We start from the raw sequence: 455,485 nt of genomic DNA, 5'->3' as shown, positions 1-455,485 counted from the left end.
CAGTGCCCGGCATCGTGCTGGCCACCATCTTCGTGACCTTCCCCTTCATCGCCCGCGAGCTGATCCCGCTGATGCAGGCGCAGGGAAGTGACGAGGAGCAGGCCGCCATCGTGCTGGGTGCCACGGGCTGGCAGACCTTCTGGAAGGTCACCGTGCCCAACATCAAGTGGGGCCTGCTGTACGGCGTGATCCTGTGCAATGCGCGTGCCATGGGCGAGTTCGGCGCGGTGTCGGTGGTCTCGGGCCACATCCGCGGCCAGACCAACACCATTCCGCTGCATGTGGAGATCCTCTACAACGAGTACCAGTCCGTTGCCGCCTTCGCTGCCGCCTCGCTGCTGGCCCTGCTGGCGCTGGTGACCCTGGTCATCAAGTCGGTGGCCGAGTGGCGTGCCGAGCAGCAGGCCAAGGCCGCTGCCGACCTGCCTCCCGAGCGCCCCACGGCGTCTTCCCAGGCATCCCAGGTGCCGCAGGTGTCCTGAACCTCGGCCCCGACCAGACAAAAGCAAGAGCAAGACCATGAGCATTGAAATACGCAACGTCAGCAAGCAGTTCGGCGATTTCCAGGCCCTGCGCGATGTGAGCCTGGACATCCAGTCCGGCGAACTCATCGCACTGCTCGGCCCCTCGGGCTGCGGCAAGACCACGCTGCTGCGCATCATCGCGGGCCTGGAGACGCCCGACGTGGGCAGCATCCACTTCAGCGGCGAAGACACCACCGATGTCCATGTGCGCGAGCGCAACGTGGGCTTCGTGTTCCAGCACTACGCGCTGTTCCGCCACATGACCGTGTTCGAGAACGTGGCCTTCGGCCTGCGCGTGAAGCCGCGCAGCCAGCGCCCCAGCGAGGCCCAGATCCGCGAGAAGGTGATGAGCCTGCTCAAGCTGGTGCAGCTGGACTGGATTGCCGAACGCTTCCCGTCCCAGCTGTCGGGCGGCCAGCGCCAGCGCATTGCCCTGGCCCGCGCCCTGGCGGTGGAGCCCAAGGTGCTGCTGCTTGACGAGCCCTTCGGCGCGCTGGATGCCAAGGTGCGCAAGGAGCTGCGCCGCTGGCTGCGCCGCCTGCATGACGAGCTGCACGTGACCTCCATCTTCGTGACCCACGACCAGGAGGAGGCACTGGAGGTAGCCGACCGCGTGGTCGTCATCAACCAGGGCCGCATCGAGCAGGAGGGCACGCCCCAGCAGGTCTGGGACAACCCGGCCACGCCCTTCGTCTACGGCTTCCTGGGCGATGTCAACCTGTTCAAGGGCCGCGCCAGCGATGGCCGCGTTTACCTGGACGACGGCACCCAGCTGGACAGCCACGACGCCAAGGGCGCCAGCGACAGCAAGGCCTTCGCCTATGTGCGCCCGCACGATCTGGAGGTGGAGCGCTACTCGCCCGGCCAGAACCTGGACGTCCAGGGACGGCCCACGGGCATCGTCGTGCAGCTGGCCCGCGCCATCGTCGTGGGGCCCATTGCGCGCCTGGAACTTATTCCATCGGAGAGCACCGAAAGCACGGACAATGCCGAAGAGGGTGGCCTGATCGAGGCGCAGATTCCTGCGCAGCAGTTCAGGGACATGGCCCTGCGCGAGGGGGAAACCCTGGTGGTGACACCGCGCCGTGCCAAGGTGTTTCTGGACGAGGCGGCTGGCATCTGACGGCGCGGCAACGGCTTCCTGCACCCGCTGAACAGGGCTGCAGCGCCGGGCCGGCGCCGCAGCCCTGATTTCATTCAACCGGGTGACGAAAGACAAGAATGCTTCAATGGTTTGACAACGCTCCGCGCCGCATCCTGGCGCTCATCAGCCTGGCCTGCGTGGCCATGCTGGCCTTCGGCATGTATCTGCAGCATGTGGTCGGGCTGGAGCCCTGCCCGATGTGCATCGTGCAGCGCTATGCATTGATCGGCGTGGCCCTCTTCACGGGCCTGGGCAGTGTGCGCGGCGGTCGCGGCTGGCTGATCAGCTGGGGCGTGCTGGCGCTGGTGGCTGCAGGCTTTGGCGCCTTCGTCGCCGCGCGCCAGAGCTGGCTGCAGTGGTATCCGCCCGAGTTCGCCACCTGCGGGCGCGACTTCTACGGAATGATCGAGAACTACTCCATCAGCCGTGCCGTGCCCATGATCTTCCGTGGCTCGGGCGACTGCGCCGCCGTGGACTGGAGCTTTCTGGGCGGCTCCATCGCCAACTGGTCCTTCATCTGCTTCGCCATCATGAGCGTGGCCGTGCTGGTGCTGCTGGTGCGCGGCGCTGCCCGCAGGCGCTGAGCCCTAGGCTGAGGCTTGCGCCAGTCGCCGCTGCAGCGACTGCGCCAGGGTGCTCAGAATCAGCCAGCAGGACGTGGCGCCCGCGTCCAGCACGCCGATGGAGCGCGGCCCCAGCCGGGCCGAGCGCCCGATGCGGGCCTGCAGGTGGCGCGTGGATTCCTTGCCCGCTTCGGCCGCGGCCTCCATGGCCTGCAGCGCCTCGCGGAAGCCGGCGCCCGCCTGCAGCGATTGCCGGTAGGCCTGCAGGGCCGGGGCCAGCGTGTCGATGAGGGTCTTGTCGCCCACCTGGGCCTTGCCCATCTCCTGCACATCGGCGATGGCCCGCGCCAGCGCCTGGCCGAACAGGGTGGCATCCATCTCCTGCTCCGGCCCAAGAACATCGGCGAAGCCTTGGAAGAAGCTGCCGTACAGCGGGCCCATGGAGCCGCCGATATCGTCCATCAAGGCCTGGGACAGCTGCTGAAGCGCCGCAGGCAGCTGCGCCGCCTGGCTGGCGTCCATGGCATCGAGCCGTGCGCCGCAGCCGGAAAAGCCCTTGGCCATGTTGATGCCGTGATCGCCATCGCCGATCAGGCCGTCGATCTCGCTCAGGAACTCCCGGTGGCTGACGATGGCCGTGATCAGTTCACGCACGATGCTGCCCGCGCCATCGAGCGCGATGGCCGGCCCTTGGCTGGTGCGCCTTGCGGCTTGGGGGCGGGCGGTTTGTGCCTGTTCCTGCGCCTGTGCCGGCGTCCTTGCCGGAACAGAGGGCGGCGTTGGAATGGCCTCCTGCGGCTGGGGCGGCAGCCCGCCGGCCAGGGTCAGGGCGACTGACTGGCAGGGCGCCTTGAGGCAGGCCAGCAACTCGTCGTCCAGCTGCATCAGCGTGAGCGTGATGCCCATCATCTCCAGCGAGGTGAAGAGATTGCCCACCAGCCGGAAGACCACCTGAATGCCGCGTTCTTGCAGGCGCCGGGCCACCTCGCCATAGAGGATGTACTGCTCCATCAGCGGCGTGGCGCCCAGGCCGGACAGCAGAACGGCCACGCGGTCGCCCGGGGCGAAGGGCAGGTCGGGCAGCAGGGTGTCCAGCATGCGCTCGGCCATATCGGCCGCCGTGGCCGTGCGGTGCACGGACATGCCGGGCTCGCCATGGTGGCCTATGCCCACCTCCATGCTGCCGCGCTCGATATGGAAGTTGGCTTTGCCCACGGCGGGAATGGTGCATGCCGACAGGCCGATGCCGATGCTGCGCGTGCGGGCCATGGCGTGCCGGGCGATGGCGATGACTTCGTCGAGGCTGGCGCCCATGGCCGCCCGGGCGCCCGCCACCTTCCACATCAGGATCTCGCCGGCCACGCCGCGGCGGCTGGCCTCGTCGCCCCGCGCGGCTGAAGGCACGTCGTCGTTGGCCACCACGGTCCTGACCGCCATGCCTTCGGCTGCCGCCATCTGCACGGCCATGGCCACGTTCATGTTGTCGCCTGCGTAGTTGCCATACAGGCAGGCCACGCCGGCGCCGCCATCGGCTGCGCGCATGGCGTCATAGAAGCTTCTGGCCGTGGGGGACGAGAAGACCTCGCCCACGGCGGCGGCGTCGCACAGGCCTGCGCCCACATAGCCCAGAAAGGCTGGTTCGTGGCCCGACCCGCCGCCCGTCACGATGCCCACCTTGCCCCTGCGTGGCGCGCCATGCAGGCGCACGACGCGGGCATTGCCGGCGTCGATGCGCAGGGTGTCGCCATGGGCGGCGATCCATCCCTGGAGCATGTCCTCCACCACCCGGTCGGGGTCGTTGATCACGCGGTTGGTCGTCATGCGTTTGTCTCCTCCAGGTGCAGTCGCGGCGGGTGTGCCGAAGACTGTTCATATGATCATTGAATGGTCATTTTTGATTTGTTGAAATTGGCATGTCAATGCCTTTTGGCTATTCAATAGCCAAGGGAAAACCATAGGATTTGATGGATTTTGTAGAAAATTCAACAGGTTACGTATTCATCTTGCCGATTCACATAGCTATCGTTGTTTGACAACTGCTCTCCGATTGAGAAGACTCTCAAAAAACATTGATCAAATGATCATGTGATGGTCTTTTGTAATGAAGGGGATGCCATGAAGCTGGCCATCGGCTGCGACGAAGCCGCCTGCGACCTCAAGAACGCCGTGAAGCAGCATCTGCTGGCCCAGGGCCACGAAGTGGCCGACTTCGGCACGCACGACGACGAGCCGGTGCTCTACCCCGACATCGGCATCGCGGTGGCGCAGGCCATCGTCCAGGGCCGCCATGAGCGCGGCGTTCTCCTGTGCGGCACGGGCATAGGCATGGCCATTGCCGCCAACAAGGTGGCGGGCATCCGCGCCGCGCAGGCCCATGACACCTATTCGGCCGAGCGCGCCAGCCGCAGCAACGACGCGCAGATCATCACGCTGGGCTCGCGCGTGATCGGGGTGGAACTGGCCAAGGCCATCGTGGACCGCTTCCTTGCATCGCGCTTCGATGGCGGCAGCTCGGCCCTGAAGGTGGATGCCATCACCGGCTTCGAACGCTCGCAGGCCGCCGCGGCCGGGCGCGGGCAGGGCGCGTGACCATGGGCACCGGCACCCGCACCGGCACCGCACTGCTGCAGGCTCGCGGGGTGGCCAAGAGCTTCGGCGGCGTGCCTGCGCTGCGCAACGGCTGCCTTGAGCTGCAGGCGGGCAGCGTGCACGCGCTGTGCGGCGGCAATGGCGCAGGCAAATCCACCTTCCTGAACATCGTGATGGGCCTGTTGCGGCGCGATGCCGGCGAGATACTGCTCAAGGGCCGGCCGGTGGATTTCGCCACGCCGCACGAGGCGCTGGCGCACCGCCTGTCCATCATCACGCAGGAGCTGTCGCCCATCCCGGGCATGAGCGTGGCCGAGAACATCTTCCTGGGCCGCGAGCCCCGGCGCGCCGGCGTGGTGGTCCGCCATGCCGCGCTGCTGGAGCAGGCGGACGCGCTGCTCAGGCAGCTGGGCTTCGATATCGATCCGCGTGCGCAGATGGGCCGCCTGAGCCTGGCGCAGACCCAGCTGGTGGAGATTGCCAAGGCCCTGAGCCGGCAAAGCGAGCTGATCATCATGGACGAGCCCACCTCGGCCATCGGCGAAAGCGAGACCGCCATCCTCTTCGACGCGATACGCCGCGTGACCGCGCAGGGCGCCGGCATCCTCTACGTGTCGCACCGCCTGACGGAGATCTTCACCATTGCCGACAGCTACACGGTGTTCCGCGATGGCGGCTTCGTGCAGACCGGCGCGCTGGCCGATATCGACCGGCGGCAGCTGGTGAAGCTCATCGTGGGCCGGGAGGTCCGCGCTGCCGCCAGCGAGCGCAGGGCTGCGGCGCCGGGCGAGCCGCTGCTGTCGGTGCAGGGGCTCACGCGCCGGGGCGAGTTCGAGGACATCAGTCTGGACGTCGCCCCCGGCGAGGTGCTGGGCATCTACGGACTGATGGGATCGGGCCGCAGCGAATTCCTCAACTGCCTGTACGGCCTCACGCGCGCCGACCAGGGGCAGGCGAGCCTGGGCGGACGGCCCCTGCCGCGCGGCAATCCGGCGGCGTCGATCAAGGCGGGCCTGGCCCTGGTGACCGAGGACCGCAAGGCCACGGGGCTGGTGATGAGCTCCTCGGTGCGCTTCAACGCCAGCTTGCCCGCACTGCCGGGCCTGCAGCGCGCCGGGGTGGTGGATGGCGCGGCAGAGCGCGTGCTGGTGGGCGGCCTGCTGCAGCGCCTGCGCGTGAAGCTGGCCAGCCCGGCCATGCCGGTCTCGGGCCTGAGCGGCGGCAACCAGCAGAAGGTGGTGCTGGCCCGTTGCATGGCCACCAACCCCGTCTGCCTGCTGTGCGACGAGCCCACGCGCGGCATCGACGAAGGCGCCAAGCGCGAGGTGTACGCCTTCCTGGCCTCGCTGGCCGCGCAGGGCCATGCCGTGGTGGTGGTGTCCTCCGAGGCGCCGGAGCTGCTGGAGCTGAGCGACCGTATTGCCATCTTCCGCAAAGGCCGGCTTGACCGCGTGGTGGCCGGCCACGGCATCACGCAGGAGGCGCTGATGCACCTCGCGTCCTGAGCCCGGGCGATGCCCGTGCAGCGTTTTTCCCCTTGCCTTTCACAACACACAGGAGACATGACCATGCCGTTTTTCCGCTTCACCACCGTGCTTGCCGCCGCGCTTGCCGGTGGGCTGTTCCTGGCCGCGGCGCAGGTCCGGGCCCAGGCTCCGGCCCCGCTGTCGGCACCAGTACCAGCACCGGCCAAGCCCTACCGCATAGGCGCGGCCGTCTATGGGCTCAAGGGCGAGTTCATGCAGATGTGGACCAAGGAGCTGAAGGCGCATCCGGCCGTGAAGGACGGTACGGTGCAGATCACCGTGTTCGACGGCAACTACGACGCGCTGACGCAGAGCAACCAGTTCGACACCATGATCACGCAGAAGTACGACGGAATCCTCTTCGTGCCCATCGACCTGAAGGCGGGTGCGGCGCCCGTGCAGAAGGCGGTGAAGGCCGGCATTCCCGTGGTGGGCTCCAACACGCGCGTGCAGGGCGATGTGCTGACCTCCTACGTGGGCAATGACGATGTGGTGGCCGGCCGCATGCAGGCCGAGGCATTGATGAAGGCCATCGGCGGCAAGGGCAATATCGTCGTCATCGAGGGGCCCATAGGCCAGTCGGCACAGATCGAGCGGGCGCGCGGCAATGACGAGGTGCTGGCCCGCCACAAGGATGTGAAGGTGCTGGCGCGCAAGACCGCCAACTGGTCGCGCGCCGAATCCATGGGCCTGATGGAGAACTGGCTGACCGCATTCCCGGGCCAGATACAGGGCGTGATCGCGCAGAACGACGACGAGGCCCTGGGCGCGGTGCAGGCCATCAAGACCAAGGGCATCGATATCAAGACCATCCCGGTGGTGGGCGTGGACGGCGTGGCCGCCGCCATCACGGCCGTCAAGCGCGGGGAGATGACCACCAATTTCCAGGATGCCCAGGCCCAGGCGCAGGGCGCGCTGGATGTGCTGCTGCGCCAGCTTGTCGGCCCGTCCTACCGGCCGCGCTCGGTGGTATGGAGCGAGTATGCCCAGGCCATGCCCTGGGGCGACGGCACGGCCAAATCCTACGAGGTGCCCTGGACCGCCATCGTGCCCGCCAATGCCGACGCCTTCTTGCAGAAGGTGCGCAAATGAGCGCCGACAGCCTGGAGCGGGACTTCGGCGGCCGCACGGCCCTGGTCACCGGCGGCGCGGGCGGCATCGGCCTGGCGATTGCCCGGCAGCTCGCCGAAGGCGGTGCGCGTGTCGTCCTGGTGGACCTGGAGCGGCAGGCACTGGACGTGGCCGCTGCCAGCCTGGCGGAGCCCCGGCACCACCTGGCGCTGGCGGTGGATGTGACCAGGCCCGAGGGCGTGGAGCAGGCGGTGGCCACCGTGCTGGAGGCCACGGGCCGCATCGACATTCTGGTCAACAGCGCCGGCGTGGCGCTGCTGGAGCCGGCCGGCGAAATCAGCGAGGCGGCTTGGGAGCGCACGCTGGCCGTCAACCTCACGGCGCCGCTGCTGCTGGCCCAGGCGGTGGCACCGGCCATGCGCCGCCAGCGCCACGGACGCATCATCAACCTGGCCTCGCAGGCCAGCGTGGTCGCGCTCAGGCGCCATGCCGCCTATTGCGCCAGCAAGGCGGGCCTGGTGGGACTGACGCGCGTGCTGGCGCTGGAGTGGGCGTCCGACGGCATCACCGTCAACGCCATCTCGCCGACGGTGGTGGACACGCCGCTGGGCCGCAAGGCCTGGGCCGGGCAGGTGGGGGAGGCCATGCGGGCACTCATCCCCACGGGCCGCTTTGCGCAGCCCGAGGAGGTGGCGCGGCTGGCCGTGTTCCTGGCCGGTACGCACGCCGGCATGCTGACGGGCGAGAACATCGTCATCGACGGGGGCTACTCCATCCAGTGAGCAGCCGGCCGGCCCCACGCCTTTCTTCCATCAACGCGGGAGTCCTCCATGACGAATCTTCAAGCCGCATCTTCGCCGCCGCTCTTGGGGCGGCGCGCGCTGGACCTGCGCAGCCTGCGCGAGCGCTACGGCGTGGTCATCGCGCTGGTTGCGCTGTGCGCGGCGCTGGCGCTGGCCAACCCCCATTTCATGACCTGGGGCAACTGGGCCGACATCCTGCGCCAGACCTCCATCAACGGCATCCTGGCCATCGGCATGACGTGCGTGGTGCTGACGGCGGGCATCGACCTGTCGGTGGGCGCCATCCTGGCGCTGGCCGGCATGGTCGGCGCCTGGCTGGCGGCCGATGGCCAGGGGCTGGCGGTGAGCGTGGGCGCCGGGCTGGGCGTGGGCATGCTGCTGGGCGGCATCAACGGCCTGCTGGTGGCCTGGTTCGCGGTGCCGCCCTTCGTGGCCACGCTGGGCATGCTCAGTGCGGCGCGCGGCCTGACCTACATCTACAACGACGGCATGCCGGTGTCCGAGCTGCCCGACGGCTTTCTTGCCATCGGCGCCGGCCAGCTGGGACCCGTGCCCATGCCCATCGTGATCTTTGCCGTTGCCGTCGCGGTGTTCGCCTTCGTGCTGCGCTACACCGTGTATGGCCGCTACATCTACGCCGTGGGCGGCAACCTGCGCAGCGCCAAGACCAGCGGCATCAACACCCGCGCCATCGTGCTGTTGGTCTATGTGGTCAGCGGCCTGCTCGCGGGGCTGGCCGGCATTTTGCTGGCGTCGCGCACCACGGCGGCGCTGCCGCAGGCCGGCGTGTCCTACGAGCTGGACGCCATCGCGGCCGTGGTGATCGGCGGCACCAGCCTGTCGGGCGGCACGGGCAGCCTGGGCGGCACGGTCGTCGGCGCCCTGCTCATCGGCGTGATCAACAACGGGCTGAACCTGCTGGGCGTGTCCTCGTACTACCAGCAGCTGATCAAGGGCGTGATCATCGTCGGCGCCGTGCTGCTCGACAGTTCGCGCCGCAGGGCATGAAGCGCTGCGCCCACGTTCTGTCCAACATCTGCAACCCGGGAGAGTTCCATGCAAAACACCCTGCCTGACGCCGCCGATACGAACATGCTGGCCGTGGTCTGCCACGGCCCCAGGGATTACCGTCTCGAACGCGTCGCGCGTCCGCAGGCCGGGCCGCGCGAGCTGGTCATCCGCGTGGCTTCCTGCGGCATTTGCGCGGGCGACTGCAAATGCTGGGCTGGCGCGCCGCGCTTCTGGGGAGATCCGGAAAAAGGCCGCCCCGCCTATGTGCGCCCGCCGGTGATCGCGGGCCACGAGTTCTGGGGCCATGTGGTGCAGGTGGGTGAGGGTGCCCAGGAGCACCACGGCGTGCAGCTGGGTGACCGGGTGATCGCCGAGCAGATCGTGCCCTGCCATGCCTGCCGCTATTGCAAGACCGGCTTTCGCTGGATGTGCGAGGTGCACGATGTCTACGGCTTCCAGGGCCAAGTGGCCGATGGCGGCATGGCCGAGTACATGCGCCTGTCCGCCCGCGCCGTGGTGCACCGGATTCCCGAGAGCGTGGACTTCGAGGATGCGGCCATCACCGAGCCGCTGTCCTGCGCCATCCATGCCGTCAACCGCGGCGACATCCAGCTCGATGATGTGGTCGTGATCGCCGGCGCGGGCACGCTGGGCCTGCTCATGGCCCAGGTGGCGCGCCTGAAGACGCCGCGCCGGCTGGTGGTCATGGACCTGTCGGACCAGCGCCTGGCGCTGGCACGCCGCTGCGGCGCCGACGTGACCATCAACCCCGCGCGCGAGGATGCCCGCGCCATCGTGCGTGCGCTGACCGACGGCTATGGCTGCGATGTGTACATAGAGACCACGGGCGCGCCCTCGGGCGTGACGCAGGGGCTGGACCTGGTGCGCAAGCTCGGCCGCTTCGTGGAGTTCAGCGTCTTCGGGCGCGAGACCACGGTGGACTGGTCCATCATCGGCGAGGAAAAGGAGCTGGACCTGCGCGGCGCCCACCTGAGCGCCCATTGCTACCCCATCGCCATCGACCTGCTGGCGCGCGGGCTGGTCACCTCCGAGGGCATCGTCACCCACCGCTATGCGCTGTCGGAGTGGGAGAGCGCCATCCGGGTGCCCGATTCCATGGACTCGGTCAAGGTCCTGCTGCTGCCCCACGCTGGCGAGGCCCGGTGAGCGGCGCTACACTGCGCGCCTTTCCCGGCACCCTTGGAGGCACCCTTGACTGAAAGCGACCTGACGCGACTGGCGACCCTTTACTACGTCGATGGATGCACGCAGGACCAACTGTCCAAGGAGTTCGGCATCTCGCGCGCCACCGTCGGGCGGCTGCTGCGCCGCGCGCAGGAAGAGGGCATTGTCGAGATCCGCGTGCGGCCGCATTCGCTGGTGTCCGCCGACCTGGAGCGGCAGCTGACCGAGCGCTTTCACATCAAGCGCGCGCTGATCGCGGTGGACCACAAGGATGCCGACCGGCAGCGCGAACTGCTGGCAGGCCTGGTGGCCAGCGAGCTGGAGCGCATCCTGGTCGATGGCTCCATCGTGGCCGTGGGCATGGGGCGCAACGTGTCCTCGGTCTCCGAGCACGCCCTGTCCGCCACACGGCGGGAGTGCCACTTCGTCAGCGCCATCGGCGGCTCCTACCGTGGCGGGGAGGCGATGAACGCCGACCACATCGCGCGCCGCCTGGCAGCGCGCTTTGGCGGCAAGTCCGAATCGCTCTATGCGCCGGCCCTGGTGGGCGATCCGCAACTGCGCAAGGCGCTGCTGGACAACGACACCGTCAGGCACACCCTGGACAAGGCGCGCCGCGCCGACATCGCCCTCATCGGCGTGGGCGATGTCAGCGTGGACAGCAACATGGCCCGCATGGGCTGGTTTTCCGCGCAGGAGATCTCGGACGCCCGCCGCGCGGGCACGGTGGGCGACATGATGGGCTACGACTTCATCGACATCCACGGCCAGCCGGCCGCAACCCCCATGCAGGACCGCGTCATCGGCCTGAGCCGCGAGGACCTGCTGCGCATACCCAACGTCATTGCCGTGGCGGCCGAATCCAGCAAGGTCACGGCCATCCTGGGCGCCCTGCGCACCGGCGCCATCGACACGCTGGCCACCACCACGGCCAACGCCGCTGCCGTGCTGCAGCTGGACGATGTCATGGGAGCGACGCGCTGACGCAGTGGGGGAGGCGCGGCTCTTGGGCGGCGCGCCTAGTTCGACGCGCGGCGGTAGAAGGCCAGCGAGCCTGCCAGCGCCAGCAGCATGCCGCCGCACAGGCGGTCCAGCCACATCACGGCCCGCCCGCGCAGCAGCCGCGCGGCGCGTGATCCGGCGAAGGCATAGGCCAGCATCACCAGGAAATCGATGAGCGCGAACACCAGCGCAATGGCGATGTACTGCGGCGCCTGGGCGGCCGCCGGGTCGATGAACTGCGGCAGCAGGGCCGAGCAGAACAGGTAGCCCTTGGGATTGGTCACGGCGACCAGGAACGATTTGAACAGCACGGTGCGGGCGCTGTAGCCGTCGGCGCCGGCCTCTGCCTTGCCGTCACCCTGGGGTGCCGACAGCGATCCGCCCTGGCTGCGCAGCATGCGCAGGCCCAGCCAGGCCAGGTAGGCCGCTCCCGCCCACTTGACCACCGAGAACCAGAACTCCGAGGCTGCCAGCAGGGCGCCCAGGCCCAGCGCGACCGCGCCGACCAGCACGAAGTCCGACAGCACGGCGCCCAGCATGCCCGGCAGGGCGCGGCGCACGCCGTGGCGCGAGCCATTGGCCAGCGCCAGCAGCACGGTGGGACCGGGGGTGATGATCGCGATCAGCGCGACCAGGGAGAAGACGAGCAGGGTGGCGAGGGTCATGTCGGCGAAGGCTCATGCGGTTGGCAACAGCCTGCCACTGTGCCAGCTTTGCCTGCCTTGCGCAGCCCCTGCCGACCCGGGGCAGGGCACACGGGGCGGGCAGGCGTCAGTCGCTGCCCACGCCGCCGGCGGCAAAGACCGGGCCGCGCGTGCCGGGCACCCAGCCCGGGTAGGTTTCCATCACTTCGGCGAACAGGGCCGAATCGATCCAGCGCTGCAGCCAGGCCTGCAGGTGCGGCCAGGGCTGCTCGTTCCATTGCGACTCGTCGATGCGCGCGTACTGGCGCACGAAGGGGCGCAGGGCCATGTCGGCCAGGCTGGGGTTCTGGCCGAACAGGTAGCCGGTGGCCTCCAGCTGGTCGTCCAGCTCGGCCAGCCAGGTCAGGGCATCGGCCTGGGCGTGGTTGACCTCTTCGGCCGTGTAGCGCTCGGGGTACTTGCAGCGGTCCAGGGCGTGCTTGAAAAAGCCGTCGTTGCGTTCGATCAGCGCCAGCATGTCCGGCAGCGAACCGCTGGTCGGTGCCAGCCAGCCATCCGGGTCATTGGCGCGCAGCGCGTGCAGCATGACATCCAGGCTCTGCTCGATCACGCGGCCGTCCTCCAGCACCAGCACGGGTACCGTGCCCTTGGGCGATGCATCGAGCAGCGCCTGCGGCTTGTTGCGCAGGTTGATTTCGCGCAGCTCGCAGGCCAGGCCGGCATGGGCCAGCGCCAGGCGGGCGCGAATGGCGTAGGGGCAGCGGCGAAACGAGTAGAGAACCGGCAGGGTCTGGGTCATGGAGCGGGGACGGGGCTAGGGGGCCAAAAGCGGCAGATGATAGCGCCGGGGCCAAAGTCAGGCGGCCTGCGGGTCTTGCCGCGGCGGTCCGTGGTTATTGCAACTGCGCCAGCAGCCATTGCCTGAAGGTCTTGAGCGCCGCGCTGGGTGCGCGCGAGCGCAGATGGGTCAGCCAGTAGGCGCCCGTGTCCACCTCCTGCTCGAAGGGGCGCACCAGCCGGCCCTGCTGCAGCAGGTGCTGGAACATGCGCGCCGGCAGCAGGGCCACGCCCGCGCCCTGGGCGGCCGCCTCGGCCAGCGTCAGCGAGGAGTCGAACATGGCCCCGCGCGCCAGCGGCGCGCTCTGGTCCAGCGTGGCAAACCAGCTCTCCCACTCCTGCAGGCGGTACGAGCGCAGCAGCGTCTGCCCGGCCAGGTCGGCCGGCTGGCGCAGGCGCTGGGCCAGGGCCGGGGTGCACATGGGCGTCAGCGGCGCGCGCAGCAGCAGCTCGGCGCGCGTGCCCTGCCAGGCGCCGTCGCCGAAGCGCACGGCCGCATCCAGCCCTTCGCCGGCCAGGTCCACGCGGTTGTTGTGCGTGAGCAGTCGCAGGTCGATGTAGGGGTGCTGCTGCTGGAACTGGCCCAGCCTGGGAATCAGCCAGCCGATGGCGAAGGTGCCGACCACGCCCACGGTGAGGACCTCGCGCGGGCGCGGTTCGGCCACCTGCTGCAGCGAATGCTCTATGCGCGCAAAGCTCTCGGCCACGGCAGGCCACAGCGCATGGCCCTCGTCGGTCAGCGCCAGGCCGCGCGGCAGGCGCCGGAACAGCGGCTTGCCCAGGCGCTCCTCCAGGTTGCGGATGTGCTGGCTGACGGCGGCCTGGGTCACGCACAGCTCGTCGGCCGCCCGCGTCAGGTTGAGATGGCGCGCGGCCGCATCGAACATGCGCAGGGCATTGAGGGGCAGTTGCATGGTGAGCCAATAGTTTTTCTAAGGGATGCTGCCAATTATTCACGCTGGTCGCAGATTGGGTGCGGCGCTATCGTTGCGGTTGTCGATCTGCAACTGAAAAGGAAAAACAATGCAAAGACGCGATTTTCTGATGACGGGCGGCGCGGCCGCCTGGATGGCGGCCGGGCTGGCCGGCTGCGCCCTGCCATCAAAAAAACAGGGGGCTGCCGACCAGGCCTTCAGGACCGAGCTGGCGCGCATCGAGAAAAGTGTGGGCGGCCGGCTCGGCGTGGCCGTGCTGGAGGTGGAGTCGGGCGCCAGCGTGGACCACCGCGGCGACGAGCGCTTTGTCATGTGCAGCACCTTCAAGCTGCTGCTGGCCGCCCAGGTGCTGGACCGCGTGCAGCAGGGCGATGAGCGCCTGTCGCGCCGCGTGCACTACGCCAGCTCCCGGCTGGTTCCCTACTCGCCGGCCAGCGGCCCGCGTGCCGGTGATGGCGGCGGCATGACCATCTCCGAACTGTGCGAGGCCGCCGTGGTGCTCAGCGACAACACCGCCGCCAACCTGCTGCTGGACGCCAGCGGCGGACCGCAGGCGCTGACGCAGTGGCTGCGCGCCAGCGGCGACGAGACCACACGCCTGGACCGCATGGAGCCCGAGCTCAATGAAGGCCTGCCCGGTGACGAGCGCGACACCACCACGCCGCTGGCCATGGTGCAAAGCATGCAGCGCCTGCTTCTGGGATCGGTGCTGGACGGCCATGGCCGCGCCCTGCTGCAGCAGTGGCTGGTGGCCAGCCGCACGGGCGACAAGCGCCTGCGCGCGGGCATGCCGGCCGGCTGGCGCGTGGGTGGAAAGACGGGCACCGGCGATCGCGGCACGGCCAACGATGCCGTCATCGCCTGGCCCACGCCGCAAAGCGCACCGCTGCTGGTGACCGGCTACCTCACCGAATGCCCGGCCGACGCGCCGCAGCGCGATGCGGCGCTGGCAGCGGCCGGCAAGGCGGCCGCACGCTGGCAGGCAGCAGTGCAAGGCTGAGTTGCGCCACCATGTCGCTTGATTTGGGCGATTTCAGAAAATTGGCGCGGCCTGAAGACGAGAGACACCGAGGAAGGGCCTGGGCCGGCCGCGCCGCCCCCGCACCGAGGGTGTCGCCGGCCGCCCGTATGCCCCCCTCGTGAGGGGGAAGGCGCACAGCGCCTCAGGGGGTTACAACTTCTTGACCAGGACCTGACTTTTGCGGTCCCAGTTGTACTTGGCCTTGCGCGCCTCGGGCAGCCAGTCGGGGTCCACGGGCTGGAAGCCGCGCTTGATGAACCAGTGCATGGTGCGCGTGGTCAGCACGAACAGGCTGTCCAGGCCCTGGGCCTTGGCGCGCTGCTCTATGCGCTTGAGCAGCTTCTCGCCATCGCCCGTGCCCTGGCTCTTGGGCGAGACGGTGACGGCCGCCATCTCGGCGGTCCGGGCGCTGGGGTAGGGGTAGAGCGCGGCGCAGCCGAAGATCACGCCATCGTGTTCGATGATGGTGTAGTGGGCGATGTCGCGCTCGATCTCGGTGCGGCTGCGCTTGACCAGGGTGCCGTCCTTCTCGAAGGGCTCGATCAGCTGGATGATGCCGGCCACGTCGTCGGGCGTGGCCTCGCGCAGCTCTTCCAGCTTCTCGTCGATGATCATGGTGCCGATGCCGTCGTGCACATAGATCTCCAGCAGCAGCGCGCCGTCGATGGCGAAGGGCAGGATGTGGCTGCGCTCCACGCCGTGCTCGCAGGCATGCACGCAGTGCTGCAGGTAAAAGCCCGTATCCGTGGGCTGCTCGGGCGTGGGCAGCTCGGCCAGCATGCGGCGGGCCGTGGCCAGCGGCAGCTCGGTGTCGATGGGGTTGGTCTCGTCGGCCGGGCCCGTGGGGTCCATGCGGATGCCCGGCACCTCGGTCATGAAGATCAGCTTGTCGGCCTTCAGCTCGATGGCCACGCGCGTGGCCACCTCTTCCATGCTCAGGTTGAAGGCCTCGCCGGTGGGCGAGAAGCCGAAGGGCGACATCAGCACCATGGCATCCATGTCCAGTGCGCTGCGGATGCCGCTCACATCGACCTTGCGCACCAGGCCCGAATGCTTGAAATCCACGCCGTCCACGATGCCCACGGGCCGCGCCGTGAGGAAGTTGCCCGAGATCACCCGCACCCGCGCGCCGGCCATGGGCGTATTGGGCAGGCCCTGGCTGAAGGCGGCCTCGATCTCGTAGCGCAGTTGGCCGGCGGCTTCCTGGGCGCAGTCCAGCGCCACGGAGTCGGTGATGCGCACGCCGCGCGAGTACTGGGCCTCATGGCCCTTGGCGGCAAGCTGCTCGTTGACCTGGGGACGGAAGCCATGGACCAGCACGATCTTCACGCCCATGGCCTGGATCATGGCCAGGTCCTGGACGATGGAGCTGAGCTTGCCCGATGCGATGGCCTCGCCCGTCAGTCCCACCACAAAGGTCTGGTGTCGGAACTTGTGGATATAGGGAGCCACGGACCGGAACCAGGGGACGAAGGTGAAGTTGAAGACGGTGGACATGGTGGTCAGTCGGGGCATCGGGCCGATGCCGGGCAGAAAAAAAAGGCCTGCGGACAGGTCCGCCAGGACATGCTCGCGCAGGCAGGCGCCAGTGTAGCGGCATGGCGCGGCACCTGCGCACAGAAATGGGATGGAACGCCACGCAAATCGGCCCTGCTGCACAGTGCCGGGGGCACAAGGCACAGGACCTTGTCCGACGGGGGCCCGCCTGCAAGCCCGTGTAAGCTTCGCCACCATCGGTGAACCACGCAAGGCGCCCCCATTCATGCCATTGAGCGCTTCCATGTTTTTTCCGTTGCTTGCGCGGCCCGCGCGCCTTGTGCCGTGGCTGGCGGCGCTGGGCATGGTCGCAGGGGCGGCCCAGGCTGCAGGGGAGGCTCCGGCCTCCCAGGCCGCCGCCGCGATGAGCTTCGTGCAGGCCCGCCAGGCGCTGCTGCAGGGCTCCGACCAACTGGCCGCCTCGGCCAAGGCCGTGGAAAGCGCGCGGCTCAGACGCCAGGGTACGCAGGGGCTGGGCGGGCCTTCCGTGGCCATCACGGGCCTGGGCTACCGCTACTCGGCCAATGCCGACATCGATCTCGATCCTGCGCGGCGCACCCTGGACGGCGTCCTCGGCCAGCTGCCGCCCTCGGTGGGGCCGGCCATTCCCTCGCTGCCGCAACTGCCCACTTCCTATGCCTTGCAGCGCAAGAGCACGAATGCCTCGGCCAGCCTGTCCCTGGTCTGGCCGCTGTACCTGGGCGGCCTGTCCGATGCGGTGCGCAGTGGCCTGGACGCTGCCACCGACGAAGCCCTGGCCGATGCCGCCAGCAGCAGCCACGCCCTGCATTCGCTGCTGGTGCAGCGCTACTTCGGCGCCCAGCTGGCCGAGCGGGCCGCACGGCTGCGCGAGCGTGCGCTTGAAGGCGTGCGCGTGCATGACACGGCGGCGCAAAGCATGCTCAAGGCGGGCGTGATCTCCCGGCTGGAGCGCCTGCAGGCCCGTGCCGCGCTGGCCGACGCCGAGCAGCAGGCGCGCAAATCGCGCGACGACGCAGACCTGGCCGCAGCGGCGCTGGCGCGCACGGTCAAGGCGCAGCGGCAGGTGCTGCCCAGCACGCCGCTGTTCGTCAGCAGCCGGCCTCTGCCGCCGCTGGACGGCTTCGTCGCCACGGCCCAGTCGCACCATCCGGGTCTGGACAAGGTGCAGGCCAAGAAGCGCCAGGCCGAGTCGCTGCACGACGCGCAGGAGGCGCTGCGCCGGCCGCAGCTGCTGGCCTTCGGTTCGCGCGAGGTCAACACCAGCGGCAAGCCCAACTGGGTGGCAGGCGTGGCCGTGCGCTGGACGCTGTGGGACAGCATCGACCGCGATGCGCTGGCCGCCTCCTCGCAGCGCAAGATCGAGCAGGCCGAGCTGACCGAAGCCCAGGCGCTCAGCGACATCGCGCTGCTGGTCGAAAAGAACTGGCTGGGCGTGGAGCAGGCACGCCGCCAGTACCAGGCCCAGCAGGCCCAGGAGGATCTTGCGCGCGAGCTGCTGCGGCTGCGCGAGGCCGGCCTGCGGGAAGGCACCAGCACCACGCTTGACCTGATCGATGCCAGCCTCAATCTCGCCAAGGTCCAGACCCAGCGTGCCGAACTGGCCAACCAGTATGTGCAGGCCCTGGCCGCACTGCTGGAGAGCACGGGCCAGAGCGAGGAATTCGACCGATTCATGGCCCAGGCCGACATACAGATCCCACCCGACGCACCATGAGCACAGCCACGCCCGACCATCCCCGCAGCGCCCCCGAAGCACCCGGCCCCGCGCCCGTGCCGCCGGGGCGCAGGCGCCCCTGGCTAGCCCTGGCCATCGTGCTGGCCGTGCTGCTGCTCGTGGCCTGGGGCTTTTGGCGTGCGGCGCAGCCCGCCCCCCAGTATTTCCAGGGCCAGATGGAGGCACGCGAGACCGACATCGCGCCCAAGGTCACGGCGCGCATCGCCAAGGTGCGGGTCACCGAAGGCCAGAAGATCCAGCCCGGCGATCTGCTGGTGGAGATGGACAGCCCCGAGGTGCGCGCCAAGCTGGCCCAGGCCGAGGCCGCGCGCGATGCCGCCCAGGCCCAGGCCGACAAGGCGCAGGCCGGCGCACGCCCGCAGGAAGTGCAGATGGCGCGCCTGAACTGGCAGCGCGCCCAGACGGCCGCCGACCTGGCCCAGACCTCGCTGCGCCGTGTGCAAAGCCTGTTCGACCAGGGACTGGTTGCGGCCCAGAAGCGCGATGAAGCCGATGCCAACTGGCGCGCCTCGCGCGACCAGGCGCTGGCCGCGCGTGCGCAGTATGAAATGGCGGCTTCGGGCGCGCGCCAGGAGGATCGCAGCGCTGCCCAGGCCCAGGCACGCCAGGTGCAGGGCGTGGTCGCCGAGGTGGAGGCCGCGCGTGCCGAGACCGAGCTGCGCAGCCCCGTGGGCGGCGAGGTGGTCCAGGTGCTGGCCCGCCAGGGCGAGCTGTCTCCGCAGGGCGTGGCCGTGGTCACCGTGGTGGATCTGGCCGACCAGTGGGTGGTGCTCAATGTGCGCGAGGACCAGCTTGCACGCTTTGCCCAGGGCAGCCGCTTCACCGGCCGCCTGCCGGGCCTGGACAACCGCGAGGCCGGCTTCGAGGTCTACTACCTGGGTGTGCTGCCCGACTTCGCCACCTGGCGCGCCACGCGTGCGGGCCAGGGCTTCGATGCGCGCACCTTCGAGGTCCGCGCGCGGCCGCAGCAGCCCATTGCAGGCGCGCGGCCCGGCATGAGCGTGGTTGTGGAAGGCGGCCGTTGAGCGGCCGGCGGCAGTGAGCGCGAACCCGCCCACGGCCTTTGCCGCCAGCCTGCGGCGCGAATGGCGTCTGCTGCGCGGGCGGCCCTGGGACCTGGCCATGGTCAGCTGGGTGCCGCTGCTGGCGCTGCTGCTCATGGTCTGGATCTTCTCGGCAGGACTGGTCCAGCGCCTGCCCGTCGCCGTCTGGGACCAGGACCACAGCGCCCTGTCGCGCCAGCTGGTGCGCATGCTGGATGCCACGCCGGGCCTGGCCGTGCAGTCGCAGGCGCTCAATGCCTCGGAGGCGCAATGGGCGCTGCAGTCCATGAATGCCTACGCCGTGGTGCAGATCCCGCCCGGCTTTGCGCGCGACATCAAGCGGGGCCAGGGGGCCGACGTGGTGCTCATGCACAACGCCCAGCTGGCCACGCATTCCAGCCTGATCCAGCGCGACCTGCGCCAGGTGGTGGGAACGCTGTCGGCCGGCGTGGAAATACAGGCCCGTGCCAAGCGCGGCGACCCGGCCCAGGCGCTGCGCGTGCGCATGGAGCCCATACGCACCAACCTGGTGTCGCTGTTCAACATCTCCACCAATTACGAGCAGTTCCTGGCGGCGGCGCTGATTCCCGCGCTGCTGCACATCCTGGGCATGACGGCCGGCGCCTGGTCCGTGGGGCGCGAGCTGCGCGACCGCACGCTGGGCCAGTGGATGGCCGAGGCTGCGGGCCCGGGAAAGCCCGGCTGGAGCGCCATTGCGGGCGCCTTGGCGGGCAAGCTGGCGCTGTCGTGGGCCAGCCTGGGCCTGGGCGGTACGCTGGCCATGCTGTGGCTCACGGCCGGACGGGGCTGGCATCCGGGGCAGGGCGCTGCCAGCCTGGCCTGGGTGGCGCTGGCCCTGCTGCTGCTGATCGCCGTGAGCCTGGCGGCCGGGGCGCTGCTGGCGGCGCTCACGCTGTCCCTGCGCACGGCGCTGTCGGGCGCGGGCCTGCTGTCGGCGCCGGCCTTTGCGTTCAGCGGCGTGGGTTTTCCGCTGCTGGCCATGCCGGATTCGGCACGTGCCTGGGCCCTGTCCATGCCCTATACCCACTATGCGCGGCTGCAGATAGAGCAGCTGCAGATGGGCGCGCCCATCGTGCAGAGCTTGCCCGTGGTGGCCGGGCTATTGCTGGCCGCGCTGGTGTTGCTGCTGCTGGCCACGGCAGGCCTGGCGCGCGGCCTTTCCCGCCCCGACAAATGGGGAGGGCGCTGAGATGGCCAGGGGCTTTGCGCATGACTTCATCAGCGCCCTGCGTGCCGTGTTCGGCGACGTGGGCGTGCTCATGCTGCTGGTGGGCGCACCCGTGCTCTACGGCTTCTTCTATCCCTGGTTCTATGGGCAGGAGGTCGTGCAGCGCGTGCCCGTGGCCGTGGTGCAGCACGACGGCAGCGGCCTGGCACGCCAGATGCTGCGCTTTGCCCAGGCCAGCCCGCGCATCGAGGTGACCCTGGTCACGGGCGACGAGGCCCAGGCGCAGCAGGCCCTGCTGGATGGCCGCGTCATGGGCTACGCGCTGCTGCCGCGCGACCTCAAGCGCCGCGTGGTGCGCAGCGAAGAGGCCGTGGTCCCCGTCTATGCCAACGGGGCCTACCCGCTGGCCGCCAAGCAGGTGCAGTACGGCTTTGCCGAAGCCTTCGGCACGGTCTCGGCAGGCGTGGAGCTGCGGCGCCTGACGGCCGGCGGACAGAGCGCACTGCAGGCCCAGGCCAGCCGCTCGCCCGTCAACCTGCAGATGCAGGCCCTGTTCAATCCGACGGAAGGCTACGGCAGCTTCGTCGTCGCCGCCGTGGCCATCATCATCCTGCAGCAGACGCTGCTCATGGGCGGCGCGCTGCTGGTGGGAACCTGGCGCGAGCAGGGATTGGACAGGGCGCCGGCACGCACCTGGCTGGCGCGGCTGCTGGCGCTGTGCACGCTGGGCTGGCTCTCGGGCCTGTACTACTTCGGCTGGATCTTTGTCTGGCACGACTATCCGCGCGGCGGCAATCCCTGGGGCGCGCTGGCGCTGCTGGCCGTCTTCGTCCCGGCCGTGGCGGGAGCGGCGGCGCTGCTGGGCTGGTGGCTGGCCAACCGCGAGCGTGCCATGCAGGTGGTGCTGTTCACCTCCATCCCGCTGGCCTTCGTCGGCGGCTTCAGCTGGCCGGCCGAGGCCCTGCCGCAACTGCTGCAGGCGCTGCGCTGGCTGTCACCCAGCACGGCCGCCATCCAGGCCTCGCTGCGACTGAACCAGGCCGGCGCCCCGCTGGAGGCGGCGCTATGGCATCTGTCCGTGCTGCTGGCCCTGGCGCTGCTGGGCTGGGTGGCCGTGCTCTGGCTGGGCAGCCGCCGCGTGGACCTGCCCGAGGGTGGCCGCAAGTAGCCTGGTGCTGCGTCCAGCACAGGTCCGCCTTGGCGGGCCCATCATGGGTTGGATGGCGCTGCTCAGTCGCAGCGAATCGTGTCGCCTTCCAGCAGGCAGATCAGCCCGTTGTAGGCGGTCAAGGTGTCGCGATACCGGCGATAGAGGTTGCCTTTGATGTCGAAGCAGCTGTCTGCCTTGCACCGGTCGAGCTTTACGGTGCGGGTGCCGGCGGGAGGGGTCAGGACAATCTTGGGTGGCTCCTGGAGCAAGGGCATATTCGTGCCGCAGGATGCGTTCACGTTGGAGATCTGCGCATTCATGCGCATGCGCTTTTCGCCTTCGGAGAGACTGCGGATGCTGGAGACGAATTCCAGCTCCTTGCGAGCCTGGCCGCAGCCCGGGGAAGCTGATGCAGGCGTGGGCTGCTGCGCCTGCTGGTCGATCATGCGCTGCTGGCTATCGATCTGGCGCCGCTGTGCGTCTACGGCCTGCTGGCGGTATTTGCGCTCATTGGCCTGCGCGGCCTCGGCGCGCTCCTGGAGAATCTCCGCATCCGTCTTTCGGCGCTCGATCATGCCGCCGACTTGCGCGCTGCTGCATGGACGGTCGGAGAAATTCATTTCTCCGGATGGATCCCTGCATTGATAGATCTGCGCCATGGCTGGAACTGCGAATGCCAGCCCACACAACAGCGCAATGGCTTCACGCATGGATTCTCTCCACAAGAGGTCTGGACCACGATTTCCGATGGCCTGGCATGGCGTCCGTTCCGACATGCGCTTCACACTTCAGGCCGGCGCGCCCGCGCCGCGACCCCGTCCCTGCACGGCCAGCATCAGAAGCACCACGCCCACGATGGGCAGCAGCCAGGTGTTGATGCCGTCCCAGCCGGCCGTGTGCAGCAGCTGGCCCGAGCCGAACGAGGCCACGGCCACGGTGCCGAAGACCAGGAAGTCATTGAGGGCCTGCACCTTGGCGCGCTCGGCAGGGCGGTAGCACTCGGTGACCATGGCCGTGGCGCCGATGAAGCCGAAGTTCCAGCCCACGCCCAGCAGCACCAGGGAGCCCCAGAAGTGCAGCAGCTCCAGCCCCATCAACGCCATCAGGGCCGAGGCGGCGATCATCACCAGCCCCAGCGCCGTGATGCGGCGCTTTCCAAAGCGCGCGATCAGCCGGCCCGTGAAGAAGCTGGGCGCGAACATGGCCAGCACATGCCACTGGATGCCCAGCGCCGCCTCGCCCACCGTGTGGCCGCAGCCCACCATGGCCATGGGCGCGGCCGTCATCAGAAAGGCCATGAGGCCGTAGCTGACCACGCCGGCCGAAGCCGCCACGATGAACTGCGGCGTGCGCGCAATCTCGGCCAGCGGCCGGGCCTCGCCCGCCACGGCACGGGCCTGGGGCGGCGGCAGCTTCAGGCCCAGCAGCAGCGGCAAGGCCAGCAGGGCGAGCACGGCCTGGCTGTAGAAGCTGCCTGCGAACGGCGTCATGGGCAGGGCGTCGCGCGTCCAGATCACCACCTGCGGGCCGATGATGGCCGCGATCAGCCCGCCGATCATCACGCGCGAGATGGCGCGCGCCTGCTCGGCGGGGTCGGTCATGGCGTCGGTGGCCGCAAAGCGGTAGCTCTGCACGCAGGCCGCGTAAAAGCCCGCCAGCGCCGTGCCGATGCAGAAGGTCACGAAATCGGAGTGCGCAATGCCCTGGGCCGCGATCACGCCCGAGACCACGCCCAGGATGGCACCCAGCACATAGGCCGTGCGCCGCCCCATGCGCTGCATCAGCCAGGCCGCGGGCAGCGTGGACAGCGCCAGGCCCAACTGGTAGATGCTGACCGGCAGCGTGGTGGCCGTGGGATTGGTGGACAGCTGCTGCCCCACCAGGCCGCCCAGCGAAATGATGATGGGCGGCGACGCGCCCCCCAGCGATTGCGCGGCCACGAGCAGGCCAAGGTTGCGGCGCTGCAGCGCTGGAGTGTGTTGTTCTGGTGTCATGGCTTGTGCGGCGGAAAGACCGCATCTTCACCGAAAAGCATGAGGGCTGGGTTAAGCGTTGTTCCGTGTGCCAGCCCTGTCCAGGCGCTGCTGGAGCAGGGATTTGCTGTACGCCTCCTGGAAGATTTGGTGGATCAGCTCCCTGAACCATTTGTGCCCCGCGTCATGGTCGTTGCGCGGATGCCAGACGGCGTCGATGGACAGGGCCAGCTCGGGCAGGGGCATGGGGCGCGCCACGCAGTTGGAGCCGGACAGCACGCTGTGCATCCAGTGCGCGGGCATGGCGGCCACCAGGTCGGTGGATTCGATGACGGGCACCATGCCCAGCCAGGTGGGCACCTGGAACATCACGCGCCGCGCCAGCCCGCGCTCGGCCAGGAGTTCGTCCACGATGCTGCTGCCCACGCCCGTGACCTTCAGGTGGCCCTGCTCCAGGTATTTCTCCAGCGTGAGCGGGGAGGCGGCGGCCGGATGGTCCTTGCGCATCAGCACCATCCACTGGTCATCCAGCAGGCGGCGTGACGCCGACAGCACCGAGCGTCCGCGCGAGACGGAAAGGCGGATTTCCACGCCTTCGTACTCGACGCGGTCCGAGGGCTGGCGGCCGTCGAAGGACTGCACCGACAGGCTGATGCCCGGCGCCACCGCACGCAGATGGATGCACAGCTGCGGGAGCAGCAGCACGCCCACGTAGTCGGACAGGCGCAGGTGGAAATTGCGCCGCGCCGTGGCCGGATCGAAGCCCTTGCTGACCTCGATGGCGCTTTCGATCTCGCTGAAGGCCTTGCGGAAGCTGCGCGCCAGGCGCACGGCCTCGGGCGTGGGCGACATGCCTTCTGCCGTGCGCAGAAGCAGCGGGTCGTTGAACTGGGTGCGCAGCCGGCGCAGCGCGTGGCTGACGGCCGAGGAGGTGATGCCCAGCCGCGCGGCGGCCTTGCCCACGCTGCGTTCTTCCACCAGGGCCTCGAAGATCACCAGCAGGTTGAGGTCGATGCTGCGCAGGTTCACCGGAGCCCGGGGCGCGCTGTCTGCATGTTGAATGCTGTTCATTTTGATGATGACAAAGATGAGCTTGACTGAATTTTACGTGCGTCACGACAATGCACCAGCTTTGAAATGAATGCCCATGAATTCACCCAGTTTCAACCGCTGTGCCGGTGATTGCGACACAGCAGAAAATCCAGCGGAACAATATCTGTTTCCAGAAAATTCCTGCGATACCCATTTCCATGTATTTGGTCGTTCCGATGATTTTCCGTTGATTGCGGAGCGCGCCTATACACCGGCTGTCGCGTCCATGGACGGTTATTGGAAAGCCTTTCGCCCATTGGGCGTGGACCGTTGCGTTCTGGTCCAGCCCAGCGTGTATGGCCGCGATCACGGCCTTCTCAAGCAGACGCTGCGCCATGCCGAGGCGGGCCGCATGCGTGGCGTGGCCGTGATCTACGAGGACACGCCGGATACAGAGATCGAAGCGCTGCACGCCCTGGGCGTGCGTGGCGCACGGTGCAATGCGCTGTTTTCGGGCGGGGTCTCCGTCTCCAGCCTGCAGGCCGTGGCCGACCGCATCCGGGGCCTGGGCTGGCATGTGCAATTGCTGGTGAACGTGGATGAAGACGCTGGCTTGGCGCAGCGCGTGGCCGACATGGGCGTGGCCGTGGTGGTGGATCACTTCGGCCACCCGTCGCGCCAGCTGGGCGCCGGCGGGCCGGGCAGCCGCAATCTGCAGGCGCTGATGAAGGAAGGCCGGGCCTGGGTGAAGTTCTCGGGCGCCTACCGGATATCGGCAACGGCATCGGCCGTGGACCCGGCCGTGGTTCCCATTGCACATGCCCTGGTGCAGGCCAATCCGCACCGGATCGTATGGGGGTCGGATTGGCCGCATCCCGGAATAAAGGCCCGTTCGAATTCCGCTGGCGAATTGGCGCGGGCACTGGTGGATTGGGTTCCAGAAGAATACAGGCACACGGTATTGGTCGATAACCCCGCGCGCCTGTATTGGGGTCATTGATTTTCAAATAGCAGGAGACAGAGAAAATGAATCGAATCACATCGGGCCGCAGAGGCTTTATCCGCACGGCGGTATCTTTCGCGGCGCTGGCTGCGGCATCGGCTGCATCGGCAGTGCAGGCGCGCCCATTTCCGGCCAAGCCGCTCACGCTGGTCGTGCCCTTTGCGCCGGGCGGCAACGTGGACATCGTGGCCCGCACGCTGGGCATTCCGCTGGCCCGGCATGCGGGGCAGTCCGTGATCGTGGACAACCGTGCGGGCGGCGGTGGTGCCGTGGGTTCGGGCTGGGTGGCGCGCGCCGAGCCGGACGGGCATACGCTGCTGGTGGCCACGCCGGGCCAGTTGGGCACCTTGCCCGAGATGATCAAGCTGCCCTACCGCGCCGACAGCTTTGCGCCCATTGCGGTGGTCAGCCGCACGCCCGTGGTCGTGGTGGTGCGCGCCAACGACGCGCGCTTCAAGACCGCTGCCGATTTCATCAAGGCGATGAAGGCCAGGGATGGCAGCGTGACCGTGGGCCATGCCGGCCCGGGCTCGCCCAATCACCTGGCCGTGCTGCAGCTGGAAGATGCCGTGAAGGTGCGCGTCAATCCCGTGCCCTACAAGGGATCGGGGCCGGCCCTGGTCGATCTGATCGGCGGGCAGATCGACGCCGTGGTGGACCAGATCACCAGCTCCACGCCGCATATCAAGAGCGGCGCCCTGCGCGCGCTGTTCGTGCTGGGGCCGCGCGCCGGGGGCGGGCTGGCCGATGTGCCCGACCTGGCCCAGCTGGGCCTGCCGGTGTTCGATGCCACCACCTTCGTGGGCGTGTTCGCGCCCAAGGGTGCGCCCACGGCCAGCGTGGACAGCCTGTATGGCTGGATCTCCCAGTCTGTGGCCGACCCGGAGTTCAGCCGCCTGATCCGCGAACTGGGCAGCGAGCCCTTCCCGGCCAGCGCGGCCGTGCTGCAGCGCCTGGTCAGCGAAGAAGCCGCGCTGGCGGCGCGGCTGACCCGGCAGGGGCGTCTGCGCGCGGAGTAGCCGCCGCGCGCACTTTCCCGATCCTCTAGTACCCGGCCGCCAGCCCGTCGCGGCGCGGGTCGCTGGCGATCTGATAGCCCTCCACGGCGGGATCGCCCATGCGCCAGATGAACTGGCCGGCGCCGAAGTCCTGGTAGGGGTCGTGGATGACCTCCACCTGGTGGCCCAGCGCCTGCAGGCCGGCGATGGTGGCCGGCTCCATGCCGCCTTCCACGTTGATGGCCAGGCCTTCGTTGACGCGCCAGCGCGGCGCATCGCAGGCCGCCTGGGGCGACTGGCGGTAGTCCAGCATGCGCACCACAGTCTGCATGTGGCCCTGGGGCTGCATGTTGCCGCCCATGACGCCGAAGCTCATCACGGGCTGGCCGTCGCGGGTCAGGAAGGCCGGAATGATGGTGTGGAAGGGGCGCTTGCCCGGGCCCACCAGGTTGGCGCGGTTGGGATGCTGGGGGTCGGTGCCGAAGCCGTGGCCGCGGTTTTGCAGGCTGATGCCGAAGGTCGGCTCCACCACGCCCGAGCCAAAGCCCGAGAAGTTGCTCTGGATGAAGCTGACCATCATGCCGTTCTCGTCGGCCGCCGTCAGGTAGATGGTGCCGCCGCGCACGGGGTTGCCGGCCTTGAAGTCCTGCGCACGGCGCGGATCGATGAGCCTGGCGCGCGAGGCCAGGTAGGCGTCGTCGAGCATCTGTGCGGGCGTCACCTCCATGTCCGCGTCGGCCACGTAGCGGTAGATGTCGGCAAAGGCCAGCTTCATGGCCTCGATCTGCAGATGCTGGGAGGCCACGCCATCCACGGGCAGGCTGGCCAGGTCGAAGTTGGACAGAATGCCCAGCGCGATCTGCGCGGCAATGCCTTGCCCGCCCGGCGGGATCTCGTGCAGCGTGTGGCCGCGGTAGTCCTTGGCCAGCGGCTGCACCCATTGCACCTCGTGCGCGGCCATGTCGGCCATGCCCAGGCAGCCGCCGTGCTGCTGCACGAACGAGGTCACGGCCCGGGCAATCTCGCCTTCATAAAAGGCCTTGCCGCGCGTGGCGCCAATGGCGCGCAGGGCGCGCGCTGCGGCGGGAAAGCGGAACAGCTCGCCCACTTCCGGCGCGCGGCCCCGGGGCAGGAAGCTTTCCCTGAACCCCGGCTGCGATTGCAGCTCGGGCGCGCCTGCGGCCCATTTCTGCTGGACCACGGGCGGCACCAGGTAGCCGCGCTCGGCGATCTCGGCGGCCGGCTCCATCAGCGCGTCAAAGGGCAGCTTGCCGAAGCGCTCGTGCAGGGCCACCCAGGCGCTGACGGCGCCCGGCACGGTGATGGAGTCCACGCCCCGGCGCGGCGGCTTGTCCTGGCGGCCATAGCGCTGGTGGAAGTACTCGGGCGCCCAGCCCTGCGGTGCGCGGCCGCTGGCGTTGAGCCCGTGCAGCTCCTTGCCATCCCAGAGGATGCAGAAGGCGTCCGAGCCCAGGCCGTTGCTCACCGGCTCGACGATGGTCATGGCCGCCGCCGCCGCAATGGCCGCGTCCACCGCGTTGCCGCCTGCCCACAGCATGCGCAGGCCGGCCTGCGCCGCCAGCGGGTGTGATGTGGACACGGCATTGCGCGCGAACACGGGCACCCGCCTGGAGTCGTAGGGGTTGCCGGGAGTGAAGGGAGAGGAAGAGGCGTGCATGAAAGAACCTGCCTCAGTCGGCGGTGATGCCCATGGTCTTCACGTCGCGGCTCCAGCGCGTCAGCTCGCGGTCGATCTGCTGCTTGAAGGACTTGGGGTCGCTGGTCTCGGGGTCCAGGCCCTGGGCCTCGAACTGGGCCTGCACTTCGGGGCGCTCCATGATCTTGCGCACTTCCTGGGCCAGCCGCTCGACGATGGCCGGGTCCGTGCCGCCCGTGGTGAACAGGCCGTACCAGGACGTGAAGGCATAGCCGGGCAGGCCGGCCTCGGCGACGGTGGGCACGTTGGGCAGGTTCTTGACGCGCTGCTTCGTGGTCACGGCCAGGATGCGGGTCTGGCCGGTCTTGGCCGAGGTGATGGCGGGCGGAATGCCCGAGAAAATGGCCTGCACCTGGCCACCCGACACATCGGTGATGGCCGGGCCGTTGCCGCGGTAGGGCACGTGCACCAGGTTCACGCCGGCCTGCTGCGCGAACAGCGCGCCGGCCAGGTGCAGGGTGGAGCCGTTGCCCGACGATGCGTAGTTGATGCTGCCCGGCGCCTTGCGCGCGGCCTCGATCATTTCCTGCACCGTCTTGTAGGGCAGGGCGGCGTTCACCAGCAGCGCGTTGCCGGACTCGGCCACCAGGGTGATGGGCTCCAGGTCCTTGCGCGGGTCGAACGACAGCTTCTTGGCCAGCACGGGCGCCACGGTGTTGCTGCCGATGGAGCCCAGCAGCAGCGTGTAGCCGTTCTTGGGCGCCTTGGCCACCACTTCGCTGGCGATCAGGCCGCCCGCGCCGCCGCGGTTCTCCACCACCACGCTCTGGCCCAGGCGCTGCTGCAGCTCCTTGGCCAGGATGCGGGCCACGATGTCGTTGGCGCCGCCGGCGGCAAAGCCCACCATGATCTTCAGCGGCTGCGAGGGCCAGGCATCGGCGGCGGGCGCGGCCCAGCCGGGCGTGGCGCAGGTCAACAGGGCGGCGCAGCAGACAAGCAGGCGGCGGGACACGGGTGCAGGCATGGAGATCTCCAGAAATCCGGGAAGTGGGAGGGGGCGATCAGGACGATCGGCTATCGGTTGCCAGCGATTTTGATGATAGAAACTGTTTGGTGAAAGCTGGAATTTCTTACGAATCTTGAAAGTAAAACTTTTATGCCAAGCCTGCGCATTCTTCGCACTTTTCTGGCCGTGGCGGCCGAGGGCTCCTTCACCGCGGCAGGCCAGCGCGTGGCGCTGACCCAGGTGGCCGTGGGGCTGCAGATGCGCACGCTGGAAAACGACCTCAAGCGCAAGCTCTTCGCGCGCCAGGGCAAGCTGGTCACGCTCAATGAGCAGGGCCGGGCGCTGGTGCCCATAGCAACCCAGCTGGTGGCGCTGTACGAGCAGGCCAAGCACGGCACGCGGGCCGACGCACCGCTGGCCGGCACCGTGCAGTTCGGCTCCATCGTCTCGGCGCTGAGCCAGCTGGTGCGCGCCACGCTGGAGCTCAAGCGCCACCATCCGGCGGTGGACCTGCATGTGGTCTCGGGCAAGTCCAACCGGCTGATCGCCCAGGTGGAGAACCATGAGCTGGACGCGGCCGTAGTGGTCTACAACCCGGCCATCAAGCGCCCCTCGCTGGTCTGGACACCGCTGTATGCCGAGCCCATGGTGCTGCTGGCGCCGCGCGCCGCCCGGTCCGCGGCGCCAGCCGACATGGTGGAGCGCTATCCCTTCATCCGCTTCGACCGCACCGAGCACACGGGCGAGCTGGTGGAGCGCACGCTGCGCCGCCTGCGGGCCAAGCCCCAGGAGTTCCTGGAGCTCAACTCCATCGAGACCATCGTGGAGCTGGTGCGCGACGGCATGGGCGTGGCCATGCTGCCCAATCTGGCGCGGCATGGCTGGGAGGGCGACCCGCGCCTGCGCGTGCTGCCCATTGCCCAGACGGCCGAGAGCCGGCAGATCGCCCTGGTGCAGCTGCGCACGGCGGCGCGCGCCGAGATCATCACCGCCGTGGGCCAGCAATTCGTGGCGGCGCTGGCGGTGCCGGCCTGACCGCGGCGCTGTGGGTGTTGCGCCGATCCGCGTGTCTTAAGTTGCGTATTGTGCGAGCCCGTGGCCCATGGACCAGTTCTCCTTGTCCACCTCGACCAGGTTGACGAACACGTCCTCGGGCCGCAGGCCGGGGCTTTCGACCAGCAGCTCGGCGATGCGGCTGAACAGCGCCTTTTTCTGCTCCAGGCTGCGGGTGTTGCTGACCGTGAGCTGCACCAGCACCAGATCGTCGCTGCGCGCCACTCCCAGGTAGGAGGCGCCGTAGCGGAAGTTGTCGCCGTCATGCTCGGTGATGGTCATGAACTGGTCGTCCTCCGGCACGTTGAAGGTCTCGCGCATGGCGCGGTAGAGGCTGTCGCAGATGGCCTGGCGGTAGGCGGGGGACTTGCCGGCGCGCATGTTGATCCGGGTCATGGGCATGGTGTGGCTCCTTTGCGTTGCGTTGAATTGCGTTGAATTGCGTTGCTTTGCGTTGTGGGAGCCTCGAAGGTAGGCCGTGCCAGCTATTTTGAAAAGCCATGATTGCTGATATCAGTAATAATGAATTGCAATGATTCAACGACCCCTTGACCTGGATGCCGTGCAGAGCTTCGTGCACATCGCGGAGCTGGGCAGCTTCACGCGCGCGGCCGAAGCCATGCAGACCACGCAGGCCGCCGTCAGCCTCAAGCTCAAGCGGCTGGAGCAGCGGCTGGGCTGCCGGCTGGTCGAGCGCACGCCGCGCCACGTGCAGCTGTCGGCGCTGGGTGCCGACTTCCTGCCCCATGCGCGCGAACTGCTGCAGGCCCATGAGCGCGCACTGGCGCTGGCCGTCAGCACGCGCCAGCGGCTGACCATCGGCATCAGCGACCACGTGGCCGGGCCTGAGCTGCCGGCACTGATCGCCCGCATGAATGCGCAGGACCCGCAGCTGCTGATCGACATCCGCATCGCATCGTCCGGCCCGCTGCTGCAGGGGTTCGACCGGCGCGAGTACGACACGGTGATCGTTCGCACGCATGCCGGGCGTGACGACGGCGAGCTGCTGGCCGAGGAGCCCTTCGGATGGTTTGCCGCGCCCGGCTGGCAGCACCGCGCGGGCGAGCCCCTGCCGCTGGCCACGCTGGCCGAGCCCTGCGGCGTGCGCGCCATGGCCGGGCAACTGCTGGATTCGGCGCGCATGCCGTGGACCGAGGTGTTCGTGGGCGGCGGCGTGGCCGCTGTCTCGGCCGCCGTCATGGCGGGGCTGGGCGTGGCCGCGCTGGCGCCGCGCATGCTGGCCCTGGGCGCCGTGGACGTGGGCCCGCGCCTGGGCCTGCCCACGCTGCCGCGCCTGCCCGTGCTGCTGCACACCCGCGTGCGCGAAGGCCGGCCGCGCGCGGCGCTGGATGCGCTGGGCGCCGCCTTCAAGTCTGCCGTGCGTGGCTAGCAGCCAACAATCGGCCCGGCATGGTGCGCAGCCGCTTGTGCCTGCGGGGCAACGGGCGATAGACTCGCACCCCTCCCATCCACCCTCACCCTTTCGAGGTGCACCATGCCCCGCCGCACAGCTTCCTGCTGAACGACTTCGTCACACGCTGATCCTGGCCTTGCCCCGGATGTCTTTTGCGTGTGCGCTGCGGTGCGTGGCCTTTTGAGGGCTTGCGGCTGACCGTCCGGTTTGCGGACGGCGCCGACAGTCCTGCCATCTTCCCCTTCGACAGCCTGCCGGCCCGGCCACCACGGGCCAGGCCGCGCTGTCGCTGCATCCCCTGCATTGCGGCGCCTGGCGTCGTCGTCGGCTTTTCCCGCCCCATGGCATGTCGCCGTGGGGTGCTGCATCGTTTTCGGAAAGCACGACATGACCCCATCCATTGCCCAAGGCGCTCACTTTCTTTCGAGCGTCGAGATCCTCAAATACCCCCGTACGCCGCACCTGCGCGGCTCGCGCCTGCAGTCCGGTGACCAGGACGACGCCGTGCCCTATGAGCGGCTGGCCGGCCGTCACATCGTCGTCGAGGAAAAACTCGACGGCGCCAACGCCGCGCTGAGCTTTGCCGGCGACGGCCAGCTGCTGCTGCAGTCGCGCGGCCACTACCTGGACAGCGAGCGGCCCGGCGGGCGCGAGCGCCAGTTCAACCTCTTCAAGCAATGGGCCCAGGCCCATGAGGGCGCGCTGCTGTCCCTGCTGGACGACCGCTACCAGGTGTTCGGCGAGTGGATGTATGCCAAGCACTCGCTGTTCTACGACGCGCTGCCGCACTGGTTCTGCGAGTTCGACATCTGGGACCGCTCGGCGCAGTGCTTCCTGGACACGCCGTGCCGCCATGCCCTGCTGGCCGGCGTGCCCGTGGTCTCGGTGCCCGTGCTCTACAGCGGGGTGGCGCCCCGGCGCATGCAGGACCTGCTGGCGCTGCTGGCCCCCTCGCTGGGCCGCAGCGCGCGCTGGCGCCAGGCCTTCGAGCAGGTGGTGGCCCGCCAGAAGCTGGACCTGCCGCTGTGCTGGCGGCAGACCGACGGCTCCGAGCTGGCCGAAGGCCTCTACCTCAAGGTGGAGGAGGGCGGCCAGACCGTGGCGCGCTACAAGTTCGTGCGGCCGGACTTCGTGCAGGTCATCCTCGACTCGGGCTCGCACCACAGCGAGCGGCCCATCGTCCCCAACGGGCTGCGCGAAGGCGCAGACATCTTTGCGGCCGATATTTCAAAAAGCTGGTGAGGCCTGCAGCGCAGGCCCATCGCAAGGAGATTTCATGACGAACTGGAAACAGATCCAGTCCCTGGTGCCGCAGCCCGGCGCCGACCCCGACTTCGCGGCCTGCCTGGCCGCCTTCCCCCAGCTGGAGCAGGCCAAAACCACGCCGCAGGACCCCGTCTATCACGCCGAAGGCGATGTCTGGACGCACACGCAGATGGTGGTGCGCGAGCTGCTGGCCGATCCCGGCCATGCGGCGCTCACCGCCACCGAGCGCGAGACGGTCTTCCTGGCCGCGCTGCTGCACGACGTGGCCAAGTGCTCGACCACCGTGGTGGGCGAGGACGGCCGCATCGGCCAGCCCGGCCATTCGCGCCGGGGTGCGCTGGATGCCCGGCTCATGCTCTGGGAAGCCGGCGCGCCCGTGGACCAGCGCGAAGCCATCTGCCGGCTGATCGCCGTGCACCAGGTGCCGTTCTTCGCCTTTGCCGATTCGCGCCGCGGCCTCTCGCCCGAGTTCATCGTGCGCGAGCTGTCCTGGCAGACGGACCTGCACCTGCTTACCCTGCTGGCGCGGGCCGACATGCGCGGGCGCATCTGCCCGGACATTGCGTCCGTGCTGGTCAACATCGAACTGGTGCGCGAGTTCGCGCTGGAGGAGGGCTGCCTGCGCACGCCACGCCGCTTTGCCTCGGCCGAGACGGCGGTGCGCTACTTCCGCGGCGCGCAGCTGCATCCCGACTATGCGCTGCACGAGCAGGCCGGCTCGCGCGCCATCGTCATGTGCGGCCTGCCGGCCAGCGGCAAGAACACCTGGGTGGCCGCCCACCATGGCGACCTGCCCGTGGTCTCTTTCGACGATGCGCGTACGGAGCTGGGCCTGCGCCACGGCCAGAACGAGGGCGCGGCCGCCCACCATGCCGTGGACAAGGCCAAGGCCCTGCTGCGCGCGGGCCAGCCCTTCGTCTGGAATGCCACCCACCTGTCGCGCCAGATGCGCGGCAAGACCGTGGACCTGTGCCTGGCCTACGGCGCCCGCGTGGAACTCGTGCACCTGGAAGCCAGCCGCCCAACCCTGCTGGCCCGCAACCGCGCGCGCGACACCACGCTGACCAACGCGGCCCTGCTCAGCCTGCTGCAGCGCTGGGACGTGCCTTTGCCTACCGAGGCGCATGCGCTGTCGTTGGTGGTCAATGAGGGGTAGGTCGGGGGTGGGGGTAGGCCCCGCCTTTCGCTCAATCCCTTCGGATTCCGCGCTCCTTCACCAGCCGGCCCCACTTGGCGGCTTCGCTGTCGATGAAGGCGGCGAACTCCTGGCTGCTGCCGCCGCCGAACTCGTTGCCCTGGGAGACGATGCGTTCCCGGACTTCCGGATGGTCCATGGCCTTGGCGAACGCCTTGTGGAGCCGGGCCACGATCTCGGGCGGCGTGCCTTTGGGCGCCACATAGCCCATCCAGTTGGAGACGGTGACCTGGGGGAAGCCGGACTCGGCGAAGGTGGGCACGTCAGGGAGCATGGCCAGGCGCTGTGCCGAGGTCACACCCAGCGCGCGGATCTTGCGCGCCTGTATGGAGGGCGCGGCCGCACCGGTCTGCTCGAACATCAGGTCCACCTGTCCCGACAGCAGGGCGGTGGCGGCGGGACCACCGCCCTTGAAGGGCACGCCGACCATGTCCAGGCCTGCCGCCGCCTCGAAAAGCTCGGCCGAGAGATGGTGCGCGCCGCCCGGCCCTGCGTTGGCGATGTTCAGCTGCCCCGGCCTGTCCTTGGCGGCCGTCACCACATCGGCCACGCTGCGATAGGGCTTGTCGGCGGGCGTGACCAGCACCAGCGGGCTTTTCTCCAGCAGGATGATGGGGACAAAGGTCTTGGGATCGAAGTTGAGCTTGGGATAGATCCAGGGATTGACGGCCAGAGGCCCGAAGCTGCCCATGGCGATGGTGTAGCCGTCGGCTGCGGCGCGGCCCACGAACTCCATTCCGATGTTGCCGCTGGCGCCGGGCTTGTTGTCCACGATCACGGGCTGGCCCAGTATCTGCGCCAGCTGCCTGGCCACGAGCCGGGTCTTGACGTCGGTGTTTCCGCCGGCCGCGAAGGGCACGACGATGGTGACGGCGCGGACCGGGTAGCCGTCGGGGGCGGTCTGGGATCGGGCCGTGGTCGAAGCCAGGACCAGTATGGCGGCGGCCGTGGCGGCCAGCGCGGGATGAAGCTGCATGTCGTCTCCTGTGGTTTTCTGAAGGGAAAGGCAAATGCCGGGAAAGGGCGCGCGCCCTCACTCGGCCACGATGCGGGCCGAGGTCACGATGGCGGCGTACCTGGCGGTCTCGGCGGCGATGAAGTCCCTGAACTGCTGCTGCGACATGGGAGCGGGCTCGCCGCCCAGTTCGCGCAGGCGCTGCGCCAGCGCGGGATCCTTGAGCGCATTGACCACCGCCGCATGCAGCCGCGCCTGGACGGCCGGCGGCGTGGAGGCGGGCGCGAAGAGGCCGAACCAGTTGTCCAGGTCGTAGGAGGCCAGGCCCGTCGACTCGGCAATGGCGGCAATGCCGGGGGCGAAGCTGGCGCGCTGCGCTGAAGTCACCGCCAGCGCCTTGACACGGCCGCTCTTGATGAAGGGCGCGGCCCCCGCGTAGCTGACGAAGGCCAGTTCGACCACGCCCGAGGACACGTCCACCAGCTGGTTGGCCGCGCCCCGGTAGGGCACGTGGTTCAGCCGGATGCCGGCCAGCGACTGCAGCAGCTCGCCATTGAGGTGCTGGGGATTGCCCACGCCGCTGGTGGCGTAGCCGAGCTTGCCGGGGCTGGCCTTGGCCAGGCGCACCAGTTCATCGATGTTGCCGGCCGGCAGGCCGGGCGAGGCCACCAGTACGTTGGGCACGCGCGTGACCAGGGTCAGGGGCGCCAGGTCGCGGGACGGCTGGTAGGGCATGCGGCCTTGGTGCACCAGCGGGGCGATGGCGGTTTCGCCGGCCGAGCCCAGCAGCAGCGTGTGGCCGTCGCCCGCCGCGCGTGCCACGGCGCCTGCGCCCAGCATGCCGCTGCCGCCGGGCCTGTTGTCCACCACCACCGGCTGCTTGAGCGTCACGCGCAGCCGCTCGGCCAGCAGCCGGGCCATGGCGTCGACGCCGCCGCCTGCCGTGAAGGGAACCACGAGAGTGATGCTGCGCTGCGGCGCGTCCTGGGCCGCAGCGGGCAGGCTGCCGATGAGGCTGATGAGGCCGGCGAGCAGCGCGGTGCCCAGGCTGCGCAGCAAGCTGCGGCGGGAGGGAGCGGACATGTCAAAACTCCTTGGCGGCCTTTTGGCCGGGGTTTCAGGGAAAGCGAGATGAGGCGTTTGATTGCATTTTAGAAATTCAAAATGCAAAATATCAGCTATGGAAAACACCGAGACCCCCTTTTCCCGCGTCCTTGAACTGGACGGAGTCCGCTACCACGCTGCCGATGTGCCGGGCGTGCTGGGCGAGTGCCTGCCGCGCCTGCCCGTGGTGCTCAGGTTGTTGCTGGAGAACGTGCTGCGCCACATGGAGGGGCAGGAAAGGGACGCTGCCGTGGCTGCCCTGCGGGCCTGGCTGGATCACGGCAGCAGCGAGGCCGAGATCGCCTTCCAGCCGGGCCGCGTGCTCATGCACGACACCACCAGCACGCCGGCGCTGGTCGACATCGCGGCCATGCGCGATGCTCTGCACGAAGAGGGCGTGGATCCGGCCGTGCTCAATCCGGTGCTGCCCGTCGACGTGTCGGTGGACCACTCGCTGGCCGTGGAGGCCTATGCAGTGCCGGGCGCCGCCCAGGCCAACCTGGAGCACGAGATACGGCGCAATGCCGAGCGCTACCGCTTCCTGCGCTGGGCTTCCAGGGCCCTGGCCCATGTGACCATCCACCCGCCCGGCACGGGGATCATGCACACCATCAACCTGGAGCAACTGGCCACCGTGGTGACCAGCGAGGAGCGCGGCGGCAGGCTCTGGGCCGTTCCCGACATGATGCTGGGCACGGACAGCCACACACCCATGGTCAACGGCATCGGCGTGCTGGGCTGGGGCGTTGGCGGGCTGGAGGCGCAGACCGTGATGTTCGGCATGCCCACCATGCTGCGCATCCCCGATGTCATCGGCGTGCGGCTGACCGGCGCGCTGCGCCCCGGCGTGCAGGCCAGCGACCTGGCCCTGGTCGCCACCCAGCGGCTGCGCGCCCTGGGCGTGGCCGGCGAGTTCGTCGAGTACTTCGGCCCCGGCGTGTCCACGCTGACGGCGGGCCAGCGCAGCGTGGTGGCCAACATGGCGCCCGAGTACGGCGCCACCACGGGCTACTTCGCGGTCGATGGCCAGACGCTTGACTACCTGCGCGCCACGGGCCGCAGCCCGCAGCGCGTCGCCCTGGTCGAGGCCTATATGCGTGCCCAGGGCCTGTGGTTCGATCCGCAGGCCCAGCCGCGCTACACACGCCAGATCGAGATCGACCTGGACGCCGTGGGCTGGCACATTGCCGGTCCGCGCCGCCCGCAGGACCTGCTCGACTATGGCGACAGCGCCCGCGCGCTGCAGGCCGTGGGCTTTGTTGCGTCCGGCGCGCAGACCGGGCTGCCGCGCCATGCCGTGGCGCTGGCCGCCATCACCAGCTGCACCAATACCTCGGACCCCGCGCTGCTGGTCGCCGCCGGGCTGGTGGCGCGCAAGGCGCGGGCGCTGGGGCTGAAGGTCCCCGCATGGGTCAAGACCTCGCTGGCACCGGGCTCGCCGGCGGCTGCCTCCTATCTGGCGCGCGCCGGGCTGCTGCAGGACCTGGAGGCCGTGGGCTTCGGCATCGTGGGCTACGGCTGCACCACCTGCATCGGCAACCCTGGCCCGCTGACGGAGCCGGTGCGCCAGGCCCAGCGCGCCGGCCAGGCCAAGGCCGTGGCCATTTTGTCGGGCAACCGGAATTTTCCGGGCCGCGTGCATCCGGACATCGAGCTGAGCTTCATCATGTCGCCGTCCCTGGTCATCGCCTTCGGCCTGGCCGGCGACGCGGCCCGCAACCTGCGCAGCGAGCCCGTGCAGCACCTGGCCGATGGCCGGCCCGTGTTCCTGGCCGACCTCATGCCCACCCGCGAGGAAGTCCAGGCGGCGCTGGCGCTGGGCCTGCACCCGCAGGACTTCGGCCGCGACTTCGCGCGGGCCACACTCAACCCGGCCTGGCATGCGCTGAAGGCGCCCGAGGGGCCGTTGTTTCCCTGGGACGCGCGGTCCACCGCGCTGCGCCGCCCGCCCTTTGCCGCGCTGTCCGAGGGCAGCCAGCTGGGCCGCTACCAGGCCCACCCGCTGCTGGTGGTGGGCGACGACATCACCACGGACCATATCTCGCCGGCCAGCGCCATCCCGCCCGACAGCCTGGTGGCCGATTTCCTGGTGGAGCGCGGCGACGACCGGGGTGATCTCAACGTCTTCGCGTCGCGGCGCGGCAACTGGGAGGTGATGGTGCGGGCGGCCTTTCACAGCAAGACGCTGAAGAACCTGCTGGCGCCCGGTGCCCCCGTGGCCCATGGCCTGCATGCGCCATCGGGCGAGATCGCGCCGCTGTGGGACATCGCGCAGCGCTACCGCAAGGCGGGCCAGTCCGTGGTGCTGGTGGCCGGCGAGCGCTACGGCACGGGCTCCTCGCGCGACTGGGCCGCCAAGGGCCAGCGCCTGCTGGGCATACGTGCCGTGCTGGCCCTGAGCTTCGAGCGCATCCACCGCTCCAACCTCATCGGCATGGGCATCGTGCCGCTGCGCTTGCCTGCGGGCATGGGGCCGCAGGAACTGGCGCTGCAGCCGGGCGACCGTATCGAGATCGATGCACCGTCCAACGCCCTGGCGCCGCGCTGCGTCGTGCCCGTGCGCATACTGCGCGGCGATGGCAGCGTGCAGGCGCTGCAGGCCACGGCCGCCGTGGAGACGCAGCTGGAGGCAGGGCTGCTGCGCAGCGGCGGCGTGATTCCTTCCATCCTGCGGCAGGCGGCCGGGCGCTGATGTGGCATGGCATGACAATGGGGGCATGAAGACCTCCACCCAGCTGTGCTCGCAAATCCTGGCACTGGCCCGTTCCGAACAATGGGACAGCGGAACCCACCTGGCCGCCCAGGGCCTGGCCGACCGGCTGCGCGTCTCCCGCCAGCCCGTCAACGAGGCCTTGCAGCAGCTGCAGGAGCAGGGTGTGGTGCGGCGCGAGCGCAACCGGGGGTTTTTCCTGGCCCTGCCGCATGATCGGATTCCGGCCGAACTGCTGGCCGAGGCGGCGGCCGGCGACCAGGACCTGACCGAAGCCATCTACTTTCGCATCGCCGAGGACCGGCTGCGCGCCAGCCTGCCCGAATCCGTCACCGAGGCCGCGCTGCGCACGCGCTACGGCCTGAGCAAGGCCCAACTGGCGGCCGTGCTCAACCGCATCTCGCAGGAGGGCTGGATCGAGCGCAAGCCCGGCTACGGCTGGACCTTTGCGGCCATGCTGACCACGCCCGACAGCCTGCTGCAGTCCTACCGCCTGCGTATGGCGCTGGAGCCGGCCGCGCTGCTGGAGCCCGGCTACCGGCTGGACCGCGCCGTGCTGCAACGCTGCCGCGCGGCCGAAATCCACTTGCTCGAAGGCGGCATCGCCACCGACCCGGCCGACCGCATCCACGACCGGGGGGTGAACTTCCACGAGTCCCTGGTCGAGGCCTCGGGCAACGTGTTCTTCATCGACACCATCCGCCGCGTCAACCGCGTGCGGCGCCTGCTGTCCTACCGCTCCATGCAGGACCGGGCGCGCTACCGCGAGCACTGCGAGCAGCATCTGAACATCCTGGAACTGCTGGGGCGCGAGCGCAACGAAGAAGCCTCCCTCGCCATGCGCGAGCACCTGGCGAGCACCTTGCGCAACCTGGCCAGCATCAGCGATCTCCTCGGTCCCGGCGCAGCGTCCCCGGAACCTTCGCGTACCCCTTCGCGTACCTCTTCCACGCCCCGGCGGGCATCCCGTTGACCCTTGAAGCGAGCCATCCATGAACCTTTCCTCCCAGCTGCTGTCCACCCTCGCGCCGCTTGGCCGCATCCGCGCATCCATCAACACCGGCAATCCCATCCTTGCGCGGCTGCAGGCCGATGGCCAGCCCGCAGGCGTGTCCATCGACCTGGCCCGGCGCCTTGCGCAGCAGCTGGGGCTGGAGCTGGAACTGGTGGTCTTCGATACGGCCGCCAAGTCGGTGGATGCCGTCACGCGCGAGGAGGCCGACTTCGGCTTCTTTGCCGTGGACCCCGTGCGCGGCGCGGGCATCGGCTTTACCGCGCCCTATGTGCTGATCGAGGGCAGCTACCTGGTGCGCCAGGATTCGCCGCTGACCGACAACGCCCAGGTGGACCGGGCCGGGCACACCGTGGTGGTCGGCAAGGGCAGCGCCTATGACCTGTACCTGAGCCGCGAGCTCAAGCATGCGCAGATAGAGCGCGCCGTGTCCTCGCCCGCCGTGGTGCAGACCTTTGTGGAATCGACGGCCGATGTGGCCGCCGGCGTCAAGCAGCAATTGGAGGCCGATGCCGCCCGCCTGCCCGGCCTGCGCCTGCTGCCAGGCCGCTTCATGGTGATCCAGCAGGCCATGGGCCTGCCCAAGGGGCGGGGCGATGAGGCCCTGCGCGTGCTGGCGGCCTTTGTGGAGGAGGCCAAGGCTTGCGGCTTTGTGGCCGAGGCGCTGCAGCGCCATGGCATTCAGGGCGCGGCCGTCGCACCGCTGGCGGGCGCATCGGCATGAGCACCTGTGCGTCGCGCCCCCTGTACGCCTACGTGGGTTCGCGCACCACGCGCGAGCGCGACGCACGTGGCGAGGGCATCACCGTCTATCGCGTGGACGAAGCCACGGGCGGCCTGCAGCATCTGCAGACCGTGGATGGGCTTGCCAACCCCTCGTTCCTGGCGCTCGATGCAGCCGGCACCCGGCTCTACACCGTGCATGGCGATGGCCATGAGGTCAGCGTCTTCGCACGCGATGCCGCAACGGGCCGCCTGGCGTTGCTGCAGACCCGGGACTGCGGCGGGCGCAACCCGGTGCACCTGGCCATCGCCCCGGGCGGACGGCAGCTGGTGGTCTCCGACCATCTGGGCGAGCCGGCTGCCAGCGATGGCCACCGGGGGTATGGCGGGCCAGGCGGTACGCTGGCCGTGATGCCGATCGCACCGGACGGGCGCCTGGGCTCCGTGCAGCAGCGGCTTGCGCTACCGGGCCAACCCGGGCCGCATCGCAAGGAGCAGCCGTTTGCCAAGCCCCACTTCAACCCCTTCTCGCCGGACGGGCGCTTCGTGCTGGTGCCTGACAAGGGGCAGGACCGGATCTTCATCTTCGCCTTCGAGCACGGGCGGCTGGCGCCTGCGCCCCAGCCCTGGCTGGACTGCCGCGAAGGCTCGGGCCCGCGGCATATCGCCTTCCATCCTGCGCTGGCCTGCGCCTATGTGGTCAACGAACTGGACAACACCGTGCTCACCTGCCGCTTCGATGCGGCCACCGGGGCGCTGCAGGGCCTGCAGATCCTGTCCACCCTGCCGGAGGGCTTTGTGGGCAACAGCCGGGCGGCGGGCATCGAGGTCTTGCGCGACGGCCGGCAGGTGCTGGTGTCCAATCGCGGCGCTGACGGCATTGCGGTCTTCGATGTCGATCCTTTGACGGGGCTGCTGCACGCCAGTGGCGGCTTCGCCTCGGGCGGGCGCACGCCGCGCTTTTTCACGGCCTCGCCCGACGGGCGCCTGCTCTATGTGCTCAACGAGGACAGCGACAGCATCGTCTGCCATGCCCGGGATGACGCCTGGCGCCCGCTGGCCAGCACCCACTGCGCCAGCCCGGTGTGCATGGTGTTCGCGCGGTAGCCGTCCACGCTGCCCTCCGGGGCAGGATCAGGCGCCGCGCAGCACCAGCAGGTCGATGCTGGCCGGCACGCCCAGGCGCACGGCAAAGCCGGCCCACAGGCCTGCGCCGGCGCTGACGAAGAGCTTCATGGCGCCGACCTCGTACTCGCCGCGCACAAAGCCGTCATTGGCGGGCGCCACCAGCCATTGGTCCATGCCCAGGATCAGGCCGCCGTGCGTATGGCCCGACAGCTGCAGGCCCACGCCGTGGGCAGCGTTGTCGCGGGCGGTCTTGGGCTGGTGGGCCAGCAGCAGGTGGTATTGCGCACCGGCCTCTTTGGCCTGGCGGGCCACGGTGTCGATGTCGGGCGGCACGCCTTCGGCCACGGACGGGTCGGTGTTCTGGCGCGACAGGCGGCCATAGGCCGGATCGCCGATGCCCGACAGCGCCAGGCGCGCGCCCTGCACATCGATCAGCTGCATGCGGTTCTCCAGCAGGTTCAGGCCCAGGCGGCGGAATTCGGCCATCCAGGCGTCGTAGCCGCTGTAGTACTCATGGTTGCCGGGCGCGGCCCAGACGCCGTAGCGTGCCTTGAGCTGCGCCAGCGGCGCGACGTTGGCGCGGCCGCTGTCCACGTCGCCGTCCACCATGTCGCCGGGCAGCACGATGAGGTCGGGCCGCGCCTCCAGCGTGCGGTCCACGATGGTCTGCACATAGCGCGCGTTGTTGATGGGGCTGGCGTGGATGTCGGCCAGCACGGCCACGCGCAGGCCTTCCAGGCCGGTGGGCAGGCCGGGCAGGCGCAGCGTGCGTTCGTGCACCTCGGGCGGGCGCAGCGCATTGGCCACGCCCCAGGCCGACAGCAGGCCCGCCAGGGCCAGGGCGCCGGCCGTGAGCAGCGGCGCGTGCAGGCGCTGCTTCCAGTCCTCGCGCCGGGCCACGGCGGCCAGCGCCCAGAGGCCGTCGCGCAGCACGATGAAGACGGCCAGCATCAGCAGCATGGCCAGCACCCAGCCGCCCGGCACCTGCAGATAGGCCAGCGTGCGGTACTCGACCGTGCCCTCGCGCAGCAGCACCAGCAGCAGGGCGGGCGTGCAGCCCAGGGCCGCCGTGGCGACGGCCGCCATCAGGCGTGCGCGGCGCGGCATCGGGCGGACGGGCCACCACAGCCACAGGGCCAATAGCGGAATGACGAGGGCGGCAAGAGAAACCATGGGGAGCAGATCGAGGAAGGCGGAGGCGGGTGAGGCGGCCAGCGCCGGGCGCGGGCGGCAAGGCGAGCGCCGATTGTGCGCAATGCCTTGCATGCCGCTGGCCTGACTTGGCGAAGGCCCTGGCATGCGGGGGTTTTCATGCGGGCGGCACAGGGCAGGCGTATGGAAATCTGCAGCCGCGTGGCGCCGCCGGCATGGCGCGGGGATAATCCAGCCCCTTATGCCTTTGAAGATCAGCTTCCCTGAATCCCTGCCCGTATCCGCCCGCCGTGAGGAAATCATGGAGGCCATGGACCGGCACCAGGTCATCATCGTGTGCGGCGAAACGGGCTCGGGCAAGACCACGCAGCTGCCCAAGATCGCGCTGGCGCTGGGCCGGGGCAAGGTCAACGCCACGCCCGACGACAAGGGCCAGGTGCGCGGCCACCTGATCGGCCACACGCAGCCGCGCCGCATTGCCGCCAGCTCGGTGGCCAAGCGCATTGCCGAGGAGCTGAACACGCCGCTGGGCGATGTGGTGGGCTACAAGGTGCGCTTCCAGGACCGGCTGTCCAAGGACGCCTCGGTCAAGCTGATGACGGACGGCATCCTGCTGGCCGAGACGCAGACCGATCCGCTGCTCAAGGCCTACGACACCCTCATCATCGACGAGGCCCACGAGCGCAGCCTCAACATCGACTTCCTGCTGGGCTACATCAAGCAGATCCTGCCCCGGCGCCCCGACCTCAAGGTGGTGGTGACATCGGCCACCATCGATGCCGACCGGTTCTCCAGGCACTTCGAAGGCCCCAAGGGGCCTGCGCCGGTGATCATGGTCTCGGGCCGCACCTACCCCGTGGAGATGCGCTGGCGCCCCTTCGAGGAAAAGCGCGACCACGACCTCAACGATGCCATCGCCGAAGGCGTGGACGAGCTGTGGTCCGGCGGCGTCAGCGGCGACATCCTGGTGTTCCTGCCCGGCGAGCGCGAGATCCGCGAGGCGGCCGACCACCTGCGCAAGCACCTGGCACAGCAGCCCGTGCTGCGCCATGCCGAGGTGCTGCCGCTGTTCTCGCGCCTGTCGCAGGCCGAGCAGGACCGCATCTTCGACAGCCACACGGGCCGGCGCATCGTGCTGGCCACCAACGTGGCCGAGACCTCGCTGACCGTGCCCGGCATCCGCTATGTGATCGATGCGGGCACGGCGCGCGTCAAGCGCTATTCCTTCCGCAGCAAGGTCGAGCAGCTGCTGGTCGAGCCCATCAGCCAGGCGGCGGCCAACCAGCGCGCGGGCCGTTGCGGCCGCGTGGCCAACGGCATCTGCATCCGCCTGTACGACGAGGCCGACTTCGGCACGCGCGCGCGCTTCACCGACCCTGAAATCCTGCGCTCCTCGCTGGCCGGCGTCATCCTGCGCATGAAGTCGCTGGGCCTGGGCGACGTGGTGAATTTCCCCTTCCTTGAATCGCCCTCGGGCCGCGCCATTGCCGACGGCTACCAATTGCTGGGCGAGCTGGGCGCCGTGGACGAGCGCGGCGAGCTGCTGCCCATGGGCCGCGAGCTGTCGCGCCTGCCGCTGGACCCGCGCGTGGGCCGCATGATCCTGGAGGCGCGCACGCGCGGCGCCGTGGCCGAGGTGCTGGTCATTGCCTCCGCTCTGTCCGTGCAGGACGTGCGCGACCGGCCGCTGGAGGCCCAGCAGCAGGCCGACCAGCAGCACGCCAAGTTCGACGACGAGAAAAGCGAATTCAGCGGCTATCTGCGCCTGTGGAAATGGCTGCAGGATGCGCGCGGCGGCAAGGTGGTGGCCAAGAGCCGCAAGGAAATGGCCACGGCCCAGGCGCCGGCCGCCAAGCCATCGGCGCGCAATGCCGCCTTCCTGCCCGTGGCCCAGCGCAGCGGCGGGCAGAGCGTGGCCGCCCCGGCGGCCGAGGCGCTGGCGGCCTTCCATCCGCAGGACACCGGTCCCGGCACGGATGACGAGCCCTCGCACAAGCTCAGCAACCGCCAGTGGGAGCAGCTGCTGCGCCAGAACTTCATCAACATCCGCCGCGTGCGCGAATGGCGCGACATCCACTCGCAGCTGCTGACCGTGGTCAACGAGCACAAGTGGAAGATCAACACCGAGGCCGCAGGCTACGACGCCGTGCACCTGTCCATGCTGTCCGGCCTGCTGGGCAACCTGGGCTACAAGGGCGATGAAAGCGACGCCTACCTGGGCGCGCGCGGCATCCGCTTCTACCCGCACCCGGGTGCCCACCTGTCCAAGAAGCCGGGGCGCTGGATCGTTGCGGCCGAGCTGGTGGAAACCTCACGCCTGTACGGCCGGGGCATCGCCGCCATCGATCCGCAGTGGCTGGAGGAAGTCGGCGCCCACCTGCTCAAGAAGCAGCTGCTCGATCCGCACTGGTCCAAGAACCAGGCCGACGTGGTGGCGCTGGAGCGCGCCACGCTCTACGGCCTGGTGGTCTACAACGGCCGCCGCATGAGCTATGGCCGCATCGATCCGCAGTCCGCGCGCGAGATCTTCATCCGCCAGGCCCTGGTGGAGGGGCAGTGGGATACGCGCTGGCACTTCCTGCCCGCCAACCTCAAGCTGGTGCGCAAGGTCGAGGAGCTGGAGCACAAGAGCCGCCGCCAGGACGTGCTGGTCGATGACGAGCTGATCTACGCCTTCTACGACCAGCAGATCCCCAAGGACGTGTTCAGCGGCGCCACCTTCGACCATTGGTTCCGCGAGGCGGCCAAGGAAAACGCCGACTTGCTGCGCCTGTCGCGCGACGAGCTGATGCGCCACGAGGCGGCCGGCATCACCACCCAGGCCTTTCCCAAGGTGGTCAAGCTCGGCGGCGTGGACTGCACGGCCAGCTACCTGCACAGCCCCGGCGACGCGCGCGACGGCATCACCGTCACCGTGCCGCTGTTCGTGCTCAACCAGGTCAGCGACGAGCGCGTGGAATGGCTGGTGCCCGGCATGCTCAAGGACAAGCTCCAGGCCCTGCTCAAGAGCCTGCCGCAGCGCCCGCGCAGCCGCTTCGTGCCCCTGCCCGAAAGCGCCCAGCGCCTGGCCGAACTCTTCACCACGCCCGAACGCTGGGGCCAGGGATCGCTCATTGATGCCCTGCTCAAGCAGGTGCGCGACGAGACCTCGCTGGACGTCAAGCGCGCCGACTTTAAGCTGGACATGCTCAGCCCGCACCTGTTCATGAACTTCCGCATCACGGACGAGCATGGACGCCAGCTGGGCCAGGGCCGCAACCTGGGCGCGCTCAAGGCCGAACTCGGCGCCAAGGCGCGCGGCGCCTTCCAGGCGCTGGCCGCGCTGAAGGTGGCGTCGGTCACGGAGGCCTCTGCACCCGCTGCCACCGCTGCCACCGCGCCCGAAACCGGCAGGAAGCCTGCGCCCGCTGCCAAGGCGGAAAAGCCCGACCAGGCCACGCCTGCCAGGAATGCCAAGCCCAGCCAGCCCGCCGACAGCCGCTACAAGGAATGGAGCTTTGGCGAGCTGCCCGAGCTGATGGAGATCGGCCGGGGCGGGCAGACGCTGATCGGCTTCCCTGCGCTGATCGACCACGGCGATGCCGTCGGCATCGAGGTCTTTGACGAGCCCGAGGTTGCGGCCGCACGCCACCGCGTGGGCCTGCGCCGCCTGTTCGCGCTGCAGATCCGCGACGCGCTCAAGTACCTGGAAAAGAACATTCCGGACCTGCAGAAGATGGCCGTTGCCTACATGCCGCTGGGCACGCAGGAGGAACTGCGCGAGCAGATCATCGACGTGGCCATAGACCGCGCCTTCCTGCAGGAGCCGCTGCCCACCAACGACGCCCAGTTCAAGCAGCGCGTGCAGGACGGACGCGGCCGGCTGACGCTGATCGCCAACGAGGTGGCGCGCATGGCCTCCACCATCCTGATCGAGTACGCGGCGGCGCAACGCAAGATCAAGGACACCAAGAACGCGCCTGACGCCACGGCCGACGCCGCCCAGCAACTGCAGCGCCTGGTGCCCAAGAACTTCATCGCGGCCGCGCCCTGGACACAGCTGCAGCACTACGCGCGCTACCTCAAGGCCATCACCAGCCGCCTGGACAAGTACCGCGCCGACCCTGCGCGCGACGCCAGCCGCCTGACCGAGCTGCGCCCGCTGGAGCAGCGCTACTGGCGACTGGTGGCCGAGCGCAAGGGCCACATCGATGCGCGCATGCAGGAATACCGCTGGATGCTGGAGGAGCTGCGCGTGAGCTTCTTCGCCCAGGAGCTGCGCACGCCGTACCCGGTCAGCATCAAGCGGCTGGACAAGGTCTGGCAGCAGCTGCAGAACTAGCGCCGTGCCGGCCTGCGGCCCTTTCTTGAGCGGGAGGGCCGCAGGCCATGTTTCAATGCGGCATCGCCACCTTCCCGGCACGCGGCGGGTTGGAGCGATGCAAGGCCCAAGGCCGTATGCGCCATCACAGAGATGGGGCATTTTTCAAAGCATGGGCGATCTGTGCAGAACCTGCACAGATGCTGGCCGCTCCATGGCGTTGCTGCGGACCCTGTGCGTTTCTAGACTGCAGGCATCAACCACTTCCCGTTTTCAGGAGCACTGCATGTCCCTCGCAGAAAAGGCCAGCCAGGCCACCCAATCCACCAGCCATCCCACCCTCCGCGCCCTGTCAGGCGCGCCGGGACGCAGCCAGTTGCCACGGGGTGCCACGGCGCTGCTGGTCATCGACTTCCAGAACGAGTACTTCAGCGGCCGCCTGCCCATCCCGCGCGGCCCGCAGGTCCTGGAGCAGGCCCGGCGCCTGCTGCAATGGGCCGATGCCGGGCAGGTTGCCGTGTTCCACATCCAGCACATTGCCCCGGAAGGTGCGCCCGTGTTCGCCGTCAATGGCAGCGCCGTCCAGTTCCACCCCGGCCTGCAGCCGCGCGCGGGTGACACCGTGGTGCAAAAGCGCAGCGTCAGCGCCTTCGTCGGCACCGACCTGGCCGACCAGCTGCGCGCGCGTGGCATCACCACCTTGGTCATCTGCGGCCTCATGACCCACGCCTGCGTGGCCGGCGCCGCACGCGATGCCGCGCCGCTGGGCTTCGAGGTCGTTGTGGCCAGTGATGCCGTGGCCACACGTGCCATCACGCGCAGCAACGGCGAATCCGTGGACGCCGACAGCCTGCACCGTGCCGCGCTGGCCGAGATCGAGGATGTGTTTGGCGATGTCATGCCCACCGCGCATGTGATGCAACTGGCCCTGCGCTGAGCCTGCAGGCGGGGCCCACGCATCGTCTCCTAGCGAGAATCCACGGCGTTGCCGTACTCCGTCGTGGTACTGGCCGCATCCTTGCGCACCGGCAATGTGATCTCTTCAAACACATTGCCTTCGATCACTACGTCCTTGGACTCCAGCAGGTTGATGCCGGCCTGGGGTTCCTCTTCCTTCTTCCTGAACAGCCCGCTGCGCTTCACGATGAAGCGGTTGTTGCGGATGATGGAACCATCGGCATCGCGCAGCTTGAGGATGGCGGGCAATGGGGCCTTGTCGCGCAGGTCCATGTGCACGATGAAGGTGTTGCCCTCCACCAGCGAGCGCGGGCCGTACAGGTAGACGGCGGTGCGGCCATCGACCTCGATGGTGTTGTTGCGCACCACGTTGTCGGAGCCGGCCATGATGATGGCGCGGCCGCCGGATTTTATTTGGAGGTTTTCTGCGGTGTAGAAGGTGGGTGGGGTGTAATCCCAAATACCCGCGAATGTACGGCTGTAGCCGACTTCTTTGATTGCTGGACGATCTTCTGTCAACTCCTGTAGCCTCTGACGACCTTCTATATAAGGTGCCATATCTATTCCAATACCTAGTGGACCGGGCGTTTCGATTTTTCCGTTGTGAACTGCCAAGTGAGTCAGTGATTTGCTATTCATGCCTATGCCGCGGGTATTTTCAAACGGCTTGCCAGATATAAGATGCTTCCTTAGATTAATGTTGGAATGGCTGTCTTGAGAGAAACTAATCACGCTACCCCTTCCGGCTTCATCTGTTGGTGATCCACGTTCCCTGCCATTAATGAAGTCTCTTAATTTCCTCTGTACAAAATCGTGAACTACACAGTGGTCTCCTCTTCCTCTGACATACTCAATAATGGGATGAAAGGTCCCTCGATATTTGACGGAACTGCAGCCATCTGGCAATGGTCCTGTGTCGCTGGGTGGATGGCGAGTTTCCGCCCATTCTTCCCAAGCCATGCCTTGAGAAAGTCCGGAAGATAAAATTGCCAAGATGAATATCAGTGATTTGATTTTCATACTGGTTTGCATATGATACTCCTGGGTAAGCAGACGCCTGGATATTTTTCTTCTTGCCCAACGAGCCCTCCAAGAAATTTTTCCCGATTAGAGTTGGCTTGTCTTTCACTGTAGTAGTGCATGTCCTCCTGGTACAGCCCGTGGTATCGATCCGGTTGAGTGGGTTGCCGCATATGGCCGTCAAATACCTCCATTCCATCAGGGGCTGCCTTTTGAAATGTTTCCACTCTCCGTTGTGGTACTGGCCGCATCCTTGCGCACCGGCAATGCGACCTGCTCGAACACATTGCCCTCGATCACTACGCCTTTGGACTCCAGCAGGTTGATGCCTGCCTGGGGTTCCTCTTCCTTCTTCCTGAACAGCCCGCTGCGCTTCACGATGAAGCGGTTGTTGCGGATGATGGAACCATCGGCATCGCGCAGCTTGAGGATTGCGGGCAACGGCGCCTTGTCTCGCGGGTCCATGTGCACGATGAAGGTATTGCCCTCCACCAGCGAGCGCGGGCCGTACAGGTAGACGGCGGTGCGGCCATCGACCTCGATGGTGTTGTTGCGCACCACGTTGTCGGAGCCCGCCATGATGATGGCGCGGCCGCCAGATTTGATTTGGAGGTTTTCTGCGGTGTAGAAGGTGGGAGGGAAATAATCCCAAGGGATTTTATTGAATTTTTGGGTTTCGATGTTCCATCTGGAATTTTCTATTACAGGAAAGTCTTCCTCCAGTTTCTCAATTCTATTGCGTGCACCTAATTTAGGAGAAAGTTCTACGCCAATACCCGATAGACCTGGAGTTTCTATTATTCCATTATGAACTCTTAGATTGAAAACCACCTCTCCACCAGATAATATTCCAATGCCGCTATTATTATTAAATGGTCTTCCTGTAACAAGATGTCCTCGCAAATCAAGGTCAGCATTATTACTGTGGTAGAAATCTAAAATTGCACCTCGTGGGTTACCACGTTCTATTCCCCCTTCGATCCAGTCACGCGCTTTACGCTGCACAAAGTCATGAATGACGCAGTGACGGCCAGAACCTTCAAAAGCTTCCGTGATAGGGTAGTAGCCACCTCTATACTTGACGGGCTTGCACCCCTCAGGCAGCGGGCCCTTGTCGCTAGGTGGATGGCGGCGCGCTGCCCATTCTTCCGTGGTGAGTGGTTTCTTGGGGAAAGCTTGGCAGCTTGCAAAGACAATGCAAGCAAAAGCAGAAAAATAGAGAAAAACTATACTTCTTTGCATATTTTACTGCCTGGCAAGCAAACGCCTGGATATTTATGTTCTTGACCTGCAAGATTTTCTAAGTATTTACCTCTATTTTTCTCTGCCTCTTTTATTTTATATTCATCGCTACCTCCCTTTTCTATATTTATTTCCACAATTCTGGTTTTTTCGCTATTTTCTGTGTTTTTGGTTAGTTTGAGTTTTCCATCCTTAATCAGTTTATTAATGGCCTCTTTCAAAAATCTAGCCTTTCCAGGAAAATCCGCACCCTCTTCCCTGATTGCATTGAATCTCTCGAGCACTTTCCTGATCTCCTCAAACCCTAGCGCAGGGCTAGTTCCATATGCCGTTAAAAACTCATAAACCGCCTTCTCCCCTTGCAGCGATCGATACTCCCGCTTGTCCCAATAAGGCACCTCTGGATCAGGCATATTCCCCAGTATTGGCATGTCCTCGTCATAGGTGTAGTCCGGCTCGGACCCCGCAAGCCCATGCCCTATGCCCAGCTTCACGCTGATGGCATCGAACGGCCGGTTGTCCTTGTCCCGGTGGCTGAAGGTGTCCAGGTAGGAGTGCAGGAATTCGCCCAGGAACTGGTATTCGGCGCAAGGCTGGGCCGGGTTGCCCAGGCGGCTGGCGTTGAGCAGGTTGTTCAGTTGCGGGCTCAGGTTGCCCACCACGCTGTTGACGTTGTCGTTGGCGTACTGGGGCAGCGTGGTGCCCTTGTCGTCGGACAGCGTGAAGTGGTACCACAGCAGTTGCCGGTGGTTCTTGAAGATCGAGCCCACCGTGGTGAGGGTGTTGGCATCGTCCAGCGGCTTGGTGATGGGGTTGTCATCCACGTACTGCGAAGCCAGCGCCGTGATGCGCGCCGGTTCGTAGTCCAGGCCGGCCGCCAGGGCCAGGAAGAAGACCATGTAGTAGTGCATGTCCTCCTGGTACAGCCCGGTGGGGTCGATGCGGTTGAGCGGGTCGCCGCCGGCATACAGGTAGGCATCGGGCCCGTCCGGGTAGCCCAGCGGGTCCGGCTGCAGGTAGCGGCCGCTGGCCGGGTCGTAGCTGCGGTGCCAGTTGTCGTGCAGTCCGCTTTCCTCGTCGAAGTACTGGCCCGGCAGGCGCAGGTTGAGCACGGCCTGCTGCCGGGGCAGGCTTGTGTGGCCGGCCTGATGCATGGCCGGCGCTCCCCAGGGCGTCTGGCGGGCACGCCAGACCACGCGCTGGCCTGCGTCCGTCATGGCCTGCGGACTGCCCCGGTGGTCGTTGTGGATGTGCAGCATGCGCGCCGTGCCGCTGGCGTTGTCCCGGTTGTGCGCGGATTCCAGCTTGGCGATGGGCAGGGTGCGAGTCCCCTCGCTCAGGTACAGGTACTGGCTGGTGATGCGGCCTTCGCCATCCATTTCCGCGACGAGCCGGTTGTCCTGCCACAGGTAGTGGCTGTGCGTTTGCCCGTCGCCCTGGTGCACGGTCTTGCCCACGCGCTGGCCCAGGCTGTTGTAGCGGTAGCTGGCGATGGGCCGGTCCTGGTGGTCGCTGATGCCCTGGAGCTGTCCTGCCTCGGTGTAGGTGTAGCGGTGCAATGCGTCCTGGACAGTGCGGCCCTGGCTGTCGCGCTGCACGGGTGCTGGTGCTGACGGTGCGTTGTCCTGCACCAGCCTGCCGAAGCCCTGGTAGCGGTAGTCGGTCTTTTGCAGGCCGGCTGGTGGCCCCTCCTGCTCGATGGCGCGGATGCGCGGGCCCGCGCCGTAGCGGTAACGCTGGCTGAGGATGGGTGCGCTGCCTTGCGATGTGCCTTGCCCGGTGGTCTGCTGCGTGAGGCGCCCGGCAATGTCGTATTGGCGCATGGTGGCCAGGCCATTGCCTGCCGTGTAGTGCTGCAGGCCGTTGAAGGCGTCTGTTTGGATGTCGCCGACCACCGTCTGCGCGGGCAGCAGGCGTTCGAGCAAGCCTGTGGCGCCGGCGCCCAGCCAGTGGTCGCTGGCCTGCAGCAGCCCGGCCACCCAGGCGCTTTGCAGTTGCAGCCCTTGCACGCTGGCGCCTTCGCTGGCGGGGCCGCGCCGGGTGACGAGCACGCGGCCATCGGCCAGGGTGCGGCTGTGGACCCAGCCGTCCGGGCCATAGCGCGTGGCGGTGCGGTAGGTATGCTCGGCCTTGCCGTCGGGCGTGGCCAGCGCAATGGTGCGTGTCACGGGGCGGCCCAGGGCGTCGTATTCGATGGACTCGCGCTGCCAGTTGCTGTCGATGGTCTGCAGCAGCCGGCCCTGGTAGTGCAGCCGGGTTTGCGAGGAAGAGCGACGATCTGCGCCGGGCGCCGCTTCGTAGCGCTTGGCCAGCAGACGCCCGCTGGGGGCGTACTGGTAGTGGGTGCTGCTGCCGTCGGCGCGGGTGTGCACCAGCAATTGATCGGCTTCGTTGTAGCGTGCGCTTTGGCGGCCATGATCGGCAAACTGAAGCCAGACGGTGCGGCCGAAGTCGTCGCGCAGTGTCTGGCGGCGTTCGGCGGGTTGGGTGCTCCGGGATTGGCTGGTGATCTGCTCCATCGCCGCGCTGGCCGGGCCTTGCAATGCCAGCCGTACCGCCCCATCGGGCGTTTGCGACAGGCTGGCATGGAGACTGCCGTTGTTCAGCCAGCGCGTGCGGGTGTCGTCGCCATCGGTGTGCTGGAGCAACTCGCCCGCGTCGCCGTAGGTGTAGCTGTCCAGGCGCCCATCGGGCAGCAGGCGGTGGCTCAGGCGCCCCTGCGCATTCCAGCCGTAGTAGGCCGCACGTTCGGGGAGGTCCTGGCCTTCGCGGTACAGGCCCAGCCGCGTGATGCGGCCTTCGCTGTCGCGCTCGATCTGGCCCCGGTTGCCCATGCCATCGAGCCGAGCCTGGGTGCTGCCCTGGTAGGTCCAGGCGATGCTGCGGCCTGCCGTGTCGATGGCCTGGCTGGGGCGGCCCAGGGCGTCGTGGCGGATGCGGTATGGATTCACGCTCAGCCGGCTGCTGGCGCGGGGCTGGCCATCGGCATCGAGCAGCCAGCCGCTGGTGTTGATTTCTTCGGCCTGCCGGGCGTTGGCGGACAGGGGGCTGTAGCGCATCTGGCGCTGAAGGCGCCGCACGCCGTCGTCTTCGGTGCGGGTCGTGATGCGCCCGGCCTTGTCATGCTCCAGCGCCACGGTCGTGCCATCGGGCTGCAGCACGCGCGTGACGTGGCTGCCGCTGCGGTCCCAGCGCAGCCGCGTGAGATCGTTCTGCGCCGGGCTTCCGTCGTCATAGCCTGCCAGCGAGGTGGGCAGCGGCCCATCGATGTCCACCAGCACGCTGCGGCCGTTGATCTCGGTGTAGCGGTAGCGCGTGCTGCGTTCGATGGGCGTGGCGCCGTCCGCATTGCCTGCGGGCTGGCCCTGGGCGTTCAGCGGACTGAAGCCCGTCTCCGTGATCTGCAGCGGCTGGCGGCTGCTGTTGTAGCGGATGCGGATCTGGTGTTCGCGCCCGGGCACGACGCTGGGCCGGGCGATGAGTTCGGGGCCGTATTGCTTCCAGGGGTCCTTGCCGTAGCCGTAGCGCACCTGCAACTGCGGGGCCTGGGCCCGGGCTTGGCCTTGTGTGTAGGCGATGCGGTACACGGCCAGCGGGCGGCCGAAGGGGTCCAGCTCGGTTCGCGTGCCTTCCAGCGGGCGGCCTGCGGGATCGAGCCGCGTGGCTTCGGTCAGGCGCCCTTGCGCGTCGTACCGGTAGCGCATGTCGCCGGGGCCGCAGCTGGCGCAGCCCGGGCCGCGCACTTCAAGCAATCGCCATTGCCCGCCTATGGTGTCGTAGTGGTAGGTGGTCGTTTGCCCAAGGCTGTTGGTGAGGGTGTTCTTCCAGGGCTGGCTGAGGTCCAGGGTGACTTTTTCCTGCTGGCTGTCCGGCGGGCCGCGCACGCTCAAGGTGGCGCGGCCGTTGTCGCCGTAGCCGTAGCTGGCGATGCGCTCGTTCATGGGCTTGCCGTCGCTGCCCTGGCCCTGGACGCTGATGCCGGTGAGCAAGGTGGGGTGGCGCGGGTCTTCATAGTGGTAGTGGCGCTGGACCGGGGCTTGGCCATCGGCCGATGGGAGGCTGACCTGCACGAGGCTGGCGTTCAGCTTGGCCTGGGGCTGGGTGCTGCCGGGCAACGGTGCGCTGCCGTGGCGGTAGTCGATGCGGCCCAGCGGAGTGTCGATGGCCTGCACGCCGGTGAAGCTGCCCTCGCTCGAAGATTGGGCGTAGTGCAGGCGCATGCTGCGCCCCTGCGGGTCGGTGACCTTGAGCAGGCGGTTGCCCTTGGCGTTGTAGTCCAGGCGGACCTGTTCGCCCGAGGGCAGGCTGATGCGGGTCAGGCGCCCCCGGTGGTTGAAGCGCAGCTCGCGCCCGTCCATCCACTGCCAGGTGTAGTGCCGTTCCTGGCCGGGCTTGGTTTCCTTGGTGCCCTTTGTATCCGGGCCTTCGATGCGCACGATGCCGTTGCCCGGCTGCTCGCTGGCGCACAGGCTGGGGTGCTCGCGCAGCTTGCTGAAGATGATGCGGGTGCCGTCGGCCTGCACGATCTGCAGGTTGGTGGGGTGGTCGTACAGGCGGGCCTCGTAGCTGAGCAGCCAGCCGCGGCCGAGCAGGCCTGGCGGCACGTAGGCCCGGCTGTAGCTGCTGTTGTAGTGGCGCACGACTTCCAGGCCGAGCAGGCCGGGCAAGGCGGGCATGTCCACTTCGCGCTGGTATTTGTTGCCGTTGATGAGGTGGATGGGGTTGCCTGCGCCCTGGTGGGTGCTGCTGGAGTTGCCCTGGGTGGCGGGGCCGGCGCCACCGCAGGGGCTGCCGCCGGGCGTGGGGGTGCAGGTGCCGCCGCCCGAGCCGCCGCCGCCGCCGAGGTCGATGCCGCCGCCCGTGCCGGGGGCGCAGCTTTGTACGGTGGGGTCGCATTTGCTGGAGCCGCCGCCCAGGTTGGGGGCGGCAGTCGCCAGGGTCGGCATGGCCTGGGCCAGCAGTGCGGCGAGGCACAGCAGCACGCTGTGCAGCAGGACGTGCCTTCGGTTCATGGATGTCTTCCTCCCTCGGTCTTGGCGAATCTCGGGTATGGAACGGCCATCCGTCTGGCGTCGGGCTGGTGGCGGCGTGTCCCGGTTGGGGTAGCCGGCCAATCTAGGCAGTTAGTGCCCGCGTGTCTCTAGGAATAGTCTGTTTCTGAGGCAGAGGATGAGGAAGGGGGCGGAAATGAGGGCTGGCTTGGGGCTGCTGCGCAACGGGATGCGGCCGCGTCCATGCTCCACAATCCCCGCCAAAGGAGTGCATGAGCAATGGACAGATGGCAAGCCATGCGGGTGTTCTGCGGCGTGGTGGACGCGCAGGGTTTCACGGCGGCCCAGGATCGGCTGGGCATGACGCATTCCACGGCGTCGCGCCATGTCAAATGGCTGGAGTCGGAGCTGGGCACGCAACTGCTGCAGCGCAATTCGCGCGGGCTGAGCCTGACCGATGCGGGGCGCAGCTACTACCTCAGTTGTGTGCAGTTGCTGGAGCAGCTCGATGCGGCCGAGGCCGCACTGGCGCAGCGCCGTGCGCGCGTGGCGGGCGTGTTGCGCATCACGCTGCCGCTGGCCGTGGGTGCCATCGAGCTGGGCGACTGGCTGCCCGAGTTCGAGCAGCAATTCCCGGATCTGGAGCTGCAGCTGCTGTGCACCGACCGGCTGGTGGACCTGGTGGCCGAGGGCGTGGATGCGGCCGTGCGCATCAGCCGCCAATTGCCGGACAGCGGGCTGCAGGCGCGGCTGCTCACGCATTCGCCGCTGGTGCTGGTGGCGTCGCCCGCCTACCTGATGCGCCAGGGCGTGGTGCAGGCGCCCGGGCAATTGGCCGAGCACCGCGCCCTGGCCTTTGCGGCGGGCCCGGCCCCATTGCGCTGGAGCGTGGTGTCCGGGCAGGGCGCCGTGACCGAGGTGCAGCCGCACACGGCGCTGCGCACCGATTCGGTGGCCACCATCTTCGAGGCCGCACGCGCAGGCCGGGGCATTGCGGCGCTGACCTGGCATACCGTGCGCTCGGCCGTGGAGCGCGGCCAGCTGGTGCGGGTGCTGCCCTGTTTTCATCTGGGGCAGTACAGCTACCACGCGCTGTATCCGCGCACGCGGCATCTGCGCCCGGCCGTGCGCGCGTTTGTGGATTTCATGGCGCGGCGCTATCGGCAGGGGCCGGGCGGCTGAGCATGGTCTTCTGGAGCCGGCCACTGGATGCGCAGGAGCAGGCCTTTGTGCGCACGCATTTCGGCGCCTCGCTCGATGCGCTGCTGCCGCGCCTGCGCCTGTACCAGCGGCGGCTGGGCGATACGCGCAGGGCGCTGTCCATGAATGGCGGGCGCATCTTCATGCCGCGCGCCTTCTTCACGCAGTCCGATCCGCGCCAGCCGCTGCGCCTGTCGCATCCGCAGATCGCAGGCATCTTTGCCCATGAGCTGCTGCACCAGTGGCAGCGCCTGCAGGGCATGCCTGTCACGCGGCAGGCCGCCTGGCTGCAGTTCAAGGCGCTGTGCACGCGCAGCGATCCGTATGCCTATGAGCGCTGCGATGATCCCCGGCGCATGCTGCAGCGCTTTGTCCATGCCCAGGTGGAGCAGCAGGGCCAGATGTGGGAGGACCATGTGCGCGCCTGCGTGGCGGGGCAGGGCGATGCGGCGGGCGCCCTGATCGCGGCCCACGTGCGGGGCGCGTGAGTCAGCTGGCCTGGGTGTTCAGTGCTTCGATCAGGTCATGGGCCGACACATCGCGCGCCGCGCCAAAGCCCGCCACGTGCCGGGCGATGGATGGCGTGATGCAGACAAAGCGGAAGTCGCCCAGATCGGTCATGAACGCGGCTTCGGGGAAGCGCAGCACATAGCTGTCGCGCGCGCCATCGGCCAGCACGCTGCCGGGAGGCGGTGTGCTGGCCACGCCTTCAATGGCCACGCGCTCCAGTGCATGCACGCCCTCGCCGTCCACTTCGGCCGCGCATACCAGCAGGCTGATGGCCGGGTGCAGCTCCATGGCCCGCGTGTGCGCTGCCAGTGCGCTGACGTGAAGCACAAAGCAGCCAAACTGCGCATTCCAGGCCCAGGGCACCATGGACAGCCGGGGAGCGGGCAGTGCATCGCCAGCCCCGGGGGCAGGGGAGTCGGCGGGCTGGGTGGCCAGGGCCGCGCTGCGGTGGCGGGCCAGCAGATCGCGCAGCGACAGCTGCAGGCGGGACAGGTGGGGCATGTCGGGCGTGGCGGGCGTGTCGGGCATGGCGCCATCGTACCTGTGGCGTACCTGGGGCATACCTGTGGCGTGCCCGTGGCCGGCTTGCGAAAGCACAAGGCGAGTTGCGGTGACATCGGTATGCCATGGGCGCTCAAGCGTCACTTTGGCGACGATCTCCTGGGGCCTTCCCCAATGCCGGGAAGCGGGTGTGGGCCTAGCCTCGCTGGCAAGGCGGATTGCCGCCGTCCCTTCCACTCACCGACACTTCAAAGCCCATCCACCCATGCCCTCCCAGCCCGCGCACCACGCTTTCTGGCCCAGCCGCCTGCCCCATTCCATCACCGTGCCCGCCACCAGCGTCTGGGACAACCTGGCTGTCAATGCGCGACGCTACCCGGACAAGGCAGCCATCCGCTACTTCGGCAGCTCCATCAGCTACCGCGAGCTGTGCGAGGGCACGGAGCGCATGGCGGCCTACCTGCACAGCCTGGGCGTGCAGCGCGGCGACCGCGTGATCCTGCTGATGCAGAACACGCCGCAACTCATCCTGGCGCACTACGCCATCTTTCGCGCCAATGCGGTGGTGGTGCCGGTCAACCCCATGAACATGGCCGAGGAGCTCAGGCACTACATCACCGACGCCGACGCCAAGGTCGCCATCACCACGGCCGACCTGGCACCCGAACTGGCCAAGGCCAGCAATGCGCTGGCGCCCGGCCAGCGGCTGGAGCACCTGGTCGTCACCCAGTTCACGGACGCCTTCGATGCCGGGGTGCAGGGCGACGACGCCCCGCCCGTGCAGTGGCACGACTGGCTGCTCACCCGGCGTGAGCCGGCCGTGCTCGATGGCGGCAGCGTCCACACCTGGCAGCAGGCCCTGGCCTGCACCGAAGCCGCGCCGCCCCATGTGGTGGGCCGCGACGACATGGCCGTGCTGCCCTACACCAGCGGCACCACGGGCCACCCCAAGGGCTGCATGCACCCGCACCGCTCCATCAACCACAACGCCGTGGCGGGCAGCTACTGGGGCAGCGGCACCAGCGAGACCGTGGTCCTGGCCGTCGTGCCCATGTTCCACATCACGGGCATGGTCTCGGTGCTGCACACGGCCATCTTCGTGGGCGCCACCCTGGTCGTCATGCCGCGCTGGGACCGCGAGCTGGCGGGGCGGCTGATCTCTCGCTACCAGGTCACCAGCTGGACCAATATTCCCACCATGGTCATCGACCTGCTGGGCAGCCCCAACTTTGCGCAGTTCGACCTCACCAGCCTCAAGTACATAGGCGGCGGCGGTGCGGCCATGCCACAGGCCGTGGCCCAGCGCCTGCTGGAGCAATACGGCCTGCGCTTCAGCGAGGGCTACGGCCTGACCGAGACGGCCGCGCCCACGCACAGCAACCCGTTCGAGCATCCCAAGCAGCAATGCCTGGGCATTCCCTTCATGAGCACCGAGGCGCGTGTCATCGACCCCGAAACCGGCGCCGATGTCCCACAGGGCGAGCAGGGCGAAATCGTCGTCCACGGCCCCGAGGTCTTCGACGGTTACTGGAAGCGGCCCGACGCCACGGCCCAGGTCTTCATGGAGATCGACGGCAAGCGGTTCTTTCGCACCGGCGACCTGGGCCACGTGGACGAGGACGGCTACTACTTCATCACCGACCGCCTCAAGCGCATGATCAACGCCAGCGGCTTCAAGGTCTGGCCGGCCGAGGTCGAATCGCTGATGTTCCGCCACCCCGCCATCCAGGAAGCCTGCGTGATCTCCACGCGCGACGCCTACCGCGGCGAGTCGGTGAAGGCGGTCGTCGTGCTGCGCGCCGGCAAGGAAGACACCACGGCCGAGGACATCATCCAGTGGTGCCGCGAGAACATGGCCGTCTACAAGGCGCCCAAGATCGTGCAGTTCGTCAAGGCCCTGCCCAAGAGCGGCAGCGGCAAGGTGATGTGGCGGCAGCTACAGGAGGCGGAGGCCCAGGCCTAGGAGCAGTCACAGTCCACAGGCACAATGTCCGGGACCATGGTCTGCGACTTGCCCCTGATCCGCCGCTACGCCCCAGCCGACCTGCGGGGTGCCTATGAACTGCTCATTTCCAATGGCTGGGGCCATCGCATCGCCAGCCAGGACTATCTGGAGCGCCTCATCGGTGCGTCCCAGGCCGTGGAGGTGGCTGTGGCGGGCAACCAGGTGGTGGGTTTTGCGCGCGCCATCACGGACGGGCTGTCCAATGGATACCTGTCCATGGTGGTGGTTGCCCCCGGTTACCGGGGGCAGGGCATAGGGCGAAGGCTGGTCGAGGCCGTGACGGGTGCCGATCCCGGGATCACCTGGGTGCTGCGGGCCGGCCGTGAACAGGCCCCGCAGTTCTTTGCCAGGCTGGGCTTTGTCGCATCCGAAGAGGCGATGGAGCGCCGACGGGCTCGCGGCACATGACGGATTTCCAGGGCCACAGCCCGTCTATCATCGCGCGCCAGTCCTCATGAAACATTGATCAATGCGCCGATTCCTTCCCGTGGCTGCCGCAATGGTGGCCGTGGCCTTTTTCTGCATTCCGGCCACCGCGCACGAACTGTGCACCATCGTCGCCGACGCCGACACGGGCCAGTCCCTGGTGCACAGCGGCCCGGCCTGCGCCGAGCGGGTCACGCCGGCCTCCACCTTCAAGATCGCCATCAGCCTGATGGGTTATGACGCCGGCATCCTGCAGGACGAATCCCGGCCCGCGTGGCCGTACCAACCGGAGTATCCGGACTGGGGAGGCGATGCCTGGCGGCGCGAGATCACGCCCCAGGCGTGGATGAAGGACTCGGTGTTCTGGTACTCGCAGCAGGTGGCGCGGGAGCTGGGCCAGCAGCGGTTTGGCGCCTACGTGAGGGCCTTCCAGTACGGCAACGAGGATGTCTCCGCCGTTGCCGTGGCCCATCCCGGCCACAACGGCGCTTGGGTGGTGTCCTCGCTGCGCATCTCGGCGGCCGAGCAGGTGGCCTTCCTGCGCAAGATCGTGCGCCGGGAACTGTCTGTGAGCAGTCAGGCCATCGACATGACTGCGCGCATCACCCGGCACCCCGTGCCTGTGGACGGCTGGACCGTGCATGGCAAGACCGGCACCGGGTCGCCCGGCAGCGACAACCGCTACGATGCCAGCCGGGCCTACGGCTGGTATGTGGGCTGGGCCACCAAGGACCAGCGCAGGCTGGTGTTCGCCACGCTGATCCAGGATGAGCAGGCGCAAAAGCCCAATGCCGGCCTGCGCGCACGCGATGCCCTGCTGCAGCGATTGCCTGCCGCGGACCGCTGACAATGCACGGGCGTTTTCCTTTCCGCACCTCGCCCACATACCTCCCACACATCTCCCGCACCTCTCCCGCATATCTCCCGCACAAGAGCGACAGACCGACACCCGATGAAGACCATTGACGAAATGCTGAACCTGGACCTGCTCACCCCCGAGCAGCACGTTGAGATCAGCGACTGGATCGCCCGCGCGAACTCCCCCGAGGAAATACTGCAGATGCCCGCCCCTCTTTGGCAGGCCGTGGAGCGGGCCAGCGAGGCCATGGGCGTCAATGCCGATCTTCTGCGGCCGCCCTCGCTGGATGCGGGCGGCGCCATTTTCGGATAGACCCAGCAGCGGGGATGGGCCGGCCCACCAGGCAACCGGCCCACCTGCGCACTCCCATGGCGTGCCGGCCAGGTCAGCTGGCCGGTGCCGGTGAGTCCTTGGTGTCCTGATGCGCCGGCCTGTCGCGCGGCGCGGACCACACACTGTCCTGCGGGCCGCTGCGCGTGCGCCGTGCCGTGGCACGCGCCATCCAGGCCAGGGCCAGCACGCCGGCCACGGCCGTCAGGTCCAGGCCGATCAACGAGGTGTCCACCCACGCGCCGGTGCCTGGCGCCAGCCAGCCCACCAGCGATGACAGCGCGATCGCGGCCGTGCAGGCAGCGGCCAGCCACAGCAAGGCTGGGGCCGCGCGTGCCGCGCCGCGCACGAAGGCCCAGGCCATGCTGGTGAAGAACACCGCGTAGTAGATGCCCATGTGCCATGCGGCCAGGTCATCGACGCGGCCCGGCAGCCACTTGGCGGCGGCAATGGTGGCGGAAATGCCGGCCACGCAGCCCAGGCAGACGCCGACGGTGGCCGAGGCCATGAGGGCCGTGTCGCGCCGCTGCACGGGCAAGTCTGTGCCCTTGCGCTGGGCCTTGCGCCGCGTCTCCACCCACAGCAGATTGCCGCCGTAGAACAGCCATGCGCCCGCCAGGCCCAGCAGGAAGTACAGCCACCAGACCGCGAGTCCGCCGAAGGAGGCCATGTGCAGCGCGAAGAAGCTGCTGATGAACAGGTTGGGCGTGCTCTGCCCGCCCGGGAGGTAGTCGGCCGAGATCAGCTTGCCGCTGTACGGATCGAGCATGGCAAAGCCGCCCAAGGCGCGCGGCGATACGGCCTGGGGATTCCTGCCCCAGACGCGCACGGTGGGCTTGGGGCCGGTGACCTGGGCGTACTGCAGTCTTTCGGGCTCGAAGCCGGGCGCGGCGGCCTTGACGATCTCCACCAGTCGGGAGGGCGTGAGCATGTCGGCCGGATTGCGTGCCGGCGCGTCCGGGGCCTTGCCCGAGGGGCGCGCAAAGGTCTGGGCCCATTGGCCTTCGTGGATCAGCCTGTCCTGCACGTCGAAGATCTGGTCGTGGTAGGCGAAGACCACGGCGCTCAGGGCCATGACGATGTGAAAGGGCAGGCTGACGATGCCCACCACGTTGTGCGCGTCCAGCCACATGCGCTTGAGGTTCCTGCCCACGCGCAGGGCGAAGAAGTCCTTGACCAGCGAGGGCAGCAGGATCACCACGCCCGACACCAGGGCCAGGAAGTACAGGGCCGAGATCGCGCCCATGATCCAACGGTTGGGGTCCGAGTCCACGGGCAGGCCGACCACGCGGTGCAGCACGTCGATGAACTCCACCAGGCGGGACGGGCGCTGCTCGCTGATCTGCACGCTGCCGTCGGCCGACAGCTGGGCCGTGTAGTGGCGTACGGCGCTTTCGTCATGGTCGTCGGCCTTGGGATCGCGCACCTGCCATTGCAGGCGCGGTATGGCGTTGTCGCCCTGCAGCTGCACGATGGCGCCGCGCGCGGCCGCCGGCGTGCTGGCCAGGGTCCGGGCGATCAGCGGCTGCACCTCGTCCATGGGCACGGCCTGCACCACGGCGGCCGGCGGCGTGGACCATCGCCGGATGGGTTCCTTGAACACCGTCAGCGCACCCGCGTAGAAGGCGATGAACAAGGCCATGCCGCTGAGGATGCCCGTCCAGGTGTGTACGGATTTGTAGATGCGGATGTAGTCGGCTCTCATGACAGGCCTCCTGCGCTGCTGTGCATTGCCGCGCGCACCAGCCACCAGGCGGCCAGGGCCAGCGCGTTGGCGCCGCCCAGCCAGGCCCAGGCGCGCAGGCCGCTGGAAAAGAAATACACCAGGGACTGCACCAGCAGCCAGACCGGCGGCACCAGCCACATGACCAGCTGCCCGCTCACCGCCAGCGGCATGCCGTGCAGCAGGGCGGCCAGCAGGCCACTGGCACTGATCGCCAGGCCCGGGCCCAGCAGCAGGCCGGCCAGGGTCTTGGAGATCCAGTCCGGCCGGATGGGGGCCGGCTTGCGCGGGCGGGCCTCAGGGTGTGCGTCGGCCATGGAACAGCGCTCCGATATAGGGCAACAGGGCGAAGGCCAGCATCAGCAGGGTGAGCCAGGTGAACGTGGCGGCCAGCGTCCGCATGTCCTGGGCGAATGCCAGCCAGCCCGCTGCGAGCAGGCCGCCCCCAGCCAGGAGGGCAGGCCGGCGCGGCCAGGCGGCCGCCCATAGCCGCTGGTTGGGCGAGGCGGCGTAGATGCACAGGCAGGCCAGCGAGGTGGCAAGCAGGCCGGCGACGGTGAAGAACGGCATGGAAATTCGATCGTGGGAAGCAAAAGACCCGGCGGGACACAACATGCGCCCCGCCGGGTGGCCTGCGCAGTGCGTCAGGCGGTCAGAACGACACGGTGGCCGACAGCCGGAAGGTGCGCGGTGCGCCGGGCATGACGAAGCCGTCGGTGAACATGCCGATCCAGTAGTTCTTGTCCGTCACGTTCTCCACGCTGGCATTGAAGCGCACGGGCGTGGCGCCGAACCTGGTCTCGTACTTGGCCATCAGGTCGAAGCGGTTCCAGGCCGGGGCGCGCAGCTTGTTGCCGGAGTCCACCCACTGCGAGCCGGTGTACAGCACGCGGCCGCCGACCGACAGGCCCTGCACGGGCGTTTCCCAGTCGATGCCGATGCGCGCGCGCAGCTTGGGCACGCCGTAGTTCTCACGGCCGGAGTTGATCTGGCGCGACTTGATGTACTCCACCCCACCCAGCAGCGACAGCGTCTGCGTGAGCTTGCCGAAGGCGCTCCACTCCAGGCCCTTGAGGCGCTGCTCGCCATCGAGCACCTGGGCATTGCCGCTGTTGGTGATGATGGACGGCTTTTCGATGCGGAAGGCGCTCAGCGTGTGCGTGGTCTGGCCCGCCTGCAGCTTCACGCCCACCTCGCCCTGCTTGGTCTGCATGGGCGCCAGGGTCTCGCCGGTGTTGGCAAAGCCCGCGCCCACGGTGCGGCCGGGCTCCAGGCCTTCGGTGTAGTTGGCGTACAGCGAGACGTTGTCGCCCCAGGGCCGCACGACCAGGCCGGCCATGGGCGAGACGCGGCTCTTGCTGTAGTTGGACGACACGCCGTTGACCAGCGGCGTCTTCACCGTCTGGTGGCGTGCACCCAGCGTCAGCAGCACCTTGTCGTTGGCGAAGCTCATCACGTCGGCCAGGGCCAGCGAGCGGAATTCGTTCTCGGTGGTGTAGCCCTTCCACTGCGGCGCGCCCGGGAAGGTGGGCGTCGTCGGCTCGTACATGTTGGTGGTGTAGCAGTAGTTGCAGGCCGTGTTGTAGGTGCCTTCCTTGTGCTTGAGGATGTTGAACGACAGTTGCAGACGGTGCTGCACGCTGCCCGTGCTCAGCTTGCCGATGACGCCGGCCTCGGCCGTGCGGCGCTCGGATTCGGTATGCACGTTGTAGATGGCGCCGCGCGTGGTGCCGTCCAGGCCCGTGACGATGGCGCGGGTGCCGAACAGCAGGCCCTTGCCCTGCGCCTCGGAGGCGCCGAAGGCGAAATAGCCCTGCCAGTTCTGCGTGAAGTCCACCTCGGCACGCGCCAGCAGGCCGCTGTTGTCGTACTGGCCGTGGGTGCCGCGGAACATGTTCACGTCGCCGCTGGGCGGTGCCAGCAGCCGGCCCACGCCGGGGATGGCCGCGCTGCCCAGGAAGCTGAACATGCCCGGGCTGCCGCCGTCGATCTTGGTGATGCTGTTGTACAGGTCCAGCGAGAAGCGGGCCCTGTCGCCCAGGTAGTCCAGGCCCAGGGCGCCCACGCGGCGCTTCTGGCTCTCATCCTTGGCGCCCATGTCGCCCGAGCCGTAGACGCCGTTGAAGCGCAGGCCCAGCCGCTGCTCGGGGCCGAAGCGCCTGCCCACGTCGGCATGCATCTGCAGGTAGGAGTCCGAGACGTAGGTGGCCGTCAGGTCGGCCATGGGCTGGGCCAGCGCGCGCTTGGTGACCATGTTGACGGAGCCGGCCACGCTGGCCAGCGGCGGCATGCCGGACAGCAGCACGTTGGGGCCGCGCATCACCTCCACGCGCTCGAACATCTCGATGGGCACCGAATTGGCCGGCGCCACGCCGTACAGGCCGTTGGTGGCGATGTCCATGGCCGTCACATCCAGGCCGCGCAGGTTGAAGTTCTGCAGCAGGTGTCCCTTGTTGGTGGTGAAGACCACGGCCGCATCGTTTTCCAGCACATCCTGCAGCGACAGGGCGGACCAGTCCTCGGCCAGCTCGCGGGTGTAGGCGTTGACATGCACCGGCGCGTCCACGATGGAGGTGGCGCCCAGAATGCCCAGGCGTGCACCCTTGGCGGCCTTGCGCCCCGGTGCCAGCGTGGGTAGGTCCTCGCGCTCGTACTTGTCGCGCACGTCGATCTGCGACAGCGTCGGCGTCGTTGCGCTCGGCGCCTGCGCTGCATCCTGTGCGATCGCCGTGGACCCGGCGCCGGCGGCCAGCATGGCCAGAACAATGGAGTTGAACCGCAGCGCGCGGCCGTTGGTGGTGTGCATGGACTGGACTCTTGATTTGTAGATGTCAATGAGAATCAGTCTTAATTATATTTACGGATTTAGTTAGCATGGGAAGTTGTTGTATCCACGCATCGTCCGGCGGGCAGTTGATCTGCGTCCATGCACGGGCCCAAGGCCCGCCCCCCATCACCACCCCATCACCACCCCATCACCAACCATCACCACCCCATCATCGACCGGTGCGCGCCAATGCCTGCCATGGCGCCATCGCTCACCGCCATGGCCACGTTGCCGGCCGCGCGGGCCGCGTCGCCACAGGCGAACACGTTGGGGACGCTGGTGGCCTGGCCTTCCGCGACCTTGATGAAGGTGCCCATGGGGCCTTCTTCCAGGGCGCAGCCCAACTGCTCGGCCACGGGGCTGGCGATGCGGGTGCGCGGCTGGGTGAACAGGCCGTCCATCACCAGGCGGCGGCCATCCTGCAGCACCACGTCGGCCCGGCCTTCCAGGCGGGCGATGGGCGTGGACTCCACCTGGGTGCCCCGGCGCGCAAGGGTGGAAAGTTCTTCGGCGGCGGGCTTGTAGGCGCCGTTGAGCAGCAGCGTGGTCTGGCCCCAGTCGGGCAGCATGACGGCGTGGTGGTGGGCCAGGGCCGAGCTGGCGATGATGCCGATGCGCCCCGCATTCATCTCGTAGCCGTGGCAGTACGGGCAGTGAAAGACGCTGCGGCCCCAGCGCTCGGCCAGTCCCGGCACGGGCGGCAGGCTGTCATGCACGCCCAGCGCCAGGACGATGCGGGCGGCGCTGATGGCCGTGCCCGCTGCATGGAACTCCAGCCGGCCATCGGGCGCCACGCGGGCGTCCTCGGCCGTGCCGTCCAGCCACTGCACGGTGGGATAGGCCATCAGCTGCTGCCGGGCCTGGGCGGCGATCTGGGCGGGGGCCACGCCATCCTGGGTGAGAAAGCCGTGCGATGTCTCGCCGGCCTGGTCCACGAAGCGGTTGCGCCGCAGCCCGGCATCGACCACCAGCACCTGGCGGCGCGCACGCGCCAGTTGCAGCGCGGCGGACAGGCCGGCATAGCTGCCGCCGATGACGGCGAAATCAACGTGTTTCATGCGAGTGCTCCTGCAGTTGGTGCCAACCCTGGCCGCCTGCTGCGCGATGGCGGGCCAGGCGGGCGTGGAAGTCTTGGGACAGGGCAGCCAGCGTCACCGTGCCCAGGCGTGCAAGCAGGGCGGCCTCGGCCTGCTGCACCGCGTTGCTCAGGGCTTCGTTCACGGCCTGGGCGACCAGGCATTCGGGCCGGTCTTCCCTGAAGCCCAGCGCCACCAGGCCGGGCGCGCCCAGGGCCTCATGCACGTCGCGCAGCGTGGTGCGGTCCAGTTCGCAAGAAAGCACCCAGCCCCCGCCATGGCCCTTGGCGGAGGTGACAAGGCCTGCATCGCGCAGGCCCGACATCAACCGGCGCAGCACGACCGGGTTGGTCTGCAGCGCGGCGGCGAGCATGTCGGAGGTGGCAGGTCCATCGCCCTCGGCCATGTGCAGCAGCACATGGAGGACGTCCGAGAATTGGCTGTTCTGTTTCATGCAACATTATTTGTTGCATGAGTGTGGCCTTATCCCGTGAAGGGGAATGGGCCTGCCGCCGACTGATCAGGACTCTCCCGTGAACCCGATCTGCTTGACCAGCGAACTCCAGCGCTCGAACTCGGCCTGCTGGTCGGCCGCCATTTCCTGCTGCGTGCTGCCGCGCGCCAGCAGGCCCAGGGCGGCCAGCCCGTCGATCACGGCCTTGTCCTTGAGCGCGGCCGTGATGGCCGCGTTGGCGTTGGCAATGGTGGTGGCCGGGGTCTTGGCGGGCGCGTAGAAGCCGAACCATTCCTCCACCGTGACATCGGGGAAGCCCAGTTCGGTGAAGGTGGGCACGTCGGGCAGGAAGGGCGAGCGCTGCCTGCCCGAGGTGGCCAGCACGCGCAGGCGGCCCGCCTTCAGGTACTGCAGGTAGTCGCCGCTGGGGTTCATGGTGGCCGCGACCTGGCCGCCCACCAGGTCGGTGATGCTGGGCACGGTGCCGCGATAGGGCGCGTGCTTGAGTTCCACCCCCGAGCGCAGGCTCAGCAGCGCGCCCAGCAGGTGCGGCATGGAGCCCGCGCCCGGCGAGCCGAAGTTGGCCCGGTCGGGGTGCGCCTTGGCCCAGGCCAGGAAGTCCTTGAGGGTCTTGACCTCGGCCGGCACGGCAGGCCCCACGGCTAGGCCGTGGTAGATGACGGCGCCGATGGAGACGGGGATGGCATCCTCGGGCTTGTAGGTCAGCTTGGGGTAGATGTGCGGGTAGACCGAGAAGGCCGACACGGGCGCCAGCGCCAGCACCGAGCCGTTGGGCGGGGCGTTCTTCAGGGCCTCCACCGCGATGCGGCCACCGGCGCCGGGCTTGTTTTCCACAAAGCCCGGCCCTTTGCTGTAGGGCGTGCCGCCCAGCCGCTCGGCCACGCGGCGGGCCACGCTGTCGCCCGAGCTGCCTGCCGGAAAGCCGTACATGATCTTGACCTGGTCCAGCGCCTGGGCCAGGGCATGCAGTGGCGACAGCGACCCCAGGGCGGCGGCGCTGCCCAGGGCCTGGACGAAATGACGGCGATGCATCTGCATGGATGTCTCCTGGTGAAATCGAAAAAAGGAAAAGCTGGAAAGAACAGGCTCAGAACATGTGGCGGATGCCGACGTTGATGCCGGTCTGCGAGCGGCCCGGCGCGGTGTTGCTGCCCGGGGCGCCGCCGCTGACCGAGACGGTGGCCAGGCGGTCGTTGCGGATGTGGCCGAGCTGGGTGTAGACCGCCGTGCGCTTGGACAGGTTGTAGATGGCGCGTGCCACCAGCAGGTCGGAGTCGTAGCCCGAGACGCCGCGGTAGCTCAGCGTCAGCCACTGGGTTTCGAGCACCAGCGCCTCGGTGACCGGGTACGAGGCGCCCACGTACCAGAGGTTGCTGCGCGGCTTGACGGCATCGCCATCGTTGTCGCGGCGCAGCAGGCCGCCGCCGACCTTCACGCCGGCCAGCTTGAAGTAGCCGCCCAGGTGCAGGCGCTCGTCATGCTTGGCGCTGGAGGTCATGCCGCCGAACACCGGGTCGGTGGACGAGGCCGGCGTGCGGCCGTTTTGCTGCTCGTAGCCCAGCGCCAGGCCCCAGACGGGCGTGTCGTACTTGGCGTACAGCGACCACTGGCGGCAGGCCTGCGTGTCCGATCCGCTCTCGCCCGGGCAGTTGGTGCCTGCCGGGCTGGGGCCTGCGTTGACGGCATCGCGCCCGAAGCTGTAGCCCGCGCCCAGCGCCAGGCCGCCGAAGTTGCCGCGCCAGGCCAGCATGTTGTCGGCGCGCGAGTTGGGAATGTAGGCGTCCAGCGAGCCCATGGCGAAGACGGCCGGGCCGATGATGTCCGAGTCCAGCAGCGACCAGAACAGCATGGAGTTCTGGCGGCCCATGGTCAGGCTGCCCCAGTTGCCGCCCAGTCCCACCCAGCTTTGGCGCCCAAAGCCGCGCCCGCCCTGGTTGAAGGTGCCCTGGTCGGGCGCAAAGCCCGACTCCAGCGTGTAGATGGCCTTGAGGCCGCCGCCCAGGTCCTCGCTGCCGCGCAGGCCCCAGCGCGAGGGCACCAGGCTGGTGGTCGATGGCATGCGGCTGAGACCGCCGCCCGCCGCCACATTGTTCACGTGCTCCACGCCCACATCGACGATGCCGTAGAGCGTGACGCTGGAAGTGCCTTGCGCGAAGGCGCCGAAGCTGGTGCTGGAGCCGGCCAGGGCCAGCACGGCGGCGGCCGCCAGGGTCAGCGGGGAAGGGGTTTTTTGCATGGTGATGTCTCCTCTGGTTTGAAAAATCGTTGCCGTCTTGGCGTGGGTGTCCGCGCGCCTTTTTTTCAGGCGCAGCGGTGCCCGGCCCCGCCGGGGGCGGGACTGCGGACAAGGGGTGGATGAGGGCGGAGGGGGCGGGCCGTTCAGGAGACCGTTCAGGCGCCGCCCGCCTTCAGTGCACGGTCAGCGGCAGCTGAAGCTGGCAGCGCTTTCCATGTCGCCGCTGCCGTTGTAGTGGGCGGCCAGCGGATGGGGGCACAGCGGCCGGGTGCGCGTTGGCGACCAGGTGGCGGGCAGGTCGGCGTTGGCGCCGCCCGCATTGCCTGCGCCGCGCGCACTGGCGATCACGCGGTCTGGGGCCTGGCCTTTCTCCACCCAGGCCACGAGGGAGCTGAGCATGTCGAACTGCTCGGTGGCCGGGCCGCCGCTGCAGTGGTTCATGCCGGGCACCAGGTACAGGCGGGCGAAGTCGGCTGCATCGCCATGGTTGCGGCGCAGCGTGTCGTACCACTGCACGGTGTCGTCGCTGGAGAAGATGGGATCGGCCGTGCCGTGGTAGACCATGAGCTTGGCGCCCCGGTTGCGCAGCACGGGCAGCTTGCCGTAGTCGGGCGGGAGCATGAAGGACAGCGCGCTTTCGGTGTACAGCGCCGTCGTGGCCTGGACCTTGGCCAGCATGCTGTCCACGCTGCCTGTCAGCGCGAACTGCGGGCCGTTGAAGCTGGCCGGGCTCTCCGGTGGCGCCTGCCAGACCAGGCCCACGGCGCCGGTGTCCAGGTTCAGCGAGTTGGAGAATTTCCAGCCGGCCCAGCCGGCCGTATCCAGCCCTGCGTCATACGGGAAGCTGCTGTAGATGCGGCTGCCGCCGCTGGTGGTGGCGCCCTTGAACAGGCCGGCAATGGTGCTCTTTTGCTCGGCGCTGAGGCAGCTGCCGTCGCGCGCGCCGCCGCAGGTGGGCACGTCGCGCGCCAGGTCGAAGCTCGCCTGGCAGGCTGCGCCGGCCTGCACCATGCCGTCGGTGGCGCCGTCCAGCGCATCGCATCGGGCCAGCACGGCCTGGCTGACCAGGCGGCGCTCGGCCTGGGTGAAGCCCGTGCCCAGGTCGGCGGGCGTGGTGGCCAGCTTCGCATAGCCCTGGGCGCCGGCAATGTTGGCAATGGCCGCCAGCGGCAGGCGCGTGCCGGGGTTGCCGGCAATGATGCCGTCGTACTGGTCGGCATAGCGCGAGGCCGCCACCATGGCGTGGCGCCCGCCGTTGGAGCAGCCGCCCAGGTAGGAGCGGTCCGGGCCCTTGCCATAGGCCGTCTGCAGCGCGCTGCGCGCCATGGGCGTGAGCTTGCCCACGGCCTGGTAGCCGTAGTCCAGCCGCGCCTGCGGGTCCAGGCCGAAGAAGGGGCCCAGGCTGCCTGCATGCCCGGCGTCGGAACTGAGCACGGCAAAGCCCATCTGCAGCGCATTGCCCAGCGGCCCGCCGCCCAGTGCGCCCACGGCCGTGCTCACGCTGCCGTCCAGGCCGCCGTTGGCCTGGTAGAAAAAGCGCCCGTTCCAGTCGCGCGGCAGGCGCATCTCGAAGCCCACGGCGTAGTTCTGGCCATCGACGGTGCTGACGCGCTCGTGCATGCGGCCGGTCACGCGGCAGTGCTCGGCAATGGGCTTGCCTGCCACCGTCAGCGTGCCGGCAGCCACGGTCTCGGCAGCGGTGATGCGGGTGTTGGGGAAGGATATTTTCGCGGCCAGGTCCGTGCACGACAGCAGCGTGGCGGGGCGGGCCTCGGCCAGCTGCGCGATGCCGTCGCTCGAGCCGCCGCAGGCGGCCAGCAGCAGGGTGGGAAGGGCGGCGGCCAGCGCGGCCGGCAAGGCGCGGGAACGGGTCTTGTGGATCTTTCTGTCCATGTCTGTCTCCTCGGAAGGTGGTGTGAAGCCTCAGCGCGAAACCGTTGCGTGGCAGCCGTTGCCCGCATCCGCATCGCTTTCTGATGGCCGCGATTTTGGTTATATTTAATAACCAATTCAAGCGGCCTTTGCGAATTTCTTATTGGGACTTCCCCTTGATGCCGGGGCAGGCAGCAGGCCGCACAGGAGACAGACATGGACCACGAAAAGCTCATTGCCATCGACATCCACACGCACGCCGAGGTGAGCTGCTGGAACCCGTTCGACAACTACGGCGAGGAGTACGACCGCGCCGCCGACAAGTACTTCGGCAACGGCCGGCGCCCGACCATTGCCGAGACCGTGGCCTATTACCGCGAGCGCAACCTGGGCCTGGTGATGTTCACGGTGGACAGCGAGTCGCAGCTGGGCCGGCGCCGCATTCCCAACGAGGAGATCGCCGAGGCTGCGCGGGCCAACAGCGACATGATGGTGGCCTTCGCCAGCATCGATCCGCACAAGGGCCGCATGGGTGCGCGCGAGGCGCGGCGGCTGATCGAGGAAGAGGGCGTCAGGGGCTTCAAGTTCCACCCCACGGTGCAGGGCTTCCATCCCTACGACCGCATGGCCTGGCCGATCTACGAGGTGGTGGCCGAGTACCAACTGCCGGCCATCTTCCACACGGGCCACAGCGGCATTGGCAGCGGCATGCGCTGCGGCGGCGGCCTGCGCCTGGCCTACAGCAATCCCATGCACCTGGACGACGTGGCCATCGACTTCCCCGACATGCAGATCGTGATGGCCCACCCCAGCTTTCCCTGGCAGGACGAGGCCCTGTCCGTGGCCCTGCACAAGCCCAATGTCTGGATTGATCTGTCGGGCTGGAGCCCCAAGTACTTTCCCCGGCAGCTGGTGCAGTACGCCAACACCCTGCTCAAGGACCGCGTGCTCTTCGGCAGCGACTATCCGCTGATCACGCCCGAGCGCTGGATGAAGGATTTCCAGGAAGCCGGCTTCAAGCCCGAGGTGATGCCCGGCATCCTCAAGGGCAACGCGGTGCGGCTGCTGGGGCTGGAGCAGCCGGCAGCGGAGAAGGCGGACTGAGCGCGCTCAGTTGTAGATCTTCTGCAGCAGCTGGATCAGCGTCCTGCGCTCGGCGTCGGTCAGGCGGTAGGTGGCATCCATTTCCAATTCCGCCGCCGTTCTTTCCGCCCGGGCCGTGAGCTCGGCGCCGGCCGGCGTCAGGTGCACGCCCACGGCGCGGCGGTCGGTGGGGTGGGTGCGCCGCTCGATCAGCTTGCGGCGCTCCAGCGCTGCGATCAGGCCCACCAGGTTGGGCGGCATCACATCCAGCGCCGCGCACAGCTGGCGCGAGGTGATGCCGGGGTTGTGGGACACCAGGGACAGCACGGAGAACTCCACCATCTTGAGATCGTGGGTGGCCATGCGCTCCACGAACACTTCGATGATGGACAGCGAGGCACGCCGGGCGTTGTAGCCCACGAGGGTGTGCAGGAAGGAGGCGTCGATGGACGGCCCCGGCGCTGCAGTGCTGGACGGGGCCGTGTTCTCTGCGGCAGGAGCGGGCTTGGGTGTGCGGGCGCGGGGCATGGGGACAAGGAACTGAAAGCCGAATCATAGTGGGGCGCGGCTGCCATGTCCCGATGCCGGCGCAGTGGACTTGCCCTGGTGCTAGAAGTCGAAAAGATCGGAGAGAAAGCCCTCGCGCTTCTTGCGGCGGTAACCATCGTGGCTGGAGTGCTCGCGCCGGTCATGGGATCCGTCAGGGCCCGCGCGCCGTTCCTGCGGGCGTTCATAGGCTGCTGGCGAGGCGGGCACGGAGGGTGCCTGGGCGGCGGAGCGCTCGATGAGCTTGTCCAGCTCTCCGCGGTCCAGCCAGACTCCGCGGCATTGGGGGCAGTAGTCGATCTCTATGTTCTGGCGCTCGGAGATGATGAGCGTGGCATCTCGGCAGGCGGGACATTGCATGACAGTTTCACCTTTGCCTGTTCAGGCAGTGGCTCCATCGGCAACGATGGAGTGTGGGCCGGGCTGTTATGCGTTGAGGTCTCCAGCGAAGGCCGTTCGACTGCGGGGGCGATGGATAGTTCCGTCGCTCCAAGCGCCATCACCATATCGTGCCAGTTCATGCCGCCCCCGAGGCCGAAGGCCGTGGCGACTGGCCGCGTTCGCCTTCAGCCTGTCTTCAGGCGCGCTTCAGCGCCCCTTCATCCCCCCTTCATCCCCCCTTCAGCCTGTGCGTGCGCCATGCGCCCGGACGGTCCTACATTGCGGCCTGCCCCCTTGCGGGCATGACTGCATCAGCAACCAGGAGGACCATCTATGATGACTTTTCGCCATTCCCGCGCGTGGCTCGGCGCGGCCGGCATCGCCACCCTTGCCCTGGGCCTTGCGGCCTGCGGCGGGGGCTCTTCGGGCAGCACCAACCCCGGGCCGCGCATCTGGGGCTACATCCAGCTGCCTGACGGCAACAAGATGCGCTATTCGGTGGTCTTCCCCAAGGGGCCGGGGCCTTTTCCCGTGCTGATGGAGTACGACGGCTACGGATCGGGCTCGGTCACGGACCAGACCACCCAGGAATGGACCAAGGAAGGCTATGCCGTGATGGGCCTGAACGTGCCCGGCACGGGTTGCTCCACCGGCGAGAACCAGTGGGCCGACGCCTCCGTGGGCGCGGCCGGGGCGCATGCGGTGGAGTGGGCGGCACGCCAGGCGTGGTCCACGGGCAAGGTGGGCATGGTGGGCTATTCGTACTCGGGCTACGACCAACTGTGGGTGGCGGCCCAGCGTCCGCCCAGCCTCAAGGCGATCGCGCCGGGCAAGAACGTGGCCGATCCCTACCGCGACGTGGCCTATCCGGGCGGCATCCAGAACATCGGCTTTCCCGCCAACTGGTGGCGGCAGTTCCCCGCGATATGGCGCAAGGCCGCCGAAGATGCCAGGGCGCTGGATGGCGATACCGGATGCGCACAGGTGGTGGAGGACAACATCCGCAAGATCCAGCGCCCCGACCTGGACATGGCGCGCTGGCTGGACGAGGACCGCTTCTTCGGCGCCCGCTACGCGCTCAAGAGCGCCATGAACTCCACGCACCGCATCGACATCCCCACGCTGGGCACCCAGTCCTGGCAGGACGAGCAGGTGGGCACGCGCATGGGCTACTACGAGGACAGCATCGCCCCGGACAAGATGTGGCTGATCAGCTCCAACGGCGACCACCACACCGACAACGCCCCCTTTCTGCGCGAGACCATGAAGCGCTTTTACGCGCGCTTTCTCAAGGGCGAGAGCAACGGCTTCGAGCACACTCCCCGCGTGCTGCTGGCGCAGGAAATGCAGTGGATGAACGGTGGGGGCGACTATGGGCAACTGCGCCCCTCGGCCGTGGCCAGCTTTGACCGGCTGCCCGTGCGCGTCACGCCCATGACGCTGTGGCTGCAGCCGGGCGGCGGGCTGGGCGATGCGCCGCCGCAGGCCGAGCGCCAGTCGGCCAGCTACCGCTACCCGCTGCCGGGCGCCGAGGCCAACCATCCCGACGCGGACACCGAGTCCGGCGCGGGCCAATGGACGGCCAGCCCCGCCGGGCAGGGCCTGCTGCGCTTCACCACGGCCCCGCTGCCGCGCGCGCTGAGCTTTTATGGCGAGGCCTCGCTGGACCTGTGGCTCAGCGCCACGGCCGGCGATACCGATGTGCAGGTCACCGTCTCGGAGGTGCGTCCCGACGGCCAGGAGATGTTCGTGCAGCGCGGCTGGCTGCGTGCCTCCATGCGCGCGCTGGACGGCCAGCGCTCCACCGCCTTGCGGCCCTGGGGTGATTTCACCGAGGCCGCCGTGCGCCCGCTGCGCCCCGACGAGCCCACGCTGATGCGCGTGGAAATCCAGAAATTCGCCCATGTGTTCCGCGCGGGCTCCAGCCTGCGCGTGACCCTGGACACGCCTTCGCAGACCGGGTACTGGGCCTTCGACCATCTGTCCACGCCTTCGACCAACACCGTCTGGCTGGACCGCAGCCGGCCGTCGAAGATCGTGCTGGGCCACATCGCCTATGCCCATGAGCGGCAGCTGCCGGACTGCCGGCGCATGCTGCGCCAGCCCTGCAGGCCCAACGAGGAGGCCGTTCCTTCGGGCGTGGGCCCCCTGCCGCCGCTGTGATTTCATGCCCCGGTGTTGACTATGAATGAACGTTCGTTCATCATTTGGGGCATGAAAAAGAAAGAAGACATCAGCGAGCGCCGGGCCGTCATCGTGGAGGCCGCCCTGCAGTGCTTCGTGGAGCGCGGCTTTCACTGCACCAGCATGCGCGACATCGCGCAGGCCGCCTCGGTGAGCCTGGGCAATCTGTACAACCACTTCGACAGCAAGCAGGCCTTGATTGCCGAGGTCGCCACGCAGGAGCAGACCGAGCTGCTGCCCTTGCTGCAGGCGCTGGAGCGGGCCGCAGCCCCTTCGCTGCCTGTGGTGGCGCAATTCCTGGCCGCCTACCAGGCGCTGTGCCGCCAGCGGGAATGGGCCGTGCTCAGCGCCGAATGCCTGTCCGAGATCGCGCGTTCGCCCGGGCTGGCGCCGGCCTTCGAGGCCAACCGCAGGCGCATGCTCGACGGCCTGGCAGGCTTCATGGAGCGCGGGGCGCAGCAGGGCCTCTTGCGGCCCGCCGTGCCCGTGCGCCTGGCCGCGCAACTGCTGCTGGATGCCGTGGAAAGCGATGCGCTGCGCTTTGCGCTGGCGGTGACGCCGCAAGAAGACGCGGGGGCGGATGAAGGGGTCGATGTGCTGCATCCCGCCTTGCTGGCCTGCCTTCTTGGAGGCACTGCATGAGGCACGCCACCGGCAGGGGCGCCCGCCTGGCGGGGCTGGACCTGGCGCGCTACCTGGCGCTGGCAGGCATGGTGTTCGTCAACTTCAAGCAGGCCATGCATCCCGCGCTGCAGGAGCCTGGCTGGCTGCTGTCGTTCTTCCATTTTCTGGAGGGCAAGGCCTCGGCCACCTTCGTGGTGCTGGCAGGCCTGGGCCTGGTGCTGGCCACGCGCTCGCTGGAGCCGGCCACGGCGCGCATCTGGACACTGCGCCGCGCGCTGTTCCTGCTGGTGGCCGGTGGCATGAACCTGCTGATCTTTCCGGCCGACATCATTCACTACTACGCGGTGTATTTCGTGTTGGCCATCGCCTGGCTGCAGGCCGGCGCACGGGCGCTGCTGGCCGGCATGGCGGCCGTGGCCGTGCTCTCCGCCTGGGCCTTGCTGCAGCTGGACTACAGCCAGGGCTGGGACTGGGCGAGCCTGTCCTACCAGGGCCTGTGGGAGCCGGCCGGCTTTGCGCGCAACCTGCTGTTCAACGGCTTCCATCCGGTGCTGCCCTGGTTTGCGTTCTTCCTCTGCGGCATGCTGCTGGCGCGCCTGCCGCTGGCCGAGCCGCGCGTGCAATGGGGCCTGGTGGCTTGCGGTGTTGCGATGGTGGGCTTGGCCTGCGCCGTCTCGGCACTTGCGGCACAGAGTGAATGGGCTGCCTGGCTGGCCACCGGCCCCATGCCGCCCGGCCCAGCCTACCTGCTGATGGGCCTGGGCTGCGCCAGCATTGCCATCGGCGCCTGCCTGCGGCTGGCCGACCGCTGGCCCGCTGGACCGTGGCGCGGCCTGCTGCCGGCCGGGCGCATGACGCTGACCCTGTACCTGGCACACATCCTCATCGGCATGGGCCTGCTGGAGGCCCTTGGCGCGCTGGACGGATCACGCAGCCTGCGCGAAGTGGCCGTGGCCGCCGCGCTGTACGTGATCATCGCCAGCCTGGCCGCCTGGGCCTGGAGCAGGAAGGTGGCGCAGGGGCCCGTGGAGTGGGTGATGCGGCGGCTGACGGCCGTGGGCTGATGCGGCCCGCAGCAGGATTGTCCCGGTCCTGCACCCTTGGCGACCCTGCTGTAAGATAGCCCTCCGCTCCGGGGTGCACGCCAGTGCTGAGATCCACACCCGAGAACTTGAACCGGGTCATTCCGGCGGAAGAAGAGCTTGCACCCCTGCGTGGCCGCCCATGCGCCACGGGCGGGGGAGCCTTCGGAGCATCACGTCCCAGCTCTCGAAGGAATTCCATGGACAAGGCCCGGCCCCAGGCGGCTTCTCTGGTCGCAGACCTGCTTGCATTCATTGCCATGGACGGCTGCACCGACGAGCAGTTCGACGCACTGGCCCTGCAACTGTTCGCCTACCAATACGAATCGAATGCGCCGTTTCGCAGCTTCTGCCAGCGGCGCGGCGCCACGCTGCGCAATGTGAAGACCTGGAGCGACATTCCCGCCGTGCCCATTGACGCGTTCAAGGCCATGGAGCTGCGCAGCGAGCCGGCCTCGCCCGCGGAGCGCGTGTTCATGACCAGCGGCACCACGGGCCAGGCCAAGGGACTGTCCGCGCGCGGACGCCACTTCCATCCCGCGCTCGATGTCTACGATGCGTCGATGACGCGCAACTTCGCGCAGCGCTTCATGGCCGGGCACGAGCGCCTGCCCATGGGCATCCTCTTTCCCGACGAGCAGGCCATGCCCAACTCTTCGCTGGCCCACTACCTGGCGCTGGCCAAGACGGAATTCGGCACTCCTGACAGCCGCTACTTCCTCACCCCCGACGGCCTGGACATGCCCGGCCTGTGCGCCGTGCTGGAGGAGTCCGAGCGCAGCGGTCGCCCCTATGCGCTGCTGGGCGCCAGCTTCAGCCTGGTGCATGTGATGGATGCGCTGCGCGAGCAGGGCCGCAGCTTTTGCCTGCCGCCGGGCAGCCGCATCCTGGACACGGGTGGCTACAAGGGCCAGTCGCGCGAGCTGCCGCTGGAGGATTTCTACGCCGACCTGTCCCGGTTGCTGGGCGTGCCGCGCAGCCACTGCATCAACATGTACGGCATGACCGAGTTGAGCACGCAGTTCTATGACGACGGCAATGCCACGCTGCCCTCGGTCAAGTCGGGGCCGTACTGGATACGCTCGCGCCTGGTCGAGCCCGTCACCGGCCGCAGCGTGGCTCCCGGCGAGCGCGGCATTCTCGTGCACTGCGACCTGGCCAACTACAACGCGGTCACCACCATCCTCACCGAGGACGTGGGCCTGTGGGCCGGCCATGGCGAGAACAGCGGTTTCCTGTTGCTGGGGCGTGCCGAGGGCGCAGCGGCCAAGGGCTGCTCGCTGGCGGTCGATGAATTCGTGAAGGCCGCTGCTGCATGAACATCGAGCGGATCACGGCCGGCTACCTGCCCGAACTGCCTGGTTTGCGCGAGGCCGAGCTGCAGTGGCATGTGCTGCCCTTCGAACGCGGCGGCGTGCGGCTGGAAGTCTCCGTGCCCCTGCTGACCGGCCCGCAGATGCATGCGCTGGCAGCCCATGTGCGCCGTGCCGCCGACCGCCACCTCAGGGCCATGCCCGTGGCCGAGATCATCGACGCCATCGACCGCGCCATCGCACGCCTGCTGGACCGCAGCGATCCCTATCGGCGCCAGGCCGAGACCTGGCTGCCCGTGGTCAGCGGCTATGACGCCGACATGGTGCGCCTGGGGCTGACGGGCTTCTTCAAGACCTTTCGCGCCGCGCAGCTGCGGCGCTTTGTGGCGGAGGACTTTGCCAACCCGGCCGTGCTCGACGGCTTCCAGCCCACGCCCAAGGGCGGCGCGGTGCGTGCCTTCGGGCCTGATCTGCTGATGCACAGCTGGGCCGGCAATGTGCCTGCGCTGTCGCTGTGGAGCCTGGTCTGCGGCCTGCTGGTCAAGGCGCCCGCCATTGGCAAGCTGGCCAGCGCCGAGCCGCTGTTCGCGGGCTGGTTCGCACGGCTGCTGGCCGAGGTCCACCCGCCGCTGGCCGATTGCCTGGCCGTGGTGTGGTGGAGCGGTGCGGGGGGTGTGGATGGGGCGGATGGCGCGGAGGGCGCGGATGGCGGTGGAGCCGCCGCGCTCCATGCCGAGGCCGACACCGTGCTCGCCTACGGCGGCAACCAGACGCTGCAGGCACTGCGCCAGCGCCTGCCCGTGACCACGCGCTTTCTGCCGCATGGCCACAAGCTGGGCTTTGGCATGGTGGGCGCTGCCGCGCTGGACACGCTCAAGGCGCCCGCCGTGGCGCGGCTGGCGGCCTGGGACGTGATGCGCTACGACCAGCAGGGCTGCTACTCGCCCCATGTCTTCTACGTGGAGCGCGGCGCCCCTGTCTCTGCACGTGCCTTTGCCGACTATCTGGCGGCCGAACTGGCCAACCTGCAGCGGCGCTTTGCACGCCGGCCGTTGGAGCTGGAGGAGGGCGCCGCCGTGGCCCGCTGGCAGCAGTCCGTGGAATGGTCGGGTGACGAACAGCAACTGCTGGGCCCGGTGGACGCGCCCTGGAGCGTGGCGTACAGCGACAGCCTGCAGCCGATGGCGCCCACGGCCCTGTACCGCACGATTGCCGTGGTGGGTGTGGACCGCCTGGATGACGCCGTGCCCGTGGTGGCCGCGCAGCGCGAATACCTGCAGACGGCCGGCATTGCCGCCTCGCCCGAGCAGCTGTACCGGCTGGCGGGCCTGCTGGGCGCGGCCGGCGTCACGCGCATCAGCGCCATCGGCTCCATGAGCATGCCCGAGGCCGGCTGGCACCATGACGGCCGCTTCAACCTGCTGGACCTGGTGCGCATGACCGAGATCGAGCAATCTGCCGAGGCGGCGGCGCAGCCGTTTGCCCCGTATGCGGATTGACATCCATGCACACCGGCACGACGGGCACAACGGGCATGACGGGCATCACAGACGGGGCTGACGGCATGGCGTTTCTCGATATCGAACAGGTGGTGTTCACCTACCCGGGCCGCCCGCCCGTGGTGGACGGCGTGGACTGGCGCGTGCAGGCCGGTGAGGTCCACTGCCTGCTGGGCCGCAGCGGCTGCGGCAAGACCACCTTGCTCAAGCTGGCGGCGGGGCTGCTCAGGCCGCAGTCGGGCCGCATTCTGCTGCGTGGCGCCGAGCTGGCCGAGCCCGGTCCGCAGCTGGGCTTCATGTTCCAGGCGCCCACGCTGCTGGAGTGGCATACGGCGCTGGGCAATGTGCTGCTGCCCGTGTCGCTGCAAAGGCGCCCCGCGCCGCAGGACGAGCAACGCGCCCTGGCGCTGCTGGAGCAGCTGGGCCTGGCCAGCCACGCGCAGCGCCATCCGCGCCATCTCTCGGGCGGGCAGCAAAGCCGCGTGGCGCTGGCACGGGCGCTGGTGCTGGACCCGCCGCTGCTGCTGCTGGACGAGCCCTTTGCCGCGCTGGACGCCATCACGCGCGCCGAGCTGCAGGACGACCTGCTGCGCACGTGCCGCGAGCGCGGCACCACGGTGCTCTTCGTCACCCACGACATCAACGAGGCCGTCTACCTGGGCGACCGCATCGCCCTCATGCACGGCGGGCGCATCGTGGCTGATATGGCGGTCGATCTGCCCGCGCCGCGCACCCAGGCCATGCGCCACGGGCCGGCGTTCAACGAGCACTGCGCCCGCGTGCGCGCAGCCATGGACAGGACGGCGGCATGACGGTGTCCTTGTTCCATGCCCGCCTGCTGGCCGCCGCGCTGGCGCTGGTCCTGCTGGGCCTGTGGGAGCTGCTGGTGCGGCAATGGGGCCTGTCCGCCCTGGTGCTGCCGGCGCCCTCGGCCATTGCGGCATCGCTGTGGACGGGGCTGGCCACGGGCTATTTCTGGCCGCACATCTGGGCGACGCTCCAGGCCCTGCTGCTGGGGCTGGCGGCCGGCAGCGCGATCGGCCTGCTGGCGGGCATGGCCCTGGCTGAATCCGAGCTGCTCGAGCGTGTGCTCAAGCCCTATGTGGTGGTCAGCCAGGTCGTGCCCAAGCTGGCGCTGGCGCCGCTGTTCGTGCTGTGGTTCGGCTTCGGCATGCTGCCCACGGTGCTGATCACGGCGCTGATCTGTTTTTTCCCGCTGATGGAAAACACCCTGACCGGCCTGCGCCAGGTCGATGCCCAGCGGCTGCAGCTGTTTCGCATGCTGGGCGCCACGCGGCTGCAGACGCTGCTGCGCCTGAAGCTGCCCACGGGTCTGCCCGCCATTCTTGCGGGCCTGCGCGTGGCCGTGGTGCTGGCCCTGGTCGGCGCCGTGGTGGCCGAATTCATGGGCGCCAGCCGCGGCCTGGGTGCCGTGGTCATTGCTGCCCAGGGAATGATGGACACCACCCTCATGTTTGCGGCCCTGGTGCTGATCGCCGCCATGGGCCTGCTGCTGTACCAGGCCTGCCTGGTGCTGGAGCGCCGGCTGCTGCGCTCGCGCGCCGCCTGACCCCCCTGAACACTTCCGAAACCTTTTCCCCAAGCGCCATGCACACACCGCAATCCCCCTTCCTCACCCGTCGCAGCCTGCTGGGCGCCTCTGCCGGTTTTGCCGGCCTGGCGCTGGCCGGCAATTGCCTGGCCGCTCCTGTGCAAGGCAAGATCCGCCTGGCGGGCTGGAGCAAGCCCATCAGCGAGATCACCAACATCCTGGCCGAGCCCGACAAGGGCTTTTTCAAGGCCCAGGGCGTGGAGCTGGCCTACCTGCCCGGCGCGGGCGGCGGCGACGCCATCCGCAACATGCTCAGCGGCCAGGCCGATGTGGCCTTCACCGACCCCGGCTCCTTCTTCATGGCGCTTGACAAGGGCGAGAAGCTGGTCGCCATCTACGACATCTACCCGCAGAACGTGTTCAACGTGGTCTCGCTCAAGTCGGCCGGCATCCGCAAGCCGGCGGACCTCAAGGGCAAGAAGATCGGCGTCTACAGCCTGTCCAGCGGCACGCGCCAGAACCTGCTGGTGATGCTGCACCAGGCCGGTCTCAAGGAGTCGGACGTGACCATCGTCGTCACCGGCCTGCTCAACTTCGCGCCGCTGATGCAGGGCCAGGTCGATGCCACGGCCGCCACCGACACCGGCCTGGCCGTGGGCCTGCGCAAAGGCATTGGCGAGGTCGATGTGATGCAGGTGCGCGATCACCTCAACATCTCCAGCGACATGTTCGTGGTGCGCGAGGACACGCTGCGCGACAAGAAGGACCTGCTGCGCGCCTTCCTCAAGGGCTACCGCGACAGCGCCGCCTGGATGATGGCCAACCCCGAGGAAGCCGCCACGCTGGCCGGCAAGCACGCCATCGACGGCACGCAGCGCGACATCAACCTGGACGTGATCCGCCTGCGCAATGCGTCTTCGCAGCCGCTGCAGGCCGGCAAGCCGCTGGGCAGCTTCGACCTGGCCGCCCTGCAAAAGGGCGCCGACGCCTACCGCGCGCTGGGCATGGTGCAAAGGCAGATCAAGGTGTCCGACGTGGTGGACACCAGCCTGCTGCCCGGGGCCTGAGATGGCACAGCCGTCTTCCCTGGGCCTGCAAGGCAAGGTGGTGCTGGTCACCGGCGCCGGCCGCGGCATAGGCGCGGCCATTGCCATCGCCTTTGCGCGCGAGGGCGCCCTCGTGGCGGTCAACCACCTGTCCAACGATGCTGCCGCCGCGCAGACCGTGGCGGCCTGCCAGGCTGCGGGCAAGCAGGCCGGAGGCGATGCCTGGGCCATCAAGGCCGATGTGGGCTCGCCGCCCGCCGTCCAGGCCATGACCGATGCCGTGGCGCGCGAGGCGGGCGCCATCGATATCGTGGTCAACAACGCCTTCAAACCCTACGCCTTCGACCCCGAGCGCCGCCGTCTCTTCGACGACCTGCAATGGAGCGACTACCAGGCCCAGTACGACGGTGCCGTGGGCGCGGCCTTCAACGTCTGCCGCGCCGTGCTGCCGCAGATGCGCCAGCGCGCGCGGGGCAGCATCGTCAACATTGCCAGCAACCTGGTGGAGCACCCCGTCGTGCCCTACCACGACTACACCACGGCCAAGGCCTCGCTGGTGGCCTTCAGCCGCAACCTGGCCAGCGAGCTGGGGCCCGTGGGCATACGTGTCAACTGCGTGGCGCCGGGCCTGGTCTATCCCACGCAGGGCACGCAGGACACGCGCGAGTCCTTCCGCGAATCGCTGATGGCCGCCACGCCGCTGCGCCGCCTGGCAAGCCCCGAAGACGTGGCAGGGCCGGTGCTGTTCCTGGCCTCGGAACTGAGCGGCTTCATGACGGGGCAGCTGCTGTTCGTCGATGGCGGCCTGGTGATGCGCTGAGCCTGTTCTAGAACTGCTCCCACTCCTCCGCCATCTCGGCCGCCGTGGCGCGGCGGGGTGCCGTGGTCCTGGCGGGCAGCGCCACAGGCGCGCTGGAGGCCGCAGCCGCTGCCGCGCGCAAGGGCTTGGCGGGGCGGGGCACGGCAGGGGCCAGCGCAGGAGACGGCCTGGCGGTCTGTGCGCGCGCCAGCCCGACCGCTGCCACCGGCGCGGACACGGCCTGTGCCCGGGCCTCCCTTTCATCCAGGCGGAACACGCTGACCAGTTGCACCAGCTGCGCCGCCTGCTTGTTCAGGCTGTCGGCAGCGGCGGCGGACTCCTCCACCAGGGAGGCGTTTTGCTGCGTCACCTGGTCGAGCTGCTGTACGGCGTCGCTGACCTGGGTCACGCCCTGGGACTGCTCCTGCGTGGCGGCACCAATGTCGGAGATCAGTTCGGCCACGCGGTGCGTCTGGGTGACGATGTCGTTCATGGTGTTGCCGGCCTCGGCCACCTGGCGGGAGCCGGCAGCGACCTTGCCCACGCTCTCGCTGATCAGGCCCTTGATCTCCTTGGCCGCGTTGGCGCAGCGCTGGGCCAGGGAGCGCACCTCCGAGGCGACCACCGCAAAGCCCTTGCCCTGTTCCCCGGCACGCGCGGCCTCCACGGCGGCGTTGAGCGCGAGGATGTTGGTCTGGAACGCAATGGCGTCGATCACGCCGATGATTTCCTCGATCTTGCGCGAGCTGTGCGTGATGTCCTCCATGGTGCTGACCACGCCATGCACCACCTCGCCGCCGTGCACGGCCGTGGCGCTGGCCGACTGGGCCAGGCCCGAGGCACTGCGCACCGTGTCCACGTTCTGCTGAATGGTGGCGGTCATCTGCTCCATGGAGGCGGCCGTTTCCTCCAGGTTGGCGGCCTGCTCTTCCGTGCGAGCGCTCAGGTCGGCGTTGCCCGAGGCGATCTGGCTGGCGCCCGTGGCAATCGATTCGCTGCTGTGGCGTACCTGGCTGACGATGTCTGCCAGGCTGGCGCGCATGGAGTTCAGCGCAGCCAGCAGGCTGGTGGTATCACCGGGCCGCAGCGCCACGGTCACCGCCAGGTTGCCCCTGGCGACTTCCTGCGTGATCTGCGCCGCGTAGGCGGGCTCACCGCCCAGCAGGCCCGTGATGCGCCGCGTGATGGCCCAGCCCACCAGCGCGCCTATGGCCAGTGCGGCCAGCGCCAGGGACAGCATCAGCCGCCCGGCAGCCAGGGATTTGTCCTCGGAGGCCTGCGCCGTTTCTGTGGCGCGCACCTGCTGGTGGGCCAGGATGTCATTGATGGAGTTGAAGAACGCGTCCTGGCGTTTGCGGAACTCCCCGCTTTCGCCAAGCATGGCCGAGACGGCCTGCAGGTCGTGGCGCGTGGCCGCCTCCATGAATTGGTCGAGCAGCGGCAGATAGGCAATGCGCGCGTTCTTCATGTTGTCGTACAGGGCAACGCCCTGCGGTGTGCTCAGGCCTTCGCGGAATTTCTCCATCAGCTGGCCGATCTTCTGGCGCTGTGCATCCAGTGCGGCCTTGGCCAGCTTCTTTTCCCCGGCGTCCTCCATCAGCGCCATGCTGCGCACGCCGCGAAAGATGAACTCCACCGAGCCCTTGATCTCCACCAGCCGGAGCAGGCTGGTGATCCGCTTGTCGGCCAGGTAGGCCACATCATCGGAGGCCTGTACCAGCTGGGCGCGGCCATACAGCGCAATCGACAGCGCGATGGCAATCAGAATCGAAAAACCCAGACCCAACATGGAGCCCGTCTTCATGTTTTTCAGGTATTTCATGCGTATTCCTTTCAGTATTCAATAGGGCTGCGTGCCACGCAATCGGGCCGCATCGCATAAAAATCCGGATCACGCCAATCGATGATGGCGCACCCAGACAGACGGCGGTATTCCATAATGTCCGGAGAAATCTCGGGAAAATGATGAGAGCGAGGAATAACCAAGCTGCGAGGAAATCTGTCCTATGCTCTGGTCGGTGGTCAGCAGCGATTCGGCCGCAAGATGAATGCGGCTTTGCCTTATATATTCACCGATGCTGCACGACCGGCTGTTGCGAAAGGAAACCTCCAATGTGCGCCGGCTGACGCGGCAATGGTCGGCAATGGTCTGGATCGGTAGTTTCTTGTCCAGGTTTTCTTGTATGTATTGGAGGGCGCGCTTGACATAGGCGGGTTCCAGATCGTGCAGCCGTGCCTCGTCCATGGCCGTGAATCTGGATTTCTCCAGATAGGGGCTGATGGCCATGCTCTTGAGCCGCATGATGTTCAGCGCCTTCAGCGTGGACAGGGCGCCTGCAAAATCGCCCTGCGTTTCCTGTATGTGGTACTCGTAGACCAGGGCATTGCGGCACAGGCCTTCGAGCTGGTAGGTCTGGGCCGTGGACTTTGCCAGCATCACCGCCTGCAGGGCCTGGGCATATTGGCGCTTGCTGCAGTGCACCAGTGCGCTGCTCAGCCAGGCCCAGCCGGCAATCGGCGGGTTCTTGATCTGGTGGCGGACGCCGATGCGTTCAATGGCACGGATCACGCCAGCGGCTTCGCGGCGGCCCGCATCCAGCCCTTTGACCGAGAGCTGCAGCAAATCGCTGTAGGGCCAGGCCAGGCCCGTTGGCAGCTGGCGGCCGACCCGCTCCAGCAGCGCCTGCAGGTCGGCGCTGTCGGGTGCCGCGGCACCGAGCTGGACCAGGCCTGAATCCGGGGGCGGCCCGCACCACAGATTCTGGTGATTTTTGTAGAGATAGATCTTCCACAGAATCTGCGCTCTGGCCCAATTGATCAGGGCGGACAGCCAGGGCGTGATGCCCGGCGCCATCAATGCGAAATCATGGTCCTTGCCTTCGATCAATTGCAAGGCGGTATCGAGCTCGCCCAGCCGGCTGTGCGCCAGCGCCCTCACATAGGTGGCGCAGGCCATGGATTCCGGCTGCAGCAGCGCGGGATTGGCCATTGCCGCAGTGGCCAGTGCAATCGCATTGCGCTCTTCACCCAGCTGGCAATGGATGAAGGCGGCTGCAATACGGCATGAGACCACGCGGTCGGGCATGCGGTGCAGCTCGAAAATGGCCTGTGCTTCCTGCACATATCTGAGCACCAGCAGGGGATATATGGAAGGCTCTGGCCATTTGCAGGCCTGTAGCAATTCTTCGGCCCGGCTGATTTTGTTATATCCAGTATCGGCTTGCTGGTGATGGGCGGATATTATTCTCCATAATCTGGATGCGCTCTCATCTTGGTGGCCGTGGATGTGGTGCGTCAAGAGATTGAATGAGTAAGAATTCTTATATGAAAAAATCAATGGCCAGGCGGGTGCGATGCATTTTCCCGATGAATGCATCGGCGAAGTGCTTCACAACACCCTCCTGGGGAAACACTGATTGACTGGAAGAATCTTACAGGCCAGATAAACAATTGTTTACATTTGGATTTTATTTTTCTTGCCGGATCGCGCAGGCACTTGTCTTTTTGCGAAACTTTCTCTCTTGCAAATCGCCTAATTCGCTGATTGGACAGACTTTTTCTGATTGGAAAAATCCATTCAAATAGGCGAATATTCCCTGGATTCCATGGGGTTGTTACAACGGCCCGACTCCAGCCGGGCCGTCCTGTCGGCATGGCAGGCGCTGGCCGCGCCTGCCCCGGCAATCAGAAGGCGTGCGATATGCCAAGCACCACCGAGCTGGGCCGGCTGCCTGCCTGGACCACCGGCCCCGCATTGCTGGCGGTGTTGATGGTGAAGGCGGCGCCCGCTTCGTTGTGGATGCGGCCCACGCCCGCATAGAGCTTGGTGCGCTTGGACAGCGAGTGGTCGTAGCGCACGCTCAGCGCACGTGCATCGCTCTGGGCGCGAGCCTGTCCGTGGTAGGCGCCATAGGACAGCAGCCACTGCCCCGCCATGCCCATGGGCACGGTCACGCTGGCCTCATAGAAACGGCCCTGGCCGCTGGTGGCGGCAGGCAGGTCGTCGCGCCGCGTGGACAGCAGCAGCGCGGCGCGAGCCACGCCGAAGTCATAGGCCGCGCCCAGAAGCGCATAGCGGTCGGTATTCACGGCCGTGGTGCGCCGCTGCATCCACGATGCACCCAGTGCCCAGGGCCCGGCCGCATAGTCCACGGAGCCTCCGTACAGGCTGGCCACGCTGGAGCCCGCCGCCTCGCCGAACGAATACATGCCGCGCACCGTGAAGCCGCCCATGTTCGGCGACTGGTAGCGCAGCGAATTGCTGGCGCGCAGCACCGTGCCGTCGCGGAAATAGTTGGCCGCGTTGCCCCAGATCAGGCCGGTGAGCGCATAGCTGGCCAGCGAAGTGTGCAGCGTGGTGTAGTGGCGCCCTGCCGTGAGCTGGCCCCAGCCGCCGCCCAGGCCCACGAAGACCTGGCGACCAAAGGCGAGGCCGCCCTGGCCGCTGGCACCCGTGTCGCCGTTGAAGCCTGCCTCCACCACGTAGAGCGCGCGCTGGCCGCCGCCCAGGTCCTCCGTGCCGCGCAGGCCCCAGCGCGACCCGGCGATCACGCCGCTTTCCAGCCGCTGCAGGCCGCCATTGCCCGTGCGCCCCGACTCCACCGCCATGTCCACCACGCCGTACAGCGTCACGCTGCTGCTGGGGATCGCGGGCGGGGCCGATGTTTGCGCTTGTGTCTGCGCCTGAGTCTGTGTCTGCGCATGCACCTGGCTTGCCAGGGCCAGGGCTGCGGCGCCCACGGCCCAGCCTCCTCGTTGCAAGGTATTCATGATGTCTCCTCTATGGGGTATGGAAAAAATGGGGCGCTGGCCGTTGCTTGCTGCCAGGTGCTGCCTGGTGCCGCCAGGTGCTGCCCCGTGCCGCCTCGGTTGGCGTTGTCCGCTCAGTCGAGCCGGATGTTCTTCTTGGCGATCAGCGCGCCGTAGGTGCGGTTGTCCTGCGCCATGCGTGCGGACAGGGCGGCGGGGCCGACATCGTCCACGCGCCAGCCCTGGGCGAGCAGCTTGTCGCGCACTTCGGGCGAATGCAGGATGCGCTCCAGCGCCTGTGACAGCCGGGCACGGTGGGCTGCGGGCATGGAGGCCGGCGCCATCACGGCATTCCACACCTCGATGTCCACCGCGCCCGCACCGATCTCGCGCATGGACGGCACGCCGGGCGCCAGCGGGCTGCGTTCGCTGGAGGTCACGGCCAGCGCCGCCAGCTTGCCCGACTGCACCAGCGGCATCACGGTGGAGGCCGGCAGCAGCGCCATCTGTACCTGGTCGCCCATCAGGGCGTTCACCACGGCCGGGCCGCCGTTGTAGGGCACATGGGCCAGGCGCAGGCCCATGGATTCCTTGATCAGCTCGGCCCCCAGGTGCGTGCCCGAGCCCTTGCCGACCGAGCCGAAATTGAACTGCCCGTTCTCGGAACGCAGGGACTGCAGGTAGGCCGCCGTATCGGTGGCGGCGGCGCGCGGCGCCACCCAGACCAGCGGCGCCGATCCGATCATGGCGATGGGCGCAAAATCCCGCCCCGGGTCGTAGGGCAGCCTGGCGTAGAGGTATTTGGAACTGGTCAGCGGGCCATTGCCGATCACGCCCAGCGTATGGCCGTCGCCGGCCTTGGCCACGGCATCGGCGCCGATGTTGCCGCTGGCGCCGCCCTTGTTCTCCACCACCACGGGCTGGCCCAGGGCGCGGCCCAGCGGCTCGGCCAGCAGGCGCGCCTGCACGTCGGGGGAGGAGCCGCTGGCATAGCCCACGATCAAGCGCAGCGGGCGCGTGGGCCACGCATCCTTGTCGCCTGCGGCATGGGCGGGGAAGACCGGCGAGAGCGCGGCAGCGCACCACCGCAGGGCTGCGCGGCGCGTTGACGACTGCAGCAGCGGCTGCCTGGCTGTCTGGGGCTTGTTCATGTTCTTGTCTCCTGGAATGTTCATCTGCAATCTGGCTTCAGCGCGAAAAATACCGGTTCATGGGCCCCAGGCGCGGCGGCAATCGGGAGTGCGGGTGCTGTGACACATCCGCAGGCAGGTCGCCGCGCACCACCTGGCTTTGCAGCACAAAGGATTCGGCCTGCGCGCCCGGCAGGCTCCAGGGCGCAAGCCGCTCCAGCAGCCACTGCGCACCCTGGCGCGCGCCCTCGGCCGTGCAATGCTCGGCCAGCAGCACCACCGTGGTCTGGCCGGCCACGGCCTGGGCAATGCGTTCGCCGCCCACGGGGTAGGCCAGGTCCAGCGCGGGCGGCACGGCGCCCGCGCTGGCGCGCACCAGCAGGGCGCTGTCCTCGGCCTCGGCCAGCGCCTGCATGGCTGCGGCGGACCAGCCGGGCAGGTCGGCGGTGGTGGCGCGCACTGCCACCAGGTGCGCGGCGGAGGAGGCGCCTGCCGTGGCCACCAGCGCGCAGGGCCGGCGCACAAAGGCGCTCAGCCGGGGCCGCATGCGGGCGGACCAGGGCGTGGGATGGGCGATCACATCGGCATACTGCGCCGTCTGCAGCGCATCCAGCCCCTGCAATCCATAGACCGTGAAGTAGCTGCTGCCTGCGGCAGATGGCGCACCGCCTGCATCCGAGCCGCCTGCATCCGAACCGCGTACATAGCGGCGCCCCCACAGAAATCCCGGCAGGCCCACGCGCTCGGGCACATGTTCCATGGCGTGCCAGGCCTCGTATTCCTCGCGCGCATCGCTGCGGTCAAGTCCGTTCCACAGCGCAAGAAAGGCGTTGCTGCCACTCATGCCTGGTGCTCCGGCTGCACCAGCACCTTGCTGGCATGGCGCGCGCGCGCCAGTGCAAAGCCTTCCTCGGCACGCGACAGCGGCACGCGGTGCGTGATCATCTGGCGCAGCAGGGGCTGGTGCTCCTGCATGAAGCGCACCACCTCGGGCCAGGCGCTTTCGGGCGCGCGGTAGGAGCCGCGCAGCTCCTGGTGATTGCGCACCAGCGCCGTCAGGTCGATGGGCACGGGCGCTGCATGGATGCCCGTGATCACCAGCACGCCATGCACCTTGAGCGCGCGCAGCGCCGGCGCAATCACGGCGGCCGCGCCCGTGGCCTCGATCACGGCATCGAACCGGCCCCGGGCCAGATAGGGGGCAAGGGCCGCATCCATATCGCTGCCCTCGAAGTCCAGCACATCGTCAAAGCCCATGGCGCGCAACACCGCCAGGCGCGGCGCATCGCCATGCCCGGCCACCACCACCTGGGCGGCGCCTGCGGCCCGCGCAAATAGCGCAATGCCCTGGCCGATGTTGCCCGGCCCCAGCACCAGCACGCGGTGGCCGGGGCGCACGCCGGCCGTGCGCACGGCCTCATGGCTCACGGTCAGCGGCTCGGCCAGCGCGGCCACATCGCCCTGCACACCGGCCGGGACCGGCACGCAGTTGCGCAGCGGCACGGCGGCCCAGGGTGCAAAGCCGCCATTGCGCAGCACGCCAATGCCGCGCCGCGTGGTACAGCCATCGAAGTTGCCGCTGGTGCAGGCCGCGCAGCGGCCGCAGGTGACCGAGGGCCGCACGGCCACCATCTGGCCCACGGTCAGGCCCGGGGCCAGGTTCCCGGCACCTTCGCCCAGCGCGGCAATCTCTCCGCTGAACTCGTGACCTATCGTCACGGGCAGGGCTGGGGTCAGGAAGTGGTAGCTGCGGGTCCATTCGGCAATGTGCAGATCGGTGCCGCACACACCGGCCGAATGCACGCGCAGCAGCACTTCGCCAGGGCCGGGCGCGGGCATGTCCGCTTGGGTCAGTGTCAGGCCGTGGCTCGGCTCGGTTTTGCGCAGTGCTTGCATGGCGTGGGGGCCGCTGGCCCGTTGGAAATTGGCGATGGCGGCAGTGTCTCCATACGCCAGAGGTATGTCCAAGACTGAATTAGTATCTGAAGCATACGAAGCAAGTATGTTTTCAAAGGGTGAACACCTATGGAATTGCGCCACCTGCGCTATTTCGTCGCCGTGGCCGAGCAGGGCAACGTCAGCCGCGCCGCTCGCAAGCTTTTCATTGCCCAGCCGCCGCTGTCGGCCCAGCTCAAGCAATTGGAGGAAGAGGTGGGCGCAGCCCTGTTCACACGGCTGCCGCGCGGCGTGCGGCTCACGCCTGCGGGCGAGTCCCTGCTGGAAGACGCGCGCGCCATTCTTGCGCGCGCCCAGCAGGCCCCGCTGCGCGCCCGCGAACGCCAGCAAAGCCGCCAGGGCGTGGTTCGCCTGGGCCTGGTTCCGTCGGCCATGCACTCGGTGCTGCCCGGCCTGCTGCGCCGCATTGCCGACGCAGGCTGGAACCTGCGCGTGGAAGCCCGCGAGATGATCACCTCGCAGCAACTGCGCGCCCTGCGCGCCGGAGAGCTGGACCTGGGCTTCGGGCGTCCCGGCAAGGGCGAGCCACTGGCCGAGGAAGTGGCCGGCATGGACGATCCCTACTGCCTGGCCATGGCGCCGTCCCATCCGCTGGCGGCTGGCGAAGGCGCGCTACCGCTGCAATCGGCTGCGCATGAGCCCTTCGTGGGCTTTGCGCGCTACGAGGACGCCGACTACTTCGACCGCACCGTGGCCCTGTGCCTGGACGCGGGCTTCACCCCCTCCATACGCCACGAGGCCGGCCAGTTCGTCAACGTGCTCGCCCTGGTGGCCTGCGGCCTGGGCGTGGCCATCGTCCCCTCGTCCTTTGCCTCGCTGTACCGGGGCAAGCTGGTGTTCAGGCCGCTGCAGGAATCGCGCTACCAGAGCCGGCTGGCGGTGCTGGCTGTGGCCGGGGCGGCTGAACAGGACAGTGAAAGCGATGCAGGGCACGTGGCGCAGGCTGCGGCGCTGGAGTTGAAGCATTTCGGGCGAAGGTTGGCGCGGTTGCGGTGAGCGCAACGGCAGGCTTGCGATCCAAACGCCGGCAATGCCTCCGTTTCCACATGCTCAAGTCGATTCTGTCAATCGCGGCGATGCAGTGAAATGAATAATATGGAGCGATGTATTGCGTTGATTGCCTTTTGACAGTCGGCGCTGCCTTGATCCATGGGCTGTTGCTGCATTGCTCAATTCAGTGATATGCTTCGCACAAAGCGTTACGTATAAAGCTTTTTGTTGTCACCATGACCGTATTTCGCAGTCCATGGCTCCATGCCATGGACTGCTTTCAGGCGTGCGGGTCATTTAAGTCGATAAGTCAAAAAAGGCATGTTGCCGGGCGAATCCTTCGATCGTGACCCTGAAAAAATAGTAGGCAGTTGCCAGCTTTTTGCTTAGGGAACAAGCAAAAAGGTGCATGGCATCGCGGAGGAGAAGATGGAAAGTATCGAGAGGGGCATTCCAGCCTTTGTGTCGCTGGCAATGCTTTGGAGAGGCGTTCTGAAAAAATTCAGGCGGGTTGCGATGTTTGCCACCAGGCGCTCGGTGGTGTTCGCTGTTTGGCCAGTCAACTTATCGGGCGCTTCAGCATCTGCTGCACTGACATTGTTGATGTTTGCGGCGTGTTTGCTACCGTCAATGGCATCGGCCCAGCTTGCACAGCCAGGCGAATCCGGGGTTGCAATCAATCGCTGGCACTGGGCAGTCGCAGATCAGACCGAATTGCGCGTGGTCGCCCTGGATGCGAGGCGTCAGCAGGTGGTGGTCAAGTGGGGCGCGAACGATCTGACCGTACTCCGAAGAGGAATGCAGGTCCCCGGGTTGGCTGTGGCTTTGGAAGAGGTTTCCGGCAATGTGGCAGTGTTCCTGCCTGTGAATCTGCCTGGGCAGGAGGCTGTCGAACGGATCGAGATCGCCTTGGTGGATGGCCTTCAGACGACACGGCTGATTCGGTTCCAAGCCCCCGCTCGTTCAATGAAGGACGGATGGATGGTCGTGTCGCCATGATGCGGGCGGCGGTGCGCGGTTTTCAGATTGCACTTTGCAAGACCGGGATTCACAGGGCAGGGATGGGTGTGGCCCGCACTTCGATGGCGCATGGCAGGCATTCGTTGACAGCGCTGAAAAGTGATTCTCCGTACTGGCCCGCTTGCGTGTGGCTGATGGGGTTGGTGTGCAATGTCGTTGCGCTCCTTGCTCTTATGTCGCTTCCGGATTTTTTGCAAAGCGCTGCCGCATCTTCGCAATTACATCCAGCATCGTCTGGCGTGCGAAGAGCGTCTGGCGATGCCCCCGGTCTGGCCCGCTTTATCCGCGACGAGAAAGGCGTCAGCATCATCGAGTTTTCCGGTGAATACGGCATCGATCTGGTGGCGCCCTCGGAAACGGTAGGCAAGGAGTTTTTTCGCACGCATGCCGATGTCTATGACTTCCTTGTGGTGTTTTCGAGCTTCGAATACCCCACTGCCTCAGCCGACGGAGAGAACGCGTTGGCTTTTCACCGGGGCGTGCGCAACGACACCGCTGGCATAGGCATCAAGCAATTTGACAACTCACAGGCGTATGGCAGCAAGGGCGTGTTGCAAAGCTATATCGACATGGCAGCGGCTTCCCGCTGGGCAAGCGCGACGTCCAGTGCCGACTATGAATCCATGCTGTCCACCTTTGCGCATGAGTTGCAGCATCGCTGGGGTAGCCACGTCAAATTCCGCGATTGGAATGGACAGATCAGCTCTGCCTTGGTAGGGAAGGATGGCTCCCACTGGAGCTATCTGCTGGACAGCCAGGGCTCGGTGCTTTATGGCGCGAGCTGGCGTGACAACGGCGAGGGCTCCTTCACAGCGATTGACACCCAGAGCAGGTACAGCCCGCTGGACTTGTACCTGGCTGGATTGATCGGCAAGGACAAGGTTCCTCCCTTCTTCCTCATCGAAGCGCCCGACGTCGATGGCAACGCCCTGCCTGCCCCGTTGGGAACCACCATTCGGGGCACCAAGCGAATCGTCACGATAGACGACGTCATTGCCGCTGAAGGCCCGCGCATCCCTTCTGTCGACGTATCTCAGAAGACGTTCCGATTCGGCTTCATCTATCTGGTACGGCCTGGGGAAACCATCGATCCCGCAGACCTGGATGTGGTGGCTCAGGCTCGCCGGCAGGTCGGCCTGCGTTACAACGCTCTGACCCATGGCCTGGGCGTGGCCAATGTCTTTGCCGAGCCGCCGCAGACCACCTCTCCGGGTGTCCCCGGCACCACCTTGCCTCCCGATGTGCCGGGCCCCGCCAACCCCGGCAACAATGCAGCCGGACTTTCCTGGCTGAAAGCGCAGCAACGGTCCGACGGCTCCTTCATGGATGCAGCCGGACTTGCGCCGCGTGACACGCTGCTGGCCCGTTCGTTTTTGCGTGCCTCAGACCCCGTCTACAGGGGGCTGGGGCCGGCCGGCGCCTGGATAGCGGCCCGGCCACCGGGCAACACCGATTTTCTGGCCCGCAGGCTGATCGAGAGCACGGCCGGCGAGCGCCGGGCCGAAGATATCTCGGCCCTGCTGGCCACCCGCAACCAAGACGGCGGGTGGGGCCTGGGCGAACGCCTGCGCAGCAATCCGCTGGACACCGCACTGGCGGTCCAGGCCCTGCGCTTGGTCAACGCCGATGAGAGCGTGCTCAGGCCTGCCGTGCAATTGCTGGTGTCTTGGCAGAACCCGGACGGCGGATGGGGCAACGCGGCCGCCAGTCCCAGCCGTGTCCATGTTTCGGCCCAGGTGCTCAAGGCCCTGGCGGGCTTGGCCAGTGCCCAGGCGCCGATCGCCAGCGTGCGGCCTTTTCTCAAGAGCCGGCAAAACACCGACGGCGGCTTTGGCGACGGTGCCAGCTCCATTCACGACACGGCCCATGCGTCCATGGCCATGGTCGCTGCAGGCTTCGGCTCCGAGATCAATCTGTCTGCAGCGCAGCGCTTCGTTGCCGAGAGCCAGCGGATGGACGGGAGCTGGCAGGGCAGCGTCTACAACACCGTGCTGGCGCTGCAAATGCTGCGCAGCGCCGCCAGTGCCAACCTCGCGATCGGCAATCTGCAGGCCTCTTCGCTCCCGATTTTCGATGGGCAGCGGGTGACCTTGTCTGCCAGGGTCGTCAACGCAGGTTCCCTCCAGTCAGAGGCCAGCACGGTCCGCTTCTTTGATGGGGACCCCGCCGCAGGAGGTATCGCCATCGGCGCTCCCATTCCCATCGCGGCCCTGGTAGGTGGAGACGGCACCACTGTTCAAGCCACTTGGAACACGACGTCGCGCGCCGGCCCGCGCACGGTCTTCGCAGTCGTGGATTTCGAACAGGCGACCGCCGACTTGAGCCGGCAGGACAACGTCACCTCGCTGTCGCTGGTGGTGGAGAGTGCCAATCCGCTGGCGGACCTGCTGCTGGGCGATGGCGATGTGCTGGCAACGCCCTCGACGGTGAAGAACCTGCCGGCGACCCTCCAGATCGACGCACTCGTCAGCAATGCCGGCATGGCCGCCGTGAAACAGGCCAAGGCCGTGCTGTGGAGCGGCACCGGAGCCGACCGCGTGCGCCTTGCAGAGACCGCCTTCGACCTGGCCGCGCGCGCCACGACGGCGTTGCAGTTCAAACCCACGCTGTCCGAGCCGGGGGTAACGCTCTACACCGTGGAGCTGGACCCTGATGGCCTTGTCAAGGAAGCCACGCGCGCCAACAACAGCAGTTCCGTGACGGTAAGGACGGCCGGCGGAGTTTCCCTGGCGGTGAGCAAGGCCGATATCTCCTTGAACCCCAACGCGCCACGGCCCGGTGCGGACGTGGTGTTCACCGCGCGCCTGCGCAACTCCGGCACGCAGGACTCGTCGTCCTTCAATGTGCGCTACGGCATCCAATCGGGCGCGGGCACCACGGTGTTGCTGACCAATGTGGTGCAGATCGCAGCGGGCAGCACCGTGGAGCAGCAGATTCCCTGGCGCGCGGGACCGGGCGGCGACTACAGCTTCATCGTCGAGATGGATCCGGAGAAGGCGAGCGGTGACGGCGACACTTCGGACAACGCTGCGGCGCTGGCCTTCAAGGTGGCTGCGAAGGCAGGCCTGAACCTGGCGGTCAGCTACAGGGATCTGGCGTTCTCACCCAGCCCTGCGCTCGAAGGCTCGGTCATGACGCTGAGTGCGCTCGTGCGCAATGTGGGCGATGTGGACGCCACCGGCTTTGATGTGGAGTTCTTCGACGGCGACCCGGCTGCCGGAGGTATCTCCCTCGGCGCCACGCGCGTGGCTTCCCTGGTTGCAGGCTCCAGCACCACGGCGACCGTGAACTGGGAAGTTCCCAATGCCAGCGAACGCCTGATTTTTGCCGTGGTCGATCCGAAGCGCTCCCAGCCGGAGGAGATCACGCTCGACGACAACGTGGCCTTTGCGTCGCTGAGGGTGTTGACGCTGCCGGACTTTGCGGTTTCTCAGGGCGCATTGAGCCTGGCGCCGCCATTGCCCAAGCCGGGCGAGGCCGCCACCCTTGCCGTCACGGTTGCAAATCTGGGCGACCAGGGCGCCCGCAATCTGGTGGTGAGCGCCTTCAACGGAAGCCCGGCCGCAGGCATCCGGCTGGCGCCCGATGTGACGGTGCCCGTATTGGCCGGAAAGGCCGGCACGACGGTGCATTTCTCGTTCGATGCTCCGGCTGGTGCAGGCCTGTCCTCCATCACGGTGGTCGTGAACCCCGACGCTGCCATCAAGGAGCGTGTGAAGGACAACAATACGGCGACCATTTCTCTGGCCACCCAGGCTGGCGACTATGCGGTGTCGGAGGCATTCATCTCGCCCAATGGGGATGGCGTCAAGGACAGCACGGTGTTCAGCTACCGTCTGCCAGCGGCCATGGCCGTGACCATCCAGGTATCGGACGACCAGTTCCGGCTGGTGCGCACGGGCCGACCGGCCGGCTCCGGTGCCTCCGGCTCGTGGTCCTGGGATGGGCTCGATGATGAGGGCCGGCTGGTGCCGGATGGCCGGTACGAGCTGGCGGTGCGCAATGCGGACGGTCTGGTTCTGGGTGGCGCCACGGTCGAGATCGACACCAACCGCAGCTCTCTGCTGTCGGTCATGGGAACACCGCTGGGCATCAACGCCGGCCTGACCTGTTCCCTGCCCAGAAATGTTCCCGTGGAGTCGATACGCGAAGGCTCGGGTTTCTATCTGAATGTGCCCACCGCGCAGGATGTCGCCATCGACCTGCCCGCCGGCATCTACCGCCAGGACGACTGGGGTCGGGGAATGCATCTGGTGCTAGGTGGCCTGTCCCTGCCGAACGATGTTTCCGGCGTTCCCACCGGGTGGCACTCCTTTGTCGCCGACGAGCAGGGTACGCGCCTGGTGGCATACAACTCCGATCTGGGCCAATTGGTCGTGGCCGGCGGGGAGGGCGAGGGGCGCAAGCTCATTTCCACCCCGGCTCTGCGCTCCCTGATCGGTCTGTCCCATGACAACAGCGAGGTGTTCGTCCAGCGGGCCGACGACAGCCTGGGCGCAATTCACACCGGCACGGGCGCCGTGCGTGCACTGGGGGCGGAATCTGTCTACGACGTACGACTTTCACCCGACAGGACACGATTGCTTGCCGATGCCAGCGCTATCGGCACGCTGTTGGTCAACCTGGTGAACGGCCATGTGAGGGCATTGCCGAATGACCACCGATACTATTGGTCGCCCGATGGGCGCCTGGTAGTGGGCCAGACGCCGACCGAACTGCTGGTGCTGAATGCCGACGGCAACGAGTTGCGTCAGGTCAGCCTGGAGAACGTGGTCGGGCAGGAGGCCTGGTCCGAGGATTCTGCAGAGCTCTACCTTCCCGTTGCGCCGGACTGCGCCGTCTCGGAAGATGGCGCTTCCAGGCGCTGTGCCATCACGATCCGCCGCATTGAAATCGTGTCCGGCCGCGTGACCGATATCCCGCCGTTCGTCGAAACCTTTGACACGGCCAATGGCCGCAAGGGCCTGCTGATCGTGCATTTGGTGGCTGTACCGGGCCGCCATGAAGTGCTTGCCAGCGTGAGCATGGGGGGGGACATCGGCGTGTCTCGAAGTGCTGTACCAGTCACCGCCAGTGGAGCCGTCGTGCGTGCGCAAAGCGGCCAAGACGCTCCCCGTTACCGCCTGATCGATCTGCGAAGCCCCCATGCGGTTTCCTCCCTGGCTTTCGGCGAAGCGCCGCCCTTCGTCCAGCCGGGATATGAGGTACGCGACCGCAGTGGCGTGAGCCGATTCATCGAATATGGCCGAGGGATGCAGTACGAAGCCTGGGACAACCCGGGGCAATTGTCCTCATGTGTTCCCTTTGGTGATCGCCAGCCGCAGGACACCTACGTTTTCCGTACCCTTGCCAACCTGCAGACCGACCTCGTTTTGTCGCGGCGCGCCGATGGTGTGTCTGTCAAGGTGCACGGGGGCGTGGCGGACAGGAACTTCGCTCGCTATTGGCTTGACTATGCCAGCGATGATGCGCCTGAGACTTGGCATCCCATCGCCCCGCCCAGCTCCACGCCCCTGTGGGACAAGGATCTTGCCATGTGGGTTTCGCCGGGCGTGGGCCGCTATACCGTGCGGCTGATGGCGGAGGACCGTGCCGGCAACCGCCGGCAGAAGCTGCGCCGTGTTGCCATTGCCCAGGCAGGTCCGCCGATTACCAATGTGGTGCGCGAGCCGTCCCATTTCTCGCCCAATGGCGATGGCACCAAGGACGTGATGAGTCTCAGCTACCGGGTCCTGGAGCCCGTGAATCTGGAGTTCAGTGTCTTCAATCGCCAGGGTGGCCTGGTTCGGACCTTTTCACGCAACCATCCGGCCGGCAATGTGGATGGCTCCATTGTCTGGGATGGCAGGGACGACAACGGCCAGATCGTGGCGGATGGCGAATACAGAATCAACGTGGTGGGCTTTGATTTCTTTGTCCATCTGGACAACTCGGCACCTGTCATCCATGAGTTGAAGAACGAGGCACCGTTCTCCGACTGTGGAGTCATCCGCTGCCGGAGGACACAATTGAGCTGGGACGTATCGGACACCCATTTCGATTCAGTGCAGCTGGAGGTGAGTGACAGCACCATTCCGGGACGCTGGAGCCCCTATGGACTGGGCGGCGACAAGCACAAAAATCAACGCCATTTGCACCTTCTGTCCCTGGCGGAATATGTAGGAAAGCTCTACCGGCTGACTGTCGTCGATCTGGCCGGCAATCGCACGGTTGCGCAGTTCGCGCCTGCCCGGCAGGACCTCCGGCTGATTCTGGCCGGACAGATTCTTGCCAGGGATTTGCAGGAGGGGGAGGTGCCTGTGCCACCGAGCCTCCACGGACAAATGGATGACGAGCGGGATGTGGCGCTGCGTCCTGCTGCGGGCATCGCACTGATTTTTGCGGAAACGCTTGATGATCCGGTGGTGTCCGTGTCCTTGCAGTTCAATGAAGAACAGCTCGCGAAAAAGGGCGAGTGGCTTGAGCAGCCCCATCTGCAGGTGTATCCCATAAAGGATGGTCAGGGCGTGCCGGTGGAGACACGCAACGAAAAAAATCAGGTCAAGCCGGTATGGATGCCAGAGCGTTCGTTTCTCGAGGGTGACGGGCCCATTCCCCAGAACTATGGTCTGGTCGGGTTCTACAACTCCGGCATTGCCGTGGACAGGGGTGTGAGCATGCGTCTGAAGCTCACCGGAAAAAGCGGGACCCAGTACTTCACGAATGAGATCGTGACGAAATCCGACAACAAGCTGTCAATCAAGGCCACCGGTCTGGATGAGAACATGCTGGGCGGGATTGTCTATCTGACAACAGGCCGGGTGGCCAAAAAACTGGAGGTCTTTGTCTCCAGCCGGACCGATGCCTATCACGCCATCGAACGACGCATCCTGCTGCAGGAGCTCAACTCCCTTGTTCCGCCTGGTACCAGCTTCGGATTCCAGCAAAGCGGCCGCTACGTGTCCTGTGCCGCGTATAGGGTGCGTGCGCTGGTCACATTCGACAATGGCAGCACGATGCAGGCGGAAGACAGCATCCAGGATTGTGGTGGTGTCGATTTCCAGATCAGACCGAATTTCGCCGCCTCCTGCGAGGCAGATGCCCCGCACCAGTTGCATGGCGTGGTGAGACCCATTCCTGCGGAGTTGGTTACAACCCCCTTGCTGTCATTGGAGGTCTTTGCCGACGTTCCCACCGGCGGGCGGCAACTGGTTTTCAACGTGGTCAATCCGCGGTACCAGGACTATGAATTCACCTTTGACCACCGTGGCCTGCCGGAGGGAGAGGGGGTCTTCACGGGAATCACGACGGACCGCGATGGCGTGAAGCGCCATGGCTCGTTCAAGGCACCCGTGGACCACTCGCCTCCCGCATGGCGCATTACCTATCCGCAGGAAAACCAGCGTGTGTGTGCGGTTCCTGAATTGCACAAGGCCGGCAGGGACAGGGAGGACAAGATAGTCAACGCCCTGCGGCCCGAAGTGGAAATCGATGATGCCGCCGGTTTTGACTACCAGCAGGAGTTCCGTCTCGGTGATGATGAAAACGCACCCTGGCAGCCGGTCGATGGAGCCCTGCCCAGCATTCATGGGCCGGACCCCCGTGATGGAGAAGGGTCGCGGGCAAATATGCCGTATGTCTCGCAGGAGTTTGCCGCTTCGTCCAAGAAATCGCGTTCATACATGAGCGGCAGGCGCCTTGCCGGCGCACTGGGCCCGATCGTGAATATCTCCGGTCAGGTGACAAGCCGCGTGACGGTCTTTGACTGGTCGGGCGCGCAGTCTTGCCGACAGGTCAGGTTCTATCTGGATGGAACGCTGGAGGCCGGACCGGCCTCCGTGGACAGGCGGCTGTTTTCGCCAGGCACTGCCAGCACCCTGCATTCGATGATCCTGACCCTCCAGCCTCTGGAGCCGATGGTGGTGACTGTCGCGGTGCGTCGTGTGGAGCAGGGCTCGCTGGTGCCTATCGAGAGCGGCGGGCTGGTGCGGCAACTGACCAACAGGCTGTCGGTGTCCGCAGGTGCCCGTGACATTGTCTGGGATGGGCGCAACGATGCGGGCCAGTACGTGGAAGATGGCTACTACACCTTCGACGTCACTTACGAGGATGGCTGTGGCAACCTGAAAGCCCCGAATCCCGACAACTTATTGAATCTGCTGCGCAGCAGCCTGCAGGTCGAGGTGGACAGGACGGTGCCCGCGCTGCTGCTGGACAAGCCATTGGCTGGAGAGGTCACGCAGTCGTTCCTGGACATTGTCGGCAGTGCCACAGACAAGAACCTGCTGCAGTGGATTCTGGACTACAGCCAGGGCGACGCTTGGACCGCACTGGCTTCGCAGACCTCGGGAGTCGATCTGCGCAAGCTTGCAGCGCTGGATGCAAGTTCGCTGGAGGGCGTGGTCACGCTGCGCCTGCGGGCTTTCGACCGAGCGGAACTGAGCTCTGAGCTCACCCGCGACCTGAGGCTCAAGGCCCCCGTGGCACTGATCCGCAAGTTCTCAGTGACACCCAGCACTTTCTCCCCCAATGGAGATGGCCGGCTGGACAGCGTGCGCGTGACTTATGACGTGCTGCAGCCGGCGTCTGTCGATCTGACAATCCGGCGAGGTGCTTTGGTCGTGCGCCGTCTGGTGTCCCAGTCCCTGGCATCTCCCGGCGAAACCGTGGTGATCTGGGATGGTCTCAATGACGCGCTCGCACCCGCTCCCGACGCGGAGTACACGGTGGAGATCCGGGCCACTTCCCGCGCCGACCAGACCAACGTCCAGAAGGAGGAAAGTGCGGTGCTGCTGGACGCCACGCCACCGCTGTTCACGCTGGATTCGGTACTGGGCGAATTCATGCCTGGAAATGCTGGACTTGTGGGCTCCGTGTCCGACAGGATGCTGCGTGACTATCAGATCTTCGTCGAGGGCCCGCTGCCATCGACCAAGCGGGCATTGATGGCCGAGGGGTCCGAGGTCCTGGTCAAGTCTGCGCTGGGCAGCCTTCAGCAACTGGGCCTGGATGACGCCCGCTATCGCCTCAAGGTCATCGCCAGCGACGAGGCAGAGAATGCCTCCAGCTACCAGTCTGCGGAATTCGAGCTGGACTCGAAGCTCCCCGAGGTCTCGTTTTCCAGTCCGGCACCGGGCACCTTTGTCAGCCGGGTGCGGCCGGCAGATGTGGCCGGCCTGGTGGCCGACCACAATCTGGCGAGTGCGCAACTGATGATCAATGGACACGCCGTTCAAGCGGTGCCCGTCGTGTCCTCGCCGGCAGCCCTGTCCCTGGCCTTCGATGGTGCGGCCCTGCAGGACGGCCGCTACAGCATGCAGCTGGTAGGCACCGACAAGGCCGGCAATGTGGGCCAGGCCACCGTCAGTATCAATGTCGACCAAACGCCGCCTGTGGCGCAGATCACCGCGCCCGTGGCCCATGCCGCCATCGGCACGATGGTGCCGGTGGTGGGTACGGCCAGCGATGAGCATATGGACTCGTGGACGCTGGAGCTGGGCAGCGGTGTTGGCGAGACGCTGGACGCTCTTACAGTCATAGGCCGCGGGACGGCCAATGTGGTCGATGGGGAACTTGCCAGATTGGTGGGCCTGCCGCCCGACGGACCGGCCACTTTGCGTCTGACGGTGCTGGACAAGGCCGGCAATGCCTCCAGGTTCGATGTGCCGCTGCAGATCGATGCCACACCGCCCCGGCCGCCGGTATTGTCGGCACGGCGCGAACAGCGTAGCGACGTCCGCCTGGCCTGGCTGCCGAACAACGATGTGGAGCGAATCGTGGGCTACCGCATCTATCGCAATGGCCAGAAGCTCAATGGGCAACCTTGGCCGGGCACCGAGTATCTGGATGCCGGCCTGATCGACGGAGACCATGCCTACACCGTGACCGCGCTTTCCCGCAGCGGCGTGGAAAGCGCGCACTCCAATGTGGTCCAGGTCCGCATCAAGGCTTCGGGCCCCTTGGCGCATATCAGCAAGCCTGCGACCGAATCGGCAGTGGGTGGTCTGCTGTCCATCGAGGGCAGCGCCTATGCGCTGACCAACTTCCTGGCATACCAAGTCTCAGTCGGAGAGGGGGCATCGCCCAAGGAATGGAAAGTACTGCGCGCCTCCGCACTGCCGGTGCAAGGCGATGTGCTGGCCAGCTGGCCCACTGCCGGCTTGCCGGAGGGCGCCGTCTACACCATCCGGCTCGAGGCCCAGGACACCGAAGGCGGCCTGTCAAGCGCCCAGGTGCGGGTGCTCGTGGACAACCTGCCGCCGGCCAAGCCCTTGGGGCTGCGCGCGCAGCTGTCCGGCACGCAGGATGTAAGCCTGACCTGGACGGCCAGCACGGAGCCCGATCTTGCCGGCTACCTGCTGTACCGCAACGGGCAGCTGGTGAATCAGTCCGACCCTGGCGACAACGCCATCCGTCCCTATCTGATCAATGCAACGAGCTATCTGGACAAAGCCTTGCCCGATGGCACCTTCGTCTACACCGTGGTGGCCGCCGACAAGGCGGACAACCTGAGCGGCCGCTCCGATCCGGCCAGCGTGACGGTGGACAACCGGCCGCCCAAGGCGGTCATCGTTCAGCCTTCCAATGGCGAAAACGTCGATGGCGTGACCTATGTGCGCGCAGAAAGCCCGGATTTGGACATCGCCTCCGTGCGGTTCGAGTACAAGGCCGTTGCCGATGCCGACTGGACCTTGATCGGCACCACCAGCACCAAGGCCCCCTACAACGTGAACTGGGACACCAAGGCGCTGACGCCTGGCAGCTACCAGTTGCGTGCCGTGGCCACGGACCTTGGCGGCCGCACCGATCCCGCGCCCGCAGCCATCAGCGTGGTCCGCAAGAATCTGCAGCGACCCAAGCCTGCCACCGACCTCATTGCGCAAGTGGACGGTGGCGATGTATCCCTGCGCTGGACGGCCAGCCCGAGCAGCAGCGTGCAGGGATACCATGTCCAGCGCATCGATGCGGCGGGCGACATCACCCGTGTGACGACCGCTCCCGTGGTGGCCACGCAACTGGTGGACGCAGGCCGCCCCGATGGCCGACATGGCTACCAGGTGCTGGCCGTGGACCAGGACGACAACGAGTCCGATCCCTCGCCCGAGGCGAAGGCCTGGGTCTACACCACCGCGCTCAAGCAGCCATACACTCCGCTGGCATTGGCGGCGACCCCCCTGCGAGGCCAGGGTCCTGATGCCGTGCACGCCGTCGCGGTGACAAGCGCGCCGGAGACCGGCGCACCCGCGACACTGTCTCTTTCACCAGATGCCGAGGGAGGATTCCAGGCCGACGCCGTGCCCCTGGCCATGGGCGCCAACATCATCGCGGCGCGCCAGACCGACGAAGCCGGCAATCGCAGCCGGGCCGGCCAGGTGCGTGTGGCGCGAGGAGATCCGCCGACAGCGCCCGGACAGTTGCAGGCTGTGGCGTCTGGCGGCGTGCTGCGCGCCACCTGGTCCGCCAGCAGCAGCATCGATGTGGCGGGCTATGTGGTTCGTGTGGACGGCAAGCCCGATCCCCGGCCGTTCGAGTTCGTTGCCGCCGTGGCCAGTACCGAGGAGGGCAGCTATGCCCGGGCCGGTCGGGTCATCGATGGCAATGACGACACGGCCTGGCGGCCCGACGAACAGGACCCTGCCCCCTGGATTGAGCTTTCGGCGGCACGCAAGGAGCTTGTGCAAGAGCTGTCCATTGTGTGGAGTACCTACATGGAGCCTCCGACCAGCTATGCCGTCGAGGCCTGGGATGGTTTTGTCTGGGTGCCGCTCAAGCAGGACAACGCCAATGCAGAGCAGAGTCTGCAGCTTGCGCTGGATCCGCCCTATTTCACGGATCGCATTCGCATATCCCTGGGTGCGGCTGCCGATGGGGTTGCTGCGGGGCGGGTCGGCGAGGTGCGAGGCAAGTCGCTGGCCGTGCTGGGCGGCACAGAGGCCGATGTCGCGGTGCCCGGCGGTCGGCACACGGTTTCCGTGCAGGCATTGAGCCAGCTGGGCCTGCTGGGGACTGCGGCCAGTGCCAGCCCTGCAGGTATCGGCGACATCACGCCACCGCCTCCGGTGCAGACCCGTGTCGAAGTGGACGGGGCCATGGCCACGGTGAGCTGGACCGAAAGCGCCGCTGATGACCTGGCCTCGTATGAGGTGCTGCGCGACGGCGTGGTGATTGCCACGGTGGCGGCCACAAAGCCAAGGCTGCATGTGGATGGCCCCCTGGCCAATGGCTCTTATGCCTATACCGTGCGTCCGGTGGATGTCGCCGGCAATGCGGGCGAACTGTCCAATGAGGCCGTGGCGCAGATTGCCTCCGTGCGTCCAGGTGCTCCCTTGCAACTTGCACTGGTGGCGCCTGCTGCTGGCGGTGAACTGCGGCTGTCCTGGCAGGCGCCAGCGTCGGCGGACGGCACGGCATCCTACGTGCTGTACCGCGCCACAGCGGTGGGAGGGCCCTACAGCGCCATCGCCAGGACGGATGCCCGGACCCTGGCGTATTCCGACCATGAGGTGGTCAACGGAGTGCGGTACTACTACGTGGTGCGGTCGCGGGATGCAGCAGGCAACGAGGGGGATGCCTCCAACGAAGTGGATGGCGTGGCGCTCGATCGCATGGGGCCTTCTGCCCCCCTGATCTTTCATCCCACCGACAGCGCACATCCTCTTGTGGTGTCGCAGTCCAGCACGGCCGTTCGTGTCTTCAGCGAGCCTTCTGCGCGCGTGCAGTTGAGCCGCGATGGTGTCGCGGTGGCATCGGCCAATGCCCTGGCAGGCCTGCGCAAGACACGCGTGTTCGATCGCCAGCAGGCCATGACGCTGGCTTCCAGGGCCGACCTTGTGGCAACGATATCCTTCGACGGACTGAGCATCCTCCATGTGCCGCCGCTGCTTGATGGCAGCGCAGCACCTGCCACTTTGCACAAGGTGTCGGGCGCCGGCATTGGCGGCATTCCAGTGTGGTCGCCCGATGCCTCTCAACTGCTGTTGCAAAGCGGTGGAGGCTCGGTCAGGCTTGTGCGTATGGCGGACGGCAGTGTGTCCGAGCCGGAGCTGGATGGCTTTGTCCAGATGCTGGATTGGCATCCTGACGGCAAGCGCTGGCTGGGTGTTACGAACGGTGGCGAAGCGCTGGTAGAGGTGCTGGTGGACGGCGCAGCCAGCCGTACCGTGGCGCGTGCATCCCGATGGTTCAGCAACTTCGCGATTGCTCCCGACGGGCAGCATGTGGCGGCCGTCGATGGCGGGCAACTCGTCCTGCTGTCACTGCCGGACGGGCATGTCCTTGCGCAGTCCCAGCCGGGAGCAGACGACTACGAGCCGCTGCAATGGTCGTCGGATGGGCAGTCTGTCTATTTCCTTGCCAGGCAAGGCGATGCGCAGGCCTACCAGGTGCATCTCCAGCAGGTGGGCCAGGCGGCGCCTGTCGTGGTGACGGCCCATGAAGAGGGTGTGGACCACTTCTCCCTGTCTCCCACCGATGTGCTTGCCTTTGCGCGTGGCACTCAGCTTCATATCGTGGGCGCCGCCGGTGCGGCACCGCGGTCCATCGACATGGGCATCCATCCCGAAAGCATGGCGTGGGCGCGCTCGGGGCTGCTGTTCGTCACGGACTCGGATGGCGTCACATCCCTGGCATTGCCTGGAACGGCCCTGTTCCCGCCCATCGCACTGCGAGCCGGCAGGAATCTGCTGGTCGCGCAGGCCACGGACCTTGAGGGAAATGCCGGAGCGCAGTCCGCTGCCATCAGCGTGACCTATGACGCCCAGGCAGCCGCCTTGCCCGATTTTTCCGTGCAGGTCGCCGATGTCACGGTGCTGCCCCAGATCCCCAGGGCGGGCGAGGCAAGCCGTGTCACTGTGGTGGTGAACAACGTGGGCATCGCCGACGCGCCTGGTGCCCGTGTGCGCATGCTGGCCACCTCGCCTGGTGGAACGCGCGTCGAGCTACTGAGCACCCGCACCACGGCCATGGCGGCGGGCGGCAGCCAGATACTGCGAACCGATGCCGTTTTCGACACGGCAGGCGATTGGCAGCTGAGCATCGCGGTCGATGCCGACGATGAGGTACAGGAAGTCTCCGAGGACAACAACGTGCTGGTGTTGCCCGTGCGCGTTGTGGGGGCGACTGCCGTGCGGACTCTGGCGGCCGGCGTCGCCAGTCCTGCCTATCCCGTGGGGGCCATGCTGAGCGGCAGTGTCACGCTCTTCAATGGCGGCGCTGACATATCGGGGCAGCTTCGGTTGCGCATCGAAGATGCCCAGGGGGATGCCGTTGCCACGCTGCCGTCGCAAAGCCAACCCCTGCTGCCGTACGGACAAAGCCGGAGCGTGGACTTCAACTGGAGCGTTCCGGCCATCTTCGACGGCCCGTACAAGGTGCGAGCATCCTGGGTGGATGGCTCGGTCGTGCTGGCGCAGGCAACGGCGTCCTTCCTGGTCAAACCCCATGTCCAGATCGATGCCAGGGTCCGCAGCGACAGCGCCTCGTATGCGCCAGGCACCGTGGCGCGCATCGTGGCGCAGGTCGATCCTGCGGGCTCCTCCCCGACCCTTGGCAAGGCGCAGTCCTTCGTCCGCGTACTCGACCCTGCCGGCAAGGCCGTGCTGGAGGCTACGGACGAGGTCGGGCTTGTCGCCGTCACCCAGATGGCCAGGACGATGGACACGGCCGGCCTGGCCCAGGGCGCCTACACGGTCGATCTGTGGGTTGTGTTCGAGGGCAGGGAAGTCGCCCGAAGCAGCACCACATTCGACATCGTGGCTGACACCAATCCAGTGGCATCGCTGACGGGCGACATCGTGCTGGACCGTAGCAGCCTGCCCTACACGGGCAGCATTGCCGGCACGGCCATCCTGACAAACAGCGGGCAGACCGATCTGAGCGACCTGCAGTATGAGGTGGTGGTGCTGGAGCCCCGCTCGAACACGGTGCTGGCGCGCTCGTCGCACGGCATTGCCTCCTTGGCGCGTGGTGCAGAAACGCGCTCGGCTTTCAGTTTTTCCGCGCAGGGCATGCCCATCGGCGCGCTGTGGATCCAGTTGCGCACCTCGCTGGCATCTCCGCCTGGAGCGGGGCGGATGTCCATCGCCAGCGCACCGCAGCCGAATTTACTCAGGCAACGTGAAGTGGCGGTGTTCGAGCTGGATCCACCGACGGTTGTAATCATGCAGCCCGTGCAGGGGGTCCATCTGCGTGCGGCGCAGTCGGTGCAGGTTGCGGCAACGGATCTGCTGTCCGGTGTGCACACGGTCGAGTTCCAGGTCGATGGTGGCGGCTGGCAGGCAACGACACTGTCGGACCCGGTCAGCTCTAGCTATGTGGGGGTATTGCCATCCCTGGCAGACGGAGCACACCAGCTCGCAGCGCGTGCCACCGATCATTCCGGCAACGTATCGCAGCCCGTGCAGCGCAGCTTTGTTCTGGACAGCCAGCCTCCGGTCATCGCCATTTCCGGCGTTGCGGAAAACGCGTATGCGAACCCCGTGACGCCCTCCATCGTGGTGACCGATCCGAACCTGTCCGTGTCGCAGATCCGTCTCGATGGTTCCCCCTTTGCATCGGGCACGCGCATCAGCGACACGGGCTCCCATGTGCTCCAGGTGGATGCCATCGACCTGGCTGGCAACACCGCCAGCCGCACGGTGCGCTTCAGCATCCAGTCCACGGCAGGCGATATCACGGCGCCCGTGATCGACATCAGAACGCCAGCGGCCGGCGCCTACCTGCGGCGAGCCACCAGCGGCCTGACCGCCACCATCGTGGACGCGGAATCTGCCGTGGCCGAGGCGCAGTTCAGCATCGACAGCGGCGCCTTTGCGCCCCTGGCCATGGACGCCATCCAAAGCGACGCCAGCCTGTATGCCGCCTCACTGGACACGCTGGCCGATGGCGCGCACAGCGTCGTGGTCCGCGCCCGGGATACGCAGGGCAACGAGGCCATCACCGATGCACGCAGCTTCACTGTGGACAACACGCCTCCCGTGATCACCATCTCCGGTGTCGCCGCGGGGCAGTACGTTGCGGCGGTGACCCCTGTGATCAGCGTGACCGACCTGGCGTTGCTCGGCAGCTCCATCACGCTCAACGGTGCTGCCTATGTCAGTGCAACGCCTGTGACCGCCAGTGGTGACTATGTCCTGAGCGTCGATGCCGTGGACAAGGCCGGCAACAGCGCGGCATCCACGCTGCAGTTCTCCATCCGCCTGCCCGTGGCCGACACCACACCGCCTGCCGTTTTCATCGAGCAACCGGTCGAAGGTGCACATGTGCGCCGTGCGGCCGTGCTGAGCGTTGCGGCCACGGACACCGGCTCCGGCGTGTCTTCGGTGGAGCACCGCCTGGATGGGCAGCCGCAATGGAGTAGCCTGGCCCTGTCGGCCACCACCGGCAGGTACATGCTGGACGTGGGCGGACTGCCGGATGGCGCGCACGCCGCATCGGTGCGCGCCACTGACAACGCCGGCAATGTCTCGGATGTGCAGTTGCGCCGCTTCATCGTGGACAACACGGCACCCCAGGTGGTGATCACGGGCGTGGCCGAAGACGGGGTGTATGCCGGCTCCGCCAACGCCTCCATTGCGCTCAGCGACACCCACCTGGCCAGCAGCTCCATCATGCTCAATGGTCAGCCCTATGTCTCTGGTCAGTCCATCGCCACGCCAGGCACCTACGCCCTGACAGCTGCGGCGCGCGATATCGCGGGCAATGAAACCGTCGTGGCGGTCAGGTTCCGGGTGACTGCGGGCAGCAGCGGCACGCCCGTCGTCACCATCACGGCGCCTGAGGCCAACGCCGTTGTCCGATCCGGAGTGCCTGTGCTGGCCAGGGTCGTGCCTGCCGAGAATATCAGCCGCCTGGAGATGGCCGTTGCTGCTGGTGCCTCCTACACCGCCATGGCCTCGCGTGGCAGTGGAGCCCATGAGGCAATTCTTGCCCAACTGGCCGATGGCCCTGTCCTGCTGCGCGTGCGTGCTGTCGACAGCCAGGGCGTCAGCCATCCCGACGTGGTCCGCACGGTGACGGTGGACAACACGCCGCCTGCCATCGAGCAACTCAGCATTGCAGATGGCGGCAGCTATCCCGCCGGCCAGGCCATCTCGTTCAAGGTCATCGACGCGCACCTGGAAAGCGTCGCCAGCACCCTGGATGGACAGCCATTCAGCCAGGGCCAGCGCGTGGGCAGCCCTGGCTCCCATGTGCTGCAGATCACCGCCCGCGACCGTGCAGGCAACCAGGCGCAGCGGACTGTCATCTTCACGGTGCTCGGCACCGCAGTGCAGGAACCTGTTGCGGTGCCTGCCTGGCCCTCGGACCGGGCCATGCTGGTCCTGATGTGCCTGGCCATGGCATTTGTTGCCCATCGCGCTCTCGGAAAAACACGAAAAAAATGATGTCTTCAGTCTCCTTCTCCGCCCGTGTCAACACCTCGGCCTGGCTGCGCCACCTGTGGGCCGCCATGGTGCTGGTCACTTTGCTGGTGGAGAGCGCGTCGGCCAGGGCTGCACAGCCGTCGGCCCCTGCACCCGTGACGCAGGAGGACGTGATCAACGCCATCTCGGCAGGCCGAGATGCCTCGGCGCTGCTGGGCAGCGTGGACAACCGCACAGGCGGCGGCATTGCCATGCGCAACACCACGGGCAAGCAACTGGCCCAGGCCCTGGCAGCCATGGCCGATGCCTTGGCCGCCGGTGATACCTCCCGCATCCGGCAGGCCCATGAGCACGTGCGCGCCAGCGCCATGCTGTTGAAAGAGGACAGCATGGATCTCAAGGGCCGGCTTGCCGATCCTTCGCTGCCCTCATCCTTTGAAGCGCGCCGTGCCGCGGTCCAGGTGCAGATCGACCAGCTGCTGCAGAAGCTGGCCGCCGCCATGCCGGGGCTGGATGGAGACAGCCAGCAAAAGGCCCAGGCCGTGGGGGCGTTGCGTGAAGCGCTTCAGGCCACTGGCCAGGCGCAGGGCAATGCACCGGTGCTGCGTGCCGCGATGCTGCCCGTACGGCCTCTGGGCCTGGCCGTGCGCGCGCCAGTGAGCGCTCCGGTCATCCTGCCCAGCTACGAAGCAGGGCAGGAGATTGCAGCCATGCCGGAAGACGTGGCCGACGCACCGGAGGCACCGCTGAACGAGGAAATTGTCGCCAAGGCCAAGGAACTCGACTACGACTATGTGCGCATCTACGAGTACGTGCGCAACGGCATTCGCAGCGAGTGGTACAGCGGCAGCACCAAGGGTGCCCTGGGCACCTTGCGCACGGGCGCAGGCAATGCGGTGGACCAGGCCTCGCTGCTGGTCGCCATGCTGCGCGCCGCGGGTGCGCCTGCCCGCTATGTTCACGGCGTGGCCGAAATCGGCGTGGACGGCATTGCCAGCGCTGCCGGCCTGGGCGATCCCGGCTTGGTGCCGGAAATGCTGGCCAAGGCCGGCATTGCCTACTCGCCCGTTGTCCAGGGCGGACGCGTCGCCCTGGTCCGCATGGAACACACCTGGGTGGCCGTGCAGGTTCCCTACACCAACTATCGCGGCATCGTGCTCGATGCCTCTGGCAAGACCTGGCTGCCTCTGGACGTGTTCCACAAGACCCTGCAGCCCAGGCCCGCCGGTGCCGGCTTGGCGGACCTTGGACTGGATCTGCAGCAGCTTGCCACACAGTACCGCTCCAAGGTGCAGTCGGTGGACTTCGGCAGCTTCGTGCGCGAGCAGGTCGATGCGGCCCTGCAGCCGAAATCCTCCAGTTACGAAGGGGCCGTGGCACCCATGCCCATCCGGGCCCAGGCGTTGGGGTTGCTGCCCAACACCCTGGCCTTCACCGTCGTGGCCGCCACGGCGGAATCAGCGGCACTGCCTGATGCAGTGCGATCCACGGCCCGCCTGCGCCTGTTCAACGACGCGACCGGCGCCGGGGAGGCCGGCCTGGACATCAGCCTGCCCGTGCACGAGCTGTTCAACCAGCGCGCCACCATCAACTACATTCCGGCCGAACTGGCCGACCACCGCGCCATTTTGCTGGCGGGCGGTCTTGACCTGGCACCGCTGTATCTCTACCAGCTGCGTCCGGAACTGCGGCTGGATGGATACCAGCGCAAGGTGGGCCTGGCTCCGCTGGCAGGTGGCAGCCAGGTCAAGTTCCGCCTGGACATCCAGAACCCGGCGAACACACAGACCGTGGAGCAGAGCTTCCTCGTCGGTGCCTACCACGCCATTGGCGTGGGGCAGTCCGGTGTGGCCCGCAGCGCCACGCCTTCGGCACGAGACGGCGAATACGATGCTGCCCGATTGCTGGACGGCATCATCCAGCGCTACGAATCGCAGTGGAATGCCTTCGAAGCAGGGGCTGCTGCGTTGAGCGGAGCGGCCGTCGTGCATCCCGCGCCGTCCGTGACCATTGTCAGCAATGCCCTGAACGCCTACGGCGTCAATGGCGTGCCCTACACGCTGGAGTGGAAGGGCGTCACCATCGACGCCGCAGCACACCCTACGGAGGTCATTGCCTCCGATGCGGCCGGCGCACGCCGGCTACAGGCTGCTATCGGACTGGCGGGCTCCTCGCTGGAACACAGCGTCTTCCAGTCGCAGTTCGGCGCCGAGTCCGTGTCCGCAGACAAGCTCATCGCGTTGGCACGGTCCCGGAACGCCACCGTGCTCACGCTCACCTCCCCCAACGCGCCTGAACTGGCCACGCTGCCGGTGGCACAGGGCACAAGAGCCGAGCTGCGATCCTGGCTGCAGTCGGGCCACAGTGTCGAGATCACCGCGCAAAGCGTTGCCCATGGCGCATGGAGCGGCATGGGCTGGATCGTCAGCGATCCCGCCACGGGCGCCAGCGGCTACTTCCTTACCGGCGGCATTGCCGGCGGTGCCACGGCGCAGAGCCCCTGGACGCTCCAGTTCCTGGCCGATGCCCTGGCCGGGGCGCATACCGATGCGCCCAACAACGACCCATCCTCGGGCACCAGCGTTGAATGGCTGAATGCCGATGCCGATCTGCAAGGTGTGGTGGGGCAGGCCCTGCCAGGGCCGATGAGCGTGCGTGTGCGTGATCGCGATGGGCGGCCCGTCAAGGGTGCAAGTGTGAGCTTTATGGCCGTGAAGGGCGGAGGCCGGGTTCACCCGGCTACCAGCACCACCAATGCCCTGGGCGTGGCCACAGCCACCATGACTCTGGGCCAATCCACTGCAGCATCTCCCATCTATATCTTGCGAAGGAAAACGGATAAGTACGTCACACAAGCCGGTTTGAACGTCTTTGACGCCTCAGCTGCATCCGCTTCTGGAACGCTCAAGCCCGCAACGCCCCTGTGGACCACGGCGTTGCCGGATGTGCCTGCCACGCTCAATGCAAAAAAGCTGCTAGAGGGCGATGCCACCCCGGGCATGGCCTCTTTGCAAAGCGCGTACTCCATAGAAATACTGGACAAATTCTCCAACCCGGTGGCCAACATCAAGGTCACGGGGACTGGTCTGGCGGCCAGCGCGAGCTGCGACCCTGCTGTCCGGCCCACACCGGCCACCGTCAATGGACCCTATGACAGCGATACCCATGGCGTAGCCTTTCTGTCGGTCACGCCCGGGCCGACCAATGGCACCGTCTCGCCGGTTGAAGTCACTGCGGGTGGTCTGTCCACCACTTTGCAGGTCCGCGTGGATGCACCCTGCACACGGCCTCCGACGGCGATCACTCTGGCGTGGGCGTATGTCGACAAGGATGGTCTTGCCGATGCCGCAACGGGTCTAGGCAAGCGCTATGGCCGGCCATTCAGCCTGGAGCTTCTGCAGGAGCGAGCCAGCGTGGGCTGGAATTCGGCCCGTGTCTGTGTCTACCAGGGCACGCGTACTTTCGAGCCAATCACGACAGCCTCTGTCCAGCCCCGGGTGTTCGGCGGCGGCAGTGCGCTGGACTTTGCCGGAGCAGGTGCGGGCGCATGGCAAACCCATGTTCTTACAGGCCCCAGTCCCGCCCTCAATCAACTGAGCTGGAGCGTCGGCGGTACCTACATCACTGACCGCATGGACACGCGCGACAAAAAGTGCACTTCCGAGCCTGTGGAAGAGCCGCTGGCCATGAACGTCACCTCTGGTGTCAGCTCCGTATACGGCGTGCGCATCCGCATCAATGCGGTCACCTCGGGCGACACCGATGCCAATACGGACCCCAATCGCCTGTATCTGTCAGATGCCGGTTTGAATGTCTACCCGATCAAAGTCGATTTCAAGCTCGAACCCGAGGCCTACAAAGCCTCCGCCGTACAGGTGCGCGTGTTCGAGGATGGCCAACTTGTCGCTGTGCGCCCTTCGGGCAGCAAGCAAAAACAAGGCGATGTACAGATCGAGCGCGGCAACCGCTTCGACATCGTCAAAACCTACCAGGCCGACGCCTACGTCAACGACGACATCATCTCCGAGAAGATGGAGCTGCCCTTCAGGCAGCGCATCGTCACCAGCTACGATCGCGTGCTGCGCCTGATGCGCGACGTGGATATTGCCAATGACCGCTTCTGCGCCCAGGGCAGTGCGCTCAACTTCATCCTGAGCCAGAACGCCAGGATCACGCTGGAGGCCACCCGCCTCAGCGATGACGACAATCCGGTGCCCACGGGCAGCCCCGTGCGCCTGGTCGATGGCCAGGCATTTGCCATGGGTGCCAACAGCATCACGCTGGCGCCCGATGCCCTGCTGCCGGCCAGGAACGGCTACGCCTTCACCCTCACGGCCGTCAGCGACAAGGATGGATCGGTCGAGCCCAACCAGGGCCTGGTCATCTCCAAACTGATGCTCAACGATGCCTTGCCGGTGGGCAACATCCTCATTCAGGGCGTCAATGTCAAATCCGGCCGCATCAACCTGTCCGGCATGGGAATGGGCGTGGCCGCACGCGGGCCGCAGCTGGCGCTGCGCCCGTCCTACTCTTCCGGGGGATCGGGCAGCGTCGGCGTGCTGGGCGTGAACTGGGGGCACAACTTCGATGCCTCACTGTCCACCACGGCCTGCGGCGACATCCTGGTCAATGCCGGAGACGGCGGCTTCATCCGCTTCCTGCCCCAGGGCAACGGCACGCTCACACCGGCCAAGGGCTACCACGGCACTCTGATCGCCAACAACGGCGACCGCAGCTACGACTTCTATTCCAAGGATGGCACGCGCTATCACTTCGGCTTCATCGGCGGCAAGCGCCAGTGGGCCCTGCAGTCCATCACCGACACCAACGGCAACGCGCTGACCCTCACCTATGACATCGGCGTGGATGCGCCCCTGTTGCAGGTACAGAACGCCTATGGGCAGTCCCTGCAATTCTTCTACCAGACCCGGGCCTTCGTGGGCTCGGGCGCTGCGGTCAACGTCCTGCAAAAAGTGCAGGGCCCGGAGGACATGGGGCTGGCGTTCGAGTACGACGCCGCAGGCAACCTTGTCAAGATCACCCGCACCGACGCGCCGGAGGCCACTGAGAGCTATAGCTACAGCGACCACACCGGCCCGCTGGGCATGTCCAACCTGCTGCTCAGCCACACCAACGCGCTGGGCCAGGCCACGCAGTTCAAATACCACTCCGGTCCGGTCCTGCGCCAATTCGGCAATGGCCAGATCCCTTCGTTCGAATCCACCGTCATCGGCGTCACCGTCGCCGATGGCGCCCACACCGCCTTTGCCTACAACGCCAAGCCGGAAGAACCGGCCACCGATGTCACGGACGCCCGTGGCAAGCTGACCCGCTACGCCTTCAACAAATACGGCAACCCGCTCAGCATTGCCGGCCCAGCGGGCACCACGTCCATGACCTGGGCCGTGAACGACGTGCTCATGCTGAGCAAGACCGATGCCAACGGCGTCGTCACCCGCTACACCTATGACGCCAACGGCAACCAGACCAGCGAGCAGGTGAGCGGTGGCGGCGGCACCCAGGCCGTCTCCACATCGCAGACCTGGCTGGCTCAGACCGCGCCGCCCTTCATCAAGAACAAGCGCCTGAGCTTCACAGACCGCCGTGGACTGACCTCCACAGCCAGCTTCGATGCGCGCGGCAACCTGACCGGCGAGCAAATGCCCGATGGCAGCCGCATCAGCCACAGCGTAGCCGCCAACGGGGACCGCCAAAGCACCACCGATGTGCGCGGCAATGTCACCCACATGCGCTACGACGCACGCGGCATGCGCAGCGCCGTCGTCGATGCCCTGGGCGGCACCACCGCCGTGCGCCACGACAACCGGGGCCGGCAGATCGCCGTGGTCGATGCCGAAGGCCGCGCCAGCGAAATGCAATACAACACCCTGGACCAGCTGACCCGGATCACGCTGGCCGCAGGCATGGCCGAAGCAGGCCAGCGCACCCAGACCTGGGATGCGCTGGGCAACAAGCTCAGCGAAACCGATGAAGAAGGCCGCACCACCAGCTACCAGTACGACGCCATGGGCCGCGTGCTGCGCAAGAGCCTGCCCACGGGCGCCATCGTCATCACCTATGACCTGCTGGGCAACAAGACCAGCGAGACCAATCTGCGTGGCGACAAGACCACCTACGCCTACGACGACGCCAACCGCCTGGTCCTGCGCACCGAACCCGCCACCCCGCCCAAGACCACCGGCTACGCCTATGACGGCGTGGGCAACATCACCACGGAAACCGACGCGCTCGGCCGGCAGACCACGCATACCTACAACCATCTCAACCAGCGCACGGCAACCAAATTTGCCGACGGCACCACCAGCACTGCCGTCCATGACGGCAACGGTAACAAGACCAGCGAGACCGATGCGCTGGGCCGCGTCACCACCTATGTCCATGACGCGCTGAACCGGCTGCTCAGCCAGACCATCGCGGGCCGCAGCAAGCGCAGCATGGTCTATGACGCAAGCGGCAACCTCCTCAGCCGCACTGATGCCAACGGCAACACCAGTGCCTTCGCCTACGACGCCCTCAACCGTGTGGTGGCGGAGACCGATGCCCTGGGCCGTGTCACCCACACCGACTACGACAAGCTCGGCAACAAGCTGCAGGTCACCAACCCGCTGCGCCAGACACAGAAATGGCAGTACAACGCGCGCAACTGGATCGTGGCGCAGCAGGACGGCGAAGGCCACCAGACCCGGTACGGCCACGACAAGGTCGGCAACCGCGTGACGGAAACCTGGCCCAACGGCAACATCGTCAACTTCGAGTACGACGCGCTCAACCGGCTCATCCGCAGCGAGGACTCCATCGGCCTGCTCGGTACCACGGCCTATGACGCCGACGGCCACATCACCAGCCAGAGCGATGCGCGCGGCAACGCCACCAGCTTCACCTGGGACGCCATCGGCCGGCAGCTCAGCCGCAGCCAGCCTACAGCTGCGGGCAATGCCGTCACCTCAACCGTTTATGACGCAGCCGGCAACATCGTCAGCGTGACCACGCCCGGCGGCAACGTCATCACTACGAAATACGACAGCCGAAACCGCCCCATCGAAGTCCGCGACAACCTGGGCATCGCCAGCGCCACCACCTATGACGCGGTCGGCAACCCCCTGACCCAGACCGATGGGCGGGGCAGGGTGCTGACCCACCAGTACAACGACTTCAACCTGCGCACGGCCACCAGCGACGGGCTGGGCCAGGTCGGCACGGTCGAATATGACCTGCACGGCAACAAGACCAGCGAAACCGACGCCAACGGCCACGCCACCAGCTACCAGTACGACGCGCTCCACCGCGTCATCGCCACCACCCGCGCCGGCATCCAGCTGCAAAAGACCGAATACGACGAAGCCGGTCGCATCCAGTTTGAAACCGATGCGCGTGGCAACAAGGTCGGCTACGAATACGACAAGCGCGGCCTGCTCGTCAAAACCAACCGCAGCCTGGGCGCCATCGACCTGTTGCAGCGCGACAGCATGGGCGACGTCACCCTGGCCACCGACTCCGAAGGCCGTACCACAACCACCGGCTACGACAAGCGCCGCCGCGCCATCAGCGTGGCAGACGGCCTGGGCAACACCACCCACAGCACGTTCGACCTGGCAGGCAACCTCACCGAGGCCAAGGCACCCAACGGTGCCACCGTCAGCTACGCCTACGACCCGGCCAACCGCCTGGCCACCATCACCCAGGCCCAGGACAACGGCCAGGCACAGGCCACCATCACCTACGACACCAGCGGCAACCTGCTTGAACAACGCGACCTCAACGGCCAAAGCACCCGCCATGCCTACGACGCGCGCAACCGCCGCATCCGCACCACCCTGCCCGCCACCCAGGCCGGCGAAGCCGTGCAGACCAATGGCTACGACAACGCAGACGGCCTGACCGAACACACCGACGCCAACGGCAACCGTTTCGTCCACACCCTGGACATCCGCGGGCGGCGCACGCAGACCGTCACCACCGTCAGCCAGGGCAACGGCCCGGGCAGCGTGCTGCAGACCACCTTCGGCTATGACGCCAACGGCAACCTGACCAGCACCGCCCAGACCGACAGCCAGGGCACGCGTACCGAAACCACCACCTACGACGCCTTCAACCGGCCCGTCAAGGCCACTGACGCCTGGGGCAACAGCCTCACGCACAGCTACGACCCCCAGGGCAACCGCATCGGCACCACGGCCGCCACGGCAGCCGCCCCGGGCGGCAGCGTCACCACCATCGAGTACGACGCCCTCAACCGCCGCACCAGCCAGAGCGGGGCAGGCGGCACCACCCGCATCAGCTACGACAGAACCAGCCGCGTCACCCAACTGCTGCACCCCGATGGCAGCAGCACCGGCACCCGCTACGACAAGGCCGGCCGCGTGGCTGGCGAAACCAGCAGCACCCAGGCCACGGCAGGCGCAGGCAACACCCTGCTGGACGTTGCCTACACCTACGACGTCAACGGCAACCGCATCGGCAGCAGCAGAACGGAATCCCTGTCTGCCGCCAACCGCAGCGCGGCCCTCAGCGCCCATCTGCCCGGTGGCAGCAACAGCGCCAGCCACAACCGCACCCGCGTGGAAAGCTGGACCTACGACGCCCAGGACCGCCTGACCAGCCACACCACGCCCGAGCGCCGCACCACCTGGCAGCTGGATGCGGGAGGCCGGCGCATCCAGCAGAACGTGGTCGCCACCGTCGGTGCCACGGGTCCGCCTGTCGGCAGCCCCAACGGCCTGGAAACTGGTGCCTCGGCACCCGAAGGCACGCTGGACTACCACTACAACGGCCGTGACCAGCTCGTGCAGATCAGCGGCGCGGCCAGCGCCAGCTACACCTACGATGCCAACGGCAACCGCCTCACGCAGGCGAAGACAAAGGGTGCCGTCACCTCCAGCATCAGCTACCACTGGAACGCCCAGGACCAGCTCGTCCGCGTGGACCAGGACCACGGCAGCGGTGCGCAGACCCTGGCCCAGTACCGCTACAACGCAGGCAACCTGCGCGCAGAAAAATTCCTCAGCAACGCAGGCCTGAACAAGGCCACGCAAGGCAGTGCGGCCACCTACAGCCCGCTGGCCTATGAACGTATCCAGTGGGATGGCCTGCACGCCCGCCGCAGCTTCGAGATCAGCGGCGCCGACAACCGGCAGACCCTGCATAGCGACACCGACGCAGCCGTGCTGGCCGGCAACACCGCCCCCTGGCTGTTCAACCGCACGCAATACGCCAACGGCCTGGGCAGCACCAGCAGCACCACGCAACTGCATGCCGACAGCAACGGCAACCTGGTGGCCACCGTTGCCAGCGAAGGCGGCACGGCCAAGGCGGACAGCCTGCTGCTGTACGGCGCCTACGGCAGCGTGGACAGCGAAGCCAGCGGCAACGCGGGCGTAGGCCTCAAGAGCAACGGCCACAGCTTCGGAAGCTACTACGCAGACCCGGAAACTGGCCTGCTGTACGCCAGGGCACGCTACTACGACCCGGCCAGCGGCCAGTTCATCAGCAGGGACCCGGTAGAGGGTGAGGCGAGGCTGCCGCTCACCTGGGGTGCGTACCAGTACGGCAGGTACAACCCGTATCGGTATACCGACCCCAATGGAGAGTGCGACAGCTGGCGTGACTGCGGGACCAAGATTGCCGGTGGCCTGGTTGGCGGTATCGGGCTCACCGCCGTCAAGGCGGTGGAAGGCACGCTGGACACCGCCAGGTTCATCGGTGACGGCTACCTGGGGCTGTTTGGCAGTGAAGCAGCGCAGAGAAGAAACAGTGAGCGCCTGGACCTGATCAATGGTGTCATAGACAACGCAGGCCAACTGCCGTCTGCAGTCAGGCAAGCCATCGCCAACATTGATGAAAAGGCGCAAGCGGAAGACGCCAACGGCAACACCTTCACGGCAGCGATGCTGCGCGGCAACTATGCCGGTGAAATCGGTCTGGCCATTGCAGGCCTGCCCCAAGCGGCCCGGAGTGCGGCGAGCCTGGCGGACAAGGGTCTGGCGGGTGCGGGCAATGCTGCGGCGAAGGAGCGAGTGGTTGCCAGGGCGCTGGCGAGGGAGTTGCAGGCGGCGGAACCTGTGTTGGCGGCGAAGGCGCCAGAAGCGCCGCAAGTTCGCACCGTCGATGTGCAAAAAGACACAACGCACAGAATTCTGAAAGAACCGGATACGCTGACGTCTGCTGCAAAGATGGAAATGCAGCCGGCGAGCAAGACGGCGGGGTTCGACGGAAATGATGCAGCGCCCGATGCGAGGGATCCTATAGGCGCATCTGGTCCCAAAAATACAATAGCTACGGCGAGTTCTGGCCAGTTGGCCGAGTTGCGACCGGGAACCATGCTTTCTCGGCGTCAAGCTGAAATTCATGAGAAGTTAGCGACGCAAGGAAGTATTGGGGAATTCTCAAAGAAAAACGTCTCAATGAACGACTTGCGGGCAATTGGTCAAGTTACTGGTGATGAATATAGTATGTTCACGTTGGGCAGCAGGAGACTAGTTATAAGAGGATATGGAAATGAAATATCAGTTTCTCAAGAAATGCTAGATGGTCTTTTGGCGGGTAATTATGGTAAATGGTCGGGTCACACTCACCCGCCTGGCTATTCTATTAACCCCGGTCCAGCGGATAGACCATTTCTTCAACAGATGGGGCAGCAGCGTAGCGCTATATGGGGTGACGGCGGGCATCATACGTTCGGTCAGCTTCCATCAGACGACGCAATCATTCAGTCTGAAATTATGCGTAAGCAATGGTCAAGAATCTATGGGGGAAATTAGAGTGAAGAAAGATAATTTGACTAGTGAATTTGATAAGGCTTTTCAACTGTTCTTTGAAGGTTTTCTGAGAATTTATCCAAAAGAGACTTGGCCTTCTTGGTTTAGAACTTCTACTAACTATGGAGGTTGCAAAAAAAGTGAAGGAGTTTGGGAATTTTGTTTTACAGGAATTCCTTCGTCAGTACTAGGCGCGGGAGACTCTTGGGAAGAGAGGAATGGTGGATATATTCTCGTCAAAACCGATCCTGATACTGGTGCGAAGCGTTATGTTATATCTAATGCGTCAAATGAGGTTTTTGTTATTTTTAAGGCTGTTGTTGACATAAATTCTGAAAATTTCTCAGTTGTTTTCAGTACCGATATTTATGAAATTGATGGTCGAGATTTGCTACCTTTGAGGAAGTAGAGGGGTAAATCGAGTGCTGGCAAAAGCCACAGAATCTGGACACTGGTGCTGCAACTACGCTGAACTATCGCGACAGCGGCCCTGACCAGCTAGTCAGCGTAGATAAGGATCACGGCAATACCGCTACAACGCAGGCAACCTTCGCGCAGAAAAATTCCTCAGCCACGCGGGCCTGAACAAGGCCACGCAAGGCAGTGCGGCCACCTACAGCCCGCTGGCCTATGAACGTATCCAGTGGGATGGCCTGCACGCCCGGCGCAGCTTCGAGATCAGCGGCGCCGACAACCGGCAGGCCCTGCATAGCGACACCGACGCGGCCGTGCTGGCTGGCAACACGGCTCCCTGGCTGTTCAACCGCACGCAATATGCCAACGGCCTTCAAGTGGCGTGTGCCAGGAGGGCTTCTCAGCTGCCAATTACCTGCTTTCAGGGATATGCGCTGCGCAGGCCGTCGTCTAGAGTAAGAAATTGTCAGCAGCGCAGTCATTTGTGGCCTGCCTGAAGGCAGTGGCGGGGACCGCTCCCCGCCTGTTCGGATCTTCGGATCTTTTCTTCCAGGCCAGACCCATGCTGCAACTTATCCAATTCCTTGCCCGTGGCACGGGGCTCGCACAGGCTTTGGGCGCCTTGGCCGTGGCCTGTGCCGTGCCGGCAGCCCAGGCGCAGAGCATTACGGTGGCACCGCTGGCAGCCGTGGCGCCGGCGGCGATTCCTGTGGACCACCCTGGCGCTCTTGCGCTGCTGGCGTTGGCCTTGGGGGCCTGCCTTGTGCGGGGTGTGCAAAAAGGGCGGATCTCCCTGGTCGGCCTGCGTGCCTGGGCCATGGGCGGTGCTGTTGTCGTGACCGCAGCCACGGCGGTCTGGGGCGAGCGGGTGCAGGCCCAGATTCAGGAATTGCAGGAAGCCTTCAACCAGGCCGCAGGCGAGACGCTCACCGTTCCCGTGCAGACGACAGCGCTGGGTGCCGATGGCGCACCGCAGGGATTCCTGCCCGTGGTCTATCGCAACCAGACGTCGGTGCGGCTGAAAATCACCGGCATCACGGACCCTGTGTGGAACACCTGCTTTCCGCTGGGCGTGCCCGGCGCGATTCCCTCGACGGCCCCACGTCCCGGCAGCGCCTGCGCAGTCGGCGCCGCGCTGGAGGCGGGCGATTCCTGCTGGGTGGACGTGGCGCAACTGTGCGCCGAGGCGGCGGACACCGTGCGCGGCAGCCATCCCAGCGTGCTTGCGCCCGACAGCGTGCAGGTGGACACGGCCGGGCAGCGCACGGGCAATGTGCTGTCCAACGATTCCGATGCCGATGGGGCGCTCGTGGTCGCCAGCTTCACCTATGAAGGCCAGACCCTGGCGGCCGGCAGCTCCCGGAACGTGGCGGGGCGCGGGACCTTCGCGCTGCAGGCAGACGGCAGCTTCACTTTCCAGGCGGATGCGAACTACAGCGGCGGCCATCCGCTGGCCATCGGCTACACCGTGCAGACCGGCGCGTCCAGCACGCTGAGTGTTTTCGTGAACCGGGTGCCCGTGGCCGGCAACGATACGGCCACCACCGATGCCGATACATCCGTCACCATCGCCGTGCGCGGGAACGACAGCGATGCGGATGGGGACAGCCTGACCGTTTCCGGCATCACCCAGGGCACCCACGGTTCCGTGGTCGTGGATGCCGTCACGGGCAATCCGGTCTACACGCCGAACGCCAACTTCACCGGCAGCGACAGCTTCACCTACACCATTGGCGACGGCAGGGGCGGTTCTGCCACGGCCAGCGTGTCGGTGACGGTTGCTGCTGCGCCCTCCGGCAATCAACCGCCAGTGTCTGTCTCCGATGCGATAGTGGTGGCCGAGGGCGCTGTAGCCACGGTCCTTGCCAGTGGTGCAACCAGCGTGCTGGCCAACGACACGGACCCTGACGGCAATCCGCTCGTCGCGGTGCTGGTGACAGCTCCTGCGCATGGAACCTTGACCCTGAATGCGAATGGCACCTTCAGCTACACCCACAACGGCAGCGAGACGACTTCCGATAGCTTCACCTACCGTGCCAGCGACGGGCAGGCCATGGGAAACATCGTCACCGTTTCCATCACGGTCACTCCCGTGAACGATGCACCGGTTGCCGTGGCAGATCAATTGATGGTTGCCACGGACATCCCGCTGAGCATCAGCTTTGCCACGCTGCTGGCCAATGACACGGATGCCGACGGCGACAGCCTGACCATCACCTTGGCTCATTCGCCGATCAATGGCAGCCTTGCATTGCAGGCGGGCGGGGTGCTGTTCACGCCCGCTGCAGGCTACGAAGGACCGGCCAGCTTTCTCTACGACGTCAGCGATGGACGCGGTGGCACCAGTATCGGCACGGTCAATCTGTCGGTTGGAACGGCCAGCGCTCCTTCGGTCGTTGTCCTGAAGTCCCTGCTGGCCATCGCACACGGCACAGGCGGGACCAGCGTCAGGTTTCCGATAACCACGAAGCTGGTGGATACGGATGGCTCGGAAACCCTGTCGATCAGGATCAGTGGACTGCCCACCAATCTGTCCTTCAATGCGGGTACGAACCTGGGTGGTGGTGTCTGGCAATTCACCGAGGCCGACCTGCCCAATCTCATCCTGAATCTGCCTGGCAGCTACACCACGAACGCCACGTATCTCACGGTCCAGGTCACGGCGACGGAGGTCAGCGGCGGCTTCACGGCATCGACATCCACCGTGGTCACGCTCAAGGCCTCATATACGACCGTGGATATCACCACGACCGAGAGCGGCAACCATACGGGCAGCTCGGCCAACGAATACATCACCGGTGGCAACGGCGCCAACACCATCAACGCCGGCAGCGGAAACAACATCGTTTTCGGGGGCGGTGGCGACGACAACCTGTCGGCGGGCTCGGGCTCCGATGTGCTGATCGGCGGCAGCGGCAACGACACCCTCAACGCGGGATCGGGCACGGACCGGCTGATCGGAGGCTCCGGCGACGACCTGTTGATAGGCGGCGATGCGGGCGAGAACTTTGTGGATGTCTTTGTCTGGTTGCTGGGAGATCAGGGGGCGGCTGGAACGCCGGCCTTGGACCGAATCCAGAACTTCTCCACCGCGGCAGCGGGAACCAACGGCGCAGGCGGTGATGTACTGGACCTGCGCGACCTGCTGCAGGGTGAATCCGCAGGCCCCAGCAATGCCGCAGGCAACCTGGCCAACTACCTGCACTTCGAGATCACGGGAGGCGATACCTGGGTCCATGTCAGCCACACGGGCGGCTTCGGTGCAGACTCCCATGCGGTGGGTGCAGGCTACTCGGCATCGGCCGAGACACAGCAGATCATCCTGGAAGGCGTGAATCTGCAGACGCTGTATTCCGGTGCCGCCACGGATCAGCAGATCATCACGCAGCTGCTGAACAGCAATAAATTGATCGTGGATTGAGGTTGGGGTTCGGGCTTCGCCGTGCGAGAAATGCTCCCGCAGCTCAACGCCGCTCTTGCGCAGGCGCAGACTGCTCCTGGCCCGCCTTGGTCGCGCGGGGCGGCGCCACCGGCATGGGAAACCCGACAAGCGCAAGCGCCACTGCGAAAGGCAGCAGGCAGTAGAAGAGCACGCGCTTGAGCTTCATTCGCCGGAATTGAGGGTGCTTGCGCAGCCTTCAAGTGGGCTGTTCCCCGTCTACATGAAATTCCTCGTATGCAGCGAAGCCAGCCGCTCGGCATGCCCACGCTCGAACCCCAGCCGCAGCAGCTTGGAAAACCGGCCGTCGGCCATGTCGCGCATGAGCTGCTGCACGCGGGCGGCGCCGCGGGCCAGGGCTTCGGGGGTGAGGGCGCCAGCGGCGATGAGGATCAGGGCGTCGAAGACTTCCTCGTTCAGGCCCGAGGTGCCGGCCAGGTTGTCGAAGCGCTGCTCCACGGCCTGGGCCAACTGGTGCTGGAAGCCGGGCTCGTGCTGCAGGCGGTACAGCAGGTGGGACATGCCCAGGGCCACATGGCGCGCCTCGTCGCGTGCGGCCAGGCGGCAGATCTGGCGTGTGAGGGGGTCGGGCGCCTCGGTCTGCAGGAACTGCAGCAGGTGTACGAAGGTGCCTTCGCCCAGCACCGACAGCAAAAAGCCCGCCACGGAAAAATCCGTCTCGTCCAGCAGGCTCTTGAGCGAGGCCTGGCCGCCCGCCGTGGACAGGGCGGGCTCGCGGCCGTGGCGGCGGATGCGGCGCGTGAAGACATCGATGTGCCGCGCCTCGTCGGCCACCTGGATGGCCAGCGCCGCCTGCAGCTCGCGGTAGTGCGGGTGCAACTGGCCCAGGAAGCGCGCAGGCACCAGCAGGGCCGCGTTCTCGTTCTCCACCATGTAGGTCATGAGCTGCACGATGGCGTCCTCCACGGGCGCGGGCAGCTCGGGCGCATCGCACCAGTCGATGTCGGTGTCGGCATTCCACTGCGCGGCCACGGCCTGGGCGTAGAGGTCGGCGGCGCTGTCGGTCCAGACCTGCAGCTTGTCGCTGAGCCGGAAATGGAAGGCCGGCGCCCCGGCTTCCACCTGCGCGCCACGCGCGGCCAGGCCCCAGAAAGGCTGGGCCTGCGCGGCCACGGCATCGCCGCCCGAGCGCGCATCGCTGCGGCCCGTCTGCGCCGCGCCACGCCAGCGCCCGGCCTGGGCGCCGCCGCGCGCCACGATGGCCATGGCCTGTGCAGCACCCGCGCCATCCTCCCAGCGCAGGCCGTGGCCCTGGTCGCTGCACCAGCCCGACAGCTGGGCCTGCCAGCCCGGCGCGCTGCCGGTCACGCGCAGCTGCCCGCCCACGGGCAGGGCGGCCAGCGCGTGCTTGACCAGAAGATGGGCACCGGCATCGAAGCCCAGACCCTGCAGGTCGATGACAGGCAGGGTGGAGGCGTGCAGGGTGCGGGCGTGCAGGGCGCCGCTGTCGGAATCAGGCATGGCCATGGCGCGTATCAGTAACGGTAGTCCTGCACGGTGATGCGGCCTTCGGCGTCGTAGAAGGCCTCGTCCGTCACCGCGCGCTCCAGCAGGCCGTAGCCCGTGCCACGGCCTGGGTGCCAGACCTTCAGGCCTTCCAGCTCCAGCAGCGGGCGCACGGCCGCGTCGTCCCAGGACATGGCCAGCAGGATGTCGCGGAAGGCGGCGGCGCGTTCGGCATCGATGTGCGGGCCGGCCGTCATGTTGCAGTGGTCGAACGCGCCCGAGGTGGCCAGCACGCGCGTGCCGCCGGCCGGCAGCGTGCCTTCGCGCGCAAAGGCCAGGTAGTTCTTGCCCACCATCCATGAAGCCTGTATCTCGCCGGCCACCATGGCGGCGGCGGCCAGGCGCTCGCCGCCGATGTGGTCGCCGTGCTTGCCGCCCAGCACGTCAAAGCGGCGCGCCGTGTAGTCGCGCCCGGCCAGCAGCCCTTCCTGGCGCAGATGGTCCAGCGGGATCAGCGTGGCCTGGGGCGAGTCCACCGCACCGAAGCCCACGGTCTTGCCGCGCAGGTCCTGCACGCTCTGGATGGGGCTGTCGGCGGGCACGACCAGCAGCGAATGCAGGTCCAGGTCGGTATCGCGCATGGCGATGGACTCCACGCGCAGGCCGCGCGCGCGGGCCATGCGGTCGGCGCGCACAAAGGCCAGCGGCGAATTCCAGGCCAGGTGCACATCGCCTGCGATCAGCGCCTCGGTCAGCGACTCGTAGTTGGAATAGAGCACGTAGTCGAAGTAGTAGCCGCGCTCGATGAAATACGCCTTGAAGCCTTCCCAGATGGTGATCACCTTGGGGGCGTAGGCCACGGCGCCGAGCTTGATCACAGGGGCGGTTGTCGTCATTCGGAAGTCCTTTGCTGGATGGGGAAGGGGGTTGAGGCTATCGACAGGATCTGCGGCGCAGGTTCAGGCAGCGGCGTCGCACATGGCTTTGCCGAGCATGTCGTAGATCACGTCGGTGGTGGGCGCCATGACCGAGGCGGCACGCGCATCGCGGAACAGGCGCTCTATGCCCAGCTCCTTGCGGAAGGCGGCGCCGCCGCACACGCGCATGGCAATGTCGGTCACCTCCAGCGCGGCTTCGGCGGCGGCGGCCTTGGTCTGCAGCAGGCGCGTGCGCGTGTCGGGGCGGGCGGCCTGCACGGCGGCCACGGTGTCGTCGCGCAGCAGGCGCGCCTGCTCCAGGCGCAGCTGGGCGCGGGCCAGGTAGGCGCGGATGGTGGGCAGGTCGGCCAGCGAGCTGCCGCTTTCCGCAAAGCGCGTGCCCGCCACATGGGCCACGGCACGGCGCAGTGCGCCCTGCATCAGGCCGATGGAGGTGGTGGCGATCAGCGTGGGGAAAAACGGCATCAGGTGGCGGCCCTTCATGGCCTCGCCCTCGCCATCGGCGCCCAGCATGCGGGCGCGCGGCACGCCCACATCGCGCGCCTCGATGGGCGACGACGCATTGCCGCGCAGCCCCATGCCGTTGAAGCGCCCGGGAATGGACAGCCCCGGCAGGCGGCTGTCCACCAGCCACAGCGTATTGCCCTCGCCCTGCGTGGCGCGCGAGATCCAGACATAGGAATCGGCCTCGCCGGCCGAGGTGATCATGCTCTTGAGCGCATTCAGGTGGATGACATCTTCGGCGGCGGTGGCCGTGCCCGTGGGCGCCCAGATATGGCTGCGCGAGCCGGCCTCGGACACGGCCAGCGTGGTGATGTGGCGGCCGGCGGCAATGTCGCGGCGCACCTCGTCATCGGCAAAGGGCTCGATCAGTGCCACGCCGCAGTAGTGCATGGTCAGCACCATGGCCGTGCAGGGGCAGTCCTGGGCAATGCGTTCGATGACCTGCACCGCCTCGGCCAGGCCCTTGCCCAGGCCGCCCACCTCGCTGGCGCTGATCAGGCCCAGCAGGCCGGCTGCGGCCAGCGCATCCAGCGCAGCGCGCGGGTAGCGCGCCTGCTCGTCAATCTGCGCGGCCTGGGGCGCGATGATCTCGCGCATGAGGGGTTCGAGTTGCTGCAAAACTTCCATCTGGGTTCACCGTAGGCATGCCCATGGCCGCCTGCCAAGAGGCACTTGCTGGAAGTCTGGGGAAATGCTGGAGCGCCGCGATGGCCGCTGGACGCGCCTGCCGCATGCAGACCTGCAATGGCGGATGGGCTGGGGGAAAGAATGCGAAAGATTATGCGCCGGGTGCGCGACGGCCGGGCGCAATTGCCGGTGGCGCTTGATCTCGGTCAATTGGTGGCTGGGTACTGCCTTCGGCGATTTCGGCCAACAGGCGGCGGGCAGCCAGCCAGACGAGGATGCCTGCAGGAAGATCGTGGTCTATATTGCAGCGCCCATTGCCAGCGCCTCTTGCGGCCCTATCGGCTTGGCAAAAAAGTAGCCCTGGGCCAAATCCACGCCCAGGCTCGCCAGAGTGTTGAATTCCTCGGCTGTCTCCACACCCTCGGCAACCACCACGCTTCCTATCTCGTGCGCGAAGCTCGTGAGGCCCTTGGCCAGCGCACGGCGGCTGCGGTCGGTATCGACATCGTGCGTGATGCTCATGTCCAGCTTGATCATGTCTGGTTGCAGATGCAGGATGTGCCGCATGCTGGAGTAGCCGGCCCCCGCATCGTCGACTGCCAAGGTCGCGCCCCGGCGCCGCAGCGGCGCCAGTGCATCGGCCAAAGCCCTGTAGTCATCCACGGCGGCATGCTCCGTGATTTCCAGCGTCACGCGCGAGAGATCCCGGTCCGAACCCAGAAGCCTGGGCAACTGCCCCGACTGGATCAGCTGCGGCGAGCAGTTGACGGCGAGCAGCCAGTCGGTGGGCAGGCTGCCAAGTGCGCCAAGCGCTGTGTCGATCGCATGGCGCTCCAGCTCCAGCCCCAGCCCCACCTCGTGCGCTGCCTTGAACCACTGGTCGGGCGGGCGACGTGGCTCCAGGTCAAAGCGTGACAGACATTCGAAACCGTGCAGCTTGCCGGTCGCGATGGTGTATACGGGCTGAAATACGGGGCGCAGCGCATTGCCTTGCATTGCAAGTCGAATTTCGTGCGTCACTTTGTCTCTTGCATGCCGGACGGCAGAAGTCGCACTGAAATGAAGTCCCAATAAATCGGAGAATGCCCGCAGCAGTGACATATCGTGCGCATTCAGCGCAGGATTGGGCTGGTGGCTGAAGCAGCACAAGGTGCCGAACAATTGGTTGTCATTCAGGCGGATGGGAACGCTCAGGTGCGAGCCGATAGGAATGGTGTGCGTTTCCGGTATCTCCTGAGCCGCGGCCAACAGGGAGGTGTCGGGAATCAACTCCGGCAATTCGCCATTGACGACTTTCTGGCAATAGCCCTCGCTCAATGGAATCTTCTGATGCTGAAAAATCACTCCGGCAGTGCTCTCGTCCACATGCTCCAGCACCCGATCCTCTTCCCGGAATCGGGCCACAAAGGCGACATCCATGCCGAGATGCCGACGAACGACAGACAGAACACGGTCGACTCCATCCAGTTCAATGGCAAAAGCGAAAATTCTGCTCAAAGGTGCGAATGTGGATTTACGAAGTGTCATTTCGTTGATCTGCTCTATCAGATGTGTACGCACATTGAATTCACGCGCTGCCTGCGGGCTGGCTATCCTCGGCTCCGAGTGCGATGGCCAAGCGGTGCGATATGAGTTGATAAAAGGAATGAATTATCATTAACCCGCTCCATTGACCGATGCGCGGCAAATCGTGGTTGCCGCGCGATAGAAAATCCCAATCGAGCCACCAGTTGCAAGCTCAGTGGCAACCACGTTTGCAACCCAAAGCAGTAGTGAGAAAAACAGACTTAAGTATGCGCGGTTGAAGTGCGCAGGTCGAGTCCGTCTGTTCGGATTGACAATAGTTATGAAAATCCAACACGGGCAGCTGAAAGGGCCCGGCACTCCCTGGAAAGCCCGTCAAGCCCTATGTCCTGGCTGTGGCTGTCTCAGGTGCTCCATCCGTCATTGCTTGCCCGTGTGACGAATGCGGGCCAGGTACTGGCGGGGCGCCAACCCCAGAGTCTTGCGGAAAGCGGCGCCCATGTGCGACTGATGGCTGAAGCCGCAATCGTGGGCGATACCCGCCAGGGAATGGGTGTCTGCCTGCATCATGGAGCGGGCCGCCTGCACGCGGGTTTCCACAAGAAAGGCATGCGGCGTCATGCCCAGCAGCTGGGAAAACTCGCGCAGAAACTGCAGCGGCGTGCGCTGGACCATCCGGGCCAGCTGGGCAATGCTCAACGGCTGCGCAAACTCGGCCGCCATGCGCTCCAGGACAGGGCGGTACACCGGGCGCAAGGCCTCGACGCGGGCGGTGGGCGCATGGCATTGCCCGGCCATGAAGCACAGCGCGGCCTGCTCAATGGCCAGCGTGTCCGGTTCGGTGCTCAGCAGCAGCTGGCGCAGTTGGTGGGCCATCTGCAAGGCGCTGCGCTGCCCGGGCGTCACAACGCGCCGGGCCTGGGTTGCAGACGCGCCGTCGCTGAGCCATTGTTCCCAATGCGCCTGGGTGCAGCGAACCACCAGGTACTCGCCGCCCGTGGCCGATTCGGAAAACACGTCGACGCCCGGCGGCGTGCATGCCACCGTCCCGGGCCAGGTATCGAAGTCGACCCGGCGATCGCTGGCAATCGCATGCACGCCCTGCTGGCGCTCCAGCGCGATGCCCAGCGAATGCAGGCGGGTCGGGTCATGGCTGCTGTAGGGCGTGCGGCCCAGCAACTGCACCTCGAATCCCGGTGGCTCGTGATCTGTCATCGCTGTATTGCCCTGTATTGCCGTGTATGGCCCTTGTCTCGCCTTGCGTTCCTGAACTGAAATTTCCTGATAGACGCGAAATCGGCCGCTGCCCACACTGCGGGCATGAACTCAAACCACACGGAAATTCACCGCGTCATCGGTCTCATCGGTGGCATGAGCTGGGAGTCCAGCGCCGAGTACTACCGGCTCATCAATCAGGGTGTGCGTGACAGGCTGGGTCCGCTGCGCTCTGCAAAACTGCTCATGTACAGCGTGGATTTTGGCCCCATCGAGCAGGCCCAGCATGAAGGCCGATGGGACGACGCCGCCGCCTTACTGGAGGATGCCGCGCGGCGGCTGCAGCAGGGCGGGGCGGACGGCGTGCTGCTGTGCACCAACACCATGCACAAGCTGGCAGACCGCATTGCGGCAGCGGTGCGCATCCCTTTTCTTCACATTGCCGACCCGGTAGCCGACGCAGCCCGCACACGCGGCTACCGGAAGCTGGGGCTGCTGGGCACACGCTTCACCATGGAGCAGCCCTTCATGCGCGAGCGGCTGCAGCAGCAGGGTCTGGAGGTGCTGGTGCCGCAGGAGGCAGACCGCGCCGAGGTGCACCGCATCATCTACGAGGAACTGTGCACGGGCCGGATTCTTGAAGAGTCGCAGCGCACCTATCAGCGCATCATGGCGCAGCTGGCCGGGCAGGGTGCGCAGGCCATGGTGCTGGGCTGCACGGAAATCAGCCTGCTGGTGCAGCAGGAGCATTGCCCTGTGCCCGTGCTGGATACCACCGCCCTGCATGCGCAGGCGGCGGTGGACTTCGCTCTGGAGCCTTGAGCGGCCAGCGAGCCATGCCCAGGCCTGCTTTCAAAGGCGTGCACCCCCCGGGTTGCCGGGCGCCTTGAGCCGTTGTGGCAACCCATCGGCGCAACGCCTCACGCCTCACGCCTCGATACGCGCTGAACCGCTAAACCACGGCGGCGCTGAACGACTCGGGCAGGCGCGCAAGCAGATGCGACAGCCGCTGAAGGCCCGCCTGCAGGCGCCCACGGTCCTTGATGCTGCCCAGGGAGATGCGGATGGCATTCACGGATTCGCTGCCGGTGGCGAAGGCCTGCGCCGGCGTGACGGCGATGCCCTCGCTGTCGGCGGCACGCGCAAGCTGCGACGGGCTCCAGTAACTCGGCAGCTCCAGCCATACATGCAGGCCGTCTCCCGCGCCGCTGTACCGACCGGCCAGCACATCCCTGGCCATCCGGTGGCGCAGGCGCGCCTCCTTGCGCACACCTTCCATCAATTTTCCGGCCGAGCCGTCGAGGATCCACTGCGTGGCCAGGGCGGCCGTCAGCGGCGTGGCCATCAGCGCAAACGATCTCAGCGCGACCAGGAAACGCTGGCGCTCGTGCGGGTCAGGCAGGAGCACGAAGGCCACCCGCAAACCGGGCGTCAGGCATTTGGAGAGGGTGGAGATGTAGTACACCTGCTCCGGGGCAAACCTGGCGATCGGCGGCGGCGGGGCATCGGCCAGCAGCCAGTAGGGATCGTCCTCGACGATGCGCACATGGCAGCGCTTTGCGATGCTGGCGATCTCTTGGCGCCGGTCCTCGGCAAGCGTGATGGCGGTCGGGTTCTGCAGCGTGGGGTTCAGGTAGACCAGCCCGGGCCTGTGCTGTCGGCATGCCTGCTCAAGCCGCTCGGGCATGATCCCCTGGCTGTCCGCTTGCACCGCAATGATGCGCCGGCCGAACTGGGCCGCTGCGGCACGCAGGCCGGGATAGCTGGTGGGCTCGGTCAGGATCACATCGCCAGGCTCCGTCAGCGCAAGCACCAGGGCGGCAATCGCCGCCTGCGCGCCCGGGCAGACCACCAACTGCCGGGCATCCACATCTCCGAACATGGGCTGCAGCCACCTGGCGCCCGCCTTGCGGTCGGAGTCGCTTCCCCCGCCCAGGTGGTAGGTCATCAGCAACTGGGCATCCGCACCCATCAGCACTTGCGACAGGCCCTGCTTCAACATGTCGTCCAGATCCACGCCAGCCGGCGGCGGCGGGGTGTTCATGCTCAGGTCCAGCACGGCGTTCAGCTCTACCTTGGGCGCCGCGACATAGGTGCCTCTGGCGCCGCGTCCCTCCAGCAGCTGGCGGCGCCTGGCTTCGTCGTAGGCGCGCGTGACCGTCGTCAGGTCCACATCCAGCTGGGCCGCCAGCCGGCGTTGTGGGGGCAGGCGGTCACCGGGCTTCAGTAGTCCGTCTGCCAAGGCTGCCTGCAAGGCATCGGCGATCTGCAGGAATCGGGGGCCGCCCTGCACGATCAGTTGCGGCAACCAGAGGGGCAAAGGCTCATCTTGCATGGATTTAAGCGGCGACGTATGGGCTCATGTATGGAAATTGCTTTTGGGTAGTATGCGCCACAAGGTGTGGCAGCACCGTGCTTGCATGGCCGTCGCTGACGCTCTCGCCTCCCATGTCCGGGAGGGAGGCTCCTCACCATGGACAGTGCCAAGTCATTGGCTGGAAGCTCTCAAAATGATCGATTGGGTCCCCATAGTCTTCGTCACCTTCAAGGTGCTCGTGTTCGGCACGGCCATGTTCTTCGCCATCAAGTGGCATTACGACCAGGGCAAGAAGAAGGGGGCGAGCCGGCGTGAGCTGCTCATTGCCAGCGGCAAGATCGTTGCCATCTTCACGCTGCTGCTGCTGTGCGTGCTGCTCTTCACCTTCGGCCTGGCCACCATGCTGGGCATGGACCTGAGCCTTTGATGGCAGGTGGCGCTGCCAGCGCCGGGCCTCTGCCCGCAGGCCGTGCCCAGCGCGGCAACCATCCCCCAGCTGCCTACTTCGGTGTGAGCCGATACAGACCGCCCTTGCGGTCGTCCTCGATCAGCCACAGCGCACCATCCGGCGCCTGCGCCACGTCGCGGACGCGAAAGCCTACCGTCCAATGCTCGGCAGGCGTGGCGCTCGCGCCGTTCACCTCGATCCGGTGCAGGGCACGGGTCAGCAGGCCGGACGCAAACGCCGAGCCCTTCCACTGCGGAAACATCTCGCCGCTGTAGAACATCAGGCTGCCCGGCGCGAAGACAGGCGTCCAGTAGATCACGGGCTTGGTGAGGTCCGTTCGCGTATCCGGGCTGGCAATGGGCACGCCGTTGTAGTTCACCGCATAGGAAACCAGCGGCCAGCCATAGTTCTTGCCCGGCTCGATCAGGTTGAGCTCATCGCCGCCGCGCGGCCCATGCTCAAGCTCCCAAAGACGCCCATCCGGCGCGAATGCCAGGCCGTAGGGCGTGCGATGCCCCGTGGACCAGGTCTCGGACGGCGTCAGATTCGGACCGTCAAAGACAAACGTGCGCAACACCGGCGCGGTCTTGGCGGCTTCGGTGTCCTTGGGCGGATCTATCACAGGAACCGACGTTGCGCCGGTCTGCCCCTGCATCGGATTGCCGGGCGCGGGCTTGCCGTCCAAGGTCAGCCGCAGGATCTTGCCAGCCGGCTGATTCGGGTCCTGGGCAGGCGTGAAGCGCTGGCGGTCCCCGGCCGTGAGGAACAGAAACTTCTGGTCCGGCGAAAAAGCCACGGCGGCACCCACCTGCCCGCCCTTGCCCTTGACCGGGTCGCGCCAGATGACCTTGAGGTCTTCCAGCGCAGCGGTGCCGGCACCGATCCTGAGCGTGGCGCGCGCGAGCGCCAGGCTCGACGTGCCGCGGATCTCTCCGGGCTCCGAATAGGTCAGGTAGATGGCCCCGTCGCTCGCATACGAAGGGGCCAGGTAGACACCGAGCAGGCCGTTCTGGTTTTCATGCAGCACGGGCGGCACGCCGGTGACTTCGAGCTTTTGCCCGTCCTGGGCCGCGAGAAACAGCTTGCCAACCTTCTCGGTGACCAGCATGCGCCCGTCCGGCAGGAAGGCGATGCGCCAGGGCAGATCGAATTGCGCGACCTTGGTGACCTTGAACGGGGGCGATGCAGTGGCAGGCAGGGTTCCCGCATTGATCTGCGCCAACACAGGGGTTGCAGCCATGAGCAACCAGGGGATGAGTCCAGACTTCGGCAATCGCATGCTTTGCTCCGCAGTGGGGGACGGGACAGTATCCGCGCATCACCGCCGCACCGCAGAATGCACCGCCGAATTCCGGGCTATCTGCGCGGCAAGCCTGAAGTTGCGTCCAGCCACGTTCAGCCTCGCTCACCCAGCGGATGCAGGCATGGCCGCCGGGTCCATCCACAGCGCCGCCCACATGTGTCCATCAGGATCGGCCAGATCGCGCGTGTACATGAAGCCGTGGTCCTCCATCGGATTCACGTCGGCCTGCCCGCCATGGGCCGCGGCGGCCTCGTTCATGGCATCGACGGCGGCGCGGCTCTCAAGGGCCAATGACAGCATCAATCCGCAGGAGCCGGTCGGCGGCAACGGGCGCTGGGTGAAGGTGCGCCACTTGGCATGCGTGACCAGCATGACCTGGATCGCCTCGCTCCAGACCATGGCGGAACCATCCTCACTGCTGAACTGCGGGTTCTGGCTGAAGCCCAGCGCCTTGTAGAAGGCGGTGGAGGCGCCGAGGTCGGTCACGGGGAGACTGATGAAGAGGGACTTGGTCATGCTTGGCTCCGTGGGGTGGGGCTGCAGTTCTGGCGGGTGCAGGACTGCTCGGTCAGAACATCCATCATGCAGCACTTGCACTCCGGATGCTGCCCCATTAATTGGAAGAGCCATTGAGTCGCTGAAGCTCAAGTTGCCTGGCCGCACTGGCTTCAAGGTTTGCGCGCTCCGCATCCAAATACCGATAAATGCTCTTGAGGTCAGTGATTTTCTTTTTGATTTCCGCCATCTTCTTTTCAATCAGTCTTGCACCCCCGGCGCAATCTATTGACTTGTTTCTCTGAGCATTCAGAATTTCGCCTATTTCCCCAAGAGAAAAACCCATGCTTTGTGCCCGCTGGATAAAGTCCAGGTCTTGCAGGGTTTGCGGTGTGTAAACGCGATAGTTGTTGGTTCGCCGCAAGGGTGAAATAAGACCGATTTTCTCGTAATAGCGCAAGGTATGGCGCGTGGCGCCGCTGCGGACCTCAAGTTCGCCGATATTCATGGAAAAAATCGCTTGACTGTAGAGTTGAGTCGACAGTCTACACTTGGTTTTTTCATCGTGCCAAGGAGCAGAAAAATGAGCGTGGAGTGCTTTGTTACGGGAGGGACGGGCTTCATCGGCCAGCATTTGCTGTCGTACCTGAGCGCGAAAGGTCACACCATTCGGGTGCTGATGCGTCGCCCGGAGCGCCTCGCTGAACTGCGCCAGCAGGTCGATGGTTTGGGTGGCGTTGCAGCCCGCGTCTTTGCCGTAGCCGGCGATCTGGAGCAAGAAAACCTTGGTCTGAGCCATGCGGATAGAGAGGTCCTGCGGCAGGCCAAGGTCGTATTCCATCTGGGAGCCCACTTCGCCTGGGGCCTTTCGATGGAGCATGCACGTGCAGTGAATGTGGAAGGGGCAAGGCGCGTGGCGCAGTTGGCGGCCGAGCAAGAGAGCCGGTTGGTGATGATTGGCGGCTACATGCTGAAAAACAATGAACATCTGCAACGCATCGGGATTGATCCCGGCCATCCGGAGCTGACGGATTGGCCTGCCATCTATCGCCAAGTCGGTGCTTACGAGGCGAGCAAACTGGAGGCGCATTTCGCGACCCTCGGCTTCATGAATGCCAAGGGTGGAGAGATGACCGTTGTACACCCCGCCACGGTTTGCGGTCATGGCCGCACGGGGCATATAGCGGATGGCCAGCCGCTGGTGGATCTGATACGCAATCTGGTGCAGGGAAAGCTGGCTGCAGTACCCGGTACTGCCGCGCACTGGTTGCCACTGGTCACTGTGGATTATCTGGTCGAGTTGGTGGCGGCTTGCGCCTTTGATCCTTCCATGGTGGGCCAGGAACTGCTGGCCCTCGATGCCAAGAGCCCCGGCTTGAAGGAACTCCTCACGCAGGTGGCACAACCTCTTGGGCTGAAGGCGCCCGGGCATCATATTCCGCTGCGATTGCTGAAATGGCTTTTGGGTATTCGTCCCATTGCGAGATTTTTGAATACCAGCGCCGAGGCCCTGGATTTTATCCAGATAACCCGTTTTGACACGACGGAAGTGGAGCAATTTGCCCAAAGGCACGGAATTACAAAGCCGGATATGCGCCAGTCGCTGAGGAATACTGCAATATATGTCAACTCATATTGCATTCCAAAAGGCAAGGCCCGTCGACTTGCCCCTCCACTGCACAGAACATCATAATCACCGCTTTCAATGGTGCCCGGGTTGCCGCTGCGCACCAAAATCAAGGAGCTCGTTTCAGTGAATCAACCAACCCATCCACGCATCGCGGTGCTGGGGCCCGGGGCAATCGGGACAACGGTTGCTGCTGCGCTGCATGAAGTCGGTCGCACGCCGTTGCTGTGCGGTCGTACGCCGCGCGACAGCCTGACGCTGCACGGCAGCGGTCTTCGCATCGTGGTTCCCGGCCCGGTCAGAACGGATCCGGCCCAGGTCGAAGGTCCGGCGGACCTTGTTTTTCTCGCGGTCAAGGCGACTCAAACTGCTGCGGTTGCGCATTGGCTGGCGGCGTTGAGCGGTCCGCAAACCGTCGTATGTGTCCTGCAAAACGGGGTTGAGCAGGTGGAGAGTGTCACCCCGCTGTGCCCGCAGGGGCGAATCGTTCCCGCAGTCGTGTGGTTCCCTGCACAGGCGCAACCCGACGGATCGGTGCTCCTGCGCAGCGACGCCCGGATCAGCCTGCCTGACGAGGCCGCTGCCCTCGTGGTCGCGCAGGCACTGCAAGGCACCCGATGCTCGGTAGACCTGGTTTCGAATTTCAAATCCCTGGCGTGGCAAAAGCTGCTGCAGAACGCAGCGGCCGGGCTCATGGCACTCACGCATCGCCGCTCAGGCATGTTCGGCCGGCACGACATTTCGACACTCACTCTGGACTATTTGAGGGAGTGCCTGGCCGTCGCACGCGCCGAAGGTGCTGAACTGGGCGATGAGGTCCCGCAGGCGATCCTCGACAAGTTCCAGGCATTTCCGGCCGACCTGGGCACGTCCATACTGGCGGATCGCGAAGCAGGCCGGCCGCTCGAATGGGATATCCGCAACGGTGTCATCGCGCGCCGCGGCCGGGCGCGCGGAGTTCCGACACCGATTGGTGATGTCCTGGTGCCGCTTCTCGCCGCAGCGAGCGACGGCCCCGGCTGATCATTCGTGCCTTGACCACAAAGCCCGCGATCGCCAAAGCAAGGCTTCAGCCCATGAACCCCAGATCGATGGGATACGCCGAGCCGCCGAAGTTGCCGATGTGCGGCAGCACTCCCGCCAGCTCGGTATTGGCCACGCCGAACCAGCGCGCCAGGGTGGCGGCGTACTGGTCCACGGCGGTGCTGGGCAACAGGCGGCCCTGGCCGACATGCCACTGGTCTTCGCTGCCGCTGCCGTTGCCCACGCTGATGGGCGGTGGCGCGCCATAGAAGGACGCGCCACGCACCGCGCCGCCCACCACGAAGTGGTGGCTGCCCCAGCCATGGTCCGAGCCGTCGCCGTTGGAAGTCAGCGTGCGGCCGAAGTCCGACGCGGTGAAGGCCGTGACCTTGTCGGCCACGCCGAGTTCGGCCGTGGCGTTGTAGAAGGCCGTCATGGCGCTGCTCACCTTGTCGAGCAGCTGCGGCTGGTTGGCGATCAGGTTGTCGTGCAGGTCGAACCCGCCCAGCGAGACGAAGAACACCTGCCGGCGCGTGCCCAGCGCGTTGCGTCCGGCGATGAGCCGGGCCACCACCTTGAGCTGGTCGGCCAGCGGGTTGCTGGCAGGGAAGGCGGTGGACAGGCTGCCGCTGGAGAGGGCCGAAGAGATCTGCCCCTCGGCACTGATGGAGCGCTGCGTGACGCGGGCGTACTCGGCCTCCATCGCGTGGCTGCCGGCCGTCTGCACCAGCTCGTTCAGCAGGCCGCGCACGGCGGTCGAACCATAGACATTGGCGCCCTTGACGGCGTTGATGGGCACGGCGCCGCCCGGGCTGATCTGGTACTGCAACGCCTGGTCGCCCGAGAGAAACACGGCGTTGCCCGTGGCCGAGATGCAGGTGAAGAGCGACGTGGCGTTGGACGACAGCGCCAGGTCGCCCAGGTTGCCGCCCCAGCCCACGGTGGAGCCTTCGGCGCCCTGCGACTGCCAGACCGACTGCTGGTCGTTGTGCGAGAAAAGCTTGGGCGGCAGCGGGTAGCTGCGCCGGTCGCCGGTGGCATATTGGGCACGCGTGAGCGGCACCAGCAGCGGGCCGACGTTCAGCTGCACCGCCGCGCGGCCCGCGTTGAAGAGGCCGGCCAGGCCCGTCATGGACGGGTGCAGCGCGTACTGCATGCCACCGGCCAGCGCCGTGCGGGGTTGCAGCAGCGTATTGCCCAGCGCTGCGCGGGCCAGGGCAATGCCACCGGCCGTGCCATCGCTGTTGCCGCCGCGGATGGTGGAGTACTGCCCGTAGCGGGTGCTGTCGTAGGGCACGACGGTGTTGGCGTAGTCGCAGCCGCCGTAGAGGAAGACGCAGACCAGCGCCTTGTAGTCGTTCGCCTCGAAGGCGGCGGCCTCGCCCAGCGCGGCAAGATTCAGGGCGAAGGGCAGGGCGGTGCCGGCGGCGGCCAGTTGCGTGCTGCGGCGCAGGAATGCGCGGCGCGTGTGGCGGGCGGGGTCGATGAAATTCATGGCGATATCGCTTTGCTTTGCAGACGTTCGGTCACCTGTTCGGTCGCTTGTTCGGTCACTTCTGCACCAGATATTCGGGACTGGCCATCACCAGCAGCACGGCGGCTGCCACGCGGTTGAGCTGGGTGGCGGTGTTGCTGGTGGCCGTCACCGGCGTGGCATTGAGCGCTGCCACGATGCGCGCCTGCGTGGCGGCCGATACCTGCCCTGCCGACAGCAGCAGCGCCACCTTGCGCACCAGCGCGGCGGCGTCGGCTACCAGGGGCAGCAGGTTGGCGTAGCTGCAGGTGATGTCGAAGCCGTTGGCTGCGCTGCTGCCGCCCTGGGGCAGGTCTGGCGCGTTCACGTAGTAGCCGAAGCGGATCACGTTCTGCATGAAGTTCAGGTAGCCGCTCACGCTGGTCTCGGTGACGATCTGGAACTCCGGCGCCCCCTGGCCCGTCGTGGCCAGGGGGGTGGAGGGCGGCACGTAGCCCGGGCGGAAGAAGTTGAACACCGAGCCCGAGCGCAGCGGGCTCTGGCCCAGGCGGGTGGCCGGGTCGCTCAGGTTGTCGATCTTCCAGGTGCCGCGTGCCGACCGCAGCCCGAAGGTGCGGCCCCATTGCACGAAGCGCACCATGGGCTCGCGCAGGCGGCCGTACTGGGGGCTGGCAAGCCCTGCCGCGCCGCGCGCTTCCGGGTCCAGCAGCACGGTGGCGATCACGGCGCGCAGGTCGCCCCGCGTGCCGCTGCCGTTGTCGGCGAAGGCGGCGGCCACGCGCCCCACATAGGCGGGGCTGGGGTTGCTGGTGACCAGGCGCTGGATCAGCTGTCGCCCGATGAAGGGCCCGACGTTGGGGTGGTTGAACAGCGTGTCCAGCGCCGCCTTCAGCGCCGCTGGCCCCGACGTGCCCGCAGCCACGGTCGTGCCCAGGAAAGTGGCGGCCAGCGTGGAATGGTGCGCGGCGTTGAAGGCCATGGGCAGCAGCGCCTGCTGCAGCCCCGTCACCGTGCTGCCGCTCAGGTTGGTGGGCTGGTTCTTGCTGGTGTCGTAGTCGTAGCCGGTGAAGACGCGCGCCAGATTGCTCACATCGGCGGCCGAATAGGTGTCGATGCGGTTGCCGCTGCCGTCGCGCTGCTCGGTGCCGTCGGGGTTGAGGCGGTAAAGGCCGATGGTGAACAGCTGCATCACCTCGCGGGCGTAGTTCTCGTCGGGCTGGCGGCCGCTGCGGGCGTCTTCCTTCTGGTTGCCGCGCGTGCTCAGGTAGATGCCCATGGCCGGGCTGAGCGTGACGGCCTCCAGCAGCGTGCGGAAGTTGCCGAAGGCATGCTGGTTCAGCAGATCCCAGTAGCCGGAGGCCAGGAAGATGCTCCAGGGCTGCTCCAGCCCGGTGGTGGAGACCACCATGATCTCCGACAGCGCCAATGCCACACGCTTGCGCACCGCGTCGCGCTCCGTGAAGAGCTGGCTCCAGAGCATGAAGTCGGAGGGATACGAAACGTTGTCGTAGCGCGTGCCGGCCTCTGCCACGCCATAGCCGCGCTGCATCAGCCAGGCCGTGCCTGTGGTGTCCACGGGCAGCGCGAACTGCTCGGCCAGCCAGGGGCCGTAGCCCTTGGCGCGCAGCGCTGCGATCTCCTCGTCGGTGGCCGAGAACTGCGCCTGCAGCAGGAAACGCGCGGCTTCCTCGTCGCTGGCGGGGGTGGCCGTGGTGCCTGTACCGGTACCGGTTCCGCCACCAGGGCCGGTGCCCGTGCCGCCGTTGCCTCCATTGCCGGTACCGGGTGCCGTATCGCCCCCACCGCCTCCGCAGGCCACCAGCAGCGCGGCCGCCAGGGAGGCGGCCATGGCGGGGGGCATCAAGGAACTCCTGGCTTCATGGCCGATGTGGCCGGGCTCTGCGCAGGCAGGCAAGGAGTTTGCGGGCGCGCGGTCGGGCGGCTGCAGCGTGGAGGCTGCAGCCTGTGGTGTGGGGTGCATTGCGGGCTTTCAGGCGGCGGCCGGGGCGGGGTGACGGACTGCCCCGCTCCTCGGCGCGTGGCGCAGAGTGTTCCAAGGTTTTCGGATGTGAGTGGACACTTTGCAGCCCTAAAGCGTGTCAAGATGTTATGCGTTGCAGGGGCGGCATGCAGAAACACGGCGTTGGGCCAAGACGCATGGGTCTCGCCCGGGCCGTCGCCGGTTGACGCGTCTTTTGCCATCCATGGCTTCAACACCCCCGCTGGCCGTCCTCTCGCACATGCTGGCAATTGCCCAGCATGCCTCCTGTTCTTTTTCAGTGACCAACGTGTGCGCTGCGGTCTTGAAATCGCCAACTTTAAAATGCCCCCATGACTCCTCCCTCGGCTTCTTCCAATTCCTTCGACAAACTTGCGCTTTCGCCGGCAACGCTCGCCAATCTTGAGCGGCTCGGCTACCTTGAAATGACGGCGATCCAGCTCGCCAGCCTGCCCCCTGCGCTTGAAGGCAAGGATGTGATCGCTCAGGCCAAGACCGGCAGCGGCAAGACCGCAGCCTTTGCCCTGGCGCTGCTGGCCAAGCTGGATACGCGCAATTTCTCGGTACAAGGCCTGGTGCTCTGCCCCACCCGCGAGCTGGCCGACCAGGTGACGACCGAGATTCGCCGCCTGGCGCGTGCGGAAGACAACGTCAAGGTGGTGACCCTGTCCGGTGGCGTTCCGCTGCGCGGCCAGAACGCGAGCCTTGAGAACGGCGCGCACGTGATCGTCGGCACGCCCGGCCGTGTGATCGATCACCTGGATCGGGGCAATCTGAACCTTGATTCGCTGAACACCTTGGTGCTCGACGAAGCGGATCGCATGCTCGACATGGGTTTCGTCGATGACATCGCCAAAGTCGCCAAGCAGTGCCCCCCGCAGCGCCAGACCTTGCTGTTCTCCGCAACCTACCCTGAAGGCATCGCCAAGCTGGCCGCGCGATTCATGCGTGACCCGGTCACGGTCAAAGTTGCCGCGCAGCACAGTGGCGAGCAGATCGAGCAGCGCTGGTACGAGGTGGACAAGGAAGAGCGCTTGCCCTCGGTGGCTCGCCTGCTGGAGCACTTCCGGCCCGAGAGCACGCTGGCCTTCTGCAATACCAAGGCGCGCTGCCGGGCCCTTGCCGAGCTGCTGCAGGCCCAGGGCTACAGCGCGCTGGAGTTGCACGGCGATCTGGAGCAGCGTGATCGTGACCAGGTGCTGGTGCGCTTCGTGAACGGCAGTTGCTCCGTGCTGGTCGCCACCGATGTGGCGGCTCGCGGGCTCGATGTGACCAATCTGGGCGCCGTCATCAACGTGGACATCACGCCCGACCCTGAAGTGCACGTGCACCGTATCGGCCGCACAGGCCGCGCCGGCCAGAAAGGTTTGGCCCTGAGTCTTGCGACGATGGACGAAATGGGCGCGGTCGGAAACATCGAACAGATGCAGGGCAGCCCATCCGTCTGGTACCCGCTGGACGAGCTGACACCGGCTCCCGGCGGCCGGCTCCTGCCATCCAAGGCCACCATCCACATCAATGCCAGCCGCAAGGACAAGATCCGCCCGGGCGACGTGCTGGGTGCGCTCACCGCAGACCTGGGCTACACCCGCGAGCAAGTGGGCAAGATCGACATCAACGAGTTCGCAACCTATGTGGCCGTGGACCGCAAGATTGCGCATGACGTGGTTGCCCGGCTCAATAGCGGGAAGATCAAGGGGCGAACGGTGAAGGCGCGCTTGCTCAAGGACTGAGGGGTTTCAGGCGCATCAGTCGGCGTGCGAATGTCTGCAGCCTAACCCCCAGGCCCCCTCATAACCGCCCTGGCCTGCACCGTCTCAACAGCCCCCTTCAGCGCCTCCCGCTGCGCCTGTGTATGGGCCGCCAAACCCGTGTCCCCGGGGGAACGGCGAAGTACTATCCGAGACCTGGGCGCCTACCCAGCCACCACTCCCCAATCCCAACCCGTCCGGCCGATTTTTCCGAAGCCGGGGACAATACCGGGTTCGCGGGTTTTTCCGGCTTGACTTGGGTCAAGGCTGGAAACGCCCGCGCAAAGACGCTGCCCAGGTGCTGAGCCGGATGCAGAAAACCCAAGATCGGACGGCAGCAGGACTGCCGAGATGGCGCAGGTGCATGTGATGGAGAGGGATTGGTGGACAAAGGCCTGGTGCGGGGGCAGAGGCCGGCCTGTGAAGCGTGATGCCCGCCTGGTGGCCTGGTTGCTGGCGGTGGTGTTCGTGTCGGTTTCTGCGGCCACGGTCTGGCAATTGGTGGCGGCGCGCCAGCGCACGCTGGCCGAGGTCGATACCAGCAACCGCAACCTGGCCCAGACACTGAACACCTATGCCGAGGGCGTGATCACCCAAAGCTCCATGCTGCTGCTGGGCATTGCCGAGCGGCTGGAGGTGGATGGCACCAGCCCCGCGCTCCTGGAGCGGGTGCTGTATCTGGTCAACCGGCAAGAGCATCTGCTGAACCAGCTCAACGAGCTGCTGATCGTGGATGCGCAGGGCCATTGGCTGATGTCGTCCAAGGGGGCGTTCCCCGAAGGATCGGAAAGCTCCGGCCGGGACTACTTCACGCACCACCGTGACGACGCATCGTCAGGCATCTACATCGGGCCGCCAATCCGCAGCCGCTCCACGGGCGAATGGGTGATCACCATCAGCCGGCGCTATACGGACGCCGAGGGCCAGTTTGCAGGCGCGGTGGTGGTGGCGCTGGGTGTGGAGAATTTCCTGCGGCTGTTCGGCAAGATCGATATCGGCGAGAAGGGGGCCATTGCGCTGAGCACGCCGGGCGGGCAGTTGCTGGTGCGCCACCCGTTCCGCGAGCAGGACCTGGGGCGGGACTTCTCGCAGTCGCCCAATTTCCTGCGCCACTACGTGGGGGCGATGTCGGGCACGGCGTCGTTCCGCTCCTTGCTGGACGGCACGGAAAGAATCTACGCCTTTCTGCGCAGCGAGCGCTATCCGCTGGTGACCACGGTGGCCCTGGGCCGCGATGAGGCGTTGAGCTCCTGGCGGCGTCAGGCGCTGCTGACGCTGGCTGTGGTGCTGGGGCTGTTTCTGGCGATTGCGTTGATCGGCTGGCGCCTGACGGCCGCGATGCGGCTGCGTTCGCGCGCCGAATGCTCCCTGGTCAGCGCGCGCGAGGAATTGCTGGACGCCAATCGCCGGCTGGAGGTACTGGCCGCCCAGGACCAGTTGACGGGCCTGGCCAACCGCCGCCGCTTTGACGAGGTGCTGGAGCGCGAGGCCCGTCGCGCTGCGCGCGAGGGCACGCCGCTGTCGCTGCTGCTGATCGACCTGGACTACTTCAAGGGCTACAACGATGCCTACGGCCATGTGGCGGGCGATGCCTGCCTGCAGGCCGTGTGCAGCGCGCTGGCCCAGGCGGTGCAGCGGCCCGGCGACATGGCGGCGCGCTATGGCGGGGAAGAGCTGGCCGTGGTGCTGCCCAATACCGACAAGGCCGGCGCGCAGCAGGTGGCCGAGCGGCTGCGCGCGCGCATCGAGGGCCTGGCTCTGGAGCACCGCATCAGCCGCTTTGGCCATGTGACGGCCAGCATTGGCGTGGCCACGACGCAGGGTGATGAGGCTGGCGCGACCCAAGGCGCTACACAAAGCGCGACCCAAGGCACTACCCACGGCTCCACCCAAGGTGCCGCCGTGGCGCTGGTGGAAGCGGCCGACCGTGCGCTGTACCGCGCCAAGGGCGCAGGGCGCAACTGCGTGCAGGGCTGAATGGGGGTGGGTCTGCGCGCGCTCAGTCCGTGGGCGAGCGGTGGGCCACCACCTGCTGCTTGAGGTCGCCCAGCGCCTGGTACAGGTCGTTGCGGCTGGCCTGCGGCATGTCGCCGAACATGCCCATGACCCAGGACTCATGCGCCTTGGCCATGCGCGCAAAGGTCTTGCGGCCCAGCGGGGTGAGGTGCAGCACGGAGCTGCGCCGGTCGGACTCCACCTTGGTGCGCACCACCAGGCCTTCTTTCTCCAGCTGGTCGGTGATGCCGGTGATGTTGCCGTTGGTCACCATCATGTGGCGCGACAGCTCGCCCATCTTCATGCCCTCGGGCGCGCGCTGCAGCTGGGCCATGAGGTCGAAGCGGGGTAGGGTGGTGTCGAATTCGCTGCGCAGGCGGTTGCGGATCTCGCCTTCGATGAGGTTGCAGCAGGTGAGCATGCGCAGCCACAGGCGCAGCGCATGGTGGTCGTCGGGCGCGGCGCGCGACTCCAGGTCGGGGGCGTGGGTCATGGCTGGTTCTGCGGTGTGGGGGCGCTCAAGCCCATCTGCGCGAGGATGGCGCGCGTCAGCGGGCTGGCCGGGTCGTTCAGGGTGAGCACGATGTCGAAATGGTTGGTGCCGGGCATGGCCACGTACTGGCCTGACGATGGACCGGGGCCACGGCGCTGCTTCCAGGCGGCCAGGTAGTCGTCGCTCTGGCGCTTGAATTCATCGGTCTCGCTCTCGCCGTAGCTGACGATGAGCGGGCAGGCCGCGCCGTGCGGCAGGAGGGCGGGGCTGTTGCGAATGGCGTCCTGCTCGCTCAGGCGCATCCATTCGTTGATGTGGGTGTGCACCAGCGGGCGCAGGTCGAACAGGCCCGAAAGCGGTGCGGCGCCGCGCACCACGTCTTCGGGCACGCCGTAGTCCGCATGCCAGCCACCGGCCAGCAGCATGCCCGCCAGGTGGCCGCCGGCCGAGCTGCCGCAGACATGGATGCGGCCCGGGTCGCCGCCGTAGCGGGCGATGTGGGCATGCACCCAGGCCAGTGCGCGGCGTGTCTGGTCCACGATGCGGTCCAGCGTGACGGCGGGCGCCAGCGAGTAGTTCAGGGCCACCACCACGGCGCCGGCGCGCGTGAAGGTGGGCGCCATGCTGCTGGAGTCGTCCTTGGACAGCAGCCGCCAATAGCCGCCGTGGATGAAGAAGAGAACAGGGGCGCCTGCCGCCCCGGTTGCTGCCGGGAAAATGTCCAGCAGCTCGTCGGCATGATCGCCATAGGCCACGTTCAGCGCGCAGGGCAGGCTCTGGCGCGCGGCCCGGCTGTCGTCGGCATAGGCCTTGATGATGGGGGTGATGTCGGGTACCGTCGCGCGGGCGTTGTACTGGACATCGAGTCCGGCGCGGTCGTAGTGACGGTAGAGTGCGGGCATTGGAACGGAGATGGCGCGAAATGGTTTGTATGGCAGGTATTGGTACAAGTCCCAGACTTGTTCTGCAAAATACTTTAAACCTAAACTAAGACCCGCGCCAACCGTTCCAGCCCTTACAGAGTTTGCCGTCCAGCGTGACGGAAGACTGCCTCACCACCGATTGCCATCCGCGCGGCCCGCGCAAGGAGCACAGCAGCATGCGTTTCCTCACCCCCTTCCTGGCCGCAGCGGCCCTGGCCCCTGCCTTTGTTCCCGCGCTCGCGCAGGCGGACACCATCAAGGTCGGTATCGCCAACGATATTTCCGGGCCGTTTGCCGCGCTGGGCGCCGAGGCGCGTGATGGCTTCAACCTCGCCATCAAGCAGCTGGGCAGCAAGCTGGGCGGCCAGCCGGCCGAGTTCCTGCAGACTGACATGGGCGGCAACCCCGACCAGGCGCGCCAGCTGGTCACGCGCTACATACAGCGCGACAAGGTGGATTTCTTCACCGGCCCCATCGGCTCCAACGTGGCCCTGGCCGTGGGCCCGGCGCTGTTCGGCGCCAAGGTGCCCTACCTGTCCAACAACCCCGGCCCCAGTCAGTTCGCGGGCGCGCAGTGCAATGCGTTCTGGTTCGGCACGTCCTACCAGAACGATGCCTTCCACGAGGCAGCCGGCAAGCTGGCCGCCGACCGTGGCTTCAAGAAGATGTTCATCATGGCGCCCGACTATCCGGCGGGCAAGGATGCGCTGGTCGGCTTCAAGCGCGGCTACAAGACCGCGCCCGGCGAGGAGGTCTACACCAAGCTGGGCCAGATCGACTACGCGGCCGAGCTGGCCCAGATCCGCGCGGCCAAGCCCGATGCGGTCTACATCTTCCTGCCGGGCGGCATGGGCATCAACTTCGTCAAGCAGTTCGTGTCCACGGGGCTGTCGCAAAGCGTCAAGCTGATCGGCCCGGGCTTCTCGGCCGACGAGGACGTGATCCAGGCCGTGGGCGAGCCGATGCTGGGCATGGTCAATACCGCGCAGTGGGCGCATGACCTGGACGTGCCGCAGAACAAGGCCTTCGTCGAGGCCTTCCGCAAGGAGTACAAGGGCCGCAACCCCTCGGTCTACGCGGCCCAGGCGTATGACGTGATCATGGCCATGGATGCGGCGGTCAAGCAGGCCGGCGGCAAGGCCTCGGACCGCCAGGCCATTGTCAAGGCGCTGGAGAAGGCCGACTACGCCTCGGTGCGCGGCCCCTTCACGTACGGCAAGAACCACTATCCCATCCAGGCCTACTACCAGCGCGTGATCGAGAAGGACGGCAGCGGCCGCATCACCAACAAGCTGGTGGGCAAGGTGTTCGATAAATATCAAGACGTCTACGTCAACGACTGCAGGATGTGACCCCGCCGCCGCGCCCCCGTCGGGCGCGGCGTGCCTTGATCTTGATTTTCAAAGCCGGATGATTTGTTGACCGCGCGCGGGCCACTGCGCCTGCGGCAGGGGGCGTGTGGATGACGTGGACGCTGCTCTTGGAGCAATTGCTGAATGGCCTGCAGTTCGGGCTGATGCTGTTTCTGATCGCGGCCGGGCTGACCCTGGTGTTCGGCATCATGGACATCATGAACCTGGCCCATGGCTCGCTGTACATGGCGGGCGCCTATGTGGCGGCCGAGACCATGCAGCGCACGGGCTCGTTCACCGCGGCCGTGCTGGTGGCAGCCGTGGCCACGGGCGTGGCGGGTGTGGTGCTGGAGCTGGTGCTGATACGCCGCCTTGCCGTGCGCGACCATCTGGCCCAGGTGCTGGGCAGCTATGCCGTCATCCTCATTGCCAATGACCTGGTCAAGATGGTCTGGGGCCCGGCGCCGGTGATGCTCAACATGCCGGCCGCGCTGTCCGGCCCGGTGCAGTTGCTGCCCGATCTGATGTACCCGGCCTACCGGCTGATGATCATCGTCTTCGGCCTGGCCGCCGCGTTGGGCCTGTACTGGTTCGTGACGCGCACGCGCGCCGGCGTGCTGGTGCGGGCAGGGGCCTCCAACCGCCAGATGGCCACGCTGATGGGCGTGCGCGTGCCGCTGCTGTTCCTGGGCGTGTTCACGCTGGGCGCCATGCTGGCGGCGGTGGCGGGCGCGCTGCTGGGGCCCATCACTTCGGTGCAGGTCGGCATGGGGGAAGAGATCCTCATCCTGGTGCTGGTGTGCATCGTCATCGGCGGCATAGGCTCCATACGCGGCGCCCTGGTGGGCGCCCTGCTGGTGGGCATGGTGGATACGGCGGGGCGGGCCTTCCTGCCCATGCTGCTGCGCCAGGTGTTCTCCCCGGCCGTGGCGTCCAGCGTGGGGCCCACGCTGGCGGCGATTTCCATCTACGTGCTGATGGCGGTGGTGCTGGTGTACCGTCCTTCCGGCCTTTTCCCAGCGCGAGGCTGAGCATGGAACACAGCACATTGCAAGGCAGGTTCCAGGCCCGGTTCTTCTGGACCGTGCTCGCGCTGCTGGCGCTGGCGGTGTTCCCGCTGGTGGCTCCGGCGCTGGGGCTGGACTTCTACATCTCCTTCGTGCGCCGGGTGCTGATTTACGCGCTGGCCGCCACCAGCCTGAACCTCATCCTGGGCTATGGCGGCATGGTGGCGCTGGGGCATGCGGCCTTCTTCGGTGCGGGGGCCTATGCGGTGGGCATTCTGGCGATGAATGGCGTCACCTCGGCCCTGGTCGCCTGGCCTGCCGCCGCGCTGCTGGCCGGGCTGCTTGCCGCCGCCACGGGCGCCGTGTCGCTGCGCACGCGCGGCGTGTACTTCATCATGATCACGCTGGCCTTTGCGCAGATGCTGTTCTACATCTTCATCTCGCTGCGCCAGTACGGCGGCGAGGACGGGCTGAACCTGCCCGGCCATTCCGTTCTGCCCGGGCTGGACCTGGGCCACGATGTGTCCTTCTATTACGTGGTGCTGGCACTGTTCGCGGTGCTGATGGCCGTGTTCGGGCGGCTGGTGGATTCGCGCTTCGGCAAGGCGCTGCAGGGCGTGCGCGAGAACGAGTCGCGCATGGAGTCGCTGGGCTACCCGGTCTATCGCATCAAGCTGGCAGCCTTTGTGCTCAGCGGCGCCGTGGCCGGGCTGGCGGGCGCGCTGCTGGCCAACCACAACCTGTTCATCTCCCCCAGCCTCATGCACTGGACCCAGTCGGCCAACCTGCTGATCATGGTGCTGGTGGGGGGCGTGGGCCTGCGCTGGGGCGGCGTGGCCGGCGCCATCGTCATGCTGACGCTGGAGGAAGTGCTTCGCATGTGGACCGAGTACTGGCACCTGCCGCTGGGCCTGCTGCTGCTGTGCGTGGTGTTCGGTGCGCCGCGCGGCCTGATGGGCCTGTGGCCCGCACGCGGGAGGCAGGCATGAGCGGCGCGGCCACACCTATCTCCATTCCCACTCCGGCCCTGGAAGCCAAGGGCCTGGTGCGCCGCTTTGGCGCGCTGCTGGCCACCGACCATGTCTCGTTGTCGCTGGCGCCTGGCGAGATCCATGCGCTGATCGGCCCCAATGGCGCGGGCAAGTCCACGCTCATCCATCTGCTGTCCGGCACGCTGGCGGCCGATGCGGGCACGCTGGTGCTGGCGGGGCGCGACGTGAGCGCGCTCAACGCCCACCAGCGTGTGGCGGCAGGGCTGTCGCGGTCTTTCCAGATCACCAACATCTTCAAGCAGTCCAGCGTGCTGGACAACCTGGTGCTGGCCGTGCAGGCGCATGCGGGCAGCAGCTTCAGCTTCTGGCGCCCGCGCGCGGCCGAGACCGCGCTCTACGAGCAGGCCCGCGAGCTGGCGCGCGAATGCGCCATTGACGCCAGCCTGCTGCAACGCCCCGCAGGCACGCTGCCGCATGGCGAGCAGCGCAAGCTGGAGTTTGCGCTGGCCCTGGCCGCGCGCCCCGGCGTGCTGCTGCTGGACGAACCCATGGCCGGCATGGGGCCTGATGAAACACTGCGCCTGACCGAATTGATCGAATCGCTGCGCGGCCGTGCCGCCATGCTGCTGGTGGAGCACGACATGCAGGCCGTGTTCCGCCTGGCCGACCGCATCTCCGTGCTGGTCTACGGCCGCATCATCGCCACCGGCACGCCCGACGAGATACGTGGCAACGCCGACGTGCGCCAGGCCTACCTGGGAGACGAAGAAGTGAAGGAGGGCGCGTGATGCTCGAAATGCAGGCCGTGCAAAGCGGCTACGGACCCAGCCAGGTGCTGTTCGGCGTGGACCTCCGCATCGAGGCCGGCCAGGTCGTCACCCTGCTGGGCCGCAACGGCATGGGCAAGACCACGCTGCTTCGCACGCTGCTGGGCCAACTTCCGCTGCGCGCCGGCCGCATGGTGTTTGCCGGGCAGGACATCGCCGGCTGGGCCACCGACCGCATCGCCCGCGCCGGCGTGGCCATCGTGCCCGAAGGCCGCCAGTGCTTTCCCAACCTCACGGTGCGCGAGCACCTGACGGCCTTTGTGGCCCATCGCAATTCGGGCAGCCCCGGCGCGGCCGAGCCCTGGACGCCCGAGCGCGTGTTCGCGCTATTTCCCCGCCTGGGCGAGCGCGCCTCCAACATGGGCAACCAGCTGTCAGGCGGCGAGCAGCAAATGCTGGCCATAGGCCGCGCCCTGGTCACCAACCCGCGCCTGTTGATCCTGGACGAAGCCACCGAGGGCCTGGCCCCCCGCATCCGCGAAGAGATCTGGTCCTGCCTGGCCCAGCTGCGTGCCGCCGGCCAGACCATCCTGGTCATCGACAAATACGTGGAGCGCCTGCTGGGCCTGGCTGACCGCCACCTCATCCTGGAGCGCGGCAAAGTCGTGTGGAGCGGAGACTCGGCCGCGCTGGATGGGGACAGAGCGCTGTGGGAACGGTATTTGGGAGTGTGAGCACGCGCAATGCATTCGCAGTTCAAGGCGAAATTCAAGGCGCGATGGAGGGTTGAATGGCATTGAAGATCAATGGGTGGCATGCCATTCAAATACATGCCTGTATCCAAGATAGGCAATTGCTTACATTTACAGGATGTATCCGGCCCTGCATTTGATTGCCCTATGGCCATCGGCTTGTCTATGATCCCCGCTCACCAAGAGCAGGGAGGCCGCCCCCAGGGCGGCGCGCACTATGACACGCCGAGTCACCATACACACGCCATTGGGCGAGCAGCTGCATTTCCGTGAATTGCGCGGCCAGGAAAACATCAGCCAGCTCTTCAGCCTCGATGTGGAAATGCTCAGCGAAAGCGAAAGCATCGATCCCAAGGCCCTATTGGGCAAAAACGCCACCATAGAAATAGAAACCCAGGGCGGCGGCAGGCGCTTCATCGACGGCATCGTCACCCGCTTTGGCATGCAGGGCCAGGACCACCGCCACTACGCCTACAAGGCGCGCCTGAGCCCCTGGCTGTGGCTGGCCACGCGCAAGAGCGACTTTCGCATCTTCCAGAACCAGACCGTGCCCGACATCATCGAGCAGGTATTGGGCGTCTATGGCCATCCCCTGCAAAAGAAACTCACGCGTGCCTATCGCAGTTGGGACTACTGCGTTCAATACAACGAAAGCGATTGCGACTTTGTCTCGCGATTGATGGAGCACGAAGGCATTTACTACTTCTTCGAGCATGCCTCGGGCCAGCACACCCTGGTGCTGTGCGACGACATCATTGCCTCGCACAGCATATTGCCCGGGGGCGCCTCCATTCCCTTTTATCCCCCGGAAAAGGCCGCCGCAGGCGATCAGGAAAACATCCACGCCTGGCATCTGGAGCAGGAAATCAAACCGGGCCGCCATTACAGCGACGACTACGACTTCAAGAAACCCCGGGCCGACCTCACCCACCTGCGGCGCGACCCACCGGGCCACGCCCATGACGGCCACGAAATCTACGAATGGCCGGGCGGCTACACCCAGTTGAGCGACGGCGAGGACTACATCCGCGTGCGCCTGAAGGAAAGCCTCACGGGCCAAAGCCGGGTGCGGGGCCAGTCCTGCCACCGGGCGCTGGCCACGGGCTACACCTTCAGCCTCTACAACTACCCGCGCGGCGACCAGAACCAGCAGTACCTGATCACGGGCCTGAGCTACCACTTGAAGGAGAATCCCCGCGTCAGTGCCGTGGCCCCGGGCGCCAAGGGCAGCGCCGCGGAAGACGGCTCCTTCCAGCGCTACGAGTTGCAGGCCCAGCCCACGAGTCTTGCCTACACGCCCGCGCGTACCACGCCCAAGCCCCGCACCACGGGCCCGCAGACCGCCGTCGTCGTGGGCCCGGCCGGAGAAGAAATCTGGACCGACGAATACGGCCGCATCAAGGTGCAGTTCCACTGGGACCGGCTGGGCGGCATGAACGAGAACTCCAGCTGCTGGATCCGCGTGGCCACGAACTGGGCAGGCCCGGGGTTCGGGGCCATCTCCATTCCGCGCATCGGGCATGAAGTCGTCGTCGACTTCCTCAATGGCGACCCGGACTACCCGCTGGTCACGGGCTGCGTCTACAACGCGGCCAACATGCCGCCCTGGGCGCTGCCGGCCAACGCCACGCAATCGGGCATCAAGACCAGATCGAGCAAGGGCGGTGCCGCAGGCGCGGGCATGAAGAACGGCCCGGGCGACGCCAACGCCATCCGCTTCGAGGACAAGGCCGGGCAAGAGCAGCTGTGGCTGCACGCGCAAAAGGACCAGCTCACCGAGGTCGAGAACGACGAGGACAAATGGGTCGGCAACGACCGGCGCAAGACGGTGGACCGTGACGAGACCAACGTCATTCACCGCGACCGCACCGAAACCGTGGACCGCGACGAGACCATCACCGTGCACAACAACCGCACGGAACGCGTGGACCACAACGAGAAGATCAGCATCGGCGACAACCGCAATGAGGATGTCGGCATCGACGAGACCATCTCCATCGGCAAGAACCGCAGCAAGACCATCGGCAAGACCGAGACCGACAAGATAGGCCAGAACTGGCACGTCACGGTGGGCCTGCTCAAGACCCAGACCATAGGCATGGCCTACATGCAGAACGTGGGTGTGATGAAGATGATGAACATCGGCGTCAACTACATGGAGAACATCGGTGTGGCCATGCAGACCACGGTCGGCATGAGCCAGAACCTCACCGTGGGGCAGGAGCGCCAGGTCAAGGTCGGCAGCAAGCAAAGCACGGAAGTGGGCTCGCAGTACTCGCTGACCGTGGGCGGTGGTGGCGGCAGCGGTGGTGGCGCGGGAGGCGGCATGGCCATGAACATCACGGCGCCCGGTGGCGGTGGTGGCAGCGGCAGCGGTGGGGGCGGCAAGGCCTCCCGGCTCACCATGGATGGGCAAAGCATTGAGCTCAACGCCGCCAAGATCCGGCTCGAAGCCCAGCAGGAAATCCTGCTGACCTGCGGCAAAAGCACCATCCGCATCACGCCCGGCGACATCCAGATCCTCTCGCCTACGGACCGGCTCAACTGCTGAGGCCCGCATGTCCTGCAGCCCCTGCATTCCCCGCATCCGCCGTCCCGTTCTCTCTCATCTCTCCAGGAGCAGCCTCGCATGAGTGGCCAACCCGCAGCCCGCATCACCGACAGCGTCGTCAAGGGCAAGATCGTCACCGGCTCGCTCACCGTGCTCATCGGCAGCCAGGGGGGCCTGGCCTGCTCCGTCTGCCCGGGTGGCATCACCGTCAGTTCCCCCGTCAACCCCCAGCTGGGCGCCAAGGTCCTGCTGGGCGCACAAGACCTGGACTTTGCCCTGCCCTCGGCCGCGCTGCCTGTGGCCTGGCAGCGCCAGTACAGCAGCTACGTCAACCCCGAGCACGGCGCGGCCTGCGGCCTGCTGGGCCATGGCTGGCACCTGCTGCAGGAGCTCAGCATCCGGCTGCAGGAAGAGGCCACCTTGCTGCTGGATGCCAGCGGCCGCGTCATCACCTTCGACCAGCCTCTGGTGCCGGGCGGCCAGCTGCACAGTGCCAGCGAAGACATCTGGCTGCTGCGCGGCGGCAGCCCGGAGCCGGACGGCGGTACCGCGCCCTGGGCCGCCAATGCTCGGTGGTCGCATGTGGAACAGGCACTGGTGCGCAACCCGCAAGCCATCCTCGCGGTCAGCGGCGATGGCGACACGCTCTGGGGCTTTGGCCCTGCGCCCGGTGAACCTGTCGACGGTCCCTGGCGGCTCATGGCCCAGATCGACCGCTTCGGGCGCCGCCAGCTCTACCACTACAGCGACGGCACCACACCCGAGGCCGGCCACAGTGCGAGCAAGGACCCCATCCCCGCAGGCCGCCTGGTCTCGCTGAGCGACGGCACAGGCCGGCGCTACCGGCTGCTGCACCAGCGCATCCATGGCGGCAGGGATGCGCTGGGTTTGTGGGGCGCCGACGACGGCTGGCGGGTCACAGGCGTGGACCTCACACAGGACCCGTTGCACCCTGTGTCCACCCCCATCGCCCTCGTGCGCTACGGCTACAGCAGCGCAGGCGACCTCATCACCGTCCACGACCGCGCAGGCCAGCTCGTGCGCGAATTCGAATGGGACCACCACCGCATCAGCGCCCACCGCCATGCCAGCGGACCCTGGCACCGCTACCGCTACGAGAGCGCCCAGCCCGGTGCCCGCGTCATCGAGCACAGCAACCAGGAAGGGCTCAGCTACCGCTTCGACTACCTGTCCCAGCCCCCGGGCCCCGACGGCCAGCCGCGTGCCGCCACCCGCGTCAGCGACAGCCTGGATCGCATCGAGACCTACTACTTCGAAGGCGCAGCGGGCCTGTCGCGCCTCATCGCCCACCACAAGGCCGACGGCAGCCGCTGGCTGCAGGCCTACGACAGCTTCGGCCGGCTGGCCTCGCGCACCGACCCGCTGGGGCGCAGCGTGCACCTGCGGCGTGATGGCCAGGGCCGGCTCATCGGCGTGCAACTGCCCGACGGGCGCAGCACCCAGCAGGAACACGACGAAGCCACGGGCCGCCTGCTGCAAAGCACTGACACCGCAGGGGCCACCACCGGCTACCAATACGACGCCTGGGGCCGCCTCACCCAGATCACCCAGGCCGATGGCAGCACCGAGCGCTACCACTACCCCGACCCCCAGGAAGCGCCGCTCACCTGCGACAGCCCCCGGCGCATCGAAGACGCCCAGGGCGGCAGCAAACAGCTGGCCTGGAGCGACGCGGGCCAACTGCTCAGCTACACCGACTGCTCGGGCCACAGCACGCACTACCACTACGACCGCTGGGGAGCGCTCATCGAAGTGGACAACGCCCTGGGCCAGCGCCAACGCCACCAGCGCGACGGCCAGGGGCGCATCGTGGCCAGCGAACTGCCCAACGGCCAGATCGAGCGCTACCACTACGACAGCGCAGGCCACCTCACGCGCATCGATCCGGCCCAGCCTGCGGGCACCTCCAGCGAAACCCAGGCCGCCGACCCCAGCATCCACCTGCGCTACGACCTCTGGGGCAGGCTGGTCCAGCGAACACATGGCGGCCTCACCCTGGCCTTCGAATACGACAGCGCCGGCCGCCTCCTGCGCCTCGTCAACGAGAACGGAGCGCAAAGCCGCTTTGCCTGGGACGCGCTGGACCGGCTCGTGCAGGAAGAAGGGTTTGACCAACGGCTGCAGCGCTACCGCTGGGACGCGGCAGGCCAGCTCATGGAAGCCTCGGATGGCAACGCCGCGCAGCAAAGCAGCAGCCACTATCGCTGGGACGAAGGCGGGCGCCTCGCCGAACGCCAGCTGCCCGCCACGCCCCATGCGCCCGCACAAACCCACCGCTATGAATGGGATGCGGCCGGGCGCCTCACGGCGGCCAGCGTATGGCAGCACACCGGCGAGAACACCGCAGAGAACACCATCCAACTGCAAAGCCGCATAGCACTGGAGCGAGACGCCCTGGGCCGCATCACCGCAGAAGTGCAGCAACTGTACCGCCCAGGCAAGGACGGGGGCGGCAACGGGGGCGCAGAGCAGATCGAATACGAACACCGCATCGCCCACAGCCTGGATGCGCTGGGCGCACGCCAGCACAGCCAGCTGCAAGGCCTGGGAGAGATCGCCTGGCTCACCTACGGCTCAGGCCATGTGCACGGACTGCAGCTCAACGGAGCCAGCCTCATCGACTTCGAACGCGACAACCTGCACCGCGAAGTCCGCCGCAGCCTGCACCCACCCACCTCTGCAGCAGACGCAGACAACCCCCTGCAGGTGCAACGCCAATGGGACAGCCTGGGCCGACTCACGGCCCTGGGCACCACAGGCCTGCAAAGCACGGAAGGCCGTGATCACCTGGTCCAGCCCCTCATAGGCCAGATCCTCGGCCGTCGCTACCACTACGACAGCCTGGGTCAGCTCGTCGCCATCGAACAGGCCGGCGCCCCGGGCCAGGCCGCGCAGCTGCTGCGCTACGGCTACGACAGCGCAGGGCGCCTGAGAGCGGCCACCGACAGCCAGGCCCCCCAGACCACCACCCGCTGGCAGATCGACCCCGCAGGCAACCGCCTGCCAGCACCCGGTGCAGCCGGTGCATCGGGCCAGACAAACACCCAGGACAACTGGGCCGCCCAGGTCCACGCCCACTGGCGGCACACCGACTTCAACCTCATGGGCCTGGGCCACCTTGCCGGCCAGCGGCAAGGCCCCGTGCAGCGCTGGGAAGACAACCGCATCGGCTTCACCGAAGACCGCGTCTGGCGCTACGACCCCTGCGGCAACCGCATCGCGCAAATGCAGGCAGACCACAGCCAGCAGCAACTGCACTACGACGGAGCCCACCAGCTCATAGCGGTGCGCAGCAGCCAGATCCAGGGCAACGCAGAGCAACTGCGCCACCACAGCCGTTACACCTATGACGCCCTGGGCCGCAGGCTCAAGCAGCAAGTGGAAAGCGCGGACTCCACAGAATCCACCCGCACCCACTACTACGGCTGGGACGGCGACCGCCTCATCCACACCGAACGCCTGCAGCATGGCGATGACACCCGCCACATAGAACACACCATCTACGAACCCGGCAGCTTCACTCCCCTGGTGCGCCTGAGCACCACGGCCAGCGGCGATCCCCAAGACCAGCCCCACCTGCTGGTGCAGGCCATCACCGCAGGCCTGCCCGACCAGGACGACCCCAACCACACGTCGGCCCTGGCCCTGATGCAAACCATGCTCAGCGCCATGCCGCGCGACATGCAGCAAGACGCCGCCCGCCACCTGCGCCACACCCTGGAGCACGGCCTGCCGCCCGGCGCCCAGGCCATGCTGGGCGAACAGGCCGAGGGCACGGCCCGCCTGCTCAGCGGCATGCAGGCCCAACTGCAGGACCAGGAAAAAGAACAGCACGCCCGCATCGCCATCCACCACTACCACTGCGACCACCTGGGCACGCCCATGGCCCTGACGGACCAGACCGGCCAGGTGGCCTGGGCCGCAAAGCTGGACCCCTGGGGCAATGTGCTGCAGGAGTACAACCCGCAGGGCCTGCACCAGGCGATCCGGCTGCCGGGGCAGCACCATGACAGGGAAACGGGGCTGTATTACAACCGGCATCGGTACTACGATCCGGTGGTGGGGAGTTATATCAATCAGGATCCTATTGGTTTGGCAGGTGGTGTAAATAAAATTTTGTTCTCAGAGTCTTCTCCAACATCAAAAATTGATCCCACAGGATTGAATACAGTCGCTATAGGGGCAGGAGTCGGGGCTTCTGTTGGTGGACCAATAGGTGCAGTAGTGGGGGCTGCGATTGGTGTCGCGGTTCTGGGGGTTCTTTGGATGGCATCCAGGCCAAGTTCAAATACGACTTCTGTATCAAAAACGGCAAGTGAATTATCTATTGCACACAATAATGCAGCCCAGATAGGTGATCGCTCATCGTATCAAGGGTACGGAGGGAATTGCACGCCAGATGATCATGACAAACTTGACGATGAAAAGAAAGATGCATGCGATAAATCAAAAGGTCTTACGTGCGGAAAAAATGAAATTGATTATGGGAAGGCGGATAAGATCAAGAAATGTATTGATGCTCGAATAAACATTGCAAGAAAATGCTTTAATGGTGGTGATAAAGGGCATAATACACAAATAAATCAATTGTATTCCATAATAGGCAAATGCACAGGACAGGCGGAATAAATATGAATTTGAATAATATAATTTCAGAAAGATTGCGTGATAGTAAACTTGAGCCTTCTTTACGGGAAAGGTACAACATTGCATTAAAGAAAGAATTTTCTGATGATCTGCCGAATTGCGGATTGTTTATTGATAATACATTCTCCGGGGATGATTCTATTGACTATGAGAAGGGTATTAGACTATTTCTAGGAAAAAAATGGACCGAAGTTGATCTTGATTATTTGTATGAAGAATATGTGCAGTTTTTAATGTTGAATGACGACGGTTTTATTTATTACCTTCCGTCATTTTTGTTATATTTCTATGATCTAAAACATTTTGCATTGGAATATTATATTTATTTTATGGATAAGTTGGAGTTGGGGCTGAATGAATCCAAGGCTACTTACAACGTAGGCAGACGGCGGCAGGATTATTCTGGATTCAACAAATTGAGTCACGAGCAATCCAAGCTTGTTGCATTGTTTTTGGTAAATACAGCTAATTTGCTTCCAGATGGATACATGGAGAAGGCGCAAGCACAGAGAGCGCTAACCAACTATTGGGGTAATTTTTTACTATTCTGATTAATAAATCAAGGGGTTCATATAATCTTATTGATTAATGCATTCATTCTTTGAGTAATGATAATTAGATTGATATAAAAGATTAATGGCCAAGAGTTGGCTATGCTACTCTAATTATTATCTCCAGAACATAGCCTGAAATACTGCTACGACATGCAGACAAAGGTTCAGGAACAGGAAAAAGAACAACACGCCCGCATCGCCATCCACCACTACCACTGCGACCACCTGGGCACGCCCATGGCCCTGACGGACCAGACCGGCTAGGTGGCCTGGGCCGCAAAGCTGGACCACTGGGGCAATGTGCTGCAGGAGCACAACCCGCAGGGCATCCACCAGGCGATCCAGCTGCCGGGGCAGCACCATGACAGGGAAACGGGGCTGTATTACAACCGGCATCGGTATTACGATCCGGTAGTGGGGAGTTATATCAATCGGGACCCGATTGGTTTGATGGGTGGGACTAACCCCTGCGGATATGTTAGAAATTCGCCTGTTAATTTGGCCGACCCGATTGGTCTTGAGCCAGGAACAATGGCGCAACGGGGCTATTTAAGCAAGAATAGAAAGAGCTACCCCGGATTGCTAGACGAAGACAGTGACGGAGTAATGCCTTTTGATGAAGGCAACAACGACTTTCATAGTTACAACACGAGGAATTCTTGCAAGAAGAGTACAAGTGGCTGCACTCTTAAAAACGTATCCGAAGGACTAATGCGTTATCCAGCTCCAGGTGCAAAAGGGGAGCCTATACAAAACGGCCAGCGCGGTTTCGCAATTCCTGTGGGCCCCGTGAGCCATGTAGTTAATTCAGATCGTACAATGGTCGTTAACGTTACGGAAAATTCGCACCTACTCTACCCAGGAATAGTACGCCGTTGGGTCTCAGAAAGCGCAACTGAGGTGACAGTGCATACGTTCGGGGAAGGTATTGGTCCTATGGGTGGAATAAACAGTGCACTTGCAGACACACTTTGGGGCCAAGTTGATAAAAAATGTCTTCGTATATGCGTAAAGCTGCAAATGATTAAGTTAATGCAGCCAAGCATCGTTTCATCTGTAATTATTGGATTTCTCTTTACGGTATTAATGACGGATAAAGATTATAAATCGCTTTATGTTTATTTTTTCTTATTCGTTTTTCTAATTTCGCTGCCTCTTAATTTTTTGTTTCAATTATTTCTTGTGCATTTAAAAAACAAATACGGCATATTTTTCTATTTCTGTATCTCTGCAACTATTGGGGCACTTGCAGTCATTACAATTAAGAAATTATTTTTCAATTTATCCCTGGCAATTGATCTTCTCGATTTTTATTATCTGATATTTGGTTTTTTTGCTGGCATCATTTCGTCTATGATTTTTGTCATATTTGAAATAAAAAATAAACCAATTTGAATGTGCCAGATGGGGCGATTTTATGCTCAGCGCCATGCGCACAGCCTGCAGCCCAGCGCCCAGGCGATCCTAGGCGAACAGGCCGAGGGGGCCACACGCCTACTGAGCGGCATGCAGGCAAAACTGCAGGAACAGGAGCGGCAACCGCGCATCGCCATCCCCACTGCTACTGTGACCCATTGGGCACGCCAATGGCCCTGACGGACCAGACCGGCCAGGTGGCCTGGTCCGCAAAGCTGGACCCCTGGGGCAATGTGCTGCAGGAATACAACCCGCAAGGCATCCACCAGGCGATGCGGCTGCCGGGGCAGGCTCAAGACGCCGCCGCTGCTCGTTTAAATAGAACAAGGTATTGATTATGGTAGATTATTCCCTTATCAAAAATATTGCTTTTGGCATAAAAAAATATGTAGAAAAACAGGAGATTCTACATCTTTCTTTCATCAGAGCCCATAGTGATCTTGTGAAGCTATCAAATATAGAATTTCTTCCTCGCAGCGGATTTATTTTTGATGAAGAAATGAATAAATGGGAATTTAAAAAGCATGGGTGTGGTTATGAATTCTCTCATGAAGGTACGGCTATTGATATAAATGATTATTTCCTGTCAAATGGAGATTTTTTTAGCGCAAATAGATTATTCTTCTATTTCGAATCGATTAAATTTAATTTCAAAAACCAAGATGCAGACGATGCGATTAAATCTGCCTTGATTTATTTGGAATCTACAGGGGAGATCGTGAAGGTACTACCAACGGGGTATTATAAGTTCCTTTCATCTTAATGCTGTCATTAATTTAATTATTAATCTGGTTAATAAAGGAGATAAAATCTTATTGATTTTATAAAGTGCATAACACGCTCCAGGGCTACTCACAATCGGCGGGTAACAGGATAGGAAGATATGGAGATGCCTCGCTTGAAATATCCTGAAATGAGAATGGAATTGCTCGGATATTTGAGGAAACTCAAGGATTTGAAGTATCAAATGAAAGCCTGGGTGAATCATGATTTCCCTGCAGACATTCAATACGACCATCTTGATTTGGCCATACATTTCATTTTTGACGATACGTATCTGGGCAGTGATGCTCGTATGGCGATCGGTGAAATTCTTCTCGATGAGCAGGAGGCAGCGCTGATGGGGCAGTTGGTGGATGCCATCAATGCCATCTTTGAGGCGTACGGCACGGACATGCCGGACAGCTTCTACATACAAGTTGGCGAATGGACGAGGGTGGTGGCCTGTGCCGAAAGGGCGTTCGATTGTCTGGAGGGGAGCAACGCCGCTGGGTGCCGCGAGCCGCTGGATTGACACGGGCATGCCTGCAAGCCGACTAGCCGGGGCAAGACCATGGCTGATCGTGATGTCCAGTCGGTGGTGAAGAGTACCGTTTCCAGGTTCGTGGAACAGCAAGATGTTTTCCAAGCAGGTAGCCCGCCCCCAAACCTGCCGGACAATCCATGGGAACCGAGGCCCTGTTCCATGACAACTTTGACCCTCCTTCCCGAACCCGAATTGAGGGCCTTCGCTGTGGCGGCGGCCGAGCAGCAGCGATGCACGGACTGCGCGGTGCTGTGGAGGCCGGGTTGGGAGTCCTTGTCGGGAGCGGACAGGACTTCGCATCTGCAGCAGGTTGGTGCGCTGGGCACGCCGGAGACACGGGAATTGCTCGATGAATATCACCCACAGGGCACGAACCAGTGGTCGCCGGATGCTCCCATCGCCCTGGGCTGGCACCCGTACAACCGCTGCACGCTTTGGCGCTGCCACCATTGCAATGCCGCCTTTCTGCGCTACACGGAATACGGCGGCTACTACCAGGACGATCGCATTCGCCCGCTGCTGGCGCATCTGATCGTCACGCCCGAGCAGGGCCGCGTCTGAGCGGCGCTGCTCGGCCGGCTCAGGTCCAGTCGAACGTGAACAGCACCGTGCGGCTTTCCGGCTCGTAGAACAGCAGGATGCTGTCCGCGCCCGTGGCGCACCAGTTGTAGCCGGCCACGTTGGCCACGTGGAAGAAGGGCTTGCCGTCGCGGGTGATGCGGATGCCGTCGTCTTCCAGTTCATCGCCCATACCGGCGTTTTCCGCTTCGTCCAGCTGGAAGGCCGGGGGAATGGGCGGGTGGCTGGTCCAGTTGCCGTACCAGATGCCGCCGCCCAGGCTGTCCAGGTAGTCCTGCTCCATGGGCTCGCCCTTGCCATAGCGCGAGTAGCTGGCCAGGCGGCCATGCTGGGCGTAGTAGGCACTGGCCTTGGCGTGGCTGGCCAGCATTTCGTCGGTGTGCTCGCAGGCGAAGGCATCCTTGGTGAACTGGCCGCCATGCTGCGGCGCGCGCTGGAAGAAGCCTTCGTTGCCCAGAAAGCGGTAGCGGTTGTCGGGCGTCAGCTCCAGCGCAAACCAGTTGGGGGCGGTGAAGGCGTTGTGGTGGGCTTCGGTCTCATCGCCTATGCAGCCCTCGAAGGGCTCGACGGGGCACAGCATGTGGACCACGGTGCCGGCCAGTTCGGGCCGCACCAGGCCCAGGTCGATGGAGATCAGCGGCAGCAGGTGCTCGGCCAGCCAGGGCTGGTCGGCCACGAAGATGTCGGCGGCGGCGGGAAAGGGGCTGAGGCCCGGCTTCAGTTCGCGGACTTCGGTTTGCTGGGTCAAGAGGAACTCCTGGGTGAGGGGATGGTGGTGCCGGGGGTGATCTCGAAGATGTCCTGGTCCGATGCGGCCGCGCTCTCGTGGTAGATGTCGTAGAGGTACTGCGCCAGTTCGGCGTGGGTGACATCGCAGGGAATGGCCAGCAGGGCGGGCGCGCGCTTGCCGTCGGCGCCGACGTTGAAGCAGCGCCACTGGGCCTGCGCGCGTTCGATGGCGATGATGCGGCCGAAGACATTGAACCGGTATTTTTCCAAGGGAGATCCTCCTGGCGATCCGGCATCGTAGCGGCTGTCGGGGGGCTCATGCGTGTTCTCCCTAGGTTCGTGCCGGCGTTTCGTCTATATATTTCAAACCTAAACTATTCAGGCTTAAAGTTCTTGGGCCTGGATTCTGAACCTGGGGCGTCCTGTGCCGTCGCCCTGCGAGAAAAGGGTTTGCGGTATGAAGATCGTTTGCATCGGCGGTGGTCCCGCCGGCCTGTACTTCGGCCTGCTGATGAAGCTGCAGGACCCCGCCAACGAGGTCACGGTGGTGGAGCGCAACCGGCCCTACGACACCTTTGGCTGGGGCGTGGTGTTCTCGGACGCCACCATGGACAACCTGCGCGAGGCCGATCCGGTGTCGGCCCGCACGATTGGTGACGCCTTCAACCACTGGGACGATATCGACATCCACTTCAAGGGCCGCAGCCTGCGCAGCAGCGGCCATGGCTTCATCGGCATAGGCCGCAAGAAGCTGCTCAACATCCTGCAGGCGCGCTGCGAGGACGTGGGCGTGAAGCTGGTGTTCGAGAACTTCGTGCAGGACGACCAGGCGATTGCGCGCGAGTACGACGCCGACCTGGTCATCGCCTCGGACGGCATCAACAGCCAGGTGCGCACGCGCTATGCCGATACCTTTCGGCCCGATATCGACCAGCGCCGCTGCCGCTTCGTGTGGCTGGGCACGACCAAGGTGTTCGATGCCTTCACCTTCGCCTTCGTGCAGACCGAGCATGGCTGGTTCCAGGCCCATGCCTACCGCTACGAAGACGGCATGTCCACCTTCATCGTGGAGACGCCCGAGGAGACCTGGCAGGCCGCCGGCATCGAGCAGATGAGCCAGGAAGAGGGCATTGCCTATTGCGAGAAGCTGTTCGCCCCCTGGCTGGACGGCCATGCCCTGGTCAGCAATGCCACGCACCTGCGCGGCTCGGCCATCTGGATCCGCTTTCCGCGCGTGATCTGCAATACCTGGGTGCACTGGAACGCGCTGGACACGCCGCGCGGCCCGCGCAGCGTGCCCGTGGTGCTGATGGGCGATGCGGCGCACACGGCGCATTTCTCGATTGGCTCGGGCACCAAGCTGGCGCTGGAGGATGCGATCGAGCTGGCGCGCAGCCTGCGGTCTGCGGGGGACATCGAGGCCGGGCTGCGCCACTACGAGGAGGTGCGCAGCGTGGAGGTGCTCAAGATCCAGAACGCGGCGCGCAATTCCACGGAGTGGTTCGAGAACGTGGAGCGCTATGCGGGACTGGAGCCGGAGCAGTTCGCCTATTCGCTGCTGACGCGCTCGCAGCGCATCTCGCACGAGAACCTGCGCCTGCGCGATGCCGCCTGGCTGCAGGGCTTCGAGCGCTGGATTGCCGAGCATGCGGGCGAGACCGTGCCCGAAGGCCGCTGCCCGCCCATGCCCATGCTCACGCCCTACCAGGCGCGCGGCCTGCGGCTGAAGAACCGCATCGTGGTCTCGCCCATGGCCATGTATTCCTGCACCGACGGCGTGCCTGGCGACTTCCACCTGGTGCACCTGGGCGCGCGCGCCATGGGCGGCGCGGGCCTGGTGATGGTGGAGATGACCTGCACCTCGCCCGACGCGCGCATCACGCCCGGCTGCCCCGGGCTGTGGAACGACGAGCAGGCGCAGGCCTTTGGGCGCATCGTTGATTTCGTGCACGCGCAGGGCGGGGCGCACATTGGCGTGCAGCTGGGGCATGCGGGGCGCAAGGGATCGACCCAGCTGGGCTGGCAGCAGATCGACCATCCGCTGGAGCAGGGCAACTGGCCGCTGCTGTCGGCATCGGCCCTGCCCTATATCGAGGGACTCTCGCAAGTGCCCGCCGCCATGACCCGCGCCGACATGGATCGCGTGCGCGAGGACTTCGTGGCCGCCACGCGGCGCGCTGCGGCAGCGGGCTTTGACTGGCTGGAGCTGCACTGCGCCCACGGCTACCTGCTGTCCAGCTTCATCTCGCCGCTGACCAACCAGCGCGATGACGAATATGGCGGCAGCCTGGACAACCGCCTGCGCTTTCCGCTGGAGGTGTTCGAGGCGGTGCGTGCAGCCTGGCCGCAGGACCGGCCCATGTCGGTGCGCATCTCGGCCCATGACTGGGTGGAAGGCGGCATCACGCCCGACGATGCGGTAGAGATCGCACGCCGCTTCAAGGCGGCGGGCGCCGACATGATCGACTGCTCCTCGGGCCAGGTCAGCCCCGACCAGAAGCCGGTGTACGGCCGCATGTACCAGACGCCGTTTGCCGACCGTGTCCGCAACGAGGCCGGCATACCCACCATTGCCGTGGGCGCCATCTTCGAGGCCGACCATGCCAACGCCATCATCGCCTCGGGCCGCGCCGACCTGTGCGCGCTGGCGCGTCCGCACCTGGCCGATGCGGCCTGGACGCTGCGCGAGGCTGCGCGCCTCGGTGCGCAGGATGTGGATTGGCCGAACCAGTACCAGCCCGGCAAGCGCCAGTTGGAAACCAACTTCGAACGCGCCGCCGCCATGGCGCAGTTGGACGCGAAATGAAACTACACCCCCTGAGTCGCTTCGCGCCTTCCCCCTCTCTCGCTTCGCGGGAGGGGGACCACACCGTCGGTGCGGGGCGGCCCTTCCTCGGCGTCCCTCGCTGTGTGGCGCGCCGGTTTCATAGGTTGCGGGTGGCTCGCATCGCCACGGGTGATTGAAATGACCATATCTTTGAATCTTCTTGAAGGGCGCCATGCCCTGGTGACGGGCGGGGCGCGCGGCATAGGCCTGGCCTGCGCGCGGGCGCTGCTGGCGCGCGGCGCGCGGGTCACGCTGCTGGGACGCGACGGTGCGGCGCTGGAGGCTGCCGTGCGCGAGCTGGGCGGCACGGCCCAGACAGCACAGATGGTGCAGTCCGTGCAGGCGGATATTGCCGACGAGGCCTCGGTGCGCCAGGCCTTCACGCAGGCCGAGGCGGCCTTCGGTCCCGTGCAGGTGCTGGTCAACAACGCGGGCCAGGCCAGCAGCCAGAAGTTCGAGCGCACCGACGCCGCACTGTGGCAGGCGATGCTGGCCGTCAACCTCACGGGCACCTTCCACTGCATGCAGGCCGCGCTGCCGGGCATGCTGGCTGCGCGCTGGGGCCGCATCATCAATGTGGCCAGCACGGCAGGGCTGATCGGCTATGCCTATGTCAGCGCCTATTGCGCGGCCAAGCATGGCGTGATCGGCCTCACGCGCTCGCTGGCGCTGGAGACGGCGGGCAAGGGCGTGACGGTGAATGCCGTCTGCCCCGGCTACACCGAGACCGACATCGTGCGCGGCGCCGTGGCCAACATCGTGGACAAGACCGGCATGACGGCGGATGAGGCCCGCGCCAGGCTGGCCGAACGCAACCCGCAGGGCCGCCTGGTCCAGCCCGAGGAAGTGGCCGAGACCGTGGCCTGGCTGGCCCTGCCGGCGTCCGCCTCGGTCAACGGCCAGTCCATTGCCGTCGACGGCGGCGAGGTGATGACCGGCTGAACCCGGTCCACTCCCCCCGTTTTCTGAATTCTTGATGGAGACACCATGAGCACCCAGCCCGAAGAACACAGCATGAAGCACCACAAGCGCCCCCTGGCCGGCTACGAGGCCAGGACCTTTGTGTGGCAGGTATCGGCCGACGGCAAGATCGGCACCATCATCCTGAACCGGCCCGAGCGCAAGAACCCGCTGACCTTCGGCTCCTACGCCGAGCTGCGCGACCTGTTCCGCGCCCTGGTCTATGCCACCGACATCAAGGCCGTGGTGGTCACGGGCGCGGGCGGCAATTTCTGCTCGGGCGGCGATGTGCACGAGATCATCGGCCCGCTCACCAAGATGAGCATGCCCGAGCTGCTGGACTTCACGCGCATGACGGGCGACCTGATCAAGGCCATGCGCGCCTGCCCGCAGCCCATCGTGGCGGCCGTGGACGGCATCTGCGCGGGCGCGGGCGCCATGGTCGCGCTGGCGGCCGACATGCGCCTGGGCACGCCGGCGGCGCGCACGGCGTTTCTCTTCACCCGCGTGGGCCTGGCCGGTGCCGACATGGGCGCCTGCACGCTGCTGCCGCGCATGATCGGCCAGGGCCGCGCCTCCGAGCTGCTGTACACGGGCCGCGCCATGACGGCCGAGGAGGGCGCTGCCTGGGGCTTCTTCAATGCCTTGCATGGCGCCGAACAGATCGGCGAAGCCGCCCATGCGCTGGCTGCCCAGCTGGCCGCAGGCCCCACCTTTGCCCATGGCGTGACCAAGAAGCTGCTGCACCAGGAATGGAACATGGGCGTGGACGAGGCCATCGAGGCCGAAGCCGAGGCCCAGGCCATCTGCATGCAGACGCGCGACTTCCACCGCGCCTACGAGGCCTTCGTGGCCAAGCAAAAGCCTGTCTTTGAAGGAAACTGAAAATGCGTGATTCCTCCTGGCTGGACTGGCCCTTCTTCGACGACGCCCACCGCACGCTGGCGCATGAGGCCGACGCCTGGTGCGCCCAATCCCTGGGCGATGTGGACCACCACGATGCCGATGCGGCTTGCCGCCAACTGGTGAAGGCCCTGGGCCAGGCCGGCTGGCTGCGCTATGCCGTGCCGTCCGGCCCCGGCGGCGCCTGGGGTGGGGCCTTGCCTGAGGTGGACTCGCGCGCGGTCTGCATCCTGCGCGAGACCCTGGCCCGCCATGAAGGCCTGGCCGACTTCGCCTTTGCCATGCAGGGCCTGGGCAGCGGTGCGATATCGCTCATGGGGTCGGATGCGCTGCGCCAGCGCTACCTGCCGCGCGTGGCGCGCGGCGAGGCCATTGCGGCCTTTGCGCTGTCCGAGCCCGATGCCGGCTCCGACGTGGCCGCCATGGCCTGCGAGGCACGGCTCGAAGGCGACCACTATGTGCTCAACGGTGCCAAGACCTGGATCTCCAACGGCGGCATTGCCGACTTCTACTGCGTGTTCGCCCGCACGGGCGAGGCGCCGGGCGCGCGCGGCATCAGCGCCTTCGTGGTCGATGCGGACACGCCGGGCTTTTCGATCGGCGAGCGCATCGAACTGATCGCGCCGCACCCGCTGGCCACCATCCGCTTCGACAACTGCCGCATACCCGTGTCGCAGCGCCTGGGCGAGCCGGGGCAGGGCTTCAAGCTGGCCATGATGACGCTGGACATCTTCCGCGCCTCGGTGGCCGCTGCCGCACTGGGCTTTGCGCGCCGCGCACTGGACGAAGGCCTGGCACGCGCCAAGTCGCGCCGCATGTTCGGCCAGACCCTGGGCGACCTGCAACTGACCCAGGCGGCGCTGGGCGACATGGACACGGCCATCGACGCATCGGCCCTGCTGACCTACCGCGCCGCCTGGATGCGCGATGTGAAGAAGACGCGCACCACGCGCGAGGCGGCCATGGCCAAGATGACGGCCACCGAATCGGCCCAGGCCGTGATCGACCGCGCGCTGCAGATGTTCGGCGGGGCGGGCGTGGTCTCGGGCATGCCGGTGGAGACGCTGTACCGCGAGATCCGCGCGCTGCGCATCTACGAGGGCGCGACCGAGGTGCAGAAACTCATCATCGCGCGCGAGCTGCTCAAGGCCTGAGCGGCAGGCTGCCCATTCAACGCAAAGCCAGGGAACATCGCATGCAAGCCTCCGCCCACATCGATACTTTCGCCCGGGACAATCTGCCGCCGCCCGACCAATGGCCCGAGTTCCTGCTCGACGGGCCGGACGTGGCCTATCCCGAACGCCTGAACTGCGCGGCCGAACTGGTCGATGCCATGGTGGCGCGCGGCCAGGGCGGCCGCGTGGCCCTGCGCTGGAGGCAGGGCGCGGACCAGGCCGCCATGACCTATGCCGAACTGCAGGCGCTGACCAACCGCATCGCCCATGTGCTGGTGGAAGACCTGCAGCTGGTGCCCGGCAACCGGCTGCTGCTGCGCGGCCCCAACAACGCCATGATGGCCGCGTCCTGGCTGGCCGCCATCAAGGCCGGGCTGGTGACGGTGCCCACCATGCCGCTGCTGCGCGCCAAGGAGCTGCAGCAGATCATCGCCAAGGCCCAGGTGCAGGCCGTGCTGTGCGATGTGCGCCTCAAGGACGAGGTGCAGCTGTGCCTGCAGCCCGGCCATGAACAACATTGCCCGGACCTTTCGCGCGTGCTGTATTTCAACGACGGCGCAGCCGATGCGCTGGACGCCCTGGCCGCAGCCAAGCCGGACACCTTCGCCTGCTGCGATACAGCGGCGGACGATGTCTGCCTGATCGCCTTCACCAGCGGGACCACGGGCGCGCCCAAGGGCTGCATGCATTTCCACCGCGACGTGCTGGCCATGTGCGACCTGTTCCCGCGCCATGTGATCCGGCCGGGCCCGGACGACATCTTCTGCGGCACGCCGCCGCTGGCCTTCACCTTTGGCCTGGGCGGGTTGCTGTGCTTTCCGCTGCGCGTGGGCGCCAGCACCGTGCTGGCTGAGAAGCTCACGCCCGAAGGGCTGCTGCAGCTGGTGCAGGATTTCCGCGCCACCATCGTCTTCACCGCGCCCACCTTCTACCGGCAGATGGCGGCGCAGGCAGCGCGCTTCGATCTGTCGTCGCTCAGGAAAAGCGTGTCGGCGGGCGAGGCCCTGCCGGACGCCACGCGCCAGCTGTGGAAGCAGGCCACGGGCATCGAGATGATCGACGGCATCGGCGGCACCGAGCTCATCCACGTCTTCGTGTCCAGCCCGCCCGAGGAGGTGCGTGCGGGCGCCATCGGCAAGGTCGTGCCCGGCTACGTGGCCCAGGTGGTGGACGACGACATGCAGCCCGTGCCCGACGGCACGCCCGGCCGCCTGGCCATCAAGGGGCCGACCGGCTGCCGGTATCTTGCCGACGAGCGTCAGAAGCGTTTTGTGCAAAACGGCTGGAATCTGCCCGGCGACACCTTTGTGCGCGACGCCGACGGCTATCTGTTCTACCAGGCGCGCAATGACGACATGATCATCTCGGCCGGCTACAACATCGCCGGCCCCGAGGTGGAGGATGCGCTGCTGCGCCACGAGGCCGTGGCCGAATGCGGCGTGATCGGCGCGGCAGACGACGAGCGCGGCCAGGTGGTCAAGGCCTTTGTGGTGCTCAAGCCCGGCTTTGCGGCCGGCGACGACATGGCCGCCACGCTGCAGGCCTTCGTCAAGGCCAGCATTGCGCCCTACAAGTACCCGCGCGCCATTGTCTTCGTGCCGGCCCTGCCGCGCACCGAGACCGGCAAGCTGCAGCGATTCGTGCTGCGCAAGATGCCGTGAGCGCGCGCCATGGCCTCCGCCTTCGTCAGCCAGGTGCAGGTGCTGTTTCGCCATTGCGATCCGGCCGGCATCGTCTTTTACCCGCGCTATTTCGAGATGGTCAACGACCTGGTCGAGGAATGGTTCGACAGGGGAATGGGCCTGCCCTTTCACACCCTGCATGTACAGCGCCAGGTGGGCACGCCCACGGTGTCGGTGCAATGCGATTTCACGGCGCCCAGCCGCTGGCACGACACGCTGCGCCAGGTATTGGAGGTGCGCCGCATCGGCGGGGCGTCGTTCCAGTTCGATGTGCGTTTCGAAGGGCCAGATGGCCAACGCCGGCTGTCTGCGCGCATGACCATCGTCACCATGGATTTGCGCAGCATGAAGGCCACGCCACTGCCGGCCGATCTGCGCGAGCGCCTGCAGGCCTATCTGGTGCCGCAGGACGGTTTTATGGATTCAACGAGAACAGGATGAAGCAATGAAGACTCTGCAACCCCCGGACTGGCTGGCGCCCCGAGGCTATGCCAATGGCATCCTGACCGAGATGACGGTCGGCTCCCGGCTGGTGTTCGTCGGCGGCCAGATTGGCTGGAACGGCCAGCAGCAATTCGAGTCGGACGACTTTGCGGAACAGGTGCGGCAGGCGCTGGCCAATATCGTCGCCATCCTCGCCGAAGGCGGCGCCAGGCCCGAGCACATCGTGCGCATGACCTGGTATGTGACCGACAAGCAGGAATACGTGGCTGCCTATCCGGCCATTGGAAAGCACTACCGCGAACTGATCGGGCGGCATTTCCCGGCCATGACGGCCGTGGAGGTGGCGGATCTGGTGGAAGACCGGGCCAAGGTGGAGATCGAGGTCACGGCGGTGGTGCCGGCCTGATGTCCATCCGCGCGCCATTCGCGCGCCAACCGGGCAATGCCCGCGCATGTGTGCCGCCCAGCGGGCGGGTCCATGCGCGGCAGGGACTCACTTGATTTCGAACAGGGTGCGGTCCTTGCCCAGGATCCAGTTCGGCGGCTTGCCGCGGCCGGTCCAGGTCTTGCCGGACTCGGGGTCCTGGTATTTGGCGGGAGCGCTCTTTTTGCCATCGGGCTTCCAGGGGAAGACCTGTTGTGCCGTGAAGCCGAACTCACGGACCAGCTCCTGCACCGATGCCAGGGCCGCTTTGGACTCCAGCTTGCGGGCGTCGTCGATTTGCTGGTCGAGCAATTTTTTCTGGGCAATCAGCTCTTGGTATGTAGTCATCTTGATGGAAGAATTTCTAAGTGCGGCTATTTGTGTGAAAACTGCGCAGCAAGAGCCTGGACCCAGGACTCTTTGCAGAATGGTCAATTCTGGTGCATGTGCAGTGGGGATGAAGAACTCACCGTAAGTACAAATACTGATGATGTTGGCGCTCTATGGAGGGTAGGGCGCTTCTTCTCATGCCTGGGCATATTCCAAGGCGATCCGCATTATATCCAGGGCAATCTGGATAACCGGCACTTTACAAAAGCTGTTGTGCCGTTGTTACATTTGCAGAGCACTGTGGTTGGCGCTTCCTCCTCTGGAGACGACGTGCTGTCATGGCTTTTTCAGGGGAGTGCGCAGCGTTGGCCGCGAAAGTTCCGCCTTGGTTATGGAAAACAATCAACATTTGCATTTTAACAATCAAATCATAAAAGCGATTTATAAAATATATTACATGTGATTTGATCGAGTTATTCAATGCATTGATTGATACCTGTGGTTTCATTTGAATAATCGATTTGCAGGATAGGTTTTTTTTTTTATTGTTAAAGACCGCTTGTTCGAATGGTGAATGGCGGCGCCTTCTGTCTATACAGGACAAGCGCATCGGCTTCCCGATTGCCGGAGCCATTGCAGCCTGCAGTTGTTTCAAGGGTGATTCTTGAATCGGATTTCGCGGCCCGGCCATGCGGCAGTCGGCGGGCGGCAGGCACCGAACGCTTGATTGGCGCGCTACCAACAGCCTGTTAGGATCGCCGCACTACAACGATCCACCACCTGGCAGACATGGCAAGAAGGCAGACCAGCGCCCACGACGGCAACGAGACCCGCGAGACCCTTCTCAAGCTGGCCGCCCGCACCTTCGGTGAGCAGGGCTACTCTGCCACCACCATGCGCAACATTGCCGAGCAGTCCGGGATCGAGGCCGCCAGCATCTACTACCACTTCGCCTCCAAGGAAGAACTGGTGGACGAGGTCATGGAGCAGGGCGGCAACCGCATCATCAGCCAGCAGCAGGAGCGCCTTGCCGCGCTGGGCGCCGACGCCACGGCCGAGCAGCGCTTTCGCGCAGCCGTGCTGGGCCAGATGGCGGGGCTGGTAAAGCATGGCGACTTCGCCCTGGCCCACGGCCGGCTGCTGGGCCAGTTGCCTGACAAGGTGCGCGAGCGCCAGATCAAGCGCCGCGAGCGCCACCAGAAATTCTGGAGCGGCCTGCTGGAAGACCTGCGTGCCGAAGGCCGCCTGCGGGCCGACGCCGACATCCACCTGGCGCGCATCATGATCCTGGGCAGCATCAACTCCATACAGTCCTCGTTCAACCCCCGCAAGGGCTCGCTGGAGAAGGTGGCGGACCAGATCTGCGACATGTTCTTCCGGGGCGTGGGACCGGCAGATAAATAGGCGCAAGGCTGAAAATCGCCAATCGGCTTGTCACATGCCGGTGGCATATTCCCGCGCTGCTGTCTTGGCCCTGTGCAGAAAATGGCGGCGGGTTGTTAATGATATTTAACTGTCAATAGTAAGATCGCCGTCTTATGCGTCTGCTTGTTTTGCGCCTGCTATTGCTGGCCGTGTTCTTCAACACGGCCATTGGCATGCCCCTGCACGGCGCAACGCATATCCGGCAGGCGGTGGCCGGGCCTGCACAGGCTTTTGTAGGCCTCAACGGCTGCGAAGATGATGCGCTGACCGGCCAGGCCGGCCAACGCGGCCAGGCTGGCGAAAAGGCTGAAGTCGTCGAAGCCGCCGAAGCCGTCTGCGTATGGTGCATGGGCCATGCACCGCATGCGGCGGCCTGGCTGCCGCACTTCGGCCTGCCGCTGGCCGTGGCCGCGCCGCCCGAGAGGGTACCGCCGCGCACCGTGGGCGGCACCATCCCCTCGCAGAACCGCTGGGCCTTTGCATCGCGCGACCCGCCGCGCTGAACCCGCAAGCACTTTTCTCCTTCTCTGCCGCCAGCGCCCATTGGTGCTGGCGGCATGTCCGTGTTTGCGCGCGCCGGCTGTGGATGCCGGCGGCATGCGCCTGTGCCCGTTTTCAACATGACTGCCTTCTTCTTCCCCGCGAAGCCGCTTCCCCGCCTTCGCCCGCTGCCGCTTGCCCTGAGCGCTGCCGCCTTCCTGTCCATGTCTGCGCTGGCCCAAGGCCAGGATCCGTCCTCCGGCCCCGGCCCCGCCGCCGCTTCCGATTCCGCTTCTACGCAGGAGCAGACCCTGCTGCCTGCCGTGGAAGTCGTGGGCCGAACGGCCTCGGGCGCCTATCACACCGACGAGGCGGCCGGCGCCAAGACCGACCTGCCGCTGCGCGAGCTGCCGCAGTCGGTGCGCGTGATCACGCGCCAGGCCATGGACGACCTGGGCGCCACCAAGCTTGACGACGTGCTGGACTACGTGGGCGGCGTCTCGCGCCAGAACAACTTTGGCGGGCTGTGGGACAACATCGTCATCCGCGGCCTGCCCGGCGACCAGAACGTGGGCATGGCCACCTTGTTCAACGGTTTTTCCTCGGGGCGCGGCTTCAATGCGCCGCGTGACCTGGCCGGCGTGGAGCGCATCGAGTTCCTCAAGGGCACGGCCGCTGCGCTCTACGGCAGCAGCGAGCCGGGCGGCACGCTGAACGTGGTCTCCAAGCGCCCGCTGTGGACGCCTTCGCATTCCGTGGAAGCCTATGCAGGCAGCTACGGCCTGCGGCGTGGCGCGCTGGACACCACGGGACCGGTGGGCGAGAACTTTGCCTACCGGCTCAACATCGCCGTGGAGGACCGCGACAGCTTCCGCGATTTCGTGGGCGCCAGCCGCCAGGTGATCGCACCGGCCTTCACCTGGAAGCTGGGGCGCGATACGGTGCTGGAGTACTCGGGCGAGCTGCTGCGCCACAAGACGCCGCTGGACCGCGGCGTGGTGGCCGTGGGCGACCGGCTGGGCGCCATCTCGCGCAGCCGCTTCCTGGGCGAGCCGGGCGACGGCGATGTGACGGTGGAAAACCGCACCCACCAGTTCATCCTCTCGCATGAGTGGAACGCGCAGTGGCGCAGCCGCCTGGGCCTGTCCTACCGCGAGACCTCGATCAACGGCTTTTCCACCGAGCCGCACGCGCTGCTGGCCAATGGCGACCTCACGCGCCAGCGGCGCTTTCGCGACTACCAGTCCGACGACATCGCCGTGCAGGCCGAGCTGCAGGGCACGGTGAAAACGGGCACCGTCGAGCACGAACTGCTGCTGGGCCTGGAGAGCTTTCGCTTCGAGATGGACACGCTGATGCTGCGCGCCAACCCGACGGCAGCCAATCCCTACGCCATCAACATCTACAACCCCATCTACGGCGGCGCGCGCCCCGTGCCCACGGCCAATACCGACACCTTCGAGCGCCAGCGCAACACGGCGTTCTACCTGCAGGACGCCATCAAGCTCTCGCCCCAATGGCGCGTGGTGGCCGGCCTGCGCATGGACCGCTATGACCAGTCGCTGCACAACCGCCGCACGGGCGCGACCACCCAGCAGGACCCGGCCTCGACCTCGCCGCGCCTGGGCCTGAGCTGGCTGCCGCTGCCGCAATGGACCTTCTATGCCAACGCGGGCCGCTCGTTCCGGCCCAACGTGGGCATCGATGTGGCTGGTGCGGGCTTCAGCCCCGAATCCGGCCGTTCGATGGAGCTGGGCGCCAAGTGGGAAAGCGCCGACCAGCGCATGGGTGCCACAGCTGCGCTGTTCGACATACGCAAGCGCAATGTGCTGACGGCCGACCCGGGCAACGCCGGCTACTCGGTCTCGGCCGGCGAGATCCGCAGCCGGGGCCTGGAGTTCGACTTCGCCGGCCAGGTCACGCAGCGCTGGCGCCTGAACGCCAGCCTGGTGCTCAACGATGTGGAGATCTCGCGCGACAACACGCTGGAGGTGGGCGGGCGCCTGCTCAACGTGCCCAAGGTCAACGGCAGCGTGCTGGCCGTCTATGAAAACGCCTTCTCCAACGGCCAGCGCTACGGCATCGGCGGCGGCGTCACCCACATGGGCAAGCGCCTGGGCCAGGCCCGCACGCAGGCCGAGGCCGATGCCGGCAAGGCCGCCTTCGAGCTGCCCAGCTACACCACGGCCAAGCTGGTTGCCTACTGGCGCATCAGCCCCACGCTGCGCCTGACGCTGGACGTGGACAACCTCTTCGACAAGACCTACTACACCAGCTCGTACAGCCGGCTGTGGGTGACGCCGGGCACGGCCCGCACCGTCACCGTAGGCCTTCAAGCAAAGTTCTGAGCCCCGCCATGCATCCATCCCTTCCTGTTTCTTCCAACCCCACTTCTGCCTCCACGCCCGTGCTCCAAGCGCTGGGCGCCGTGGTGGACTACGGCGAGCGCACCATCCTCCAGGGCCTGGACCTGGCGGTGCATGCGGGCGAGATCTATGCGCTGCTGGGCGCCAACGGCGCGGGCAAGACCACCACGCTGAGCCTGCTGCTGGGCTTTGTGCGGCCGCGCAGCGGACAGGTACGCGTTCAGGGCGTGGACCCGGTGACGGCGCCTGCGCAGGCGCGTGCCCTGATCGCCTATATCCCCGAGAACGTGGCGCTGTACGAGCACCTGAGTGCGCGCGAGAACGTGGCCTACCTGCTGGAGCTGGCGGGCCAGCCGGCCGCGGCCGGTGCCATCGGCGAGGCGCTGTCTGCCGCAGGGCTGGACGCCGCTGCGCACGACCGGCGTGTCTCCGGCTTTTCCAAGGGCATGCGCCAGAAAGTGGCGATTGCGCTGGCGCTGGCGCGCAGGGTGCCGGCGCTGCTGCTGGACGAACCCACCTCGGGCCTGGACCCGCAGGCCACGGCCGAGTTCAGCCGGCTGCTCATGCAGTTGCGCGGGCAGGGCGTGGCCATTCTCATGGTCACGCACGACCTGCTGGGGGCCGCCGACGTGGCCGACCGCATGGGCTTCATCGCAGGCGGGCGCCTGGTCGAGGAAGTGGCGGCCAGCGGCGAGGAGCGCTTCGATGTGCGCGCACTGCACCGCCACTATGCAGGGGTGGGCACGGACACGGACGCGCACACGAACACGCACATTGAAGCCGACACGCAGGGAGCGGCGGCATGAGCGCGGCCTGGACCATTGCGCGCGAGGAATGGCGCCTGCTGCTGCGCGACCGCGTGGCCGTGCTGGGGATGGCGCTGTGGCTGCTGCTCAGCGCCGCTGCCGCCTTCACCGCCTGGGACCAGCGCAGCGCGGCCCAGGCCCAGCGCGAGCGCCACCAGTCCCAGGTGGACAGCGAGTTCGAAGCCCAGCCCGACCGCCATCCGCACCGCATGGTGCATTACGGCCACTTCGTGTTCCGCCCGCTCAATCCGCTGGCGGCCTTCGATGCGGGCATCGACGCCTACACCGGCCACACGCTGTTTCTGGAGGGCCACCGCCAGAACAGCGCCAACTTCGGCGATGTGCGCCAGTCCTCGCTGCTGCTGCGGTTCGGCCAGCTCACGCCGGCCTTTGTGCTGCAGGTGCTGGCGCCGCTGCTGCTGATCTTCATGGGCCATGCCTGCATTGCACGCGAGCGCGAGGCCGGCACCCTGCGCGTGCTGCTGGCCCAGGGCGTGGGCACGCGGCAGTTCGTGGCCGGCAAGCTGCTGGCGCTGGCGGGCGTGGCGGCCCTGGTGCTGCTGCCGGCCCTGCTGGCCCTGGCCTGGATGGCCGTGGCCACGCCGGTGCCCATCAGCCTGGTGGCCACGCTGGCGGCAGGCCATGTGCTGTGGCTGATGCTCTGGGCGGTGGGTATCGTCGCTGTCTCGGCCTTCATGCGGCGCGGGCGCGATGCCTTGCTGGCCCTGCTGGCGGCCTGGGCCGTCGCCGTGGTGCTGCTGCCCCGTCTGGTGCCTGAGCTGGTGGGATCTGCCCTGGCGCTGCCCACGCGCTTCGAGACCGACATCGCCACCGCGCGCGAGCTGGCGGCGCTGGGCGACAGCCACAATCCCGACGATCCCTATTTCGCCGCTTTCCGCGCCAGGGTGCTGGCGCAGTACGGTGTCTCGCGCGTCGAGGACCTGCCCGTCAACTACAAGGGCCTGGTCGGCATGGAAGGCGAGCGGTTGACGAGTGAACTCTTCAGGCGCCATGCCGAGGCCAGCTTCGATCTGCAGGCCGAGCAACTGCGCCGGGCTGACGCATTTGCCCTGATCAGCCCCGTGATCGCGCTGCGCCGCCTGTCCATGGCCGTGGCCGGGACCGACCTGCAAGGCTACCGGCGCTTTCTGGAGCAGGCCGAGCAGCATCGCTACCGCATGGTGCAGGCCCTCAACCGCCTGCAGGTGGACAAGCTCAGCTATGCGGGCGACCGATCGAGCCGCGACAACCGCATCGGCCACGAGCACTGGCGCGGCGTCTCCGATTTCCACCACGAGCCCGATCCACCGCTGGCGGCCCTGCGTCGCGCGGCGCCTGCCGCCTATGTGCTGCTGGCATGGCTGGCTGTATTGACGGTGGCCTTGCTGCTGGCCACGCAACGGCTGGGGAGGGTGGCGCGATGAGCTGGCTCCTGCATGAATGGCGTCTTCTGACGCGCTCGCGCCTGGCGCTGTGCGCCCTGGCCTTGCTGTTGCTGCTGTCCACGCTGGCCGTGCTGTCGGGCCTGCGCGAGATCGCTTCGCAACGCCTGACCCTGGACCGCCTTGCACAACTGCAGCAGCAGGACATGGCGGCCCAGGCAAGCCGGCATGCCCAGTCCGGCGACGCAGGCTCGGTGGCCTATTACGGCTTTCACGCCACCTGGGATGCGCCATCGTCCACGGCCTTTCTTGCCCTGGGCCTGCGCGATGCCGCGCCCTATGTGCTGCGCGTGCGCGCCCTGGCGCTGCAGGCACAGCTGCATGAAGGCGAAAGCTTCAACCCGGAGCTGGCGCTGGCGGGCCGCTTCGACTTCGCCTTTGTGCTGGTCTACCTGGTGCCGCTGTTCCTGATCGCGCTGCTCTACGACCTGGTCTCGGGCGAGCGCGAATCGGGCCGCCTGGGCATGCTGCAGGCCATGCCTGGCACCGGGCGGCGGCTGTGGCTGCGCCGCGCGGGACTGCGTTCCGTGCTGGTGCTGGCCTGCGTGGCGCTGCCTGCCCTGGCAGGCGCACTGGCCGGCGGGGCAGCGGCGGGTGCCCTTGCCACGGTGCTGCTGTCCGCCACGGCCTATGTGGTTTTCTGGAGCGGCCTGTGCCTGGTGGTTGCCGCGTTGGGCGGCAGTTCGGTCGCCAATGCCATGGCCCTCATGGGCTGCTGGGCCGTGCTGACCCTGGTGCTGCCCACGCTGGCCAATGCCGCACTCTCACGCGCCATCCCCGTGAGCCAGGGCGTGGAGCTGATGCTGGCCCAGCGCCAGACCGTGCATGGCGCCTGGGACCTGCCGCGCGAGCAGACCATGGAGCGCTTTTTCCGCAGCCACCCCGAATGGCGCGACACCGCGGCGCTGCCTGCAGGCTTTCACTGGAAGTGGTACTACGCCTTCCAGCAGCTCGGCGACGAAAGTGTCGCATCCCAGTTCGCCGCCTACCGCGCCGGCCTGCAGGCACGCCAGGCCTGGACCGGGCGCCTGGGCTGGCTGCTGCCCGGCGTGGGTGTGCAGGCCGCGCTGCACCGCCAGGCCGGCACCGACCTGCTGGCGCAACTGGCCTATCAGGACGACATCGCCGTCTTTCACGCACGCCTGCGCGCCTTCCTCTATCCCTACCTGTTTGAGGACCGCACATTCGGTGCGCAGGATTTTGCAGCCCAGCCCGTCTTCACGGCCAGCCCACGGCCTGCGCGGCAGGCCTGGGGGCAGACGGCAATGCTGTGGGTGGTGGCTGCGCTGGCCTTGCTGGCCGGCGGTGTTGCCGCAGGCCGCGTGCGGCCGGGCAGGCGCTGAGGCAAAGGGCGGGTGAAAAAGGAAACAGCCATGGTTCAGGCGGGGCCTGCACCATGGCTGTCATCTTCCTGATCCGTGGGCCCGAGGCTGAGCCTGAGGCGGGCGGCTCCCTGTTATTGCACGTTCTGGTGGCAGTCGCTGCAGACGCCGTACAGCGTCATCTCATGGCGCTCCACCACAAAGCCTTCGGGGGCGATGCGCTGCATGTCGCCCGGACAGCCGGGCACGTTGAACACGCGGTTGCAGCTCATGCAGCGGAAATGGTGGTGGTGGGCGCGGCCGCTGAGTTCGTAGCGCGTGGCCTCGCCGGGCAGGTCCACGGCCTGCACTTCGCCCGCTTCCATCAGCTGCTTGATGTTGCGGTACACCGTGGCCAGCCCGATGGCTGGCACCTCGCGCTGCGCTGCGCCGAGGATCTCGGCCGGAAGCAAGGGGCGTCCAGCCTCTTCCATGACCGTGCGTATCGAGCTGCGTTGACGGGTCGAGCGTTCCATAGGCCTGAACAAGCGCTCCACGATGGGCTGAGTGTGTCTAGTCATGGTGGTTCCGTTATTTACTATAACAATCTCGACGCGATTAATCAGTGCTCACGAGCGCTCACAGCTGAAATTTACACTGTGTTTACCTGCGGGTCCGACAAGCATGGAGATGCAGTGTGTGCAATGGATCTCTGCCCCAAGGAGAAGAAATTCCATTTGACATACACCAGATGCTCCATTCCTGCCAGTTTTCGCGAGTATATGTGGTGAGCATTCGATGGACCTTATGCGCTGGTTAAATGCCATAGTCGTCAACAATGCTGTAATGGGATGTAATTGATCTATTGATTGAAGAGTGCTTGAAATGAGGGTGTGTGTGGTGCTTACCGTCGGGCTGCAGGAGGTGGCGCTGGCCCAAGGTGAGATGCAATTACTTACATGGACAGTGTATTGCCAATACGGGTAGATTGCCTCAATGCGCTTCGTTTGTCCATGATCCGTTTCCTTGAAAGGGGAAAGGAGGCTGCCCTGGAACTGCCACCCAGGGTGGTTTGCGCAATGACATGCCGAGTCGCGATCCACAGCCGATTGGGCGATGAAGTGCATTTTCTCGAATTGCGCGGGCGGAAAAAGATCAGCCGGCCTTTCCGCCACGATTGGGAAATGCTCAGCGAAAGCATCTTCGCCAAGGCCCTGTTGGGTAAAGCACCACCATAGGAATACAAATCCAGGGCGGCGCAATGCGCTACATGGACGGCATCGTCGCCCGCCTGGGCATGCAGGGCCAGGTCCACCGCGGCCACGCCTGCAAGGCCCGCCTGAGCCCCTGGCTGTGGCTGGCCAAACGCAGGAGCGACTTTCGCATCTTCCAGAACCAGACCGTGCCCGTCATCATCGAGCAGGTATTGGGCGTCTATGGCCATCCGCTGCGAAAGAAACTCACGCGCGGCTATCGCAGCGGGTACTGCTGCGTTCAATACAACGAAAGCGATTGCGACCTTGTCCCGCGATGGATGCAGCACGAAGGCATCTACTTCTTCTTCGAGCATGCCTCGCACGGCGCATTGCCCGGGGATGAATCCATTCCTTTCTATCCTCCTGAAAAGGCCGGCGCAGGCGATCCGCAAAACATCCACGCCCGGCAGTTGGAGGAGTAAATCAAGCCGGGCCGCCATTGCAGCGACGGCCCTGAAGTTGCACGGGCAGGCATGGCCAGGACGGGGACAGATGCGGTTCAGGCGCTGCGGCCCCTGGCCCGGGGCATGCCGGCCAGGGATCTCGTTCAAGTCCGGTTGATGGACACGCCACCATCGACCACCATGGCCGTCCCCGTGATGAAGCTGGATGCGTCAGACGCCAGAAACAGCGCCGCCGCCGCGATTTCTGCGGGCGTGGCGAGGCGCTTGAGCGCGTGCAGGTTTTCGACGAAGGCGCGCGCCTCGGGCGTGGAGGTGCTGGCGCGGCCCATGGGAGTGTCGGTGCCCCCGGGCAGCAGGGCGTTGGCGCGCAGGCCGCGGGGGCCGTATTCGGCGGCGATGACCTGGGTGAGGCCGACGAGGCCGGCCTTGCTGGCGGCATAGGCGCCCATGCCGGGCAGGCCCGCCGTATGGCCCACGAAGGTGGACGTGAAGATCAGCGAGCCGCCGCCGCGTGCCAGCAGGACCGGTATCTGGTGCTTGGCGCCCAGAAAGGCGCTGGTGAGATTGGTGGCGATGGCGTCCTGCCAGGCCTGCAGCGAGAGATCGGGGAGTGCGCAGGGATCGCCGGTCATGCCGGCATTGTTGAAGGCGATGTCCAGGCCGCCAAAGCGCTCCGTGGCGGTCTCGACCAGGGCCTGTGCCAGCGGCTCGTCCCGCACGTCGCCGGCCAGCGCGATGGCCTGGCCGCCGTCCTGCTCGATCTCCGCCACCAGCGTCTGCAGTTGCGCCTGGCGGCGGGCCGTGAGGACCAGCCTGGCGCCGTGGCGGGCAAACAGCCTGGCGCCTTCGCGTCCTATGCCTGAGCTGGCGCCCGTGATGAGGGCGACTTTTCCGTGGAGTTGCTGTGGCGATGGCTGCATCTCGCACCTTTTCTTTCCGTGAATGAGGGAAAGCGGTTTGTAGTGCGGCGCAGGCGGACGCGCATCCCGCTTCTTGCACGGGCGCCGGGCCGCGCTCGGTGGAGCCTGGCCGTGCCGGGCTGCACATGGTCGCAGCGGGCTAGGGAGAGCTCAGTCTTCGCCCAGCTCCAGGTGCGCGAACAGGTCGGCCAGCGTGGGCGTGGAGCGTGCGGGCCAGATGGCGCTGAGGTCCAGGCTGGGCAGGGCCTGGCCGTCACGCACTTCGCAAAAGCGCACGCCGCGAAAGTCCATGGAGCGTATCCAGCTGGGCAGCAGGGCCACGCCGCAGCCACCGGCCACGCAGGCCAGCACGGTGAGGGTGCGGTTGGCTTCCTGCGCCACATGGGCCTCGTGCCCGGCCTTGCGCAGCGCGTCGAGGATGCCGGCATGCAGCACGGGCAATTGCGCCTGCGGGTACATCACCAGCCCGGCCTCGGCGATCTGGGCCAGGCTGACCTGGCCGTCCTCGCCGATCTGGAATTCATCGGGCACGGCGGCCACCAGGCGCTCGCGCAGCAGCTGGCGCTCGCGCATGCGCCCGCCCACGGCCACGGGCGTGTGCATGAGGCCGATGTCGATGGCGCCGGTCTGCAGGGCCTCGGCCTGCTCGGCATTGCTCATCTCGCGCAGGATGACGCGCACGCCGGGCGCCTGCTGCCGCAACGCGCGCAGGGCGCGGGGCAGGGTGCCGAAAAGCGCCGAGGACACCAGGCCCACGGTCAACTGGCCCGCACTGCCCCTGGCGATCTCGCGCGCGCGGCTGGCGGCTGCATCTATGCGGGCCACGCTGGTGCGCACGTCGTCCAGCATGGCCAGGGCGGCCGGGGTGGGCAGGGCGCCCTGGCGTGAGCGCTGGAACAGCTGCACGCCCAGGTCTTTTTCCATGCGGGCCAGGGTCTGGCTCAGGGCCGGCTGTGCAATGCCCAGCCAGTCGGCTGCGCGGCTGACGCTGCCCTGGTCCACCACCGCGAGAAAGTAGCGCAGATGCCGGGTTTCCATATTGATCCGGTATGAATAAATCCATTTTGAAGAATGGAAATATATACCCCCCGTTCCTAGAATCCGGCCCCATGCCCCCAGCGCCGCGCCTTGCGTGGCGCAACCCACAAGGAGTTCTTCCCGTGTCTGCCGTGCCCCGGTTTGTCATTGCGTCCAGCGTTGATGCCCACGCCCATGTCTTCGAGCGTGGCCTGCCCATGCCGGATGCGCGCCGCTATGCGCCCGACGAGGATGCGCTCCTGGGCACCTATCTGAACCACCTGGACACGCACGGCCTGGCCCATGGCGTGCTGGTGCAGCCCAGCTTTCTGGGCACGGACAACAGCTACCTGCTCCAGGCGCTGCACGCCCAGCCGCAGCGCCTGCGCGGCGTGGCCGTGGTGGATGAGAGCACGGGCGATGAACAACTGCAGGCTATGGCCGATGCCGGCGTGGTGGGCATGCGCCTGAACCTGATCGGCCTGCCTTTGCCCGATCTGAATGCGCCCGGCTGGCGCCGCGTGCTGGAGCAGGCCAACGCCCTGGGCTGGCATGTGGAGCTGCACCTGCAGGCCGGGCGCCTGCCGGACCTGCTGCCCGCCTTGCTGGCGGCCGGTTGCCGCGTGGTGGTTGACCACTTCGGGCGCCCTGACCCGGCCCTGGGCGTGCGCGACCCGGGCTTTGGCTATCTGCTGCAGCAGGCCGACAGCGGCCGTGTGTGGGTCAAGCTGTCCGCGCCCTACCGCATCTGGCGGGCCGCCGACTGCGCCGCCTCCGGCCGGCAGGCCACCGCGCAATTGCTGCAGGCCTTCACGGCCGGGCGGTTGCTCTGGGGCAGCGACTGGCCGCACACGCAGCACGCCGGCCAGGCCAGCTATCCGACGGCCGTGCGCTGGCTGCAGGACTGGCTGGACGATGCCGGCCCCCTGCGGGCCGTGCTGGGCCGCACCGCCTTCGAGCTGTTCCGATTCCAAAACGACATGCCAAACCAAGGAGACACACCATGAATTCCCTGTCCAGACGCACCGCCAGCCTGTGGGCTGCCGCAGGCCTGCTTTCGGCTGTTGCCGGCATGGCCGCGCCGGCTGCAGCGACTGCAGCGGCCGCAGCGGCCGCAGCGGCCAACTACCCCGAGCGCCCCGTCACCCTGGTCGTGACCTATCCGCCGGGCGGCACCGTCGATGTGGTGGCGCGCCTGATCGGCCCCAGGCTGTCTGCCGAGCTGGGCCAGCCCGTGGTGATCGAGAACCGGGGCGGGGCAGGCGGCATGATCGGCGGCGCCCAGGTGGCCAAGGCCCAGCCCGACGGCTACACGCTGATGCTCGATGCCTCCAACCACGCGCAAAACCCCGCCATCCACGCGCGCATGCAGTTCGACACGCTCAAGGCCTTCGCGCCGGTCTCGCTGCTGCTGCGCGTGCCCAATGTGCTGGTGGTTGCGCCTTCGTCGCCCATCAAGAGCGTGCAGGACCTGATCCAGGCCGGCCGCTCCGAAGGGGGCGGGCATCTGTACTTTGCGTCCGCAGGCCCGGGCTCGGCCCAGCACCTGGCGGGCGAGCTGTTCAACCTGCTGGCCAGGACGCAACTGCACCATGTGGCCTACAAGGGCGGCGGCCCGGCCATGATGGATGTGATGTCGGGCCAGGTGCCGCTGATGTTTGCCAGCATGGGCTCGGCCTGGCAGCACGTGAAGACCGGCAAGCTGCGCGCGGTGGCCGTGGGCGGGCTGGAGCGCTCCAAGGCCGCGCCCGAGCTGCCGACCATTGCCGAGTCGGGCGTGCCCGGCTACGAGACCTATGAATGGAACGCCATCTTTGCGCCGGCCGGCACGCCGCAGGCCATCGTGAACCGGCTGTCCACGGTGCTGGCCAAGGTGCTGCGCGAACCCTCCATCGTGGAGCGGCTCGCTGGCATAGGCGCCGAGCCCATAGGCTCCACGCCGGCCGAGCTGGAGACCTTCCGCCGCGCCGAGATCGCCAAATGGCAGAAGGTGGTGAAGGATTCCCGGCTCAAGCTGGACTGAGCGCGTGCAGGCCAGAAAGCGGACCATTGCGGTCTGCTTGTACACCGCAGGCAGCCCTGGCGCGTTGAACAGGAACGGGCGCTGGCTTGAACGGGTTCTTACACCTTTTCAGGCGCAGCGGCCCACGCGGCCCCGCGCGCTTGGTAGAAACGGGGCCTTTCCTGTTTCACCCACTTCAAAAGAACATGGCCCTGCTCACCTTGCGAACCACCTTGCGCGCCGCGGCCGCCTTTGCGCTGGCCTGCTCGGCCCTTGCGGCCCAGGCGCAGACCTACATCAGCGGCTCGGTCTCGGGCCAGCTGGCACCGGGCGTCTACGGCACCGTGGACATCGGCAACGCGCCGCCGCCAGCGCTGCTGTACCAGCGCCCCGTGATCATTGCGCCGGCCCCCATGGCCCCGCCGCCTGTCTACATGTGGGTGCCCCCGGGCCACGCCAAGCACTGGGGCAAGCACTGCGCCCGCTACGGCGCCTGCGGCCGCCCGGTGTACTTCCTGCGCAATCCGCCGCCGCACTGGCATGCCGGGCCGCCGCGTCCCGATCCGCGCTGGCGCGAGGAGCGCCGCCACCGCGAATGGGAACACCGCCGCGATGACCGCCGCTGGGACCGTGACGACCGCCACGATCGCCATGGCGGGCGTGGTGATGACCACCGTGGCCCTGGGCATGGCCATGATCGCGGCCGGGGCCATGGCCGCGATTGAGCGGCACCGCACAAAAATAAGTTGTATCAAGCAGTTGCGGCGCACGGGCGCCGCAACCCGCAGCGCAAGCCTGGCACTGAGCTATGCCGGTTTGCTATAGCTGCTAGCGGGCTTGCTCAGTGGTGCCTGGCCCGCGCCATGCTCACAATAGCTGTCATACCCATACTGATAGAGACAGCCATGCAAACGGCCATTCCCTGCCTGCTGATGCGGGGCGGTACTTCCAAGGGCCCCTTCTTCCGGGCCACCGATCTTCCCTCCGACCTGCCCACGCGCGACCGCGTGCTGCTCGCGGCCATGGGCTCGCCCGACAAGCGGCAGATCGACGGCGTGGGTGGCGCGCATCCGCTGACCAGCAAGGTCGGCATCGTCAGCCTCTCCGACAAGGAAGGCATCGACCTCGAATTCCTCTTCGCCCAGCTGCAGCCCGACAAGGACACGGTGGACACCACGCCCAACTGCGGCAACATGCTGGCCGGCGTGGTTCCCTTTGCGCTGGAGACCGGCATGGTCTCCTCGCGCGGCGAGACCAGCACCTTCCGCGTGCTGACGCTGAACACCGGCATGGCGGCCGACATCACCGTGCAGACGCCCGGCGGCCAGGTGGAGTACGAAGGCTCGGCCCGCATCGACGGCGCGCCCGGCAGCTCGGCACCCATCGAAATCAGTTTCCTGGACACGGCCGGCTCGGTCTGCTCGGGCCTGCTGCCCACGGGCAAGCCCCGGGACACGGTCACGGTGACGGGCGAGGGTTTCGAAGACTTCACGCTTGACGTCACCTGCATAGACAACGGCATGCCGCTGGTGATCTTCAAGGCTGCCGACGTGGGCGCCTCCGGCCTGGAGACCGTGGCCGAGCTCAACGCCGACACCGATCTCAAGCGCCGCATCGAGGCGCTGCGCCTGCAGATCTCCCGGACCATGGGCCTGGGCGATGTCTCGGCCAAGAACTACCCCAAGATGACGCTGATCGCGCCGCCCCAGCATGGCGGCGCGCTGACCACGCGCAGCTTCATCCCCCACGTCTGCCATGACGCCATCGGCGTGCTGGCAGCCGTCACCGTGGGCACGGCCGTGAAGATGCCGGGCACCGTGTGCGATGGCGTGGCGCAGCTCACGCAGGGCGCGGGCCCGCTCACGGTGTCGGTGGAGCATCCCACGGGCGAATTCAGCGTGACGCTGGACAGCGATCCGGCCCATCCCGAAGTGGTGACCAAGGCCGCCTTGCTGCGCACGGCGCGCCTGCTGATGCGTGGCGAAGTCATGGTGCCGCGCTCGGCCTGGGACGGCCGCAGGCAGGACTGAAGAAACAGCGCAGGGGCTTGCCGGCCCCTGCAGTGCAAGGGGCGGGTCGCGCGCGCAGATGCGGTATCCGCCAGGCCGAGAGACAGTGGAAGAGACAAGTCATGACATCCGTCCAGAAGGACGCCGCAGCAACCGGCGTCAATGTGCAGACCCTGCTCAACGAGCACCCGTTTTCGGGATTCCAGTGGGTGATCTTTGCGCTGTGTTTCCTGATCGTTCTGCTCGATGGCTTTGACACGGCGGCCATCGGCTACATCGCGCCCTCGCTGATCGGCGAGTGGGGCGTGAGCAAGCCTGCACTGGCGCCCGTGCTCAGCGCGGCGCTGTTCGGCCTGGCCGCAGGCGCCCTGTTCTCTGGTCCGCTGGCTGACCGGCTGGGTCGCAAGTCCGTGCTGGTGGGTTCGGTGGCGGTGTTTGCCGTGTCCTGCCTGGCTTCGGGCTTTTCGCCCGACATCTGGACGCTGGCCGTGCTGCGCTTCGTCACCGGCCTGGGCCTGGGCGCCGCCATGCCCAATGCCGTCACGCTGATGAGCGAGTACTGCCCTGATTCGCGCCGCGCCACGCTGACCAACGCCATGTTCTGCGGCTTTCCGCTGGGCGCGGCCTTCGGCGGCTTTCTGGCGGCCTGGATGATTCCGCATTTCGGCTGGCGCAGCGTGCTCATCCTGGGCGGTGCCGCGCCGCTGCTGCTGCTGCTGGCCCTGGTCGTGCTGCTGCCGGAGTCGGTGCGCCACATGGTGGCCAACAACTACCCGGCCGAGCGCATCCGCAAGGTGCTGGCGCGCATTGCCGGCGATGCCGTGCAGGGCGTGCAGCGCTTCGTGATGACCGAGTCCAAGCCCCAGCCCGAATCCCAGGCCAGCAGCGGCATGGGCGTGGTGCTGTCGCGCGAGTACCGCGTGGGCTCGATCATGCTGTGGATCGCCTACTTCATGGGACTGGTCATCTTCTACGCGCTGATGAACTGGATGCCCGTGCTGTTCAGGGAAGCGGGCCTGGACCCCAAGACCGGCACCCTGGTGGCCGCGCTGTTCCCGCTGGGCGGCGTGGGCGCCGTGCTGTTCGGCTGGCTCATGGACCGCTTCAATGCCAACCGCATCATCGCCATCGGCTATGCGCTGACGGCGGCCTCCATCTGGTGGATCGGCCAGACGGCCGGCCACCTGGGCTGGCTGGTAGTGGCCGTCTTCCTGGCCGGCACCATCATGAACACCGCGCAATCGTCCATGCCGGCGCTGGCCGCCGCCTATTACCCCACGCGGGGCCGTGCCACGGGCGTGGCCTGGATGCTGGGCATTGGCCGCTTCGGCGGCATTGCGGGCTCCTTCCTGGTGGCCGAGCTGTCGGCGCGCCAGCTGGGTTTCAGCGAGATCTTTGCCGTGGTGGCCATTCCGGGCGTGATCGCCATGGCCGCCCTCATCATCAAGCAGTACAGCAGTCCCGAGCCGCAGGGCGGCGCGGCGCCTGCCGCACCCCTCCACTGACCCCTCCACTGACACATTCCCACCCCATAAAGACGCAGGAGACCATCCGATGATCATCGACGTACACGGCCACTACACCACCGCGCCCGCGGCCCTGGGCGCCTGGCGCGACCTGCAGATCGCAGGCCTCAAGGACCCGTCCAAGGCCCCCAGGGCCAGCGACCTGAAGATCAGCGACGACGAGATCCGCGAGACCATCGAGACCAACCAGCTCAAGCTGATGAAGCAGCGCGGCTCCGATCTCACCATCTTCAGCCCGCGCGCCAGCTTCATGGCCCACCACATCGGCGACTTCCAGACATCGAGCACCTGGGCCGCCATCTGCAACGAGCTGTGCTTCCGCGTCAGCGAACTGTTCCCCGAGCATTTCATCCCGGCCGCCATGCTGCCGCAGTCGCCGGGCGTGGACCCCGCCACCTGCATTCCCGAACTGGTCAAGTGCGTGGAGCAGTACGGCAACGTGGGCATCAACCTGAACCCCGATCCTTCAGGCGGCCACTGGACCTCGCCCCCGCTGTCGGACCGCTCCTGGTATCCCATCTACGAAAAGATGGTGGAGTACGACATCCCAGCGATGGTCCACGTCTCCACCAGCTGCAACGCGTGCTTCCACACCACGGGCGCCCACTACCTGAATGCCGACACCACGGCCTTCATGCAGTGCCTGACCAGCGACCTGTTCAAGGACTTCCCCACGCTCAAGTTCCTGATCCCCCATGGCGGCGGCGCCGTGCCCTACCACTGGGGCCGTTTCCGCGGCCTGGCGCAGGAGCTCAAGAAGCCGCTGCTGGACGAGCACCTGCTCAACAACATCTTCTTCGACACCTGCGTCTACCACCAGCCCGGCATCGACCTGCTGACCAAGGTGATCCCCGTCAAGAACATCCTGTTCGCCAGCGAGATGATCGGCGCCGTGCGCGGCATCGACCCGACCACGGGCCACTACTACGACGACACCAAGCGCTACATCGAGGCCACGGCCAACCTCACCGAAGAGGAGCGCTACCAGGTCTACGAAGGCAACGCGCGCCGCGTGTTCCCGCGCATGGACGCCGCCCTCAAGCAAAAGGGCCTGTAAGCAGGCCGCCACCACAGATCCAAGGAGAACACCATGTACGAACTCGGTGTGGTTTACCGCAACATCCAGCGCGCCGACCGCGCGGCCGCCGACGGCCTGGCCGCCCTGGGCTCGGCCACCGTCCACGAGGCCATGGGCCGCGTGGGCCTGCTCAAGCCCTATATGCGTCCCATCTATGCGGGCCAGCAGGTCTCGGGCACGGCCGTCACCGTGCTGCTGCAGCCCGGTGACAACTGGATGATGCATGTGGCCGCAGAGCAGATCCAGCCCGGCGACATCGTGGTCGCGGCCGTGACCTCGGAATGCACGGACGGCTACTTCGGCGACCTGCTGGCCACGAGCTTCCAGGCGCGTGGCGCGCGGGCGCTGATCATCGATGCCGGCGTGCGCGACGTGAAGACGCTGCAGGAAATGAATTTCCCCGTGTGGAGCCGCGCCATCTCTTCCAAGGGCACGATCAAAGCCACGCTGGGCTCGGTCAACATCCCGGTGGTCTGCGCAGGCATGTGGGTCACGCCCGGCGACGTGATCGTGGCCGATGATGACGGCGTGGTCTGCGTGCCCGCCGCCAAGGCCGCCGCCACGCTGCAAGCCGCGCAAAAGCGCGAAAGCTTCGAGGGCGAGAAGCGCGCCAAGCTGGCTTCCGGCGTGCTGGGCCTGGACATGTACAAGATGCGCGAGCCCCTGGAAAAGGCCGGCTTGCGCTATATCGATTGAGGAGGAGAAGCGCATGAGCAATTTCGAGAAGACCCCCGGCTGGCTGGACTGGTACGCCGGCCCCTCCAAGCCGAAGTTCCAGGTACCCGCAGGCGCCGTGGATGCCCACTGCCACGTCTTCGGCCCCGGCGATGAATTCCCCTTCGCGCCCGAGCGCAAGTACACGCCCTGCGACGCCAGCAAGCAGCAGCTGTTCGCGCTGCGCGACCACCTGGGCTTTGCGCGCAACGTCATCGTGCAGGCCACCTGCCACGGCGCCGACAACCGCGCCATGGTCGATGCCTGCAAGGCCGCCAACGGCAAGGCGCGCGGCGTGGCCACGGTGCGCCGCAGCGTGACCGATGAGGAGCTGCAGGAGCTGCACGCCGCCGGCGTGCGCGGCGTGCGCTTCAACTTCGTCAAGCGCCTGGTGGACTTCACGCCCAAGGACGAGCTGATGGAGATCGCGGGCCGCATCGCCAAGCTGGGCTGGCATGTGGTCATCTATTTCGAGGCCGTGGACCTGCCCGAGCTGTGGGATTTCTTCACCAGCCTGCCCACCACCGTGGTCGTGGACCACATGGGCCGCCCCGATGTGAACAAACCCGTGGACGGCCCCGAGTTCGAGCTGTTCCTCAAGTTCATGCGCGAGCACCAGAACGTCTGGAGCAAGGTCAGCTGCCCAGAGCGCCTGTCCGTCACCGGCCCCAAGGCGCTGGACGGCGAGCAAAATGCCTACCGCGACGTGGTGCCCTTCGCCCGCCGCGTGGTCGAGGAATTCCCAGACCGCGTGCTGTGGGGAACCGACTGGCCCCACCCCAACCTCAAGGACCACATGCCCGATGACGGCCTGCTGGTCGATTTCATCCCGCACATCGCCCCCACGGCCGAACTGCAGCGCAAGCTGCTGGTGGACAACCCCATGCGCCTTTACTGGCCCGAAGAGGCCTGAAGGCGACCATGTCCGGCCTGGGTGCCGGACATATTCAAGGAGATATCCATGGCATTGGACAAACCCTATCTGGACGTGCCCGGCACCATCATTTTTGATGCCGAGCAGTCCCGCAAAGGCTACTGGCTCAACCAGTTCTGCATGTCGCTGATGAAGGCCGAGAACCGCGAGCGCTTCAAGGCCGACGAGCGTGCCTACCTGGACGAATGGGCCATGAGCGAGGAACAGAAGCAGGCCGTGCTGGCCCGCGACCTCAACTGGTGCATGCGCACGGGCGGCAACATCTACTTCCTGGCCAAGATCGGCGCCACGGACGGCAAGAGCTTCCAGCAGATGGCAGGCTCCATGACCGGCATGTCCGAAGAGGAATACCGCAACATGATGGTGGGCGGAGGCCGTTCGGCCGAAGGCAACCGCCGCGTGGGCGAGGAGGGCGATGCCCAGGCCCACCGCCAGCCGCAAGGCCTGGCCGGCGCAGCGAACAAGAACAAGGAAGGCAACTGACATGGCGCGCATCACCGCATCCGTCTACACCTCGCATGTGCCCGCCATCGGCGCGGCCATGGACCTGGGCAAGGCCGACGAGCCCTATTGGCAGCCGCTGTTCAAGGGCTTCGAGCACTCGCGCCAATGGCTCAAGGACAACAAGCCCGACGTGATCTTCCTGGTCTACAACGACCACGCGACCGCGTTCAGCCTGGACTTCATCCCGACGTTTGCCATCGGCACGGCCGCTGAATACCAGCCGGCCGACGAAGGCTGGGGCCCGCGCCCCGTGCCCAAGGTCATCGGCCATCCGGAGCTTGCCAGCCACATCGCGCAGTCGGTGATCCAGCAGGACTTCGACCTGACCATCGTCAACAAGATGGACGTAGACCACGGCCTGACCGTGCCGCTGTCGCTGATGTGCGGCCAGCAGGACGCGCGCACGGGCGCCTGGCCCTGCCCGGTGATTCCGTTTGCCGTCAACGTGGTGCAGTACCCCGTGCCGTCGGGTCAGCGCTGCTTCAACCTGGGCCGTGCCATCCGCCGCGCCGTGGAAAGCTTCGACGAAGACCTGAACGTGCAGATCTGGGGCACGGGTGGCATGAGCCACCAGTTGCAGGGCGCGCGTGCGGGCCTGATCAACAAGGAGTGGGACAACCGCTTCCTGGACCTGCTGATCGAGAATCCGGCAGGCTTGGCGAAGATGCCGCATATCGACTACGTGCGCGAGGCTGGCTCCGAAGGCATCGAGCTGGTGATGTGGCTGATCGCGCGCGGCGCCATGGCCGATGTGGATGGCCCCGCGCCGCTGCCCAAGGTCAACCACCGCTTCTACCATGTGCCTGCGTCCAATACGGCCGTCGGCCACCTCATCCTGGAGAACCCCCAATGAGCAACAAGACCATCAAAGTCGCCCTGGCGGGCGCCGGTGCCTTCGGCATCAAGCACCTGGACGGCATCAAGAACATCGACGGCGTGGAAGTCGTCTCCCTGGTGGGCCGCGAGCTGGCCAAGACCCAGGAAGTGGCCGACAAGTACGGCATCCAACATGTGACCACCGAGCTGGCCGACAGCCTGGCCCTGCCCGAGGTGGACGCCGTCATCCTGTGCACGCCCACGCAGATGCATGCCGCCCAGGCCATCGAATGCCTGAAGGCCGGCAAGCATGTGCAGGTGGAGATCCCGCTGGCCGACAGCCTCAAGGACGCCCAGGCCGTGGCCGATCTGCAAAAGCAGACCGGCCTGGTGGCCATGTGCGGCCACACGCGCCGCTTCAACCCCAGCCACCAGTGGGTGCACAAGAAGATCGCGGCCGGCGAGTTCAACATCCAGCAGATGGATGTGCAGACCTACTTCTTCCGCCGCACCAACATGAACGCGCTGGGCCAAGCCCGCAGCTGGACCGATCACCTGCTGTGGCACCACGCTGCCCACACCGTGGACCTGTTCGCCTACCAGGCCGGCAGCCCCATCGTGAAGGCCAACGCCGTGCAAGGCCCCATCCATCCGGAGCTGGGCATTGCCATGGACATGAGCATCCAGCTCAAGGCCGCCAATGGCGCCATCTGCACGCTGAGCCTGTCGTTCAACAACGACGGCCCGCTGGGCACCTTCTTCCGCTACATCGGCGACACCGGTACCTACATCGCGCGCTATGACGATCTGGTCAACGGCAAGGAAGAGAAGATCGACGTTTCCAAGGTCGATGTGTCCATGAACGGCATCGAGCTGCAGGACCGCGAGTTCTTCGCCGCCATCCGCGAAGGCCGCGAGCCCAATTCCAGCGTGGCCCAGGTGCTGCCCTGCTACCAGGTCCTCCATGATCTAGAGCTGCAACTGCAGGCCTGACCCGCCCGGCGAGCCGTCGCAGCGCACCATGTTTCCATCCGGAGTACCGCAATGACCGATTCCTCCTCCAGCAGCCGGGAAGACGTGCCCGAGGCGTCCAATCGCCTCGGGATCGACGGCATAGAGTTCATCGAGTACACGACCAGCCAGCCCCAGGCCCTGGGCCAGGTGCTGGAGGGGCTGGGTTTTCGCCCCGTGGCGCGGCACCGCTCGCGCGAGGTGACGCTGTACCGGCAGGGGGACATGAACCTGGTGGTCAATGCGGGCGCTGCCGATGCGCTGGCCAATGCCGCCTCGGACGGGCAGCCCGTCATCTCGGCCGTGGCGCTGCGCGTGCAGGATGCCCTGCAGGCGCATACGCGCTGCATCGAGCTGGGAGCCTGGGCGGCGCCCAGCCAGGCGCAGGCGATGGAGCTGCACATCCCGGCCATCCACGGCCCGGGTGGCAGCCGCTTCTACTTTGTCGATCGATGGCAGGAGTTCTCCATCTATGACATCGATTTCAAGCCCATCGCCGGGGCCGATCCCCATCCACCGGCGCTGGCCGGCCTGGGCTATTTCGGCGTGGTCCAGTACATAGGGCGTGGCCGCAGCGCCGACTGGATCACCTACTTCGAACGCATGTTCGACTTCCACCTGCTGCCCGACGCGCAGCGCTTCGGCATCCTGCCCAAGGGCAAGCTCATGCGCAGCCCCTGCAAGCGCTTCCTGTGGCAGCTCATCGAGCCCGATCCGGGCCTGGAGTGGGACGACATGCCCGAGCGCCTGCAGCGCATCGGCCTGGGCACCACCGACGTGCCTGGCGCCGTGCAGGCGCTGCGCCAGCGCGGCGTGGAGTTCGTGGAATCGAGCCGTCTGCACCCCGATGACCGCGGCGCGCTCACGCGCAACGCCATGGGCACCGTGGTGTTCGAGCTGGTGCACCGCGACGCCTAGCGCAAAGCCTGGCGCGCCGCCGTCCGATTCAACCGCCGATACACACAACGATCCTGGAGGGCAACATGGGCTTGCTGGACAGCTATGGCATGGACACCATCACTCTGAATGGCTCGCTGGAGGCCAAGCTCGACGCCATCCGGCGCGCGGGCTTCACCCAGGTCATGCTCAGTGCGCGTGACCTGGCCGGCCACCCGGGCGGCGTCAAGGCGGCAGCGGCGGCCGTGCGCGCCAGCGGCCTGCGGCCCACGGGCTTTCAGGTGCTGCGCGACTTCGAGGGCCTGTCCGACCACCTGCACCACTACAAGGTGGACATCGCCAAATCCATGCTGGAGATGTGCGCCGAGATTGGCAGCCCCGTGCTGCTGGCTTGCTCGTCCACCTCGCGCCATGCCACGGGCGATCTCGACGTGATTGCGCGCGACCTGCGCAAGCTGGCCATGCTCGGCATTCCGCTGGGCGTGAAGATCGCCTACGAGGGCCTGTCCTGGGGCCGCTCCGTCAATGAGTTCACCACCAGCTGGGACGTGGTCTGCCGTGCCGACACGTCCAATCTGGGCATCGGGCTGGACTCCTTCCACATCCTGGCTGCCAAGACGCCGCTGGACGCGCTGGAGCTGATCGACCGCGACAAGATCTTCCTGGTGCAGCTGTCCGACTTCATGTGGCACGACGCCCCCACCTTCGAAGAGCGCATGGCCACGGCGCGCACCTTCCGCGTGTTCCCGGGCGAGGGCGTGCACAGCGAGCGCCTGGCCGACCTGGTGCTGCGCCTGGACCGCCTGGGCTACCGGGGCGACTACAGCTTCGAGGTCTTCAACGACGACTACCAGCAGCTGCCGCTGGACACCGTGGCCGAGCGCGCGCGCCGCAGCGCCCTGTGGCTCAACGACGACGTGCTGCACCGGCCCGTGCCGCTGCCGGCCTGGGCGCGCACGGGCGTGAGGGGCACGTCGGTTTGACGGCAAAATGGGCCTTCGACATTGCAAGGGAGCGCTGGCCGCTCCCTTGCTTCTTTTCCCTGTGAGAAAACCATGACCAACCTGTCCACACGCCACCTGGGTCCCTTCTCCGTCAGCGCCGTCGGCCTGGGCTGCATGAACCTCAGCCACGCCTATGGCCATCCGCCGTCGCCCGAGCAGGGCAAGGCCGTGCTGCATGCGGCGCTGGATGCCGGTGTCACCTTGTTCGACACGGCGGCGCTGTATGGCTTCGGCGCCAACGAATCCCTGGTCGGCCCCGTGCTCAAGTCCCACCGCAACCACATCACCCTGGCCAGCAAATGCGGCATGGCCGGCGTGCGCGGTGACGACGGCGTGGTGCGCCGCGTGATCGACGGCCACCCCAGGACCCTGCGCCGCAATTGCGAAGACAGCCTGCAGCGCCTGGGCACCGATGTCATCGACCTCTACTACCTGCACCGTTGGGACCGCCGCGTGCCCATCGAGGAATCGGTGGGCGAGATGTCGCGCCTGGTGGAAGAGGGCAAGGTGCGCGCCCTGGGCCTGTCCGAGATCGGCGCCGACGCGCTGCGCCGCGCCCACGCCACCTTCCCCATCGCCGCGCTGCAAAGCGAGTATTCGCTGTGGTCGCGCAATGCCGAACTGGGCACGCTGCAGGCCTGCAAGGAACTGGGCATTGCCTACGTGGCCTTCAGCCCGCTGGGCCGCGCCTTCCTCACCGGCAAGCTCCAGGAGGTCGAGGGCCTGGTCAAGGGCGATATCCGCGCCGCCATGCCGCGCTTCGCGCCCGAGGCCTATGCGAAGAACCTGCAGCTGCTCGCGCCCATGCAGTCCATTGCCGAGCGCGCCGACTGCACGCTGGCCGAGCTGGCCATCGCCTGGGTGCTGCACCAGGGCGAGCATGTGATTGCCCTGCCGGGCACCACCAGCGTGGACCATCTGCACGAAGACCTGCGCGGCGGCGCCGTGCGCCTGGACGCTGCCCTGCTGGCCGAACTGGACGACCTCTTCAAGCCCGAGCGCATCCAGGGCGACCGCTATGCCGTGGCTTCGCAGCGCGAGGTGGACACGGAAAAATACGCGTTCGAAACCGTCTGAACACGCCGCAGGCCGCTCATGGCATGGATGCGGCCAGGTCGAATGGCGCCGTGGGCGTGCCCTGGTGGAAGCGCATCTGCCAGCCCCGGGCCGTGCGCAGCCAGACCGAGGAGCGCAGCGTATGCCTACCGGCCGTTCCATCCTCGGCCTCGCTGGCCGAGCGGTAGGTCAGCAGCGCGCTGTCCGGTCCCAGGCGCGTCAGGGCAAAGCCGCCTGACACCAGCCGGGCAGGGGCCTGTGCTGGCAAGGCGGCCGCCAGGCTGTCCACGGTGGCGGCCCGGTCGTGCACGCCGCCCGATCGGCCGAACTCCAGAAAGTCTTCATGCAGCAGCGCCTGCAGCTGGCCTGCGTCCGCGCGCACCTGCGGATCGTGCAGCCGAACTTCCAGGGCCTGCAGATGCTGCAGCAGATGGTCGTCGCCGCCATGCGTGTCCAGGTCAGGAAGTTGCGCCATGGCCATGTTGTTCACCATCAGATCAGATCCCGCATGGCCTGCGCCGTCTCGCGCAGCATGGGCAGCACGCGCGCCACGGCGTCCTTGCCGGTTTCGCGGCCCATGGGCATGGTGATGTTGAGGGCGCCGGCCAGCGCGCCGTGGCGGTCGCGCAGCGGCACGGCAATGCCGCGCGAGTCCAGGTTGAGCTGCTGCTCGCACAGCGCCCAGTCCTGGGTGCGGATCAGGGCCAGCTCGCGGCGCATTTCGGCGGGGCAGGTGATGGTGTGCGAGGTGAAGACCGTCAGCGCGCGGTTGTCCAGCCAGTGCTCCAGCTCGGCGTCGCTGCGCATGGACAGCATCAGCATGCCGGCCGCCGTGACCTGGGCCGGCACGCGTGCGCCCAGCACGTAGCCGGTGTTCATGTTGCGGTTGGGGCCGTTGCGTGCGATATAGACCACCTCGTCGTCGTCCAGCACCGCCAGGTAGGCGGTTTCATGGGTGCCGGCCGCCACACGCTGCAGAAACGGCTGGACGATGCGCGGCAGCCGCGCCGACTCCAGGTACGACTGCCCCAGCCGCAGCACGCGCGGCGTGAGCCAGAACAGCTTGCCGTCCCCCGCCACGTAGCCCATGTGCTGCAGCGTCAGCAGATAGCGCCGCGCGGCGGTGCGCGTCATGCCCGTGCGCTGGCCGGCCTCGGCGGCCGTCATGCGCGGGTGGGCGTCGTCAAAGGCTTCGATGATCGATACGCCGCGTTCCAGTCCGGCAATCCAGTCGCGCTGGGCGAGGGTGGAAGGTGTTGTCATGGCGAGCTTGAGTTTTCCGTATTAACCCTGGGTGCGTGCGATTATCGAACCGCGCGGTGCGATCAGCGCACATGCCCCTGGAAATTGGCTTGGGCAGATTCATAGGCGGGAACTACATTTTTTACATCCCGCTGGCCTGGCCGCAAGCATCCATCACGTGCCGCAGCGGGGATCTTTTGCCTGGAGGAGACAACACATGAGCGCAACACCGGTACATACGCAGTCAACGCAGCACCAACCCAGGAAGGCCGCCACCAGCGGCTGGATAGGCTCGGCCCTGGAGTACTACGATTTCTTCATCTACGCCACGGCTGCGGCGCTGATCTTTCCGCAGATCTTCTTTCCGCAGGGTGATCCGGCGATTGCCATCATCGCCTCGCTGGCCACCTATGGCGTGGGCTATGTGGCGCGGCCCATCGGCGCCTTCGTGCTGGGCCACCTGGGCGATACGCACGGGCGCAAGCAGGTGCTGGTGTGGTGCATGTTCCTGATGGGCTTTTCCACCATCGCCGTGGGGCTGCTGCCCACCTACGACCAGGTCGGCCTGTGGGCACCGGCGCTGCTGGTGCTGATGCGGCTGATCCAGGGCTTTGCGGTGGCCGGCGAGATCTCGGGCGCCAGCTCCATGATCCTGGAGCATGCCCCGTTCGGGCGGCGCGGCTTCTTCGCCAGCTTCACGCTGCAGGGCGTGCAGGCCGGCCAGATCCTGGCAGCGGCCGTGTTCCTGCCGCTGGCGCACTACATGCCCACCGAGCAGTTCAACAGCTGGGGCTGGCGCATTCCCTTCATCCTGAGCTTCGTCGTCATCATCGCGGGCTGGATCATCCGCCGCGAGGTCAACGAAACCCCGGCCTTCACGGCAGCAGGCCGCAGCGAGGCGCGTCCGCGTTCGCCCGTGGTCGAGGCCTTCCGCCACCATTCGCCCGACATGCTGCGCGTGGTCTGCATGGCGCTGATGAACGTGATCCCCGTGGTGGCCACCATCTTCGGCGCGGCCTACGCGGTGCAGCCCGCCTACGGCATCGGCTTCGCCAAGGACATGTACCTGTGGATTCCCGTGGTGGGCAACATCGTCGCGGTGCTGGTGATCCCCATGGTGGGCAACCTGTCCGACCGCATCGGCCGGCGCCCGCCCATTATCTTCGGCGCGCTGCTGTCCGGGCTGCTGGCCATCGGCTACCTCTACGCCATCAGCACGCGCAACATGCCGCTGGCCTTCGCCATGTCCATCCTGATGTGGGGCGTGGTCTACCAGGGCTACAACGCGGTGTTCCCCAGCTTCTACCCCGAGCTGTTCCCGACCCGCACACGCGTCTCGGCCATGGCCATCTCGCAGAACGTGGGCACGGCCATCACCGCCATGCTGCCCGCGCTGTTCACGGCCGTGGCGCCTCCGGGATCCCAGAACATCTGGCTGACGGTGGGGCTGATCGCCTTCGGCATCACCGTGGTCGCAGCGCTGGCCGCCTGGAGCGCCCGCGAGACCTACCGCGTGCGCATGGAGGATCTGGGCGAGGCCGGTGCGCAGCCTGTGGACCCCGCCGAGTACGAGCGCCTGCGCACCCAGGCCCTGGCCCAGTCCGGCCGTTGAATTGCACACGCCACATTCCGCCAACCCAAGCATCCGAAAGCCCAGGGAATGATTTCCGGAAAAACCACCCTCATCGCGCACATCGGCGACCCGACCGAGACCTTCAAGTCGCCCATGATCTACAACCCATGGTTCGACGGCCGGGGCATAGACGCCTGCGTCGTGCCCATGGGCGTGAAGGCGGCGCATTTCGCGCCGGACTTCGCGGCCATCATGCGTTTCACCAACCTGCGCGGCGCGCTGATCACCATGCCGCACAAGGTGTCCGTGGTGAACCTGGTGCACGAGGTCACGCCTGCCGTGCACATTGCAGGCGCCTGCAATGCCGTGCTGCGGCGCGAGGACGGCTCGCTGCTGGGCGACCAGTTCGACGGCGCAGGCTTTGTGCGCGGCGTGCTGCGCAAGGGGCGGCAGCTGCAGGGCGCGCGGGTGCTGATTTCCGGGGCGGGTGGCGTGGGCTCGGCGATTGCCGCCTCGCTGGCGGCGGCCGGCGTGGGCGAGCTGATGCTGTTCGACACGCGGGACGAGAGCGCGCAGGCCCTGGCCGGGCGGCTCGCTGCCTACTACCCGAGGATGAAGGTGGGCACGGGCTCCAGGGACCCGCAGGGCTTTGACGTGGTCGTCAACGCCACGCCGCTGGGCATGAAGGACGATGACCCGCTGCCGTTCGATGTGCAGCGCATTGCGCCCACCACCTTTGTGGGCGAGGTGGTGATGAAGTCCGAGTTCACGCCCCTGCTGCGCGCCGTGCGCGACAAGGGCTGCGACTTCCAGGTGGGCACGGACATGCTGTTCGAGATGATTCCCGCCTACCTCGAATTCTTCGGCTTCGGCAGCGCCACGCCCGACGAGCTGCGCGCCACCGCCCACATCTCCTACTGATCCAGCCGACAGACAACCGGCCCTGAATGCGTCCAGGGCAGGGCGCAGCCACGCCCGAAAAAGCATTTTTCACAGAGAAGGAGACAAGACCATGCAACAGCAAATGCACCAGACACCGCGAGTGCCGCAGCGCGGGGCCCTTCGCATCCTGGCCCTGACCACCGTGCTGGGCGCCTGGGGCGCGGGTGCCCACGCCCAGTCCTCGGTCACCATCTACGGCAGCGTGGACCAGTACATCAACCACATGCGCAGCAGCTCGGGCGCATCCATGACCACGCTGGAGGACGGCGCCCTGCTGCGCAGCCGCCTGGGCTTTCGCGGGCAGGAAGACCTGGGCGGCGGCCTGTACGCGAAGTTCCAGCTGGAGATGGGCATCAACGCCGACAACGGCACGCAGGCCGACAGCACGCGCGGCTTCGACCGCCAAAGCTGGGTGGGCCTGGGCGGCGGCTGGGGCGAGGTGCGGCTGGGCCGGCAGAACACCGTGATCTTCGGGCGCGGCGACTACATCGACTTCACCTCGCGCACGTTGGGATCGATGGTCAACAACTTCGGCGTACCCTCGCGCTTCGACAACGACATCTCCTACACCTCGCCGCGCGTGGCCGGCTTCCTGTTCGAGGCCCACTACGCCATGGCCGAGACCGGTGCTCCAGCGCGCCAGGCCATCTACCAGCTGGGCCTGGACTACCTGAACGGCCCCTACCGCGTCGGCTATGCAGGCCTGTATGCGCGTGCGCCGCAGAGCGCGGCCTATACCGACGCGGTCCGCTACGACAACCTCTACGCCAACTACGACTACGGCAAGGGCAAGGTCCAGCTGGCCTTTGTGCGGTCCAACAACAGCACGGCGGGCTCGGCGGGCAACAACACGGGCACGGTGCTGGGCAATGTGGGCGGGCTGGTGGCGGGCACGAATGCCGATGTGCGCCGCTTCTACCGCGTCTGGCAACTGTCGGCCGACTACCGCGTGACGCCGCAACTGCGCGTGGGCGCACTGTGGGGCCGCATACAGGATGGCTCGGACAGCGGGCGCGGCGCATCGGGCGGCGCGGTCGCGGCCTACTACGACCTGTCCAAGCGCACCATGCTCTACGCGGTGGCCGAGCAGTTGAAGAACGACCGCAATGCGGGCTTCCGGCTGGCGGCCTCGGGCGGCATGAAGCCCAACTTCACATCGGCTGACGACGTCAACGGCCGCACCATCAAGGGCGTGCAGCTGGGCGTGCTGCACCGCTTCTGAGGGGCATGCCATGGCACAGCTGCACCCGCTTCGCATTGCCGTGGCCGGCGCCGGCGCGATCGGCCAGGCGCATATCGCCGCCATCGGGGCCCAGGCGGACTGCCGTCTGTCCGCCATCGTGGACCCGGCGCCCGCAGCCCGGGAGCTTGCCCAAAGGGCCGGAGTGCCGCTGTGGCGCGACCTGGGCGAGCTGATCGCCCATGACCGGCCCGACGCCGTGGTGCTGGCCACGCCCAACCGCCTGCATGCCCCGCAGGCGGCGCAGTGCATGCATGCGCGCCTGCCCATCCTGCTGGAAAAGCCCGTCACCTCCACCGTGGCCGAGGCACAGCGCCTGGCCGCGCTGGCCGAGCGCAGCGGCGCCCGCGTGCTGGTGGGCCACCACCGCGCCCACAGCCCGATCATGGCGCGGGCCGCGGCCCTCATTGCCCAGGGGCGGCTGGGCCGCCTGGTGGCCGTGACCGGCGCGGCCCTGTTCTACAAGCCGGACGCCTATTTCGAGGAAGGCCCCTGGCGCCGCGAGGCCGGGGGTGGACCCATCCTGCTCAACATGATCCACGAGGTCCACAACCTGCGCATGCTGTGCGGCGACATCGTGGCCGTGCAGGCCTTCGCCTCGCATGCCACGCGCGGTTTTGCCGTGGAAGACACGGTGGCCATCAACCTGCGCTTTGCCAGCGGTGCGCTGGGCAGCTTTGTGCTTTCGGACACGGCCGCCAGCGCGCGCAGCTGGGAGCAGACCTCGCAGGAGAACAAGGCCTATGCCAGCTATGAGGACGAAGACTGCTACCTGGTGGCGGGCACCTTCGGCTCGCTGGCCATACCGAGCATGCGGCTGAAGACCTATGCATCGGCCGAGCAGCGCTCCTGGAATGAGCCCTTCGACCTGGATGTGGCCGCCGTGGAGCGCGAAGACCCGCTGGTGCGCCAGATGGCGCATTTCGCGCAGGTGGCGCGCGGCCTGGCGCAGCCCCTGGTCAGCGTGCACGACGGCCTGCGCAACCTGCAGATCACCGAGGCCATTGCAGAAGCTGCCCGCATGGGCGCCGCCATCGACACCACGGCGTGACCCGGACACCACCGGCGCGCATCCTCCATCCATGACATCAAGCCACGGAGCCTCCATGAAAAAGATCCTGATGCTGCACGGCATCAACCACAACATGTTCGGCCAGCGCGACCCCGCCCAATACGGCACGGTCACGCTCGCCGAGATCGACGCCTCGCTGCGCAGCCTGGGCAGCCAGCTGGGCTGCGAGGTGGACAGCTTCCAGACCAATTGCGAAGGCGCCATGTGCGATCGCATCCACCAGGGCTTTCGGGACGGCGTCGATGGCGTGCTCATCAACGCCGGCGCCTGGACGCACTACAGCTACGGCATCCGCGACGCGCTGGCCATGCTCACCGTGCCCGTGGTGGAGATCCACATGAGCAACATCCATGCGCGCGAGCCCTTTCGCCACCACTCGGTGTTTGCCGACATCGCCCGGGGCCAGATCTGCGGCTTCGGCGCGGACAGCTATCTGCTGGGCCTGCGGGCCGTGCTGTCCGCCGCCGCATAGGATGCATGGCGCGCAACTGGCCATGTATCGTCCTTCGAACTCCCTCGCTCGACGCGCTGCATGCCGTGACCAGGCTTCATTGAGATGAACTTCGCCAATCCCGGCCCGCGCCGCTCCGTTTCCTTTCTTCTGCTGCTGCCGCTGCTGCTGGCCGCGCAGCCGGTCGCCACCGATGGCTATCTGCCGGCGTTGCCCGAGATCGCGCGCGACCTGGGCTCGGCCAGCAGCAGCCTGACCGTGTTCATGCTGGCCTTCGGTGTCGCCCAGCTGGTGTGCGGGCCGCTGGCAGACCGCTTCGGGCGCCGGCCCGTTCTGCTGACGGGTTTGGCCTGCTACACGGCAGCGGCGGCCGGCTGTGCGCTGGCGGGCAGCGCGGACGCACTGGTGGCCTGGCGCGCCGTGCAGGGCGCGGCCATGGCGGCCATCCTGGTGTGCGCACGGGCTGCGGTGCGCGACCTGTATCCGGCCCATGAAGGGCCGCGCATCATGGCCCGTGGCCTGACGGGCCTGGGGCTGGTGGCCCTGGTGGCGCCGATTGCCGGTGCATGGGGAGTCCACGCCACCGGCTGGCGCTGGGTGCTGGGGGCGATGGGCGTCTACTCGCTGGCTTTGCTGGCACTGTGCTGGCGCACTTTCAGCGAGACGCGGCAAATGCCGGCGGAGTCTGCCCCGGTCCTCGCATTCGTACCCGCATCCGTATCCGCTGGCGGTGTGCGCCAGGTGATCGCCGACCCCGGCTTTTGCGCCTGGACGGCACTGGCCGCAGCCACCTACGGCGGCATCTTCTGCTTTTTGCTGCTGTCGCCGATGGTGTACGTCGACCTGTTCGGCCTGTCGCCGGTGCTCTACGGCTGGATTCCAGCGGGCGGCTCGCTGGTCTACATCCTCGGCATCACATGGTGCCGGCGCCTGCTGTCGCGCCACGGGCCGGTGCGCACGGTGCAACTGGGTGCTTCGCTCAGTCTGCTGGGGCCGTGCATCCAGATCGCCGGCTGCGTGCTGGCGCCGGCCTCGCCCGTTCCACTGCTGCTGGGGCACGCGGTGTATGCACTGGGCCATGGCCTGCACCAGCCTTGCGGCCAGGCGGGCGCGGTGGGGGGCCTGCCGCCGCAACTGGCCGGGCGGGCCGTATCTTGTTCGGGCTTCGCGATCATGTGCGTGGCCTTCTGCGCCGGCCAGCTGGCGGCGCAATTTGTCGATCCGACGATGCGCCACGGTGCCTGGCCGATGGTGCTGCCCATGGCGCTGGCGGGCGTTGTGCTGGTCCTCATCGCCTTTGTCTGGCTGCCGTGGCTGTACCGGGTGCGGTCAGCGCAAAGGGTTCAGCCCCGGTCATGACACTGTTCATGCATCCGCGCGGTATTCCCCCCGATGCTTCATGAACCGGTGGTAGGACATGCGCAGGTGCAGCTGCATCACCTGGCGTGCCAGCTCTCCATCCCTGGCACGTATGGCGATCACCAGGTCGCAGTGGTGGTGCAGGCTTTGCACCAGCTCTTCGGGCGTGTAGATGTAGAACGACCGCTTGATGATCGGCATGTCGATCATCGTCGCCAGCATGGTCTTGAGGCGCGGCGAGCCCGATGCCTCGATCAGCGCGTGGTGAAAATCCCGGTTGGCTGACTGCACCTCGCCAATGCCGTCGTGGCCAGCGGCAATGCCGGCCTCCATGCGCTGGTTGCTGGCCTCCAGCTCATCGGCCAGCCCCTCGCCGCCGCGCGTGGCCGCGAGGAACGAGGCGTACGGCTCCAGCAGCATGCGCAGCTGGAAGGTCTCCTCCACATCCCAGTCGCTCCACTCCGACACGCGGATACCCTGGCCCGCGCCATCGGTGGCCAGGCCATCTTCCACCAGACGGTGCAGCGCATTGCGCACCGGCGTGCGGCTCAGTCCCAGGTCGCGGGCAATGGGCTCTTCCTTGAGCTGTTCGCCGGGTCGGTAGTGGCCGCCGATGAGCCGCTGCCGCAGAACCTCGTACGCCTTGTCTTTCACGTTTTGCACTGTGTTTGCACCAGGTGGGTGGGGATGGTGCGCCGATTCTAGGTGACGACGGAGGGGCTAGTTGCGCTGCGCTTCATTCGGAAAAATACAAAACAAGTACAAATATCCGCAGTTCTACGGGAAATCTCTATGAATGGATCGGAAGTGCACTCCATAGACTGCGCTCAATGTTTTAAATTTGTACTTTTATGAAGTTCGCAATACTGGGTGGTGGAATGGTCGGCGCCTGCTACATGCAGGCCTTTGTGGAGCAGGGGCACAGCCTGGTGGGCCTGTGCGACCTGCAGCCCAACGCTGCGGTGGCCGACGCCGTGCAGGCCGCTGGCGCGCAGGTGCATACCGCGCCCGGTGCCTGGCTGGCCGAGGCCGACGTGGTGGTGAGCGCCGTGTTCGGCACCGTGGCGCGCAGCCTGTTCGAGGCCTGCCTGCCCCATCTGCGCGATAGCGTGGTCTATGTGGACATGACCACGGCCGACCCGCAGGAGATGCGCGAATGCGGCGAGCTGGCCCGGCGCGTCGCCCAGGGCAGGGCGGTGCACTTCGTGGACGTGGCCATCACCGGCGCGGTCAACCTGGGCGGCAGAAAGACGCCGCTGCTCGTGGCCGGTGGCAAGGCCGGTTTTGTACAGGAATTGTTCTTGCTCCTTGGCGGCTCCGTTCGCGTGGTGGGCGGACAGCCAGGCGATGCCGCCGCGCTCAAGCTCCTGCGCAGCATCTACACCAAGGGGACCGAGGCGCTGGCCGTGGAGTGCCTGGTGACGGCCCAGAAGATGGGCCTGCGCGAGCAGCTGCATGCCGTGCTGCAGGACATCGACGAGACACCGCTGCGCACGCTGATGGAGTCCATGGTGCGCACGCACATCCCGCATTCCGCACGCCGCCGCAACGAGGTGGCCGAGGCCCGGCAGCAGATGGCCCGCAACGGCCTGGCGCCCATCGCCTTGCCCGCCGTCGAGGCGCTGTTCGCCGCCACGGCCCGGGCGCATGCGGTGCAGCCCTTCACCGGCACCTCCACCGACGAGGCCATCGATTGGCTGGGCAGCCACGTGCTCGCCAGCCAAGCCTGATCAACGTACCCCTGCGCCAACCGACACCACCAAAGGAGACATCCGCAATGACGACCCCGACCCGACGCCGCCTGGCCCTCGCCGGCCTGCTGGCACTGACCGCTGCCGCCATGGCCCAGGCCCATGCCCAGGGCACCTATCCGCAGCGGCCCATCAGGTTCATCGTGCCCTTTCCGGCCGGTGGCGGCACCGACAACCTCACGCGGCTGGTCGGCACCAAGCTCACCGAGGCCCATGGGTGGGCCATCGTGGTGGAGAACAAGCCCGGTGCCGGTGGCAACCTGGCTCTGGACCAGGTGGCCAAGGCCCCCGCCGACGGCCTGACCCTGGTGATGGCGCAGACCGACAACGTGGTGCTCAACCCGCTGCTGTACTCCAAGCTCACCTACAACCCCGACAAGGACCTGCGCGCCGTGGCCCTGGTCGCAGCCGGCCCGGCCGTGCTCGTGGTGAATGCCGATTCGCCGTACAAGTCCCTGGACGACATCGTCCAGGCGGCGAAGAAGGACCCCGGGCGCCTGAGCTTTGCCACGCCGGGCACCGGCACCATTTCGCACCTCATCAGCGAGGCCTGGCAGAAAAGCTCGAATGTGAAGTTCACCCACGTGCCGTTTCGCGGCATGGCGCAGGCCATGCCCGACCTGCTGGGCGGGCGCATCGACATGTACATGGGCTCCGTCCCCACGCTGCTGTCGCACATCCAGTCGGGCAAGGTGCGCGCCATCGGCGTGACCACCGCGAGCCGCTCCAAGCTGCTGCCCGACGTGCCGACCTACACCGAATCCGGCATCAAGGGCGTGGAGCTGGCCAGCGTGTGGGGCGTGATGGCCCCGGCCGGCACCTCCGACGCCATCGTCAAGCAGCTCAACGAAGCCATCAACAAGGTGGTGAACGCACCCGACACGGCCAGGAAGATCGCCGACTCCGGTGCCGAACTCATCACCGGCACACCGCAGGACATGGCCAGGCTCTACGCCAGCGACCGCGCACGCCTGGCACCCATCGTCAAGAGCTCTGGCACCACGCTCGATTGAGCGGCACGGCTTTCATTCCATCCACTCTGAGAACCACACCATGATCGGTCTTCAAATTCTGAAGCGGCAGCGCGCTGTCAGCCTTGATATTGCCAGGCGCTATCTCGACGTGCCTGTTGCCAACGTCAGCGACTGCATGGCCCGCATGACGGCTGGCGGCGCGCGGTTGCGCCCCATGCACGGCGGCGGGCGCATGGCCGGCCCCGCGTTGACCATCAAGACACGCCCGGGCGACAACCTCATGCTCCACAAGGCACTTCAACTGGCCAGCCCAGGTGACGTGATCGTGGTGGATGCCGGTGGCGACCTCACCAACGCACTCATCGGAGAAATCATGGTCGGAGACGCCATGCGTCGCCAGCTGGGCGGCATCGTGATCAATGGCGCGATCCGGGACGCGGCATGGATTCGTGCAGGCAGCTTCCCGGTATTCGCCGCGGGCGTCACGCACCGCGGACCCTACAAGGACGGCCCGGGCGAAATCAATGTGCCGATCGCCATCGATGGCATGGTGATCGAGCCCGGTGACCTCATGATTGGCGACGACGATGGCTTGCTGTGCGTACCGCATGCGCAGGCGCAGGCCCTGCTGGACGCAGCACACGGAAAGCAGGACGTTGAGGCCAGGATGGTGGCCGACATCGCTGCCGGTACTTACAGCGCGCCATGGATCGACGAGACGCTCAAGCGTCTGGGGTGCCCGATTCAGCCGTAGCGCCGGTGCGGCATCACCCATCCGGCACCCATCCAGCACCCATGGCCCGTCCGCCTCAGGCCTCGGACAGCGCCTTCAGATGGCTTTCCAGGCCACCCGTGCCGCTGGCCGCGTTCACATGGTCGAAGTAGCCGTACCAGCCGCTGGCCTTGATGCCCGCCAGCAGGGCATCGCGGGCGGCGGTATCGGGAAAGCGCCAGATGCCCAGGAAGCGGTGCGGGCTGGCCTGGTCCAGGCCGCGCTCGGTCTCGGCCAGGGCCAGCACCTGCACGCCCATGGCAGCCAGGCTGCCCATGGTGCTGGCAACCGCGTCCAGAAACTGCTGGCGCTGCGCGGCGGGCAGGGCCAGCCAGGCGGGGTTGGGGGAATAGAGCTCGACCAGATAGTGGGACATGGTGTTTCCTGGGGTTGAGGCGCTGTGCGCCAGGTGTGGTGTCGGCATATTGTATGGTGGCTAATCATATATTTTCCTGATGAAACACCTTGGAGGGAAATGCTGCCACCGCCGTCCTGGCGACCGGTCGGCCCTACACTGGCGCATGCACGAATTCAGGGTGATGGTTGTCGGGGGATATGGCTTTTTCGGCAGCCGGCTGGTGCGCCGGCTGGCACGGCAGAAGGCGCTGCACATCGTGGTGGTGGGCCGCTCGGGCGCCAAGGCACAGGCCTTGGTCGATGCGCTTTTGCCTGATGCCCATGCCGGGCTGTCCGCCGTGGCGGTGGACGCCATGGACCCGGGGCTGCAGGCCCGGCTCCAGGAGCATGGCATCCATCTCCTCATCCATACCTCAGGCCCTTTCCAGGGGCAGGACCATCGCGTGGCACAGGCCTGCGCCCATGCGGGCGTGCACTACGTGGACCTGGCCGATGGCCGCGACTTCGTCGGCGGCATCACCGCCCTGCAAGCCGCTGCGCTGGCCCGGGGCGTGCTGCTGACCAGCGGGGCCAGTTCCGTCCCCGCACTGTCCACGGCGGTGGCCGATCGGCTGGCAGGCGGCATGGCCTGCGTGGATTCCATCGACATAGGCATCAGCCCCGGCAACCACACGGAGCGCGGCCTGTCCACGGTGGCCGGCATCCTGAGCTACTGCGGCAAGCGCCTCGCGTCCGCTGGCCCGCAGCCGGTGTTCGGCTGGTCGGGCAGCTGGCGCCACCGCTATCCCGAGCCTGTGGGGGCGCGGCTGCTGTCGCCCTGCGATGTGCCTGATCTGGTACTGCTGGCACCCCGGTATGCGGGCAAGCCTGGCGTGCGTTTTGGCGCGGGGCTGGAGTTGGCATTTCTGCACAGGGGCATGAATGCCATGGCCTGGCTGGCGCGCCTGGGCCTGGTGCGCGACTGGTCGGTGCACGCCGCGTGGCTCAAGCGCGCGGCGGACTGCTTCAAGGACTGGGGCAGCGATGCGGGTGCCATGCATGTGTGCGTGCGTGGGCGGGACGCACAGGGCTTCGTGCAGGAGCGCCTCTGGGTGCTGGTCGCCGGGTCGGGCGACGGCCCCTATGTGCCCACGCTGGCCGCCTCGGCCCTGGCGCGGAAGCTGGCGGCAGGCCAACTGCCCGCCGTGGGCGCCATGCCCTGCATGGGCCTGCTGACCCTGGAGGATTTCGAGCAGGAGGCCCGTGGCCTGGACATCCGCATGAGGGAGATCCATCCATGAGCCGGAGGCTGTCCATGTACGAGCAGGCCATGGGCGAGCGCTTTGCCCGGCTGGACCCCGCCGTGCAGGCCTTCCACCGCCTGACGGGCCGCCATGAGCTCCATGGCTGGGTCCGCACCCAGGCGCCGCAGTCCCTGGCGGCCCGGCTGCTGGCGCTGTGTCTGGGCACGCCGCTGCGCGCCAGCGAGGGGCCCATCCGCTTCGCGCTGCATGCCCAGCCCCAGGGTGAGGTCTGGACCCGCCACTTTCCCGCGCAGACCATGCGTTCCAGCCTGCGCCTGCAGGACGGGCAGATCATCGAATCCCTGGGCGCAGCGCGGCTGAGCTTCGGGTTGGAGGCCGATGGCAATCGGCTGGTGATGCGCCTGCGCAAGTTGCGCTTTCTGGGCATGGCCTGCCCGGCCTGGCTGGAGCCGCGCATCGTGGCCGAGGAGCGCGGCGAGGGGGATCGCCTGCATTTCCACATCGAGGCAGCCGTGCCCTGGGTGGGCGTGGTCGCCAGCTACAGCGGGTATCTGCAATTGCCCACGGTGCGGCAAGACACTTCAGTGCCCAAGGAGGGCGAATCATGATTGTGGTGTTCGACGGCCAATGCCTGCTGTGCAATGGCTGGGTGCAGTTTCTGCTGAGGCACGACAGGCGCGGCAGGTTCCGCTTTGCCTCCATCCAGGGCGAGGCCGGCGGCAGGATGCTGGCCGATGCAGGCCTGCGGGTCGAAGGTCTGCAGACGCTGCTGCTGGTGGATGGGGACCGTTCCTGGCAGCACACGGACGCCATCCTGCGCGTGCTCCATGGCCTGGGCTGGCCCTGGCGGCTGGCATGGGCGGCGTGGCTGATTCCCCGCCCCCTGCGCGATGGGCTGTACCGCTGGCTGGCCCGCAACCGCTACCGCTGGTTTGGCCGCAGCGCGCAGTGCATGGTGCCCGATCCGCAGGTGGCCGCGCGTTTTCTGGACTGAGCGGCTGCGGCCCGCCTGCACGCAGACGTCCACCAATCATTTCTGCTTTGCATATGCGGCAGGCGTGTTTGCGCCAAGCGGAGTCGGCCCTTAGGCTGGCGCGCTTTGCCAGCACCATGTCCAGCCCTGCCACAAGCTCCCCTTCCCAATCCGGCGCATTCGCCACTTCCCCCCAACCCGCCACGGCGTTGCACCGTGCCACGCCCGCCACGCTGGCGGCCGTGCTGGAGCAACTGCCCCCGGCCCAGGCCCGATGGGCGCGCGCCGCAGGCTTTGATGCGCAGCCGGGCCGCATCCTGCTGTTGCCCGGCATGCAGGCTGAAGTGCAGAGGGAAGGGCAGAGCGAGGGCGCTGCCCTCGCTGGCGTGCTGGTCGGCGTGGACCCGGACCAGCCGCTGTGGCAGCTGGCCGGCCTGCCGGCTGCGCTGCCGCCCGGCACCTATGCGCTCGCCGATGCGGATGAGGCTCAGAGGCCGCATCTGCTCCTGGGCTGGGCACTGGGCGCGTTGCCATCGACCCGCCAGGCGCGGCAGTCGGATGCGGCAACCGCTCCATCACTCGCTCTATCACTCGCTCGGTTGGTGGCAAGCCCCGATGAGCAGGCCGCCGTCGCGCCAATGGCCGCAGCCATTGGCGAGGTGCGGCGGCTGGTCAACCTGCCTGCCAACCAGCTGGGTCCCGAACAGCTGGCCCAGGCCGTGGCCGACCTGGCCGCGCGCCATGGCGCGCGCTACCGGCAATGGGTGGGCGACGAGCTGCCTGCCGCAGGCTTTGCGCTGGTGCACGCCGTGGGCCGGGCGGCCCAGACGGCGGCCCAGGCGCCGCGCGTGGCCGAGCTGACCTGGGGCGATGCCGCGCTGCCCCATGTGGTGCTCATCGGCAAGGGCGTGTGCTTTGACTCCGGCGGGCTGGACCTCAAGCCCGCCGCAGGCATGCGCTGGATGAAGAAGGACATGGGCGGCGCCGCGCACGCCCTGGCCCTGGCCGATCTGCTGATGCAGGCGGGCCTGCCCATCCACCTGAAGCTGCTGGTGCCTGCGGTGGAGAACGCCGTGGGTGCCGGTGCGCTGCGGCCCGGCGACATCATCGAGGCCGGTGACGGCCGGCGCGTGGAGATCGAGAACACCGATGCCGAAGGCCGGCTCCTGCTGGCCGATGCGCTGCACCACGCCATTCGCAGCGCGCCCACGCCGCCCGCGCTGCTGATCGACCTGGCCACGCTCACGGGCGCTGCGCGCACGGCGCTGGGGCCGGACCTGCCTGCGCTGTTCAGCAACCATGACGGCTGGGCCGATGCGCTGCTGGCCCAGGGCCGCGCGCAGGCCGACCCGCTGTGGCGCCTGCCCCTGTGGGCTCCGTACCGCCGCATGCTCCGTTCCGACCAGGCCGATCTGCTCAACGCCGCCAGCACGCCACAGGGCGGCGCCATCACGGCTGCACTGTTCCTGGAGAGCTTTGTGCCGCCCGAGCTGCCCTGGCTGCACCTGGACCTGTTCGCCTGGAATCTGGAGGAGCGCCCCGGCCGGCCCAGGGGCGGCGAGGCCCAGGGCCTGCGCGCGCTGTACGCCCTGCTGTCGCAGCGCTTTGCATCTGCGCGCAGCGCATTTGCATAGGCGCAATCGGGCTTTGCGGCGGGCTGGTGGCTCCACACAATCGGCCGTCTGGTGCAGCCGGCGCGGCATCCGCCGCCGCCTTCCTGCGATCTTGTTCCGGCTGCCAGGACACTTCATGACCCAAAGACGCTTCCTGCCTCGCCTTTCCCTGCTGCGCACCCACTTGCGCACCCTGCGAACTTCCGCACTGCTTCCCGCTCTGGCCGCAGCCCTGCTGTGCGCATCGCCCGCCCAGGCCGAAACCCTGCGCTGGGCGCGCTCCACCGACGCATCCACGCTGGACCCGCATGCGCTGAACAACGGCCCCAACCACAACCTGCTGCACCAGATCTACGAGCCGCTGATCATCCGCACGGCCGATGGCAAGCTGCTGCCCACCCTGGCCACGTCCTGGGCGCTGACTGCCGACCCCTCGGTCTGGGAGTTCAAGCTGCGCAAGGGCGTGAAGTTCCATGACGGCAGCCTGTTCACGGCCGACGACGTGCTGTTCTCGCTGCGCCGCGCGCGCTCGGCCACCTCGGACATGCGCTCGCTGCTGACCTCGATCACCGACGTGACCAAGGTCGATGCCTTCACCGTGCACATCAGGACCAACGGGCCAAACCCGCTGCTGCCGGCCAGCCTCATCAACATCCAGATTCTGAGCGCCGCCTGGGCCAAGGCCCATGGTGCCGAGCAGCCGCAGAACGCGCTGGCCAAGGAAGAGAACTACGCCACGCGCAACGCCAACGGCACGGGGCCCTACGTCATCGCCTCGCGCGAGCAGGACACGCGCACCGTGCTGCGGCAGTTTCCCGGCTACTGGGGCAAGGGGCTGTTCCCGCTGGAGATCGATGAACTGGTCTACCTGCCCATCAAGTCCCAGGCTACGCGCGTGGCGGCGCTGCTGTCGGGTGAGGTGGACTTCGTGCAGGACCTGCCCATCCAGGACATTGCGCGCCTGAGCGCCGACCCGCGCTTTCGCATCAACCAGGCCGCCGAGAACCGCACCATCTTCCTGGGCCTGAACGTGGGCGCCGCCCCGCTGTCGCATTCCGATGTGAAGGACAAGAACCCGCTGGCCGACCTGCGCGTGCGCCAGGCCTTCCAGCTGGCCATAGACCGCCAGGCCATACAGCGCGCCGTGATGCGCGGCCTGTCCGTGCCCACCAACATCATTGCGCCGCCCTTTGTGCACGGCTACGAGAAATCCTTTGGTGCCGTGGGCAAGGCCGACTTGACCCAGGCCAGGAAGCTGCTGGCCGAGGCCGGCTATCCCAACGGCTTCGGCATCACCCTGCATTGCACGAACGACCGCTACCTGAACGACGAGGCCATCTGCCAGGCCATCGCCGGCTTTCTGGGCCGCATCGGCGTGAAGACCGCCGTGTCGTCCCGGCCGCTGGCCATCCAGACGGCGGCCATCAACAACCAGGAGACGGATTTCTACCTCTACGGCTGGGGCGTGCCCACCTATGACTCGGCCTATGTCTTCGACTACCTGGTGCACACGCGCGGCAAGAACGGCCGGGGCAACACCAATGCCACGCGCTACAGCAATGCCGAGCTGGACAGCCAGATCGTCTCCCTGGCCTCCGAGGGCGATGCGCGCAAGCGCGATGCCACCATCCACTCCATCTGGAGCACGGTGCAAAAGGAGCTGATCTACCTGCCGCTGCACGACCAGATCCAGACCTATGCCATGGTGCGCAAGTTCGACATCCCGGTGAATCCGTCGAACACGCCGTACTTCAAGCTGTTCAAGCAGCCCGGTGCGCGCCAGGCTGCGGTGGCCGGCGCGCAGTGATGCCCGCGCATTCATGAGCGCGATTGCGCAATCGCCGCACAGGTCTCAGCAATGCCTGCTGCCATCGCTCCTACGCTTGCACCCTTGTCAATGCAGGAGTGCAGGCGGATATGGACTGGATGGTGTTGGGGCTGCTGGCCGGCCTGGTGTTGGGGGCATATGACTTTCTGACCAAGCTGGCGCTGGGGGAAAAGTCCGTGCTGGAGGTGGTGTTCTGGTGCTCGGCGCTGGGCGCGCTGCTGTGGCTGCCTTTCGTGGCGATGGGCGATTCCTCGTACGCCGCGCTGGACCTGCGCCAGCAGATGCTGCTGCTGCCCAAGTCGCTGATGATGGTGGCCACCTGGGTGCTGTCGTACTACTCGGTGAAGGCCTTGCCGCTGTCCATCTCTGCGGGCGTGCGTGCCAGCGGGCCGCTGTGGACGGCGCTGGGCGCGGTGTTCCTGCTGTCCGAGCACCTGGGCTGGTGGCAATGGCTGGGTCTGGCGGTGTCCATGGCCTCGTACTACCTGTTCTCCCTGGTCGGCCAGAAGGAGGGCATAGGCTTTGGCCGCAATCTCTGGGTGCTGTGCATGCTGGCGGCCACGCTGCTGTCCTCGGCCAATGCCCTGTACGACAAGCACATTCTGGCCACGCTGCGCATGGACCTGGTTGCCGTCCAGGCCTGGTCTGCGCTGCAGCGCGGCGCCCTGGCCTTGCTGCTGTTGCCCTGGATCTGGCGCGGGCTGGAGCTGCGCAGCATGCTGGGGCGCAACTGGGCCGTGCCCGCCATTGCGCTGGCCTATGTGCTGGCCGAGTCCATCTACCTGGCCGCCGTGCAGATGGAGGGCGCGCAGATTGCCGTGATCTCGGTGCTGCGCCGCGCCAATCTGGTCATGGTGTTTGCGCTGTCGGCACGGTTCTTTGCCGAACGCCATCTGCGGCCCAAGGCGGCGGCCATGGCGGGCGTGCTGCTGGGCATTGCGCTGACCATGGCGCGCTGAGGATGTGAGGGCGTGAACGTGCGAATCGTGAACGCGGGTGGCGGGCGGCGGCGCCCGGCTATCCGGCCTCGGCCGCCACCGCACGAATCCAGTCCATGACGGCTGCGCCATGGCGCGAGACCATGGCGCGCTCGGAAGCCAGCAGGAAATAGCTCTGGCTGCAGGGGATGGCCGTGTCCGAGACGCGCACCAGGCTGCGCTCGGCCAGCAGGCGCTGGACCAGGGAGCGGCGGCCCAGCGCAATGCCTTGCAGGTTCAGCGCCGCGTCCAGCATGAAGCCCGTGTCCGAATAGCTGAGCTGGCGCTGGGCTGACGAGATGCGCAGGCCCGCGGCCTGCAGCCAGGGCTCCCAGGGTTGGCGGCTGTGCGAGAGCAGGTTGGCCCGCCGGAACAGCCCCGCCAGATCCAGGCCCTCGAACTGCTCCAGGTAGCGTGGCGCGGCCACGGCAAACCATTCGTCGTCCAGCAGGCGTTCGCAGTGGAATGCCAGAGGTGCCTGAGGCGCCTGGTGTGCAAAGCGGATGGCGATGTCCGCCTCGCCCTGCTGGAGATTGACGGTGCGCGTGGTCGGATCGATGGCGATGGAAACGTCCGGGTGGCTGCGCTGAAAGGCCGTGAGCGACGGCACCAGCCGCAGCCGTGCGAACGAGGGCAGGGCGCTGATGCGCACCACGTCGCGCCCCTGCACCAGGCTGCCGAAGGTGGTCTCCAGCGCCTGCAGCGGGGCGCGGGTCTGCTGGTGCAGCCAGGCTCCCTCGGCGCTGAGCGTGACCACGCGCGTGGTGCGGTGGAACAGCGGGGTGCCCAGCAGCCTTTCCAGTTCGCGGATGCGGTGGCTGACGGCGCTGTCCGAAAGGTTCAGTTCTTCGGCCGCCTGCTTGAAGCTCTGGCTTCGCGCCACGGCATCGAAGGCGGCGATGAGGTGAAGGGGCGGGATGTTGCGCATGGCTGGCCGGCATCGTACTGGAGCCGGGCGAGCCGATGGCCGGCACCTTCATCCATGCTCTCATTTTTTGCAAACAGTGACCCCTGAAAACCGCCCATCTCGGACACGGCGCCCCATTCGCAGCGGACAATCGTCGGGCCAGGAATATGACGGGATTTCGACAGTTCCCGCCGCCTGCTGGCCAGCCAAGGACTACCGCGCATGACAGAAGACCCCCGCCGAGATTCCCCGCAGATGCCGCCCCCGCCGCCGCCCAGGCGCCGCAGACGGCCACGCAGCTGCGCATCGGCACCGTCGCCAAGCTCAATCTCGCCGACTTCCAGAACGCCGTGCCCGCGCTGCTGGAGCTGGCCATCGTCAACGAGGGCGAGCTGCCGCTGCAGGCGCTGAGCCTGCACCTGGCCTCGGAGCCTGCCTTCATCAAGCCGCGCACCTGGCGCCTGGAGTCGGTGGCCGCGCACAGCACCTATGCGCTGACCGACCTGGATGTGGCGCTGGACGGCGCCTTGCTCTCGCGCCTGACCGAGGCCGAGCCTGCCGTGCTGCGGCTGGAGCTGCGCAGCGGCCAGCCGGCAGAGACGGTGTTGGCCCGGCACGAACACCCGCTGGAACTGCTGGCACGCAACCAGTGGGGCGGCCTGGGGCATTTGCCCGAGATGGTGGCGGCCTTCGTGCAACCCAACGATCCGGCCGTGGACCGCATCCTCAAGGGCGCGGCGCAGGCGCTGGAGGCGGCGGGCAAGTCCGGCGCCATCAACGGCTATGAACAGGGGCCGCAGCGGGCCTGGGAACTGGCCTCGGCCATCTGGACCTCCGTGCTCCAGAAGAAACTCAACTACGCGCTGCCGCCGGCCAGCTTCGAGCATGCGGGCCAGAAGATACGCGGCGCGACCCAGGTGCTGGATGCGGGCCTGGCCACCTGCCTGGACCTGACGCTGCTGTTCGCCTCCTGCCTGGAGCAGGCGCACCTGAACCCGCTGCTGGTCTTCACGCGCGGCCATGCCTTCGTGGGCCTGTGGCTGGGCAGGCAGGAATTCTCGACCGCCGTGGTCGATGACATCACGGCCGTGCGCAAGCGGCTCAAGCTGCAGGAGCTGGTGGTCTTCGAGACCACGCTGGCCGCGCAAGGCCAGGCCGTGGCCTTCAGCCAGGCCATTGCCCAGGGCGCGCGCCAGCTGGCCGAAGAGCATGAAGACCAGTTCGAGCTGCTGGTGGACGTACGGCGCGCGCGCATGCAGCGCATCCGCCCGCTGGCGCTGGCCCAGCCGCAGGACGTCGCGCCCGAGGCCGGCGAAGGCCAGGCCGAGCCCCGACTCACCGTGGAGCCGCCGCCCGAACTCCTGCCGCAGGCGCAGGCACGCGAAGTGCCCACCTCCCAGCTCGATCCCAAGGACAGGCTGGCGCGCTGGCAGCGCCGGCTGCTGGACCTGTCGCTGCGCAATGCGCTGCTCAACTTCAAGCCCGGCAAGAAATCGCTGCTGCTGCAGGTGGCCGCGCCCGCGCTGGAGGACACGCTGGCCCGGGGCCAGGTGCTCAAGCTGCTGCCCAGCCCTGAGCTCATGCAGGGCAAGGACCCGCGCAGCCAGCCATTGCACGAGGCGCGCAGCCTGGAAGACCTGCGCGGCGCGCACGCCGAAGAGGCGCTGCAGCGGCGCGAGGTCTTCATCGACCTGGAGCCGCTGGAGCTGGACAGCCGCTTTGTGGAGCTGTTTCGCGGCGCGCGCAACGCGCTGCAGGAAGGCGGCGCCAACACCTTGTTCGTGGCCCTGGGCTTTCTGGTCTGGAGCCGGCCCGACAAGCCCGATGTGCGCGTGCGCGCGCCGCTGATCCTGCTGCCCGTCACGCTGGAGCGCAAGAGCGCGCGCTCGGGCTTCACGCTGCAGGCGCATGAGGACGAGCCGCGTTTCAACCCCACGCTGGTCGAGATGCTGCGCCAGGACTTCCAGCTGGAGCTGGGCGTGCCCGCAGGCGACCTGCCGCGCGACGAAGCCGGGCTGGACATCACCGGCATCTGGGCCCGCGTGCGCGAGGCGATCAAGGACGTGCGCGGCTGGGAGGTCAGCGAGGACGTGGTGCTGTCCATGTTCTCCTTCGCCAAGTACTTGATGTGGAAGGACCTGGCCGAGCGCGCCGACCAGCTGCGCAGCTCGCCCGTGGTCGCCCACCTGATCGACACGCCGCGCGAGCCCTATCGCTCGGAGATCGCCTTTCCCGACACGCGGCGGCTGGACCAGGAGTTCGCGCCGCAGCAGGTCTTCAGCCCGCTGCCGGCCGATTCATCGCAGCTGTCGGCCGTGATGGCCGCTGCGCGCGGCAAGGACTTCGTGCTCATCGGCCCGCCGGGCACGGGCAAGAGCCAGACCATTGCCAACCTGATCGCGCAATGCCTGGCCGAGGACAAGCGCGTGCTCTTCGTGGCCGAGAAAATCGCCGCGCTGGACGTGGTCTACCGCCGCCTGCGCGAAGTGGGCCTGGGCGAGTTCTGCCTGGAGCTGCACTCCAACAAGAGCCGCAAGCTCGATGTGCTGGGCCAGCTGCAGAAATCCTGGGACTCGCATGGCCAGGTGGATGCCGAGGCCTGGGCCGCCAAGGCCAGCCAGCTCGGCCGCCTGCGCGAGCAGCTGTCGGCCTATGTGGAGCGCCTGCACCGGCGCCACGCCAACGGCTGGACCATCTACCGCGCCATTGGCGCCGTGGCCGGTGGCGAGGCGCTGCCGCGCCTGGGATTTCACTGGCCCACGCCCCAGGCCCATGACGAAGCGGGCCTGGCCCTTTTGCGCGAGACTGCGGGCCGCCTGCAGGCCAATGCCCAGGCCGTGGGCGCGCAGCATCTGAAGGACGGGCCGCTGGCCACGGTGCAGGCCAGCGACTGGTCCGTGCGCTGGCAGCAGCAGATGGTGGATGCCGCCCAGGCGCTGCACGATGCAGGCCAGGGCTTTGCCGAGGCGGCGCAGCAGCTGGGCCGGCTGCTGCGCATGGAGTGGCCTGCGCTGGGGCGCGAGGCGCGCTCGGCGCTGGGCGTGATCGCGCGGGCGCTGCCTGCGGCCGCAGGCCGCAACCTGGCTTTCTGCGTGCTGCCTGACGGCGCGCGCATTGGAGAATCCCTGCAATCGGGCCTGCAGCTGCTGGCGCAGCACGGTGATCTGTCCGCACAGATTCCGGCGCCCTGGCCGGCCGAGCTGCAGGCGCGCCTGGCCCAGGCACTGGACCTGCTGGCGCAGCGCCGGCGCCTGCAGGCCGGGCTGGGCACGCCCTGGCCCGTGGCCCTGGGCGATGAGCTGGAGCGCGGCCTGCTGTGCATCGACGAGATTGCGGGGCTGCGCCAGGGCCTGTCCGTCAAGTACGGCGCGGGCGTGGGCCAGCTCAACGTGGCGCAGCTGCAGCGCGAATGGGCCAGGGCCGGCAAGTCCTTGTGGCCGCTGTCCTGGCTGGGCCGGCGCAAGGTGCGCGCGGCGCTGGAGGCCACCATCGAGGGCGCGGGCGAGCCGCGCGTGGCCGATGACCTGGCCGCCCTGGTGCGCATCCGGGGCCTGCGCGAGGAACTGGACCAGATCCAGCCGGGCGCCGCAGCCGATGGCCTGTGGGCCGGACACCGCACGCGCACCGACCATGCGCGCAGCGCCTTGAAGGCCAATGCGGCCCTGCTGGCCGCGCGTGCGCAGAAATCCTTCTCGCTCGACGGCCTGGAGGCCGTGGCCGAAGGCCATGGCGGCGAGCGCTGGGCGGCCGAAGTGCAGCGCCTGCAGGCCCTGTACCAGATCGACCGCCAGCTCGATGGCTACCTGCCGCTGGCCGATGCCTGCCACGGCCTGTGGCGCGGGCTGGAAACCGATGCCCAGGCCTTGCAGGACGCGCTGGCCTTCGAGCGCGAGCGCCTGCAACTGACGCGGCGCGGCGGCCTGATGGCATCGCACGCCGCCGTGGCCCAGGGCCGCTGTGGCGCGACACTGCAGCAGGCCCATGCGCAGCTGGCGGCCCGCAGCGCCATCGAGGAACAGCTGCTGGCGCTGGACGATCTGCGCTTGCGCTGCCCCGGCGTCTGGGACGGCCTGGACACGCGCCCGCAAGCCGTGGAGCATGCGCTGCGCCTGCAGGGATCGCTGCAGGCAGGGCTGACCGGGCTGGGCTGGCAGGAGGCCGAACTGGCCCAGGCACGCCAGGCCCTGCACCAGGTGCTGGCCTTGCGCAGCGCCGAGCTGGGCGAGGGCGCCGCAGTCGGCATGGCCTGCCAGCAGTTGCTGGACAGCCTGGCCGGCCTGCACGCGGCCATAGACCCCTTCAGCGCGGCGGCAGCCCATGGCGAGCCGCAGCAGCGTGCCCTGGCCCAGCGCACGGCCGAGCAGCTGGCGGCCACAGCGGGCGGCGTGCTGGCCGGGCAGGGCGGCCTGCATGCCTGGTGCGCCTGGCGCAATGCCCAGGCCGCGGCCCGCGCGGGCGGGCTGGGTGCGCTGGCCGACGCCATCGAGTCCGGCCGCCTGGAGCCCGCCCAGGCACCCCAGGCCTTCGAGGTCAACTACGCGCGCTGGTGGCTGGCGCTGGCCGTGGACGAGGACGAGGTGCTCAAGCGCTTCGTCTCTGCCGAGCATGAGCGGCGCATTGCCGACTTCCGCGCGCTGGACGATGAATTCACCTCCGTCACGCGCCAGTGGATACGTGCGCGGCTGTGCGCGGGCCTGCCGTCGGCCGACAGCATCCAGCGCAACAGCGAGTGGGGCATCCTGCGGCGCGAGATCACCAAGAAGCGCCAGCACCTGCCGCTGCGCCAGCTGCTGGAGCAGATCCCCTCGGCCGTGCTGCGCCTGACGCCCTGCCTGCTGATGAGTCCGCTGTCCATTGCCCAGTACCTGAGCGCCGAGACCAGCAACTTCGACATCGTCATCTTCGATGAGGCCTCGCAGATCCCCGTCTGGGACGCCATCGGCGCCATGGCGCGGGCCAGGCAGGTGGTCATGGTGGGCGACCCCAAGCAGCTGCCGCCCACCAGCTTCTTCGGCCGCGCCGACACCTCCGACACCTTCGACGACGACACGCAGGGCGTGGAAGGCGACATGGAAAGCATCCTGGATGAATGCCTGGGCGCCAGCCTGCCCACGCGCAACCTGTCGTGGCACTACCGCTCGCGCCATGAAAGCCTGATCGCCTTCAGCAACCACCGCTACTACGGCGGCGGGCTGGTGACCTTTCCCTCGCCCGTCACCGATGACCGCGCCGTCAGCTTCCACGCCGTGCAGGGCCGCTATGAGAAGGGTGGCGCCCGCATCAACCAGCCCGAGGCCAAGGCCCTGGTGGCCGACCTGGTGGCGCGGCTGCAGTCGCCGGGGTTTGCGCAGTCGGGTGCCACCATCGGCGTGGTCACCTTCAACTCCGAGCAGCAAAGCCTGATCGAGGATTTGCTGGACGAGGAGCGCCGCAAGGACCCGGGGCTGGAGCCGTTTTTCTCCGATGCGCTGCTGGAGCCCGTCTTCGTCAAGAACCTGGAAAGCGTGCAGGGCGACGAGCGGGACATCATGTACTTTTCCATCACCTACGGGCCCGATATCTCGGGCGCCGTGTCCATGAACTTCGGCCCGCTCAACCGCGATGGCGGCGAGCGGCGGCTGAACGTGGCGGTGACGCGGGCGCGGCAGGAGCTTCGCATCTTCTCCAGCCTGCGCGGCGAGCAGATGGACCTGTCGCGCACCCAGGCGGCGGGCGTGCGCGACCTCAAGCACTTCCTGGAATTTGCCGAGCGCGGCCCGCGCGCGCTGGCCGAGTCGCACCATGGCAGCCAGGGCGATTTCGACAGCCCCTTCGAGGCCAGCGTGGCTCAGGCGCTGGAGCGCAAGGGCTGGCGCGTGCACACGCAGATCGGCGCATCCTCGTTCCGCGTGGACCTGGGCGTGGTGCACCCGGACCATGCGGGCAGCTACCTGGCGGGCGTGGAGTGCGACGGCGCCACCTACCACCGCTCGGCCACGGCGCGCGACCGCGACAAGCTGCGCGAGCAGGTGCTGCGCGGCCTGGGCTGGCAGATATTGCGCATCTGGTCCACGGACTGGTGGGTCAACCCGGGCGGCACGCTGGAACGCATCCACGCGGCGCTGACCGCGCTGCTGGAGCAGGACCGGCGCAAGCGTGCGGCCGAGGTTGTCGAGGCGCCGCAGGCGGCTGCAGTCGCCGAGGCAGAGCCAGCGCCAGAGACGCCAGAGACGCCTGAGGCGTCCGAGGCAGGACGGCGAGGCGCATAAGGTCTGAAAGTCGGCCGTGCGCATGAAATGGGCACTTGCTGAAGCCAGAGACACCAAGGAAGGGCCGCCCCCGCACCGAGGGTGTCGTCCCCCTCCCCCGCAAAGCGGGTAGAGAGGGGGAAGGCGCGAAGCGCCTCAGGGGTTGTCAGTACTTGTCCGGAACGTACATGTGCTGGGGAACGGGGTTGCGTGTGTATTCGGGATTGCGCGTGCGCTCTGGCAGCACGATGGCCGGGTGCTCTATCTCTTCGTAGGGCAGCTGGGTCAGCAGGTGGGAGATGCAGTTGAGCCGGGCCTTTTTCTTGTCCACGGCCTGCACCAGCCACCAGGGCGCCTCGGCGATGTGGGTGCGCTCCAGCATGGCTTCCTTGGCCTTGGTGTAGTCCTCCCAGCGGCGGCGGCTCTCGAAGTCCATGGGACTGAGCTTCCACTGCTTGAGCGGGTCGTGCACGCGGCCCAGAAAGCGCAGGTGCTGCTCGTCGTCGGTGATGGAGAACCAGTACTTCACCAGCGTGATGCCCGAGCGCACCAGCATCTTCTCGAACTCGGGCACGGAGCGGAAGAACTCCTCGTACTCCTCGTCGGAGCAAAAGCCCATCACGCGCTCCACGCCCGCGCGGTTGTACCAGCTGCGGTCAAAGAGAACGATCTCGCCGCCCGCAGGCAGGTGGGAGACATAGCGCTGGAAATACCACTGCGTGCGCTCGCGGTCGTTGGGCGCGGGCAGGGCGGCCACGCGGCATACGCGCGGGTTCAGGCGCTGGGTGATGCGCTTGATCACGCCGCCCTTGCCGGCCGCATCGCGGCCCTCGAAGAGGATGACCACCTTCTTCTTGTGGTGCTGCACCCAGTCCTGCAGCTTGACCAGCTCGCCCTGCAGGCGCAGCAGTTCGCGGAAGTAGGTCTGGCGGCTCACGGAGTCGGCACCGTCCAGATCGTCGCCACCGCTGCTCAGGCGGGCGTCGTCTATCTCCATCTCCAGTTCTTCGTCGTAGCTGTCGAGCAGATCGCGTTCGATGCGCTGCATCAGCGAATCATGGTGGTCGGGCAGAAGTTCGTCGTACATGGTGGGGAATCCGGGCGTCCAGGAGTTGGCGCCTGGGATGGTGGCGTGGATGTGTGACGCGGCTGTGACGGTGCGGCTGGGTGAATACCCTGGCACCGCTCGCCTTCCCGCCGCCTACAGCCACCCCGCCTTGCGGAACTTGTAGTAAAGCAGGCCGCAAACACCCAGCACGAACAGCAGTGCGGCCGGATAGCCGTATTGCCACTTCAGTTCGGGCATGTTCTCGAAGTTCATTCCCCAGACGCCGAAGAAGGCCGTGCAGATGGCGAAGATACTGGCCCAGGCTGCCAGCCGCTTGGTGACTTCGTTTTCCTCGATGGACACCATGGACAGGTTCACCTGGATGGCCGTGCCCACGGTGTCGCGCATGGTGTCGATCTGGGCGTTGATGCGGCCCAGGTGATCCATCACATCGCGGAAGTAGTCCCTGGAGCCCACGCAGATCTGGGGGACGCGCCCGCCGTTGAGCTTGCCCACGGCTTCCAGCAGGGGGGCCACGGCGTGCTTGAGGTCCATGGCGCGGCCCTTGAGTTCATACAGCTGCTTGATGTTGTCGCGCGCCGCGCCCTTGGTGAAGATCTGCTGCTCGATCTGCTCCAGCTCCACTTCCAGCGCGTCGATGATGGGGAAGTAGCGGTCCACCACCGCATCCATCAGCGCATACAGCACAAAGCCCGAGCCGTGGCGCAGCAGCTCGGGCTCGCTCTCGCAGCGCTCGCGCACGCCCAGGAAACCGCGCTTGCTGCGGTTGCGCACCGACAGCACATAGTTGGAGCCCACGAAGACATCGACCTCGCCGTGGTTGAAGTGGCCAGGCCGCTCGGGCTCGGGCTCCAGCAGGTGCATCACGGCAAACAGCGAACTGCCGTACTCCTCCAGCTTGGGCCGCTGGTGGCCGTGCAGCGCATCCTCCACGGCCAGGGCATGCAGGCCGAACTCCTGGCGCATCTCCTCCAGCTCGGCCGGCGTGGCGTCCGCCAGCGCCACCCAGACGAAGCAGCCAGGCCGCTCTATGTAGTTGCTGATGTCGGCGACGGGAATGTCCGCCAGCTTGGCCCCGTTTTCGTAGGCGACGCAGTTGATCAGCATGGGAGTTCCCTCGGTAATTCTGGTGCTGGTGATCCTGCCATAACGGGGGAGGGGGAAAAGCCAGCGGCCAAGGTGCCGGCAAAACCGCCAGCAGCCCAGGTTTGCGCATTTGGTAACAATACGTGTATAACCTGTCGCAACACTGCTGGGCGCCGCCCAGCGCCTGCGATCCAAGGACTTCGATGATCTTTCGCCAGTGGGGAATTGCGTTGGGTGCGTTGGGCCTGTTGGCCTTGAGCGGCGTATCGACTGCCGGTGTGCTGGACAAGATCAATGCCGGTGGCGCGCTGGTGATTGCGCACCGGGAATCGTCGGTCCCCTTTTCCTACATCGACACGCGCAGCGGCAAGCCCGTCGGTTACGCGCTGGATCTGTGCCTTCGCCTGGCCGAGGCGGTGCGCAAGCAGACAGGCAGGAAGGACATGAAGGTGGAGTTCCTGATGGTCACGCCGGCCAATCGCATGGCCGTGATCGAGCAGGGCAAGGCCGACATGGAGTGCGGTTCGACCACGAACAACGCGCAGCGGCGCCAGACCGTGGCGTTCACGGTTCCCCATTTCATCACCGGCGCCCGGATGCTCGTGAAGGCCGAAAGCACCATCAACGCGATGGAGGATCTCAAGGGCAAAAAGCTGGTTTCCACCAAGGGCACCAGCCCGATGGCTCTGGTGACGCAGGCCAACAGGCAGCGCCTCATGGGCATCACCATTGTGGAGGCCCCCGATCACGCAAGGGCCCTGGAGATGGTGGAGAAGGGCGAAGCCGACGCGTTCGTGATGGATGACGTGCTTCTCAACGGGCTGGCCGCTGCACGGCCCGATCCACGCGCCCTGAAGGTGGTGGGCAAGTTCCTGTCCACTGAACCCCTGGCCATCATGCTGCCGAAGGCCGATACCGCGTTCAAGAAACTGGTCGATGAAGAGATGAAGCGGATCATCACCAGCCGCGAAATCCACCCCATCTACGAGAAGTGGTTCCTGCAGCCGATTCCACCCAGCTCCACGAATCTGAACCTGCCGATCAGCTACCTGCTGCGCGACTTCTGGAAGTACCCCACGGCGGACATTCTGCTGTAGGCCTGTCTGTGCAGCCGCAGCGCCGCATCGGTCAAGCCGCCAGCGCTTGCTCCCTTGGGCGCGCGGCTGGGGCATCACCTGCCCCCGTCGCCGCCAGCTCCCCCAGCCCGAAATGCCCGCGCAGCGTGCGGCTTTCGTATTCCTCGCGGAACAGGCCGCGCTTGCGCAGGATCGGCACGACTTCGCTGGTGAACAGCTCGAACTGCTGGTTGAGTATGGGCGGCATGACGTTGAAGCCGTCGGCTGCGCCGTGCCTGAACCAGTCTTCGATGATGTCGGCCACCTGTTCGGGCGTGCCGGCCACGGCCAGGTGGCCGCGGGCGCCGGCCAGGCGCTTGAGCAGGCCGCGCAGGGTGAGGCCGTCGCGCAGGCTGGTTTCCACGTAACCCACGGCGCGGCTGCGCGAGGCTTCGACCTTGTCGGGATCGGGGAAGTCGTCGCGCGTGAGCAGGCGGTCCAGCGGCACGGCCGAGAAGTCGTGGCCGCCAAAGCGTGCGGACAGGCGGGCCAGGCCGACCTCGATGCTGGTCAGGCTGTCGAGCTCTTCCCAGACCTGGCGCGCCTCGTATTCGGTGGAGCCTATGGCGGCGCTGATGCCGGGCAGGATCACGATGTCCTGCGGGCGGCGGCCCAGCTGCTGCGCCTGTCCCTTGATGTCGGCATAGAAGGCCTGGGCCGATTCCCGCGAGCCGTGGGCCGTGAAGATGGCCTCGGCCCATTGCGCGGCAAAGGCGCGGCCGGACTCGGACTGGCCGGCCTGCACGAAGACGGGCCGGCCCTGCGGGCTGCCGGGCACGTTGAGCGGGCCGCGCGTGCGTATGTATTTGCCCTCGAAGTGGACGGGCCGGATCTGCGATGCGTCGAGGAACTGGCCGGCCGCCGTGTCGTCCAGCAGGGCGCTGGCCGGAAAGCTGCGCCACAGCGCATCGACGGCGGACACGAATTCCTCGGCGATGCGGTAGCGGTCGCCGTGGTCCACGTTGTCGGCCAGGCCGAAGTTCAGGCCCGCGTTGGGCGCCCAGGAAGTGACGATGTTCCAGCCCGCCCGCCCCTTGGACAGATGGTCCAGCGAGGCGAACTGGCGCGCCAGCGTGTAGGCATGGCTGTAGGTGGTGGAGGCGGTGCCGATCAGGCCGATGCGCTCGGTGCGCAGCGCCAGTGCCGTCAGCAGCACCAGCGGGTCCAGCAGGCCCGAGGTGATCTGCTGGCCGTTCTCGGGCCCGACCAGGCTGTCGGCCAGGAAGACGGCGTCGAATTTGGCGGCCTCGGCGATGCGTGCGGCATCGACGTACAGCTCCAGGTCGGTGAGCGCCTTGCGGTTGGCGCCGGGATGGCGCCAGGCGCCTTCATGGTGGCCGCGCGTCATGAGGAACAGGTTCAGGTGCAGTTGCCGAGACATGGGAGCAGTCCTTTGTTGTGTGGGTTGTTTCGCGGGCGGGGCCGGCGTCAGGCGATCTCTGTCTCGACGCCCAGGCTGCGCAGCAAGGTGGCGCGCAGCTGCATGAAGGCAGGATGGTCGGGGCGGCGGGGATGGGGCAGGTCCACGGCGTGGTCCTCGGCGATGCGGCCGTCCCTGAGCACCAGGATGCGGTCGGCCAGCAGCAGGGATTCGTCCACGTCGTGCGTGACGAGGATGACCGTGGGCCGTATGCGCTCGACCAGGCGCAGCAGCAGTCCGTGCATGCGCATGCGCGTGAGCGCGTCCAGCGCGCCGAAGGGTTCGTCGGCCAGCAGCACGTGCGGGTCGCGCAGCAGGCTGCGGGCCAGCGATGCGCGTTGCTTCTGGCCGCCTGACAGCGTGGCGGGCCAGGCGCCAGCCTTGTCCTGCAGGCCCACGTCGTGCAGGATTTGCCGTGCTGCGGGCAGCACGGCGCGCGCGTCCAGACCCAGCGTGAGGTTGTCCAGCACCGACAGCCAGGGCAGCAGGCGAGCATCCTGGAACAGCACGGACACATTGCCCTGCGCACTGGCCGCGCCGCTGGACTGCGCATGGCCGTCCAGCCCGGCGAGCGCGCGCAGCAAGGTGGTCTTGCCCGATCCGGACTCGCCCAGCAGGGCCACGAACTGGCCCGGGGCAATGTCCAGGTCGATGGCGTCCAGCACGTTCTTGCCGCCAAAGCTGCGCGTGAAGCGCTGCAGCCGCACGGCGCCCGGGGTGGGGTGATGGCTCATGATCCCAGCGACCTCCGGTAGGACAGCACATGCGCCTCGATGCGGCGCACCACGGCGTCGGACAGCAGGCCCAGCAGGGCGTAGATGAGGATGCCCACCACGATCACATCGGTCTGCCCCCAGTCGCGGGCGCGGTTCATGAGGTAGCCGATGCCGGTCTGCGTGTTGATCAGCTCCAGCACCACCAGCGCCGTCCAGCACAGCGACACGGCAATGCGCAGGCCCACGAAGAAGCCCGGCAGCGCCCCCGGCAGCGCCACCTTGCGGATGAATTCGGCGCGCGACAGGCCCAGGGTCTGGGCCAGCTCCACATGGCCGATGTCGATACCGCGCAGGGCCGCGTGGGTGTTGATGTAGACGGGCACCAGCACTGCCGTGAAGATCAGGAAGATCTTCATGGACTCGCCAATGCCCAGCCAGATGATGGCCAGGGGAATCAGCGCCAGCGTGGGCACGGCGCGCTTGATCTGCACCAGGCCGTCGAGCAGGGCCTCGCCCGTGCGCGTCAGGCCCGAGGCCAGGGCCAGCAGCACGCCAGCCACCACGCCCAGCAGCAACCCGCTGTAGGCACGGCCTGCCGATGCCAGCAGGTGGGGCAGCAGGCTGCCGTCGGCCACCATGCCGTAGCCGGCGACCAGGGCCTGCGAGGGCGCGGTCAGCGTCTCCGGCGACAGCCAGCCCAGGCGCGAGGCCGCCTCCCACAGCACCAGCAGCAGGCCGGGGCCTACCAGCAGCGCGCCCTGAGACAGGCGCGCGGGCACCAGTTGCACAGCGGCCCGGGTGGCGGGCTCGGATTGAGCGGCGGCTGCGGTGGCCGGTGACAGACCGGCCGCGTTGATGTCCAGTTGCGCTTGCGTCATCGTGTGTTTTCTGGCCGGTTCATCGGTTGGCCACGATCACGCGGTCGTAGGTGGACACGAAGGAGCCGGCCGCATCCAGCCGCTGCGGCAGGCTGCCGGCGGCGTGCAGGATGTCGATCAGCTTCTGGTGGTGGGGTTGCGCCTCGGCGGCCGTCTGGAACAGCAGGTCGGACTGCGATGCCAGGATGGCCGCCGTGCTCTCCGCATCGATGCGCTGGAACTGCGTGTAGTAGTGGCGGCCCCATTCCTGCTCGTGGCCATTGCTCCACTTGCCTGCGCGCACGAAGGCGCCCAGGAAATCGACGATGGCCTGGGACTTGGCCGGGTCGGCCAGCACGTCGGGCCGTGCGTAGATGTACGAGGTGGCGGGCAGCAGCGCGCGCTCCTGCGGATCGGGCACGGGCCGCGCGCCGATCTGCTTGCCCAGGCGCGTGACATGGGGCTCCATGAGCACGGCCACGTCCACCGCCTTGGCGCGCAGCGCGTCGTTGAGTTCGGCCACGCGCAGGTTGACCAGCTTCACGTCGGCCAGCGTCAGGCCCGCGCGTGTCAATGCCTCGATCAGGAAGACCTGGCGGCCCGAGCCTTCCACATAGCTCAGGCGCTTGCCGCGCAGGTCGGCCAGGCGCTCTATGCCTGCATCGGCACGCTGCACCAGCCGGTACTGGGCGCGCTCGCGCGTGAAGGTGGCGATGATGGGCAGCTGCACACCGGCGGCGCGCGCCTGGATGGGCGGCGTGTCGCCCACATAGGCAATGTCCAGCGCGCCTGCGCGTATGGCCTCGAAGATGGCCGGGCCGCCCGCGAAGTTGGGCAGCTCCAGCTGAAAGCCCAGGCGCTTGCGCTCGCCGCTGGCATCCAGCAGGTGGCGCAGCAGCTCGCTCTGGTCGGCGACGACCAATCGGGTCCTGGGGTCGGCCGCAGCCCGTGCGGCGGTGGTGGAAGCCAGGGCGGCAGCGGCCAGCAGAGACGGGCCGGCCAGCAGGAAACGACGCTTGTTCACGCGCTCCATCCTCAAAAGATTGCAATGGGATGGATGCTAGTTAGCGTGCTTCAGTTGTGAAAATACCGATTCCGTATTTGCAAACGCGCGCCACGCACATGGGCGTGGCGCGGGGGGAGGTTCAGCCGAACACCGGGCGCATGAAGCTGCGCTCGTAGCTCAGGATGCAGCGCGTGTCCTCCGCGTAGCGGAAGGCGGCCTGGCACTCGGGGTCCTGCATGGACTTGATGCGGTACTCCTCGTATAGCGCCATGCTGGGGAAGCTGAACATGGCCAGCGCCACATTGTTGGCGCCTTCGGACGGCAGGAAGTAGCCGTGGTGCTTGCCGCCGAATTTCTCGACCAGCGGAATCCAGGTCTTGCCGTACTCCTCGAATTCCTTGGCCTTGAACGGGTCGATGATGTAGCGCAGGTAGCAGGTGATCATGTCTGAAATGAGAAGGGAAGCGAAGCCTAGAGTTTGAACGATGCCGTCAGGCGGGAGAGCTTCTCCGACTCCTGCTGCAGCACTTGCGTGGCGGCCGAGGACTGTTCCACCAGTGCGGCGTTCTGCTGGGTCACGCGGTCCATGTCGGTCACGGCATGGCCCACCTGCTCGATGCCGGTGCTTTGCTCGCGGCTGGCCGAGGCGATCTCGGTCACGATGCCTGTGATGTTGCGCACCGTGGTGACCACTTCGCGCATGGTCTGCCCGGCCTGGTCCACCAGGGTGGCGCCGGCATCCACACGCTCCACCGAGGCCTGGATCAGCGTCTTGATCTCGCGCGCGGCCGAGGCGCTGCGCTGCGCCAGGGTGCGCACCTCGCCCGCCACGACCGCGAAGCCGCGCCCCTGGTCGCCAGCGCGCGCAGCCTCCACGGCCGCGTTCAGCGCGAGGATGTTGGTCTGGAAGGCGATGCCGTCGATCACGCCGATGATGTCCACCACGCGGCGCGACGAGGTATTGATCTCGCCCATCGTGCTCACCACCTGGTCCACCACGGTGCCGCCGCGCTCGGCCACCGCGCAGGCGCCCGAGGCGATCTGGCTTGCCTGCTGCGCGTTTTCCGCGTTCTGGTGCACGGTCGCGGTCAACTGCTCCATGGACGCCGCCGTTTCCTCCAGCGAACTGGCCTGCTGCTCCGTGCGCTGCGACAGGTCCAGGCTGCCCGTGGCAATCTCGCCGGCCGAGCGGTGGATGATGCCCGCCGTGTCATGGATGCGCGTCACCAGTTGGCGCAGCTGCTCGCTCATGCGCTGCACCGCCGCGATCACGCTGCCTTCCGGTGCGTGCGAAGCCCCCTCCAGCCCGGTTTGCGACAGATCCCCGGCGGCGATGCGGTTGGCGATCGCTGCCGCCACGGCCGGCTCGCCGCCGATGGCCTGGAGCACGCTGCGCGTGGCCATCCAGGCGATCAACGACAGCAGTGCGCCCAGCACCGCCAGCGCCGCCACCGACTTGATGATGGTGGCGATGAAGGCCTGCTGGATGTCGTCCACATAGTCACCCGCGATCAGGTCCCAGTTCCAGGAGGTGGATCGCTTGGCATAGGCCAGCTTCTCGCTGGGCTCCTTCGCGCCGGGACGGGGCCACCAGTAGGTGAGGTAGCCGTTGCCCTGGGCAGAAGCGCCCACGGCGGCAATGCTGCGGTAGAGGTAGCTGCCCTTGGCGTCCTGGAAGCCGGCCATGTTCTTGCCGTTGATGCCCGGGCTTGCGGGGTTGTTCAGCACCACGGAATCCGTCGTGATGCTGGTGATGTAGCCCGCACCACCGGCATAGCGCAGCTGCCCCACGCGGGCAATGGCCGTGGCCTTGGCGTCTTCTTCAGGCAGCTTGCCGGCCTTGGCCTCTGCCGCAATGGCGGCAATCAGGCTGTCTGCCGAATCGACAAAGTCCCGCAGCGCCTGCTGCCGGGCCTCATAGGCCTTGCTGCGTGCCTGGTAGGCGTTGAACAGGGTCAGCGCAAGCAGCGCCAGCAGGCAGAAAACCAGCGGAGCCAGCAATTTCTGGCGAAGGGACAGGGCAGGCATGGAAGCGGGTTCGAAGAAGAGGCAGGGACGCCGTGAATGCTACAGAAACTTCCTCTTTGGTTTCATGTGTTTACAAATTTTTCCGCGCTCGCACAGTGCCGGCGCGGCCCCGTTTCTGCGGGACCTGTCCTGCCGCTGCCAACCACGGCACCAGCGCGTGCACCGCACTGCCAGGCTTGCGGTCCATCACAAGGGAGAATCACCCCATGCAAGAAACTCCGCCCCCCGCCGCCCAGCCCCGCAATCCGCTGCACGGCGTCACGCTCGAAGCCATCGTCCGTGCCCTGGAGGCCCGCTATGGCTGGCCTGCCCTGGCACGGCAGGTTCCGGTGCGCTGCTTCACGCTGGACCCCAGCGTCAGCTCCAGCCTCAAATTCCTGCGCAAGACGCCCTGGGCGCGCGAGAAGGTGGAAGCGCTCTATCTGGACATGCTGCGCAAGGACAGGCGCAGCCCCGCTTCCACAGACTGAAGGCGCAAGCCGGACGCCACCGGACAAGATGTCCAGTGCGCAGGCACAGGCTGTGCCTATCATCGGCACCGTCTCCGATCCCGCAACCCTTTCAGACATCGCCATGACCCAGAGCCAGAACCCTGTCGCCGTGATTGCCTCCGCCATGAAGACGCACGGCATCGTGCCTGCGGATTTCGACATCGCCTCCATCGAGGATGAGTACGCCTTGATGGCGGCACTGCGCCAGCACACCAAGGCTGCACAGGTCAAATTGTTCGATGGCGGCATTGGCGAAGACAACGAGGCCGACGAAGACTACGTGGCCCTGCTCAAGCGCTTCGCCAAGGCTTGCGGTGGCGCCATCGGCTATGAGGGCATCGAATCCGGCATGGAGGGCGACACCGTCACGCTGCGCTTCCAATCGGGCGGCCAGGAGCACAGCTGGTCCTTCGAGCAGGACGGTGACCGCGTCAGCGAGGAGTTCCTGGACTTCATCATTGACCACTCCAAGTCCTGCACGGCGGGGGAGTTCATCAATCTGCTCGACGAGAACTCGCTGCTGACAGGCTTTGTGCCCAAGGACATCTCCAGGCTGCTGTACGAGCACGACATCGTTTACTGAGTGCGGATGGCGGTGGCGGCGCGCCCGCCTCGACTTCACATCACGCGCACGCCCAGCCCGCCCACCAGCTCGGCAGCCTGCTCATGCGAGATCAGGCTGCCCTTGAAATGCTGGCTGAGCGAGGCAATCGTCAAGCCGCGCAAGTCCGCCGAGCGCAGGTCCGCGCCATCGAACCGGGCATTCTTGAGATGGGCATCGCGCAGGCTTGCCTTGTGGAAAACGGCATCGCGGAAGTCGCAGCCGGCCAGATCGGCATCGCTGAAGTTCAGGCCTTCCAGCGTTTTCTTGCGGAAGGACATGCCGCGCAGATCGGCACCAATCAGCAGGGACTCATGAAAATCAATGCCCAGGGTTTGCGCACCGCCAAACCTGGCGCCGGTCAGCTTGACTTCAAGAAAGCGCGCTGAGGCCAGCTTGGCCAATTCCCAGTTGGTGTTGTTCAGGTCGCTCTGGCAAAACAGGGCATCCGTCAGGTTGGCCAGCCGAAAATCGGCGCGGCCCGCCTTGCAATGCAGCCAGCGGGTGCCGGCCAGTTGGCAGCTTTCAAAGCAGGTGTCGGCAAAACTGCACTCCACAAATTGCGCGCCCTGCAAATCGAGTTGATAGAGATTCAATCCATCGAATTCGCATTGCTCGAAACCCAGGCCATGAGAGGCTTCTTGTTTCAATAGCTCCGACAAACGGTCCTCATCAAAAATCTGATTGACGATGGTTTTTGTGGAAGGCTTTTTTTGCATGGTCAATATCAGGCATGGCGTATTTCAGAAAGGCTGGGCAGTGTATGGCCTTGCCGCGCCCAGGTGTGAAATGTCCTTGGGATTTTCCAAGGGCATGCATTGCGCAGTTTGACGGATGAGAAAACCTGTGAGCACACGGGTTGCGGGCTGCTTCCGGTGCCGGCTCCGCCCTCCAGGAAGGGCGGAACCGGCGTGCCCGCGTCCCCCCGTGGCTGCGTACCGGGGGCTTGCTGACCAGGTCGCGGCTTGGCGGGCATGCATCTGTCGAAAAACCCTTACAGGAGGATGCTATTTGATATTACAAAATGTGTCTCTCGTGGCGAGGGTGCCAGTAAATAATCTGCAGAAAACATGGTTGGCACGCCAGCTGTATTTTTACCAATGCAGTTCTCTGGCAGCCTCAACGAATAATTTATTTGAAATCCAGCAAATATCTATGACCGGAATTATCCAGCAAACACTCCAAAATGATATTGATGCCTTGATCCATGATTGGATGGCCCAGGCCAGCGTGGGTGATTCCACGCTCGGGAAGAATGCTGAAAAAGATGCGCGCGGGATTATCAACGCCATTGTGGGCGCCTTCGCTTCCGGCGCCGATCCGCAAAGGTTTTCGGACGAGGGCTGGAATCCCGCGCGGCGCCTGCTGGCCGAGCTGTCCCGCACCCGCGCCGCCCAGGGCCAGCGTGCCGGTGAAACCAGCCAGTTCATCCTGTCGCTGAAAAAGCCGCTGTTCGCGCACATCCAGCGCGGGCTGTCGGGCGATCCTGCTGCGGCCATCCAGGAAATCTGGAGGGCCACCGTGCTGGTGGACAACATGGCCCAGCACACGGTCAGCAGCTTCCAGCAGGCACGCGAGGAGATCATCATCCGCCAGCAGGAAGAGCTGCTGGAGCTGTCCACCCCCGTCGTCAAGCTGTGGGAGGGGGTGCTGGCCATTCCTCTGATCGGCACGCTGGACAGCAACCGCACCCAGGTGGTGATGGAGTCCTTGCTGCAAAGCCTGGTGTCGACCGAGTCGGAGCTGGCCATCATCGACATCACCGGCGTGCCCACGGTGGACACGCTGGTGGCCCAGCACCTGCTGCGCACCGTGACGGCCATTCGCCTGATGGGCGCGGACTGCATCATCAGCGGCATCCGGCCCCAGATTGCCCAGACCATCGTGCACCTGGGCATCGACATGCGCGACATCACCACCAAGGCCACACTGGCCGAGGCGCTCAAGCTGGCCATGGGCAAGACCGGCTGGCGCATCACCCGCCAGACACAGGAGTGAGCCATCCATGGACCGCATTCCAATCCTGCGCATGGGCGATGTGCTGCTGGTTTCCATCCAGATCGACATGCAGGACCAGACGGCGCTGGCGCTCCAGGACGACCTGGCCGAGCGCATCGCGAGCACGGGCGCCAGCGGCGTCATGATCGATATCTCGGCGCTGGAGGTGGTGGACTCCTTCGTCGGGCGCATGCTGGTGACCATCTCGGGCATTGCCCGCATCCTGTCTGCCGCCACCGTCGTGGTGGGCATGCAGCCTGCCGTTGCAATCACCCTGGTGGAGTTGGGCCTGTCCCTTGGCGGGGTCAGGACGGCGATGACCGTCGAGAGGGGAATGGCCCTTTTGCGGGCCCAGCAGTCGGGAGCCACCCTTGGAACATGATCGCAGCGGCCAAATGCCGTTACAAAACGAGCAGCAGATTGTTGCCACGCGCCAAACGGTGCGCTCGCTTTGCCAGATGCTGAAGTTCTCGCTGGTCGATCAGACAAAGATGATTACCGCTGCAAGCGAGCTGTCCCGCAATACGCTGATTCATGGAAAAGGTGGCCACATGAACTGGGCCATCATCGAAGTCAATGGAAAACAGGCCTTGCAATTGATTTTTGAAGACACAGGGCCTGGAATCAAGGATCTGAAAATGGCCATGACCGATGGTTTCACCACCGGCATGGGAATGGGCCTGGGCCTGCCGGGAAGCAAGCGGCTGGTGAATGATTTCAAGATAGAAACCGAGCTGGGCCAGGGCACACGAGTGAGTATCACCAAGTGGAAGTAATCCGGGGCTGGACCCATCGTTCATTTCCAATAGGCGATGCGAGCCGTGTGGGCGAGGTCAGGCGCCATGTGGTTGCACTGGCCTCCGACATGGGCTGGGGCGACGAGGACATGGGCCGTTCGGGGCTGGTGGCGACCGAGCTGGCCACCAACCTGGTGCGGCATGCCCGGGACGCTGAAATCTGGATAGCCGCGCGGCCGCCCCTGCATGACATCGAAATCATCTGTGTCGATCGCGGCCCGGGCATCGAGGACATCGCCACCGCCATGCAGGACGGGGTGAGCACCGGCTCGGGCTCGCCGGGCACGGGCCTGGGGGCCATCTCCAGGGTGGCCGACGACTTCTTTGTCGTCTCCGAAGCCTCCGGCACGGTAAGCCTGGCACGGCTGCGCGAAGGCCGCAGGGCGCCGTCGGCACTGTCGCTGCGCATGGGCGCCGTTTGCCTGGCCGTTGCGCCCGAGACCATCAGCGGCGACGCCTGGGCGGTCAGGTCGGGCGCGGGGCTGGCCGAGGTGCTGGTGGCCGATGGCCTGGGCCATGGACCGCTGGCGGGCGAGGCGGCCCGTGCGGCGGTCGATGTCTTTGCGTCGCAGAACGGGAAGGGGAACGGGAACGAGAACCGGAACGGCGGTGCCGATGCCGCCATGCCGCTGGACGAGTTCGTGGCCCAGGCCCATGCAGCGCTGCGCGGCACGCGAGGGGCGGCCCTGTTGGCGGTGCGCTTCGGCGCACAGGCCGTGCACAGCTGCGGTGCGGGAAACATCAGTGGCAGGCTTTTCAATGGCGTGGCCAGCCTTTCCCTGAGCAGCCAGCACGGCACGGCAGGTGTACAGATCTCGCGGCCCAGGGTGGCCGACTGCTCCAGCCTTGACCATGGCGTTCTGGTGCTGCACTCCGACGGCGTGTCTGCCCGCTGGAAGCATGAGGACTATGCGGGCCTGCTGGGCAGGGACCCCGGCCTGCTGGCCGCCTGCCTTCTCTGGCACAACACCCGCAGCAGGGATGACGCCACCGTGGTCGTCCTCAAGGCCGAGGAAGAGCAATGAACGAAGACGATCTCAAAGCCGAACTGGAACTGTGCCGCGCCGAGATCAGGTCCTTGCGCGAGGAGCTGGACGAGACCAATCGCGGCGTGGTCGCGCTCTACGGCGAGCTGGATGTGCAGGCCGAGAAGCTGCGCAAGGCCACCGAGCTCAAGAGCCATTTCCTCTCCTACATGAGCCATGAGTTCCGCACGCCCATAGGCGCCATCCGCAGCAATGCGCGCCTGCTGCTGGACCATGTGGATGGACCGCTTACCACCGAGCAGACCCGGCAGGTCGGCTTCATCCAGGAAACCGCCGCCGAGTTTTCCGAGATGGTCAACGACCTGCTCGACCTGGCCAAGATCGAGGCGGGCCGCCTGGAAATCTCGCCGGGCTGGTTCGAGATGATGGATTTGTTTGCCGCCTTGCGCGGCATGTTCAAGGCCATGGCGGACAACGTGGAGTTGAGCCTGGTGTTCGAAGAGCCCGGTGATCTGCCGCGCTTCTACACCGACAACCGCAAGCTCTCGCAGATCCTCAGAAACTTCATCTCCAATGCACTGAAATTCACGCCGCAGGGTGAGATCAAGGTGTCGGCAGAACTGGTGGGGGACATGCTGGTGAAATTCTCGGTGGCGGATACCGGCATAGGCATCGCCTCGGAATTCCACGATGCGATTTTCAATGACTTCACCCAGGTCGATTCACCCATCCAGAAGCGCCTGCGGGGCACGGGCCTGGGCCTGGCGCTGTCCAAGCAGCTGGCGCAGCTTCTGGGGGCTGGGTGGAAGTGCAAAGCGCCCTGGGCGAAGGCTCGACCTTCTCCGTGATCGTTCCCGCGCATCTTCCGGTCGATACCAAGGATCTGAAGGCCTGATACGGCCAAGCCGGTCTTCATCCCATCAAAAACAACAGGAACATCATGCCCAAGAACACGACTGGAATGATTCTTCCCTCATTCGACCGAAGCCTGCACACCATTCTTGTCGTTGACGACAACCCTGCCACGCGCTACTCCACGGCACGGGTCATCAGGGCGGCGGGATTCCAGACGGTCGAGGCGGAAACCGGGGAAAAGGCCATTGCCCTGTCGGAGACCGGCGTGGCAGCCGTGGTGCTGGATGTGCACTTGCCCGATATCTCGGGCTTTGACGTATGCCGCACCATCCGCGGTGCGCGGCACACCAGCCTGATTCCCGTGGTGCACCTGTCGGCCGAGTATGTGAAAAGCAATCACCAGGTGGCGGGCCTCAACGCCGGGGCCGATGCCTACATGGTGCACCCCGTGGAGCCGCAGCTGTTGATTGCCACGCTGCATGCCCTGATCCGCGCACGCCTGGCGGAAGACGGGCTGCGCCGCAGCGAGTCACGCTTTCGCGCCATCTATGACCAGGCGCCGGCGGCCATGATGCTGGTCAGCGCCGGCGGCCTGATCAGCGATGCCAATTCCCAGGCGCAGGCACTGCTGCAGCGCGGCATTGACGACCTGGCGGGCAAGCCGCTGACGGGCTTTGTTCCGCAGGCCGTTCGGGAAAAAGCTGCGCAGCAATTGGCCGAAGACCCCGAAAAGTCCTGGCGCGGCGAGTTCCCCATCCTCCCGGCAGACGGGCAGGAGCGCCTGATCTCCTGGAAGTTCTCCGATCCCATCGAGCCCGGCATCCGCCTGGCCGTGGCCCAGGACCTGACGGAGTCCCTGGAGTTCGAGAGGCAGCGCCAGCAGATGCTGGAGCAGGAGCAGGCGGCGCGCGTGGCCGCAGAGCGCATCAGCCGCACCAAGGATGATTTTGTCGCCGTGCTCTCGCATGAACTGCGCACGCCGCTGTCCCTGCTCAACGGGGGCACGCATTTGCTCAAGCGCGCCAACCTCAGCGAGGCCATGCTCAAGAAGGGCATAGATGCCATCGAGAAAGGCGTGAAGGCACAAAGCCGCATCATTGCGGACATTCTGGATATCTCGCGCCTGACGACGGGAAAACTCAATCTGCACCGCGAGGAGGTCAATGTCTGCTCATTGGCCGTGCAAAGCCTGGAGCCGTTGCGCGACAACGCCGCCGACAAGAACATCACCCTGCAGTTCGAGGCGCCTTCCGATGAAATCATGGCGTGGATCGATGTCACGCGATTCCAGCAAATCCTGTGGAACCTGGTCTCCAACGCCATCAAGTTCTCCAATGCGCGCAGCGCGGTGAAGGTGGGCCTTGAAATCAGTGACGAAAGCCTGGTGATGAGCGTGGCGGACGAGGGCGTGGGCATCGCGCCTGAATTCCTTCCCCATGTCTTCGAGCGCTTCTCGCAGGCCTCCGCCCCCGCCACCCGTGGCCATTCCGGCCTGGGATTGGGGCTGTCCATCGTCAAGCACCTGGTGGAGCTGCATGGGGGCACCGTGCGCGCCCACAGCGAAGGCGTGGGCCGTGGCGTCACCATGCGGGTGGAGATTCCGCTGCACGAGGCAAGCGCCTCCCCGGCCGACCCGATGAATGTGCATCTTGAAAATGGCGAATCCCTGAAAGGCAAGGACATCGTCATCGTTGAAGACAACGCGGACACCAGCGAAATGCTGAAAGTGGTGCTGACCGACCAGGGCGCCACCGTCAGGAGTGCCGAGAACTTCGACCAGGCCATGGCCCTGGTCCAGGCGCAGTGGCCCAGTCTCATCGTCAGCGACATAGGGCTGCCGGGAAAGGACGGGTTCCAGCTGGTCAAGGCCCTGCGCGAAGCGGAGGCCGCGCACTTTGGCGGAACAAGACAGGTGAAGATCGTGGCGCTCAGCGCCTTCGCCCGGGAGCAGGACCGCACCCAGGCGCTGCAGGCGGGCTTTGACCACTATCTGGAAAAGCCGCTGCAGCCCCACCTCCTCATCCGGGTGCTGCTGGAGCAGGGCTGATCGTCTGGCCCAGCGCCTGGGCCAGGAACTCGGCCGTGACGCGCACCCTGGCAGTGCGCTGCAGGTCGGGGTGCATGACCTGCCAGACCTCATAGTCGTCCGAGCGCTGGCGCTGGGGCCAGATGCGCAGCAGGCCTTCGCGCTCGCCCATGCTCACGGGCATCTCGCCCAGGCCGATGCCGGCCGCCACGGCCTTGCGCACCAGCAGGCTGGAGTTGGCGGCCATGGCGATCCGGGCCTGGCGCGCGGGCACATCGACCATGGTGGGAACGGGCCGCTGTTCCAGAAAGGGGCCATAGACCACGAGGTGGTGGCCGCGCAACTCGTCCTCTGCCGATGGCTGGCCAAAGCGCGCCACGTAGGCGGCGCTCGCAAACAGTCCCACGGGCCAGGCGACCACGCGGCGCACCACCAGCTCGGGTGCCTCGGGGCGAACGTTGCGAAACGCGATATCGGCCTGGCGGCGGCCCAGGTTCAGCATGTGCGTGGACACCTCCAGATCGACGCGGATGCCGGGCCAGCGCTGCTGCAGGCGTTCTATGGCGGGCAGCAGGAATTCGGTGGCGATCGAGTCGGTGCTGGTCACGCGCACCAGGCCGGCCGGGCTGTCGTCCAGCCCCTCGATGCGCGTGCGCAGGTCCAGCGCCGCGCCTTCCATGCGCCGCGCGGCGCCCAGCGCGGCCTCGCCAGCGGCGGTGAGCAGGTAGCCATCCCTGGCGCGCAAAAACAGCTTGCTGCCCAGCTCGGCCTCCAGCGCGTTCAGGCGCCGGCCCACGGTGGCCTGGTCCACGCCCAGGCTGCGCGCGGCGGCGCGCAGGGAGGGCGTGCGCGTCAGCGCGAGGAAGATGCGGGTGTCATCCCAGTTCATGGCGGTTTTGGTGATGCAGATTTGCAGCACTGTAGAGCGAAATCGCTGCGTTTGAGCGGCCTGGAGCAGTCGTAAGCTTTGGGTATCGGACCTTCAACCCTTTTTTGAATACTCATTGCGCAATGAAAGACAGCACAAGCATGCAAGCCATTGTTTTCGACGACTTCGGCGGCCCCGAAGTGCTCGTGGCCCGCGACGTGGCCCGGCCCGAAGTCCGGCCCCATGACCTTCTGGTGCGCAACGCCGCGATTGGCGTGAACCGTGCCGATGTATCCCACCGCAAGGGCGCCTATGGCCGCGCCCACTTTGGTGAATCCGACCTCATGGGCCTGGAGATCGCCGGCACCGTGGTGGAGGTGGGCGCGCAGGTGCAGGGCTTTGCCGTGGGCGACCGCGTCATGGGCATCGTGGGCGGCGGCGCCTATGCCGAGCTGTCGCGCATCGACTACCGCATGGCCATGCATGTGCCCGAGAGCCTGTCGCTGACCGACGCCGGCGCGGTGGCCGAAGTCTTCGTCACCGCGCATGAGGCGCTGTTCCACCTGGCCAGCCTGCAGCCCGGCGAATCGGTGCTGATCCACGCGGCGGGCAGCGGCGTGGGCTCGGCGGCCGTGCAACTGGCGCATGCGGCCGGCGCGCGCGTGTTTGCCACGGCCAGCGGCGACAAGCGGGACGCCGTCACGGGCCTTGGCGCCGATGTGTTCATCGACTACCGCAGCGAAGACTTCCAGGCCGTGGTGGCCGACAGGACGGGCGGCAAGGGCGTGGATGTGGTGGTCGACTTCATTGGCGCCCCCTACCTGGAGCGCAATATGCGCTCGCTGGGCATGGGCGGGCGCATGGTCTGCGTGGGCCTGCTGGGCGGCGCGCTGGCGGCGGCCGTGCCCATGGATGTGCTGCTGTACAAGCACCTGCGGATCTTCGGGACGGTGATGAAGTCGCGCCCGCCCGAAGTCAAACAGGCCATGGTCCAGCGCTTCGCCCAGCGCTGGCTGCCCGCGCTGGCGGCCGGCACCATCCGCCCGGTGATCGACAGCACCTACCCGCTGGCCGAGGCCGCGCAGGCGCACCGGCGCATGGAATCGGGCCAGAGCGTGGGCAAGCTGCTGCTGATCCCTGAGCAGGCAGGGCAGTAAGGCGCCTGCCCGGGGCGCGCATCCCCTGGGCAGGAATCCTCAAGTTCTGCAATATTCCAAGTCTCCGGATGCGCGCAGCCCTGCGCGCATCCAGTCTCTCAACCAGGAGCGATGACCCCGGCCGCCCTCCCGCGCCGACATCGAGCCGCCTCTCCAGGAGATATCCATGATTGTTGAAATTGCCGAACTGAGGGTCGATCCCGCCAGGCACGAAGAATTCGGCCAGGCCCTGACCCAGGCCGTGGCCGACGTGCTGTCCAAGGCCGGTGGATACCGTGGGCACAGCATTCTTGCCTGCATGGAAACGCCCGGCCGCTACGTGCTGCAGGTGAACTGGGAGACCCTGGAAGACCACACCGTGGGCTTTCGCGAGTCACCCGCCTTCGCGCAGTGGCGCGCCATCATCGGCCCGTACTTTGCGCAGGCACCGCATGTGGAGCATTTCGTGGTGAGGGATGCGCAGGCGAACTGAGCCTGGCATCTGCGGCCGCGCCGCCCGCCCGTTGTGGGCGTGGCGGGCGTGGCAGGCGCTGGGGGCGGGCTTGCATTCGCCTCATCCTCTTGCATACGCAGCGTTTCAGGGCTGGTATGGCACATCGGCAGCAATGCATTGATTTGATAACTGTTGATAAATGCGCTAGGCTGTGTTGCAGTTTCAAACCCCACGAGGAGGGCGCAGCATGATTTCTGCAGATTTGGGCAAGCAACTCGAAGGCTATGTCCAGCAGCTTGTCGACACCGGGCGGTACGGATCCAAGAGCGAAGTGTTGCGTGAGGGGGTTCGGCTGGTGCAGGACAGGGAAACCAGGCTGACTGCGCTCGACGCGTCCATCAGGCGCGGATTGGCTGACGCGGACGCGGGGCGCACAAAGCCAGCTGGCGCTGTGTTCGACAGACTGGAAGCCAAATACCGCGCAATGGCCGAACAGGCCGAAAAGAACAACCCGTCCGCATGATTGTTGAATTCACGGGCAATGCGGAATGCGACCTGGAGCACATCGCTGACTACATAGCTCAGGACAATCCGCGCCGCGCACTGTCATTCGTGCAGGAGTTGCGTGACAAGTGCGAAGCCCTGGCACGCAGGCCATTCGCTTTTCCGCTGGTACCCCGCTATGAAGGCCACGGCATTCGTCGGCGCGTGCATGGCAACTATCTGATCTTCTACCGCGTGGCCGAGGAAGAAGAGCGGACCATCATTCTTCACATCCTGCACGGCGCAATGGACTACGCCGCTGTCTTGTTCGAAGAGGGTGAGTAGCAGCGGGCCAGCCCTTGCGAGCAAGGGCTGCGCACGCACTCAGCCCAGCTTGTGCCGTGTCCTGAGCAGTCCCACGCCCAGCGCGATGAAGGTGCCGCCCACGATGCGGTTGAACAGCTTGGCGTGTGCCACCAGGTGGCCCTTGATCAGGGAGATGAGCAGCACGTAGCAGGCGTGCGAGATCAGGGCGCAGACCGCGAAGGTGGTGGTCAGCACCAGGTACTGCGTGAGCAGCGGCTCGCCCGGGACGACAAACTGGGGAAACAGCGCCGAGAAGAACAGGATGGCCTTGGGATTGGTCAGCGACACGCCCATGCCCTGGGCCACCAGTTGCCAGTTTTTGCGCTCGCGCCGCTGGGTGGGGGCCAGGCCCGCATCGCTGCCCAGCAAGCCGTCCTTGCTGCGCCAGCGCTTGACGCCCAGCCAGATCAGGTACATGGCGCCCGCCACCTTCATGGCCAAAAATGCATGGGCCGACATGGCGAGGATGGTCCCCATGCCGATCATCGCCAGCCCGGACACCACAAAGATGCCGACCGAGCTGCCCAGCGAGCTCAGTGCCGTTCGCCTTGCGCCCACGTCCACCGAGTTGGAGATGGCCAGCAACACGGCGGGGCCGGGGGTGAAGCACATCAACAGCGAGACGCCGCAGAAAACAAGCCAGTGGGCGATGGTCATGATCGGGGGGAGGTCGGTGGGGGAAGACAGCCGACATTCTCGTGCAAGTGGGGGGTCTTCGCGGCCTTGGCGTTGCGAATGGCACCGGCCCGTGCAAACAGCTGCATGGCCCAGCCCGCGCAGGCCGCCGCACAGGCCCAGACCAGCCCCCAGCCCTGGGCCGACAGCAGGTGCGGTATGGCCAGGGGCACCAGAAAGCAGACCGCGAACACGGAGGTATTGGCCATGCCCAGCGCCGTGCCCGCGCGGGCTGCACCGGCCAGCCCGGCCAGCTGCGTGTAGGCCACGCCATGCCAGGCGGACACGCAGATGCCGCAGATGCCCAGCATCACCATGAGAGCCGCACCCATTGCAGCAGACCCGGCCGGGTGGCCGGCCCAGCTCAGGACCGCAAGGCCCGCGAACAGCGCCAGGGTGAGCTGGCAGCAGGCGCGCAGAAAGGCAGGCCTGTTCCGGTGCCTGTCGGTCCAGCGGCCGCTCCAGATCCGCAAGGCCATGGAAGCCAGTTGCACGACCGACATGACGGCGGCCGCCGCGCCCAGCCCCAACTGGGCATAGTCATGCAGGAACACCGTACCGAAGGACAGCACGGCGAACTGCGGGGCGCAAAGGATGCCGATGCCGGCGGCCATGCGCCAGGCCTGCAGATCGCGCAATGGGCCGGGCGTGGTGGTTGCTGCGTGGTGCGGCGCGGCGGCCTTGCTTCGAAGCGGTGACTGCGGCGGCTCCTGAATCCACAGCGCGGCGAATGCGGCAGCCCCAAGGCACAGCGCAGCCAGCACGCCATAGACGGCGGCAAAGCCTGCATGCGTGGCCAGGCTGGTCAGCAAGGGCGCGCCGATGGCGCCACCCAGCGGCACGGCGGTCTGGCGGATGCTCATGGCCAGGCCGCGCTCGCCTTCGGCAAACCAGCCCATGACTGCCCGGCCGCTGGCGCCGTTCACGCTGCCGCCCAGCAGCCCCACCAGCACCAGGCCGCCAGCCAGCAAGCCAAATGGCGGGATATAGGCCGGCGATGGCGAAGCCCATAGCGCCATGGCCGCCAGGGCCACGGCCGTGCCGCACAGGCCGAGCAGCAGCACCGGCCGGTCACCCCAGCGGTCCGTCAGCAATCCCCAGGGCAATTCACTGAGCGCAATGCCCAGGCCCATCAGCCCCAGCGCCAGGCCCAGCGTCTGGGTGTCCAGCTGGTAGCCCGAACGCATGAGGATGGCCGTCATGGGAATCCCGCTGAAAGCCACGGAAAACGCGGCATTGGCGATGACGCCTGCCGCCAGCACCTTCCATCGGTGGCGGGGCGGGGAGGGCAAGGGCAGGAGGGGGCCCGGATCGGCGCCGGGTGCAGGAGAAGAGGAGGTCATGGGCGGCAGTATGTTGGGCTTCAACCATCCTGAAAATCACATAATTTCGCATCTACAATCCATTTTTTCAGCACGATTGGGGCTTGGCAATGACACGCGTTCTCTATGACCTGGATGTGCTGCGCACCTTTTGCACCGGCGTCGAACTGGGCAGCTTTGCCCGGGCGGCGGACCGGCTGGGCCGCTCCACATCCGCCGTCAGTGCCCAGCTCAAGAAGCTGGAGTCCCAATGCGGCACGCCCTTGCTGCGCAAGTCCGGCCGGGGGCTGGTGCTGACGGAGGCGGGGGAAACCTTGCGCGGCTACGCGCTGCGCCTGCTGGAGCTCAACGACCGCGCCGTGGCGGCCGTGCGCGGCAGCGAGCTGCGCGGCCTGGTGCGCCTGGGCCTGCAGGAAGACCTGGGCGAAAGCGTGCTGCCCCATGTGCTGGGGCAGTTCGCACGTGCCCACCCGCACGTGCGCATCGAGGCCAGCGTGGCCCGCAGCGATGAACTGCGCGAACGCATGGCCCTGGGCCAGTTCGACCTGGCGCTGCTCTGGGATGTGGGCATGAACCATGCCTGCGTGCATGGCGAGCACATCATGCGGCTTCCGCTTCAGTGGATTGGCCCGGCATCGCTGGATGCGGCCGAGGCCGGCTGGGCGCGCGGCCTCAACGGCGGGGCGCAGGGCGATGAGGCGCTGCCCCTGGCCATGCTTGAGGCGCCTTGCCCCCTGCGTGACATCGTGACGGCCGCCCTGGACAAAAAGGGCCTGGCCTGGCGGCACGCCTTCAACAGCGCCAGCCTGACCGCCGTCTGGGCCGCCACGGCGGCCGGCCTGGGCCTGTCCGTGCGCACGCCGTTCGGCCTGCCCGCCCACGTCAGGCCGCTGGATGCACACGCCCTTGGCCTGCCGACCCTGCCGTCCATGGACCTGATCCTGGGCCGCGCCGCGCTGGATGCCCCGGAGCCCGTGGACCGCCTTGCGCGCATCCTGGTCGATGCAGTGCGCGAGCATGTGCGCAGGCAGGAAATCGCAATTTGAATTTATTTCTTCGTGATCAGGCCACTGAAATACTCATTCAGGTCACGAAAATCCTTCACCGTCCAGGCATGGGGCGGTACTTTCACGCCGTTTTCCCGCAAGGTCCGGGGAATCAAATCTCCATTCGGGCGAAGAATGACGGACGAGACAATCACGCCCGGATAATCATGCAGCCTTTTTCTGAAGGCGGCGGTCGTCAGGTCGGGCGTGGGAGGGTTGCTCTTGTTGGCCAGCGGGCCCGTGCCCCTGGCGTCTGCCCCGTGGCACATGGCGCATCTCGATGAATAGAGCTGCTTCCCATTGCTGTTGTCCGCAAAGGAGGGCGATGCCTGAATGACCAACGATATTCCCAATGACGCGGCGAAGAGTATTTTCATTTGCTCGTGGATTTTTTGTATGAATCTGATCCGCCGCGATCATATTGCCTTCCACGGCCACCCTGGATGCTTGCCTGGCTGCCAGCCACGCGCCCACGAAAAAGCCCTGCAGTGCAGGGCTCGTGAATGAGGGCCTGGATTACTTCTTCGCGTATTCGAACTTGGGCAGCGCCTTCAGCGCGTCCTTGGTGGCGCCGGGCAGGGTGATCTTGTTGTTTTCCACGCGGAACTGGTTCACGGGAATGGCCACGTCATGCTTGCCCATGCCCAGGAACCCGCCTGCGCCGATGATGGCGTACGACACGGCCTTGTCGGGTGCGACGATCACATCGTCGATCTTGCCCACGGCCTTGCCTTCCTCGTTGTAGACGCTCTTGCCCAGCACGGACTTCTTCAGGCTCCAGCCCGTGGCCACGGCCTGGACTTCAGTGGCCGCCACGCCCAGCGTGGTGGTGCCCGCCACGGGCTGGGCCCAGCTGGTGGAGGCTGCACCTGCGATCAGTGCGGCAGCGATCAAACCCATCTTCAGCGTCTTGTGACCTGTCATAGAGAACTCCTGGAAAACAAAATTTGAAGCCCTCATTAGGAGTGCTGCCCAAGCGCACGGAGATCGGAAAAGCAAGCAAAGGCCTGTCAGCCAATCGAGCGGCGCGGCGAGGAGCTTGCCTACAAGCTCCCGCAATCGTGCGCTGGCGGGGTGCAGGCCCCCAATCAGATGGCGCTCAGATGCTCATACAGAATCACCGAGCCGATGCCGATCAGCAGCACACCGCCAACGGCCTCCGCCCAGCGGCCCGCAATGCTGCCCAGCAGGCGGCCGACCATGACGCCCAGGGTCACCATGGCGAAGGTGGCAAAGCCGATGGCCAGGGCCACGGTGGTGATGCTCACATCCAGGAAGGCCAGGCCCACGCCCACGGCCATGGCGTCGATGCTGGTGGCGAATCCGGTGGCCACCAGCAGCCAGAAGCCGTGCCGGGCGGGCTTGGCCTCTTCTTCGCCGTCAGCGGCCTTGAGGGCGCCCAGCAGCATGCGGCCGCCCAGCACCAGCAGCAGCACGAAGGCAATCCAGTGGTCCCATGCCTTGACGTAGTCGGAAGCCGCATAGCCCAGCGCCCAGCCGGCCAGCGGCGTCAGGGCTTCGATGACACCGAAGATGGCGCCTGTGCGCAGGGCTTCGGACCAGCGGGGTTTGAGCAGGGCGGAGCCCTTGCCCACGGCGGCGGCAAAGGCGTCGGTGGACATGGCAAAGGCCAGGAGCAGGATGGATGCGGCGTTCATCTGGGAGGGGTTCTTCACGGCCGGGCAAGCGCACAACGGCAGTTCACCGCTGCCCGACCTTGTGACCTGTGTCGCGGTGAAATGCCGATGGTCTCGCCAACCGAAGAACGGATGCCTGCGCCACAGCATGCAGGATGCCGAGTGTGTTGACGCATGCGCTTGCAGGTTGCAAGCAGGCTACTCCCCAAGGGATGCGTGATTCTAGGAGCGCAGGGCGTGATCGGGGCCTATGCCCCCATCGGCATGCGGCTCTCTGGAAATGATTCGTATCTTCGTGGCTGCCGCTATTTTCCGTTGGCGTACCGATTGCGCTCTTCAACGAATTTCCTGATTTCCGACGCTTCAATGGGCCTGCTGAAATAGTAGCCCTGTATTTCATCGAAACCCAGGGAAACCAGTAAATCAAAGACTTCGGCGCTGTCAACGCCCTCTGCCACCAGGCGGTAGCCAAGATCCGAGGCCATGGTCATGATGGATTTCAATACGGACAGGGCCCGGTCATTGGTATCGATGTCGCAGACCATGGACCGGTCTATCTTCAATATCTCGGCAGGCAGATTCTTGAGCGATGCAAGATTGGAATATGCGGCGCCAAAATCATCCAGTGCAACCTTTATGCCGAGTTTCCTGATGTGTTGAAGCGCCTGAACCGTGCCCTGGCCTGTCAGCACATCGCTTTCTGTGCACTCGATCACGATGTTTTTCAGCGGAACGCCGTGCTGGTTGCACATGGCGTTCAGGTAGTCCGGAAAATCGACCTCATCCAGATTGCGCGGGGAGATGTTGATGGAGACCTGAAGATCGAGTTTCTCGGCTTTCCAGGCCGCCACCTGCGCCAGCGCCGTTTTGATCACGAACCGTGTCAGGCTGTGGATCAACGGCGTGGCTTCAACCAGGGGGATGAATTCGCTGGGCGGGATTTCTCCCATTTGTGGATGCTTCCAGCGTATGAGCGCCTCCAGCCCCTTGCAGCTGAAACTGTGGTTGTCAAATTTGGGCTGGTACACCAGCCGCAGCTGCCCATTGCCCAGCGCATGTCCGAAGTCCCGCAGGAGCCGATAGGATCTTTGCTGGAGACTGTCCTCATTCTCCTCATAGCGGTGAAATGATCGTGCGTTGTATCCGGCCTGCTGCACGCACACCATCGCCTTGCGAATGACATCGTCCACCTCGTCCTGGTTCAGGTAGAACCGCACCACGCCTGCCCTGGGTTGAAGTTCGAACCGCAGATCGGCGCTGGTGATGGGTGTTTGCAGGTACTCCAGCAATTGGTTGACCAATGCCTCCTCATCTTCTTGCCTGCCTGCGCTGATCACCCAGGCAAATCTTGCCAGGCCCACGTGGTAGACGGTTGCGTGCGGCCCCGTCATGTCCGTGACTGCCTTGGCAATGTCGCGCATGAGCTGCTCGACATAGTTCAAGCCCAGCGCATTGCTCATTTCCAGCAGGCTGGCGTGGTTGAGCACCTCCATCAATACCAGACCGCGTGCCGATCCCGGGGCCAGAATGCAAAGGCTCTTCAGGTCCAGCTTGAGTTGCGTGCGATTTGGCAGGCCCGTGACTTCGTTTATTTTTCCAATTCTGTGATGGTATTGGAGTTGAGCCTGAACGATGGCGGCCATGGCTTGCAGTTGCTGGCCTTGCTCTTCGGAGAATGTCCTGGGCTGGGTATCGATGATGCACAGGCTGCCGATGGCGTGGCCGGATTCCATTATCAAAGGCACACCTGCATAGAACCTGATATTGGGCTTGTGGGTGACCAGGGGATTTTCTGAAAATCTGCTGTCCAGGTGCGTATCGGGAATCACCATGATTCCTTCGTTTCTGATGGTGTGGTCACAGAAGGCATCCGTGCGCAGGCTGCCATCCATATCCACACCCACCGGTGCCTTGAACCATTGCCTGTGCTCGTCCAGAACCGTAATGATGGCAATCGGAGCCATGAACATGCGGCTGGTGAGCTCGGTGATGCGCTGAAATTCCTTTCTGGCATTCAGGTCCAGGATTTCAGCGGTCTGCAGTCCGAGCAGTTGCTCTTTCTCGGATTCGGTAGTCCAACGGGTAAGCATCGATTTCCTGCCTCAGTGAACCCAAACTATAAAACTGCCGCGCCTTTGGGGTCAAAGGGATTACTGGGCGTCCAGCAGCGGTAAAAGCTCCTGCAGTTTTTCCAGTGCGCCTGGGCCTTGAAGCTCGGAGATGGTGCCCAGCGGCTCCGTGTCTTCCACAATCACATAGGCCATGGACCACTTGGCAAAACGCCTTTGATCAAGGCGTGCCTGCGGAAACAGGGGTGTGAAGTTGATGTGTCTTTCATCGCGCGAGATGGACTCCACCAGCAGCGCCAGTTGCTCTGGCGGCCCTTCGACATACTGGAAGAAGCGTTCACCGTCGAAAACCAGCATGCCCGTGATCCCGGCCGACCAGTTGAAAGTGCGCGCCGCCTTGATGATCGCCGCGATGCATGTGGTGTCAGCCCCTGGGGCCAGCTGGCTGTGATAAAGGAAACATTCGAGAGAATTTTCTTGCATACCCTCCCCCTTTCTGAGTTGTTGGGCGGCGATGGTATTCGTTGCGCGAGGGGGGGTCACGTAGGTGCGCAACCCGTTGTTGCATATGTAACCATACTCCTTGCACCCTGGGCCTGGGCGGCTGCGGGGCCCAACGAGAACAAGCCCCCACAAGCGCTGGCGGGCAGGGCTTGCGGGGGCTTGTGCAAGAGGAGGACGGTGTTCCAGTCCTGGATTGACGTGGCCGGCCTCACAGGCGCGGCATCGCCTTCATTGCTGCTGCTTTTGCGGCAAGGGCTGGCCTATCTGTCGCTGGTTTGCCTTGGTCTGCTGCTGGGTGTAGTTGCCGTCGCTGATGGGCTGGCCCATCTGCATGGGGACATAGGAACGGTGATGGGGCCCTGCCATGGGAATGAGCTGCTTCATGGGGAGAACTCCTGATCCGGCGGGTGGCGGCTGGGGCCGATGTCGCCGGTCTTTAGGGGTTGCGGGAGGAATGCAGCAAGTGTGTGGCGCGCCGTGAAATCCAGGTGTAGGAAAGATCGGAAGCCGTGTAGTCAAGCCTGCGCAAATGCAAGAAAGCGCTGACCTGCACGAAGGGGAAGGGCTCCCCTTGGCACAGATCAGCGCTGTACAGGCCGCGCCTTGTTTGTCAGAACTTCAGGCTGTCACTGCCTTCGGCGCGCAGCGTCCTGGCGTCGAAGTCCACCGAGAAATGGTCGCTGGGCTTGCCCGAGCCCAGGCCCTTGAGGATGGAGAACACCTGCTTGAAGCTGTACTGGAAGGGCTGGCCCACGGGCGTGCTGTCGGCCAGCTTGTCGCCCGTTTTCTGGGGCGCCGAGGTCAGGGCAGGGAAGGCGCTCATCAGCAGGCGGTACTGCTCCACGCGCTGCTTGCCCATGTCGTTCAGCGACAGGCCGCCCGCGTAGACGGTGCGGTGGAAGTCGCCGTAGAAGGTATAGGCCGACACATTGGCCAGCGCGTTGAAGTCCACTCCCGCGGCCTGGGCCTTGGCGCGGGCGGCGTTCTCGGCCACGCTCCAGTCGGATGCCCACTGCGCGGCATTGCCTGCCACGGGGCTGCCTTGCAGGCAGCCGGCGCTGGGCTTGAACGGCACGGCAACGCCTTGCGCGGCCAGGCCGGCGAGCTGGGCGTAGGTGACCTTGGTGTCCAGCTGGGCCATGGTCAGCATCTGCTGCAGGTTGAGCTGGCTGACCAGGTCCTTCATGTCGCAGGCCCAGTACTCGTCCAGGAAGCGCAGGCGCGACAGCTCGCCGAAGTAGCGGCTGGTGAAGTCGCCATAGCTGGTGCTGGACAGAATGGCCTTGTCCCAGCGGCGCTTGGCGTCCTCGGGCTTGCTGCTGCCTTCCACGTACTTCCATTCCATCTCGTACAGCGGAAAGAGTTCGTTGAAGCGCGGAACGTTGTTCAGCGCCACGGTCTGCACGTCCACCTTGCGCGGCGTGTTGAAGCGCACGATCTTGTAGGCCGCGCCATAGACGGCCAGCGACGGCGACTGCACGTTCACCAGGTACTTGCCGCTCTTGCTCAGGTAGTCGTTGGTGCCGTTGAAGTGCATGTGGCCGCCGATGTGCAGCGGCAGGCCCGTTGCGGCCACCGCCTCGGCCGTGGCCTGCTCGGGCACGCGCGCCGTCTGGAAGGCGCCGGGCTTGAAGGCGGCCTTGATGGCATCGGTCTGGTTGGCGTAGAAGTCCATGGTCGGGTAGTGTGAGAAGGCCACCAGCTGCTTGCCCTGGGCCTTGGCGCGCGCGCTCACCGATTCGATCCACGCCATCACGCTCTTCTTGTGCGTGGTCATCTTGTTCCAGCCTGCATTGCCGGCGCCGGTGAAGCCCTTGGGCGAGTTGGGCTTGGCGGGGTCCAGCTTGTCCGGCACGAAGACGTTGGCGTCCACCGACAGCAGCCACAGGCCCTTGACGGGCTCGACCAGGTAGCTCACATCGGCAATGCTGGTGCAGTTGGTGTAGCCGGCCTGCTTGAACCTGCCGCCTTCGCCTTCCTTGCAGATCTCGTAGCTGCGCTGGCCCAGCTGGGCCTGTCTGGCGGCCTCGGCATAGCTGTACTTGTCCTGCGCGTAGGTGCTGTAGGGGGTCTCCCAGTACACGTCCTTCTCATTGGGCATCAGGCCGTAGGGGGCCAGGTCGCGCAGCAGCGAGGCATAGCCTTGCTCCATCAACTGGTCGGTACAGACCACGTTGGCTTCGGCGTTCAGGCAGCCCTGGTAGTTCTTGGCGTAGACCTTGACCGTGCTGCCGTTGGCGGCCATGAAGTCGTCCTTGCCCTTTTCGTCATCGTCGTAGGGGGCGACAGGGTCATGGTTGCCGGGCGCGATGAAAAAGCGCATGCCCTTTTTCTCGTACTCGGCCAGCACGGCGCGAAAGCCGTTCACGTTCAGCGGCTGGCCGTCGTCGGAGAAGTCGCCGGGAAAGGCCACCAGCTTCACGCCCTTGGCCAGCGAATCGTCCAGCGCGGCGCGGAAGGCGAAGTAGTTCTCGTTGAACAGCCGCGTGGAAGTCAGCTGCGCATACATGGTGCGGATGGTGGCGAACATGCCATTGGCCGTGGGCACGCCCTTGAAGCTGCTGTTCTTGAGGTCGCCGTACACATCCTGGAAGTGCACATCGGCCATGAAGGCCACGGCCTGGCTGTTCGTTCCCCCATCTGCCCTATCGCCATCGCTGCCACCACAACCCGCCAGGGCCAGCGCTGCGGCACCGGCCACCATTCCCAATTTCCAGACTTGCATTCTTCGTGTTGCGCGGGGCGCTCTGATTGACAAAGTCCGGCATTGTCTGCAGCCCATGTTTCATGGGTGTGACAGGGCAACCCAGCCAGGCGTGGTAGACGGCGTCCGGCTTTTGCAGGGGGAGGGCGCGCAGCGGGCACGCCGATTGCTACGTATCACTGGCCTGCAACCACAGGCGGAGAGTGCCCATGAATTCCATGAATCACCCCTTGCTGAGGCTGGCCGATTCAACCCTCGCCCTCAGGCCCGGCAAGTACACGGACCACCGCAGGTCGGCCGTCTTGCCGCAGCTGCGCAGAATCGGCGTGTTCCGCGCGCGCCGCTTTGGGGATCTGCTGTGCGCTACGCCCGTTCTGCGTGCATTGGCTGCGGCCTGGCCCAAGGCACGCATCACCCTGGTGGGGCTGCCCGAGGCCGAAGGCCTGGCGCAAAGGCTGTCTTCGGTCGATGACTTCGAGCTGTTTCCCGGCTGGCCCGGTCTGCCCGGCGTGCCCTCGGCCAAGGCCGATGAATACAGCTTCTTCCAGCGCCGCATGCGTTCGCGCCGCTTTGACCTGGTGGTGCAACTGCACGACTCGGGCCGCAACACCAATGCCCTGGTCGCCAACTTTGGCGCGCGGCGCAACGCGGGCTTTGCGGACCCCGATGACTGGGTGCCCGAGGCGGATGCGCTGCGCTTTGTGCCCTGGCCCGGGCAGGGCAGCGAAGTGCTGGGCCTGCTGGCCCTGACCGACTATATGGGCCTGCCGCGCCGCGGTCTCAAGCTGGATCTGCCGTTGAATGCCGATGACCGCGCCCGCGTCCGCCCGCTGCTGCCCGCAAGCCGCCGCTACGCCATCGTGCACCCGGGCGCGCGGCTGGCTGTGCGCCGCTGGTCCGCCAGCGGCTTCGCGGCCGTGGCCGACCGGCTGGCGCAGGCGGGGCTGGAAGTGCTGCTCACCGGCAGCGAGGACGAGCGCGCCCTGGTGGCATCGGTGGCCGCGCAAATGCGCCACTCCGCGCTGGACCTGAGCGGCCGCACCGACATCTGGATGCTCGGCGCGGCGCTGGCATCGGCCAGCGTGGCCGTGTGCAACAACACCACCGTCTCCATGATGGCTGCTGCCCTGGGCACGCGCAGCGTGGTCGCCTCGCAAACGTGCGAAGTGGACCGGGGCCCGCCGCTGGACCCGCAGCGCCACCGGGTCTTCACCCCCGGCAGCGATGCGCATGCCGCCGAACTGCTGGCGCAGGCAGCGCTGGCGCTGGCGGATGAAGAGCTGGCGTGAGGCATGTCCAGGGCCAGGGCACCCTCGGCGCCCTCAGTGCGGCCGCCCGGGCGCAAGCGGGACCAGTTCCATGCGGTCCCGTCCCTTGCGCTTGGAGGTGTAGAGGGCTTCGTCGGCCTGCTTGAGCCAGTGGGACAGCTCCACCCCGGGCTGGTCGAACAGGGTGGCACCGATGCTCAGCGACACCGGTTCCGGCGTCTCGAACATGGTGCGCGCCTGCTGCGCGAAGGCCTCGCGCAAGTCCTGGCCCAGCGCCTGCGCTGCCGCGTGGTCGACGCTGCGCAGCACGATCACGAACTCGTCCCCGCCCAGCCGTGCGGCCAGTGCGCCGCGCGGCAGCGCGCTGCGGATGAGGTCGCTCAGGGTCAGCAGCAGGCGGTCGCCGGCATCGTGGCCGTGCAGGTCGTTGACCTGCTTGAAGTGGTCGATATCGATCAGCAGCAGGGCGCAGGGGCTGGCTGCTGAGGCCTGCTCCAGCAGCTGGGGTGCGCGCAGATAGAGCGCGCGGCGGTTGTCCAGGGCGGTGAGCGGGTCGCGGGCGGCGATCTGCGCGATGCGTTCCTCGCGGCGATGGCGCTCCGTGCCGGTCATGGACATGGCGAGCAGCATGATCGCCATCACGCCTTCCACCAGCGAGACCAGGATCACCGTGCCGTGGAAATTGGCCAGGTTGATGAAGGTGTCCAGCGCCACGGCCGAGGCGGCCTTGGTGAAATAGAACAGGCCGTGGGCCAGCAGAACGAAGCGCAGCTGCGCCGCGCCCACGCCCAGCGTGCCGCCGTGCGGGCGCAGCAGCAGGCCGGCGCGCAGGCTGATGACGGCGATCAGCAGCGACTGGATGCCCAGCATTGCCCTGGACCACCACGGTCCGCTGGGCATGAACAGCATTGCCAGCCAGACGACGGCCACCAGCCACCACAGGCGCGGCAGCCGGGTGTGCGTGAACGCTGCAACGCCGGCCAGGAACAGCCAGTGCGCGCAGATCAGCAAGCCGTTGGGAAACCAGATGCCCAGCAGCACATGGCCGCTGGAGCGCAGCAGGGCCAGCACACAGCCCACGGCGATGATGGCAAACCCCCCGCTCCACAGCAGCAGCGAGCGTTCGCGCACGCTGCCCCATTCCGCAGCCAGATACAGCGCCGAGGCGGCGGCCATGGCCGTGGTGAGAACGAGCAGGGTGAAGGGATCGAGAACCATGGACGATGAAGATATCGGCGCAGGCAGGCCCCGTGCAATAGCTGCCAGGCAAGGCGCAATGCGGCGCAGGTCGGGGCCGTCGCATTGAAATGGAGCGGAGCGCGCGGGCCGAATTGTCGCAGGATGCGGGCCTTCAGGCCCTTGCTGCGCGGCAGTCCGTTGGGTGGAAGTCACGGATCGGGCGGCCCGTGAACGGGAGCCCGTTGCCTGATTTCCGGCCTGATTTCCGTGATGCAGCCGCCGTGGTGCTGGTCAGCGCGGATGCGGCTGGAGTCGTGAACAGCCCGCCACAGCGGAGCACCGAGGGTGCGGTGACCGGGAAGCCGGCTGTCAGATGGCCGCTGCGTGCAGGCGGGTGTTGAAAAGCGGCCCTTGCGTGAAGGCGGCCAGACGCTTGGCCAGCCACAGCACGGCCAGGTCCACCAGGGGCTCCACCAGCACCACGCACATGTAGGCAGCACCAAAGCTTGCGACCTCGGTCATGGTGGCCAGGCTGGCGCCATGGCCGTAGATGGCCCAGAAGGCGACCCACAGCACGATGCCGCCCTGGTAGGTGGTGGACAGGGCCAGGGCCTGCCGGTAGCTGATGTCCACATAGGCCGTGCCGGCCGGAATCAGCCGGCGCGCCAGCTGGCTCACCGCATACAGCGGCACCAGCAAGGTGGTGACGTTCATGCCGTACTGCGGCAGGTCGAAGGGTGCAAAGAACAGGCCCTGGACCAGCAGGCCGCACGCCAGGCCAATGGCCGCAGCACCCGCGCCGAACATCAGCAGCAAGGTCGAGCCCAGAATCAGATGGACCTCGGATACGCCGACCGGCTCATGCGGAAACACCTCGAAGAAGCTGAACACCAGCGCGGTGGTGATCACGCTGCGCACCAGCAGCGCGAGCGCGCCGCCGTTGTCGCGCAGGCTTTGCCGTGCCAGGGCGGCGGTCAGGCCGAAGGCCGCTGCGGCAGTGACGTAACTGAGGGCGATTTTCTCGGGGCTGACGACGCCGGGTTCGATGTGCATGGGAGGTCCTGAACAGGCAAGGTCCGTTGGAGAGCCAGCGGGCACCGACTGCGCAACGGCAAAGGCACCGAGCATAGCCGGGGACGGTGTGCTGCGCCATGTTCATTTCACGCTGTAGTCACGCTGCCGCACTTCGGATAGCCATCGGTTTCACGCCGGGCTCTCGGCCGCTTTTTCGCATGGCCAGGAATCGCTGTGCTGTTCCGCGCAGATCTCCCGTACGCACCCGCGCAGCCACCGGTGCGCCGGATCGGCATGCAGCCTCGGGTGCCACAGCAGTGAAACCGTGATCTCCGGCACAGGGACGGGGAGGGGGAAGCTGCGCATTCCGGCACGCAGGTTCCCCGTGTGCCGTTCGGGAACACTGGCGATCAGGTCGGAGGCCCGGGCCAAGGCCAGCGCCGCTGAAAAGCCGCCAACGATCGCAACGATCTGCCGTTGCAGGTCGAGAGAACTCAAGGCTTCGTCGATGGGCCCCTTGTCCTGCCCTCGCCGGGACACCAGGATATGCCTGCCGGCCGCATAGCGCGGGGGCGTGATCTCGCCCTGGCTCAGCGGGTGCCCCATTCGCACGACGCCAATGAAACGGTCTCGGAACAACGCCTGCGCACGCACCTCCGGACCTATCGTGCTCCCGACAACGCCGGTCTCCAGATCGACCGTGCCGTCGCGAAGCGGGCCGCTCCCTTTGTTTGACTTCTGCACAAAACAAAGGCGAACGCCAGGCGCTTGCTCGCCGACGCGGGCAATCAGGTCCGGTCCGAAATTCTCCACAAAGCCTTCGCTGGTCCGCAGTGTGAACGTTCGGACCAGCTGCTGGAGGTTGGTCTGCTCGGCAGGGCGCAAAACCGCTTCCGTGTCCTGCACCAGCTGGCTGACCCGCTCGCGGAGTTCGAGCGCCCGAGGTGTGGGAACGAGGCCGCGACCGGCCCGGACCAGCAGCGGATCGCCCGTGGTCTCCCGCAAACGCGCCAACGCCCGGCTCATCGCTGACGGGCTCAGCCGCAACCGTTGGGCGGCGCGCGCCACGTTGCCTTCCGCAAGCAGCACATCCAGGGTGACAAGCAGGTTGAGATCGGGTCTTGACATGGATTGACCGTAGCACGGCGTGTGGTGACATGGCGCCAGACGCACGAATAAAGTGAAAGTGGTGCGCCTTCCGCCATGCCGGGCAGGGAACTACGCTTCCCATAGCTCAATTTCGGGAGTCGCCAACAATGAAAATCACACCAGAATCAGCCACGACAGCAAGAGATGGGATGGCCGCTGACCGTGCAGAGCAGACGCCGTCGATTCGGTGGGTGCTTGCCAGCCTTTCGCTATCGATGTTGCTGTCATCGCTGGGCACCAGCATCGCCAATGTGGGGTTGCCGACCTTGGCTCAGGCGTTCGGCGCCTCTTTCCAGCAGGTCCAGTGGGTCGTCCTTGCCTATCTGCTGGCCATCACCGCCCTGATCGTCAGCGTCGGGCGGCTCGGCGACGTCATGGGCCGCCGACGGCTGCTGCTGGTCGGCATCTTCCTGTTCACGCTGGCCTCGGTCCTTTGCGGCCTGGCGCCCACGCTCCGGCTGCTGATTGCCGTCCGGGCGGTGCAGGGTCTTGGCGCGGCCATCATGATGGCCCTCACCATGGCGTTTGTCGCCGGGACGGTGCCGAAGGAAAGGACCGGCAGCGCCATGGGACTGCTCGGAACGATGTCCGCAATGGGCACCGCTCTCGGTCCATCGCTGGGCGGCGTTCTGATCGCCGGACTCGGTTGGCAGGCGATCTTTCTCGTCAACGTACCGCTGGGTATCGTGGCATGGGTTCTCGCGCACCGTTACCTGCCCGCCGATTGCCGGGGGGAGAAGACGGGGCGGGCCCGCTTCGACAATCTGGGCACCTTGCTGCTGGCTGTGACGCTTGTGGCGTACGCACTGGCCATGACGCTGGGGCGCGGAAGTTTCGGTCCGCTCAACGGGGCTCTTGTGTTGGCCACTGCCTTGGGTGCCGTGCTCTTCGTGCTTGCCGAGGCGAAAGCCGCATCGCCCTTGATTCGATTGGCGATGTTCCGTGATCCAGGCTTCAGCGCAAGCCTTGCCATGAATGCGCTCGTCTCGACGGTGATGATGTCGACGCTGGTGGTGGGGCCGTTCTACCTCGCCCGTGCGCTCGGGCTCAACGAAGCCCTTGTTGGCATCGTGATGGCGGTGGGCCCGTTGATCGCCATATTGAGCGGAGTCCCCTCTGGCCGTGCCGTCGATTGTTGGGGAGCGCCATCCATGGCCATCGTCGGGCTCATCGCCATGGCTGCGGGGGCATTTGCACTGTCCGTGCTTGCGTCGATGTTCGGCGTGGCGGGATACGTTGCTGCCATCGTCGTCCTGACCCCTGGGTATCAGCTCTTCCAGGCGGCCAACAACACGGCCGTCATGGCGAATGTCCATCCAGACCAGCGCGGCGTCATCTCGGGCATGCTCAGCCTGTCGCGCAACCTCGGGCTCATCACCGGGGCATCCATGATGGGGACGGTTTTCGCGCTCGCTTCAAAGTCGCCCGACATCGCAACGGCGCATCCCGAGGCCGTTGCCAACGCGATGCGGATCACGTTCGCAGTCTCGGCCGTTCTGATCGTCGTTGCCCTGGCCATGGCAATGGCAGTTGCAAGCCGTGCTCGCGCGACAAGCCGTTCGTGACAAGGCTCAGTGCACCGGCCGGCTCAGCCGCCTGCTCGCCCTCGATATCGCGTAGTTCACCAGGCAGTACAGCACCGCCACCACCAGGTACACGGGCACCAGCGCGTGGTAGTTTGCGATGAGCACCTTGGCGTTCTGCATGAGCTCGCCATAGGTGACGATGTAGCCGAAGGTGGTGTCCTTGACCACGATGACCAGCTGCGCGACCAGGGCCGGGACGATGTAGCGCAGGGCCTGCGGGAAGACGACGAACCGGAAGACCTGGACCTCGGTCAGCCCCAGGCTTCGCGCGGCATCGGTCTGGCCGCGAGGGACGGCCAGCACGCCTGCGCGGTAGACCTCGGCCACCACGGCGGCGGTGCTCAGGCCTATGGGCAGGGTCAGCATCCAGTACGTGCCGAGCTTGATGCCGGCTGCGGGAAGCACCAGAAAGCACACGTAGATGAGCAGCAGCGTGGGCGTGCCGCGCAGGAATTCGATGACGGCGATGCTGGGCCAGCGCACGATGCGGGGCCGCGCCAGGCGCCCCGCCAGCAGCACCAGCCCAAGGCTCAGCGCAATGACGGCGGCCATGGCCGAGGATGCCAGCGTGCCGAGCAGGCCCTTGGCCAGAAAGGCCCAGGTGGTGGGCCAGGCGAAGAATTCCCAGAACCGGGCCTCGAGCTGGCCTGCGGAATGAAAACGCCACACGACGCCCGCAGCCAGCGCAATCAGCCCGGCCGCGGCGATCAGGCTGACCACCTGCGTGATCTTCCTGGCCTGCGGGCTGGGCGCGCCAAACAGAATGTCTTCCAGAGAACGGCTCATCGCAGTATCCGCAGCTTCTTTTCCAGGATGGCGCCCACCCAGGCAATGAGCAATCCGGTGGCCACGTACAGGGCGGCGGCCACCGCGAACGCGGCCATGCCGGCGGCGGAGTCGTTGGCGATCTTGGACACGAGCGCCGTGAGCTCCCGGCCCGCAAGCGGCACCTGGGACGCCAGCGAGGTGGACAGCATCAGCGCAATGAGCAGAGACGTCATCGGCTGCACCACCGAGCGCAGCGCCTGCGGCAGCACCACGGCCGAGATGATCTGCATGGGCCGCATGCCCAGGCTGAGCGCGGCCTCGATCTGGCTGCCGGCAATGGTGTTGATGCCCGCGCGCAGATAGTCCGCCGTGAACGCGGAGCAGACCAGGGTCAGGGCCAGGATCACGCTGGGTTCATAGTCGATCACGACATTGAGATCGGGCAGCGCGAACACGATGAAGATCAGCAGCGCCACGCTGGGAATGTTACGGAAGATCTCGACGTAGCCCGTCAGCACGAAGCGCAGCGGCGGCAGGGGAAGCAGCCTGAGCACCGTCACGACCACGCCCAGCAGGAAGCCGGGCAGGAACGAAAAGGCGGTGAGCTTCCAGGTCAGCAAGAGGGCCTGCCAGAAGGCAGACCCGTGGTCGGCGAGGAGCCGGGAGATGTCACCCATCGTTCAGGGCAGGGCGGGCGGCGTGGGAACGGCCGTGCTGCCGGTGCGCTGTCCGATGGAGACGGTCCACAGCTTGGCCCAGGTGCCATCGGCTTCGATTTTCTTCAGGAAGGCGTTGATGAAGGCCACGCCGTCCGAGCCCTTGGGCAGGCCGATGCCGTAGGAATCCTGGGCGCCAAAGGGCGCGCCTGCCAGCCGCGCGTCGCCAGTGCCCAGGCTCAGGGTGTTGAGCAGCAGGGTGTAGTCGGTCACATAGGCGTCCACACGGCCCTGGCGCAGGGAGTCCAGCGCTTCCTGGTGGGTCTGGAACTCCTGCACGACCGCCTTGGGCGCGTGCTGCGCCAGGATGGCGGGGCCCGTGGAGCCGGCCTGCGTGGCCACCTTCTTGCCTGCCAGGTCGCTGTACGACTGCACGGTCTTGTTGCTTGCCTTGACCAGCACCCCGGCCTGCGAGGTGTAGTAGGGGCCGGCAAACGAGATCTTCTCGGCGCGTGCGGGGGTGATGGAGTAGGTGGCGATCACCATGTCCGCCTGGTTGTTGATGAGCACCTGCTCGCGCGTGGACGAGGTCACCTGTGCGAACTGGTACTTGGACGCATCGCCCAGGATGTAGCGCGTGAGCAGCTGGGCCAGGCCTGCGTCGAAGCCGCGGATCTTGCCGTCCTTCTCGTTGAGCAGGGAGAACAGATTCGAGGTCTGGGTGCTGCCCAGGCGCAGCGTGCCGGTCTGCTTGATCTTGCTGGCCCAGGTGCTCGATGCAATGGTCGCGGCGTCGGCGACGGGGCCTTGCGCCACCAGGGCGTCAAACGCCGCTGTGTTCAGGGGCGCGCCCTGCGCAAAAAGCGATCCACTGCCCACGATCGCCAGCGTCACCACGGTGGATTTCAGAATGGATTTGATGGGCATGTGGTCTTCCTGCTTGGTCTGTGATGTAAATCTGGGGATGGCTGCCAGGGGCAAGGGCCGATTATGGCGACTCGCGGCCCTTGCTGCCGCACAAGGGCTCACTCCCTGGTCATGCGCCGGTCATGCGCCGGTCACGTCCCGGCCATGCGCCGACCGGGTGCGATGGTGGGGGCTGCGGCATTGAGCGTCTCGATCGCATAGCCGGCCGCTGCCTTGTAGCGGGCCATGAAGCCCTCGCGCTCCTCGCGCGGCAGCACCTCGTCGATATGGTCGAAGACGCCGCCGCAGCGCTCGTCCACCAGCCCCAGCAGGCCGAAGGGGCCGGACCCGCGGTTGCGCAGCACCAGGGCCGAGATGTCCTTGCACAGCCTGTCGTCATAGGCGCGCAGCGCCTGCGGACCCACGCCGTGGTCCAGCAGCTGCGCGCCCAGCACGCGCGCGTCCACGATGGCCTGGCTGGCGCCGTTGGAGCCCACGGGGTACATCACATGCGCCGCATCGCCCAGCAAGGCCACGCGGCCGTCCACCCAGGTGGGCACGGGGTCGCGGTCGATCATGGGGTACTCGAAGACATCCGTGGCGCCGCGCAGCATGGCCGGCACGTCCAGCCAGCCGTAGTCCCAGCCGTCGAAGTGGTGGATGAATTCCTCCAGCGCCACGCGCCGGTTCCAGTCGCCTTGCTGCCAGCCGCCGTCGTTGTCCACCGTGATCTCGGCGATCCAGTTGATGGTGGCCAGGCCCGTGACGGGGTCCGGCGGCGTGATGGGGTACAGCACCACGCGATGGCGCAGCGAGCCCACGCCCACGAAGGACGCACCGGTGCGCACCGGCACCCCGGGCGTGGTGCCGCGCCACATGATGGCGCCACCCCACTGGATGGGCGGCTGCGCGGGGTGCATCTGCGCGCGCACGGCCGAGTGCAGGCCATCGGCCGCCACCAGCAGCGAGCCCTGCATCTCCAGCCGCTGGCCATCGCGGGTGTCGATGAGCGCGGTCACGCCCTCGGCGTCCTGCCGGTAGCCCACCACGCGCCGGCCCAGCTGCACGGCGTCGTCGCCCAGGCGCTCCCGCACGGCGTTGAACAGCATCATCTGCAGCTGCCCGCGGTGCACCCCGTACTGCGGCCAGTGGTAGCCCGCCTGCAGCCCGCGCGGCTCGGCATATACCTCGTTGCCGTTGCGGCCTACCAGCGCCCATTCCCGCGCCTGCAGGCCGATGGTGTCCAGCACATCGTTGCCGAAACCCAGGTCATGCAGTTCCCGCACCGCGTTCGGCTGCAGGTTGATGCCCACGCCCAGCGGCTGCAACTGCGCCACCGACTCGAACACGATGCAGGGCACGCCGATCTGGTGCAGCGTGAGGGCAGTGGCCATGCCACCGATGCCGCCGCCGGCAATGAGCACGGGGCGGGATGGTTTGTTGTGTGAAGCAGCAGCAGACATGCCGGGATTGTCCATGCAATGGCTGCGGGCGGATGTCCCATCTGCGGCGCGTGCATGGCGCAAACAATGTATGATGACCATCATGCGAAACACAAATTCCAGCGCCCGGGCTTCCGCCAAGGAGGCCACGCATGAGCGCATCGTCTCCGTGGCGGCGCGTGCCATCCGCCGCAGCGGCTATGGCGGCACCGGGGTGGCGGACATCATGAAGGAGGCGGGCCTGACGCACGGCGCCTTCTACGCCCATTTCGCCTCGCGCGATGCCATGCTGGCCGAAGCGGCGGGCAAGGCCTGCGCCGAGTCCTGCGCCGCCGTCGCCGACGTGGTGGCCAAGGCGCCGCCCGGCATGGTGCTGCAGGCCATGCTGGCCGCCTATCTTTCCAAGGAACATGTCCAGCGCGCCGAGGTGGGCTGCCCCCTGGCGGCCCTGGGCTCCGAGACCTCGCGCCAGGCGCCGGAGGTGCGCCGCGTGGCCACGGGCCACATCAAGGAAATGGTCGATCTCATCGCCCGCCAATCGCCGGACTGGGGACAGCCCGGCGCCCATGAGCGCGCGCTCGTCACCTTGTCCACCATGGTCGGCAGCCTGCTGCTGGCACGGGCAGTGGACGATCCGGCCCTGTCCGACAGCCTTCGCGAGGCAGCACTCAAGCACCTGGCGCCGGCCAGCCAGTGATGGCGCATGCCCTGTGCATGTGCCTGGATTTTTTTCGCCATTACATATGATGACCATCATATAAAGGAAAGCCATGAAGGCATTCATTCTGGAAAGCCATGGAGCGAACCTCGCCTTGCAGCTGGCAGACGTACCCGAGCCGCAGCTGCGTGACGACGAAGTCCTGGTCCAGGTCCATGCCGCAGGCGTGAACCAGCTGGACTCCAAGATCAAGGACGGGCAATTCAAGCTCATCCTGCCCTATCGCCTGCCCCTGATCCTGGGCCACGACGTGGCCGGCGTGGTGGTCAAGGCCGGCCCGCGCGTGCGGCAGTTCAAGCCCGGCGACGAGGTCTATGCACGCACGGACGATTTCCGGATCGGTACGTTCGCGGAGTTCGTGCCGGTCAAGGAGTCGTCGCTGGCGCCAAAACCCAAGGGGCTCACGATGGAAGAGGCGGCCTCCATCCCCCTGGTGGGCCTGACGGCCTGGCAGGCACTGGTGGAGACAGCGAAGCTGACGAAGGGGCAAAGGGTCTTCATCCAGGCCGGCTCCGGCGGCGTGGGCACGTTCGCCATCCAGCTGGCCAGGCACCTGGGTGCCACTGTGGCCACCACCACGAGCGCGGCCAACTTCGAACTGGTCAGGAGCCTGGGCGCGGATGTCGTCATCGACTACCGCACGCAGGACTTCGAGGACGTCCTGCACGACTACGACGTGGTGCTCAACAGCCAGGACGGCAAGACGCTTGGCAAATCCCTGCGCGTGCTCAAGGGCGGCGCGAAGCTGGTCTCCATCTCCGGCCCGCCCGATCCCGCATTTGGCAGAAACATCGCGGCGCCCGCATTCGTGCGGCTGGTGATGCGGCTGCTCAGCTCCGGTGTCAGGCGCCGGGCGCGAGGCCGTGGCATTGACTACTCCTTCCTCTTCATGCGGGCCAACGGCGGCCAGCTGCGCGAGATCACCCGCCTCATCGAAGCGGGCGCCATCCGCCCGGTCGTGGACAAGGTCTTCGCATTCGAGTCCACCAACGAGGCCCTTGCCTATGCCGAAGCCGGCCATGCCAAGGGCAAGGTCGTCATCAAGATCCGTTGAATCTGTTTTTCCCCACCCCTGGAGTGCTCCATGAAAATTGAAAACGCTGTTGTTCTCGTCACCGGCGCCAATCGCGGCATCGGCCTGGCTTTCGCGCGCGAGCTGCTCGCCCGTGGCGCCCGCAAGGTCTACGCCGGCGCGCGCGACCCCGCCACCGTCACCCAGCCCGGCGTGCATGCCCTGCAGCTGGACGTGAACCGCCCGCAGGACGTGGCCGCCGCCGCGGCGCAGGCGTCGGACGTCACGCTGGTGATCAACAACGCCGGCATCGCCCAGCCCGGCGGCTTCATGGCGCCCGACAGCGAAGAGGTCGCCAGGCGCATCTTCGAGACCAACTTCTTCGCCGTACTGCGCATGAGCCAGGCCTTCGCGCCGGTTCTCAAGGCCAACGGCGGCGGGGCCTTGCTCAATGTGCTGTCGGTGGCCTCCTGGGTGAACGGCGGCGAGCTGGCCGCCTATTCGGCCAGCAAGTCGGCCGCCTGGTCGCTCACCAACGCCCTGCGCAGCGAGCTTGCAGGGCAGAAGACACAGGTGCTGGGCCTGCACATGGCCTATGTCGACACCGACCTCACGCGCGGGCTTGAAGCGCCGAAGTCCAGCCCCGAGGACATCGTCAGCCGCGCGCTGGACGGACTGGAGGCCGGGCTCGATGAAGTGCTGGCCGACGAGCTCACCCAGCAGGTCAAGCGCGGCATGACGGCGGCCCGGCCAAGCTATCTGCCGCAGGGCGCCTGAGATCGGACCGTGCCCGGTTGCCTGCGCTTTTCGGCAACCGGGCGCGGTGGTCAGCCATGGGTGCCCATCCGCATGGGGTGGCGTGGGTTGGCATGGGCAGGCACGATCGGTCAGCGCCGGCCTGGTCAATATTTCCACATTTGTTGAAATATCGTATGATTCGCCCATGGATGAATCTGAAGTCGTCGAATCCCTGGCCGCGCTTGCCCACCCCTTGCGCCTGCGCATCTTCCGCGCGCTCGTCGTGGCCGGGCCCGAGGGGCTGACGCCGGGCGTCATGGCAGAAAGCCTGGGCGCCGCCAACACCACGCTGTCTTTCCATCTCAAGGAGCTGACCCGCTCGGGCCTGGTGACGCAGGAGCGGGCCAGCCGCAACCTGGTGTACCGCGCCGCCTATGAGCGCATGAACGGCCTGCTCGGCTTCCTGACGCAGAACTGCTGTGCAGGTGCGGCATGCGAGGTGGCCGACATGTCCTGCAAGTCCTGCTGACGTTGCTCCCCCGGTTTCCCCGCCCCGAACACTTCCTGCCATGACTTCCGACAAACCCCTGAACGTCCTGTTTCTGTGCACGCACAACTCTGCCCGGAGCATCCTGGCGGAAGGCCTGCTGAATCACCTCGGCGGCGGGCGCTTCAAGGCCTACTCGGCAGGCAGCAGCCCCCGCGACAACCAGCAGCCCCATCCGCTGGCGATTGCGGCGCTGGAGCAGGCGGGCGTGTGCACCGAAGGCCTGCGCAGCAAAAGCTGGGACGAGTTCGGCGCGCCTGATGCGCCCCCTATGGACCTGGTCATCACCGTCTGCGACAGCGCCGCCGGCGAGGCATGCCCCTATTGGCCGGGCCAGCCCGTCACCGCGCACTGGGGCTACGCGGACCCGTCGCGGGCCGAAGGAAGCGACGAAGGCAGCGACGAAGGCCGGCAGGCCGCATTCCGCCAGACCCTGCTGGCCATGCGGCGCCGCCTGGAGCGGCTCGTCAACCTGCCGCCATCGTCCCTGGCCAGGCACGCGCTGCAGCAGTCTGCCCGCGACCTGGCCCGTGACTGAAGCCTGCCACTAACACCTGCTACCGACACCTGCCACCGTCACCCGGCACCGACACCGACACCGCTGCGGCTCCCTCTGCCGCCTGCACATCCCCGAAGAAAACAGCACATGCTTGCGGCCCTCCTGATCTTTGCAGCCACCCTTGTCCTGGTCATCTGGCAGCCCGCAGGCCTGGGCATCGGCTGGAGCGCGTCGCTCGGCGCCATCGTGGCACTGGCCCTGGGGGTGGTGCACTGGGCCGATGTCGCCGTCGTCTGGGGCATCGTCTGGAATGCAACCGCCACCTTCGTGGCGGTCATCATCATCAGCCTGCTGCTGGACGAAGCCGGGTTCTTCGCTTGGGCTGCACTGCACGTGGCCCGCTGGGGGCGCGCAAGCGGCAGGCGCCTGTTTGCCTTCATCGTGCTGCTGGGCGCCGTGGTGTCTGCGGTCTTTGCCAACGATGGCGCCGCGCTCATCCTGACGCCCATCGTGATGGCCATGCTGGTGGCCCTGGGCTTTTCTGCCGCAAGCACCTTGGCATTCGTGATGTCGGCAGGGTTCATCGCGGACACGGCCAGCCTGCCGCTGGTGGTGTCCAACCTGGTCAACATCGTCTCGGCGGACTTCTTCGGCATCGGCTTCAACGACTACGCGTCGGTCATGGTGCCGGTGAACCTGGTTGCCGTGGCCGCCAGCCTGGGCGTGCTGTTCCTGTTCTTCCGCAAGGATCTGCCCCGCACCTACGCCTTGGAGCGCCTGCAGCCGCCATCGGCCGCCATCCGGGACCTGGCCACCTTCCGCGTAGGCTGGGCCGTGCTGGCGCTGTTGATGCTGGGCTTCTTCGGGCTGGAGCCGCTGGGCGTTCCCGTCAGCGCCGTGGCCGCGGCCTGTGCGCTGCTCTTGCTGGCCGTCGCCGCCCATGGCCGGGTCATCAGCGCAGGCCGGGTCCTGAAGGGCGCGCCATGGCAGATCGTCGTGTTCTCGCTGGGCATGTACCTGGTGGTCTACGGACTGCGCAACGCAGGGCTGACCGGCGCCCTGGCCAGGGTGCTGGAAGTGTTTGCGGGCGGCGGCGTGTGGGGCGCCGCAATAGGCACCGGCTTTCTGTCGGCGGGCCTGTCTTCCGTGATGAACAACATGCCCACGGTGCTGGTGGGCGCCCTGTCCATCGAGCACTCCGGGGCCACGGGGCTGGTGAAGGAAGCCATGGTCTATGCCAATGTGATCGGCTGTGACTTGGGCCCCAAGATCACGCCCATCGGCAGCCTGGCCACCTTGCTCTGGCTCCATGTGCTGGCCCGCAAGGGCATGACGATTGCCTGGGGCTACTACCTGCGCGTCGGCATCGTCCTGACCCTTCCGGTCCTTGCCATCACGCTGGTCGCGCTTGCCTTGCGGCTAAGCGTGGGCTGAGTGTGGTCTGAACGTGGGCTGAACGCCGGCCGGCCGGCGCGCTGGCGCATCAGCTGCTGCCGTCCGGCCCGGGCATCGGCATATTGGCGCGGCGTTCAAACAGGTGGGCCATGGCCTTTGCCGCCGCCTCGGCCGCTTCAGCGCGGCGCATCTCGGCCGGGTCCTCGAACCCGCAGCCCATGGCCTGGGCCTCGGTGCCCGCGTAGTCGGCCAGCGTCTCGGCGCTGTCGCGGATGCTTTGCAGGGCGCGTGCCACCACGTCCATGTGGCGATGGCCCTTGGGCGTCTCCAGCCATGCCAGGGCCAGCTGGGCGATGGCGGAGATTTCTGCACAGCCTTGCTGCACGAGATGGTCCACCTGGGTGAGGGCGTTGGACAGCTGCCGGGCGCTGTGGCTGTCCGTGGCGGTGGAGGGCTGGGTGGGGTTCATGCCATGTCCCTCCGCAGTTGGCCGGGCACAAAGGGCTGGCATGAGGGAGGGGCTGCGCCAAAAGACGGCGCGCAGGCGAGAGAAACGGTGTTCATTGTTCCGTGCTCCATTGCGGATCGAATCCACAGGCCATTGCATCTGCATTGACTGATGGATTCGGTGTACCAAGCCTCGCTTTCGGAGAGGCTGTGCCGCTATACGACGGATGTTTTGAAGCATCAGCCCCGGGACAGGGGGCCGGGGCTGATGATAGCGCGGGAGGGGAGGGGGCGAGCCGTTTTTGGGGATGCAGCTCGTAGTGGTGGAGTTGTCTGCTGCCGGACCTGAGTCTGCATTCGCGCAGTTGGTGTCGATGACAGCGATGCAGCGGTAGCGGCCGTCTCCGTTCTGCTGCGGTTAAGGATGCGCCCATGGCATATACGCTCCAAGCGTTCATTTCGACCATGGGGCCCTCCATGGTCCTTCCCCCAGAGTTAAGGACAGTTGCGCTGCCTGGTCGCCTCGAAATGATTCCCCTGGAACAGATTGTCCTAGCGCTGGAGACCATCAGCGAGAATCCGTTCTCTCAGCGGGCACGGAGTTGAAGATTTTCTCTTGCGGGTCGGTGGCGGTGTCGAACCACGGAGGCTGCGGTGAACGAGGGCGGTGGACGTCCGTAAATCAGCCTGAAGCTCTCGACTGCATCGCGTAGCACGATATTCGTCATATGGACTATTGCTTCGTCGAATTCGAGCCCAAGGATGGCCAAGCGCTGCGGCGTCTCGGGGACTTCCTCAAGCGCGTCATGATTGCGAAAGAGGACGACGAGTTCGACGGGGCTGGACTTGCTGGATTCTTCTCGAATGTCGAGGTCGCCTACTTTTGGAAACCCACCGACGACGAGATGAAGGAATGGAACGACGAGTGGTTCTCGACGCCGGTGGCGGTGCGCCTTTCAGCGGCGATGCCCAATCCTGGTTGGACGCTGGAGTCAATGCTCAGTGCGCTATGGGAGGGCGATTACGACCTGTTAGGGGTCGTTGAAGGCGATGCTCGATGCAGGCTCGCCTTCAATCCGCACGGCTACCCTTACGGAGGAACAGGTAGCCTTGTTGCTCTGGTCGACTGCTTTGGTCATACCGTCGTTGGCATCGAAGATGGATCGGGGTATGCCCCGCATAAACCTCGCACGAATCCTTGGCTCCCCAACAAGGCCCGACGACCGAGGGGGCATTGGCTCGCCCGACTTCTTCGCTGGAAAGGCTGACGCCCGGGACCGCTTACAGTTGTGAGTTCAACCGGTCGGTCGCCGCGACCTCAGAATCTGCGGAAAAGCGGACGCTTGTGTCGGTTTTGCGGCTCCAGTTGAATCTCAAAAGGCCTCGACTTCGATGGATGGTGTTGCGGTTTACCTTAGTAGCGTGGCACCTGCGGCGGCAGAGCACGAACTCCACGCCCTGCAAATTGGTAGCGCGCCCGAATCGTTCGTTTACTTCATCTATTCGCAAGACGATTGGACGCGCGAACTAGAGCCGGGGGAGCGATGAGGCCATCGTGCGCCGGCTTGGCCAACAGCCATCTGTTGCGGCAGCTATTGCCTGCCGTCCTGGCCCGGGCTCCCGAGCAGTCCTGGATGCGGTGGCCCGACTTTCGAGCACCTTCCTATTGGTCCTGATGGACGATGACTTCGGCAACCTGTGGAGCTATGTAGAACTGAAAGAGTTCGGCGCAACCGCTCCCGCAGATGGCCTGCTGAGGTTGCGAACTTGGCCTCGCTCCTCCGGTTGAACCGCCCTGCGCGTGGAGCTTCCGCTCGGTTGGTGCACCCCGGCCACAGGCACAATGCGACCCATTGCAGAAGTTCGGCAAGCACCCTGCGAAGTCATATTGAGATCGTTGCCGGTGAAGGGCTCATGCTAGACACCCATGGCCGATGCGGGTCCGTCATTCTTCAGAGTATGTGACACGGCTGTGTGCCAGGTTGGGCGGACTGCTACTCTCAAGCGAGAATGGTCACTCGCAAAACATTCCCCCCCAGATATGCTTGATCTCCACGCTCCCATCGATCCCGGCCAGTCCGCCGCAGGATTCAAAATAGGCCAGTCCCTATCGAGCGTTGAACCCTTCTTGAAAGACACCCGCCCGGTGAACGACGTTCCCGGATTTCACCTCAACATCGCTCTGGCTCAGAACAAGGGGGCGCTTATTCTTCGGAGCCTTGATCAGCGTGGTGGTGTCACCATATTCTTCGGCTCAGATGCCGTTCGTCTGGTGTTCTCTGCGTACGGGCAACTCGCATGCATATACGTCTTCGATGGCTATATGGGTTCTTATCGAGGTTTGCGGGTTGGTGACATGTTGTCCATGATTTCAAAAAACGAGCCAATCGAATTTGATGATGGCGACGAAATGTACTATCGCCTCGATAGCGAGAGGCAGTATGTCCCGGGCCTTGCAGTGGTCGCTGTGGATGCCCCAGCGTCAGAGCATGCTTCAACTCCTGTCGCGGGCTTCTGCGTCCACGATTGGACCTTGTTCCGAGTCAGGTCTGAATGAGAATGCTTCGCCACGCCTCCCGTCGTCTCCCGTGTTCAGAACGCGTACCGGGTTGCATGCCTTCCGCGTCGGCAAGCACGGTCAAACGTCTAAACGCACCTCGAGCGCCTGATCGGCTGCTGGCGGCATACTGCGTGTGAGAACAAGACAGACCAGCCAGGGAGGGCGGATGCGGGTGGTGCAGGATGCGGCGAATGGGTTGAGAGAGGCTGTCCTGAAGGTGATCGAGGCAGCGGCATCGGGCGTGCCCGGTGAAGCGGCTAGGGCGGCTTTGGCGGAGCGGACGGAGGCTCTGCCTCTGGACCGCATGGCACAGTGGGAGCAGGTGATACGGGGCGCTGTGGATGCGTACCGGGGGGCGGGACCGGTCGGCAAGCATTTGCTTCGCCATCCGGGCACGGCATGGATTGCTTTGTGCAGCGGCAGTGGTTTCGACCGGGAGCATGCGCTGCGTGCCGTGCTGGCCGGGCCTGCGGCGACTACCTTATGGACCTTGATGTTGAAGGGTTGGTTGCCGCGCGTGGGCCGCGCGACCAGTGAGGTAGTTCCTCCCGTGAGTGTCTTCGTACTGGCGCTAGCAGTGCGTCGGCTGAACGACTGGGTTCCGCAGGTGCGCAGCGCGGCTAGGCAGTGCCTGCCGGCGCTGGCCACCGCTGCTGGATCGGAAAAGACAGGGGAAGCCTTCAGGGCGGTGCTGCCTTTCTGGACGGAGTGGGGCCGCCTGGAGGCGGTGGACCGGCAGGTGCTGGATCAGTTGCTGGAGCAACCCGGTGTAGCAGATGGAATACGGCACATGGTGATCTCCGGAACATCGGGCCCGATGGCCGAACTGCTGGCGCAAGTGTCACGAACGGCGGTGCTGGATGCGCACTGGAACACGATTGCGCGGGATGCGATCCAGCCCGCTGTGCGTGCGCGGGCCTATCGCGCACTGCTGATGGGCAAAGTGCTCTGGTTGCAGGAGCGCCGCTGGCGGTGGATTCACAAGGGGCTTTACTTAGGCCGAATGGAAGCGGTCTTCGGGCAGCGACATCTGGATGTCGCCGTCCCCTTTCTGGAGACCTTGGCCAGCGCTGCCAGCGACCGTTCCGCCTATGTTCGGCGGGAGGCTGCGGAGGCGCTGTCCCGTGAGATGAAGGCGCTGGGCGGCACGGCGCTTCCCATTGCCTTGCAGCTGGCGGCGGACCCTGTGCCATCCATCGCTCAACGGGGCCGCTATGTTCTGGAGCGGCTGGAGCCGGCGGGTTGAAGGCGCGTGTGCGGGCAAGTCAATCGCGGGGTGGTGTGGCCAATCGTCCCGCACCGCGCGTCACCGGGCGTCGGCCCAGAATCGAGTGTCAAGGACAGCAAAAATGCAGGCAACGGTTTGGGAGACATTTCTCTTTGTCGCCCCGCTCCCCATCATTGGAGTAACGATTTTCCTACTATCTGTTCGGAGGAAAAGGCAAAAGCGCGCGGCCGCGAAGTCGGCTCACAATGCAGAGGCGTTGGCCACTATTCCCATCGGAAAGGAACTCAGCGAGCGGACTGCTGAACTTCTCCAGCAGGGACTACAACTCTGTTATCGCCATCGCGACTACTGCGGCATGGGCCTTCGGGAGTTCGATGGCACCTTTGTATACGGCACAGTGGTGGACGGGAATTTGCTCACGCCTAGAGAGTCGCAGAAGGAACTCGCTGCCTACCCAAACCACAGGGACGAGCGAGCAGAATTTCAGAGTGCGGAGCTTTTCATCACGTGGCTCTCGCAGCAGTGCGACGCCTCGCTTGCCGGCGATGGCAATCAGCGGCTAACGCGAACTCGGCTCTTGAAGGCACATGACTTCTGCCGCAACAACCCACAGGAACGCTGGCCGTACTACGCCGGGTAAATGGGCGACTGCTTTCGAGCAAAACCTACGCCCGCGTCGGGTCGGGAGACGTCGTCTGGCTGTCTTCGCTGAACGTTGGCAACCAGCCTGCAGCTGCCGTCGGCAAGGACGGCAGTGCAGCGGTTGCCGTCATTGATACAGCCAGGTCCACCGACCACCTCATGACACTCCTTGGCCGTCGATCCTGCGAGCGGAACCCCGGGGGGCACGCACTCATACCTTGGCGAGGAAAGCCGCCGCATCACCCGCTTCACACTTCCAGTCTGCGAAGACCCCAACCAGATTGCATTCCACGCAGTGGCAAGCGATGTAGTACCAGCGCACGTCGTGTGTGCCTTCGTACACGGAGACGCCGGACATCAGTTCGAACGTCTCGTTCTCGCACACGCACTCGTGTGCCTCGGGGGTGGCCTCTTCAACATATTCCGCGCTGTCGCCCATCAGGTGTTCCTGCCCGCAGTCGGTGCAGGTGCGGATGGCCACGCCGGCTTCCTCATCCGTCTGCAGCGCAAAAGTCCGGCACCCGCAATCGCATTTGGACGAGGCAAACCGGACGGCCTCATGAAGATTCGCAATGCTGTAGCTGCGCAGCTCGGCTTGGGTGTCGCCGGAAGTCGTCCCGTACCAGAACTCGCCCTTCTTCGTCAGTGCCATTGATACTGTTCCATTCTTCAAGTTGGGCCTCTCGGCAGACCTGACGCCAAGCTTTCCCGATGTTCCGGATTTTGCCTGATGGCACGGTGAATCGTCGCCAAGGGGCCGGGCCGAGGTGGACGCCGACAAGGGCTGCGGAAACCCCTGGATGCCGATTCTTGGAGATTGCAGCCAGAGACCATCAAGTTCAGCTGTTGATCGCCCCCGATGTTCGATGTTGAAGCTCCTGCGTCAGCTCTCAGCCTGAGACCATTGTTCGGAAACCTGCAGCTGCCGGCTGCTCCGCAGCGGTTGCTGCCGACCAGGGCCTCCTCGCGAGCTCGCTGCCGGTGCCGCGCGTCAGCAGCCGTGAGCACGCTTGTGCGAAAGGAAGAAGCGCAGCATCTCGGCGCTGGCGTCGATTCCTCCTGGCGTGGTGTAGCTGCCCTCTGAGCTGCCGCCGGACCATGCGTGGCCTGCGCCATGCAGTTGCCAGTGTTCAATGGCGGTACTTCCGTCGGCTGCGACATAGGCAGAGCGGGTGAATCGCTGGCCGTTCGGCGCATGGCCCTGGATGACGCGAGGTACGCCTTGGGGACTTTGCGCGCTGCGTGCAGCATTCACCACGGCCGCGCCGTTGTCGTGGTGCACCGTCGTGTCGGCATCGCCGTGAAACACGATCACCGGACACACGCTGGGACCGCTGGCTGAGCCTGATGCTGCGCCTCTTCGCATCGCCTCGAGGGCTGATGGCAGATTGGACGCAGCACCGGCGGGCAAGCCCGAATGCACACCCACGGCGGCGAACAGCTCAGGATAGGTGCGCCCCAATATGTCCGCCATTGCACCTCCCGCTGATAGTCCGGCGACATAGACACGCGATGCGTCCGCGCCATGGTCAGCCACCACCTGGCGTGTCAGGCCCGCCAGCAGTGCTGGCTCGCCCCGGCCCCGCTGCTGATGCTGGGCCTTGAACCAGTTCCAGCATTTTTGCGAGTTCGCATGCTGTGTTTGTTCAGGATAGAGCACCAATACACCAGCCCTGCGTGCCTGGTCATTCATGCGCGTGCCGGCGGCGAAGTCTTCCGGCCCTTGGGTGCAACCGTGCAGCATGAGGACGAGCGGCCGAGGCCCCGCTTCAAGTGCACTGCCTGGCGGCACATACAGCCGATAGGCCAGCTGCCGGCCTCCGTGCGAGTAGCTGCCGCGCAGCCATTGCTCGTCGCTGCAGGTGTCTGCCTGCGATGAGCCCGCAGGCACGGCGAGTTCGGGAGCATCGTCGATGAAACGGGCTTCGGCATCGACGATCCAGCCTTCTTCCCTATGACTGGTTGCGGCTGTCTTGCCGTGGGGCGCGGGCGCGCTTTCGCCTCGCAACGTGCGCTGAATCAGCTCGGTTGCTTCCAGCAAATTGCCAGTGCGCGTCAGGCGTGTAGCCTCGCCCAGCATGTCGTGAAAAAGCTGTTTCATGGAATGGTTCTCAGGTAATGCGGCCGGCCAGAGCGGCACGAACGGCGGGGCTGGCCTGGAGCGCTCCCAGCACCGTGATGGATTCGATGGTTTCTGCGGCCAGCTGCGCAGGCACGTCCTGCGCGATGCTGGCCAAGCCCAGCACCCGGATCTGCAGCTTTTCCCCGGCAGCCTGCACCCGCATGAGATCGGCCTGGGAGAAATGCTGCATACCCAGGACCAGCATCTTGCGGGCGACGACCTGTTGCAACGCGTCCGCGTGGCTGCGCAGGTGATTGCGTATCGCTGTACGGATGAAATCACTGCGGTTTGCGTAGAAGCCTTCGGCGACCAGCAGGTCGATTTGGCCCAGGTCGACGTAGCCCAGATTGATGGTGAGCTTCTCGGATTCGCTCACGCGAGGGGTGGAGGTGGTTGTGGCCATGGAACATCCTTATGCCATCCATATGGATGGTTTGAGGATGGTTTCAAGGCCTGATGTTTCAATTTGGCGCGGCACGTCGTGTGGTGTCCGGTGGACGGGCTCTCCAGCGTGTCCGTTGCCATCATTGCCCTGTCACGTCTGGGCCTTAGGGTGGCCGGGCCGGGCCACCGCGCCCGGCGTTGCTCAGCCATGCGCCAGGAGGCTCCATGCAAGATTTGCAGGCAGGCTCGCCGCACGGCCCTTGCGTTTGGGGCCAGCCCGGCGAACGGTTCAATACCTGGAGTCATCTGGCAGCCCTGCCCGTGGGCCTGGCGGCCAGTGTGGTTCTCATCTGCGAAACGGTGGCCGGCGGCGATGCGCGCAAGATTGTGGGCGCTGTGGTGTTTGGCCTGTCCCTGGCGGCGCTGTTTGGCGCATCGGCCCTCTTTCATGGCTGTACCGGGGTGCGCAAGCGTTTCTGGCAGCGCGTCGACCACGCCTGCATTTACCTGCTGATTGCCGGCAGCCACACGCCCTTTGCCTTGATGGCGCCCCCTGGCTTGTGGGCTTGGCTGCTGCTTGGCGGCGTATGGGGACTCGCATTCCAGGGTGCGATACGTGCACTGGGTTTCGATTCGCCGCCGCGCCTGTCTCTGTACATCAGCCTTGGCTGGCTCAGCTTGGGGGGCGCGGTGCCGGTGGCCTTTCGCCATGGTGCGCAGACCCTGGCCTGGCTGCTCGCCGGCGGACTGCTCTATTCGGCAGGAACGGTGTTCTACCGGCGTCTGGCGAGCACGCGCCACGCGCACGGCATCTGGCATCTGTTCGTGGTTGCCGGCAGCGCATGCCATACCGTCGCGGTAGCCGGTTTGCTTGCCTGACCTCCTGCGATTCATGGCTTCGATACCCTGCCGTCCTGATGAGGCTGTTTGCTTACGCAATTTCGGCGGAGCGGACCTCATGGAAAATTCTGGTGTGGGCTTAAAACATGGTCGAGGCGGGGTGCATCTATCTCTTCCTCATCTTCGAGGAGAAGGCCATGACTGCATCGATTTCACTGAGGTCACTGCTTGGCAGGCCTCAGGACCCTGATCTTGCCGACCAGGCGGTTCCAGGGCACGGCGTTCCTTCGCAGGACCCCGACCAGGCAGCACAGATTCGAATGGGCAAGGCAGAGGCCTTGCGGGAGTCCAAATCAACCATGGTGGCCGGCTTCATGATTTTTGGCGCAGCACTGGGGTCTGTGCTTGGCGCGGCCGTGGGAGGACCGGTTGGAATATTCGTTGGGGGCGCCGTCGGTGGCCTGGTGGGCGCCGGATGCGGGGAGGCGGCTGGAGCCACGTGGATTAAACACAAGGATTGATGGACCGGCCGAATGCAGAAACCCGTCCTTTGCGTCCATTGAAATCAAAAAGGGCCCGAGGGCCCTTTTTCGTTACGGAGCGGCTGGATTACTGCTTCGGTTGCCCTTGATGGGCTTGCTTCTTTTGCTCTTCAGCGGAGCCCGGCTGATGCTGCTTGGGAGCAGTTTGCTGTGGCTGGGGCTTGCTGGGCTGGCCAACGGGCTGCTGGCTTTTGCCTGGCGTGTTCTGGGAAACGGACATGTGAAACTCCTATGGTCTTCAAAAGCCAAGATGGCTCCTGAAAGTCCACTGTGTTCCTGGTCCAGGTGATGGGATGTAGTCAAACCGGCCGCAGACAAATTATGTTGTAAGCGTGGCGGCACAAGGGTTTTCGGGGGGCTTTCTGGATGCGGGGGGGCCGCAGTGATGTCGCCCCCGTATTCCCGACCCCACCCTATTCGCAATAAAGCAGCTGGTCAGCCCCTGCAGCCTGTTGCCGCCTGAACTCCCGAGGCGACCGCATTTTCAGCGAAGAATGCGGATGCACCTCGTTGAAGTGCTCGAAGGCCGCAGGCAGTTGCGCCAGTACCGTCTGCGCGTCATTCAGGTCCATGCGCGCCACATAGTCGCGCTTGAAGGTGTTGACGAAGCTCTCGGCCATGCCGTTGCTCTGCGGGCTGCAGACGGGAGTGTTGATGGGCTTCAGGCCCAGCGCGCGTGCCAGCGCCCTCGTTTCGGCGGCGATGTAGGCACCGCCGTTGTCACTGAGGAACTCCAACTCCTGGCCCTGCGGGACCGCTTCGACCGAGCCGAAGCGGCGCTCCACGGCCTCGATGAGCATCTCGCGTACCGGCTCACCTGGCAGCCCTTTGCCCTCCCACGCGCGCCAAGCCATCACCTCACGGTCGCAGCAATCCTTGGTGAAGGTGGCCGTCACAGTCTGACCTGAATCGCACTTGATTTCCAGACCATCGGAGCACCATCGAAGGTCGCTGCGCGAGACCGCAACACGGCCCTCATGCGAGCGTGCGGACTGGCGCCGGCGAGGCGCCTTGGGCAGCAGCAGAGCGGCTTGTGCCATGACGCGATAGACGCGTTTGGCATTGACCCTCGGGGCGCCCCGTGCCGCACGCTGGCGGTTCACCAAGGCACAGGCACGTCGGTAGCCATAGCTGGGCAAGTCGGCAATTTGCTGGCGCAGTTCGGCGAGCAGCCCGGCATCGTCGCTGGGTGTGCGATGGCTGCGGCCATCGGTCCAGTCTTCACCGCGCCCAAGCAGGTCGCGCACATGCGAGCGCGCCAGCCCCATCGTCCGGCAAACCGTCTTCACTGGTCGTCCCCGGGCAACAAGGGCGAGCGCGCAATCCACTTTTTTTCTGCGGCGTACTCCACGGCTTCCTTGAGGATTTCGTTCTCCAAGGTTTTCTTGCCGAGCACGCGCTGCAGCTTGGCGATTTCCGCGCGAGCAGCCGCCAGTTCGGATGCGGGCACGACTGCCTCGCCAGCGGAGACGGCGGTCAAAGCACCTTGCCGTTCGAGCTTGCGCCACTGGAACAGCAGTCCAGCCGAAACGCCTTCCTGCCGAGCGACCAATGACACGCTCATGCCTGGTTCGTAGGTTCGGCGCACCAGCGCCGCCTTCTCTGCGAGAGACCAGCGCCTGCGGCGCTGGTCCTTCACGACTACCTCTACTGACTCCGTATGCCTAGTCATATGCACAGTCCTGTTCCTATCTTCAAAGATAAGCGATAGGACGGGGCCGGGGAATCAGGGGGCTATCTCAGCAGGGCCAGGCACAGATGCCACTGCCGGTATGTGCGGTACCGCACAGAGCCGGTGGGCCTGGCCCGTAAGATGCAGGAGCGTCATTTCTGCTGTCTCCAGACTCTCTTGAAGTGCCGGGATGACTGCACTGGAATTGCCTTTATGCCCTCTTGCGCCGCGTCCACCGGCAATCATTTGCTCGCCTCCTTGCCGCCCGAGCCATGGCAGCGGTGGGAGCCTGCGCTGGAGCCCGTGGAGCTTGCCCTGGGTCAGGTGCTGTATGAAGCGGGCCGGGTCATGAGTCATGTGTACTTTCCCACGACGGCGATCGTCTCCCTGCTGTACGTGATGGAGAACGGTGCGTCGGCGGAGATCGCGGTGGTGGGCAACGAAGGGATTGTGGGCATTTCCCTCTTCATGGGAGGAGGGTCCACGACCAGCAGGGCGGTCGTCCAAAGCGCCGGCAGGGGCTATCGGCTGAAGGTCGGCGCCATGCAGGCGGAGTTCGAGCGCGGTGGCCCGGTTCTTCACCTGTTGCTGCGCTACACGCAGGCGTTGATCACCCAGATGGCCCAGACCGCCGTCTGCAACCGTCACCATTCACTTGACCAGCAGCTTTGCCGCTGGTTGCTGCTGAGCCTGGACCGGCTCCAGGGCACGGACCTTGTGATGACGCAGGAGCTGATCTCCAACATGCTCGGAGTCCGCCGCGAGGGAGTGACCGAGGCCGCGCTGAAGCTGCAGCGCGCCGAGATCATCCGCTATTCGCGTGGCCGCATCAGTGTGCTGGACCGTACGGGCCTTGAGCAGCGCTCCTGCGAGTGCTATGCGGTGGTGAGAAAAGAGTACGACCGGTTGCTGCCGGACATCACGGCTTGCTAGGTCCCGATCGCGGCCTCTTGCAAAGGGATGACAAAGCAGCTGTGCGCTGCCAGCTCTGTCCAGCGCAGCCTCTGCGATACCTGCAGCATCACTGCGCCCTCCACGGCACACCTGGCCGCCAGCGCGTCGGTGCTGCCGCGAATCAGGAGAAAGCGCATGCTGCGGCCCTCCCGTTTCAATACCAGTTCGGCCTGGGGCCAATGGGAAGGAAGGCAGGGGGTGAAGAACAGTTCCCCGGCGTGTATGTGCAGCCCCAGGATGGATTCCACCGCGGCGCGATGCATCCATGCAGCCGAGCCCGTGTACCAGCTCCATCCGCCCCGTCCGACAAAAGGGGGCTGGGTGTATACGTCTGCAGCCATGGCGTAAGGCTCGATGGCGTATTGGCTGCCCCATACGGGATGGCTGGCGCGATGGGCCGGACTCAGGTAGGTGAAGTACCGGTAGGGTGTGTCCTGAAGGCGCTCGCTGCCGGTGGCGGTGGCGTGCGCCGCCTGGCGCAGGGCCAGCGAAGCGGCGGCCATCACGGCCCACGCTCCGGCATGGGTGTACTGCCCGCCGTTTTCGCGCACCCCTGCCGGGTAGGCCTGGATGTAGCCCGCATGCGGAAGGCCATGGACCAGGGGCGGTGACAGCAGCGGGATCAGGCCTGTATCGGGCTGGACCAGCTCCGTGTCCACCGCTTCCATGGCAATGCGCGGGCGCGAGGTGCCTGCCGTGGTGACCAGGACCGACCAGGCCTGCGCAATCAGATCGATGCGCGCCTCGGGCTGCCGGGCCGAGCCCAGCACCGTGCCGTCATCGAAGAACGCCCGCCGGTACCAGCGCCCATCCCAGCCCGCAACATCCAGGGCCTGGCGCCAGCCGGCCAGGGCTGTCTGCCAGGCGTCGGCGCGTGCTTCGTCGCCGCAGCCGCGTGCCAGCGGTATCCAGTCCGTGACGATGGCGCACAGGAACCAGGCGAGCCATACCGATTCGCCCCGGCCTTGGTGACCAACAGCGCTCATGCCATCGTTCCAGTCTCCTGCGCCCATCAGGGGCAGGCCGTGCACGCCCACGGCAAGGCTGCGGTCGATGGCGCGCGCCGCATGCTCGTAGACCGAAGCCGAAACTTCGCTGATGCCCGGTGTTTCGTAGACGTCGTCCACGCCGTCGGCAATGGCGGGCGCCTCCAGGAACGGAACCTGCTGCTGCAGCAGCGCCGTGTCGCCAGTGGCCTGGAGATAGTGCGAGCAGGCGAAGGGCAGCCACAGCAGGTCGTCGCTGCAGCGGGTGCGCACGCCGGCACCCGAAGGCGCATGCCACCAGTGCTGCACGTCCCCTTCGAGGAATTGCCGTGAGGCGCACAGCGTGATCTGTTGCCGCAGCACGCCGGGATCGGCCCAGACAAGCGCCATGGCGTCCTGCAATTGGTCGCGGTAGCCGGTGGCGCCTCCCGCCTGGTAGAAACCGGCCTTGGACCACAGCCGCGAGGAGACCGTCTGGTAGGGCAGCCAGCGGTTCACAAGCACGTCCATCAGCGGATCGGGCGTGTGGATCTGCGTGGCCTGGAGCAGGCCATCCCAGTAGTCGCTGTTGGCCTGTTCTCGTGCCCGGGGGCCAGGACGGTGGCTTGCTCCAGCAACTGGCGCGCCGCATCGGGACTCGTGGCATGGCCGATCAGATAGGTCTGCTCCCAGGCCACGCCGGGCCGAAGCGTGGCCAGGCGCGACAGGGCTGCGCAGGGTTCGAGCCCGTATCCGCTGCGCTGCCCCAGTTGTGCCGGGAGCTGCAAATGTCCGTCGGATGCAAAGAACTCGCTGCGGTCGCAGGTCCAGTCAAGGCTGTCGTGCTTTCCCGCGAGGGTGCCTTCGCCGGCATGCGATTCGCAGAAGAAAGCCGTGCCGCCGCCAAAGCCGCCCGCAGCCTCGGTCTGGGTGCATAGCAGGCCCAGAAAGCGCTTGTCGGGCGCCGGTGCCCACAGGGCCATGGTCTCCAGCGTGGCGCGGTCGGCCCGGCGCTCGCCCAGCATCCACTCCACCATGCCCGCCATCCTCAGGTGCATCTTGGAGTTGCCATGGTTGACCACGGTGATGCGCACTTGCTTGACGGCCGTCCTGATGTCCACGCACCAGCGCGCACGGATGCCCAGGTCGCCGTGGCGGTGGGCGATTTCAGTGAAGCCCTGGCCATGCACCACGCTGTAGCGGGCCTGGGCATGCCCCCAGGCGCTGGGGGCCACGCTCCATGTCTCGTGTGTGCGCCGGTTCTGGAGAAAAAACCACTCGGACGGCATGTCGCAGACGGGATCATTGGACCAGGCCGTGACCTGATTGAGCCGGCTGTTGATCGCCCAGGTATTGCCTGCGCCGCTTTCGGATATCTGCCCTCCGAAGCCGGGGTTGGCCAGGACGTTGATCCAGGGCCTGCCCGGACGCCGGGATGCGCTGACATCGAATTGGAAGTGGCCATGGTCGCCGAGGAACTGTCCGGTCGATGCGGGGACAGCCGAGCCCCAGCTTGGCTGGACCGGTATTTTCTGGGGCAGATGCGCTGTGCGCCGCCGGCTGGCCTGGGCCTCGAACTGCTCGCTCCAGGCATGGATCTGTTGCAGCAATGCACGGCCATCGGCATGCAGGCGCACACATGCCAGGCGCTCCAGGCAGGCTGCCTGCGCGGGGGTGAGCGTGTCCTGGCCCAGGACATGAAAGCCTGTCGTGCTGAGCCCTGGGCGGGCGTTGCCGGCCGCCTCATGCTGTTCGCCGATGGCGTTCAGCTCGGCCTGCACCGGCATGTAGTAGGAGTGGAACTCGCTGCTGAGCACGACCAGGTCGCAGGCCACGCCGGCGCGCGACCATTCGCCCAGGGCCTGTCCCAGTATGCGCAGCAGGCCCAGGCCCTGGGGCGCCGCGGCACTCACCACGATGATCGGCCTGTCGCCCGAAAGGCCCAACTGCCACAGCACGCGCCGGTCCTGGATCTGCGGCAGGCGGACGGCGCCTGCGCGATGCGGGTGCAGGCCGGGCTGCAGCTTGGGCAGGGTGAACATCAGCGCCGTGCCCAGCAGTTGCAGTGCCGGCAGGTACTCGGGCCGGGGCCGGTGCTGCAGGGCATCCTGGCCCTGCGCCAAGGTGGCGGAGATCACGGAGGTGCGCTCCACATAGCTGGGCTGGCGGTACTTGTCCAGGATGGCCATGAGGGTGCTGGCACTGTCGCAGGCGGCCGTCGCAAACACCACGCTCACTTGTCCGCCAGGGCCCACGCGCATGCGCACGCCCAGCACGGCGACGGGATCCAGGCCGGTGTCCAGCGCGACAGCTTCACCCGGTGCGGGCTCCAGGCACGCCTGCGGCTGGCTGGCCGCGTGATTGCGGCCGGCCCATTTCGCCCGATCGCTCTGGTAGCGCAGGCCCAGGACCTCCCCCTGCGTGCCGGCCACGAAATGGGCCATCTGCACCACCTTCTCCTCCTTGTGGCGGGCAACCCGCTCAAAACGCATGCCCTGCTGCTGCGCCAGCCACTGCGCCTTCACGAACATGTTGGAGAACGCCGGGTGGGCCTCGTCCGCGCCCGCGCCGGCCAGGACCACCTCCATGGCCGATATCAGCTCCACGTCCATGGGCAGGTTACCCAGGTTGTTCAGTACGACCTTGCGCAGCTCGATATCGTCTTCAGGGCTGATCCAGACCGTGGTGCGCACACGCCATTGCGGCCAGCGGGCATCGAAGCACATGCGGTCCGGGTGGAACGTGCTGGTGTAGGCCGCCTGCGGATCGGGTGCCGGGCTGCGGGTCACGGACACCGGGGCGCTGTCCCTGTCCGTTCGCAGGTAGACAAAGCTCCCGTGCGCATCGCGCAGCAGGTCGTCGCGCCAGCGCGTGATGTGGGTGTTGCCCAGGCGGCTCCACCCGGCTCCGTTGGCGCGCAATGCAACGCTGTAGCGCCCATTGCTCAGCAGGAGGGTCGGCTCCAGGGCCCGGGCCCCCGGGACGACGGTGCGGATCGCGTTGGCAGGCCTTCGGGACTGGGCATGCAAAAAGGGTGCGGCCAGCGCGCCGGGCCTCAGGCCTGCAAGCTCGCGGGGGGTGCGCTCCTGCAGCAGCGTGGACATGGCCTGGATGCGGGGGTGGTCAGAGCCCCAGCGCTGTGCAACCCCTTGCAGCAGCACATTGGCCAGGGCCACGATGGTCATGCCCTGGTGATGGGCCATGTAGGTGCTGACGAGCGTGAACCTTCCGCCATGGATTTGCCGTGCGGCAGAAAAGTCCAGGGCCTCGTAGAAGCCATAGCGCCCGCGCGCAGCCAGGGCGGCCAGCGCGCGGAAGTTCGCGCACGCAGGTACCGCAGCCACCTGGCAGGCCAGCGCCGTGGCGTAGGGGGCGATGACTTTCTCTGCCATCGGCGTGCGGCGCAGTGCCAGGCAGGGCACTCCCTGGGAGGCGTACTGGTAGGCCAGCGACTGGTCGCGCGCCGCATAGGCGCTTTCCGACGTGCCCCAGGGAATGCCCAGGCCCTTGGCAAAAGCCATCTGTTCGCGCAGTGCGCTGCGGTTGGCCTCGTCCAGCGCGCTGCCCGCTGGCTCCACTGCCACCAGCGAAGGCATCAGGTACTCGAACATGGACCCCGACCAGGACCGCAAAATCGCGTTGCGGCCATGGGCGAAGAACGGCCGGCCCAACGCCTTCCAGTGCCTGGCGGGAAGGTCGCCCTTGGCAATGGCCAGCAAGCTGGTGGTGCGGGACTCGGAGGCCAGCAGGTCGTAGAACGATGCGTCGAGTTGCTGCTCCTCGAGCCGGTAGCCTATGTGCAGCAATTGCCGCCGCGGGTCGAGCAGGAAACGGAAATCCGCATCCCACGCCAGCTGTTCCAGGGTGTGGGCCATCGTCCGCAGGCGCAGGGAGATCCCATCTTGCTGCCCCGCGCCGACGGCGCTGACGTCCAGGGCCGCCGACTGCAGGGTGGCCAGCAGGTCGGCCAGCAGCCATGGCAAGGGGTCCTGCGGCCCGGGCGGGGTGTCGGCCACGGCCCCAGGTTCCGGCAGATCGAGCGCGTGAAGCTCCGCAAAGGCGTCGCGCAGCAATCCCTGCAGCATCATCTGGGCCGATATGTCTGCGGGATCGGCCAGGGGGCTGTCCAGCAATTGGCCGATAGCCGTCTGCTGCAGCGGGCGCTGCAACAGGCGCGCTGCGCCCGCCAGGCAGGGTTTCAACCGGCGCCTGGCCGCATGGATCGCCTGCTGGCTGGCCGCAGGATCCAGCGGGGCGCGGGCCAGCTCAAGGCAGGCGCGGGATACGGCAAGCAGATGGGCTCCCAGGTTGCCGCTGTCCACGGTGGAGACATAGCGAGGCAGCAGCGGCTGCAGGCTCTGGGTGTCATACCAGTTGAGGAAGTGGCCGTTGTGGCGCTCCATCCTGGCCAGCGTGGCCGAGGTCGCTTCCAGGCGCATCAGCAGATCCTGGGTGCCGATCCAGCCGAACTGCCGCGCACAGGCGGCGCTGAGCAGATAAAGGCCGATGTTGGTGGGAGAGGTGCGGTGGGCGAGCACCTCGAACGGCGCCGTCTGAAGGTTGTCCGGGGGCAGGTGGTTGTCGCCTTCGCCCACGCAGCGCTCGAAAAGCCGCCAGGTGTCACGCGCAATGTCCTGCAGCAGTTCGCGGTCTGTGGTCTGCAGCCCTGCATGGCTGAAAGGGGCCCGCCACGGGGCATTGCACAGCCAGACCAGGGCCGGGGTGAAAACCCAGGCGGACAGCAGCAGCCATGCCGCGGCTGGCAGCGGGGCGGGCAGCAGCCACAGGGCCGCCAGCAGCGCAAGCGCGAGCACGGTGCTGTGCCAGTGCCTTGACAAGGCCGGCGCCCAGCCGGGCCGGATGGCGGCATGGGATGCTTCGGCGGTGGTCCATTCCAGCAGATGCCTTTTGCTTACGGCCATGCGGTACAGCGTGCGGGCCACGGCATCCGCGTGGAGCATGGCCTGCGGCAGCAGTTGCGCCAGGTACCACGCGCCGGACAGTGCCACCTGCAGCAACTGCCGTGCGCACTGCAGGGCGAAGCGGCTGCCCACGAATCGCGCATGGTGCGGAAGGGCACCGGCGATGGCGCCTATCAACGGCCCGGTGATGCAGGCCGCCGCCGCCAGTGCCAGGGACAAAGGCAGGGCCAGGCCATGTCCTGCCATGGACAGCACGATCAGCAGCAGCGACACGGGCGCAACCAGGGAGCGGCGCAGGTTGTCGAACAGCTTCCATCGGTGGATGGCCGCCAGTTGCCAGTACCTGCCGTGCCACAGCACGGGCAGCAATTGCCAGTCCCCGCGCACCCAGCGATGCAGCCGGGCTGCTGCCGTGTCGCTGTGCAGCGGGTCCGACTCCATCACGGTCACATCGGAGATCGCCGCGCAGCGGGCCAGCGAGCCTTCCAGCAGGTCATGGCTGAGGATGCGGTCCTCGGGCAGGCGCTGCGACAGCACGGCGTGCAGGGCCTGCACATGGAGAAGGCCCTTGCCGATGAAACTGCCTTCTCCAAAGAGGTCCTGGTACACATCCGAAGTGGCTGCGCTGTAGGGGTCCATGCCCCGCTGTCCGGAAAAAAGCCACTGCCAGGCAGAGGTTTGCCGCGTCTGCGGCAAGGGCGACACCACGTGCGGCTGCAGGATGCCGTAGCCGCGTATGACCTTGTGCCCGGTGGCATCCAGTTCAGGCTGGTTGTGCGGGTGCTCGGCGATGCCTACCAAGGCCCTGACCTGGCCCGGCGGCAGTTCGGTGTCGCTGTCCAGCGTCAGCACATAGCGCACGCCGGCAGGCAGGTCGGACAGCACGCCCATCTCCAGGAAGGGGGCCGGCATTTCCGTCGCCAGCGCCGTCACCAGTTGCTCGAGCTTGCCGCGCTTGCGCTCCCAGCCCATCCACAGGCCCTGCGTCGCGCTGAAGGACCGGGGGCGGTGCAGCAGCAAAAAGCGCTGGGCCTGGCCCTCCCCGGCGGGGTAGCGCAGGTTGAGCGCCTGTATCTGTTCGCGTGCCTGCGCGAGCAGCGGCTCATCGTCGGCCGTGCCCTGCCGGTCCGCATCCGCCCAATCGCTCAGCAGCGCGAAATGGACACAGTGCTCCGGATTGGCGAGATAGTGCAGCTGCAGGCGGTGTGCCAGTTCGGAGATGGCAGCAGGCTTGCTCAGCAGCGCAGGAATGACGACCAGGGTGCGCGCCGAGGGGCCGATCCCCTCCTTCAAGAGAAAGCGCGGCAGATGCGCTGGAGTGGCGGACTCGCATATGAGCCGGTTCACCAGGGCCAAAACCGCCTCGGAGGCCGGGAAAAACATGATCAGTCCCAGCAGGGCCAGGCCTGCATGGCCCAACCATGCGTCCAGGGGACCCAGGGGACCCAGGGGACCCAGGGGACCCAGGGGACCCAGGGGACCCAGGGGACCCAGGGGATCCAGTGGACCCTGCATCGCGGCGGCATTGCCTGCGCCGTTGAGGTGCAGCATCCATGCCACCAGGGCCAGCGAAGCCGCCACAACGGCGCCGATGTAGGTGACCGTGCGCGACAGCAGGAGGATGGCATACCAGCGGTCCGCCAGGGGCCGTCGCGCGCCGAACATGTCCTCCAGTTGGGCGCGTCCCTCGCCCTGCAGCCAGTACCCGGCCAGTTGGGCTGCGCCCTGCGACTGGCCCATCAACCGGATGAGGGCCCTGGCCACAGCGGCCTCGGAGCGATCAGGGCTGCGCGCGGCCAGGCGCTCTATGCCATGCAGCGTAGTGTTGCGGCTGGCATCGTCCTCGGCCAGGAAAACGGGCGAGGCCTGCAGTGCGCGCACGACCAGGCTGGTCCTGCCCACGATACCGGGCCAGTCCCCGGCGCCCACCAGTCGCAGCGAGGCCACCGCATTGCCCACGCTCAGGTGGTCGGCCGCGCTGTCGGCATGCTGCTGCACCTGCAGTGCAGCCAGATCGGGCACTGCACTGCGCAGCCACTCTTCGATCTGCATGTACGCGCCGTCGCTGAAGACTGAGCGATGCCCGAAGAGTGTTTGCGCCAGATGGGACAGGAAGACCTGGCCTACGCCGCGCAATTGCATCAAACGGTGGATTTCGTGGAAGCCGGCGGCATCGAGCCTGTCGATATGGCCCGCAGCCAGGGTGGCCACCTCCTTGGCCGCCGCCTGGCACGCAATCCGCTCCGCCAGGCGCCTTAAATTCTCGACCAGAATCACCCGCAGCGTGGTGGGCAGCGCCCAGAGCTCACCCTGGCTGAGTTCGCTCTTGCTCTGGTATGCGTCAAGAAAACAGGTCAATAGCGATTCATTGAAGGCACCATCGGTGTGGGCGACAAAGGACCATGCCACCTGGTAGATGCGTGGAAGGCCTGTGAGCGGGGCCTCCTGCAAGACGGGCAGCGAGCGGTAGTAGCGGATGGAAAGGCCTTCGCTGATCTCCCGCAACTGATCCTCGATCAGGTGGAAATTGTCGAAAAGCCACTCTGCGCCGGATCCCAGCTCATGGCCCTCCTGGTGCAGGCCGGCGATGTACCTGAATGAGGTGCGCAGGGATCTGAGATTGTTTTCAAGACGTGGATAGAACGTCGCCTGGCCAAAACGGGGGCGGCCCACGGCATGCGCGCCCCCCAGGGTCATCCCATACTGTTCAAAGTGTGCGCAGCCAAAAAGCTCCGACCTGATGGGTGCCAGGACTTCTCCATGGCGGGCATCCAGCAGGTGGCTGATATGTGGCGGTATCCATTTCCAGCGCTTGCGCATTTGCATTCATGGCTTCCGGGCAGCGCACTACAGAGCAAGCCACACGACGGCGGCCAGGGTTGCGATCAGCAGCATTCCCGTCAGCGTGCGCTCGCCCAGCATGCGGTGGATAGCCGTGAATCCCGTCCAAAGCGCGAGCAATGGCCTTCTCAGCGCATCGCAGTGCGCCAGGTGCTCGGTGAGCATGAGGCGATCCATCTGGGACAGGCTGGCAGGCCCGCCGACGCAGGAGGTGTCCCAGGTCGGGACGAGGTTGGAAAAGCGGGGCATGGGCGGAACTCCTGGTGCGGATTGCGCGGATGCAATCCCTTGGACACATGACCTCTTGTAGGGAGAGCAGGCCGCGGCGTCTGTGCGCAGACGAACATTCACGGGCAACACGCGGCGATGTGCCCTACCGCACCGACGGCGATGTGCGAACACGCCACTGTGGGACGGCATGGCAGGCACAGCGCAGCGCGTGGGTGCGGTGGACGGCGTTCCTGACCAGGGCGGGCAGCCTCCACGCCATGCGCCAGTCCACTACGTTTCAAAGAGGTTCTCCCATGAAAAAAATCAAGGTCAATGCGCTCGCCCTGGCGGCGACAGTCCTGCTGATGGGCCTGGCCGGCTGCGGCAATATGTCCAAAAGGGATCAAAGCACGGCGATCGGTGCGGGTGCCGGAGCGATCGGCGGGGCCGTGCTCACAGGAGGCAGCGCTGTGGGGACGGTCGGTGGTGCTGCGGTCGGTGGAATCATCGGCAACCAGGTCGGCAAGGACAAGAAGTAAACCTGGCCATGCAGGCTTGGCATCCTGCATGGCCATGTAGAAATCGCTGGCGGATCAAGGGCTTGTCTGTGAAATGGTGAAGGCGATATTCATCTTCCGGATCTGCGAATCATCCGTTTCCCTCAAGCATGGCGAATTCTGAGGAACACCATGGCTCAAAGGTATCCAAGGCACATCGGATCAAGAAGAACAGGTGCTTTTTTTGCAGACGAAGCAGGCCTTCGCCCCCACGCCATCCAGTCGGATTTCGAGCGAAATCACTGGCTGGGCATCTCCGTGGAAAACCGAATGCGCAAGGGGCTTGAAGCCTGTTTGCAAGGCCTGCAACGGCAATGCGACTCACTGCGCGAGGAGTTGCACAACACGCGTATCGCCCTGGGAAAAGCGCATTTCGAGCTTGACAGGACCAAGGCGGATGAACGCGCAGCGCATCACCTGGCGACACATGACCATCTGACCTCCCTGCCGAACAGGTTCTCATTCCTGGATCGGCTTTCCAGAGCGATCGGCTTTGCCATGCCCCAGGCCATTCCCATCGCGGTGTTGTATATGGATCTGGATGGCTTCAAGACAATCAACGATCTCCATGGCCACAGTGCGGGAGATGAAGTCCTCAAGGTCGTATCGGGCCGCCTGAGATCCTTCATCCGCCGCGAGGATCTGGTGTGCAGGCTGGGAGGCGACGAGTTCGCATGCCTGCTGGAGCCCTCTCCGGAAATGGAGCAGCTGCGCGCCTTGGCCAGAATGATCTGCAGGGAAATAGCCAACCCCATTCACTGCAACGGGCTGGAGCTGAAAGTGGAGGCCAGCATGGGCATTGTGATTGCACACGAATGGCCTGTGTCTGCGGAGCAATTAATTGCTGATGCGGATCGCGCCATGTATCGGGCCAAGCGCATGCGCAGCGGCTATCAGTTCAGTGTTTTTGAGGGCACTTAGGCCCGCCCCGTAAGCAGCAATACCACGACCACCACCACCAGCAGGCTTATCGCAATGCTGGGAGCGTATCCCCAGCTACGGCTGTGGGGCCATGAAGGCAGAGCGCCTACAAGCACCAGGATCAGGACGATTAGAAGAATGGTGGTCAGACTCATGATGCTCTCCAAGGCGCTTTGCAATGCACGGCGTAGAGTTGCATTGCATCGTGTTCCCAAGCGATGGTCTGTGCGCTGGCGCACGTCCTTGAATTTTTGAATTTTTGACTTTGGTCTTTCAGGCCGGGGTGCCCATGATTCTTGAATAGATTTGTCTGTCTGCCGCGTAGCAGCTGCACGCCCTGTTTTCCAGCGCTGCGCGGTTCAATACCATCATCTCACCACGTTTGTAGGCAATCATGCCGTCGTTCTGAAATCTGCTGGCGATGTTGGTGATGCTGACACGCCGTACGCCCAGTATCAATGCCATGAATTGCTGTGTGACATGGAAGCTGCCGGCACATCGGTCGCTGCTCATCAACAGCCATCGGGCCAGACGGGAGGCTGCCGTATGGTAGTTCAGGCAGACTGTGAAACGTGCCTGCTGATGCAAGCGCACAAGTATGAATTTTTTAATCAATTCACCGAGCATGGGGATCTCTGTGCACTGCTTTTCTAGATCCGTGCGGCTTATTCGCCAGCAGGTACCAGATTGTTGTACCAAGATCTTCCAAGGAGGAGGTGTTGCATGGCCTAGAATGCTTTCTGACCCGACCATCGCCTCATTCCCTACCATGCCTATTCCCAGGGAATGTCCCAGGGAATGGTTGCTGTTGATTTCCATGACCAAGGAGATGCATCCGCTTTCAGGAAAGTAAGCATGCTCCAAAGGGTTGCCTGCTTTGCTCAATTCTGATAATGCGATCAATTCGAAGATTTCACAGTGCTCAACAAAGTGATCTGCCGATGAAGGATAAAGCAGGCGTATTATCCTGTTTTCAATATTGGCATGATGGGCACCCGAATTTTTCATACAATTCCAATGAAATGAGTTTTGTTCATTTCTCTTGATGGATACCTTGATGACTGACGCTGAAGCCAGGTCATCAGATGATTTTTCTCTTCAAGCAGGCCGCACTATTGATCATGGTGCTTTTTTGATTCCATGTATGTGCGGCTGCGTACGCAAAGCTCGCTGCCGGGAAAGCGGTTTTTTCATATGAAACTCAGTTCTGCTGCCGAATCCGAGATGAGGTCATTTAATTGCGCATCCAAAATATTTTTTCCATGATGTGCGCTGGCGAACGGAAAAATAGCAAAAATAGATCCAAAAATAACGCTGACCGGCCTACGCAACTTAAGAAAACAAAGAAATGCCACGTACGGAAGGCGCCATGACCGCCAATCCAAAAATCTCGCGACACGGCAAGGGCGTGCCGGATCACTCAATCCTCGGCTCAAAAAACCTTGGTAGAGAGAAATTTATGAGCTGGCACTCGGATGCTGCAACAGTGGTTCGGCGGCAATCCAGATTCGACTGTCCAGGCGTTGCGCCCTGGCTTTGGCTGGAGTGGGCGCGGGTGCCCTCAGCGATTGCCAGCGGCCCTCAGCGGCCCAGTTCTTCCACAGGCATATCCGTGATCGCTTCGGCAAACAGTCGCCTGCAGTAGGCCAAGGGTCTCATTGATGCGATGCCATGCCGCGTGTTCGGCGGTCATGCACGAGGGCAGGAGCTTGGGCGCCGGCAGCGCCTTGCAGAACAACCAGCGAGTGACCGGTCTTGACCGTTGCAGCCACTCACGCACTGCGCCGTGAATGTCGCAGTTCAGCCTGAAGCCGTCATCTACCGGGATGTCTGTGAGGACCGCTCCTGGCCGATAGCCGAACTTACGAGACGCGTAAGACTAGGCTGGAGAGCATGTCGTTGAGCTCCGTGTCGTTGTGTCCACGGCCGTTCTCGACTAGGTCCCAATGCCAAATTGCTTGAACCTCTGGCGTCATGGCATTCTCGTAAACGTTCACGGCGAGCCACGCCAAGTCTGTCCTTGAAAGTTGGAAGCGACGCGCGACTTTCCGCAAGGCTGTTGCGGGAGGCTGACTTGCCAGCTCACTACGCGCCGCCTCAAGCATCTCTTGGGTCGCCTCAAACATCCTGATTCCTATGCCTCCGGGAAAGCATCGACCGTCGGCCCTTGGCCGCCCCAAGTCCGCCGCTGGGCCGCTTGGCGCTGCGAGATGACGCGGAGCAAATCGTCAACGGCAACATCGCCCGTCACCTCAACTTTGTCCGAGACCGCGGCCAAGTAGGCTTCCCAATGCTCGGACGGCTCTTCCCACGGCATCTCATGAAGAGTCCACCAGCGGTCAAACACCTGAATGGTGATGGCGTCGGAGCCGAGAACACGATGGGCGTCGAGAGAGGAGGACAGGAATTCGTACTCACGGACGCGTGCAAGGTAGAGCAGTTTCACCGCCATAGCAACCGCCTCTTGGCGCCACGCCGACCTGTCTGACCAGCACCTGCTTGTCAGCACCGGCTGCAGAAGCATGTCCGCCTCTTCCGCCGTGAGGACTGATGGGAATGTGACCAGCGCAACTGCCGATGGCTCAATCTGGAAATAGGTGGTGTGTTTCACGAGGTCCAATGCTCGCTTCGAATGCCAGTTTGCAGGGATGGATTCTGCCTATACCGCGAATGGCCGGTTGAAGTTACAACCGAAACCAGCCGTTTAATCAACCCCTCCCCAGTCCACCCACCCCATCCCCACCCCCCGATTCACATGCCGCTGCCCACCCACCACAAACTCAGAATCCAGCGAGGCCAAAGCAACAGAGATCCAGGCGCCCTCTGCGTAATGCGCGCTGTGCCACGTCAGCGATGAGCCGCATTGCTGGCAAAAGCAGCGCGTGATGCCGGGCGATGAGGCAAAGGAGCGCAATTGCTCCTGGCCCTGGGTGAAGACAAGGTCCTTTGTCGGCACGCTGCCGTAGGTGGCGAATGCGGCGCCGTGGGCCTTCTGGCAGATGCGGCAGTGGCAGTGCGACACGGCCTTGGGGCTGGACCGCAGTTCATAGGCGATGGCGCCGCACAGGCAGCTGCCGGTCAGGGCAAGAGGGGGACTATCCGGGGCGTTGCTCATGGTCAGGCGGGCGCAAAAAAGGCGCATGCCATTGTGCATGCGCCCCAATGCCGCGAGAGGGACGCGCGGCAACCCCAGGAGTCATCCGTTTCGTCAGTCGCCGATGACCTGCAGCCCGCTCCCGTCCCCATGCGCCTGCAGGCACATTCTTCCGAGGTCGTTGAGAAAGCGCAGCACGGGCATCTCGCCCACGCAGGCGGGGATGGCGGCCATGATGTCGTTGTGCAGTTCCAGCAGCTGGTCGGCGGCGACGAACATGGCGGCGGATTCGCCGTAGTAGTGCCGCCAGAAGTCCTGCAGCAGGCCGTGGCGGGCCTTGCCTACGACCAGCGGATAGCCGTTTTCCCAGACCTGTGCGTCCATGGAAAGGCTGGCCAGGCCAGGGTCAACAGGCCGCGCGCTGGCGGGGATCAACAGTACACGTCGCATGTCCATGCTCATTTGCGTCTTCCAGGTGCGCCAGTGGACTCGGGCAACCCGGTCCGGGAGGAGGGTGAGAGGGTTCGCACCGCAGGCGGCAAGAACCGGTTCCCACTTTATTCACGTGTGCACAACAAGAAAATTACAGCTGATTACATGCGGCGAGCGATGCGCCGTGTGCCTGCCGTTCTCCGTTGCAGTTCGCCGTTCAGGCGCCGCGCGCCCCGCCTTCGATCTCGAACGGAAAGTCCCCGAAGCGCAGGCTGCCGCGCCGCCGCTCCACCAGGGCGGGCGAGGCAGCGCATTCGGGCAGGGCGCTGAGGATCTGGTGCTTGGCGCGGAAGATCTGGATGTTCACGTACGAGGGCTCCACGCCCAGCATGCGTGAGAGCGCATCCAGCTCTATCCAGCCCTGGCTTGCGGGGGCCAGGCCTTTTTCTGCGTCCTGCTGGCGCACGCGGGCCAGGGTGACCAGGGTGTAGTGGTGTATGCGTTCGCCCAGCGCAATGGGTTTGCCGTCGCTCATGACGGTCAGGCTGGCGTGCTCTTCGTTCTGGCTGACGGTGAAGCGAAAGGACACTTCCGGCGGCTTGGGCGCACGCGGGTCGAAGCTGCTTTCCCGCGTGGATTCCAGGTCGTCGCATTGCACGAATTCCCAGCTGCCTGCGGAGGTGTGGACCATGGCGCCGTCCACCAGGGGCTCGGTGCCGTCGCCGGACTCTTGCAGCCAGCGGCCATCCTCGAAGAAGACGTTGGCTTCGGGCTCCTGCGCGTCGGGCAGCAGGGTGCCGCGCGGGTTCAGGGCCAGGGGGCCGTCCTGGGGCAGGCCCGGGCCGGGGCTCAGGCAGGTGATGGGCGGTCCCAGGTCTTCCACGGTCCAGGCCGCTTCTGCGCCTTCGCCCATGCTGAGCTTGGCGCCCACCGCCAAAACGGTCCAGCGGCCGGCGACCAGGCGCACGCCGTTGAGCATGGTGCCGTTGCGGCTCTGGTCCACGATTTCCCAGGTCTGCCGGTTCCAGCGGAACAGTGCGTGGACCTGGGAGACGTCGGGCGCCTTCATGACGGTCTGGCAGACCGAGGGGTGGCGGCCGAAGGTATGCAGGGGCCGCAGCACGACGATGCGACCGTCGAGTTGGTTACGAAAGAGGGCCATCGCCTCGAATTCTCCTTGGGGCTTGTGTGAACAGGGGGTGGGCTGAGGGCGCATTGGCCCGGAGCCGGCAGCCTGTTGCCAAGCTGAGAGAGTACATGCCCGCTGCGCGTTTCAGTTTGTCAAACGTACAGAGCCTGCGGATTCAGTTCGGATTCCTGCAGCGGCCGGCTGCGCCAGCCCAGGGCCACGGCTACGTTGCGCAGCCGTGGATTGCCCAGTTCCGGCCAGATATGGCACAGGCCGGGAATCACGACTTTGACGGTGTGCACAGGGATGTCGGGGCGCGAGTGGTCGTAGACGATGGTTTCCAGGCCCAGGCCGCGTGCGATGTCCACGCAGCGCGCAATGGCCTGGGCAATGTCTGGCGGCGCGGTGTCCGGCGTGTGCCCAGACAGTGGCGCAGGCTGTTGCGGCGGCGCATCGGCGCTGTCCGCAGGGTGCAGGAAGGCCTGCAGTGGCTCGGGCACGGCAAAGCTTTTGCCGGCCGCGATCAGCTGGCTGATTTCGGTGAGGGCGCGTTCGCAGGCCAGGGCGCGGTCCAGGCTGCAGCCAAAGCCCACGGCCCATTGGCCGGTCTGTGCATGACGGCCCACGGAGACGACCACGGGTATGCCGAAGTCATGCGTGATGTCCAGCAGCCAGTACGACCATTGCGGGCCGCAACTGCGGTCCAGGCGCTGGCGTGTGGCCTGGGCAATGCCTTGCAGCGCAATGGCGGGCCTGCGGATCTGGCCGTACCACCAGATGGCGGCGGCGTCGCGCTCCACCAGTTCCATGAAGCCTTGGAGGATGGCTTCTTCCCGCGTGTTGCCTGCGGCGCAGCCGTTGGAGGTCCAGCCCACGTGGTGCTGGCTTTGCGCGGGCGCATGGGCCAGGCAGAAGGCCAGCGGCAGGTAGCGGCGCGCATCGGTGGTCAGGGACCAGGCGGGAGCCCACCACAGGGGCTCGCCCTGGCCGGCGCTGGCGGGCACGGCATGCGGCGGCCTGTCGGTGGCAAAGCGGGCAGTCTGCCGGTCGCTGAAGCGGGCCAGTTCCGTGGGCGCGATGCAGGGCGCGTCCAGCTCGGCGGCGGGGGCGATGACTACGGCTTCGTCGCCCTGGTGGAAGGCGGCGTAGCGTTCCACCGCTTCGCACATGGCGCTGGCGCGGGCCTGCACGGCCGACAGGCCCTTGCCCAGACACAGCTGTGTTCCGGAGCCGGCCAGGCTGGTGCTGCCGGGGGCAGGTGTTCTGAAGATTTCGCTGCGGTAGACGGTGAGCGCTTCGTCTGTCTCGGCCGTCAGCGGCGTGACCCGGGCAATTACGCCAGTCAGCGGGCTGACGTGCTGCGACAGGCGCTGCACCGTGGTCTCGGCCGGCACGCTGCGCCAGCCGCCGTCGGCGCGCGCGGCATGCGTGCCGGGAACTGGCGCAATGCGTTCACGCTGGCGCAGGGCCATCAGCCCTGGCGTGCCGCAGTGCGGGCATTGCGGGCGGGCGGCCACCGGGTGGGGCTGGTCAGGCTCCAGCATCCACACGGTTTGCGCCGCATCGGTGTGCGCCAGCAGGCGCTGCACCGTGGGCAGCAGGGCCTGCAGCCGCGTGGCGATGAGGTCGGCGCCGGCGCGCACGGGCGGGCAGCGGTCGCTGTCCTGAGGCTGGCCGTGCTTGCCGCCGCGTGCGGGATGGTTGCGTTGCCAGCGGTGTGCGAGGCAATGCCAGCAGGCCGCTGCCTGAGTTGCCTGGGCTGCGTGGCTTGCATGGGGTTTGAAAAGCGGCCCGGCCATGGCCTGCTCGCCCGTTGGCCGCACCAGCAGCCAGGGCCGGCCTGCGGCACGCTGGTTGGCGTCAATGGAGCCCAGGCGCGGGTCCAGATAGTCGTCGCAGAAAACGATGGTGAGCGGGGTGGGGGCGGGGGCGGGGGCCTGCGTGGCAACGGCTCCGGCAACGGCTGCAGCCCAGTGGCAGGCGGCTGTGCTGTCCAGCGCTGCAGTCAGCATGACGATGTCGATCTGCTCCGATGCCTGCAGGCGCACGGGCGGGGCCGAGAAATCCGGTTGCAGATAACCGTGGCCGTTCAAGTCGCTGTGCAGCACCGGCTGTACCAGGCCCTGGCGCAGCAGGGCGCCCAGGGCGTGCAGCATCTGTGCAAGCGGCGCATCGGGCGCTGCGGCGCAGTGCTGCATGAGGCTGGTGCCTGCCTGCAGCGGGGCGTTCAGCGCCAGCACGGCGGCAGAGCCCAGGGCCAGGGTGTCGCGTTCGCTGGCCAGCAAAAGGCGGTCGCCCTGCTGCACGGGCGGCAGGAATTTCTCGTGCCAGCGAAAGGCGTGGGCGAACAGGTCCGGGGCCGTGGGCTCAGGCAAGAGACGGTGCTCCGAGTTCAAGGCGGACGACGGCATAGGGGTGCTGGCCGGTAGTGGCGTGGAAGGCGGTCTCGAACAGCTGGTGCTGCTGCGAGAAGCGGGCATACAGGTGCTCTTGCAGGCTGATGCGGATGGCGGGGTGGATGCGCTCTATCTGCGCGCCGTCCGCAAAGCCCGAGACGACGGGCAGGCGCATTCCGCCCACCTGCATGGGCAGCCTCGCAAGGGCCGGGTGCACATGGTCGAGCACGACGGTGCACGGCGGGCTGCCGGGCGCGGCAAAGCGCTGGGCCAGCTGCTGCAGCATGGCCTCCAGCGCAGCCTGGGGAAGATAGGGGCAGACGCCTTCCAGCAGCACCAGAACGGGCTGGTTGCCGGGCAGGGCGGCGGTGTCCAGCCAGGAGGTGTCGAGGATGGAGCAGGCGAGGTTGGCTTCAGGGCCTGCAATGTATTGCGCGCGCAGGGCGATGGCGTCGGGCAGGTCCACGTTCAGCCAGCGTGCGGTGCCGGCCTCGGGTGCCAGGCGGTTGCGCCGCGTGCACAGGCCTGCACCCAGCGCAATGCACAGGCCGGATGGATGGGCGGTCAGAAATTCGGTGGTGAGCCGGTCGAACAGCTGCGAGCGCAGCACCACGCTGCGTACAAAGGCGGGGTCGGCCGCATGGGCCTCGCTGGCCTGGGGCAGGGCAGCGGCAATGCGGCGCGCCTCGGGGTCGGAAAAAGGCGGCAGGTCCGGCAGTTCCGAGGAAGCTGCCGGACCTGCCGCCCGGGCACGTGCCGCCAGCGTCAGCAGCAAGGTGGCCGTGGCCCCTTGCAGCTGCGCCGGTGCCGTATCAGCAGGTGAAGGGGTAGGCGTCACCGGTGTTGTTGTAGGAGGTGAGAGCGATGGCCCACAGGTCCTGCTCGGCGGGTGCCACCGGGTAGTTCAGCACGATGCCGTTCTTGATGGCCGTGCCGTCTGCGCGCTGCAGGTTCCATTCGCTGCGTGCCGCATCCCAGGTGAAGGCCTGCTCGGTCTCGAAACGCACCTGGAAGTTGAACGGGTTGTTGTAGCCCAGCCATTGGCTCAGCACGGGGGCCTTGTCCTTGCCATCGTCACGCGTCAGCTCTGCGTGGAACTCGGGCGACTGCCAGGCCAGGGCGATGGCGCGCAGCACCACGCCGCCGAAGGCCAGCAGCGAGTCCGGGCCGCCGCCGGGGATGCCCAGGCCCGTGGGCAGGGCGGCCTTGAGCGTGCCGTTGCTCGGTTCCTCGAACGAGGTGCTGACGCCCATGAAGTTGGGGAACAGCTGGTAGTAGGCGGCCAGCGCTTCGGAGGCGTGGGTCTGGGGCGCCTGGGGCAGGACGATGACGAATTCATCGTCAGGGCCGATCCAGCCGGCCGTCAGCACGGGCTTCCATTCGGCGCGCTGGGTGGGGTCGTCGCTCAGGCGCAGCGACACATCGACCTGGGGCCACTGGGTCGGCAGGCTGAAGTCGCGGTGCAGCATGGGCTGGATGTCGCGCTGCCCCAGCAGATCACGGCGGTAGGCGTCATCCTGCCAGGAGCGGGCGATGGCCCGCAGGTAGGCAAGGCGGAATGCGAGCAACGGTTCAGTATTCTGCAGCTGGGTGGTCATGTGACTTCATCCTCGGTTCAAGAAAAATGCGCCTGGCCGGGCAGGGGCCCTGACAGGAGCACGGACAGTTCAGGCCGCAATGCGGCCAGCTCACTCAGGCGCGCGGCCACGTCCGGCCTGGCGGGTGCCAGGGCCTGCGACAGGGCCAGCGCCTCGGTTTCGGTGCGGTACTTGCCGGCGGTGCGCGCAGTCCCTGCCGCCTGGGCCAGGCTGTCCTGCACGGCTGCGTGGTCGGCGCCCATGGCCAGCAGGAAGCGGGCCTTCTTCAGGTGCAGCTCGCTGCTGTGCAGCCGTTCGTCCAGCACGTCGGCCAGGCGCAGGCACTCGTCGATCTTGTCCAGGGCCTCGGCCCAGCGCCCGCTGGCCGCCAGCATTTCGGCGACGAAGGAGCGGTAGTAGGTCTGGCAGTAGCGGCAGCCCATGTCCCAGAGCAGCTGCGCCGTGCCGCTGGCGCGTTCAATGCCCTCGGCGCTGGCGCTGCCTGCGCCGTCACCCAGCGCCCAGCAGCGGATGATGTCCGCATAGCCCGAGAACGCGGGCAGGCCGTAGCGGGCCGTGATGTCCAGCAGCTCGCCCGTGGTGGCCAATGCGCTTTCCTTGTCGCCACGCGCCTGGTGGACCAGGGCCTGGTAGAGCAGGGCCATGCTCAGGGATGGGATGTGCGAGACCTCGTGCGCCAGGCGCACGGCGTCGTTCGCATCGGCCAGCGCGGCCTGGTCGAAGCCGGCGAACCAGCGCACCAGGGCGCGCCCGCAGGTGGCCCAGACGCGCGTGTCGAAGCCGAACTCGGCCGCATGGTGGGCATGGGCCACGGGGTCGTAGCGGGTGATGGCGTCGGTCAGCGCTTCTTCGGCCTGCTCGAATCGGCCGTCGGAGTAGTGGGCCAGGCCCAGGTAGGTCTGGGCGGCCACCAGCACGCCCGTGTCCTGCTGGCGCACGGCCTGCTCCAGCAGGCGGTGGCTGAGCTGGCGCACTTCCTCGCGGTTGCTGGCCACGTGGTGGTAGGTGATCAGCATCCACAGGTGCTGCACCTGCTTGTAGTCGGCCACCGCATTGGCGCCGGGGCCGGCCAGCAGCTCCTGCGACAGCGCGATGCTTTCCACCACCTGGGCATGGGCCCAGCCGTGCTTGTTCATCAGCGCCTGGGTCACGTAGCTGTTGACGTCCAGCCGCGCCTCGCGCTGGGCCACGCCCTGGAGCTGGTGCAGCCAGTCGTCGATGTGGCGCGCGTAGGCAATGGTTTCATCGTTGAGCGAGCGCAGCTGCGTGATGCGCAACTGCCGCACCGCAAGCGCCACGGCCTGGGCATGGTCGCCCGCGTCTGCCCAGTGCTGGGCCACGCCTGCGGGTTCTGCGGCAACGCGCTGGGGCTGGTGCTGCATCAGGGCCAGGGCCACGTCGCGGTGCAGCAGCCGGCGCTGCGATGCCAGCATGCATTCGTAGGCCGTGTCGCGGATCAGCGCGTGGCGGAACATGAAGGCGCCGGCGCCCGCACGTTCATCGGCAATGACCAGGCCGGCCTGGCCCAGCTGCGCCAGTTCCTGCTCGACCTCGCCTTGCGGGCGTTCCACGCAGGCGCACAGCAGGCTGAAGTCGAAGTGCCGGCCCATGGTGGCGGCCAGTTGCAGCAGCGGCTTGAGCGGGCCGATGCGGTCAAAGCGGCTGACCAGCGAGTCGCGCAGGGTCAACGGAATGGCGGCCGGCAGCCCGGCATGGCGAAAGTCCCAGACGCCGTCCTGCTCCACCAGGTGGGCATCCAGCAGCATGCGCGCCATTTCCTGGATGAACAGCGGCACGCCGTCGGTGCGCTCCACCACGTGGCGGATCACGGCGGGGCTGAGCCTGCGCGGCGCCAGCGTCTGGCGGGCCAGCTCGGTGGCCTGCGCGTCTTCCAGGCGCCGCACGTCCACGCACTCGGCCTGCAGGCCTTCGGGCGGCTGCCACTGCGGCCGCGCCGTGAGCACCAGCAGCACGCGCCGCCCGGGCAGGCGCGCTACCAGTTGCTCCAGCAGTTCGATGCTGGTGGGGTCGGCCCAGTGCACGTCCTCGACGACCAGCAGCAAGGGCTCGGCTTCGGACATGTGCAGCAGCCATTGCGCGGTGGACTGCAGCAGCAGCGCCCTTTGCATGACGGCGGAGATGCGGCTGGGCTCGCAGTCGCCCAGGGGCAGCGAGAGCCAGGCGCACAGAATGGGCAGGGCGGCCTCGGCATCGCAGCCTGCGGCGCGCAGGGCTTCGCGCATCTGCTCGCGGTGGTCCTGCGGGGGATCGGCTGCCTCCAGCCGCTGCCGTATCAGGCCCAGGAAAGGGGTCAGCGCGGTGTTGCGGTGCTCGGGCTGGCATTGCAGCACCACGGTGTTCGCGCCCTGTGTCCTGGCGTGGACGAGCAGCATGTCGGCCAGGCAGGATTTGCCGATGCCCGGCTCGCCGCGAATCCACAGCGCATTGCCCCCGGCTTCGCGGGCCCGCGCCCATGCGTCGTTCAGGCGCTGCAGTTCGGGTTCGCGGCCTATGCACTGCAAGGCCGCATCGGACACAGGCCCTGGCAGTGGCTCGGCCGGCTGCTCCAGCTCCAGGCGATAGGTCTGCATGCCCGTGGGCTGGCCGGGCAGGCGCAGGCTGCCGGCTTTCTCGAAGCGCGCATGGCGGGCCAGCAGGCGATGGCTGCTTTCGCTGGCCAGCAGGGTGCCCGCATCGGCGATGGCCTCCAGCCGCATGGCCACGTTGACGGCATGGCCCGAGGGTGCTTCGCCGCCGACCACCACGGCCATGCCGGTGTGCAGGCCCATGCGGATTCCGAGGTGCAGTCCGTGGACCTGCTCGATGGCGGCCGCGCGGCTGCGGCTGAGCGTCAGCAGCTCCTGCGCCGTCATGCCGGCCTGGCGGGCATCGGTGTCGCTGGTGTGCGGGTAGCCGAAGAGCACCAGCATGCGGTCGCCCAGCGTGCCCGCCAGCATGCCTCCGCGCCGGGTGGCAACGTCGGAGAACAGCGTGAGTTCCTCGCGCTGCAGCAGTTCGATGTCTTCGATGTTCAGGCCCTGCGAGGGCTGGCCTGCGGTGCGTGCCGCGCTGTCCATGCCGTGGATGTCGCTGCCCGGCCACAGGGAGACGCTGCAGCACAGCACGGTGAGCTGGCGCACTTCGGAGAACACGCGTGTGGTGGCCACGGTGCGTGTCAGGTCTGCCTGCTGCACCTGGGCGGCGGCGGGCAACTGGCCCACCAGATCGTCCAGCCGCACGCGCATGAGGTCCCTGAGCAGGGCCGCCGCCGAGTCGCTGCGCTCCGCGGGCCGCTTCTTGAGCGCCTTGCGCAGCAAGGTGGCGATGGGGTGGGTGGAGATGGCCGGCGGCAGCTGCACTTCCTGCGGGCTGAGCTGGCGGTGCACGATCTCGGCCACCGAAGCGCCCTGCACGGCGGGCGTGCCCGTCAGGCATTCGAGGAACATCAGTCCCCAGGCATACAGGTCGGTGCGGGCGCTGGGCGGCTCGCCGCGCAGCTGCTCGGGGGCGCTGTAGGCCGGCGTGCCCAGGCATTCGTCGCCCATGGTGAGCTGCGAGACCTGCGGGCCGGCAAACTGCGGAATGACGGTGCCGATGCCGAAGTCCAGCACCATGGCGTGCCGCACGGCGCCCGTGGAGGTGACCATCACGTTGTCAGGCTTGAGGTCGCGGTGCACGATGCCGGCGGCATGCGCGCAGTCCAGCGCATCGAGCACCTCGGCCATGAGGCGGCCGGCCTCGGCGGCAGTCAGCACGCCCTGGCGGCGGATCAGGCTTTTGAGGGTCTCGCCGGGCACATATTCGAAGACGCCGTAGACGCAGTCGCCTTGCTCGCCCTTGTCCAGCAACTGGACGATGTGCGGATGGTGCAGGGACGCGCACAGCATGGTCTCGCGGTGGAAGCGCTCCACCTGGCGGCCGCCTTCCTGCAGCCTGACGACCTTGATGGCCACCGATGCACCCGTGCGCCGGTGGCGCGCGCGGTAGACGGTGCCGTAGCCACCCGATCCCAAGGTTTCCAGCAGTTCGTAATCGGGTATTTCCAGGGGGCTGGCGCCACCGGGGTCACCGCAGCTTGCGTGGGGTTGGTGATGGCATCGTGCATTTCAGCCTCGGTTGGGGGTCCTCCTGGAGGGTATCCAGTCGTCCATTTGTCATACGGCAGACCGTGCTTTTGATACCGTTCGTTACTATAGCGTACGTCCGAATGCAATTGACTGTTTTTGCCTACGTGCTTGCCTATGGTTGCCGTCGCCGTGGCGTCCGGCGCTCAGTCCAGTTGCAGCAGTGCGCTGACGGCGGTCTGCAGCATGTCCACCAGCTCGGGGTCCATGTAGCGGTACTCATCAGGGATATCGAGCACATGCACGCGCTTTTGCGCCAGCAGCCGGCCGAAATCGGCCTTGAGGCGGGACTGGTGCCTTTCCTCCATCACGAGAATCACGTCGGCCCAGGCCACATCGTCGGCCGACACGCGGTGGCGGGCGCCCGCACTGGTGCCGCCCGAGCGCACCTGCAAGGCAGGGTGCCTGCGCCAGACCTGCTCTGCCGTGGGGCTGCGCCACTGGTTGCGGCTGCAGACGAAGAGGACCTTGAGGCGGTTGTCATTGCGGGGCATGTTGGAAAGAGGCGTTGGTCTTTGAATGCAAGTGCGCTCAGGCCCAGCTGGCCGCATTGCGCAGCCGTATGCCGCTGGCATGCAGCGAGCTGTCCCAGACGCCGCGCAGCGGCTGCAGCGAATCGACGATGCGCAGCTCGGTGCCGCATTCCGCTAGCGCTTGCGGCAGATCGACCAGCAGGTCCCGGCGCAGGGGCTGCACGGCCTGCCGGCTCACGTACATGCCGGCGTCCTCCAGGCTTTCAAACGTATCGGCTGGCAGCTCGTACCGGTGGATCCGGGCCGCTTGCAGGCGCGCGGCCCAGGCGGTCTCCACATAGGCCACGGCCAGCGCTCCATCGGGCAGGGCGTTCAGCCATTGGGCCCTGTCTTCGCGGGTGCTGTGCTCGTGCGGCCATATGACGATGCGCGGGCATTCGCGCGGAAACAGGTACAGCCGCTGATGCGTCTGGGCGATGGCCCACACCAGGGGGCCGTTGAGCCATTCCTGCCCCTGGCGGCGGGGTGCCGCCTTCAGGACCGGGCGGGGCTGGAATTGCCGGATATCTCCGTCTTCGCTGAAGTGAAAAAGCTGCATGGCGCGCAGTGTAGGGCGCCGCGGTTTGCAGGTGCTGCGCCATCGCCTATGATGCGCGGCACCTGTGAATAATCACAGCTACTTGCAACCCACGGAAAGGTCCACGCACCATGAACGGTCATTGTCTTTGCGGCGCAGTCAGCTTTGTCTCTCCCCAGGCCCGGGAAATCGGCGCCTGTCACTGTGGATACTGCCGGCGCTGGGGCGGTGGCCCCATGCTGGCGGTGCATTGCGGGCCCGATGTGAAGTTCGAGGGCGGCGAGCACATAGGCACCTATGCATCCTCCGAATGGGCCGAGCGCGCCTTCTGCAGGCAATGCGGCACGCACCTGTACTACCGGCTGCACGCCACGGGCGAGTACTTCGTGCCGGCCGGCGCCTTCGAGTCGCAGGACTTCGAGCTGGCCACGCAGATCTACATCGACAAGAAGCCCGGCTACTACGACTTCGCCAACCAGACGCCGACCATGACCGAGGCCGAGGTCATCGCCCAGTACGCGCCCCCGCAGGAATGAGGCACAGCCCCATGCCCCTGCACGATGACTCCAGCGGCCTGGCAATGGAGCCTGCCGCACGGCCCGGCGATCCACTCGACCGGGTCGATACACCCAGCCTGGCGCTGGACCTGACCGTCTTCGACGCCAACCTGCGCACCATGCAGGACTGGGCCGACCGCCACGGCGTGGCGCTGCGCCCGCATGCCAAGGCGCACAAGTGCCCCCAGATCGCGCTGCGCCAGCTGGCGCTGGGTGCGCGCGGCATCTGCTGCCAGAAGGTGAGCGAGGCCGTGCCCTTTGTGGCGGCCGGCGTGCGCGACATCCTGATCAGCAACGAGGTCGTGGGACCCGCCAAGCACGCGCTGCTGGCCCGGCTGGCGCGCACGGCGCGCATGGCCGTGTGCGTGGACAACGCGGCCAACCTGGTGCAGTTGTCCGAGGCCATGTCGCAGGCGGGCGTGGAGATCGACGTGCTGGTCGAGGTGGACGTGGGCCAGGGCCGCTGCGGCGTCACGGGCCCCGAGGCCGTGCTGGCCCTGGCGCGGCAGGCGCATGACCTGCCGGGCGTGAATTTCGCGGGCCTGCAGGCCTACCACGGCGCGGTGCAGCACCGGCGCAGCCGCGAAGAGCGTGCGCAGGTCTGCCGGGAGGCGGCGCGCCAGGCGGCGGCATGCGCGCAACTGCTGCGCGACAACGGCATGGCCTGCCACACCATCACGGGCGGCGGCACGGGCAGCGTGGAGTTCGACGCGGCCAGCGGCGTCTACACCGAGCTGCAGCCGGGCTCCTATGCCTTCATGGATGGCGACTACGGCGCCAACGAGTGGGACGGGACGCTGGCCTTTCGCAGCAGCCTGTACCTGCTGTCCACGGTGATGAGCACGCCCGCGCCGGACCGCGTCATCCTGGACGTGGGCCTGAAGTCCACCTCGGCCGAATGCGGGCCGCCTGCCGTGTACAGCACGCCGGGCCTGCGCTGCGTCGCCATCAACGACGAGCACAGCGTGGTGCGCGTGGAGCCGGGCGCCCAGGCGCCCGCCCTGGGCAGCGTTCTGCAGCTGCTGCCCTCCCACGTGGACCCGACATTCAACCTGCACGACGAGCTTGTGGTGCTGCAGGACGGCGTGGTGCACGCGCTGTGGCCGATTGCGGCGCGCGGGCTGTCGCGCTGAAGACGGCATGAAAGAAGCCGCCGGCCTTGCGGCACGGCGGCTTTTTTGCGTCTGCGGCCTGCTGTGGCCTGTGGCTTACAGCTCGATCTTGGCGCGGCGGATCACGTCGCCAAAGCGCTTGTTCTCTTCGACGATGAAGGCCTTGAACTCCTCGGGCGTGGGGAAGTAGTTCTCGTAGCCGAAGGTCTGGAACTTGGGCTGGATGTCAGGCTCGCGCAGGACTTTCATGGTGTCCTGGCGGATCTTCTCGACCACGGCGGGCGGCGTGGACTTGGAGACGGCAAAGGCATTCCAGCCGGTGACCACGGCATCGGCCGGGCCGCCCGATTCGGCCACGGTGGGCACGTCTTCATAGCCCTTGAGGCGGTGGGGTGCCAGCACGGCCAGGAAGCGCAGCTTGCCCGAACGCATCAGCGGGCCGGCCGTGCCCGAGGAGCCCAGCGCAAAGGCCAGCTCGCCCGTGGCCACGCTGGTGTACAGCTGGCTGGTTTCCTTGTAGATGACGTGTTCCATCTTGGTGCCTGTCAGCGACTCCAGCAGGGCCGAGCCCAGGTGCACCGGATTGCCCACGGACCACGAGCCGTAGTTCAGCTTGCCGGGGCGCGCCTTGGCGTCGGCAATCAGGTCGGCCACGGTCTTGTAGGGGCTGTTGACCGGCACGCAGACGAAGAAGAAGGTGCGAAACAGCGGCAGGACGACCTCGAAGTCCTTGTCGATGTTGTAGGGCAGCTTCTTGAACAGGTGGGGATAGGCGGCCAGGTGGACGTTGTCCAGCTGGATGATGTCCGTGCCGTCGGTGGCGCCGCGCTTGAAGGCCTCGATGGCGATGAAGCCGTTGCCGCCGGGGCGGTTTTCCACGATGACGGGCTGGTTCCACAGGCGCGCCAGCTTGTCGGCCACGAGGCGCGAAGTGCCGTCCGGCCCGCCGCCCACGGGGAACGGATTGATGATGCGCACCTGCTTGGTGGGCCAGTTGGCGGCGGCACCCGATTGGGCACGCGCAGGCGCCAGCGCGCCCAGGGCCAGGGCGCCAAGGGCGAGGCCCGCCTGGCGGCGATTGATGCTGAAGGCGCTGTCTTTCATGGTTTGTCTCCGAGTCGCTGTTGGGCTTGCTGGGTGGCTTGGCCCTATGCCGGGAATGCACGGGCCGCTCTTGTTTTCTACGCTCTCTTGCGGGAGCGGCTGGATCATCCAGTCGCCGCATTGTGTCAGTTCGCCGCAAAGCACCTAGCCATGGCTGCCGCTAGCAGCTATAGCAAAATGGCATAAGTGAGGAGACGATAGAACATGAATTTGCAGCAGATAGAGACCTTTGTGCATGTGGCCGAGACCGGCAGCTTCAGCAAGGCGGCCGTGCTGCTGGAGACGGCCCAGCCCGCACTGAGCCGCCAGGTGCGGGCGCTGGAGACCGAGCTGCGCGAAACCCTGCTGATCCGCACCGGCCGCGGCGTGACGCTGACCGACGCGGGCCGCCGCCTGCTGGAGCACGGCCACGCCATCATGCAGCGTGTGGCGCTGGCCAAGGAGGATCTGGGCAGCCAGCGCGACGAGCCCGTGGGCCGCATCGTGGTGGGCCTGCCACCCAGCCTGGCGCGGCGCCTGACGCTGCCGCTGATCGACCTGTTCAGCAAGGACATGCCCAAGGCCCGCCTGGCCGTGGTCGAGGGCTTTTCCATGAACATCGCCGAATGGCTGACTTCGGGCCGCATGGACCTGGGCCTGGTCTACACGCCCGAGCCGCATCCGCACATCGAGGTCACGCCCGTGCTGGAAGAGCGCCTGTGCCTGATCGGCCCGGCGCGCACCCTGGGCGGGCGCAGCGGCGTGCGCTTTGACGAGCTGTCGCAGTTCCCATTGATCATGCCGCAGCACGGTCAGATCTTCCGCAAGCTGATGGAAGCGCAGGCCACGCTGTCCCAGGTCAAGCTCAACGTGGTCTGGGAAGTGTCCAGCGTGCCGGCCATCCTGGACCTGGTGCGCGGCGGTTACGGCTACGCCGCGCTGACCGACAGCGCCATGCGCAGCCACCTGACCGATGCCGAGCTGGTGGGCATTCCCATCGAGTCGCCCCATGTGGTGAGCACGCTGTGCCTGGCGCAGTCGGCCAAGAAAAAGGCCACGCCGCTGATCCGCAAGACCTCGCTGGCCCTGCGCGAACTGAGCCAGCAGGTGTGCGCGCCGCTCTGAGCGGCTGCAGCGACGGCGGCAGGCCGCAGGTCAGCAGGTCTCAGAGCAGCGGCCGCAGCTCCCGCGCCGCCTCCTGCAGCAGCGGCAGCAGCTCGGCCGCCATGTCGGCGGGCGCCATGCGCTGGGGCGAGGTCACGATGTTGAGCGCGGCCACCGTGCGGCCCTCCATGTTGCGCAGCGGCACGGCCAGGGCCTGCACGGCCAGCTCATGCTCTTCCAGGGCCAGGCAGAAATCCTGGCGGCGCACTTCGTCCAGCACGCCTTCCAGCGCGGCGCTGTCCGTCACCGTGTGGGCGGTCAGGCGCCGCAGATCGTGCGATGCCAGCCATTGCCTGAGCTCGGCCGCAGGTAGCGCGGCCAGCAGCACGCGGCCCGTGGAGGTGGCATGGGCGGGCAGGCGGCTGCCCAGGTGCAGGCCGTGGGCCATGAGGCGCTGGCCGCGCTCGTGCAGGGCGCTGCGCGCCACGATGACCACCTCGTGGCCATCGCGCACCACGCAGGAAAACGACAGCTGGGTCTGCGCCGCCAGCCGGTAGAGCACGGGCTGGACGATGCGCGGCAGCCGCGCCGAGGCCAGGTAGCTGCCCGACAGCCGCAGCACCTTGGGCGCCAGCCAGAAATGGCTGCCGTCCGTCTCCAGGTAACCCAGGTGCGTCAAGGTCAGCAGATGGCGGCGCGCGGCCGTGCGCGTGATGCCAGAGCGCTCGGCCGCCATGGTGGCGTTCAGGCGCTGGCGCTCGGTGTCGAAGCTCTCCAGCACGGCCAGGCCCTTGGCCAGTCCGGCGATGAAGTCATCCGGGTCGATGGGAAAGGGCTGGTTCATGGGCGGAGAGGGCGGGCATGCAGGTAGTGCGCGATTGTCGCGCAGATTGCGCGATCACCGCGCAACGCGTGCTGCAGCCTCTCGTCTTTGCGCTGCCTCAAAACTAATCTTGTGCGCAGGCCATGGCATGAACCGGCCATGACATCGAACAACGCAACGGAGACAAATCAATGCGCACCCAAGTCGCCATCATCGGTGCAGGCCCTGCCGGCCTGCTTCTCGGCCAGCTGCTGTACCGCGCGGGCATAGACAACGTCATCATCGAGCAGCGCAGCGCCGACTACGTGCTGGGCCGCATCCGCGCCGGCGTGCTCGAACAGGTCACCGTGGACCTGCTGGAGCAGGCCGGTGCCGACGCCCGCATGCGCGCAGAAGGCCTGCCGCACGACGGCATCGAGCTGCTGTTCGGCGGCCAGCGCCACCGCATCGACCTGCATGGCCTGACCGGCGGCAAGCGCGTCATGGTCTACGGCCAGACCGAGGTCACGCGCGACCTGATGGAAGTGCGTGCCGCCGAGGGCCTGACCACGGTCTACGAGGCCAGCAACGTGCAGCCCGTGGGCTTCGATGGCGACAGCCCCGTCGTGCGCTATGAGAAGGACGGCCAGGTCCATGAGCTGCAATGCGACTTCATCGCCGGCTGCGACGGCTTTCACGGCATCTGCCGCGCCAGCGTGCCCCAGGACAAGGTGCGCACCTTCGAGAAGGTCTACCCCTTCGGCTGGCTGGGCCTGCTGTCGGACACGCCGCCCGTCTCGCACGAACTGATCTACGCCCAGACCGAGCGCGGCTTCGCACTGTGCAGCCAGCGCAGCGCCACGCGCAGCCGCTACTACCTGCAGGTGCCGCTGACCGAAAAGGTCGAGGACTGGAGCGACGAGGCCTTCTGGAACGAACTGCGCCTGCGCCTGGACCCCGAGGCCCGCGAGCGCCTGGTGACCGGCCCCTCGCTGGAAAAGAGCATTGCCCCGCTGCGCAGCTTCGTGACCGAGCCCATGCGCTTCGGCCGCCTGTTCCTTGCCGGCGACGCGGCCCACATCGTGCCGCCCACGGGCGCCAAGGGCCTGAACCTGGCCGCCTCGGACGTGGGCTACCTGTCCAGCGCCTTCGCGCAGTACTACCGCGACAAGGCGCCCGAAGGCATCGACGGCTACTCCGAGCAATGCCTGCGCCGCGTCTGGAAGGCCGAGCGTTTTTCGTGGTGGATGACCTCGCTCATGCACCGCTTCCCCGATGCGGGCGGCTTCGACACCAAGGTGCAGGAGGCGGAACTGGACTACATCGTCAACTCCCGTGCAGGCTCGACCTCGCTGGCGGAGAACTATGTGGGGTTGCCGCTGGTGTGAGCCCAGGGCAATAGCGAGGGGCTGCGCCTGCATTGATGCGCGTCTGTCGCCACAGCATTGCGCAAATTTGCAGCCCGCCTCGCCCGGACGGGTGCGGGCGAGGAGTAAGCTTGTCGGGTTATGGCGCACATCACGTTTCCCCCTCCCTATATCGCCCCCCAGAATGCAGCGCAGTCGCTGCGCGACGCAGGCTATGCGGTGCTGCGCCCCGATGAATTCGCGGCCTGGGCAGGCGTGTCATTGACCGAGCTGCATGCGCTCGATGCCGACTGGGCCCAGCTGCCGCCCGATGCCTTTCTGAAGGACGGCGGGCGCTACCGGCGCCGCCGCCATTCCTGCTTCATCGCGGGGCAGGACGGGCTGCAGCAGGTGGAGCACCGCGCGCACTGGCAGCCGGTGGAATACAACGCCCTGCATGGCGGCATGCTGCGCATGTTCGATCCCATGCGCGACGCCACGGCGCAAAGCGCCACTTGGAGCCGGCTGCTGCTGGCGCTGGCGGGCCTGTCCGACCAGGTGTTCTGCGCCCAGGGCGATGATGTGCAGCACGAGCGCTGGTTCATCGAGTCCCACCAGTTCCGCATCGACACCACGGACGGCATTGGCCGGCCCACCCCCGAAGGCGCGCACCGCGACGGCGTGGACCTGGTGGCCGTGATCCTGGTCGGGCGCGAGGGCGTGAAGGGCGGCGAGACACGCATCTTCGAGGCCACGGGCCCCAGCGGCCAGCGCTTCACGCTGACCGAGCCCTGGTCGGTGATGCTGCTGGACGATGCCCGCATGATCCACGAGACCACGCCCATCCAGCCAGAGCAGCCGGGCGGCGTGCGCGATACCCTGGTGCTGACCTATCGCCGCCAGGGTTTCCAGGGCTCGGAGCTGACGCGTCGCCGCAAGGATTGATGCAGCTCAAGACGCTGGCGCATGATGGGCGCACACTTTGGTTCATCGACCCGGCCGCCTCCGATTGTTGACGGCGGCCAAGCACAAAGGAGAAAACGCATGTTCAAGCACATCCTGGTTCCCGTGGACGGCTCCAACAGCTCGATGCTGGCGGTTCACAAGGGCGTGGAGCTGGCCAAGGCCTTTGGCAGCACGCTGACGGCGGTCTACGTGGTGGACCCCTATCCGTTCACGGGCGTGGGCGCCGACTTCGCCTACGGCCAGTCGCAGTACCTGAGCGCGGCCACGGCCGAGGCCAACACCACGCTGGACGCCGTCAAGAAGATCACCGACGAGGCCGGCATCACCGCCACCACCGTGGTGGGCGAAGGCCATGCGGTGCACGAAGGCATCGTGCGCGTGCTCGAGAGCACGGGCGCCGACCTGATCATCATGGGCTCGCAAGGCCGCCGTGGCCTGGAAAAGCTGATGCTGGGCAGCGTGACCCAGCGCGTGCTGGGCGCCGTGCGCGTGCCGGTGCTGGTGGTGCGCGAGTAATCACCGGGCCGCTCGGCCCTTTGCCGGGTGAAACGTCAACGGCTCCCTCGGGAGCCGTTTTTGTTGGTGCGCTGCAGGGGGAGAGGGCGCTCAGCGATTGAGCAGCCGTGCCAGCCAGCCCTTTTTCTTGCGCTGCAGCTCCAGCTCCTGCAGCACTTCGTTCTTGAGCCTTTCCTTCTCGGCGGCAGGACTGGACTCGCGCGCCATGCGCAGATAGGCCTTGGCCGAGTCCACGTAGCCGGTGTCTTCGTTGCGGATGTGGTTGAACAGCCAGCGCGAGAGCATGCCGTGCAGCTCGGCGGCCACGTCCTCGCCCGCATCGAAGCGGGTCTGCATCTCGATCACGCGGCGCGTGAACAGCTCGTGCACCTTCTTGTGCGGGCCGGCGAACATGTAGCCGGCGCTCTCGATCAGGCTTTCCTCGAACACGAAGTGCGAGACGGTGTAGTCGATCATCTCGCCGATGACATCGCCCAGGGCCTCGCGGTCGGGCGACGAGCGCAGCTCGTAGAGCTTGTTGATGTAATCGACGATGCGGCGGTGCTGCCGGTCGATTTCTGCAATCCCGGTGTCCAGCTCGGGGACCCAGACCAGCAATGCCATGACGTTCTCCAGGAATTCGGTGATTTCCAGAGAAGTATTCACGGGACTGTCACATAGCTCCTTGATGCAGATCAGGCTGATCTGCATCAATGAAATGCGGCGTTGGCCATTGCAGGCGGTGCCGGGCATGCAGCCCTGGCACCGCAGGCATGTCACTCGATCTTGGCGCCCGAGGACTCGACGATCTGCTTGGACTGCTTGAAGTCGGCCTGGAACATCTTGTCGAAGTCGGCCACGCTCATGGACTGGGGCTCGGCGCCCTGGGTCTGGATGGCGTCGCGCACTTCGGGCATGGCCAGCAGCTTGTTCACTTCGGCGTTGACCTTGGTCACGACGGCCGTGGGCGTGCCCTTGGGCATGAACAGGCCGTACCAGGTGCTCACGTCAAAGCCCTTGAGGCCCGATTCGGCCAGCGTGGGCGTGTCGGGCAGCGAGGACGAGCGCTTGGCCGAGGTCACGGCGATGGCGCGCAGCTTGCCGGCCTTGATCTGGCCGATGGCCGAGGGCACGGAGGACACCAGCAGGTCCACGTTGCCGGCCAGCGCGTCCATCAATGCCGGATTGGAGCCCTTGTAGGGCACGTGCACCAGCTGGATGCCTGCGGCCTTCTCCAGCAGCACGCCCGAGATGTGGATGCTGGTGCCATTGCCCGGCGAGCCGTAGGTCACCTTGCCCGGGTGCTGCTTGGCAGCGGCCACGATGTCGGCCAGGGTCTTGTAGGGCGAGTTCACGCTGGTGGCGATCACGATGGGCGTGTAGGCCACGTGGGCCACGGGCACCAGGTCCTTGACCGGGTTCCAGGGCAGGTTCTTGTAGAGATAGGGGCCCAGGACCACGTTGTCCTTCTGGCCCATGACCATGTCGTAGCCCGTGGGCGCTGCCTTGGCGGCCTCGGTGATGCCGATGGTGCCGCCTGCGCCCGCGCGGTTGTCGGGCACCACGGTCCACTTGCTGACTTCGGTGAGCTTGTTGGACACCACGCGCGCGAGGATGTCGGTGCCGCCGCCGGGCGGGAAGGGCACGATCATGCGCACGGGCTTGTTCGGGTAGTCGGCAGCCGCACCTTGGGCGGCTGCGGAAAAGCTCATGCCCATGGCGGCGGCCACGGCGGTGCAGGTGATCAGTTGGCGGAACATGAAAGAAGAAACTCCAGGGTCTGATGGGGCGGTGCAACCCTCACGCAGCGGACCGGCAGTGCCGGGCCGCCCATGCGGTGGGTTGTCGATGATCGGGGAGGGTGGTTCCGCCATCTTGCATTGGGAAACCCGCTATTTGGGCGGATTTCCGCAATCTGTGCCACAGGGGCTTCCACCAAGGAGCAGCTTGTGCCTGCTCCAGAGGGAAGCGGGCTATTTTATGCCGCCTTGGTGCCTGGCCGCAGGCCAGGCGCTCAGGCCTGCGCCAACTGCCTGTCCAGCACGCGCACCGTCTCGTACAGCACGCGCGTGCCGTCCAGCAACTGGGCGGGTTCTATCCACTCCTCGGGCGCGTGGCTGCGGCCGTGGAGGCAGGGGATGAAGATCATGCCCATGGGTCCGGTGGGCGCCATGTAGACGGCGTCATGGCCGGCGCCGCTGGGCATGCGCATGTGGGCGTAGCCCAGGTTTGCGCAGGCCTGCTCCACGCCCTGCATGACCAGGGCAGCGCAGTCCGTGGGCTGGGAGCGGCTCACGTCGGCCATCTCGGCACGCACGCGCAAGGCGGCCAGGCCGGGCAGGACTTCGGCCAGCAGTTCCTCGGGGAAGCGCTCCAGCACGCCGGCGTGGTCGCTGCGCACTTCCATCATCATCTCGACCAGGCCAGGCACGGCGTTGGAGGCATTGGGCGTGAGCGAGAGCCGGCCCACGGTGGCCACCACATAGTGGGGTTGGCCATTGAGCGCGGCGGCCTTGCGGTTGGCCGCATCGATGATGCGCGCCGCGCCCACCAGCGCGTCCTGGCGTATGTCCATGGGCGTGGTGCCTGCGTGGTCGGCCTGGCCGCGCACGGTGAAGCTCACGCGGCGGATGCCCACGATGTTCGTCACCACGCCGATGGGCAGGCCGCGCTGCTCCAGCACCGGGCCCTGCTCTATGTGCAGTTCCACAAAAGCGGCCGTGCCGCCGGCGCTGCGCAGCGGGCGGTCCAGCGCCTCGGGCCGCGCGCCGATGCGGCGCATGCCTTCGGCCAGGGTTTCGCCTTGCGGGTTGCGGGCGGCCAGCATGGCGGCGTCCAGCTTGCCCGACAGCGCGCGGCTGCCTATGCAGGAGATGCCGTAGTCGCTGGGTTCTTCGGACAGGAAGTCGATCACCTCGAACGGGTGCTGCAGGGCGATGCCGTTTTCGTGCAGGCAGTGCGCGACCTCGATGCCGGCCAGCACGCCGATGATGCCGTCGAAGCGCCCGCCCATCATCACGGTGTCGCAGTGCGATCCGGTGGAGATGGGGGCGCGTTGCACCGGGCCTGGGGCAGCCGGCAGGCGGCCCACCAGGTTGCCGCCTTCATCCAGATGGACCTGCATGCCCGCAGCCTCGAACTGTCCGCGCAGCCAGGCGCGGGCCTGGTCGAATTCAGGGGAGAAGGCGCGGCGGGTCCACGGCACGTCGGGCAGGGTGAAGGTGGACAGGGTCTCCACGCGGCGCCACAGGCGCTCGGCATTGATGGGAGGAAGGTTGGGGGCGGAGGAAGCGGGCAGGGCGGTCATCGGTCTCGGTGGCGTCTGGGGCAGCTGGATCGGGCAGCCCGAATTCTCGCGCGAAAAAAGCAGTCCTCAGGGCAGGGGGCGCAGGCCCGCCAGCAGACGCTCGAGCGTGTCGAAGCTCACGGGTTTGACCAGGTGGTGGTCCATGCCGGCTTCCCGCGATCGTCTCAGGTCCTCCTCCTGCCCCCAGCCCGTGAGCGCGATCAGCACGACCTGGTCGCGGCCGTGCTCTGCACGGATGCGGCGGGCGACCTCCAGGCCGTCCATGCCGGGCAGGCCGATGTCCAGCAGCACCACTTCTGGCCTGAACGCCGCGTGCATGGCCAGGGCGCCGGGGCCGTCGCGGGCAATCTCGACTTCGGCGCCCAGCAGCCTGAGCAGCATGGCCAGGGTGTCGGCGGCGTCGATGTTGTCATCGACCACCAGGATGCGGCCGAAGGCCGTTGCATCCTCGGGCTGGGCATTCGGTGCCTGTCCCGCCAGGGGCTGCGCCTGGGTGGGCAGGGGCAGGTGCAGCCTGAATTCGCTGCCCTGGCCCTTGCCTTCGCTGAGCGCCTGCACGCTGCCGCCGTGCATCTCGACCAGGCTGCGCACCAGGGTCAGCCCGATGCCCAGGCCGCCCTGCCCACGGCGGCCGTTGCGGTCCACCTGCATGAACAGATCGAACACCTTGCCCAGCAGGGCGGGCGGGATGCCGATGCCGTTGTCGCGTACCGAGACCACGGCCTGCGCGCCATCGGTCCAGGCGGACAGAACGATGTGGCCGCCGGAGTGCGAGTACTTGGCGGCATTGTTGAGCAGGTTGGAGACCATCTGCGCCAGCCGCATCGGGTCGGCCAGCAGCGATACGGGCGCGGCGGGCAGCTCCAGGCGCAACTGGTGGCTGCCTGCCTCCATGACCGCGCCGCTGGCCGCCACCACGCCTTGCAGCACATCGTTCAGGTCCACCAGTTCCTTGCGCAACTGGACCTTGCCGGTGGTGATGCGCGAGACCTCCAGCAAGTCGTCCACCATGCGGATCATGTGGTTGACCTGGCGCTCCAGCATCTCGTGGCTGTGGCGCACGCTGTCGTCGCCGCTGGCGGTGCGCTTGAGGATTTGCAGGCCGTGGCTGATGGGCGCCAGTGGATTGCGCAGCTCATGCGCCAGCGTGGCCAGGAATTCGTCCTTGCGTCGGTCGGCTTCCTTGAGGTGGTGCTCGGCCTGTTTGAGTTCGGTGATGTCCTGGATGACGGAGCAGGTGCCTATGAGCTGGCCGTCGTCATCGCGCAGCGGCGCGCAGCTAACGCGCATCCACCATTCGCGGCCATCGTCGTCGGTGTGCAGCATCTCCAGACCCGGCATGACCACTTCGCCGCGCAGCGCGCGCTTGCCGGGCCAGTTCTCGGGGGCAATGGGCTGGCCCTTGTCATCCCATCCCTTCCAGCGCGGCATGCGGTCCGCCAGGGTGGAAGGAATGGCGCGCGGCACGAAGCGGTCCATGAGCGCATTGCTCAATACCATGGTGCCGCTCATGTCGGAGACGCCCACGCCCGCAGGCATCTGGTCGATGATGGCGCGCAGCTTTTTCTCGTTGGCCTGCACGGCGGCGTGGACCTGTTCGCGCACACGCACCAGCTGCAGCAGCGATGCGATGCGCGCCAGCAGCTCGCGCGCCGAAAAGGGCTTGACCAGGTAGTCGTCCGCGCCCGCGCGCAGGCCTTCGACCTGGGCCTCCTGGCCGGCCCGCGCGGACAGCATGATGACGGGAATGGCGCGCGTGGTCTCGTCACTGCGCAGCGCATGCAGCAGCTCGAAGCCGTCGAGCACGGGCATCATCACGTCGGCCAGCACCAGGTCGGGCCGCTGGCGGTGGATGCTGGCCAGCGCGGCGCGGCCATCGCCCACGATCTCCACTTCATACAGCGGCTCCAGCAACTGGCCGATGTAGCTGCGCATATCGGCGTTGTCATCGGCGCAGACGATGCGGGCACGCGGGGGCAGGGCACCACCGTGCATGTCCCGCTGCATGGGCCTGGCTTCGTCGCTGGCAGCCGGGGCGGGCTCGCCGGGCAGCCAGCGCAGGGCCTCATCCACCTGCGGGTGCGATGCAGGCGGGCGCGCGGGCCGGTGCTCGGCCGGAAGATGCGCATGCCCCCTGGGCAGGCGCACGGTGAAGCGGCTGCCTTCGCCCTCCGTGCTGCTGACCGTGACGGTGCCGCCATGCAGCCGAGCCAGCTCCTGCACCATGGCCAGGCCGATGCCCGTGCCCTCGTGCGTGCGGGCCGGCTTGCCGGGAATGCGGTGAAAACGCTGGAAGAGATGGGGCAGGTGCTGGGGCGCAATGCCCGATCCGGTGTCGGTGACGGACAGCTCCACGGCACCATCGGCCCCGCCCGCGCCGTGCGCATCGTGCGCATCATGCACATCGCGCAACGCCACTGCGATTTCGCCTTGCAGCGTGAACTTGAAGGCGTTGGACAGCAGGTTGAGCACGATTTTTTCGTACATGTCGCGGTCCACATGGACCGGTCCGTCCAGCGGCGGGCAATCCACGCGCAGCCGCAGGCCGGCTTGCTCCACGGCCGAGCGGAACATGCTGGCCAGCTCGGCCGTGGTGCGGGCCAGATCCGTGGGCTCATAGCTGGCCTGCATGCGCCCGGCCTCGATGCGCGAGAAGTCCAGCAGGGCATTGACCAGTTTTTGCAGGCGCAGCGCGTTGCGGTGGATCATCTGCGTCTGCCCGGCCGGCACCTGGCCGCCGTGCTCGCGCAGGGCATCTTCCAGCGGGCCCAGGATCAGGGTCAGCGGGGTGCGCAGCTCGTGGCTGACGTTGGAGAAGAACACGGTCTTGGCGTGGTCCACCTCGGCCAGGGCCTTGGCGCGCCGTGCTTCCTGCTCGTAGGCCTGGGCATGCGCGACCACGCTGCCCGTGTGGCTTGCCACCATGTCGAGGAAGGCGCAGTAGTCCACATCCAGCGGACGGCGCGGGCTGACGCCCAGCACCATCACGCCCGAGACCTGGCCGTCGCCCGACCAGCGCACAGGCACGATGCGCGCCAGACGCGAGGCCTCGGGCCAGGGGCCGCCGGGCAGGGACAGGCCCAAGGACGCCAGTTCCACATTGGCGGGCTGGCCCGGCTGGGCCGCCTGATGCGACTGATGCGCCTGGTCCGTTCGGTCCGTTCGGTCCACTCGGTCCGATGGATCGGATTGCACGGCCCGGTCCAGCGGCCAGCGCGATGGGTCGGCCGCCAGCTCCATGTCCAGATCCATGCCCGTGGCGCAGAGCATCCTGAAAGCCGGGCCGCTGGCGCCTGCGCTGCCCGCGGCAGGGGTGTCCACGCATTCGTAGATGATGGCGAAGGGCACGTCGTAGGGGTTCTCATCCAGCACGGCGCAGACTTTCTGGGCGGCGTCCCTGGCGTTGTGCATGTCCAGCGTGCGTATGCCCAGGCGGTGCAGCGTCTCCAGGCGCCTGCGGCTGACGATTTTTTCCGTGGTCTCGGTGCAGGGGCAGAACACGCCCTGCACGGTGACGCCGTCATCGGCCAGGATGGGGCCGTAAGTGAAGGTCACGAAGACCTCTTCCTGGGGCAGGTCGCGGTCGAAGAAGTAGCGGGCGTCGGTGGACCAGGTGGCCTCGCCGGTACGCATCACGCCTTCCAGCATGGGGCCGATATCGCTCCAGATCTCGCTCCAGCAGTGCGCGCCGGCCTGGCCCAGCGCCTGGGGGTGCTTGCTGGTTCCCAGGAAGGGGATATAGCCATCGTTGTAGATCAGGCGGAAGTCTTCGCCCCACCAGATGGTGATGGGAAAGCGCGAGCCCAGCGCCAGGCTCACGGCGTTGCGCAGGGTCTGCGGCCAGCCGCCCGGCGCTCCCAGGGGCGTGGCCGCCCAGTCGTGGGAACGCACGCGTGCCGGCATTTCGCCGCGCTGCGGCAGGAATCGAAAACTGTCTTCTGAGTTCACACTTTCTCCCACGGCAATTGCGGGTCTCGGGTCTCGGGCCTGGCCGCAGTCGCGGCTATTTTGACTTGGACTGGCCCGCTTGCCTGCCCCGGCCCGAGCCCGACAGCTTGCCGCCGCCGCTTTGCCTGTTCACGGTGGCCCAGGCGCGCTTTTCAGCTTCTTCGTGGCCCACGCCGCGCGACTCGTAGCTGTCTTCGATATGTCGAGCCTGGCGCTTTTGCTTATCGGTATAGGCCGATTTGTCACCTTGTGGCATGTCACTCTCCCTTGCGCGTCTGTTCCTGCTCCGGGGACGGTGGCAGCTCGATGGGCGGCGCCGTGGTGGGCGGGTCGATGGGCTCGGGCCCGCGCGGGCGGCCGGGCTGGCGGTTGGGATCATCGGGGGCCACGGGGTCGTTGGGCGTGGTCGGCACCTGGGGAATATTGGGTGCGTGAGGCAGAGGGTGGTTCATGGTGCGTGTCCTTTTGGGGGTGTGTGGTGATGAGGGGTGCATGCCCGCTCAACGCGCAGGCGTGGAGGTGGGGGCAGGCGTCGTGGCCGGATCAGCCTGCTGCGGCGCGGCGGAAGGCGCGGGCGGCGACACGGGCTGTGTCGCGGGAGACGGTGAGGGCGAAGGTGAGGGCAACGATGAGGGCGAAGGCGTTCCAGTCGCTCCAGTGGCGCTGGGTGCATCCAGCCGGCCCTTGGGGGCCATGAAGTTGAACATCAGCACCAGGATCAGTGCGACGGCGGCGGTGAGTGCGCCTATGCGCAGGGGCCAGCGTCCGTCGCGGATGTGGTTGTTCTCGCTTCGCTGGCGTTCGAGGGGGGCATGCATTCGGCGGGGTGAGTTGTCCATGGCGGGCTCCTTCAGTCCATGAGCTTTCACCTTAGGCCGGGCGGCGGCCTGCAACTGTCGGACAAGGCATGCCCTGCGGGAGCGACAAGCCGCTGCACGGCGGTGGGGCTTGGCAGGACGGGCCGGACAGGCTTTTGGACAGGCACGCCGCTTGCCACCAAGCCAGGTTTCAGGCGTGGCGCCTGCGCCGGTCGGCCGGTTCTATGCGCAGCAGCTGGCGGTATTTGGTGACGGTGCGGCGCGCCACGACCAGGCCCTGGGCACCGAGCTGGCGTGCGATTTCAACATCCGACAGCGGCCGGGCATCGGACTCGGCCGCGATGATGTCGCCGATCAGCTCGCGGATGGCCGTGGCCGAGCAGGCATTGCCGCTGGCGCTGAGCATGGGGCGCGAGAAGAAATGCTTGAGTTCGAACACGCCCGTGGGCGTGGCCATGTATTTGTTGTTGGTCACGCGGGAGACGGTGGACTCGTGCACGCCCACTTCCTCGGCAATCTCGCGCAGCACCAGCGGCTTCATGGCCATGGCGCCGAACTCCAGGAACAGCTGCTGCTTGCGCACGATGGCCTGCGCCACGTCGAGGATGGTGGAAAAGCGCTGCTCCACGTTGCGCACCGTCCAGCGCGCATCCTGCAGGTGGTCGGCCAGTTGGTTCTGGCCGCTGCGGCGGTGGCGCTGAAACAGCTGCTCGTAGACGCGGTTCAGGCGCACGCGCGGCACGACCGCGGGGTTGAGGTGCACGTTCCAGCCGTTCTGGCCCCGGCGCACGATCACGTCGGGAACGATGTAGTCCACGTGGGAGGAGCCGAAGTTCCAGCCCGGCCTGGGGTTCAGCCGACGTATGCAGTCCAGCGCCTGCGTGATCTGCGCGGGCGGCACCTGCAGCGCCCGGGCCAGCCTGGGCACGTCGCGGGCGGCCAGTGCATCCATGTGGTCCTGCACCATGGCCTGGGCCAGCTGGCGCAGGTGGGCATCGCCGATCTGCGGGCATTGCAGCAACAGGCATTCGCCCACGCTGCGGGCGGCCACGCCGGCCGGGTCCAGCGATTGCACCAGGCGCAGGGCAATGAGCATTTCCTGCGCGTCAGGTGCGGGGCTGAGGGCCAGCAGGCCGGCCAGTTCCTGCAGCTCGGTGCGCAGATAGCCGTCGTCGTCCAGCGACTCCACGATGGCGCGGGCCATGCACAGGTCGCGCGGCGTCATCGCCATCACATTGAGCTGGCCGTGCAGGTGCATGGCCAGCGTGGTCACGCAGGCCGCCAGATCCATGGCCGTGCCTTCTCCATCCACCCCCTGGCGCGCGTCCGTATGCATGTCGGCCAGCCACAGGTCGCGGTCGTCGGCGGGTTCGGTGGCGGGGCCGGGCAGGTGGTCGGCCGGGTCGGGCGGGTGCTGCGTGCCGGGGAGATCGCGGTCCATGTCCAGACCGATGCCCATGCCGATGCCTTCATCCATGCCCGTATCGGAGGTCAGGCCTGCCTCCGGGGCCAGCCTGCCCATGCCGCCTTCCCGGTCCTCTTCACCCAGCTCCTTGCCGTCGAGCAGCCCCTGTTCGTACTCGCCGTCCTGCGCATCCTGCGGGTCTTCCAGGAACGGGTTGTCCTCCAGCTTGCTGCGCACCACGGCGGCAAAGTCCAGCGAGGACATCTGCAGCATCCGCACTGCAAGCTGCAGGCGGGGAGAAAGCGTCTGGGACTGGCGTATGTCCGCCCTGAGGTGCATGGAACCCATTTCATCTCCTTGGTGCGATGACCCGAAGACGCAAGCTCCATGCCGCCATGCGGGCAGCGAATCGTCTGGATACACTTTGGGCACGAAACCTGCTGTGGTCTCCCTGCGCAGGCGGCACGGGGCTCAGGGTTTTGCCGCCGCTGCGGGGGATCGGTTCTGGAACAGCGGGGCCGGTCATGGCGTCCACGGCAGAAATTGCCGTTTGGGCGCAAGGTTTTCTGCAAACTTTGCCATGTACCAGTCCACCAGCTTCCACACGGTCCCGCCCCCGGGGGCCCAGAATTCCGTTCCACGGGAGGCGCCGCGTGATGCCCTGCCCGAAGATCCCATGTCCATACGCCTGAGGTTGGTCCTGCTGCTGCTGGCCTTGCTGGTCTTTGTGCTGGCGGCCTCGTCCTGGCTGCTGTTGCGCGCCTACCAATCCGAGCATGCGGCGCAGGAGCAGGCCGCGCGCGTCAGCAGCATGGCCGTGGCCCGTCTGCTGGACAAGGAGCCGCGCACGGCCGGCGCCGACCAGGTGCTGGCGGCCTTGCGGCCCTTGCTGGACTCCGGCTGGCCCGGCTTTCTGGTGGACAGCACAGGCCGCGCCCTGCCGGCCGGGCCCGGCGCGGCAGCCGACCTGCCTGCCTTGCCCGCCGATTTCAGCGAGCGGCTGGCGGCCAGCCTGGCGCAGGCTGCGCCCGGCGTGAAAAGTGCGGGGCAAAGCGCAGGGCAGGGCGCAGGGCAGGACGCTTCGCAGGGCTGGCTGGATCTGCCAGATGCGCAGGGCGGGCCGCTGCGGGCCTTCTTCAGCAAGTCCGCCCAGGGCTGGACCTGGGTGAGCTGGGTCCCCTGTTCTGCGCTGGACCCCGCATGCTCCCGGCCCCTGAAGGGGGTGATCTGGGTGGCCATCGTTTTGTTTGCGGTGGCGGGCCTGGGACTGGCGCGGCTGGCGCTGCGGGGCAGCGCGGCCCTGGTGTTGCCGGCAATGGGCGGCAAGGCGCAAGACCATGGCCAGGGCCAGGGCGGCGGTGATGCCGGCCTGTCCGAAGGCGCTGCGGTGGACGCTGCCGGCCTCGAAGCAGCCGCTGCCCGTCTCCAGAGCGAACGCCTGCAGGTGGTGGGGCGGCTGGCAGGCCGGTTCTCCCATGAGTTCAACAACCAGCTGGGTATTCTGAGCAACAGCGCCTATCTGATAGAGCGGCGCTCCGAGGACCCGGGCCTGCGCCTGCCCGCCCAGGCCATGCTGCGCTCGGTGGACACGGCCAGCCGCCTCACGCAGCAACTGTTGCGTTTTGGGGCGCACCATTGCACGCATGCGCTGGTGGTGGACCTGTACCGCTGGCTGCCCGGCCTGCAGGGCACGCTGGCCGTGGTGCTGGGCAAGCGCATGGCGCTGGAGGTGGCGGAGCCTGCCGAGGCCAGTCAGCCCGGCCAGCCGGCGCCGCGATTGGGCGTGCATGTCGACCCGGATGAGCTGGAGCTGGCGCTGATCAGCATTTTTCTCGCCATCCGCGAAGCAATGACCGATGGCGCGCAGGTGCACATGGCCGCCCGGCCCCTGTCCGAGGACCAGGACCAGGAGCAGGCCGCAGCTTCTCGCGGGGATGCGTTGGTGGAGATCCGCATCGAGGCCCTGGCCCACGGGTCGGGTGCGGCCAGCACCGGCTCCGGTACTGGCGAGGCGGGCGCGCCACGGCTGGAACGTGTGGAAAGGCAGGACCCGCCGCCTGTCTTCACTCCATTGAACGATGCCGATGCGGACGCCACCTGCGGCCTGAGCCTGGCGCGCCGCCTGTGCCTGGAGCGCGGCGGCGTGGTGCGGGCCGAGGGTGAGCATGGCCGCTGCCTGGCGGTCTCACTGGTGCTGCCGCGCGTGGCCATGGCGGCGCAGGACTGCCTGGCGCAAAGGCTGGACTGACAGGCGGCCTGGCCGCTTTCAGCGCGGCACGCTCCGCTTGCACAGGTTGAAGATGGCCAGCAGCGCAACGGCGCAGGCCAGAGAGACGAAGATGGACATGGAGGTAGCCGGCGCCTCCGTCTGCGCATTCATGGCCGAAGGCCCCAGCATCGGCGCCAGCAGCCAGCCGCCCAGCAGTGCGCCTATGGCGCCTATGACCACGTTGAGCAAAATGCCTTGCTCGGCCTGGGTGTTCGTGACCATGCTGGTAATCCAGCCGATCAGGCCACCCACCATCAGCCAGATGAGGAAGTCCATGGCATCGCCCTTGAAAAAAGTTACGGTTGGTGGTCAAGGGCAATCGGCGTGCCCGGCTCCTGCAGGCCGTTCAGAGCCTCGGCTTGTCAGGGGCGGTGTCCTGCTCCGAGGCAGGGCGAATCTCTGCACGCTCCGCCTCATGGCCCGAAGGCGTCTGGGCATCCAGGCCCCGGTCGGGTGACTCGCTGACCTGGGGCAGGTCGGCGGCGTGCTCTATCAATTCCTCGATGATGAAGCGGCCATAGAGTTGGGCGCGCTCGGCACCGGCGGCCTTCAGGGCATCGGCGGCCGTGCGTGCGGCCTCGTCGTTGTCCACGCGCACCACCAGCCAGTGGTATCCGCGTTCGGCCAGGGCCTGGTGGGCCTTGATCAGGTTGAGCTCCTGGCCCACGGCAGCAACGGGGCTGGCCTGGCGCAGGTCTTCATCGATCTGGGCCAGCATTTCCCGGTCGGAATAGCGCTGGATGTCCTGGGCGGGCAGGTCCAGCGCCTGCAGCGCGGCCACGCCGTCATCGGCCTGCGCAGCTGTGGGAAACGAGACCACCATGTGGCCCACGGGCTTGAAGACACCGTAGGCGCGGGGAGGAGAGGAGTCCATGGGCTTGTCCTTGGTTGCACGAAGGTGCAAGCAAGGTGGCAAGCAGCGTGCCTGCAAGTTTGGGTGTCAGCCGTGCTCGGCGTCCGTCTCGCCCTTTTTGCCGCCCGCATAGTCCCTGAGCCGGTTGTACAGGGTCTTGAGGCTGATGCCGAGCACGGCCGCCGTGCGTTCCTTCTGGTACTTGCACTGCTTGAGCGTGGCCTGGATGAGCAGCCGCTCGGCCTGCGCCATGGTCATGCCGATGGGCAGCTGTATGGTGGCCGGCTCCGTGTCGGGCAGGTCGTAGGTGGCGGCTGCATGCGCGTGGTCGGCGGGCGCATGCGCTGTGATGGTGGGGGGGATGGGCGCAGTCAGTGGCGCGCTCACTGGCGCGCTCATTGGCATGGACCCCGCCTGCGGCATATGTGGCATTTGCGGCAGGTGCAGGGAGTGGGCGGCCGGATGCTGGGCAATGGCCACGGGCGGCCGGGGAAGCCATTCCTGGCTCACCAGCGGGCCGGGCTCCATCACATAGGCGCGCTGCACGGCATTGCGCAATTCGCGCACGTTGCCGGGCCAGCTGTATTGCGCAAGCTGCTTGAGGGCCGATGCCGTGAATTGCTTGGCCTGGCCCTCGCGCTGGGAGATGGCGTCCATGAAATGCTGCGCAAGCAGCGGAACGTCGGTCAGGCGCTCGCGCAGCGGCGGCAGCTCGATGGGGAAGACGTTCAGGCGGTACAGCAGGTCTTCGCGCAGCTTGCCGCTGGCCACGGCCTCGTAGGGGCAGCGGTTGGTGGCGGCGATCACGCGCACATCGGTCTGCAGCGTCTGGGTGGAGCCCACGCGCATGAAGCGGCCGGTCTCCAGCACGCGCAGCAGCTTGACCTGCAGCTCCATCGACATTTCCGTGATTTCGTCCAGAAACAGCGTGCCCGTGGCCGCGCGCTCGAAAAATCCCTGGTGCTGGCGGTCGGCGCCGGTGAAGCTGCCCTTTTCGTGGCCAAAGATCTCGCTTTCGATCAGGTGCGGAGAAATGGCACCGCAGTTGACCGCCAGGAAGGGCCGGCTGCGCCGCTGGCTCAGCTCATGCAGGGTCTGTGCCACGACTTCCTTGCCGGTGCCGCTTTCGCCCGTCAGAAAGACCGTGACCGAGGTGCCGGCCACGCGCTCCATCTGCTGGTACAGCCGCTGCATGGGGGCCGAGCCGCCCCACAGCCGGCCAAAGCGCCCTTCCTGCGCGCAGTAGCCGGCGCCGGGCCTGTCTTGCGGGGTGATCTGGTCGAAGGCCGCGCCCGTGACGGTGCTGGTGCCCGTCTCCGGTAGGCCGGCCGTGGGGATCAGAAAGCGCGAAAGAATGTCCTCCAGCCGCCCGATGCCCACGGGCTTGACCAGATAGTCCATGGCGCCGCGGCGCAGGGCCTCGATGGAGGAGTCCAGGCTGGCGTGGCCGGTCACCAGCACGATCTGCGAGTCCTGCGGCACCTGCTGGTCACCGAAAAGGTCCATGCCGTTGCCATCGGGCAGTTGCAGGTCCAGCAGCACCAGGCTGGGCGGCTGCATGGCCATCTGCCGGCGCGCGTCGCGCAGGGTGTGGGCCACGGCGACCGAGAAGCGGTCCACGCCCACGAGTTCGCGCATGGTCGCTGCGGAATCCGCATCGTCATCGACGATCAGCACGTGGTTCATTGCATGGCCTCCAGGGGTCCTCGCCGCAACGCGTTTTGACAAAATTTCATGATCTGCCAGTTTAAGGGCGAGCATGCGGGCGTCTTTGTCAGTCCACAGGCACAGTGTTTGCCGGGCGTGCGGGAGGCGGCGTCAGGGAGGCGGCTGGCGGCTGGCGCGCCGGCCGCTGCGGGGCTGCAGCAGCCCCAGGAACAGGCATTCCTTGGCGCTCAGTCCGCGCGGGCGCCTGTCCGGTGCGGTGGGAATGTCCTGTCCAGGTTGCTCGCACAGGGCCAGCACCTGGGGATGGATGTAGAACTTGCGGCAAACCGCACAGGTATTGCCCAGGCGCCGGGCGACCTGCGTGACCAGCGCGTTCAGCGCCGCCGCACTGGTGCCTGCACCTTCTTGCGGCGCTGCCTTGCCTGCGGTCAGCGCCAGTTCCAGCGCCAGTTCCAGCGCGTACACGCTGGCATGCCAGGTGCGGAAATCCTTGGCGCTGAAATCCGGGCCGTCTGAGGTATCTCCGGCATCAGCCCCATGGGCCGCAGCCTTGCCGCAAATCCTGCGGATGTAGTCGTTCACATGCTCGGATCGCACATGGTGGACTTCGCCTGCATCGTCGATGAACTGGAACAGCCGCTGGCCCGGCAGCTCCTGGCAGCGCTTGACGATGCGGGCCACGGCCCGGTCGGACACGCGGGCCTGCTGCAGCACGCCGCTCTTGCCCTTGAAGCTCAGCGTCAGCTCACCCGCGTGCACCTGGGCATGGCGGTTTCTGAGCGTGGTGAGGCCGTAGGATCCATTGCTCTCGGAATACTCGTCGTTGCCTATGCGCAGGGCCGTGCAGTCCAGCAGCCAGACGATGGCGGCCACCACGGTGTCCAGCTGCGGCCGGCCAGGCTTGAGGTCGCGCGCCACCGCCCGACGGATGGCGGGCAGGTGGCGGCCAAAGGCGCGCATGCGGTCGAACTTGACCAGCTTGCGCTGTTCCTGCCACTGCGGGTGGTAGCGGTACTGCTTGCGGCCCCGGGCATCGCGGCCCGTGGCCTGCAGGTGGCCCTGGGGATCGGGGCAGATCCAGACATCCACATAGGCCGGTGGAATGGCGAGTTTGCGGATGCGCGCCAGCGCCTGGGCATCGCGCACGGGCTTGCCGTCCTGTGCCACGTAGGAAAAGCCCTTGCCGCGCCGCACGCGGCGCCAGCCGGGCATGCGGTCGTTCACATAGGTCAGGGCAGGGCCGGGGCCGTCTGCGTTCGCTGCCCTGCCCCTGGCTGGCGCGGAGCTCAGTGCACCCCCTGCGGCGGGGGTGGCGGCGGGGCAATGGGCGGGTCGGAGTAGGGCGAAGGTGCAGGGGCCGGTGGCGGGTCGCCCACGGGGGGAACCAGCGGCTCGGTGGGCGGCGGGTTGACCGGGGGCGCAACAGGCGGGGTGACCGGCGGGGTGACAGGGGGTGCAGGTACCGAAGTGATCATGGGAAGTTGCTCCTGTAGGTGGCAGGCCGGGCCGGCCTTGGTGTTGCCATGGCAAGCGCCATGCCTGGACCCGAGGTAAATGGCCCGGGTACAAGGTTGGTTGAAGTCCGGCGCGGTGCCATCTGGTGGCAATGATGTGGCGCACGCCGGGGCGGGGGTCAGGCCAGCGTTCTCAGCTTCGCTTCGCGGGCCCAGAAGCGCTTCTTGGCGCCTTCGATGAAGGGTTCGGGCTTGTCGATGGGGAACACGCCCTCGTCCGGCGTGATGCCGGCCGTCTTCATGATGTGCTGTGTCGCCTTGCAGGCCGCAATGGCCTTGAGGTGGCCGAAGGCGTCGCGGAACCAGTCCTGCGCGGCTGCCTCATGGGCCAGCGCCTGGCCGCGCTCCAGCGTGATGATGGACACCACGGCATCGAACTGCGCGGATGGCGATCCGGCCAGCTGGCCGTCGGCCGGCAGGTGGCTGCCGTCGTCCAGCGTGGCGCCGCCGATCTTGGGCGCAATGATCTTCACGCTGGCCTTTTGCGCCACCAGCGCCTTGTGGAAGGCGGCAACGTGCCGGGCGCTGGAGCCTTCGTCCACCAGGATGGCAACGCAGCGGCCCTGCAAGGTGGGCTTCATGCGGTCGATGATGCGCGTGGCCGGGCTGGGCGGCAGCTTTTGCGGGGGCACGGCAGGCTTGGCGGCAGGCGGCAACTGGGGCAGGCCCAGGCCGTCGGCCACGCGCTTTGCCAGGTCGGCGTCAATCACCTGCAGATGGCCGACGACGGCCAGGCGCACATGCGGCGTCTGTACCTTGGACAGCTCGAACACCAGGGCGCTGGCGATGTGGGCCTGCTCCTGCGCGCTCTGGCTTTGGTAGAACATGCGCGCCTGGCTGTAGTGGTCGGCAAAGCTCTCGGGGCGGATGCGGCCCTTGGCACCCTCCTGCGCGGGCTGGGCAAAGTGCCGCAAGCCGCGGGCTGCCGAGGCGCGCGGGCTGTCGGCCTGCAGGCTGGAGGGCTCATAGGCCACGCGGCCCTTGGGCACCTCGGTCTGCATGTGGCCGTCGCGCTGGTGGTGGGCGAACGGGCATTTGGGCGCGTTGATGGGCAACTGCGTGAAGTTGGGCCCGCCCAGGCGCGACAGCTGGGTGTCCAGGTACGAGAACAGGCGGCCCTGCAGCAGCGGGTCGTTGCTGAAATCGATGCCGGGCGGGATATTGGCCGGGCAGAAGGCCACCTGCTCGGTCTCGGCGAAGAAGTTGTCGGGCCAGCGGTCCAGCACGAAGCGGCCGATCTTGCGCAGCGGAATTTCCTCTTCGGGGATGAGCTTGGTGGGGTCCAGGTGGTCGTAGGGCAGGGCGTCTGCCTGCTCCTGCGAGAACAGCTGCACGCACAGCTCCCAGGCCGGGTAGTCGCCCGCCTCGATGGCCTCGAACAGGTCGCGGCGGTGGTAGTCGTTGTCTGCGGCCTGCAGCTTGAGCGCCTCGTCCCAGACCGTGGACTGGATGCCCAGCTCGGGCCGCCAGTGGAACTTCACGAAGGTGCTTTCACCCTGGGCATTGACCAGCCGGAAGCTGTGCACGCCAAAGCCCTCGATCATGCGCAGGCTGCGCGCGATGGTGCGGTCGCTCATGATCCACATGACCATGTGCATGGACTCGGGCATGAGGGAGATGAAGTCCCAGAACGTGTCGTGCGCCGTGGCGGCCTGCGGAAAGCCCCGGTCGGGTTCCATCTTCACGGCATGGACCAGGTCGGGAAACTTCATGGCGTCCTGGATGAAGAAGACCGGGATGTTGTTGCCCACCAGATCCCAGTTGCCCTCTTCGGTATAGAACTTGATGGCAAAGCCGCGCACATCGCGCGGGGTGTCCACCGAGCCTGCTCCACCGGCCACGGTGGAGAAGCGCACAAAGATCGGCACTTGCTTGCCGGTTTCGGTCAGGACCTTGGCGGTGGTGTATTGCTCCAGCGAATCTGTCAGCTGGAAATAACCGTGGGCGCCTGTGCCGCGTGCATGGACAATTCGCTCTGGAATGCGCTCATGGTCGAAATGCGTGATTTTCTCGCGCAGGATGAAATCTTCCAGCAGCGTAGGGCCTTTTTCCCAGGCGGTGAGAGAGTTCTGATTATCAGGAACCGGAATGCCTTGCTGCGTGGTCAATCCGGGGTGCTGTCCGTCGGCCTGTTGCTGTAATTCTCCGCCATGGCCTGTGGGGGATTGCTTGGACGATTTCTTTTCACCAGGGGATTTCTTAGCCACGATTTACTCCTTGAAAGAAAGAGGATGGCCTGTTGTATGAGGCAATAATTATTGGAAGAGGCGATTGGCTGAACCAAAGGGCATCGTCAGCAAAGCTCTGGAGATAAAAAAAGGGCCCAGGGGGCCCTTTGCCAGTTCACGCTATCGGCAGCTTAACGCTGCTGATGGCTGCCCTGCTTTTGCTGTTCCCCTGGTTGGTTGCGCTGGGGGTTGCTCTGTTGCTGCTGTTGGTTGGGATTGTTCGGGTTGTTGGGATTGCTTTGCTGCTGCTGCCCCGGATTGTTCTGTTGCTGCTGCTGCTGCTTGTTCTTGTCGTTTTGCTGGTTGCTGGCCGTGTTGCCTTGAGGGTTGTTGGTCTGTTGCGTCATTTCCGTACTCCTTAAGTAAACAGCGATGCCGTCATCACTGCAATTTCATTGTGCGACCGTGAAAATGGCGGGCTTGTAGGATATTTGGAAGATTACTTTTGGTAAAGCATTGGAATTTGCTATGGAGTAGCTTTGTTCCATTTTGTCGGTACAAATGGATGTATTTCTTATAATGAAATTGCTTTTGTAAAAAATGCAGCCAGGCCAAATATGGGGTTATTTGGCGGCGGGGCGTTTTGCAGGGGCCCTGGCCGGGGTTTTTGTGGATTTTGTCGATTTTCTGGACGCTGGCGTCTTTGCATTTTTTACCGTTGACGCGGTATTTTTTTCCTTGGCTGCGGTGGCGGATGGTCCGCCTGCGCCCTTGCCCAGGCTGTTCTTGAGCAGGGCCGTCAGGTCCAGCACGGCCGCGTTGGCCGGCGCGGCGGGTGCGGTCTCCTGTTTTTCCACGTTTTGGACATCGCCCGCATGCGCCTTGGCCTGCACGAGCTGGTGGATTTCCTCGCTGAAGGAGTTGCGGAACTGGTCGGCGTCCCAGGCCTGGCTCATGTCCTTGATGAGGGCCATGGCCATGGTCATCTCGGCGCTCTTGATGCCGGCGGTCTTGGCGTCCAGCGGCGGCAGGTCCAGCTGCTCGAAGGAGCGGATCTCGCCGCCCCAGCGCAGCAGGTTGAGCACCAGCGCCCGGCCGCAGGGGATCAGGATGGCCAGGTGCTGTTTGGTCTGGATGACCACCTTGGCCACACCCACCTTGTTGCTCTTGCGCAGGGCCTCGCGCAGCAGGGCGTAGACCTTCTCGCCACGGTGCAGGGGGGCGGTGTAGTAGGGGCGTTCCAGGTAGATGAAGGGGATGTCCTGGGCATCGACAAAGGCCTCGATCTCGATGGTCTGCGTGGTCTTGGGAAAGGCGGCGGCAATCTCTTCAGCGCTCAGCACCACGTAGCGGCCTTCTTCGAATTCCACGCCCTTGACGATGTCGGCCGTGGCCACCTCCTTGCCCGTGACCTTGTTGATGCGCTTGTAGCCCACGGGCTGCATGTTGCGCTTGTCCAGCCAATCGAAGTCGATGTCCGAGCTGGCCGTGGCCGCGTACAGGCCGATGGGAATGTGCACCAGGCCAAAGCTGATGGCGCCCTTCCACATGCTGCGCGCGGAGGTGGACGGGCTGGATTTGGGGGAGGCGGCTTTCTTCATGGCGGTGCTTTCTTCGATTCCTGCAGGACGGTGCTCAGCGCTGCGACTCGAAGCCCAGCGCCTTCATGGCGCGGCCCAGGCCCACGGCGGCCGTGCCGTAATGCTCCCAGGGGGAGTTGCCCAGGCGCAGGCGCTGGTCTACCGAGCGAATGGTCCAGTGCGCGCCGCCCGTGAGCCTGTCCAGCTCGTTCCAGGCCACGGGCACGGAGATGCCCATGCCCGGCCGCGCACGGGCCGTCCACGCGCAGGCCGTGGTGGCGCCGAAGCCGTTGCGCAGGTAGTCCACAAAAATCTTTCCCACGCGGTTGCGCGGCCCGCTTTTGGCTACGAAGCGCTGGGGCACGGCATGGGCCAGGTGCTGGACCACGGCCTGCGAGAAGGCCTTGACGGTGTCCCAGTCCAGCAGCCGCTTGATGGGCACGACCACATGCAGGCCCTTGCCGCCGCTGGTCTTGAGGAAGGCCGGCAGCTCCAGCTCCTGCAGCAGCACATGCAGCAGGCTGGCGGCCTCCTGCACCTGCTGCCAGGGCACGCCTTCGCCGGGGTCCAGGTCGAAGGTCATGCGGTCGGGCCGGTCGATGCGGTCCTTGCGCGCGTTCCAGGTGTGCCATTCGATGGTGTTCATCTGCGCCGCCGCCACCAGGCCTTCGCGCCGGGACACCTCCATCAGCGGGGCATGGCCGGGGTCCAGTTGCGGCGACAGGGCGGCGATGCCCTGCAGCGGCGCCTGGTCGAGGTGCTTCTGGAAGAACAGCTCGCCCTCGATGCCGTCCGGCGCCCGCACCATGGCCACGGGCCGGGACTTGAGGTGGGTGATCATGAAGGGCGCCACCGTGGCGTAGTAGCGCGCCAGATCCATCTTGGTGATGCCGGTGGAGGGATCGATGACCCGCTCGGGATGGGTGATGGTCATCGAGGCGGGCAGTCGCGCCGCCCTGGCATGGCGGGTTTGCGTTCTTGCAGCGCCAGGCGTGGCTGCAGCGCTGGCGGAAGATGCGGTCGATGGCACGTGCTGTGGCTCCTCTTTGACAATGCTGCGTGCAGGCTTGTCCGCACGCAGGCCCTGGAATACGGCATGGCGGACCTGGCCGTCCTCGGTCCACTGCGCGAACGAGACCTCGGCCAGCAGCGTGGGGCGCACCCAGTGCACCCCATTGCCAAGGCCCCGGCTGTCCGCCAGCGGCGAGGTGCCGGTGGCAAGGCGCTCCAGGCGCTGGCGCAGATCGGCCAGGGTGCGCCTGTTGAACCCCGTGCCCACCTTGCCTGCCGCGCGCAGCTGCCCGTCCTTGCCATGCACGGCCAGGACCAGGGCGCCCAGGCCCGTGCGCGTGCCCTGGGGATCGGTGTAGCCCGCGATCACGAATTCCTGGCGCAGGCCGCACTTGAGCTTGATCCAGTCCGCACTGCGCCGCGAGGCATAGGCGCTGCCGCGCCGCTTGCCGATCACGCCCTCCAGGCCCAGCTGGCAGGCGGCGGCCACCAGGTCGGCGGGCGGGGCGTCAAAGGCCTCGCTGAAACGAAGGCGGTCCGAAGGCGCCTTGTGCAGCAGGGCCTGCAACTGCTGGCGGCGCTGCTCCACGGGCTGGGGCCGCAGATCCTGGCCGTCCTGCCACAGCAGGTCGAACGCGAAGAACACCAGGTGGTCGGTGCGCTCGCCGTCAAAGGCGTTTTGCAGGGCCTGGAAGTCAGGGCGGCTGTCGCTGTCCAGCATCAGCACCTCGCCATCCACCCAGCCCGATTGCAGGGGCAGTGCGGCAAAGGCGCGGGCCAGGGCGGGCATTTTGGTGGTCCAGTCCTTGCCGTTGCGCGTGAAAAGGCGAACGGCGCCGTCCTCGATGCGCGCCAGCAGCCGGTAGCCGTCGAACTTGCTCTCGAAGATCCATTGCCCGGCATCTGCAGGTGCATGGTCCACCAAGGTTGCCAGCTGCGGGGCGATGCTCTGCGGCATGGACGCGGTGACGTGCGTAGCGACGGGCGTGGTGACGGGCGCTGTGGCGGTGGGCAGGGGAAGGCCGGCCACGCTGTCGGGCATGTCGTCGACCAAGTTGAATTCGCTGGCAGCACGTTCCAGGCCGTCGTGCTCCTTGATCAGCAGCCAGGCGGGCTTTTTGGCGTCGTCCTTGCCGCGCATGCGCACCAGGGTCCAACGGCCCTGCAGCTTGTGGCCGCGCAGTTCGAACTTGAGCTTGCCCTTGCGATAGCCTTCGGCCGCATCGCCCTCGGGCAGCCAGGTGCCACGGTCCCAGATGATGACCTTGCCCGCGCCGTACTGTCCCGGTGGAATCTGGCCCTCGAAGCGGTTGTAGGCCATCGGGTGGTCTTCCACCTGGACGGCCATGCGCTTGTCGGCCGGGTCGTAGCTGGGGCCCTTGGGCACGGCCCAGCTTTTCATGCTGCCGTCCAGCTCCAGCCGAAAGTCGTAGTGCAGGTGGCTGGCCCAGTGCTTTTGAATGACGAATTGCAGGGCGCCCGCGCCGGGCTGCCCTGCAATCGCCTCACTGGAAGATTCTGCCGAAGGTTCCGGTGTGCGCGTGAAGTCGCGCTTTTGCCGGTACAGCGCGAGCGAGGCCTGGGGTGTCGCCGCCTTGGCCGCCCCTTTGGTGGGGCGGGCTGGGCGGGATGCCTGGGACTTGCTGCGCGTGGCCGGCATGGCGGCATCCGTCAGTGGATGAGCGCAATCAGGATGATGATGGGAATGGGAACGCCCAGGAGAAAAAGCAGTATGGATCGCATGGCAAGCCTCCGTTGAATGGATTGAATTGGATTGATTCGGTTTCAGTGCTGGGGATTATCAAAAGGCATCGCGTTGACGACCACCCCAGGTGGCGCACAGGCTGCCCACAAAAGCGCCCAGCATCAGCGAAACAAACAGCCAGAGCATGGAATGGGCCGTGGCCTTGCGCGCCTCTTCGGCTGCCTGCTTGGCCTTTTGCTTGGCTTCTTCAGCCTTTTGCTCGGCCTGCTTTATCTGCATTTGCACGGAATCAAAAGTGCTTCGCACTTTCTTTTGCGCATCTTCCACGGACATATCGGAATTGCGCGCGATCAGCTGGGCCAGGTATTGCTCGTCGGCGGGAGACAGCTGGCCGGTGCGCAGCGACTGGGCAAAGATCACGCCGGCCTCGCGGGTGGCGCTGGCCAGGTCGGCGGGGGTGGCATTGCTGGTCGTGGTTGCGGCGCCGGAATTGCGGAACAGGCTGCCGGTCCAGTAGGCCAGACCCTGGGGCGAGGCATCGGCGCCCGAGGCACCGGCCATGGCTGCGGCACCGCCTGCAGCCGCACCACCGGCGGCGCCGATCGCGCCGCCCACCACGTTGGAGGCGCTGGTGGCCACGGTCTGCGCGGCCTTGAAGGCGCCGGAGACGGCACCGCCTGCAGCGGCGCCCATCAGGGCCACCATGGCCAGCGTGGCCAGTGCCCAGGACAGAAAGCCGTGGGCCGTGTCGCGGAAGTAGACCTCGTCCGTGTGCACGCCTTGCCAGCGTGTGCGCAGCCGCCCGGCCAGATAGCCGCCCACGCCGGCCGAGGCCAGCTGCGTGAAGGCGATCCAGGCCACGGCCGTCAGGCCCAGGGCGCCGGCATCCAGGCCTTCACCGGACCATACCGACACCGACGACAGGCCCAGGCCCGTGCCCAGAATGAACAGCAGCAGCGACAGCGATGCCGCCGCCATGGCGCCCGCAAATATCGCGGCCCATGAAACGCCGCTGCGTGAGGTATCTACGGTGGCGACCGTGTTGACCACTGGCGCTTCAGCCAGGGGCGCGGATTCGGAATAGGCAATGGACATGGCCGACTTTCTTGGAGTTGAGTGCCCCATTCTTGCCAGTCGCAATAGACGCCGCTGTAGGAGGATTGGAAATGCAGGACTGGCAAACGCAGATGAAAAACGTCATCCTTTGCCAGATGACGATTTTCAAGCGAATGCTCAGGCTGGATATGGAAAATGCTGCCTGCAATCGGTAATTCTTGCAGAACATTTTCCAGGGCGGGTATTTTGATTATTCAGGTCAGTGCGGCGATGCCTTTTCCATTGCCGGATATTCATCGCCGCATTGAAGCTGCCCTCCGGAAAATGCTCAGGGCTGGCGCACGTCGGCCACCACCTGCTCGCCAAAATCGGCACGCTGCAGCCAGCCCAGCACCAGCGCTGCCGCCTGCTCGGGCGTGGACAGCTTGCCGCCCTCCTTGAGCTGGGCAAAGTTGCCTGCGTCGGGGAAGGCGGCGGTATCCGCGCTGCGCAGCTGCACCTGCATGTCGGTGTCGATGACGCCGGGCGCCAGCGAGCAGATGCGCGCGCCGTGGGGCTTGAGCGCCTCGTCCAGCGCCACGCTGCGGCTGAAATGGTCCATGCCGGCCTTGGCCGCGCAGTAGGAGGCCTGCGAGGCAATGGCGCGCCGGCCCAGGCCCGAAGAAATGTTGAGCACCTTGCGCGGCACGGCCGTCCAGCCCTCGGTGGCGGCCAGAAAGGCGGCCGTCAGCAGCATGGGCGCCTCCAGCCCCACGCGCATGGCCTGGGCAATGTCGGCGGGCTGCAGCTGCGACAGCGGCGCAATCTGCGGAATCACGCCCGCGTTGTTGATCAGGGTGACGCTGGCGTAGCGCGCGGCGTCCAGGCCGGCCAGCCAGTCGCCCAGCCTGCGGGCCGCGGCCTCGGGCTCGCCCAGGTCCACGCTCCACTGCTGCAGCGGCGCGCCCGCCGTGGCGGCCGCCTGGGCCAGGTCTTCGCTGGTGGAGCGCGACAGCGTGACCAGTTCATGGCCGGCATCCAGCAGTTGCCGGGCCATGGCCAGGCCCATGCCGCGCGAGGCGCCGGTAAGAATCGTCAGGGAAAGAAGAGGCGATGCATTGTTCATGCGGGCGATGGTATCGCTTGTGCCCGTGCTGCCGGCCCGGCCGCTGCCTGGGCGGCGACAGGGTCCGATGGCAGCAGCAGCTCGGCGCTGTGCGCCTGCCGGGTGCGCTCCAGCGCCTGCACGATGCGTTCGCAGGCACGCTCGGCCGCCTCGTGCAGGCTGGCGCCCTGCAGCCAGTGGCCGGTGAGCGCGGCACTGAACAGATCGCCCGTCCCTTTGGGCACCGCATCCACCCGCGCGTGGGTGATCACGTGCACGTCATCGCGCGTGACCAGGGCCACGCGCATGCGCTGGGCAGGCTCGCCGTCCAGCTCGGGCGATGCGCTGGTCACGGCCACCCACTGCGTGCGTCCCTTGAGCAGGCTGCGCGCGGCCTGGACCACATCGTCCATGCCGCGCACAGGGCGCGCAGTCAGCCGCTCCAGCTCGAAATGGTTGGGTGTCAGCCCGTCGGCCAGCGGCAGCAGGTGGCGCTGGTAGGCCTCGACCATGGCGGGGTCCACATAGATGCCGCTGTCGTGGTCGCCGATCACCGGGTCCACCACCACGCGCAGGCCGGGCCGCTGCGCCAGCAGGCCGGCAACCCAGTCCGCCAGCAGCGTGGCCTGGGCCGGCCCGCCCAGGTAGCCGGCCAGCACGGCCTGCAACTGCCGCAGCCCGCCGCGCGCGCCCAGGTCCTGCAGATAGCCCGCAAACCACTCGGCGGCAATTGCTCCGCCGTGGATGCTGGGATAGTGCGGCGTGTTGCTGAACACCACCGTGGGCACGGCCGCTGCCGCCAGCCCCAACGCTTGCAGCGTGGGCATGGCCACGTTGTTGCCAACGCGGCCGTAGACGACCTGGGACTGCACGGACACCACGTCGATGGCCAGGGGTTGCAGCATGTCTTGGGGAGCGCAGGCGTTCATGGGCGTGGGGGAGCAATGAGAGGCAGGGACGTGTTTTATAACGCCTGCGCCCAGGCCGCAGACCCCACAATCGGCCGCGCATGACCAGACCACTGTGCGATCTGCGCGTGAAAAGAAAAAGGCCCGCCAAAGGGCGGGCCCGTGGAGCGCCAGGCGCCTGTGCGTTGTCAGGCGCCCAGGTAGGCGCGGCGCACGGCGTCGTTGGTCAGCAGGTTGGCGCCGGTGTCTTCCAGCACCACCTTGCCGGTTTCCAGCACATAGCCGCGGTCGGCGATCTGCAGGGCGCGGTTGGCGTTCTGCTCGACCAGGAAGACCGTGACGCCGGCCGTGCGGATGGTCTGTATGATCTCGAAGATCTGCGCAATGATCAGCGGCGCCAGGCCCAGCGTGGGCTCGTCCAGCAGCAGCAGGCGGGGCTTGCTCATCAGCGCGCGGCCGATGGCCAGCATCTGCTGCTCGCCGCCCGACATGGTGCCGGCGCGCTGGTGGGCGCGCTCACGCAGGCGCGGGAAGAGGCCGAACACATGTTCGATGCCGGCCTCGATCTGCGGCTTGTCCAGGAAGAATCCGCCCATCTTCAGGTTGTCCGTGACCGTGAGGTCCGAGAAGATGCGCCGTCCCTCGGGCGAGACCGCGATGCCCTTGCGCATGATGTGGTGCGAGGGCAGCTGGGTGATGTCCTCGCCCTCGAACGAGATGCGGCCCGAGCTGGCGCGCGGGTTGCCGCACACCGTCATCAGCAGCGAGGTCTTGCCGGCGCCGTTGGAGCCGATCAGCGAGACGATCTCGCCCTGGTTGACGTGCAGGCTCACGCTGTCGACCGCGCAGATGGCACCGTAGTGGGTGGAGATGTTCTCCAGTTGCAGCATGGCAGGCATCAGGCTTCTCCCAGGTAGGCCTTGATGACCCGTTCATCGTTGCGGATGGCGTCCGGCAGGCCCATGGCGATGGGTTTGCCGTACTCCATGACCAGGATGCGCTCGGACACGCCCATGACCAGGCCCATGTCGTGCTCGATCAGCAGCACGGCAATGCCGTACTGGCGCCGCAGCTGGTCGATCAGGCCCTGCAGGTCCTTCTTTTCCTGCGGGTTCAGGCCGGCAGCCGGTTCGTCGAGCATGAGCACGCGCGGCTTGGTGATCATGCAGCGCGCGATCTCCAGGCGGCGCTGGTGGCCGTAGGCCAGGTTGCCGGCCTCGCGGTTGACGAACTCGCGCAGGCCCATGACGTCCAGCCAGTGCAGGGCGCTCTCGATCTTTTCCTCTTCGCTGCGGCGGTAGCTTGCCGTGTTGAACAGGCCCGACAGCAGGTTGACGCCCGAGCGGCGGTGCTGTGCCACCAGCAGGTTTTCCAGCACCGTCATGGACTTGAACAGCCGCACGTTCTGGAAGGTGCGCACCACGCCGTGGTTGGCCACGTGGTGGCTGCTGCGGCCCTCGATGGCGCTGCCGTCCAGCGTGACGGAGCCGCTGCTGGGCTGGTAGAAACCGCTGATGCAGTTGAACACCGTGGTCTTGCCGGCGCCGTTGGGGCCGATGATGGCAAACACTTCCTGCGGGCGCACGTTGAAGCCCACATGGTCCACGGCCAGCAGGCCGCCGAAGCGCATGCACAGGTCTTTGACTTCTAGCAAATACTCGCTCATTGCCGGCCCTTGCTGCTATCTGTTGTCCCAAAAATCATGGTGTCGGCATGCCTCATGAGCGCACCTCCACATGGTGGCGGCGCATGGGCAGCAGGCCCTGCGGGCGCCAGATCATCATCAGCACCATCACCAGGCCGAAGATCAGCATGCGGTACTCGGAGAACTCGCGCGCCAGCTCGGGCAGCACCGTCAGCAAGATGGCCGCGATGATCACGCCCAGCTGCGAGCCCATGCCGCCCAGCACCACGATGGACAGGATCAGCGCCGATTCGATGAAGGTGAACGATTCGGGGTTGACGATGCCCTGGCGCGCCGCGAAGAAGGCGCCGCCCAGGCCGGCGAACATGGCGCCCAGCGTGAAGGCGGACAGCTTGATCTTCATGGGGTTCAGGCCCAGGGAGCGGCAGGCGATCTCGTCCTCGCGCAGCGCCTCCCAGGCGCGACCTATGGGCATGCGCACCAGGCGGTTGGAGATGCACAGCGTGATCACGGCCAGCAGCAGCGCCATCAGGTACAGGAAGATCACCATGTGCAGCGAGCTGAACTCCAGCCCCAGGAACTGGTGGAAGGTCGTGCCTCCCTCGGTGGAGGGGTTGCGCGTCATCTCCAGGCCCAGCACCGTGGGCTTGGGGATGCTGGAGATGCCGTCCGGCCCGCCCGTGATGCTGGTCAGGTTGACCAGCATCAGGCGGATGATTTCGCCGAAGCCCAGTGTCACGATGGCCAGGTAGTCACCGCGCAGCCGCAGCACCGGAAAGCCGAGCACGAAGCCGAACATCGCGGCAGCGGCGCCAGCCAGCGGCAGCGCTTCCCAGAAGGACCAGCCGGCCCAGTGGAACAGCAGCGCATAGGTGTAGGCGCCCACGGCGTAGAAGCCCACGAAGCCCAGGTCCAGCAGGCCGGCAAAGCCCACGACGATGTTCAGGCCCAGGCCCAGCATCACGTAGATCATGGCCAGCGTGGCGATGTCCACCGCGTTGCGGCCCGCGAAGAAGGGCCAGGACACGGCGATCAGCAGGGCGGCCAGGATCAGGCCGTTGCGGTGGCTGGGGCGTGCGTGTGGCAGCGAGGGCAGCGAGACCTTGGGCATCTTCGCCGCGATCAGCGGGCGCAGCAGCTGCACCAGGAAGACCAGGGCGCAGGCCCAGGCCACCACCGTCCAGTCGGGGTTGATGATGGTGCGGGTGCCGGCGCGCTCCAGGTGCAGGCCGAAGATGGGCGTGACGACCACGGCGGTCATCACCGTGGCGATCAGGGCGTCGCGCAGGTTCAAGGTGGGTTTGGCTTTCATCAGACCTTCTCCACTTCAGGCTTGCCCAGCAGGCCCGTGGGGCGGAACAGCAGGATCAGCACCAGCAGGCCGAAGGCCACGATGTCCTTGTACTCGGACGAGATGTAGGCTGCCGCAAAGGTCTCGGCCACGCCCAGCAGCACGCCGCCCAGCATGGCGCCGGGGATGGAGCCGATGCCGCCCAGCACCGCCGCCGTGAAGGCCTTGATGCCGGCCAGAAAGCCGATGAACGGGTTGAGCTTGCCCACGGCCAGCGCGATCAGCACGCCGCCCACGGCCGCCAGCATGGCGCCGAGCACGAAGGTGAACGAGATCACGCGGTTGGTGTCGATGCCCAGCAGGCTGGCCATGTGCATGTCCTGGGCGCAGGCGCGCGAGGCACGGCCCATGCGGGAATGGCGGATGTACAGCGTCAGCAGCACCATGAGCACGATGGCGACCACGATGATCAGGATGCGCGAGTAGGGCACATAGATCTCGAAGCCACCTTCGGCGCCGAAGCGCAGCGCGCCCGGCAGCAGCGAGGGCACGGCCATGTCGCGCGCGCCCTGGCCCAGGGCCACCCAGTTCTGCAGGAAGATGGACATGCCGATGGCCGAGATCAGGGCCACCAGGCGCGGGCTGCGGCGCAGCGGCTTGTAGGCCACCTGTTCCACCACCAGGCCGTAGACGCCGGTGACGAAGACCGACACCACCAGCATCAGGCCGATGATGGCCCACACGGGCAGGCCGCTTGTCGTGCCGATGGCCGACAGCGTGACCAGGCCGATGTAGGCGCCGATCATGTAGATGTCGCCGTGGGCGAAGTTGATCATCCCGATGATGCCGTAGACCATTGTGTAGCCGATGGCGATCAGGGCATAGATGGCGCCCAGGGACAGTCCGTTGAACAGCTGCTGTATCAGCTGAGGTAAGAGTTCTGACATGGTGTAATGCCGCCCCAAAACAGGAAAAGGCCTAAAAGGCCAGGATGCAGACAACCGGGACACGCGCAAGCGTGCCCCGGCCAGTCAACGAGGGGGATTACTTGGCAGCGACCGACTTGCTGCCGTCCTTGTGCCATTCGAACACCTGGAAGTCGAAGGACTTCAGGTCGCCCTGCTTGTTCCAGCCCACCGAGCCCAGAACGGTCTCGAAGTTGGACTTGTGCAGGTGGTCAGCCACCTTGGCGGGGCTGTCGCCCACGGCCTTGATGCTGTCCAGCAGCACTTGCGTGGCGGCAAAGGCGGTCAGCTGGAAGGCGCCCGAAGGATTGCGCTTCTTGTCCTTGAAGGCCTTGACCACGGCGGCGTTCTTGGGGTTGGCCGAGAAGTCTGCAGGCAGGGTCACCAGCATGCCTTCGACGGCGTTGCCGGCGATGGCATTGACTTCGGGGTTGCCCACGCCTTCGGGGCCCATCATGCGGACCTTCAGGCCCTGCTCGGAAGCCTGGCGCAGCAGCAGGCCCATTTCAGGGTGGTAGCCACCGTAGTAGATGAAGTCCACACCGGCGCTCTTGAGCTTGGTGATGACGGCGGAGTAGTCGCTGTCGCCGGCGTTGATGCCTTCGAACAGGGCCACTTCCACGCCGGCCTTCTTCAGGTCGTCGCGCACGGAGGAGGCAATGCCCTGGCCATACGACTGCTTGTCGTGCAGCACGGCAACCTTCTTGGGCTTGGCCTTGTCCAGGATGAACTTGGCGGCGGCCGGGCCCTGCTGGTCATCGCGGCCGATGGTGCGGAAGATGAAGTGGTAGTTCTTGCCGTCGGTCAGGGCCGGGGAGGTGGCCGAGGGGGTCACGACCACCACGCCTTCGTTGTTGTAGATCGGGGCGGCGGCAATCGATGCGCCCGAGCAGACGGGGCCGATCACGTAGCCGATCTTGGCATTGACCACACGGTTGGCGGCCACGGGGCCTTGCTTGGGTTCGCAGGCGTCATCGACGGACACCAGCTCGATCTTCTTGCCATTGACGCCGCCAGCCGCATTGGCCATTTCCACGGCGGTGTTCACGCCTTCCTTGACCATGTCGCCGTACTGCGTCAGCGGGCCGGTGGTGGGAACCACCATGGCGATCTTGATTTGCGCATGCGCTGTGGAGAACAAGGCGGCACCAGCCAAACCCAGGGCGGCGACGACGGTGTGCATGCGGAACGGAATGCTCATGAGTACTTCCTTCAACTTTGGGTAAAGCGTTCTGAAAAACGCGGTGGCTCCTGTAGGGGCGATCCGCGCAAAGAAGCACAGATTAATCTCCTGGTTACCAATGGCAACAGGGTATCCCGGGGCTGGCGCGCATGCAGGCTTTTCGCTAAGGGCTGGATGCCATCGCAGGCCGCTTGTCAACGCCGGTTTTGGGCGACGAAAACGCCTGATGCCGACGGTGCACCCAGACGGTGCTGCATGAAACCAATATGACCGACTGCAAGAAGGGGAAACACGTACACGGAATGTTGCATTGCAGCAACGCGCCAGACGGCGCCGGTTTGCGTGTTTCTGCGGTGGATCAAAACGGCACAGCGGATTCGAAACGCAACGTTTGGCCCGACAGGGGATGGGCCAGCTCCAGCTGGTGCGCATGCAGCAGCAGGCGCGGCGACAGGGCCTGCACGGCGGCATCGGCATAGAGCGCATCGCCCAGGATGGGATGGCCCAGCGCCGCCATGTGCACGCGCAACTGGTGGGTGCGGCCCGTCACGGGCTGCAGCTGCACCCGCGTGGTGGGTGTGCCCTGGCCTTCGGTGGCTGCGGGCATGGCGCGCCACAGGGTCTGGCTGGGCTTGCCCTGCAGGGCGTCGATGATGCGCAAGGGTCGCCGCTCCCAGTCGGCGGCTATCGGCAGGTCGATGCTTTGCCAGGCGTCGGCCTGCTGGGCGTCCGGGCGGCCGGCGACCACGGCCACATAGCGCTTGTGCACGCGGCGCTGCGCAAAGGCTTCGCTCAGGAGGCGCTGGCTGGCCAGGCTGCGCGCCATGACCACCAGGCCCGAGGTGGCCTGGTCCAGCCGGTGCACGACCAGCGCATCGGGCCAGCGCTGCAAGGCGCGGCCGCTCAGGCAGTCCTGCTTGTCGGGGCCGCGCCCGGGCACGCACAGCAGGCCGGAGGGCTTGTCCAACACCAGCAGCTCGGCGTCCTCGTACAGGCAGGAGACACCTGCATCGATATCTGCATCGGCATCGGCAGCAGTACCAGCACCGCTGCACTCCTGCGGCGTTTCAGTGTTCAAGCCGCTCACCGTTCATTCAGGAGCCTGTGCACGGTGGCGCACAGCTCCTCCACGTCATTGGGCTTGTGCACCAGGGCCCGGGCGCCAGCGGCCATGGCGGCCTGCTCGATCTCGGCGGTGATGTAGCCCGAGGCCAGGGCAATGGGCAGCAGGGGCTGGATGGACAGCGCCTCGTACACTAGGTCGATGCCGCTGTAGCCGGGCATGTTGTAGTCGGTGACCAGCAGGTCGTAGTCCTGCGGGGCGGCGCGCAGCGCCTCGGTGGCCTCGTGCGGATCGGTGAAGCCGCTGACCTGGTAGCCGCGACGGCGCAGCAGGCGCTGCACGAGGAAGACCAGGGCCTGGTCGTCGTCCACGTACATCACATGCTGCTGTGCGGCCTGCGGGTCGGGCAGCAGGGCGAACTGCGGGCCGGTCGGGGTTTCTGCGGCTGCCAGCGGCTCGGGCAGGCTGGGCGGCGTTTCGGCCACGGGCGCCTGGGCAGGTGCGTACTCGGCGGGCGCCAGGGCGTCGGCCGGGGGAAAGTACAGCGTGAAGCGGCTGCCTTGTCCTGGAATGCTGTACACGTCCACAGCGCCGCCGTGGTTGCGCATGACGCCGTGCACGACGGGCAGGCCCAGGCCCGTTCCCTGGCCCACGGGCTTGGTGGTGAAGAAGGGCTCGAAGATGCGCTGCAGCGTGCGCGCATCCATGCCGGGGCCGTTGTCCTGCACCGACAGCGCCACGTAGCTGACGGGCGGCAGGCCCAGGCGCTCGCACAGGCGCTGGTCGGGGCGCACCAGGTCGGCGTCCATCTGGATCAGGCCGCGCCGCTCACCCAGGGCGTGCATGGCGTTGGTGCACAGGTTGAACAGGGCCTGCTCCACCTGCATGGCGTCGGCCAGCATGGGGGGCAGCTGCGGCGGCACATGCACCTGCAGCTCCACGGCGGGCGGCAGGGTCACGCGCAGCAGCCGCGCCGTGTCGCCCATGACTTCGCGCGCCTGCACGGGCTTGCGCTGGGGCGGCTCGTTGCGGCTGAAGGTCAGGATCTGGCGCACCAGGTCGCGCGCGCGGCGGCCGGCCTTTTCGATCTCCTGCAGGCTTTCGATGGCTGCGGCATTGCCGCCGCAGTCGGCCTTGGCCAGCTCCACGTTGCCCAGGATGGCGCCCACGATGTTGTTGAAGTCGTGCGCAATGCCGCCGGCCATGGTGCCCAGGGCCTGCATCTTGTGCGATTCGCGCAGCTGGTCTTCCAGCTCGTTGCGCTGGGCCTCGGCCTTCTTGCGGCTGGTGAGGTCGCGCGCGAACACGGTGGTGGTCTCGCCGCCGCTGTGGTGCTCGAAGGAGACACTGACCTCGACCGGAATCTCGCGGCCGCTGGCCGTGCGCGCCGTCATCTCGCCCAGCACGGCCTGCGTGGTCAGCGGTGCAAAGGACAGGGCCTGTGCCGCATCGGGCAGGAAACGCTCCAGCGGACTGCCCAGCGCGTCGTGCGGCGGGCACAGGAACAGGGCGGCGGCCGTGGGATTGAACACGGTGATGCGCTGGTCCGAGTCCAGGCAGATGATGGCGTCCAGCGCCGAGTTGATGACAGATTCCAGCCGCCGCTCGCTCAGGAACAGCTGGTGGTTGCGCTGCTGCAGCGCCAGGCGCTCGGCCAGCAGAGGGCCCTGGTCCACCACGGCGCACAGGTACTGGGCAATGGGCGGGCCGCTTTGCTGGGGGATGGCGATGCAGGCCACGTGCAGGTCGGCGCGCAGCTGGTGCTGCTCGGTGATCTCGAAGCAGACCTCGTGGGCCTCGGTGCGGCCCAGCTCGCGTGCGGCGGAGAAGGTCTCGCGCACGCGCTCGGCGTCGTCCGGGTGCACGAAGGGCGCGAAGTTCACCAGCAGCCGGTCATGCTCTGAGGGCTGGAAGGCGCTGTGCGCCATGGCGTTGGCCTGCACCACCATGTCGTGCTCGTCCACCACCAGCAGGGGCAGGGGAATGCTGGCGAACAGGGCCTCGAAGCGCTCGGAGGCGCTTTCGGCCACGGCCTGGCTGTAGTCCAGCACGCGGTTCTGGATTTCCAGTTCGCGCTGGTAGTTGCGCAGCTCGGCCACCAGGGCCTGCAGCGGGTCGTCTTCGGGCTGGAAGAGGGGGAAGCGTTCGACGGGGGGCAGGTCGGCGCCGGGCGCCAGCAGCGCATGCAGGGGCAGGTGCTCGTCGTCGCGAGGCGGATCGGAATGGTCTGGGCTGCTCATCGCGGGCTGGCGCTGGGGAAAGCGGCACATGCCGCACAAATCCTGGTGGCCCGCGCCCGGCGTCCGGCAGATTACCGGAGCCCGGCGCGGGCAGGGCCGCAGTGTACGCGCGCCAGGCGGGGCGCCACAAGCGCCCCTTTCGGTGGCAGGTGCTTCAGCTCAGGTAAGCGTCCACGGGGATGCAGCTGCAGTACAGGTTGCGGTCGCCGTAGACGTTGTCCACGCGGCCCACGGGGCACCAGTACTTGGACTGGCGCAGGGCAGCCACCGGGTAGGCAGCGGCCTCGCGGCTGTAGGAGTGGGCCCATTCCGAGGCCAGCAGCGTCTCGGCCGTGTGCGGCGCGTTCTTGAGCGGGTTGTCGTCCTGGGGCAGGCTGCCCTGCTCGATGGCGCGGATTTCCTCGCGGATGGCGATCATCGCGTCAACGAAGCGGTCCAGCTCGTACAGGCTTTCGCTTTCGGTGGGCTCCACCATCAGCGTGTTGGGCACGGGGAAGGACAGCGTGGGCGCATGGAAGCCGTAGTCGATCAGGCGCTTGGCCACGTCCTCGGCCATCACGCCCGTGCTTTCCTTGAACTGGCGCAGGTCCAGGATGCACTCGTGCGCCACATGGCCGTGCTCGCCCGCGTACAGCGTGGGGTAGTGGTCGCGCAGCCGGGCGCTGATGTAGTTGGCGCTGAGGATGGCGGTCTCGGTGGCCAGGGTCAGGCCCTGGGCGCCCATCATGCGGATGTACATCCAGCTGATGGGCAGCACGGCTGCATTGCCCAGCGGCGCGGCGCTGATGGCACCCGTGCCGCCCGCGAGGCCTGCCGTGGCATGGCCGGGCAGGAAGGGGACGAGGTCCTCGACCACGCAGACCGGGCCCACGCCCGGGCCGCCGCCGCCGTGCGGAATGCAGAAGGTCTTGTGCAGGTTCAGGTGGCTGACATCGCCGCCGAAGCTGCCCGGCGCGGCCAGGCCCACCAGGGCGTTCATGTTGGCGCCGTCCACGTAGACGCGGCCGCCATGGTCATGCACCAGCTTGCACAGCTCCTTGACCTGGGTCTCGAACACGCCGTGCGTGCTGGGGTAGGTGATCATGATGCAGGCCAGGTTGGCACTGTGCTGCTCGCACTTGGCCGCCAGGTCCGCCATGTCGACGTTGCCGTTGGCATCGCATGCGGTGACCACCACCTGCATGCCCACCATCTGCGCGCTGGCGGGGTTGGTGCCGTGGGCGCTGCTGGGAATCAGGCAGACGTTGCGGTGCGACTGGCCCCGGCTCGCATGCCAGCCCTTGATGGCCAGCAGGCCCGCGTACTCGCCCTGGCTGCCGGCATTGGGCTGCAGGCTGATGCCGGCGTAGCCCGTGGCCTGGCACAGCCAGTCGCGCAGCTGCTTGTCCAGTTCCGCATAGCCCTGCTGCTGGTCGGCCGGGGCAAAGGGGTGCACCTGGGCGAACTCGGGCCAGGTGATGGGAATCATCTCGCTGGTGGCGTTGAGCTTCATGGTGCAGGAGCCCAGCGGGATCATGCTGCGGTCCAGCGCCAGGTCCTTGTCCGACAGCTGGCGGATGTAGCGCAGCATGGCGGTCTCGGAGCGGTGGGTGTTGAACACCGGGTGCGTGAGGAAGTCGCTGCTGCGGCGCAGGCTGTCAGGGATCAGCGGCTCCACGCCCTTTTCGAAGGCGGCGAAGCTGGGCAGGGCCTGGCCGTCCCTGGCGAAGATCTTCCACAGCAGCTCGACATCGGCGCGCGTGGTGGTCTCGTCCAGCGAGATGCACAGGTATTCCTTGAAATACACGCGCAGGTTGGCGCCCAGGGACACGGCACGCTCCACGATGGCCTGCGTGGCCGCACCCGTGTGCAGGCTCAGCGTGTCGAAGCTGGGCACCTCGCGCAGCGGCGCGCCCAGCTCGGCCAGGCCGCGCGCCAGGATGGCCGTGTACGAGGCCACGCGGCGGGCGATGCGCTCCAGGCCCTCGGGGCCGTGGTAGACGGCGTACATGCTGGCCACGACGGCGGGCAGCACCTGGGCCGTGCAGATGTTGGAGGTGGCCTTTTCGCGGCGGATGTGCTGCTCGCGCGTCTGCAGTGCCAGGCGGTAGGCGGGCTTGCCATGCACGTCCACGCTCACGCCGACCAGGCGGCCGGGCAGGGAGCGCTTGAACTCGTCGCGGCAGGCCATGAAGGCGGCGTGCGGGCCGCCGGCGCCCATGGGCATGCCAAAGCGCTGGGTGGTGCCCACCACGATGTCGGCACCCCATTCGCCGGGCGGCGTGATCAGGGTCAGCGCCAGCAGGTCGGTGGCCACGATGAAGGCGGCCTGCTTGCCATGGGCCTTGTCCACGTCGGCGCGCAGATCGTCGATGCGGCCGCTGGTGGCGGGGTACTGGGCCAGCACGGCGAAGTAGTCGCCCTCCATCAGCTGGTTCCATTCCTCCAGCGAGTTGGCCAGCTGCACCTCGATGCCCAGCGGCGCGGCGCGCGTCTGGATGACCTCGATGGTCTGGGGGTGGGCATCGCCCGCCACCACGAAACGGTTGCTCTTGTTCTTGACGGAGCGCTTGGCCAGCGTCATGGCCTCGGCGGCCGCCGTGGCCTCGTCCAGCATGGAGGCGTTGGCAATCGGCATGGCCGTCAGGTCGCAGACCATGGTCTGGAAGTTGACCAGGGCCTCCATGCGGCCTTGCGAGATCTCGGCCTGGTAGGGCGTGTAGGCCGTGTACCAGGCGGGGTTCTCCAGAATGTTGCGCAGGATGACGCCGGGCGTGTGCGTGCCGTAGTAGCCCTGGCCGATGAAGCTTTTGAGCAGCTGGTTGCGGCCTGCCAGCGCCTTGAGTTCGGCCAGCGCCTGTGCCTCGGTGGCGGCCGGCGGCAGCGCCATGGGCTGGTGGCGCCGGATGGAGGGCGGGACGATGGCGTCGATCAGCGCATCGCGCGATGCCGCGCCAATGGCGCTGAGCATGTGGGCCTCGTCTTCGGGCGCGATGCCGATATGGCGGGCCACGAATTCGGTGGCGTTCTCGAGGGCGGCAAGGGGCTGGGTGGAGGACATCAGCATGGAGGGACCTGTCTCAAAAGCTGAAAAGCGCCAGGGCGGGCCCTGGCGCCCGTCCTGGCCGGAAAGTGGCGTCAGTTGCTCTGTGCGAAGGCCGTGTAGGCGGCTTCGTCGAGCAGCGCGGCCAGCTGGCCTGCGTCGCTGAGCTTGACCTTGAAGAACCAGCCTTCGCCCAGCGGGTCGCTGTTGGCCAGGGAGGGGTCGTCGCGCAGGGCTTCGTTGACTTCGACGATCTCGCCGCTGACGGGCATGTAGACATCGGCGGCGGCCTTGACGGACTCGACCACGCCGGCCACGTCGCCCTGGTTGAAGCTGGTGCCCACGGCGGGCAGATCGACGAACACCACGTCGCCCAGCGCATCCTGCGCGTGGAGGGTGATGCCGACAATGGCCGCGTCAGGGTTGGCGGCGTTGATCCATTCGTGGTCCTTGGAATACTGGATGCTCATGGCTTGCTCCGATAGAAACTGAAAAGAAACCTGTGAAAGGCGGTTTGAGAAAGGTCAGTGCGCACTGTAGCGGCATGCGATGGCAGGAAAAACGAATCCGCCGAACTCGGTCCACGCCAAGCGCGCAGGCTGTCCTCAACCGCGGTGATAGCGTGGGGGCACGAAGGGCGTGGCCTGCACCTGCATGGGCACGGCCTTGCCGCGCACCATGGCCTGCAGCGTGGTGCCGATGGCGGCGCTGCCCGGCTCCACATAGGCCAGTGCCACGGGCTGGTTCAGCGTGGGCGACAGCAGGCCGCTGGTGACCTGGCCGACCTTGCGGCCGCTGGCATCCAGCAGTTCCGTGCCTTCGCGCACGGGCACGCGCTCCAGGGCCACCAGGCCCACGCGCTTGCGCGTGAGCAGCTCGGGCGCCTGCAGCTGGGCCAGCACGGTGGCCGCGCCGGGAAAGCCGCCTTCGCGCTCGCCACCAATGCGGCGGACCTTCTGCACGGCCCAGTTCAGGGCGGCCTCGGCCGGGGTGGTGGTCGTGTCCAGATCGTTGCCGTACAGGCACAGGCCGGCTTCCAGGCGCAGCGAATTGCGCGCGCCCAGGCCCACGGGCCTGACTTCGGGCTGGGCCAGCAGGGCTCGGGCAAAGGCCTCGGCGTGGCTGGCGGGCAAGGAGATCTCGAAGCCGTCCTCGCCGGTATAGCCGCTGCGCGTGATGTACAGCTCGGCGCCTTCCCAGTCGAAGTGGCCGCCCGTCATGAACACCAGCCCGGCCGTGTCGGGCAGCAGGCGCTCCATGGCGGCTGCTGCCTGCGGGCCCTGCAGCGCCAGCAGGCCCCGGTCGAACTGGGGCTCGATTTCACAGCGCCCGCCAATGCGGGCCTGGATGTGCGCCAGGTCTTCGAGCTTGCAGGCGCCGTTGACGATCAGGAACAGGTCGTCCTCGCGGCGCACGAACATCAGGTCGTCCAGGATGCCGCCCGCGTCGTTGAGCAGCAGGCCGTAGCGCTGGCGGTGTTCGCCCAGGCCCAGCACGTCCATGGGCAGCAGCGATTCCAGCGCCGCGCCGGCATCCGGGCCGCGCAGGCTGATCTGGCCCATGTGCGAGACATCGAACAGGCCTGCCGCCTCGCGCGTGTGCAGGTGCTCGGCCATCAGCCCCTGCGGGTATTGCACGGGCATGGAGTAGCCGGCAAACGGCACCATGCGCGCGCCCAGTTCCTGGTGCAGGTCGAACAGCGGGGTCTTGAGCAGATCGGTGGTGGAGGCAGCGGTCAAGGAGGGACTCTCTTTTCGGCAAGGGGCAAGGCACAACGCCATCCCGGAATCCCGGGATGTCCTGCCCTGCTGTCCGCTTTACCTGAGAGATTCACCCGCACCTTCCATGCGTGGGGCTTGCTCCTTCGGTGGATGGGGCACACCGCCGTGCCCTGCATCTCTCTCCAGCTAGGAACGCCTGCGGCCGTGGCGGCAGGCGGTGCCAGTCCTTTTGCCTGAGCGTTCGGGGCGAACCCTGCGCCTTCGGCGGTGCCGCTGCCTGTGACCATTGCGGCCGGGCGGGCACTCTCTCCTGACCGGCGCATTCTAGCTGCGGCCAGCGTCCGCGCGGCTTCGGGATTTCCGCGGGCCGGCCCCAACTCCATGCGCTTGCCTGCATGGATGCATTTGCAAATTGCATAACTGTCTAAAAAATCTCCTACATTGAGATGCATCGATATATGAAATCTCGTGAGCGAGAAGGAAGAAGCGCACATGCAGCAGACGCTGGGAGACACATTGGCCTGGCCGGCACGTTACCTGCCGAACAAGGAAGCCCTGGTCGCTTGGGAGGGCGGCGAGCGCCGCGCCTGGACCTACGCCCAGCTCGATGCCGAAGTCAACCGCCACGCCCACGGCCTGGCCGAGCTGGGCATAGGCCATGGCGACGTGGTCGCGGCCTTTCTCTACAACACGCCGGCCTTTGTCTTCACCATGCTGGCGGCCGCGCGCCTGGGCGCCATCTTCAACCCCATCAACTACCGGCTGGCGGCCCAGGAGCTGGCCTTCATCCTCAAGGACGGCGCTGCGCGCGCCCTGGTGTTCGAGCACGAGGGCGGCGAGGTGGCCGCGCGCGCCCAGGCCCTGCTCAAGGCCGAAGGCGGCGGCACTGGCGCAGGCACCGAGCACTGGATCTTTGCCGACGATGCCCCGGCCGACCCGCTGCCGGTCTGGGCCACGCAGCGCCTGTCCGCCCTGGCCTGGGGCCGCAGCAGCGCGCCGCCCCAGGCCCATGTGCGCGAGAGCGACCCCTGCATCCTCATGTACACCAGCGGAACCACGGGCCGGCCCAAGGGTGTGCTGCATACGCACCGCAGCAAGCTGGCGCACAACGCCCTCATGCACCAGACCATGCAGTTCACGCGCGACGACGTGGGCCTGGCCATGGCGCCGCTCAACCACACGGCCGAGCTGCACACCAGCTTTCTGCCGCGCCTGCAGGCCGGGGCCACCCAGGTGCTGCTGCGCCGCTTTGACGTGACCGAGGCCTGGCGCCTGATCCGCGAAGAGCGCGTGAGCTTCTTCTTCGCGGCGCCCACCATGGTCACCATGCTGCTGGCCGACCCCATCGCCTCGCCTGAGCAGGCGCCCGCGCTGCGGCTGGTGGAGTACGGCGGCGCCTCCATGGCGCCGCACCTGATCCGCGAATGGACGCGCAAGGTCGGCAGCGACCTGGTCCAGGTCTACGGCACCACCGAGATGGGGCCCTGCATGTCCATCCTCCTGCCGCGCGAGCAACTCTCGCACGCGGGCTCGGCCGGGCTGCCCTCCATGGGCCATGACCTCATCGTGGCGCGCCTGCGCGAAGACAACGCCCCCACCGATCCGGCCGAGGCCTGCCTGCCCGGCGAGGTGGGCGAGATCCTGGTGCGCGGCCCCTGCATGATGGCCGGCTACCTCAACCGCCCCGACGCCAACACCCGCGCGCTGGCGCACGGCTGGTACCACACGGGCGACCTGGGCCACATCGACGACGATGGCTATCTCTGGATTCGAGACCGCATCGACTACATGATCAATTCGGGCGCCGAGAACGTCTATCCCCGCGAAGTGGAAGACGCCCTGGTCGAGCATGCCGATGTGCTCGAGGTCGCCGTCATCGGCGAGGCCGACGAGCGCTGGGGCCAGATCGTCGCCGCCCACGTGGTCGCCAAGCCTGGCGCCACGCCCACGGCCGAGGCGCTGGACGCCTTCCTGGTCCACGGCGACCGCCTGGCCGCCTACAAGCGCCCGCGCCGCTACCACTTCCGCCAGGCCCTGCCCAAGACGGCCAGCGGGAAGATACAGAAGCAGTTGCTGAGGGTGGTGGTGGCAGCCTGAGGCTGCGGCCTGCGCTTACTCCTGCTCTTACGCCTGTGTTTGCCCCTGCGCAGTACAGCACTGCGCCATCGAGTTGCGCAGCCACCGATGCATGGCATCCCCCTGCTTGCGCACATGCCAGGCCTGCTGGTAGGCAAACCGGGGCAGCTCCAGCGGCGGAGCGAAACGGCGCAGCGTTTTGTGGCGGCGCAGGTCGCCAATGGCGCGGCTGCCCACGGTCAGCACGAGGTCGGTGCCTGCCAGCACCTCCAGCGCCGCGCTCCAGTGGGGCAGGGCCAGCACCACGCGGCGGCTCAGGCCTTGGGCGGCCAGCGCCCGTTCGATTTCCTCGCTGGCGTCGGGCCGCATGGCCAGCATGACGTGCGGACGCTGCAGCCAGTCCTGCAGTGACAGCCCGCCGCGTGGCGGCAGCACGGCCTGGTCGGCCACGCTCACGAACTGTTCCTGGAACAGATCCTGCACCTCGATGCCTTCGGGCAGGTCGGGTGCGTCGGGGAAGGGCCCCAGAGCCAGGTCCAGTTCGCCATCGGCCAGCTGGGTCAGCATCACCTCGCGCGTGGACTGGCTGATGGCCAGGTCCAGCCCGGGTGCGTGCTGGCGCAGATGCCGCATCAGCGGCGGCAGCACGATGCGCGATGCGTAGTCCGACAGCGCCAGCCGCAGCCGTCCGCGTGCGTGGGCCGGGTCGAACTCCGCCTGTGCCAGCAAGCCGTTGAGGCTGCCCAACGCATCCGCCAGCGGTTGCACCAGGCCTTGCGCGCGTGCCGTCAGCGCCATGCGGCCACCGCGCCGCACCAGCAACGGGTCGCCCAGATGCTCGCGCAACTGCGCCAGCGAATGGCTCATGGCCGGCTGGCTCTTGTGCAGCCGCAGGGCCGCGCGCGTCACATGTTTTTCGGCCAGCAGGGCGTGCAGGGCCAGCAGCAGGTTGAGATCGATCCGGCGCAGTTCATCCATGCCATGAATATAGACCGTGCACACAAACGATTTCCATTCATCCAGCAGATGCGAGAGCATTCAGGCATGGATTCACGAACAGGAAAAGGATGCTTTGCATGACAGGACGGAACACGATTTTGGCCATGGCCCCCGTGGGCATGGCACTGCTGGCTGGCGCCATCCTGCCGTTCCAGGCGGCGAGCAACGCCATGGTCGGGCGGGTGCTGGGCCATCCGCTGTGGGGCGCGCTGACTTCGCTGGCCGTGAGCGTGATGGTCATCGTGCCCGCACTCTGGGCCATGCGCGCGCCCACTCCCGCGGTGGCGCAGGCAGTCGCGGGGCCGTGGTGGCTATGGATAGGCGGCGTGCTGGGTGCCATCTATGTGGCCAGTGCGGCGGCCGTGACACCCAAGCTGGGCGCGGGCGGTTTTCTGGTCTGCGTGGTGGCGGGGCAGATCGTGGTTTCGGTGCTGGTGGACCATTTCGGCCTGATGGGCCTGGGCGCCAGGCCGGTCAATTGGTCGCGGCTGGCAGGGGTGGCGCTGATCCTGGGCGGCGTGTTCCTGGTGGTGCAGGGCGGGACGGCCCGTGCAGCGGCGGCCCCATGAGCGCCGCGAGGACGCTCTGCTTCAGCGGCGAAGGCCCCGGCCTTGCCCGCGTCAGGCGGGCATGCCCGGCGGCACGGCGGCCGGCCTTGCCGCTGGTGGACGTTCCTGGCGGGCATCTGCCGTGCCGGGCAGGAACCGGCCCAGCCGGATGACAAAGCAGGCCCCGCCTCCGGCAGCCGGCTGAAAGAACGCGTCGCCTGCGTGCAGCCTGGCGATGCGCCTCACCACGGACAGGCCCAGACCATGCCCGTTGACGCGCCGGGTGGCGCTTGCGCGTTCATAGGGCTCGAAAACCTGTCCTGCCGCTTCGGGCGCAAGGCCCGGTCCCTGGTCGCTGACGGAAATCAGCAGGTCACCGGACGCATCGCAGCGGGCGGCCAGTGTGATGTCGCCCGCCTTGGCATATTTGATGGCGTTGCCGACAAGGTTGGAGATGGCGATGCGCACCAGGACAGGGTCGCATTGCCATTGCTGCGGGCCGTGTTCCAGATCCAGTTTCAGGCGATGCCGCCGGGACCAGCCGACGAGCTCTGCAGACTCCTCCAGGAGTTCATCCAATGGCGTCTGCTCCAGTTGCAGCCGGAACGCGCCCGCGTCCAGCCGGTCGTTGATCAGGCAGGTGTCCACCAGGGTCATCAGCCGGCGCGAGGCCCTGCGTATCTGCGACGCCTGCTCGATGAGGGAGTCCGCGTCCGTCGTCGGGAACGTCTGCAGCTCGGTCGCGGCGCCGTCCACGATGGTGAGCGGGGTGCGGAACTCGTGGTTGATCATGTTGAAGAACTGGCGCTGCTCCAGCCGCATCTCGCGCTCGCTGTGCAAGGCGGTCTGCAAGGCCTGCTGGGCTGCTTGCAGCTGTGCGGTGCGCTGCAGGACCTTGGACTCCAGCTCGCGCTCGGCAGCCTGGGCGCGTGACAGGGCCTGCATCCGCTCACTGCGCAGGGCACGCTCCGCCACCCGCGTGCGGTTGGTCACCGCCATTCCCAGCAGGATGGCCTCGGACACACGCCCGGCAAACCACAGCATCTGGGCCGATGGCAGCGCCACATCCGGCAGCAGGCCCTGGGTTCTCAGCAGGTTCAGGATGCCCAGGGCGGAAGGCACCGCAAACGCCAGCGCGCCCGGCAGGTATTGCCACTGCCTTCGAACCACCAGCAGGTACAGCACGAAGACCGCACCGAACGATGTGGACACCAGGGCCGTGAACACCACGGCACGCGAGATCTGCGGATAGCCCCCCAACAGTGCCAGGCCCAGTGCGATGGCATTCAGCCAGGCCACCACGCTGAAGAGGTGCGCAGCCCAGATCCAATGGCGACGGAACTCGAACAATTGGCTGAAAAACACCGTCGCCACCACACAGAAGCTGCAGTAGGCGATGGACAGCGCATGCTGGGGCTGGTCGGCGCCGGGCAGCCACAGGCCTTCGGGCCGGTAACGGAAAGCAGCGTAGGCAAAGCCGGCTGCCAGGAGCGCGGCGCAAAGAATGTAGAGCCTTTCCCTGAGCCAGCACCACAGGATCAGGCTCATCAGCGTGATGGCCAGGGCCGAGCCCATGTACGCGTAAAGCAGCATGGCGGCCGGCGCCATGCTTCTGCCGGGAAACACCGCAATGCCCTGGGCGGCCTGTGGGTTGGGCAGCAAGCGGGTGAGCAGTGCCAGAAGCGCTGCAGCTGCCAGGGCCTGCACCAGCCATTGCGTTGCAGCACCCGTTTGCCAGTGCTTCCGGCCGCCTTCGGTGGGGTTGTCTTGCGTGTGGATCAAGGGTCCGATTGGTTGATGTGGCGTGCGCCCGTATATGTCCGCCGTGCAGGCTTGCGGGGGGCCATTGTGCACCGGCGGCCATTGCGGGAAAGCGCTGTCTGCCGTCTGCCAGGTGCCCCAATGCAACAGGCCGCCCCGCTGCGGATAAGCGGGGCGGCCTGTAACGGGCTCCTGGTCTGGATCACGCATCCGGGCGCTGGCGGTAGTCGGCGGGGCTGGGTGAATGGTTTTGCTGCGCCGATAAGCGTGCTCCCATGCAGACAAGTGTGCGCGTTTGGTCTCAGAAAATGCTGCTTTATTTCTTCAAAACAGGCGTTGCTACAGAAAATTATTCTGCGCCTGCCTGTTTTGCAGTAGATTGCTGGCCATGGACATCCTCGACAGAAAGATTCTTTCCGCCCTGCAGGCCAACGCGCGCGCCAGCCTGCAGGAAATCGGCGCGGCCGTGGGCCTGAGCGCCTCGCCCTGCTGGGCGCGCATCAAGAAGCTGGAAGAGGCGGGGGTGATCGAGGGCTATACCGTGCGCCTGAACCCGCTGGCGCTGGGCCTGGGCGATACGGTGCTGGTGCAGGTCACGCTGGACAGCCATTCGGACAACACGCTGGAGAAATTCGGCGAGATGCTGGCGACCATTCCCGAGGTGGTGGAGGCGCACCTGGTCTCGGGCGAGTACGACTACCTGCTGCGCGTCGTCGTCAAGGACACGCGTGACTACGAGCGCCTCCTGCGCGAGAAGCTCTACAAGATCAAGGGCATACGCCACAGCCAGTCCAGCTTTGTGCTGCGCACGTTGAAGAAGGCCGACCTGCCGCTGGGGGTCTGAAATCCATGCCCTCTGGCCAGGCGCCGCCGCCCGCCCCCTACCGCGAACACTCCCCGCCGCCCGCCTTGCGGCCGCACTTCCAGTGCCTGTGGAGCAGCACCGTGGCCCCGGACTATGCCGGCGGTTTTCTCGTGGTGCCCGATGGCTGCGTGGACGTCGTCTGCAAGGGCGGGCGGCTGCTCGCCGTGGGGCCTGACAGGGTGGCTGCGCGGCCCGCGCTGGTGCCGGGGTCCGAGGTATGGGGGGCGCGCTTCGGCCCCGGTGCGGCCAGCGCCTGGCTGGGCCTGCCCATGGACGAGATCGTGGGGCAGGCGGTGGAACTGGGCGATCTGCTGGGGCCGCGCGCGCGGGAGTGGGTGCATCGCATCAACGATGCGCAGCCGGGCGCAGGGCAGGCCGTGTTCATCCATGGACTGGTGCAAATGGGCCGCGACGCCCCGGCGCCGGACTGGCAGGCCATGCAACTGTTCAATGTGGCGGCTGCAGCCGGGCGGGATGAATCCGGTGTGCTGGCCGCCATGCGCGCGCAGCTGGACATGCCGGAGCGCAGCCTGCGCCGCTTGTGCCACATGCAGTTTGGCTACGGCCCCAAGACCCTGGAGCGCGTGCTGCGCTTTCAGCGCCTGCTGGCCCTGGCACGGTCTGATCGGCAGGCAGGTCTTGCGGCGCTGGCGGCGGACGCCGGGTATGCGGACCAGGCGCATCTGTCGCGCGAAGTGAGGGCGCTGTGCGGCATCACGCCCAGCGCCGCCATGGCGCAGCTGCTGGATTGAGCAGTCCGGCTGGCCGTTTTGTTCAAGACCGCTGCCACGGCGTGGCCGAAGATGGCGGCCTACCGACATTCAATGGAGCATCACATGGGCATCAGGGGCAAGAACCACCAGATCGACAACATCGAGTTCAACGTGGCCGATATAGCGCGCAGCAAGGCGTTCTACGGCGAGGCCTTCGGCTGGACCTTCACCGACTACGGCCCGAGCTACACCGAGTTCAGCGATGGCCGGCTGACGGGCGGCTTCACCACGGGCGAGGAGGTGCGGCCCGGCGGCCCGCTGGTCATCCTCTACGCCGACGATCTGGCCGAGGCACAGCGCCGCGTGGAGGCGGCCGGGGCCGTGATCAGCCGTGCGGTGTTCGCGTTCCCGGGGGGCCGCAGGTTCCACTTCACCGACCCGGACGGCTACGAGCTGGCCGTGTGGTCGGCAGAGGCCTGAAAGCCAACAGCCCGCATCTGCGGGCTGTTTTTCATGGGGACCGGGCCGGGCGTCAGTCGACGTTGGAGCCCAGCTGCATGTCCTTGTACTTCACGATGTGCGTGCCCTTGACCAGGCGGTAGCCGCCCCAGATCAGCAGGAACAGCGGCAGGCCGATGTAGGTGGCGACCACGCCGGTCCAGTCGATGCGGTCGGCCATGAAGGCCTCGTAGTTCTGGCCCAGGGTGATCACCATGCACAGCACGAAGGCGAAGATGGGGCCGAACGGGAACCAGGATGCGCGGTAGGGCAGCTGGTTCAGGTCCAGGCCCTGGGCCTCGAAGCCCTTGCGAAAGCGGTAGTGGCTGATGGCAATGCCCAGCCAGGCGATGAAGCCCGTCATGCCCGACAGATTCAGCAGCCAGATATAGACCAGCTGCGGGCTGAAGATGTTGGTCAGGAAGCACAGCGCCGCCACCACGGTGGTGGCCAGCAGGGCCAGCGTGGGCACGCCGCGCTTGTTGACATACGAGAACATGCGCGGCGCCATGCGCTGGCAGGCCAGCGTGTAGAGCATGCGCGTGGAGGCGTACATGCCCGAGTTGCCGGCCGACAGCACCGAGGTCAGCACCACGGCGTTCATCACGGCGGCGGCCGACAGCAGGCCAGCGCGCTCGAAGACCAGGGTGAAGGGGCTCACGCTGATGTCGCCCAGATCATTCTTGAGCAGGTGCGGATCGGTGTAGGGGATCAGCAGGCTGATGACCAGAATGGCGAAGACGTAGAACAGCAAAATGCGCCAGAACACCTGGCGCACGGCGCGGGGCACGTTCTTGGCGGGGTTCTCGGATTCGCCAGCGGCAATGCCGATCAGTTCCGTGCCCTGGAAGGAAAAGCCCACGATCATGGCCACGCCGATCAGCGCCGAGAAACCGCCCGCAAAGGGCGCGTCGCCCTGGCTCCAAAGGGCAAAGTTGCCCCAGACGCCTTCAGGTGCGCCGCCCCGCACGATGCCCAGGATCATGAGCACGCCCACGCCGATGAAGAGGATGACGGTGGTCACCTTGATGGCGGCGAACCAGTACTCGGCCTCGCCGAAGCCTTTGACCGAGATGGCGTTGAGGCCGAACATGATGGCCAGGAACAGGGCGCTCCACAGCATGCCGTTGCCGTCGGGGAACCAGTAGGCCATGACCAGCTGGGCGGCCACCAGGTCCACGGCAATGGTGACGGCCCAGTTGTACCAGTAGTTCCAGCCCAGCGCGAAGCCGAAGCCTTCGTCCACATAGCGCGCGCCGTAGGTGGCGAACGAGCCCGAGACGGGCAGGTTCGCGGCCATTTCGCCGAGGCTGGTCATGAGGAAGTAGACCATCAGGCCCACGATCATGTAGGCCAGCAGGGCGCCGCCGGGGCCGGCCTGCGAGATGGTGGCGCCCGAGGCAACGAAGAGGCCGGTGCCGATGGAGCCGCCGATGGCGATCATGGACAGATGCCGCGCCTTGAGTTCGCGCCTGAGCGCGGTGGGAGCGGCATTCTTGGAGTTGTCTGCTGCCATGGATGTGTCGATTGGTGGATCAGATCCCGCGCGGCCGCTGGCCGGCGCGGGGGCAGGAATGCAAAACAGGAAAAACAAAAGAGCCGCTGTGTCGCGGCCCCATCAAGGTGCATGCACCACGAAAAGGCGTGATTGTCCGAGAACGCTGCCATCGTGGAAAGGCAGGAGTTTAATCCCCCTTCACCCACATAAGCGGAACTGAATCCGAACCCACTGTGTGCATGGCGCCACGCCGTCTGCGGCCCGCCTGCCTACCACTGTGTCTGCGCCAGCAGCAGCTGGGCCAGTGCCTTGATGCGCGGCGAGGCCTGGCGCGTGCGCGGGTAGACCAGGGACAGTTCGCGGGCGCGGCCCTCGTGCTGGGGCAGCAGCCGCACCAGCCGGCCCGTCTGCAGGTGCTCGCGCACCGCGAACTCCATGACCTGGGCCACGCCCAGGCCGCCCAGCGAGCCTTCCACCAGCGGGTCGCCGCTGTCGAAGGTCACGGTCTGCGGCGCAGGCCAGTCCAGCATCTCGCCATTGCCGGCCAGGAACTGCCAGGGCACGCGCCGGCCCAGGTAGTGGTTGTAGACGGCCATGCAGCTGTGCTGCGCCAGCTCCTGCAGCGTCTGCGGCGTGCCGCGCGCCGCCAGGTAGGCGGGCGAGGCCACGGTCACCCAGCGCAGCGGCGGCAGGGCGCGGGCAATCATGCGGCTGTCGGCCAGCGGGCCGATGCGCACGGCGGCGTCAAAACCTTCTTCCACCATGTCCACCATGCGGTCGGTGAAGCTGGTGTCGATCTGCAGCTGCGGATGCTCGCGCAGCAACTGCCCCAGCAGCGGCACCAGCACGATGCGGCCCAGCATGGACGGCGCCGTCATGCGCAGCACGCCGCTGGGGGCGCAGCGCCGGTCGCTGACCAGCTGGCGCGCCTCTTCCAGCCCGGCGATCAGCGGTGCGCAGCGGTCCACCAGCGCGCAGCCATCAGGCGTGAGCGAGACGCTGCGCGTATTGCGGTGCAGCAGCCGCGTGCCCAGGTCTTTCTCCAGCTGCGCCACGGCGCGCGAGATGCGGGGCTGGCTGGTGCCCAGCAGCGTGGCGGCCTGGGTGAAGCTGCGGCTTTCGGCCACCTTGATGAGCAGGTGCACGGCGTTGAGATCCATGGCATGTCTCTAGATTCGATTAATGCAGTTTTGCATAAGAAAAATGAAAATCTGCTGTTTATCTTCACAAGTGCATTAATTAGGATCGGCGCCATGCCAATGACCGATTCCCCCGGCGCCCTGCGCCACCCGCGCGCCGCGCTGGCGCTGCTGTCCCTGTCCCAGCTGCTGATTGCGCTGGATGCCACCATCGTCTTCGTCGCGCTCGACGCCATGGGCCAGCAGTTGCAGATGGACGCGCACCATCTGCAATGGGTGGTCAGTGCCTACAGCGTGGCCTTTGGCGGCTGCCTGCTGCTGGGCGGGCGCTGCGCGGACCTGCTGGGCAAGCGGCGCATGTATGTGGCGGGCATGGCGCTGTTCGGCCTGGCCTCCCTGGTCGGCGGCTTTGCCTCGCAGCCCTGGCAGCTGGTGCTGGGCCGCGCAGGGCAGGGCGTGGCCGGGGCGCTGCTGTTTCCGGCCACGCTGTCGCTGATCAACACCTTGTATGCGGCAGGGCCCGAGCGCAACCGCGCCCTGGCCGTGTGGAGCATGGCGTCGGCCGGCGGGCTGGCGGCCGGCGCGCTGCTGGGCGGCGTGCTCACGCAGACGCTGGGCTGGAACTGGGTGCTGTGGGTGTTGGTGCCCGTCGCCTGGCCGTGTGCCATGGCGGCGCTGCGCTTTCTGCCGCCCTCGGCCCAGACCGGGCGTGCCGCGCCGGGCCAGGGCTTTGATCTGGCCGGCTGCCTGAGCGTGACCGTGGGCAGCAGCCTGCTGGTGACGGCTCTGGTGCAAGGCCCTGAATGGGGCTTTGCCAGCGCCGCCACGCTGGGGACGCTGGCCGTGGCCATGGCGGCGCTGGCCCTGTTCTGGCGCATCGAGGCCCGTATCGCCTCGCCGCTGATGCCGCTGTCCCTGCTGCGCGTGCCCAGCCTGCGCGCGGCCATGCTGCTGACCATGATCTTCATGAGCAGCTTTGGCGTGCAGTACTACTTCCTGGCGCTGTATTTCCAGCAGATCTTCGGCTGGAGCCCGCTGCAGGCCGGCCTGGCCTTTTTGCTGCCCACGGCGGTCTGCACGCTGGGCATCCGCTGGGCCGAACACTGGCTGCACCGCTCCACACCGCGCGCCGTGCTGATGGGGGGCTGGGCCGCAGGCACCATCGGCCTGGCCTACATGGCCTGGGCGCTGCCGCTGGGCGGCAGCTATGTCTGGCTGGTGCCCGGCTTCGTGGTGCTCAGCCTGGGCCAGGGCGCGTGCTGGACCGCCATGTGGGTGGTGGCCGGCCAGGGCGTGGCGGCTGCGCAGCAGGGCGTGGCCTCGGGCATTGCGGCCACGGCCCAGCAAGTGGGCGCGGCGCTGGGGCTGGCCCTGCTGGTCATGGTGGCCACGGCGCCGCTGGCCGGCATCACGGCGCCCGATGCGCTGCGCGAGGCCACCGCCCGGGGGCTGCAGCAGGCCGAATGGGGTGCTGCGCTGATCGCGCTGCTGGGGTGGGTGGTGTCGGCGGGCATGCGCCGCGCACCGGCAATCCAGGCCGTGCCGGGCGCGGAGCAGCCGGCCTGCTCGCCTTGAGGTCACTGGCCCGCAGTTACCATCTGCGGCTGCTTTGCACACCCCTCACCACCAACCCACATGGCAGAAACGAGCATCTCCAGCGACTGGGTCCGGCATTCGCAGCTGGGCGCAGGCCTGGAGCGCATCGAGGCCTACTTCGGCGGGCACGGCTATGCGCCCCACAGGCACGACACCTATGCACTGGGCCTGACGCTGTCCGGCGTGCAAAGCTTTGCCTACCGCCGCAGCCAGCGGCACAGCCTGCCGGGCGGCGCCATGGTGCTGCACCCCGACGAATTGCATGACGGCCACGCGGGCACCGACGCAGGCTTTCGCTACCGCATGGTCTATGTGGAGCCGGCCCTGATCCAGCAGGTGCTGGGCGGCAGGCCCTTGCCCTTTGTCGAGGGCGGGCTGTCTGCCGATCCGCGGCTCAAGGCCGCGCTGCTGCCGCTGCTGCAGGGCCTGGATGAAGACCTGGAGCCGCTGGCGCGCGACGACGCCATCTACGACCTGGCATGGGCGCTGGACGCCGTGGCGGGCCGCCGCAACGTCCGGCGCCTGCCCGACCTGGGGGCCGTGGAGCGCGCCCGCGCCTGCATCCACGACGCGCTGGTGCAGGGCGTGACCCTGGATGCCCTGGCCCAGGCCAGCGGCCTGGACCGCTGGCGGCTGTGCCGTGACTTCCGCGCGCTCTACGGCACCAGCCCCTACCGCTACCTGACCATGCGCCGGCTGGACACCGTGCGGCGCCTGCTGCTGGTCGGGCAGGGCGTGGCCGATGCCGCACTGCAGGCCGGCTTCTTCGACCAGAGCCACATGGCGCGCCAGTTCGCCATGGCCTATGGCGTGCCGCCCGCACGCTGGCTCAGGCGCCTGGGCGCGGCCTGAGCTGCACGATCGTGCAAGACCGAAGGGATGGCGCTTCCTAGCATGGAGGCTTCACACGCTTTCATAAGGTCTGCCCATGACGTTCCCCGTTGGAAACCGCCCCTACGAGGCCATCAACTTCCCCGAGAAATTCAGCCGCTTCACCGGCCAGTGGAGCCCCCGCGTCGTCGCCGAGATGAACGACTACCAGTTCAAGATCGTGCGCGTGCAGGGCGAGTTCATCTGGCACTCGCATGCCGAAACGGATGAAGCCTTCCTGGTGCTGGACGGCGAACTGCGCATCGACTTCCGTGATGGCCATGTGCTGCTGCGCCAGGGCGAGCTGTACGTGGTCCCCAAAGGCACGGAGCACAAGCCCAGCGCCAAGCGGGAAGCCCGCCTCATGCTGATCGAGCCGCGCGGGGTGCTGAACACCGGGGAGGAAGGCGGCGAGAGGACGGCGATGAACGATGTGTGGGTATAGCCAGCCCGTAGCCATCCCATGAACAAGGGGCGCCGCAGCGCCCCTTGTTCCCGGAAGTGCGGGGCGCTCAGCCCAGCAGCAGTGCGTCGTCTGCCAGCTTTTCGCCGCGCACCTTCTCGAACATGTGCAGCAGGTCGGGCACGTCCATGCGGGAGCGTTCCTCGCCGCTGACGTCGAGCACGACCTGGCCCTGGTGCAGCATCACCGTGCGCTCGCCCACGTCCAGCGCCTGGCGCATGCTGTGGGTGACCATCATGGTGGTGAGCTTGGCCTCGGAGACGATGCGCGCCGTCAGCTGCAGCACGAAGTCGGCCGTGCGCGGGTCGAGCGCGGCGGTGTGCTCGTCCAGCAGCAGGATGCGCGAAGGCTGCAGCGCCGCCATCAGCAGGCTCACGGCCTGGCGCTGGCCCCCAGAGAGCAGGCCGATGCGGTCGGTCAGGCGGTTTTCCAGGCCCAGGCCCAGGATGGACAGGCGCTCACGGAAGTTGTCGCGCATCTCGGCCTTGACGGCGCGGCTCAGGCGGCGGAAGGTGCCGCGGCGCTGGGCCAGGGCCATGTTTTCCTCGATGGTCAGGTCCTCGCAGGTGCCCGCCATGGGGTCCTGGAAGACGCGGGCCACGCGTTCGGAACGTGCCCACACGGGCAGCCGCGTCATGTCCTGGCCGGCGATCTCGATGCGGCCCTTGTCCACGGACAGGTCGCCCGAGACGGCGTTCAGGAAGGTGGACTTGCCGGCGCCGTTGGAGCCGATGACGGTGACGAACTGGCCGTCGGGAATGTCCAGCGACATGCCGCGCAGCGCCCGCGTTTCGATGGGCGTGCCGGGGTTGAAGGTGATTTCGAGTTGTTGTGCGCTCAGCATGAGTGCAATCTCCGGTATTTCTTCGTTCAGTCGCTCAAGGCGTTGTGTTTGAACTGACGCGGTCCAAACTCAGGGACGCCTAGCAAGGGCCGCCCCGCAGCGATGGCGTCGTTCCCCTCCCTCGCGGAGCGAGTAGAGAGGGGGAAGCGGCATAGCCGCTCAGGGGGTGTCATTTCCTTTGCGCAAACTTGCGCTTCAGTTGGGGGATCACCAGGGCGACGGTCACCAGCAGGGCGGTGACGAGGTTCAGATCCTGGGCCTTGAGGCCGATGAAATCGCTGTTGAGGGCCGCTGCAATGAAGAAGCGGTACACGATGGCGCCCACCACCACGGCCAGCGTGGCCCAGACGATGCGGCGCGAAGGCAGGATGGATTCGCCCACGATCACGGCAGCCAGGCCGATGACGATGGTGCCGATGCCCATGGAAATGTCCGAGCCGCCCTGGGTCTGCACGAACAGCGCGCCGGCCAGGCCGACCAGGCCGTTGGAGATCGCCATGCCCAGCAGGATCATGGCGCCGGTGTTCACGCCCTGCGAGCGTGCCATGCGGGCGTTGGAGCCCGTGGCGCGGATGGCCAGGCCCCGCTCGGTGGCGAAGAACCAGTCCAGCCCCAGCTTGGCGAGCACGACGATCACGAACAGGATGACCGGGCGCATCACATAGTCAGCCACGCTGTCGGGCTGCAGCAGGGTGAACAGCGTGGTCTCGTTGATCAGCGGCACGTTGGGGCCGCCCATGATGCGCAGGTTGACCGAATACAGGCCGATCATCATCAGGATGGAGGCCAGCAGATCCATGATCTTCAGGCGCACATTGAGCCAGCCCGTGATCAGGCCCGCGACGGCGCCAGCGGCCGTCCCGGCCAGCGTGGCCAGCCAGGGATTGGTGCCCGTGGAAATCAGGATGGCGCAGACGGCGCCGCCCAGCGGGAAGCTGCCGTCCACCGTGAGGTCGGGAAAGCGCAGCAATCTGAACGAGATGAAGACGCCCAGCGCCACCAGGCTGAAGATCAGGCCGATCTCGACGGCACCGAGCAATGAGAAAAGAGACATAGGAGGAGCGACAGGCGCGTGGGACAGAAAACGACTTAAAAAAAGGGCAGGGCCATGTTGCCATGGCGCCTGCCACCGTGGGCGCACTGCCCGGGTTGGTCCCGGGCAGGCAAACCCCGGGTATTACTTGATCACCTGGGCGGCCGACTTGACCAGCGCGTCGGACAGCTTGACGCCTTGCTTCTCGGCGGCGCCGGGATTCACGAACAGCTCCATCTTGGTGCTGACTTCGGTCTTCATGTCGCCGGGCTTTTCGCCCTTGAGGATGCGCACCACCATGCGGCCGGTCTGCTCGCCCAGATCGCGGTAGTTGATGCCCAGGGCAGCCACGGCGCCGCGCTTGACGGAGTCGGTGTCCGAGGCCACCAGCGGGATCTTGGCGTCCTGGCCGACCTTGACCAGCGACTCGTAGGCCGAGACCACGTTGTTGTCGGTGTTGGTATAGATCACGTCGACCTTGCCGACCAGGCTGCGCGCGGCGCTGCTGACGTCCACGGAACGAGGTGCGGCGGCTTCCACCAGGGTCATGCCCAGCTTGGGCAGCAGGGCCTTGAGTTCCTTGACCACCACGGCGGAGTTGGCCTCGCCGGGGTTGTAGACCATGCCCACGCGCTTGGCATTGGGCACGACCTGCTTGACCAGATCCATCTGCTTGTCCAGGGCCAGCAGGTCGGACACGCCGGTCACGTTGTTCTTGGACGGCTCCCAGCTGGGCACCAGCTTGGCGGCCACGGGGTCGGTCACGGCGGAGAACACCACGGGCACGGTCTTGGTCGATGCGACCACGGCCTGGGCCGAGGGCGTGGCGATGGCCACGATGGCGTCAGGCTTGTCGCCCACGAACTTGCGTGCGATCTGCGCGGCCGTGCCGGTGTTGCCCTGGGCACTCTGGTACTGCCACTTGAGGTTCTTGCCGGCTTCGTAGCCTGCTTCCTTGAGCGCGGCCTGCACGCCGTCGCGCACGGCGTCGAGTGCAGGGTGCTCGACGATGGCGGTCACTGCGACCGACTTCTCGTCAGCGGCGTGGGCGCCGCCCGCGATGGCGGAAATTGCCAGGGCCAGCGCGCCCAGGGGCGCCCAAGACAAGTGCTTCATACGTGTATCTCCAACGTGCTTGTGTTTGTTCCTGTTTGCTCAGCAGAAGGCCGCACAGGACGGTCGCGGCGCTTCGCGGCAAAGTCTACTGCAGCCGCCCTGTACGCCTTGGCGTTTGGACGACCCGGTTTTCACCTATAGGTTTGTATCTAAAAATTGGCATGAAATCTGCGGGGAATGCCCTAGGTGCAACTTTTTCATGCGTGTTGGACAGGTTTGGCGGTGCAGGTTTGCGTCTTCAGGGGCCTGTTTTTGGCTTTGCCGTGCATTTTTATTGCGTGCAAGCGCCTTTCGGATGGCCTTCTATGCTTTCTGGGCCTGCATGGCTTTGACGGCGCTCAAAGAAAAAGCCTGCACAAGCAGGCTTGGGCAGGCTTCAGAGGAGGGCCGGTGTGGCGTGCGGATCACATGCCCGCGTAGTTTGGCCCGCCGCCGCCTTCGGGCGTGACCCAGACGATGTTCTGCGTGGGGTCCTTGATGTCGCAGGTCTTGCAGTGCACGCAGTTCTGGGCGTTGATCTGCAAGCGCTTGCCGCCCTGGGCCGTGTCGTCCACGAACTCATAGACGCCGGCCGGGCAGTAGCGCTGCTCGGGGCCTGCGTACTTGGCCAGGTTGATGGCCACGGGCACCGAGGCGTCCTTGAGTGTCAGGTGGGCGGGCTGGTCTTCGGCGTGGTTGGTGTTGCTGATGAAGACGCTGGACAGTCGGTCGAAGGTCAGCTTGCCATCGGGCTTGGGATAGTCGATGGGCTTGCACTCGGCCGCAGGCTTCAGGTAGGCGTGGTCGGGCTTGTCGCGGTGCAGCGTCCAGGGGATGTTGCCCTTGAGCACGAACTGCTCGATGCCGTTCATCAGCGTGGCCGTGGTCAGGCCCTTCTTGAACCAGGCCTTGAAGTTGCGCGACTTGTTCAGCTCTTCGTACAGCCAGCTGTTCTCGAAGGCCTCTACATAGGCGCCCAGCTCGTCGCCCTGGCGGCCCGCGACGATGGCGTCATAGGCGGCCTCGGCGGCCAGCATGCCGGTCTTGATGGCGGCATGGCTGCCCTTGATGCGGCTGACGTTCAGGAAACCTGCGTCGCAGCCCACGAGCGCGCCGCCCGGGAACACGAACTTGGGCAGGGACAGCAGGCCGCCGGCCGTGATGGCGCGCGCGCCGTAGCCCAGGCGCTTGGCCGGCTTGATGCCCTTGGACTCGTCGCCTTCCAGGTAATAGCGGATGTTGGGATGGGTCTTCCAGCGCTGGAATTCCTCGAAGGGGCTCAGGTAGGGGTTGGCATAGTCCAGGCCCGTGATGAAGCCCAGCGTGACCTTGTTGTCGTCCAGGTGGTAGAGGAAGGCGCCGCCGTAGGTCTTGCTGTCCATGGGCCAGCCGGCCGTGTGCATCACGAAGCCGGGCTTGTGGCGTGCAGGGTCGATTTCCCACAGCTCCTTGATGCCCAGGCCGTAGCTTTGCGGGTCCTTGCCGGCGTCCAGCTGGTACTTGGCAATGATCTGCTTGCCCAGGTGGCCGCGGGAGCCTTCGGCAAAGATCGTGTACTTTGCGTGCAGCTCCATGCCCAGCTGGAACTCGCCCGTGGGCTCGCCGTCCTTGCCGATGCCCATGTTGCCGGTGGCCACGCCCTTGACCGAGCCGTCCTCGTTGTAGAGCACCTCGGCGGCAGCAAAGCCCGGGAAGATTTCAACGCCCAGTGCCTCGGCCTGCTCGCCCAGCCACTTGACCACGTAGCCCAGGCGAACGATGTAGTTGCCATGGTTCTGGAAGCAGGCCGGCAGCAGGAAGTTGGGCGTGCGCAGGGCGGATTTCTCGCCCAGGAAGACCATGGCGTCATCGGTGACGGGCTGGGTCAGGGGTGCGCCCTTTTCCTTCCAGTCAGGGATCAGCTCGGTCAGCGCACGCGGGTCCATGATCGCGCCCGAGAGGATGTGGGCACCGGGCTCCGAGCCCTTTTCCAGCACGACGACGGAGACATCCTGGCCTTTTTCGGCCGCCAGCTGCTTGAGGCGGATGGCCGTGGCCAGGCCGCCGGGGCCGCCGCCAACCACCACCACGTCGTATTCCATGGCTTCGCGCGGCCCGTACTGGGCCAGGATTTCTTCGTTCGTCATCGGGGTGTCTCGCTTGGATATTGAAAAAACAGGATGTTCGGCAGACCGAACGTTCGTTCGGCTGCAGCGCAAATGCCGCAATGCGGTGGATTCTATGACGTGCGTGGACCCCGTCGTTGCTGATAGGTGACAGCGCGGGAATCCGCCCTGCTGCACAGTGACCGGGGGCTGCGGGGCATGGTGCCTTGCGGTGGCGCTACAACAAGGAGACTGCAGGCATGCGCATAGAGATTCCAGAATATAAAAAATGCGTTCACGAGATGCGATTCAAAGTGCGCTGGGGCGACATGGACGCCATGGGCCATGTCAACAACGCCATGTACTTTCGCTATCTGGAGACTGCCCGCATCGACTGGATGGTTGAAGCGGGCATGGCGCCTGCGCCGGGCGGGCAGGGGCCGGTCATCGTCAATGCGTTCTGCAACTTCCACCAGCAGCTGGCCTATCCCGACGAAGTGCTGCTCAAGATGTACGTCAGCGACCCCGGCCGCACCACCTTCGAGACCTGGGGAACCATGGAACGCATCTCCGAGCCCGGCGTCATCTGCGCCGCCGGCGGCGGCACCGTGATCTGGGTGGACTTTCCCAGGCAGAAGGCCATCGAGTTGCCGGACTGGGTGCGGGAGATGGTGGGATAGCGGCCATGGCGCCCTTCAGATGATGTGCCTGGGCACTGCACGCCAGGCCGTGGCGCCCGGAGTGCCTGCGGGCGAGGGAGCCTCGCGGATCATCGGATGAACGACACATGCCGTGTCGTCCATGCCCGCATTCCCCAGGAGGTTCGATATGGATTGGTTGCAAAAGCTGCTGTGCCGGCTGTTTGGCTATCGCTGCCCGTTGAGCATCGAGCTCAACGGCGACAGCATTCTCAACGGCTACGGCGTGGACATCACGCCGGTGCAGCGCATCCAGGCGGCACGCCCCTGGTGGACGCTGGATGACAGGTGCATCAACGGCCTGCGGCTGCAAAAACTCATGCTGACGTTTGCCGATGTGCCGCACAACAGCCGCGTCACGGTCATCGCCTTGGGCGCCAATGACGGCTTCGGCCTGGTCCCGCCAGACGAGTACCGGGCCGACCTGCTGGAGGCCGTGCGCATCAGCCGGGAATGCGGCTCCACTCCCGTGTTCACGGGCCTGCCCGGCATGCCGCTGGGGCGCTTTCCCGTTGAATGGACGGACAACCTGGACGCCCTGAACGCGGTGATGCACGACATCGCCACGCAACAGGGCATACCGCACGCCGGCTGGGATGCGGACTTTCGGGGTGACGAAGACCTGAACCCGGATGGCGTGCACCGCACCCAGGCCGCCAGCGACAGGTTGGCGCAACTGCTGATCCAGACGATTGACGGGCTACCGCGCTGAGCCTGCAGAGCCGGGCCAGTTCCGACCGAGCCGCGGTCTTCAGGCTGACTGGCGCAGCACCAGCTTGGGCCTGGCCAACAACTGCTGGCGGGGCTGGCCCGGATGGGCCATGCGTGCCAGCAGCAAGGTGGCAGCCTGTTCGCCAAGCTCGGCGGGGCGCACGTCCACCGTGCTCAGGGGGGGATGGGAATGCGCGGCATCGAACACGTTGTCGAAGCCCATGAGCGCGAAGTCTTTGCCTGCGCGCAGTCCGTTTTCGTCCAGGGCAGACAGTGCGCCAAAGGCCACCAGATCGTTGTAGCAGATGGCCGCCTTGATGGCTGGTTGCGCGGCCAGCAGGCTGCGCATGGCGTCATGCCCTCCCGTGCGCGTGGGGCTGGCGGAGAAAACCAGGTCTTCATCGAAAGCCAGGCCCGCATCGGCAAAGGCGGCCCTGCAGCCGCTCAGGCGCTGCTCCAGCATCAGGCCGTCCAGCCCTCCCAGAAAACCGATGCGGCGATGCCCGGCCGCCAGCAGGTGGCGCGTGGCCGCCATCACGCCATGGGCGTTGTCGGCGCCTGCGAAGTCGTAGCTTCCCTCACCCAGCGTGCGGATCATGACCACCAGGGGAATGCCCCATGACTGCAGGTCCTGCGCCAGCGAGGCCGGCGTGTCCAGCGCCGGGCACAGCGCAATGCCGGCCGCGTTGTGCTCGCGCATGGCGGTCAGCACTTTTTGCTGGCGCTCCAGGCTTTCGCTGGTATGGGCCATGAGCGTGATGAAGCCGGTATCGGCCAGCCTGCGCTCCAGCCCCGCCAGCACCTCGGCAAAGAAGGGATTCATCAGGTCGTTGATCACGACACCGACCATGTTGGACGACTGGCGCCGCAGCTCTCCGGCGCGGCGGTTGTAGACGTAGCCGAGCTGCGCTGCCGCTGCACGCACGCGCTCCGATGTCTCGGCCGGAATCAGGGGGCTGCCCTTGAGCACCAGCGACACCGTTGATTTGGAGACCTGGGCCGCAGCCGCCACGTCAAGGATGGTCACGGCGCGCACGGAAGGGGGCTTGTTCATCATGGTTCGGTGTTTTCCCTGGGTCGGCGCGATTGTGCTTGATCTTCTTTTGGAACGTTCCAATAATCAATTAGAACGTTCCAATAGAAATTATCAATACAAGGAAGGAGACCATGAGCGAGGTCGGTTGGGGATTGATAGGGGCCAGCACCATTGCTGCCGATCACATGATCGGTGCCATCCGCGCGCAGCGCGGGCACACGGTGGCGGCGGTCGCCAGCCGCAGTGCAAAGCGCGCGGCGCAGTTTGCTGCCGAGCAGGGCATTGCCCGCGCCTACGACTCGGTGCCCGCCCTGCTGGCCGACCCGTCAGTCCAGGTGGTCTACGTCAGCTCCGACAACGAACTGCGCCACGCCCAGGTCCTTGCTGCGGCAGCGGCCGGCAAGCATGTCCTGTGCGAAAAGCCATTGGCGCTGACCGTGGAGCATGCGCTGGACATGGTGAGGGCATGCCGGGCCGCAGGCGTGGTGCTGGGCACCAACCACCACCTGCGCAACGCGGCAACGCACCGCAGGATGCGCGAGCTGGTGCGCGATGGCGCCGTGGGCCAGCCGCTGTTTGCGCGCGTCTTCCACGCCATCGAGCTGCCGCCCTCTGTGCAGGGCTGGCGGCTGGAGCGGCCCGAGGCCGGTGGCGTGATCCTCGACATCGGCGTGCATGACGTGGATGCGCTGCGCTTCATCCTGGGGGCTGAGCCGGTGGAGGCGGTGGCGCTGGAGCAGCAAGGCCCGCTGTCCCGCAACGGCGTGGCGGACGGCGTGATGGCCGTGCTGCGGCTGGACAACGGCGTGCTGGCGCAACTGCATGCGGCATTCACCGTGGCGCATGCGGGAACCGGCATCGAGATCCATGGCACCTCGGGCTCGCTCATCGGGCGCGATGTGATGACGCAGCGGCCGGGCGGTGAGGTGCTGCTGCGCAATGGGGCCGGCGAGCAGTCCATTGCCGTGGAGCACCACGGTCTCTACGCGCATGGGGTGGCCGCGTTCTGCGCCGCGCTGCGTGGCGAAGGCCTGCCTGCCGCCACTGGCGAGGACGGCGTGCGCTCGCTGGCGGCGGCGGTGGCCATGGCCCAGGCCTGCCGCACGGGCCGGGCCGTGCCCATAGCCAATCCCCTTGCACGGGAACGGGGGGCAGCCGCATGAGCAAGCACATCACCGCCGCACAGGCTGCAGCCTTGCTGCGCGACGGCGACATCGTCAGCGTGAGCTCGTCCAGCGGGCTGGGCTGCCCCGACAAGGTGCTGGCCGCCATTGGCGAGCGCTTCGAACGCGAGGGTGCTCCGCGCAACCTGACCACGCTGCACCCGATTGCGGCCGGCGATATGTACGGCATCAAGGGAATGGACCATCTGGCCCGGCCCGGGCTGCTGTCGCGTGTCCTGGCCGGCTCGTATCCCAGCGGCCCGTCCTCGCTGCCCATGCCTGCGATCTGGCGCATGGTGGTGGACAACCAGATCCAGGCCTACAACATCCCCAGCGGCATCCTGTTCGACATGCACCGCGAGGCGGCTGCGCGGCGCCCGGGCGTGCTGACCCAGGCGGGCATGGGCACCTTTGTCGATCCCGCACAGCAGGGCTGCGCGATGAACGAGCCGGCCAGCCGCCATCCGGTAGTGCGCCTGCAGCATTTCGACGGGCGCGACTGGCTGTTCTTTCCCGCTGTGGCGCCCGACGTGACCGTCCTGCGCGCCACCACGGCCGATGAGCGCGGCAACCTGGGCTATGAGCACGAAGGCGCGCTGCTGGGTGCGCTGGAGCAGGCGATGGCCGCACGCAACAACGGCGGCATCGTCATCGCCCAGGTCAAGCGCATCGTCAGGGCCGGCCACCTGAGGCCGCACGATGTCCGCGTCCCCTGCCATCTGGTGGACCATGTGGTGGTCGATGCCGATCAGTGGCAGACCACGCAGACGGTGTACGACCCGGCCATCAGCGGGGAGGTTGCGCAACCGCTGTCCGGCTTCGAGCCCCAGGCCTGGGGGCCCGAGAAGGTGATTGCGCGCCGCGCCGCCATGGAGCTGGCGCACGGGCATGCCGCCAACCTGGGCTTTGGCATTGCGGCCAATGTGCCGCGCGTCCTGCTCGAGGAGGGCCTGCATGGCGAGGTGACCTGGGTCATAGAGCAGGGCGCCGTCGGCGGCATGCCGCTGCTGGGCTTTGCCTTTGGCTGCGCGGCCAATGCCGATGCCATCGTGGCCTCGCCCCAGCAGTTCACCTATTTCCAGGGCGGGGGCTTCGATGTGACGCTGCTGTCCTTCCTGCAGGTGGATGGCGATGGCAGCGTCAATGTCTCGCGGCTGGGGGCCAGGCCCTATCTGACGGCCGGCTGCGGCGGCTTTGTGGATATCACGGCCCATGCGCGGCGCATCGTCTTCTGCGGACTTTTCACGGCCGGCGCCAGGCTGCGCGTGGGAGACGGGCGGCTGGACATCCTCGAGGAGGGCGGCACGCGCAAGTTCGTCGGCACGGCCGAGCACATCAGCTTCAGCGGCCTGGTCGGGCGCCAGCGCGGGCAGCGGGTGCGCTATGTGACCGAGCGCTGCGTCATCGACCTCGAAGACCAGGGCCTGGTCGTGCGCGAGATCGCGCCCGGCGTGGACCTGCAGCGCGATGTGCTGGAGCAGGCCGGCATGGCGCTGCAGGTGGCGCCCGACCTGCTGCGAATGGATGAGCGCCTGTTCCACGATGCGCCCTTTGGCCTGGCCCTGCAGGCCCGGGAGGTCCGCCGTGGCTGAGACCCTGGTTCAACTGGTGCGCCAGGGCCCCGTGGCCCAGGTCACGATAGACCGGCCCGCACGGCTCAACGCGCTGACCCCCTGCATGCTCGACGCACTGGAGCACATTGCGCGCGAGATCGAGGCCGATGGCGCCATCCGTGCCGTGGTGCTGACCGGCCGTGGCGACAGGGCCTTTTGCGCGGGTGCCGACATCCATGCCTGGGCCGCGCTGCAGCCGCTGGACATGTGGCGGCAGTGGGTGCGCCGTGGCCACCAGGTGTTCGACCGGTGGGCGCGGCTGCGCCAGCCCGTGATTGCGGCGCTCAACGGCCATGCGTTCGGCGGCGGGCTGGAGCTGGCCATCACCAGCGATGTGCGCATCGCCGTCGATACGGCGCAGTTCGCGCTGCCAGAGGCATCGATCGCCACCTGTCCCGGCTGGTCCGGCTCGCAGCGGCTGGTGCGGCTGATCGGCCCCGGCCACGCGAAGTACCTGGCCCTGGGCGGCGTGCGGCTGTCCGCCGATCAGGCGCTGGCCTGCGGGCTGGTGCATGAACGGGTGCCGGCCAGCGAACTGGGCCTGCGCGCTGCTGCGTTGGCCCACGACATGGCAGGCCAGGCGCCAGTGGCACTGCAGCTGACCAAGCAACTGATCAATGCCGCCGCCGGCGAAGACGCACCCGCCGCACTGGAAGCCATGGCCGCAGCCCTGGCCGCGAGCACGGCCGATGCAGCCGAAGGCCTGCTCAGCTTCAAGGAAAAGCGCGTGCCGCGCTACCTGGGCCGCTGAATCTGCGCCGACCTGCCGACCAGCCGACCAGCCGATTCGCCGTCCCGCCCTTGCCCCCTGAACCACCCAAGGAGACCGCCAACATGACTGCCGCGAACCCGCCTCCAGCCCATGCAACTGCAGTGAATGCAGGGGCCATGGCCGGCCTCATCCACAGGCCCCCGTTCCATGGCCGGCTGCTCATCGATGGCGCCTGGGCCGATGCGGCCGACGGCGCGACGCTGGAGCGCCGCTCCCCGGCCCACAGCACCGTGGCCAGCATCCATGCGCGGGCCGGGCGGGCCGATGCCGCGCGTGCCATTGCCGCAGCACGCCGCGCTGCGGACCACGGGCCCTGGCCCCGCATGAAGGGTGCGCAGCGCGCCAGCGTGCTGCGTGCCGTGGCCGAACGCCTGCTGGACCGCAGGCAGGAATTGGCGCGTATGGAGACGCTGGAGACCGGCAAGCCGCTGGCCCAGTCGCTGGACGAGGTGGGCGCGGCGGCCGACCTGTGGCACTACGCCGCCGCGCTGGCGCGCAACCTGCATGGCGACAGCTATGACACGCTGGGCGAGCAGACGCTGGGTGTGGTGCTGCGCGAGCCGCTGGGCGTGGTCGGCATCGTCACGCCCTGGAACTTTCCCCTGCTCATCGTCAGCCAGAAGCTGCCCTTTGCGCTGGCCGCCGGCTGCACGGCCGTGGTCAAGCCGGCCGAGGAAACATCGGCCACCACGCTGATGCTGGGCGAGATCCTCATGAACGCCGGCCTGCCGCCCGGTGCCGTCAACATCCTGCCAGGCGGCGGTGGCGCTGTCGGCGAGGTCCTGGCCGCGCACCCGGACATCGACATGCTGTCCTTCACCGGCTCCACGGAAACTGGCCGGAAGGTGGCCGCAGCATCGGCGCAGACCCTCAAGAAGCTGTCCCTGGAGCTGGGCGGCAAGAACCCCCAGATCGTCTTTGCCGACTGCGACTTCGAGGCGGCCGTCGATGCCACGGTGCTGGGCATGCACTTCAATGCCGGCCAGTGCTGCAACAGCGGCAGCCGCGTGCTGGTGCAGGCGGCCATCGCCGAGCGCTTCGTGGCCGCCGTGGCCGAGCGCGCTCTGCAGGTGCGCGTGGGCGATCCGCTGGACCAGGGCGTGCAGGTGGGCGCCATCACCACGCAGCGCCAGCTGGACGCCATCCTCACCCACATCGAGGCCGCGCGCCAGGCCGGCGCCCGCGTGGTGCTGGGCGGCGGCCGCATGGCGCGCCCGGGCCTGTATGTGGAGCCCACGGTGCTGGCCGGCGTGACGCCGGACATGGCCATTGCCAGGCAGGAGGTCTTCGGGCCCGTGCTCGCGGTGCTGGTCTTCGAGGACCTGGACGATGCGATCGACCTGGCCAACGCCACGCTCTACGGCCTGTCGGCCGCCGTCTGGAGCCGTGACTTCAGCACCTGCCTGGCGGCGGCGCGGCGCATCAAGGCCGGCACGGTCTGGGTCAACACCTTCCTCGAAGGCCATGCCGAGCTGCCTTTCGGCGGCTACCGCCAAAGCGGCCTGGGCCGAGAGCTGGGCCGCCGTGCCGCCGAGGACTACACCCAGGCCAAGACCCTGCACATGCACCTGGGTGCGCGCAGCCACTGGTATCTGCCCATCCACGAAGGAGACACGGCATGAAGCGGCCACTGACTGCCATGGCGCTGGCCATGGCCCTTGCCACACCGCCGGCCGCCATGGCCGGGCAGAGCGTCGAGGTTCTGCACTGGTGGACCGCTGGCGGCGAGGCCGCCGCGCTGAACCTGCTCAAGAGCGGGCTGGAAAAGCAGGGCGTGCGCTGGAACGACATGCCCGTGGCCGGTGGCGGCGGCGAGGCGGCCATGACGGCGGTGCGCGCCCGCGTGACCTCGGGCAACCCGCCCACGGCGGTGCAGATGCTGGGCTTCGACATCCTGGACTGGGGCGGTCAGGGCGTGGTCGCCGACCTGGATGCCCTGGCCGCGCGCGAGGGCTGGGACAAGAGCGTGCCGCAGGAGGTGCAGAAATTCTCGCGCTACCAGGGCCGCTGGATCGCGGCGCCGGTCAACATCCATTCGACCAACTGGCTGTGGGCCAACCGGCAGGTGCTGGCCCAGGCGGGCGTGACGGCCGAGCCGGCGAGCTTTGACGAATTCATCGCGGCGGCGCGCAAGGTGCGCCAGGCCGGCTTCATCGCCATCGCCCATGGCGGCCAGCCCTGGCAGGAGGCCATCGTGTTCGACAGCGTGGCCCTGTCCACGGGCGGCGCCGACTACTACCGCAAGGCCTTCATCGAGCGCGATCCGGCCACCATCCGGTCGGCGACCACGCGCAAGGTATTTCAGCGCATGGCGCAGATCCGCAGCCTGGTGGACAAGGATTTTTCGGGGCGCGACTGGAACGTGGCCTCGGGCATGGTCATCGCCGGCAAGGCGGGCTTCCAGATCATGGGCGACTGGGCCAAGGGCGAGTTCCTCAACGCCGGCAAGCAGCCCGGCAAGGACTTTGCCTGCTATCGCTTCCCGGGCACCCAGGGCATGGTGGCCTTCAGTACCGACCAGTTCGTGATGTTCAGGCTGTCCGACGCGGGCAAGGCGGCCGCTCAGCGCAAGCTGGCGGCCGCCATCATGGAGCCGGCCTTTCAGTCGGCGTTCAATGTCGTCAAGGGTGCGGCGCCTGCGCGCCTGGACGTGGCGGATACGGCCTTCGACGAATGCGGCAAAAAGGCCATCCGCGACGTGGCCGAGGCCGATGGCCGGCGCAGCATGCTGGGCTCCATTGCGCTGGGCCATGCGACGGCCGCATCGGCCAAGAACGCCATCTATGACGTGGTCACGCGCCACTTCAACGGCCAGATCGACGATGCCAGGGCCGTGGCCGAGCTGGCCTCGGCCCTGGCCGACTGATGGAGGGCCCTGCCATGAAGGCCGGCTGGCTCCCCAGGCTGCTGCTCAGCCCCAGCGTGCTGCTCACGCTGGTGTGCGTGTACGGATGCATTCTGTTCACGGTCTATCTGTCGTTCACGGCATCGACCCTGCTGCCGCGCCATGAATGGGCCGGCACCGCTGCCTACACGCGGCTGCTGGGGCTGGAGAACTGGAAGATCTCGGCGAACAACCTCGCGGTGTTCGCCAGCCTCTACATCGCCATTGCCATGGCGCTGGGCCTGGTACTGGCCATCCTGATCGACCAGAAGATCCGCGCCGAGGCCGTGCTGCGCTCCATCTTCCTGTACCCCATGGCCCTGTCCTTCATCGTCACGGGGACGGCGTGGAAATGGCTGCTCGACCCCGGCGTGGGCCTGGAAAAATCCATGCACCTGCTGGGCTGGCAGGGTTTTGCGTTCGGCTGGATCAAGGACGGCGACATGGCCATCTACTGCGTGGTCATCGCCGCCGTGTGGCAGACCAGCGGCTTTGCCATGGCCCTGTTCCTGGCGGGCCTGCGCGGGGTGGACTCCGAGCAGATCCATGCGGCGCGGCTCGATGGCGCGCGCACCTGGCAGGTCTACTGGCGCATCATCCTGCCGCAATTGGGGCCGGTTTTCGTATCGGCCTTCGTGATCCTGGCGCACATGGCCATCAAGTCCTATGACCTGGTGATTGCGCTGACCAATGGCGGGCCCGGCCGCTCGACCTGGCTGCCCTCGGTGTTCATGTACCAGTACTCGTTCACCCGCAACGAGATGGCCGTGGGCGCGGCCAGCTCGGTGCTGATGCTGCTGGCCGTGGGCGCCATCGTCCTGCCCTATCTCTGGGGCGCCATGCGCAGCGCAGGAGGTCGCCATGACTGAGCTGCACACACCCTGGTCCTTGACACGGCGGCTTCAGCCCTGGCGTGTGCTGCTGTATGCGGCGCTGGTCCTGCTGGCGGCGGTCTTCCTGCTGCCGGTCTATGTGATGCTGGCCAATTCGTTCAAGCCGCTCGACGAGATCCGAAGCGGCCACCTGCTGGCGCTGCCCGGCCAGTGGACGCTGGCGCCCTGGCGCAGCGCCTGGAGCACGGCGCAGATCGGCGTGCAGGCCACGGGGCTGCGGCCGTTCTTCCTCAATTCCTTCCTGGTGGCCGTGCCATCCGTGCTGCTGTCCACGGCCCTGGGCGCGCTCAACGGCTGCATCCTGACCCAGTTCCGTTTCCGGGGGGCGGACCTGCTGTTCGGCGCCATCTTGCTGTCGGTCTTCATTCCATTCCAGATCGTGCTGATCCCCATGGCCAAGATGCTGGGGGTGCTGGGCCTGGCGGGCAGCCTCAAGGGCCTGGTCTTCGTCAACACGGTGTACGGCATAGGCTTCACCACGCTGTTCTTTCGCAACTACTACGCGGCCTTCCCGGCCGAGCTGGTGCGCTCGGCGCGCATGGATGGCGCGGGGTTCTTCGGGCTGCTGTGGCGCGTGCTGCTGCCCAACAGCCTGCCCATCGTCGTGGTGGCCGCGATATGGCAGTTCACCAGCATCTGGAACGAGTTCCTGTTCGGCGCCTCGTTCAGCGATTTCAGCTCCTACCCGCTGACCGTGGCGCTGAACAACCTGGTCAACAGCAGCACCGGCGTCAAGGAATACAACGTCCACTTCGCGGGGGCGTTCATCGCGGCCTTGCCGACGCTGGCCGTTTACCTGGTGTCGGGCCGGTTCTTCGTGCGCGGGCTGATGGCCGGCGCCGTCAAAGGCTGATGCCCAGCATCTTCCAGTGAGGCATTCCATGGCATTCCTTGATCTCGACCGCATCCACAAGCGCTTCGGCGCGGCCAGCATCCTGCAGGACATCAGCATTGCCGTGCAGGAGGGCGAATTCCTGGTCCTCGTCGGCCCGTCGGGCTGCGGCAAGAGCACGCTGATGAACATCATCGCGGGCCTGGAGCCGCCCAGCGGCGGCCGTCTGGCGCTGGGCGGCCGCGACATCACCCACGCGGCGCCGGCCGAGCGCGACATCTCCATGGTGTTCCAGTCCTATGCGCTGTACCCCAACATGACCGTGGCGGGCAACATCGGCTTTCCGCTGGAGATGCGCAAGGTGGACAAGTCGCGGCGCCTTGCGCGGGTGCAGGAGGTGTCCAGGCTGCTGCAGATAGAGCACCTGCTGGGGCGCAAGCCGCGCCAGCTGTCGGGCGGCCAGCGCCAGCGCGTTGCCATAGGGCGGGCGCTGGCGCGCGAGCCGCAGCTCTACCTGTTCGACGAGCCGCTGTCCAACCTCGATGCCCAGCTGCGCGTGGACATGCGCGCCGAGATCAAGAAGCTGCATCAGCGCCTGGGCGCCACCATCATCTATGTCACGCACGACCAGATCGAGGCCATGACCCTGGCCACACGCATCGCCGTCATGAAAGGCGGGGTGCTGCAGCAGCTGGGCACGCCGCAGCAGGTCTACAACCGGCCGGCCAACACCTTTGTGGCGGGCTTCATGGGGTCGCCGCGCATGAACCTGCTGCCTGCGCGCGTGGGTGAGGGGGTGGGTGAGGGGCAGGGCGGTCCCTTCCTCGATATCGGCGGCCAGTCCCTGCCCCTGCCGCAGCCGCTGGCCACCGCGCTGCAGGGCCATGCGGGCCGCGAAGTCATTGCCGGCATACGTGCCGAGGCCGTGGGCCTGGCGCCCGAAGGCGTGCCGGCCGCCCCCGGCCAGGGCCTGGCCGAGGCCCGCGTCGAACTGCTGGAGCCCACCGGATCGGACACGCTGGCCCTGCTGAAGCTCGGTGGCCATGCGTTCACCGCGCGGCTGCCGCCCGATGCGCCGTTGCGCGCCGGGGACAGGGCACGCCTGCTGATCGACCTGTCTCGGCTGGTCTGCTTCGATGCCGCCACCCAGGCGCTGATCGCATGACCGCCATGGCGCACAACGGGCTGGACTGCGATGTGCTCATCATCGGCTCGGGCGTGGGCGGCTCGGCCGTGGCCCTGCAACTGGCGGACAGCGGTGCGAGCGTATGGGTGCTGGAGCGCGGCCCGGTGCTGCCGCGCGAGGCGCAGAACTGGGACATCGAGGCCGTCTTCGCCGAAAGACGCTACCAGACCGACGAGGTCTGGTACGCCAGCGGGCGGGCGTTTCGGCCCGGCATGTTCTATTTCGTGGGCGGGCACACCAAGTTCTACGGCACGGCCATGCTGCGCTTTCGGCAGCGCGATTTCGAGGCGGTGGAGCATGAGGAGGGCATCTCGCCCGCCTGGCCGCTGCGCTATGCCGATCTCGAACCCTGGTATGCCCTGGCCGAGCAACTGTTCGGCGTGCGCGGCCAGGGCGGCGCCGACCCCACGGAGCCGCCGCGCAGCACGGCCTATGCCCATCCCCCGGTGCCGCACGAGCCGCTGCTTTCGCGCATCGAGCAGCGCTTGCGTGCCCAGGGCCTGCGGCCGTTTCCCATGCCCTGCGCCATCGACCTGGGACCGGGCGGGCACTGCCGGCGCTGCGCCAATTGCGACGCCGTGCCCTGCATGGTGGGGGCCAAGGGCGATGCCGAAACCTGCCTGCTGCGGCCTGCGCTGGCGCGCCGCAATGTGCGGCTGCACACCGGCGTGCACGTTCAGCGCCTGCTCACCGATGCGGGCGGGCGGCGCGTCGTCGCGGCCGAGGTGGTGGACCGCGGCGTGGCGCGCCGCATCACGGCGGGGCTGTTCGTGCTCAGTGCCGGTGCCATCAACTCGGCGGCCCTGCTGCTGCGCTCGGCCATTGCGCGGCATCCGCGCGGCCTGGCCAATGGCAGCGACGTGGTGGGCCGCCACTACATGACGCACAACACCACGGCCCTGATGGCATGGCACCCGTTCAGGCGCAACCGCACGCGCTTTCCCAAGACGCTGGCGCTGCACGACTTCTATTTTGGCGACGGCGCGGGCGGCCCGCCGCTGGGCAGCCTGCAACTGCTGGGAAAGATCCGCGAGCCCATGCTGCGTGCCGCCCTGCCGGGCACCCCGAGGTGGCTGCGCAGCGCGCTGGCCGAGCGCAGTGTGGACTGGTACGCGCAAAGCGAGGACCTGCCCCACCCCAGCAGCCGCGTCACGCTGCGCGCGGACGGAGCCATCGACCTGCACTGGCACCGCACCAACCTGCGCGCCCACCAGCGTTGGGTGGCGCGCTGCGCCCAGATACTGCGCGGCACCGGCTACCCGCTGGTGCTGTCGCGCGGCTTCGGCACCGAGGTGGTGTCGCACCAGTGCGGAACGGTGCGCCTTGGGAGTGATCCGGCCACCTCGGCGCTGGACCCGCAGTGCAAGGCCTGGGAGCTGGACAACCTGTATGTGGTCGATGCGGGATTCTTCCCGTCCTCGGCCGCAGTCAACCCCGCGCTGACCGTGGCTGCCCAGGCCCTGCGCGTGGGCAGTCACCTGCGTCACCACCTTCAGGAGCTGCTGCCATGAATCCGCAATCGACGGCACGGCGCCCCGTGGCCCTGGTCACGGGCGGCAGCCAGGGCATAGGCGCTGCCATTGCGCTGCAACTGGCGCACGACGGCTTTGACGTGGCCATCACCACGCTGCAGGACGATGGTGCCAGTGACGGCGCCAGCGTCGCGCAGATCCAGGCCTGCGGCGCGCGTGCGCTGCATGTGCGCGGCGACCTGGCCGACGTGCACGACCACGCTCGTGTGCTCGATGCGGTCTGCGCCTGGGGCGGTGTGCCGTCCTGCCTGGTCAACAACGCAGGCATGGGATCGCCGCGCCGCGGCGATCTGCTGGACATCCGCGCCGAGGACTTCGACCGGGTGATGGCCACCAACCTGCGCGGCAGCTTCTTTTTCACGCAGGCCGTGGCGCAGCGCATGCTGGCTGCGCCTTCGGGCGCTGCGCGGTCCATCGTCACCGTGTCCTCGGTCAGCGGCGAGATGGCGTCGGTGGAGCGCGGCGAGTATTGCCTGTCCAAGGCCGGCCTGGGCATGCTGACGCGCCTGTTCGCGCTGCGCCTGGCGGCGCACGGCATTGGCGTGTTCGAGCTGCGCCCCGGCATCGTCCGCACTGCCATGACGGCGGGCGCTGCCGATCGGTACGACGGCCTGATCGCTGCGGGCCTTGTGCCCATGGGCCGCTGGGGCCGGCCCGAGGACGTGGCGCAGGCCGCCAGCGCGCTGGCAAGCGGCAGGCTGGCGTTTGCGACGGGGTCGGTGCTGCATGTGGATGGCGCGCTCTCCATCGCGCGGCTGTGAGGAGGATGACCATGGACAGCTATGACTACATCATCACGGGCGCGGGCTCGGCCGGCTGCGTGCTGGCCAACCGGCTGAGCGCCGACCCCTCGGTGCGCGTGCTGCTGCTGGAGGCCGGGGGCTGGGACTCGCATCTTCTGTACCACTGGCCTGCGGGCTTTGCGCGCATGACCCGGGGCCGGGGCTCCTGGGGATGGCAGACCGTGCCGCAGCGGCATCTGAACCAGCGCGTGCTGCGCTACACGCAGGCCAAGGTCATCGGTGGCGGCTCGACCATCAACGCCCAGCTGTACACGCGCGGCGTGCCGGCAGACTATGACGACTGGGAGCGCCTGGGCGGCGCCACGGGCTGGTCGTGGCGCGACGTGCTGCCGTACTTCAAGCGTTCGGAGAACAACCAGCGCTTTGCCAACGAGTACCACGGCTACGGCGGCCCGCTGGGCGTGTCCTGCCCCGTCAGCCCGCTGCCCATCTGCGAGGCCTTCTTCCAGGCCGGCCAGGAAATGGGCATGCCCTTCAACCCCGACTTCAACGGCGCCGCGCAGCAGGGCCTGGGCTACTACCAGCTCACGCAGTGGAATGCGCGCCGTGCGTCGGCGGCTACCGGCTTCATCGATCCGGTGCGCATGCGCCGCCCCAATCTGACCATCCAGCTGCAGACCCAGGCGCTGCGCGTGCTGGTGCAGGGCCGGCGCGCGGTTGGCGTGGAGGCGGTCTCGGGCACCAGCCGCACGCCTTTCAGCGTGCACGCCAGCCGCGAAGTCATCGTCTGCTCGGGCGCCATAGGCTCGCCCAGGCTGCTGATGCACTCCGGCATAGGCCCTGCCGACCATCTGCGCAGCGTGGGGCTGGCGCCTGTGCATGACCTCCCTGGTGTCGGCTCCAACCTGCAGGACCACCTGGACCTGTTCGTGATCGCCGAATGCACGGGCGACCACACCTACGACAAATACCAGCGCCCCTGGCACGCGGCCTGGGCGGGCCTGCAGTACCTGCTGCTCAAGAAAGGGCCGGCCGCCTCCAGCCTCTTCGAGACCGGGGGCTTCTGGTATGCCGACCCCGATGCGCTCGCGCGCTCGCCCGACATCCAGTTCCATCTGGGGCTGGGCTCGGGCATAGAAGCCGGAATGACCGGGCTGGAGAACGCGGGCGTGACGCTGAACACGGCCTACCTGCGCCCCCGCTCGCGTGGCACGGTCCGGCTCGCGGATGCAGACCCGGCGTCGGCGCCATTGATCGATCCCAACTACTGGGCCGACCCACATGACCGGGCCATGTCCATCAAGGGCCTGCGCCTTGCGCGCAAGCTGCTGTGCCAGCCCGCGCTGCGGCGCTACGTGCACGGCGAGGTATTGCCGGGCGGACATCGGGACAGCGATGCCGAACTGTCTGACTACGCCTGCGCCCATGCCAAGACCGACCACCATCCCGTGGGCACCTGCCGCATGGGCCCCGAGCACGACCCGGACAGCGTGGTGACGCCGCAACTGCAGCTCATCGGCATGGAGGGGCTGCGCGTGGCCGATGCGTCCGTGATGCCCTTCATCCCCTCGTGCAACACCAACGCTCCCACCATCATGGTGGCCGAGAAGGCTGCCGACCACATCCTCGGCCAACTGGCTTGAGGCAGGAGACCCCCATGCAGATCCTCCTTCCCCGAAGCGACGGCCGTCTCGTGCCACTGGCCATGAGGGCCAGTCCCATCGCTCCCGCGGGCCCGGCCCCTGCCTTCAACCGCAGCGTCTATGCAGCGGCCCATGTGGTGATCGACCCGTTGGCCGCCACGCATCCCTGGGATGGCCCGCCTGCCATCGACTGGGAGGCGACGCTGGCCTTCCGCGAGCATCTGTACCGCCTGGGCTTCAAGGTCGCCGAAGCCATGGACACGGCCCAGCGCGGCATGGGCCTGGACTGGCCATCGGCACGCGAACTCATCCAGCGCAGCGCGCGCCATGCGCGGGCAGTGGGCGGCCAGCTGGCCTGCGGCGCGGGCACCGACCAGCTGGCGGCGCAACCCGGGGTCACGCTGGCACAGGTCGAGGGGGCCTACCGCGAGCAGATGGACGTGGTGCAGGCCGAAGGCTGCCCCGTGGTCCTCATGGCCAGCCGCGCCCTGGTCCAGGCCGCGCGCGGCCCGCAGGACTATCTGCAACTCTATGACCGGCTGCTGGACGCGGCCGACCAGCCCGTGGTGCTGCACTGGCTGGGCGAGATGTTCGACCCTGCGCTGCGCGGCTACTGGGGCAGTACGGACTTGGCGCAGGCCCTTGATACCGTCGCCGCGCTGATCGCAGCGAAAGCGCCCAAGGTCGAAGGCATCAAGGTATCGCTGCTCGATGCGCAATGGGAGAGGGCGCTGCGCCGCAGGCTGCCTGCGGGCGTGAAGATGTACACGGGTGACGATTTCCACTACGCCGAACTCATGGCCGGCGATGGGACGGCAGCCGGTGAGGGCGGCCACTCCCACGGCCTGCTGGGCATCTTCGACCCCATCGCCCCGGTGGCGGCCGTGGCGCTGGCCGAACTGGCCCAGGGCCGCAGGGGACGCTTCCGGGAACTGCTGGATCCCACGGTGGCGCTGTCGCGCGAGATTTTTTGCGCGCCCACGCGGCATTACAAGGCAGGCATCGTGTTCCTGGCCTGGCTCAATGGCCACCAGAAGCACTTCTCCATGGCCGGTGGAATGCAGTCTGCACGCGGGGCCGTGCACTTTGCCAAGGTGTTCGAGCTGGCCGATGCCTGCGGTGCGCTGGCCGACCCGGAACGGGCCAGCGCGCGCATGAAAAGCTATCTGTCGGTGGCCTGTGGCGTCGAGGCTTGAAGCAGGATTGCCCGGATCTTGCCCGTCTTCCCCAGGCCGGCAGCTCACACCGCACTCACTCCACGCTCACGCCAGGCTCACACCACGCTCAGGGATTCATCGCATCCTGGCTGCAGCATCGGCTGCAGCCCGAGCATCAGATCAAGGTTCTGCACCGCCGCGCCGGCGGCGCCCTTGCCCAGGTTGTCGAACACGGCGGTCAGCAGCACCTGCTGCTCCTGCGGCTGTCTGAACACCGCGAGCCGCATCCGGTTGCTGCCATTGAGCGCGCGCGGGTCGAGCCGCTGCGCATCGGCGTCCTCCTCCAGGGGTTGCAGCTCGATGCAGGGCTGGCCCTGGTACCGCGCATGCAGCGCAGCGTGCAGGCTGCGGGCGGTCACACCGGCGGGCAGCAGCCGCAGATGCAGGGCGATGGTCAGCACGATGCCTTGCCGGTAGTGGCCATAGGCCGGCACGAACACCGGCGCATGGGCCAGGCCGGCATGCTGCTGGATCTCGGGCACGTGCTTGTGGTGCAGACCCAGGCCATAGACCTGCAGGGGCACGGCAGTCGCGGCGGCAGCGCCCTCATGGTCCAGCAGCCCTGCGCGGCCCCGTCCCGAATAGCCCGATACCGCGTGAATGGCCAGCGGGTAGTCGGGCGGCAGCAGGCCCGCGTCGATCAAGGGCCTGAGCAGTGCCAGCGCACCTGTCGGATAGCAGCCGGGATTGCTGACGCGCCGGGCATGGGCGATGCGTTCAGCCTGGCCTGCCTCCAGCTCCGGCAGGCCATAGACCCAGCCCGGCGCGGTGCGATGCGCAGAACTCGCATCGATCACGCGCACGCCGGGCCGGCGCACCAGCGCCACGGCCTCGCGCGCAGCCTCGTCCGGCAGGCACAGCAAGGCGATGTCGCAGTCGTTGAGCGCCTCGGCGCGGTGCGCCGTGCTTTTGCGCTGGTCGGCCGGCAGCTGCAGCAGGCGCAGGTCGGTCCGATCCGCCAGCCATTCGCGCACCTGCAGGCCGGTGGTGCCTTGGTCGCCATCGATGAAAACAAGAGAGGTCATGGGTTGCTCCGATTGGGTGTGGAGCGCATGTTGCAGCGCCTGCCGCATGCAGGCCAGTTGAATCTGACAAACTACGGATTCATGATTCCTGAATTGCTGGCAACCTGGGACACCGCACCATGCGCGAAATCAATCTGGACCGTCTGCGCACCCTGCTGACGGTGGCCGACCTGGGCTCATTCGTTGCCGCCGCCAAGGTGCTGCACCTGGCGCCGCCCACGGTGACGCTGCATGTGGCGCAGCTCGAAGAGCGTCTGGGAACACGTCTATTGCACCGCGCACCGGCCGGCGTCACCGCCACATCGGCGGGTAGCCTGCTGATAGACAAGGCGCGCCAGCTCCTGGCCGAGGCCGACGATCTCCTGCAGACCGTGCAGCGCCAGATCGCCACGCGCGGGGCCGCGTGCGCCTGGGCGCCTCCACCGGCGCACTCGCGCACCTGTTGCCCCAGGCGCTGGAAACCCTGGCCGCCCGGCATCCCGAGATCGATGTGCAAGTGGCGGTGATGACCAGCGAGGAAGCCCTGGCGCGCCTGGCTGCCGGCAGCCTGGACATCGGCATCGTTGCCCTGCCGCAGCCCGTGCTGCGCGGGCTGCAGGTGCAGGCCTGGCGCCAGGACCCGGTGCTGGCCTTCATCCCGGCCGCCTGGAAGCCGCCGCGGCACATCACGCCCGCGTGGCTTGCGGCCCGCCCCCTGATCGCCAACGACCGTGGCACCCGGCTGTCGCGCCAGACCGCCGAATGGTTTGCCGCAGGCGGCGCCCGGCCGCAGGCACGGATCGAGCTGAACTACAACGACGCAATGAAGAGCCTGGTGGCAGCGGGCTACGGCGCCGCGCTGCTGCCCCATGAGGCCGGCGCACCGCAGCCTGACCCACGCATCACCACGCGACCCCTGCGGCCAGCACTGTCAAGGGCGTTGGGCATCGCGCATCGCAAAAGGCCGGATGACGACGCGACGACGGTGACGATTGAGGTTTTGATGGGGATGCGGGGGCGTTGAAGGGGGAGGGGCGCCGTGAGTTCGGGGCCATGGCTGATGTTGCTTGCGCCGCATCAAGCGCGGCCTGGTCGCCCGACTTTGCCCCGGAGCTCGCTCGGGTTGAGTACGTACTCCGGGCTGTCCACCAGACGTTGAACGGCCAAATCGATGAATGCACGGGCTCGTACTGGCTGGGACGACCTGCTTCCGAAGTAGACGAAGTAGCTGGCGTAGTCCGGCATGTGGTCCACGAGGATCGGGATCAGCTTGCCGGAGCGGATAAACGGTGCCGCGGTGACGCCCGCGAGCTGGGCCAGCACCTTGCCGGCCAGGACGGCTTGCAGCTCAAACAGCTCGTCGTTGCTGCAGATCGTCGGGGCGACTGGCTGGTCGGCGGCCTGGCCGTCGATCTTCACCCGCCACGGCAGCACTTTCCCCGTGCTCGGATGCCGATAAGCGCTGCAGCGGTGTGTGGCCAGGTCAGCCAACGACTCGGGCACACCGTGCTTCGCGAAGTAAGAAGGTGCGCCGCAGATGGGCAACTGAACCGGGAACAGCCGTCGTGCAATCACGCCCTCATGGGGCGACGGGCCGAGGCGAAAGCCTACGTCCACGCGATCCTCCACCCAGTTGCCGATACGGTCGTCCAGCAAGACGTCGGGCTGGATCCCTGGATGCATATCGCAAAACTCGTCGACCAGGCGCCAAAGAATCGGCTGGAACGTGGTGCGAGGTCCCGTGATGCGCAGCGGGCCCGCAAATTCATCCCGTGCCGACTTGGCGGACTGCAGCGCTCTGTGCATTCCCGTCACGGCCGGCCGCACGTCTTCGAACAGCCGCTGTCCTGCATCGGTCAGCGACATCACACGCGTTGTCCGATGGAACAGGCGCACGTCCAGATGGGCTTCCAGCTGGGCCAACGCCTTGCTCGCCGCCTGGGGGCTGATGCCAAGGTCTGCTGCAGCTTTGCGCAAGCTGCCAAGTTCCGCTGCCTTGATGAAGGTCGTGATGGATCGAAGCTCGTTGATCGCCATGAGTGGCCTCCTCGCGGCTTTCATTGTCATTGAATTGATGCTAATTCAACAACTCAAATGCATCTATTCAGATGCCAGTCCCTTGCCTAAAGTTCGTGCCATCGAACCTCTACAAGGCAAAGCTCATGCAACACGTCGTTCTGAACAACGGTCTTCACATGCCCATGGTCGGGTATGGCGTCTTCCAGATCGCCGATGCCAATGAGTGCCAGCGCAGCGTCGTCGACGCCATCGAAGCCGGCTACCGGCTGATCGATACCGCAGCCTCCTACATGAACGAAGAAGCGGTCGGCAAGGGATTGCGCTCCAGTGGCGTGCCGCGTGACCAGCTCTTCGTCACCAGCAAGCTCTGGGTGCAGGAGACCGGCTACGAGCGCACGCAGCAAGCCATCGACAAGTCCCTGCGTCGGCTGCAGCTCAGCTATCTCGACCTGTACCTGATTCACCAGCCCTTCGGCGACGTCCACGGGTCGTGGCGCGCGATGGAGGACGCCTACCGCGCGGGCAAGCTGCGCGCCATCGGCGTCAGCAACTTCCAACCGGACCGCCTGATGGACATCAAGGCGTTCAACGAGATCGCACCGGCGGTCAACCAAGTCGAAGTGAATCCCTTCCAGCAGCAGTTGGAAGCCGTGCCGTTCATGAGACAGATGGGTGTGCAGGCCGAGGCCTGGGCTCCGTTTGCCGAAGGCCGCAATGGCCTCTTCCAGAACGAAGTGCTGATCGGCATCGCCCGGCACTACGGCAAGTCGGTCGGCCAGGTGGTGCTGCGCTGGCTGGTACAGCGCGGGATCGTCGCGCTCGCCAAGTCCGTCCGCAAGGAGCGCATGGCAGAGAACATCGCCATCTTCGACTTCGCACTCAGCGACGCCCACATGGCAATCATCGCCACGCTCGACACCAACACGAGCAGCTTTTTCTCTCACCGCGACCCGGCCATCGTCAAGTGGATGTCCGAGCGCAGGCTGGACATCTGAGTGACCGCGATGAACGCCGCGCAATCCTGCCCCATCCGCAACGAGAACAAGGTCCTGGCCATCATCGTTGCCAGCTACCTGATGATCGTCGTGGACATCTCCATCGTCATCACGGGTCTGCCCCGCATCCAGGCAAGCCTGGGCTTCACTTCGGCGCAACTGTCCTGGGTGACCAATGCCTACACGCTGGCTTTCGGTGGCTTGCTGCTCCTGGGTGCTCGCGCTGGCGACATCCTGGGCCGCCGGCGGATGTTCATCCTGGGGCTGGCGCTGTTCACACTCGCCTCCGTCTCCATCGGCCTGGCGCCTGGCGCAAGCTGGTTGCTGGTCTCCCGCGCAATTCAAGGTGTAGGCGCCGCCGTCCTTGCGCCGTCCACGCTCGCACTGCTGTCCACGCATTTCGCGGAGGGGCCAGGCCGCACCCGGGCGCTCTCGCTGTACGCGGCGGCTGCCGGTGTCGGCGCAACCCTGGGCCTGGTCCTGGGCGGCCTGTTCGCTGATTTGGTGTCCTGGCGCGCAGGCTTTTTCATCAACCTGCCGATAGGGTTGCTGTTGATCGTCGCTGCGCGTGGCCACATTGCCGAGACCCAGAAGCAGGAAGGCCAGTTCGACGTGGGCGGCGCCCTCAGCTCGACCATAGGGATGACGGCGCTGGTCTACGGCCTGGTTAGAGCAGCCGAAGCTGGCTGGCACGATGGCCTCGCACAGGGGGCCCTGGTCGGCGGCATGCTGATGATCCTGCTCTTCATCGGCATTGAGCGCCGGGTCCGGCAACCCATCCTGCCGCTGCGCCTGTTCACCAGCCCGCAGCGAGCTGGTGCGTACATCACGCGCATGCTCTTCCTGGGCGGCGCCGTCGGCTTCTGGTTCTTCTGTACGCAGTTCCTGCAGGGCGTGCTGCATCTGCGGCCCATGCAAGCCGGCATTGCCTTCCTGCCCGTGACGCTGCCCAACTTTGCCTCGGCCATGGCCGTGCCCGGGCTGGCCCGCCGCTTCGGCAACGAGACGCTGCTTCTCGCCGGCCTGCTGCTCGGAGTGGTGGGCCTCGCCTGGTTGGGTCAAGCGCATGCGCTATCGAGCTATTGGACCGGCATCGCCCCGCCCATGGTCCTGATCGGACTGGGCCAGGGCTTGTTGCTGGCGCCGTTGACCGCGGCCGGTGTGGCGGGAGTGGCGCGTGAGGACGCGGGTGCTGCCTCCGGCCTGGTCAACGTGGCTCACCAGTTGGGGGGAGCACTGGGGCTTGGGCTGCTGGTTCTTGTCTTCGCCAGCGCTGGTTCGTCCATCGAGCAACAAGACAGTGCTGCCCTCGCGCATCGCATTGCTGCCGTCATGGACGTGGCTGCTTTGTTGCTCGGCCTGGCGCTGATCGTCTCGTGGTTCTTTATCGTCAAGCCGCACCGCCGCCATCAGGCGAAACAACAGGAGGCGCTCTCGTGAAATCACTGCTTTCAATGGCCCTGAGCGGTGCGGTGACCGCCGCTGCGGCGCAGTCTGCCGGTCCTGGCGCAATGCCGCCCGTCGTCGAAGTTCGCTCCGCGTCTGCGCAGCAGGTCAGCGTTGGATCGGCCCAGACGTTCACCGGCGACGTCCGCATCAGCTCACCCTTTCAGGCGCTGCTCCCCGGAACGGCCGGTGGAGCGACCGTCACGTTCACGGCCCGTGCGCGGACGGCCTGGCATACCCATCCGCTCGGTCAGACGCTGATCGTCACCGAGGGACAGGGCCTTGTGCAACAACAAGGCCAGCCGGCGCTCATCATTCGCCCTGGCGATGTCGTGACCATCCCGCCCAACGTGCGCCACTGGCATGGCGCCGGGCCTTCAGGCTCCATGACCCACATCGCCATCGCCGAGAAAGAAAACGGCAGCTCCGTGGCCTGGCAGGACAAACTCTGCGAGCAGGACTACCAGGCCGCCGTGGTGAGCGCAGGCCTTTCCGCGATGACCGGCCAGAGGGCACAGCAGCCACGGAAGCCACAGGAGCCACAGAGGGTCGTGCAGCCTGCGTCCGATTCGCTGAGCCCCAGGCAACGCGCCATTCCGCTCATGGCCGCCTTCACGGCAATCAGTGACATGCCCCGGCTGGGCATGGCACTGAACCAGGGGCTGGACGCGGGCATGACAGTCAGCGAGGCCAAGGAAGTCCTGGTGCAGCTCTATGCCTACGCGGGCTTCCCCAGAAGTCTCAATGCGCTCGGCGAACTGCTCAAGGTCGTCGAGCTGCGCAAGCAGCGCGGCGTGCAGGACGCTCCGGGTCACGACCCCAGCCGAGCCGTGTCCACCGGCCGTGAGTTGGTGCTGGCCGGCCAGGCCAATCAGACCGAGATTTCAGGTGGACCGGTCCAGGGCCCGGTGTTCGAGTTCGCGCCGATCATCAATCAGTTTCTGCAGGCGCACCTGTTTGGCGACATTTTCGAGCGCGACAACCTCGATTGGCGCAGCCGCGAGCTGGCCACGGTCGGAGCGCTGGCTGCGACACCGGGTGCAGAGAACCAGCTGCGGTCCCACATGCGAGCCAGCCTGCGCATGGGTCTGACCGCATCGCAACTGCGGCAGCTGAGCCAAGCGCTGGCGCAAGAGGTCGGCCCCGAGGTGGCAGCCCGCGCCAATGACGCACTCGTGCAGGCCCTCGACGCTGCATCAAAAGGCTGATGATGAGCATCACCCGCATCTTCCGCGCAGGAGCACTTGTCTTGGCTTTATCGCTGGCAGGTTGCGCCTCTCATTCGGACAGTTCGCCGAGGCCCCTGGTCATTCAGCGCCAGGGCAGCTTCGCGGTCGGTGGCGTTGTGAAGACGGTGCCCGGCGTCTACGACAACGACAAGCCGACAAGCGCAGGGCAAAGCTTCCACGGCGATCACCTCTACGCCTTCTATCAGGTCCCGCAGAATCCGAGGCCTTTGCCCATCGTGATGCTGCACGGTGCCTTCCAGTCGGCTCGGAGCTGGGAAACGACGTCGGATGGCCGCGAGGGCTTCCAGAACCTGTTCCTGCGCCGCGGCTTCCCGGTCTACCTTGTCGATCAGCCGCGCCGAGGCAGGGCCGGCAACAGCACCGTCGCCACGACGACCGAGCCGACGCCCTACGACCAGCTGTTCTTCGACCAGTTCCGTTTTGGCAAGTGGCCGTGCTATTTCGACAACGTGCAGTTCGACCGCCAGCCGGAGACACTGAACCAGTTCCTGCGCTCGGTGACGCCGAACACCGGCGCCTATGACGCCAACGTGATCGCCGAGGCGATGGCTGCGCTCTTCACCAAGACAGGCCCGGCCATCCTCTTCACGCACTCACAGGGCGGCGGACCTGGCTGGCTGACAGCCATCAAGAGCGCCAACGTCAAGGGCGTCGTGGCGTTCGAGCCGGGCAGCGGCTTCATCTTCCCGCCGGGGGAGCTGCCGGCCGCCATGCCCAGCGCTGCGGGAACCCTGGCGCCGGAGGCTGTATCGGCACAAGACTTCCAAAAGCTCACCCGCATCCCCATCGTCATTTACTACGGCGACAACTTCCCCACTGAGCCCACCACCGAGCGCGGCCAGGACAACTGGCGCGTCCGGCTCGCCATGGCTCGCCTTTGGGTGGACGCCGTCAACAGGCACGGCGGAGATGCGCAGCTCGTGCATTTGCCGGAGATGGGCATACGCGGGAACACCCACTTCATCATGTCCGACCTGAACAACGTCCAGATCGCGGACCTGGTGTCTTCCTTCCTCACCAGGAAGAGGCTCGATTGACCCTTTCGCCTGGTTCGCAAGAACCGCACAGATGTCTCAGTAGATCGGACGACCCATGACCCACCTATCCATTGACACGAAGCGCCGCGAGTTCCTGGGCACTTCGGCCATCGCAATTTCTGCAGCAGCCCTCGGAGTTACAGCCATGGCCCTTCCCTCACCGTCAACAGCGGCCGATTACAAGAAGAACCCCTTCACGCTCGTCTATGGCGACGCCATCACGCAGAACCTGCCTGGCAAGGTGAACATCCACCCGGTGAAGTACAAACTTGGTGGCTTGGACATCGTGGCCAATGTCTATACGCCGGCGAACTTCGACCCGGCAAGGAAGTACCCCGCTGTCGTCGTTGCACACCCCAACGGTGGTGTGAAAGAACAGACCGCCGGTCTGTATGCCCAACGCTTGGCCGAGCACGGCTACGTGGCGATCACGGCCGATGCAGCCTATCAAGGCGGCAGCGGCGGCCTGCCGCGTTCAGTGGACACGCCGATGAACCGCATCGAGGACATTCATGGCATGGCGGACTTCATCACCACCTACGCGGGCGTCGACGCGGATCGTCTCGGCCTCCTCGGCATCTGCGGTGGCGGCGGCTATTCGCTGGCAGCGGCGAAGACGGACAAGCGCCTCAAGTCCGTCGCAACGCTGAGCATGTTCAATTCCGGCAGGGTCCGCCGCAACGGTTTCGCAGACTCGCAGCTATCCACGATCCAGCAGCGCCTGAAGCAGGCCTCGGATGCCCGTGCTCAGCAGGTGGCCGGTGGCAAGATCCTCTACTCGGGCGACGCGGACATGACGGACGAGCAGATCGCAGCGCTGCCCTTCGAGATGTACCGACAGGGCTATGAGTACTACTGGCGCACGCATGCCCATCCCGGCTCGACCTTCAAGTACACGACGAGCAGCCTGCTGGACCTGATGCGCTGGGACGCCACTGACCAGATCGAACTGATCGAGCAACCCTTGTTGATGATTGCCGGCAGCAAGGCGGACAGCCTCTACATGACCGAGGAGGCGTTCGCCAAGGCCAGCGGTGCCAAGGACAAGGAGCTGTTCAAGATCCAGGGCGCAACCCACATTGAAACCTATTGGGTCCCTGAATACGTTGAGGCCGTGGTGGCCAAGCTGGTCCCGTTCTACGGGAAGAGCATTTGACAGGGCGGGGTGAAACACTCCGATGCAACACGGGCGTGTGAAGGCGGCTGAGTTCAATGACAGTGAACGCCGACGCAGCCTGGCGGCTGCTGGAGGGCCGTTCTCGCGGCTCATGCACAGGCGCTGCCGGCCCGAACCGGGCCTTCACCAGGTGCACCAAAGCAGGTCGCAGTGTCCAGGCCCCAGGCCCCAGGCTCCCCGGCATGATGGAGACGCCGGGGTTTTGCAGACAGCCAGCGAGCCGTCGGGTTTGTCTTCGACCTGGTATCAGGGATCTGTAGTTTGCCGCTTGACCTTCAACTCAAGTTGAAGCTTAAGCTCCTTGTCCTCACATCACACAAGATGCTGCAAGGATCGATATGCAAACCATTTTGGGCGCCAATGGCCAGATCGCTGTGGAGCTGGCGCGCGAGCTCCACCGCAACTACACGCAGAACCTGCGCCTGGTCAGCCGCAAGCCGCGCAAGGTGAACGATACGGACGAGCTGGTGTCCGCCGACCTGATGAATTCCGCGCAAACCCTGGAGGCCGTGAGTGGCAGCGAGGTCGTGTACTTCACCGCTGGCCTGCCACCAGACACCGAGTTATGGGAGGGGCAGTTTCCTGCCATGCTGCGCAACGCACTTGATGCCACGCGGGCAGCGGGGGCCAAATTTGTCTACTTCGACAACACCTACATGTACCCGCAAACCGCGCAGCGGCAGACCGAGGAAACCGCCTTTGCACCGGTGGGCCGCAAGGGGCGCGTGCGCGCCTTGATGGCCGAGATGGTGCTGGCCGAGATGCAGCGCGGCGATATCCCCGTCGCCATTGCCCGCGCGCCAGAGTTCTACGGCCCCGGCAAAACCCAAAGCATCACCAACACCCTGGTGATTGGCCCGCTCAAGGCGGGCCAGAAGGCCAAAGTGCCGGTCCGTGACGACAAGCTGCGCACCCTGATCTGGACGCCCGATGCAAGCCGCGCCATGGCAGCCATTGGCAATGCGCAAGATGCGTATGGCCAGACCTGGCATCTGCCTTGCTGGGATGAGCGGCTGACCTATCAGGCCTTTGTGAACCTGGCGGCTGCAACCTTTGGGGTTGAGCCGCGCTACAAGGTACTGAGCCACCTGGCCATGGTGGTTGCTGGCTGGGTCTCCAAGCCTGTGCGCGAACTGCGTGAACTGCTGCCACGCTACGCGCACGACAATGTGTTTGATTCGTCCAAGTTCAAGCGCCGCTTTCCCGACTTTGCTGTCACCAGCTACGCACAGGGCCTCAAGCAAATCGCGCAGGAGTCTTCATGAGTACGCCACGTGTCTTGCATGTCGTCACCAATGTCGCCCATTACGACGACCCTGCGCACGCCACAGGGCTGTGGCTGTCAGAGCTGACCCATGCCTGGGATGTGTTTGCTTCGCAAGGGTACCCGCAGCAACTGGTGAGCCCGCTGGGTGGCGCCGTACCACTGGAGCCGCGCGCACTCCAATGGCCGCACTTCGATGCTTCGGCCAAAGCCTGGCTCGATGATCCCGCGCGCATGGCCCTGCTGGCGAACACTGCGGCACCTGCCGATATCGTCGCGAACGATTTCGATGCCATCTACTTCACGGGAGGGCATGCGGTGATGTGGGATTTTCCCGATAGTGCGGGGCTGCAGCGCATCACACGCAGCATCTGGGAGCGAAGTGGCATCGTTGCATCGGTTTGCCACGGCTACTGCGGCCTGCTCAATACGCAGCTCAGCGACGGCTCTTTGCTGGTCGCGGGCAAACGGGTCACGGGTTTTTCATGGACGGAAGAAATCCTGGCCGGAGTGGCCCGGTCCATGCCCTACAACGCCGAGCAGGAAATGAAGATGCGCGGTGCGCGCTATCAAAAAGCCTTGCTGCCTTTTATCTCGTATGTGGTGGCCGATGGCCGCCTCATCACCGGGCAAAACCCGGGGTCGGCCAAAGCGACTGCAAAGCAGGTGGTGCAGGCTCTGGCAGGGCGCTAGGGCCGCGTTCCAAACTGCCGAAGGCCTATGCCACGCTTGCCCGCTTCTTGTGTCCGGTGCGCATGAGCTTGCCCATTTTTTCTTCGGCCGCTGCTTCAGAGGCCAAGGATTCGGATTGCTGGGCCAGTACATGTGAGAGCACGCGGCGTGCGTTGTCGTGGCAATCCATGTTGTCTGGCCGCGCTTCAATATCGGCCAACAAAGCCTGCAACTGCTTTTTGCTGGTCTGCAGCTTTTTCTCCATGGCCTTGATATCGGCAATTTTTTGGCGCAGCGCGCCCACGACGGCCTCATGGTCCCAGCCTTGCAGGCCGGGCGGCAAGAGTGCACGAATTTCATCCAGGCTGAAACCCACGCCCTGCGCCATCGCAATCAGCTCCAGCATCTGCACCATCTCAGGCGGATAGCTGCGGTAGCCATTCAAGCCACGCTCAGCCGCTTGCAGCAGGCCGCTTTGCTCATAAAAACGAATGCGTGATGTGGACAGGCCTGTGCGTTTGCTCAGTTCACCAATGTTCATGCGCAACCTTCGGCAAGGGGTTCTTGACCTTCAACAGAACTTGAAGCTTATCGCACTCGCAAGCCCTTCGTTGCGGCGGCAATTTGTAGCGGGCGCAACGTGCAAGCGATGCGACCCGACGCAGCTCGGTCAGCCGCTGCCTACGCAATAGACCCCTGTGCGCGAACTGTATGGATGGACAGTAGAATTTCGGGCTCGATAGTTTCCACAAGGGAAGAGTCTGGACATGTCCGCAGAACTCGAACAAGAAGTCGTATCAATCTTCGAAGACCGCCTTTGGCATCACAACGGCTGGGAGGCCCGCGTCATCAAGAATGAAGACGACGATGGCTGGGCCGTTGCCATGACCCAGGACGGCCAGGTGGAGCCAAGCCTGGTCGGCCCGTGGACCATGGGCCGCGACAAGAAAAATCCCAAGCCGCTGGACGTTTCCGCCTTCAACACGCTCGTGAAGACGGCGCACGAGGTGATGCGCCGGCATGAGCAGCATCTGGCAGCGCAGTTGCACAAGGATGTGCAGATCATGGTGGGCGGGTCACGCGTGACCGTCTCTCTGGATATCGAGCCCGATGAAGACAATCCCAGCGCCACGCTCACCGCCACTGCCGCCGACGGCAGCGAGCTGGCCAAGGTGGGAGTCAGGCCGGACCATCAGCTCACCCGGACGTCTGCGCAAGCCTGGGCAGAGGCTGGCTACCCCCGTCCCAGCGAGGACTGAGCCGCGGGCAAGGCCGGGGAATCAGGGGGCTGTTTCACAGCTGCCTTCCAAGGCGGATATGCGGCTTTGCGGCTTTGCCACACGCTCTAGATGTGCAGCATGGCCAGCCCGCCCACGCCAAGGCCTAGCGCTGCCACGCCGAGCATGGCGTATTCCAGCCATTTCTTCTTGGTCAGCAGCGCGATGGCTGCAAGGGCAATGGCGACCTGCAGCGCGGTGGTGGCCTGCGCCCAGCGGTGATGCAGATGCATCTGCATCTCGGACTTCTCGTCCCATTGCCGGGCCTCGGCTTCCAGGCGGTCGGCATCGCGCTTGATGTCGTCCTTTTCCTTTTCGTAGCGCTCCACCTTGGCCTGGTAGGCGGCCCGCCTGTCCTCCGTGGTCGCCAGATCACGCGCGAACTCGGACAGCGATTGCTTGGTGCTCTTGGCCTGGAAGAAGGCCCACTGGTTGGCCGCTTCGGTCTTCTTGATGGCTGCGTCGTTCTTGTACAGCCCGGCATTGGCCTGGGTGGCGCCGCCCATGTACGCGAAGATGGCGCCCACCGTGGCGATGACTGCCGTGCACATGGCGATCTGGTTGGTCAGGCTGCCGCCGCCGATGCCGTGGTGGGCGGTTTGGCCATGCTCGCCCTGGGCAGCATGTTCGAGTTCGTGATCGTGTGGGCCGTGGACGTGAAAGCCGCCGGAAGACATAGGTGCCAATTCCTTGATGCAATGGGGTGGCGCATTATGGGGCCGGCCTGGCGGCAATCCAGGGCTCCCAGGATGTGCGGGGCGCATGGCCCGCTTGGAGGTCAGCGCCTTGGCTGGCGGCCTGCAGATGGGGGAGTGTGATCAGGCGGCAGTCGCGCGGTGCGGCAGCGCTGCGAGCAGTATTTGACCTCGTCCCAATCACGTGCCCATTTTTTGCGCCATGTGAACGCAAGACCACAGCACGCACACAGCTTGGAGGGCAGGTGGGGCTTCTTGTGCATGGCGCGGGCGTTCCTGTGGTTCAGCGCGTCAGCGTGGCCAGGGCGCGCCGGGCCAGCGCCCGTCCGCTGAGCCAGGCGCCTTCAACGCCTGCGCCGCACATCCAGTCGCCACACAGGCCCAGGCCCGCAGGCGCGTCCCACCAGCAGCGGTTGACCAGGTGCGGCGCCGGCAGCGCATAGCGCCAGCGGTGGGCTGTGACGCGCAGGCCGCCTGGCAAAGGGTGGGGCAGTGGCCCGGTCAGAGCCTCGAATGCCTGCAGCAGTTGCCGGGCCACGGATTCGGCGTCCGACTCGATGTGATCCTGGCTCCACCGTGCACTGGCATGCAGCACCCAGGTCTGAGGTCCTTGCGGCACTTGCGGCTCCTGCCGCCCTGGCTTGGCGCTGTCGCGTGCCACCCAGCACAGCGGGCCATCCGTGATTTCTGCCGCATCCCAGTCCAGCGGCAGGGGGGCGTCGGTACGCAGCATGGCCACCCAGCACGGCTGCATGCGCGCGCTGGCAGCCAGTGCCGCCGCATAGGGCGAGACCGGCTCCAGCAAGGCTGCCGCCTGCGGTGCAGGCACTGCCAGCACCAGGGCGCAGTATTCCGATCCGATCTGCCCGTGTTCAGCGCAGTGCACAGTCCAGCAGGCAGATTCGTACTGCAACTGCTGAACCGCGGCTTGCAGGTGCAGCCGTGCGCCATGCCCCTGTTGTGCAAGCCGCTGGACAAGAAACGCTGCGGGAGAGGTCATGCGCGGCACGCCTACCCAGCGGTCGGGGGCTGCCTCTGCTGGCACCACGTGTGTGCCCTGCAGGCGCACTGCGCGCGGACGCCAGGCGGCGACAACGCCGTGCTGCTCCCACTGGCGCACCTCCTGCACAAACTCCGGGTCCTGGGCCGCAAACGATGGCGCGCCGTGATCGCACTGCCACGCACCCTGCGGATCCTGCGCGCGCCGCGTGCTCATGCGCCCGGATGGGCCTCGGCTTTTCTCGAAGATATCCACGCGGCAGCCGGCCTCGGCCAGCAGCTGTGCACATGCCAAACCTGCCATTCCCGCGCCGATCACCGCGACGGGGGGCGCGCCGTTCACAAGGCCTCCTGGCTGTGCGCTTCCTGGTGGCGCTCATGGCTGACCCAGATCAGCGCGCCGGTATCGACGCCCAGTTCCCCTGCCTTGGCGACGATGGATTGCAGCGTCTGCGGGGGCAGTTTCGGCTCCCTGGCCAGTATCCAGCAGTACTGCGTGTCCGGCCCGAGGACCAGCGCCCAGCGGTAGTCAGGGTCCAGGGCGGCCACATGGTAGCCGCCGTAGAACGGGCCGAAGAAGGAGACCTTGAGCGAAGCCGTGTCCGGCTTGCCCGTGAACAAGGCCTTGCCGACGGCGCGCTGCCACTGGCCCCGCGGCACGGAAAACCCCCGGTTCACCACCTTCACGCTGCCGTCTGCCTGCGGCGTGTACTCGGCGGTCACATCGGTCATGCCCCGCTCGAAACCATGGTCCAGCCGTGCCAGTTCGTACCACAGGCCCTGGTAGCGCTGCAGATCGAACGGTGAGACGGGCGTGACCGAGCCGGGCGGGCGCATGCTGGCGCAACCGCTGGCCAGCAGGCCGGCGCCAAGGGCCGTTGCCAGCAGGGTGCGCCGCCTGGCGGTGAAGACGGGGCGGGGGGCGGGAAAGTTCATGCGTATGTCCTTGATGTTCTTGTCGTCTGCCGCCATCGGGCGACCAGCGGTTGCAGATCCGTGAGATGGCGCACCGGCGTGATGCCCCCGACCGGGCTGGAATAAAGCGCCGGGCATGCTCCACCGGCCCACAACTCGATGGACGGCGGCAGGTGGCTGCGCAGCTCGCCCAGGCAAGCCTGCGCCATCGCTCCGTTGTGGGCGCTGCTGAAGCTCAGCCCCACGATGTCGGCGCGATGCGCCCGCGCGGCCTGTGCCACGTCGCCGATGGGCGTCTGGGTGCCCAGCGATACGCAGTTGCAGCCTTCCAGGGCAAGCAGGGCTTCGACCATGAGCAGCCCAAGTCCATGCATCTCCTGCGGGAGCGTGGTCAGCAACACCTTGGGCGCGGACGGCGGGGAAGGGGGGGCGAGCGAGGCGATTGCCTGCCTCAGGACGCCGGTGAGCACCTCGGTGTACAGGTGCTCTTCGAACACTTCAAAACGCCCCTGTGCCCAGAATTCGCCGACCGCCGTGGTCAGCGGGGCCACGAGCGTGGTCACGAAACCGGCCAGGCCCATGCGCGACTGGGCCAGGCTCAGGCAATGCCTGAGCTGGGCGGGATCATGGGCGGCAATGGCGTTGAGCATGGGGGCGAAGCGGTCAGAGTCCGCTGCATTCTCTGAATTTGTCCTGGACAAATCCTTGCCCGGCGAGGTGTCGGCGCGTGCCAGCAGCGACTGCAGGCCATCCAGATCCACCCCCATCAGCTTGCTGGGGCGCAGCCCCGTATCCATGAGCCGCCGGATCAGGGTCAGTTGTCGAACCTGGTCTGCCGGGTAGCGGCGATCGCCTGCCGAATCCCGTTCGGGCCTTGGAAAGCCGTAGCGTCTTTCCCAGACACGCAGGGTGTCCTTGGCAAGTCCGGTCTCGCGTTCGACGGCCGAGATGGGCAGCCCGGGGCCAGGCGCCAAAGGCAGGGGGTCAGAAAGTGGCGTCATTGATCTGAAGGGGACAAAACGTCCGGTCATGGCCGGGATGTTTTGAGGGATTTTGCGAATTGTCTAGGACAAAAATATGTTTTGTCCAATATATTACATAGAGAAACAAAGCGCAGGCCCGCTGGTCGCCACCCGGCAGCCGCTGGCGCGAGTGCTTTGTAGATCCCGGCCAGGAGATGACGGCCCCAGGCGCAGGCGAGGCTTCACACCATGATCGCCGCGCCCTTGTGCAGTCTTTCCGGCCACGCAGTTCGTACCGATGATCATCATGAATTTGTCCAACTGGCCACTGGCCCGCCGTCTCGCAGCTGCCTTCGCATGCGTCATCGCCATTTTTCTTCTTGTCATCGCGCTGGCCGTGAGCAGCCAGTCCCGGCTCAAGGAGGCCCAGCAATGGAACGAGCACACCTTCAAGGTGATGTCCCAGGGACAGCGCATGCTCACGGGCATGGTCAACATGGAGACGGCCTCGCGGGGCTATCTCCTGTCGGGTGACTCCCGTTTTCTTGCCCCGTGGGATGAAGGACTCAAGGAGTTCGAGGCTTCCTGGCAGGAGGCCGTACGCCTGACCGAGGACAACCCCGCCCAGCAGCGCCGGCTCGACGGAATCCGGCTGCGCCACCGTGAATTCGTGCAGGCGGTGCAGCCGCTGCAGGCGCTGCGGCGGCAAGTCCCGGACGGCACGGCGACCGTCGAGGATCTGGTTCGCGAGTTCTCCCTGGGGCGCGAGAAGGCGGCCATGGATGGGCTGCGCGCACTGCAGGCGGATCTGGTGCGAGAGGAGGAGCAGCTCATGGCCGAGCGCCTGACGCGCACCGAGTCGCTGGCGGCAATGACGCTGGCGTTCGAGCTGGGGGGCGCGCTGGTGGCCGTCGTGCTGGCCGCCTTGCTGGGGACCTGGGTCACGCGCTCCATCACGGGCCCCATCGGCCGGGCTATCGAGGTGGCACGCGCGGTGGCATGCGGGGATCTGACGCAGCGGGTGGAGGCCACCACCCACGATGAAGTGGGGACCCTGCTGCGCAGCCTCGGCGAGATGAGTGATGCGCTATCGCAGGTCGTGGCCGTCGTGCGCAGCGGCAGCGAATCCGTGGCAAGTGCAAGCACGCAGATTGCCCAGGGCAACACCGACCTGTCCTCGCGGACCGAAAGCCAGGCCAGCGCGCTTGAACAGACGGCGGCCTCCATGGAGCAGCTCGGAGCCACCGTGACCCAGAACGCGGATGGCGCGGGCAAGGCCAACGCGCTCGCGCAGCAGGCCAGCGGCGTGGCCGGGCAGGCGGGCGAGGTGGTCACCCAGGTCGTGGACACGATGAAGGGCATCAGTGAAAGTTCGCGCCGCATCGCCGACATCATCAACGTCATCGACGGCATCGCGTTCCAGACCAACATCCTGGCGCTGAACGCTGCGGTGGAGGCGGCGCGTGCCGGTGAACAGGGCCGCGGCTTCGCTGTGGTGGCCTCCGAGGTCCGCAGCCTGGCCGGCCGCAGCGCAGCGGCGGCCAAGGAGATCAAGGCCCTGATCTCCGACAGCGTCGAGCGGGTCGAACAGGGCTCTGTGCTGGCCGACCGTGCGGGGGGCACCATGGCTGAAGTGGTGACGAGCATACGCAGCGTCACCGACCTCATGGGCGAGATCAGCGCGGCTTCCGCCGAACAACGCAGCGGCGTTGCGCAGGTGGGCGAGGCGGTCATGCAGATGGACCAGGCGACGCAGCAAAACGCGGCCCTGGTGGAGGAAATGGCGGCGGCAGCCACGAGCCTGCGGCAGCAGGCGCATGACCTTGTGCAGTCCGTGAGCGTTTTTCGCCTGGGGCCTCAGGCGCAGGGTTGAGGCAGGGTTGGCGCAGGGTTGACGCACCGGTGAAGACACGGTGCGGGACCCTGGGAGAGCGGGCCCCTCTACAGACGCCGGAGCATCAGCTGCTGCTGCCGTCCTGCCCGGACATCGGCCGGCGTTCAAACAGTTGTGCCATGGCTTTGGCGGCTGCCTCGGCCGCTTCGGCGCGGCGCATCTCGGCCGCGTCTTCAAACCCGCAGCCCATGGCCTGAGCCTCGGTGCCGGCGTAGTCGGCCAGCGTCTCGGCGCTGTCGCGGATGCTTTGCAGGGCGCGGGCCACCACATCCATGTGGCGATGGCCCTTGGGCGTCTCCAGCCATGCCAGGGCGAGCTGGGCGATGGAGGAGATCTCTGCACAGCCTTGCTGCACGAGATGGTCCACCTGGGTGAGGGCATTGGACAGTTGATGGGTGCTGTGGCTGTCCGTGGCGGGAGTGGGCTGGGTGGTGGGGTTCATGCCTTGGCCCTCCGTGTGGAAGGGGCGGCGCCAACAGAGGGCGCGCAGGCGAGTGCGAGGAAAACGGCGTTCATGCTTGATGCTCCATTGCAAAGCGAATTCACTGGCCTTTGCGATTGCATTGATCCGTGAATTGCATTGACAGACCTCGCTTTCGAAGAGGTTGTGCCGCTGTGTGATGGAGGTGTTTTGAAGCACCGGCCCCGTGACAGGAGGCCGGTGCGGATGATAGCGCCGGCCGGGAGGGCCGGAGGCGGCAGGCCCGGCCATCCGGTTTTCCGAACGACGCAGGCGTTTCATCGTTCGGATTTCCGTGCCACCTTATGCATAAAAGTAAGGTCGATATAGGCGAATCAAGCAGTTAGCGCGGGGTGCAGGTGCCGGATGCGGCTGGCACGGTCTGTGCACTGTCAGGCGCAGGCCACGTGCATCGTGGTTGTGTATGCAGGGAGACAAGCCCGTCTTCGCTGTGGCATCCGGCCCGTGGCCGGCAGCCGTGGTGGCCGGGCTCGCTTGCAAGACCGAAATACGTCCAACGAAAAAATCCGCATGAAATTCAACCGCTTGACCACCATGGTGCTCGTGGCCATGGTCCTCGGCGTGCTGGTGGGCTATGCCTGCAACAGCTACGCACCCACGCCCGAGGCCGCCAAGGAAATCGCCAGCTACTTCGGCATCCTCACCGATGTCTTCCTGCGCATGATCAAGATGATCATCGCGCCCCTGGTGTTCGCCACCCTGGTGTCGGGCCTGGCCAACATGGGCGACGCCAAGGCCGTGGGCCGCATCGGCGGCCGCGCGCTGGGCTGGTTCATCGTGGCCTCGTTCTGCTCGCTGGCCATCGGCCTGATCTATGCGAACGTGCTGCAGCCCGGCCATGGCCTGAGCGTGGCCCTGCCGTCGTCGGCCGAGGGCCTGAACCTCAAGACCTCGGCGCTGAACCTCAAGGACTTCATCGCCCACGTGTTCCCCAAGAACATCTTCGAGGCCATGGCCACCAACGAGGTGCTGCAGATCCTGGTGTTCGCGCTGTTCTTCGGCATTGCGCTGGGCAACCTGCACAACCAGGCCGCGCGCTCCATGGTGGGCCTGATGGACGAAGTGGTCCACATCATGCTCAAGGTCACCGACTACGTGATGCGCTTCGCCCCCGTGGGCGTGTTCGGTGCCGTGGCCGGCACCATCACCATCCATGGCCTGGGCATGCTGTCGGTGTTCGGCAAGTTCATGCTGTGCTTCTACCTGGCCCTGGCCACGCTGTGGGTGCTGCTGATCGTGGCCGGCTACTGCGTGCTGGGCCGTGACATCTTCCGCCTGCTGAACCTGATCCGCGGCCCGCTGCTCGTGGGCTTTTCCACGGCCAGCAGCGAATCGACCTATCCCAAGCTGATGGAGCAGCTGGAGAAGTTCGGCATCAAGCCGCGCATCATCGGCTTCGTGCTGCCGCTGGGCTACTCGTTCAACCTGGACGGCTCGATGGTCTACACCACCTTCCTGGCCATCTTCATCGCCCAGGCCTACGGCATCGACATGACGCTGACGGCCCAGATCACCATGCTGCTGGTGCTGATGGTGTCCAGCAAAGGCATTGCCGGCGTGCCGCGCGCATCGCTGGTGGTGGTGGCCGCCGTGCTGCCCATGTTCGGCCTGCCCGAGGCGGGCATCCTGCTGATCCTGGGCATCGACCACTTCCTGGACATGGGCCGCACCCTGACCAATGTGCTGGGCAATGCCATTGCCACGGCCGTGGTGGCCAAGTGGGAAGGCGCCGTCGATCCGACCGCGGCCACGGATGACGACGAGTCCCTGCTGCCCACGGACCATTCCGAGCAAGGGCGGCCCGCTGTCTCGGCCTGAGGCCCAGGCGGCGCTGGAGGGCACTGATAACATCGGTGCCTTCACCATGCCCGCCCGCCGCCCCCTGCGCCAGCTCATCCTGCTTTTGCTGTGGCTTGCCCTGAGCGGGCTGAGCGGCTGGGGTGCGTACCTGCTGGCGCAGCGGCTGGGCATCGCCGATCTGCGTGCCACGGGCATGCACCGGCTGGAGCTGTACGGCGCCAGCCTGCAGCGCGAGATCGGCAAATACGCCTTCCTGCCCGACGTGCTGGCACTGGAAGGCAATGTGCAAAGGCTGCTGGCCGAGCCCGGCGACGAGCAGCTCACCAACCGCGTCAACGCCTACCTGGAGCAACTCAACGACCGCGCGGGCACGCTGACCGCCTACCTGGTCGATGCGCGCGGCCATGTCGTGGCCTCCAGCAACTGGCGGCGCACCGACAGCTACATGGGCGAGGACCTGAGCTTTCGCCCCTACTACCGCACCGCCATGGCCACGGGCAGCGCGCGCTTCTTCGGCATAGGCACCACGCGCGGCGAGCCCGGCTACTACCTGGCCTCCACCCTGGGCGACGACACCCACACGCTGGGCGTGGCCGTGGTCAAGGTCAGCCTGGACCAACTGGAGCAGTCGTGGTCCACGGTGGAGGCGCCTGTGCTGGTGGGCGACGAGAACGGCGTCGTCATCCTGGGCACGGTCTCCGACTGGAAGTTCACCACCCTGCGCACGCTGGACGAGGGCACGCGCGCCGCCTTCGACCACACGCGCCAGTACAACCGTCGCGCGCTGGAGCCCCTGGGCCTGCAGGTGCTGCGCGACCTGGGCCAGGGCGCGCGCCTGGTGCGCATTGCCCGCCATGGCGAGGAATCGCCAGGCTCGGTCTACCCGGTCAGCGGCCGCTTCCTGGCCCAGTCGCGCCAGCTGCCTGGCACGCCCTGGACGATCACCGTGCTCTCGCACCTGGAGCAGGTCGACCAGCTGGCCCAGAGCCGCGCGCTGGCCGCGGCCGTGGGCGCGGCCTTTGTGCTGCTGCTGGCCATGATGGTCAACGAGCGCCGCCGCCACCTGCGCGACCGGCTGGCCGCGCGCGAGGCGCTGCAGGCCGCGCACGACGAGCTCGAGCGCAAGGTGGAGCAGCGCACGGCCGACCTGTCGGCCGCCAACGAGGCGCTGCAGGCCGAGGTGGCCGAGCGCACCCACGCCGAGGCCACGCTGCGCGCCGCCCAGGACGAACTGGTGCAGGCCGGCAAGCTGGCCGTGATAGGCCAGCTGTCCACGGGCGTCGCCCATGAACTCAATCAGCCGCTGACGGCGCTGCGCACCCTGGCCGGCAACAGCCAGCGCTTTCTGGAGCGCGGCGATACCGAAACCACGCGCGTGAACCTGGAGCGCATGGCGCAGCTGGCCGACCGCATGGGCCGCATCACCGGCCAGCTGCGCAACTTCGCGCGCAAGTCCAGCGGCGCCAGCCAGGCCGTGCCGCTGGCGCATGCGCTGGACAATGCGCTGGCCGTGCTGGAGTCGCGCGTGGCCGAGACCGGCGCCCGCATCCTGCGCGATGACGGCGTGCCCGAGGCCGTGGCCTGGTGCGACCGCAACCGCATCGAGCAGGTGCTGATCAACCTGATCAACAACTCCCTGGACGCCATGCGCGGCCAGCCCGCGCCCTGCCTGGAGCTGGCCTGCGCCGTGGCCGATGGCCGCGCCCAGGTCACCGTGCGCGACCACGGCCCGGGCCTGAGCGAAGCGGCGCAGGCCCATCTGTTCCAGCCGTTTTTCACCACCAAGGAAGAGGGCGTGGGCCTGGGCCTGGGGCTGGCGCTGTCGGCCGGCATCGTGCGTGAATGCGGCGGCACGCTGACGGGCAGCAACCATCCGGGCGGCGGCGCCGTCTTCACGCTGAGCCTGGCCCTGGCACCCTCCACACCCTCTGCCGACACACCATGACCGACGCCCTCAAAGTCCTGATCATCGAGGATGACCCCGACATCGTGCTCGGCTGCGAGCAGGCGCTGCAGCTCGAAGGCATCGCCTGCGAAAGCGTGGGCAGCGCCGAGCAGGCGCGCCGGCGCCTGTCGCGCGACTTCGCGGGCATCGTGGTCAGCGACATCCGCCTGCCGCGCATGGACGGCATGGCCTTCCTGCGCGAGCTGGTGGCCATGGATGCCGAGCTGCCCGTGGTGCTGATCACCGGCCACGGCGACATATCCATGGCCGTACAGGCCATGAAGGACGGCGCCCAGGACTTCATCCAGAAACCCTTCGCCCCCGAAACCCTGGTCGGCGCCGTGCGCCGCGCCCTGGAGCGCCGCCGCCTGGTGCTGGAAGTGCGTGCGCTGCGTCAGCAGCTGGACCAGCGCGACAGCCTGGAGCACCGGCTGATAGGCCGCGCGCCCAACATGCGCCAGCTGCGCCAGATGCTCACGGGGCTGGCGCAGAGCGCGGCCGATGTGCTGATCCAGGGCGAGACCGGCACGGGCAAGGAACTGGTGGCGCGCTGTCTGCACGAAGCCAGCGCGCGGCGCGAGGGCAACTTCGTGGCCGTCAACTGCGGCGGCCTGCCCGACACGCTGTTCGACAGCGAAATGTTCGGCAGCGAGGCCGGCGCCTATACCGGCGCGGGCAAGAAGCGCATCGGCAAGCTGGAGCACGCCAGCGGCGGCACGCTGTTCCTCGACGAGATCGAGAGCATGCCCCTGCCCATGCAGATCAAGCTGCTGCGCGTGCTGCAGGAGCGCGTTCTGGAGCGCCTGGGCTCCAACACCCTGATCCCCATCGACTGCCGCGTGATCGCGGCCACCAAGGTCGATCTGCTGGAGTTGAGCCGGCAAGGCCTGTTCCGCGCCGACCTCTACTACCGCCTGAACGTGGCCACCGTCTCGCTGCCGCCGCTGCGCGAGCGGCGCGAGGACGTGCCGCTGCTGTTCGAGCACTTCGCGCTGCAGGGCGCCGCGCGCCACCAGCGGCCCGTGCCCGAGCTGACCACCGCGCGCGTGCAGCAGTTGCTGGGCTATGACTGGCCCGGCAACGTGCGCGAGCTGCGCAACGTGGCCGAGCGCACGGTGCTGGGCATCGAGACCGGCTCGCCCCCCTTCGGCCAGCCGGCCGGCACCACGGCGCAGGACGCCGCGCCCCGGCCGCTGTCCGCTGCTGTCGAGGCCTTCGAGCGCGCCCTCATCGCCGACGCCCTGCGCCGCCACGCCGGCAGCCTGGCGCGCACGGCCGAAGCCCTGTCCATGCCCAAGACCACGCTGCACGACAAGATCCGCAAGTACGGGCTGGATGGGTAGGCACCCTCAGCCCCTCTTCCCGAACTCCACGCTTTCGCGCGTCCAGCGCCGCGCCTGCTCGCTCAGGCTCAGTCCCAGGCCGGGGCGCGTGGGCACGAGCATGCGGCCATCGGCGATGTCCAGGCGTTCGTTGAACAGCGGCTCCAGCCAGTCGAAGTGTTCCACCCAGGGCTCGTTGGCGCAGGTGGCGGCCAGGTGCACGTGCAGCTCCATGGCGAAGTGGGGCGCCAGGCTCAGGTGGGCCAGTTCGGCCTGGGCCGCGATCTGCAGGAAGGGCGTGATGCCGCCCACGCGCGGCGCGTCGGGCATGAGGAAGTCGGCGCTGCGGTGGCGTATGAGATCGCCATGCTCGGCGGCGCTGGTCAGCATCTCGCCGGTGGCGATCGGCGTGTCGAAGCGCGCGGCCAGCGCGGCATGGCCTTCGTGGTCGTAGGCGTCCAGCGGCTCCTCGATCCAGACCAGGTTGAACTCCTCGAAGACACGGCACATGCGCTGGGCCGTGGGGCGGTCCCATTGCTGGTTGGCGTCGACCATGATGGGCGCGGCATCGCCCAGGTGGGCGCGCATGGCCTCCACACGCCGTATGTCCAGCGCGCAGTCGGGCTGGCCCACCTTGAGCTTGATGCCGCCTATGCCGCGCTCCAGCGAGGCGCTGGCGTTGCGCTTGAGCTCATCGAGCGGCGTGTGCAGAAAGCCGCCCGAGGTGTTGTAGCAGCGCACGGATTCGCGCTGCGAGCCCAGGAGCTTGGACAGCGACAGGCCTGCGCGGCGCGCCTTGATGTCGTACAGCGCCACGTCGAAGGCCGCGATGGCCTGCACGGCCAGCCCGCTGCGGCCCACGGAGGCGCCGGCCCAGCACATGCGCGTCCACAGCCGTGCGATGTCGCTGGGGTCTTCGCCCAGCAGTTGGGGTGCGATCTCGCTGGCATGGGCGAACTGGCCGGGGCCGCCTGCGCGCTTGGCGTAGCTCAGGCCCAGGCCCCGGTGGCCGTCGCGGGTCTGGATCTCGGCGAACAGCATGGCGACCTCGGTCATGGGCTTTTGGCGGCCCGTGAGCACCTTGGCATCGCTGATGGGCCGGGCCAGGGGGAGGTAGCAGGACGACAGGCGTATCCACTGGATGCGGTCCTGGCTGGTGGTTTCGGAGAGCGCGGAAGAAGTCATGGCTGCGGGAGTGCGGTGGTTGGGAAAAGGACAGGGGCAGGCATCAGTCGATGCTGATCTTTCCGGCCTCGATGACCGTCTTCCAGCGCGCGTATTCCTGGCGCTGGAATTCGGCGAACTGCTGGGGCGTGCCGGCCACCATCTCGTAGCCGATGGAGACGAACTGCTCGCGCACCCGGGGATCGTTGAGCGCCTCGACAAAGGCCGCATGCGCCTTGTCGCGCAGCGCAGGCGGCAGGCCCTTGGGCGCGACGATGGCCTGCCAGGAGGCGACCTCCACGTTCTTCACGCCGGCCTCGGCCAGCGTGGGCAGGTCCGGCAGCACGGGCGAGCGGCGCGGGCTGGTCACGGCCAGGGCGCGCATCTTGCCGGCCCGGATGTGCTGTATCACGGCATTGATGTTCTGGAACGAGGCATCGACCTGGCCGCCGATCAGGTCGGCATGGGCGGGCGCGCCGCCCTTGTAGGGGATGTGCACGCCCTGGGTGCCCGTCTGCTGCCAGAACAGTTCGGCCGTCAGGTGGTCGCTGGAGCCGTGACCGGCCGAGGCAAAGCTCATCTTGCCCGGATGGGCCTTGAGGTGGGCGACCACGTCGGCCACGCTTTTGTGCGGCGAGGCGGCAGGCACGACCAGTACGTTGGGCGACTGCACGGCCACGGTGATCAGGTCGAAGTCCTTGAGCGCGTCGTAGGGCAGGTTCTTGATCAGGTGGGGCACGATGACCAGCGGGCCCAGCGAGGTGACGAGAAAGGTCTGCCCGTCCGCCGCCGCGCGCTGCACGAAGGCCGCGCCGATGGTGCCCGTGGCGCCGGCCTTGTTCTCCACCACGAAGGACTGCCTGAGCTTTTCGCCCAGCCTGGGCGCCACGGCGCGCGCGACCTGGTCGGTGGAGCCGCCGGCAGGGAAGGGCACGACCAGGGTGACGGGCCTGTCGGGCCAGGCCTGGGCCGATGCAGAAAAGGCAGCGAGCGCGGCCAGGGCCAGCGCCATGGCACGAAGAATGTGATTCATCTTGTCTCCTGGTTTATGAATGACATCGTTGTCATTTCCGGGGAAATGAAAAAGCGCCGATGCCATTTTTTAGATTCAAGGATTTGCGCTCTCAGCAAAATGATATCGTTGTCATTTTGGCTGTCAATCACGATTTCTGCGATGCAGGGCAGGCTTGGCGCCCGTGCGTGGAGGGCGGTCTGCTATCTTCAGGCCCGTCCCCGATACCAGCCCGCGATCGCGCTTGCCCATGAACACACCCACACCACCCAGGCCCGCCACGCTGCACGACGTGGCCGAGGCGGCCGGCGTCTCGCTGATCACGGCCTCGCGCGCCCTGGGCAATCCTTCCATCGTTTCGGAGAAGACGCGCGAGCGCGTGCGCCAGGCCGTGGAGGCCACGGGCTATATCCCCAACCTGCTGGCGGGGGGCTCAAGTCCCGCCGCAGCCGCATGGTGGCCGGCGTGGTGCCTGCGCTGTCGGTGTCGCAATTCCTGCCCACGGTGCAGTCATTGACGGCCACGCTGGCGCAGGAGGGCTATCAGCTGCTGCTGGGCCAGACCTTCTACGACGAGCAGCGCGAGGAAGAGGTGCTCAACGCCATGATCGGGCGCCAGCCCGACGGCATTGTGATGATGGGCCTGGTGCAGTCCGACAAGGCGCGCGAGCGGCTGCGCAGGACCGGCATTCCCGTGGTGGAAACCTGGGACTTCAGCGACCGGCCGCTGGACATGGTGGTGGGCTTTTCCCACCTCAAGGTGGGCAGCGCGCTGGCCGGCTATTTCCTCTCGCGCGGCCTGCAGCGCGTGGGCATGGCCACGGGCAGCGACCACCGGGCCCAGCAGCGGCGCGAGGGCTTTCTTGCAGCCTGGGGCCGCGAGGTGCCCACGGTCACCGTGTCCGCGCCCGGCAGCCTGGAGCTGGGCCGGCAGGCGCTGGGCCAGTTGCTGGCGCAGCAGCCCGATCTGCAGGCCGTGGTCTGCAGCTCGGACATGCTGGCCCACGGCATTTTGGTGGAAGCCCAGGCGCGCGGCCTGCGCGTGCCCGTGGACCTGGCCGTCTCGGGCTTCGGCAATGCCGATTTCGCGGCCCACCTTCTGCCGTCGCTGACCACCGTGCATGTGGACGGGCCGGGCATAGGCCGCCTGGCCGCCGAACTCGTGCTGGCACGCTGCAAGGGCCACAGTGCCGGGCGTTCGGCGTTCGACCTGGGGTTCGAGCTGATCGAGCGGGATTCGACCCGCCGAGCTTAGAGAGTCAGCACACGGCAGCCGCCTGGCGCTCGGTCGCCAGCCCGAACAGGCTGCCCAGCGCGTGCTGGATCTCATCAGGGGCCAGCTGCCTGGTCTCGGTGCCGCTGGCCGTGATGGTCTTGAGCGCGTCGCCCACCAGGATCATGCGGCCGGCCGGCTGGTGCAGCACCACCACCCGCTTTTGCACGAAGATGGCGTCCGGGTGCGTGGAGTTCAGGTAGTTGGCAGGGGCGAAATCCACCCATTCCTGGGGCGACAGGTTGAAGGCGTACTGGTTGGCCCATACACCGTCCACGCGGGCCTGCAGCAGGTATTCGCCCTGGTCGTCCAGGCTCAGGCGGAAGGTGTCTCCGTCCTGGCGGACCTCGGTATCCAGCACGTCCAGGGCCATGGGGGCGCGTATGCCGTAGCTGCCAAAGCCCAGGTCGCACAGCCAGCGCCGTCCCTCGACCTCGGCCACCAGGGCCATGTGGGTGCGGGGGCGGCGGGCCGGATAGAACATGGGCCGCGCCGCCACAAAGCGGTAGGCAATGCCCAGGGCCTGCAGTGCCATGGCGAACAGGCCGTTCACCTCGTAGCAGTAGCCGCCCCGGGCGCCGCCGAGGATCTTGCCCGCAATGTCTTCGGGCACCAGAGAGACGATCTTGCCGGCCTGCACGTCGAGGTTCTCGAAAGGCACGGAAAACAGCTGCTGGCGCATCAGCGCATGCAGGGTGGCGGCATTCGCCTGGGCGGAATCCCCGGTACTGAAGCCGATGCGGCGGAAGTAGGCCTGGAGATCGAAATTGCTGGCTTGCATGGGTTTCCTCGGGTTGCTTGATGGCTGCAACGATAAATCCGGGCAGCCAATGCCTGTATAAGCAGAATCCAAGAAAACCGACCTGTACAGATTGGCATGCCCACCACCAACGAACCCTTGCCCCAGTACCGCCGCATTGCCCAGGCCCTGCGCCAGACGCTGGCCTGCGGCGCACTGCGCCCCGGCGACAGGCTGATCTCCGCCCGCACCCTGGCCGAGCGCGAACAGGTCAGCCTGCCCACCGCACTGGAGGCGCTGCGCTGCCTGGAGGCGGAGGGCCTGATCGTCGCGCGCCCGCGCTCGGGCTACTTTGTGCGCCAGGCAACCGGCGGCGCGGCGCTGCAGGCGTCCCGCCCGTCGTCGCGCCCCGTGCCCGTGACCCTGTCGGCCCTGGCGCGCTCGCTGTTCAGCAGTCCCGACACGCGCCTGATCCCGCTGGGTGCCGCATTGCCCGATCCGGCCTGGCTGCCCACGGCCCGGCTGCAGCGTGCGCTGCAGACCGCCGGGCGCCGCCTGGACGCGCACGGGCAGACCTACAGCATGCCGCCGGGCCGCGCCGACCTGCGCGGCCAGATAGCAGCCCGGGCCGCGCAATGGGGTGCGCGCTTCGGCCCCGACGACCTGGTCCTGACCGCAGGCGCCACCCAGGCCGTGCGGCTGGCGCTGCGCGCCGTGTGCAAGCCCGGCGATGTCGTGGCCGTAGAGCGGCCCGCCTATTTCGGCAGCCTGCTGCTGCTGGAGGACCTGGGCCTGAAGGCGCTGGAGATTGCCACCGATCCCCGCGAAGGCCTGCTGCTGGAGCCGTTGGCCGAGGCCATTGCCCGCCACCGGCCGGCTGCCGTGCTGGCATCGCCCACCGTGCAGAACCCGCTGGGCGCCAGCATGCCGGTGGAGCGCAAGCAGGCCCTGGTGGCGCTGCTGGAGCGGGCGGGCATTCCCTTGATCGAAGACGATGTCTATGGCGACCTTGCCGGCGACGGCCAGCGCCCGCCGGCCTGCAAGGCCTTCGACAGCAGCGGCAACGTGCTGTATTGCGGCTCCGTGTCCAAGACCCTGGCGCCGGGCTGGCGCGTGGGCTGGATTGCGGCGGGCCGCTTCCATGCCCAGGTGCTGCAGGTGCGCCTGGCGGGCGACTGGGCCGGTGCGCCGCTGCTGGAAGCCGCCGTGAGCGAGGTGCTGGCCAGCGGCGACTACGACCGGCACCTGCGCCGCCTCAAGTCCCGCGTGCAGGCCGGGGTGCAGGCCGTCACGGCCAGGGTCGAGGCCAGCTTTCCGCCCGGCACCCGTGTCTCGGCCCCGCGCGCGGGCTTTCTGCTGTGGGTGGAATTGCCGCGCCAGGTGAATGCACTGGAGGTGCACCGCCGCGCGCTGGAGTTGGGCATTGGCGTCAGCCCCGGCCCGCTGTTCTCATCGCGCTCGGACCTGCCCAACCACCTGCGCCTGAACTGCGCCAACGAGCCCACGCCGCGCCTGCTGGGGGCCGTGGGGCAGGTGGGGGAGATATGCCGGGGTTTGGCCGAGGGTGCTGCGGCGCGCCAGGGGGCGCAGGTCGGCCAGCCTACTTCTTCTCGCGCGGCACGCGCCCCATGAGGAAGAACTCGGGATTGGGCTGCATGCCGGCAAAGCTGGCCATGCGGTTGGACAGGCCGAAGAAGGCGGTGATGGCGGCGATGTCCCAGATGTCCTCGTCGTCGAAGCCATGCGGGTACAGCGCCTCGAAGTCGGCCTCGCAGATTTCATGGCTGCGTTCGCAGACCTTCATGGCGAAGTCCAGCATGGCGCGCTGGCGGGCGCTGATGTCGGCCTTGCGGTAGTTGACGGCCACCTGGTCGGCCACGTAGGGCTGCTTTTCGTAGATGCGCAGGATGGCGCCGTGGGCCACCACGCAGTACAGGCACTGGTTGGCCGCGCTGGTGGTGGTGACGATCATCTCGCGCTCGCCCTTGGTCAGGCTGCCTTCTTCCTTGAGCATGAGGGCATCGTGGTAGGCGAAGAAGGCGCGCCACTCGGCAGGGCGGCGCGCAAAGGCCAGGAAGACGTTGGGGATGAAGCCTGCCTTTTCCTGCACTTCAAGGATGCGGGTGCGGATGTCCTCGGGCAGGCTGGACAGTTCGGGCTGGGGGTAGCGGGCGGTGGCCATGTGTCTTGTCTCCTGGGTGTGGTGGTTGTCGTTGCGGGCCATGTTCGCATGGCCTGCGCTGCGCGGGGTGAACGCGCATGACAGCCTGCCTGCCGCCGAGGTTGCAGATTGCGCCCGGGCTCAGGCGGGCGCCATGTCCGGCTCAGGCCGTTGTGCAAACCAGTCGCCCAGAAAGCCGGTGAGCGCGCGGATTCTGGCCGACATCTCGCTGCGCGTGGCGTGCACGAGGTAGATGTCGGCCGCAGGCAGCTGCCATTGGGGCAGGACCTCGCGCAGCGCGCCTGCGGCCAGCGGCGCGGCCACGTCCCACAGCGAGCGCTGCAGGATGCCGTGGCCGTCCAGCGCCCAGGCCAGGGCTGCTGCGCCGTCGTTGGTGCTCATCACGCCGTTGACCTTGATGTTGTGCTCGCTCAGGCCCTGGCGCGTGCGCCGGCTCAGGCGCCAGCTGCCATAGGTTTCGTCGCTCTCGCGGATCACGATGCAGCGGTGGGCCTGCAGGTCGGCGGGCTGGCGCGGCTCGCCGTGGGCATCCAGGTAGGAGGGTGCGGCGCACAGCACGCGGCGGTTGGGCAGCAGCAGGCGGGCGGTGAGGGCGGAGTCGGGCAGGGCGCCAAAGCGCACCACGGCGTCAAAGCCCTGCTCGACCAGGTTGACGGGCCTGTCCGTCAGCTGCAGTTGCACCTGCACCTCGGGATAGGCGCGCGCAAAGGCCGACAGCGCGGGCGCCAGCCGCTGGCGGCCAAAGCCCAGCGTGCAGGCAATGGACAGCGGGCCGCGCGCCGTGGCGCGCGTGCCCGAGATGCTGCGCTCCAGCGTCTCCAGGTCGGCCAGGATGCGCGCGCCGTCCAGCAGGTAGGCTTCGCCCTCGGGCGTCAGGTGGATGCGCCGTGTCGTGCGCTGCAGCAGGCGCACGCCCAGGCGCCGCTCCAGCAGGGACAGGCGGCGGCTGACGGCGGGCGGCGTCACGCCCATCTGCTGGGCCGCAGCGGCCAGGCTGCCTTCGCGGATCAGCAGCGAGAAGAAACGCAGGTCGGAAAAGCCGTCCATGGTGGATGGTTGATTCGTAAATTGAACTGATGGATCAATGCAGTATTTTGCTATTTATGCAGCCTGGTTTACTGATTAGCATGGCAGGCTGACAGTCATGAACAACGTAGAAGGAATCTCCGGGATGCACACAGATCCATGGATGCCGGGCCTGCGCCAGCAGCGCATCACGGTCGATGACGGGGTGGAGATCAACGCCTGGGTGGGCGGCCAGGGGCCGGCCCTGCTGCTGGTGCACGGCCACCCGCAGACCAGCGCCATCTGGCACCGCGTCGCGCCCCGGCTGGCGCAGCAGTTCACCGTGGTGCTGGCCGACCTGCGCGGCTATGGCGACTCCTCGCGCCCGGCCGGCGACCCCGAGCATGTCAACTACAGCAAGCGCACCATGGCCCGCGACCTGCTGCGGCTGATGGCCCGGCTGGGCCATGAGCATTTCAGCGTGCTGGCGCATGACCGGGGCGCGCGCGTGGCGCACCGGCTGGCCATGGACTATCCCGCCAGCGTGCAGCGTCTGGTGCTGCTGGACATTGCGCCCACGCTGGCCATGTACGAGCAGACCGGCGAGGCCTTTGCGCGCGCCTACTGGCACTGGTTCTTCCTCATCCAGCCCGCGCCGCTGCCCGAGCGCCTGATCGAGGCCGATCCCGCCGCCTATGTGCGCGAGATCATGGGCCGGCGCAGCGCCGGCCTGGCGCCCTTCGATCCCCGGGCGCTGGCCGAGTACCAGCGTTGCCTGGCGCTGCCGGGCAGCGCGCACGGCATGTGCGAGGACTACCGCGCCTCGGCCGGCATCGACCTCGACCATGACCGCGAAGACCGCCAACTCGGGCGCAGGTTGTCCATGCCGCTGCTGGTGCTCTGGGGCGAGGAGGGCGTGGTGCACCGCTGCTTCGATCCGCTGCGCGAGTGGCAGCTCGTGGCCGACGATGTGCGCGGCCGGCCGCTGGCCTGCGGGCACTACATCGCCGAAGAGGCGCCCGATGCGCTGCTGGACGCGGCCCTGCCATTTCTGCTGCAGGCCGGGTGAGTGCCGTCATTGGAGGCACTCGGTACGGCATTCGGGCAAGCCGGCAAAGAGGGGAAAGGTGCATTCACGCCATATCCGTGACGCCATATGCATGACGCCATAGCGTTTTCCTCCGAATTCAATTGGCATGCCAATCATGTGCGGCAATGGTAAGCAATTGAAAAATCCGGGTGCCTGTCTTGCGCGGGCAATGCCGGGGGCGCAGATCTTGAAAACCGCTGCAGGCAAGGCCTGGCAAGCCCTGGGCAAGGGCCTGCGTCCATGCGTGCCTGCGACAGGAGGCATGGCTGCGTCAATGCGCAGCCCATTGCCGATCTGTGGTGAAACGCCGAACTGATACAGTCGCGCGGCCCGCCCGAGGGGGAGGGTCTTATTCATCACGGGATATTCACAATGAGCAACAAGAAAACCGTAGTGGCCGCTGCCGTGGCATTGGCCGTCGTGGGCTATGGAGGAACCACCTGGTATACCGGCCAGAGGGCCGAGGCTGGCTACAAGGAGGCCGTGGCCGAATTGCGCAAGGTGCTGGGCGAGAAAGTCGTCGTGACCGACGAGTACCACAAGGGATTCCTCTCCTCCCAGGCCAAGCTGGTGCTGCAGTGGCCTGCGGCGCAAGCTCAGGCAGCCGATGCGGCTGACGCGGCTGACGCGGCAAAAGCAGCCGACACAGCTGAAGCGCCCGCCGCCGCAGAACCGGTCGCTGCGTCCAAGCCCGTGCGCCTGGTGGTGGACACCACGGTGCGCCACGGCCCGCTGGCCGGTGGCCGACTGGCGGCAGCGGTTTCCGAGACGCGCTTTGCGCTCGACGGCCTGGACGAAAAGAGCACGCAGATGCTGGCCAAGGCCGCAGCCCCCACGCTGACCAGCGTGCACCACTTCACGGGCGGCCAGGATGTGCGCCTGCTGCTGCCCGCCGGCGAGCTGGGCGACCAGGAAGTCACCATGCGCTGGCAGGAAATGGTGCTGGACACGGCCCTTGGCGGTGGCAGCGTCAAGGGCACCTGGCGCTGGCCCGAGGTGGCCCTGCTGGGCCTGCCCAGCCGCGACAAGTCCATGGGCGTGGAAGAGGAAGAGGGCGAGGAGGAGGAATCCGACAACGACGAGGCCCTCCCCACCCCGCCGGCCGCAGTGCCCGTGGAGCGCACCAGCATCATGCTCACGGGCCTGGAGAGCAGCTTCGAGAACAAGGTCATCGACGGCCTGTGGGGCCTGGGCCCCGGCAAGGCCAGCGTGCGCATCGCCCGCTTCGGCATGAGCAGCACGCCCGCCGAAGGCGGCGAGGCCAAGACGCTGCTGGACCTCAAGAACGTGGACGGCAGCTCGGTCATCGAGTCCGACAAGACCACGCTGGGCATGACCACCCAGGTCAAGGGCACGGGCCGCATCGGCCCCATCGATTTCGAGTCCGTGGGCTACGAGGAAAAGATCCAGCGCCTGGACATCGAGGCGCTGCGCGGCTTCCAGCGCGTCATGGTCGAGGGCTACCGCAAGGAGGGCCTGGCCAAGGCGCTGGAATCGCTGGAAGAACAGGGCATGGGCGTGCTGATGCAGAACGCCCCGCGCCTGGTGGCGGCCCTGCCGGCCTACTCCATGAAGCTGCAGGCCACCTACCAGGGCCAGACCGGCCACCTGGAGTACGGCGCCGAAGTGCAAAGCGCGCCTACGCAGGAGCAGGTCGCCCAGGCCGGCTGGATGCCGGCGCTGCTCAAAACCTCGGCACTGCAGGCCAATGCCAGCCTGCCCAAGGCCTGGCTGGAGCCGCTGCTCAAGGCATCGGGCAAGCCCGATGTCTCGGCAGACGACGTGGAGGGCATGCTGGGCATGGCCCAGGCCACGGGCTATGCCCGCCTGGAAGGCGACAAGCTGGTCAGCGCGCTCAAGATGCAGGCCGGCCAAGTCACGCTCAACGGCAAGCCCATCGCCCTGCCCATGGGCGCGCTGCAGTAAGCGGCCATCCACCTTCCGGGCGTCGCCCCGGAAGGGGTTCTCAGGGGTGCCACTGGCTGGCGCGCACCACAGGGGCCTGTGTGCTGGCGCTGCCCGCCAGCGCATAGGACAGCTGGTTGGCCGCCGCCACCACGGTCTGCGCCATGGCTTCCAGCCGGGACTCGGGCAGGCGCGATGCCGGCCCCGAGATGCACACCGATCCCATCAGCCGCCAGTGCATGCCGAACACCGGCGCCGACACCGTGGCCACGCCCTGTTCGCGCTCGCCGATGGACCAGTGGTAGCCGCGCTGGCGGATCTGCTCGTACACCGGCCCCGGCTCGCCTGAAAACGCCAGGATCACGCGCCCCGGCGAGCCCTGGTCCAGCGGCAGCCCCTCGCCCATGCGCGCATGGTGGCGCAGGGCCTGCGGCCCTTCCACGCGCACGAGGCAGGTGCGCACATTGCCTTCGCGCACATAGAAGGCCGCGCTCTCGCCGCTGGCCTGCGTGAGCGCGCGCAGCGCGGGCTCCAGCACGTTCTGCACATCGAAGCCCGCCTGGTAGCGCGCACCCAGCCAGCCTGCCGCCGGGCCCAGGCGCCAGTCCCCATCGTCTCTTTGCACCATGAAGCCCGACTGCGCCAGCGTGCGCGCCAGCCGCAGCACCGTGGTCTTGTGCAGCGCGCAGCGCCGGCTCAGTTCCGCCAGGGAAAGATGGGATTCGCCCAGCGCAAAGGCCTCCAGCAACAGCAGCGCGCGGGTGACGGCGATCACACCGCCGTCCTTGGCAGGAGCGTCCTGGGATGGAGAGAGGGAAGGCGTTCGGTGGGCGTTGCTCATGGTGCAATTGGTTGCGCTGTATGAAACGGCATTGTATGGGTTGAAACGTTTTCATAAAGTTCGTCCCACGCACCGCAGCCATGCGGGCGTTGGACACAACAAACGGAGACAAACCGCCATGCCGATTCCCTCGCTTTCGCGTTGCCTCAATGCACGCCTTCTTGCCGCCCTGGTCGGCGTTGCCGCCATCGTGCCCATGGGTGCTGCACAGGCCCAGGACACCTATCCCCGCAAGCCCATCCGCCTGGTGGTGCCGTTCCCGCCCGGTGGCGGCACGGACATGATTGCGCGCACCGTGGCCCAGCGGCTGGCGGACCACAACAAGTGGACCGTGGTGGTGGACAACCGGCCCGGCGCCGGCGGCAACCTGGGCGTGGATGCCGTGGCCAAGGCCGCGCCGGACGGCCATACCCTGGTCATGGGCCAGACCAGCAACCTGGCCATCAACCCCTCGCTGTACGCCAGGCTGCCCTATGACCCGCTGAAGGACCTGGTGCCCGTGGCGCTGGTGTCCTCGGCGCCCATCGTGATGGCCGCGCCGGCCAACTCGCCCTACAAGACCTTTGACGACCTGGTCAAGGCCGCCAAGGCCAAGCCCGACGGCCTCACGCTGGGCTACTCGGGCAACGGCACGGTGGCGCACCTGGCCGGCGAACTGGCCGAGAATGCGGCCGGCATCAAGCTGCGCCATGTGCCCTACAAGGGCGCGGCCCAGGCCATGACCGACCTGGTGGGCGGGCAGATCGATTTCTACATGTCCGCCGTGCCCACGCTGCTGGGTCAGGTGCGCAACGGCAAGCTGCGCGCGGTGATGGTCACCTCGCTCAAGCGCTCCGACCAGCTGCCGCAGACGCCCACGCTGGCCGAGTCGGGCTACAAGGACTTCGAGGCCGTCACCTGGTTCGGCGTGCTGGCCCCGGCCGGGACGCCCCAGGCCATCGTGCAGCAGCTGAACAAGGCCATCAACGACGCGCTGCTGGTGCCCGAGGTGGCCGAGAAGCTGCGCTCCGAAGGCGGCGAGGTGCTGGGCGGCTCGTCCGAGAAGTTCGCCGCGCTGCTGCGCGCCGAGGTGCCGCGCTGGGCACGCATCGTCAAGGACTCGGGCGCCAGCCTGGACTGAGACCGGGGGGCAGGGGCGCCAGCCCTTTCGCTTCCTCCGCGCTTCCTCCTCCCTTCCTTTTCCTTCCTCCATCGAGATCTCGCCATGGACTGCGACAGCCTTGCCGTGCCCGTCCGTTTGGCCCCTGCCTCGGGCGGCAGCGGAACCGTCTTGCAGATGCAGGGCGAACTGCTGCAAAGGCAGGGCGGCGTGCGCTTCATCCACGTGCCCTACAAGGGCGACACGCCCGCGCTGGCCGTGACCTCGGCGGCGCGTCTGAAGGCCCTGCCTGACGTGCCCACCATGGCCGAGGCCGGCATGGTCGGCGGCACGCCCCCGGCAATTGGGCGAGCTGCAGAAATCCGACTCCGCCAAGTGGGCCCAACTCATCCGCGAGGCCGGCATCAAGGCCGACTGACGCGCGCACATCTTCCTGATCTTCCTGTTTTTCTTCCCCCCATCTCACCGAACCATCATGAGCCAACTCCCAGAAATCATCCGTGACATAGAGCGCGTGGACGCCCAGGTCGTGCAACGCGCAGCAGGCTTTCAGGCCGCCATCCTGGCCGACGTGGCGGGCCGCCGCGGCACCATGCATGCGCGCGTGGCGCCCGTGCACCAGGGCATGAAGGTGGCTGGCCCGGCCTTCACCGTCGAGGTGCGTCCCGGCGACAACCTCATGATCCACGCCGCCATTGCGCTGGCCCGGCCCGGCGATGTGCTGGTCATCGACGGCAAGGGCGACCAGACGGCCGCGCTCATGGGCACGCTGATGCTCAGCGCCTGCAAGAAGCTGGGCCTGGCCGGCGTCATCGTGGACGGCGCCATCCGCGACCGGCTGGAGCTGCTGGAGCTGGACTTCCCGGTGTTCAGCGCAGGCTTCAACCCCGCAGGCCCGACCAAGTTCGTGCCGGGCCGCATCAACCACGCCATCTCCGCTGGTGGCACGACGGTTCACCCGGGCGACCTGGTGGTGGGCGATGCCGATGGCGTGGTCGTCATCGAGCGCGGCAAGGCCCCCGCCATGCTGGAGCTGGCCGTGAAGAAGGTGGCGGACGAGGCCGCCCGCATCGAGGCCATTGCGCGCGGCGACACGGCATCGAAGTGGCTGCCCGCGGCCTTGCGCGCGGCCGGCGTGCTCAAGGAAGGGGAATCGCTGTGAGCACCATCATCGTCACCGGCGCCGATCTGGCGCAACAGGCGCTGGACCTGCTGGCGCAGCACGACATCGTCTATGCGGGCAAGACGCCCACCGAAGAGGACCTGGTCGCGCTGTGCCGCGCCCATGATCCCGTGGCCATCATCGTGCGCTACGGCAAGGTGGGCGCGGCCGTGATGGACGCGGCGCCCTCGCTGCGCGTGATCTCCAAGCACGGCAGCGGCACGGACACCATCGACAAGGCGGCCGCCGCCGAACGCGGCATTGCCGTGGTGGCCGCCGCTGGCGCCAATGCGGCGGCCGTGGCCGAGCAGGCACTGGCCCTGCTGCTGGCCTGCGCCAAGTCGGTGGTGGCGCTGGATGCACGCATGCACGCAGGCCACTGGGACAAGGCCACGCACAAGAGCCTGGAGCTGGGCGGGCGCACTGTGGGCCTGGTGGGGCTGGGCGCCATCGGGCTGCGCTTTGCGCGCATGGCCGATGCGCTGGGCATGCGCGTGATCGGCTTCGATCCCTTCGCAAAGAACCTGCCCGCCTACGTGCAGCCCGTGGACCTGGAAACCATCTGGCGCGAGTCCGACGCGATTTCGCTGCACTGCCCGCTGACCGAGGAAAACCGGGGCATGCTCGGCGCCGCCACGCTGGCGGCCTGCAGGCGCGGCGTGATCGTGGTCAACACCGCACGCGGCGGCCTGATCGACGAGGCCGCGCTGCTGGCCGCCGTGCGCTCGGGCCAGGTGGCGGCCGCAGGGCTGGACAGCTTTGCGGTGGAGCCCATGGTGGCCGGCCACCCGTTTCAGGGCGAAAGGAACTTCGTGCTCAGCCCCCATATCGGCGGCGTGACCGGCGATGCCTACGTGAACATGGGCGTGGGCGCGGCCCGCAATGTGCTGGAGGTGCTTGCCCGCGTGCCTGCGGCGGCCGGCGCCTGAGCCAGGGCAGGGGCGCCGTGCGCGCCCTTGGCCCACGCATGTGCATGCATGTGATTTGAGGAGACAAGTGATGTCGAGGAATTTCCAAGAGGTCCGCCGCCTGGCCTTGCGCGGCGGCCTGCTGGCCGCCACGGGCCCGAGGTGCGCCAGCGACTGAGCGACCTGGGCGCCCAGCCCATGGGAACGACGCCGGCCGAGTTCGCGGCCTTCCTCCAGAAGGAAGACGCCAAGTGGGGCGAGGTGGTGCGCAAGGGCGCCATCGTGCTGGACTGAGCGCATGGCCATGAACGCATCGACCATCGCCGTTGCGCATTCGGCCGGCACGAACCGGCCTGCGCGCACGCTGCCGCCCCTGGCTTGCGACAGCCACATGCACATCTTCGATGCGCGCTTTGCACCGTCGCCGCACTGGCCGCGCACGCCGCCGCATGCCGACGTGGCCATGTACCGTCAACTGCAGCGGCGCCTGGGCACTTCGCGCGCCGTGGTGGTCACGCCCTCGACCTATGGCACGGACAATGCCTGCACGCTCGATGCGCTGGAGCGCCTGGGCGATGTGGCGCGCGGCGTGGCCGTGGTCGCCCACGACGTGGCCGATGCCGAGCTGGACCGGCTGGCCGCGCACCGTGTCTGCGGGGTGCGCGTGAACTTTGTCTCGCCGCAGTCCTGGGGCGAGACCACGGCCCACATGCTGGTCACGCTGGCGCACCGGGTTGCACGGCTGGGCTGGCATGTGCAGGTCTTTGTGCAGCCCGAACAGCTGGTGGCGCTGGAGCCCGTGCTGGGCGCGCTGCCCGTGCCCCTGGTCGTGGACCACCTGGGCCGCATCGACCCGGCTGAAGGCATGGAGGGCGCGGCCCATGCCGCGCTGCGCCGGCTGCTCGATGGCGGCAACACCTGGGTCAAGCTCTCCGGCGCCTATATGCGTTCATCGGTGGGCGGCCCCTCCTATGCCGACACGCTGCCGCTGGGCCGCGACTTGGTGCGCGCCGCACCCGAGCGCTTGGTGTGGGGCAGCGACTGGCCGCACACCACCGAGGCGCCGGGCTCCGTCAACGATGCCGACCTTGTCGATCTGCTGCAGGCCTGGGCGGGCACGGACGAGGCCATGGACCGCATCCTGGTGGACAACTCCGCAAGGCTGTATGGCTTCGACGGCGCGGCCTGACACTCCAAGAAAGACAGACACCATGTTCCTGCTGCAAGCCCCCCAGGTCTGCGACCTCGAATCGTTCACCACCATGCCCGACGCGCTGCGCCGCCCCGAGCGCAGCGACTGGGCCGATGCCAACCGCAGCGGCGCCGTGACCGACTCCTTCCTCGAAGGGCCAGTGTTCGACGCGGCCGGCCATCTGTACGTGGCCGACATTCCCTGGGGCCGCGTCTTCCGCATCGATCCCCAAGGCGCCTGGACCCTGGTGGCCGAGTACGACGGCGAGCCCAACGGCATGAAGTTCCTTGACGAGCGCACGCTGCTGATCACCGACTACAAGAACGGCCTGATGCGCCTGGAGGTGGCCACGGGGCGCATCAGCCCCTATCTGCAGCGGCGCAACAGCGAGCGCTTCAAGGGCGTGAACGACCTGGTCTTCGATGCCGAGGGCAACCTCTACTTCACCGACCAGGGCCAGAGCGGCCTGCACGATCCCAGCGGCCGCCTGTACCGCCTGCGGCCAGACGGCCGGCTGGACCTGCTGCTGGCCAACGTGCCCAGCCCCAACGGCGTGGCGCTGTCGCCCGACGGCCGCGCTCTCTACCTGGCCGTGACGCGCGGCAACTGCGTCTGGCGCGTGCCCCTGCTGCCCGATGGCAGCGTGGCCAAGGTGGGGCAGTTCTTCACCTCCTACGGCCCCAGCGGCCCCGACGGCTTGGCCGTGGATGACCAGGGCCGGCTGCTGGTGGCCAACCCGGGCCTGGGCCTGGTGTGGGTGCTCAACCACCGCGCCGAGCCCGTGCAGGTGCTGCGTGGCGTGCCGGGAAGCTCGCTCACCAACCTGGCCTTTGGCGGCGCGGACCGCCGCACGCTGTATGTGACGGACTCCACGCACGGGCGCATTCTGCGTGCCCGGCTGGAGGCGCCGGGGCTGGTGCTGCACGGCTTGAACAAGGGCTGAGGCGGCCGTCGCGAGCTTCTCAGCCGTCTCAGTCGTCTCAGTCGTCGCAACCGTTCCTCAGGGCCTGGCCGGCATGTCCAGGATCTCCCGGGCTTCCTGCAGCAGGCCTATCCACAGCTGCTCCTGCTGTATGCCGGCCTTGAGCACCAGGTGCTGCAGCCGCCGCTCGCGCGTGGGCGGCTTGTCCAGGAAATCGCGCTGCTCCAGGCGCTGGTAGACGTCCAGCTGCGCCTGGTGCAGTGCCAGCAGCCGCTGCACTTCGTCCTGCAGTCCGCAGGGGCCCACCACCGCCTCGGCACGCAGGCGGACCATCCATTCCTCGCGCAGCGGCTTGGGGTCTTCCTGCTCGGCCACCCAGCGCTTGAGCTCCTTGCGGCCCGTGGGCAGGATGCGGTACTGGCGCTTGCGGCCCCGGCCGGATTCGGCGGGCAGGGCCTCGATCCATTGCGCCTCTTCCAGCCGGGCGAGTTCACGGTAGATCTGCTGGTGCGTGGCATTCCAGAAGTAGCCGATGGAGCGGTCGAAGCGCTCGGCAAGTTCCGAGCCCGAGCAGGGGTGCTCGACCAAGGCGGTGAGAAGGGCGTGTGGCAGGGACATCGGCAACAAAGGGACTGGCGCTGGGCGCCATCTTACGGGCCTGCATGTAGGTGCGGCCAAGCGCTGCAGTCATTTCTGCAATTTTTTGCGCAACCAGTTGCATAAATAAAGGAGGCTGACTACATTCATGCAATCAGTTGCATAAAAAAGCGAGACAGGCATGACCCACTACCCCCACCTGAATGCCGAACTGGACCTGGGCTTCACCACGCTCAGAAACCGCGTGCTCATGGGCTCCATGCACGTGGGCCTGGAGGAGGCGCCCAACGGCTTCGAGCGCATGGCCGCCTTCTACGCCGAGCGCGCGCGCGGCGAGGTGGGCTTGATCGTCACGGGCGGCATCGCCCCCAATGAGCGCGGCAGGCCCATGAAGGGCGGCGCCATGATGATCAATGAGCACGAGGCGGACCAGCACCGCATCGTCACGCAGGCCGTCCATGCCGAGGGCGGCAAGATCGCCATGCAGATCCTGCACTTCGGCCGCTACGCCTACCAGCCCGGGCTGGTGGCGCCCAGCGCGCTACAGGCGCCCATCAACCCCTTCGTGCCCCATGCGCTGACGGGCGACGAGGTGGAGCAGACCATCGAGGACTTCGTGCGCTGCGCAGCCCTGGCCCGCCATGCGGGCTACGACGGCGTGGAGATCATGGGCTCCGAGGGCTATCTGATCAACGAGTTCATCGCCGCACGCACCAACCACCGCGATGACGAATGGGGCGGCAGCTACGCGGGCCGCATGCGCTTTGCGGTGGAGATCGTGCGGCGCACGCGCCAGCGTGTGGCGCGGGACTTCATCATCATCTACCGCCTGTCCATGCTGGACCTGGTGGAAGGCGGCTCCACGCTGGAGGAAGTGATCACGCTGGCCCAGGCCATCGAGGCTGCGGGCGCCACGCTGCTGAACACGGGCATAGGCTGGCACGAGGCGCGCATCCCCACCATCGCCACCAAGGTGCCGCGCGCCGCCTATGCCTGGGTCACGCAGCGCGTGATGGGGCAGGTGGGCATCCCGCTGATCACCTCCAACCGCATCAACACGCCCGAAGTGGCCGAGCGCCTGCTGGCCGAGGGCTATGCCGACATGGTCTCCATGGCCCGGCCGCTGCTGGCCGATGGCGACTTCGTGCGCAAGGCGCGCCAGGGCCGGGCCGACGAGATCAACACCTGCATTGCCTGCAACCAGGCCTGCCTGGACCATACCTTTGGCGGCAAGATCACCTCCTGCCTGGTCAACCCGCGCGCTTGCCACGAGACCGAGCTGGTGATTGCGCCCGCGCCCGCCGCCAAGCGCATCGCCGTGGTGGGCGCCGGCCCCGCGGGCCTGAGCTTTGCCGTCACCGCGGCGCAGCGCGGCCATGCGGTGACGCTGTTTGATGCGGCCAGCGAGATCGGCGGGCAGTTCAACATTGCCAAGAAGGTGCCCGGCAAGGAGGAGTTCCACGAGACGCTGCGCTACTTCCGGCGCCAGCTGGAGCTGGGCGGCGTGGCGCTGCAACTGGGCCACCGCGTGGAGGCCGCCCAGCTCATCGAGGGCGGCTATGACGAGATCGTGCTGGCCACGGGCATACGGCCGCGCGTTCCCGCCATCGAGGGCGTCAACCATCCCAAGGTGCTCGGCTACCTGGACGTGCTGCAGGGCAACAGGCCCGTGGGCGAGCGCGTGGCCATCATCGGCGCGGGCGGCATAGGTTTCGATGTGGCCGAGTACCTGACCCATGCCGGCGACAGCGGCGCCGTGGCGCCCCGCAAGTTCTATGCGGAGTGGGGCATAGACACGGACTACGCCCAGGCCGGCGGCCTGGCGCAGCCGCAGGCCGAGCCCTCGCCGCGCCGCGTGCACCTGCTGCAGCGCAAGTCCACCAAGGTGGGCGACCAGCTGGGCAAGACCACGGGCTGGATACACCGCACCTCGCTGAAGGCGCGCAGCGTGGCCATGGGCTCGGGCGTGGCCTATGAGCGCATCGACGACGCCGGCCTGCACATCACCGTGGACGGCCAGCCGCAACTGCTGGAGGTGGACAACGTCGTGCTCTGCGCGGGCCAGGAGCCGCAGCGCGAGCTGCATGCGGCCTTGAGCGCGGCGGGCTGCAGCGTGCACCTGATCGGCGGCGCCGACGTGGCGGCCGAACTCGACGCCAAGCGCGCCATCCTGCAAGGCACCACGCTGGCGGCCAGCCTTTGAGGGCGCCGCCCGATTCCGTTTTCCACCTCAACCACCAGGAGACAAGCATGTCCCAGCCCCCGAAGAACGCCCATCCCGCAGTCGCCCGCTCCCTGGAGCTGTGGCATCGCATGGTTGCCGCCAGCGACCTGGGCGAGCTGCACACCATCGTCCATCCCGATGCAGTGTTCCGCTCGCCCATGGCCAACACGCCCTATGCCTCGGCACCCGCGCTGATGCTGGCGCTGTCCACCGTGGTCCAGGTGTTCGAGAACTTCACCTACCACCGCCAGATGGCCAGCGATGACGGCCTGGACGTGGTGCTGGAGTTCAGCGCCAGCGTGGGCGGCAAGAACCTCAAGGGCATCGACTTCATCCGTTTCGACGAGCAGGGGCTGATCCGGGAATTCGAGGTCATGGTGCGCCCCATGAGCGGCCTGCAGGCCCTGGGCACGGAGATGGGCAAGCGGCTGGGCGACAAGCTTCCCGCCTTCAAGGCCGTGGCCTGAGGGCAGGGCGCGCCATGAAAAACGCCCCCGGCGATGCGGAGGCGTTTTGCCGTGGGCGTCAGCCGGTCAGAGCGTGCCGGCCTTCTGGCGGGCGATGGCATCGGCCACGCCCTTGCCGTAGGCGGGGTCGGCCTGGGTGCAGTGCGCTATGTGCTTTTGCACGATGTGCTCGGACACACCGGCGATGTTGCGCGCCGTGTTCTCGAACAGGCGCTGCTGCGCATCGGGCGTGAGCAGGCGGAACAGGTCGCCGGGCTGGGTGAAGTAGTCGGCATCGTCCTCGCGGTAGTTCCAGCGGTCGGCCGCGCCGTGCAGGGCCAGCGGCGGCTCGGCGAAGGCGGGCTGCTCCTGCCACTCGCCCTTGGTGTTGGGCTCGTAGGCGATGGTGCCGCCGTAGTTGCCGTCCACGCGCATGGCGCCGTCACGGTGGTAAGCGTGGTAGGGGCAGCGCGGCGCGTTCACGGGGATCTGGTGGTGGTTCACACCCAGGCGGTAGCGCGCGGCATCGCCATACGAGAACAGGCGCGACTGCAGCATGCGGTCGGGCGAGGGGCCGATGCCCGGCACCAGGTTGGCTGGCGTGAACGAGGCCTGCTCCACATCGGCGTGGTAGTTGCGCGGGTTGCGGTTGAGCTCCATCACGCCCACTTCGATCAGCGGGTAGTCCTTCTTGCTCCAGACCTTGGTCAGGTCGAAGGGGTGGAAGCGGTAGGTCTCGGCTTCATGCTCGGGCATGATCTGCACGCACAGCTTCCAGCGCGGGAACTCGCCGCGCTCGATGGCTTCCAGCAGGTCGCGCTGGCTGCTTTCACGGTCGGAGGCGACCACGGCGGCGGCCTCGGCATCGCCGAAGTTCTCGATGCCCTGCTGGCAGACCCAGTGGAACTTGACCCAGTGGCGCTCGTTGCTGGCGTTGATGAAGCTGTAGGTGTGCGAGCCGAAGCCGTGCATGTGGCGGTAGCCGCGCGGAATGCCCCGGTCGCTCATGACGATGGTGATCTGGTGCAGGGCCTCGGGCAGGCCGGTCCAGAAGTCCCAGTTGTTCTCGGGCGAGCGCAGGTTGGTGTAGGGATCGCGCTTGACGGCCTTGTTCAGGTCGGGGAACTTGAGCGGGTCGCGGAAGAAGAACACCGGCGTGTTGTTGCCCACCAGGTCCCAGTTGCCTTCCTCGGTATAGAGCTTGACGGCGAAGCCGCGGATGTCGCGCTCGGCATCGGCCGCGCCGCGTTCGCCGGCCACGGTGGAAAAGCGCGCGAACACTTCGGTCTGCTTGCCGATGTCGGAGAACACCTTGGCGCGGGTGTAGCGCGTGATGTCACCCGTCACGGTGAAGGTGCCGAAGGCGCCCGAGCCCTTGGCATGCATGCGGCGCTCGGGAATCACTTCGCGGTTGAAGTGGGCCATTTTTTCCAGATGCCACAGGTCCTGCAGCAGCATCGGGCCACGCGGGCCGGCCGTGAGCGAGTCCTGGTTGTTGGCAACCGGGGCGCCTGCGGCGGTGGTGAGCTTGTGGGTCATGGTCTCTCCTTGATCGAGGGGTGGTAGCGGCGCCGGCTTGCACGCAGGCAGCGCGGCGCTTGGAAAATCAATAGCTGCGTGCTATCGAATTGCTTTTATTGTTGTTTCGTTCTATGGATGCGGCAAGGCTTTGGCGATTGGCAAATCTCAACTGCGCCATAGCCAAAAAATTTCACCGCCTCCCGCATGCGCCGTGCCGGGCATGCTTTTTGCCAAGGCATTGTGTTGCGCGGGCGGATACGGCCCGTGTAGGCCGTCGCCCTGTCAGCCAGAGACCAGCTTGTGGACCAGATCGGCGGCCGTGGAGGCGCCGTACTTGCGCATCAGCCGTGCGCGGTAGATCTCCACCGTGCGGTGGCTGATGGCCAGGGCGCGGCCGATTTCCTTGGAGGTCAGGCCTTCCAGCAGGCGGGCGGCCACCTCGCGCTCGCGCCCCGTGAGCTCGGCCTTGACGGGACGGTGGGCGCTGAGGTCCTCGAAGCTCCAGATGCCCGATGCGTGCGGGTCGCTGCGGTCCAGCGTGCGGCCCGTGACATGGCACCAGAACGTTTCGCCGTTGGCGCGCTTCATGATGCGGTTGTCCGAGTAGAAACCCCGGGCGTTGAGAATGGGCGCGATGCGCGCGCCCAGCCGCTCGTACTCGTCGGCACTGGGGTAGAGGATCTGGAAGGTCTGGCCGATCAGCACCTCGCGCGAGGCCTCGAACATCTCGCAGACCTGGCGGTTGCAGTCGATCATGGTGCGATTGCGCGAGATCACGAGGCCGACGGGGGCGGCTTCGAACGCCAGCCGGTAATCTATATCCATGGGCAAATCTTTACGAAAAACTACCTATGTAAGTACGTAGTATCGTAGCGCATCCAATCTGAAGGAGACATGTGTGAAAAAGCTCTACCCCTCCGCGGAGCAGGCGCTCCAGGGCGTCGTGGCCGACGGGCAATTGCTGGCTGTAGGCGGCTTCGGCCTGTGCGGCATTCCCGAGGCCCTGATCGACGCGCTGCGTGACAGCGGCGTCAAGGGCCTGACGGTGATTTCCAACAACGCGGGCGTGGACGGCTTTGGCCTCGGCAAGCTGCTGGAGACGCGCCAGATCAAGAAGATGATCTCGTCGTATGTGGGCGAGAACAAGGAGTTCGAGCGCCAGTACCTGGCCGGCGAGCTGGAGCTGGAATTCACGCCCCAGGGCACGCTGGCCGAGAAGCTGCGCGCAGGCGGCGCCGGCATTCCCGCCTTCTTCACCAAGACCGGCGTGGGCACCATGGTGGCCGAGGGCAAGGAGCTGCGCGAATTCGACGGCGAGACCTATGTGATGGAGCGCTCGCTCGTGCCCGATGTCTCCCTGGTCAAGGCCCACCGTGCCGACAAGAGCGGCAACCTGCAGTTCCGCCTGACGGCGCGCAACTTCAACCCTGCCGCAGCCACGGCCGGCAAGGTCTGCATCGTGGAAGTGGAAGAGGTGGTCGAGGTCGGCGAGATCGCACCGGACGACATCCACCTGCCCGGCATCTACGTGCACCGCATCGTGCACAACCCGAATCCCGAAAAGCGCATCGAAAAGCGCACCATCACAGAAAAACAAGGAGCCTGACCATGCCGTGGACCCAAGACCAGATGGCCGCCCGCGCGGCCCAAGAACTCGAAGACGGCTTCTACGTCAACCTGGGCATCGGCATTCCCACCCTGGTGGCCAACCACACGGGTGACAAGGAAGTGTGGCTGCAGTCCGAGAACGGCATGCTGGGCATCGGCCCCTTTCCGACCGAGGATGCCGTGGACGCCGACCTGATCAACGCCGGCAAGCAGACCGTGACGACGATTGCCGGCTCGTCCATCTTCGGCAGCGACCAGTCGTTCGCCATGATCCGCGGCGGCAAGATCAACCTGTCCATCCTGGGCGCCATGCAGGTGTCCGAGAAAGGCGACCTGGCCAACTGGATGATTCCCGGCAAGATGGTCAAGGGCATGGGCGGCGCCATGGACCTGGTGGCGGGCGTCAAGCGCGTCATCGTGCTCATGGAACATGTGGCAAAGAAGAAGGACGGCACGACCGACCTCAAAATTCTTCCCGCCTGCACCCTGCCTTTGACCGGCGTGGGCGTGGTGGACCGTATCATCACCGACCTGGGAGTGATGGACGTGACGCCGCAGGGCCTGAAGCTCGTGGAACTGGCCCCCGAAGTGAGCTTCGAGGACATCCAGTCCAAGACCGGCGTGACGCTGATTCGCTGATGTTGCCGTGCACGGCCTGCCTTGGCAGGCCTGCGCAACAAGAGCCCGCCTTGCGCGGGCTCTTTTGCTTATATTTCAGATTTCGAGCCAATGGGAGCCTCTATGACGGATGTCGCGGCCGTGCGCAATCCACCGACAGCGCAGGGATGGAAGGACGAGGGCGTGCATTTCCTGCGCGCCGTCACCGACATGGCCGAGCATTGCAACGTGGTCACCGGCGAGCCCATCTTCAACGACAAGGGCGTCAAGCTCGTGGACAAGGGTGCGCGCATCGACGGCAACATGTACGAGCGCCTGGTCAAGCACAAGCTGCGCGACCCCATCGACAAGCACCTGGGCGTGGACAACCGTGTGGACGTGCTGGCCATCGAGGCCCAGGCCATGGTGCAGTGCGAAACCGTGGACCTGATGCGCCGCCTGGTGCAGTCGCTGGGCGGCACGGACCGGCTGCTGGCGCCGCTGCGCCTGATGGTGCTGCCGCCGCAGATCGCCTTCAAGCTCACGGTCATGCGCGAGCAGCGGCCCGAGCTGTTCGCCCACAGCCTGCAGATGATGCTGGTGGCCGTCTACCTGGCGCTGCAAAGCGAATGGAGCGAGCGTGAATGCGGCCCGCTGGCCACGGCGGCCCTGCTGCACGATGTGGGCATGCTCTACATGGACCCGGCCTGGACCGACCCCAACTACCGGCTCACGGGCGCCGAGCGCAAGCACCTGGTGGCGCACTCGGTCACGGGCATGCTCATCATGCGGGGCGCAGGCGCGTACTCGCAGGACGTGGAAATGGCCGTGCTCGAGCACCACGAGCGCATGGACGGCACGGGCTATCCGCGCGGCGTGCATGGCGAAGCCATCTCCAAAATGGGCCGTATCCTGTTGCTGGCCGAGGTGGTCTCGGCCTTCTTCGACAAATTCCAGGACCTGCCCGGCCAGCGCCTGTCGCTGATGCTGCGCATGAACCACCGCCGCTATCCGGCCGATCTGGTCGGCATCCTGCTGCCGCTGCTGTACGACGAGATCTCGCCGGGCACGCCCCTGCCGCCGCTGCAGGCCGAGGTCACGCACAGCGTGGCAGCGCTGTCTGCCGCCTTCCAGATGTGGGACACGTTCAGCCAGGCCTTTCCCGAGCGCTGGCAGGCCATGCCCGACCACCAGGCGGCCGTCTACATCGACTCCAGCATCGGCGGCCTGAAAAAGCAGCTGGCCGAGGCCGGCCTGCATCCCAGCCAGCAAACCGACCTGCTGGCCTACCTCAAGGACGATGTGCAGGGCATGAGCGAGCTGGCCCTGCTCAGCCGCGAGGCGCTGTGGCAACTGCAGGCCATCGTCAACGCCTGCCTGCGCCGCTGGCCCGCCATCAATGCCCGCACCCACGCCGTGGACACAGCGGTCGCGCAATGGTGCGAAGCCTGCATGCAGATCGACGCCACACCCCCAGCGGGCGGCGCAGCGAGAGCGCCAGCGCACTGAGACAGCCGGGCTTGCCCGGCTTTTTTACATCCGTGGATTTCTTGGAAATCAAGAGTGCTGTATATTCATACAGTATTTGAGATTTCCCCCATGACCACGCCCCACGCCTCCCAACCTGCGCAGCCCGCCCCCATGGCGGGCGCGGCGCGTGTGCTGCCTCAGTTGCAGGGCGTGTGGCGTGGCGATGGCTGGCAGCAGGCGCTGCAGCAGCGGGTCCAGCCTTCGGGCCATGCGCTGCTGGATGCGCAATTGCCAGGCGGGGGCTGGCCGCTGGGTGCCATGGTCGAGCTGCTGCAACCCGCGCATGGCCATGCCGAGTGGCCGCTGCTGCTGCCGGGCCTGGCGGCCCTGATGCAGCGCAGCGCGGGCCAGGTGGTGCTGGTGGCGCCGCCTTGCAGGCCTTTTGCTCCGGGACTGGAAGCGGCAGGCGTGGCGGCGCACCGGCTGTGCTGCGTGGAGGCCGACACCCACCCCGGCGCCCACCCCGGCGTCCACCCCGGCGTCCACCCGGCAGGCGATGGGGCAGGGCTGGCCTGGGTCTGTGAGCAGGCACTGCGCTGCCGCGACGTACTGGCCGTGCTGGCCTGGCTGCCAGCCGGTCTGCCCATGGCCACGCTGCGCCGGCTGCAATGGGCGGCCGCTGCGCAGGGGCGCATTCTGTGGCTGTGGCGCGAGGCCTCGGCTGCCCTGCAGACGGTGGCCTCGCCCGCGCCGCTGCGGCTGCGCGTGGAGACAGAGTTGGGGGAGCCGGGCGAAGGCGGCACGCCAGCCTGCCTGCGCGTGCAGTTGCTCAAGCGCCGGGGGCCTGCGCTGCAGCATCCCTTGAAGCTGCCGCTGCACCACTGGGCCTGGCAGGACGTGCTGCAGGCCCAGGCCCTGCGGCGCACCCGGCAGGCGGGCGAGGCGCAGCGCTGGCTTCATGGACACGGGCAACTGCTGCCCGCCGAGGCGCCCGCCCTGCAGGCGGCAGCGCACACCCTGGGGTGAGATGCCATGGCACAGCCGAATCAAGCACTGCACTGGATTGCCTGGCCGCTGCATGTCGCGCAGGGCGATGGCCAGGGCAACGGCGACAGTGATGGCGAAGGCAGTGCCTGCGCGCAGCAGGCCTGGTGGGCCCTGCGCTGGACGCCGCGCGTGGCTCTCTGGTACGGGGCAGGGCAGGCCGTGGCGTTGATGGAGGTGGGCAGCGTGGAGCGCCTGTGGGGCGGTCGCCAAGCCATGCTGCTGGGCCTGCTGCGCGCGCTGCGCGAACAGCAGCCCGAGGGCGGCCAGGCGGGCGGCCCCCGGATGCCGTCCTGGGCCCGGGGCGCCACGGCATGGCAGGCGCTGGCGCGTCTGCGCTGGCGCATGCAGGGCGCGGATTCGCGCCAGCCCTGGCCGCCTGCCGACGCACTGCCCATCTGGACACTGCCCGCACTGGAGCCGCATGCGCCGGCCCTGGAGCGCATGGGCTGCCGCCGCTGGGGCGAGCTGCGCGCCCTGCCGCGCGCGGGCCTGGCGCGGCGCATCGGGCTGCCGGCCCTGCTGGCGCTGGACCAGGCCTATGGCAGCAGCCCCCATGCGCTGGACTGGCTGGAGCTGCCCGAGCACTTTGCATTGCGCGCCGACCTGGGCTATCCGGCCAGCGACGCCCAGGCCCTGCTGCAGGCCGCCCGGCCCCTGCTGCGTGCGCTGCAGGCCTGGCTGCAGGCCCGCCATCAGGGCGTGCTGGGCCTGCAACTGCGCTGGCACCACGATCTGCGTCGCGTGGACGGCACGGAGCTGCCGGCCTGGGAAGCGCTGGACATCCGCACGGCCCGCCCCGCCCAGGCGCTGGAGCACATGGAGCGCCTGCTGCGCGAACGCCTGGCCCGCACGCCCTGGCGCGCGCCTGCGGACATGCTGGAGCTGGTGGCGCTGGACACCGCGCCTTTCGCTGCCGATGCCGGCAGTTGCCTGCCACCGGCCGCGCCCGGCCCGGCGCCGCTGGGCGAGGCGGCAGGCGCGACAGACGCGGCCAGCGGCATGGCCTGGCATGAATGGGTGGAGCGCGTCTCGGCCCGCCGTGGTGCGCAGGGCGTGCGGGTGGCGCAGCTGCAATCGGACCACCGGCCCGAGGCCATGCAGCGCTGGACCCCGGCCTGCGAGGCCCTGCAGACCCCGCAGGCGCCGCGGCGGCCCGCGCACGCGCGCAAGGCGGCCAACCCCTGGCAGGGCCTGCTGCCGCCCTGGCTGCTTGATCCGCCCCAGCCGCTGCTCCTGCAGGGCAGCCGCCCCTGCTGGCAGGGGCCGCTGCAATTGCTGGCCGGCCCCTATCGGCTGGAGGCCGGCTGGTGGGGAGAGCCGCAGGCCGATGCGGCGCTGGCTGTGCGTGACTATTTCGTGGCCAGCAACGCGGCTGTCGGCCATGTCTGGATCTACCGCGAGCGCACGCCTGCATCGGAGCGGCTGCCAGGCATGCCGGCCCTGCTGTCGCCCGCCGCCTGGTTTGCGCAAGGCATCTATGGCTGAACAGGACATCCTGCTGGAGCCGCCGCCCCCGCAGCTGCAGCGGCTGCAGCCTCCGCCCCAGGTCGCCGGGCCGGTGTCCGGCATGGCATCGGGCCCGGGCCTGCCCGGCTATGCGGAGCTGCACTGCCTGTCGAACTTCAGCTTTCTGCGCGGCGCCTCTTCGCCCGCCCAACTGGTGCAGCGCGCCAAGGCCCTGGGCTACCAGGCGCTGGCCCTGACCGACGAATGCTCGGTGGCCGGCGCCGTGCGGGCCTTCGAGGCCGCGCGCGACTGCGAGATGGCCCTGATCCATGGCAGCGAATTCGCCTGGGGGCCGCTGCGCGTGGTGGCGCTGGCGCGCGATCTGAACGGCTGGGGCAACCTCTGCGAGTTCATCAGCGCGGCGCGCGCCCGTGCCGAAAAGGGCCGGTACCTGGTCGATGCCGACAGCCCCTGGCATCTGCTGCGTGAAGGCTGCGAATGCATCGTTGTGCCGCAGCGTGCGCAGCTGTTGCCCGGCGATGTGCCCGCCATGGCCGAGGCCGTGCAGGCCGCCGTGGCGCAGCTGGGGCCGGGCTGCTGGCTGGGCGTGGAGCTGCTGCTGGCGCCCGACGACAGCCTGTGGCTGCAAAGCCTGCAGGACGTGGCAGGGTTGCTGGGCCTGTCCTGCGTGGCCTGCGGCGACGTGCACATGCATGCGCGCTCGCGCAAGCCGCTGCAGGACCTGGTGACGGCGCTGCGCCTGGGCTGCACGGTGGCCGAGTGCGGCTTCGAGCTGCACCCCAATGCCGAGCGGCATCTGCGCTCGCGCTTGCGGCTGGGCGGCATCTATCCGCGCGCCATGCTGGATGCAACCTTGCAGATTGCCGCGCGCTGCGATTTCAAGCTCAGTGAGATCCGCTACCACTATCCGCAGGAAACCGTGCTGCCCGGCATGGATGCACGCCAGACCCTGGCCTGGCATACCTGGCAGGGAGCGGCGGGGCGCTATCCCGAAGGCATTCCCAAGAAGGTGCGCAAGCAATTGCACAACGAGTTGAAGCTGATCTCCATGTGCGGCTACGAGATGTACTTCCTCACCGTGCACGACATCGTGCGATTCGCTCGCAGTCAGGACATCCTGTGCCAGGGCCGGGGTTCGGCCGCGAACTCGGTGGTCTGCTTCTGCCTGGGCATCACGGCCGTCGATCCCACCCTGCAGACGCTGTTGATCGCGCGCTTCATCAGCCGCGAGCGCAGCGAGCCCCCAGATATCGACGTGGACTTCGAGCACGCGCGGCGCGAGACCGTCATCCAGTACATCTACGAAAAATACGGCCGCGGCCGTGCGGCGCTGACGGCCGTGGTCAGCTGCTGGCGCACGCGTGGCGCACTGCGCGACGCGGGCAAGGCCCTGGGCGTGGATGCGATGCTGATCGATGCCATGGCCCGGCAGCACCACTGGTTCAGCGATGCCGAGGACCAGGCGGCCGAGCCGGAGCCCGAACCCGATGACCCCGCCCTGGGCTGGGTGCGCTCCAAGCTGCTGCGCCTGGCCCGGCTACGCGAGCGGCTGGGCGACGACTGCCCGCAACTGTCGCCCCAGCGTGCGCGGCTGTGGCTGGAGCTGGCCCTGCAACTGCGCGACAGCCCGCGCCACCTGAGCCAGCACGTGGGCGGCTTTGTGCTGACCGACGGGCCGCTGACGCGGCTGGTGCCCGTGGAGCCGGCCGCCATGGAGGGCCGCTCGGTCATCCAGTGGGACAAGGACGATCTGGACACCATGAATCTGCTCAAGGTCGATGTGCTGGCCCTGGGCATGCTCACCGTGCTGCGCGGCAGCCTGCACGCGCGCGCCGCGCTGCGCGGCCCGCGCTGGGAGCTGGCCGACATTCCCAAGGAGGACGCCGCCACCTACGACATGATCTGCCGCGCCGACACCGTGGGCACCTTCCAGATCGAGAGCCGCGCCCAGATGAGCATGCTGCCCAGGCTGCGGCCGCGCGTTTTCTACGACCTGGTGGTCGAGGTCGCCATCGTGCGGCCCGGCCCCATACAGGGCGGCATGGTCCATCCCTATCTGCAGGCGCGCGAGCGTCGGCGGCAGGGCGGCGAGCTGGTCCTGGAAAAGCCCGCGCTCGAGAAGGCGCTCAAGCGCACGCTGGGCGTGCCCATCTTCCAGGAGCAGGTGATGCAGATCGCCATGATCGCGGCGAACTTCTCGGCGGGCGATGCCGACGAGCTGCGCCGCTCCATGGCCGCCTGGCGGCGCAAGGGGGGCGTGCACCGCTTCGAGCGCCCATTGATCGACGGCATGCTGGCCAACGGCTACAGCGCCGAATTTGCCCAGGCCATCTTCCGCCAGATGCTGGGCTTTGGCGAATACGGCTTCCCAGAAAGCCATGCCTACAGCTTCGCCATGCTGGCCTATGCCAGCGCCTGGCTCAAGCGCCATGAGCCGGCCTGTTTCCTGATGGCCTTGCTCAATGCCCAGCCCATGGGTTTCTACACCCCCTCGCAGCTGATCCAGGATGCGCGCCGCCACGGCGTGCGCGTGCTGCCCGTCGATGTGCGCCACAGCGACTGGGATTGCACGCTGGAGGCGCCGCACGAGCGCATTGCCGGCGTCGAGCTGCCGCAGCCAGCCGTGCGCCTGGGTCTGTGCATGGTGGCGCAGTTGCCAAAGACTTCGGGCGAGCGCGTGGCCCAGGTCCGCGCGCAGGCGCCGTTCAGGAGCACCGAGGACCTGGCCCTGCGTGCCCGGCTGCAGCGCGCCGAACTGCAGGCCCTGGCGGCGGCCGATGCGCTGCAGGGCCTGTCAGGCCACCGCCGCCAGCAGATGTGGGATGCGGCGGCCCTGCAGGTGCAGCCCCCGCTGTTCGCGGGCGTGCCCGTGCACGAGGCGCCCGTGCAACTGGCCGCCGCGCCCGAGGGCGAGGAAATCCTGTTCGACTACGCGGCCACGGGCCTGAGCCTGCGCCGCCATCCGCTGGCCCTGCTGCGTGACCGCCTGCGCCGCCACGGGCTGCGCACGGCGCTGGAGCTGCGCGACACGCTGGCGGGCATGCGCGTGCGGGCCTGCGGCATCGTCACCGTGCGCCAGCGCCCGCCCACGGCCAAGGGCACCCTCTTCATCACGCTGGAGGACGAGACGGGTACCGTCAACCTGGTGGTCTGGCCCGATACCGTCACGCGCTGGGGCGAGCCTTTGCTGGGCGCGCGGCTGCTGGCGGTGGAGGGCATCTGGCAAAGCAGCTCGGATTGGGGCGGCGGCAAGGACCCCGGCGAGCCAGCGCCTGCAGAGCAGGCCAGCCAGGAGGTGCCCGCCGTGCGCCATCTCATCGTGCACCGCGCCCGCGACATGAGCCGCTGGCTGGGCCGCCTGGGCGGCGCCGGCGTGGCAAGCCGCAATTTCCACTGAGGGCTGTTGCCGTTGCTGCTGAAGCAGGCTCAGGCCATGCGGTCGTCCGCGCGGATGTCGGGCATCTGGTCGATACGCTTGCCGAACCAGCCTATGCGCTCGGTCTGGCGCACATCCAGCCTGGGCACGTAGGGCTTGATGTCGAGCACGGGCGTGCCGTCCAGCATGTCGTTGCCCAGGAAATGCAGCAGCAGTCCTTCGCGCCGCACCAGGCGCACGATGGACAGGCCCAGCCGGTTGGGCCGCGCCGGGGCGCGCGTGGCGAACACGCCGTGGCTGCTGTCGTCCATGAAGGGCACGACTTCCAGCTTTTCCACGGCCTGGTGCAGGTGGGTGATGAGGATCAGGTAGTCAAAGCCTTCGATGTCGCGCAGCCCGGCCTCGAACTCGGGCAGCAGCTCCACGCGGCCGGCCTCGTCGGCCGCCCCCGCCGTCTGTATGGGCATGCCCACCGGGTCGGTGAAGCGGCTGCGCACATGGCCGATGGGGCGGCAGGCGACGGCCTGCGCCGTGGAGCCGGTCGCGCTCATGCGCTCGTTCCCTGGGGATTGAGCAGGCGTGTCAGCGCGGCGATATCGGCCGCCGCCGCCATGCGCGCCGTGGTCTCTATGGAGCGGTAATGCCTGACGATGGCTTCGCCCGTGGAGGTGAGCGAGGCGCCGCCGCCATGGGCGCCGCCGGCGCTGGTGTTGACGGCCGGTGTCTGCAGCGCGCGGTTCATCTCGTCGACCAGCACCCAGGCGCGCCGGTAGGACATGCCCAGCGATCGCGCTGCAGCCGAGATGGAGCCCGCCTCGGCAATGGCTTCGAGCAACTGCACCTTGCCGGGACCGATGGCAATGGTGCTGTCGTTGTATACGCGCAGGCGGAACTGGACTTTGGAGGACATGGGGAAAGGACTTGGCACAGGAGAAAAGCGAACGTCAAGGTTAAGCGAAATCAACGGCTTGCGCCGTCACAGGGGCTAAGGGGAAATACGCAATGCATGGATCGCTACAGCGAAGAGGTGCTCTGGCAGGGCGTTCCTGCACACGGGCCGTCGGGGCCGGCGCGCTGGCGCTGCCGCCAGGGCGCCCGCTGCCTGCGCATCGTCTGCGAGTGCATTGGCGAGGCTCTTGACCTGCCGGCGCCGCGTCTCGATGCCTGTGTGCTGCGGCGCTATTTCGTCACATTGCCACCGGGTTTGCTAGCCTTTTTGCGCCAATGCAGCGCGGCGCTTGCCGCGCATCCGGGCCACGCGTCTACTTCTTGCTGCTTTCTGCCAGCAGGCGCTGGCATTGCGCATCTTCCTCGGCGGCCGGCACCGTCAGCGGCACCAGCGCCAGGGCCGCTGGCGCCACCACGGCGGCGGCCACGGCCGCGCCCGCGCGCAGCAGCAGCGGGCCGGGCTCCACGCCCACCTTGGGGTTGGCGAAGCTGCCGCGCACATACAGGGGCGTGCGCAGAGAGAAGAACTTCCACTTCAGCGACTCGGGCACGATGCGCAGGTCCATGGTCTCCTGCGCCAGGCTGATCTGTCCGGTGGCCTCGATGATGGCCTCGGGCGTGGCCAGCTTGACGTTGCGGGTGCGCGCGATGCCCTGCTTCACGGTCAGGTCGGCAACGGCGCAGTTGAGCTGCACTTCCTTGTCGGCGCCGAACAGCTTGGTGACGATGACGCTGCCCAGGTTCAGCGCGGCCAGGTCCAGGAGCTGCTTGCTGAAGCGGCCATCGCGCACATACAGGCGGATGTCGCCCGAGCTGGTGCCCAGCCATTCGGCAATGGACTGGCCCCGGCCCTCCAGCCCCAGCGCGCCATCCATGCTGCCCAGGCTTTTCTTCATCAGTTCGATCTCGGGGAACAGGGCCGACAGCTGCAGCCCCTGTACCTTGCCCTGGAGGCTGGCCTTGGGCGGCTTGGCGCCGCTGTCCACCACGGCCTCGATGTCCAGCCGGCCCTTGGCCATGCCGAAGCGCAGCGGGGACAGGCGCAGCACGCCATTGTCCATGACGGCATGCACGCTGAAGTCCTCGATGGGCAGGGCCTGGGGGCGCTCGATGCGGTCGCTCTTGAAGCGCACATCCATGTCCATGGCATTCCACTTGCTGGTGTCAAAGCGCTGCGTGGGCAGGGCCTTGCCGCTGGCCGCCTGCCGGGTCTTCTGGCCCTGCTTGGTGGACGGTGCTCCCACCACCGGCCCCAGGTCGGCCAGGCGCAGCTTGCGCGAGGCAAGATCGCCGCTGAGCTTGGGGCGCGGCTTGCCCGATGCGTAGTGCAGCGTGCCGCGCAGATCGCTCTGGCCCACGCGGCCATCGAATTCCTCGTAGTCCCAGACGGCGCGCCCCGGCTCCAGGCTGCCGACCAGATGGCCATTGGTGTCGAAGGGCGGTGTGCGCGGCAGCAACAGACCCGTCAGCGGGAACAGGTCGGCCATGCTGGAGCCGCGCAGGCGCACCTGCAGGTCCATGCCCTTGAGCGCCCTGGGATTGTCGAGAATGCCCTCGGCCCGGGCGCGCAGGCTGCCCGCATGGGCCCACAGCTTCACGGGAAAGCGTGCCTGTTCGCTTTGCAGGTCCAGCACGGGGCCGATGAGGCCCTGGGCCTCGACCGTGGCCTTGGCGATGCGGCCGGTCAGGCCGACGCGCATGCCATACGGAAAGTCTGGACTGGGCGGCTGCACAAGGCTGTCCAGACGTGCGCGCACCGCCATCTGGCGCACGCCATCGCTCCAGCCCACCAGGCCGCCGCGCAGGCTCAATTGCGCTACCTGAAAACGCCAGCGCGGCCCTGTGTGCTCGGGGCGCTTGAAGGTCCAGTTGTTGCTGCCATCCTTGCGCCGGGCAAAGACCAGGTCAGGGCCTTCCAGTTGCAGATGGTCCAGCAGCACATGCCGGCCCAGCAGCGGCCACAGCCGCAGGCTGGCCGTGGCGCGCGCGGCCGTGGCCATGGTGTCGGCGTCGCGCGGGGGTGGGGCCATTTTCTCGTCGGCCAGGACGATGCTGTCGCTGTCGATCTTGGGCGCGGAAGGGCTGGCCTGCGAGTCCTTGTCCTTGCCTTCATCCTTGTCCTTCGCCTTTCCCTTGGGCTGTTCCTTGGCTTTCTCCTCGGGCAGGCGGCCCTTGTTCAACTGGTCGGGCGGCGCAGGCAGGGCGGGCAGCTCGGCACTGCCCTTGGCCGGCTCCTGCTCAACCTCCCAGCCCTCGGGCTGGCCCAGGGTCAACTGCTCGGCCTGGACGGTAACGCCAGGAATCCAGTGACGCCAGCCCTGGTCCAGGGGCTGTGGCCAGGTCCAGCGCAGGCGCAGGTCGCCTTCAATGGCGAAGTGGCGGCCGGTGCTTTCGCTGACGCGTTCGTTGACCCAGGGCTTGGCCCGGTTCCAGTCGAAGGTGGCAATCAGGACCACAACCACGGCGAGCAGCAGCACCAGGGCCGACACCGTCCACAAAAGGGCGCGCAGCCAGCGGCGGCGGGCTGGGCGGTGGGGTGCTGGTGTGGCAGGGCTGTGGTTCGCTGTGTCGGTCGCTGTGTCTGTCATGGCGCAGGGGGCCGCTAAATGGGGTTCGGTCCATCCTATCGCCATGAAAACGCTTGCCAAGGCCCGGGACGCGCTGGCGGGCAGCCGGCAGGCCCGCATACAGGAGATTGACCTACAGCGCGGCCTGCGGCGGGGAAGGGGCCGTCATCACGGCGTCTCCTGGCCCTGGCGCAGCCGGGTGGATGCCAGGGCGGCCACCACCAGCAGGCCCGCCATGATGAACAGGCCGTTGCGCGTGCTGCCCGTGGCCTGTTCGATCATCCCCATCACCGTGGGGCCGATGAAGCCGCCCACCAGGCCGCAGGTATTGACCAGGGCTATGCCGCCCGCCAGCCCCGCGCCCGCCAGCCGCGAGGCGGGAAACAGGAAGACCACGGACTGCACCACGAAGAACATCAGCGCCGTCAGGCTGAAACCCAGCAGGCCCAGGGCGGGCGAGGCCTTGCCCGCCAGCGCGGCCACCAGCAGGCCGGCGGCCATGGTGGCCAGGCCAGCCAGCAGCATGCGCCGGCAGCGCTGCGGGTGGGTGGCAAAGCGCGGCAGCCAGGCCGCACCGATGGCGGCTGCGATCCAGGGCACGGAGTTGAGCGTGCCGATCTGCAGCGGCGAGAGCTGGCCGTAGGTGCCGATGATGCCCGGCAGGAAGAAGATCACCGTGTAGATGCTGATCTGGTGGCAGAAGTAGACAAGGATGGCCAGCCAGATCTGGCGGTCGCGCAGGCAGTCCCTGAGCGAGTGGCCCACCTGGCCGGCGCTGGCCTGCTGGTCCTGCTCGGCCTGCAGGCGTTGCAGTACCTCGCGCGATTCGGCGGCCGTTAGCCAGGGCGCGCTGGCCGGGCCGTCTGGCAGCTTCTTCCAGACCACCCAGGCCAGGGCCACGGCGGGCAGGCCCTCGATCACGAACATCCACTGCCAGCCGTGCCAGCCCAGGAAGCCGTCCATCTGCAGCAGCGCGCCGCCCACGGGGCCGCTGAGGATGTTGGCAATGCACACGCCCAGCAGGAAGTAGCCGATGGCGCGGGCCCGTTCCTCGCGGCCGAACCAGTAGGTCAGGTAGAGCATCACGCCGGGGAACAGCCCCGCCTCGGCGGCGCCCAGCAGCACGCGCATTACGTAGAACGAGGTCTCTCCGGTGATGAAGGCCATGCCGGCCGACAGCAGGCCCCAGGTCACCATGATGCGGGTGATCCAGAAGCGCGCGCCCACCCTGTGCATGATGAGGTTGCTGGGCACTTCCAGTAGCGCATAGCTCAGGAAGAACAGCCCCGCACCCAGGCCGTAGGCGGCCGCCGAGATGCCCAGGTCCACCTCGATGTGCGACTTGGCCAGCGCGATGTTGGTGCGGTCTATGAAGCTGATCACATAGGACAGCACCAGCAGCGGCATCAGCCTGCGGAAGATGCGGGCGTTGAGCAGCGACTGCCTGTCGCCGGCGGCAGGCTGCGGCCGTGCGGGCGGCGTGTGAACAGGGGAGGGCGATGGGTGATGGACCATGGCAAATCCTTGGAAAGATGGGTGGAGGAAAGCGGAGTCAGGCGGTGGCGGTGGAGGCGGCGTTGCCGCGCGTGCCCAGCTGCAGGGCCACGCCGCCCAGCGCGCAGCCGGCCATGACCAGGAAGCACAGGGCATAGCCGCCGGGACTGGTCCAGCCGCCGCCCAGGGCGATCAGGCTGCCCATCAGCACGGGCGCGATGCCGCCGCCCACGAACATGGCGGTGGTGATGATTCCGTTGGCCGTGGAGGTGGCCGCAGGCTGGGCGCAGTCCGAGGCCACCGCGTAATAGATGGGCCAGACCGCATTGGCGACCAGGCCGAACAGCAGCTGCATCACCACGACCAGGGCCATGGTGTCGGCGAAGTAGAAGGCGCCCACGCTGGCGGCCATCCACAGGCCGCAGATCACCAGGGTGACGCGGCGCCCGATCACGTCCGACAGGGCCGGCCAGACCAGCTGGCCCACGATGCCGGTGAGCGTGAACACCACGCTCATGCCTGCCGATTCGGCCAGCGACAGGCCCATGATGTTGTAGAGGTAGGCGGGCAGCACCACGTTGATGCCCATGTAGACCACCTGCGTGAGCAGGGTGTTTCCAGCCGTCAGGGCGATGCTGCGGTTGGCCAGCGTGCTGCGCAGGGTGCGCCAGGCCTGGCCTTTTTCCACCTGCGCCGCCACGCTGGCCTGCGGCGGGGTCATGCCCCGGGCGGCGATGTCGGCATACAGCAGTTCCATCTTCTGCGGCGTGGAGTAGCGCGCCCAGAACCACATCAGCGGGATGGCGACAACCAGCGCGACAAAGAACACATAGCGCCAGTTCTCCTCGCCGAAGGCGTACAGCACAAAGCCGGCGACCAGGCCGCTGAGCATGGCGCCCACCGGATAGCCCGTGTGGTGGGCGCCCAGCGCGAAGCCGCGCCGCTCCACCGGCCACCACTCGGCGGTGTTGCTCACGCCCACGGGCTCGCCCCAGCCGGCGCCCAGGTTGACGCCGACGCGCAGCGCCACGAAGCCCGCCAGGCTGCCGCTCAGCGCCTTGAAGCCCGAGGCGAACGACAGCGCCGTATAGCCCAGCACCAGCGGCACCTGAAAGCGTGCGCGCTTCCAGCCCGCGCCGTAGCGGTCGCTCCAGATCGCGCCGGGAATGTCCAGCACGGCCAGGGCCAGCATCACGATGGTGGCCACCGTGCCCCATTCGTCGGCCGACAGGCCGAAGTGCCGGGAGATGGTCGGCCCCAGCCGCAGCACGATCTCGCGGTCGTAGGCATTCAGTACCCAGATCAGCCAGCAGACCAGCAGGGATACCCATGAATAGCGGTGGATCTGGCGCAGCGAAGCGCGCGGGGCCTGGGCCATGACAGTCTCCCGGGCACCAGCGGTGGGTGCCGTTTCATTGTTGTGTGGATGAAGGCGCCGCTTCGCGGGGCGGGCGGCGTTGCGGAGCGAAGGCTCCGGGCCTGCATGCCCGGCTCCGTGCTCAGGCGCCGAAGCGCTGCTCGGGCAGGCCACGCACGCCCAGCCCCTTGACGGCAAACAGCGCGCCACGGGACTGGCCGTCGCCCGGGAAACGCGGCAACGGCGGCTTGCCCATGGAGGTGACGTACAGCGTGTCGAGCCCGGGCCCGCCGAACATCACGCTGGTCACCTTGCGCACCGGCATCTCTATCACCCGGTCCACCCGGCCGTCCGGCGTGTAGCGCACCAGCTGGCCCGAGTACACCAGGGCCTGCCACAGGCAGCCTTCGGCATCGACCGTGGCCCCGTCGGCCGCGCCGCCACCGCTGGTGTCGACCGGGGCAAAGGTCCGGCGGCCGCTGGCATGGCCCGTGGCCGTGTCGTAGTCGTAGGCCCGGATCTCGCCGCTCCACGTGTCCGAGAAATAGAGCGTCGTGCCGTCCGGGCTCCAGCACGGGCCGTTCGAGCAGATGATGCCCTCGTCCAGCACATGCAGGCTCAGGTCCGTGTCCAGCCGGTACAGCCGCGCCGAAGGCTGCTCCTCCAGGGTGTCCATGGAGCCGAAGACGAAGCGGCCCTGCCGGTCCACCTTGCCGTCGTTGAGCCGGTTGCCGGGAAGGTGGGACTCGGGGGCGACGACCAGCTCCAGCTCGCCGCTTTCCAGGTCCAGCGTGTGCACGCCGCCGTGCAGTGCCACCAGGGCCGAGCGGCCGTCGCGGCGCAGTGCCATGGAGCCAATCTTCTGGCCGACTTCCCAGGCGCGCAGTTCCCGCCCGTCGGCCGTGCAGCGGAAGATGCGGCCGTCGAAGCTGTCTATCCAGTACAGGCGCTGCTGCCCGACGTCCCACAGCGGGCCTTCGCCCAGCGTGGTCTTGAGGTCGGCGACGATATCGATCTGCATGGGAGTCTCCTGTTCGGTGGCATGGGGGCTGGCCCGGGAAGGCGGTTCAGAAGGCCACGTTGGCCGCACCCTTGAGGCCCAGCATGCTGCGCGCCTCGTCAGGCGTGGCGACGTCGACATTCAGGGCCTCGAGCACGGTGCGGATGCGGCGCACCTGCTCGGCGCTGGAGGTGGCCAGCTGCCCCGGGCCTATCCACAGAGAGTCTTCCAGCCCCACGCGCACATGCGAGCCCATGGCCGCGCCCATGGTGGCCAGCGGCAGCTGGTTGCGCCCGGCGCCCAGGATGGACCACTGGTAGTTGCTGCCCAGCAGGCGGTCGGCCGTGCGGCGCATGTGCATCAGGTCCTCCGGGTGGCCGCCGATGCCGCCCAGGATGCCGAACACCGACTGCACGAACACGGGCCCCTGTACCAGCCCCCGGTCCACGAAATGCGCCAGGTTGTGCAGGTGGCTGATGTCGTAGCACTCGAACTCGAAGCGCGTGCCCTGGGCCTGGCCCAGCCGCAGGATGCCTTCGATATCGGCAAAGGTGTTCTTGAAGACCAGGTTGCGGCTGTTTTCCAGGTGCTCGCGCTCCCAGGCGTGCTCCAGGTCCTTGAAGCGCTCCAGCATGGGGAACAGGCCGAAGTTCATCGAGCCCATGTTCAGCGAGGCCAGCTCGGGCTGGAACTCGGTGACGGGCCGCATGCGCTCTTGCACCGTCATGTGCGGGCTGCCGCCCGTGGTGATGTTGACGATGGCATCGCTCTCGGCACGGATCGCCTTGAGAAAGGGGCGGAACAGCTCCGGGTCCTGCGAAGGGCGCCCGTCGCGGGGATCGCGGGCATGCAGGTGCACGATGGCGGCGCCGGCCTCGGCGGCATCGATGGCGGCGCGCGCAATCTGCTCGGCCGTCACCGGCAGGTGGGGCGACATGCTGGGCGTGTGGATGGCGCCCGTGGGCGCGCAGGTGATGATGGCTTTTGTGCGGGTGGCCATGGAAGGTCCTTGCGAACGGTGAAAAAGGCGAGAAGAGGAGAGGAGGAGAGGGCGCTCAGCTCAGCGCCTGGGTCAGGCCATCGACGGCCAGCTCCTGGCCCGTGACATGGCCGGCCAGCGGGCTGGCGGCAAACACGGCCATGTTGGCAATGTCGCGCGCCGTGGCCATGCGGCCCAGCGCGGCCTGGTGCGTGTAGCTGCGCGTGACGTCTTCCAGCGGCAGGCCGCGCGCCTGCGCCTTGGCGGCAATCACATCGCGGATGCGCGGGCCGTCCACGGCGCCCGGCAGGATGGCGTTCACCCGGATGCCGTCGGCGCCCAGCTCCAGCGCCAGCGACTTGGTGAAGCCGATCACCGCCCACTTGGACGCCGAATAGGCCGTGCGGCCCGGCATGCCCAGGTGGCCTGCCGCCGAAGACAGATTGACGATGGCCGCCTGCCGGCCCTCGCGTGCCGATTGCCGGAGCCGGGGCACGGCCAGCCGCGTGCACAGGAAGGCGCCGGTGATGTTCACATCCAGCGTGCGCTGCCAGTCGGCCAGCTCCAGCGTCTCCACCGCGCCCGTGGGGCCTGCCACCCCGGCGTTGTTGACGAGGATGTCCAGGCCGCCCAACTCGTTGTCCACGGCCTTGAACAGGGCCTGCACCTGCAAGGCATCCGACACATCGGCAAGACGGCCGCTGGCGCCGGGCAGGGCGGCAGCCAGCGCATCCAGGCTGGCCTGGGCCACGTCACAGACCATGACGCGCGCGCCGGCCTCGGCAAAGGCGCGGCTGATTTCCAGGCCGATTCCGGCGGCGCCCGCCGTCACCAGGACGCGCTGGCCGGCCAGAAGATCGTTTTTCCACATGCGGGGACTCCTTGGGAACTCAAACAAAGGTGAAGGGATTCGGGTTGGGTTTGGATTTTGTATCTGTGATCACAGATCAAATATGGTGAATACCCTATGCGCCATGACAGCGGCGGCGCCGCGCTACCATCGGCGCCATGGCCATCAACGAACTAGTCACCCCACTCAAACGCCAGACCCTCAGCAGCGATGTCTATGCACAGCTCAGGGAATTGCTGATCACGGGCCAGATGATTCCGGGCGAGCAGATCTCGCTGCGCACCACGGCCAGCGCGCTGGGCGTCAGCGTCATGCCCGTGCGCGAGGCCGTGCACCGGCTGGTGGCCGAGCAGGCGCTGGAACTCACGCCCAACCGCGCGCTGCGCGTGCCCTTGATGACGGAAAGCGCCTTCCGCGAGATCACGCGCATCCGCGTCAACCTTGAAGGCCTGGCCACGGAGCAGGCAGCCCGGCAACTGCCGGCCGCCGAGCTGGAACGCATCGCCGCCCTGCAGGACCGCTTTGCGGCCGAGATGGCCAGCGCCTCGCCGGACGGCGCGCGGCTCATCGCCTTCAACAAGGATTTCCACTTCGCCGTCTACAGCGCGGCCGGCATGCCCATGCTGCTGCAGATGATCGAGGCGCTGTGGCTGCGCATAGGCCCCATCCTCAACCACGACATGCGCTCGGGCTCGCGCCGCGTGAGCGAACAGGTGGCGGTCGGCCACCATGCGCGCCTGGTCGAGGCGCTGCGGCGCGGCGATGCGCCAGCCGCCAAGGAGGCGCTGCGCGGCGACATCGAAAGCGCGGCCGACTACATCGTTTCGGCGGGCGTGCTGGTGACGGCGGACGGTGCCGCGGGCGGTGGGGATGACGGCGCGCCGGAAGTCCTGCGCCGCTAGAATCGCCGCCCCATGCACAACGCCCACGACCCCAAGGTTCTTCCCATACGCGACGGCGTCAGCCCCAGCTGCGTGGTGCTGCCCAGCCAGGGCGGCGGGTTGCTGATCGATTTTCTGGCCGAGCGCCTGCCGGCCGTGGCGCGCGAAGACTGGCTGCGGCGCCTGGCGCTGCGCGAGGTGGTGGACGAGCATGGCCGCGCCGCCGATGCAGGCACGGCCTTTGCGCCGGGCCTGCGTTACTACTACTACCGCGAGCTGCAGGCCGAGCCGCCCATCCCCTTCGAGGCCGAGGTCCTCCACCGCGACGCGCATCTGCTGGTGGCCGACAAGCCGCATTTCCTGCCCGTGGTGCCGGCCGGCAAGTACCTGCAGCAGACGCTGCTGGTGCGGCTCAAGCGCGAGTTCGACCTGCCCGAGCTGTCGCCCATCCACCGCATCGACCGCGACACGGCGGGGCTGGTGGTGTTTTCGGTGCAGCGCGCCACACGCGGCATCTACCAGGCGCTGTTCCGCGACCGCGCCATCCACAAGACCTACGAGGCCGTGGCACCCTGGCGCGAGGACGTGGTTTTCCCGCGCACGCATGAAAGCCGCATGGAGGAAAGCGGCCATTTCTTCCGCATGCACGAGGTGGCCGGCACGCCCAACACCCGCACCCGCATGCAGGTGCTGGAGCAGCACGGCCCCTGGGCACGCTACCGGCTGGAGCCCGAAAGCGGCAAGCGCCACCAGCTGCGCGTGCACATGGCCGCCCTGGGCCTGCCGCTGTGGGGCGACGGCTTCTATCCCGAAGTGCATGACATGCCCGAGGGCGACTACTCGCGTCCGCTGCAGCTGCTGGCGCGCAGCCTGGCCTTCACCGATCCTCTGGACGGTCAGTCGCGGCGCTTTGACAGCCGCCGCCAGCTGCTGCCGCTGACCGACCTGTAGAGGCTTTTCCACTGCCGGAAACCGTTGGTTTTTTGCCCATGGCCCCGCCATGGGATAGGCCGGTTGCGGATATTTAACGGACAACTTTGTCCGATAATTGTCTGCATGACTTCCAAAAGACCCAGTGCCGATATCCGCCGCGCCCAGTTGCTGGACGCGGCCGATGCCGTGTTTTCCGAGCATGGCGTGACCGCGCCGCTGGACCTGGTGGTCGAGCGCGCCGAAGTCGGCCGCGCCACGCTGTACCGGCAGTTTCCTGACCGGCGTGCGCTGATGCTGGCGCTGCTGGAGCGTTCGCTGGACAACATGCGCCTCGCGGCCGAGGCCATGGCCGAGGACGACGATGCCTTCTACAAGCTGCTGTCGCGCCTGGCCGAGCGCATTGCGGTCTCGGCCCCCATCACCGATTACTGGCGCACGGTGGAGCGCGGCGACGAGGTCATCGCCCAGGCCCGCGTTGCCATGTGGCAGATCTTTCGGCCGGCCATGGACCGGGCCGTGGCCTGTGGCCATTGCCGCCAGCCGCTGACGCAGGCCGAGCTGTCCCTGGTCTTCGGCATGCTGGGCGCCTCGCTGCGCGGCGAGACGCCGCAGCAGCGGCGCACCCTGGCGCGCAAGGCGCTGCAGATCGTCTGGCAAGGCCTGAAGGCCTGACATGGCCACCACACCCACTCCACCGGGGCCCGTGCTGCCCCCGTCGCCCCCCGTCGTCTACCTCAAGCCCCCGCCGGACTGGGAAGAGCATGAAAAGCCCAGCCTGCCGGGCTCGCCGTCCATGCCGCTGCACCAGCCGGCCGTGCGCGCCGCCTATGGCCTGATCGCCGTGCTGGTGGCGCTGACGGGCGGCCTGGGCAATGCACTGTTCACGGCCAACCTGCCCACCATCCAGGGGCAGATGGGGCTGACATCTTCCGAGGCCGCCTGGCTGACCGGCGCCTACGTGATGCTCAACATGACGGCCAATTTGCTGGTCTACAAGTTCCGCCAGCAGTTCGGCATGCGGCTGTTCGCCGAGATCGGCCTGGGCCTGTATGCGCTGCTGACGCTGCTGCACCTGGTGCTGGGCAGCTACACCAGCCTGCTCATGCTGCGCGCGGCCAGCGGCCTGGCGGGCGCCACCTGCAGCACGCTGGGCACGCTCTACATGCTGCAGGCTGCGCCGCGCAAGCATGTGCTCAAGATGCTGGTCATCGGCGTGGGGCTGGGGCAGATCGCCACGCCGCTGGCCTGGATCCTGTCGCCGGGTCTGCTGTTCAACAGCGAGTGGCACAACCTCTACCTGTTCGAGGCCGGCCTGGCCCTGATCTCGTTCGCGGGCGTGGTGGTGCTCAAGCTGCCGCCGGGCGTGCACATCCGCAGCTTCGAGCGGCTGGACTTCCTGACCTTCTTCCTCATGGTGCCCGGCGTGGGCCTGCTGATCGCCGTGCTGGTGCAGGGCTACAACCACTGGTGGCTGGACACGCCCTGGCTGGCCTGGATGCTGATCGGCTCCATCGTCCTGCTGAGCGTGGCGCTGTACATCGAGCACCACCGCCGCAACCCCATGCTGCAGACGCGCTGGTTCGTGCTGGCGCCCACGGTGCGCTTCGTGATCGGTGCGCTGCTGCTGCGCTTTCTGACCACCGAGCAGACCTATGGCGTGATCGGCATGCAGCGCATGCTGGGCATGACGGTGGACCAGATGCAGCCGCTGTTCATCGTCATCCTGCTGGGCACCGTCGCGGGCATTGCCGTGTCGGCGCTGACCTTCGGGCTGGAGAACATGGGCAAGCAGATCGTGGGCTCCATCGTGCTGTTCGCGCTGGCGGCCTGGCTGGACCACAGCCGCACCAGCCTGGCCCGGCCCGAGGACTTCTTCGGCAGCCAGTTCCTCATGGCCGTGGGCGCGGGCCTGTTCATGGGGCCGCTGATGCTGATCGGCGTGGTGCAGGGCCTGAAGTTCGGCGCGCACTACATGCTGACGGCCATCGTCACCATCTCCATGACGCAGGCCATGGGCGCGCTCATGGGCTCGGCCCTGCTGAGCACCTACCAGATGCACCGCGAGCAGGTGTATTCGGCCGCCATCGTGGCCGATGTCGATCCCACCGACCCCATCGTGGCCGACCGCCTGCGTCTGCAGCAGCAAAGCCTGGCCCGCGTCATCGCCGACCCGGCCCTGCGTGCGGCCCAGGGCACGGCCCAACTGGCGCAGGCCGCACGCCGCGAGGCCAATGTGCGCGCCTACAACGACGTGTTCGCCCTCACGGCCGGCGTGGCCGTGCTCTACCTGCTGTGGATGCTGGCCCTGGCCGGCCGCGCACGCCAGCGCGCCTTCGTGGAGCGCATGCGCGCCGCCGCTGCCGATGCTTCGGCCATGCGCGGCACCGATGCCGCCGCGCCGCAGGACGCGCCGGGCCAGCCGCCCACCCAACCCGTCGCCCGCGCCTGAAACCGTTCGCCCAGAGAAAAGACAACAACATGAGTGACTCCGAAAATTCCAATGGCGGCACGGCCGCCTCTGCCTCGCCTGCGCCGGCTCCCGCTGCGGCGCCTTCGCCTTCACCTTCACCTTCACCTTCGCCATCGCCATCGCCCAAGCTCATCAAACCCTCGCTGCGCAGCGTGCTGGTGATGCTGGTGGTCGCACTGGCCGGCGTGCTGCTGGTGCTGCGTGCCTGGAACCTGTTCCCCTTCGCGGGCACCGTGGTCAGCACAGACAACGCCTATGTGCGCGGCGCCGTCACCGTGCTTGCGCCCCAGGTCAGCGGCTACGTGACCGAGGTGCTGGTGCAAGACTACGAGAACGTCAAGGCCGGCCAGCCCCTGGTGCGCATCGACGCCCGCACCTACGAAGCCGCCCAGGCCCAGGCGCAGGCCCAGCTGGCCAATGCCCGCGCACAGCTGGCCAATGCCGACCAGACCCAGGCCCAGAACCGCGCCACGCTGGGCGCCAGCCGCGCCGGCCTGGCGGCGGCGCAGGCCGAATCCGACCGCGCCGCAGCCGAGCTGCAGCGCGTGCAGGCGCTGTCCGAGCGCGGCTCCGTCTCGCTCAACGAGCGTGACAAGGTGCGTGCCACCGCGCGCCTGGCGGCCACCAACGTGGCCAAGGCCCAGGCCGACATCGAGATCAACACCCAGAAGATCAAGGCGACGACGGTGAACCGCGCCTCGCTCGAAGCCCAGGTCCAGATGGCCGAGGCCCAGCTGCGCCAGGCCCAGATCAACCTGGACAACACCGTGGTGCACGCGCCCGGCGATGGCCAGGTCAGCGAGGTGGGTGTGCGCCGGGGCCAGTACGTCACGGCCGGCTCCCAGCTCATGTACGTGGTGCCGCACACGCTGTGGGTGGTGGCCAACTTCAAGGAGACCCAGACCGCCCAGGTGCGCATAGGCCAGGCAGTGCGCTTCAGCGTCGATGCGCTGGGCGGCGCCCACCTCACGGGCCGCGTGCTGGAGATCGCGCCGGCCACGGGCTCGGAATTCAGCGTGCTCAAGGCCGACAACGCCACGGGCAACTTCACCAAGGTCGTGCAGCGCCTGCCGGTCAAGATTGCAATCGATCCCGACCAGGAGCTGGCCGCCAGGCTGCGCGCGGGCATGTCGGTGGTGGTGCGGCTGGATACGGCGCAGCCTGAGCCCCAACCCGCACGGCAGCCCGCACCCCAACCGGAGGCCCGCCCATGACCGCCCGCGCACTGGCCATGGCCATTGCCTGCGCCGCCGCGCTGGCCGGCTGCAGCGTGCCGCCGCTGAGCACCGCGCCTGAAGCGGCCCGGCCCGTCATGCCCGCCCAGTGGAGCGGGGCAGGGCAGGAGCCGGCCGCCGCCGTCCAGGCATCGTGGTGGCAGGCCTTTGGCGATCCGCTGCTCACGCGCTGGGTGGAACTGGCCCAGTCCCGCAACAACGATGTGCTGCTGGCCCTGTCGCGCGTGGATGAGGCGCGGGCCAACCTGGATGTGGCAGGCGCTGCGGGCCTGCCACAGCTCTCGGCCACGGCCGGCGCCTCCACGGGCCGCAGCCTGGGCGCGCGGGGCCTGGCGCACACGCGCTCGGTTCAGCCCGGCCTGCAGGCCAGCTGGGAGCCTGATCTGTGGGGCCGCATCGCCCACCTGGAAAAGGCCGCCGCCCTGCGCCTGCAGGCCAGCGAGGCCGACCGCGACGCCGTGGCCCTGGCCATGGCCGCCACCACGGCCCAGGCCTATGTGGGCCTGCGCTCGCTGCAATCGCAGCTGCAAGTGGCCCAGGCCACGGCCCGCTCGCGCGAACAGGCCCTGCGCCTGGCTGACGATCAGGCGCGCGTCGGCTACACCTCGCAGCTGCAGCTCACCCAGGCCCAGGCCGAGCTGCAATCCGTGCAGCAGGCCGTGGAGCAGCTGGAGCTGTCGCTGGCGCGCCAGCGCACGGCGCTCCTGCTGCTGGCCGGCGGCGAGGGTGACGAGCAGGCAGCCGCGCTCATGGCAACAACCGACGGCCAGTCCGCTGCGCTGGGCGCACCGCCGCCTGCGCCGGCCGCCGGCCTGCCTTCGGCCTTGCTGCAGCGCCGCCCCGACATTGCACGGGCGCAGCTGCAACTGGCGGCCGCCGACGAAAGCCTGGCCGTGCAGCGCACCGCCTTCCTGCCCCAGGTCTCGCTGACGGCCAGCGCCGGCAGCCTGCTGGTCAACGCCCTGCAATACCACCCGGCCACGGTCTGGGCCCTGGGCGGCAGCGTGCTGGCGCCGCTGTTCACGGGCGGCCGGCTGCAAGGGCAGTTCGACGCCGTGACCGCCCAGCGCGACCAGGCCGCCTATGCCTACCGTGGCGTGGTGATCAAGGCCCTGGCCGATGTGGAAAACGCCCTGGTCGGCACCCAGCGCCTGCAGTCGCAGTGGCAGCACGCCAGCGAGCGCGAGGCCGTGCTGCAGCGCTCCCTGGGCTTTGCCAAGGACCGCTACGAGGCCGGCTACGCCAGCTACCTGGAAGAGCTGGACGCCCAGCGCAATCTCTTCCAGGCGCAGCAGGAGGTGATACGCCTGCGCCAGAGCCAGCTGGAAAACGCCATTGCGCTGTACCAGGCGCTGGGGGGCGGCTGGCAGGCCGACGCTGCACCTGTCGCCAGCCCCACCCGCTGATCAGACCTTCTCGATGCGCGCAGGCAGGCCCTGGCGCACCGTGGCGCCGGACACCCAGTCCACCCACACGTTTTTGCAGCCGGGCCGCGTGGGATCGGCAAAGCCCAGGTCATTGAGGTTCACGCCATTGGCATGCTCGGCGTTCACCGGCATGGGCTGGCCGTCAATGCTGTGGCGGCCTGCGCCCAGTTCGCGGTGGCCGTAGCCGTGCTCGATGGCCACGGTGCCCGGCATCACGCCGTCGCGCACCATGGCCACGGCCGTCACCGCGCCGCCCGGCGTGCGGATGCGTA

At 66.9% G+C, this 455,485-nt stretch carries 382 protein-coding genes, 8 pseudogenes and 2 riboswitches (2 of these 392 cut by a window edge); of the genes and pseudogenes, 212 read left to right on the top strand and 178 right to left on the bottom strand.

Annotated features, from left to right (window positions below; translation table 11 throughout):
- From cysW to BO996_RS21130, 3 genes are all read left to right on the top strand, one after another.
- Positions 1–482, top strand: the 3' end of a protein-coding gene (gene cysW, locus BO996_RS21140) for a sulfate ABC transporter permease subunit CysW (RefSeq protein WP_083571227.1). 517 nt of this gene lie to the left of the window's left edge; 482 of the gene's 999 nt are visible here — the last part of the coding sequence; its start codon lies off the left edge, out of view; its stop codon occupies positions 480–482.
- Positions 483–519: 37 nt separating this feature from the next.
- The gene (locus tag BO996_RS21135; protein WP_013801698.1) at positions 520–1,647 is read left to right on the top strand and encodes a sulfate/molybdate ABC transporter ATP-binding protein; all 1,128 of its coding nucleotides are present in this window, start codon (positions 520–522) and stop codon (positions 1,645–1,647) included.
- 98 nt (positions 1,648–1,745) lie between these two features.
- Entirely contained in the window at positions 1,746–2,252 is a 507-nt protein-coding gene (locus BO996_RS21130; protein WP_012206385.1) for a disulfide bond formation protein B, read from the top strand.
- Between the two features lie 3 nt (positions 2,253–2,255).
- On the opposite strand, the gene dhaL is transcribed toward BO996_RS21130, so the two are convergent.
- Positions 2,256–4,052: a dihydroxyacetone kinase subunit DhaL gene (dhaL, locus tag BO996_RS21125; RefSeq protein ID WP_071956338.1), complete on the bottom strand. Its 1,797-nt coding sequence runs from the start codon at positions 4,050–4,052 to the stop codon at positions 2,256–2,258.
- A 294-nt stretch (positions 4,053–4,346) separates the two neighbouring features.
- Between dhaL and rpiB the strand changes: the two genes are divergently transcribed.
- The 7 genes from rpiB (at position 4,347) to BO996_RS21090 (ending at position 11,400) form a co-directional block, all read left to right on the top strand.
- On the top strand, positions 4,347–4,820 hold the full coding sequence (gene rpiB, locus BO996_RS21120) for a ribose 5-phosphate isomerase B (protein WP_071956337.1): 474 nt from the start codon (positions 4,347–4,349) through the stop codon (positions 4,818–4,820).
- A gap of 2 nt (positions 4,821–4,822) precedes the next feature.
- Positions 4,823–6,325, top strand: a complete 1,503-nt coding sequence (locus BO996_RS21115; protein WP_071956336.1) for a sugar ABC transporter ATP-binding protein — start codon at positions 4,823–4,825, stop codon at positions 6,323–6,325.
- A gap of 63 nt (positions 6,326–6,388) precedes the next feature.
- Entirely contained in the window at positions 6,389–7,438 is a 1,050-nt protein-coding gene (locus tag BO996_RS21110) for a substrate-binding domain-containing protein (protein ID WP_046238527.1), read from the top strand.
- On the top strand, positions 7,435–8,199 hold the full coding sequence (locus BO996_RS21105) for a GolD/DthD family dehydrogenase (RefSeq protein WP_071956335.1): 765 nt from the start codon (positions 7,435–7,437) through the stop codon (positions 8,197–8,199). Before BO996_RS21110 ends, BO996_RS21105 begins: the two co-directional genes overlap by 4 nt.
- A gap of 48 nt (positions 8,200–8,247) precedes the next feature.
- A complete protein-coding gene (locus tag BO996_RS21100; RefSeq protein WP_071956334.1) occupies positions 8,248–9,228 on the top strand; it encodes an ABC transporter permease in 981 nt (326 codons plus the stop codon).
- Between the two features lie 48 nt (positions 9,229–9,276).
- Positions 9,277–10,398 carry an alcohol dehydrogenase catalytic domain-containing protein gene (locus BO996_RS21095; protein ID WP_071956333.1) on the top strand — a complete coding sequence of 374 codons (1,122 nt, stop codon included), beginning with the start codon at positions 9,277–9,279 and terminating at the stop codon, positions 10,396–10,398.
- Between the two features lie 45 nt (positions 10,399–10,443).
- The gene (locus BO996_RS21090; protein ID WP_043822792.1) at positions 10,444–11,400 is read left to right on the top strand and encodes a sugar-binding transcriptional regulator; all 957 of its coding nucleotides are present in this window, start codon (positions 10,444–10,446) and stop codon (positions 11,398–11,400) included.
- 35 nt (positions 11,401–11,435) lie between these two features.
- Here BO996_RS21090 and BO996_RS21085 read toward each other — a convergent pair whose 3' ends face one another.
- The 3 genes from BO996_RS21085 to BO996_RS21075 all read right to left on the bottom strand — a co-directional run bounded on the left by BO996_RS21085 (position 11,436) and on the right by BO996_RS21075 (position 13,813).
- Positions 11,436–12,083, bottom strand: a complete 648-nt coding sequence (locus BO996_RS21085) for a LysE family translocator (protein WP_013801705.1) — start codon at positions 12,081–12,083, stop codon at positions 11,436–11,438.
- Positions 12,084–12,189: 106 nt separating this feature from the next.
- Positions 12,190–12,861 (bottom strand): glutathione S-transferase, encoded by a 672-nt coding sequence (locus tag BO996_RS21080; RefSeq protein ID WP_013801706.1) that lies wholly within the window; start codon positions 12,859–12,861, stop codon positions 12,190–12,192.
- A gap of 94 nt (positions 12,862–12,955) precedes the next feature.
- Positions 12,956–13,813 carry a LysR family transcriptional regulator gene (locus tag BO996_RS21075; protein ID WP_012206374.1) on the bottom strand — a complete coding sequence of 286 codons (858 nt, stop codon included), beginning with the start codon at positions 13,811–13,813 and terminating at the stop codon, positions 12,956–12,958.
- Positions 13,814–13,922: 109 nt separating this feature from the next.
- Between BO996_RS21075 and bla the strand changes: the two genes are divergently transcribed.
- Positions 13,923–14,834, top strand: a complete 912-nt coding sequence (bla, locus tag BO996_RS21070) for a class A beta-lactamase (RefSeq protein ID WP_034367430.1) — start codon at positions 13,923–13,925, stop codon at positions 14,832–14,834.
- 171 nt (positions 14,835–15,005) lie between these two features.
- Here bla and argA read toward each other — a convergent pair whose 3' ends face one another.
- Positions 15,006–16,352 carry an amino-acid N-acetyltransferase gene (gene argA / locus BO996_RS21065; protein ID WP_012206372.1) on the bottom strand — a complete coding sequence of 449 codons (1,347 nt, stop codon included), beginning with the start codon at positions 16,350–16,352 and terminating at the stop codon, positions 15,006–15,008.
- Between the two features lie 283 nt (positions 16,353–16,635).
- Between argA and BO996_RS21060 the strand changes: the two genes are divergently transcribed.
- Genes BO996_RS21060 through BO996_RS21045 form a run of 4 tightly spaced genes read left to right on the top strand, consistent with a single transcriptional unit; the run spans position 16,636 to position 21,508 of the window.
- Complete coding sequence (locus tag BO996_RS21060; protein WP_063325732.1) at positions 16,636–18,087, top strand: TolC family protein; 1,452 nt, start codon at positions 16,636–16,638, stop codon at positions 18,085–18,087.
- Positions 18,084–19,133, top strand: a complete 1,050-nt coding sequence (locus BO996_RS21055; protein WP_071956332.1) for an HlyD family secretion protein — start codon at positions 18,084–18,086, stop codon at positions 19,131–19,133. Before BO996_RS21060 ends, BO996_RS21055 begins: the two co-directional genes overlap by 4 nt.
- A gap of 13 nt (positions 19,134–19,146) precedes the next feature.
- A complete protein-coding gene (locus BO996_RS21050) occupies positions 19,147–20,361 on the top strand; it encodes an ABC transporter permease (protein WP_071957186.1) in 1,215 nt (404 codons plus the stop codon).
- 1 nt (position 20,362) lies between these two features.
- Entirely contained in the window at positions 20,363–21,508 is a 1,146-nt protein-coding gene (locus BO996_RS21045; RefSeq protein WP_071956331.1) for an ABC transporter permease, read from the top strand.
- A gap of 62 nt (positions 21,509–21,570) precedes the next feature.
- Here the strand turns inward: BO996_RS21045 and BO996_RS21040 are convergent, their stop codons facing one another.
- The 3 genes from BO996_RS21040 to BO996_RS21030 form a co-directional block, all read right to left on the bottom strand.
- Entirely contained in the window at positions 21,571–22,200 is a 630-nt protein-coding gene (locus BO996_RS21040) for a DUF4124 domain-containing protein (RefSeq protein ID WP_071956330.1), read from the bottom strand.
- A 78-nt stretch (positions 22,201–22,278) separates the two neighbouring features.
- Positions 22,279–23,484 (bottom strand): MFS transporter, encoded by a 1,206-nt coding sequence (locus BO996_RS21035; protein ID WP_013801714.1) that lies wholly within the window; start codon positions 23,482–23,484, stop codon positions 22,279–22,281.
- Positions 23,485–23,535: 51 nt separating this feature from the next.
- Positions 23,536–24,534, bottom strand: coding sequence for a LysR family transcriptional regulator (locus tag BO996_RS21030; protein WP_071956329.1), 999 nt, complete (start codon positions 24,532–24,534; stop codon positions 23,536–23,538).
- 76 nt (positions 24,535–24,610) lie between these two features.
- Between BO996_RS21030 and BO996_RS21025 the strand changes: the two genes are divergently transcribed.
- A complete protein-coding gene (locus BO996_RS21025; RefSeq protein ID WP_071956328.1) occupies positions 24,611–25,495 on the top strand; it encodes an amidohydrolase family protein in 885 nt (294 codons plus the stop codon).
- Positions 25,496–25,521: 26 nt separating this feature from the next.
- Positions 25,522–26,517 carry a tripartite tricarboxylate transporter substrate binding protein gene (locus BO996_RS21020; RefSeq protein ID WP_071956327.1) on the top strand — a complete coding sequence of 332 codons (996 nt, stop codon included), beginning with the start codon at positions 25,522–25,524 and terminating at the stop codon, positions 26,515–26,517.
- A 25-nt stretch (positions 26,518–26,542) separates the two neighbouring features.
- Here the strand turns inward: BO996_RS21020 and BO996_RS21015 are convergent, their stop codons facing one another.
- Together BO996_RS21015 and BO996_RS21010 are read right to left on the bottom strand one after the other, a co-directional pair.
- Positions 26,543–28,174, bottom strand: coding sequence for a gamma-glutamyltransferase family protein (locus tag BO996_RS21015; RefSeq protein ID WP_043822809.1), 1,632 nt, complete (start codon positions 28,172–28,174; stop codon positions 26,543–26,545).
- Positions 28,175–28,187: 13 nt separating this feature from the next.
- Entirely contained in the window at positions 28,188–29,177 is a 990-nt protein-coding gene (locus BO996_RS21010; RefSeq protein WP_013801719.1) for a Bug family tripartite tricarboxylate transporter substrate binding protein, read from the bottom strand.
- A 132-nt stretch (positions 29,178–29,309) separates the two neighbouring features.
- Here BO996_RS21010 and BO996_RS21005 point away from each other — a divergent pair, with 132 nt between their 5' ends.
- Positions 29,310–30,194 carry a LysR family transcriptional regulator gene (locus tag BO996_RS21005; protein WP_065345097.1) on the top strand — a complete coding sequence of 295 codons (885 nt, stop codon included), beginning with the start codon at positions 29,310–29,312 and terminating at the stop codon, positions 30,192–30,194.
- Positions 30,195–30,230: 36 nt separating this feature from the next.
- On the opposite strand, the gene BO996_RS21000 is transcribed toward BO996_RS21005, so the two are convergent.
- Positions 30,231–30,614, bottom strand: a complete 384-nt coding sequence (locus BO996_RS21000) for a tautomerase family protein (protein WP_034395446.1) — start codon at positions 30,612–30,614, stop codon at positions 30,231–30,233.
- A 130-nt stretch (positions 30,615–30,744) separates the two neighbouring features.
- Between BO996_RS21000 and BO996_RS20995 the strand changes: the two genes are divergently transcribed.
- The 3 genes from BO996_RS20995 to BO996_RS20985 all read left to right on the top strand — a co-directional run bounded on the left by BO996_RS20995 (position 30,745) and on the right by BO996_RS20985 (position 34,048).
- Complete coding sequence (locus BO996_RS20995) at positions 30,745–31,602, top strand: LysR family transcriptional regulator (RefSeq protein ID WP_013801722.1); 858 nt, start codon at positions 30,745–30,747, stop codon at positions 31,600–31,602.
- A 411-nt stretch (positions 31,603–32,013) separates the two neighbouring features.
- On the top strand, positions 32,014–32,868 hold the full coding sequence (locus tag BO996_RS20990; protein ID WP_071956326.1) for an RNA ligase family protein: 855 nt from the start codon (positions 32,014–32,016) through the stop codon (positions 32,866–32,868).
- A 34-nt stretch (positions 32,869–32,902) separates the two neighbouring features.
- A complete protein-coding gene (locus tag BO996_RS20985; RefSeq protein ID WP_071956325.1) occupies positions 32,903–34,048 on the top strand; it encodes an AAA family ATPase in 1,146 nt (381 codons plus the stop codon).
- 31 nt (positions 34,049–34,079) lie between these two features.
- Here the strand turns inward: BO996_RS20985 and BO996_RS20980 are convergent, their stop codons facing one another.
- The gene (locus tag BO996_RS20980; RefSeq protein ID WP_071956324.1) at positions 34,080–35,063 is read right to left on the bottom strand and encodes a Bug family tripartite tricarboxylate transporter substrate binding protein; all 984 of its coding nucleotides are present in this window, start codon (positions 35,061–35,063) and stop codon (positions 34,080–34,082) included.
- Between the two features lie 57 nt (positions 35,064–35,120).
- Complete coding sequence (locus tag BO996_RS20975; protein WP_198041253.1) at positions 35,121–36,125, bottom strand: Bug family tripartite tricarboxylate transporter substrate binding protein; 1,005 nt, start codon at positions 36,123–36,125, stop codon at positions 35,121–35,123.
- Positions 36,126–36,222: 97 nt separating this feature from the next.
- Here BO996_RS20975 and BO996_RS20970 point away from each other — a divergent pair, with 97 nt between their 5' ends.
- Genes BO996_RS20970 through BO996_RS20955 form a run of 4 tightly spaced genes read left to right on the top strand, consistent with a single transcriptional unit; the run spans position 36,223 to position 41,698 of the window.
- Positions 36,223–38,838, top strand: coding sequence for an aconitate hydratase AcnA (locus tag BO996_RS20970; protein WP_071956323.1), 2,616 nt, complete (start codon positions 36,223–36,225; stop codon positions 38,836–38,838).
- 25 nt (positions 38,839–38,863) lie between these two features.
- A complete protein-coding gene (locus BO996_RS20965) occupies positions 38,864–39,829 on the top strand; it encodes a GntR family transcriptional regulator (RefSeq protein ID WP_071956322.1) in 966 nt (321 codons plus the stop codon).
- A 19-nt stretch (positions 39,830–39,848) separates the two neighbouring features.
- Positions 39,849–40,592, top strand: a complete 744-nt coding sequence (locus BO996_RS20960) for an ABC transporter substrate-binding protein (protein ID WP_012206352.1) — start codon at positions 39,849–39,851, stop codon at positions 40,590–40,592.
- Entirely contained in the window at positions 40,589–41,698 is a 1,110-nt protein-coding gene (locus tag BO996_RS20955) for a lactonase family protein (RefSeq protein WP_071956321.1), read from the top strand. The genes BO996_RS20960 and BO996_RS20955 overlap by 4 nt, the downstream gene beginning before the upstream one ends.
- Positions 41,699–41,725: 27 nt before the next feature.
- Here BO996_RS20955 and BO996_RS20950 read toward each other — a convergent pair whose 3' ends face one another.
- A complete protein-coding gene (locus tag BO996_RS20950) occupies positions 41,726–42,892 on the bottom strand; it encodes a metallophosphoesterase (RefSeq protein ID WP_071957184.1) in 1,167 nt (388 codons plus the stop codon).
- 220 nt (positions 42,893–43,112) lie between these two features.
- Between BO996_RS20950 and hrpA the strand changes: the two genes are divergently transcribed.
- Together hrpA and BO996_RS20940 are read left to right on the top strand one after the other, a co-directional pair.
- Positions 43,113–47,192, top strand: a complete 4,080-nt coding sequence (gene hrpA, locus BO996_RS20945) for an ATP-dependent RNA helicase HrpA (protein WP_071956320.1) — start codon at positions 43,113–43,115, stop codon at positions 47,190–47,192.
- 265 nt (positions 47,193–47,457) lie between these two features.
- On the top strand, positions 47,458–48,108 hold the full coding sequence (locus BO996_RS20940) for a cysteine hydrolase family protein (RefSeq protein WP_071956319.1): 651 nt from the start codon (positions 47,458–47,460) through the stop codon (positions 48,106–48,108).
- A gap of 29 nt (positions 48,109–48,137) precedes the next feature.
- Here the strand turns inward: BO996_RS20940 and BO996_RS20935 are convergent, their stop codons facing one another.
- From BO996_RS20935 to BO996_RS20925, 3 genes and pseudogenes are all read right to left on the bottom strand, one after another.
- Positions 48,138–48,515 (bottom strand): right-handed parallel beta-helix repeat-containing protein, encoded by a 378-nt coding sequence (locus BO996_RS20935; protein WP_232240395.1) that lies wholly within the window; start codon positions 48,513–48,515, stop codon positions 48,138–48,140.
- Positions 48,516–49,478: 963 nt separating this feature from the next.
- A pseudogene (locus tag BO996_RS30085) lies at positions 49,479–49,727 on the bottom strand (right-handed parallel beta-helix repeat-containing protein); the annotation flags it as partial.
- 647 nt (positions 49,728–50,374) lie between these two features.
- Positions 50,375–55,402, bottom strand: coding sequence for a DUF6765 family protein (locus tag BO996_RS20925; protein ID WP_071956317.1), 5,028 nt, complete (start codon positions 55,400–55,402; stop codon positions 50,375–50,377).
- A gap of 258 nt (positions 55,403–55,660) precedes the next feature.
- Between BO996_RS20925 and BO996_RS20920 the strand changes: the two genes are divergently transcribed.
- Positions 55,661–56,563: a LysR family transcriptional regulator gene (locus tag BO996_RS20920; protein ID WP_071956316.1), complete on the top strand. Its 903-nt coding sequence runs from the start codon at positions 55,661–55,663 to the stop codon at positions 56,561–56,563.
- A 2-nt stretch (positions 56,564–56,565) separates the two neighbouring features.
- Positions 56,566–57,069 (top strand): hypothetical protein, encoded by a 504-nt coding sequence (locus BO996_RS20915; RefSeq protein ID WP_065345108.1) that lies wholly within the window; start codon positions 56,566–56,568, stop codon positions 57,067–57,069.
- 1 nt (position 57,070) lies between these two features.
- Here the strand turns inward: BO996_RS20915 and BO996_RS20910 are convergent, their stop codons facing one another.
- A complete protein-coding gene (locus tag BO996_RS20910) occupies positions 57,071–57,619 on the bottom strand; it encodes a pyridoxamine 5'-phosphate oxidase family protein (RefSeq protein WP_083571180.1) in 549 nt (182 codons plus the stop codon).
- Between the two features lie 238 nt (positions 57,620–57,857).
- Here BO996_RS20910 and BO996_RS20905 point away from each other — a divergent pair, with 238 nt between their 5' ends.
- From BO996_RS20905 to BO996_RS20890, 4 genes are all read left to right on the top strand, one after another.
- Positions 57,858–59,555 carry a long-chain fatty acid--CoA ligase gene (locus BO996_RS20905; protein WP_013801740.1) on the top strand — a complete coding sequence of 566 codons (1,698 nt, stop codon included), beginning with the start codon at positions 57,858–57,860 and terminating at the stop codon, positions 59,553–59,555.
- A gap of 24 nt (positions 59,556–59,579) precedes the next feature.
- Complete coding sequence (locus BO996_RS20900) at positions 59,580–60,005, top strand: GNAT family N-acetyltransferase (protein WP_228676871.1); 426 nt, start codon at positions 59,580–59,582, stop codon at positions 60,003–60,005.
- 61 nt (positions 60,006–60,066) lie between these two features.
- Entirely contained in the window at positions 60,067–60,870 is an 804-nt protein-coding gene (blaOXA, locus tag BO996_RS20895; RefSeq protein WP_071956315.1) for a class D beta-lactamase, read from the top strand.
- A 105-nt stretch (positions 60,871–60,975) separates the two neighbouring features.
- The gene (locus BO996_RS20890) at positions 60,976–61,194 is read left to right on the top strand and encodes a hypothetical protein (RefSeq protein WP_013801743.1); all 219 of its coding nucleotides are present in this window, start codon (positions 60,976–60,978) and stop codon (positions 61,192–61,194) included.
- Between the two features lie 73 nt (positions 61,195–61,267).
- On the opposite strand, the gene BO996_RS20885 is transcribed toward BO996_RS20890, so the two are convergent.
- The 9 genes from BO996_RS20885 to BO996_RS20845 form a co-directional block, all read right to left on the bottom strand.
- Complete coding sequence (locus BO996_RS20885; protein ID WP_071956314.1) at positions 61,268–62,917, bottom strand: PepSY-associated TM helix domain-containing protein; 1,650 nt, start codon at positions 62,915–62,917, stop codon at positions 61,268–61,270.
- Positions 62,914–63,252, bottom strand: coding sequence for a hypothetical protein (locus tag BO996_RS20880; RefSeq protein ID WP_013801745.1), 339 nt, complete (start codon positions 63,250–63,252; stop codon positions 62,914–62,916). The genes BO996_RS20885 and BO996_RS20880 overlap by 4 nt, the downstream gene beginning before the upstream one ends.
- Entirely contained in the window at positions 63,233–63,505 is a 273-nt protein-coding gene (locus tag BO996_RS29290; RefSeq protein WP_013801746.1) for a hypothetical protein, read from the bottom strand. Before BO996_RS29290 ends, BO996_RS20880 begins: the two co-directional genes overlap by 20 nt.
- A gap of 82 nt (positions 63,506–63,587) precedes the next feature.
- On the bottom strand, positions 63,588–65,741 hold the full coding sequence (locus tag BO996_RS20870) for a TonB-dependent receptor (RefSeq protein ID WP_071956313.1): 2,154 nt from the start codon (positions 65,739–65,741) through the stop codon (positions 63,588–63,590).
- Between the two features lie 179 nt (positions 65,742–65,920).
- On the bottom strand, positions 65,921–66,820 hold the full coding sequence (locus BO996_RS20865; protein ID WP_071956312.1) for an NAD(P)/FAD-dependent oxidoreductase: 900 nt from the start codon (positions 66,818–66,820) through the stop codon (positions 65,921–65,923).
- Positions 66,807–67,292 carry an Rrf2 family transcriptional regulator gene (locus BO996_RS20860; protein ID WP_013801749.1) on the bottom strand — a complete coding sequence of 162 codons (486 nt, stop codon included), beginning with the start codon at positions 67,290–67,292 and terminating at the stop codon, positions 66,807–66,809. The genes BO996_RS20865 and BO996_RS20860 overlap by 14 nt, the downstream gene beginning before the upstream one ends.
- 66 nt (positions 67,293–67,358) lie before the next feature.
- Positions 67,359–68,351 carry a tripartite tricarboxylate transporter substrate-binding protein gene (locus BO996_RS20855; protein ID WP_071956311.1) on the bottom strand — a complete coding sequence of 331 codons (993 nt, stop codon included), beginning with the start codon at positions 68,349–68,351 and terminating at the stop codon, positions 67,359–67,361.
- Between the two features lie 49 nt (positions 68,352–68,400).
- Positions 68,401–69,549, bottom strand: coding sequence for a porin (locus tag BO996_RS20850; RefSeq protein WP_071956310.1), 1,149 nt, complete (start codon positions 69,547–69,549; stop codon positions 68,401–68,403).
- Between the two features lie 183 nt (positions 69,550–69,732).
- A complete protein-coding gene (locus BO996_RS20845) occupies positions 69,733–71,442 on the bottom strand; it encodes a tannase/feruloyl esterase family alpha/beta hydrolase (protein ID WP_071956309.1) in 1,710 nt (569 codons plus the stop codon).
- Between the two features lie 195 nt (positions 71,443–71,637).
- Between BO996_RS20845 and BO996_RS20840 the strand changes: the two genes are divergently transcribed.
- Entirely contained in the window at positions 71,638–72,525 is an 888-nt protein-coding gene (locus tag BO996_RS20840; RefSeq protein ID WP_013801753.1) for a 4-hydroxyphenyl-beta-ketoacyl-CoA hydrolase, read from the top strand.
- A 6-nt stretch (positions 72,526–72,531) separates the two neighbouring features.
- Here the strand turns inward: BO996_RS20840 and BO996_RS20835 are convergent, their stop codons facing one another.
- Positions 72,532–73,032: a MarR family winged helix-turn-helix transcriptional regulator gene (locus tag BO996_RS20835; protein ID WP_013801754.1), complete on the bottom strand. Its 501-nt coding sequence runs from the start codon at positions 73,030–73,032 to the stop codon at positions 72,532–72,534.
- A gap of 81 nt (positions 73,033–73,113) precedes the next feature.
- On the bottom strand, positions 73,114–73,410 hold the full coding sequence (locus BO996_RS20830) for a TFIIB-type zinc ribbon-containing protein (protein WP_065345116.1): 297 nt from the start codon (positions 73,408–73,410) through the stop codon (positions 73,114–73,116).
- Positions 73,411–73,764: 354 nt separating this feature from the next.
- On the opposite strand from BO996_RS20830, the gene BO996_RS20825 reads away from it, so the two are divergent.
- From BO996_RS20825 to BO996_RS20785, 9 genes are all read left to right on the top strand, one after another.
- Entirely contained in the window at positions 73,765–75,594 is a 1,830-nt protein-coding gene (locus BO996_RS20825) for a CocE/NonD family hydrolase (protein ID WP_071956308.1), read from the top strand.
- A gap of 51 nt (positions 75,595–75,645) precedes the next feature.
- The gene (locus tag BO996_RS20820) at positions 75,646–76,257 is read left to right on the top strand and encodes a TetR/AcrR family transcriptional regulator (protein ID WP_071956307.1); all 612 of its coding nucleotides are present in this window, start codon (positions 75,646–75,648) and stop codon (positions 76,255–76,257) included.
- Entirely contained in the window at positions 76,254–77,303 is a 1,050-nt protein-coding gene (locus BO996_RS20815; protein ID WP_071956306.1) for a DUF418 domain-containing protein, read from the top strand. The genes BO996_RS20820 and BO996_RS20815 overlap by 4 nt, the downstream gene beginning before the upstream one ends.
- A gap of 218 nt (positions 77,304–77,521) precedes the next feature.
- Positions 77,522–78,640: a LuxE/PaaK family acyltransferase gene (locus BO996_RS20810; protein ID WP_071956305.1), complete on the top strand. Its 1,119-nt coding sequence runs from the start codon at positions 77,522–77,524 to the stop codon at positions 78,638–78,640.
- Positions 78,637–80,133, top strand: a complete 1,497-nt coding sequence (locus tag BO996_RS20805; RefSeq protein WP_071956304.1) for an acyl-CoA reductase — start codon at positions 78,637–78,639, stop codon at positions 80,131–80,133. The genes BO996_RS20810 and BO996_RS20805 overlap by 4 nt, the downstream gene beginning before the upstream one ends.
- A gap of 35 nt (positions 80,134–80,168) precedes the next feature.
- The gene (locus BO996_RS20800) at positions 80,169–80,945 is read left to right on the top strand and encodes an ABC transporter ATP-binding protein (protein ID WP_043783628.1); all 777 of its coding nucleotides are present in this window, start codon (positions 80,169–80,171) and stop codon (positions 80,943–80,945) included.
- A complete protein-coding gene (locus tag BO996_RS20795) occupies positions 80,942–81,703 on the top strand; it encodes an ABC transporter permease (protein WP_016450562.1) in 762 nt (253 codons plus the stop codon). The genes BO996_RS20800 and BO996_RS20795 overlap by 4 nt, the downstream gene beginning before the upstream one ends.
- Positions 81,704–81,741: 38 nt before the next feature.
- Positions 81,742–82,752, top strand: a complete 1,011-nt coding sequence (locus BO996_RS20790) for an ABC transporter substrate-binding protein (RefSeq protein WP_046239925.1) — start codon at positions 81,742–81,744, stop codon at positions 82,750–82,752.
- Between the two features lies 1 nt (position 82,753).
- The gene (locus BO996_RS20785; protein ID WP_071956303.1) at positions 82,754–83,551 is read left to right on the top strand and encodes an SDR family oxidoreductase; all 798 of its coding nucleotides are present in this window, start codon (positions 82,754–82,756) and stop codon (positions 83,549–83,551) included.
- Positions 83,552–83,558: 7 nt separating this feature from the next.
- On the opposite strand, the gene BO996_RS20780 is transcribed toward BO996_RS20785, so the two are convergent.
- The 6 genes from BO996_RS20780 to BO996_RS20755 form a co-directional block, all read right to left on the bottom strand.
- Positions 83,559–85,352, bottom strand: a complete 1,794-nt coding sequence (locus tag BO996_RS20780) for a methyl-accepting chemotaxis protein (RefSeq protein ID WP_071956302.1) — start codon at positions 85,350–85,352, stop codon at positions 83,559–83,561.
- A gap of 69 nt (positions 85,353–85,421) precedes the next feature.
- A complete protein-coding gene (locus BO996_RS20775) occupies positions 85,422–86,828 on the bottom strand; it encodes a helix-turn-helix domain-containing protein (RefSeq protein ID WP_232240392.1) in 1,407 nt (468 codons plus the stop codon).
- Positions 86,829–87,214: 386 nt separating this feature from the next.
- Positions 87,215–88,300: a porin gene (locus BO996_RS20770; RefSeq protein ID WP_071956301.1), complete on the bottom strand. Its 1,086-nt coding sequence runs from the start codon at positions 88,298–88,300 to the stop codon at positions 87,215–87,217.
- A gap of 113 nt (positions 88,301–88,413) precedes the next feature.
- Positions 88,414–89,430, bottom strand: a complete 1,017-nt coding sequence (locus tag BO996_RS20765) for a Bug family tripartite tricarboxylate transporter substrate binding protein (RefSeq protein WP_071957181.1) — start codon at positions 89,428–89,430, stop codon at positions 88,414–88,416.
- A 37-nt stretch (positions 89,431–89,467) separates the two neighbouring features.
- The gene (locus BO996_RS20760; protein WP_071956300.1) at positions 89,468–90,253 is read right to left on the bottom strand and encodes a hypothetical protein; all 786 of its coding nucleotides are present in this window, start codon (positions 90,251–90,253) and stop codon (positions 89,468–89,470) included.
- Positions 90,250–91,305 (bottom strand): zinc-dependent alcohol dehydrogenase, encoded by a 1,056-nt coding sequence (locus tag BO996_RS20755; RefSeq protein WP_156897996.1) that lies wholly within the window; start codon positions 91,303–91,305, stop codon positions 90,250–90,252. Before BO996_RS20755 ends, BO996_RS20760 begins: the two co-directional genes overlap by 4 nt.
- Positions 91,306–91,434: 129 nt before the next feature.
- Between BO996_RS20755 and BO996_RS20750 the strand changes: the two genes are divergently transcribed.
- The 6 genes from BO996_RS20750 (at position 91,435) to BO996_RS20730 (ending at position 125,327) form a co-directional block, all read left to right on the top strand.
- Positions 91,435–92,361, top strand: coding sequence for a LysR substrate-binding domain-containing protein (locus BO996_RS20750; RefSeq protein WP_071956299.1), 927 nt, complete (start codon positions 91,435–91,437; stop codon positions 92,359–92,361).
- A 423-nt stretch (positions 92,362–92,784) separates the two neighbouring features.
- Positions 92,785–93,354, top strand: a complete 570-nt coding sequence (locus BO996_RS28830; protein WP_156897995.1) for a hypothetical protein — start codon at positions 92,785–92,787, stop codon at positions 93,352–93,354.
- Positions 93,333–110,738 carry a CARDB domain-containing protein gene (locus BO996_RS20740; RefSeq protein ID WP_083571178.1) on the top strand — a complete coding sequence of 5,802 codons (17,406 nt, stop codon included), beginning with the start codon at positions 93,333–93,335 and terminating at the stop codon, positions 110,736–110,738. The genes BO996_RS28830 and BO996_RS20740 overlap by 22 nt, the downstream gene beginning before the upstream one ends.
- Entirely contained in the window at positions 110,738–121,495 is a 10,758-nt protein-coding gene (locus BO996_RS20735) for an RHS repeat-associated core domain-containing protein (RefSeq protein WP_198041251.1), read from the top strand. The genes BO996_RS20740 and BO996_RS20735 overlap by 1 nt, the downstream gene beginning before the upstream one ends.
- A gap of 1 nt (position 121,496) precedes the next feature.
- Positions 121,497–121,901, top strand: a complete 405-nt coding sequence (locus BO996_RS29285; RefSeq protein ID WP_141831323.1) for a hypothetical protein — start codon at positions 121,497–121,499, stop codon at positions 121,899–121,901.
- A gap of 567 nt (positions 121,902–122,468) precedes the next feature.
- Positions 122,469–125,327 (top strand): midcut-by-XrtH protein, encoded by a 2,859-nt coding sequence (locus BO996_RS20730; protein ID WP_071956295.1) that lies wholly within the window; start codon positions 122,469–122,471, stop codon positions 125,325–125,327.
- A 43-nt stretch (positions 125,328–125,370) separates the two neighbouring features.
- Here the strand turns inward: BO996_RS20730 and BO996_RS29495 are convergent, their stop codons facing one another.
- The 6 genes from BO996_RS29495 to BO996_RS20705 all read right to left on the bottom strand — a co-directional run bounded on the left by BO996_RS29495 (position 125,371) and on the right by BO996_RS20705 (position 131,620).
- Positions 125,371–125,514 (bottom strand): hypothetical protein, encoded by a 144-nt coding sequence (locus tag BO996_RS29495; protein WP_183021820.1) that lies wholly within the window; start codon positions 125,512–125,514, stop codon positions 125,371–125,373.
- Between the two features lie 50 nt (positions 125,515–125,564).
- Positions 125,565–126,833, bottom strand: coding sequence for a ferritin-like domain-containing protein (locus BO996_RS20725; protein ID WP_071956294.1), 1,269 nt, complete (start codon positions 126,831–126,833; stop codon positions 125,565–125,567).
- Between the two features lie 8 nt (positions 126,834–126,841).
- Positions 126,842–127,708 carry a phosphate/phosphite/phosphonate ABC transporter substrate-binding protein gene (locus tag BO996_RS20720; protein ID WP_071956293.1) on the bottom strand — a complete coding sequence of 289 codons (867 nt, stop codon included), beginning with the start codon at positions 127,706–127,708 and terminating at the stop codon, positions 126,842–126,844.
- A 63-nt stretch (positions 127,709–127,771) separates the two neighbouring features.
- Positions 127,772–128,881, bottom strand: a complete 1,110-nt coding sequence (locus BO996_RS20715; protein WP_071956292.1) for an acyl-CoA dehydrogenase family protein — start codon at positions 128,879–128,881, stop codon at positions 127,772–127,774.
- A gap of 297 nt (positions 128,882–129,178) precedes the next feature.
- Entirely contained in the window at positions 129,179–130,408 is a 1,230-nt protein-coding gene (locus tag BO996_RS20710) for a sensor domain-containing phosphodiesterase (protein WP_034398803.1), read from the bottom strand.
- Positions 130,409–130,825: 417 nt separating this feature from the next.
- Positions 130,826–131,620 (bottom strand): AraC family transcriptional regulator, encoded by a 795-nt coding sequence (locus BO996_RS20705; protein ID WP_071956291.1) that lies wholly within the window; start codon positions 131,618–131,620, stop codon positions 130,826–130,828.
- Positions 131,621–131,725: 105 nt separating this feature from the next.
- On the opposite strand from BO996_RS20705, the gene BO996_RS20700 reads away from it, so the two are divergent.
- Positions 131,726–132,442, top strand: a complete 717-nt coding sequence (locus BO996_RS20700) for an aspartate/glutamate racemase family protein (RefSeq protein WP_071956290.1) — start codon at positions 131,726–131,728, stop codon at positions 132,440–132,442.
- A 130-nt stretch (positions 132,443–132,572) separates the two neighbouring features.
- Here the strand turns inward: BO996_RS20700 and BO996_RS20695 are convergent, their stop codons facing one another.
- Entirely contained in the window at positions 132,573–133,955 is a 1,383-nt protein-coding gene (locus tag BO996_RS20695; RefSeq protein WP_071956289.1) for an aminotransferase-like domain-containing protein, read from the bottom strand.
- Between the two features lie 175 nt (positions 133,956–134,130).
- Here BO996_RS20695 and BO996_RS20690 point away from each other — a divergent pair, with 175 nt between their 5' ends.
- Positions 134,131–134,364, top strand: coding sequence for a hypothetical protein (locus BO996_RS20690; RefSeq protein WP_071956288.1), 234 nt, complete (start codon positions 134,131–134,133; stop codon positions 134,362–134,364).
- A 73-nt stretch (positions 134,365–134,437) separates the two neighbouring features.
- Here the strand turns inward: BO996_RS20690 and BO996_RS20685 are convergent, their stop codons facing one another.
- The 3 genes from BO996_RS20685 to BO996_RS20675 form a co-directional block, all read right to left on the bottom strand.
- A complete protein-coding gene (locus BO996_RS20685; RefSeq protein ID WP_071956287.1) occupies positions 134,438–135,664 on the bottom strand; it encodes a PQQ-dependent sugar dehydrogenase in 1,227 nt (408 codons plus the stop codon).
- Positions 135,665–135,790: 126 nt separating this feature from the next.
- Positions 135,791–136,204 carry a VOC family protein gene (locus tag BO996_RS20680; RefSeq protein WP_071956286.1) on the bottom strand — a complete coding sequence of 138 codons (414 nt, stop codon included), beginning with the start codon at positions 136,202–136,204 and terminating at the stop codon, positions 135,791–135,793.
- 97 nt (positions 136,205–136,301) lie between these two features.
- Positions 136,302–136,691 (bottom strand): MerR family transcriptional regulator, encoded by a 390-nt coding sequence (locus BO996_RS20675; protein ID WP_071956285.1) that lies wholly within the window; start codon positions 136,689–136,691, stop codon positions 136,302–136,304.
- 75 nt (positions 136,692–136,766) lie between these two features.
- Here BO996_RS20675 and BO996_RS20670 point away from each other — a divergent pair, with 75 nt between their 5' ends.
- Positions 136,767–137,876, top strand: coding sequence for an SDR family oxidoreductase (locus tag BO996_RS20670; protein WP_071956284.1), 1,110 nt, complete (start codon positions 136,767–136,769; stop codon positions 137,874–137,876).
- A gap of 12 nt (positions 137,877–137,888) precedes the next feature.
- Complete coding sequence (locus BO996_RS20665) at positions 137,889–138,833, top strand: oxidoreductase (RefSeq protein ID WP_232240390.1); 945 nt, start codon at positions 137,889–137,891, stop codon at positions 138,831–138,833.
- 46 nt (positions 138,834–138,879) lie between these two features.
- On the opposite strand, the gene BO996_RS20660 is transcribed toward BO996_RS20665, so the two are convergent.
- Positions 138,880–140,328 carry a DUF1501 domain-containing protein gene (locus tag BO996_RS20660; protein WP_071956283.1) on the bottom strand — a complete coding sequence of 483 codons (1,449 nt, stop codon included), beginning with the start codon at positions 140,326–140,328 and terminating at the stop codon, positions 138,880–138,882.
- A 55-nt stretch (positions 140,329–140,383) separates the two neighbouring features.
- Complete coding sequence (locus BO996_RS20655; RefSeq protein ID WP_071956282.1) at positions 140,384–142,288, bottom strand: DUF1800 domain-containing protein; 1,905 nt, start codon at positions 142,286–142,288, stop codon at positions 140,384–140,386.
- Between the two features lie 350 nt (positions 142,289–142,638).
- Between BO996_RS20655 and dbpA the strand changes: the two genes are divergently transcribed.
- Together dbpA and BO996_RS20645 are read left to right on the top strand one after the other, a co-directional pair.
- Positions 142,639–144,039 (top strand): ATP-dependent RNA helicase DbpA, encoded by a 1,401-nt coding sequence (dbpA, locus tag BO996_RS20650; RefSeq protein ID WP_071956281.1) that lies wholly within the window; start codon positions 142,639–142,641, stop codon positions 144,037–144,039.
- 369 nt (positions 144,040–144,408) lie between these two features.
- A complete protein-coding gene (locus BO996_RS20645) occupies positions 144,409–146,034 on the top strand; it encodes a sensor domain-containing diguanylate cyclase (protein ID WP_071956280.1) in 1,626 nt (541 codons plus the stop codon).
- A 22-nt stretch (positions 146,035–146,056) separates the two neighbouring features.
- Here BO996_RS20645 and BO996_RS20640 read toward each other — a convergent pair whose 3' ends face one another.
- Together BO996_RS20640 and BO996_RS20635 are read right to left on the bottom strand one after the other, a co-directional pair.
- Positions 146,057–146,545 (bottom strand): MarR family winged helix-turn-helix transcriptional regulator, encoded by a 489-nt coding sequence (locus BO996_RS20640; protein WP_012206289.1) that lies wholly within the window; start codon positions 146,543–146,545, stop codon positions 146,057–146,059.
- A complete protein-coding gene (locus BO996_RS20635; protein ID WP_071956279.1) occupies positions 146,542–147,447 on the bottom strand; it encodes an alpha/beta hydrolase in 906 nt (301 codons plus the stop codon). Before BO996_RS20635 ends, BO996_RS20640 begins: the two co-directional genes overlap by 4 nt.
- 197 nt (positions 147,448–147,644) lie before the next feature.
- Here BO996_RS20635 and BO996_RS20630 point away from each other — a divergent pair, with 197 nt between their 5' ends.
- The 13 genes and pseudogenes from BO996_RS20630 (at position 147,645) to BO996_RS20570 (ending at position 163,394) form a co-directional block, all read left to right on the top strand.
- On the top strand, positions 147,645–148,820 hold the full coding sequence (locus BO996_RS20630) for an ABC transporter substrate-binding protein (RefSeq protein WP_043823646.1): 1,176 nt from the start codon (positions 147,645–147,647) through the stop codon (positions 148,818–148,820).
- A 110-nt stretch (positions 148,821–148,930) separates the two neighbouring features.
- Positions 148,931–149,851: a branched-chain amino acid ABC transporter permease gene (locus BO996_RS20625; RefSeq protein ID WP_013801787.1), complete on the top strand. Its 921-nt coding sequence runs from the start codon at positions 148,931–148,933 to the stop codon at positions 149,849–149,851.
- Between the two features lie 2 nt (positions 149,852–149,853).
- On the top strand, positions 149,854–150,816 hold the full coding sequence (locus BO996_RS20620; RefSeq protein ID WP_071956278.1) for a branched-chain amino acid ABC transporter permease: 963 nt from the start codon (positions 149,854–149,856) through the stop codon (positions 150,814–150,816).
- Positions 150,813–151,607 (top strand): ABC transporter ATP-binding protein, encoded by a 795-nt coding sequence (locus BO996_RS20615; RefSeq protein WP_013801789.1) that lies wholly within the window; start codon positions 150,813–150,815, stop codon positions 151,605–151,607. Before BO996_RS20620 ends, BO996_RS20615 begins: the two co-directional genes overlap by 4 nt.
- On the top strand, positions 151,607–152,320 hold the full coding sequence (locus BO996_RS20610) for an ABC transporter ATP-binding protein (protein WP_013801790.1): 714 nt from the start codon (positions 151,607–151,609) through the stop codon (positions 152,318–152,320). The genes BO996_RS20615 and BO996_RS20610 overlap by 1 nt, the downstream gene beginning before the upstream one ends.
- Positions 152,321–152,555: 235 nt before the next feature.
- Positions 152,556–154,889 carry a type VI secretion system Vgr family protein gene (gene tssI / locus BO996_RS20605; RefSeq protein ID WP_071956277.1) on the top strand — a complete coding sequence of 778 codons (2,334 nt, stop codon included), beginning with the start codon at positions 152,556–152,558 and terminating at the stop codon, positions 154,887–154,889.
- Positions 154,890–154,967: 78 nt separating this feature from the next.
- A complete protein-coding gene (locus tag BO996_RS20600) occupies positions 154,968–159,539 on the top strand; it encodes an RHS repeat-associated core domain-containing protein (protein WP_071956276.1) in 4,572 nt (1,523 codons plus the stop codon).
- 2 nt (positions 159,540–159,541) lie between these two features.
- Positions 159,542–160,108, top strand: a complete 567-nt coding sequence (locus BO996_RS29280) for a DUF6714 family protein (RefSeq protein WP_156897994.1) — start codon at positions 159,542–159,544, stop codon at positions 160,106–160,108.
- A gap of 153 nt (positions 160,109–160,261) precedes the next feature.
- Positions 160,262–160,630 (top strand): annotated as a pseudogene (locus tag BO996_RS30080) (RHS repeat-associated core domain-containing protein); the annotation flags it as partial.
- A gap of 915 nt (positions 160,631–161,545) precedes the next feature.
- Positions 161,546–161,859 (top strand): annotated as a pseudogene (locus BO996_RS30075) (RHS domain-containing protein); the annotation flags it as partial.
- Between the two features lie 5 nt (positions 161,860–161,864).
- The gene (locus BO996_RS29270) at positions 161,865–162,290 is read left to right on the top strand and encodes a DUF6896 domain-containing protein (RefSeq protein ID WP_156897993.1); all 426 of its coding nucleotides are present in this window, start codon (positions 161,865–161,867) and stop codon (positions 162,288–162,290) included.
- A gap of 120 nt (positions 162,291–162,410) precedes the next feature.
- Positions 162,411–162,821 (top strand): SCO4402 family protein, encoded by a 411-nt coding sequence (locus BO996_RS20575; RefSeq protein WP_232240388.1) that lies wholly within the window; start codon positions 162,411–162,413, stop codon positions 162,819–162,821.
- 171 nt (positions 162,822–162,992) lie between these two features.
- Complete coding sequence (locus BO996_RS20570) at positions 162,993–163,394, top strand: hypothetical protein (protein ID WP_071956273.1); 402 nt, start codon at positions 162,993–162,995, stop codon at positions 163,392–163,394.
- A gap of 19 nt (positions 163,395–163,413) precedes the next feature.
- On the opposite strand, the gene BO996_RS20565 is transcribed toward BO996_RS20570, so the two are convergent.
- A complete protein-coding gene (locus tag BO996_RS20565) occupies positions 163,414–164,160 on the bottom strand; it encodes an enolase (RefSeq protein WP_071956272.1) in 747 nt (248 codons plus the stop codon).
- Positions 164,157–164,411: a DUF7661 family protein gene (locus BO996_RS20560; RefSeq protein WP_017407498.1), complete on the bottom strand. Its 255-nt coding sequence runs from the start codon at positions 164,409–164,411 to the stop codon at positions 164,157–164,159. The genes BO996_RS20565 and BO996_RS20560 overlap by 4 nt, the downstream gene beginning before the upstream one ends.
- A 187-nt stretch (positions 164,412–164,598) precedes the next feature.
- On the opposite strand from BO996_RS20560, the gene BO996_RS20555 reads away from it, so the two are divergent.
- From BO996_RS20555 to BO996_RS20525, 7 genes are all read left to right on the top strand, one after another.
- Positions 164,599–166,947, top strand: a complete 2,349-nt coding sequence (locus BO996_RS20555; protein ID WP_071956271.1) for a bifunctional salicylyl-CoA 5-hydroxylase/oxidoreductase — start codon at positions 164,599–164,601, stop codon at positions 166,945–166,947.
- Between the two features lie 159 nt (positions 166,948–167,106).
- Positions 167,107–167,910, top strand: coding sequence for an SDR family NAD(P)-dependent oxidoreductase (locus tag BO996_RS20550; RefSeq protein ID WP_071956270.1), 804 nt, complete (start codon positions 167,107–167,109; stop codon positions 167,908–167,910).
- Positions 167,911–167,955: 45 nt separating this feature from the next.
- Positions 167,956–168,813 carry an enoyl-CoA hydratase family protein gene (locus BO996_RS20545; protein WP_071956269.1) on the top strand — a complete coding sequence of 286 codons (858 nt, stop codon included), beginning with the start codon at positions 167,956–167,958 and terminating at the stop codon, positions 168,811–168,813.
- Between the two features lie 2 nt (positions 168,814–168,815).
- Positions 168,816–169,985 carry an acyl-CoA dehydrogenase family protein gene (locus BO996_RS20540; protein ID WP_013801799.1) on the top strand — a complete coding sequence of 390 codons (1,170 nt, stop codon included), beginning with the start codon at positions 168,816–168,818 and terminating at the stop codon, positions 169,983–169,985.
- Positions 169,986–170,026: 41 nt separating this feature from the next.
- Entirely contained in the window at positions 170,027–171,667 is a 1,641-nt protein-coding gene (locus BO996_RS20535; protein WP_013801800.1) for an AMP-binding protein, read from the top strand.
- A gap of 9 nt (positions 171,668–171,676) precedes the next feature.
- Complete coding sequence (locus BO996_RS20530) at positions 171,677–172,129, top strand: acyl-CoA thioesterase (RefSeq protein WP_013801801.1); 453 nt, start codon at positions 171,677–171,679, stop codon at positions 172,127–172,129.
- 4 nt (positions 172,130–172,133) lie between these two features.
- Positions 172,134–172,538, top strand: a complete 405-nt coding sequence (locus tag BO996_RS20525; protein WP_012206268.1) for a RidA family protein — start codon at positions 172,134–172,136, stop codon at positions 172,536–172,538.
- A gap of 87 nt (positions 172,539–172,625) precedes the next feature.
- Here the strand turns inward: BO996_RS20525 and BO996_RS20520 are convergent, their stop codons facing one another.
- Both BO996_RS20520 and BO996_RS29265 read right to left on the bottom strand, forming a co-directional pair.
- A complete protein-coding gene (locus BO996_RS20520; RefSeq protein WP_012206267.1) occupies positions 172,626–172,904 on the bottom strand; it encodes an H-NS histone family protein in 279 nt (92 codons plus the stop codon).
- A 241-nt stretch (positions 172,905–173,145) separates the two neighbouring features.
- Entirely contained in the window at positions 173,146–173,541 is a 396-nt protein-coding gene (locus BO996_RS29265) for a hypothetical protein (protein ID WP_156897992.1), read from the bottom strand.
- A 134-nt stretch (positions 173,542–173,675) separates the two neighbouring features.
- On the opposite strand from BO996_RS29265, the gene BO996_RS20515 reads away from it, so the two are divergent.
- From BO996_RS20515 to BO996_RS20490, 6 genes are all read left to right on the top strand, one after another.
- Positions 173,676–174,290, top strand: a complete 615-nt coding sequence (locus BO996_RS20515) for a TetR/AcrR family transcriptional regulator (RefSeq protein ID WP_071956268.1) — start codon at positions 173,676–173,678, stop codon at positions 174,288–174,290.
- 134 nt (positions 174,291–174,424) lie between these two features.
- Positions 174,425–174,814 (top strand): DUF2946 family protein, encoded by a 390-nt coding sequence (locus tag BO996_RS20510; RefSeq protein WP_071956267.1) that lies wholly within the window; start codon positions 174,425–174,427, stop codon positions 174,812–174,814.
- A 117-nt stretch (positions 174,815–174,931) separates the two neighbouring features.
- Positions 174,932–177,139 carry a TonB-dependent siderophore receptor gene (locus BO996_RS20505; protein ID WP_071956266.1) on the top strand — a complete coding sequence of 736 codons (2,208 nt, stop codon included), beginning with the start codon at positions 174,932–174,934 and terminating at the stop codon, positions 177,137–177,139.
- An 8-nt stretch (positions 177,140–177,147) separates the two neighbouring features.
- Positions 177,148–177,963, top strand: a complete 816-nt coding sequence (locus tag BO996_RS20500; RefSeq protein WP_071956265.1) for an ABC transporter ATP-binding protein — start codon at positions 177,148–177,150, stop codon at positions 177,961–177,963.
- Positions 177,960–179,387: an ABC transporter permease gene (locus BO996_RS20495; RefSeq protein ID WP_071956264.1), complete on the top strand. Its 1,428-nt coding sequence runs from the start codon at positions 177,960–177,962 to the stop codon at positions 179,385–179,387. The genes BO996_RS20500 and BO996_RS20495 overlap by 4 nt, the downstream gene beginning before the upstream one ends.
- On the top strand, positions 179,384–180,748 hold the full coding sequence (locus BO996_RS20490) for a DUF3526 domain-containing protein (protein WP_071956263.1): 1,365 nt from the start codon (positions 179,384–179,386) through the stop codon (positions 180,746–180,748). The genes BO996_RS20495 and BO996_RS20490 overlap by 4 nt, the downstream gene beginning before the upstream one ends.
- 113 nt (positions 180,749–180,861) lie before the next feature.
- On the opposite strand, the gene BO996_RS20485 is transcribed toward BO996_RS20490, so the two are convergent.
- Positions 180,862–181,287, bottom strand: a complete 426-nt coding sequence (locus tag BO996_RS20485) for a Fur family transcriptional regulator (protein ID WP_012206260.1) — start codon at positions 181,285–181,287, stop codon at positions 180,862–180,864.
- A 378-nt stretch (positions 181,288–181,665) separates the two neighbouring features.
- Between BO996_RS20485 and BO996_RS29830 the strand changes: the two genes are divergently transcribed.
- Both BO996_RS29830 and BO996_RS20480 read left to right on the top strand, forming a co-directional pair.
- Positions 181,666–181,944 carry a hypothetical protein gene (locus BO996_RS29830; protein WP_232240387.1) on the top strand — a complete coding sequence of 93 codons (279 nt, stop codon included), beginning with the start codon at positions 181,666–181,668 and terminating at the stop codon, positions 181,942–181,944.
- A 23-nt stretch (positions 181,945–181,967) separates the two neighbouring features.
- Entirely contained in the window at positions 181,968–182,384 is a 417-nt protein-coding gene (locus BO996_RS20480; RefSeq protein WP_071956262.1) for a phage late control D family protein, read from the top strand.
- Positions 182,385–182,509: 125 nt separating this feature from the next.
- On the opposite strand, the gene BO996_RS20475 is transcribed toward BO996_RS20480, so the two are convergent.
- On the bottom strand, positions 182,510–183,286 hold the full coding sequence (locus BO996_RS20475; protein WP_071956261.1) for an SDR family oxidoreductase: 777 nt from the start codon (positions 183,284–183,286) through the stop codon (positions 182,510–182,512).
- 150 nt (positions 183,287–183,436) lie between these two features.
- Positions 183,437–184,324 (bottom strand): LysR family transcriptional regulator, encoded by an 888-nt coding sequence (locus BO996_RS20470; RefSeq protein ID WP_047327543.1) that lies wholly within the window; start codon positions 184,322–184,324, stop codon positions 183,437–183,439.
- Between the two features lie 122 nt (positions 184,325–184,446).
- Here BO996_RS20470 and BO996_RS20465 point away from each other — a divergent pair, with 122 nt between their 5' ends.
- From BO996_RS20465 to BO996_RS20400, 14 genes are all read left to right on the top strand, one after another.
- Entirely contained in the window at positions 184,447–185,310 is an 864-nt protein-coding gene (locus tag BO996_RS20465) for an amidohydrolase family protein (RefSeq protein WP_071956260.1), read from the top strand.
- Positions 185,307–186,326: a tripartite tricarboxylate transporter substrate binding protein gene (locus BO996_RS20460; RefSeq protein WP_071956259.1), complete on the top strand. Its 1,020-nt coding sequence runs from the start codon at positions 185,307–185,309 to the stop codon at positions 186,324–186,326. Before BO996_RS20465 ends, BO996_RS20460 begins: the two co-directional genes overlap by 4 nt.
- Before the next feature lie 185 nt (positions 186,327–186,511).
- On the top strand, positions 186,512–187,030 hold the full coding sequence (locus BO996_RS20455) for a hypothetical protein (protein ID WP_034395652.1): 519 nt from the start codon (positions 186,512–186,514) through the stop codon (positions 187,028–187,030).
- A 180-nt stretch (positions 187,031–187,210) separates the two neighbouring features.
- Positions 187,211–188,335, top strand: a complete 1,125-nt coding sequence (locus BO996_RS20450) for a 4-oxalomesaconate tautomerase (protein WP_071956258.1) — start codon at positions 187,211–187,213, stop codon at positions 188,333–188,335.
- Positions 188,336–188,436: 101 nt separating this feature from the next.
- A complete protein-coding gene (locus BO996_RS20445; protein ID WP_071956257.1) occupies positions 188,437–189,819 on the top strand; it encodes an MFS transporter in 1,383 nt (460 codons plus the stop codon).
- A 49-nt stretch (positions 189,820–189,868) separates the two neighbouring features.
- On the top strand, positions 189,869–190,897 hold the full coding sequence (locus BO996_RS20440; protein ID WP_034395662.1) for an amidohydrolase family protein: 1,029 nt from the start codon (positions 189,869–189,871) through the stop codon (positions 190,895–190,897).
- Positions 190,898–190,930: 33 nt separating this feature from the next.
- Positions 190,931–191,614: a 4-carboxy-4-hydroxy-2-oxoadipate aldolase/oxaloacetate decarboxylase gene (ligK, locus tag BO996_RS20435; protein WP_071956256.1), complete on the top strand. Its 684-nt coding sequence runs from the start codon at positions 190,931–190,933 to the stop codon at positions 191,612–191,614.
- Positions 191,615–191,627: 13 nt separating this feature from the next.
- Positions 191,628–192,545 carry an amidohydrolase family protein gene (locus BO996_RS20430; protein ID WP_034395666.1) on the top strand — a complete coding sequence of 306 codons (918 nt, stop codon included), beginning with the start codon at positions 191,628–191,630 and terminating at the stop codon, positions 192,543–192,545.
- A 48-nt stretch (positions 192,546–192,593) separates the two neighbouring features.
- Entirely contained in the window at positions 192,594–193,049 is a 456-nt protein-coding gene (gene ligA / locus BO996_RS20425; RefSeq protein ID WP_034395671.1) for a protocatechuate 4,5-dioxygenase subunit alpha, read from the top strand.
- A gap of 1 nt (position 193,050) precedes the next feature.
- Positions 193,051–193,923, top strand: a complete 873-nt coding sequence (locus BO996_RS20420; RefSeq protein WP_071956255.1) for a class III extradiol dioxygenase subunit beta — start codon at positions 193,051–193,053, stop codon at positions 193,921–193,923.
- A complete protein-coding gene (locus BO996_RS20415) occupies positions 193,920–194,879 on the top strand; it encodes a Gfo/Idh/MocA family oxidoreductase (RefSeq protein ID WP_063325667.1) in 960 nt (319 codons plus the stop codon). The genes BO996_RS20420 and BO996_RS20415 overlap by 4 nt, the downstream gene beginning before the upstream one ends.
- A gap of 51 nt (positions 194,880–194,930) precedes the next feature.
- Entirely contained in the window at positions 194,931–195,815 is an 885-nt protein-coding gene (locus BO996_RS20410) for a 4-hydroxyphenylpyruvate dioxygenase (RefSeq protein ID WP_012206245.1), read from the top strand.
- Positions 195,816–195,880: 65 nt separating this feature from the next.
- Positions 195,881–196,777, top strand: coding sequence for a sugar phosphate isomerase/epimerase family protein (locus tag BO996_RS20405; RefSeq protein ID WP_065346192.1), 897 nt, complete (start codon positions 195,881–195,883; stop codon positions 196,775–196,777).
- A gap of 72 nt (positions 196,778–196,849) precedes the next feature.
- The gene (locus BO996_RS20400; RefSeq protein ID WP_065346193.1) at positions 196,850–197,875 is read left to right on the top strand and encodes an aldo/keto reductase; all 1,026 of its coding nucleotides are present in this window, start codon (positions 196,850–196,852) and stop codon (positions 197,873–197,875) included.
- A gap of 16 nt (positions 197,876–197,891) precedes the next feature.
- On the opposite strand, the gene BO996_RS20395 is transcribed toward BO996_RS20400, so the two are convergent.
- Both BO996_RS20395 and BO996_RS20390 read right to left on the bottom strand, forming a co-directional pair.
- Positions 197,892–198,329 (bottom strand): nuclear transport factor 2 family protein, encoded by a 438-nt coding sequence (locus BO996_RS20395; RefSeq protein ID WP_232240386.1) that lies wholly within the window; start codon positions 198,327–198,329, stop codon positions 197,892–197,894.
- Positions 198,330–198,346: 17 nt separating this feature from the next.
- Entirely contained in the window at positions 198,347–199,117 is a 771-nt protein-coding gene (locus BO996_RS20390; protein ID WP_012206241.1) for an IclR family transcriptional regulator domain-containing protein, read from the bottom strand.
- Between the two features lie 196 nt (positions 199,118–199,313).
- On the opposite strand from BO996_RS20390, the gene BO996_RS20385 reads away from it, so the two are divergent.
- From BO996_RS20385 to BO996_RS20360, 6 genes are all read left to right on the top strand, one after another.
- On the top strand, positions 199,314–200,708 hold the full coding sequence (locus tag BO996_RS20385; protein ID WP_065346195.1) for an MFS transporter: 1,395 nt from the start codon (positions 199,314–199,316) through the stop codon (positions 200,706–200,708).
- A gap of 48 nt (positions 200,709–200,756) precedes the next feature.
- The gene (locus BO996_RS20380) at positions 200,757–201,590 is read left to right on the top strand and encodes a shikimate dehydrogenase family protein (protein ID WP_071956253.1); all 834 of its coding nucleotides are present in this window, start codon (positions 200,757–200,759) and stop codon (positions 201,588–201,590) included.
- Between the two features lie 91 nt (positions 201,591–201,681).
- The gene (locus BO996_RS20375; RefSeq protein WP_071956252.1) at positions 201,682–202,833 is read left to right on the top strand and encodes a porin; all 1,152 of its coding nucleotides are present in this window, start codon (positions 201,682–201,684) and stop codon (positions 202,831–202,833) included.
- Positions 202,834–202,843: 10 nt separating this feature from the next.
- The gene (locus BO996_RS20370) at positions 202,844–203,902 is read left to right on the top strand and encodes a Gfo/Idh/MocA family protein (RefSeq protein WP_071956251.1); all 1,059 of its coding nucleotides are present in this window, start codon (positions 202,844–202,846) and stop codon (positions 203,900–203,902) included.
- 55 nt (positions 203,903–203,957) lie between these two features.
- A complete protein-coding gene (aroQ, locus tag BO996_RS20365; protein ID WP_071956250.1) occupies positions 203,958–204,395 on the top strand; it encodes a type II 3-dehydroquinate dehydratase in 438 nt (145 codons plus the stop codon).
- A gap of 84 nt (positions 204,396–204,479) precedes the next feature.
- A complete protein-coding gene (locus BO996_RS20360; RefSeq protein ID WP_071956249.1) occupies positions 204,480–205,733 on the top strand; it encodes an MFS transporter in 1,254 nt (417 codons plus the stop codon).
- 6 nt (positions 205,734–205,739) lie between these two features.
- Here BO996_RS20360 and BO996_RS20355 read toward each other — a convergent pair whose 3' ends face one another.
- Positions 205,740–206,396, bottom strand: coding sequence for a GntR family transcriptional regulator (locus BO996_RS20355; RefSeq protein ID WP_012206234.1), 657 nt, complete (start codon positions 206,394–206,396; stop codon positions 205,740–205,742).
- A gap of 215 nt (positions 206,397–206,611) precedes the next feature.
- On the opposite strand from BO996_RS20355, the gene BO996_RS20350 reads away from it, so the two are divergent.
- Genes BO996_RS20350 through BO996_RS20340 form a run of 3 tightly spaced genes read left to right on the top strand, consistent with a single transcriptional unit; the run spans position 206,612 to position 209,212 of the window.
- Positions 206,612–207,463, top strand: coding sequence for an NAD(P)-dependent oxidoreductase (locus BO996_RS20350; protein WP_232240553.1), 852 nt, complete (start codon positions 206,612–206,614; stop codon positions 207,461–207,463).
- A gap of 47 nt (positions 207,464–207,510) precedes the next feature.
- On the top strand, positions 207,511–208,497 hold the full coding sequence (locus BO996_RS20345) for a Bug family tripartite tricarboxylate transporter substrate binding protein (RefSeq protein ID WP_071956247.1): 987 nt from the start codon (positions 207,511–207,513) through the stop codon (positions 208,495–208,497).
- 40 nt (positions 208,498–208,537) lie between these two features.
- Positions 208,538–209,212 (top strand): RraA family protein, encoded by a 675-nt coding sequence (locus BO996_RS20340; protein ID WP_071956246.1) that lies wholly within the window; start codon positions 208,538–208,540, stop codon positions 209,210–209,212.
- Positions 209,213–209,267: 55 nt separating this feature from the next.
- On the opposite strand, the gene BO996_RS20335 is transcribed toward BO996_RS20340, so the two are convergent.
- A complete protein-coding gene (locus tag BO996_RS20335; protein ID WP_071956245.1) occupies positions 209,268–209,606 on the bottom strand; it encodes a DUF6616 family protein in 339 nt (112 codons plus the stop codon).
- 145 nt (positions 209,607–209,751) lie between these two features.
- On the opposite strand from BO996_RS20335, the gene BO996_RS20330 reads away from it, so the two are divergent.
- The 6 genes from BO996_RS20330 to BO996_RS20305 all read left to right on the top strand — a co-directional run bounded on the left by BO996_RS20330 (position 209,752) and on the right by BO996_RS20305 (position 216,204).
- Positions 209,752–210,867, top strand: a complete 1,116-nt coding sequence (locus tag BO996_RS20330) for a saccharopine dehydrogenase family protein (RefSeq protein WP_071956244.1) — start codon at positions 209,752–209,754, stop codon at positions 210,865–210,867.
- The gene (locus tag BO996_RS20325; RefSeq protein ID WP_071956243.1) at positions 210,864–211,439 is read left to right on the top strand and encodes a DUF4166 domain-containing protein; all 576 of its coding nucleotides are present in this window, start codon (positions 210,864–210,866) and stop codon (positions 211,437–211,439) included. Before BO996_RS20330 ends, BO996_RS20325 begins: the two co-directional genes overlap by 4 nt.
- Positions 211,436–211,825 (top strand): thiol-disulfide oxidoreductase DCC family protein, encoded by a 390-nt coding sequence (locus BO996_RS20320; protein ID WP_013801838.1) that lies wholly within the window; start codon positions 211,436–211,438, stop codon positions 211,823–211,825. The genes BO996_RS20325 and BO996_RS20320 overlap by 4 nt, the downstream gene beginning before the upstream one ends.
- Positions 211,826–211,941: 116 nt before the next feature.
- The gene (locus BO996_RS20315; RefSeq protein WP_071956242.1) at positions 211,942–213,438 is read left to right on the top strand and encodes a leucyl aminopeptidase family protein; all 1,497 of its coding nucleotides are present in this window, start codon (positions 211,942–211,944) and stop codon (positions 213,436–213,438) included.
- A 115-nt stretch (positions 213,439–213,553) separates the two neighbouring features.
- Positions 213,554–215,224, top strand: coding sequence for an ABC transporter substrate-binding protein (locus BO996_RS20310; protein WP_071956241.1), 1,671 nt, complete (start codon positions 213,554–213,556; stop codon positions 215,222–215,224).
- 110 nt (positions 215,225–215,334) lie between these two features.
- Positions 215,335–216,204 (top strand): DMT family transporter, encoded by an 870-nt coding sequence (locus BO996_RS20305; protein ID WP_071956240.1) that lies wholly within the window; start codon positions 215,335–215,337, stop codon positions 216,202–216,204.
- Between the two features lie 58 nt (positions 216,205–216,262).
- Here the strand turns inward: BO996_RS20305 and BO996_RS20300 are convergent, their stop codons facing one another.
- Positions 216,263–217,150 carry a LysR substrate-binding domain-containing protein gene (locus BO996_RS20300; RefSeq protein ID WP_071956239.1) on the bottom strand — a complete coding sequence of 296 codons (888 nt, stop codon included), beginning with the start codon at positions 217,148–217,150 and terminating at the stop codon, positions 216,263–216,265.
- Between the two features lie 146 nt (positions 217,151–217,296).
- On the opposite strand from BO996_RS20300, the gene BO996_RS20295 reads away from it, so the two are divergent.
- Positions 217,297–223,377: a DUF4011 domain-containing protein gene (locus tag BO996_RS20295; protein WP_232240385.1), complete on the top strand. Its 6,081-nt coding sequence runs from the start codon at positions 217,297–217,299 to the stop codon at positions 223,375–223,377.
- Positions 223,378–223,522: 145 nt separating this feature from the next.
- Here BO996_RS20295 and ppk2 read toward each other — a convergent pair whose 3' ends face one another.
- Together ppk2 and corA are read right to left on the bottom strand one after the other, a co-directional pair.
- Positions 223,523–224,443, bottom strand: coding sequence for a polyphosphate kinase 2 (ppk2, locus tag BO996_RS20290; RefSeq protein WP_065346208.1), 921 nt, complete (start codon positions 224,441–224,443; stop codon positions 223,523–223,525).
- Between the two features lie 114 nt (positions 224,444–224,557).
- Positions 224,558–225,532, bottom strand: coding sequence for a magnesium/cobalt transporter CorA (gene corA / locus BO996_RS20285; protein WP_012206223.1), 975 nt, complete (start codon positions 225,530–225,532; stop codon positions 224,558–224,560).
- Positions 225,533–225,714: 182 nt separating this feature from the next.
- Here corA and BO996_RS20280 point away from each other — a divergent pair, with 182 nt between their 5' ends.
- Positions 225,715–226,608: an amino acid ABC transporter substrate-binding protein gene (locus BO996_RS20280; RefSeq protein ID WP_071956238.1), complete on the top strand. Its 894-nt coding sequence runs from the start codon at positions 225,715–225,717 to the stop codon at positions 226,606–226,608.
- Between the two features lie 31 nt (positions 226,609–226,639).
- On the opposite strand, the gene BO996_RS20275 is transcribed toward BO996_RS20280, so the two are convergent.
- The 6 genes from BO996_RS20275 to BO996_RS20250 all read right to left on the bottom strand — a co-directional run bounded on the left by BO996_RS20275 (position 226,640) and on the right by BO996_RS20250 (position 232,653).
- Complete coding sequence (locus BO996_RS20275; protein ID WP_071956237.1) at positions 226,640–228,007, bottom strand: LLM class flavin-dependent oxidoreductase; 1,368 nt, start codon at positions 228,005–228,007, stop codon at positions 226,640–226,642.
- Positions 228,008–228,054: 47 nt separating this feature from the next.
- On the bottom strand, positions 228,055–228,780 hold the full coding sequence (locus BO996_RS20270) for an ABC transporter ATP-binding protein (RefSeq protein WP_013801847.1): 726 nt from the start codon (positions 228,778–228,780) through the stop codon (positions 228,055–228,057).
- Entirely contained in the window at positions 228,777–229,640 is an 864-nt protein-coding gene (locus tag BO996_RS20265; protein WP_071956236.1) for an ABC transporter permease, read from the bottom strand. Before BO996_RS20265 ends, BO996_RS20270 begins: the two co-directional genes overlap by 4 nt.
- Positions 229,641–229,659: 19 nt before the next feature.
- The gene (locus BO996_RS20260; protein ID WP_071956235.1) at positions 229,660–230,652 is read right to left on the bottom strand and encodes an ABC transporter substrate-binding protein; all 993 of its coding nucleotides are present in this window, start codon (positions 230,650–230,652) and stop codon (positions 229,660–229,662) included.
- Positions 230,653–230,764: 112 nt separating this feature from the next.
- Positions 230,765–231,070, bottom strand: a complete 306-nt coding sequence (locus BO996_RS20255) for an NIPSNAP family protein (RefSeq protein ID WP_012206218.1) — start codon at positions 231,068–231,070, stop codon at positions 230,765–230,767.
- Between the two features lie 26 nt (positions 231,071–231,096).
- A complete protein-coding gene (locus tag BO996_RS20250; RefSeq protein WP_043821204.1) occupies positions 231,097–232,653 on the bottom strand; it encodes a methyl-accepting chemotaxis protein in 1,557 nt (518 codons plus the stop codon).
- 206 nt (positions 232,654–232,859) lie between these two features.
- Here BO996_RS20250 and BO996_RS20245 point away from each other — a divergent pair, with 206 nt between their 5' ends.
- Positions 232,860–233,123: a VF530 family DNA-binding protein gene (locus BO996_RS20245; RefSeq protein ID WP_034395743.1), complete on the top strand. Its 264-nt coding sequence runs from the start codon at positions 232,860–232,862 to the stop codon at positions 233,121–233,123.
- Positions 233,124–233,226: 103 nt separating this feature from the next.
- Positions 233,227–233,727, top strand: coding sequence for a hypothetical protein (locus BO996_RS20240; RefSeq protein ID WP_143290011.1), 501 nt, complete (start codon positions 233,227–233,229; stop codon positions 233,725–233,727).
- Between the two features lie 35 nt (positions 233,728–233,762).
- On the opposite strand, the gene BO996_RS20235 is transcribed toward BO996_RS20240, so the two are convergent.
- Entirely contained in the window at positions 233,763–234,464 is a 702-nt protein-coding gene (locus BO996_RS20235; RefSeq protein ID WP_071956233.1) for a pentapeptide repeat-containing protein, read from the bottom strand.
- Positions 234,465–234,900: 436 nt separating this feature from the next.
- On the opposite strand from BO996_RS20235, the gene BO996_RS20230 reads away from it, so the two are divergent.
- From BO996_RS20230 to BO996_RS20205, 6 genes and pseudogenes are all read left to right on the top strand, one after another.
- Positions 234,901–235,743, top strand: coding sequence for an STAS domain-containing protein (locus tag BO996_RS20230; protein ID WP_063325645.1), 843 nt, complete (start codon positions 234,901–234,903; stop codon positions 235,741–235,743).
- 7 nt (positions 235,744–235,750) lie between these two features.
- Positions 235,751–236,125 (top strand): STAS domain-containing protein, encoded by a 375-nt coding sequence (locus tag BO996_RS20225; protein ID WP_012206213.1) that lies wholly within the window; start codon positions 235,751–235,753, stop codon positions 236,123–236,125.
- Entirely contained in the window at positions 236,115–236,519 is a 405-nt protein-coding gene (locus BO996_RS20220; protein WP_012206212.1) for an anti-sigma regulatory factor, read from the top strand. Before BO996_RS20225 ends, BO996_RS20220 begins: the two co-directional genes overlap by 11 nt.
- Before the next feature lie 68 nt (positions 236,520–236,587).
- Positions 236,588–237,565, top strand: a complete 978-nt coding sequence (locus tag BO996_RS20215; protein WP_232240384.1) for an ATP-binding protein — start codon at positions 236,588–236,590, stop codon at positions 237,563–237,565.
- Positions 237,562–238,421, top strand: a pseudogene (locus BO996_RS20210) (sensor histidine kinase). Before BO996_RS20215 ends, BO996_RS20210 begins: the two are co-directional and overlap by 4 nt.
- Positions 238,422–238,466: 45 nt before the next feature.
- Positions 238,467–240,428 carry a hybrid sensor histidine kinase/response regulator gene (locus tag BO996_RS20205; RefSeq protein WP_071956231.1) on the top strand — a complete coding sequence of 654 codons (1,962 nt, stop codon included), beginning with the start codon at positions 238,467–238,469 and terminating at the stop codon, positions 240,426–240,428.
- Here BO996_RS20205 and BO996_RS20200 read toward each other — a convergent pair.
- A complete protein-coding gene (locus BO996_RS20200) occupies positions 240,400–241,296 on the bottom strand; it encodes a LysR family transcriptional regulator (protein WP_034398816.1) in 897 nt (298 codons plus the stop codon). The two genes, BO996_RS20205 and BO996_RS20200, sit on opposite strands and share 29 nt — an antisense overlap.
- 140 nt (positions 241,297–241,436) lie before the next feature.
- Between BO996_RS20200 and BO996_RS20195 the strand changes: the two genes are divergently transcribed.
- The 4 genes from BO996_RS20195 (at position 241,437) to BO996_RS20180 (ending at position 243,693) form a co-directional block, all read left to right on the top strand.
- The gene (locus tag BO996_RS20195) at positions 241,437–242,432 is read left to right on the top strand and encodes an NAD(P)H-quinone oxidoreductase (RefSeq protein WP_097202034.1); all 996 of its coding nucleotides are present in this window, start codon (positions 241,437–241,439) and stop codon (positions 242,430–242,432) included.
- A 166-nt stretch (positions 242,433–242,598) separates the two neighbouring features.
- Positions 242,599–242,904: an antibiotic biosynthesis monooxygenase family protein gene (locus BO996_RS20190; RefSeq protein ID WP_071956230.1), complete on the top strand. Its 306-nt coding sequence runs from the start codon at positions 242,599–242,601 to the stop codon at positions 242,902–242,904.
- A 208-nt stretch (positions 242,905–243,112) separates the two neighbouring features.
- Positions 243,113–243,388, top strand: a complete 276-nt coding sequence (locus BO996_RS20185) for a type II toxin-antitoxin system ParD family antitoxin (protein ID WP_071956229.1) — start codon at positions 243,113–243,115, stop codon at positions 243,386–243,388.
- Positions 243,385–243,693, top strand: a complete 309-nt coding sequence (locus BO996_RS20180) for a type II toxin-antitoxin system RelE/ParE family toxin (protein ID WP_043821185.1) — start codon at positions 243,385–243,387, stop codon at positions 243,691–243,693. The genes BO996_RS20185 and BO996_RS20180 overlap by 4 nt, the downstream gene beginning before the upstream one ends.
- Before the next feature lie 39 nt (positions 243,694–243,732).
- Here the strand turns inward: BO996_RS20180 and BO996_RS20175 are convergent, their stop codons facing one another.
- Both BO996_RS20175 and BO996_RS20170 read right to left on the bottom strand, forming a co-directional pair.
- Positions 243,733–244,371 carry a LysE family translocator gene (locus BO996_RS20175; protein ID WP_013801864.1) on the bottom strand — a complete coding sequence of 213 codons (639 nt, stop codon included), beginning with the start codon at positions 244,369–244,371 and terminating at the stop codon, positions 243,733–243,735.
- Positions 244,368–245,732, bottom strand: coding sequence for an MFS transporter (locus BO996_RS20170; protein WP_071957176.1), 1,365 nt, complete (start codon positions 245,730–245,732; stop codon positions 244,368–244,370). Before BO996_RS20170 ends, BO996_RS20175 begins: the two co-directional genes overlap by 4 nt.
- 89 nt (positions 245,733–245,821) lie before the next feature.
- On the opposite strand from BO996_RS20170, the gene BO996_RS20165 reads away from it, so the two are divergent.
- A complete protein-coding gene (locus BO996_RS20165) occupies positions 245,822–246,757 on the top strand; it encodes a LysR family transcriptional regulator (RefSeq protein WP_071956228.1) in 936 nt (311 codons plus the stop codon).
- A 2-nt stretch (positions 246,758–246,759) separates the two neighbouring features.
- Here the strand turns inward: BO996_RS20165 and BO996_RS20160 are convergent, their stop codons facing one another.
- The 7 genes from BO996_RS20160 to BO996_RS20135 form a co-directional block, all read right to left on the bottom strand.
- Positions 246,760–247,134 (bottom strand): cytochrome c, encoded by a 375-nt coding sequence (locus tag BO996_RS20160; protein ID WP_034395772.1) that lies wholly within the window; start codon positions 247,132–247,134, stop codon positions 246,760–246,762.
- A 139-nt stretch (positions 247,135–247,273) separates the two neighbouring features.
- Positions 247,274–247,681 carry a PRC-barrel domain-containing protein gene (locus BO996_RS20155; RefSeq protein WP_034395775.1) on the bottom strand — a complete coding sequence of 136 codons (408 nt, stop codon included), beginning with the start codon at positions 247,679–247,681 and terminating at the stop codon, positions 247,274–247,276.
- Positions 247,682–247,845: 164 nt separating this feature from the next.
- Positions 247,846–248,415: a manganese efflux pump MntP gene (gene mntP / locus BO996_RS20150; protein WP_043824905.1), complete on the bottom strand. Its 570-nt coding sequence runs from the start codon at positions 248,413–248,415 to the stop codon at positions 247,846–247,848.
- 284 nt (positions 248,416–248,699) lie between these two features.
- Positions 248,700–250,484, bottom strand: a complete 1,785-nt coding sequence (locus BO996_RS20145) for a putative bifunctional diguanylate cyclase/phosphodiesterase (RefSeq protein ID WP_071956227.1) — start codon at positions 250,482–250,484, stop codon at positions 248,700–248,702.
- Positions 250,485–250,544: 60 nt separating this feature from the next.
- Positions 250,545–250,946 (bottom strand): BLUF domain-containing protein, encoded by a 402-nt coding sequence (locus tag BO996_RS20140; protein WP_034395786.1) that lies wholly within the window; start codon positions 250,944–250,946, stop codon positions 250,545–250,547.
- 249 nt (positions 250,947–251,195) lie between these two features.
- Positions 251,196–251,351: a hypothetical protein gene (locus BO996_RS29490; RefSeq protein WP_198041250.1), complete on the bottom strand. Its 156-nt coding sequence runs from the start codon at positions 251,349–251,351 to the stop codon at positions 251,196–251,198.
- A 226-nt stretch (positions 251,352–251,577) separates the two neighbouring features.
- Positions 251,578–253,692 (bottom strand): metallophosphoesterase family protein, encoded by a 2,115-nt coding sequence (locus tag BO996_RS20135; protein WP_071956226.1) that lies wholly within the window; start codon positions 253,690–253,692, stop codon positions 251,578–251,580.
- A gap of 188 nt (positions 253,693–253,880) precedes the next feature.
- On the opposite strand from BO996_RS20135, the gene BO996_RS20130 reads away from it, so the two are divergent.
- The gene (locus tag BO996_RS20130) at positions 253,881–254,960 is read left to right on the top strand and encodes a glycosyltransferase family 9 protein (protein ID WP_071956225.1); all 1,080 of its coding nucleotides are present in this window, start codon (positions 253,881–253,883) and stop codon (positions 254,958–254,960) included.
- 33 nt (positions 254,961–254,993) lie between these two features.
- Here BO996_RS20130 and BO996_RS20125 read toward each other — a convergent pair whose 3' ends face one another.
- From BO996_RS20125 to BO996_RS20115, 3 genes are all read right to left on the bottom strand, one after another.
- On the bottom strand, positions 254,994–256,157 hold the full coding sequence (locus BO996_RS20125) for a GGDEF domain-containing protein (protein WP_071956224.1): 1,164 nt from the start codon (positions 256,155–256,157) through the stop codon (positions 254,994–254,996).
- 330 nt (positions 256,158–256,487) lie between these two features.
- A complete protein-coding gene (locus BO996_RS20120) occupies positions 256,488–257,171 on the bottom strand; it encodes an energy-coupling factor ABC transporter permease (RefSeq protein WP_034395797.1) in 684 nt (227 codons plus the stop codon).
- Positions 257,172–257,321: 150 nt separating this feature from the next.
- Positions 257,322–258,260 (bottom strand): LysR family transcriptional regulator, encoded by a 939-nt coding sequence (locus BO996_RS20115; RefSeq protein ID WP_071956223.1) that lies wholly within the window; start codon positions 258,258–258,260, stop codon positions 257,322–257,324.
- 170 nt (positions 258,261–258,430) lie between these two features.
- Between BO996_RS20115 and BO996_RS20110 the strand changes: the two genes are divergently transcribed.
- Positions 258,431–259,846, top strand: coding sequence for an MFS transporter (locus tag BO996_RS20110; protein ID WP_232240383.1), 1,416 nt, complete (start codon positions 258,431–258,433; stop codon positions 259,844–259,846).
- 6 nt (positions 259,847–259,852) lie between these two features.
- On the opposite strand, the gene BO996_RS20105 is transcribed toward BO996_RS20110, so the two are convergent.
- From BO996_RS20105 to BO996_RS20090, 4 genes are all read right to left on the bottom strand, one after another.
- Positions 259,853–260,653 (bottom strand): amino acid ABC transporter permease, encoded by an 801-nt coding sequence (locus BO996_RS20105; protein ID WP_013801876.1) that lies wholly within the window; start codon positions 260,651–260,653, stop codon positions 259,853–259,855.
- On the bottom strand, positions 260,650–261,312 hold the full coding sequence (locus BO996_RS20100; RefSeq protein ID WP_071956221.1) for an ABC transporter permease subunit: 663 nt from the start codon (positions 261,310–261,312) through the stop codon (positions 260,650–260,652). The genes BO996_RS20105 and BO996_RS20100 overlap by 4 nt, the downstream gene beginning before the upstream one ends.
- Positions 261,313–261,315: 3 nt before the next feature.
- A complete protein-coding gene (locus BO996_RS20095) occupies positions 261,316–262,218 on the bottom strand; it encodes a glutamate ABC transporter substrate-binding protein (RefSeq protein ID WP_013801878.1) in 903 nt (300 codons plus the stop codon).
- A gap of 131 nt (positions 262,219–262,349) precedes the next feature.
- Positions 262,350–263,660: a flavin-dependent oxidoreductase gene (locus BO996_RS20090; protein WP_071957175.1), complete on the bottom strand. Its 1,311-nt coding sequence runs from the start codon at positions 263,658–263,660 to the stop codon at positions 262,350–262,352.
- Between the two features lie 70 nt (positions 263,661–263,730).
- Here BO996_RS20090 and BO996_RS20085 point away from each other — a divergent pair, with 70 nt between their 5' ends.
- The 6 genes from BO996_RS20085 (at position 263,731) to BO996_RS20060 (ending at position 268,587) form a co-directional block, all read left to right on the top strand.
- Positions 263,731–264,336, top strand: a complete 606-nt coding sequence (locus BO996_RS20085) for a TetR/AcrR family transcriptional regulator (protein WP_043824920.1) — start codon at positions 263,731–263,733, stop codon at positions 264,334–264,336.
- A gap of 73 nt (positions 264,337–264,409) precedes the next feature.
- On the top strand, positions 264,410–265,411 hold the full coding sequence (locus BO996_RS20080; RefSeq protein ID WP_071956220.1) for an NADP-dependent oxidoreductase: 1,002 nt from the start codon (positions 264,410–264,412) through the stop codon (positions 265,409–265,411).
- Positions 265,412–265,441: 30 nt separating this feature from the next.
- The gene (locus BO996_RS20075) at positions 265,442–266,146 is read left to right on the top strand and encodes an SDR family oxidoreductase (protein ID WP_071956219.1); all 705 of its coding nucleotides are present in this window, start codon (positions 265,442–265,444) and stop codon (positions 266,144–266,146) included.
- A 166-nt stretch (positions 266,147–266,312) separates the two neighbouring features.
- A complete protein-coding gene (locus BO996_RS20070) occupies positions 266,313–266,636 on the top strand; it encodes an ArsR/SmtB family transcription factor (RefSeq protein WP_012206185.1) in 324 nt (107 codons plus the stop codon).
- Positions 266,637–266,676: 40 nt separating this feature from the next.
- Positions 266,677–267,192: an arsenate reductase ArsC gene (locus tag BO996_RS20065; RefSeq protein ID WP_071956218.1), complete on the top strand. Its 516-nt coding sequence runs from the start codon at positions 266,677–266,679 to the stop codon at positions 267,190–267,192.
- Between the two features lie 108 nt (positions 267,193–267,300).
- Positions 267,301–268,587 carry an arsenic transporter gene (locus BO996_RS20060; protein ID WP_071956217.1) on the top strand — a complete coding sequence of 429 codons (1,287 nt, stop codon included), beginning with the start codon at positions 267,301–267,303 and terminating at the stop codon, positions 268,585–268,587.
- A gap of 49 nt (positions 268,588–268,636) precedes the next feature.
- On the opposite strand, the gene BO996_RS20055 is transcribed toward BO996_RS20060, so the two are convergent.
- Positions 268,637–269,017 (bottom strand): hypothetical protein, encoded by a 381-nt coding sequence (locus BO996_RS20055; protein WP_071956216.1) that lies wholly within the window; start codon positions 269,015–269,017, stop codon positions 268,637–268,639.
- 706 nt (positions 269,018–269,723) lie between these two features.
- On the opposite strand from BO996_RS20055, the gene BO996_RS20050 reads away from it, so the two are divergent.
- The 4 genes from BO996_RS20050 (at position 269,724) to BO996_RS20035 (ending at position 273,423) form a co-directional block, all read left to right on the top strand.
- Positions 269,724–270,263, top strand: a complete 540-nt coding sequence (locus BO996_RS20050) for a hypothetical protein (protein ID WP_071956215.1) — start codon at positions 269,724–269,726, stop codon at positions 270,261–270,263.
- 773 nt (positions 270,264–271,036) lie between these two features.
- Positions 271,037–271,552, top strand: a complete 516-nt coding sequence (locus tag BO996_RS20045; protein ID WP_071956214.1) for a hypothetical protein — start codon at positions 271,037–271,039, stop codon at positions 271,550–271,552.
- A 169-nt stretch (positions 271,553–271,721) separates the two neighbouring features.
- Positions 271,722–272,801: a hypothetical protein gene (locus tag BO996_RS20040; protein ID WP_071956213.1), complete on the top strand. Its 1,080-nt coding sequence runs from the start codon at positions 271,722–271,724 to the stop codon at positions 272,799–272,801.
- Between the two features lie 103 nt (positions 272,802–272,904).
- Entirely contained in the window at positions 272,905–273,423 is a 519-nt protein-coding gene (locus tag BO996_RS20035) for a hypothetical protein (RefSeq protein ID WP_071956212.1), read from the top strand.
- A gap of 213 nt (positions 273,424–273,636) precedes the next feature.
- Here the strand turns inward: BO996_RS20035 and BO996_RS20030 are convergent, their stop codons facing one another.
- From BO996_RS20030 to BO996_RS20020, 3 genes are all read right to left on the bottom strand, one after another.
- A complete protein-coding gene (locus tag BO996_RS20030; protein WP_013801890.1) occupies positions 273,637–274,077 on the bottom strand; it encodes a hypothetical protein in 441 nt (146 codons plus the stop codon).
- A 339-nt stretch (positions 274,078–274,416) separates the two neighbouring features.
- Positions 274,417–275,526, bottom strand: a complete 1,110-nt coding sequence (locus tag BO996_RS20025) for an extracellular catalytic domain type 1 short-chain-length polyhydroxyalkanoate depolymerase (RefSeq protein WP_071956211.1) — start codon at positions 275,524–275,526, stop codon at positions 274,417–274,419.
- 10 nt (positions 275,527–275,536) lie between these two features.
- Positions 275,537–275,950, bottom strand: coding sequence for a CopG family transcriptional regulator (locus BO996_RS20020; RefSeq protein ID WP_013801892.1), 414 nt, complete (start codon positions 275,948–275,950; stop codon positions 275,537–275,539).
- Between the two features lie 206 nt (positions 275,951–276,156).
- Here BO996_RS20020 and trhA point away from each other — a divergent pair, with 206 nt between their 5' ends.
- Positions 276,157–276,810: a PAQR family membrane homeostasis protein TrhA gene (gene trhA / locus BO996_RS20015; protein ID WP_071956210.1), complete on the top strand. Its 654-nt coding sequence runs from the start codon at positions 276,157–276,159 to the stop codon at positions 276,808–276,810.
- Between the two features lie 158 nt (positions 276,811–276,968).
- On the top strand, positions 276,969–277,292 hold the full coding sequence (locus tag BO996_RS20010; protein ID WP_071957174.1) for a hypothetical protein: 324 nt from the start codon (positions 276,969–276,971) through the stop codon (positions 277,290–277,292).
- Positions 277,293–277,380: 88 nt separating this feature from the next.
- Here the strand turns inward: BO996_RS20010 and BO996_RS29255 are convergent, their stop codons facing one another.
- On the bottom strand, positions 277,381–277,533 hold the full coding sequence (locus tag BO996_RS29255) for a hypothetical protein (protein WP_013801894.1): 153 nt from the start codon (positions 277,531–277,533) through the stop codon (positions 277,381–277,383).
- A gap of 193 nt (positions 277,534–277,726) precedes the next feature.
- Positions 277,727–278,985, bottom strand: a protein-coding gene (locus BO996_RS20005; RefSeq protein WP_232240349.1) for an IS3 family transposase whose coding sequence is annotated in 2 segments (ribosomal slippage) — positions 277,727–278,655 and positions 278,655–278,985 — 1,260 coding nt in all. Because the reading frame shifts where the segments join, the coding sequence is not laid out codon by codon here.
- Between the two features lie 213 nt (positions 278,986–279,198).
- Between BO996_RS20005 and BO996_RS19995 the strand changes: the two genes are divergently transcribed.
- A complete protein-coding gene (locus BO996_RS19995) occupies positions 279,199–279,918 on the top strand; it encodes a Crp/Fnr family transcriptional regulator (RefSeq protein ID WP_013801895.1) in 720 nt (239 codons plus the stop codon).
- On the opposite strand, the gene BO996_RS29970 is transcribed toward BO996_RS19995, so the two are convergent.
- From BO996_RS29970 to BO996_RS19980, 3 genes are all read right to left on the bottom strand, one after another.
- Positions 279,915–281,435 carry a GH36-type glycosyl hydrolase domain-containing protein gene (locus BO996_RS29970; protein ID WP_071956209.1) on the bottom strand — a complete coding sequence of 507 codons (1,521 nt, stop codon included), beginning with the start codon at positions 281,433–281,435 and terminating at the stop codon, positions 279,915–279,917. The two genes, BO996_RS19995 and BO996_RS29970, sit on opposite strands and share 4 nt — an antisense overlap.
- The gene (locus BO996_RS19985; protein WP_332258438.1) at positions 281,435–288,523 is read right to left on the bottom strand and encodes a glucoamylase family protein; all 7,089 of its coding nucleotides are present in this window, start codon (positions 288,521–288,523) and stop codon (positions 281,435–281,437) included. Before BO996_RS19985 ends, BO996_RS29970 begins: the two co-directional genes overlap by 1 nt.
- Positions 288,524–288,673: 150 nt before the next feature.
- Entirely contained in the window at positions 288,674–288,916 is a 243-nt protein-coding gene (locus BO996_RS19980) for a hypothetical protein (protein WP_013801897.1), read from the bottom strand.
- 275 nt (positions 288,917–289,191) lie between these two features.
- On the opposite strand from BO996_RS19980, the gene BO996_RS19975 reads away from it, so the two are divergent.
- A complete protein-coding gene (locus BO996_RS19975) occupies positions 289,192–289,416 on the top strand; it encodes a glycine zipper 2TM domain-containing protein (RefSeq protein ID WP_071957173.1) in 225 nt (74 codons plus the stop codon).
- Positions 289,417–289,566: 150 nt separating this feature from the next.
- Positions 289,567–290,355, top strand: a complete 789-nt coding sequence (locus tag BO996_RS19970) for a GGDEF domain-containing protein (protein WP_083571177.1) — start codon at positions 289,567–289,569, stop codon at positions 290,353–290,355.
- On the opposite strand, the gene BO996_RS19965 is transcribed toward BO996_RS19970, so the two are convergent.
- From BO996_RS19965 to BO996_RS19905, 12 genes are all read right to left on the bottom strand, one after another.
- On the bottom strand, positions 290,352–290,510 hold the full coding sequence (locus BO996_RS19965) for a DUF3309 family protein (protein ID WP_034398712.1): 159 nt from the start codon (positions 290,508–290,510) through the stop codon (positions 290,352–290,354). The genes BO996_RS19970 and BO996_RS19965 overlap by 4 nt on opposite strands.
- 118 nt (positions 290,511–290,628) lie before the next feature.
- Positions 290,629–291,363 (bottom strand): Crp/Fnr family transcriptional regulator, encoded by a 735-nt coding sequence (locus BO996_RS19960; RefSeq protein WP_071956206.1) that lies wholly within the window; start codon positions 291,361–291,363, stop codon positions 290,629–290,631.
- Positions 291,364–292,489: 1,126 nt separating this feature from the next.
- Positions 292,490–292,966 carry a hypothetical protein gene (locus tag BO996_RS19950; RefSeq protein WP_156897990.1) on the bottom strand — a complete coding sequence of 159 codons (477 nt, stop codon included), beginning with the start codon at positions 292,964–292,966 and terminating at the stop codon, positions 292,490–292,492.
- A 93-nt stretch (positions 292,967–293,059) separates the two neighbouring features.
- Positions 293,060–293,470: a GFA family protein gene (locus BO996_RS19945; protein WP_071957172.1), complete on the bottom strand. Its 411-nt coding sequence runs from the start codon at positions 293,468–293,470 to the stop codon at positions 293,060–293,062.
- A gap of 93 nt (positions 293,471–293,563) precedes the next feature.
- Complete coding sequence (locus BO996_RS19940) at positions 293,564–293,899, bottom strand: hypothetical protein (protein WP_225970979.1); 336 nt, start codon at positions 293,897–293,899, stop codon at positions 293,564–293,566.
- Between the two features lie 199 nt (positions 293,900–294,098).
- Entirely contained in the window at positions 294,099–295,043 is a 945-nt protein-coding gene (locus BO996_RS19935) for an FHA domain-containing protein (RefSeq protein WP_071956203.1), read from the bottom strand.
- Positions 295,044–295,162: 119 nt separating this feature from the next.
- Positions 295,163–297,421, bottom strand: coding sequence for a TOMM precursor leader peptide-binding protein (locus tag BO996_RS19930; RefSeq protein WP_071956202.1), 2,259 nt, complete (start codon positions 297,419–297,421; stop codon positions 295,163–295,165).
- Entirely contained in the window at positions 297,378–298,244 is an 867-nt protein-coding gene (locus tag BO996_RS19925) for a class I SAM-dependent methyltransferase (RefSeq protein WP_224986185.1), read from the bottom strand. Before BO996_RS19925 ends, BO996_RS19930 begins: the two co-directional genes overlap by 44 nt.
- A complete protein-coding gene (locus tag BO996_RS19920) occupies positions 298,219–299,004 on the bottom strand; it encodes a BMA_0021/BMA_0022 family TOMM bacteriocin (protein WP_071956201.1) in 786 nt (261 codons plus the stop codon). The genes BO996_RS19925 and BO996_RS19920 overlap by 26 nt, the downstream gene beginning before the upstream one ends.
- 17 nt (positions 299,005–299,021) lie before the next feature.
- Positions 299,022–303,017, bottom strand: a complete 3,996-nt coding sequence (locus BO996_RS19915) for a TOMM system kinase/cyclase fusion protein (protein WP_232240380.1) — start codon at positions 303,015–303,017, stop codon at positions 299,022–299,024.
- Between the two features lie 257 nt (positions 303,018–303,274).
- Complete coding sequence (locus tag BO996_RS19910; RefSeq protein WP_034394948.1) at positions 303,275–303,622, bottom strand: low molecular weight protein tyrosine phosphatase family protein; 348 nt, start codon at positions 303,620–303,622, stop codon at positions 303,275–303,277.
- Positions 303,623–303,659: 37 nt separating this feature from the next.
- Entirely contained in the window at positions 303,660–304,199 is a 540-nt protein-coding gene (locus tag BO996_RS19905) for a DUF6886 family protein (protein WP_071956200.1), read from the bottom strand.
- 110 nt (positions 304,200–304,309) lie between these two features.
- Here BO996_RS19905 and BO996_RS19900 point away from each other — a divergent pair, with 110 nt between their 5' ends.
- Positions 304,310–304,714 carry a GFA family protein gene (locus BO996_RS19900; protein ID WP_013801910.1) on the top strand — a complete coding sequence of 135 codons (405 nt, stop codon included), beginning with the start codon at positions 304,310–304,312 and terminating at the stop codon, positions 304,712–304,714.
- A gap of 11 nt (positions 304,715–304,725) precedes the next feature.
- Positions 304,726–305,868: a DSD1 family PLP-dependent enzyme gene (locus BO996_RS19895; protein WP_071956199.1), complete on the top strand. Its 1,143-nt coding sequence runs from the start codon at positions 304,726–304,728 to the stop codon at positions 305,866–305,868.
- Between the two features lie 75 nt (positions 305,869–305,943).
- On the opposite strand, the gene BO996_RS19890 is transcribed toward BO996_RS19895, so the two are convergent.
- Positions 305,944–306,951 carry a Bug family tripartite tricarboxylate transporter substrate binding protein gene (locus BO996_RS19890; RefSeq protein ID WP_013801912.1) on the bottom strand — a complete coding sequence of 336 codons (1,008 nt, stop codon included), beginning with the start codon at positions 306,949–306,951 and terminating at the stop codon, positions 305,944–305,946.
- Between the two features lie 204 nt (positions 306,952–307,155).
- Here BO996_RS19890 and BO996_RS19885 point away from each other — a divergent pair, with 204 nt between their 5' ends.
- Positions 307,156–308,055 carry a LysR family transcriptional regulator gene (locus tag BO996_RS19885; RefSeq protein ID WP_013801913.1) on the top strand — a complete coding sequence of 300 codons (900 nt, stop codon included), beginning with the start codon at positions 307,156–307,158 and terminating at the stop codon, positions 308,053–308,055.
- 40 nt (positions 308,056–308,095) lie between these two features.
- Here BO996_RS19885 and BO996_RS19880 read toward each other — a convergent pair whose 3' ends face one another.
- Positions 308,096–308,878 carry an IclR family transcriptional regulator domain-containing protein gene (locus BO996_RS19880; RefSeq protein ID WP_012206162.1) on the bottom strand — a complete coding sequence of 261 codons (783 nt, stop codon included), beginning with the start codon at positions 308,876–308,878 and terminating at the stop codon, positions 308,096–308,098.
- A 170-nt stretch (positions 308,879–309,048) separates the two neighbouring features.
- Between BO996_RS19880 and pobA the strand changes: the two genes are divergently transcribed.
- The 3 genes from pobA to BO996_RS19865 all read left to right on the top strand — a co-directional run bounded on the left by pobA (position 309,049) and on the right by BO996_RS19865 (position 311,664).
- Complete coding sequence (gene pobA / locus BO996_RS19875) at positions 309,049–310,224, top strand: 4-hydroxybenzoate 3-monooxygenase (RefSeq protein ID WP_013801914.1); 1,176 nt, start codon at positions 309,049–309,051, stop codon at positions 310,222–310,224.
- A 120-nt stretch (positions 310,225–310,344) separates the two neighbouring features.
- Positions 310,345–311,127 (top strand): 2OG-Fe dioxygenase family protein, encoded by a 783-nt coding sequence (locus BO996_RS19870; protein WP_043791151.1) that lies wholly within the window; start codon positions 310,345–310,347, stop codon positions 311,125–311,127.
- Positions 311,128–311,226: 99 nt separating this feature from the next.
- Entirely contained in the window at positions 311,227–311,664 is a 438-nt protein-coding gene (locus BO996_RS19865; RefSeq protein ID WP_012206159.1) for a universal stress protein, read from the top strand.
- A 90-nt stretch (positions 311,665–311,754) separates the two neighbouring features.
- Here BO996_RS19865 and BO996_RS19860 read toward each other — a convergent pair whose 3' ends face one another.
- The 8 genes from BO996_RS19860 to rpoN all read right to left on the bottom strand — a co-directional run bounded on the left by BO996_RS19860 (position 311,755) and on the right by rpoN (position 321,469).
- The gene (locus tag BO996_RS19860) at positions 311,755–312,309 is read right to left on the bottom strand and encodes a bacteriohemerythrin (protein WP_224986183.1); all 555 of its coding nucleotides are present in this window, start codon (positions 312,307–312,309) and stop codon (positions 311,755–311,757) included.
- A 110-nt stretch (positions 312,310–312,419) separates the two neighbouring features.
- Positions 312,420–313,403, bottom strand: coding sequence for a Bug family tripartite tricarboxylate transporter substrate binding protein (locus tag BO996_RS19855; RefSeq protein ID WP_071956198.1), 984 nt, complete (start codon positions 313,401–313,403; stop codon positions 312,420–312,422).
- A 254-nt stretch (positions 313,404–313,657) separates the two neighbouring features.
- Positions 313,658–314,950: a Zn-dependent hydrolase gene (locus tag BO996_RS19850; protein WP_071956197.1), complete on the bottom strand. Its 1,293-nt coding sequence runs from the start codon at positions 314,948–314,950 to the stop codon at positions 313,658–313,660.
- A 66-nt stretch (positions 314,951–315,016) separates the two neighbouring features.
- Positions 315,017–318,898, bottom strand: a complete 3,882-nt coding sequence (locus BO996_RS19845) for an ATP-binding protein (RefSeq protein ID WP_198041249.1) — start codon at positions 318,896–318,898, stop codon at positions 315,017–315,019.
- A 55-nt stretch (positions 318,899–318,953) separates the two neighbouring features.
- On the bottom strand, positions 318,954–319,154 hold the full coding sequence (locus BO996_RS19840; RefSeq protein ID WP_013801919.1) for a hypothetical protein: 201 nt from the start codon (positions 319,152–319,154) through the stop codon (positions 318,954–318,956).
- Between the two features lies 1 nt (position 319,155).
- Entirely contained in the window at positions 319,156–319,350 is a 195-nt protein-coding gene (locus BO996_RS19835) for a hypothetical protein (protein WP_012206153.1), read from the bottom strand.
- 48 nt (positions 319,351–319,398) lie between these two features.
- Complete coding sequence (locus BO996_RS19830; RefSeq protein WP_043825251.1) at positions 319,399–319,737, bottom strand: hypothetical protein; 339 nt, start codon at positions 319,735–319,737, stop codon at positions 319,399–319,401.
- A gap of 169 nt (positions 319,738–319,906) precedes the next feature.
- On the bottom strand, positions 319,907–321,469 hold the full coding sequence (gene rpoN, locus BO996_RS19825; protein ID WP_071956195.1) for an RNA polymerase factor sigma-54: 1,563 nt from the start codon (positions 321,467–321,469) through the stop codon (positions 319,907–319,909).
- A gap of 328 nt (positions 321,470–321,797) precedes the next feature.
- Between rpoN and BO996_RS19820 the strand changes: the two genes are divergently transcribed.
- Positions 321,798–323,369: a hypothetical protein gene (locus BO996_RS19820; RefSeq protein ID WP_232240378.1), complete on the top strand. Its 1,572-nt coding sequence runs from the start codon at positions 321,798–321,800 to the stop codon at positions 323,367–323,369.
- A gap of 18 nt (positions 323,370–323,387) precedes the next feature.
- On the opposite strand, the gene BO996_RS19815 is transcribed toward BO996_RS19820, so the two are convergent.
- The 10 genes from BO996_RS19815 to BO996_RS19775 all read right to left on the bottom strand — a co-directional run bounded on the left by BO996_RS19815 (position 323,388) and on the right by BO996_RS19775 (position 334,984).
- Entirely contained in the window at positions 323,388–323,666 is a 279-nt protein-coding gene (locus BO996_RS19815) for a GlsB/YeaQ/YmgE family stress response membrane protein (protein WP_013801923.1), read from the bottom strand.
- 70 nt (positions 323,667–323,736) lie between these two features.
- Positions 323,737–324,264: a hypothetical protein gene (locus tag BO996_RS19810; RefSeq protein ID WP_071956193.1), complete on the bottom strand. Its 528-nt coding sequence runs from the start codon at positions 324,262–324,264 to the stop codon at positions 323,737–323,739.
- 66 nt (positions 324,265–324,330) lie between these two features.
- Positions 324,331–325,929: a sigma-54-dependent transcriptional regulator gene (locus tag BO996_RS19805; RefSeq protein WP_071956192.1), complete on the bottom strand. Its 1,599-nt coding sequence runs from the start codon at positions 325,927–325,929 to the stop codon at positions 324,331–324,333.
- 132 nt (positions 325,930–326,061) lie between these two features.
- On the bottom strand, positions 326,062–327,123 hold the full coding sequence (locus BO996_RS19800; protein WP_071957171.1) for a DNA topoisomerase IB: 1,062 nt from the start codon (positions 327,121–327,123) through the stop codon (positions 326,062–326,064).
- A gap of 74 nt (positions 327,124–327,197) precedes the next feature.
- Positions 327,198–327,386: a hypothetical protein gene (locus tag BO996_RS29250; RefSeq protein ID WP_141441593.1), complete on the bottom strand. Its 189-nt coding sequence runs from the start codon at positions 327,384–327,386 to the stop codon at positions 327,198–327,200.
- 158 nt (positions 327,387–327,544) lie between these two features.
- Entirely contained in the window at positions 327,545–329,632 is a 2,088-nt protein-coding gene (locus BO996_RS19795) for a catalase (RefSeq protein WP_013801927.1), read from the bottom strand.
- 152 nt (positions 329,633–329,784) lie between these two features.
- A complete protein-coding gene (locus BO996_RS19790; RefSeq protein ID WP_065347134.1) occupies positions 329,785–330,000 on the bottom strand; it encodes a 1,4-beta-xylanase in 216 nt (71 codons plus the stop codon).
- 216 nt (positions 330,001–330,216) lie between these two features.
- Complete coding sequence (gene ku / locus BO996_RS19785) at positions 330,217–331,194, bottom strand: non-homologous end joining protein Ku (RefSeq protein ID WP_071956191.1); 978 nt, start codon at positions 331,192–331,194, stop codon at positions 330,217–330,219.
- 34 nt (positions 331,195–331,228) lie between these two features.
- Positions 331,229–333,844 carry a DNA ligase D gene (gene ligD / locus BO996_RS19780; protein ID WP_071956190.1) on the bottom strand — a complete coding sequence of 872 codons (2,616 nt, stop codon included), beginning with the start codon at positions 333,842–333,844 and terminating at the stop codon, positions 331,229–331,231.
- Positions 333,845–333,985: 141 nt separating this feature from the next.
- Positions 333,986–334,984 carry a hypothetical protein gene (locus tag BO996_RS19775; RefSeq protein WP_013801930.1) on the bottom strand — a complete coding sequence of 333 codons (999 nt, stop codon included), beginning with the start codon at positions 334,982–334,984 and terminating at the stop codon, positions 333,986–333,988.
- On the opposite strand from BO996_RS19775, the gene BO996_RS29245 reads away from it, so the two are divergent.
- On the top strand, positions 334,983–335,195 hold the full coding sequence (locus BO996_RS29245) for a hypothetical protein (protein WP_156897989.1): 213 nt from the start codon (positions 334,983–334,985) through the stop codon (positions 335,193–335,195). The two genes, BO996_RS19775 and BO996_RS29245, sit on opposite strands and share 2 nt — an antisense overlap.
- Positions 335,196–335,273: 78 nt before the next feature.
- Here the strand turns inward: BO996_RS29245 and BO996_RS19770 are convergent, their stop codons facing one another.
- The 12 genes from BO996_RS19770 to gcvT all read right to left on the bottom strand — a co-directional run bounded on the left by BO996_RS19770 (position 335,274) and on the right by gcvT (position 350,085).
- On the bottom strand, positions 335,274–336,050 hold the full coding sequence (locus BO996_RS19770) for an SDR family NAD(P)-dependent oxidoreductase (protein ID WP_063325597.1): 777 nt from the start codon (positions 336,048–336,050) through the stop codon (positions 335,274–335,276).
- Positions 336,047–336,958 (bottom strand): pyridoxine/pyridoxal/pyridoxamine kinase, encoded by a 912-nt coding sequence (gene pdxK, locus BO996_RS19765; RefSeq protein WP_013801933.1) that lies wholly within the window; start codon positions 336,956–336,958, stop codon positions 336,047–336,049. Before pdxK ends, BO996_RS19770 begins: the two co-directional genes overlap by 4 nt.
- Before the next feature lie 167 nt (positions 336,959–337,125).
- Positions 337,126–337,827, bottom strand: a complete 702-nt coding sequence (locus BO996_RS19760) for an ABC transporter ATP-binding protein (RefSeq protein ID WP_034398706.1) — start codon at positions 337,825–337,827, stop codon at positions 337,126–337,128.
- A gap of 8 nt (positions 337,828–337,835) precedes the next feature.
- Entirely contained in the window at positions 337,836–338,603 is a 768-nt protein-coding gene (gene livG, locus BO996_RS19755; RefSeq protein ID WP_012206137.1) for a high-affinity branched-chain amino acid ABC transporter ATP-binding protein LivG, read from the bottom strand.
- Between the two features lie 52 nt (positions 338,604–338,655).
- Positions 338,656–339,894, bottom strand: a complete 1,239-nt coding sequence (locus BO996_RS19750; protein ID WP_043824703.1) for a high-affinity branched-chain amino acid ABC transporter permease LivM — start codon at positions 339,892–339,894, stop codon at positions 338,656–338,658.
- On the bottom strand, positions 339,894–340,820 hold the full coding sequence (livH, locus tag BO996_RS19745; RefSeq protein ID WP_012206135.1) for a high-affinity branched-chain amino acid ABC transporter permease LivH: 927 nt from the start codon (positions 340,818–340,820) through the stop codon (positions 339,894–339,896). Before livH ends, BO996_RS19750 begins: the two co-directional genes overlap by 1 nt.
- A 97-nt stretch (positions 340,821–340,917) precedes the next feature.
- Entirely contained in the window at positions 340,918–342,039 is a 1,122-nt protein-coding gene (locus tag BO996_RS19740) for a branched-chain amino acid ABC transporter substrate-binding protein (RefSeq protein ID WP_013801936.1), read from the bottom strand.
- Between the two features lie 340 nt (positions 342,040–342,379).
- Entirely contained in the window at positions 342,380–343,036 is a 657-nt protein-coding gene (locus tag BO996_RS19735; RefSeq protein ID WP_071957170.1) for an RluA family pseudouridine synthase, read from the bottom strand.
- A 68-nt stretch (positions 343,037–343,104) separates the two neighbouring features.
- A complete protein-coding gene (locus BO996_RS19730; protein WP_043824706.1) occupies positions 343,105–345,324 on the bottom strand; it encodes a PAS domain-containing hybrid sensor histidine kinase/response regulator in 2,220 nt (739 codons plus the stop codon).
- Between the two features lie 154 nt (positions 345,325–345,478).
- Positions 345,479–348,370: an aminomethyl-transferring glycine dehydrogenase gene (gene gcvP / locus BO996_RS19725; RefSeq protein WP_071956189.1), complete on the bottom strand. Its 2,892-nt coding sequence runs from the start codon at positions 348,368–348,370 to the stop codon at positions 345,479–345,481.
- A 71-nt stretch (positions 348,371–348,441) separates the two neighbouring features.
- A complete protein-coding gene (gcvH, locus tag BO996_RS19720; protein ID WP_012206130.1) occupies positions 348,442–348,816 on the bottom strand; it encodes a glycine cleavage system protein GcvH in 375 nt (124 codons plus the stop codon).
- 135 nt (positions 348,817–348,951) lie between these two features.
- A complete protein-coding gene (gene gcvT / locus BO996_RS19715; RefSeq protein WP_442856934.1) occupies positions 348,952–350,085 on the bottom strand; it encodes a glycine cleavage system aminomethyltransferase GcvT in 1,134 nt (377 codons plus the stop codon).
- A 59-nt stretch (positions 350,086–350,144) separates the two neighbouring features.
- Positions 350,145–350,263: riboswitch (glycine riboswitch) on the bottom strand.
- Between the two features lie 15 nt (positions 350,264–350,278).
- Positions 350,279–350,390, bottom strand: a riboswitch (glycine riboswitch).
- A 169-nt stretch (positions 350,391–350,559) separates the two neighbouring features.
- Between gcvT and BO996_RS19710 the strand changes: the two genes are divergently transcribed.
- Positions 350,560–352,164: a fatty acid--CoA ligase gene (locus BO996_RS19710; RefSeq protein ID WP_071956187.1), complete on the top strand. Its 1,605-nt coding sequence runs from the start codon at positions 350,560–350,562 to the stop codon at positions 352,162–352,164.
- A gap of 27 nt (positions 352,165–352,191) precedes the next feature.
- Here BO996_RS19710 and BO996_RS19705 read toward each other — a convergent pair whose 3' ends face one another.
- Entirely contained in the window at positions 352,192–353,121 is a 930-nt protein-coding gene (locus BO996_RS19705; protein WP_071957169.1) for a LysR family transcriptional regulator, read from the bottom strand.
- Between the two features lie 98 nt (positions 353,122–353,219).
- On the opposite strand from BO996_RS19705, the gene BO996_RS19700 reads away from it, so the two are divergent.
- Positions 353,220–353,711 carry a DMT family transporter gene (locus tag BO996_RS19700; RefSeq protein ID WP_071956186.1) on the top strand — a complete coding sequence of 164 codons (492 nt, stop codon included), beginning with the start codon at positions 353,220–353,222 and terminating at the stop codon, positions 353,709–353,711.
- A 51-nt stretch (positions 353,712–353,762) separates the two neighbouring features.
- Here BO996_RS19700 and BO996_RS19695 read toward each other — a convergent pair whose 3' ends face one another.
- Positions 353,763–355,472, bottom strand: coding sequence for a sensor histidine kinase (locus tag BO996_RS19695; RefSeq protein WP_442856933.1), 1,710 nt, complete (start codon positions 355,470–355,472; stop codon positions 353,763–353,765).
- Between the two features lie 367 nt (positions 355,473–355,839).
- On the opposite strand from BO996_RS19695, the gene BO996_RS19690 reads away from it, so the two are divergent.
- From BO996_RS19690 to BO996_RS19680, 3 genes are all read left to right on the top strand, one after another.
- On the top strand, positions 355,840–356,295 hold the full coding sequence (locus BO996_RS19690; RefSeq protein ID WP_012206124.1) for an Lrp/AsnC family transcriptional regulator: 456 nt from the start codon (positions 355,840–355,842) through the stop codon (positions 356,293–356,295).
- A 5-nt stretch (positions 356,296–356,300) separates the two neighbouring features.
- Positions 356,301–357,068 carry a helix-turn-helix domain-containing protein gene (locus BO996_RS19685; protein WP_071956185.1) on the top strand — a complete coding sequence of 256 codons (768 nt, stop codon included), beginning with the start codon at positions 356,301–356,303 and terminating at the stop codon, positions 357,066–357,068.
- Positions 357,069–357,152: 84 nt separating this feature from the next.
- A complete protein-coding gene (locus tag BO996_RS19680; RefSeq protein ID WP_071956184.1) occupies positions 357,153–357,509 on the top strand; it encodes a VOC family protein in 357 nt (118 codons plus the stop codon).
- Between the two features lie 52 nt (positions 357,510–357,561).
- Here the strand turns inward: BO996_RS19680 and BO996_RS19675 are convergent, their stop codons facing one another.
- Entirely contained in the window at positions 357,562–359,043 is a 1,482-nt protein-coding gene (locus BO996_RS19675) for an amino acid permease (RefSeq protein ID WP_013801947.1), read from the bottom strand.
- Between the two features lie 251 nt (positions 359,044–359,294).
- Positions 359,295–360,185: a LysR family transcriptional regulator gene (locus BO996_RS19670; protein WP_071956183.1), complete on the bottom strand. Its 891-nt coding sequence runs from the start codon at positions 360,183–360,185 to the stop codon at positions 359,295–359,297.
- Between the two features lie 93 nt (positions 360,186–360,278).
- Here BO996_RS19670 and BO996_RS19665 point away from each other — a divergent pair, with 93 nt between their 5' ends.
- The 3 genes from BO996_RS19665 (at position 360,279) to BO996_RS19655 (ending at position 363,075) form a co-directional block, all read left to right on the top strand.
- Positions 360,279–361,739 carry an MFS transporter gene (locus BO996_RS19665; protein ID WP_071956182.1) on the top strand — a complete coding sequence of 487 codons (1,461 nt, stop codon included), beginning with the start codon at positions 360,279–360,281 and terminating at the stop codon, positions 361,737–361,739.
- A gap of 60 nt (positions 361,740–361,799) precedes the next feature.
- A complete protein-coding gene (locus BO996_RS19660) occupies positions 361,800–362,612 on the top strand; it encodes an AraC family transcriptional regulator (RefSeq protein ID WP_013801949.1) in 813 nt (270 codons plus the stop codon).
- 76 nt (positions 362,613–362,688) lie between these two features.
- Positions 362,689–363,075, top strand: coding sequence for a cupin domain-containing protein (locus BO996_RS19655; protein ID WP_043825491.1), 387 nt, complete (start codon positions 362,689–362,691; stop codon positions 363,073–363,075).
- A gap of 67 nt (positions 363,076–363,142) precedes the next feature.
- On the opposite strand, the gene BO996_RS19650 is transcribed toward BO996_RS19655, so the two are convergent.
- The 4 genes from BO996_RS19650 to BO996_RS19635 form a co-directional block, all read right to left on the bottom strand.
- Positions 363,143–363,937, bottom strand: a complete 795-nt coding sequence (locus BO996_RS19650) for an ABC transporter ATP-binding protein (protein ID WP_071956181.1) — start codon at positions 363,935–363,937, stop codon at positions 363,143–363,145.
- A 169-nt stretch (positions 363,938–364,106) separates the two neighbouring features.
- Positions 364,107–364,991: an ABC transporter permease gene (locus BO996_RS19645; protein ID WP_034366175.1), complete on the bottom strand. Its 885-nt coding sequence runs from the start codon at positions 364,989–364,991 to the stop codon at positions 364,107–364,109.
- Between the two features lie 123 nt (positions 364,992–365,114).
- Complete coding sequence (locus BO996_RS19640; protein ID WP_012206114.1) at positions 365,115–366,086, bottom strand: ABC transporter substrate-binding protein; 972 nt, start codon at positions 366,084–366,086, stop codon at positions 365,115–365,117.
- Between the two features lie 404 nt (positions 366,087–366,490).
- A complete protein-coding gene (locus BO996_RS19635; protein WP_034394846.1) occupies positions 366,491–368,191 on the bottom strand; it encodes an electron transfer flavoprotein-ubiquinone oxidoreductase in 1,701 nt (566 codons plus the stop codon).
- A 218-nt stretch (positions 368,192–368,409) separates the two neighbouring features.
- Here BO996_RS19635 and BO996_RS19630 point away from each other — a divergent pair, with 218 nt between their 5' ends.
- Entirely contained in the window at positions 368,410–368,829 is a 420-nt protein-coding gene (locus tag BO996_RS19630; RefSeq protein WP_071956180.1) for an acyl-CoA thioesterase, read from the top strand.
- Between the two features lie 148 nt (positions 368,830–368,977).
- Positions 368,978–369,559 (top strand): GDSL-type esterase/lipase family protein, encoded by a 582-nt coding sequence (locus BO996_RS19625; protein ID WP_013801954.1) that lies wholly within the window; start codon positions 368,978–368,980, stop codon positions 369,557–369,559.
- Positions 369,560–369,598: 39 nt separating this feature from the next.
- Here the strand turns inward: BO996_RS19625 and BO996_RS19620 are convergent, their stop codons facing one another.
- Positions 369,599–370,615, bottom strand: a complete 1,017-nt coding sequence (locus BO996_RS19620; RefSeq protein ID WP_071956179.1) for a LacI family DNA-binding transcriptional regulator — start codon at positions 370,613–370,615, stop codon at positions 369,599–369,601.
- Positions 370,616–370,725: 110 nt separating this feature from the next.
- Here BO996_RS19620 and BO996_RS19615 point away from each other — a divergent pair, with 110 nt between their 5' ends.
- The 12 genes from BO996_RS19615 to BO996_RS19560 all read left to right on the top strand — a co-directional run bounded on the left by BO996_RS19615 (position 370,726) and on the right by BO996_RS19560 (position 385,051).
- Positions 370,726–371,757 carry a Gfo/Idh/MocA family protein gene (locus BO996_RS19615; RefSeq protein WP_071956178.1) on the top strand — a complete coding sequence of 344 codons (1,032 nt, stop codon included), beginning with the start codon at positions 370,726–370,728 and terminating at the stop codon, positions 371,755–371,757.
- The gene (locus BO996_RS19610) at positions 371,754–373,349 is read left to right on the top strand and encodes an acyl CoA:acetate/3-ketoacid CoA transferase (protein ID WP_071956177.1); all 1,596 of its coding nucleotides are present in this window, start codon (positions 371,754–371,756) and stop codon (positions 373,347–373,349) included. Before BO996_RS19615 ends, BO996_RS19610 begins: the two co-directional genes overlap by 4 nt.
- Positions 373,342–374,121, top strand: coding sequence for an enoyl-CoA hydratase/isomerase family protein (locus tag BO996_RS19605; protein WP_016446306.1), 780 nt, complete (start codon positions 373,342–373,344; stop codon positions 374,119–374,121). Before BO996_RS19610 ends, BO996_RS19605 begins: the two co-directional genes overlap by 8 nt.
- 83 nt (positions 374,122–374,204) lie before the next feature.
- Complete coding sequence (locus BO996_RS19600; RefSeq protein ID WP_071956176.1) at positions 374,205–375,764, top strand: aldehyde dehydrogenase family protein; 1,560 nt, start codon at positions 374,205–374,207, stop codon at positions 375,762–375,764.
- Positions 375,761–377,008 (top strand): ABC transporter substrate-binding protein, encoded by a 1,248-nt coding sequence (locus BO996_RS19595; protein WP_071956175.1) that lies wholly within the window; start codon positions 375,761–375,763, stop codon positions 377,006–377,008. Before BO996_RS19600 ends, BO996_RS19595 begins: the two co-directional genes overlap by 4 nt.
- Before the next feature lie 14 nt (positions 377,009–377,022).
- Positions 377,023–377,895, top strand: a complete 873-nt coding sequence (locus BO996_RS19590) for a carbohydrate ABC transporter permease (protein WP_016446303.1) — start codon at positions 377,023–377,025, stop codon at positions 377,893–377,895.
- Entirely contained in the window at positions 377,888–378,772 is an 885-nt protein-coding gene (locus BO996_RS19585; RefSeq protein ID WP_071956174.1) for a carbohydrate ABC transporter permease, read from the top strand. Before BO996_RS19590 ends, BO996_RS19585 begins: the two co-directional genes overlap by 8 nt.
- Positions 378,773–378,800: 28 nt before the next feature.
- Positions 378,801–379,916, top strand: a complete 1,116-nt coding sequence (locus tag BO996_RS19580) for an ABC transporter ATP-binding protein (protein WP_071956173.1) — start codon at positions 378,801–378,803, stop codon at positions 379,914–379,916.
- Positions 379,913–381,448, top strand: a complete 1,536-nt coding sequence (locus BO996_RS19575) for a GMC family oxidoreductase (protein WP_071956172.1) — start codon at positions 379,913–379,915, stop codon at positions 381,446–381,448. Before BO996_RS19580 ends, BO996_RS19575 begins: the two co-directional genes overlap by 4 nt.
- A complete protein-coding gene (locus BO996_RS19570; RefSeq protein WP_046239201.1) occupies positions 381,445–382,230 on the top strand; it encodes a 3-ketoacyl-ACP reductase in 786 nt (261 codons plus the stop codon). Before BO996_RS19575 ends, BO996_RS19570 begins: the two co-directional genes overlap by 4 nt.
- An 11-nt stretch (positions 382,231–382,241) precedes the next feature.
- Positions 382,242–383,855 (top strand): GMC family oxidoreductase, encoded by a 1,614-nt coding sequence (locus BO996_RS19565; protein ID WP_071957167.1) that lies wholly within the window; start codon positions 382,242–382,244, stop codon positions 383,853–383,855.
- Positions 383,856–383,869: 14 nt separating this feature from the next.
- A complete protein-coding gene (locus BO996_RS19560; protein ID WP_071956171.1) occupies positions 383,870–385,051 on the top strand; it encodes a dihydrodipicolinate synthase family protein in 1,182 nt (393 codons plus the stop codon).
- 77 nt (positions 385,052–385,128) lie between these two features.
- On the opposite strand, the gene argC is transcribed toward BO996_RS19560, so the two are convergent.
- Positions 385,129–386,097 carry an N-acetyl-gamma-glutamyl-phosphate reductase gene (gene argC / locus BO996_RS19555; RefSeq protein WP_071957166.1) on the bottom strand — a complete coding sequence of 323 codons (969 nt, stop codon included), beginning with the start codon at positions 386,095–386,097 and terminating at the stop codon, positions 385,129–385,131.
- 119 nt (positions 386,098–386,216) lie between these two features.
- On the opposite strand from argC, the pseudogene BO996_RS19550 reads away from it, so the two are divergent.
- Positions 386,217–387,100, top strand: a pseudogene (locus BO996_RS19550) (LysR family transcriptional regulator).
- A gap of 53 nt (positions 387,101–387,153) precedes the next feature.
- Here BO996_RS19550 and BO996_RS19545 read toward each other — a convergent pair.
- Positions 387,154–388,113 (bottom strand): LysR family transcriptional regulator, encoded by a 960-nt coding sequence (locus BO996_RS19545; RefSeq protein WP_013801970.1) that lies wholly within the window; start codon positions 388,111–388,113, stop codon positions 387,154–387,156.
- 125 nt (positions 388,114–388,238) lie between these two features.
- Between BO996_RS19545 and BO996_RS19540 the strand changes: the two genes are divergently transcribed.
- The 7 genes from BO996_RS19540 (at position 388,239) to BO996_RS19510 (ending at position 395,957) form a co-directional block, all read left to right on the top strand.
- The gene (locus BO996_RS19540) at positions 388,239–389,090 is read left to right on the top strand and encodes an aldo/keto reductase (protein WP_043821588.1); all 852 of its coding nucleotides are present in this window, start codon (positions 388,239–388,241) and stop codon (positions 389,088–389,090) included.
- A 9-nt stretch (positions 389,091–389,099) separates the two neighbouring features.
- A complete protein-coding gene (locus tag BO996_RS19535) occupies positions 389,100–390,530 on the top strand; it encodes an MFS transporter (protein ID WP_071956170.1) in 1,431 nt (476 codons plus the stop codon).
- Positions 390,527–391,744 carry a (R)-mandelonitrile lyase gene (locus BO996_RS19530; RefSeq protein WP_071956169.1) on the top strand — a complete coding sequence of 406 codons (1,218 nt, stop codon included), beginning with the start codon at positions 390,527–390,529 and terminating at the stop codon, positions 391,742–391,744. Before BO996_RS19535 ends, BO996_RS19530 begins: the two co-directional genes overlap by 4 nt.
- On the top strand, positions 391,744–392,823 hold the full coding sequence (locus BO996_RS19525) for an alpha/beta hydrolase (protein WP_442856932.1): 1,080 nt from the start codon (positions 391,744–391,746) through the stop codon (positions 392,821–392,823). The genes BO996_RS19530 and BO996_RS19525 overlap by 1 nt, the downstream gene beginning before the upstream one ends.
- A 55-nt stretch (positions 392,824–392,878) precedes the next feature.
- Positions 392,879–393,979 (top strand): alpha/beta hydrolase, encoded by a 1,101-nt coding sequence (locus tag BO996_RS19520; protein WP_071956168.1) that lies wholly within the window; start codon positions 392,879–392,881, stop codon positions 393,977–393,979.
- A 359-nt stretch (positions 393,980–394,338) separates the two neighbouring features.
- Positions 394,339–395,265, top strand: a complete 927-nt coding sequence (locus BO996_RS19515) for an NAD-dependent epimerase/dehydratase family protein (protein WP_071956167.1) — start codon at positions 394,339–394,341, stop codon at positions 395,263–395,265.
- Positions 395,262–395,957, top strand: a complete 696-nt coding sequence (locus BO996_RS19510; protein ID WP_071956166.1) for a type 1 glutamine amidotransferase domain-containing protein — start codon at positions 395,262–395,264, stop codon at positions 395,955–395,957. Before BO996_RS19515 ends, BO996_RS19510 begins: the two co-directional genes overlap by 4 nt.
- A 25-nt stretch (positions 395,958–395,982) precedes the next feature.
- On the opposite strand, the gene BO996_RS19505 is transcribed toward BO996_RS19510, so the two are convergent.
- Complete coding sequence (locus tag BO996_RS19505) at positions 395,983–396,477, bottom strand: MerR family transcriptional regulator (RefSeq protein WP_071956165.1); 495 nt, start codon at positions 396,475–396,477, stop codon at positions 395,983–395,985.
- Between the two features lie 226 nt (positions 396,478–396,703).
- Between BO996_RS19505 and BO996_RS19500 the strand changes: the two genes are divergently transcribed.
- Positions 396,704–397,195 (top strand): hypothetical protein, encoded by a 492-nt coding sequence (locus BO996_RS19500; protein ID WP_013801982.1) that lies wholly within the window; start codon positions 396,704–396,706, stop codon positions 397,193–397,195.
- Positions 397,196–397,281: 86 nt separating this feature from the next.
- On the opposite strand, the gene BO996_RS19495 is transcribed toward BO996_RS19500, so the two are convergent.
- The 5 genes from BO996_RS19495 to BO996_RS19475 form a co-directional block, all read right to left on the bottom strand.
- Positions 397,282–397,890, bottom strand: coding sequence for a DUF4337 domain-containing protein (locus BO996_RS19495; RefSeq protein WP_012206105.1), 609 nt, complete (start codon positions 397,888–397,890; stop codon positions 397,282–397,284).
- Positions 397,891–397,991: 101 nt separating this feature from the next.
- On the bottom strand, positions 397,992–398,171 hold the full coding sequence (locus BO996_RS19490; RefSeq protein ID WP_071956164.1) for a DUF2256 domain-containing protein: 180 nt from the start codon (positions 398,169–398,171) through the stop codon (positions 397,992–397,994).
- Between the two features lie 20 nt (positions 398,172–398,191).
- Positions 398,192–399,250, bottom strand: a complete 1,059-nt coding sequence (locus tag BO996_RS19485; protein ID WP_071956163.1) for an NAD(P)/FAD-dependent oxidoreductase — start codon at positions 399,248–399,250, stop codon at positions 398,192–398,194.
- Positions 399,247–399,879, bottom strand: coding sequence for a lipocalin family protein (locus BO996_RS19480; protein ID WP_071956162.1), 633 nt, complete (start codon positions 399,877–399,879; stop codon positions 399,247–399,249). Before BO996_RS19480 ends, BO996_RS19485 begins: the two co-directional genes overlap by 4 nt.
- The gene (locus tag BO996_RS19475) at positions 399,840–400,823 is read right to left on the bottom strand and encodes a MerR family transcriptional regulator (RefSeq protein WP_071956161.1); all 984 of its coding nucleotides are present in this window, start codon (positions 400,821–400,823) and stop codon (positions 399,840–399,842) included. The genes BO996_RS19480 and BO996_RS19475 overlap by 40 nt, the downstream gene beginning before the upstream one ends.
- A gap of 259 nt (positions 400,824–401,082) precedes the next feature.
- Here BO996_RS19475 and BO996_RS19470 point away from each other — a divergent pair, with 259 nt between their 5' ends.
- Entirely contained in the window at positions 401,083–402,657 is a 1,575-nt protein-coding gene (locus tag BO996_RS19470) for a methyl-accepting chemotaxis protein (protein ID WP_071956160.1), read from the top strand.
- 85 nt (positions 402,658–402,742) lie between these two features.
- Here BO996_RS19470 and BO996_RS19465 read toward each other — a convergent pair whose 3' ends face one another.
- A complete protein-coding gene (locus BO996_RS19465) occupies positions 402,743–403,120 on the bottom strand; it encodes a hypothetical protein (RefSeq protein ID WP_071957164.1) in 378 nt (125 codons plus the stop codon).
- Between the two features lie 549 nt (positions 403,121–403,669).
- On the opposite strand from BO996_RS19465, the gene BO996_RS19460 reads away from it, so the two are divergent.
- Genes BO996_RS19460 through BO996_RS19450 form a run of 3 tightly spaced genes read left to right on the top strand, consistent with a single transcriptional unit; the run spans position 403,670 to position 408,247 of the window.
- A complete protein-coding gene (locus BO996_RS19460; RefSeq protein ID WP_043821572.1) occupies positions 403,670–404,977 on the top strand; it encodes a dicarboxylate/amino acid:cation symporter in 1,308 nt (435 codons plus the stop codon).
- 46 nt (positions 404,978–405,023) lie between these two features.
- Positions 405,024–406,904 carry a sensor histidine kinase gene (locus tag BO996_RS19455; protein WP_034394780.1) on the top strand — a complete coding sequence of 627 codons (1,881 nt, stop codon included), beginning with the start codon at positions 405,024–405,026 and terminating at the stop codon, positions 406,902–406,904.
- On the top strand, positions 406,901–408,247 hold the full coding sequence (locus BO996_RS19450; protein ID WP_013801992.1) for a sigma-54-dependent transcriptional regulator: 1,347 nt from the start codon (positions 406,901–406,903) through the stop codon (positions 408,245–408,247). Before BO996_RS19455 ends, BO996_RS19450 begins: the two co-directional genes overlap by 4 nt.
- A 6-nt stretch (positions 408,248–408,253) precedes the next feature.
- Here the strand turns inward: BO996_RS19450 and BO996_RS19445 are convergent, their stop codons facing one another.
- The 3 genes from BO996_RS19445 to BO996_RS29825 all read right to left on the bottom strand — a co-directional run bounded on the left by BO996_RS19445 (position 408,254) and on the right by BO996_RS29825 (position 410,804).
- Positions 408,254–409,411, bottom strand: coding sequence for an L-talarate/galactarate dehydratase (locus BO996_RS19445; RefSeq protein ID WP_071956159.1), 1,158 nt, complete (start codon positions 409,409–409,411; stop codon positions 408,254–408,256).
- A gap of 43 nt (positions 409,412–409,454) precedes the next feature.
- Positions 409,455–410,423 (bottom strand): Bug family tripartite tricarboxylate transporter substrate binding protein, encoded by a 969-nt coding sequence (locus BO996_RS19440; RefSeq protein ID WP_047216940.1) that lies wholly within the window; start codon positions 410,421–410,423, stop codon positions 409,455–409,457.
- 123 nt (positions 410,424–410,546) lie between these two features.
- Positions 410,547–410,804, bottom strand: coding sequence for a hypothetical protein (locus tag BO996_RS29825; protein ID WP_232240561.1), 258 nt, complete (start codon positions 410,802–410,804; stop codon positions 410,547–410,549).
- On the opposite strand from BO996_RS29825, the pseudogene BO996_RS19435 reads away from it, so the two are divergent.
- Positions 410,695–411,656 (top strand): annotated as a pseudogene (locus BO996_RS19435) (LacI family DNA-binding transcriptional regulator). The gene BO996_RS29825 and the pseudogene BO996_RS19435 sit on opposite strands and share 110 nt — an antisense overlap.
- 4 nt (positions 411,657–411,660) lie before the next feature.
- On the opposite strand, the gene BO996_RS19430 reads toward BO996_RS19435, so the two are convergent.
- A complete protein-coding gene (locus tag BO996_RS19430) occupies positions 411,661–412,455 on the bottom strand; it encodes an arylamine N-acetyltransferase family protein (RefSeq protein ID WP_071956158.1) in 795 nt (264 codons plus the stop codon).
- Between the two features lie 96 nt (positions 412,456–412,551).
- Between BO996_RS19430 and BO996_RS19425 the strand changes: the two genes are divergently transcribed.
- Complete coding sequence (locus BO996_RS19425) at positions 412,552–414,045, top strand: aminotransferase-like domain-containing protein (RefSeq protein ID WP_071956157.1); 1,494 nt, start codon at positions 412,552–412,554, stop codon at positions 414,043–414,045.
- On the opposite strand, the gene BO996_RS19420 is transcribed toward BO996_RS19425, so the two are convergent.
- Positions 414,014–414,595 (bottom strand): peroxidase-related enzyme, encoded by a 582-nt coding sequence (locus BO996_RS19420; protein ID WP_013801997.1) that lies wholly within the window; start codon positions 414,593–414,595, stop codon positions 414,014–414,016. The genes BO996_RS19425 and BO996_RS19420 overlap by 32 nt on opposite strands.
- A gap of 120 nt (positions 414,596–414,715) precedes the next feature.
- Entirely contained in the window at positions 414,716–415,642 is a 927-nt protein-coding gene (locus BO996_RS19415; RefSeq protein WP_071956156.1) for a LysR family transcriptional regulator, read from the bottom strand.
- 124 nt (positions 415,643–415,766) lie between these two features.
- Between BO996_RS19415 and BO996_RS19410 the strand changes: the two genes are divergently transcribed.
- Positions 415,767–416,669: an alpha/beta fold hydrolase gene (locus tag BO996_RS19410; protein WP_012206086.1), complete on the top strand. Its 903-nt coding sequence runs from the start codon at positions 415,767–415,769 to the stop codon at positions 416,667–416,669.
- A gap of 6 nt (positions 416,670–416,675) precedes the next feature.
- Here the strand turns inward: BO996_RS19410 and BO996_RS29240 are convergent, their stop codons facing one another.
- Entirely contained in the window at positions 416,676–417,047 is a 372-nt protein-coding gene (locus BO996_RS29240; RefSeq protein ID WP_156897988.1) for a hypothetical protein, read from the bottom strand.
- 15 nt (positions 417,048–417,062) lie between these two features.
- Between BO996_RS29240 and BO996_RS19405 the strand changes: the two genes are divergently transcribed.
- Positions 417,063–418,616: a YdgA family protein gene (locus BO996_RS19405; RefSeq protein ID WP_071956155.1), complete on the top strand. Its 1,554-nt coding sequence runs from the start codon at positions 417,063–417,065 to the stop codon at positions 418,614–418,616.
- Positions 418,617–418,656: 40 nt separating this feature from the next.
- On the opposite strand, the gene BO996_RS19400 is transcribed toward BO996_RS19405, so the two are convergent.
- Positions 418,657–419,436, bottom strand: coding sequence for an IclR family transcriptional regulator (locus BO996_RS19400; protein ID WP_071956154.1), 780 nt, complete (start codon positions 419,434–419,436; stop codon positions 418,657–418,659).
- A gap of 118 nt (positions 419,437–419,554) precedes the next feature.
- On the opposite strand from BO996_RS19400, the gene BO996_RS19395 reads away from it, so the two are divergent.
- The 7 genes and pseudogenes from BO996_RS19395 to BO996_RS19370 all read left to right on the top strand — a co-directional run bounded on the left by BO996_RS19395 (position 419,555) and on the right by BO996_RS19370 (position 424,740).
- The gene (locus BO996_RS19395; RefSeq protein WP_047472366.1) at positions 419,555–420,556 is read left to right on the top strand and encodes a Bug family tripartite tricarboxylate transporter substrate binding protein; all 1,002 of its coding nucleotides are present in this window, start codon (positions 419,555–419,557) and stop codon (positions 420,554–420,556) included.
- A 102-nt stretch (positions 420,557–420,658) separates the two neighbouring features.
- A pseudogene (locus BO996_RS19390) lies at positions 420,659–420,953 on the top strand (tripartite tricarboxylate transporter substrate-binding protein); the annotation flags it as partial.
- A gap of 57 nt (positions 420,954–421,010) precedes the next feature.
- Complete coding sequence (locus BO996_RS19385) at positions 421,011–421,697, top strand: methyltransferase (protein WP_071956152.1); 687 nt, start codon at positions 421,011–421,013, stop codon at positions 421,695–421,697.
- Positions 421,694–422,626: an NAD(P)-dependent oxidoreductase gene (locus tag BO996_RS19380; protein WP_071956151.1), complete on the top strand. Its 933-nt coding sequence runs from the start codon at positions 421,694–421,696 to the stop codon at positions 422,624–422,626. Before BO996_RS19385 ends, BO996_RS19380 begins: the two co-directional genes overlap by 4 nt.
- Before the next feature lie 138 nt (positions 422,627–422,764).
- Positions 422,765–422,899, top strand: a pseudogene (locus BO996_RS29955) (tripartite tricarboxylate transporter substrate binding protein); the annotation flags it as partial.
- A 4-nt stretch (positions 422,900–422,903) separates the two neighbouring features.
- Positions 422,904–423,794 carry an amidohydrolase family protein gene (locus tag BO996_RS19375; protein ID WP_071956150.1) on the top strand — a complete coding sequence of 297 codons (891 nt, stop codon included), beginning with the start codon at positions 422,904–422,906 and terminating at the stop codon, positions 423,792–423,794.
- 22 nt (positions 423,795–423,816) lie between these two features.
- Positions 423,817–424,740, top strand: coding sequence for an SMP-30/gluconolactonase/LRE family protein (locus BO996_RS19370; protein WP_071956149.1), 924 nt, complete (start codon positions 423,817–423,819; stop codon positions 424,738–424,740).
- A gap of 57 nt (positions 424,741–424,797) precedes the next feature.
- Here BO996_RS19370 and BO996_RS19365 read toward each other — a convergent pair whose 3' ends face one another.
- Positions 424,798–425,337 carry a PadR family transcriptional regulator gene (locus tag BO996_RS19365; protein ID WP_016446262.1) on the bottom strand — a complete coding sequence of 180 codons (540 nt, stop codon included), beginning with the start codon at positions 425,335–425,337 and terminating at the stop codon, positions 424,798–424,800.
- Positions 425,338–425,497: 160 nt separating this feature from the next.
- Here BO996_RS19365 and BO996_RS19360 point away from each other — a divergent pair, with 160 nt between their 5' ends.
- Together BO996_RS19360 and BO996_RS19355 are read left to right on the top strand one after the other, a co-directional pair.
- Positions 425,498–427,519 (top strand): NADPH-dependent 2,4-dienoyl-CoA reductase, encoded by a 2,022-nt coding sequence (locus tag BO996_RS19360; RefSeq protein ID WP_071956148.1) that lies wholly within the window; start codon positions 425,498–425,500, stop codon positions 427,517–427,519.
- 47 nt (positions 427,520–427,566) lie between these two features.
- On the top strand, positions 427,567–428,007 hold the full coding sequence (locus BO996_RS19355) for a nuclear transport factor 2 family protein (RefSeq protein ID WP_063325552.1): 441 nt from the start codon (positions 427,567–427,569) through the stop codon (positions 428,005–428,007).
- A 66-nt stretch (positions 428,008–428,073) separates the two neighbouring features.
- On the opposite strand, the gene BO996_RS19350 is transcribed toward BO996_RS19355, so the two are convergent.
- Positions 428,074–429,525 carry a catalase gene (locus tag BO996_RS19350; protein WP_013802010.1) on the bottom strand — a complete coding sequence of 484 codons (1,452 nt, stop codon included), beginning with the start codon at positions 429,523–429,525 and terminating at the stop codon, positions 428,074–428,076.
- A gap of 264 nt (positions 429,526–429,789) precedes the next feature.
- Positions 429,790–430,332, bottom strand: a complete 543-nt coding sequence (locus tag BO996_RS19345) for a PAS and helix-turn-helix domain-containing protein (RefSeq protein WP_012206070.1) — start codon at positions 430,330–430,332, stop codon at positions 429,790–429,792.
- Between the two features lie 73 nt (positions 430,333–430,405).
- Here BO996_RS19345 and BO996_RS19340 point away from each other — a divergent pair, with 73 nt between their 5' ends.
- The 6 genes from BO996_RS19340 to BO996_RS19315 all read left to right on the top strand — a co-directional run bounded on the left by BO996_RS19340 (position 430,406) and on the right by BO996_RS19315 (position 439,093).
- Positions 430,406–431,113 (top strand): CoA transferase subunit A, encoded by a 708-nt coding sequence (locus tag BO996_RS19340; RefSeq protein WP_016446257.1) that lies wholly within the window; start codon positions 430,406–430,408, stop codon positions 431,111–431,113.
- Between the two features lie 2 nt (positions 431,114–431,115).
- Entirely contained in the window at positions 431,116–431,754 is a 639-nt protein-coding gene (locus BO996_RS19335; protein ID WP_012206068.1) for a 3-oxoacid CoA-transferase subunit B, read from the top strand.
- 102 nt (positions 431,755–431,856) lie between these two features.
- On the top strand, positions 431,857–433,221 hold the full coding sequence (locus BO996_RS19330) for an HD-GYP domain-containing protein (protein ID WP_034394715.1): 1,365 nt from the start codon (positions 431,857–431,859) through the stop codon (positions 433,219–433,221).
- Positions 433,222–433,311: 90 nt separating this feature from the next.
- Positions 433,312–434,208 (top strand): translesion DNA synthesis-associated protein ImuA, encoded by an 897-nt coding sequence (gene imuA, locus BO996_RS19325; protein WP_071956147.1) that lies wholly within the window; start codon positions 433,312–433,314, stop codon positions 434,206–434,208.
- Between the two features lie 6 nt (positions 434,209–434,214).
- Positions 434,215–435,714 (top strand): Y-family DNA polymerase, encoded by a 1,500-nt coding sequence (locus BO996_RS19320; RefSeq protein ID WP_071956146.1) that lies wholly within the window; start codon positions 434,215–434,217, stop codon positions 435,712–435,714.
- Positions 435,707–439,093 (top strand): error-prone DNA polymerase, encoded by a 3,387-nt coding sequence (locus tag BO996_RS19315; protein WP_071956145.1) that lies wholly within the window; start codon positions 435,707–435,709, stop codon positions 439,091–439,093. The genes BO996_RS19320 and BO996_RS19315 overlap by 8 nt, the downstream gene beginning before the upstream one ends.
- A 29-nt stretch (positions 439,094–439,122) precedes the next feature.
- On the opposite strand, the gene tsaA is transcribed toward BO996_RS19315, so the two are convergent.
- The 8 genes from tsaA to BO996_RS19275 all read right to left on the bottom strand — a co-directional run bounded on the left by tsaA (position 439,123) and on the right by BO996_RS19275 (position 448,288).
- On the bottom strand, positions 439,123–439,623 hold the full coding sequence (tsaA, locus tag BO996_RS19310; RefSeq protein ID WP_043821536.1) for a tRNA (N6-threonylcarbamoyladenosine(37)-N6)-methyltransferase TrmO: 501 nt from the start codon (positions 439,621–439,623) through the stop codon (positions 439,123–439,125).
- Positions 439,620–439,982 (bottom strand): winged helix-turn-helix domain-containing protein, encoded by a 363-nt coding sequence (locus tag BO996_RS19305; RefSeq protein WP_013802017.1) that lies wholly within the window; start codon positions 439,980–439,982, stop codon positions 439,620–439,622. The genes tsaA and BO996_RS19305 overlap by 4 nt, the downstream gene beginning before the upstream one ends.
- Positions 439,983–440,334: 352 nt before the next feature.
- Positions 440,335–442,608 carry an AsmA family protein gene (locus tag BO996_RS19300; protein WP_071956144.1) on the bottom strand — a complete coding sequence of 758 codons (2,274 nt, stop codon included), beginning with the start codon at positions 442,606–442,608 and terminating at the stop codon, positions 440,335–440,337.
- Positions 442,609–442,755: 147 nt separating this feature from the next.
- Positions 442,756–444,102: an MFS transporter gene (locus BO996_RS19295; RefSeq protein WP_071956143.1), complete on the bottom strand. Its 1,347-nt coding sequence runs from the start codon at positions 444,100–444,102 to the stop codon at positions 442,756–442,758.
- Between the two features lie 37 nt (positions 444,103–444,139).
- Entirely contained in the window at positions 444,140–445,459 is a 1,320-nt protein-coding gene (locus tag BO996_RS19290) for an MFS transporter (protein WP_071956142.1), read from the bottom strand.
- A gap of 121 nt (positions 445,460–445,580) precedes the next feature.
- A complete protein-coding gene (locus BO996_RS19285) occupies positions 445,581–446,459 on the bottom strand; it encodes an SMP-30/gluconolactonase/LRE family protein (protein WP_071956141.1) in 879 nt (292 codons plus the stop codon).
- 46 nt (positions 446,460–446,505) lie between these two features.
- Positions 446,506–447,438: a 3-keto-5-aminohexanoate cleavage protein gene (locus tag BO996_RS19280; RefSeq protein WP_043821529.1), complete on the bottom strand. Its 933-nt coding sequence runs from the start codon at positions 447,436–447,438 to the stop codon at positions 446,506–446,508.
- A gap of 55 nt (positions 447,439–447,493) precedes the next feature.
- Entirely contained in the window at positions 447,494–448,288 is a 795-nt protein-coding gene (locus tag BO996_RS19275) for an SDR family oxidoreductase (RefSeq protein ID WP_071956140.1), read from the bottom strand.
- A gap of 137 nt (positions 448,289–448,425) precedes the next feature.
- Between BO996_RS19275 and BO996_RS19270 the strand changes: the two genes are divergently transcribed.
- From BO996_RS19270 to BO996_RS19245, 6 genes are all read left to right on the top strand, one after another.
- A complete protein-coding gene (locus BO996_RS19270) occupies positions 448,426–449,169 on the top strand; it encodes a GntR family transcriptional regulator (protein ID WP_071956139.1) in 744 nt (247 codons plus the stop codon).
- A 12-nt stretch (positions 449,170–449,181) separates the two neighbouring features.
- Positions 449,182–450,099, top strand: a complete 918-nt coding sequence (locus BO996_RS19265) for a pseudouridine synthase (protein ID WP_071956138.1) — start codon at positions 449,182–449,184, stop codon at positions 450,097–450,099.
- A 105-nt stretch (positions 450,100–450,204) separates the two neighbouring features.
- A complete protein-coding gene (locus BO996_RS19260) occupies positions 450,205–450,753 on the top strand; it encodes a TetR/AcrR family transcriptional regulator (RefSeq protein ID WP_013802028.1) in 549 nt (182 codons plus the stop codon).
- Between the two features lies 1 nt (position 450,754).
- Positions 450,755–452,530 carry an MFS transporter gene (locus BO996_RS19255; RefSeq protein WP_071956137.1) on the top strand — a complete coding sequence of 592 codons (1,776 nt, stop codon included), beginning with the start codon at positions 450,755–450,757 and terminating at the stop codon, positions 452,528–452,530.
- 29 nt (positions 452,531–452,559) lie between these two features.
- The gene (locus BO996_RS19250) at positions 452,560–453,765 is read left to right on the top strand and encodes an HlyD family secretion protein (protein WP_071956136.1); all 1,206 of its coding nucleotides are present in this window, start codon (positions 452,560–452,562) and stop codon (positions 453,763–453,765) included.
- Positions 453,762–455,192, top strand: a complete 1,431-nt coding sequence (locus tag BO996_RS19245) for an efflux transporter outer membrane subunit (protein WP_071956135.1) — start codon at positions 453,762–453,764, stop codon at positions 455,190–455,192. The genes BO996_RS19250 and BO996_RS19245 overlap by 4 nt, the downstream gene beginning before the upstream one ends.
- Here the strand turns inward: BO996_RS19245 and BO996_RS19240 are convergent, their stop codons facing one another.
- Positions 455,193–455,485 carry the final stretch of a tetrathionate reductase subunit A gene (locus BO996_RS19240; protein WP_071956134.1) on the bottom strand. 2,908 nt of this gene lie beyond the right edge of the window, so 293 of the gene's 3,201 nt are visible here — the last part of the coding sequence; its start codon lies beyond the right edge, outside the window — the gene reads right to left on this strand; the stop codon is at positions 455,193–455,195. It abuts the gene before it with no gap.

The organism is Delftia sp. HK171, from assembly GCF_001886655.1.
GTDB classification, from domain to species: Bacteria; Pseudomonadota; Gammaproteobacteria; order Burkholderiales; family Burkholderiaceae_C; genus Comamonas; species Comamonas acidovorans.
This window is presented reverse-complemented; position numbering and strand designations above follow the sequence as displayed.

What these genes read in the sequence shown, in the direction of transcription:
- BO996_RS21135 (WP_013801698.1), top strand. Translation starts at nt 520, where the DNA reads ATGAGCATTGAAATACGCAACGTCAGCAAGCAGTTCGGCGATTTCCAG.
- BO996_RS21130 (WP_012206385.1), top strand. Translation starts at nt 1,746, where the DNA reads ATGCTTCAATGGTTTGACAACGCTCCGCGCCGCATCCTGGCGCTCATC.
- dhaL (WP_071956338.1), bottom strand. Translation starts at nt 4,052, where the DNA reads ATGACGACCAACCGCGTGATCAACGACCCCGACCGGGTGGTGGAGGAC.
- rpiB (WP_071956337.1), top strand. Translation starts at nt 4,347, where the DNA reads ATGAAGCTGGCCATCGGCTGCGACGAAGCCGCCTGCGACCTCAAGAAC.
- BO996_RS21115 (WP_071956336.1), top strand. Translation starts at nt 4,823, where the DNA reads ATGGGCACCGGCACCCGCACCGGCACCGCACTGCTGCAGGCTCGCGGG.
- BO996_RS21110 (WP_046238527.1), top strand. Translation starts at nt 6,389, where the DNA reads ATGCCGTTTTTCCGCTTCACCACCGTGCTTGCCGCCGCGCTTGCCGGT.
- BO996_RS21105 (WP_071956335.1), top strand. Translation starts at nt 7,435, where the DNA reads ATGAGCGCCGACAGCCTGGAGCGGGACTTCGGCGGCCGCACGGCCCTG.
- BO996_RS21100 (WP_071956334.1), top strand. Translation starts at nt 8,248, where the DNA reads ATGACGAATCTTCAAGCCGCATCTTCGCCGCCGCTCTTGGGGCGGCGC.
- BO996_RS21095 (WP_071956333.1), top strand. Translation starts at nt 9,277, where the DNA reads ATGCAAAACACCCTGCCTGACGCCGCCGATACGAACATGCTGGCCGTG.
- BO996_RS21085 (WP_013801705.1), bottom strand. Translation starts at nt 12,083, where the DNA reads ATGACCCTCGCCACCCTGCTCGTCTTCTCCCTGGTCGCGCTGATCGCG.
- BO996_RS21080 (WP_013801706.1), bottom strand. Translation starts at nt 12,861, where the DNA reads ATGACCCAGACCCTGCCGGTTCTCTACTCGTTTCGCCGCTGCCCCTAC.
- BO996_RS21075 (WP_012206374.1), bottom strand. Translation starts at nt 13,813, where the DNA reads ATGCAACTGCCCCTCAATGCCCTGCGCATGTTCGATGCGGCCGCGCGC.
- bla (WP_034367430.1), top strand. Translation starts at nt 13,923, where the DNA reads ATGCAAAGACGCGATTTTCTGATGACGGGCGGCGCGGCCGCCTGGATG.
- argA (WP_012206372.1), bottom strand. Translation starts at nt 16,352, where the DNA reads ATGTCCACCGTCTTCAACTTCACCTTCGTCCCCTGGTTCCGGTCCGTG.
- BO996_RS21060 (WP_063325732.1), top strand. Translation starts at nt 16,636, where the DNA reads ATGTTTTTTCCGTTGCTTGCGCGGCCCGCGCGCCTTGTGCCGTGGCTG.
- BO996_RS21055 (WP_071956332.1), top strand. Translation starts at nt 18,084, where the DNA reads ATGAGCACAGCCACGCCCGACCATCCCCGCAGCGCCCCCGAAGCACCC.
- BO996_RS21045 (WP_071956331.1), top strand. Translation starts at nt 20,363, where the DNA reads ATGGCCAGGGGCTTTGCGCATGACTTCATCAGCGCCCTGCGTGCCGTG.
- BO996_RS21040 (WP_071956330.1), bottom strand. Translation starts at nt 22,200, where the DNA reads ATGCGTGAAGCCATTGCGCTGTTGTGTGGGCTGGCATTCGCAGTTCCA.
- BO996_RS21035 (WP_013801714.1), bottom strand. Translation starts at nt 23,484, where the DNA reads ATGACACCAGAACAACACACTCCAGCGCTGCAGCGCCGCAACCTTGGC.
- BO996_RS21030 (WP_071956329.1), bottom strand. Translation starts at nt 24,534, where the DNA reads ATGAACAGCATTCAACATGCAGACAGCGCGCCCCGGGCTCCGGTGAAC.
- BO996_RS21025 (WP_071956328.1), top strand. Translation starts at nt 24,611, where the DNA reads ATGAATTCACCCAGTTTCAACCGCTGTGCCGGTGATTGCGACACAGCA.
- BO996_RS21020 (WP_071956327.1), top strand. Translation starts at nt 25,522, where the DNA reads ATGAATCGAATCACATCGGGCCGCAGAGGCTTTATCCGCACGGCGGTA.
- BO996_RS21015 (WP_043822809.1), bottom strand. Translation starts at nt 28,174, where the DNA reads ATGCACGCCTCTTCCTCTCCCTTCACTCCCGGCAACCCCTACGACTCC.
- BO996_RS21010 (WP_013801719.1), bottom strand. Translation starts at nt 29,177, where the DNA reads ATGCCTGCACCCGTGTCCCGCCGCCTGCTTGTCTGCTGCGCCGCCCTG.
- BO996_RS21005 (WP_065345097.1), top strand. Translation starts at nt 29,310, where the DNA reads ATGCCAAGCCTGCGCATTCTTCGCACTTTTCTGGCCGTGGCGGCCGAG.
- BO996_RS21000 (WP_034395446.1), bottom strand. Translation starts at nt 30,614, where the DNA reads ATGCCCATGACCCGGATCAACATGCGCGCCGGCAAGTCCCCCGCCTAC.
- BO996_RS20995 (WP_013801722.1), top strand. Translation starts at nt 30,745, where the DNA reads ATGATTCAACGACCCCTTGACCTGGATGCCGTGCAGAGCTTCGTGCAC.
- BO996_RS20990 (WP_071956326.1), top strand. Translation starts at nt 32,014, where the DNA reads ATGACCCCATCCATTGCCCAAGGCGCTCACTTTCTTTCGAGCGTCGAG.
- BO996_RS20985 (WP_071956325.1), top strand. Translation starts at nt 32,903, where the DNA reads ATGACGAACTGGAAACAGATCCAGTCCCTGGTGCCGCAGCCCGGCGCC.
- BO996_RS20980 (WP_071956324.1), bottom strand. Translation starts at nt 35,063, where the DNA reads ATGCAGCTTCATCCCGCGCTGGCCGCCACGGCCGCCGCCATACTGGTC.
- BO996_RS20975 (WP_198041253.1), bottom strand. Translation starts at nt 36,125, where the DNA reads ATGTCCGCTCCCTCCCGCCGCAGCTTGCTGCGCAGCCTGGGCACCGCG.
- BO996_RS20970 (WP_071956323.1), top strand. Translation starts at nt 36,223, where the DNA reads ATGGAAAACACCGAGACCCCCTTTTCCCGCGTCCTTGAACTGGACGGA.
- BO996_RS20965 (WP_071956322.1), top strand. Translation starts at nt 38,864, where the DNA reads ATGAAGACCTCCACCCAGCTGTGCTCGCAAATCCTGGCACTGGCCCGT.
- BO996_RS20960 (WP_012206352.1), top strand. Translation starts at nt 39,849, where the DNA reads ATGAACCTTTCCTCCCAGCTGCTGTCCACCCTCGCGCCGCTTGGCCGC.
- BO996_RS20955 (WP_071956321.1), top strand. Translation starts at nt 40,589, where the DNA reads ATGAGCACCTGTGCGTCGCGCCCCCTGTACGCCTACGTGGGTTCGCGC.
- BO996_RS20950 (WP_071957184.1), bottom strand. Translation starts at nt 42,892, where the DNA reads ATGGTTTCTCTTGCCGCCCTCGTCATTCCGCTATTGGCCCTGTGGCTG.
- hrpA (WP_071956320.1), top strand. Translation starts at nt 43,113, where the DNA reads ATGCCTTTGAAGATCAGCTTCCCTGAATCCCTGCCCGTATCCGCCCGC.
- BO996_RS20940 (WP_071956319.1), top strand. Translation starts at nt 47,458, where the DNA reads ATGTCCCTCGCAGAAAAGGCCAGCCAGGCCACCCAATCCACCAGCCAT.
- BO996_RS20935 (WP_232240395.1), bottom strand. Translation starts at nt 48,515, where the DNA reads ATGGCCGGCTCCGACAACGTGGTGCGCAACAACACCATCGAGGTCGAT.
- BO996_RS20925 (WP_071956317.1), bottom strand. Translation starts at nt 55,402, where the DNA reads ATGAACCGAAGGCACGTCCTGCTGCACAGCGTGCTGCTGTGCCTCGCC.
- BO996_RS20920 (WP_071956316.1), top strand. Translation starts at nt 55,661, where the DNA reads ATGGACAGATGGCAAGCCATGCGGGTGTTCTGCGGCGTGGTGGACGCG.
- BO996_RS20915 (WP_065345108.1), top strand. Translation starts at nt 56,566, where the DNA reads ATGGTCTTCTGGAGCCGGCCACTGGATGCGCAGGAGCAGGCCTTTGTG.
- BO996_RS20910 (WP_083571180.1), bottom strand. Translation starts at nt 57,619, where the DNA reads ATGCCCGACACGCCCGCCACGCCCGACATGCCCCACCTGTCCCGCCTG.
- BO996_RS20905 (WP_013801740.1), top strand. Translation starts at nt 57,858, where the DNA reads ATGCCCTCCCAGCCCGCGCACCACGCTTTCTGGCCCAGCCGCCTGCCC.
- BO996_RS20900 (WP_228676871.1), top strand. Translation starts at nt 59,580, where the DNA reads ATGTCCGGGACCATGGTCTGCGACTTGCCCCTGATCCGCCGCTACGCC.
- blaOXA (WP_071956315.1), top strand. Translation starts at nt 60,067, where the DNA reads ATGCGCCGATTCCTTCCCGTGGCTGCCGCAATGGTGGCCGTGGCCTTT.
- BO996_RS20890 (WP_013801743.1), top strand. Translation starts at nt 60,976, where the DNA reads ATGAAGACCATTGACGAAATGCTGAACCTGGACCTGCTCACCCCCGAG.
- BO996_RS20885 (WP_071956314.1), bottom strand. Translation starts at nt 62,917, where the DNA reads ATGAGAGCCGACTACATCCGCATCTACAAATCCGTACACACCTGGACG.
- BO996_RS20880 (WP_013801745.1), bottom strand. Translation starts at nt 63,252, where the DNA reads ATGGCCGACGCACACCCTGAGGCCCGCCCGCGCAAGCCGGCCCCCATC.
- BO996_RS29290 (WP_013801746.1), bottom strand. Translation starts at nt 63,505, where the DNA reads ATGCCGTTCTTCACCGTCGCCGGCCTGCTTGCCACCTCGCTGGCCTGC.
- BO996_RS20870 (WP_071956313.1), bottom strand. Translation starts at nt 65,741, where the DNA reads ATGCACACCACCAACGGCCGCGCGCTGCGGTTCAACTCCATTGTTCTG.
- BO996_RS20865 (WP_071956312.1), bottom strand. Translation starts at nt 66,820, where the DNA reads ATGAAACACGTTGATTTCGCCGTCATCGGCGGCAGCTATGCCGGCCTG.
- BO996_RS20860 (WP_013801749.1), bottom strand. Translation starts at nt 67,292, where the DNA reads ATGAAACAGAACAGCCAATTCTCGGACGTCCTCCATGTGCTGCTGCAC.
- BO996_RS20855 (WP_071956311.1), bottom strand. Translation starts at nt 68,351, where the DNA reads ATGCAGATGCATCGCCGTCATTTCGTCCAGGCCCTGGGCAGCGCCGCC.
- BO996_RS20850 (WP_071956310.1), bottom strand. Translation starts at nt 69,549, where the DNA reads ATGCAAAAAACCCCTTCCCCGCTGACCCTGGCGGCCGCCGCCGTGCTG.
- BO996_RS20845 (WP_071956309.1), bottom strand. Translation starts at nt 71,442, where the DNA reads ATGGACAGAAAGATCCACAAGACCCGTTCCCGCGCCTTGCCGGCCGCG.
- BO996_RS20840 (WP_013801753.1), top strand. Translation starts at nt 71,638, where the DNA reads ATGGACCACGAAAAGCTCATTGCCATCGACATCCACACGCACGCCGAG.
- BO996_RS20835 (WP_013801754.1), bottom strand. Translation starts at nt 73,032, where the DNA reads ATGCCCCGCGCCCGCACACCCAAGCCCGCTCCTGCCGCAGAGAACACG.
- BO996_RS20830 (WP_065345116.1), bottom strand. Translation starts at nt 73,410, where the DNA reads ATGCAATGTCCCGCCTGCCGAGATGCCACGCTCATCATCTCCGAGCGC.
- BO996_RS20825 (WP_071956308.1), top strand. Translation starts at nt 73,765, where the DNA reads ATGATGACTTTTCGCCATTCCCGCGCGTGGCTCGGCGCGGCCGGCATC.
- BO996_RS20820 (WP_071956307.1), top strand. Translation starts at nt 75,646, where the DNA reads ATGAAAAAGAAAGAAGACATCAGCGAGCGCCGGGCCGTCATCGTGGAG.
- BO996_RS20815 (WP_071956306.1), top strand. Translation starts at nt 76,254, where the DNA reads ATGAGGCACGCCACCGGCAGGGGCGCCCGCCTGGCGGGGCTGGACCTG.
- BO996_RS20810 (WP_071956305.1), top strand. Translation starts at nt 77,522, where the DNA reads ATGGACAAGGCCCGGCCCCAGGCGGCTTCTCTGGTCGCAGACCTGCTT.
- BO996_RS20805 (WP_071956304.1), top strand. Translation starts at nt 78,637, where the DNA reads ATGAACATCGAGCGGATCACGGCCGGCTACCTGCCCGAACTGCCTGGT.
- BO996_RS20800 (WP_043783628.1), top strand. Translation starts at nt 80,169, where the DNA reads ATGACGGGCATCACAGACGGGGCTGACGGCATGGCGTTTCTCGATATC.
- BO996_RS20795 (WP_016450562.1), top strand. Translation starts at nt 80,942, where the DNA reads ATGACGGTGTCCTTGTTCCATGCCCGCCTGCTGGCCGCCGCGCTGGCG.
- BO996_RS20790 (WP_046239925.1), top strand. Translation starts at nt 81,742, where the DNA reads ATGCACACACCGCAATCCCCCTTCCTCACCCGTCGCAGCCTGCTGGGC.
- BO996_RS20785 (WP_071956303.1), top strand. Translation starts at nt 82,754, where the DNA reads ATGGCACAGCCGTCTTCCCTGGGCCTGCAAGGCAAGGTGGTGCTGGTC.
- BO996_RS20780 (WP_071956302.1), bottom strand. Translation starts at nt 85,352, where the DNA reads ATGAAATACCTGAAAAACATGAAGACGGGCTCCATGTTGGGTCTGGGT.
- BO996_RS20770 (WP_071956301.1), bottom strand. Translation starts at nt 88,300, where the DNA reads ATGAATACCTTGCAACGAGGAGGCTGGGCCGTGGGCGCCGCAGCCCTG.
- BO996_RS20765 (WP_071957181.1), bottom strand. Translation starts at nt 89,430, where the DNA reads ATGAACAAGCCCCAGACAGCCAGGCAGCCGCTGCTGCAGTCGTCAACG.
- BO996_RS20760 (WP_071956300.1), bottom strand. Translation starts at nt 90,253, where the DNA reads ATGAGTGGCAGCAACGCCTTTCTTGCGCTGTGGAACGGACTTGACCGC.
- BO996_RS20755 (WP_156897996.1), bottom strand. Translation starts at nt 91,305, where the DNA reads ATGCAAGCACTGCGCAAAACCGAGCCGAGCCACGGCCTGACACTGACC.
- BO996_RS20750 (WP_071956299.1), top strand. Translation starts at nt 91,435, where the DNA reads ATGGAATTGCGCCACCTGCGCTATTTCGTCGCCGTGGCCGAGCAGGGC.
- BO996_RS28830 (WP_156897995.1), top strand. Translation starts at nt 92,785, where the DNA reads ATGGAAAGTATCGAGAGGGGCATTCCAGCCTTTGTGTCGCTGGCAATG.
- BO996_RS20740 (WP_083571178.1), top strand. Translation starts at nt 93,333, where the DNA reads ATGGATGGTCGTGTCGCCATGATGCGGGCGGCGGTGCGCGGTTTTCAG.
- BO996_RS20735 (WP_198041251.1), top strand. Translation starts at nt 110,738, where the DNA reads ATGTCTTCAGTCTCCTTCTCCGCCCGTGTCAACACCTCGGCCTGGCTG.
- BO996_RS20730 (WP_071956295.1), top strand. Translation starts at nt 122,469, where the DNA reads ATGCTGCAACTTATCCAATTCCTTGCCCGTGGCACGGGGCTCGCACAG.
- BO996_RS29495 (WP_183021820.1), bottom strand. Translation starts at nt 125,514, where the DNA reads ATGAAGCTCAAGCGCGTGCTCTTCTACTGCCTGCTGCCTTTCGCAGTG.
- BO996_RS20725 (WP_071956294.1), bottom strand. Translation starts at nt 126,833, where the DNA reads ATGGCCATGCCTGATTCCGACAGCGGCGCCCTGCACGCCCGCACCCTG.
- BO996_RS20720 (WP_071956293.1), bottom strand. Translation starts at nt 127,708, where the DNA reads ATGACGACAACCGCCCCTGTGATCAAGCTCGGCGCCGTGGCCTACGCC.
- BO996_RS20715 (WP_071956292.1), bottom strand. Translation starts at nt 128,881, where the DNA reads ATGGAAGTTTTGCAGCAACTCGAACCCCTCATGCGCGAGATCATCGCG.
- BO996_RS20710 (WP_034398803.1), bottom strand. Translation starts at nt 130,408, where the DNA reads ATGACACTTCGTAAATCCACATTCGCACCTTTGAGCAGAATTTTCGCT.
- BO996_RS20705 (WP_071956291.1), bottom strand. Translation starts at nt 131,620, where the DNA reads ATGACAGATCACGAGCCACCGGGATTCGAGGTGCAGTTGCTGGGCCGC.
- BO996_RS20700 (WP_071956290.1), top strand. Translation starts at nt 131,726, where the DNA reads ATGAACTCAAACCACACGGAAATTCACCGCGTCATCGGTCTCATCGGT.
- BO996_RS20695 (WP_071956289.1), bottom strand. Translation starts at nt 133,955, where the DNA reads ATGCAAGATGAGCCTTTGCCCCTCTGGTTGCCGCAACTGATCGTGCAG.
- BO996_RS20690 (WP_071956288.1), top strand. Translation starts at nt 134,131, where the DNA reads ATGATCGATTGGGTCCCCATAGTCTTCGTCACCTTCAAGGTGCTCGTG.
- BO996_RS20685 (WP_071956287.1), bottom strand. Translation starts at nt 135,664, where the DNA reads ATGCGATTGCCGAAGTCTGGACTCATCCCCTGGTTGCTCATGGCTGCA.
- BO996_RS20680 (WP_071956286.1), bottom strand. Translation starts at nt 136,204, where the DNA reads ATGACCAAGTCCCTCTTCATCAGTCTCCCCGTGACCGACCTCGGCGCC.
- BO996_RS20675 (WP_071956285.1), bottom strand. Translation starts at nt 136,691, where the DNA reads ATGAATATCGGCGAACTTGAGGTCCGCAGCGGCGCCACGCGCCATACC.
- BO996_RS20670 (WP_071956284.1), top strand. Translation starts at nt 136,767, where the DNA reads ATGAGCGTGGAGTGCTTTGTTACGGGAGGGACGGGCTTCATCGGCCAG.
- BO996_RS20665 (WP_232240390.1), top strand. Translation starts at nt 137,889, where the DNA reads ATGGTGCCCGGGTTGCCGCTGCGCACCAAAATCAAGGAGCTCGTTTCA.
- BO996_RS20660 (WP_071956283.1), bottom strand. Translation starts at nt 140,328, where the DNA reads ATGAATTTCATCGACCCCGCCCGCCACACGCGCCGCGCATTCCTGCGC.
- BO996_RS20655 (WP_071956282.1), bottom strand. Translation starts at nt 142,288, where the DNA reads ATGCACCCCACACCACAGGCTGCAGCCTCCACGCTGCAGCCGCCCGAC.
- dbpA (WP_071956281.1), top strand. Translation starts at nt 142,639, where the DNA reads ATGACTCCTCCCTCGGCTTCTTCCAATTCCTTCGACAAACTTGCGCTT.
- BO996_RS20645 (WP_071956280.1), top strand. Translation starts at nt 144,409, where the DNA reads ATGGCGCAGGTGCATGTGATGGAGAGGGATTGGTGGACAAAGGCCTGG.
- BO996_RS20640 (WP_012206289.1), bottom strand. Translation starts at nt 146,545, where the DNA reads ATGACCCACGCCCCCGACCTGGAGTCGCGCGCCGCGCCCGACGACCAC.
- BO996_RS20635 (WP_071956279.1), bottom strand. Translation starts at nt 147,447, where the DNA reads ATGCCCGCACTCTACCGTCACTACGACCGCGCCGGACTCGATGTCCAG.
- BO996_RS20630 (WP_043823646.1), top strand. Translation starts at nt 147,645, where the DNA reads ATGCGTTTCCTCACCCCCTTCCTGGCCGCAGCGGCCCTGGCCCCTGCC.
- BO996_RS20625 (WP_013801787.1), top strand. Translation starts at nt 148,931, where the DNA reads ATGACGTGGACGCTGCTCTTGGAGCAATTGCTGAATGGCCTGCAGTTC.
- BO996_RS20620 (WP_071956278.1), top strand. Translation starts at nt 149,854, where the DNA reads ATGGAACACAGCACATTGCAAGGCAGGTTCCAGGCCCGGTTCTTCTGG.
- BO996_RS20615 (WP_013801789.1), top strand. Translation starts at nt 150,813, where the DNA reads ATGAGCGGCGCGGCCACACCTATCTCCATTCCCACTCCGGCCCTGGAA.
- BO996_RS20610 (WP_013801790.1), top strand. Translation starts at nt 151,607, where the DNA reads ATGCTCGAAATGCAGGCCGTGCAAAGCGGCTACGGACCCAGCCAGGTG.
- tssI (WP_071956277.1), top strand. Translation starts at nt 152,556, where the DNA reads ATGACACGCCGAGTCACCATACACACGCCATTGGGCGAGCAGCTGCAT.
- BO996_RS20600 (WP_071956276.1), top strand. Translation starts at nt 154,968, where the DNA reads ATGAGTGGCCAACCCGCAGCCCGCATCACCGACAGCGTCGTCAAGGGC.
- BO996_RS29280 (WP_156897994.1), top strand. Translation starts at nt 159,542, where the DNA reads ATGAATTTGAATAATATAATTTCAGAAAGATTGCGTGATAGTAAACTT.
- BO996_RS29270 (WP_156897993.1), top strand. Translation starts at nt 161,865, where the DNA reads ATGGTAGATTATTCCCTTATCAAAAATATTGCTTTTGGCATAAAAAAA.
- BO996_RS20575 (WP_232240388.1), top strand. Translation starts at nt 162,411, where the DNA reads ATGGAGATGCCTCGCTTGAAATATCCTGAAATGAGAATGGAATTGCTC.
- BO996_RS20570 (WP_071956273.1), top strand. Translation starts at nt 162,993, where the DNA reads ATGACAACTTTGACCCTCCTTCCCGAACCCGAATTGAGGGCCTTCGCT.
- BO996_RS20555 (WP_071956271.1), top strand. Translation starts at nt 164,599, where the DNA reads ATGAAGATCGTTTGCATCGGCGGTGGTCCCGCCGGCCTGTACTTCGGC.
- BO996_RS20550 (WP_071956270.1), top strand. Translation starts at nt 167,107, where the DNA reads ATGACCATATCTTTGAATCTTCTTGAAGGGCGCCATGCCCTGGTGACG.
- BO996_RS20545 (WP_071956269.1), top strand. Translation starts at nt 167,956, where the DNA reads ATGAGCACCCAGCCCGAAGAACACAGCATGAAGCACCACAAGCGCCCC.
- BO996_RS20540 (WP_013801799.1), top strand. Translation starts at nt 168,816, where the DNA reads ATGCGTGATTCCTCCTGGCTGGACTGGCCCTTCTTCGACGACGCCCAC.
- BO996_RS20535 (WP_013801800.1), top strand. Translation starts at nt 170,027, where the DNA reads ATGCAAGCCTCCGCCCACATCGATACTTTCGCCCGGGACAATCTGCCG.
- BO996_RS20530 (WP_013801801.1), top strand. Translation starts at nt 171,677, where the DNA reads ATGGCCTCCGCCTTCGTCAGCCAGGTGCAGGTGCTGTTTCGCCATTGC.
- BO996_RS20525 (WP_012206268.1), top strand. Translation starts at nt 172,134, where the DNA reads ATGAAGACTCTGCAACCCCCGGACTGGCTGGCGCCCCGAGGCTATGCC.
- BO996_RS20520 (WP_012206267.1), bottom strand. Translation starts at nt 172,904, where the DNA reads ATGACTACATACCAAGAGCTGATTGCCCAGAAAAAATTGCTCGACCAG.
- BO996_RS20515 (WP_071956268.1), top strand. Translation starts at nt 173,676, where the DNA reads ATGGCAAGAAGGCAGACCAGCGCCCACGACGGCAACGAGACCCGCGAG.
- BO996_RS20510 (WP_071956267.1), top strand. Translation starts at nt 174,425, where the DNA reads ATGCGTCTGCTTGTTTTGCGCCTGCTATTGCTGGCCGTGTTCTTCAAC.
- BO996_RS20505 (WP_071956266.1), top strand. Translation starts at nt 174,932, where the DNA reads ATGACTGCCTTCTTCTTCCCCGCGAAGCCGCTTCCCCGCCTTCGCCCG.
- BO996_RS20500 (WP_071956265.1), top strand. Translation starts at nt 177,148, where the DNA reads ATGCATCCATCCCTTCCTGTTTCTTCCAACCCCACTTCTGCCTCCACG.
- BO996_RS20495 (WP_071956264.1), top strand. Translation starts at nt 177,960, where the DNA reads ATGAGCGCGGCCTGGACCATTGCGCGCGAGGAATGGCGCCTGCTGCTG.
- BO996_RS20490 (WP_071956263.1), top strand. Translation starts at nt 179,384, where the DNA reads ATGAGCTGGCTCCTGCATGAATGGCGTCTTCTGACGCGCTCGCGCCTG.
- BO996_RS20485 (WP_012206260.1), bottom strand. Translation starts at nt 181,287, where the DNA reads ATGACTAGACACACTCAGCCCATCGTGGAGCGCTTGTTCAGGCCTATG.
- BO996_RS29830 (WP_232240387.1), top strand. Translation starts at nt 181,666, where the DNA reads ATGGACAGTGTATTGCCAATACGGGTAGATTGCCTCAATGCGCTTCGT.
- BO996_RS20480 (WP_071956262.1), top strand. Translation starts at nt 181,968, where the DNA reads ATGCGCTACATGGACGGCATCGTCGCCCGCCTGGGCATGCAGGGCCAG.
- BO996_RS20475 (WP_071956261.1), bottom strand. Translation starts at nt 183,286, where the DNA reads ATGCAGCCATCGCCACAGCAACTCCACGGAAAAGTCGCCCTCATCACG.
- BO996_RS20470 (WP_047327543.1), bottom strand. Translation starts at nt 184,324, where the DNA reads ATGGAAACCCGGCATCTGCGCTACTTTCTCGCGGTGGTGGACCAGGGC.
- BO996_RS20460 (WP_071956259.1), top strand. Translation starts at nt 185,307, where the DNA reads ATGAATTCCCTGTCCAGACGCACCGCCAGCCTGTGGGCTGCCGCAGGC.
- BO996_RS20455 (WP_034395652.1), top strand. Translation starts at nt 186,512, where the DNA reads ATGGCCCTGCTCACCTTGCGAACCACCTTGCGCGCCGCGGCCGCCTTT.
- BO996_RS20450 (WP_071956258.1), top strand. Translation starts at nt 187,211, where the DNA reads ATGCAAACGGCCATTCCCTGCCTGCTGATGCGGGGCGGTACTTCCAAG.
- BO996_RS20445 (WP_071956257.1), top strand. Translation starts at nt 188,437, where the DNA reads ATGACATCCGTCCAGAAGGACGCCGCAGCAACCGGCGTCAATGTGCAG.
- BO996_RS20440 (WP_034395662.1), top strand. Translation starts at nt 189,869, where the DNA reads ATGATCATCGACGTACACGGCCACTACACCACCGCGCCCGCGGCCCTG.
- ligK (WP_071956256.1), top strand. Translation starts at nt 190,931, where the DNA reads ATGTACGAACTCGGTGTGGTTTACCGCAACATCCAGCGCGCCGACCGC.
- BO996_RS20430 (WP_034395666.1), top strand. Translation starts at nt 191,628, where the DNA reads ATGAGCAATTTCGAGAAGACCCCCGGCTGGCTGGACTGGTACGCCGGC.
- ligA (WP_034395671.1), top strand. Translation starts at nt 192,594, where the DNA reads ATGGCATTGGACAAACCCTATCTGGACGTGCCCGGCACCATCATTTTT.
- BO996_RS20420 (WP_071956255.1), top strand. Translation starts at nt 193,051, where the DNA reads ATGGCGCGCATCACCGCATCCGTCTACACCTCGCATGTGCCCGCCATC.
- BO996_RS20415 (WP_063325667.1), top strand. Translation starts at nt 193,920, where the DNA reads ATGAGCAACAAGACCATCAAAGTCGCCCTGGCGGGCGCCGGTGCCTTC.
- BO996_RS20410 (WP_012206245.1), top strand. Translation starts at nt 194,931, where the DNA reads ATGACCGATTCCTCCTCCAGCAGCCGGGAAGACGTGCCCGAGGCGTCC.
- BO996_RS20405 (WP_065346192.1), top strand. Translation starts at nt 195,881, where the DNA reads ATGGGCTTGCTGGACAGCTATGGCATGGACACCATCACTCTGAATGGC.
- BO996_RS20400 (WP_065346193.1), top strand. Translation starts at nt 196,850, where the DNA reads ATGACCAACCTGTCCACACGCCACCTGGGTCCCTTCTCCGTCAGCGCC.
- BO996_RS20395 (WP_232240386.1), bottom strand. Translation starts at nt 198,329, where the DNA reads ATGGCGCAACTTCCTGACCTGGACACGCATGGCGGCGACGACCATCTG.
- BO996_RS20390 (WP_012206241.1), bottom strand. Translation starts at nt 199,117, where the DNA reads ATGACAACACCTTCCACCCTCGCCCAGCGCGACTGGATTGCCGGACTG.
- BO996_RS20385 (WP_065346195.1), top strand. Translation starts at nt 199,314, where the DNA reads ATGAGCGCAACACCGGTACATACGCAGTCAACGCAGCACCAACCCAGG.
- BO996_RS20380 (WP_071956253.1), top strand. Translation starts at nt 200,757, where the DNA reads ATGATTTCCGGAAAAACCACCCTCATCGCGCACATCGGCGACCCGACC.
- BO996_RS20375 (WP_071956252.1), top strand. Translation starts at nt 201,682, where the DNA reads ATGCAACAGCAAATGCACCAGACACCGCGAGTGCCGCAGCGCGGGGCC.
- BO996_RS20370 (WP_071956251.1), top strand. Translation starts at nt 202,844, where the DNA reads ATGGCACAGCTGCACCCGCTTCGCATTGCCGTGGCCGGCGCCGGCGCG.
- aroQ (WP_071956250.1), top strand. Translation starts at nt 203,958, where the DNA reads ATGAAAAAGATCCTGATGCTGCACGGCATCAACCACAACATGTTCGGC.
- BO996_RS20360 (WP_071956249.1), top strand. Translation starts at nt 204,480, where the DNA reads ATGAACTTCGCCAATCCCGGCCCGCGCCGCTCCGTTTCCTTTCTTCTG.
- BO996_RS20350 (WP_232240553.1), top strand. Translation starts at nt 206,612, where the DNA reads ATGGTCGGCGCCTGCTACATGCAGGCCTTTGTGGAGCAGGGGCACAGC.
- BO996_RS20345 (WP_071956247.1), top strand. Translation starts at nt 207,511, where the DNA reads ATGACGACCCCGACCCGACGCCGCCTGGCCCTCGCCGGCCTGCTGGCA.
- BO996_RS20340 (WP_071956246.1), top strand. Translation starts at nt 208,538, where the DNA reads ATGATCGGTCTTCAAATTCTGAAGCGGCAGCGCGCTGTCAGCCTTGAT.
- BO996_RS20335 (WP_071956245.1), bottom strand. Translation starts at nt 209,606, where the DNA reads ATGTCCCACTATCTGGTCGAGCTCTATTCCCCCAACCCCGCCTGGCTG.
- BO996_RS20330 (WP_071956244.1), top strand. Translation starts at nt 209,752, where the DNA reads ATGCACGAATTCAGGGTGATGGTTGTCGGGGGATATGGCTTTTTCGGC.
- BO996_RS20325 (WP_071956243.1), top strand. Translation starts at nt 210,864, where the DNA reads ATGAGCCGGAGGCTGTCCATGTACGAGCAGGCCATGGGCGAGCGCTTT.
- BO996_RS20320 (WP_013801838.1), top strand. Translation starts at nt 211,436, where the DNA reads ATGATTGTGGTGTTCGACGGCCAATGCCTGCTGTGCAATGGCTGGGTG.
- BO996_RS20315 (WP_071956242.1), top strand. Translation starts at nt 211,942, where the DNA reads ATGTCCAGCCCTGCCACAAGCTCCCCTTCCCAATCCGGCGCATTCGCC.
- BO996_RS20310 (WP_071956241.1), top strand. Translation starts at nt 213,554, where the DNA reads ATGACCCAAAGACGCTTCCTGCCTCGCCTTTCCCTGCTGCGCACCCAC.
- BO996_RS20305 (WP_071956240.1), top strand. Translation starts at nt 215,335, where the DNA reads ATGGACTGGATGGTGTTGGGGCTGCTGGCCGGCCTGGTGTTGGGGGCA.
- BO996_RS20300 (WP_071956239.1), bottom strand. Translation starts at nt 217,150, where the DNA reads ATGCGCAACATCCCGCCCCTTCACCTCATCGCCGCCTTCGATGCCGTG.
- BO996_RS20295 (WP_232240385.1), top strand. Translation starts at nt 217,297, where the DNA reads ATGACGGGATTTCGACAGTTCCCGCCGCCTGCTGGCCAGCCAAGGACT.
- ppk2 (WP_065346208.1), bottom strand. Translation starts at nt 224,443, where the DNA reads ATGTACGACGAACTTCTGCCCGACCACCATGATTCGCTGATGCAGCGC.
- corA (WP_012206223.1), bottom strand. Translation starts at nt 225,532, where the DNA reads ATGCTGATCAACTGCGTCGCCTACGAAAACGGGGCCAAGCTGGCGGAC.
- BO996_RS20280 (WP_071956238.1), top strand. Translation starts at nt 225,715, where the DNA reads ATGATCTTTCGCCAGTGGGGAATTGCGTTGGGTGCGTTGGGCCTGTTG.
- BO996_RS20275 (WP_071956237.1), bottom strand. Translation starts at nt 228,007, where the DNA reads ATGTCTCGGCAACTGCACCTGAACCTGTTCCTCATGACGCGCGGCCAC.
- BO996_RS20270 (WP_013801847.1), bottom strand. Translation starts at nt 228,780, where the DNA reads ATGAGCCATCACCCCACCCCGGGCGCCGTGCGGCTGCAGCGCTTCACG.
- BO996_RS20265 (WP_071956236.1), bottom strand. Translation starts at nt 229,640, where the DNA reads ATGACGCAAGCGCAACTGGACATCAACGCGGCCGGTCTGTCACCGGCC.
- BO996_RS20260 (WP_071956235.1), bottom strand. Translation starts at nt 230,652, where the DNA reads ATGGAGCGCGTGAACAAGCGTCGTTTCCTGCTGGCCGGCCCGTCTCTG.
- BO996_RS20255 (WP_012206218.1), bottom strand. Translation starts at nt 231,070, where the DNA reads ATGATCACCTGCTACCTGCGCTACATCATCGACCCGTTCAAGGCCAAG.
- BO996_RS20250 (WP_043821204.1), bottom strand. Translation starts at nt 232,653, where the DNA reads ATGCCTGCCCTGTCCCTTCGCCAGAAATTGCTGGCTCCGCTGGTTTTC.
- BO996_RS20245 (WP_034395743.1), top strand. Translation starts at nt 232,860, where the DNA reads ATGCAAGAAACTCCGCCCCCCGCCGCCCAGCCCCGCAATCCGCTGCAC.
- BO996_RS20240 (WP_143290011.1), top strand. Translation starts at nt 233,227, where the DNA reads ATGACCCAGAGCCAGAACCCTGTCGCCGTGATTGCCTCCGCCATGAAG.
- BO996_RS20235 (WP_071956233.1), bottom strand. Translation starts at nt 234,464, where the DNA reads ATGCAAAAAAAGCCTTCCACAAAAACCATCGTCAATCAGATTTTTGAT.
- BO996_RS20230 (WP_063325645.1), top strand. Translation starts at nt 234,901, where the DNA reads ATGACCGGAATTATCCAGCAAACACTCCAAAATGATATTGATGCCTTG.
- BO996_RS20225 (WP_012206213.1), top strand. Translation starts at nt 235,751, where the DNA reads ATGGACCGCATTCCAATCCTGCGCATGGGCGATGTGCTGCTGGTTTCC.
- BO996_RS20205 (WP_071956231.1), top strand. Translation starts at nt 238,467, where the DNA reads ATGCCCAAGAACACGACTGGAATGATTCTTCCCTCATTCGACCGAAGC.
- BO996_RS20200 (WP_034398816.1), bottom strand. Translation starts at nt 241,296, where the DNA reads ATGAACTGGGATGACACCCGCATCTTCCTCGCGCTGACGCGCACGCCC.
- BO996_RS20195 (WP_097202034.1), top strand. Translation starts at nt 241,437, where the DNA reads ATGCAAGCCATTGTTTTCGACGACTTCGGCGGCCCCGAAGTGCTCGTG.
- BO996_RS20190 (WP_071956230.1), top strand. Translation starts at nt 242,599, where the DNA reads ATGATTGTTGAAATTGCCGAACTGAGGGTCGATCCCGCCAGGCACGAA.
- BO996_RS20185 (WP_071956229.1), top strand. Translation starts at nt 243,113, where the DNA reads ATGATTTCTGCAGATTTGGGCAAGCAACTCGAAGGCTATGTCCAGCAG.
- BO996_RS20180 (WP_043821185.1), top strand. Translation starts at nt 243,385, where the DNA reads ATGATTGTTGAATTCACGGGCAATGCGGAATGCGACCTGGAGCACATC.
- BO996_RS20175 (WP_013801864.1), bottom strand. Translation starts at nt 244,371, where the DNA reads ATGACCATCGCCCACTGGCTTGTTTTCTGCGGCGTCTCGCTGTTGATG.
- BO996_RS20170 (WP_071957176.1), bottom strand. Translation starts at nt 245,732, where the DNA reads ATGACCTCCTCTTCTCCTGCACCCGGCGCCGATCCGGGCCCCCTCCTG.
- BO996_RS20165 (WP_071956228.1), top strand. Translation starts at nt 245,822, where the DNA reads ATGACACGCGTTCTCTATGACCTGGATGTGCTGCGCACCTTTTGCACC.
- BO996_RS20160 (WP_034395772.1), bottom strand. Translation starts at nt 247,134, where the DNA reads ATGAAAATACTCTTCGCCGCGTCATTGGGAATATCGTTGGTCATTCAG.
- BO996_RS20155 (WP_034395775.1), bottom strand. Translation starts at nt 247,681, where the DNA reads ATGACAGGTCACAAGACGCTGAAGATGGGTTTGATCGCTGCCGCACTG.
- mntP (WP_043824905.1), bottom strand. Translation starts at nt 248,415, where the DNA reads ATGAACGCCGCATCCATCCTGCTCCTGGCCTTTGCCATGTCCACCGAC.
- BO996_RS20145 (WP_071956227.1), bottom strand. Translation starts at nt 250,484, where the DNA reads ATGCTTACCCGTTGGACTACCGAATCCGAGAAAGAGCAACTGCTCGGA.
- BO996_RS20140 (WP_034395786.1), bottom strand. Translation starts at nt 250,946, where the DNA reads ATGCAAGAAAATTCTCTCGAATGTTTCCTTTATCACAGCCAGCTGGCC.
- BO996_RS29490 (WP_198041250.1), bottom strand. Translation starts at nt 251,351, where the DNA reads ATGAAGCAGCTCATTCCCATGGCAGGGCCCCATCACCGTTCCTATGTC.
- BO996_RS20135 (WP_071956226.1), bottom strand. Translation starts at nt 253,692, where the DNA reads ATGCAAGTCTGGAAATTGGGAATGGTGGCCGGTGCCGCAGCGCTGGCC.
- BO996_RS20130 (WP_071956225.1), top strand. Translation starts at nt 253,881, where the DNA reads ATGAATTCCATGAATCACCCCTTGCTGAGGCTGGCCGATTCAACCCTC.
- BO996_RS20125 (WP_071956224.1), bottom strand. Translation starts at nt 256,157, where the DNA reads ATGGTTCTCGATCCCTTCACCCTGCTCGTTCTCACCACGGCCATGGCC.
- BO996_RS20120 (WP_034395797.1), bottom strand. Translation starts at nt 257,171, where the DNA reads ATGCACATCGAACCCGGCGTCGTCAGCCCCGAGAAAATCGCCCTCAGT.
- BO996_RS20115 (WP_071956223.1), bottom strand. Translation starts at nt 258,260, where the DNA reads ATGTCAAGACCCGATCTCAACCTGCTTGTCACCCTGGATGTGCTGCTT.
- BO996_RS20110 (WP_232240383.1), top strand. Translation starts at nt 258,431, where the DNA reads ATGGCCGCTGACCGTGCAGAGCAGACGCCGTCGATTCGGTGGGTGCTT.
- BO996_RS20105 (WP_013801876.1), bottom strand. Translation starts at nt 260,653, where the DNA reads ATGAGCCGTTCTCTGGAAGACATTCTGTTTGGCGCGCCCAGCCCGCAG.
- BO996_RS20100 (WP_071956221.1), bottom strand. Translation starts at nt 261,312, where the DNA reads ATGGGTGACATCTCCCGGCTCCTCGCCGACCACGGGTCTGCCTTCTGG.
- BO996_RS20095 (WP_013801878.1), bottom strand. Translation starts at nt 262,218, where the DNA reads ATGCCCATCAAATCCATTCTGAAATCCACCGTGGTGACGCTGGCGATC.
- BO996_RS20090 (WP_071957175.1), bottom strand. Translation starts at nt 263,660, where the DNA reads ATGTCTGCTGCTGCTTCACACAACAAACCATCCCGCCCCGTGCTCATT.
- BO996_RS20085 (WP_043824920.1), top strand. Translation starts at nt 263,731, where the DNA reads ATGATGACCATCATGCGAAACACAAATTCCAGCGCCCGGGCTTCCGCC.
- BO996_RS20080 (WP_071956220.1), top strand. Translation starts at nt 264,410, where the DNA reads ATGAAGGCATTCATTCTGGAAAGCCATGGAGCGAACCTCGCCTTGCAG.
- BO996_RS20075 (WP_071956219.1), top strand. Translation starts at nt 265,442, where the DNA reads ATGAAAATTGAAAACGCTGTTGTTCTCGTCACCGGCGCCAATCGCGGC.
- BO996_RS20070 (WP_012206185.1), top strand. Translation starts at nt 266,313, where the DNA reads ATGGATGAATCTGAAGTCGTCGAATCCCTGGCCGCGCTTGCCCACCCC.
- BO996_RS20065 (WP_071956218.1), top strand. Translation starts at nt 266,677, where the DNA reads ATGACTTCCGACAAACCCCTGAACGTCCTGTTTCTGTGCACGCACAAC.
- BO996_RS20060 (WP_071956217.1), top strand. Translation starts at nt 267,301, where the DNA reads ATGCTTGCGGCCCTCCTGATCTTTGCAGCCACCCTTGTCCTGGTCATC.
- BO996_RS20055 (WP_071956216.1), bottom strand. Translation starts at nt 269,017, where the DNA reads ATGAACCCCACCCAGCCCTCCACCGCCACGGACAGCCACAGCGCCCGG.
- BO996_RS20050 (WP_071956215.1), top strand. Translation starts at nt 269,724, where the DNA reads ATGGACTATTGCTTCGTCGAATTCGAGCCCAAGGATGGCCAAGCGCTG.
- BO996_RS20045 (WP_071956214.1), top strand. Translation starts at nt 271,037, where the DNA reads ATGCTTGATCTCCACGCTCCCATCGATCCCGGCCAGTCCGCCGCAGGA.
- BO996_RS20040 (WP_071956213.1), top strand. Translation starts at nt 271,722, where the DNA reads ATGCGGGTGGTGCAGGATGCGGCGAATGGGTTGAGAGAGGCTGTCCTG.
- BO996_RS20035 (WP_071956212.1), top strand. Translation starts at nt 272,905, where the DNA reads ATGCAGGCAACGGTTTGGGAGACATTTCTCTTTGTCGCCCCGCTCCCC.
- BO996_RS20030 (WP_013801890.1), bottom strand. Translation starts at nt 274,077, where the DNA reads ATGGCACTGACGAAGAAGGGCGAGTTCTGGTACGGGACGACTTCCGGC.
- BO996_RS20025 (WP_071956211.1), bottom strand. Translation starts at nt 275,526, where the DNA reads ATGAAACAGCTTTTTCACGACATGCTGGGCGAGGCTACACGCCTGACG.
- BO996_RS20020 (WP_013801892.1), bottom strand. Translation starts at nt 275,950, where the DNA reads ATGGCCACAACCACCTCCACCCCTCGCGTGAGCGAATCCGAGAAGCTC.
- trhA (WP_071956210.1), top strand. Translation starts at nt 276,157, where the DNA reads ATGCAAGATTTGCAGGCAGGCTCGCCGCACGGCCCTTGCGTTTGGGGC.
- BO996_RS20010 (WP_071957174.1), top strand. Translation starts at nt 276,969, where the DNA reads ATGACTGCATCGATTTCACTGAGGTCACTGCTTGGCAGGCCTCAGGAC.
- BO996_RS29255 (WP_013801894.1), bottom strand. Translation starts at nt 277,533, where the DNA reads ATGTCCGTTTCCCAGAACACGCCAGGCAAAAGCCAGCAGCCCGTTGGC.
- BO996_RS19995 (WP_013801895.1), top strand. Translation starts at nt 279,199, where the DNA reads ATGCCCTCTTGCGCCGCGTCCACCGGCAATCATTTGCTCGCCTCCTTG.
- BO996_RS29970 (WP_071956209.1), bottom strand. Translation starts at nt 281,435, where the DNA reads ATGGACGTGCTTGTGAACCGCTGGCTGCCCTACCAGACGGTCTCCTCG.
- BO996_RS19985 (WP_332258438.1), bottom strand. Translation starts at nt 288,523, where the DNA reads ATGACCCTGGGGGGCGCGCATGCCGTGGGCCGCCCCCGTTTTGGCCAG.
- BO996_RS19980 (WP_013801897.1), bottom strand. Translation starts at nt 288,916, where the DNA reads ATGCCCCGCTTTTCCAACCTCGTCCCGACCTGGGACACCTCCTGCGTC.
- BO996_RS19975 (WP_071957173.1), top strand. Translation starts at nt 289,192, where the DNA reads ATGAAAAAAATCAAGGTCAATGCGCTCGCCCTGGCGGCGACAGTCCTG.
- BO996_RS19970 (WP_083571177.1), top strand. Translation starts at nt 289,567, where the DNA reads ATGGCTCAAAGGTATCCAAGGCACATCGGATCAAGAAGAACAGGTGCT.
- BO996_RS19965 (WP_034398712.1), bottom strand. Translation starts at nt 290,510, where the DNA reads ATGAGTCTGACCACCATTCTTCTAATCGTCCTGATCCTGGTGCTTGTA.
- BO996_RS19960 (WP_071956206.1), bottom strand. Translation starts at nt 291,363, where the DNA reads ATGAAAAATTCGGGTGCCCATCATGCCAATATTGAAAACAGGATAATA.
- BO996_RS19945 (WP_071957172.1), bottom strand. Translation starts at nt 293,470, where the DNA reads ATGAGCAACGCCCCGGATAGTCCCCCTCTTGCCCTGACCGGCAGCTGC.
- BO996_RS19940 (WP_225970979.1), bottom strand. Translation starts at nt 293,899, where the DNA reads ATGCGACGTGTACTGTTGATCCCCGCCAGCGCGCGGCCTGTTGACCCT.
- BO996_RS19935 (WP_071956203.1), bottom strand. Translation starts at nt 295,043, where the DNA reads ATGGCCCTCTTTCGTAACCAACTCGACGGTCGCATCGTCGTGCTGCGG.
- BO996_RS19930 (WP_071956202.1), bottom strand. Translation starts at nt 297,421, where the DNA reads ATGCCGTCGTCCGCCTTGAACTCGGAGCACCGTCTCTTGCCTGAGCCC.
- BO996_RS19920 (WP_071956201.1), bottom strand. Translation starts at nt 299,004, where the DNA reads ATGACCACCCAGCTGCAGAATACTGAACCGTTGCTCGCATTCCGCCTT.
- BO996_RS19910 (WP_034394948.1), bottom strand. Translation starts at nt 303,622, where the DNA reads ATGCCCCGCAATGACAACCGCCTCAAGGTCCTCTTCGTCTGCAGCCGC.
- BO996_RS19905 (WP_071956200.1), bottom strand. Translation starts at nt 304,199, where the DNA reads ATGCAGCTTTTTCACTTCAGCGAAGACGGAGATATCCGGCAATTCCAG.
- BO996_RS19900 (WP_013801910.1), top strand. Translation starts at nt 304,310, where the DNA reads ATGAACGGTCATTGTCTTTGCGGCGCAGTCAGCTTTGTCTCTCCCCAG.
- BO996_RS19895 (WP_071956199.1), top strand. Translation starts at nt 304,726, where the DNA reads ATGCCCCTGCACGATGACTCCAGCGGCCTGGCAATGGAGCCTGCCGCA.
- BO996_RS19890 (WP_013801912.1), bottom strand. Translation starts at nt 306,951, where the DNA reads ATGAAAGACAGCGCCTTCAGCATCAATCGCCGCCAGGCGGGCCTCGCC.
- BO996_RS19885 (WP_013801913.1), top strand. Translation starts at nt 307,156, where the DNA reads ATGAATTTGCAGCAGATAGAGACCTTTGTGCATGTGGCCGAGACCGGC.
- BO996_RS19880 (WP_012206162.1), bottom strand. Translation starts at nt 308,878, where the DNA reads ATGAACCAGCCCTTTCCCATCGACCCGGATGACTTCATCGCCGGACTG.
- pobA (WP_013801914.1), top strand. Translation starts at nt 309,049, where the DNA reads ATGCGCACCCAAGTCGCCATCATCGGTGCAGGCCCTGCCGGCCTGCTT.
- BO996_RS19870 (WP_043791151.1), top strand. Translation starts at nt 310,345, where the DNA reads ATGGCGCACATCACGTTTCCCCCTCCCTATATCGCCCCCCAGAATGCA.
- BO996_RS19865 (WP_012206159.1), top strand. Translation starts at nt 311,227, where the DNA reads ATGTTCAAGCACATCCTGGTTCCCGTGGACGGCTCCAACAGCTCGATG.
- BO996_RS19855 (WP_071956198.1), bottom strand. Translation starts at nt 313,403, where the DNA reads ATGTTCCGCCAACTGATCACCTGCACCGCCGTGGCCGCCGCCATGGGC.
- BO996_RS19850 (WP_071956197.1), bottom strand. Translation starts at nt 314,950, where the DNA reads ATGACCGCCCTGCCCGCTTCCTCCGCCCCCAACCTTCCTCCCATCAAT.
- BO996_RS19840 (WP_013801919.1), bottom strand. Translation starts at nt 319,154, where the DNA reads ATGCCACAAGGTGACAAATCGGCCTATACCGATAAGCAAAAGCGCCAG.
- BO996_RS19835 (WP_012206153.1), bottom strand. Translation starts at nt 319,350, where the DNA reads ATGAACCACCCTCTGCCTCACGCACCCAATATTCCCCAGGTGCCGACC.
- BO996_RS19830 (WP_043825251.1), bottom strand. Translation starts at nt 319,737, where the DNA reads ATGGACAACTCACCCCGCCGAATGCATGCCCCCCTCGAACGCCAGCGA.
- rpoN (WP_071956195.1), bottom strand. Translation starts at nt 321,469, where the DNA reads ATGGGTTCCATGCACCTCAGGGCGGACATACGCCAGTCCCAGACGCTT.
- BO996_RS19820 (WP_232240378.1), top strand. Translation starts at nt 321,798, where the DNA reads ATGTCCATACGCCTGAGGTTGGTCCTGCTGCTGCTGGCCTTGCTGGTC.
- BO996_RS19815 (WP_013801923.1), bottom strand. Translation starts at nt 323,666, where the DNA reads ATGGACTTCCTCATCTGGCTGATGGTGGGTGGCCTGATCGGCTGGATT.
- BO996_RS19810 (WP_071956193.1), bottom strand. Translation starts at nt 324,264, where the DNA reads ATGGACTCCTCTCCTCCCCGCGCCTACGGTGTCTTCAAGCCCGTGGGC.
- BO996_RS19805 (WP_071956192.1), bottom strand. Translation starts at nt 325,929, where the DNA reads ATGAACCACGTGCTGATCGTCGATGACGATGCGGATTCCGCAGCGACC.
- BO996_RS19800 (WP_071957171.1), bottom strand. Translation starts at nt 327,123, where the DNA reads ATGCCCGGCTGGCGCCGCGTGCGGCGCGGCAAGGGCTTTTCCTACGTG.
- BO996_RS29250 (WP_141441593.1), bottom strand. Translation starts at nt 327,386, where the DNA reads ATGATCACTTCGGTACCTGCACCCCCTGTCACCCCGCCGGTCACCCCG.
- BO996_RS19790 (WP_065347134.1), bottom strand. Translation starts at nt 330,000, where the DNA reads ATGACGCAACAGACCAACAACCCTCAAGGCAACACGGCCAGCAACCAG.
- ku (WP_071956191.1), bottom strand. Translation starts at nt 331,194, where the DNA reads ATGAAGAAAGCCGCCTCCCCCAAATCCAGCCCGTCCACCTCCGCGCGC.
- ligD (WP_071956190.1), bottom strand. Translation starts at nt 333,844, where the DNA reads ATGCCGGCCACGCGCAGCAAGTCCCAGGCATCCCGCCCAGCCCGCCCC.
- BO996_RS29245 (WP_156897989.1), top strand. Translation starts at nt 334,983, where the DNA reads ATGGCCGACTTTCTTGGAGTTGAGTGCCCCATTCTTGCCAGTCGCAAT.
- BO996_RS19775 (WP_013801930.1), bottom strand. Translation starts at nt 334,984, where the DNA reads ATGTCCATTGCCTATTCCGAATCCGCGCCCCTGGCTGAAGCGCCAGTG.
- BO996_RS19770 (WP_063325597.1), bottom strand. Translation starts at nt 336,050, where the DNA reads ATGAACAATGCATCGCCTCTTCTTTCCCTGACGATTCTTACCGGCGCC.
- pdxK (WP_013801933.1), bottom strand. Translation starts at nt 336,958, where the DNA reads ATGAACGCCTGCGCTCCCCAAGACATGCTGCAACCCCTGGCCATCGAC.
- BO996_RS19760 (WP_034398706.1), bottom strand. Translation starts at nt 337,827, where the DNA reads ATGCTGCAACTGGAGAACATCTCCACCCACTACGGTGCCATCTGCGCG.
- livG (WP_012206137.1), bottom strand. Translation starts at nt 338,603, where the DNA reads ATGAGCGAGTATTTGCTAGAAGTCAAAGACCTGTGCATGCGCTTCGGC.
- BO996_RS19750 (WP_043824703.1), bottom strand. Translation starts at nt 339,894, where the DNA reads ATGAAAGCCAAACCCACCTTGAACCTGCGCGACGCCCTGATCGCCACG.
- livH (WP_012206135.1), bottom strand. Translation starts at nt 340,820, where the DNA reads ATGTCAGAACTCTTACCTCAGCTGATACAGCAGCTGTTCAACGGACTG.
- BO996_RS19740 (WP_013801936.1), bottom strand. Translation starts at nt 342,039, where the DNA reads ATGAGCATTCCGTTCCGCATGCACACCGTCGTCGCCGCCCTGGGTTTG.
- BO996_RS19730 (WP_043824706.1), bottom strand. Translation starts at nt 345,324, where the DNA reads ATGAGCAGCCCAGACCATTCCGATCCGCCTCGCGACGACGAGCACCTG.
- gcvP (WP_071956189.1), bottom strand. Translation starts at nt 348,370, where the DNA reads ATGCTGATGTCCTCCACCCAGCCCCTTGCCGCCCTCGAGAACGCCACC.
- gcvH (WP_012206130.1), bottom strand. Translation starts at nt 348,816, where the DNA reads ATGAGCATCCAGTATTCCAAGGACCACGAATGGATCAACGCCGCCAAC.
- BO996_RS19710 (WP_071956187.1), top strand. Translation starts at nt 350,560, where the DNA reads ATGCAGCAGACGCTGGGAGACACATTGGCCTGGCCGGCACGTTACCTG.
- BO996_RS19705 (WP_071957169.1), bottom strand. Translation starts at nt 353,121, where the DNA reads ATGGATGAACTGCGCCGGATCGATCTCAACCTGCTGCTGGCCCTGCAC.
- BO996_RS19700 (WP_071956186.1), top strand. Translation starts at nt 353,220, where the DNA reads ATGACAGGACGGAACACGATTTTGGCCATGGCCCCCGTGGGCATGGCA.
- BO996_RS19690 (WP_012206124.1), top strand. Translation starts at nt 355,840, where the DNA reads ATGGACATCCTCGACAGAAAGATTCTTTCCGCCCTGCAGGCCAACGCG.
- BO996_RS19685 (WP_071956185.1), top strand. Translation starts at nt 356,301, where the DNA reads ATGCCCTCTGGCCAGGCGCCGCCGCCCGCCCCCTACCGCGAACACTCC.
- BO996_RS19680 (WP_071956184.1), top strand. Translation starts at nt 357,153, where the DNA reads ATGGGCATCAGGGGCAAGAACCACCAGATCGACAACATCGAGTTCAAC.
- BO996_RS19675 (WP_013801947.1), bottom strand. Translation starts at nt 359,043, where the DNA reads ATGGCAGCAGACAACTCCAAGAATGCCGCTCCCACCGCGCTCAGGCGC.
- BO996_RS19670 (WP_071956183.1), bottom strand. Translation starts at nt 360,185, where the DNA reads ATGGATCTCAACGCCGTGCACCTGCTCATCAAGGTGGCCGAAAGCCGC.
- BO996_RS19665 (WP_071956182.1), top strand. Translation starts at nt 360,279, where the DNA reads ATGCCAATGACCGATTCCCCCGGCGCCCTGCGCCACCCGCGCGCCGCG.
- BO996_RS19660 (WP_013801949.1), top strand. Translation starts at nt 361,800, where the DNA reads ATGGCAGAAACGAGCATCTCCAGCGACTGGGTCCGGCATTCGCAGCTG.
- BO996_RS19655 (WP_043825491.1), top strand. Translation starts at nt 362,689, where the DNA reads ATGACGTTCCCCGTTGGAAACCGCCCCTACGAGGCCATCAACTTCCCC.
- BO996_RS19650 (WP_071956181.1), bottom strand. Translation starts at nt 363,937, where the DNA reads ATGCTGAGCGCACAACAACTCGAAATCACCTTCAACCCCGGCACGCCC.
- BO996_RS19645 (WP_034366175.1), bottom strand. Translation starts at nt 364,991, where the DNA reads ATGTCTCTTTTCTCATTGCTCGGTGCCGTCGAGATCGGCCTGATCTTC.
- BO996_RS19640 (WP_012206114.1), bottom strand. Translation starts at nt 366,086, where the DNA reads ATGAAGCACTTGTCTTGGGCGCCCCTGGGCGCGCTGGCCCTGGCAATT.
- BO996_RS19635 (WP_034394846.1), bottom strand. Translation starts at nt 368,191, where the DNA reads ATGACGAACGAAGAAATCCTGGCCCAGTACGGGCCGCGCGAAGCCATG.
- BO996_RS19630 (WP_071956180.1), top strand. Translation starts at nt 368,410, where the DNA reads ATGCGCATAGAGATTCCAGAATATAAAAAATGCGTTCACGAGATGCGA.
- BO996_RS19625 (WP_013801954.1), top strand. Translation starts at nt 368,978, where the DNA reads ATGGATTGGTTGCAAAAGCTGCTGTGCCGGCTGTTTGGCTATCGCTGC.
- BO996_RS19620 (WP_071956179.1), bottom strand. Translation starts at nt 370,615, where the DNA reads ATGATGAACAAGCCCCCTTCCGTGCGCGCCGTGACCATCCTTGACGTG.
- BO996_RS19615 (WP_071956178.1), top strand. Translation starts at nt 370,726, where the DNA reads ATGAGCGAGGTCGGTTGGGGATTGATAGGGGCCAGCACCATTGCTGCC.
- BO996_RS19610 (WP_071956177.1), top strand. Translation starts at nt 371,754, where the DNA reads ATGAGCAAGCACATCACCGCCGCACAGGCTGCAGCCTTGCTGCGCGAC.
- BO996_RS19600 (WP_071956176.1), top strand. Translation starts at nt 374,205, where the DNA reads ATGACTGCCGCGAACCCGCCTCCAGCCCATGCAACTGCAGTGAATGCA.
- BO996_RS19595 (WP_071956175.1), top strand. Translation starts at nt 375,761, where the DNA reads ATGAAGCGGCCACTGACTGCCATGGCGCTGGCCATGGCCCTTGCCACA.
- BO996_RS19590 (WP_016446303.1), top strand. Translation starts at nt 377,023, where the DNA reads ATGAAGGCCGGCTGGCTCCCCAGGCTGCTGCTCAGCCCCAGCGTGCTG.
- BO996_RS19585 (WP_071956174.1), top strand. Translation starts at nt 377,888, where the DNA reads ATGACTGAGCTGCACACACCCTGGTCCTTGACACGGCGGCTTCAGCCC.
- BO996_RS19580 (WP_071956173.1), top strand. Translation starts at nt 378,801, where the DNA reads ATGGCATTCCTTGATCTCGACCGCATCCACAAGCGCTTCGGCGCGGCC.
- BO996_RS19575 (WP_071956172.1), top strand. Translation starts at nt 379,913, where the DNA reads ATGACCGCCATGGCGCACAACGGGCTGGACTGCGATGTGCTCATCATC.
- BO996_RS19570 (WP_046239201.1), top strand. Translation starts at nt 381,445, where the DNA reads ATGAATCCGCAATCGACGGCACGGCGCCCCGTGGCCCTGGTCACGGGC.
- BO996_RS19565 (WP_071957167.1), top strand. Translation starts at nt 382,242, where the DNA reads ATGGACAGCTATGACTACATCATCACGGGCGCGGGCTCGGCCGGCTGC.
- BO996_RS19560 (WP_071956171.1), top strand. Translation starts at nt 383,870, where the DNA reads ATGCAGATCCTCCTTCCCCGAAGCGACGGCCGTCTCGTGCCACTGGCC.
- argC (WP_071957166.1), bottom strand. Translation starts at nt 386,097, where the DNA reads ATGACCTCTCTTGTTTTCATCGATGGCGACCAAGGCACCACCGGCCTG.
- BO996_RS19545 (WP_013801970.1), bottom strand. Translation starts at nt 388,113, where the DNA reads ATGGCGATCAACGAGCTTCGATCCATCACGACCTTCATCAAGGCAGCG.
- BO996_RS19540 (WP_043821588.1), top strand. Translation starts at nt 388,239, where the DNA reads ATGCAACACGTCGTTCTGAACAACGGTCTTCACATGCCCATGGTCGGG.
- BO996_RS19535 (WP_071956170.1), top strand. Translation starts at nt 389,100, where the DNA reads ATGAACGCCGCGCAATCCTGCCCCATCCGCAACGAGAACAAGGTCCTG.
- BO996_RS19525 (WP_442856932.1), top strand. Translation starts at nt 391,744, where the DNA reads ATGATGAGCATCACCCGCATCTTCCGCGCAGGAGCACTTGTCTTGGCT.
- BO996_RS19520 (WP_071956168.1), top strand. Translation starts at nt 392,879, where the DNA reads ATGACCCACCTATCCATTGACACGAAGCGCCGCGAGTTCCTGGGCACT.
- BO996_RS19515 (WP_071956167.1), top strand. Translation starts at nt 394,339, where the DNA reads ATGCAAACCATTTTGGGCGCCAATGGCCAGATCGCTGTGGAGCTGGCG.
- BO996_RS19510 (WP_071956166.1), top strand. Translation starts at nt 395,262, where the DNA reads ATGAGTACGCCACGTGTCTTGCATGTCGTCACCAATGTCGCCCATTAC.
- BO996_RS19505 (WP_071956165.1), bottom strand. Translation starts at nt 396,477, where the DNA reads ATGAACATTGGTGAACTGAGCAAACGCACAGGCCTGTCCACATCACGC.
- BO996_RS19500 (WP_013801982.1), top strand. Translation starts at nt 396,704, where the DNA reads ATGTCCGCAGAACTCGAACAAGAAGTCGTATCAATCTTCGAAGACCGC.
- BO996_RS19495 (WP_012206105.1), bottom strand. Translation starts at nt 397,890, where the DNA reads ATGTCTTCCGGCGGCTTTCACGTCCACGGCCCACACGATCACGAACTC.
- BO996_RS19490 (WP_071956164.1), bottom strand. Translation starts at nt 398,171, where the DNA reads ATGCACAAGAAGCCCCACCTGCCCTCCAAGCTGTGTGCGTGCTGTGGT.
- BO996_RS19480 (WP_071956162.1), bottom strand. Translation starts at nt 399,879, where the DNA reads ATGGCGGCAGACGACAAGAACATCAAGGACATACGCATGAACTTTCCC.
- BO996_RS19475 (WP_071956161.1), bottom strand. Translation starts at nt 400,823, where the DNA reads ATGACGCCACTTTCTGACCCCCTGCCTTTGGCGCCTGGCCCCGGGCTG.
- BO996_RS19470 (WP_071956160.1), top strand. Translation starts at nt 401,083, where the DNA reads ATGATCATCATGAATTTGTCCAACTGGCCACTGGCCCGCCGTCTCGCA.
- BO996_RS19465 (WP_071957164.1), bottom strand. Translation starts at nt 403,120, where the DNA reads ATGAACCCCACCACCCAGCCCACTCCCGCCACGGACAGCCACAGCACC.
- BO996_RS19460 (WP_043821572.1), top strand. Translation starts at nt 403,670, where the DNA reads ATGAAATTCAACCGCTTGACCACCATGGTGCTCGTGGCCATGGTCCTC.
- BO996_RS19455 (WP_034394780.1), top strand. Translation starts at nt 405,024, where the DNA reads ATGCCCGCCCGCCGCCCCCTGCGCCAGCTCATCCTGCTTTTGCTGTGG.
- BO996_RS19450 (WP_013801992.1), top strand. Translation starts at nt 406,901, where the DNA reads ATGACCGACGCCCTCAAAGTCCTGATCATCGAGGATGACCCCGACATC.
- BO996_RS19445 (WP_071956159.1), bottom strand. Translation starts at nt 409,411, where the DNA reads ATGACTTCTTCCGCGCTCTCCGAAACCACCAGCCAGGACCGCATCCAG.
- BO996_RS19440 (WP_047216940.1), bottom strand. Translation starts at nt 410,423, where the DNA reads ATGAATCACATTCTTCGTGCCATGGCGCTGGCCCTGGCCGCGCTCGCT.
- BO996_RS19430 (WP_071956158.1), bottom strand. Translation starts at nt 412,455, where the DNA reads ATGCAAGCCAGCAATTTCGATCTCCAGGCCTACTTCCGCCGCATCGGC.
- BO996_RS19425 (WP_071956157.1), top strand. Translation starts at nt 412,552, where the DNA reads ATGCCCACCACCAACGAACCCTTGCCCCAGTACCGCCGCATTGCCCAG.
- BO996_RS19420 (WP_013801997.1), bottom strand. Translation starts at nt 414,595, where the DNA reads ATGGCCACCGCCCGCTACCCCCAGCCCGAACTGTCCAGCCTGCCCGAG.
- BO996_RS19415 (WP_071956156.1), bottom strand. Translation starts at nt 415,642, where the DNA reads ATGGACGGCTTTTCCGACCTGCGTTTCTTCTCGCTGCTGATCCGCGAA.
- BO996_RS19410 (WP_012206086.1), top strand. Translation starts at nt 415,767, where the DNA reads ATGCACACAGATCCATGGATGCCGGGCCTGCGCCAGCAGCGCATCACG.
- BO996_RS29240 (WP_156897988.1), bottom strand. Translation starts at nt 417,047, where the DNA reads ATGAATAAGACCCTCCCCCTCGGGCGGGCCGCGCGACTGTATCAGTTC.
- BO996_RS19405 (WP_071956155.1), top strand. Translation starts at nt 417,063, where the DNA reads ATGAGCAACAAGAAAACCGTAGTGGCCGCTGCCGTGGCATTGGCCGTC.
- BO996_RS19400 (WP_071956154.1), bottom strand. Translation starts at nt 419,436, where the DNA reads ATGAGCAACGCCCACCGAACGCCTTCCCTCTCTCCATCCCAGGACGCT.
- BO996_RS19395 (WP_047472366.1), top strand. Translation starts at nt 419,555, where the DNA reads ATGCCGATTCCCTCGCTTTCGCGTTGCCTCAATGCACGCCTTCTTGCC.
- BO996_RS19385 (WP_071956152.1), top strand. Translation starts at nt 421,011, where the DNA reads ATGAGCCAACTCCCAGAAATCATCCGTGACATAGAGCGCGTGGACGCC.
- BO996_RS19375 (WP_071956150.1), top strand. Translation starts at nt 422,904, where the DNA reads ATGGCCATGAACGCATCGACCATCGCCGTTGCGCATTCGGCCGGCACG.
- BO996_RS19370 (WP_071956149.1), top strand. Translation starts at nt 423,817, where the DNA reads ATGTTCCTGCTGCAAGCCCCCCAGGTCTGCGACCTCGAATCGTTCACC.
- BO996_RS19365 (WP_016446262.1), bottom strand. Translation starts at nt 425,337, where the DNA reads ATGTCCCTGCCACACGCCCTTCTCACCGCCTTGGTCGAGCACCCCTGC.
- BO996_RS19360 (WP_071956148.1), top strand. Translation starts at nt 425,498, where the DNA reads ATGACCCACTACCCCCACCTGAATGCCGAACTGGACCTGGGCTTCACC.
- BO996_RS19355 (WP_063325552.1), top strand. Translation starts at nt 427,567, where the DNA reads ATGTCCCAGCCCCCGAAGAACGCCCATCCCGCAGTCGCCCGCTCCCTG.
- BO996_RS19350 (WP_013802010.1), bottom strand. Translation starts at nt 429,525, where the DNA reads ATGACCCACAAGCTCACCACCGCCGCAGGCGCCCCGGTTGCCAACAAC.
- BO996_RS19345 (WP_012206070.1), bottom strand. Translation starts at nt 430,332, where the DNA reads ATGGATATAGATTACCGGCTGGCGTTCGAAGCCGCCCCCGTCGGCCTC.
- BO996_RS19335 (WP_012206068.1), top strand. Translation starts at nt 431,116, where the DNA reads ATGCCGTGGACCCAAGACCAGATGGCCGCCCGCGCGGCCCAAGAACTC.
- BO996_RS19330 (WP_034394715.1), top strand. Translation starts at nt 431,857, where the DNA reads ATGACGGATGTCGCGGCCGTGCGCAATCCACCGACAGCGCAGGGATGG.
- imuA (WP_071956147.1), top strand. Translation starts at nt 433,312, where the DNA reads ATGACCACGCCCCACGCCTCCCAACCTGCGCAGCCCGCCCCCATGGCG.
- BO996_RS19320 (WP_071956146.1), top strand. Translation starts at nt 434,215, where the DNA reads ATGGCACAGCCGAATCAAGCACTGCACTGGATTGCCTGGCCGCTGCAT.
- BO996_RS19315 (WP_071956145.1), top strand. Translation starts at nt 435,707, where the DNA reads ATGGCTGAACAGGACATCCTGCTGGAGCCGCCGCCCCCGCAGCTGCAG.
- tsaA (WP_043821536.1), bottom strand. Translation starts at nt 439,623, where the DNA reads ATGAGCGCGACCGGCTCCACGGCGCAGGCCGTCGCCTGCCGCCCCATC.
- BO996_RS19305 (WP_013802017.1), bottom strand. Translation starts at nt 439,982, where the DNA reads ATGTCCTCCAAAGTCCAGTTCCGCCTGCGCGTATACAACGACAGCACC.
- BO996_RS19300 (WP_071956144.1), bottom strand. Translation starts at nt 442,608, where the DNA reads ATGACAGACACAGCGACCGACACAGCGAACCACAGCCCTGCCACACCA.
- BO996_RS19295 (WP_071956143.1), bottom strand. Translation starts at nt 444,102, where the DNA reads ATGGTCCATCACCCATCGCCCTCCCCTGTTCACACGCCGCCCGCACGG.
- BO996_RS19290 (WP_071956142.1), bottom strand. Translation starts at nt 445,459, where the DNA reads ATGGCCCAGGCCCCGCGCGCTTCGCTGCGCCAGATCCACCGCTATTCA.
- BO996_RS19285 (WP_071956141.1), bottom strand. Translation starts at nt 446,459, where the DNA reads ATGCAGATCGATATCGTCGCCGACCTCAAGACCACGCTGGGCGAAGGC.
- BO996_RS19280 (WP_043821529.1), bottom strand. Translation starts at nt 447,438, where the DNA reads ATGGCCACCCGCACAAAAGCCATCATCACCTGCGCGCCCACGGGCGCC.
- BO996_RS19275 (WP_071956140.1), bottom strand. Translation starts at nt 448,288, where the DNA reads ATGTGGAAAAACGATCTTCTGGCCGGCCAGCGCGTCCTGGTGACGGCG.
- BO996_RS19270 (WP_071956139.1), top strand. Translation starts at nt 448,426, where the DNA reads ATGGCCATCAACGAACTAGTCACCCCACTCAAACGCCAGACCCTCAGC.
- BO996_RS19265 (WP_071956138.1), top strand. Translation starts at nt 449,182, where the DNA reads ATGCACAACGCCCACGACCCCAAGGTTCTTCCCATACGCGACGGCGTC.
- BO996_RS19260 (WP_013802028.1), top strand. Translation starts at nt 450,205, where the DNA reads ATGACTTCCAAAAGACCCAGTGCCGATATCCGCCGCGCCCAGTTGCTG.
- BO996_RS19255 (WP_071956137.1), top strand. Translation starts at nt 450,755, where the DNA reads ATGGCCACCACACCCACTCCACCGGGGCCCGTGCTGCCCCCGTCGCCC.
- BO996_RS19250 (WP_071956136.1), top strand. Translation starts at nt 452,560, where the DNA reads ATGAGTGACTCCGAAAATTCCAATGGCGGCACGGCCGCCTCTGCCTCG.
- BO996_RS19245 (WP_071956135.1), top strand. Translation starts at nt 453,762, where the DNA reads ATGACCGCCCGCGCACTGGCCATGGCCATTGCCTGCGCCGCCGCGCTG.